At 66.8% G+C, this 457589-nt stretch carries 383 protein-coding genes, 13 tRNA genes and 8 pseudogenes (1 of these 404 running past the window's edge); 116 read left to right on the top strand and 288 right to left on the bottom strand.

Annotated elements, in window-relative coordinates:
- Together sthA and M8R19_RS25350 are read right to left on the bottom strand one after the other, a co-directional pair.
- A protein-coding gene (gene sthA / locus M8R19_RS25355; RefSeq protein WP_074979879.1) for a Si-specific NAD(P)(+) transhydrogenase crosses the window boundary here: on the bottom strand, window positions 1–942 show its 5' portion. It extends 453 nt beyond the left edge of the window; only the first 942 of its 1395 coding nucleotides appear in the window; its start codon is at window positions 940–942; its stop codon lies off the left edge, out of view.
- 161 nt (window positions 943–1103) lie between these two features.
- A complete protein-coding gene (locus tag M8R19_RS25350) occupies window positions 1104–2129 on the bottom strand; it encodes an FAD:protein FMN transferase (RefSeq protein WP_249919267.1) in 1026 nt (341 codons plus the stop codon).
- 252 nt (window positions 2130–2381) lie between these two features.
- Here M8R19_RS25350 and M8R19_RS25345 point away from each other — a divergent pair, with 252 nt between their 5' ends.
- Both M8R19_RS25345 and M8R19_RS25340 read left to right on the top strand, forming a co-directional pair.
- Entirely contained in the window at window positions 2382–3860 is a 1479-nt protein-coding gene (locus M8R19_RS25345) for an RHS repeat domain-containing protein (RefSeq protein WP_249919266.1), read from the top strand.
- A 15-nt stretch (window positions 3861–3875) separates the two neighbouring features.
- On the top strand, window positions 3876–6575 hold the full coding sequence (locus M8R19_RS25340; protein ID WP_249919265.1) for an RHS repeat-associated core domain-containing protein: 2700 nt from the start codon (window positions 3876–3878) through the stop codon (window positions 6573–6575).
- A gap of 326 nt (window positions 6576–6901) precedes the next feature.
- Here M8R19_RS25340 and M8R19_RS25335 read toward each other — a convergent pair whose 3' ends face one another.
- The 5 genes from M8R19_RS25335 to M8R19_RS25315 are packed head-to-tail and all read right to left on the bottom strand — an operon-like array spanning window position 6902 to window position 13443.
- Entirely contained in the window at window positions 6902–8410 is a 1509-nt protein-coding gene (locus M8R19_RS25335) for an efflux transporter outer membrane subunit (protein ID WP_249919264.1), read from the bottom strand.
- 12 nt (window positions 8411–8422) lie between these two features.
- Window positions 8423–9538, bottom strand: a complete 1116-nt coding sequence (locus M8R19_RS25330) for an ABC transporter permease (protein WP_249919263.1) — start codon at window positions 9536–9538, stop codon at window positions 8423–8425.
- A gap of 1 nt (window position 9539) precedes the next feature.
- Complete coding sequence (locus M8R19_RS25325; protein WP_074979888.1) at window positions 9540–10661, bottom strand: ABC transporter permease; 1122 nt, start codon at window positions 10659–10661, stop codon at window positions 9540–9542.
- Window positions 10658–12421, bottom strand: coding sequence for an ATP-binding cassette domain-containing protein (locus M8R19_RS25320; RefSeq protein WP_249919262.1), 1764 nt, complete (start codon window positions 12419–12421; stop codon window positions 10658–10660). The genes M8R19_RS25325 and M8R19_RS25320 overlap by 4 nt, the downstream gene beginning before the upstream one ends.
- The gene (locus tag M8R19_RS25315; RefSeq protein ID WP_249919261.1) at window positions 12421–13443 is read right to left on the bottom strand and encodes an HlyD family secretion protein; all 1023 of its coding nucleotides are present in this window, start codon (window positions 13441–13443) and stop codon (window positions 12421–12423) included. Before M8R19_RS25315 ends, M8R19_RS25320 begins: the two co-directional genes overlap by 1 nt.
- A 122-nt stretch (window positions 13444–13565) precedes the next feature.
- Here M8R19_RS25315 and M8R19_RS25310 point away from each other — a divergent pair, with 122 nt between their 5' ends.
- Window positions 13566–14246, top strand: a complete 681-nt coding sequence (locus M8R19_RS25310) for a TetR/AcrR family transcriptional regulator (protein WP_074979896.1) — start codon at window positions 13566–13568, stop codon at window positions 14244–14246.
- Window positions 14247–14592: 346 nt separating this feature from the next.
- Here M8R19_RS25310 and M8R19_RS25305 read toward each other — a convergent pair whose 3' ends face one another.
- Together M8R19_RS25305 and M8R19_RS25300 are read right to left on the bottom strand one after the other, a co-directional pair.
- Window positions 14593–15993, bottom strand: coding sequence for an amino acid permease (locus tag M8R19_RS25305; protein ID WP_116424877.1), 1401 nt, complete (start codon window positions 15991–15993; stop codon window positions 14593–14595).
- 118 nt (window positions 15994–16111) lie between these two features.
- Window positions 16112–17578, bottom strand: a complete 1467-nt coding sequence (locus tag M8R19_RS25300) for a glyceraldehyde-3-phosphate dehydrogenase (protein ID WP_074979902.1) — start codon at window positions 17576–17578, stop codon at window positions 16112–16114.
- Window positions 17579–17717: 139 nt separating this feature from the next.
- On the opposite strand from M8R19_RS25300, the gene mfd reads away from it, so the two are divergent.
- Genes mfd through M8R19_RS25285 form a run of 3 tightly spaced genes read left to right on the top strand, consistent with a single transcriptional unit; the run spans window position 17718 to window position 25139 of the window.
- The gene (gene mfd / locus M8R19_RS25295) at window positions 17718–21167 is read left to right on the top strand and encodes a transcription-repair coupling factor (RefSeq protein WP_249919260.1); all 3450 of its coding nucleotides are present in this window, start codon (window positions 17718–17720) and stop codon (window positions 21165–21167) included.
- A gap of 9 nt (window positions 21168–21176) precedes the next feature.
- Complete coding sequence (locus tag M8R19_RS25290; protein WP_074979907.1) at window positions 21177–21830, top strand: CsiV family protein; 654 nt, start codon at window positions 21177–21179, stop codon at window positions 21828–21830.
- 21 nt (window positions 21831–21851) lie between these two features.
- Window positions 21852–25139, top strand: a complete 3288-nt coding sequence (locus tag M8R19_RS25285; RefSeq protein WP_249919259.1) for a DEAD/DEAH box helicase — start codon at window positions 21852–21854, stop codon at window positions 25137–25139.
- Between the two features lie 379 nt (window positions 25140–25518).
- Here the strand turns inward: M8R19_RS25285 and M8R19_RS25280 are convergent, their stop codons facing one another.
- The 4 genes from M8R19_RS25280 to M8R19_RS25265 form a co-directional block, all read right to left on the bottom strand.
- Window positions 25519–26256: an S-methyl-5'-thioinosine phosphorylase gene (locus tag M8R19_RS25280; RefSeq protein ID WP_043267310.1), complete on the bottom strand. Its 738-nt coding sequence runs from the start codon at window positions 26254–26256 to the stop codon at window positions 25519–25521.
- A 9-nt stretch (window positions 26257–26265) separates the two neighbouring features.
- A complete protein-coding gene (gene nagZ, locus M8R19_RS25275; RefSeq protein ID WP_249919258.1) occupies window positions 26266–27264 on the bottom strand; it encodes a beta-N-acetylhexosaminidase in 999 nt (332 codons plus the stop codon).
- Between the two features lie 10 nt (window positions 27265–27274).
- Window positions 27275–27799, bottom strand: coding sequence for a L,D-transpeptidase (locus tag M8R19_RS25270; protein WP_074979916.1), 525 nt, complete (start codon window positions 27797–27799; stop codon window positions 27275–27277).
- A 66-nt stretch (window positions 27800–27865) separates the two neighbouring features.
- On the bottom strand, window positions 27866–28573 hold the full coding sequence (locus M8R19_RS25265) for a TetR/AcrR family transcriptional regulator (protein ID WP_058488916.1): 708 nt from the start codon (window positions 28571–28573) through the stop codon (window positions 27866–27868).
- Window positions 28574–28804: 231 nt separating this feature from the next.
- Here M8R19_RS25265 and lexA point away from each other — a divergent pair, with 231 nt between their 5' ends.
- Entirely contained in the window at window positions 28805–29419 is a 615-nt protein-coding gene (lexA, locus tag M8R19_RS25260; RefSeq protein WP_074979919.1) for a transcriptional repressor LexA, read from the top strand.
- 11 nt (window positions 29420–29430) lie between these two features.
- Window positions 29431–29904: an SOS-induced cell division inhibitor SulA gene (gene sulA / locus M8R19_RS25255; RefSeq protein ID WP_074979922.1), complete on the top strand. Its 474-nt coding sequence runs from the start codon at window positions 29431–29433 to the stop codon at window positions 29902–29904.
- 12 nt (window positions 29905–29916) lie between these two features.
- Here sulA and M8R19_RS25250 read toward each other — a convergent pair whose 3' ends face one another.
- The 6 genes from M8R19_RS25250 to fadB form a co-directional block, all read right to left on the bottom strand.
- A complete protein-coding gene (locus M8R19_RS25250) occupies window positions 29917–30150 on the bottom strand; it encodes a hypothetical protein (protein WP_009621357.1) in 234 nt (77 codons plus the stop codon).
- Between the two features lie 79 nt (window positions 30151–30229).
- On the bottom strand, window positions 30230–30751 hold the full coding sequence (locus M8R19_RS25245; protein ID WP_074979924.1) for a DUF6586 family protein: 522 nt from the start codon (window positions 30749–30751) through the stop codon (window positions 30230–30232).
- Between the two features lie 66 nt (window positions 30752–30817).
- A complete protein-coding gene (gene topA, locus M8R19_RS25240; protein ID WP_074979927.1) occupies window positions 30818–33427 on the bottom strand; it encodes a type I DNA topoisomerase in 2610 nt (869 codons plus the stop codon).
- A gap of 96 nt (window positions 33428–33523) precedes the next feature.
- Window positions 33524–33781: a DUF1653 domain-containing protein gene (locus M8R19_RS25235; protein WP_169720923.1), complete on the bottom strand. Its 258-nt coding sequence runs from the start codon at window positions 33779–33781 to the stop codon at window positions 33524–33526.
- A gap of 174 nt (window positions 33782–33955) precedes the next feature.
- Window positions 33956–35131, bottom strand: a complete 1176-nt coding sequence (gene fadA, locus M8R19_RS25230) for an acetyl-CoA C-acyltransferase FadA (RefSeq protein WP_074979929.1) — start codon at window positions 35129–35131, stop codon at window positions 33956–33958.
- A gap of 29 nt (window positions 35132–35160) precedes the next feature.
- Window positions 35161–37308, bottom strand: a complete 2148-nt coding sequence (gene fadB, locus M8R19_RS25225; RefSeq protein ID WP_249919257.1) for a fatty acid oxidation complex subunit alpha FadB — start codon at window positions 37306–37308, stop codon at window positions 35161–35163.
- A gap of 435 nt (window positions 37309–37743) precedes the next feature.
- On the opposite strand from fadB, the gene M8R19_RS25220 reads away from it, so the two are divergent.
- Window positions 37744–38550 carry a hypothetical protein gene (locus M8R19_RS25220; RefSeq protein ID WP_249919256.1) on the top strand — a complete coding sequence of 269 codons (807 nt, stop codon included), beginning with the start codon at window positions 37744–37746 and terminating at the stop codon, window positions 38548–38550.
- A 21-nt stretch (window positions 38551–38571) separates the two neighbouring features.
- On the opposite strand, the gene M8R19_RS25215 is transcribed toward M8R19_RS25220, so the two are convergent.
- Window positions 38572–39009 (bottom strand): hypothetical protein, encoded by a 438-nt coding sequence (locus M8R19_RS25215; protein WP_074979938.1) that lies wholly within the window; start codon window positions 39007–39009, stop codon window positions 38572–38574.
- A gap of 65 nt (window positions 39010–39074) precedes the next feature.
- Between M8R19_RS25215 and M8R19_RS25210 the strand changes: the two genes are divergently transcribed.
- Window positions 39075–39515, top strand: coding sequence for a universal stress protein (locus tag M8R19_RS25210; RefSeq protein ID WP_043267328.1), 441 nt, complete (start codon window positions 39075–39077; stop codon window positions 39513–39515).
- A 36-nt stretch (window positions 39516–39551) separates the two neighbouring features.
- Here M8R19_RS25210 and M8R19_RS25205 read toward each other — a convergent pair whose 3' ends face one another.
- A complete protein-coding gene (locus M8R19_RS25205; protein ID WP_249919255.1) occupies window positions 39552–40235 on the bottom strand; it encodes a DUF6901 family protein in 684 nt (227 codons plus the stop codon).
- Window positions 40236–40301: 66 nt separating this feature from the next.
- Window positions 40302–42203: an ATP-binding cassette domain-containing protein gene (locus M8R19_RS25200; RefSeq protein ID WP_249919254.1), complete on the bottom strand. Its 1902-nt coding sequence runs from the start codon at window positions 42201–42203 to the stop codon at window positions 40302–40304.
- A gap of 195 nt (window positions 42204–42398) precedes the next feature.
- Here M8R19_RS25200 and M8R19_RS25195 point away from each other — a divergent pair, with 195 nt between their 5' ends.
- Complete coding sequence (locus tag M8R19_RS25195) at window positions 42399–44327, top strand: transglycosylase SLT domain-containing protein (RefSeq protein ID WP_249919253.1); 1929 nt, start codon at window positions 42399–42401, stop codon at window positions 44325–44327.
- 387 nt (window positions 44328–44714) lie between these two features.
- Here the strand turns inward: M8R19_RS25195 and M8R19_RS25190 are convergent, their stop codons facing one another.
- The 6 genes from M8R19_RS25190 to M8R19_RS25165 form a co-directional block, all read right to left on the bottom strand.
- Complete coding sequence (locus tag M8R19_RS25190) at window positions 44715–45524, bottom strand: MOSC domain-containing protein (RefSeq protein WP_249919252.1); 810 nt, start codon at window positions 45522–45524, stop codon at window positions 44715–44717.
- Between the two features lie 307 nt (window positions 45525–45831).
- Window positions 45832–46761 (bottom strand): chemotaxis protein CheV, encoded by a 930-nt coding sequence (locus M8R19_RS25185; protein ID WP_074979952.1) that lies wholly within the window; start codon window positions 46759–46761, stop codon window positions 45832–45834.
- A 117-nt stretch (window positions 46762–46878) separates the two neighbouring features.
- On the bottom strand, window positions 46879–47772 hold the full coding sequence (gene yegS, locus M8R19_RS25180; RefSeq protein ID WP_249919251.1) for a lipid kinase YegS: 894 nt from the start codon (window positions 47770–47772) through the stop codon (window positions 46879–46881).
- Between the two features lie 59 nt (window positions 47773–47831).
- Entirely contained in the window at window positions 47832–49391 is a 1560-nt protein-coding gene (locus tag M8R19_RS25175; protein ID WP_249919250.1) for an FGGY-family carbohydrate kinase, read from the bottom strand.
- A 97-nt stretch (window positions 49392–49488) separates the two neighbouring features.
- A complete protein-coding gene (locus tag M8R19_RS25170) occupies window positions 49489–51066 on the bottom strand; it encodes a glycerol-3-phosphate dehydrogenase/oxidase (protein WP_249919249.1) in 1578 nt (525 codons plus the stop codon).
- 4 nt (window positions 51067–51070) lie between these two features.
- Complete coding sequence (locus M8R19_RS25165; protein WP_249919248.1) at window positions 51071–52666, bottom strand: FAD-binding oxidoreductase; 1596 nt, start codon at window positions 52664–52666, stop codon at window positions 51071–51073.
- Between the two features lie 124 nt (window positions 52667–52790).
- Here M8R19_RS25165 and gliR point away from each other — a divergent pair, with 124 nt between their 5' ends.
- Window positions 52791–53819, top strand: a complete 1029-nt coding sequence (gene gliR, locus M8R19_RS25160; protein WP_249919247.1) for an AraC family transcriptional regulator GliR — start codon at window positions 52791–52793, stop codon at window positions 53817–53819.
- Between the two features lie 443 nt (window positions 53820–54262).
- Here gliR and M8R19_RS25155 read toward each other — a convergent pair whose 3' ends face one another.
- Window positions 54263–55477 carry a molybdopterin molybdotransferase MoeA gene (locus M8R19_RS25155; RefSeq protein ID WP_249919246.1) on the bottom strand — a complete coding sequence of 405 codons (1215 nt, stop codon included), beginning with the start codon at window positions 55475–55477 and terminating at the stop codon, window positions 54263–54265.
- A complete protein-coding gene (gene moaB, locus M8R19_RS25150) occupies window positions 55474–56013 on the bottom strand; it encodes a molybdenum cofactor biosynthesis protein B (protein WP_249919245.1) in 540 nt (179 codons plus the stop codon). The genes M8R19_RS25155 and moaB overlap by 4 nt, the downstream gene beginning before the upstream one ends.
- 69 nt (window positions 56014–56082) lie before the next feature.
- Here moaB and mobA point away from each other — a divergent pair, with 69 nt between their 5' ends.
- The 3 genes from mobA to M8R19_RS25135 all read left to right on the top strand — a co-directional run bounded on the left by mobA (window position 56083) and on the right by M8R19_RS25135 (window position 57216).
- A complete protein-coding gene (gene mobA, locus M8R19_RS25145) occupies window positions 56083–56670 on the top strand; it encodes a molybdenum cofactor guanylyltransferase MobA (protein WP_249919244.1) in 588 nt (195 codons plus the stop codon).
- 101 nt (window positions 56671–56771) lie between these two features.
- On the top strand, window positions 56772–56993 hold the full coding sequence (locus M8R19_RS25140; protein WP_009621327.1) for a YgdI/YgdR family lipoprotein: 222 nt from the start codon (window positions 56772–56774) through the stop codon (window positions 56991–56993).
- Window positions 56994–57139: 146 nt separating this feature from the next.
- A tRNA-Pro gene (locus M8R19_RS25135) sits at window positions 57140–57216 on the top strand.
- A 205-nt stretch (window positions 57217–57421) separates the two neighbouring features.
- On the opposite strand, the gene M8R19_RS25130 is transcribed toward M8R19_RS25135, so the two are convergent.
- The 3 genes from M8R19_RS25130 to M8R19_RS25120 form a co-directional block, all read right to left on the bottom strand.
- Window positions 57422–58297 carry an NAD(P)-dependent oxidoreductase gene (locus M8R19_RS25130; RefSeq protein WP_249919243.1) on the bottom strand — a complete coding sequence of 292 codons (876 nt, stop codon included), beginning with the start codon at window positions 58295–58297 and terminating at the stop codon, window positions 57422–57424.
- 81 nt (window positions 58298–58378) lie between these two features.
- Window positions 58379–58618 (bottom strand): glutaredoxin family protein, encoded by a 240-nt coding sequence (locus M8R19_RS25125; protein WP_074979974.1) that lies wholly within the window; start codon window positions 58616–58618, stop codon window positions 58379–58381.
- A 14-nt stretch (window positions 58619–58632) separates the two neighbouring features.
- Window positions 58633–59199 carry a TetR/AcrR family transcriptional regulator gene (locus M8R19_RS25120; protein WP_116424907.1) on the bottom strand — a complete coding sequence of 189 codons (567 nt, stop codon included), beginning with the start codon at window positions 59197–59199 and terminating at the stop codon, window positions 58633–58635.
- 154 nt (window positions 59200–59353) lie between these two features.
- Here M8R19_RS25120 and M8R19_RS25115 point away from each other — a divergent pair, with 154 nt between their 5' ends.
- The 3 genes from M8R19_RS25115 (at window position 59354) to M8R19_RS25105 (ending at window position 62320) form a co-directional block, all read left to right on the top strand.
- Complete coding sequence (locus M8R19_RS25115; RefSeq protein WP_249919242.1) at window positions 59354–59950, top strand: glutathione S-transferase family protein; 597 nt, start codon at window positions 59354–59356, stop codon at window positions 59948–59950.
- A 22-nt stretch (window positions 59951–59972) separates the two neighbouring features.
- A complete protein-coding gene (locus tag M8R19_RS25110) occupies window positions 59973–60839 on the top strand; it encodes an MBL fold metallo-hydrolase (protein ID WP_502942974.1) in 867 nt (288 codons plus the stop codon).
- 197 nt (window positions 60840–61036) lie between these two features.
- Entirely contained in the window at window positions 61037–62320 is a 1284-nt protein-coding gene (locus M8R19_RS25105; protein ID WP_249919240.1) for an OprD family porin, read from the top strand.
- Window positions 62321–63202: 882 nt separating this feature from the next.
- Here M8R19_RS25105 and M8R19_RS25100 read toward each other — a convergent pair.
- Complete coding sequence (locus tag M8R19_RS25100) at window positions 63203–64411, bottom strand: ammonium transporter (protein ID WP_249919239.1); 1209 nt, start codon at window positions 64409–64411, stop codon at window positions 63203–63205.
- Window positions 64412–64839: 428 nt separating this feature from the next.
- On the opposite strand from M8R19_RS25100, the gene M8R19_RS25095 reads away from it, so the two are divergent.
- The 5 genes from M8R19_RS25095 (at window position 64840) to M8R19_RS25075 (ending at window position 68535) form a co-directional block, all read left to right on the top strand.
- Window positions 64840–65157: an ElaB/YgaM/YqjD family protein gene (locus M8R19_RS25095; RefSeq protein WP_009621315.1), complete on the top strand. Its 318-nt coding sequence runs from the start codon at window positions 64840–64842 to the stop codon at window positions 65155–65157.
- 3 nt (window positions 65158–65160) lie between these two features.
- Window positions 65161–65544: a phage holin family protein gene (locus tag M8R19_RS25090; RefSeq protein ID WP_009621313.1), complete on the top strand. Its 384-nt coding sequence runs from the start codon at window positions 65161–65163 to the stop codon at window positions 65542–65544.
- The gene (locus M8R19_RS25085; RefSeq protein ID WP_249919238.1) at window positions 65541–65891 is read left to right on the top strand and encodes a hypothetical protein; all 351 of its coding nucleotides are present in this window, start codon (window positions 65541–65543) and stop codon (window positions 65889–65891) included. The genes M8R19_RS25090 and M8R19_RS25085 overlap by 4 nt, the downstream gene beginning before the upstream one ends.
- An 82-nt stretch (window positions 65892–65973) precedes the next feature.
- Window positions 65974–67137 carry an EAL domain-containing protein gene (locus M8R19_RS25080; protein WP_058490698.1) on the top strand — a complete coding sequence of 388 codons (1164 nt, stop codon included), beginning with the start codon at window positions 65974–65976 and terminating at the stop codon, window positions 67135–67137.
- Between the two features lie 66 nt (window positions 67138–67203).
- Window positions 67204–68535, top strand: coding sequence for a deoxyguanosinetriphosphate triphosphohydrolase (locus tag M8R19_RS25075; RefSeq protein ID WP_074979989.1), 1332 nt, complete (start codon window positions 67204–67206; stop codon window positions 68533–68535).
- Between the two features lie 533 nt (window positions 68536–69068).
- Here M8R19_RS25075 and M8R19_RS25070 read toward each other — a convergent pair.
- Both M8R19_RS25070 and M8R19_RS25065 read right to left on the bottom strand, forming a co-directional pair.
- Window positions 69069–72683, bottom strand: a complete 3615-nt coding sequence (locus tag M8R19_RS25070; RefSeq protein WP_249919237.1) for a transporter substrate-binding domain-containing protein — start codon at window positions 72681–72683, stop codon at window positions 69069–69071.
- A 118-nt stretch (window positions 72684–72801) separates the two neighbouring features.
- Window positions 72802–73428, bottom strand: a complete 627-nt coding sequence (locus M8R19_RS25065; RefSeq protein ID WP_024128782.1) for a response regulator transcription factor — start codon at window positions 73426–73428, stop codon at window positions 72802–72804.
- Between the two features lie 283 nt (window positions 73429–73711).
- Here M8R19_RS25065 and M8R19_RS25060 point away from each other — a divergent pair, with 283 nt between their 5' ends.
- Entirely contained in the window at window positions 73712–74959 is a 1248-nt protein-coding gene (locus M8R19_RS25060; protein ID WP_074979994.1) for an EAL domain-containing response regulator, read from the top strand.
- A gap of 20 nt (window positions 74960–74979) precedes the next feature.
- Here the strand turns inward: M8R19_RS25060 and M8R19_RS25055 are convergent, their stop codons facing one another.
- Window positions 74980–75324: a YggL 50S ribosome-binding family protein gene (locus tag M8R19_RS25055; protein ID WP_249919236.1), complete on the bottom strand. Its 345-nt coding sequence runs from the start codon at window positions 75322–75324 to the stop codon at window positions 74980–74982.
- A gap of 245 nt (window positions 75325–75569) precedes the next feature.
- Here M8R19_RS25055 and dacB point away from each other — a divergent pair, with 245 nt between their 5' ends.
- Window positions 75570–77012 carry a D-alanyl-D-alanine carboxypeptidase/D-alanyl-D-alanine endopeptidase gene (gene dacB, locus M8R19_RS25050; RefSeq protein WP_249919235.1) on the top strand — a complete coding sequence of 481 codons (1443 nt, stop codon included), beginning with the start codon at window positions 75570–75572 and terminating at the stop codon, window positions 77010–77012.
- Window positions 77013–77036: 24 nt separating this feature from the next.
- Here dacB and rlmKL read toward each other — a convergent pair whose 3' ends face one another.
- Window positions 77037–79217 carry a bifunctional 23S rRNA (guanine(2069)-N(7))-methyltransferase RlmK/23S rRNA (guanine(2445)-N(2))-methyltransferase RlmL gene (gene rlmKL / locus M8R19_RS25045; RefSeq protein WP_116426148.1) on the bottom strand — a complete coding sequence of 727 codons (2181 nt, stop codon included), beginning with the start codon at window positions 79215–79217 and terminating at the stop codon, window positions 77037–77039.
- A 469-nt stretch (window positions 79218–79686) separates the two neighbouring features.
- Here rlmKL and rmf point away from each other — a divergent pair, with 469 nt between their 5' ends.
- Complete coding sequence (rmf, locus tag M8R19_RS25040) at window positions 79687–79905, top strand: ribosome modulation factor (RefSeq protein ID WP_009621292.1); 219 nt, start codon at window positions 79687–79689, stop codon at window positions 79903–79905.
- Between the two features lie 83 nt (window positions 79906–79988).
- Here rmf and M8R19_RS25035 read toward each other — a convergent pair whose 3' ends face one another.
- Window positions 79989–81020 carry a quinone-dependent dihydroorotate dehydrogenase gene (locus tag M8R19_RS25035; protein WP_009621290.1) on the bottom strand — a complete coding sequence of 344 codons (1032 nt, stop codon included), beginning with the start codon at window positions 81018–81020 and terminating at the stop codon, window positions 79989–79991.
- A 201-nt stretch (window positions 81021–81221) separates the two neighbouring features.
- Here M8R19_RS25035 and M8R19_RS25030 point away from each other — a divergent pair, with 201 nt between their 5' ends.
- Window positions 81222–82091: a DUF6685 family protein gene (locus M8R19_RS25030; protein ID WP_249919234.1), complete on the top strand. Its 870-nt coding sequence runs from the start codon at window positions 81222–81224 to the stop codon at window positions 82089–82091.
- Here the strand turns inward: M8R19_RS25030 and M8R19_RS25025 are convergent.
- Window positions 82088–82531 (bottom strand): helix-turn-helix domain-containing protein, encoded by a 444-nt coding sequence (locus M8R19_RS25025; protein WP_371263854.1) that lies wholly within the window; start codon window positions 82529–82531, stop codon window positions 82088–82090. The genes M8R19_RS25030 and M8R19_RS25025 overlap by 4 nt on opposite strands.
- A 124-nt stretch (window positions 82532–82655) precedes the next feature.
- Here M8R19_RS25025 and M8R19_RS25020 point away from each other — a divergent pair, with 124 nt between their 5' ends.
- A complete protein-coding gene (locus M8R19_RS25020) occupies window positions 82656–82868 on the top strand; it encodes a helix-turn-helix domain-containing protein (RefSeq protein WP_249919233.1) in 213 nt (70 codons plus the stop codon).
- A gap of 130 nt (window positions 82869–82998) precedes the next feature.
- On the opposite strand, the gene M8R19_RS25015 is transcribed toward M8R19_RS25020, so the two are convergent.
- On the bottom strand, window positions 82999–83532 hold the full coding sequence (locus tag M8R19_RS25015; protein WP_249919232.1) for a hypothetical protein: 534 nt from the start codon (window positions 83530–83532) through the stop codon (window positions 82999–83001).
- Between the two features lie 203 nt (window positions 83533–83735).
- On the opposite strand from M8R19_RS25015, the gene M8R19_RS25010 reads away from it, so the two are divergent.
- Window positions 83736–83960: a hypothetical protein gene (locus tag M8R19_RS25010; protein WP_074980016.1), complete on the top strand. Its 225-nt coding sequence runs from the start codon at window positions 83736–83738 to the stop codon at window positions 83958–83960.
- A 6-nt stretch (window positions 83961–83966) separates the two neighbouring features.
- Here the strand turns inward: M8R19_RS25010 and pgaD are convergent, their stop codons facing one another.
- The 11 genes from pgaD to M8R19_RS24950 all read right to left on the bottom strand — a co-directional run bounded on the left by pgaD (window position 83967) and on the right by M8R19_RS24950 (window position 102595).
- Entirely contained in the window at window positions 83967–84410 is a 444-nt protein-coding gene (gene pgaD, locus M8R19_RS25005; RefSeq protein WP_074980018.1) for a poly-beta-1,6-N-acetyl-D-glucosamine biosynthesis protein PgaD, read from the bottom strand.
- Window positions 84410–85735, bottom strand: a complete 1326-nt coding sequence (gene pgaC, locus M8R19_RS25000; RefSeq protein ID WP_116426150.1) for a poly-beta-1,6-N-acetyl-D-glucosamine synthase — start codon at window positions 85733–85735, stop codon at window positions 84410–84412. The genes pgaD and pgaC overlap by 1 nt, the downstream gene beginning before the upstream one ends.
- Complete coding sequence (gene pgaB, locus M8R19_RS24995; protein ID WP_249919231.1) at window positions 85732–87735, bottom strand: poly-beta-1,6-N-acetyl-D-glucosamine N-deacetylase PgaB; 2004 nt, start codon at window positions 87733–87735, stop codon at window positions 85732–85734. The genes pgaC and pgaB overlap by 4 nt, the downstream gene beginning before the upstream one ends.
- A 9-nt stretch (window positions 87736–87744) precedes the next feature.
- The gene (pgaA, locus tag M8R19_RS24990; protein WP_249919230.1) at window positions 87745–90129 is read right to left on the bottom strand and encodes a poly-beta-1,6 N-acetyl-D-glucosamine export porin PgaA; all 2385 of its coding nucleotides are present in this window, start codon (window positions 90127–90129) and stop codon (window positions 87745–87747) included.
- A gap of 1129 nt (window positions 90130–91258) precedes the next feature.
- On the bottom strand, window positions 91259–96124 hold the full coding sequence (locus M8R19_RS24985) for an NAD-glutamate dehydrogenase (protein WP_249919229.1): 4866 nt from the start codon (window positions 96122–96124) through the stop codon (window positions 91259–91261).
- Between the two features lie 289 nt (window positions 96125–96413).
- Window positions 96414–97265 (bottom strand): urea carboxylase-associated family protein, encoded by an 852-nt coding sequence (locus M8R19_RS24980; protein WP_249919228.1) that lies wholly within the window; start codon window positions 97263–97265, stop codon window positions 96414–96416.
- 17 nt (window positions 97266–97282) lie between these two features.
- Window positions 97283–97948, bottom strand: a complete 666-nt coding sequence (locus tag M8R19_RS24975; protein WP_074980030.1) for a GntR family transcriptional regulator — start codon at window positions 97946–97948, stop codon at window positions 97283–97285.
- 12 nt (window positions 97949–97960) lie between these two features.
- Window positions 97961–99469 carry an amino acid ABC transporter permease/ATP-binding protein gene (locus tag M8R19_RS33225; RefSeq protein ID WP_009621253.1) on the bottom strand — a complete coding sequence of 503 codons (1509 nt, stop codon included), beginning with the start codon at window positions 99467–99469 and terminating at the stop codon, window positions 97961–97963.
- A 34-nt stretch (window positions 99470–99503) separates the two neighbouring features.
- Window positions 99504–100346 (bottom strand): ABC transporter substrate-binding protein, encoded by an 843-nt coding sequence (locus tag M8R19_RS24960; RefSeq protein WP_249919227.1) that lies wholly within the window; start codon window positions 100344–100346, stop codon window positions 99504–99506.
- 422 nt (window positions 100347–100768) lie between these two features.
- Window positions 100769–101566 (bottom strand): putative hydro-lyase, encoded by a 798-nt coding sequence (locus M8R19_RS24955; RefSeq protein ID WP_249919226.1) that lies wholly within the window; start codon window positions 101564–101566, stop codon window positions 100769–100771.
- 99 nt (window positions 101567–101665) lie between these two features.
- A complete protein-coding gene (locus tag M8R19_RS24950) occupies window positions 101666–102595 on the bottom strand; it encodes a LysR family transcriptional regulator (protein WP_249919225.1) in 930 nt (309 codons plus the stop codon).
- A 215-nt stretch (window positions 102596–102810) separates the two neighbouring features.
- Between M8R19_RS24950 and M8R19_RS24945 the strand changes: the two genes are divergently transcribed.
- From M8R19_RS24945 to M8R19_RS24925, 5 genes are read left to right on the top strand one after another with little or no spacing between them, the layout of a single operon-like run.
- Entirely contained in the window at window positions 102811–104091 is a 1281-nt protein-coding gene (locus tag M8R19_RS24945; RefSeq protein ID WP_249919224.1) for an MFS transporter, read from the top strand.
- Between the two features lie 25 nt (window positions 104092–104116).
- Complete coding sequence (locus M8R19_RS24940) at window positions 104117–104869, top strand: 5-oxoprolinase subunit PxpA (protein ID WP_249919223.1); 753 nt, start codon at window positions 104117–104119, stop codon at window positions 104867–104869.
- Window positions 104866–105579: a 5-oxoprolinase subunit PxpB gene (pxpB, locus tag M8R19_RS24935; RefSeq protein WP_249919222.1), complete on the top strand. Its 714-nt coding sequence runs from the start codon at window positions 104866–104868 to the stop codon at window positions 105577–105579. Before M8R19_RS24940 ends, pxpB begins: the two co-directional genes overlap by 4 nt.
- A complete protein-coding gene (locus M8R19_RS24930; protein ID WP_249919221.1) occupies window positions 105576–106502 on the top strand; it encodes a 5-oxoprolinase subunit C family protein in 927 nt (308 codons plus the stop codon). The genes pxpB and M8R19_RS24930 overlap by 4 nt, the downstream gene beginning before the upstream one ends.
- A gap of 54 nt (window positions 106503–106556) precedes the next feature.
- The gene (locus tag M8R19_RS24925) at window positions 106557–107435 is read left to right on the top strand and encodes a DUF1353 domain-containing protein (protein ID WP_249919220.1); all 879 of its coding nucleotides are present in this window, start codon (window positions 106557–106559) and stop codon (window positions 107433–107435) included.
- A 1519-nt stretch (window positions 107436–108954) separates the two neighbouring features.
- Here the strand turns inward: M8R19_RS24925 and M8R19_RS24920 are convergent.
- A complete protein-coding gene (locus M8R19_RS24920) occupies window positions 108955–110850 on the bottom strand; it encodes a filamentous hemagglutinin N-terminal domain-containing protein (RefSeq protein ID WP_436278255.1) in 1896 nt (631 codons plus the stop codon).
- A 215-nt stretch (window positions 110851–111065) separates the two neighbouring features.
- Here M8R19_RS24920 and M8R19_RS24915 point away from each other — a divergent pair, with 215 nt between their 5' ends.
- From M8R19_RS24915 to M8R19_RS24880, 8 genes are all read left to right on the top strand, one after another.
- A complete protein-coding gene (locus tag M8R19_RS24915) occupies window positions 111066–112025 on the top strand; it encodes an AAA family ATPase (protein ID WP_249919218.1) in 960 nt (319 codons plus the stop codon).
- Window positions 112025–112984 (top strand): DUF58 domain-containing protein, encoded by a 960-nt coding sequence (locus M8R19_RS24910; RefSeq protein ID WP_249919217.1) that lies wholly within the window; start codon window positions 112025–112027, stop codon window positions 112982–112984. The genes M8R19_RS24915 and M8R19_RS24910 overlap by 1 nt, the downstream gene beginning before the upstream one ends.
- Window positions 112981–113478: a DUF4381 domain-containing protein gene (locus M8R19_RS24905; RefSeq protein WP_074984695.1), complete on the top strand. Its 498-nt coding sequence runs from the start codon at window positions 112981–112983 to the stop codon at window positions 113476–113478. The genes M8R19_RS24910 and M8R19_RS24905 overlap by 4 nt, the downstream gene beginning before the upstream one ends.
- Window positions 113471–114481 carry a vWA domain-containing protein gene (locus tag M8R19_RS24900; RefSeq protein ID WP_249919216.1) on the top strand — a complete coding sequence of 337 codons (1011 nt, stop codon included), beginning with the start codon at window positions 113471–113473 and terminating at the stop codon, window positions 114479–114481. Before M8R19_RS24905 ends, M8R19_RS24900 begins: the two co-directional genes overlap by 8 nt.
- Entirely contained in the window at window positions 114478–116223 is a 1746-nt protein-coding gene (locus M8R19_RS24895; protein WP_249919215.1) for a VWA domain-containing protein, read from the top strand. The genes M8R19_RS24900 and M8R19_RS24895 overlap by 4 nt, the downstream gene beginning before the upstream one ends.
- The gene (locus tag M8R19_RS24890; RefSeq protein WP_249919214.1) at window positions 116220–117854 is read left to right on the top strand and encodes a BatD family protein; all 1635 of its coding nucleotides are present in this window, start codon (window positions 116220–116222) and stop codon (window positions 117852–117854) included. Before M8R19_RS24895 ends, M8R19_RS24890 begins: the two co-directional genes overlap by 4 nt.
- A gap of 47 nt (window positions 117855–117901) precedes the next feature.
- Window positions 117902–118999, top strand: a complete 1098-nt coding sequence (locus M8R19_RS24885; protein ID WP_249919213.1) for an alpha/beta hydrolase fold domain-containing protein — start codon at window positions 117902–117904, stop codon at window positions 118997–118999.
- A gap of 157 nt (window positions 119000–119156) precedes the next feature.
- A complete protein-coding gene (locus M8R19_RS24880) occupies window positions 119157–119342 on the top strand; it encodes a hypothetical protein (RefSeq protein ID WP_249919212.1) in 186 nt (61 codons plus the stop codon).
- A gap of 16 nt (window positions 119343–119358) precedes the next feature.
- Here M8R19_RS24880 and M8R19_RS24875 read toward each other — a convergent pair whose 3' ends face one another.
- Both M8R19_RS24875 and M8R19_RS24870 read right to left on the bottom strand, forming a co-directional pair.
- Window positions 119359–121173 (bottom strand): monovalent cation:proton antiporter-2 (CPA2) family protein, encoded by a 1815-nt coding sequence (locus tag M8R19_RS24875; RefSeq protein WP_249919211.1) that lies wholly within the window; start codon window positions 121171–121173, stop codon window positions 119359–119361.
- A gap of 68 nt (window positions 121174–121241) precedes the next feature.
- A complete protein-coding gene (locus tag M8R19_RS24870) occupies window positions 121242–121955 on the bottom strand; it encodes a lipoate--protein ligase family protein (protein WP_249919210.1) in 714 nt (237 codons plus the stop codon).
- A gap of 162 nt (window positions 121956–122117) precedes the next feature.
- Here M8R19_RS24870 and M8R19_RS24865 point away from each other — a divergent pair, with 162 nt between their 5' ends.
- Window positions 122118–123317, top strand: coding sequence for a GGDEF domain-containing protein (locus M8R19_RS24865; protein WP_249919209.1), 1200 nt, complete (start codon window positions 122118–122120; stop codon window positions 123315–123317).
- Between the two features lie 356 nt (window positions 123318–123673).
- Here the strand turns inward: M8R19_RS24865 and M8R19_RS24860 are convergent, their stop codons facing one another.
- From M8R19_RS24860 to ccmA, 10 genes are all read right to left on the bottom strand, one after another.
- Window positions 123674–124096 (bottom strand): hypothetical protein, encoded by a 423-nt coding sequence (locus M8R19_RS24860; protein ID WP_370311050.1) that lies wholly within the window; start codon window positions 124094–124096, stop codon window positions 123674–123676.
- A gap of 25 nt (window positions 124097–124121) precedes the next feature.
- Window positions 124122–125330, bottom strand: a complete 1209-nt coding sequence (ccmI, locus tag M8R19_RS24855; RefSeq protein WP_249919208.1) for a c-type cytochrome biogenesis protein CcmI — start codon at window positions 125328–125330, stop codon at window positions 124122–124124.
- Window positions 125327–125797 carry a cytochrome c-type biogenesis protein gene (locus M8R19_RS24850; protein WP_058490761.1) on the bottom strand — a complete coding sequence of 157 codons (471 nt, stop codon included), beginning with the start codon at window positions 125795–125797 and terminating at the stop codon, window positions 125327–125329. Before M8R19_RS24850 ends, ccmI begins: the two co-directional genes overlap by 4 nt.
- On the bottom strand, window positions 125794–126336 hold the full coding sequence (gene dsbE / locus M8R19_RS24845) for a thiol:disulfide interchange protein DsbE (RefSeq protein ID WP_009621133.1): 543 nt from the start codon (window positions 126334–126336) through the stop codon (window positions 125794–125796). The genes M8R19_RS24850 and dsbE overlap by 4 nt, the downstream gene beginning before the upstream one ends.
- A gap of 2 nt (window positions 126337–126338) precedes the next feature.
- Window positions 126339–128315: a heme lyase CcmF/NrfE family subunit gene (locus M8R19_RS24840; RefSeq protein ID WP_249919207.1), complete on the bottom strand. Its 1977-nt coding sequence runs from the start codon at window positions 128313–128315 to the stop codon at window positions 126339–126341.
- Between the two features lie 2 nt (window positions 128316–128317).
- Window positions 128318–128800: a cytochrome c maturation protein CcmE gene (ccmE, locus tag M8R19_RS24835; protein ID WP_249919206.1), complete on the bottom strand. Its 483-nt coding sequence runs from the start codon at window positions 128798–128800 to the stop codon at window positions 128318–128320.
- Window positions 128797–128973 carry a heme exporter protein CcmD gene (ccmD, locus tag M8R19_RS24830; protein ID WP_009621127.1) on the bottom strand — a complete coding sequence of 59 codons (177 nt, stop codon included), beginning with the start codon at window positions 128971–128973 and terminating at the stop codon, window positions 128797–128799. Before ccmD ends, ccmE begins: the two co-directional genes overlap by 4 nt.
- Window positions 128970–129716 carry a heme ABC transporter permease gene (locus M8R19_RS24825; protein WP_099049042.1) on the bottom strand — a complete coding sequence of 249 codons (747 nt, stop codon included), beginning with the start codon at window positions 129714–129716 and terminating at the stop codon, window positions 128970–128972. The genes ccmD and M8R19_RS24825 overlap by 4 nt, the downstream gene beginning before the upstream one ends.
- 64 nt (window positions 129717–129780) lie before the next feature.
- Entirely contained in the window at window positions 129781–130452 is a 672-nt protein-coding gene (ccmB, locus tag M8R19_RS24820) for a heme exporter protein CcmB (RefSeq protein WP_009621123.1), read from the bottom strand.
- The gene (ccmA, locus tag M8R19_RS24815; protein ID WP_249919205.1) at window positions 130449–131120 is read right to left on the bottom strand and encodes a cytochrome c biogenesis heme-transporting ATPase CcmA; all 672 of its coding nucleotides are present in this window, start codon (window positions 131118–131120) and stop codon (window positions 130449–130451) included. The genes ccmB and ccmA overlap by 4 nt, the downstream gene beginning before the upstream one ends.
- A 176-nt stretch (window positions 131121–131296) precedes the next feature.
- On the opposite strand from ccmA, the gene fliK reads away from it, so the two are divergent.
- The gene (fliK, locus tag M8R19_RS24810; RefSeq protein WP_074984723.1) at window positions 131297–132877 is read left to right on the top strand and encodes a flagellar hook-length control protein FliK; all 1581 of its coding nucleotides are present in this window, start codon (window positions 131297–131299) and stop codon (window positions 132875–132877) included.
- Complete coding sequence (locus tag M8R19_RS24805; RefSeq protein WP_249919204.1) at window positions 132874–133188, top strand: EscU/YscU/HrcU family type III secretion system export apparatus switch protein; 315 nt, start codon at window positions 132874–132876, stop codon at window positions 133186–133188. Before fliK ends, M8R19_RS24805 begins: the two co-directional genes overlap by 4 nt.
- 69 nt (window positions 133189–133257) lie before the next feature.
- Here M8R19_RS24805 and M8R19_RS24800 read toward each other — a convergent pair whose 3' ends face one another.
- The 23 genes from M8R19_RS24800 to M8R19_RS24690 all read right to left on the bottom strand — a co-directional run bounded on the left by M8R19_RS24800 (window position 133258) and on the right by M8R19_RS24690 (window position 159832).
- Entirely contained in the window at window positions 133258–133788 is a 531-nt protein-coding gene (locus tag M8R19_RS24800) for a hypothetical protein (protein ID WP_145923864.1), read from the bottom strand.
- A 77-nt stretch (window positions 133789–133865) separates the two neighbouring features.
- A complete protein-coding gene (locus tag M8R19_RS24795) occupies window positions 133866–134276 on the bottom strand; it encodes a DUF2802 domain-containing protein (protein ID WP_074984727.1) in 411 nt (136 codons plus the stop codon).
- 1 nt (window position 134277) lies between these two features.
- Window positions 134278–134757, bottom strand: a complete 480-nt coding sequence (locus M8R19_RS24790) for a chemotaxis protein CheW (RefSeq protein ID WP_009621111.1) — start codon at window positions 134755–134757, stop codon at window positions 134278–134280.
- 74 nt (window positions 134758–134831) lie between these two features.
- Window positions 134832–135707 carry a CheW domain-containing protein gene (locus tag M8R19_RS24785; RefSeq protein WP_074984729.1) on the bottom strand — a complete coding sequence of 292 codons (876 nt, stop codon included), beginning with the start codon at window positions 135705–135707 and terminating at the stop codon, window positions 134832–134834.
- Window positions 135708–135790: 83 nt separating this feature from the next.
- Window positions 135791–136579, bottom strand: coding sequence for a ParA family protein (locus M8R19_RS24780; protein ID WP_074984731.1), 789 nt, complete (start codon window positions 136577–136579; stop codon window positions 135791–135793).
- Window positions 136580–136625: 46 nt separating this feature from the next.
- Complete coding sequence (gene motD, locus M8R19_RS24775; RefSeq protein WP_069863804.1) at window positions 136626–137510, bottom strand: flagellar motor protein MotD; 885 nt, start codon at window positions 137508–137510, stop codon at window positions 136626–136628.
- A 13-nt stretch (window positions 137511–137523) separates the two neighbouring features.
- Window positions 137524–138264 carry a flagellar motor protein gene (locus M8R19_RS24770; RefSeq protein ID WP_074984733.1) on the bottom strand — a complete coding sequence of 247 codons (741 nt, stop codon included), beginning with the start codon at window positions 138262–138264 and terminating at the stop codon, window positions 137524–137526.
- Window positions 138264–139358 (bottom strand): protein-glutamate methylesterase/protein-glutamine glutaminase, encoded by a 1095-nt coding sequence (locus M8R19_RS24765; RefSeq protein ID WP_074984735.1) that lies wholly within the window; start codon window positions 139356–139358, stop codon window positions 138264–138266. The genes M8R19_RS24770 and M8R19_RS24765 overlap by 1 nt, the downstream gene beginning before the upstream one ends.
- A 52-nt stretch (window positions 139359–139410) precedes the next feature.
- Window positions 139411–141660 (bottom strand): chemotaxis protein CheA, encoded by a 2250-nt coding sequence (locus M8R19_RS24760; protein WP_249919203.1) that lies wholly within the window; start codon window positions 141658–141660, stop codon window positions 139411–139413.
- 30 nt (window positions 141661–141690) lie between these two features.
- Window positions 141691–142479, bottom strand: coding sequence for a protein phosphatase CheZ (locus M8R19_RS24755; RefSeq protein ID WP_009621100.1), 789 nt, complete (start codon window positions 142477–142479; stop codon window positions 141691–141693).
- Between the two features lie 19 nt (window positions 142480–142498).
- Window positions 142499–142873 carry a chemotaxis response regulator CheY gene (locus tag M8R19_RS24750; RefSeq protein WP_009621098.1) on the bottom strand — a complete coding sequence of 125 codons (375 nt, stop codon included), beginning with the start codon at window positions 142871–142873 and terminating at the stop codon, window positions 142499–142501.
- A 225-nt stretch (window positions 142874–143098) separates the two neighbouring features.
- Window positions 143099–143842 (bottom strand): RNA polymerase sigma factor FliA, encoded by a 744-nt coding sequence (fliA, locus tag M8R19_RS24745; protein WP_249919202.1) that lies wholly within the window; start codon window positions 143840–143842, stop codon window positions 143099–143101.
- Window positions 143839–144690, bottom strand: a complete 852-nt coding sequence (fleN, locus tag M8R19_RS24740; RefSeq protein ID WP_370311049.1) for a flagellar synthesis regulator FleN — start codon at window positions 144688–144690, stop codon at window positions 143839–143841. The genes fliA and fleN overlap by 4 nt, the downstream gene beginning before the upstream one ends.
- 127 nt (window positions 144691–144817) lie before the next feature.
- Window positions 144818–146122, bottom strand: a complete 1305-nt coding sequence (flhF, locus tag M8R19_RS24735; protein WP_074984743.1) for a flagellar biosynthesis GTPase FlhF — start codon at window positions 146120–146122, stop codon at window positions 144818–144820.
- An 11-nt stretch (window positions 146123–146133) separates the two neighbouring features.
- Window positions 146134–148257 carry a flagellar biosynthesis protein FlhA gene (gene flhA / locus M8R19_RS24730; protein WP_009621090.1) on the bottom strand — a complete coding sequence of 708 codons (2124 nt, stop codon included), beginning with the start codon at window positions 148255–148257 and terminating at the stop codon, window positions 146134–146136.
- Between the two features lie 478 nt (window positions 148258–148735).
- A complete protein-coding gene (locus M8R19_RS24725; protein ID WP_249919201.1) occupies window positions 148736–151117 on the bottom strand; it encodes an efflux RND transporter permease subunit in 2382 nt (793 codons plus the stop codon).
- Window positions 151118–151131: 14 nt separating this feature from the next.
- On the bottom strand, window positions 151132–152232 hold the full coding sequence (locus M8R19_RS24720; protein WP_249919200.1) for a WD40/YVTN/BNR-like repeat-containing protein: 1101 nt from the start codon (window positions 152230–152232) through the stop codon (window positions 151132–151134).
- Between the two features lie 779 nt (window positions 152233–153011).
- A complete protein-coding gene (gene pepN / locus M8R19_RS24715) occupies window positions 153012–155669 on the bottom strand; it encodes an aminopeptidase N (RefSeq protein ID WP_249919199.1) in 2658 nt (885 codons plus the stop codon).
- A gap of 60 nt (window positions 155670–155729) precedes the next feature.
- The gene (locus tag M8R19_RS24710) at window positions 155730–156575 is read right to left on the bottom strand and encodes a DUF2797 domain-containing protein (RefSeq protein ID WP_249919198.1); all 846 of its coding nucleotides are present in this window, start codon (window positions 156573–156575) and stop codon (window positions 155730–155732) included.
- A 13-nt stretch (window positions 156576–156588) separates the two neighbouring features.
- Entirely contained in the window at window positions 156589–156849 is a 261-nt protein-coding gene (locus tag M8R19_RS24705) for a YeaC family protein (RefSeq protein ID WP_074984751.1), read from the bottom strand.
- 252 nt (window positions 156850–157101) lie between these two features.
- Entirely contained in the window at window positions 157102–157968 is an 867-nt protein-coding gene (locus M8R19_RS24700) for a rhomboid family intramembrane serine protease (RefSeq protein ID WP_249919197.1), read from the bottom strand.
- Complete coding sequence (locus tag M8R19_RS24695) at window positions 157965–158948, bottom strand: metallophosphoesterase (RefSeq protein ID WP_249919196.1); 984 nt, start codon at window positions 158946–158948, stop codon at window positions 157965–157967. The genes M8R19_RS24700 and M8R19_RS24695 overlap by 4 nt, the downstream gene beginning before the upstream one ends.
- Window positions 158945–159832: an NAD(+) kinase gene (locus M8R19_RS24690; RefSeq protein WP_009621081.1), complete on the bottom strand. Its 888-nt coding sequence runs from the start codon at window positions 159830–159832 to the stop codon at window positions 158945–158947. Before M8R19_RS24690 ends, M8R19_RS24695 begins: the two co-directional genes overlap by 4 nt.
- Window positions 159833–159937: 105 nt before the next feature.
- Here M8R19_RS24690 and M8R19_RS24685 point away from each other — a divergent pair, with 105 nt between their 5' ends.
- Complete coding sequence (locus M8R19_RS24685; RefSeq protein WP_249919195.1) at window positions 159938–160882, top strand: DUF1853 family protein; 945 nt, start codon at window positions 159938–159940, stop codon at window positions 160880–160882.
- A gap of 287 nt (window positions 160883–161169) precedes the next feature.
- Here M8R19_RS24685 and M8R19_RS24680 read toward each other — a convergent pair whose 3' ends face one another.
- From M8R19_RS24680 to M8R19_RS24670, 3 genes are all read right to left on the bottom strand, one after another.
- Window positions 161170–162069 carry a 1-aminocyclopropane-1-carboxylate deaminase/D-cysteine desulfhydrase gene (locus M8R19_RS24680; protein ID WP_249920225.1) on the bottom strand — a complete coding sequence of 300 codons (900 nt, stop codon included), beginning with the start codon at window positions 162067–162069 and terminating at the stop codon, window positions 161170–161172.
- 42 nt (window positions 162070–162111) lie between these two features.
- Window positions 162112–163491: a chromosome partitioning protein ParA gene (locus M8R19_RS24675; RefSeq protein ID WP_249919194.1), complete on the bottom strand. Its 1380-nt coding sequence runs from the start codon at window positions 163489–163491 to the stop codon at window positions 162112–162114.
- A gap of 233 nt (window positions 163492–163724) precedes the next feature.
- On the bottom strand, window positions 163725–165761 hold the full coding sequence (locus M8R19_RS24670; RefSeq protein WP_249919193.1) for an NADPH-dependent 2,4-dienoyl-CoA reductase: 2037 nt from the start codon (window positions 165759–165761) through the stop codon (window positions 163725–163727).
- 185 nt (window positions 165762–165946) lie between these two features.
- Between M8R19_RS24670 and M8R19_RS24665 the strand changes: the two genes are divergently transcribed.
- Together M8R19_RS24665 and M8R19_RS24660 are read left to right on the top strand one after the other, a co-directional pair.
- Window positions 165947–167065 (top strand): carbon-nitrogen hydrolase family protein, encoded by a 1119-nt coding sequence (locus M8R19_RS24665; RefSeq protein ID WP_249919192.1) that lies wholly within the window; start codon window positions 165947–165949, stop codon window positions 167063–167065.
- 2 nt (window positions 167066–167067) lie between these two features.
- Window positions 167068–168105 (top strand): AraC family transcriptional regulator, encoded by a 1038-nt coding sequence (locus tag M8R19_RS24660; RefSeq protein ID WP_249919191.1) that lies wholly within the window; start codon window positions 167068–167070, stop codon window positions 168103–168105.
- A 218-nt stretch (window positions 168106–168323) separates the two neighbouring features.
- Here the strand turns inward: M8R19_RS24660 and M8R19_RS24655 are convergent.
- The 20 genes from M8R19_RS24655 to leuC all read right to left on the bottom strand — a co-directional run bounded on the left by M8R19_RS24655 (window position 168324) and on the right by leuC (window position 188779).
- Window positions 168324–168400, bottom strand: a tRNA-Asp gene (locus tag M8R19_RS24655).
- A 115-nt stretch (window positions 168401–168515) separates the two neighbouring features.
- A tRNA-Asp gene (locus M8R19_RS24650) sits at window positions 168516–168592 on the bottom strand.
- Window positions 168593–168607: 15 nt separating this feature from the next.
- Window positions 168608–168683 (bottom strand) — tRNA-Val (locus tag M8R19_RS24645).
- A gap of 389 nt (window positions 168684–169072) precedes the next feature.
- Entirely contained in the window at window positions 169073–169834 is a 762-nt protein-coding gene (locus M8R19_RS24640; RefSeq protein ID WP_134163509.1) for an SDR family oxidoreductase, read from the bottom strand.
- Window positions 169835–169839: 5 nt separating this feature from the next.
- Window positions 169840–171051 carry an O-succinylhomoserine sulfhydrylase gene (locus M8R19_RS24635; RefSeq protein ID WP_249919190.1) on the bottom strand — a complete coding sequence of 404 codons (1212 nt, stop codon included), beginning with the start codon at window positions 171049–171051 and terminating at the stop codon, window positions 169840–169842.
- Window positions 171052–171064: 13 nt separating this feature from the next.
- A complete protein-coding gene (purF, locus tag M8R19_RS24630) occupies window positions 171065–172570 on the bottom strand; it encodes an amidophosphoribosyltransferase (RefSeq protein WP_074984778.1) in 1506 nt (501 codons plus the stop codon).
- 101 nt (window positions 172571–172671) lie between these two features.
- Window positions 172672–173214, bottom strand: coding sequence for a CvpA family protein (locus M8R19_RS24625; RefSeq protein ID WP_099049040.1), 543 nt, complete (start codon window positions 173212–173214; stop codon window positions 172672–172674).
- A 91-nt stretch (window positions 173215–173305) separates the two neighbouring features.
- Complete coding sequence (locus M8R19_RS24620) at window positions 173306–173971, bottom strand: SPOR domain-containing protein (RefSeq protein ID WP_009621064.1); 666 nt, start codon at window positions 173969–173971, stop codon at window positions 173306–173308.
- Window positions 173972–173999: 28 nt separating this feature from the next.
- Complete coding sequence (gene folC, locus M8R19_RS24615; protein ID WP_249919189.1) at window positions 174000–175280, bottom strand: bifunctional tetrahydrofolate synthase/dihydrofolate synthase; 1281 nt, start codon at window positions 175278–175280, stop codon at window positions 174000–174002.
- Window positions 175277–176152, bottom strand: coding sequence for an acetyl-CoA carboxylase, carboxyltransferase subunit beta (gene accD / locus M8R19_RS24610; RefSeq protein WP_009621059.1), 876 nt, complete (start codon window positions 176150–176152; stop codon window positions 175277–175279). Before accD ends, folC begins: the two co-directional genes overlap by 4 nt.
- Before the next feature lie 225 nt (window positions 176153–176377).
- Window positions 176378–177007: a phosphoribosylanthranilate isomerase gene (locus tag M8R19_RS24605; RefSeq protein WP_043267473.1), complete on the bottom strand. Its 630-nt coding sequence runs from the start codon at window positions 177005–177007 to the stop codon at window positions 176378–176380.
- Between the two features lie 58 nt (window positions 177008–177065).
- Window positions 177066–177920, bottom strand: coding sequence for a tRNA pseudouridine(38-40) synthase TruA (truA, locus tag M8R19_RS24600; protein ID WP_249919188.1), 855 nt, complete (start codon window positions 177918–177920; stop codon window positions 177066–177068).
- A 164-nt stretch (window positions 177921–178084) separates the two neighbouring features.
- Window positions 178085–180892: a motility hub landmark protein FimV gene (locus M8R19_RS24595; RefSeq protein WP_249919187.1), complete on the bottom strand. Its 2808-nt coding sequence runs from the start codon at window positions 180890–180892 to the stop codon at window positions 178085–178087.
- Window positions 180893–181060: 168 nt separating this feature from the next.
- Entirely contained in the window at window positions 181061–182053 is a 993-nt protein-coding gene (locus tag M8R19_RS24590; protein WP_249919186.1) for an aspartate-semialdehyde dehydrogenase, read from the bottom strand.
- A gap of 104 nt (window positions 182054–182157) precedes the next feature.
- Entirely contained in the window at window positions 182158–183318 is a 1161-nt protein-coding gene (locus tag M8R19_RS24585) for a type IV pilus assembly protein FimV (RefSeq protein ID WP_249919185.1), read from the bottom strand.
- A 227-nt stretch (window positions 183319–183545) separates the two neighbouring features.
- The gene (gene asd / locus M8R19_RS24580) at window positions 183546–184658 is read right to left on the bottom strand and encodes an aspartate-semialdehyde dehydrogenase (RefSeq protein WP_058072014.1); all 1113 of its coding nucleotides are present in this window, start codon (window positions 184656–184658) and stop codon (window positions 183546–183548) included.
- 83 nt (window positions 184659–184741) lie between these two features.
- A complete protein-coding gene (leuB, locus tag M8R19_RS24575) occupies window positions 184742–185824 on the bottom strand; it encodes a 3-isopropylmalate dehydrogenase (protein WP_249919184.1) in 1083 nt (360 codons plus the stop codon).
- 72 nt (window positions 185825–185896) lie between these two features.
- Window positions 185897–186661, bottom strand: coding sequence for a class I SAM-dependent methyltransferase (locus M8R19_RS24570; protein ID WP_249919183.1), 765 nt, complete (start codon window positions 186659–186661; stop codon window positions 185897–185899).
- Between the two features lie 34 nt (window positions 186662–186695).
- Window positions 186696–187340: a 3-isopropylmalate dehydratase small subunit gene (gene leuD / locus M8R19_RS24565; protein WP_074984795.1), complete on the bottom strand. Its 645-nt coding sequence runs from the start codon at window positions 187338–187340 to the stop codon at window positions 186696–186698.
- An 11-nt stretch (window positions 187341–187351) separates the two neighbouring features.
- The gene (leuC, locus tag M8R19_RS24560) at window positions 187352–188779 is read right to left on the bottom strand and encodes a 3-isopropylmalate dehydratase large subunit (RefSeq protein WP_249919182.1); all 1428 of its coding nucleotides are present in this window, start codon (window positions 188777–188779) and stop codon (window positions 187352–187354) included.
- A 205-nt stretch (window positions 188780–188984) separates the two neighbouring features.
- Between leuC and M8R19_RS24555 the strand changes: the two genes are divergently transcribed.
- On the top strand, window positions 188985–189878 hold the full coding sequence (locus M8R19_RS24555; RefSeq protein WP_074984799.1) for a LysR family transcriptional regulator: 894 nt from the start codon (window positions 188985–188987) through the stop codon (window positions 189876–189878).
- Between the two features lie 52 nt (window positions 189879–189930).
- Here M8R19_RS24555 and M8R19_RS24550 read toward each other — a convergent pair whose 3' ends face one another.
- Complete coding sequence (locus M8R19_RS24550; protein WP_009621040.1) at window positions 189931–190377, bottom strand: Hsp20 family protein; 447 nt, start codon at window positions 190375–190377, stop codon at window positions 189931–189933.
- A 146-nt stretch (window positions 190378–190523) separates the two neighbouring features.
- On the opposite strand from M8R19_RS24550, the gene M8R19_RS24545 reads away from it, so the two are divergent.
- The gene (locus tag M8R19_RS24545; RefSeq protein ID WP_069863769.1) at window positions 190524–191270 is read left to right on the top strand and encodes an SDR family oxidoreductase; all 747 of its coding nucleotides are present in this window, start codon (window positions 190524–190526) and stop codon (window positions 191268–191270) included.
- Window positions 191271–191690: 420 nt separating this feature from the next.
- Here M8R19_RS24545 and M8R19_RS24540 read toward each other — a convergent pair whose 3' ends face one another.
- The 10 genes from M8R19_RS24540 to M8R19_RS24495 form a co-directional block, all read right to left on the bottom strand.
- Window positions 191691–192650, bottom strand: a complete 960-nt coding sequence (locus tag M8R19_RS24540; RefSeq protein WP_249919181.1) for a tRNA dihydrouridine synthase — start codon at window positions 192648–192650, stop codon at window positions 191691–191693.
- A 66-nt stretch (window positions 192651–192716) separates the two neighbouring features.
- Window positions 192717–193160 carry an acyl-CoA thioesterase gene (locus M8R19_RS24535; RefSeq protein ID WP_009621037.1) on the bottom strand — a complete coding sequence of 148 codons (444 nt, stop codon included), beginning with the start codon at window positions 193158–193160 and terminating at the stop codon, window positions 192717–192719.
- 96 nt (window positions 193161–193256) lie between these two features.
- Window positions 193257–194102 carry an alpha/beta fold hydrolase gene (locus M8R19_RS24530; protein WP_249919180.1) on the bottom strand — a complete coding sequence of 282 codons (846 nt, stop codon included), beginning with the start codon at window positions 194100–194102 and terminating at the stop codon, window positions 193257–193259.
- A 22-nt stretch (window positions 194103–194124) separates the two neighbouring features.
- Window positions 194125–194664, bottom strand: a complete 540-nt coding sequence (locus tag M8R19_RS24525) for a TetR/AcrR family transcriptional regulator (RefSeq protein ID WP_043267950.1) — start codon at window positions 194662–194664, stop codon at window positions 194125–194127.
- 194 nt (window positions 194665–194858) lie between these two features.
- Window positions 194859–194934, bottom strand: a tRNA-Glu gene (locus M8R19_RS24520).
- A gap of 42 nt (window positions 194935–194976) precedes the next feature.
- A tRNA-Ala gene (locus M8R19_RS24515) sits at window positions 194977–195052 on the bottom strand.
- Between the two features lie 45 nt (window positions 195053–195097).
- Window positions 195098–195173, bottom strand: a tRNA-Glu gene (locus M8R19_RS24510).
- A gap of 53 nt (window positions 195174–195226) precedes the next feature.
- A tRNA-Ala gene (locus tag M8R19_RS24505) sits at window positions 195227–195302 on the bottom strand.
- A gap of 276 nt (window positions 195303–195578) precedes the next feature.
- Window positions 195579–197063: a glutamate--tRNA ligase gene (gene gltX, locus M8R19_RS24500; RefSeq protein WP_009621034.1), complete on the bottom strand. Its 1485-nt coding sequence runs from the start codon at window positions 197061–197063 to the stop codon at window positions 195579–195581.
- 49 nt (window positions 197064–197112) lie between these two features.
- Entirely contained in the window at window positions 197113–198033 is a 921-nt protein-coding gene (locus M8R19_RS24495) for a LysR family transcriptional regulator (RefSeq protein ID WP_009621033.1), read from the bottom strand.
- A 108-nt stretch (window positions 198034–198141) separates the two neighbouring features.
- On the opposite strand from M8R19_RS24495, the gene M8R19_RS24490 reads away from it, so the two are divergent.
- Together M8R19_RS24490 and M8R19_RS24485 are read left to right on the top strand one after the other, a co-directional pair.
- A complete protein-coding gene (locus M8R19_RS24490) occupies window positions 198142–199176 on the top strand; it encodes an HlyD family secretion protein (RefSeq protein WP_116425702.1) in 1035 nt (344 codons plus the stop codon).
- Entirely contained in the window at window positions 199166–200731 is a 1566-nt protein-coding gene (locus M8R19_RS24485) for an MDR family MFS transporter (protein ID WP_502942966.1), read from the top strand. The genes M8R19_RS24490 and M8R19_RS24485 overlap by 11 nt, the downstream gene beginning before the upstream one ends.
- A gap of 15 nt (window positions 200732–200746) precedes the next feature.
- On the opposite strand, the gene uvrB is transcribed toward M8R19_RS24485, so the two are convergent.
- A complete protein-coding gene (uvrB, locus tag M8R19_RS24480; RefSeq protein ID WP_249919179.1) occupies window positions 200747–202762 on the bottom strand; it encodes an excinuclease ABC subunit UvrB in 2016 nt (671 codons plus the stop codon).
- Between the two features lie 183 nt (window positions 202763–202945).
- Here uvrB and M8R19_RS24475 point away from each other — a divergent pair, with 183 nt between their 5' ends.
- Together M8R19_RS24475 and M8R19_RS24470 are read left to right on the top strand one after the other, a co-directional pair.
- Window positions 202946–204142, top strand: coding sequence for an amino acid aminotransferase (locus M8R19_RS24475; protein WP_249919178.1), 1197 nt, complete (start codon window positions 202946–202948; stop codon window positions 204140–204142).
- 69 nt (window positions 204143–204211) lie between these two features.
- Window positions 204212–204287: transfer RNA gene (locus M8R19_RS24470), tRNA-Asn, on the top strand.
- 280 nt (window positions 204288–204567) lie between these two features.
- On the opposite strand, the gene M8R19_RS24465 is transcribed toward M8R19_RS24470, so the two are convergent.
- The 28 genes from M8R19_RS24465 to mtnA all read right to left on the bottom strand — a co-directional run bounded on the left by M8R19_RS24465 (window position 204568) and on the right by mtnA (window position 237036).
- Complete coding sequence (locus tag M8R19_RS24465; RefSeq protein WP_043313517.1) at window positions 204568–204891, bottom strand: ComEA family DNA-binding protein; 324 nt, start codon at window positions 204889–204891, stop codon at window positions 204568–204570.
- A gap of 189 nt (window positions 204892–205080) precedes the next feature.
- Window positions 205081–207069: a polysaccharide biosynthesis protein gene (locus tag M8R19_RS24460; RefSeq protein WP_074976180.1), complete on the bottom strand. Its 1989-nt coding sequence runs from the start codon at window positions 207067–207069 to the stop codon at window positions 205081–205083.
- Window positions 207070–207136: 67 nt separating this feature from the next.
- Window positions 207137–208159 (bottom strand): MraY family glycosyltransferase, encoded by a 1023-nt coding sequence (locus M8R19_RS24455; RefSeq protein WP_074976182.1) that lies wholly within the window; start codon window positions 208157–208159, stop codon window positions 207137–207139.
- Complete coding sequence (locus tag M8R19_RS24450; RefSeq protein WP_083426692.1) at window positions 208156–209115, bottom strand: UDP-glucose 4-epimerase family protein; 960 nt, start codon at window positions 209113–209115, stop codon at window positions 208156–208158. The genes M8R19_RS24455 and M8R19_RS24450 overlap by 4 nt, the downstream gene beginning before the upstream one ends.
- 57 nt (window positions 209116–209172) lie before the next feature.
- Window positions 209173–210327: a tetratricopeptide repeat protein gene (locus tag M8R19_RS24445; protein ID WP_074976187.1), complete on the bottom strand. Its 1155-nt coding sequence runs from the start codon at window positions 210325–210327 to the stop codon at window positions 209173–209175.
- Window positions 210328–210334: 7 nt separating this feature from the next.
- The gene (locus M8R19_RS24440) at window positions 210335–210637 is read right to left on the bottom strand and encodes a LapA family protein (RefSeq protein ID WP_009621013.1); all 303 of its coding nucleotides are present in this window, start codon (window positions 210635–210637) and stop codon (window positions 210335–210337) included.
- 28 nt (window positions 210638–210665) lie between these two features.
- The gene (gene ihfB, locus M8R19_RS24435; RefSeq protein WP_009621012.1) at window positions 210666–210950 is read right to left on the bottom strand and encodes an integration host factor subunit beta; all 285 of its coding nucleotides are present in this window, start codon (window positions 210948–210950) and stop codon (window positions 210666–210668) included.
- A 135-nt stretch (window positions 210951–211085) separates the two neighbouring features.
- The gene (gene rpsA / locus M8R19_RS24430; RefSeq protein WP_043267558.1) at window positions 211086–212768 is read right to left on the bottom strand and encodes a 30S ribosomal protein S1; all 1683 of its coding nucleotides are present in this window, start codon (window positions 212766–212768) and stop codon (window positions 211086–211088) included.
- Window positions 212769–213123: 355 nt separating this feature from the next.
- Window positions 213124–214926 carry a hypothetical protein gene (locus M8R19_RS24425; RefSeq protein ID WP_249919177.1) on the bottom strand — a complete coding sequence of 601 codons (1803 nt, stop codon included), beginning with the start codon at window positions 214924–214926 and terminating at the stop codon, window positions 213124–213126.
- A 354-nt stretch (window positions 214927–215280) separates the two neighbouring features.
- Window positions 215281–217593, bottom strand: coding sequence for a type II secretion system protein GspD (locus M8R19_RS24420; RefSeq protein WP_249919176.1), 2313 nt, complete (start codon window positions 217591–217593; stop codon window positions 215281–215283).
- Entirely contained in the window at window positions 217577–218008 is a 432-nt protein-coding gene (locus M8R19_RS24415; RefSeq protein ID WP_249919175.1) for a hypothetical protein, read from the bottom strand. Before M8R19_RS24415 ends, M8R19_RS24420 begins: the two co-directional genes overlap by 17 nt.
- Window positions 218009–218249: 241 nt before the next feature.
- On the bottom strand, window positions 218250–218843 hold the full coding sequence (locus M8R19_RS24410; RefSeq protein ID WP_249919174.1) for a hypothetical protein: 594 nt from the start codon (window positions 218841–218843) through the stop codon (window positions 218250–218252).
- Window positions 218844–219806, bottom strand: coding sequence for a hypothetical protein (locus M8R19_RS24405; protein WP_249919173.1), 963 nt, complete (start codon window positions 219804–219806; stop codon window positions 218844–218846).
- A gap of 55 nt (window positions 219807–219861) precedes the next feature.
- Window positions 219862–220851, bottom strand: coding sequence for a hypothetical protein (locus M8R19_RS24400; protein ID WP_074976209.1), 990 nt, complete (start codon window positions 220849–220851; stop codon window positions 219862–219864).
- Window positions 220841–221443, bottom strand: a complete 603-nt coding sequence (locus M8R19_RS24395; RefSeq protein ID WP_116425691.1) for a prepilin-type N-terminal cleavage/methylation domain-containing protein — start codon at window positions 221441–221443, stop codon at window positions 220841–220843. Before M8R19_RS24395 ends, M8R19_RS24400 begins: the two co-directional genes overlap by 11 nt.
- Window positions 221440–221871, bottom strand: a complete 432-nt coding sequence (locus M8R19_RS24390; RefSeq protein ID WP_083426695.1) for a PulJ/GspJ family protein — start codon at window positions 221869–221871, stop codon at window positions 221440–221442. Before M8R19_RS24390 ends, M8R19_RS24395 begins: the two co-directional genes overlap by 4 nt.
- Window positions 221868–222281, bottom strand: a complete 414-nt coding sequence (locus M8R19_RS24385; protein WP_074976217.1) for a prepilin-type N-terminal cleavage/methylation domain-containing protein — start codon at window positions 222279–222281, stop codon at window positions 221868–221870. The genes M8R19_RS24390 and M8R19_RS24385 overlap by 4 nt, the downstream gene beginning before the upstream one ends.
- Window positions 222250–222735, bottom strand: coding sequence for a type II secretion system major pseudopilin GspG (gene gspG / locus M8R19_RS24380; RefSeq protein WP_116425689.1), 486 nt, complete (start codon window positions 222733–222735; stop codon window positions 222250–222252). Before gspG ends, M8R19_RS24385 begins: the two co-directional genes overlap by 32 nt.
- A 14-nt stretch (window positions 222736–222749) precedes the next feature.
- Window positions 222750–223940, bottom strand: coding sequence for a type II secretion system F family protein (locus tag M8R19_RS24375; protein ID WP_249919172.1), 1191 nt, complete (start codon window positions 223938–223940; stop codon window positions 222750–222752).
- 4 nt (window positions 223941–223944) lie between these two features.
- Window positions 223945–225681, bottom strand: a complete 1737-nt coding sequence (locus tag M8R19_RS24370) for a GspE/PulE family protein (RefSeq protein ID WP_249919171.1) — start codon at window positions 225679–225681, stop codon at window positions 223945–223947.
- On the bottom strand, window positions 225671–226483 hold the full coding sequence (locus M8R19_RS24365; protein ID WP_249919170.1) for an ABC transporter permease: 813 nt from the start codon (window positions 226481–226483) through the stop codon (window positions 225671–225673). The genes M8R19_RS24370 and M8R19_RS24365 overlap by 11 nt, the downstream gene beginning before the upstream one ends.
- A gap of 183 nt (window positions 226484–226666) precedes the next feature.
- The gene (gene cmk, locus M8R19_RS24360) at window positions 226667–227371 is read right to left on the bottom strand and encodes a (d)CMP kinase (RefSeq protein ID WP_009620966.1); all 705 of its coding nucleotides are present in this window, start codon (window positions 227369–227371) and stop codon (window positions 226667–226669) included.
- A complete protein-coding gene (locus M8R19_RS24355) occupies window positions 227371–229596 on the bottom strand; it encodes a bifunctional prephenate dehydrogenase/3-phosphoshikimate 1-carboxyvinyltransferase (RefSeq protein WP_249919169.1) in 2226 nt (741 codons plus the stop codon). The genes cmk and M8R19_RS24355 overlap by 1 nt, the downstream gene beginning before the upstream one ends.
- Window positions 229589–230701, bottom strand: coding sequence for a histidinol-phosphate transaminase (gene hisC / locus M8R19_RS24350; RefSeq protein WP_074976232.1), 1113 nt, complete (start codon window positions 230699–230701; stop codon window positions 229589–229591). Before hisC ends, M8R19_RS24355 begins: the two co-directional genes overlap by 8 nt.
- Window positions 230702–230789: 88 nt before the next feature.
- Window positions 230790–231887 (bottom strand): prephenate dehydratase, encoded by a 1098-nt coding sequence (gene pheA, locus M8R19_RS24345; RefSeq protein WP_043267575.1) that lies wholly within the window; start codon window positions 231885–231887, stop codon window positions 230790–230792.
- A complete protein-coding gene (gene serC / locus M8R19_RS24340) occupies window positions 231887–232972 on the bottom strand; it encodes a 3-phosphoserine/phosphohydroxythreonine transaminase (RefSeq protein ID WP_249919168.1) in 1086 nt (361 codons plus the stop codon). The genes pheA and serC overlap by 1 nt, the downstream gene beginning before the upstream one ends.
- Window positions 232973–232987: 15 nt before the next feature.
- A complete protein-coding gene (gene gyrA / locus M8R19_RS24335) occupies window positions 232988–235747 on the bottom strand; it encodes a DNA gyrase subunit A (RefSeq protein WP_249919167.1) in 2760 nt (919 codons plus the stop codon).
- Window positions 235748–235959: 212 nt separating this feature from the next.
- Window positions 235960–237036, bottom strand: a complete 1077-nt coding sequence (mtnA, locus tag M8R19_RS24330; protein ID WP_249919166.1) for an S-methyl-5-thioribose-1-phosphate isomerase — start codon at window positions 237034–237036, stop codon at window positions 235960–235962.
- Window positions 237037–237193: 157 nt separating this feature from the next.
- On the opposite strand from mtnA, the gene M8R19_RS24325 reads away from it, so the two are divergent.
- The 5 genes from M8R19_RS24325 to M8R19_RS24305 all read left to right on the top strand — a co-directional run bounded on the left by M8R19_RS24325 (window position 237194) and on the right by M8R19_RS24305 (window position 242024).
- Window positions 237194–238519, top strand: a complete 1326-nt coding sequence (locus M8R19_RS24325; RefSeq protein ID WP_074976238.1) for a TRZ/ATZ family hydrolase — start codon at window positions 237194–237196, stop codon at window positions 238517–238519.
- Window positions 238520–238635: 116 nt separating this feature from the next.
- Complete coding sequence (ubiG, locus tag M8R19_RS24320) at window positions 238636–239334, top strand: bifunctional 2-polyprenyl-6-hydroxyphenol methylase/3-demethylubiquinol 3-O-methyltransferase UbiG (protein WP_249919165.1); 699 nt, start codon at window positions 238636–238638, stop codon at window positions 239332–239334.
- Window positions 239331–240011 (top strand): N-acetylmuramic acid 6-phosphate phosphatase MupP, encoded by a 681-nt coding sequence (gene mupP / locus M8R19_RS24315; protein WP_249919164.1) that lies wholly within the window; start codon window positions 239331–239333, stop codon window positions 240009–240011. The genes ubiG and mupP overlap by 4 nt, the downstream gene beginning before the upstream one ends.
- A 94-nt stretch (window positions 240012–240105) precedes the next feature.
- On the top strand, window positions 240106–240849 hold the full coding sequence (locus M8R19_RS24310) for a YciK family oxidoreductase (RefSeq protein WP_249919163.1): 744 nt from the start codon (window positions 240106–240108) through the stop codon (window positions 240847–240849).
- Between the two features lie 245 nt (window positions 240850–241094).
- Window positions 241095–242024, top strand: a complete 930-nt coding sequence (locus tag M8R19_RS24305) for a GGDEF domain-containing protein (RefSeq protein WP_249919162.1) — start codon at window positions 241095–241097, stop codon at window positions 242022–242024.
- Window positions 242025–242301: 277 nt separating this feature from the next.
- Here M8R19_RS24305 and rluB read toward each other — a convergent pair.
- Window positions 242302–243492 (bottom strand): annotated as a pseudogene (rluB, locus tag M8R19_RS24300) (23S rRNA pseudouridine(2605) synthase RluB); the annotation flags it as partial.
- 137 nt (window positions 243493–243629) lie between these two features.
- On the opposite strand from rluB, the gene M8R19_RS24295 reads away from it, so the two are divergent.
- Window positions 243630–244064, top strand: coding sequence for an NUDIX hydrolase (locus M8R19_RS24295; protein WP_249919161.1), 435 nt, complete (start codon window positions 243630–243632; stop codon window positions 244062–244064).
- Between the two features lie 170 nt (window positions 244065–244234).
- Here the strand turns inward: M8R19_RS24295 and M8R19_RS24290 are convergent, their stop codons facing one another.
- The 3 genes from M8R19_RS24290 to zwf are packed head-to-tail and all read right to left on the bottom strand — an operon-like array spanning window position 244235 to window position 247077.
- Window positions 244235–244885 (bottom strand): bifunctional 4-hydroxy-2-oxoglutarate aldolase/2-dehydro-3-deoxy-phosphogluconate aldolase, encoded by a 651-nt coding sequence (locus tag M8R19_RS24290; RefSeq protein WP_074976254.1) that lies wholly within the window; start codon window positions 244883–244885, stop codon window positions 244235–244237.
- A 19-nt stretch (window positions 244886–244904) separates the two neighbouring features.
- Window positions 244905–245621, bottom strand: a complete 717-nt coding sequence (gene pgl, locus M8R19_RS24285; RefSeq protein ID WP_249919160.1) for a 6-phosphogluconolactonase — start codon at window positions 245619–245621, stop codon at window positions 244905–244907.
- Window positions 245608–247077, bottom strand: coding sequence for a glucose-6-phosphate dehydrogenase (gene zwf, locus M8R19_RS24280; RefSeq protein WP_116425680.1), 1470 nt, complete (start codon window positions 247075–247077; stop codon window positions 245608–245610). Before zwf ends, pgl begins: the two co-directional genes overlap by 14 nt.
- Window positions 247078–247277: 200 nt before the next feature.
- On the opposite strand from zwf, the gene M8R19_RS24275 reads away from it, so the two are divergent.
- Window positions 247278–248135, top strand: coding sequence for a MurR/RpiR family transcriptional regulator (locus M8R19_RS24275; RefSeq protein ID WP_074976263.1), 858 nt, complete (start codon window positions 247278–247280; stop codon window positions 248133–248135).
- A 448-nt stretch (window positions 248136–248583) separates the two neighbouring features.
- Here the strand turns inward: M8R19_RS24275 and M8R19_RS24270 are convergent, their stop codons facing one another.
- From M8R19_RS24270 to edd, 11 genes are all read right to left on the bottom strand, one after another.
- Window positions 248584–249429, bottom strand: a complete 846-nt coding sequence (locus M8R19_RS24270) for a D-hexose-6-phosphate mutarotase (RefSeq protein ID WP_009620929.1) — start codon at window positions 249427–249429, stop codon at window positions 248584–248586.
- Between the two features lie 454 nt (window positions 249430–249883).
- Window positions 249884–251233 carry a carbohydrate porin gene (locus tag M8R19_RS24265; RefSeq protein WP_249919159.1) on the bottom strand — a complete coding sequence of 450 codons (1350 nt, stop codon included), beginning with the start codon at window positions 251231–251233 and terminating at the stop codon, window positions 249884–249886.
- Window positions 251234–251269: 36 nt separating this feature from the next.
- Entirely contained in the window at window positions 251270–252424 is a 1155-nt protein-coding gene (locus tag M8R19_RS24260) for an ABC transporter ATP-binding protein (protein WP_074976267.1), read from the bottom strand.
- Between the two features lie 6 nt (window positions 252425–252430).
- Window positions 252431–253270 carry a carbohydrate ABC transporter permease gene (locus tag M8R19_RS24255; protein ID WP_058488833.1) on the bottom strand — a complete coding sequence of 280 codons (840 nt, stop codon included), beginning with the start codon at window positions 253268–253270 and terminating at the stop codon, window positions 252431–252433.
- Window positions 253263–254189, bottom strand: a complete 927-nt coding sequence (locus M8R19_RS24250; RefSeq protein ID WP_051878441.1) for a carbohydrate ABC transporter permease — start codon at window positions 254187–254189, stop codon at window positions 253263–253265. Before M8R19_RS24250 ends, M8R19_RS24255 begins: the two co-directional genes overlap by 8 nt.
- A gap of 100 nt (window positions 254190–254289) precedes the next feature.
- The gene (locus tag M8R19_RS24245; protein WP_249919158.1) at window positions 254290–255549 is read right to left on the bottom strand and encodes an ABC transporter substrate-binding protein; all 1260 of its coding nucleotides are present in this window, start codon (window positions 255547–255549) and stop codon (window positions 254290–254292) included.
- Window positions 255550–255952: 403 nt separating this feature from the next.
- On the bottom strand, window positions 255953–256318 hold the full coding sequence (locus M8R19_RS24240; RefSeq protein WP_249919157.1) for an endonuclease domain-containing protein: 366 nt from the start codon (window positions 256316–256318) through the stop codon (window positions 255953–255955).
- Window positions 256319–256475: 157 nt separating this feature from the next.
- On the bottom strand, window positions 256476–257924 hold the full coding sequence (locus tag M8R19_RS24235) for an ATP-binding protein (RefSeq protein WP_249919156.1): 1449 nt from the start codon (window positions 257922–257924) through the stop codon (window positions 256476–256478).
- Entirely contained in the window at window positions 257924–258652 is a 729-nt protein-coding gene (locus tag M8R19_RS24230; protein WP_249919155.1) for a response regulator, read from the bottom strand. Before M8R19_RS24230 ends, M8R19_RS24235 begins: the two co-directional genes overlap by 1 nt.
- Before the next feature lie 42 nt (window positions 258653–258694).
- Window positions 258695–259693, bottom strand: coding sequence for a glucokinase (locus tag M8R19_RS24225; RefSeq protein WP_249919154.1), 999 nt, complete (start codon window positions 259691–259693; stop codon window positions 258695–258697).
- 67 nt (window positions 259694–259760) lie between these two features.
- A complete protein-coding gene (edd, locus tag M8R19_RS24220; RefSeq protein WP_116425672.1) occupies window positions 259761–261587 on the bottom strand; it encodes a phosphogluconate dehydratase in 1827 nt (608 codons plus the stop codon).
- A gap of 128 nt (window positions 261588–261715) precedes the next feature.
- On the opposite strand from edd, the gene gap reads away from it, so the two are divergent.
- Window positions 261716–262720, top strand: a complete 1005-nt coding sequence (gap, locus tag M8R19_RS24215; RefSeq protein WP_249919153.1) for a type I glyceraldehyde-3-phosphate dehydrogenase — start codon at window positions 261716–261718, stop codon at window positions 262718–262720.
- Window positions 262721–262774: 54 nt separating this feature from the next.
- Here gap and M8R19_RS24210 read toward each other — a convergent pair whose 3' ends face one another.
- The 8 genes from M8R19_RS24210 to M8R19_RS24175 form a co-directional block, all read right to left on the bottom strand.
- Complete coding sequence (locus tag M8R19_RS24210) at window positions 262775–263533, bottom strand: carbonic anhydrase family protein (RefSeq protein ID WP_074976288.1); 759 nt, start codon at window positions 263531–263533, stop codon at window positions 262775–262777.
- A 708-nt stretch (window positions 263534–264241) separates the two neighbouring features.
- Complete coding sequence (locus tag M8R19_RS24205) at window positions 264242–264424, bottom strand: DUF1289 domain-containing protein (protein ID WP_074976291.1); 183 nt, start codon at window positions 264422–264424, stop codon at window positions 264242–264244.
- Between the two features lie 148 nt (window positions 264425–264572).
- Window positions 264573–266861 carry a beta-glucosidase BglX gene (gene bglX / locus M8R19_RS24200; RefSeq protein WP_074976777.1) on the bottom strand — a complete coding sequence of 763 codons (2289 nt, stop codon included), beginning with the start codon at window positions 266859–266861 and terminating at the stop codon, window positions 264573–264575.
- A 215-nt stretch (window positions 266862–267076) separates the two neighbouring features.
- On the bottom strand, window positions 267077–268066 hold the full coding sequence (gene scpB, locus M8R19_RS24195; protein WP_074976294.1) for an SMC-Scp complex subunit ScpB: 990 nt from the start codon (window positions 268064–268066) through the stop codon (window positions 267077–267079).
- An 83-nt stretch (window positions 268067–268149) separates the two neighbouring features.
- Window positions 268150–269127: a segregation and condensation protein A gene (locus tag M8R19_RS24190; protein WP_074976296.1), complete on the bottom strand. Its 978-nt coding sequence runs from the start codon at window positions 269125–269127 to the stop codon at window positions 268150–268152.
- A 384-nt stretch (window positions 269128–269511) separates the two neighbouring features.
- Window positions 269512–270726, bottom strand: coding sequence for a tryptophan--tRNA ligase (locus M8R19_RS24185; protein WP_074976299.1), 1215 nt, complete (start codon window positions 270724–270726; stop codon window positions 269512–269514).
- 40 nt (window positions 270727–270766) lie between these two features.
- A complete protein-coding gene (locus M8R19_RS24180) occupies window positions 270767–271396 on the bottom strand; it encodes an L-threonylcarbamoyladenylate synthase (protein ID WP_074976301.1) in 630 nt (209 codons plus the stop codon).
- Entirely contained in the window at window positions 271393–272262 is an 870-nt protein-coding gene (locus M8R19_RS24175) for a PHP domain-containing protein (protein ID WP_074976779.1), read from the bottom strand. The genes M8R19_RS24180 and M8R19_RS24175 overlap by 4 nt, the downstream gene beginning before the upstream one ends.
- 147 nt (window positions 272263–272409) lie before the next feature.
- On the opposite strand from M8R19_RS24175, the gene M8R19_RS24170 reads away from it, so the two are divergent.
- From M8R19_RS24170 to M8R19_RS24140, 7 genes are all read left to right on the top strand, one after another.
- Complete coding sequence (locus tag M8R19_RS24170) at window positions 272410–273006, top strand: septation protein A (protein ID WP_009620899.1); 597 nt, start codon at window positions 272410–272412, stop codon at window positions 273004–273006.
- Window position 273007: 1 nt separating this feature from the next.
- Window positions 273008–273307: a YciI family protein gene (locus M8R19_RS24165; protein ID WP_043319343.1), complete on the top strand. Its 300-nt coding sequence runs from the start codon at window positions 273008–273010 to the stop codon at window positions 273305–273307.
- Between the two features lie 118 nt (window positions 273308–273425).
- A complete protein-coding gene (locus M8R19_RS24160; protein ID WP_064582363.1) occupies window positions 273426–273839 on the top strand; it encodes an SH3 domain-containing protein in 414 nt (137 codons plus the stop codon).
- Window positions 273840–273853: 14 nt separating this feature from the next.
- Window positions 273854–274531 carry a response regulator transcription factor gene (locus tag M8R19_RS24155; RefSeq protein ID WP_058488823.1) on the top strand — a complete coding sequence of 226 codons (678 nt, stop codon included), beginning with the start codon at window positions 273854–273856 and terminating at the stop codon, window positions 274529–274531.
- A gap of 140 nt (window positions 274532–274671) precedes the next feature.
- Entirely contained in the window at window positions 274672–275133 is a 462-nt protein-coding gene (locus tag M8R19_RS24150; RefSeq protein WP_116425663.1) for a Spy/CpxP family protein refolding chaperone, read from the top strand.
- 94 nt (window positions 275134–275227) lie between these two features.
- On the top strand, window positions 275228–276568 hold the full coding sequence (locus M8R19_RS24145; RefSeq protein ID WP_249920224.1) for a sensor histidine kinase: 1341 nt from the start codon (window positions 275228–275230) through the stop codon (window positions 276566–276568).
- A gap of 15 nt (window positions 276569–276583) precedes the next feature.
- Window positions 276584–277063, top strand: coding sequence for a hypothetical protein (locus M8R19_RS24140; RefSeq protein WP_249919152.1), 480 nt, complete (start codon window positions 276584–276586; stop codon window positions 277061–277063).
- On the opposite strand, the gene M8R19_RS24135 is transcribed toward M8R19_RS24140, so the two are convergent.
- On the bottom strand, window positions 277044–277604 hold the full coding sequence (locus tag M8R19_RS24135) for a nitroreductase family protein (RefSeq protein WP_009620892.1): 561 nt from the start codon (window positions 277602–277604) through the stop codon (window positions 277044–277046). The two genes, M8R19_RS24140 and M8R19_RS24135, sit on opposite strands and share 20 nt — an antisense overlap.
- 418 nt (window positions 277605–278022) lie before the next feature.
- On the bottom strand, window positions 278023–278400 hold the full coding sequence (locus M8R19_RS24130) for a YkgJ family cysteine cluster protein (protein ID WP_249919151.1): 378 nt from the start codon (window positions 278398–278400) through the stop codon (window positions 278023–278025).
- Between the two features lie 152 nt (window positions 278401–278552).
- On the opposite strand from M8R19_RS24130, the gene M8R19_RS24125 reads away from it, so the two are divergent.
- On the top strand, window positions 278553–280007 hold the full coding sequence (locus M8R19_RS24125) for a TrkH family potassium uptake protein (RefSeq protein ID WP_249919150.1): 1455 nt from the start codon (window positions 278553–278555) through the stop codon (window positions 280005–280007).
- Window positions 280008–280013: 6 nt separating this feature from the next.
- On the opposite strand, the gene M8R19_RS24120 is transcribed toward M8R19_RS24125, so the two are convergent.
- The 35 genes from M8R19_RS24120 to flgB form a co-directional block, all read right to left on the bottom strand.
- Window positions 280014–280664 (bottom strand): DUF1345 domain-containing protein, encoded by a 651-nt coding sequence (locus M8R19_RS24120; protein ID WP_058488820.1) that lies wholly within the window; start codon window positions 280662–280664, stop codon window positions 280014–280016.
- Between the two features lie 39 nt (window positions 280665–280703).
- Entirely contained in the window at window positions 280704–281147 is a 444-nt protein-coding gene (gene fliJ, locus M8R19_RS24115; protein WP_043267636.1) for a flagellar export protein FliJ, read from the bottom strand.
- 32 nt (window positions 281148–281179) lie between these two features.
- Entirely contained in the window at window positions 281180–282535 is a 1356-nt protein-coding gene (fliI, locus tag M8R19_RS24110) for a flagellar protein export ATPase FliI (protein ID WP_074976314.1), read from the bottom strand.
- Window positions 282525–283310 (bottom strand): flagellar assembly protein FliH, encoded by a 786-nt coding sequence (gene fliH, locus M8R19_RS24105; RefSeq protein WP_249919149.1) that lies wholly within the window; start codon window positions 283308–283310, stop codon window positions 282525–282527. The genes fliI and fliH overlap by 11 nt, the downstream gene beginning before the upstream one ends.
- Window positions 283311–284327 (bottom strand): flagellar motor switch protein FliG, encoded by a 1017-nt coding sequence (gene fliG, locus M8R19_RS24100; protein ID WP_009620873.1) that lies wholly within the window; start codon window positions 284325–284327, stop codon window positions 283311–283313.
- Between the two features lie 6 nt (window positions 284328–284333).
- Window positions 284334–286127, bottom strand: coding sequence for a flagellar basal-body MS-ring/collar protein FliF (gene fliF, locus M8R19_RS24095; protein ID WP_249919148.1), 1794 nt, complete (start codon window positions 286125–286127; stop codon window positions 284334–284336).
- A 23-nt stretch (window positions 286128–286150) separates the two neighbouring features.
- A complete protein-coding gene (gene fliE / locus M8R19_RS24090) occupies window positions 286151–286486 on the bottom strand; it encodes a flagellar hook-basal body complex protein FliE (RefSeq protein ID WP_009620871.1) in 336 nt (111 codons plus the stop codon).
- Window positions 286487–286785: 299 nt separating this feature from the next.
- Window positions 286786–287121 carry an endonuclease domain-containing protein gene (locus tag M8R19_RS24085; RefSeq protein ID WP_249919147.1) on the bottom strand — a complete coding sequence of 112 codons (336 nt, stop codon included), beginning with the start codon at window positions 287119–287121 and terminating at the stop codon, window positions 286786–286788.
- A 153-nt stretch (window positions 287122–287274) separates the two neighbouring features.
- Window positions 287275–288690: a sigma-54-dependent response regulator transcription factor FleR gene (gene fleR, locus M8R19_RS24080; RefSeq protein WP_249919146.1), complete on the bottom strand. Its 1416-nt coding sequence runs from the start codon at window positions 288688–288690 to the stop codon at window positions 287275–287277.
- 4 nt (window positions 288691–288694) lie between these two features.
- Window positions 288695–289900, bottom strand: a complete 1206-nt coding sequence (locus M8R19_RS24075; RefSeq protein WP_249920223.1) for a sensor histidine kinase — start codon at window positions 289898–289900, stop codon at window positions 288695–288697.
- A gap of 122 nt (window positions 289901–290022) precedes the next feature.
- The gene (locus tag M8R19_RS24070) at window positions 290023–291498 is read right to left on the bottom strand and encodes a sigma-54 dependent transcriptional regulator (RefSeq protein ID WP_249919145.1); all 1476 of its coding nucleotides are present in this window, start codon (window positions 291496–291498) and stop codon (window positions 290023–290025) included.
- 221 nt (window positions 291499–291719) lie between these two features.
- Entirely contained in the window at window positions 291720–292016 is a 297-nt protein-coding gene (gene fliT / locus M8R19_RS24065; RefSeq protein WP_009620866.1) for a flagellar protein FliT, read from the bottom strand.
- 26 nt (window positions 292017–292042) lie between these two features.
- On the bottom strand, window positions 292043–292423 hold the full coding sequence (gene fliS, locus M8R19_RS24060) for a flagellar export chaperone FliS (protein ID WP_249919144.1): 381 nt from the start codon (window positions 292421–292423) through the stop codon (window positions 292043–292045).
- 91 nt (window positions 292424–292514) lie between these two features.
- Window positions 292515–293918, bottom strand: coding sequence for a flagellar filament capping protein FliD (fliD, locus tag M8R19_RS24055; RefSeq protein WP_249919143.1), 1404 nt, complete (start codon window positions 293916–293918; stop codon window positions 292515–292517).
- 74 nt (window positions 293919–293992) lie between these two features.
- On the bottom strand, window positions 293993–294367 hold the full coding sequence (locus tag M8R19_RS24050; protein ID WP_249919142.1) for a flagellar protein FlaG: 375 nt from the start codon (window positions 294365–294367) through the stop codon (window positions 293993–293995).
- Between the two features lie 78 nt (window positions 294368–294445).
- The gene (locus M8R19_RS24045) at window positions 294446–295591 is read right to left on the bottom strand and encodes a flagellin (RefSeq protein ID WP_249919141.1); all 1146 of its coding nucleotides are present in this window, start codon (window positions 295589–295591) and stop codon (window positions 294446–294448) included.
- A gap of 226 nt (window positions 295592–295817) precedes the next feature.
- Window positions 295818–299345 carry a glycosyltransferase gene (locus M8R19_RS24040; protein WP_249919140.1) on the bottom strand — a complete coding sequence of 1176 codons (3528 nt, stop codon included), beginning with the start codon at window positions 299343–299345 and terminating at the stop codon, window positions 295818–295820.
- Between the two features lie 62 nt (window positions 299346–299407).
- Complete coding sequence (locus M8R19_RS24035) at window positions 299408–300676, bottom strand: ATP-grasp domain-containing protein (protein WP_249919139.1); 1269 nt, start codon at window positions 300674–300676, stop codon at window positions 299408–299410.
- Complete coding sequence (locus M8R19_RS24030; RefSeq protein WP_249919138.1) at window positions 300673–301479, bottom strand: methyltransferase domain-containing protein; 807 nt, start codon at window positions 301477–301479, stop codon at window positions 300673–300675. The genes M8R19_RS24035 and M8R19_RS24030 overlap by 4 nt, the downstream gene beginning before the upstream one ends.
- A 36-nt stretch (window positions 301480–301515) precedes the next feature.
- Entirely contained in the window at window positions 301516–304596 is a 3081-nt protein-coding gene (locus M8R19_RS24025; protein ID WP_249919137.1) for a CDP-glycerol glycerophosphotransferase family protein, read from the bottom strand.
- 33 nt (window positions 304597–304629) lie between these two features.
- On the bottom strand, window positions 304630–305481 hold the full coding sequence (locus M8R19_RS24020; protein ID WP_249919136.1) for a LicD family protein: 852 nt from the start codon (window positions 305479–305481) through the stop codon (window positions 304630–304632).
- Complete coding sequence (locus tag M8R19_RS24015; protein ID WP_249919135.1) at window positions 305462–306853, bottom strand: bifunctional cytidylyltransferase/SDR family oxidoreductase; 1392 nt, start codon at window positions 306851–306853, stop codon at window positions 305462–305464. Before M8R19_RS24015 ends, M8R19_RS24020 begins: the two co-directional genes overlap by 20 nt.
- Entirely contained in the window at window positions 306850–307545 is a 696-nt protein-coding gene (locus tag M8R19_RS24010; protein ID WP_083426699.1) for a WbqC family protein, read from the bottom strand. Before M8R19_RS24010 ends, M8R19_RS24015 begins: the two co-directional genes overlap by 4 nt.
- Window positions 307542–308660, bottom strand: a complete 1119-nt coding sequence (locus M8R19_RS24005; protein WP_249919134.1) for a DegT/DnrJ/EryC1/StrS family aminotransferase — start codon at window positions 308658–308660, stop codon at window positions 307542–307544. The genes M8R19_RS24010 and M8R19_RS24005 overlap by 4 nt, the downstream gene beginning before the upstream one ends.
- 534 nt (window positions 308661–309194) lie before the next feature.
- Entirely contained in the window at window positions 309195–310784 is a 1590-nt protein-coding gene (locus M8R19_RS24000; RefSeq protein WP_249919133.1) for a flagellar hook-associated protein 3, read from the bottom strand.
- Window positions 310785–310796: 12 nt separating this feature from the next.
- Entirely contained in the window at window positions 310797–312788 is a 1992-nt protein-coding gene (flgK, locus tag M8R19_RS23995; protein ID WP_249919132.1) for a flagellar hook-associated protein FlgK, read from the bottom strand.
- A gap of 9 nt (window positions 312789–312797) precedes the next feature.
- Complete coding sequence (gene flgJ, locus M8R19_RS23990; RefSeq protein WP_249919131.1) at window positions 312798–314015, bottom strand: flagellar assembly peptidoglycan hydrolase FlgJ; 1218 nt, start codon at window positions 314013–314015, stop codon at window positions 312798–312800.
- A gap of 10 nt (window positions 314016–314025) precedes the next feature.
- Window positions 314026–315186, bottom strand: a complete 1161-nt coding sequence (locus tag M8R19_RS23985) for a flagellar basal body P-ring protein FlgI (RefSeq protein ID WP_249919130.1) — start codon at window positions 315184–315186, stop codon at window positions 314026–314028.
- Between the two features lie 11 nt (window positions 315187–315197).
- The gene (gene flgH, locus M8R19_RS23980; RefSeq protein WP_249919129.1) at window positions 315198–315890 is read right to left on the bottom strand and encodes a flagellar basal body L-ring protein FlgH; all 693 of its coding nucleotides are present in this window, start codon (window positions 315888–315890) and stop codon (window positions 315198–315200) included.
- Between the two features lie 58 nt (window positions 315891–315948).
- Window positions 315949–316734, bottom strand: coding sequence for a flagellar basal-body rod protein FlgG (flgG, locus tag M8R19_RS23975; RefSeq protein WP_249919128.1), 786 nt, complete (start codon window positions 316732–316734; stop codon window positions 315949–315951).
- Window positions 316735–316780: 46 nt separating this feature from the next.
- On the bottom strand, window positions 316781–317524 hold the full coding sequence (gene flgF, locus M8R19_RS23970) for a flagellar basal-body rod protein FlgF (RefSeq protein WP_249919127.1): 744 nt from the start codon (window positions 317522–317524) through the stop codon (window positions 316781–316783).
- Window positions 317525–317717: 193 nt separating this feature from the next.
- Window positions 317718–319025, bottom strand: a complete 1308-nt coding sequence (flgE, locus tag M8R19_RS23965; RefSeq protein ID WP_249919126.1) for a flagellar hook protein FlgE — start codon at window positions 319023–319025, stop codon at window positions 317718–317720.
- Between the two features lie 30 nt (window positions 319026–319055).
- On the bottom strand, window positions 319056–319760 hold the full coding sequence (flgD, locus tag M8R19_RS23960) for a flagellar hook assembly protein FlgD (RefSeq protein WP_249919125.1): 705 nt from the start codon (window positions 319758–319760) through the stop codon (window positions 319056–319058).
- Window positions 319761–319776: 16 nt separating this feature from the next.
- Window positions 319777–320217, bottom strand: a complete 441-nt coding sequence (gene flgC, locus M8R19_RS23955) for a flagellar basal body rod protein FlgC (protein ID WP_249919124.1) — start codon at window positions 320215–320217, stop codon at window positions 319777–319779.
- Window positions 320218–320222: 5 nt separating this feature from the next.
- The gene (flgB, locus tag M8R19_RS23950) at window positions 320223–320630 is read right to left on the bottom strand and encodes a flagellar basal body rod protein FlgB (RefSeq protein ID WP_009620829.1); all 408 of its coding nucleotides are present in this window, start codon (window positions 320628–320630) and stop codon (window positions 320223–320225) included.
- Window positions 320631–321056: 426 nt separating this feature from the next.
- Here flgB and M8R19_RS23945 point away from each other — a divergent pair, with 426 nt between their 5' ends.
- Window positions 321057–321329: a hypothetical protein gene (locus M8R19_RS23945; RefSeq protein ID WP_249919123.1), complete on the top strand. Its 273-nt coding sequence runs from the start codon at window positions 321057–321059 to the stop codon at window positions 321327–321329.
- 121 nt (window positions 321330–321450) lie between these two features.
- Here M8R19_RS23945 and M8R19_RS33515 read toward each other — a convergent pair.
- Window positions 321451–321597 (bottom strand): annotated as a pseudogene (locus M8R19_RS33515) (IS5/IS1182 family transposase); the annotation flags it as partial.
- Here M8R19_RS33515 and M8R19_RS23940 point away from each other — a divergent pair.
- Window positions 321594–321986 (top strand): annotated as a pseudogene (locus tag M8R19_RS23940) (recombination directionality factor); the annotation flags it as partial. The pseudogenes M8R19_RS33515 and M8R19_RS23940 sit on opposite strands and share 4 nt — an antisense overlap.
- A gap of 47 nt (window positions 321987–322033) precedes the next feature.
- The gene (locus tag M8R19_RS23935; RefSeq protein ID WP_249919122.1) at window positions 322034–322192 is read left to right on the top strand and encodes a hypothetical protein; all 159 of its coding nucleotides are present in this window, start codon (window positions 322034–322036) and stop codon (window positions 322190–322192) included.
- Between the two features lie 108 nt (window positions 322193–322300).
- Here the strand turns inward: M8R19_RS23935 and M8R19_RS23930 are convergent, their stop codons facing one another.
- Window positions 322301–322555: a helix-turn-helix domain-containing protein gene (locus M8R19_RS23930; protein WP_249919121.1), complete on the bottom strand. Its 255-nt coding sequence runs from the start codon at window positions 322553–322555 to the stop codon at window positions 322301–322303.
- 311 nt (window positions 322556–322866) lie between these two features.
- Between M8R19_RS23930 and M8R19_RS23925 the strand changes: the two genes are divergently transcribed.
- The 6 genes from M8R19_RS23925 (at window position 322867) to M8R19_RS23905 (ending at window position 328671) form a co-directional block, all read left to right on the top strand.
- Entirely contained in the window at window positions 322867–323319 is a 453-nt protein-coding gene (locus tag M8R19_RS23925; RefSeq protein ID WP_249920222.1) for a YfjT/YkfB family phage-associated protein, read from the top strand.
- Window positions 323320–323348: 29 nt separating this feature from the next.
- Window positions 323349–323666 carry a putative periplasmic lipoprotein gene (locus M8R19_RS23920; RefSeq protein WP_023124076.1) on the top strand — a complete coding sequence of 106 codons (318 nt, stop codon included), beginning with the start codon at window positions 323349–323351 and terminating at the stop codon, window positions 323664–323666.
- A gap of 171 nt (window positions 323667–323837) precedes the next feature.
- Complete coding sequence (locus tag M8R19_RS23915; RefSeq protein ID WP_249919120.1) at window positions 323838–326399, top strand: autotransporter family protein; 2562 nt, start codon at window positions 323838–323840, stop codon at window positions 326397–326399.
- Window positions 326399–327244: an alpha/beta hydrolase gene (locus M8R19_RS23910; RefSeq protein WP_249919119.1), complete on the top strand. Its 846-nt coding sequence runs from the start codon at window positions 326399–326401 to the stop codon at window positions 327242–327244. The genes M8R19_RS23915 and M8R19_RS23910 overlap by 1 nt, the downstream gene beginning before the upstream one ends.
- A gap of 609 nt (window positions 327245–327853) precedes the next feature.
- Window positions 327854–327976 (top strand): hypothetical protein, encoded by a 123-nt coding sequence (locus M8R19_RS33220; protein ID WP_283939502.1) that lies wholly within the window; start codon window positions 327854–327856, stop codon window positions 327974–327976.
- A 494-nt stretch (window positions 327977–328470) separates the two neighbouring features.
- On the top strand, window positions 328471–328671 hold the full coding sequence (locus tag M8R19_RS23905) for a membrane dipeptidase (RefSeq protein ID WP_249920221.1): 201 nt from the start codon (window positions 328471–328473) through the stop codon (window positions 328669–328671).
- 123 nt (window positions 328672–328794) lie between these two features.
- Here M8R19_RS23905 and M8R19_RS23900 read toward each other — a convergent pair whose 3' ends face one another.
- Genes M8R19_RS23900 through fepB form a run of 3 tightly spaced genes read right to left on the bottom strand, consistent with a single transcriptional unit; the run spans window position 328795 to window position 331772 of the window.
- Window positions 328795–329832, bottom strand: a complete 1038-nt coding sequence (locus M8R19_RS23900) for a FecCD family ABC transporter permease (protein WP_407072416.1) — start codon at window positions 329830–329832, stop codon at window positions 328795–328797.
- Window positions 329820–330866 carry a FecCD family ABC transporter permease gene (locus M8R19_RS23895; RefSeq protein ID WP_283939501.1) on the bottom strand — a complete coding sequence of 349 codons (1047 nt, stop codon included), beginning with the start codon at window positions 330864–330866 and terminating at the stop codon, window positions 329820–329822. Before M8R19_RS23895 ends, M8R19_RS23900 begins: the two co-directional genes overlap by 13 nt.
- 3 nt (window positions 330867–330869) lie before the next feature.
- Complete coding sequence (gene fepB / locus M8R19_RS23890) at window positions 330870–331772, bottom strand: Fe2+-enterobactin ABC transporter substrate-binding protein (RefSeq protein ID WP_283939500.1); 903 nt, start codon at window positions 331770–331772, stop codon at window positions 330870–330872.
- A gap of 186 nt (window positions 331773–331958) precedes the next feature.
- Here fepB and M8R19_RS23885 point away from each other — a divergent pair, with 186 nt between their 5' ends.
- Complete coding sequence (locus M8R19_RS23885; RefSeq protein WP_249919118.1) at window positions 331959–332756, top strand: ABC transporter ATP-binding protein; 798 nt, start codon at window positions 331959–331961, stop codon at window positions 332754–332756.
- Between the two features lie 6 nt (window positions 332757–332762).
- Here M8R19_RS23885 and M8R19_RS23880 read toward each other — a convergent pair whose 3' ends face one another.
- On the bottom strand, window positions 332763–333548 hold the full coding sequence (locus M8R19_RS23880) for an IclR family transcriptional regulator (protein ID WP_249920217.1): 786 nt from the start codon (window positions 333546–333548) through the stop codon (window positions 332763–332765).
- A gap of 264 nt (window positions 333549–333812) precedes the next feature.
- Between M8R19_RS23880 and M8R19_RS23875 the strand changes: the two genes are divergently transcribed.
- Together M8R19_RS23875 and M8R19_RS23870 are read left to right on the top strand one after the other, a co-directional pair.
- Window positions 333813–335897 (top strand): TonB-dependent receptor, encoded by a 2085-nt coding sequence (locus M8R19_RS23875; RefSeq protein ID WP_249919117.1) that lies wholly within the window; start codon window positions 333813–333815, stop codon window positions 335895–335897.
- Window positions 335898–335966: 69 nt separating this feature from the next.
- Entirely contained in the window at window positions 335967–337274 is a 1308-nt protein-coding gene (locus M8R19_RS23870) for an NtaA/DmoA family FMN-dependent monooxygenase (protein ID WP_249919116.1), read from the top strand.
- A gap of 35 nt (window positions 337275–337309) precedes the next feature.
- On the opposite strand, the gene M8R19_RS23865 is transcribed toward M8R19_RS23870, so the two are convergent.
- Window positions 337310–338491 (bottom strand): MFS transporter, encoded by a 1182-nt coding sequence (locus M8R19_RS23865; protein WP_249919115.1) that lies wholly within the window; start codon window positions 338489–338491, stop codon window positions 337310–337312.
- A gap of 94 nt (window positions 338492–338585) precedes the next feature.
- Between M8R19_RS23865 and M8R19_RS23860 the strand changes: the two genes are divergently transcribed.
- The 3 genes from M8R19_RS23860 (at window position 338586) to M8R19_RS23850 (ending at window position 340937) form a co-directional block, all read left to right on the top strand.
- Complete coding sequence (locus M8R19_RS23860) at window positions 338586–339485, top strand: LysR family transcriptional regulator (protein ID WP_249919114.1); 900 nt, start codon at window positions 338586–338588, stop codon at window positions 339483–339485.
- 216 nt (window positions 339486–339701) lie between these two features.
- On the top strand, window positions 339702–340646 hold the full coding sequence (locus M8R19_RS23855) for a DUF1302 domain-containing protein (protein WP_349654703.1): 945 nt from the start codon (window positions 339702–339704) through the stop codon (window positions 340644–340646).
- Between the two features lie 66 nt (window positions 340647–340712).
- Window positions 340713–340937 carry a hypothetical protein gene (locus M8R19_RS23850; RefSeq protein ID WP_249919112.1) on the top strand — a complete coding sequence of 75 codons (225 nt, stop codon included), beginning with the start codon at window positions 340713–340715 and terminating at the stop codon, window positions 340935–340937.
- Window positions 340938–340965: 28 nt separating this feature from the next.
- Here the strand turns inward: M8R19_RS23850 and M8R19_RS23845 are convergent, their stop codons facing one another.
- The 15 genes from M8R19_RS23845 to M8R19_RS23775 all read right to left on the bottom strand — a co-directional run bounded on the left by M8R19_RS23845 (window position 340966) and on the right by M8R19_RS23775 (window position 360540).
- Window positions 340966–341376 (bottom strand): carboxymuconolactone decarboxylase family protein, encoded by a 411-nt coding sequence (locus M8R19_RS23845; protein ID WP_249919111.1) that lies wholly within the window; start codon window positions 341374–341376, stop codon window positions 340966–340968.
- A gap of 20 nt (window positions 341377–341396) precedes the next feature.
- The gene (locus M8R19_RS23840; RefSeq protein ID WP_249919110.1) at window positions 341397–342902 is read right to left on the bottom strand and encodes a sugar ABC transporter ATP-binding protein; all 1506 of its coding nucleotides are present in this window, start codon (window positions 342900–342902) and stop codon (window positions 341397–341399) included.
- Complete coding sequence (locus M8R19_RS23835) at window positions 342899–343978, bottom strand: NHL repeat-containing protein (RefSeq protein WP_249919109.1); 1080 nt, start codon at window positions 343976–343978, stop codon at window positions 342899–342901. Before M8R19_RS23835 ends, M8R19_RS23840 begins: the two co-directional genes overlap by 4 nt.
- Window positions 343975–346098, bottom strand: a complete 2124-nt coding sequence (locus M8R19_RS23830; protein WP_249919108.1) for an ABC transporter permease — start codon at window positions 346096–346098, stop codon at window positions 343975–343977. Before M8R19_RS23830 ends, M8R19_RS23835 begins: the two co-directional genes overlap by 4 nt.
- A 52-nt stretch (window positions 346099–346150) precedes the next feature.
- The gene (locus tag M8R19_RS23825; RefSeq protein WP_249919107.1) at window positions 346151–347161 is read right to left on the bottom strand and encodes a sugar ABC transporter substrate-binding protein; all 1011 of its coding nucleotides are present in this window, start codon (window positions 347159–347161) and stop codon (window positions 346151–346153) included.
- A gap of 32 nt (window positions 347162–347193) precedes the next feature.
- Window positions 347194–348129: an ABC transporter permease gene (locus tag M8R19_RS23820; protein WP_249919106.1), complete on the bottom strand. Its 936-nt coding sequence runs from the start codon at window positions 348127–348129 to the stop codon at window positions 347194–347196.
- Window positions 348130–348428: 299 nt separating this feature from the next.
- Window positions 348429–349505 (bottom strand): ABC transporter substrate-binding protein, encoded by a 1077-nt coding sequence (locus tag M8R19_RS23815; protein WP_249919105.1) that lies wholly within the window; start codon window positions 349503–349505, stop codon window positions 348429–348431.
- Window positions 349506–349522: 17 nt separating this feature from the next.
- Window positions 349523–351907 carry a TonB-dependent receptor plug domain-containing protein gene (locus tag M8R19_RS23810; RefSeq protein WP_502943074.1) on the bottom strand — a complete coding sequence of 795 codons (2385 nt, stop codon included), beginning with the start codon at window positions 351905–351907 and terminating at the stop codon, window positions 349523–349525.
- 211 nt (window positions 351908–352118) lie between these two features.
- Window positions 352119–353042, bottom strand: a complete 924-nt coding sequence (locus M8R19_RS23805; protein WP_249919103.1) for a LysR family transcriptional regulator — start codon at window positions 353040–353042, stop codon at window positions 352119–352121.
- Window positions 353043–353144: 102 nt separating this feature from the next.
- On the bottom strand, window positions 353145–354305 hold the full coding sequence (locus tag M8R19_RS23800) for an ABC transporter ATP-binding protein (RefSeq protein WP_249919102.1): 1161 nt from the start codon (window positions 354303–354305) through the stop codon (window positions 353145–353147).
- Window positions 354302–356032 carry an ABC transporter permease gene (locus tag M8R19_RS33325; protein ID WP_249919101.1) on the bottom strand — a complete coding sequence of 577 codons (1731 nt, stop codon included), beginning with the start codon at window positions 356030–356032 and terminating at the stop codon, window positions 354302–354304. Before M8R19_RS33325 ends, M8R19_RS23800 begins: the two co-directional genes overlap by 4 nt.
- Window positions 356033–357151: an LLM class flavin-dependent oxidoreductase gene (locus M8R19_RS23790; RefSeq protein WP_249919100.1), complete on the bottom strand. Its 1119-nt coding sequence runs from the start codon at window positions 357149–357151 to the stop codon at window positions 356033–356035.
- Entirely contained in the window at window positions 357148–358206 is a 1059-nt protein-coding gene (locus tag M8R19_RS23785; protein WP_249919099.1) for an ABC transporter substrate-binding protein, read from the bottom strand. Before M8R19_RS23785 ends, M8R19_RS23790 begins: the two co-directional genes overlap by 4 nt.
- Window positions 358203–359342 (bottom strand): LLM class flavin-dependent oxidoreductase, encoded by a 1140-nt coding sequence (locus M8R19_RS23780; protein ID WP_249919098.1) that lies wholly within the window; start codon window positions 359340–359342, stop codon window positions 358203–358205. Before M8R19_RS23780 ends, M8R19_RS23785 begins: the two co-directional genes overlap by 4 nt.
- A 46-nt stretch (window positions 359343–359388) precedes the next feature.
- Window positions 359389–360540, bottom strand: a complete 1152-nt coding sequence (locus M8R19_RS23775) for an LLM class flavin-dependent oxidoreductase (protein WP_249919097.1) — start codon at window positions 360538–360540, stop codon at window positions 359389–359391.
- Between the two features lie 241 nt (window positions 360541–360781).
- Between M8R19_RS23775 and M8R19_RS23770 the strand changes: the two are divergent.
- The 3 pseudogenes from M8R19_RS23770 to M8R19_RS23760 form a co-directional block, all read left to right on the top strand.
- A pseudogene (locus tag M8R19_RS23770) lies at window positions 360782–361033 on the top strand (IS5/IS1182 family transposase); the annotation flags it as partial.
- A gap of 48 nt (window positions 361034–361081) precedes the next feature.
- Window positions 361082–361712, top strand: a pseudogene (locus M8R19_RS23765) (autotransporter outer membrane beta-barrel domain-containing protein); the annotation flags it as partial.
- Window positions 361712–362570, top strand: a pseudogene (locus M8R19_RS23760) (alpha/beta hydrolase). The pseudogenes M8R19_RS23765 and M8R19_RS23760, both read left to right, overlap by 1 nt.
- A gap of 146 nt (window positions 362571–362716) precedes the next feature.
- Here M8R19_RS23760 and M8R19_RS23755 read toward each other — a convergent pair.
- The 6 genes from M8R19_RS23755 to metE all read right to left on the bottom strand — a co-directional run bounded on the left by M8R19_RS23755 (window position 362717) and on the right by metE (window position 369022).
- A complete protein-coding gene (locus M8R19_RS23755) occupies window positions 362717–363226 on the bottom strand; it encodes a flavin reductase family protein (protein WP_249919096.1) in 510 nt (169 codons plus the stop codon).
- Between the two features lie 183 nt (window positions 363227–363409).
- Window positions 363410–364438 carry a methionine synthase gene (locus M8R19_RS23750; protein ID WP_249919095.1) on the bottom strand — a complete coding sequence of 343 codons (1029 nt, stop codon included), beginning with the start codon at window positions 364436–364438 and terminating at the stop codon, window positions 363410–363412.
- Between the two features lie 27 nt (window positions 364439–364465).
- On the bottom strand, window positions 364466–365452 hold the full coding sequence (locus M8R19_RS23745; protein ID WP_249919094.1) for a DUF1852 domain-containing protein: 987 nt from the start codon (window positions 365450–365452) through the stop codon (window positions 364466–364468).
- A gap of 304 nt (window positions 365453–365756) precedes the next feature.
- The gene (locus tag M8R19_RS23740) at window positions 365757–365948 is read right to left on the bottom strand and encodes a hypothetical protein (protein WP_194488799.1); all 192 of its coding nucleotides are present in this window, start codon (window positions 365946–365948) and stop codon (window positions 365757–365759) included.
- 42 nt (window positions 365949–365990) lie between these two features.
- Window positions 365991–366656, bottom strand: a complete 666-nt coding sequence (locus M8R19_RS23735) for an epoxyqueuosine reductase QueH (RefSeq protein ID WP_194488800.1) — start codon at window positions 366654–366656, stop codon at window positions 365991–365993.
- Between the two features lie 65 nt (window positions 366657–366721).
- Window positions 366722–369022 (bottom strand): 5-methyltetrahydropteroyltriglutamate--homocysteine S-methyltransferase, encoded by a 2301-nt coding sequence (gene metE, locus M8R19_RS23730; RefSeq protein ID WP_249919093.1) that lies wholly within the window; start codon window positions 369020–369022, stop codon window positions 366722–366724.
- Window positions 369023–369119: 97 nt separating this feature from the next.
- On the opposite strand from metE, the gene M8R19_RS23725 reads away from it, so the two are divergent.
- The 4 genes from M8R19_RS23725 to M8R19_RS23710 all read left to right on the top strand — a co-directional run bounded on the left by M8R19_RS23725 (window position 369120) and on the right by M8R19_RS23710 (window position 373771).
- Entirely contained in the window at window positions 369120–370049 is a 930-nt protein-coding gene (locus M8R19_RS23725) for a LysR family transcriptional regulator (RefSeq protein WP_249919092.1), read from the top strand.
- 283 nt (window positions 370050–370332) lie between these two features.
- Window positions 370333–371874 carry a methylenetetrahydrofolate reductase C-terminal domain-containing protein gene (locus M8R19_RS23720; protein ID WP_249919091.1) on the top strand — a complete coding sequence of 514 codons (1542 nt, stop codon included), beginning with the start codon at window positions 370333–370335 and terminating at the stop codon, window positions 371872–371874.
- 432 nt (window positions 371875–372306) lie between these two features.
- Window positions 372307–373083: a hypothetical protein gene (locus M8R19_RS23715; protein ID WP_249919090.1), complete on the top strand. Its 777-nt coding sequence runs from the start codon at window positions 372307–372309 to the stop codon at window positions 373081–373083.
- Window positions 373084–373093: 10 nt separating this feature from the next.
- Window positions 373094–373771, top strand: a complete 678-nt coding sequence (locus M8R19_RS23710; RefSeq protein WP_249919089.1) for a hypothetical protein — start codon at window positions 373094–373096, stop codon at window positions 373769–373771.
- A gap of 507 nt (window positions 373772–374278) precedes the next feature.
- Here the strand turns inward: M8R19_RS23710 and M8R19_RS23705 are convergent.
- The 3 genes and pseudogenes from M8R19_RS23705 to M8R19_RS23695 form a co-directional block, all read right to left on the bottom strand.
- Window positions 374279–374530: pseudogene (locus M8R19_RS23705) on the bottom strand (POTRA domain-containing protein); the annotation flags it as partial.
- An 18-nt stretch (window positions 374531–374548) separates the two neighbouring features.
- Window positions 374549–374764, bottom strand: a complete 216-nt coding sequence (locus M8R19_RS23700; protein WP_349654702.1) for a hypothetical protein — start codon at window positions 374762–374764, stop codon at window positions 374549–374551.
- Between the two features lie 412 nt (window positions 374765–375176).
- Window positions 375177–375549 (bottom strand): annotated as a pseudogene (locus M8R19_RS23695) (histone-like nucleoid-structuring protein, MvaT/MvaU family).
- A gap of 406 nt (window positions 375550–375955) precedes the next feature.
- Here M8R19_RS23695 and M8R19_RS23690 point away from each other — a divergent pair.
- The 3 genes from M8R19_RS23690 to M8R19_RS23680 are packed head-to-tail and all read left to right on the top strand — an operon-like array spanning window position 375956 to window position 379390.
- Complete coding sequence (locus M8R19_RS23690) at window positions 375956–376909, top strand: TAXI family TRAP transporter solute-binding subunit (protein WP_249919088.1); 954 nt, start codon at window positions 375956–375958, stop codon at window positions 376907–376909.
- Window positions 376910–376958: 49 nt separating this feature from the next.
- Window positions 376959–378986 (top strand): TRAP transporter permease, encoded by a 2028-nt coding sequence (locus M8R19_RS23685; RefSeq protein WP_249919087.1) that lies wholly within the window; start codon window positions 376959–376961, stop codon window positions 378984–378986.
- Window positions 378983–379390 (top strand): DUF1850 domain-containing protein, encoded by a 408-nt coding sequence (locus tag M8R19_RS23680; RefSeq protein ID WP_249919086.1) that lies wholly within the window; start codon window positions 378983–378985, stop codon window positions 379388–379390. Before M8R19_RS23685 ends, M8R19_RS23680 begins: the two co-directional genes overlap by 4 nt.
- A gap of 19 nt (window positions 379391–379409) precedes the next feature.
- Here the strand turns inward: M8R19_RS23680 and M8R19_RS23675 are convergent, their stop codons facing one another.
- Window positions 379410–381383 carry a BCCT family transporter gene (locus tag M8R19_RS23675; RefSeq protein ID WP_249919085.1) on the bottom strand — a complete coding sequence of 658 codons (1974 nt, stop codon included), beginning with the start codon at window positions 381381–381383 and terminating at the stop codon, window positions 379410–379412.
- Between the two features lie 214 nt (window positions 381384–381597).
- Between M8R19_RS23675 and M8R19_RS23670 the strand changes: the two genes are divergently transcribed.
- The 4 genes from M8R19_RS23670 to M8R19_RS23655 all read left to right on the top strand — a co-directional run bounded on the left by M8R19_RS23670 (window position 381598) and on the right by M8R19_RS23655 (window position 387631).
- A complete protein-coding gene (locus M8R19_RS23670) occupies window positions 381598–382986 on the top strand; it encodes an IS4 family transposase (protein WP_249919084.1) in 1389 nt (462 codons plus the stop codon).
- A 209-nt stretch (window positions 382987–383195) separates the two neighbouring features.
- Window positions 383196–384554, top strand: coding sequence for a Na+/H+ antiporter NhaA (nhaA, locus tag M8R19_RS23665; protein ID WP_249919083.1), 1359 nt, complete (start codon window positions 383196–383198; stop codon window positions 384552–384554).
- A 197-nt stretch (window positions 384555–384751) separates the two neighbouring features.
- The gene (locus M8R19_RS23660) at window positions 384752–386485 is read left to right on the top strand and encodes a peptidoglycan D,D-transpeptidase FtsI family protein (RefSeq protein WP_249919082.1); all 1734 of its coding nucleotides are present in this window, start codon (window positions 384752–384754) and stop codon (window positions 386483–386485) included.
- A gap of 93 nt (window positions 386486–386578) precedes the next feature.
- On the top strand, window positions 386579–387631 hold the full coding sequence (locus M8R19_RS23655; protein ID WP_249919081.1) for a mechanosensitive ion channel family protein: 1053 nt from the start codon (window positions 386579–386581) through the stop codon (window positions 387629–387631).
- A 245-nt stretch (window positions 387632–387876) separates the two neighbouring features.
- On the opposite strand, the gene M8R19_RS33320 is transcribed toward M8R19_RS23655, so the two are convergent.
- The 4 genes from M8R19_RS33320 to M8R19_RS23635 all read right to left on the bottom strand — a co-directional run bounded on the left by M8R19_RS33320 (window position 387877) and on the right by M8R19_RS23635 (window position 394561).
- Window positions 387877–389841 carry a sensor histidine kinase gene (locus M8R19_RS33320; RefSeq protein WP_249919080.1) on the bottom strand — a complete coding sequence of 655 codons (1965 nt, stop codon included), beginning with the start codon at window positions 389839–389841 and terminating at the stop codon, window positions 387877–387879.
- The gene (locus M8R19_RS23645; protein WP_249919079.1) at window positions 389825–392083 is read right to left on the bottom strand and encodes an EAL domain-containing protein; all 2259 of its coding nucleotides are present in this window, start codon (window positions 392081–392083) and stop codon (window positions 389825–389827) included. Before M8R19_RS23645 ends, M8R19_RS33320 begins: the two co-directional genes overlap by 17 nt.
- A gap of 198 nt (window positions 392084–392281) precedes the next feature.
- Window positions 392282–393445: an MFS transporter gene (locus M8R19_RS23640; protein WP_249919078.1), complete on the bottom strand. Its 1164-nt coding sequence runs from the start codon at window positions 393443–393445 to the stop codon at window positions 392282–392284.
- Between the two features lie 141 nt (window positions 393446–393586).
- Window positions 393587–394561 (bottom strand): YagK/YfjJ domain-containing protein, encoded by a 975-nt coding sequence (locus tag M8R19_RS23635; protein WP_249919077.1) that lies wholly within the window; start codon window positions 394559–394561, stop codon window positions 393587–393589.
- Window positions 394562–395439: 878 nt separating this feature from the next.
- On the opposite strand from M8R19_RS23635, the gene M8R19_RS23630 reads away from it, so the two are divergent.
- The 9 genes from M8R19_RS23630 (at window position 395440) to radC (ending at window position 402559) form a co-directional block, all read left to right on the top strand.
- Window positions 395440–397137, top strand: a complete 1698-nt coding sequence (locus tag M8R19_RS23630) for a YfjI family protein (RefSeq protein WP_249919076.1) — start codon at window positions 395440–395442, stop codon at window positions 397135–397137.
- Between the two features lie 156 nt (window positions 397138–397293).
- On the top strand, window positions 397294–397623 hold the full coding sequence (locus M8R19_RS23625) for a hypothetical protein (RefSeq protein WP_249917527.1): 330 nt from the start codon (window positions 397294–397296) through the stop codon (window positions 397621–397623).
- Between the two features lie 104 nt (window positions 397624–397727).
- Window positions 397728–398696 carry a DUF932 domain-containing protein gene (locus M8R19_RS23620; protein ID WP_249919075.1) on the top strand — a complete coding sequence of 323 codons (969 nt, stop codon included), beginning with the start codon at window positions 397728–397730 and terminating at the stop codon, window positions 398694–398696.
- An 88-nt stretch (window positions 398697–398784) separates the two neighbouring features.
- On the top strand, window positions 398785–399792 hold the full coding sequence (locus tag M8R19_RS23615) for a YqaJ viral recombinase family nuclease (RefSeq protein WP_249919074.1): 1008 nt from the start codon (window positions 398785–398787) through the stop codon (window positions 399790–399792).
- Window positions 399793–399880: 88 nt separating this feature from the next.
- Window positions 399881–400822: a recombination directionality factor gene (locus M8R19_RS23610; RefSeq protein ID WP_249919073.1), complete on the top strand. Its 942-nt coding sequence runs from the start codon at window positions 399881–399883 to the stop codon at window positions 400820–400822.
- Window positions 400819–401001, top strand: a complete 183-nt coding sequence (locus tag M8R19_RS23605) for a hypothetical protein (protein ID WP_249917523.1) — start codon at window positions 400819–400821, stop codon at window positions 400999–401001. The genes M8R19_RS23610 and M8R19_RS23605 overlap by 4 nt, the downstream gene beginning before the upstream one ends.
- Before the next feature lie 77 nt (window positions 401002–401078).
- Window positions 401079–401411, top strand: coding sequence for a hypothetical protein (locus tag M8R19_RS23600; RefSeq protein WP_249919072.1), 333 nt, complete (start codon window positions 401079–401081; stop codon window positions 401409–401411).
- A 155-nt stretch (window positions 401412–401566) separates the two neighbouring features.
- On the top strand, window positions 401567–401965 hold the full coding sequence (locus tag M8R19_RS23595) for a hypothetical protein (protein ID WP_249919071.1): 399 nt from the start codon (window positions 401567–401569) through the stop codon (window positions 401963–401965).
- A 99-nt stretch (window positions 401966–402064) separates the two neighbouring features.
- Window positions 402065–402559, top strand: coding sequence for a RadC family protein (gene radC, locus M8R19_RS23590; RefSeq protein ID WP_249919070.1), 495 nt, complete (start codon window positions 402065–402067; stop codon window positions 402557–402559).
- Window positions 402560–402750: 191 nt separating this feature from the next.
- Here the strand turns inward: radC and cheR are convergent, their stop codons facing one another.
- Window positions 402751–403557, bottom strand: coding sequence for a protein-glutamate O-methyltransferase CheR (gene cheR / locus M8R19_RS23585; RefSeq protein ID WP_283939718.1), 807 nt, complete (start codon window positions 403555–403557; stop codon window positions 402751–402753).
- Window positions 403558–403667: 110 nt separating this feature from the next.
- Window positions 403668–404600 carry a chemotaxis protein CheV gene (locus M8R19_RS23580; RefSeq protein ID WP_009620824.1) on the bottom strand — a complete coding sequence of 311 codons (933 nt, stop codon included), beginning with the start codon at window positions 404598–404600 and terminating at the stop codon, window positions 403668–403670.
- Between the two features lie 138 nt (window positions 404601–404738).
- On the opposite strand from M8R19_RS23580, the gene flgA reads away from it, so the two are divergent.
- From flgA to M8R19_RS23560, 4 genes are all read left to right on the top strand, one after another.
- Window positions 404739–405428 carry a flagellar basal body P-ring formation chaperone FlgA gene (gene flgA / locus M8R19_RS23575; protein ID WP_249919068.1) on the top strand — a complete coding sequence of 230 codons (690 nt, stop codon included), beginning with the start codon at window positions 404739–404741 and terminating at the stop codon, window positions 405426–405428.
- 133 nt (window positions 405429–405561) lie between these two features.
- A complete protein-coding gene (gene flgM / locus M8R19_RS23570; RefSeq protein WP_009620820.1) occupies window positions 405562–405879 on the top strand; it encodes a flagellar biosynthesis anti-sigma factor FlgM in 318 nt (105 codons plus the stop codon).
- Between the two features lie 40 nt (window positions 405880–405919).
- Window positions 405920–406387, top strand: coding sequence for a flagella synthesis protein FlgN (locus tag M8R19_RS23565; protein WP_043319397.1), 468 nt, complete (start codon window positions 405920–405922; stop codon window positions 406385–406387).
- Window positions 406388–406477: 90 nt separating this feature from the next.
- Window positions 406478–407227 carry a flagellar brake protein gene (locus M8R19_RS23560; RefSeq protein ID WP_135499861.1) on the top strand — a complete coding sequence of 250 codons (750 nt, stop codon included), beginning with the start codon at window positions 406478–406480 and terminating at the stop codon, window positions 407225–407227.
- 18 nt (window positions 407228–407245) lie between these two features.
- On the opposite strand, the gene M8R19_RS23555 is transcribed toward M8R19_RS23560, so the two are convergent.
- The 12 genes from M8R19_RS23555 to phnN form a co-directional block, all read right to left on the bottom strand.
- Window positions 407246–408577: an MFS transporter gene (locus M8R19_RS23555; protein ID WP_249919067.1), complete on the bottom strand. Its 1332-nt coding sequence runs from the start codon at window positions 408575–408577 to the stop codon at window positions 407246–407248.
- Between the two features lie 193 nt (window positions 408578–408770).
- Entirely contained in the window at window positions 408771–410009 is a 1239-nt protein-coding gene (locus M8R19_RS23550) for a glutamine synthetase family protein (protein ID WP_249920216.1), read from the bottom strand.
- A 451-nt stretch (window positions 410010–410460) separates the two neighbouring features.
- The gene (locus M8R19_RS23545; RefSeq protein ID WP_249919066.1) at window positions 410461–412074 is read right to left on the bottom strand and encodes an inorganic phosphate transporter; all 1614 of its coding nucleotides are present in this window, start codon (window positions 412072–412074) and stop codon (window positions 410461–410463) included.
- 439 nt (window positions 412075–412513) lie between these two features.
- Entirely contained in the window at window positions 412514–413434 is a 921-nt protein-coding gene (gene ppk2 / locus M8R19_RS23540; RefSeq protein WP_009620802.1) for a polyphosphate kinase 2, read from the bottom strand.
- A 70-nt stretch (window positions 413435–413504) separates the two neighbouring features.
- Window positions 413505–414524: a transporter gene (locus M8R19_RS23535; protein WP_058072097.1), complete on the bottom strand. Its 1020-nt coding sequence runs from the start codon at window positions 414522–414524 to the stop codon at window positions 413505–413507.
- Between the two features lie 110 nt (window positions 414525–414634).
- Window positions 414635–415765: a TIGR03364 family FAD-dependent oxidoreductase gene (locus M8R19_RS23530; RefSeq protein ID WP_249919065.1), complete on the bottom strand. Its 1131-nt coding sequence runs from the start codon at window positions 415763–415765 to the stop codon at window positions 414635–414637.
- Between the two features lie 198 nt (window positions 415766–415963).
- A complete protein-coding gene (locus M8R19_RS23525; RefSeq protein ID WP_249919064.1) occupies window positions 415964–416986 on the bottom strand; it encodes a putative 2-aminoethylphosphonate ABC transporter substrate-binding protein in 1023 nt (340 codons plus the stop codon).
- Between the two features lie 74 nt (window positions 416987–417060).
- Window positions 417061–418773, bottom strand: coding sequence for a putative 2-aminoethylphosphonate ABC transporter permease subunit (locus M8R19_RS23520; protein ID WP_135499862.1), 1713 nt, complete (start codon window positions 418771–418773; stop codon window positions 417061–417063).
- A 1-nt stretch (window position 418774) separates the two neighbouring features.
- Entirely contained in the window at window positions 418775–419836 is a 1062-nt protein-coding gene (locus M8R19_RS23515) for a putative 2-aminoethylphosphonate ABC transporter ATP-binding protein (protein ID WP_249919063.1), read from the bottom strand.
- Between the two features lie 331 nt (window positions 419837–420167).
- Window positions 420168–421034, bottom strand: coding sequence for a LysR substrate-binding domain-containing protein (locus M8R19_RS23510; RefSeq protein ID WP_249919062.1), 867 nt, complete (start codon window positions 421032–421034; stop codon window positions 420168–420170).
- 146 nt (window positions 421035–421180) lie between these two features.
- Window positions 421181–421255: transfer RNA gene (locus M8R19_RS23505), tRNA-Arg, on the bottom strand.
- Window positions 421256–421377: 122 nt separating this feature from the next.
- Window positions 421378–421950 (bottom strand): phosphonate metabolism protein/1,5-bisphosphokinase (PRPP-forming) PhnN, encoded by a 573-nt coding sequence (phnN, locus tag M8R19_RS23500; RefSeq protein ID WP_116422810.1) that lies wholly within the window; start codon window positions 421948–421950, stop codon window positions 421378–421380.
- A 451-nt stretch (window positions 421951–422401) separates the two neighbouring features.
- Here phnN and amrZ point away from each other — a divergent pair, with 451 nt between their 5' ends.
- Entirely contained in the window at window positions 422402–422731 is a 330-nt protein-coding gene (gene amrZ, locus M8R19_RS23495) for a transcriptional regulator AmrZ (protein ID WP_009620783.1), read from the top strand.
- A 425-nt stretch (window positions 422732–423156) separates the two neighbouring features.
- Here amrZ and mgtE read toward each other — a convergent pair whose 3' ends face one another.
- Window positions 423157–424599, bottom strand: a complete 1443-nt coding sequence (mgtE, locus tag M8R19_RS23490) for a magnesium transporter (protein WP_249919061.1) — start codon at window positions 424597–424599, stop codon at window positions 423157–423159.
- 323 nt (window positions 424600–424922) lie between these two features.
- Between mgtE and bamE the strand changes: the two genes are divergently transcribed.
- Window positions 424923–425429: an outer membrane protein assembly factor BamE domain-containing protein gene (gene bamE / locus M8R19_RS23485; RefSeq protein WP_249919060.1), complete on the top strand. Its 507-nt coding sequence runs from the start codon at window positions 424923–424925 to the stop codon at window positions 425427–425429.
- Window positions 425430–425499: 70 nt separating this feature from the next.
- Here the strand turns inward: bamE and M8R19_RS23480 are convergent.
- The 25 genes from M8R19_RS23480 to M8R19_RS23360 all read right to left on the bottom strand — a co-directional run bounded on the left by M8R19_RS23480 (window position 425500) and on the right by M8R19_RS23360 (window position 452420).
- Window positions 425500–425576, bottom strand: a tRNA-Arg gene (locus M8R19_RS23480).
- Between the two features lie 101 nt (window positions 425577–425677).
- Window positions 425678–425754 (bottom strand) — tRNA-Arg (locus M8R19_RS23475).
- A gap of 109 nt (window positions 425755–425863) precedes the next feature.
- Window positions 425864–425954, bottom strand: a tRNA-Ser gene (locus M8R19_RS23470).
- A 61-nt stretch (window positions 425955–426015) separates the two neighbouring features.
- Window positions 426016–426201 carry a carbon storage regulator CsrA gene (gene csrA, locus M8R19_RS23465; protein WP_003085981.1) on the bottom strand — a complete coding sequence of 62 codons (186 nt, stop codon included), beginning with the start codon at window positions 426199–426201 and terminating at the stop codon, window positions 426016–426018.
- Between the two features lie 186 nt (window positions 426202–426387).
- Window positions 426388–427623, bottom strand: coding sequence for an aspartate kinase (locus M8R19_RS23460; protein WP_074976389.1), 1236 nt, complete (start codon window positions 427621–427623; stop codon window positions 426388–426390).
- Window positions 427624–427723: 100 nt separating this feature from the next.
- Entirely contained in the window at window positions 427724–430348 is a 2625-nt protein-coding gene (gene alaS / locus M8R19_RS23455) for an alanine--tRNA ligase (protein ID WP_249919059.1), read from the bottom strand.
- 121 nt (window positions 430349–430469) lie between these two features.
- Window positions 430470–431474: a low-specificity L-threonine aldolase gene (gene ltaE, locus M8R19_RS23450; protein WP_249919058.1), complete on the bottom strand. Its 1005-nt coding sequence runs from the start codon at window positions 431472–431474 to the stop codon at window positions 430470–430472.
- A 419-nt stretch (window positions 431475–431893) separates the two neighbouring features.
- A complete protein-coding gene (gene astE / locus M8R19_RS23445) occupies window positions 431894–432892 on the bottom strand; it encodes a succinylglutamate desuccinylase (RefSeq protein ID WP_249919057.1) in 999 nt (332 codons plus the stop codon).
- A gap of 51 nt (window positions 432893–432943) precedes the next feature.
- The gene (locus M8R19_RS23440) at window positions 432944–433225 is read right to left on the bottom strand and encodes a hypothetical protein (protein WP_009620763.1); all 282 of its coding nucleotides are present in this window, start codon (window positions 433223–433225) and stop codon (window positions 432944–432946) included.
- Window positions 433226–433230: 5 nt separating this feature from the next.
- Entirely contained in the window at window positions 433231–434577 is a 1347-nt protein-coding gene (gene astB / locus M8R19_RS23435) for an N-succinylarginine dihydrolase (protein ID WP_043314240.1), read from the bottom strand.
- Window positions 434577–436040 carry a succinylglutamate-semialdehyde dehydrogenase gene (astD, locus tag M8R19_RS23430; RefSeq protein ID WP_074976400.1) on the bottom strand — a complete coding sequence of 488 codons (1464 nt, stop codon included), beginning with the start codon at window positions 436038–436040 and terminating at the stop codon, window positions 434577–434579. The genes astB and astD overlap by 1 nt, the downstream gene beginning before the upstream one ends.
- A gap of 28 nt (window positions 436041–436068) precedes the next feature.
- Window positions 436069–437088, bottom strand: a complete 1020-nt coding sequence (astA, locus tag M8R19_RS23425; RefSeq protein ID WP_249919056.1) for an arginine N-succinyltransferase — start codon at window positions 437086–437088, stop codon at window positions 436069–436071.
- A 98-nt stretch (window positions 437089–437186) separates the two neighbouring features.
- The gene (gene aruF / locus M8R19_RS23420) at window positions 437187–438203 is read right to left on the bottom strand and encodes an arginine/ornithine succinyltransferase subunit alpha (RefSeq protein ID WP_074976404.1); all 1017 of its coding nucleotides are present in this window, start codon (window positions 438201–438203) and stop codon (window positions 437187–437189) included.
- Between the two features lie 159 nt (window positions 438204–438362).
- On the bottom strand, window positions 438363–439583 hold the full coding sequence (locus tag M8R19_RS23415) for an aspartate aminotransferase family protein (protein WP_249919055.1): 1221 nt from the start codon (window positions 439581–439583) through the stop codon (window positions 438363–438365).
- Between the two features lie 648 nt (window positions 439584–440231).
- Complete coding sequence (argR, locus tag M8R19_RS23410) at window positions 440232–441215, bottom strand: transcriptional regulator ArgR (protein WP_058488795.1); 984 nt, start codon at window positions 441213–441215, stop codon at window positions 440232–440234.
- Between the two features lie 34 nt (window positions 441216–441249).
- Window positions 441250–442014, bottom strand: coding sequence for an arginine/ornithine transport ATP-binding protein AotP (aotP, locus tag M8R19_RS23405; RefSeq protein WP_009620746.1), 765 nt, complete (start codon window positions 442012–442014; stop codon window positions 441250–441252).
- A 15-nt stretch (window positions 442015–442029) separates the two neighbouring features.
- Window positions 442030–443142 (bottom strand): succinylglutamate desuccinylase/aspartoacylase family protein, encoded by a 1113-nt coding sequence (locus M8R19_RS23400; protein ID WP_249919054.1) that lies wholly within the window; start codon window positions 443140–443142, stop codon window positions 442030–442032.
- A 16-nt stretch (window positions 443143–443158) separates the two neighbouring features.
- Window positions 443159–443857, bottom strand: coding sequence for an ABC transporter permease (locus M8R19_RS23395; RefSeq protein WP_043267718.1), 699 nt, complete (start codon window positions 443855–443857; stop codon window positions 443159–443161).
- A 13-nt stretch (window positions 443858–443870) separates the two neighbouring features.
- Window positions 443871–444560, bottom strand: a complete 690-nt coding sequence (locus M8R19_RS23390) for an ABC transporter permease (RefSeq protein WP_009620741.1) — start codon at window positions 444558–444560, stop codon at window positions 443871–443873.
- 162 nt (window positions 444561–444722) lie between these two features.
- Complete coding sequence (gene aotJ / locus M8R19_RS23385) at window positions 444723–445502, bottom strand: L-arginine-binding protein AotJ (RefSeq protein WP_009620740.1); 780 nt, start codon at window positions 445500–445502, stop codon at window positions 444723–444725.
- 700 nt (window positions 445503–446202) lie between these two features.
- On the bottom strand, window positions 446203–448158 hold the full coding sequence (gene acs, locus M8R19_RS23380; protein ID WP_249919053.1) for an acetate--CoA ligase: 1956 nt from the start codon (window positions 448156–448158) through the stop codon (window positions 446203–446205).
- A gap of 149 nt (window positions 448159–448307) precedes the next feature.
- Complete coding sequence (gene dctM, locus M8R19_RS23375) at window positions 448308–449588, bottom strand: C4-dicarboxylate TRAP transporter large permease protein DctM (RefSeq protein WP_249919052.1); 1281 nt, start codon at window positions 449586–449588, stop codon at window positions 448308–448310.
- The gene (locus M8R19_RS23370) at window positions 449585–450217 is read right to left on the bottom strand and encodes a TRAP transporter small permease (RefSeq protein ID WP_074976420.1); all 633 of its coding nucleotides are present in this window, start codon (window positions 450215–450217) and stop codon (window positions 449585–449587) included. Before M8R19_RS23370 ends, dctM begins: the two co-directional genes overlap by 4 nt.
- A 31-nt stretch (window positions 450218–450248) precedes the next feature.
- Window positions 450249–451247: a TRAP transporter substrate-binding protein gene (locus M8R19_RS23365; protein ID WP_249919051.1), complete on the bottom strand. Its 999-nt coding sequence runs from the start codon at window positions 451245–451247 to the stop codon at window positions 450249–450251.
- 225 nt (window positions 451248–451472) lie between these two features.
- On the bottom strand, window positions 451473–452420 hold the full coding sequence (locus M8R19_RS23360; RefSeq protein ID WP_058488791.1) for a LysR family transcriptional regulator: 948 nt from the start codon (window positions 452418–452420) through the stop codon (window positions 451473–451475).
- Window positions 452421–452742: 322 nt separating this feature from the next.
- Here M8R19_RS23360 and M8R19_RS23355 point away from each other — a divergent pair, with 322 nt between their 5' ends.
- Window positions 452743–454911 carry an FUSC family protein gene (locus M8R19_RS23355; RefSeq protein WP_249919050.1) on the top strand — a complete coding sequence of 723 codons (2169 nt, stop codon included), beginning with the start codon at window positions 452743–452745 and terminating at the stop codon, window positions 454909–454911.
- A gap of 926 nt (window positions 454912–455837) precedes the next feature.
- Window positions 455838–456101, top strand: coding sequence for a DUF2790 domain-containing protein (locus M8R19_RS23350; protein ID WP_009618416.1), 264 nt, complete (start codon window positions 455838–455840; stop codon window positions 456099–456101).
- A gap of 76 nt (window positions 456102–456177) precedes the next feature.
- On the opposite strand, the gene M8R19_RS23345 is transcribed toward M8R19_RS23350, so the two are convergent.
- Window positions 456178–457476 (bottom strand): phospholipase C/P1 nuclease family protein, encoded by a 1299-nt coding sequence (locus M8R19_RS23345; RefSeq protein ID WP_249919049.1) that lies wholly within the window; start codon window positions 457474–457476, stop codon window positions 456178–456180.
- Between the last annotated feature and the right edge of the window lie 113 nt (window positions 457477–457589).

Here is a 457589-nt window from a genome sequence, read left to right as displayed (position 1 = left end):
CCAGCCGATCACATCGCCGGCGGCGTAGATGTTCGACACCGAGGTGCGGTAGTTCTCGTCCACCTCGATCTGGCCGCGGCTATTGACCTTGATGCCGATGTTCTCCAGGCCCAGGCGGTCGGTGTTGCCGGTACGGCCGTTACACCACAGCAGCGCGTCGGCCTTGATCTTCTTGCCCGACTTCAGGTGCAGGATCACGCCGTTGTCCAGGCCCTCGACGCGCTCGTATTCCTCGTTGTGGCGCACCAGCACGTTGTTGTTGCGCAGGTGGTAGCTCAGGGCGTCGGAGATTTCGTCGTCGAGGAAGCTCAGCAGTTGGTCACGGGTGTCGATCAGGTCGACCATCACGCCCAGGCCGCTGAAGATCGAGGCGTACTCGCAGCCGATCACCCCAGCTCCGTAGATGATCAGGCGGCGCGGGGTGTGGCTCAGCGAAAGGATAGTGTCGCTGTCGTAGACCCGCGGGTGGTTGAAGTTGATGTCCGCCGGGCGATAGGGGCGCGAGCCGGTGGCGATGACGAACTGGTCTGCGACCAGGCGCTCCACGGCGCCGCTGGGGGTCACCACCTCGACGGTGCGCTCGTCGACGAAGCTGGCGGTGCCGTTGAACATGTCGATGCGGTTGCGCGCGTAGTAGCCGGTGCGCGAGGAAACCTGCTTGTTGATCACCTTCTCGGCGCTCTTCAGCACGTCGGGGAAGGAGAACCAGCGCGGCTCGCCGATCTGGCGGAACATCGGGTTGGTGTTGAACTCGATGATCTGCTTCACCGAGTGACGCAGTGCCTTGGACGGGATGGTGCCCAGGTGCGTGCAGTTGCCGCCGACCACGCGACGGCTGTCCACCACCGCCAGCTTGCGCCCGTACTTGGAGGCGTTCATCGCCGCCCCCTCGCCCGCCGGGCCCGTGCCGAGAATCACCACGTCGTAGTTGTAGACAGCCATGCGTACTCCTTCAGAACAGGCCGGGGCGCCCCTGTGGCGCTTCCGGCAAAGTCCCGGCGCGCCTGGCGCCGGGAGCGATCGAATCGATGTTGGCAGCTTAGCCGCGCGACAAATTGCTGCACATTAGCGCTTGGTCGTGCGGTAGGCGAATTTTGCCACCACTACATTTCATGTGGCTTTTCGGGCCGCGCCGGGTCCGGGAAAAGCTCGGCGAAGCGCGGTGTGGCGCGCATGGCGAAGCCCTGCCCCTGGTGCACGACGAACCAGGCGGCCAGCCCGTGCTGCTCGGCGTAGCGGTAGCCCTCGTCCGGGCCCAGCACCATGAGCAGGGTCGACAACCCGTCGGCGTGCAGCGTCGAGCGGTCGACCACGGTCACCGCCGCCAGCCTGTGGCGCACCGGCGTGCCACTGCGCGCGTCGAAGGTGTGCGAGTAGCGCTGCCCACCTTCCTCGAAATAGTTGCGGTAATCGCCCGAGGTCGAGACCCCGTAGCCGTCCACCGCCAGCGAGCGCGCCACGCTGCGCTCGCGTTCGCCGCTGGGCACTTCCAGCGCCACCCGCCAGGGCGAGCCGTCGGGCTTGTGGCCCACGGCCTTGAGTTCGCCGGTGATCTCCACTAGGTAATTCTTCACACCCAGCTCGACCAGGCGCTGGCTAACGCGGTCCACCGCGTAGCCGGCGACGATGCTGTCGAAGTCCAGCTGCGTTGCCACGTCCTTGCACACCAGGCTGCCGTCCACCCGCACATGGCGGTAACCGACGCGCGCCCGCTCGCGCTCCAGCGCGTCGGGCGCCGGCACCAGCTCGCCACGGGACTGCGGGCCGAAGCCCCAGAGGTTCATCAGCGGCTCGACGGTGAGGTCGAAGGCGCCGGCGCTGGCCTCGGACAGCTCGTTGCCGTAGCGCAGCAGCTCCACCAGCTCGGTCGGCATGGCTTGGCAGGCGCCGGCCGGCAAGGCGTTGAAGCGCGAGACCTCGGAGTCGTCGCGGTAGGTGGAGAACTGCCGGTCGAGTTCGCCGAGAATGCCCTCGACCTCCGCCTGCAGGCGCTGCGGCGCGGGGCTCTGCGCCGTCGGCAGGTACTGCACGGAATAGCTGCTGCCCATGGTCGGGCCGCCGAAGCGCTCGACACGCTCGCCGCAACCGGCCAACGCCAACAGCCCCAAGCACAGCCAGATGCCTCGCAACGCGCCACCTCCATTCCCCTGCCCCGGCACGGGCGGCGCACATTCTACCGGAAACGGCGGGGCTTACTGTTGCCCAGGCGGTAAAGGTTCGTTGACCACGTCAGCATATTGACCAAAGCCCTCCCATCAGAGGCAAGAAAAAAGAAAATTCCAATAAGAGAGTAGGAAAAAGCCTTTAAGGCTCATTCCCTGCAAAGGCAAACCAATTGCCTGCTACTTCTTACCAAGGCACACCAAGGACAGGATATAAAAATGAAACCAAAATATTTTCTCACGCAACTATTAAGTCAAATCACGCTAGTTTCACTTGGCATGACAAATAGCCAAGCCGAAATAATAGTTGATATATTTGGCACAGGATCCCATCTAAAACATGTTGACAACTTCCCATCCAACGAAAAAGCACTCCAGCGCTGCCAAGAATTCTCGAAAAATCTGGGATATACAGCAGACTACTGCCATCACGCCTACTATGAGCCGCTATGGGAAGCCGGATGGCTAGCAGATAATAGAGGTATATTCCACCTAGGAGTCTTCTATCATGGGAAGTGTAAATCACCAGAAACCTTCAATAAAACCACGGGAGACTGTGGCCTTGACGAACAAAAAGGCCTTCCACCTAGGGAGCCTTGTATTGGAAACCCAATAAACCCTACCATTGGAAACAAATACCAATTTGAACAAGACTATATAAACCCAAAAACAGGATTAACTTTTTCTCGTACTTACAACAGCATCGACACTATATGGAGGCATAATTTCTCGACACACCTTAGATTTGCCTCCGGCTACATTTCCCTTGTGCGCGCTGATGGCCATGAAAGCTTCATAAAAACATCCAACTCAGCTCTCATTTCTGACCGCCCTGAGTATGGAAAACTGGAAAAGAACAGTACTAGCTGGACCTACATTGCACCTGAAAATAATATTTACGAATTCACCAACGAAGGGAAACTAAAAAAATGGATTACCGCCTCTCACTTGGAATACAACCTCAGCCACACTGAGAATTCAATTTCTATCGAGAGTAATAGAGGGGATCGCTTAATAATTTCCAGCGATAATCTTGGACAACCGCTGACAGTCGATACGAATGACACCAAAATTATCTATAAATACTCCTCCAACCAAAATCTTATAAAACTGACAAAGACCTCAAAAGGAACTGTCAACAGCAAGACAAAATCTTTTATCTATGACGACACTCGAAATCCCAAACACCTGACTGGCATCGTCGACGAAAACGGAGTCCGCTACGCAACCTGGACATACGACGGCCAGGGGCGTGCCATTTCCAGCGAGCACGCCAATGGCGCCGAGAAAATCGTTCTGGCGTACAACCAGGACGGCTCGACCACGGTCACCAACGAATACGGCAAGAAGGCTACCTACCGTTTCCAGGTGGTCCAGGGCGTTCGCAAGCTCGTGGCTGTCGAGGGCGAGCCTTCGCCGAACTGCCCTGCCAGCAACTCCACCTTCGCCTACGACGAGCGCGGGTTGTTGACGCGTCGTACGGACAACAACGGCAACGTCACCCTCTACGAATACAACGAGCGCGGACTGGAGACCTCCCGCCGCGAAGCGCTGGGCACGCCCCAGGAACGCACCATCCTCACGCAGTGGCATCCCCGCTTCTACCTGCCTAGCCAGGTGGAGGAGCCCGGACGAACCATCCGCTACCAGTACGACGAACAAGGGCGGCAGATCAGCCAGACCTTTTCCACTCACTGAACAAGGATGTCGATCATGCGTAAGCCATACAGCTTCCGGCTTGGGGCTCTCGCCCTGGCCTGCACCTTGAGCCTGGGCATCCAAGCTGCCGAGCGCAGCTGGTCCTACAGCTACAACGACCTGGGCCTGATCGAAAGCGCCGACGGCCCGCGCACCGACGTGCAGGACGTCACCCGCTACAGCTACGACGCCAAGGGCAACCTCACCGCCGTGACCAACGCCCTGGGCCACGTCACCCGCCTGGCCGACCACGACGAGCGCGGCAACCCCGGCACCCTTACCGACGCCAACGGCGTGGTCAGCACCCTGACCTACAGCGGCATCGACGCCCGCCTGGCGTCCATCAGCAGCGCCGGCAGCACCACCCGCTTCGAGTACGACGCGGTCGGGCAGATCACCCGCCTGACCCGCGGCGACGGCAGTTGGCTGGCCTACACCTACGACGACGCGCGGCGCCTGGTGGCCATCGCCAACAACCTCGGCGAGCGCCTGGAATACGACGTCGACGCCCAGGGCAACCGCACGGCGCAGCGGCTGAAGGACGCCAACGGCAGCCTGGTGCGCCAGCAGCAGTGGGTATACGACGAACTCGGCCGGCTGCTGCGCGCGGTCGGCGCCGCTGGCCAGACCCACAGCTACCGGTACGACCTCAACGACAACCCCACCGGCCGGACCAACCCGCGCCAGTACGCCAGCACTCGGGCGTTCGACGCCCTCGATCGCCTGGTCAGCCATACCGACGCGCTCGATGGCGTCACCCAACTGACTTACGACGCTCAGGACAACCTCACCCAGGTCAGCGATCCCCGCGGCGTCACGACAGGTTACCGGTATGACGGACTGGGCAACCTCACCCAGCGCATCAGCCCCGACAGCGGCACCACCCACTTCGAGTACGACGCCGCCGGTAACGTCATCCGCCAGACCGATGCCCGTGGCGTGGTGGTGGAGTTCAGCTACGACGCCCTGAACCGCCTGAGCGAACGCCGCTACCCGGCCACCCCGGCCTTCGATGTGCGCTACCAGTACGACGGCAGTGCCGACGGCAACCACGGCATCGGCCGCCTGACGGCCATCGAGGATGGCAGCGGCCGTCTCGCCTATCGCTACGATGCTCGCGGCAATCTGCTGCAGCAGACGCGCAGCCTGAGCATCAACGGCCAGGTATTGGAAGAGTCCCTGAGCTTCCAGTACGACGCCGCCGACCGCCTGGCTGGCATCGGCTATCCGTCCGGCTACACCCTCGGCTACCCGCGCAATGCCGGCGGCCAGGTGAGCAGCGTCACCCTGGGTGTAGGCAGTCAGGCACCCCTCGTCCTGGCCAGCGATATCGCCTATCTGCCCTTCGGCCCCCTGCAACGCCTGAGCTGGGCCAACGGCATCAGCCTGGCCCGCGAGTACGACCAGGACTACCAACTGGTCCGCCAGCGCATCGGCCCCTGGCAGAGCGACTACCGGCACGACGCCAACGGCAACATCACCCAACTGGCCCACAGCCTCTGGGGCACGCTGGACTACCAGTACGACCCCCTGGACCGCCTGACCACGGAACGCAGCAGCCAGGCCGAGCGCCGCTACGGCTACGACGCCGTGGGCAACCGCACCGAGAAGAGCGCCACGCGCCTGGCTGACGGCGAATCCCTGCAGGACAGCTACCGCTACGCCAGCGACAGCAACCGCCTCACCGCCCTCAATGGCCACACGGTGACCAGCGATGCCGCCGGCAACCTGCTCCAGGACCGCGCCAGCCGCCTGCTCGGCTACGACGCCCAGGGCCGCCTGGCAAATGTGCGGATCGACGGCCAGGAAGTCGCCCAGTACCGCTACAACGCCCACGGCCAGCGCATCGCCAAGCTGACCGCGCAAGGCTTCACCACCTACCTCTACGGCCCCGACGGCCAACTGCTCGGCGAAGCCGCCTACGACCGGAATGGCCAGTCCCGCCGCGAACAGTACTACCTGTGGCTCGACCGCCTGCCCCTGGCCACCCTGAGCACGGCCTATGACGACCAGGGCCATCCGGGCAACCCCCGCGTGCTCTACCTGCACAGCGACCACCTCGACACCCCGCGGCTGGCCAGCGACGACGACCAGCGCCTGGCCTGGCAATGGCAATCCGACGCCTTCGGCAACGGCCAGCCCAGCAGCCCGGACAACACCGTGGTGAACCTGCGCTTCCCGGGGCAGTACTACGACGCCGAGAGCGGCCTGCACTACAACTACTTCCGCGATTACGATCCGCAGACCGGACGGTATGTGGAGAGTGATCCGATTGGGCTTGAGGGAGGTCTAAACACTTATGGATATGTAGAGGGGAATCCCTTGACTATCATCGATCCTAAGGGACTGATGGGCTACCCTAATGGGCCAACCCTGCCACCAGGAAAACAAGTTGCACGTTATGGTATCACTGGATGCATCGGGATGTACTGTGTTTCGTATATTCAAGGGGACTCAGCAGCAACAGGAAGTATTGGTGTTGGCGGCTTAGGAGCTGCGATATTAGTATGCGAAATGCCACCACCACCCGAAACAAGCTGCGGTCCAGACTGGAAAGACAATATTCCCAGTGGGGGAGCAGTGTCCGGAGCTCCCGGACGCGCAGGGCTATTTGTAGGTGGGCAGTTAAACCCCGACGGAACATTTTGCGCTTACGGAGGACTTATGGGTGGTATTCCTGGACCAAACTTCAGTACTGGCCCTATTGAGTATTAATCCAATGACTCCTTATCTCTTTGCAGCACTTAGCCTATTCTATCTAACTTTAATGATTGCGGCATATCCCTATGCCAAGACAGGGCAAAGAATTATAGCAGTTGGTCCCTGGTGGTGTTTATACAGAAAAAGCTATACAAATAGCGCCCAAAAATTTTGCACTCTAGGCCAAATCATCTTAACAATTGACCTAATGTTACTTTTATGCATTTTCGTCTTCTAAAGAAGCATGAAATTGACGTAACCACCGACACCGGCCTTGTGCCGGTGTCTCTCACTTCAACAAGGCCACAATCGGCACGAGGTTTATCCCCATGTCGATACCCTTACCGCTTTTCGATTAGCGCCCCAGGGCGAGCCTGATCATGTAAGTCAGCTCCGCCCAGGGCCTTGTACAGCGCCACCAGGTCCAGGCGCAGCTGGCCGTCGCTGTCCACCAGGTCGCGGCGCGCCTGCAGGTAGTTGCGCTGGGCGTCCAGCTCCACCAGGAAATCGGTCATGCCGCCGGCATAGCGTGCCTTGGCCATGTCGTAGGCCTGCCCGGCGCTGCCCAGCCGTGCCTGCAACTGGGCGTTGCGCTGGCGCTCGGCGCCGTAGCCGCTGAGGGCGTCGTCGACTTCCTGCCAGGCCTTGAGCACGGTCTGCTGGTAGTTCACCGCGGCCTCCTGCTGCTCCAGCTTGCGCAGAGTCACCTGGGAACGGCGCCGGCCGTTGTCGAAGATCGGCACGCTCAGGCTCGGCCCCACCGCCCACTGGCGGCTGCCCCAGTCGGAGACGTCGCCGCTCTCGAAGGAGGAATAGCCGAAGCTGGCGCCCAGGCGGATGCTCGGGTACAGCTCGGCCACCGCCACCCCGATGTTGGCCGTTGCGGCGTGCAGCTGGGCTTCGGCGGCGCGGATGTCCGGGCGCCGCCGCGCCACTTCCGAGGGCAGGCCGGGGCTGAGGTCGGGCAAGGCGGCGGGCTGCGCGGGCGGCGTCTTCAGTTGCGCCTGCAGTTCGCCCGGCTGCGCGCCGACCAGCACGCCGAGCTGGTTGATCGCCTGGCTCTCGGCCGCCTGCAGTTGCGGCAGGCGCGAGCGCAGTTCCTCCAGTTGGCTGCGCTGGCGCACCAGGTCGAAGTCGTCCACCAGGCCGCCGTCGGCGCGGGCCTGCACCAGTTCCAGGGACTCCTCGGTGGCACGCAGGTCTTCGCGGGTCACGGCGATCTGCTGCTGCACCCGGCGCAGCTCGAAGTAGCCGCGCGCCACTTCGCTGGCGACCAGCAGCCGCGCCTGTTCCAGCAGGGCGCGCTGCTGCTCGACGCGGGCGTCGGCGGCCTCGATGGAGCGGCGCACGCGGCCCCAGAAGTCGATTTCCCAGGAGGCGTCGAAGCCGGCTTCGTAGAGGGTGAAAGGCTGGGCCAGGGTCTTCACCAGCTCGTCGCTGTCGCCCGGCGCCAGGCTGGAGATCATCCGCGCACTGGCGCCGCGTTCGCTCTGTCGTTGGCGCTGCACGTCGGCGCTGCCGTCGACATTCACCCCGCGCTGGGCGGCGACCATCTGCCGCTGCATGCGCGCCTGGGCGAAGCGCAGCGCGGCGCTCTGCAGGTCCGGGCTGGCCGCCGTGGCGCGGCGTTGCAGGTAGTCCAGCGCCGGGTCGGAGAACTGCGTCCACCACTGCGCCGGGATGGCCTGGCCGCCCTGCCCCGCGCCCAGCAGCGCGGCATCGCCGGCATGGGCCGCGCGCCAGTCGGCCGGGGCCTGCGGTTGCGGCGCCTGGTAGTCCGGCCCCACCGCGCAGGCGCCCAGCGCCAGCAGCAGCGGCAGGAGGAGGTAGGGATTGGGCGACGACGGCATGGTGGCCTCCGGTCAGGCGAGTCGATTGCGGAACAGCCAGGCGGACAGCGGCAGGGTCACGCTCGCCACCACCAGCATCGGCAACAGGTCATGGGCCACCTCGAACAGGCCCACGCCTTCCAGGTAGATGCGCTGGATCAGGTCGATGGCGAAACGCAGCGGGTTGATGTACGTGGCCATCTGCAGCGCCTCGGGCATGTTGCGCACCGGCGTGGCCAGGCCCGAGAGCAGCATCAGCGGCATGATCAGCACGAAGGTGTAGAGCATCGCCTGCTGCATGTTCAGCGACACCGCCGAGATCGACAGGCCCAGGCCGACGCAGGAAACCATGAAGATCAGCAGCCCGCCGTAGAGGTCGAGCAGCGAGCCGGCCATGGGGATGCGGAACCAGAACAGCGCCATCAGCAGCACCAGGGACGCCTGCGTCAGACCGATGAGGATCGGCGGCAGGGCCTTGCCGAGCATGATCTCCATCGGCGAATAGGGCGTGACCAGCAACTGGTCGAAGGTGCCCTGCTCGCGCTCGCGGGCCACCGACAGCGCGGAGAGCAGCAGGGTCTGCAGCATGCTCAGCGAGGCGATCAGCGCCGGGATCAGCGGCCAGCGCGTCTCCAGGTTGGGGTTGTACCAGGCGCGGGTGACCACGCTCAGCGGCGCCTGGGCCAGGCCGCGCTCGCGGTTGAAGTCGCTGACCACGCTGGCCAGCCCGGCCGCCGCGGCGCCGGCGGTGGTGGAGTTGCGCCCGTCGAGGATCACCTGCAGCGGCGCCGGCTCGCCGCGGGTCAGGCGGGTTTCGAAGTCGGCGGGAATCTGGATCACCAGCAGCGCTTTCTCGGCGTCGATCACGCTGGCGATGTCGCGCGGCGCGCGCAAGGTCGCCACGCGGTGGAAGATGCCGCTGCCGTCCAGGCGGTTGGCCAGGCGCTGGGAGGATTCGCTGTGGCTCTGGTCGAGCAGCGCGTAGGGCGCGTCGTTGAGGTCGAAGGTCACCGCGTAGCCGAACAGCAGGCTCTGCATCAGCACCGGCGCCAGCAGCACGATGCGGTTGGCCGGGTCCTTGAGGATCACCAGCAGTTCCTTGCGCCAGAGGTTGGCCAGGCGGCGGAGGAATTCGGCGAAAGCGCCCATCTCAGTCCAGCCTCTTGCGCGTGGCCAGGCGCGCCAGGCCCAGCAGGACCACGGCGTAGCCGGCGAGGATCAGGCAGTTGCGGATGATCAGCGGCCAGAAGTCGCCGGCCAGGAACAACGATTTCACCAGCTCCATGAAGTAGGTCGCCGGCAGCAGGTTGCCGACCACCCGCACGGCGGTGGGCACGTTGCGCAGGTCGAAGATGAAGCCCGAGAGCATCATCGCCGGCAGGAAGCTGGCGAGCAGGGAGATCTGGCTGGCGAGGAACTGGTTCTTGGTCACCGCCGAGATCAGCAGGCCGATGCCCAGGGCGACGAACAGGTAGAGCATGGAGCTGACCAGCAGCGCCAGCAGCGAGCCGTAGATCGGCACGTGGAACAGCAGGCGCGCCGCCAGCAGGCACAGCGCCAGGCCCAGCAGGCCGACCAGGAAGCAGGGGATGATCTTCGCCAGGAGGATTTCCACCGAACGCACCGGGGTGACGAACAGCGCTTCCAGGGTGCCGCGCTCCCATTCGCGGGCCATCACCAGCGCGGTGAGGAAGGCGCCCACCAGGGTCATGATCAGTACGATAAGCCCCGGCACCAGGTACCAGGTGCTGGTGTTGGCGGCGTTGAACCACATGCGCTGCTCGATGCGCACGCCGCCGGATTGCAGCCCGGCGTTGCGCGCCGCCTGCTTCTCGCCCCACAGCGCCAGGGCCTGGTTGAGGTAGTTGCTCACCCCCGAGGCGCGGGTGGCGTCGGAGCCCTGCACCAGCACCAGCACCTGGGCGTTGCCGTCCTGCAGGCGGCGGCTGAAGTCGGCGGGCAGGTAGACCAGGGCGTCGGCCTGGCGCGACTCCAGCATGCGCCGGCCCTCCTCGAAGGACTTCAGCGGCAGCGGCCGCAGGTATTCCGAGTCGCTGATGCTGGCGAGCAGGTCGCGGGACTGCGGCGCCGGGTCGTCCTGCACCACCGCCACCAGGCTGTGGCGCACGTCCAGCGACAGGCCGTAGCCGAAGATCAGGATCAGCGCGATGGGCAGGCCGATGCCGATCATCAGGTTGCTATGGTCGCGCAGCAGTTGGCGCACTTCCTTGCGCGTCAGCGACAGCAGCCGGCGCCAGAACGAACCGCTCATGCGCGCACCTCCTGCTGGTGCTGGCGGGCCTGCTCGACGATCTCGATGAAGGCCTGCTCCATGTTCAGCGAGCTACCCTGGCCGCCGGCCTGCTCGCGCACCTGCTGCGGCGTGCCCATGGCGAGGATGCGCCCGGCGTCCTGGATGACGATGCGGTCGCAGTACTCGGCCTCTTCCATGAAGTGGGTGGTGATGATGATGGTGGTGCCGCCGGCCGCCAGCGCCGTGATGCGCTGCCAGAAACCGCGCCGGGCCAGGGGGTCGGCGCCGCTGGTGGGTTCGTCGAGGAAGAGGATTTCCGGCTCGTGGAGCAGGCCCACGGCCATGGCCAGTCGCTGCTTGTAGCCGCCGGGCAACTGGCCGCTGGGCTCGCCCTCGTGGCCGGAAAGGTCGAACTGCCGCGACACCTCGTCCATGCGCCGCCCCAGCTGCTTGCCGGCCAGGCCGTAGGCGCCGCCGAAGAACTGCAGGTTCTCGCGCACCGAGAGGTTGCCGTACAGCGAGAACTTCTGCGACACGTAGCCGATGCGCCGGCGCGCCTGGGCGCGGGCGTGGCGCAGGTTGACGCCGGCCACCTGCAGGCTGCCGGAAGACGCCGGCAGCAGCCCGCAGAGCATGCGGAAGGTGGTGGTCTTGCCGGCGCCGTTGGGCCCCAGCAGGCCGAAGATTTCGCCGCGGGCCACGCTGAAGCTGGTGCGGTCCACCGCGGTGAAGTCGCCGAACTTGCGCACCAGGTCCTTCACTTCGATCACCGCCCCGCCATTGTCGGACGTGCTGCCCGGCGCGGCGGCCTTGAGCGCCTCGGTGTCCACCTGCTCGGCACCGCTCCTGGCCCGCAGCAGGACCATGAAGCCGTCCTCCAGGCGCGCTTCCACCTCGCGCACCGGGGCGCCGTCGAGCAGTTCGTCCAGGCGTTTTTCATCGGCATCGCGCTGGCGGATGAAACGCACCTCGCCGCCCTGGGGCACCGCGTCGATGATCAGCTGCGGGTCGTCCAGCAGCCGCGCCTGCAGCTTGCGCGCCGGCTGGTCGGCCGGCGGCACGGCGACGCGGCAGAGGCCGTCGGCGTGGCGGCGGATGTCCTCGGGCAGGCCCTGGGCCAACAACTGGCCCTGGTGCAGCAGGTACACCTCCGCGCAGCGCTCGGCCTCATCCATGTAGGAGGTGGTCAGCAGCACGCTCAGGCTCTCCTCCTCCACCAGTTGCTGGACGATCTCCCACAGCTCGCGGCGCGACAGCGGGTCGACGCCCACGGTCGGCTCGTCGAGCAGCAACAGTTGCGGCGAGCGCACCAGGGTGCAGGCCAGCCCCAGCTTCTGCTTCATGCCGCCGGACAGCTTGCCCGCCGGGCGGTCGGTGAAGCGCGCCAGGTCGGTCATCTCCAGCAGGCGCTCGAAGCGCTGACGGCGTTGCTCCGCAACGACGCCGTGGAGGTCGGCGTAGAGGTCGAGGTTCTCCTGCACGCTCAGGTCCTCGTAGAGGCCGAAGCGCTGCGGCATGTAGCTGATCAGGTCCTGCACGCGCTGCGGGTGCGCCTTGACGTCGATGCCCAGCACCTCCAACTCGCCGCCGTCGGCGCGCAGCAGCCCGGCCACCAGGCGCAGGAAGGTGGTCTTGCCGGCGCCGTCCGGGCCCACCAGCGCGGTCAACGCACCCTTGCGCACCTGCAGGTCGAGGCCGTGCAGGGCCTGCACGATCTGCCCGGACTCCTTGACCAGGAACTGCCTGGCGACGCCGCGGGCGTCTATCACCAGGTCCATCAGTCGGCCTTCCCGTCGCGCAGCTGGTCGCCCTCGGCGATGCGCACCGTGGCCGGCATGCCCAGGCGCAGGCGGTTGTCCTTGTCCTCGACTATCACCCGCACCTCGTAGACCAGCGCGGTGCGCAGCTCCTCAGTCTGCACGGCCTTGGGGGTGAACTCGGCGACGTCGGAGATGTAGCCGACGTGCCCCTGTACCGGCTGCTCCGGATGGCTGTCGGTGCTGACGCTGGCGCGCATGCCCGGCTTGATGTGGCCGAGCTGGGTTTCGTTGACGTACACCCGCACCCACTTCGGATCGGTGATGGCCAGGGCGTAGACCGCGCGCTGCGGCGAAGCCATGTCGCCCGGCTCCAGCAGGCGCGAGCGCACCGTGGAGTCCTGCGGGGCTCGCAACTGGGTCTCGTCGAGGTTGTGCTGCAGCAGCGCGAGCTGGGCGCGGGCGCCCTGCAACTGGGCCTCGGCCTGGGCGATGTCCTCGGCGCGCGGGCCGATCTTCGCCAGGCGCAAGGACTTCTGCGCATCCTCCAACTGGGCCTGGTCGACCTTCAGCTGGGCGCTGGCGTTGTCCAGGTCCTGCTGGCTGACGGCGCGCCCGCCGGGGCTGTTGGCGCGGATGCCCTGCAGACGGCGCAGCTGGATGCCGGCCAGTTCGACCTGGGCCCTGGCGCCATCCACCTGGGCCTTGGCGCGGTCGATGTCCTCGGGGCGCGAGCCGTTGTGCAGGCGCAGGACGTTGGCTTCCTGGGCGGCTATCTGCGCCTTGGCCTGGTCGATCTGCAGCTTCAGGGTGCGGCTGTCGAGGCTGGCCAGGACCTGCCCGGCCTTGACCGCGTCGCCCTCCTCCACGCGCATCTCGGCGATGCGCTCGCTGCCGGTGAAGGCCAGGGACACCTGGCGGATGTCGACGTTGCCGTAGAGCACCAGGTCGCCGCCCTGCTCGGCCTTCGAGTGGAAGTAGTACCAGGCTCCCAGGCCTGCTACGGCGAGCAATGCCAGGACAACGATGAGCTTCTTGCGCATGATGACGACCCGCTAGCCAGTGGCGACGAGAAACAAGCATACAAGCATAGACCAGTAATTCAAATTTGAATTTTATCTATGCAGGCTTTAGTCTGCTACACCTGATCCAGCAGGGTGCCGTCATGCCTAGCTCTCCTCCCAAGCCCCGCCAAGCGCCGCAACGTGCGCCCCGCCAGGACGGCGAAGCCACCCGCCAGCGCATTCTCCTGGCGGCCGGCGAACTGTTCGCCGAGCGTGGCTACGCCGACACCACCAGCAAGGCCATCTGCCAGCGCGCGCAGTGCAACATGGCCGCGGTGAACTACCACTTCGGCAGCCGCGACGGGCTCTACCGCGCGGTGCTGCAGGACATGCACAAGCACCTGATCAGCTACGACCAGCTCGAACAGCTGACCCGCAACGAGCGCCCGCCCCGCGACAAGCTCGCCGGCCTGATCGGGGCGCTGACCCTCAACGTCGCCAACGGCCAGCGCTGGCAGGCACGCCTGTGGGCCCGCGAGCTGCTGACGCCCTCGCCCTTCCTCTCCGAACTCATCGACCAGGAGGCCATGCCCAAGGTGCGCCTGGTGCTGGCGCTGCTCGGCGAGGTCACCGGCATCCCCGCCCAGGAGCCGGCGCTGCTGCGCTGCCTGTTCAGCGTGATAGCGCCCTACCTGACGCTGCAGGTGATCAGCCGGGAAATCCCCACGCCGCTGACCGGCCTGTTCGAACAGCCGCCGGAAGACCTCGCCCGCCACCTGCAGCTGTTCGCCCAGGCCGGGCTGGAGGCGGTGGCGCGGGATTATCGCGACGGGCGGGTGTAGTACGGCGCTGGCCGGCCTACAGCGCCGCCGGTGGGGCCCATCGCGGACGGAGTCCGCTCCTACGGTTCCAGGAAGCACGGCTTTTCGTAGGATGGGTTGAGCGAAGCGATACCCATCGCCATGGCGGGTCGGGCCCGGAGTGCCCGGGAACAGGTGCTCCGGGCTCGAACCCGGAACGCGCCTGGAATCACGGTCAAACGGCGGATAACGCCGTAGGCGTTATGCGCCCTACGCAATGCCCAACCATGACGTAGGGCGCATAACCGTTCGCGGTTATCCGCCGCTGGAAACAAAAAGGCCGCACCCCGGTAGGAATGCGGCCCTTTCTCGTCCAGCGCCGGCGGGATCAGGCGGTAGCCCGTGCCTCGCCCTTGCGCTTGACCAGGTAGCAGATGCCCATCAGCACCACCCACACCGGGATGGCGTACACCGACACGTCGATGCCCGGGATCTGCAGCATGATGCCGAGGATGAACACCACGAAGGCCAGGCACAGCCAGTTGCTGAACGGGTACCACAGGGCGCGGAAGCTGGTGCGCACGCCCTCGCGGTTCTTGGCGCGGCGGAACATCAGGTGGGCCAAGCTGATCATCGCCCAGTTGATCACCAGCGCCGCCACCACCAGCGACATCAGCAGCTCCAGCGCCTGGTGCGGGATCACGTAGTTGACCACCACGCAGGCCAGGGTGATGAAGGCCGAGACGCCGATGGCCAGCAACGGCACGCCGCGGTCGTCGACCTTGGCGAAGGCGCGCGGGGCGTCGCCCTGCTCGGCCAGGCCGAAGAGCATGCGGCTGTTGCAGTACACGCAGCTGTTGTAGACCGACAGCGCCGCGGTCAGCACCACGAAGTTCAGCACGTTGGCCGCGACATCACTGCCCAGCAGCGAGAACACCTTCACGAAGGGGCTGCCGCTGTACGGGTCGCCGGAGCTGTTGATGCTCTGCAGCAGCGCATCCCACGGGTACAGCGAGAGCAGCACGGCCAGGGCGCCGATGTAGAAGATCAGGATGCGGTAGATCACCTGGTTGATCGCCTTGGGGATCACCTTCTTCGGTTCCGCCGCTTCTGCCGCGGTGATGCCCACCAGCTCCAGGCCGCCGAAGGAGAACATGATGATCGCCAGGACCATCACCAGGCCGGAAATGCCGTTGGGGAAGAAGCCGCCGTGGCTCCACAGGTTGCTCACCGAGGCCTGCGGGCCGCCGTGGCCGCTGGCCAGCAGCCAGATGCCGAGCAGGATCATGCCGATGATGGCGGCGACCTTGATGATCGCGAACCAGAACTCGGTCTCGCCGAAGGCCTTCACGTTGAACAGGTTGATGGCGTTGATCAGCACGAAGAACACCGCCGCGGTGGCCCAGGTGGGGAACTCCGGCCACCAGAACTGGATGTACTTGCCGACCGCCGTCAGTTCCGACATGCCGACCAGGATGTACAGCACCCAGTAGTTCCAGCCGGACATGAAGCCGGCGAAGCCGCCCCAGTACTTGTGGGCGAAGTGGCTGAAGGAACCGGCGACCGGCTCCTCGACGATCATCTCGCCGAGTTGGCGCATGATCAGGAAGGCGATGAAGCCGCCGATGGCGTAGCCGAGGATCATCGACGGGCCGGCGGATTGCAGGACACCGGCCGAGCCCAGGAACAGGCCGGTACCGATGGCGCCACCCAGGGCGATCAGCTGGATGTGGCGGTTCTTCAGGCCGCGTTTGAGCGAGCCTTCATGCAGATGGGGGTGTCCATCCATTGCGGGGTTCCTCGGTAGAGGGGGTTGGCATTTTTATCGTTATGGTGCGCGGGGTAAGCGCGAAGACTAACGAAAAACGGGAGCCCGAGAGCTCCCGTTTTCGATTTTCAGGCGTGAATCAGCGCGGGAAGGCCGGCGGGTTGACCCCTGCCATCTCTTCCATCACGCGGACCACCTGGCAGCTGTAGCCGAACTCGTTGTCGTACCACACGTACAGCACGACTCGGTTGTCGTTGCAGATGGTGGCTTCGGCATCGACCACGCCGGCGTGGCGGGAACCGACGAAGTCGGTGGAGACCACTTCCTGCGAGCTGACGAAGTCGATCTGCTTCTGCAGGTCCGAGTGCATGGCCATCTGGCGCAGGTACTCGTTGATCTCCTCGCGGGAGGTCGACTTGTTCAGGTTCAGGTTGAGGATGGCCATGGACACGTTCGGGGTGGGAACGCGGATGGCGTTGCCGGTCAGCTTGCCCTTGAGCACCGGCAGGGCCTTGGCGGCGGCGGTGGCGGCACCGGTCTCGGTGATCACCATGTTCAGCGGAGCGCTGCGGCCGCGGCGGCTGCCCTTGTGGAAGTTGTCGATCAGGTTCTGGTCGTTGGTGTACGAGTGAACGGTTTCGACGTGGCCGTTGACGATGCCGTACTGGTCATCGACTGCCTTGAGCACCGGCACGATGGCGTTGGTGGTGCAGGAGGCGGCGGAGACGATCTTGTCGTCGGCGGTGATCTCGCCATGGTTGATGCCGTGGACGATGTTCTTCAGCGCACCCTTGCCCGGGGCGGTGAGGATCACGCGGTCGACGCCGGCGCACTTCAGGTGCTGGCCCAGGCCCTCGGCGTCGCGCCACTTGCCGGTGTTGTCGACCAGCAGGGCGTTCTTGATGCCGTACTGGGTGTAGTCCACCGAGGACGGATCGTTGGAGTAGATCACCTGGATCAGGTTGCCGTTGGCGGTGATGGTGTTGTTGGCCTCATCGATGGTGATGGTGCCGTCGAACTTGCCATGCACGGAGTCGCGGCGCAGCAGGCTGGCGCGCTTGACCAGGTCGTTCTCGGCGCCCTTGCGCACGACGATGGCGCGCAGGCGCAGGCCGTCGCCGCCACCGGTCTTCTCGATGAGGATGCGCGCCAGCAGGCGGCCGATGCGGCCGAAGCCGTACAGCACGACGTCGGTGCCTTCGCGGGCGGCGCCGTTCTGCTTGCCGACCACGTCGGCCAGCTCGTCCTTGGTGAACTGTTCGATGCTGCGGCCATTACCCTCGGCCTTGAACTTGGCGACCATCTTGCCCAGGTCGACGGAAGCTGCGCCGAGCTTCAGGTCGCTCATGGCCTTGAGGATGGGGAAGGTGTCGTGGACCGACAGCTCGGCTTCGTCGGCCAGGCGGTGGCGGGCGAAACGGTGAGCCTTGAGGATGTCGATCACCGAACGGTTGATCAGGCCACGGCCGTAGATCGAGGTCACCACGTTGTTGTTGCGGTAGAGCTGGCCGATCAGCGGAATCATGGCTTCCGCGAGGGCTTCACGATCGATCCACTCACCGAGACACTGGTCGGGCTTCTGATTCACGGGCATTACCTTCCACATGTAGGAGAAGAAAAAAGGGGCTACATTATGACGGTGCAGGCCATCGCCGGCAATCTGCAGCGCTGCAAAGACTGACAGCCGTCAATCGGGATAGTTACAATCCACCCGGTCAAATTTCCGACCGGAGCCCGCTACGCCCGTGTCCGTATTGCGTATTCCCGCCTTGCCGGCCGCGGCTGGCAAGCAAACCTGGGGCAACCTGCCCGGCGCCGCCCTGAGCCTGGCGATCGCCGAGGCCGCCGCCCAGGCGAAACGATTCACCCTGTTGCTCACCGCCGACAGCCAGAACGCCGAACGGCTGGAGCAGGAGCTGCGTTTCTTCGCCCCGGACCTGCCGGTGCTGCAGCTGCCGGACTGGGAAACCCTGCCCTACGACGTGTTCTCGCCGCACCAGGACATCATTTCCCAGCGCGTCGCCGCCCTCTACCAGTTGCCCGGTCTCAAGCACGGCGTGCTGGTGGTGCCGATCAGCACCGCCCTGCACCGCCTGGCGCCGGCCAGGTTCCTGCTGGGCAGCAGCCTGGTGCTGGACGTCGGCCAGAAGCTCGACGTCGAGCAGATGCGCCTGCGCCTGGAAGCCGCCGGCTACCGCTGCGTGGACACCGTCTACGAACACGGCGAGTTCGCCGTGCGCGGCGCGCTCATCGACCTGTTCCCGATGGGCAGCGAGTTGCCCTACCGCATCGACCTGTTCGACGACGAGATCGAGACGCTGCGCACCTTCGACCCGGAGAACCAGCGCTCCATCGACAAGGTGCAGAGCATCCGCCTGCTGCCGGCGCGCGAGTTCCCCCTGCGCAAGGAGGCGGTCGCCGGCTTTCGCGCGCGCTTCCGCGAGCGCTTCGACGTCGACTACCGGCGCTGCCCGATCTACCAGGACCTGACCAGCGGCCTGACCCCCGCCGGCATCGAGTACTACCTGCCGCTGTTCTTCGAGGAAGGCGAGACCTCCACCCTGTTCGACTACCTGCCGCAGGACACCCAGGTGTTCTCCCTGCCGGGCATCGAGCAGGCCGCCGAGCAGTTCTGGAACGACGTGCGCAGCCGCTACGAGGACCGCCGCTACGACCCCGAGCGGCCGCTGCTGCCGCCGGCCGAGCTGTTCCTGCCGGTGGAGGACTGTTTCGCCCGCCTGAAGAACTGGCCGCGCGTGGTGGTCAGCGCCGAGCCCGTCGAGCCGGGCGTGGGCCGCGAGAGCTTCCCCGCCGAGCCGCTGCCGGACCTGGCCATCGAGGCCAAGGCCACGGAGCCGCTGGCCAAGCTGCGCCGCTTCATCGAGGAATTCCCCGGGCGCATCCTGTTCAGCGCCGAATCCGCCGGGCGCCGCGAGGTGCTGCTGGAACTGCTGGCGCGGCTGAAGCTGCGCCCCGGCGAGGTGGACGGCTGGCCGGCGTTCCTCGCCCAGCCCGAGCGCCTGGCCATCACCATCGCGCCGCTGGACGACGGTCTGCTGCTGCAGGACGAGGTGGCGCTGATCGCCGAGAGCCCGCTGTTCGGCCAGCGCGTGATGCAGCGCCGGCGCCGCGAGAAGAGCCGCGACGGCGGCGAGAACGTCATCAAGAACCTCACCGAACTGCGCGAAGGCGCGCCGGTGGTGCACATCGACCACGGCGTCGGCCGCTACATGGGCCTGATCACCCTGGAGATCGACGGGCAGAGCGCCGAATTCCTGGCCCTGCAGTACGCCGACGAGGCCAAGCTCTACGTGCCGGTGGCCAACCTGCACCTGATCGCCCGCTACACCGGCAGCGACGACGCCCTGGCGCCGCTGCACAAGCTCGGCTCCGAGGCCTGGCAGAAGGCCAAGCGCAAGGCCGCCGAGCAGGTCCGCGACGTCGCCGCCGAACTGCTCGACATCTATGCCCGCCGCGCCGCGCGCAAGGGCTATGCGTTCAAGGACCCGCAGGCCGACTACGCCACCTTCTCCGCCGGCTTCCCCTTCGAGGAGACGCCGGACCAGCAGGCGGCCATCGACGCCGTGGTGGCCGACATGCTCGCCGACAAGCCGATGGACCGCCTGGTCTGCGGCGACGTCGGCTTCGGCAAGACCGAGGTGGCCATGCGCGCCGCCTTCGTCGCCGTGCACAGCGGCAGGCAGGTGGCGGTGCTGGTGCCCACCACCCTCCTCGCCCAGCAGCACTACAACAGCTTCCGCGACCGCTTCGCCGACTGGCCGGTGAACGTCGAGGTGATGAGCCGCTTCAAGACCGCCAAGGAAGTCGAAGGCGCGATCGGCCAGCTCGCCGAAGGCAAGGTGGACATCGTCATCGGCACCCACAAGCTGCTGCAGGGCGACGTCAAGTTCAAGAATCTCGGCCTGGTCATCATCGACGAGGAGCACCGCTTCGGCGTGCGCCAGAAGGAGCAGCTCAAGGCCCTGCGCAGCGAGGTGGACATCCTCACCCTCACCGCCACGCCGATCCCGCGCACGCTGAACATGGCCGTGGCCGGCATGCGCGACCTGTCGATCATCGCCACGCCGCCGGCGCGCCGCCTGTCGGTGCGCACCTTCGTCATGGAAGAGCAGAAGGCGGTGATCAAGGAAGCGCTGCTGCGCGAGCTGCTGCGCGGCGGCCAGGTCTACTACCTGCACAACGAGGTGAAGAGCATCGAGAAGTGCGCCCGCGACCTGGCCGAACTGGTGCCCGAGGCGCGCATCGGCATCGGCCACGGGCAGATGCACGAACGCGATCTGGAACGAGTGATGAGCGACTTCTACCACAAGCGCTTCAACGTGCTGGTGGCCTCGACCATCATCGAGACCGGCATCGACGTGCCCAGCGCCAACACCATCCTCATCGAGCGCGCCGACAAGTTCGGCCTGGCCCAGCTGCACCAGCTGCGCGGGCGCGTCGGCCGCAGCCACCACCAGGCCTACGCCTACCTGCTCACGCCGCCGCGCAAGCAGATGACGCCCGACGCCGAGAAGCGCCTGGAAGCCATCGCCAACGCCCAGGACCTGGGCGCCGGCTTCGTCCTGGCCACCCACGACCTGGAAATCCGCGGCGCCGGCGAACTGCTCGGCGAAGGCCAGAGCGGGCAGATCCAGGCGGTGGGCTTCACCCTCTACATGGAAATGCTCGAACGCGCGGTCAAGGCCATCCGCAAGGGCGAGCAGCCCAACCTGGAGCAACCCCTGGGCGGCGGCCCGGACATCAACCTGCGGGTGCCGGCGCTGATCCCCGAGGACTACCTGCCCGACGTGCACGCGCGGCTGATCCTCTACAAGCGCATCGCCAACCAGCTGGACGAGGACGGCCTGCGCGAACTGCAGGTGGAAATGATCGACCGTTTCGGCCTGCTGCCCGACCCGGCGAAGAACCTGGTGCGTCTGACGCTCCTGAAACTGCAGGCGGAGAAGCTCGGCATCGTCAAGGTGGATGCCGGGCCCCAGGGAGGCCGGGTAGAATTCGCCGCCGATACCTGCGTCGACCCGCTGGTGCTGATCAAGCTGATCCAGAGCCAGCCGAACCGCTACAGGTTCGAAGGCGCGACCCTGTTCAAGTTCCAGGTGCCCATGGAGCGCCCGGAAGAACGCTTCAACACCCTCGAGGCGCTGTTCGAGCGCCTCGCGCCCAACGTTTCCTAAAGGACCAGTATGTTCCGCTACCTGCCGCTGCTGCTTGCCCTTATCGCCCCGGCGAGCTTCGCCGACGACCTCTACCAGGTCGAACTGATCCTGTTCCAGCAGGAAGGCGACGTCGTCTACTCCAGCCAGCCGGCGCCCGACGACTGGGCCAAGGGCGCCCAGCCGCTGGGCGAGGACAGCCGCCGGCCGACGGCGATGGACGCCCAGGCCAACAAGCTGGCCCAGACCCAGGGCTACCACGTGCTGATGCACAAGGCCTGGAAACAGTCCATCGGCGACACGCCGGTGAAGATCGCCCTCAGCGAAGGCCGCCAGCAGGATGACCACTTCCCCGTGGAAGGCACCATCAGCCTGCGCCAGCAGCGTTTCGTCGACACCCAGGTGGACTTCTGGATCAACCAGTTCGGCGCCGACGGCCTGCTCGCCAACAGCCAGCACATGGTCCAGGACGTCAGCCTGAAGAACGACGTGCTGGCCTACCTCGACCACCCCAGCCTGGGCATGCTGATCCGCGTCAGCCCGCTCAACGCCAAGCCGACCACCCCGCCGCCGGCGGAGATGCAGGAAGAGGCGCCGGCCGGGCAACCGCAGCAGCCCGCCCCGGAAGCCCCGGCCAACGGCGGCTTCGACGCCCCGCCGGCGAGCGAGCCCGACCAGCAGTAAACCCGCCCTGAAGGCCGCGCCATGGTTCCGTTCGCCGAACACCTGCAACGCATCCCCTGGCGCCGCCTGTTCCCCGCCGTCACCCTGGTGCGCGGCGAGGCCTACGCCCGCGAGGGCCGGGTGCAACTCAGCCGCCTCACCGAGCGTGCGCTGGACAGCCTGTGCCAGGGCTCGGGCGGCAACCGCTACCGCCAGCGCATCAGCTTCTCCCGCAGCGGCGACACCCTCGACTGCCAGTGCGACTGCCCGGTCGGCTTCGACTGCAAGCACTGCGTGGCGGCGCTGCTGCAGTTGCTGGAGGAACAGCCGGCCTCCGCTGCCACGCCGTCGCCACCTCCGCCCGCGCCGCCGCCAGTCAGCCAGCCCGCCAGCAACCTGTCGCCCCTGCTGCAGACCTGGCTGAAGAAGCTGCCCGCGACCCTCAAGGCGCAGCCGGCAGCCCGGCAAGCGTACAGCGCGCCCCTGCACTACCGGCTGACGAAGAGCGGCCGGGTGTTCATCCATACCGCGGCGTACGGCGAGGACGGCCGCCCCCTGGGCTACCCGCGCATCCAGTCGATCGCCCTGGCCCTGGGCCGCGGCGTCGCCGAGCAGGACCGGCCGATCCTGATGCGTGCGCTGGGCGCCGCGGGCGTGCAGCCCCACGACAACGAAGTGCTCCTGCAAGGCAGCGATGGCGCCGAGCTGCTGACGCTGCTCCTGCGTAGCGGGCAGCTGTTCCTCGAACTCGACGACCTCTCCAGCCGCCTGCAGCCGGGGCCGGAGCTACCCGCCCGGCTCGCCTGGCACTACCGCGAGGACAACTGCTACGCCATCGCCTGGGAAACCGACGCCGAGCCCCGACCGCAACTGCTGACGCAACTGACGCCGCCCTGGTACGTCGACCGCCAGGGCCGGCGCGCCGGGCCCCTGCGCCACGGCCTGCCCGACGCCCTGGCCGGCTACCTGCTGAACGCCCCGCCGGTACCGGCGGAGCAGGCCACGCTGTTCGCCCTGCAACTGAAGGAACTGGCGCCCACCGCGCCCTTGCCGGTCTCCACCGGCGAACGCCGGCTGGATGACGTGCAGCCGGTGCCGCACCTGCGACTGAGCACCCTGCGCGACCACATCTTCGGCGACCGCGACAAGCACCAGGCCTGCCTCGAATTCGCCTATGGCAAGGAGCGCGTGCACGGGCCGGCGCGCAGCGGCCAGCCGGTCCGCTATCTGGAGGACGGCGCCTTCGTCGTCGTCGAGCGCCAGCCCAAGGCCGAGCAGGCCTTGCGCAAGGTCCTGCAGCGCCTGGGCCTGAGGAAGCTCGACAAGGGCGCAACGTCCCACGGCCTGGAAAGCCGCTACGACTGCTACCGCCCGGTCGACGACGGGCAATGGGCGCGCATCGTCCGGCAGCTCCCGGAGCTGCGCGCCCAGGGCTGGGAGGTCGAGATCGACGCGGACTTCCCCTTCGACTTCAGCGAGGTCGAGGACTGGTACGCCCGCATCGACGAAGAGCCCGGCCACGCCTGGTTCGACCTGGAACTGGGCATCGTGGTCGACGGCCAGCAGATCAGCCTGCTGCAACCGTTGCTGGAACTGATCCGGCATCGCCCTGCGGCGCTGCATGGCGGCGCCGGTGCCGAACTGCCGATCCGCCTCGATGCCCGCCGCCGGGCCGATGGCAAGCCCCTGAGCGTGAGCCTGCCCCTGGCCCGCGTGCAGGCCATGCTCCAGCTCCTCGAAGGCCTGCTGCTGGCCAGCGCGCAGCGGGACGACGCCAGCCTGCGCCTGTCGAGCGCCGACGCCGGCCTGCTCGCCCCGCTCGACGAACACCCCCTGCACTGGCAGGGCGGCGAGCGCCTGCTGCGCTTCGCCAAGCGCCTGCGCGGCCACCAGCAACAGCCCTGCGCGGCGCCAGCGGGCTTGCGAGCCGAACTGCGCCCCTACCAGCTTCAGGGCCTGGCCTGGATGCAGGCGCTGCGCGAACTGGAAGTGGGCAGCATCCTCGGCGACGACATGGGCCTGGGCAAGACGCTGCAGGTGCTGGCGCACATCCTCACGGAGAAGCGCGCCGGGCGCCTGGACCGCCCGGCCCTGGTGCTGATGCCCACCAGCCTGGTGGCCAACTGGCAGGACGAGGCCGCGCGCTTCGCCCCGGACCTGCGCGTGCTCACCCTGCACGGCAGCGACCGCCACAAGGGCTTCGACGAGCTTGGCCAGTACGACCTGCTGCTCAGCACCTACGCCCTGCTGCCGCGGGACATCGAGGCGCTGAACCGGCAGCCGCTGCACCTGGCGGTATTCGACGAGGCGCAGTACCTGAAGAACGCCAGCAGCAAGTCGGCCCAGGCCGCGGCGAAGCTCGACGCCCGCCAGCGCCTGTGCCTGACCGGCACGCCGCTGGAGAACCACCTGGGCGAACTCTGGGCGCTGTTCGACCTGATCATGCCCGGCTGGCTGGGCGATGCGCGCGGCTTCGCCCGTCTCTACCGCAACCCCATCGAAAAGGCCGGCGACAGCCAGCGCCTGGCCCACCTCAACGCCCGCATCAAGCCCTTCCTGCTGCGGCGCAAGAAGGAACAGGTGGCCAGCGAGCTGCCGCCCAAGAGCGAGATCACCCACTGGGTGGAACTCAGCGACATCCAGCGCGACCTCTACGAGACCGTGCGCCTGGCCATGGACAGCAAGGTCCGCGCGGAAATCCAGCGCAAGGGCCTGGCGCGCAGCCACATCGTGGTCCTCGAAGCCCTGCTCAAGCTGCGCCAGGTCTGCTGCGACCCGCGCCTGCTGGACAGCACCCTGCCGGCGGTAGGCTCGGGCAAGCTCGCCGGCCTGCTGGAAATGCTCGACGAACTGCTGGAGGAAGGCCGCCGCGTGCTGCTGTTCTCGCAGTTCACCTCGATGCTCGAACTGATCCAGGCGGAGCTGGAGCAACGCGGCATCCCCTACGCCCTGCTCACCGGCGACACCCGCGACCGCCGCCAGCCGGTGGAAGACTTCCAGCGGGGCCGCGTGCCGCTGTTCCTGATCAGCCTGAAGGCCGGCGGCACCGGCCTCAACCTCACCGCCGCCGACACCGTGATCCACTACGACCCCTGGTGGAACCCGGCGGTGGAACAGCAGGCCACCGACCGCGCCTACCGCATCGGCCAGGACAAGCCGGTGTTCGTCTACAAGCTGATCGCCCGCGGCACCCTGGAAGAGAAGATCCAGCAGTTGCAGGCAAGGAAGGCGGCGCTGGCGGCCGGCGTATTGGAAGAAGGCAAGGACGGCGGCCTGCAGCTGCAGGACAGCGATATAGACGCCCTCTTCGCCCCTCTGCCGAAAACCTGACCTGCCGCACGATTCTCATGTAGGAGCGCGCCCTGCGCGCGAAATCGCGGGCAGGGCCCGCTCCTACAGCCCACCGGGAGGCATGGCGTTCCATTGTAGGAGCGGACCTTGTCCGCGATCGCCGGACGATCCGGCGCGATTCGCGGATGAGATCCGCTCCTACGGGTACGCCCTCACACCATACGCGCGCCCTGCGCCCGAAATCGCGGGCAGACCGCGCCGGGGTGCTCTTCGTAGGAGCGAGCTTGCTCGCGAACAGACTCCGCTGCGGGGCTCATTCGCGAGCAAGCTCGCTCCTACGAGAAGCCATATCCGCCGGTATGGTAGGACTTGTCCATGATAACCGGACATCCCGGCGTGAATCGCGGTACGAGGCCTTTCAGCCCACCAACACCCGCGCCAGCACCTCGCGCACCTTGCCGATGCCCTCGTGCAGGGCCTGTTCGATCTCGGCCATGGTGATGATGCCGCTGGACTTGCCCGCCGCCGGGTTGACCACCAGCGACAGGCAGGCATAGGGCAGCTCCAGCTCACGGGCCAGGGCGGCTTCGGGCATGCCGGTCATGCCGACGATGTCGCAGCCGTCGCGCTCCAGCCGGGCGATTTCCGCCACCGTTTCCAGACGCGGGCCCTGGGTCGCGGCGTAGACGCCATGGCTGCTGTGCGGGTGCCCCAGCGCCTGCAACGCCGCCACCAGCTTCTGGCGCAGCCCTTCGTCATAGGGATGGCTGAAGTCGATATGGGTGACGTGGTCGATGTCGCCGGCGAAGTAGGTGTGCTCGCGGCCGTAGGTGTAGTCGATGATCTGGTGCGGCACGCAGAGGTGGCCGCTGCCCATGGCGGCATGGATGCCGCCCACCGCGTTGACCGCCAGCACCGCCTGGGCGCCGGCCTGCTTGAGCGCCCAGAGGTTGGCGCGGTAGTTCACCTGGTGCGGCGGGAAGCGGTGCGGGTGGCCGTGGCGGGCCAGGAACAGCACCTCGCGGCCGGCGTACTCGCCGCGCTGGATCGGCGCCGAGGGTGCGCCGTAGGGCGTGTCCAGGTTCAGCGAATCCTTCAGGGTCAGGCCTTCCAGCTGGGTCAGGCCGGTGCCGCCGATGATGGCGTAGACGGTCATGGCGAATCCTCAGTCGATCAGTTGTGCCGCGCGCAGTTCGCCCACGGCCTGCTGCCAGCGCGGCAGCTGCTTGTATTCGATGCCCGGCCAGGCCTTGGCGCGCATCCGCGCCAGGCGCTCGGGGGCCTTCGCCTTCAGGCGCTGCAGGGCGCCCAGGGCCAGTTCGGCCGAGCCGCGGTCGTTGCATACCAGGCCCATGTCGCAGCCGGCGTTCAGTGCGGCCTGGATGCGGCTGGCGGCGTCGCCCGCCACGTGGGCGCCGGCCATGGACAGGTCGTCGCTGAAGATCACCCCGTCGAAGCCCAGCTCGCCGCGCAGGATGTCCTGCAGCCAGCGCCGCGAGAAACCGGCAGGGCCGGCATCCACCTGCGGGTAGATGACGTGGGCGGGCATCACCGCATCCAGCTCGCCGGCCAGGCGCTGGAAAGGCACCAGGTCGCTGCGGCGGATCTCGTCGAGGCTGCGCTCGTCCTCGGGAATCCCCACGTGGGAATCCACCTCGGCCCAGCCGTGGCCGGGGAAGTGCTTGCCGGTGGCGGCCATGCCGGCGGCGTGCATGCCACGGATGAAGGCGCCGGCCAGCCGCGTGGCGCGCTCGGGGTCGCCCTCGAAGGCGCGGCTGCCGACCACGGCGCTGCGCTGGTGGTCCAGGTCCAGCACCGGAGCGAAGCTCAGGTCCAGGCCCACCGCCAGCACCTCGGTGGCCATCAGCCAGCCGCACTGCTCGGCCAGGCGCTCGGCATTGTCGTTATCGGCGATGGCGCGCATCGCCGGCAGGCGCAGGAAGCCCTGGCGCAGGCGCTGCACGCGGCCGCCCTCCTGGTCCACCGCCAGCAGCAGGTCCGGGCGCAGGGCGCGGATGGCCGCGCAGAGTTCGCGCACCTGGCGCGGGCTTTCGATGTTGCGGGCGAAGATGATCAGCCCGCCCACTTCGGGGTGGCGCAGGATCCGGCGGTCCTCGGCGGTGAGCCAGGTGCCGCCGATGTCGAGCATCAGGGAGCCTTGCATGGGGGAATCCTTAACAGAGTTCGGCCGCGCGCCACTGCGGCTGCGGCGCCTCGTCGAGGCGCACGGGGCAGTGCAGCGGCACACGGGGGAAGAGTTGCAGCAGGTCGGCGTTGCGCAGGCGCACGCAGCCATGGGACAACGGCGCGCCCATGGGTTCGCAATCCGGCGTGCCGTGCAGGTAGATGTAGCGACGGAAGGTATCCACCTCGCCCAGGCGGTTGACGCCGGGCTCGCAGCCGCTCAGCCAGAGGATGCGGGTGAGGATCCAGTCGCGCCCGGGAAACTGCTCGTGCAGCGCCGGGCTCCACACCTCGCCGGTCCAGCGCCGGCCACGCAACACCGCGCCGCAAGGCAGGCCTTCGCCGATCTTCGCCCGAACCTGGTGCAGGCCGCGCGGCGTGCAGCCGGAGCCTTGGCGCTCGCCGGCGCCATTCAGCGCGGTGGAGACGGGCAAACGCAGCACCAGACGCCGCGCGGCGAAGCCGTAGAGCATCTGGTCGGCGAGGGAAATGTGCAGCAGGTCGAGATCGGGCATCGTCCGCCAGTGACAGCAGGAATGGCCCGCTACTTTAGCCGATCGGCCGTGGCAGGCCCAGCGCGGTCAGACCTTGGCTGGCGCCGGCGCCTTGCTCCGCGGCTTGGGCTGGGCGCCGGCCAGGGACGGGTCGCTGACGCCGCTGTCGGCGCGCATGCCGGCGGCGAGGAACGGCACCATCAGTCGCATCACCTGCTCGATGGAGGTGTTCACCCCGAAGTCGTTTTCGGCCATGGCGCGCAGCGCCTTGATCCCGGACATGCTGAAGGCGGCGGCACCGAGCATGAAGTGCACGCGCCAGAACAGCTCGATGGGCGGCAGGCGCGGCGCAGCCTCGTTGACCAACAGCATGTAGCGGCGGAACACCTTGCCGTAGACCTCTTCGAGGTACTTGCGCAGGTGCCCCTGGCTCTGGCTGAAGGCCAGGCCCAGCAGGCGCATGAAGATCGACAGGTCGTTGCCGCTGCGCGGCTTCACCGCCATGGCCTGCACCACCAGCAGTTCGAGCAGTTCCTCGAGGCTGGCGCGCGGCGCGTCGGGCTTGGCCTGGCGCCGGTCCAGTTCCTTTTCCAGACTGGCGCAGAAGGGCCCGAGGAAGCGCGAGAAGACCGCCTGGATCAGCGCCTTCTTCGAGCCGAAATGGTAGTTCACCGCCGCCAGGTTGACCCCGGCCTTGCTGGTGATCAGACGCAACGAGGTCTCGGCGAAGCCTTTTTCCGCGAACAGCTGCTCCGCAGCATCGAGGATACGTTCGACGGTTTCCGACTGGGCCATGGATGAATTCACCTGACAAACACTTGTTTGAAACTTACGTTTCACAGCAATCCATTGTCAAGCCTGGCGCAGAGGGATTGTTGCGGATTCTCGGGCAATACGACGAACGATACCAGCGGGACGTTGGCCGAATCCGCCGAATTACAGCCTCCGGCCGATGAAATAATTCGTTGCCAGCGGCCGACCACTGTATATAATCCCAGCAACTGTACAAAAAGACAGAGTAGGGACATGCAGAAGCTGACGCCGCGCCAAGCCGAGATCCTCGCCTTCATCAAGCGTTGCCTGGAAGACAACGGCTACCCGCCGACGCGCGCCGAGATCGCCCAGGAGCTCGGCTTCAAGTCGCCCAACGCCGCCGAGGAGCACCTCAAGGCACTGGCCCGCAAGGGCGCCATCGAGATGACCCCCGGCGCCTCGCGCGGCATCCGCATCCCCGGCTTCGAACCCAAGGCCGCCGCCAACGAGGACGAACTGCCGATCATCGGCCGCGTCGCCGCCGGCGCGCCAATCCTCGCCGAGCAGAACGTCGAGGACGCCTGCCGCATCAACCCGGCCTTCTTCAACCCGCGCGCCGACTACCTGCTGCGCGTGCGCGGGCAAAGCATGAAGGACGTCGGCATCCTCGACGGCGACCTGCTCGCCGTGCACGTCACCCGCGAGGCGCGCAACGGCCAGATCGTCGTCGCCCGCCTTGGCGAGGAAGTCACGGTGAAGCGCTTCAAGCGCGAGGGCAGCAAGGTCTGGCTGATCGCCGAGAACCCCGAGTTCGCCCCCATCGAGGTCGACCTCAAGGAACAGGAACTGATCATCGAAGGCTTGAGCGTCGGCGTCATCCGCCGCTGACAGGAGGCACCATGCAGTATCCCCAGCCGCTGGACCTGCCCCAACTGCCGCTGTTCCAGGAGGCGCTCTGGGCCAACGCCGAAGAGCCCCTGCTGGCCAAGCTGGCAGAACCGGATGCCGTCGAGGACGAAGCCTTCAGCGAGCTGTCGCTGCGCGGTCTGCCGGGCCACTGCCAGAGCCTGCTGGCGCCCATCCTGCGCGAACTCAGCGAAGAGAAGGATGCCCGCTGGCTGACGCTGATCGCCCCGCCGGCCAGCCTCACCCACGACTGGCTGCGCAAGGCCGGGCTGAACCGCGAGCGCATCCTGCTGCTGCCGGCGCGCGACCAGGCATCCGCCCTGAGCCTGGCCTGCGAGGCGCTGCGCCTGGGCCACAGCCACACGGTGGTCAGCTGGTTGCCGGCGCTCAGCGGCAAGGCGCGCGCGCAACTGTCCCGCGCGGCGCTCGCCGGGCAGGCGCAGAGCCTGAATATCCGTCTGGGGTAGTAAAGGAAGGGATCAGTGCAGGACGCGCGGGCCGTCCTGCTCGACCTCGCCACCTTCGGCGAGGCGGCCGGCCAGTTGCACGCCGACGTTGAACATCGCCTTGGCGATCTCGATGTGCTGGCCCTGCAGGAAGCCCTTGGCGTCGTTGGAGAACTCCAGGGTCACCAGCGCCTCCTCGTCTTCCGCGCGGCGCAGTACGATGCGCCCATCGGGCAGTTCAACGATTTCCAGGAATGAGGTCGGCATGGCTAGGTTCTCTCACAGCAGAACGGCCATTGTAACAGTCATGGCCGCTCTCCCCTAGCCCAACCGACTTCCGGCAGGCTCAGAGCTCGGTCAGCGCCCCACGGAAGCGCAACACCATTTCCTTCAGCGACTTGCGCCAGGCTTCCAGTTCGGCGTTGCCCAGGGCCTGCGGCTCTTCCTCGTCCAGGCTGACGGCCTGGATCAGCGGCTGGGTCGGGTCGACCTTGGCCTTGCGCGGCTCGCGCGGCGGCAGGAACAGCTCGGCGTAGGCGGCCAACAGCTGCGCCAGCCAGGTTTCCGGCTGCTGCGCCAGCTCCACCAGCTCGGCCAGTTCCGGGCTCGGCGAGGCCGCCAGCACCTCGGCGTTGAGCAGCAGCTCGACGCGCGGCGCATTGGCCTCGGGCAGGCGGTAGTAGCCGGCGATCTCGTGGGCCACGCCCAGCACCGCGCCGTACAGGTGGAACAGCGCCGCCTCGCGCTCGGCCTGCACCAGCGCCTGGGCGTTCATCGGCCGCGCCTCTTCCGCCTTGCGCCAGGCTTCCAGGGCCAGGCCGGCGAAATACAGCTTCTGGTTGGTGCGGGTGTAGAGTTCCTGAGCCATCAGCGCGCCCTCATGCGGTCACTTGGCAGTATATGCGCGCCCCGCCTGCGCGGGGCGCGCCGCCCATCAGCGCTTGTCCTCGACCTTCCACTTGCCGCCGTCGAAGAAGGCGCGCCAGCCGCTGGGCTTGCCGTCCACCTCGGACTGCACGTATTGCTCCTTGGTCTTGCGGCTGAAGCGGATCACCGCCGGGCGGCCATCCGGGTCCTTCTGCGGCGCGGCGAGCAGGAAGTGGTATTTCGGGTCCAGCTCGTCCTTGTGCGGGATCAGCTCGCTCACCAGGGGCGCGCGGGTCTCGCGGTTCTTGGGGAACTGGCTGGCGGCCAGGAACAGGCCGGAAGCGCCGTCGCGCAGCACGTAGACGTCGTCGACCTTCTCGCACTTGAGCTCGGGCATGCGGATGGCGTCCATCTTCGGCGGCGCCGGCTCGCCGTTCTTCAGCAGCTTGCGGGTGTTCTTGCAGGCCGGGTTGGTGCAACCGAAGAACTTGCCGAAGCGGCCGGTCTTGAGCTGCATCTGGCTGCCGCACTTGTCGCATTCCAGGCTCGGGCCTTCGTAGCCCTTGATGCGGTACTGGCCTTCCTCGATCTCGTAGCCCGGGCAATCCGGGTTGTTGCCGCAGATATGCAGCTTGTGCTTCTCGTCCAGCAGGTAGGCGTCCATCGCCGTGCTGCAGATCGGGCAGCGGTGCTTGCCGCGCAGCACGCGGGATTCGGACTCACCCTCGTCGTCCGCGGCGATCTCGTCGCCGGGGATGAGGTTGATGGTCGCCTTGCAGCGCTCCTTCGGCGGCAGGCTGTAGCCGGAGCAGCCGAGGAACACGCCGGTGGAGGCGGTGCGGATCATCATCGGCCGGCCGCACTCGCGGCAGGGGATGCTGGTCAGGGTCGGCTGGTTGGCGCGCATGCCTTTCTCGCTGACCTCGGCCACTTCGAGCTTCTTCTTGAAGTCGCCGTAGAACTCGTCGAGCAGGTGCTTCCAGTCGCGCTCGCCCTGGGCCACGTCATCCAGGTGCTCTTCCATGCCGGCGGTGAAGCCGTAGTCCATCAGGTTGGAGAAGCTCTCGTTGAGGCGGTCGGTGACGATGTCGCCCATCTTCTCGGCGTAGAAGCGGCGGTTGTGGGTGGTGACGTAGCCGCGCTCCTGGATGGTCGAGATGATCGCCGCGTAGGTCGACGGACGGCCGATGCCGCGCTTCTCCAGTTCCTTGACCAGGCTGGCTTCGGAATAGCGCGCCGGCGGCTTGGTGAAGTGCTGGCTCGGGTCGAGCTTGAGCAGCTTCATCGCATCGCCCTGGTCCATCATCGGCAGGACGTCGTCCTCGCCCGGCCTGCTCTGCTGCGGCAGCACTTTGGTGTAGCCGTCGAACTTGAGGATGCGGCCCTTGGCGCGCAGCTCGAAGTCACCGGCGGCGACGCTGACGGTGGTGGACAGGTATTCGGCCGGCGGCATCTGGCAGGCCACGAACTGGCGCCAGATCAGGTCGTACAGGCGCTCGGCGTCGCGCTCCATGCCCGACAGCTGGGTCGGACGCAGGTTGACGTCGGACGGACGAATCGCTTCGTGCGCTTCCTGGGCGCCTTCCTTGCTGGAATAGAAGTTCGGCTTGGCCGGCAGGTATTTCTTGCCGAACTCGCTGTCGATGAAGCCGCGCACCATGTCGATGGCGTCGGCCGACAGGTTGGTCGAGTCGGTACGCATGTAGGTGATGTAGCCGGCTTCGTAGAGACGCTGGGCCATCATCATGGTCTTCTTCACGCCGAAGCCCAGGCGGTTGCTCGCGGCCTGCTGCAGGGTCGAGGTGATGAAGGGCGCCGAGGGCCGGCTGGAGGTCGGTTTGTCCTCGCGCTTGGCCACGCTGTAGCTGGAGGCCTTGAGCTTCTCCAGGGCGGCCATGGCCTGGGCTTCGTTGAGCGGCTTGAAGGCTTCGCCCTTCTCGCGCACCACTTCGAAGCGGGCCTTCTCGCCGCGCGGGCTGTTCAGGTCGGCGTGGATTTCCCAGTATTCCTCGGGGACGAAGGCGCGGATCTCGCGCTCGCGCTCCACCACCAGCTTCACCGCCACCGACTGCACGCGGCCGGCGGACAGGCCGCGGGCGATCTTGGCCCACAGCAGCGGCGAGACCATGTAGCCCACCACGCGGTCGAGGAAGCGCCGCGCCTGCTGGGCGTTGACGCGGTTGATGTCCAGCTCGCCGGGCTGCGAGAAGGCCTCCTGGATGGCCTTCTTGGTGATCTCGTTGAACACCACGCGCTTGTAGCGGCTGTCGTCGCCGCCGATGGCCTCGCGCAGGTGCCAGGCGATGGCCTCCCCTTCGCGGTCCAAGTCGGTTGCGAGATAGATGGTGTCGGCATCCTTGGCCAGGCGGCGCAGTTCGTCGATCACCTTCTCCTTGCCGGGGAGGATCTCGTACTTGGCCTTCCAGCCGTGCTCCGGGTCCACGCCCATGCGGGTGAACAGCTGGCGCTTGGCCTTCTCCTTCGGCGACAGCGCAGGGGCTTCGGCGGCGCTCTTGCGGGCCTTGGCCGCGGCCGGCTCCTTCGCGCTGGACGAACCGCTGGTGGGCAGGTCGCGAATGTGGCCGATGCTCGACTTCACCACGTACTGGCTGCCCAGGTACTTGTTGATGGTCTTGGCCTTGGCCGGTGATTCCACGATGACCAGCGATTTACCCATGGATCGGAAGATTCCTGCTTCGAGAAGGTGAATATAAGGAGGGAGGCGCCCGGAACGGCACCGCTATATATAGTGGTGGTCCGCCCAAGGTCAAGTTCAGGATTCGCCGAAACCGACCTGGGTCAATCCCAGCGGGTCGCTTTCGGCGCTCACCAGAGCAAAGCGCGGAACCAGCTCGCCGTCCACCTCCACCGCTTCGGTGAACATGCCCAGCGGGCGCACCCAGAGGCCGAACTCGCCGTACAGCGCCTGGTAGACCACCAGGGTCTCCTCGCTCTCCGAATGCCGCGCCACGCCCAGCACGCGGTAGTGCTGGCCCTTGTAGTGACGGTACAGGCCGGTCTGCAGTTCCATACGCTGCCCTCCTCGGCAAAAAAGCCGCGATTCTCCAGGCCCCGGGCGATCGGGGCAATCCCCCATTCCCGGAAAAACGAAAGCCGGGGCACAGGGCCCCGGCTCGTCCATCGACGAAAGCTTAGAATCTGTTCACGATCTCGCTAGCTGGCGCAGCAGATCGTGGGCAGGTTCCTAGACGCGTTCGAAGATGGTGGTGATGCCCTGGCCGAGGCCCACGCACATGGTGGACACGCCCAGGGTGCCGCCGTTCTGTTTCATCACGTTCAGCAGGGTACCGGAGATACGCGCACCGGAGCAGCCGAACGGGTGGCCCAGGGCGATGGCGCCGCCGTGCAGGTTGACCTTCTGGTCCATCTTGTCGAGCAGCTTGAGGTCCTTCAGCACCGGCAGGGCCTGGGCGGCGAAGGCCTCGTTGAGCTCGACGAAGTCGATGTCGTCGATGGTCAGGCCGGCGCGCTTGAGCGCCTTGTTGGTCGAGGGCACCGGGCCGTAGCCCATGATCGCCGGGTCGACGCCCGCCACGGCCATGGCGCGGACCACGGCCATCGGCTGGATGCCCAGGTCCTTGGCGCGCTGGGCGCTCATGACGATCATGCAGGAAGCGCCGTCGGTGATCTGCGAGGAGGTACCCGCAGTCACGGTGCCGCCTTTCGGGTTGAACGCCGGCTTCAGCGCGGCCAGGCTTTCCAGGGAGGTTTCCGGACGAATGGTCTCGTCGAAGTCGAAGACCTTCAGGAAGCCGTTCTCGTCATACCCTTCCATCGGGATGATCTCGTCCTTGAACTTGCCTTCCTGGGTGGCCTTCCACGCCAACTGGTGCGAACGCACGCCGAACTTGTCCTGGGCCTCGCGGGTGATGCCGTGCATCTTGCCCAGCATCTCGGCGGTCAGGCCCATCATGCCGGAGGCCTTGGCGGCGTACAGCGACAGGTGCGGGTTCGGGTCGACGCCGTGCATCATGCCGACGTGGCCCATGTGCTCCACGCCGCCGACGACGAAGACGTCGCCGTTGCCGGTCTGGATCGCCTGCACGGCGGTGTGCAGGGCGCTCATCGACGAGCCGCACAGGCGGCTGACGGTCTGGCCGGCGCTGGTGTGGGGGATCGGGGTCATCAGCGAGGCCATGCGCGCGATGTTCCAGCCCTGTTCCAGGGTCTGGTTCACGCAGCCCCAGATGACGTCCTCGACTTCCGCCGGGTCGACCTTCGGGTTGCGTGCAAGCACGCCGCTGATCAGGTGCGCGGACATGTTCTCCGCGCGGGTGTTGCGGTGCATCCCGCCCTTGGAACGGCCCATCGGGGTGCGGCCGAAGTCGACAATGACGGCGTCTCTCGGATTCAGGCTCATAAATTCACTCTCGCTCTATTCGTTCGCACTCAACCGAAGAACTTCTGGCCGTTCTTGGCCATTTCACGCAGCTTCGCGGTCGGGTGGTACAGCGGGCCCAGGTCGGCGTACTTGTCGGCCAGGGCGACGAATTCGGCCACGCCGATGGAGTCGATGTAGCGCAGCGCACCACCACGGAAGGGCGGGAAGCCGATGCCGTAGATCAGGCCCATGTCGGCCTCGGCGGCGGTTTCGACGATGCCGTCTTCCAGGCAGCGCACGGTCTCCAGGCACAGCGGGATCATCATGTAGTTGATGATGTCCTCGTCGGTCAGCTCACGCTGCTCGCTGACGATGGCCTTGAGCAGTTCGTAGGCCTGCGGGTCGCTGACCTTCTTCGGCTTGCCGCGCTTGTCGGTCTCGTAGGCGTAGAAGCCCTTGCCGTTCTTCTGGCCCAGGCGGTTGGCCTCGTACATGACGTCGACGGCGGTCTTGCCTTCCACCGCCATGCGGTCCGGGAAGCCTTCGGCCATCACGTCGCGGCCATGGTGGCCGGTGTCGATGCCGACCACGTCGGACAGGTAGGCCGGGCCCATGGGCCAGCCGAACTTCTCCATGACCTTGTCGATGCGCGCGAAGTCGACGCCGAAGCCCAGCAGCTTGGAGAAGCCGCCGAAGTACGGGAACAGCACGCGGTTGACCAGGAAGCCGGGGCAGTCATTCACCACGATGGGGTTCTTGCCCATCTTCTTGGCGTAGGCCACGGTGGTGGCGACGGCCACGTCACCGGACTTCTCGCCGCGGATGACTTCGACCAGGGGCATCATGTGCACCGGGTTGAAGAAGTGCATGCCGACGAAGTTTTCCGGGCGCTTCAGGGCCTGGGCCAGCAGGCTGATGGAGATGGTCGAGGTGTTGGAAGCGAGGATCGCGTCCTCCTTGACCACGCCTTCCACCTCGGCCAGCACGATCTGCTTGACCTTGGGGTTCTCGACCACGGCTTCGACGACGATGTCGACGTTGCCGAAGTCGCCATAGGACATGGTCGGGCGGATGGCGTTCAGCGCCTCGGCCATCTTGGCCGGGGTCAGGCGGCCCTTCTCGACGCGCTTGCCGAGCAGCTTGGAGGCCTCGTTCAGGCCCATCTGGATACCCTCTTCGCGGATATCCTTCATCAGGATCGGGGTGCCCTTGACCGCCGACTGGTAGGCGATGCCGCCGCCCATGATGCCGGCGCCGAGCACGGCGGCCAGTTTCACGTCCTTGGCGACTTCGTCGTACTGCTTGGCTTTCTTCTTCAGTTCCTGGTCGTTCAGGAACAGGCCGATCAGGCTTTGCGCGACCGAGGTCTTGGCCAGCTTGACGAAGCCCTGGGCCTCGACTTCCAGCGCCTTGTCACGGCCGAAGTTGGCGGCCTTCTGGATCGACTTGATGGCTTCGACCGGGGCCGGGTAGTTCGGGCCGGCCTGGCCAGCGACGAAGCCCTTGGCGGTCTCGAAGGCCATCATCTGCTCGATGGCGTTGAGCTTGATCTTTTCCAGCTTGGGCTGGCGGCGGGCCTTGTGGTCCAGCTCGCCGGCGATGGCGCGCTTGACCAGGTCCAGGGCCGCGGCCTGCAGTTGCTCGGGGGCGACCACGGCGTCGACGGCGCCGACCTTCAGGGCGTCCTCGGCACGGTTTTCCTTGCCCGAGGCGATCCACTCCACGGCGTTGTCCACGCCGATCAGGCGCGGCAGGCGCACGGTGCCGCCGAAGCCCGGGTAGATGCCCAGCTTGACTTCCGGCAGGCCGATCTTGGCGGTGGCGCTCATCACGCGGAAGTCCGCGGCCAGGCACATTTCCAGGCCGCCGCCCAGGGCGATGCCGTTGATCGCGGCGACGGTCGGGACCTCGAGGTCCTCGAAGGCGCTGAAGATCGTGTTGGCTTCGAGGTTGCCGGCCAGCAGTTCTTCGTCCGGCAGCTTGAAGTTGTCGACGAATTCGGTGATGTCGGCGCCGACGATGAACACGCCTTTGCCGCTGGTCACGATCACGCCCTTGACGGACGCATCGGCCTTGATCGCATCGACTGCTTCACGCAGTTCGTTCAGGGTGAGCCGGTTGAACTTGTTGACGGACTCGCCCTTGAGGTCGAAATTCAGCTCGACGATGCCGCTCTCAAGAGCCTTAACCGTGATGGCTTTACCTTGGTAAATCATCAACTGATCTCCACGCTAGGGAAGCTTGAACTCACGCATCGGACGCCGTGTATCGGGACCGTTCCGCAGTCGCGGAGCATAGTCCCAAAGCCTGCGGCACACCCGCCGATGCGATAGTCGGGGCCTTGGTTCGACCGTTCGTACATGGCAAACGCTCGATTCATACGCCCGTTTGATTCGGGTGTGCACACCTTCTTCGAAAAGCCTGCGCTTGTCAATCGCGGACGGCTGTCCGAAAGGCCTCTGGTTCGCCGCATTCAGCGAGGTTCTGCCGCGACATTCAGCAAAACCATGGCGCCCCGTGCCGCTGTCTGGCCCGGGGCCAGCCACGTCGTTGGCAAAATGCCCGGACGCGGGTTAGAGTCCGGCGAATCGCTTGTCGCCGAGCATCGCGAAGAACAACAAGAAGCCCCACGGCCCCAAGGAGACGCGCCCATGCCATGCCGACCGCTGGCCCGCCTGTTGTCCCTGTTCGTCCTGTCCGCCCTGCCCTTTCTGGCCCACGCCGAGCCCGCCGGCGACCTGCTGGCGCTGCACCAGATGCGCTTGGCCGCCCAGCGCAGCCTGAGCGACCTGTTCCTGCTCAACGCCATGGCCGGGGACCCGCGCTACGCGGGCCTGGTGGCCAGCTCCACGGCCGACGCCGGCGCCGCCCTGGAACGCCTGGGGCAGATGCCCGGCAGCGCCTCGGCGCAGCTCAGGAGCAAGCTGCAGGAACAGTGGGACGGCTACCGCCAGGCCCTGGAGCAGCAGCTGCAGGCGCAGAAGCAGAACGGCTACAACGACTTCCAGCCCCTGGGCGACCTGGCCAGCCGCAACAGCCAGCTGCTGGATACCGCCGAACAGCTCTACGAGGGCATCCAGAAGGACAGCGGCCAGCAGGTGCCGCCGCTCACCCAGCAGAGCCGCGAGCAGAGCCTGCTGATGCAGTCGATCACCTGGAACTACGTGTCGCGCAACGCCTCGGTGGGCGCCAACCCGGTGCGCAGCGAGGACCAGCAGGCCCTCGACGACCTGACCAACCGCTTCGCCATCAACCTGCTGCAACTGCAGCAGGCGCCGCAGACCAGCCCGGAGATCGGCCGCGAGCTGCGGGCCATCTCCACCAAGTGGCGGTTCATCGAGAAATCGCTGCAGGGCGCCGCGCAGAGTAACGTGCCCTTCCTCATCGACAAGTACTCCGACGGCATCATCGCCGACCTGGAGCAGGTCTCCGGCCGCTATGCCGCGGCGCAACTCTGAATGACGGCAGCGCCACGGCGCTCAGGCGCGCCGGGAAAGGAAGTCGGCGATGCGCTGCAGGTGGCTGGCGTCGCCGCGCTCGCCCCAGTACAGGGCGATGAACTGCGCCGAAGCCTCGACCATGTACACGTCGCCCGGCAGCGTCGCCAGGTCGGCGAGCAGTTCCTCGTCGGCGCAGGGCTCGCGCCAGCGGTCCAGCCAGACGCCCGGTGCGCTCTGCCAGTAGCGCCACTCGTCGTTGCGCCCACGGCTGCGGCCGCGGTGGTACTGCGCGCAGCTCTGCGGCGGTTGCCGCTCCAGCCAGTGCGGCCACTCCTGGCGCGCCATCTGCATGGCCAGCCCCAGGCGCCGCGCCTGCAGGCGCAGGTCCATCTGCCCGCGCTGGCCGCGCGAAGGCATCAGCCAGGCCAGCGGGCTGAGCACCAGCGCCAGGAGCAGAATCGACCACCAGACCGTCATATCGGGTATACCTCGGCCCAAAGAGCCATACTTGCATTCATAACTGTCCCCCGGAGGAGACGCTCATGCCCTACCAACACATCCTGGTCGCCGTGGACCTCACCGACGAATGCGATCCGGTGATGAAGCGCGCCGTGGCGCTGGCCTCCAGCACCCAGGCGCAGCTGTCCACCGTGCACGTGGTCGAGCCCATGGCCATGGCCTTCGGCGGTGACGTGCCGATGGACCTGTCGATGCTGCAGCAACAGCAGTTCGACCAGGCCAAGGAGCGCATGCACCAGTTCACCCTCTGCTACCCGCAGGTATCCATCGCCCAGAGCCACCTGGTCTACGGCCAGCCGCGCCAGGAAATCCACCGCCTGGCCAAGGAGCAGGGCTGCGACCTGATCATCGTCGGCAGCCACGGCCGCCACGGCCTGGCCCTGCTGCTGGGCTCCACCGCCAACGACGTGCTGCACGGCGCGCCCTGCGACGTGCTGGCGGTGCGCCTGCAGAAGACCGAGTGAGTCAGCCCGGGCGCCCGTCGCGGCGGGCGCCCGGTTTCAGAACACCTCTCCCCCGCTCATCAATGCCGGGCGAACCTTCTGCAACTGCGCCTCCAGCGAATAGCTCATGCTCGAGGACATGGAGAAGAAGCTGAGGAAGGCCTTGAGGTTGGAGTCGCCCACGCAGCTGTCGTGGATGCGCTGCCAGAACGCCTGGTTGACCAGTTGCAGCTGCTGGTACAGGCGCACCAGCCCCTTCAGTTCCCAGTCGGCGTGGCGCCCCTCGCGGTAGTTGAAGTACTGGCGCATCAGGTACAGCGACACCGCGCGGGTGATGAACTCCTGGTTGCTGGCGAACGGCAGGTGCTGCTGGGCCATGGGCTTGAGCCGCCCCAGCAGCGGGCAGGCGCTGGTGGCCATGATCACCCCCAGCAGCGCCCGCAGGCCCTCCTCCAGGCCGACCTGCTTGTGGTACTCGCGCTCGGGGGTGCGCACCAGCACATCCACCCTCTTCAGCGCCGGCAGGCCGCGGAAATCCTCGATCACCCGGTGCAGGTCCACCGCCGCCGGGCAATACCTGTGCTGCTCGCGGGACAGCGGGCAGTTGCTGCACTGGTTGTGCTCCAGGCGCGTCCACGCCGGCGCCCCGGTGGCCTGCTCGCCATCGAAGCGGCGTTCCAGCTCGATGCGGTAGCTGAAGCCCTGTTCGTCATCCAGATTGATGCGGTACTCGATCGCCATGCCCTTCCCCAACTCGCCGATCGCCGCCACAGCGGCAGCCCCCGGGCACCTTCCCGACGGGGCAGGTCATTCTTCCAGTTCGGCCCAGCGCTCGATCAGCCGGTCCAGCTCGGCCTGCAGGCTGTCCAGGCGCTCCAGCACCACGCGGGTCTCCTCCGCCGGGCGCTGGTAGAAGCTGGGCGCCGAGATTTCTTCCTGCACGCCGGCCAGTTCGGCCTCCAGGGCGTCGATCTGCCCGGGGATGGCCTCCAGTTCGCGCTGCAGCTTGTAGCTGAGCTTCTTCTTCGCCGCCTCCGGCGCCGCGGCCGGTGCCGCAACTGCCTGCGGGGCGGGCTCGGATTTCGCCGCCTTCTCCTCGCCCACGCCCAGCAGGCGCGGCGAACCGCCCTGGCGCAGCCAGTCCTGGTAGCCGCCGACGAACTCGCGCACGCGGCCCTCGCCTTCGAACACCAGGGTGCTGGTCACCACGTTGTCGAGGAAGGCGCGGTCGTGGCTGACCATCAGCACGGTGCCGTCGAAACTCAGCAGCACCTCTTCCAGCAGCTCCAGGGTTTCCACGTCCAGGTCGTTGGTCGGTTCGTCCAGCACCAGCAGGTTGGCCGGCTTGCTGAACAGCTTGGCCAGCAACAGCCGTGCCCGTTCGCCGCCGGACAGCGCCTTGACCGGCGTGCGGGCGCGCTGCGGGGAGAACAGGAAGTCGCCCAGGTAGCTCAGCACGTGGCGGTTCTGGCCGTTGATGGTGATGAATTCGCGGCCTTCGGCGATGTTGTCGATGACGGTCTTTTCCGGCTCCAGCTGGTGACGCAACTGGTCGAAATAGGCCACTTCCAGGCGCGTGCCTTCCTTGATGCTGCCGGAAGTCGGCTGCAGGTCGCCCAGCAGCAGCTTGAGCAGGGTGGTCTTGCCGGTGCCGTTGGCGCCCAGCAGGCCGATGCGGTCGCCGCGCTGCAGCACCAGGGAGAAATCGCGGATCAGCGGCTCGCCGCCGGGATGGGCGAAGCCGACCTTCTCGGCGACTATCACCTGCTTGCCGGACTTCTCCGCCGTCTCCATCTGGAAGCTGGCCTTGCCGGTGCGCTCGCGGCGTTCGGCACGCTCGTTGCGCATGGCCTTGAGCGCGCGCACGCGGCCCTCGTTGCGGGTGCGCCGGGCCTTGATGCCCTGGCGGATCCACACTTCCTCCTGGGCCAGGCGCTTGTCGAACAGCGCGTTGGCCGCCTCTTCCGCCGCCAGTTGCTGCTCCTTGTGCACCAGGAAGCTGGCGTAGTCGCCCTTCCAGTCGATCAGGTGGCCGCGGTCCAGTTCGAGGATGCGGTTGGCCACGGCCTGCAGGAAGGCGCGATCGTGGGTGATGAACAGCACCGCGCCGGGGAAGCCGGACAGCGCCTCTTCCAGCCAGGCGATGGCGCCGATGTCCAGGTGGTTGGTCGGCTCGTCCAGCAGCAGCAGGTCCGGCTCGGCGACCAGCGCCTGGGCCAGCAGCACGCGGCGGCGCCAGCCACCGGAAAGCTCGGAGAGGGTCTTGTCGGCCGGCAGCTGCAGGCGCGTGAGGGTGGTTTCCACCAGTTGCTGCAGGCGCCAGCCGTCGCGGGCTTCCAGGGCCTGCTGGACGCGCGCCAGCTGGGTCAGGTCGTCCTCGCCCTGTATGTGCTGGCTCAGGTGGTGGTAGCGGCTGAGCAGCTCGCCGACCTCGGCCAGGCCCTCGGCGACCACGTCGTAGACCGTGCGCTCGTCGGCCACCGGCAGCTCCTGCGGCAGTTCGCCGATCTTCAGCGCCGGGGCGCGCCAGATGGCGCCGTCGTCGGGCATCTGCTCGCCCTTGACCAGCTTGAGCATGCTCGACTTGCCGGTGCCGTTGCGACCGATGATGCAGACCCGCTCGCCCTTCTCGATCTGCCAGGACACCTGGTCCAGGAGCGGCGTGGTGCCAAAGGCGAGGGATACATCGGTGAACTTCAGCAGGGTCATGGGGCATCTCCGGAAACTGGGGACGCAGTGTAAGGGAAACTCGAAAAAAGTCAGAGCCTTGCACGAGCGCCGCGGCTGTCATCTTTTGTGCCCGACGGTAGCCCCACGACGCTTCCGCCGCCGCCGCGCAACAGGCTAAGCTTGTGCCTATCGGCGCCGGCCAGACTGCGCCACGAATCATTTTGCGGAAGAGTCATGCGCGGTCGCCTTTCACTATTGTTCTCCTGCCTGATCCTCACCCTGACCAGCGCCGCGCCGGCGCACGCTGCCCCGCTGCAGCAACAGCGGCAGATGTACGACGAGGCCAAGGCCGCCCTGGCGCGCAACGACAACGGCCCCTACCTGCGCTACCGCCAGGCCCTGGCGGATTATCCGCTGGAACCCTACCTGGGCTACGACGACCTGACCAACCGTCTGAAAAGCGCCAGCGACGCCGAGATCGAGGGCTTCCTCACCGAGCACGGCGACCTGCCGCAGATCAACTGGCTGAAGCTGCGCTGGCTGCGCCAGCTGGCCGACCGCCAGGACTGGAAGACCTTCCTCGACTACTACGACCCGAAGATGAACTTCACCGAGCTGGACTGCCTGTACGGCCAGTACCAGCTCACCCACGGGCAGAAGGCCGCCGGCTACGAGACCGCTCAGAAGCTGTGGCTGGTGGGCAAGTCGCAGCCCGACGCCTGCGACACCCTGTTCAACCTCTGGCAGGCCGACGGCCAGCTCACCGAGGACATGGTCTGGAAGCGCCTGAAGCTGGCGGCCGAGAACGGCAACTACGGCCTGGCCACCACCCTCGCCAAGCGCCTGCCGACCCTCGGCAGCCTCGGCGAGCTGATGGTCAAGGTGGCGCAGAACCCCGCCCAGCTGAGCCAGACCGAACGCTTCAGCCTGCGCACCCACGCCATGGCCGACGTCGTCGGCCTGGGCCTGCGGCGCCTGGCCAAGCAGGACCCGGAGCGCGCCCTGGGCCTGCTCGACGGCTACGAGAGCAGCCTGCCGTTCACCGGCGAGGAGAAGGTCAACATCGCCCGGCAGATCGGCCTGGGCCTGGCGCGCCGCTACGACCCACGCGCCCTGCCGCTGATGACCCGCTACGATCCCGAGCTGCGCGACAACACCGTCAGCGAATGGCGCCTGCGCCTGCTGATGCGCCTGGGCCGCTGGGAAGACGCCTACCAGTTGACGCGCCAGTTGCCCAAGGACCTCGCCGAGACCAACCGCTGGCGCTACTGGCAGGCACGCACCCTGCAGCTGGCCCAGCCGCAGAACCCGCAGGCCATAGCGCTGTACCAGCCGCTGGCGCGCGAGCGCGACTTCTACGGCTTCCTCGCCGCCGACCGGATCAACGCGCCCTACCAGCTGAACAACCGCCCGGTGAGCATCAGCCCGCAGGTGATGCAGCGCGTGCGCAACGCCGCCAGCACCCGCCGCGCCCTGGAGTTCTACGCCCGCGGCGACGTGATCAGCGCCCGCCGCGAGTGGTACTACGCCGCGCGGGTGTTCAACCGCGACGAACTGCTGGCCCAGGCCCGCATGGCCTACGACATGCAGTGGTACTTCCCGGCCATCCGCGCCATCAGCCAGGCGCAGTACTGGGACGACCTCGACATCCGCTTCCCGGTGGCGCACCGCGACAGCCTGCTGCGCGAAGCGCGCAACCGCGACCTGCACCCCAGCTGGGTGTTCGCCATCACCCGCCAGGAAAGCGCCTTCATGTCCGATGCGCGCTCCGGCGTCGGCGCCACCGGCCTGATGCAGCTGATGCCGGCCACCGCCAAGGAAACCTCGAAGAAGTTCGGCATTCCCCTGGCCGGGCCGCAGCAGTTGATAGTGCCGGACCTCAACATCCGCCTCGGCGCCGCCTACCTCAGCCAGGTGCAGGGCCAGTTCAACGGCAACCGCGTGCTCGCCACCGCCGCCTACAACGCCGGCCCCGGCCGCGTGCGCCAGTGGCTGAAGGACGCCCGCCACCTGTCCTTCGACGTCTGGGTGGAGAGCATCCCCTTCGACGAAACCCGCCAGTACGTGCAGAACGTGCTGTCCTACGCGGTCATCTACGGCCAGAAGATCGGCGTGCCGCAGCCGCTGGTGGACTGGCACGAGCGCTTCTTCGACGAGCTCTGACCGCCCCTTGGCGTAGGGCGGATAACCGTTCGCGGTTATCCGCCGCCTGACCTTCGCATCCGCGCACTGCGAGCGCGGGCCGGAGCGCCTTTCAGAATCGTGGCGATGGGTATCGCTTCGCTCGACCCATCCTACGGTGGTGTTTGCCGGAGAACGCAGGAGCGGACCATGTCCGCGATAGCCGGGGGTATCGGCGCGATTCGCGGATGAGATCCGCTCCTACCATACGGGCGGGCACGGCTCGCTCCTACGAAGAGCATCTCGGCGCAGTCGGCAAGACCGTTATTCCCAACGCCATTCCCCCTGTAGGAGCGCGCCCTGCGCGCGAAATCGCGGGCAGGGCCCGCTCCTACAGGTGCGGGCGAAAGCCCATCCGCGGGAGCTGGATCACTCCAGGATTTCCACCGGCATGCCCACGCGCAGCTCGCCGCGGCCGAGGGGGAGCAGGTTCTGCCCGAGCAGCGCCTCGCCGTCCACCTGGCGGTACTTGAGCAGCGTCGCCAGGGGTTCGCGGTTGGGGTCGCGCTCGCCGGTGTGCGGGTCGATGGTGGTGAGGATGCAGCGGCCGCAGGGCTTGGCCACGCGGAACTCGACTTCGCCGATGCGGATGCGCTTCCAGCCGTCCTCGGCATAGGGCGCGCTGCCCTCCAGCACCAGGTTGGGGCGGAAGCGCAGCATCTCCAGGGGCTGGCCGACGCGCGCGGCCAGGTCGTCCACCGAGGCCTGGCTCATCAGCAGCAACGGGAAGCCATCGGCGAAATGTACCTTCTCGCCCGGCTCGGCATAGGCGGTGTCCACCTGCCGCGCGCGCTGCTCGGGGATTTCCACCAGCCGGCACGGGCGGCCGAGGAAGCGGCTCAGCCAGTCCGCCGCGGCATCGCCGGCATCCGGCACCTGCAGGCTGTCGCGCCAGATGGTCACGCCGCGCAGCGCATCGTCCACGCCGGGCACTGCCACCAGCAGGTCCTCCATGCCCGGCGCGCGCAGGCGCAGGGCCTGGCCGCCGTCCTGCCAGCGCGCCTCGATGCGGCCCAGTTGCGGCAGCAGGCGCTGGGTGAGGAAGCGCCCGTTGGAAGCCTCCACCACCATCCAGCGGCGGTCGCCCTGCAGGCCGAGGGCGTCCAGCCCGATGCGCTCCAGGGGCTCGAACTGCCCGGACTTGAGCGGGTAACGGTAGAGGGCGCTGAGGGTAATCATGCTGGCGGCTTCCTTGATGCGGCAAAGAAGCCGTTATACGGGGCGGGCCGGCGCCTCGCAATCAGCGCATCGCGGACCTGTCGGCGCGATTCGCGGATAGGATCCGCTCCTACGCCGCTCCACCCGCGCCATTCCCCTGTAGGAGCGCGCCCTGCGCGCGAATCGCGGGCAGGGCCCGCTCCTACAGGTAGGTGAGCAGGCCGCGCCGGGATGCTCGCTCCTACGAGAAGCCGTGCCCGCCCGTATGGTAGGAGCGGATCTCATCCGCGATTGCGCCGGCAGGCGCCGGCGTTCACACCATCGCGGCTCAGGCCGGCAGCTTCTCCAGGCGCCGGCGGATCACGTCCACCAGCAGGTCCGGCTGGAACTTGGAGAGGAAGTCGTCGCAGCCCACCTTGCGCACCATGGCTTCGTTGAAGCTGCCCGACAGCGAGGTGTGCAGCACCACGTAGAGCCCGGCCAGGCGCGGGTCGTTGCGAATCTCGGTGGTCAGGCGGTAGCCGTCCATCTCCGGCATCTCGGCGTCGGTGAAGACCATCAGCAGCTTCTCGTCCATGTCCTCGCCGGCGTTGGCCCAGGCCTGCAGCTGGCGCAGCGCGCGCAGGCCGTCGGTGGCCACGTGCAGCTTCAGGCCGAGCTGGCCGAGGGTGTCGCGCAGCTGGTTGACGGCGACGCTGGAGTCGTCCACCACCAGCACTTCGCGGCCACTGGTCTGCGCCAGCAGGTCGTCGTCCAGGCGTTCGGCGGAGACGCGGGTGTTCATCGGCACGATCTCGGCCAGCACCTTCTCCACGTCGATGATTTCCACCAGGCGCTCGTCGATGCGGGTGATGGCGGTCAGGTAGTGCTGGCGCCCGGCCCCGCCGGGCGGCGGCTGCACCGCCTCCCAGTTGAGGTTGAGGATGCGCTCCACGCCGCCGACCAGGAAGGCCTGCACCGAGCGGTTGTACTCGGTGACGATGATGGTGCTGCGCTCCTCGGGGCGCAGCGGGCGCATGCCGATGGCGTGGGACAGGTCGATCACCGGCAGCGTCTGGCCGCGCAGGTTGATCACCCCGCAGATCATCGGGTGGCGCTGCGGGATCAGCGTCAGGCGCGGCAGCTGCAGCACCTCCTGGACCTTGAACACGTTGATCGCGAACTGCTGCCGGCCGGCCAGGCGGAATACCAGGATTTCCAGGCGGTTCTGCCCCACCAGTCGGGTGCGTTGATCGACGCTGTCGAGAATGCCGGCCATGGGGGCTCCTGAAATCGGGATGAATAGCGTGTCGCTGTATCGGCCAGAATTCCGGCGACGAAATACTGGCGCAACGCCATCATGCCTCAGAAGCCCGTCCCGGGCCAGCCCCGGCGATCAGCCGCCGAGCAGCGGCGAATCCGCCGGCAGATGCAGGCGCAACGCCGCCGGGCGCACCTCGAAGCGCGCCCGGCGCGCCTGAAGGGGCTCGCCGTCGAGGTTGATCGCCAGGCCCTCGCCGGCCTCCAGTTCGAGCCACGGCAGGCGCGCGCGGACGAACAGTTCCTGCAGTCCGCCGCCGCTGCCGAGCAGGCTGCCCAGGGCGGACAGCATGTCGCCCGGCGCCGGCAATATGCTGACGTCGAGCAGGCCGTCGTCGGCCAGCGCCTGGGCGCACAACGGGTGCCCGCCGCCGGCCTGGCGGCCGTTGCCGATGCCCAGGGCGAGGAATTCGCCCTGCCAGTCGAAGCCCGGGCCGCGGAAGTGGCCTTCGGCCGAGTGCACCTCGGAGAAGCGGCTGATCCCGGTCAGCAGGTAGGCCGCGCCGCCCAGGGCCTTCTTCAGGTCTTCGGAAGTATTGGCCGTGACCGTGGAACCGAAGCCGCCGGTGGCCATGTTGAGGAAGATGCGCCCCTCCACCTCGCCCAGGTCGATGGGCCGCGCCGCTTGCTCCAGCAGGCCCAGCGCCGCGGCCGGTTCCAGCGGGATGCCGGCGGCGCGGGCGAAGTCGTTGGCCGTGCCCAGCGGCAGCAGCGCCAGGCTGGCCGCGGCATCGGCCCGGTACAGCGCCTCGGCCACGGCCCGCGCGGTGCCGTCGCCGCCGCCGGCGACCAGCGTCGGGTAGCCGGCCGCCAGGGCCTCGCCGACCAGGCGTTCGGCATCGCCCTCCTCCCAGGTGACCCGCACGTCCAGCCGCCAGCCGGCCTCGCGGCGCGCCAGCACCGCCGCGCGCACCGCGTCGTTGGCCGCCTGCTTGCCGTGCAGGATGAGCATCGCCTCGGGTTTCGCCATGGTCCCTCTCCCCTCCTTGAAGTCCATTCACTATGGACCATCGGACCCGGGCGCGAAGTTCAGGCCGGGTAGCCGGTGATCTCGCGGATGCTCCGGTACAGCGGCTTCAATTGCCGGTACATGCGCTGGTAGACCTCGCGGTACAGCCGCTCGTAGGTGCGCTGCGCCTGCGGGCGCGGCTGGAACACCTCACCGACGCGGGTCATGGCGGCGATGGCGGCGGCGAAGTCCGGGAACAGCCCCAGCCCCACCGCGCAGTCGATGGCCGCGCCCAGGCCGGAGGCCTCGTAGACGTGCGGGCGCTCCGCCGGCAGGCCGAAGATGTCGGCGGTCAGTTGCATGGCCGCGTCGCTCTGCGAGCCGCCGCCGGCCACGCGCAGGCGCTCGATGCGGGTGCCGGAGCGCTTCTCGATGCGCTCCTTGCCCTGGCGCAGCGCATAGGCCAGGCCTTCGAGGATGGCGCGGTACAGGTGCGCACGGGTGTGCACGTCGCCGAAGCCGATCACCGCGCCTTTCGCCTCCAGCCCCGGCTCGCGGATGCCCGGCGTCCAGTAGGGCTGCAGCATCAGGCCCATGGAACCGGGCGGCACCTGCTCGACCAGTTCGTCGAACAGCTTCTCCGGCTCCACGCCCAGCTCGGCGGCGCGCTGCATCTCGCGCAGGCCGAACTCGCGCTTGAACCAGCTGACCATCCAGAAGCCGCGGTAGATCATGACTTCGGTGTTGAAATGGTCCGGGATCGCCGCCGGGTACGGCGGGATCAGCGGGATAGTCTCCAGGTAGCGCGCGCGGGTGGTGTTGATGGTCGCCGTGGTGCCGTAGGACAGGCAGGCCACGCTGGGCTCGATGGCCCCGGCGCCGAGCACCTCGCAGGCCTTGTCGGCGCCGGCGGCGATCAGCGGCAGGCCCTCGGGGATGCCAGTGTGGCGGCTGGCCTCGGCGCTGATCGCGCCGAGCTTGGCGCCGGGCTTGAACAGCTCGGGCAGTTGCTCCTGGCGCACCTTCACCGCCTGCCATTTCCAGTCCCGCGGGGCGGCCCACTTCAGGCGTTTGTAGTCGAACGGCAGGTAGGCCACGCTGCATGCCAGGGAGTCGACGAAACGCCCACACAGACGATGGGTGAGGAAGCCGGACAGCAGCAGCACCTTGTGCGTGGCCGCGTGCAGCTCCGGCTGTTGTTGCGCCACCCAGTTGACCTCGGCCTGGCTGCGGAAGTAATCCACCGCGCCCTCGGCGCCGGCCAGCTTGAACAGCCAGCCCCAGGGCCCCTTGATGCGGCCCTCGACTTCCGCGCGGCGCTGGTCCAGCCAGAGGATCGCCGGGCGCAGCGGCTTGCCCTGCCCGTCGACATGAATCACGGTGCCGCGCTGGGTGGTCAGCGACACGCCGCGGATCAGGCTGCGGTCGATGCCGCTCTGCGCCCAGAGCAGCTGGCAGGCCTCGCCGAGCTTGGCCCAGTAGTACTCCGGATCCTGCTCGGCCCAGCCGGGCTGGCTGGAATAGTAGGCCTCCAGCTCGACCTTGCCCTTGCCCACCAGATTGCCGGCGAGGTCGAAGAGCAGCGCCCGCACGCTCTGGGTGCCGTTGTCGATGGCCAGCAGGTAGCTCTGTTCGCTCAAGGTGCGATCCTTCTCGTCAGGGGGCCTTGCCGGTGATGGGTCTCGTCGCGCCGATGGCACGGGCTCCACGTAGCATGGGTTGAGCTTGCGATACCCATCACTCTCCCCCCGGCAAGCTATAGCAGCGCCGCCAAAGCTCCAGGTAGGCGCGCTCTTCTTCATGCCAGCGCCCGTCGTCCCAGCCCAGTCGCGCCTGGCACAGCGCGCGGATGGCCGGCAGTTCGCCGGCGCCGCCGTTCTCCAGCAGCAGGCCCAGGCGCGTGCGGCGCAGCAGCAGGTCGTCCAGGTGCAGCACCAGCTCGCCTTCGGCGGCCCAGGCCAGTTCGGCCCACAGGCAGTCGCTGTCGCCCACTCGCCCGTTGCCGATTTCCGCCAGCAACCTCGCCAGTTGCGGCAGGTTGCGGCCGTGGCGGCCGGCCAGGCGCCGCCGCTGCTGCGGACCCAGGCCGGGCAGGTCGACCTCGGGCACTGCGGCAAAAATTGCTGAGCCGCTGTCCTCCAGCGTCTTGCCAAGCATGGGCGCGCAGGCCTGCAGCACTTCCAGGGCCAGCAGGCGGAAGGTGGTCAGCTTGCCGCCGGCCAGGGTCACGCAGCCGGGCTCCTGCCACAGGGCGTGCTCGCGCTTTTCGTCCGAGGGTTTCTTCTGCGCCGCGCCGCTGCTGACCACCGGACGCACGCCGGCCCAGGTCGAACGGATGTCGGCCCGGCCGATGCACGCGGCGGGGAACTGCTGCGCGCAGGCGGCCAGCAGGTAGTCGACTTCCTCCTCGCTGATGCAGGCATCGCTGTCCAGGCCGTCGCCATGGTCCAGGTCGGTGGTGCCGACCACGCTGGCGCCTTCCCAGGGGAAGACGAACACCGGGCGCCGGTCTGCCGCGTGCATGAAGCTGAAGGCGTGAGCCACCGGCAGGCGCCAGGCCGGCAGCAGCAGATGGCTGCCGCGCAAGGGGCGAATGTGCTCGTCGCCTTCCCTGCGGCGCAAGCCGTCGGCCCAGGCGCCGGTGGCCAGGGCCACCGCGCCGGCGCGCAAGGCGAAGCGCTCGCCGCTTTCCCGGTCCTCGGCCAGTAGGCCGGTCACCCGGCCGCCGTCCCGGCTCAGTTCCAGCACGCGCAGGCCGTTGAGCGCCTCGCCGCCGTCGGCACGGGCCTCGTCCAGCACGCGCATGACCAGGCGGGCGTCGTCCACCACCGCATCGGCGAAGCGCGTGCCGCCCAGCAGGCCATCCTCCTTCAGCCCCGGCGCCAGGTAGCGCAGTTGCTGCAGCGGGTAATAGAGGTGGTTGCGCTTGCCGGCCAGGGCGTCGTACACGGCCAGCAGGCCGCCGAACACCTTCGGCCCGGGGAAGCCGCCGCGGTAGTGCGGCATGATGAAGCTCAACGGTTCCACCAGCCCCGCCGCCTCGCCGAGCAGACGCTGGCGCTCGCGCACCGAGTCGCGGGTCAGGCCGAACTGGCCCTTGGCGATGTAGCGCAGGCCGCCGTGGACCATCTTCGAGGAACGGCTGGAAGTGCCCCAGGCGAAGTCGCGCTGTTCCAGCAGCAGGCAGCGCCAGCCGCGCCGGGCGGCCTCGCGGAGGATGCCGGCGCCGGTGATGCCGCCGCCGACCACGATCAGGTCCCAGTCGCGCCCGGCCAGTTCTGCCAGCGCCTGCCGACGCCAGGCGGCGTTCCACATGGCGTCAGTCCTGCAGCAGGGTGCCGGGGTTGAGCCGGCCCGCGGGGTCGAAATGGCCGGCCAGGGCGCACAGGGTGGCCATGCCCAGTTCGCCCTTCTCCAGCGCCAGGTAGGGCGCGTGGTCGCGGCCCACGCCGTGCTGGTGGCTGATGGTGCCGCGGTTCTCGACGATCGTCCGGCTGGCGGCCTGCTTGAGCCGGCGCCAGCGCTCATGGGTGGCGGCATAGCTGGACGCCGGGCGGAACACGTAGGTGGTGTAGATGCTGGAGCCTTCGCCATAGACGTGGGACAGGTGGCTGAACACGTGCACCCGCTCGCCCTCCGCCGCCAGGCCGTCGTGCAGGCTGGCCTCGATGCGCTGCATCAGGTTGTCGACGTTGCTCCAGTCGGTGGCGGTCTCCAGGGTGTCCACCACGTAGCCGGCCTGCCAGAGCGTCTCGCGCAGGTAGGGCGAGCGGAAGCGGCTGGCTTCCCACTTGCGCCCCAGCAGGGTGCCGGTGAACACCCCGCCGAAGCCCTTCAGCTGGCGCCGCGCGAGCTTCAGCGAGGCGACGTTCTGCGCGCGGCTGCCGGTGACGCCGAAGGTCAGCATGCACTTGCCCTCGCCCGCCCCGCGCCACTTCAGGTAGCGCTCCAGCCAGGCGATCTGCCCGGGATGGCCGGCCAGGGTCAGCTGGGTGCGGGTTTCCACCGCGTTGGACAGGCGCAGCATGGACAGTTGCACCCGCGCCTGGGCCAGGCTGCGGATGGCCGCCAGGCCCTGTTCCCAGGACGGCAGGAAGACCACGTAGAAGCGCTCCTGCTCGGCCAGTCGCGAGACGCGCACCTTGACCGAGGAGATGACGCCGAAGCGGCCCTCCGAGCCCAGCACCAGCTCGCGCAGGTCGGGGCCGGCGGAGGATGCCGGGAAGGTGGGGATTTCCAGCGGCCCGGCGAAGGTCTCCAGGGTGCCGCCGGCGAACAGTTGCTCGATGCGCCCGTAGCGCAGCGATTGCTGGCCGCTGGAGCGGCTGGCCACCCAGCCGCCGAGGGTAGACAGCTCCCAGGACTGCGGGAAGTGGCCGAGGGTGTAGCCGCGGGCGCGCAGCTGGCTTTCCACCTGCGGGCCGTTGGCGCCGGGGCCGAAGGTGGCCACCAGGCTCTCCTCGTCCAGCTCCAGCAGGCGGTTCATGTGCGCCAGGGAAACGGTCAGCACCGGCTTGTCGGAGGCCGGCGGGTTGATGTGCCCGGCCACCGAGGTGCCACCGCCGTAGGGGATCAGCAGGCAATCGGTGCGTTCGGCATAGCGCAGCAGTTCGCGGATCTGCTCGGCGCTCTGCGGGTAGGCCACGCCGTCGGGGAAGCGGCCGAACTCGCCCTCGCGCATGGCCAGCCAGTCCGGCAGGCTCTGGCCGCGGGCGTGCAGCAGGCGGTCCATGGGCTCGCGAAGCAGCAGCGGGTGCTCGGCCAGGCGCGAGGCCGGCACCTTGGCCAGCACGGCGTCGAGGCTGGCGTCGGGCAGCGCGAGGCCGGGGCCGATCTGCTCGGCGAGAAAGGTCCGGCCCGAGCCGGGCAGTTCCATCGAAGTGCTTTCCTCACCCCAGCCATTCCAGCGTCGCATGCCTGCCGTGCTCCTGTTCCGGTCGCTCGCAATGGCTGCCTATACTAGTCGGCCGCCCGGGCCTGTCACTGTCGGATCGGGCCAGCGCCAGTCGCCAATAGAGCCACCAGAACAAGAGCGCACCATGCACGCCCTCGGCTATACCTCCGTACCCGCCCTGCTCAAGTACCTGCGCCAGGCCGAGCACCTCGGCCTGGACGTCGACGCCGCCCTGCTGGCCGCCGACCTCACCCGCGCACAGCTGGCCGACAACAGCCAGCGCCTGCCCAGTGAAGCCCACGAACGCCTGCTGGGGTATTTCTGCGAACACGCCGACGACCCGCTGTTCGGCCTGCACGCCGCGCGCTTCGTGCAGCCGGGCTCCTGGAGCGTGCTCGGCTACATCACCATGAACTGCGCCACCCTGGGCGAGGCGATGAACCGCATCATTCCCTACGAGAAGCTGGTGGGGGACATGGGCGTGAGCCGCGTCGAGCCGGGCGACGGCCACGTGCGCCTGGTCTGGAACTGCCGCCACCAGGCCGCCGACATCCGCCGCCACATGGTGGAGAACGTGCTGGCCTCCTGGCTGCTCTATGCGCGCTGGATCGCCGATTTCGAAGGCTCGCCCGAGGAAGTCTGGTTCGAGCACGCGCAACCGGCCGGCACCGAGCTGGCCGAGTACGAGCGGCTGTTCGGCTGCCCGGTGCGCTTCGAGAAACCCTGCAGCGCCCTGCTGGTGCCGCTGCCCCTGCTGGCCTTCCCGCTGCGCCAGGCCGACGCCAACCTGCTGCGCACCCTGGAAGAACACGCCCTGGCCATGATGGCCGAACTGGACGACGACGAACCGCTGCCGCTACGGGTGAAGAACGCCCTGCGCCTGCTGATGAAGGACGGCCTGCCGCGCAAGGAACGCGTCGCCGAGCGCTTCGACATGACCGTGCGTACCCTGCAACGCCACCTGCAGCAGGCCGGCACCAGCTACCAGCAGATCCTCGACACGCTGCGCCAGGAACTGGCCGAGCACTACCTGCTGCACAGCGACCTGCAGATCCAGGACATCGCCCAGTACCTGGGCTTCACCGAGTCGCGCTCCTTCCACCGCAGCTTCAAGGGCTGGACCGGGGAGACGCCGGGGGAATACCGCCAGCGCCATCGGCCGGCGGCGGGGTGAGTAGATTCGCGGGCAGATGCCGGGAGGCACGGCATGTCCCCTGTAGGAGCAACTGTCTTGCCGGCCGCGCCGGGGTGCTCTTCGTAGGATGGGTTGAGCTTGCGAAACCCATGCGGTGGCGGTGATGGGTATCGCTTCGCTCAACCCATCCTACGGGGCCTTGTGTTTGCCGAAGGTGTAGGAGCGGGCCCTGCCCGCGATTCGCGCGCAGGGCGCGCTCCTACATGGAATGGTGCGGGTGGGGCGGCATAGGAGTGGATCTCATCCGCGAGTCGCGCCGATATCCTCGGCTATCGCGGACAAGGGCCGCGCCTACATTACCGGCGAGCACGGCTTTTCGTAGGAGCGAGCTTGCTCGCGAACAGACTCCGCTGCTGGGCTCATTCGCGAGCAAGCTCGCTCCTACGAAGAGCACCCCGGCGCAGCCGGCAAGACAGTTGCACCTACAACAGCACTTCGCTCAGAGGAATGAAGGGCACCATCTCGCCCTCTTCCAGTGTCCGCCCCTCGCGCACTTCCACCAGGCCATCGGCCCAGGCGGCGCTGCGCAGCACGCCGGAGCTCTGGTTCGGGTAGATCAGCGCACGGCCGTTCTCCAGGCGCGCGCGCAGGTATTCGCGGCGGTTGCCGGCGTGCTTCCAGGCGAAGCCGGCGGGCACCTCGAAGCGCAGCGGCGTCACCGCCTCGACGCCCAGGCGGCGCAGCAGGTAGGGGCGCGCCAGCAGGGCGAAGGTGACCAGGGTGGAGGCCGGGTTGCCCGGCAGACCGATCACCGGCGTCCCCTGGTAGTGGCCCACGGTCAGCGGCTTGCCCGGCTTGATCGCCAGCTTCCACAGCGCCAGCTCGCCAGCCTCGCGCAGGGCCGCGCCGAGGAAGTCGGCTTCGCCCACGGAGACGCCGCCGGTGGTCAGGATCAGGTCGGCGCCGCCCAGCGAGCCAAGCACTTCGCGGGTCTTCGCCAGGTCGTCGGGGAGGATGCCGGCATCCCGCACCTCGCAGCCGGAACGCAGCAGCCAGGCCTTCAGCACGGCGCGGTTGCTGTTGTAGATCTGCCCGGTGCGCAGCGGCTGGCCCGGCTCCACCAGCTCGTCGCCGGTGGACAGCAGCGCCACCCGCGGCTTGCGCCGCACGTTCAGCACGGCCTGGCCAAGCGAGGCGGCCAGGCCAAGCTCGATGGCGCCCAGGCGCGTGCCGGCGGGCAGCACCTGGTCGCCCTGGCGGGTCTCCTGGCCCTGCGGGCGGATGTGCTGGCCGAAGCGCAGCGCTTCGCGGAAGCGCACGCGGCCGTCCTCCAGCACCTCGACGTTTTCCTGCATCTCCACGCAATCCGCGCCATGGGGCACCGGCGCGCCGGTGAAGATGCGTGCGCAGGTGCCGGGTTGCAGCGGCTCGGGGGCGATGCCGGCAAAAATCTTCTGGCTCACCAGCAGCGGCTCGCCCTGCCAGTCGGCCAGGCGCAGCGCGTAGCCGTCCATGGCGCTGTTGTCCCAGGGCGGCAGGTCCAGGCCGGCCAACAGCGGCTCGGCCAGCACGCGGCCCTCGGCCTCGCCCAGGGGAACCTGTTCCACTTCCGCGATCGGTGCCTGCGCCGCCAGCGCCATCAGCCGCGCCAGGGCCTCCTCGACCGGCAGCAGGCCGGGCTTGTCGCAGCCGCTCATCCGCGGCTCTCGCAGGGCGCGGCCTGCTTCAGGTGCGGCACGAAGTTGCACGGGCGGTGGCGGGCGTCCAGTTGCTCGGCGAGGATGCCGTCCCAGGCGGTGCGGCAGGCGTTGGTGGAACCCGGCAGGCAGCACACCAGGGTACCGTTGGCCAGCCCGGCCAGGGCGCGGGACTGTACGGTGGAGGTGCCGATGTCGGCCACCGAGATCTGCCGGAACAGCTCGCCGAAGCCGTCCACCAGCTTGTCCAGCAGGCAGGTGACCGCCTCCGGGGTGCTGTCGCGGCCGGTGAAGCCGGTGCCGCCGGTGACCAGCACCACCTGCACCTGCTCCTCGGCGATCCAGGCGGCGACCTGGGCGCGGATGCGATAGAGGTCGTCCTTCAGCAGCACCCGCGCGGCCAGGTTGTGCCCGGCGGCGGTCAGGCGGTCGACGAACAGCTGGCCGGAGGTGTCGGTCTCCAACATGCGGGTGTCGCTGACGGTGAGCACGGCGATGTTCAGCGGCACGAATTCGGGCGTGGCCAAATGGCTCATGGACGGTGTCCTTGCTTGAGAGACGGGGATGCCGGTGTTATATCACAGGCCCGTTCCGGAGACCTCGCCATGCCTGACGCCACCCTGCCGCCCTGTTCCGTCCTGCTGCTCGCCGGGGGGCGCGGCCAGCGCATGGGAGGACGCGACAAGGGCCTGCTGGAATGGCGCGGGCGCCCGTTGATCAGCTACCTGCACGAACGCGTGCGCCCGCTGAGCGACGACCTGATCATCTCCTGCAACCGCAACGCCGACATCTACCGGGCCTACGCCGACCAGCTGGTGCACGACGACACCCCGGACTACCCCGGCCCGCTCGCCGGCATCCGCGCCGGCCTGCAGGCCGCCCGCCACCCCTGGCTGCTAGTGCTGCCCTGCGACGCCCCGCTGTTCGACGAAGAGCTTATCGAACGCCTACGCCAGGCCGCCGCGGCGCAACCACAGGCGCCGCACATGCTGCACGACGGCGACCACTGGGAACCGCTGTTCTGCATCCTGCCCAAGGCCCTGGCGCCGCAGCTGGAAGCCGCCTGGCAGCGCGGCGAGCGCAGCCCGCGCCAGGTCCTGCTGCCCCTGGGCGCGCGTCCGGTAGCCTGTACCAAGGGGGACCCCTGCCTGGCCAACCTGAACTCCCCCGAACTGCTGAACGGCCCGGGCTAGACAGCCGATACGCTGTCTTTCGAGAATTTACCGGGAACTTTGCCACTACTCTCCCAGTCGGAAACTCCGAACAAACCTCGATTCGTACAGGAGATATACGAATGATCAATCGCGCGCTCCCAGCTTTCCTGCTCGTCCTGGGCCTTGGCGCACTCGCTGGCTGCTCCAGCCCCAGCGTCATCACCCTGAACGACGGCCGCGAGATCCAGTCCGTCGACACGCCCAAGTACGACGACGACACCGGTTTCTATGAATTCGAACAACTGGACGGCAAACGCGTACGCGTGAACAAGGACCAGGTGCGTACCGTCAAGGATCTCTGATCCCCGACCTCCAGCACCAGGGCGCCCCGCCGGACTCCGAGTCCCGCGGGGCGTCGGCTTTTTCGGGGGGCGGAAAATATTTCTGAAAAAATTTTCGCTAACCCCTTGTGCATCAAAAGTTTTTCGGTAGAATGCGCGCCATCAAACGGAGCGTAGCGCAGCTTGGTAGCGCGTCTCGTTCGGGACGAGAAGGTCGCTGGTTCGAATCCAGTCGCTCCGACCAATTCCCGAAAAACCCGCCTTAACCGGCGGGTTTTTTATTGCCTGCGATTTTTCCCGGCAGGCATTTCCCCACCCGCGAATCACGCGCTGGGCGCGCGCCTACATGCTGTCCGGGAGAGCGTAGGAGCGGATTTATCCGCGATTCCGCCGGCAAGGCCGGCGCGCATGCCATCGCGGACGGAGTCCGCTCCTACACGTGTCTGGCTTCAGGCCTGCCCCGAACGGCGCATCGCCACCTGCGCCAGCGCCGCCCAGTCCCGCTCGCCGTCGCCCTGGGCCACCGCTTCCAGCAGGTTGTCGCGCAGCACGCTGGCGAACGGCAGCGGCACGTGGCGGCTCTGCCCCGCCGCCAGGGCCAGGCCCACGTCCTTCAGGCCGAGCACCAGGCGGAACGCCGCCGGCTCGTAGCGCTGCTCGGCGATCAGCGCGCCATAGTTGCGGTACACCGGCGCGTTGAACAGGGTGCTGCCCATGATATCCAGCAACTGCGCCGGCTCCACCCCGAAGCCCTTGGCCAGAGCCGAGGCCTCGCCCATGGCCTCGATGGCGCTGGCGATCATGAAGTTGCCGGCGATCTTCACCGCCGCCGCGCTCAGCGGCTCGTCGCCCAGCGGCCAGGTCTTCTGCCCCATCAGGTCGAGCAGCGGCTGCACTTCGGCGATGGCCTCGGCGGGCCCGGCGGCGAGGATGTTGAGCTTGCCGGCCTCGGCCACGTCGGTGCGGCCGAACACCGGCGCGGCGATGAAGGCGACGTCGCGCTGGCGATGGCGCTCGGCCAGCTCACCCACCAGGGCCACCGACAGCGTGGCCATGCTCAGGTGGATCAGCCCCGGCCGCGCCGAGTCCAGGGCGCCGCTGTCGAGGAGCACCGCACGGGTCGCGGTGTCGTCGGCGAGCATGGAAATCACCACGTCGGCATCGAAGGCCGCGACCGGGTCGGCCGCCGCCAGGCCGCCCAGGGCCAGCAATGGCTCCAGCGCCGCCGGCGAGCGGTTCCACAGGTGCACCTGGTGACCGCCGCGGATGAGGTTCGCGGCCATGCCGGCGCCCATGCCGCCAAGACCGAGGAATCCGATTTTCATAAGTGCTGTCTCCAACGAAAGGGTACGACAGCGCAAGACTGACACAGAGCAGCGCCAGGCACAGAAACGTCGGAGGAAAAATCAGCAGCGCAAAAAAGCAGCTACCTGTTCGGCGTCGAACGGCCAGTTCAGCTCCGCTCCCGTGTCACAGCGGCGCAGCACCGGGATGCTGAGGCCGTAGCGCTCGACCCATTCCTCGCGGTCGGCGATGTCGATCAGTTCCACCAGCAGGCCGTGCTCGACGAAAGGCATCAACACCGCTTCCGCCACCTCGCACAGGTGGCAACCCAGGGTTCCGAACAGTTGGCATTCAGGGCCCATCGTCTCCTCCCCCGTCAATGGCCGGCCTGGCGCAGCAAGGTTTCCGCCACCTCGCGCGCTTCCAGGGCCTGGTCGGCCGGACCGTGCATGTGCGCCATGACCAGCACCCCTTCCAGCAAATATTGCAGCTGCCGCGCCAGCTTGCCCGGTTCGTGCACGCCGAGGGCCTCCAGTTGGCGACGGAAGAACGCCTCGATGAAGCCCTTGTGCTCGGCGGCCTGGCGGTGGATCGGGTGCCCGCGGTCATGGAACTCGGCGGCCGCGTGGATGAAGGCGCAACCGCTGAAGCCGTCCTCGTGCAGGTAGCCGTGCAGGTTGTCGAAGACCGCCAGGATGGCCTCGCGCGGTGCCCGCCGCGGTGCATCGCCGAAACGCCGCAAGGTGCGCGCATGGCGTTCCTCCAGGGCGGCCATGATCAGCTCGTCCTTGGACTTGAAGTGCTTGTACAGGGTCATCTTGGCCACCCCGGACTCGGCCAGGATGCGGTCGATGCCCGTGGCGTGGTAGCCCTCGCGGTAGAACAGGTCAAGGGCGGTATTGAGCAACTGCTCGCGCTTGCTGGAAGCCTTGCTGGACGTCATGGGCACCTCCTGGGCGGTCATTATGCGCGAGGCGTCGGCGCTCTTGAACCGGCGGGCACGGGATGGCCGTATTTCGAGCTTGAACTATACAGACTTGTCTGTCTAATATTTACCGAAGCCGTTCCCGACAACAACACCCAGCAGGAACACCGCCATGAAACTGCATGACATCCCGCTCTCCGGAAATGCCTACAAGGTCCGCCTGTTCCTCAGCCTGATCGGTCAGAGCGCCGAACTGGTCAACGTCGACCTGCGCAACGGCGTGCACAAGCGCCCCGCCTTCCTCGCCATCAACCCGCGCGGCCAGGTGCCGGCCCTAGAGGATGGCGATTTCGGCCTGGGCGACTCCCAGGCCATCCTTGTCTACCTGGCGCGCCGCTATGCCGAGCCGTCCTGGTACCCGCTGGACGCCGAGCCCCAGGGGCGCATCGCCCACTGGCTGAGCTTCGCCGCCAACGAGATCCAGCACGGGCCGGCACAGGCGCGGGTCATCCAGCTGTTCAAGCGCCCCGGCGACCTCGGCGCAGCCCAGGCCAAGGCGCGCCAGGCCCTGGAACTGCTCGACGGGGAACTGTCGCGGCATCCCTGGCTGGCCCGTACGGCCGGGCCGAGCATCGCCGACATCGCGGTCTACCCCTACGTCGCCCTGGCCCCCGAAGGCGGCCTGGACACCACTGCCTACCCCCACGTGCAGGCCTGGCAGGAACGCATCCGCGCCCTCCCCGGCTACCTCCCCCTGCCCACGCTCTGAGCCGTCGAAAAGGATGCCGAACATGCGCCTCGCCAGATGCTTCCTCGCCCTGCTGCTGGGGTTGGCCAGCCTGCCCGGCCACGCCGACGGGCTGCGCTTCGCCCTGGTGCGCACCTCCGGGCTCACCACCCTCGACGCCCTGACCCTCGCCGACGGCGACTGGACGCGAAAGGTGCGCGTCAACCACACAGCGCTGCTCATCCAGCACCATGCGGCCACGCTGCTGTTCGACACCGGCCTGGGCAGCCAGGCGCAGGCGCAGTTCGCCCAGGACATGCCCTGGTGGGACAAGCCGCTGTTCCGTTTCGGCGAGGTGCATCCGGTGCGCGAGCAACTGGCCGGCAGCGGCATCCGCATCGACCGCATCTACCTGTCCCACGCACACTGGGACCATGCCTCGGCACTGGTGGACTTCCCCGAGGTGCCGGTATGGGCGCCCTATGCGGAAATCGACTACGCCCACATCGCCACGCCGCCGGCGGTGTTCCCCAGCCAGTTCAGCGCGGCGACGCCCTGGCGGCCCTACGTGTTCTCGCCCACGCCCTTCCTGGCCTTCGACGAGAGCCTGGACCTGTTCGGCGACGGCAGCCTGGTGCTGGTGCCGATGCCCGGCCACACGCCCGGCTCGGTCGGCCTGTTCCTCACGCTGGAGGACGGCCGCCGCTTCTTCTTCAGCGGCGATACCAGCTGGCGCCTGGAAGGCTTCAGCGGTCCGCGGCAGAAGTTCTGGGTCAGCAGCCGCCTGGTGGACCGCGACCGCGGGCAGACCCTGGCGCAACTGGCGAAGGTCCACGAAATGCTCCTGGCGCACCCGGAAATCACCGTGGTCCCGGCGCACGACGCGCAGGTACAGGACCGCCTCGGCTACTACCCGCACTGGGTGCAATGAAAGGCCCTCCTTTGGTGCAGAGCGCAGGGGGTAGGCCAACTCCAGGCAAATCAGCGGGATAACTCGGAGAACAGCGACTAAGGTCTAAGAGTCGGAAAAAGCCTGTAATGATTTAGTAGGCAGGCTGTAACAGATCGACATGCCGGCGTAGTCCAGGCATCACCGAACTGCTCAAAGCGCTCGAGGAGACAATAACAATGAGCAAGACTCCGATCGCCCGCGCCGTGGCCATGGCCACGCTGGGTTCCACCTGCATCATCCCCGCCCTGGCTCACGCCGACTTCATCTCGGACAGCAAGGCCAGCGTCGAACTGCGCAACTTCTACTTCAACCGCGATTTCCGCACCTCCACTCCGGCCCAGCAGAGCAAGGCCGAAGAGTGGGCGCAGGGCTTCATCCTGCGTTACGAGTCCGGCTATACCGAGGGCACCATTGGCGTGGGGGTAGACGCCATCGGCATGCTCGGCCTGAAGCTGGACTCCAGCGCGGACCGCACCGGCACCGGCCTGCTGCCCAAGACCGCCAGCGGCGACGCCGCCGACGACTACAGCAAGCTGGGCATGACCGCCAAGCTGCGCTACGAGAAGAACACCCTGAAGGTCGGCACCCTGATCCCGAAACTGCCGGTGATCATGCCCAACGACAGCCGCCTGCTGCCGCAGGTGTTCCTGGGCGGCGCCTTCAACTCCACCCAGCTCGACGGCCTGACCTTCGACGCCGGCCGCCTGAACCAGACCAACCTGCGTGATTCCTCCGACTACCAGGAGATGACCATCACCGGCGGCGGCAAGAAGAACATCACCTTCCGCACCGGCGCCACCACCAACGAATTCGACTTCGCCGGCGGCACCTACGCCTGGACCAAGAACTTCAGCACCGGTTACCACTACGGCCAGCTGGAGGACTTCTACAAGCAGCACTTCCTGACCGCGACCTACCTCCTGCCGATCACCGAGGGCCAGTCGCTGAAGACCGACCTGCGCTGGGCCAAGTCCAACGACGACGGCACCAGCAACGTCGACAACAAGGCGCTCAACGCCATGTTCACCTACAGCCTGGGCTACCACGCCTTCGGCCTCGGCTACCAGAAGATGAGCGGCGACACCGGCTTCGCCTACATCAACGGCACCGATCCCTACCTGGTGAACTTCGTACAGATCAACGACTTCGCCAACAAGGACGAGAAGTCCTGGCAGGCCCGCTACGACTACAACTTCGCCGGCATCGGCATCCCCGGCCTGACCTTCATGACCCGCTATGTCAAGGGCGACAACATCGACCTGCTGACCACCAGCGGTGAAGGCAAGGAATGGGAACGCGATACCGATATCGCCTACGTGTTCCAGGACGGTGCGCTGAAGGGCTTTGGCGTGAAATGGCGTAACGCGACTACCCGCAGCAACTTCAGCCGGAACTCGGCGGCCAGCAACGCTGCGGATGAGAACCGTCTGATCCTCAGCTATACCATGCCGCTCTGGTAGCGGACTGCCGGCGGGGGCCATGCGTAGTGGCCTTCCGGCCTGGTGCCAGTGGCCTTGATGGTAATTTGGGCTACTCATGAAAATGCCGTTTCTCTCCCTGGGGGAAACGGCATTTTTATGTGGGATGGGCTCTGGCTACGCTTGCGGAGCTTTGTCCCGTGCTCCGCCTCCCACCTCGTCATTCCCGCGAACGCGGGAACCCAGTTGCCTTGGCTTGGGCGTTTCTGCGCCGCTCCGAGTCTGCGGAGATTTTTTGTTTCGCCCCCTCGGGCGAGTCCCTTTTGTCAAACGCCACAAAAGGAACCAAAAAGGCTTGCCCCAACATACGGGCCCGATGAAGCCGGGCTACCCTCACGAATTCCCCCGCCACGGAGGCCCGCCCCGAGGGTACGTCCCTGTAGCCCGCGGGGCTCTCGCGACATCCATGTCGCATGACCTCCTGAGCGCGGGTTTCGCTCGGCCTTCTGAAGGGGCGTTTCGGTGCGCGCGGGTGTTTCTCTGGAAGTCCAAGAGCAAACGCGCTTTTGCTCTTCGTAGGAGCGAGCTTGCTCGCGAACCCAAAGCCACTGGGTTCCCGCGTTCGCGGGAATGACGAGGGTGGGTGAGGAGTATCAGGATGACTCAGGATTCTCCCTTCGCTCCGAACAGCCCCCTCTCCCTTCAGGGAGAGGGCTGGGGAGAGGGCGCTCTAAAGCCCTGCACCCAAAGTCCTCAGCAAATCCGTAGGGCGCATAACGCCTACGGCGTTATCCGCCGTTTTTCTTGGCTTCGGTGCATCGACCAACGGCGTATAACCGCGAACGGTTATACGCCCTACGCTGAGCACGATCATAGGAGCAGACTCACCAGCCACACCACATACCCCAATGGCACGGACAGCATTCAATCGTGGTTGATCGCCCCGATCTTGTGGATCGACAGGTCGGCACCGTAATACTCCTCCTCCTGGCTCAGGCGAATACCCACCACCGCCTTGATCCCGCCGTAGACCAACAGCCCACCGACGAAGGCGATGACCACGCCCAGCAGAGTGCCCAACACCTGGCTGACCAGACTCACCCCACCCAAACCACCCAGCGCCTGCTGGCCGAAGACGCCGCAGGCGATGCCGCCCCAGGCGCCGCACAGGCCGTGCAGCGGCCATACGCCGAGCACGTCGTCGAGCCTCCAGCGTGTCTGCGCCGCGGTGAACACCCAGACGAACAGCGCACCGGCCACAAGGCCAGTGGCCAGGGCGCCCACCGGGTGCATCAGGTCGGAACCGGCGCACACTGCTACCAGCCCGGCCAACGGGCCGTTGTGCAGGAAGCCGGGGTCGTTGCGCCCCACCAGCAGCGAGGCGATGGTGCCGCCGACCATGGCCAGCAACGAGTTCACCGCCACCAGGCCGCTGGCGTGGTCCAGGGTCTGTGCGCTCATCACGTTGAAGCCGAACCAGCCGACCACCAGGATCCAGGCGCCCAGGGCCAGGAACGGGATGTTCGACGGCGCGAAGGCCACCAGCCGGCCCTCGCGATAGCGGCCGTTGCGCGGGCCCAGCAGCAGCACCGCGGCCAGCGCCAGCCAACCGCCGAAGGCATGCACCACGACGGAGCCGGCGAAGTCATGGAAAGGCGCGCCGAATTTCAGCGCCAGCCAGGCCTGCAGGCCATGGTTGCCGTTCCATGCCATGCCCTCGAAGAAGGGGTAGACGAAGGCCACGATCAGCGCCGTGGCGCACAGTTGCGGGGCGAATCTGGCGCGCTCGGCGATGCCTCCGGAAATGATCGCGGGGATGGCGGCGGCGAAGGTCAGCAGGAAGAAGAACCTGACCAGCGCGTAGCCGTTTTCCGCACTCAGCTCGCTGGCCGGCTTGAGGAAATCCACGCCGTAGGCGATCCAGTAGCCGACGAAGAAGTACGCCAGGCTGGACACGGCGAAGTCCGAGAGGATCTTCGACAGCGCATTGACCTGGTTCTTCAGGCGCACCGTGCCGACCTCGAGGAAGGCGAAGCCGGCGTGCATGGCCAGCACCATCACGGCGCCCAGCAGGATGAACAGGGTGTTGGAACCGTGGATCAGGGTTTCCACGGCACTGTTGAGGTTTTCCATGAATCAGGCAGCCCCGGATCAGACCGAAAAAGCACCAAAACAGCTCATCGCCCCGGCGCACCGCACCAGCATGAAGCGCAGGCGCACCGATAAGGTCCACCCCACTGCTCCACACAGCACACGAGGATGCGCAGGGGTACCTCTGTTTTTTTGATTTTTCTTTTGTCTTTCAGTTGGTTAATGGATTTTCCGGCGGTCTTCGGACGTCCCTGAACGCCCCTCTCTGGGGCACTCGCACCGGATGACGCACCATGGCGTTGCAAGCGGCATACCATGCGTGAAACGGGCGAAGCGGCGCGGACTGGTCTTCAATGAACGGGCCTGTGCCCTGCTCTGCGTCGCCGCTTCGCCGGCGATTTATGGGAAACTTCCCAACGCCATGGGGCTCAGAAACCAGTGAACCCCTCGCAAACACAAGGAGCCTCACAATGCCCCGCAAGAGCACCGCGAATACCACCAAGGACGAACTGCTGGCCGAATTCCAGGCCCTGGTGGCCGATACCGAGAAACTCCTGCAGACCTCCGCGGAACTGGCCGGCGAGGAAGCCGACGCCCTGCGCGAGCAACTGCGCTCCGGCCTTGGCCGGGCCCGCGAACGCATCGATGCGGCGCAGAGCGCCGTGCGCGACCAGGGCCGCGCGGCGGTAGACGCCACCGAGGACTACGTCGGCGAACATCCCTGGCAGGCCGTGGGCGTGGCTGCCGGCGTCGGCTTCCTGCTCGGCCTGCTGGTCGGACGGCGCTGACCGATGAGCGACGCCACGGACGCCCCGCAACACCATGGCCCTTCCGTGCGGCGCTTCGGCGCCGCACTGCTGGGCCTGCTGCATGGCCATGTCGAACTCTTCGGCCTGGAACTGCAGGAACAGAAGAGCCGTACCCTGGCGCTGTTGCTGTTCGCCGGGCTGGCGTTGCTGTTCGCCCTGCTGCTGATACTGGGCCTGTCGCTGCTGGTGCTGGTGCTGTTCTGGGACAGCGACCGGCTGGCCGCGGTGCTCGGCCTGTGCGCCTTCTATGCGCTGGGCGGCGGGCTGTGCGCCTGGCGCCTGTACCAACTGGTGGACGACGACAGCTCGCCGTTCAGCGCCACCCTGGAAGAACTGGCCCGCGACCGGGAGCAACTGCTGCCATGAGTGAACTGCCGCCACTCTCCCCCCGCCCCTCGCGGCGGGAACTGCGCAAGGCGGTGCTGCGCCTGCGCCTGGAAGTCCAGCGCCAGCAACTGCGCCAGGAAAGCGAGAAGCTCCTGCAGCCACTGCGCCAGGCCCGCGACCTGGGCCAGGGCGTGCGCCAGCAGTTTAGCGGCGGCGCCTCCCTGTGGGCCGCCGGTGGCGCCGCAGCCGCGGCCGCCCTGATGCTGCGTCGCAAACGCGGCCTGGTGCGTCTGCTGCGCCTAGCCGTGGTGCTGGCGCCCCTGCTGCTCAAGCTGCGGAAGACGGCGGACAAACCGACGAAACCGACTGCGGACCAGGGCGGCTGAGCGCCCTGGCTGCATTCTTGCTAGGAGGCAATCCCGGGCCGGCGGCAACGCCTTCCTTTTCCTCCCACTAAGGATGTGTCCCTTGATCGACGGGCAACCGATCGCCTGCTTCCAGCCCTTCATCGATACCGCCACCGGCCTCATCGCCGGGGTCGAGGCCCTCGGCCGCATGCGCCAGGCCGACGGCCAGTTGCTCTCGGTGGGCCCGCTGTTCGTCGATCCGAAGATTCCCCCGGCCACCTTGCGCCGCCTCGACCGGCAGATCCGCGACGACGCCCTGGCGCGCCTGCCGGAAGCGCCGGCGGACTGGTTCCTCAGCCTGAACATCTCGCCGCGCTGGATCAGCCGGCTGCGCCCCAACCAGCCGCTGCCCAGCCTCAAGCAACTGCAACAGCACGGCGTCGACCCGCACCGGGTGGTCTTCGAGATCACCGAGCTGGGCGGCGGCAACCAACGCCTGCCCGAGGTGGTGGCGCGCTACCGCGAAGCCGGCGCGCGCATCGCCATCGACGATTTCGGCGCCGGCTATTCCCAGCTCGACCGCGTGCTGGCGCTGCAGCCGGACATCCTCAAGCTGGACATGCGCCTGTTCCAGCAGGCCGCCCGTGGCGGCCCCAGCGGCGAGGTGGTCAAGGCCCTGGCGCAGATGGCCGAGAAGACCGGGTGCTGGATCATCGCCGAAGGCGTGGAAACCGAGGCGGAACTGGACTTCGCCCTGGAATGCGGCGCGCGCTTCGTCCAGGGCTACCTGTTCGCCCGCCCGGCCCTGGACTTCCCCGCCAGCGACGCCTACCTCGACGCCTTCGGCCAGTGGCGCGACCGCTACGTGCAGCGCAAGCTGAGCGAACGCGCCCGGCTGGTGCAGCTGCGCCAGCAACTGGCCGAGCTGGTCGCCAACCTGCGCCCCTGGGCCGAGGGCGGCGCGCGCCTGGCCAGCCTGCCCACGCCCGACGGCTTCCCGCGCCTGCTGCGCGTCTACCAGTGCGACCGCCACGGCACGCAGATCTCGCCCAACCTGGAATGGAACGGCCTGTTCTGGAAGGAGGACCGGCGCTACGTCGGCCACAACTGGTCCTGGCGCCCCTACTTCTACCAGTTGCTCGCCGAGGGCTGGGAAGAGCGCCGGCTGACGCTGTCCAACACCTACCGCGACGCCACCTCCAACCAGTACTGCATGACCGCCGGGCAGTTCATCGACCAGGGCCGCCGCCTGCTGCTGATCGACATCGACGCCGAAGGCCTGTAGGCCGCGATTGAGATTGCCGCGGGCAAGGGGTAGCGTTGGCTGCACCACGAGCAATCGGACGAGCGAATGGACTGGCATACCCTGCTCCCCCGCGAGCGCCTCGGCAAACCCGTGCACAGCAGCGCGGAACTCGGCCGCAGCGCTTTCCACAAGGACCACGACCGCATCATCTTCTCCGGCGCCTTCCGCCGCCTGGGGCGCAAGACCCAGGTCCACCCGGTGTCGAGCAACGACCACATCCACACGCGCCTGACCCACTCCCTGGAGGTCGGCTGCGTCGGCCGTTCGCTGGGCATGCGCGTCGGCGAGATGCTGCGCGGCGAACTGCCGGAATGGTGCGACCCGAGCGACCTCGGGGTGATCGTCCAGTCGGCCTGCCTGGCTCACGACATCGGCAACCCGCCGTTCGGCCATTCCGGCGAGGACGCCATCCGCCACTGGTTCCAGCAGGCCGCCGCGCGCGGCTGGCTCGATGCCATGGACGCCGACGAGCGCGCCGACTTCCTCAATTTCGAGGGCAACGCCCAGGGCTTCCGGGTGCTCACCCAGCTGGAGTACCACCAGTTCGACGGCGGCATGCGCCTGACCTTCGCCACCCTGGGCAGCTACCTGAAGTACCCCTGGACCGCGCGCCACGCCGACTCCCTTGGCTACAAGAAGCACAAGTTCGGTTGCTACCAGAGCGAGCTGCCGCTGCTGGAGCAGATCACCGAGAAGCTGGGCATGCCCAAGCTCGACGACGAGCGCTGGGCGCGCCACCCGCTGGTCTACCTGATGGAGGCGGCGGACGACATCTGCTACGGCCTGATCGACCTGGAAGACGGCCTGGAAATGGAACTTCTCGACTACCCCGAGGTGGAAGCCCTGCTGCTCGACCTGGTCGGCGACGACATCCCCGAGACCTACCGCCAACTCGGCCCCAGCGATTCCCGCCGGCGGCGCCTGGCTATCCTCCGCGGCAAGGCCATCGAGCACCTGAGCAATGCCGCCGCACGAGCCTTCGTCGAGCAGAAGCAGGCCCTGCTGGACGGACGCCTGGTCGGCGACCTGGTCGAGCACATGAGCGGCCCGGCCAAGCGCTGCGTGCAGCAGGCCAAAGCCCTGGCGCGGCAGAAAATCTTCCAGGACAAGCGCAAGACGCTGCACGAGATCGGCGCCTACACCACCCTGGAAATCCTCCTCAACTCCTTCTGCGGCGCGGCCCTGGAACAGCATGGCGGGCGCAGCCCGTCGTTCAAGAACCAGCGAATCCTCGACCTGCTCGGGCACAACGCACCGGACCCCGACTGGCCGCTGCACAAGGCCTTCCTGCGCGTCATCGACTTCATCGCCGGGATGACCGACAGCTACGCCACCGAAATGGCGCGGGAGATGACCGGGCGCTCCAGCCCGGTGTGAGGCCCGGTTTCGTCGCGGCCGCGACGAAACCCCGGCGCTAGGCCTAATGCCGTTCATTTAAGCGATGCTTTGAGTTGGCGAAGGCAGGAGCGTAGGGCGCATGACCTCCACCGCCATCCGTGCCACCGGGATTTCCGGCGTGGCCGGTGAGCCCAATCGCGGACGGAGTCCTACGTCCGTGCCTTCCTGGAACTGTAGGAGCGGGCCCTGCCCGCGATTTCGCGCGCAGGGCGCGCTCCTACATGGGAATGGTGCGGGTGGGCGGCGTAGGAGCGGCTCTCATCCGCGAATCGCGCCGATATGTCCGGCTATCGCGGACAGGGTCCGCTCCTACGAAGAGCCCCACGGCGTGGCCGGCAAGGCAGCCCCGTAGGATGGGTTGAGCCTGCGAAACCCATGCGGCGGTGGCACGGGGTGTGGTGTTTACCGGGGGTAGGAGCGGACTCCGTCCGCGATTGGGCTCCCGGACCACGCCATGAGCCCAAATGAAAAATGCCGTTTCTCCCAGACGGAGAAACGGCATCCTTACGGCGCTAGGCCGGATCGTCCTCGGTGGCCGACTGCAGCGGGCGGATCTGGCCCTCCTCGTCCAGTCGCTTCAGGTGGCCATGCAGGCTGGCCTGCAGCGCATCCAGCGCCCTGCGCAGTTGCTCCACGGCACTGCGCAAGGTCGAGAACTCGGCGCGCTCGGTGCAGACCTTCTCCAGCTCCGCGCAACGATCATGCAGGGCCATGGCGCCCACCAGCCGCGCCGCGCCCTTGATGCGGTGGGCCAGCTCGGCCAGGCGCCGCCTGTCCTGGGCGTGCAGCAAGGGTTCGAGCTGTTCGGCGTCCGCCTCGTTGCTCGACACCAGCTCGGCCATCAGGTTGCGCGTCAGCTGGGCGTTGCCGCCGGTCATCTCCAGCAGGGCGCCGATGTCCAGGTCGCCCTCCTCCTGCGGGTGTTTTTCAGGAACCGGTTCCGGCGGCATGATCTCGCCGCGCTGAAGTTGCTCCAGTTGCTCACGCAGCTGCTCGATGCTGATCGGCTTGAACAGGCAGTCGTCCATGCCGGCCTCCTTGCAACGGATGGTTTCGTCGGGCTGGGCATTGGCCGTGAAACCGAGGATGGGGGAACGCGCCGCGCCGCTCTCCCGCTCGATCTCGCGAATCCGCCGGGCCAGGCTGTAGCCGCTGAGCACCGGCATGTTGCAGTCGGTGATGACCAGGTCGAATTCGCCGGGCCGCCACATCTGCAGCGCCTCACCGCCGTCCGTAGCCATGGCCACGGTGTGCCCGAGGTGTTCCAGCTGCTGCGCCAGCAGCAGGCGGTTGACCGGGTGATCGTCCACCACCAGTACGCGCAGCGTCCTCTGCACCACCGCACTGCGCAGGATGATCGAATCGTCTTCCGGCGCCAGGGGCTCCAGCACCTGCAGCACCAACCTGACGTGCACCTTGGTGCCCACGCCGGCCACGCTCTCCAGGCGCACCGAGCCCCCCATCATTTCCGCCAGCTTGCGGCAGATGGTCAGCCCCAGCCCCGTGCCGCCATGGTTGGTGCTCCCCTCGCGCTGTACCTGGCTGAAGGGTTCGAAGAGCTGCTTCTGGTCTTCCTCGGCGATGCCGATGCCGCTGTCCTCGACACACACCTCCAGCGCCAGCCGCTCGTTCGGCAGCGGCTCGCCCGACACCCGCACCCAGACGCTGCCCGCGTCGGTGAACTTGATGGCGTTGCTCACCAGGTTGGAGAGAATCTGCTTGAAGCGCAGCGGGTCGATGAGTACGTCGCAGGCTGCCTCGGTTTCGATCTCCAGCTTCAGCAGCAGGCCCTTCTGCCGGGCCAGGCCGTCGAAGACGCGGGCCACCGATTCGATCAGCTCGCGCAGGCGCGCCCGTTCGGGCAGCAGTGTCAGGCGGCCGGACTCGATCTTGGCGACGTCAAGGATGTCGCCGATCAACAGCAGCAGCGACTTGGCCGACTCGTAGGCCACCTCGATCGGCCCCTGTTCGCCGCAACCGCCGCAGCGATTGCGCGTCAACGCCAGTTCGAGCATGCCGATCACCGCATTCATCGGCGTGCGGATCTCGTGGCTCATGGTCGCCAGGAAGGTGCTCTTCGCCCGGCTGGCTTCCTCGGCCTGCTCCTTGGCGATCTCCAGTTGCTGAAGCAGGCGCTCGCGCTCGGTGACGTCGACCCAGCCGGAAACCACGCCGCGGAGCTTGCCGGACGCGCTGTGGTAGGGCGTGAGCCAATGGTGCACCTGGCGCGTCTCGCCGTTGATCTCCAGCATGCGGTCGACGGCGACCGACTCCCCGCTGGCCATTACCTGGAGGTATTCCCGGTGCAGGCCCTCGGCCTGTTCCGCCGAAAGCCAGGTGCAGTCCGCCAGCTGCGAGCCCACCGCCAGGTCTTCCGGCAGCCCGGTGGCCTCGCGGAACGCCCTGTTGCAGGTGATCAGGCGCCCATCGGCGTCGCGCACCGAGACCGGCTGGGGAATGCCGTCGATCAGTGCGCGCTTGAACGCCAGGCGGTCCTGCAGCTCCAGCTCGGCGCGGCGGCGCGCGCGCATCCGCAGCAGCAGGTACCAGTTCCACAGCAGGATCAGCCCGAGCAGCGCCAGTCCGCCCCACAGCAACCAGAAGAACTGCGAGCGGTAGCCTTCCCAGACGCTGTCCGGCGACGCGCCGCTGGTGGACCAGCGGCTGATGATACTGGCCATGTCTTCCGGCGAGATCGCCAGCAGGGCCTTGTTGAGGATGCTCAGCAGCTCCGGGTCGGCCCGCGAGACGCCCAGGGAGATCTGCGCCGGCTCCAGGTCCAGGGTCGCGGCGATGCGCAGGTCGCGGTAGTAGCGATTGACCAGGAAGGTGGCGGTGAGCATCGGCTGCAGCGCGGCATCCGCCTTCCCCTCCTGCAGCAACGGCAAGGCATCGCTGTAGTTGTCCACCTCAACCAGCTTCACCCGCGGGAACTGCTCGCGCACGTAGGACACCAGCGAACTGCCATGGGCCACCGCCACGCGCTTGCCGTTGAGGTCGGCGAGGTTGTTCAGCCGGGTGTTGTCCTTGTGCGTGAGCAGCACGAAGGAGGTACTCAGGTAAGGCCGGGTGAAGTCTACGTGCGCCTCGCGCTCGACGGTGGGCGACATGGTGGCCAGGGCATCGACCTGGCCCCGGCGCACCTGGGTGAACATGCCGGAGATCGACGAGGTCGGCACCACCTCGAACTGCAGGCCGGTACGGGTGCGGATCAGGTCCAGCAGGTCCGCGACTATGCCGCGGAAATTGCCCTGGGAGTCGAAGAAGGTCAGCGGGGCCAGCGACTGGTCGATGCCCAGGCGCGGCCGCCGGTTGCGCTCCAGCCAGCGAAGCTCCTGGGGCGTGAGGTTCAGCCGGTGGTTGGAGATGGAGAACACGCCGCCCACGCTCCAGCGCCGCTGGATGGACAGGTGTTGCTGGGCGCTGATGTTCTGCAGCACCTCGTTGACGCTGTAGAGCAGCGGGCTGCCGTCCTTGCGCGCGGCGAAGGAAAAGCCGACGCCGTTGAAGTTGGCGAAGTTCAGCAGCTTGAGGTTGACCAGGTAACCCTGGCTGATCAGGTACTGCGCGCTCAGGGCGTCGCCGACGTAGGCGTCCACCTGCCCGAGGGCGACGGATTCCAGGGCGCGGCGCAGCGAGTCGAAATGCACCACCTCGGCATCGGGGAAATGGTCGGCCAGCTCCTTCGGCGAGAAGTAGTCGCCCACCACGGCGAGCCGCCGGCCGGCCAGTTGCAGGTCGCCTTCCAGGCGCATGTCCTGCTGCCCGACGATCACCGGCTGGTTCAGGGAATACGGGCGCGACAGCAGCAGGTCCGGGATCTCGGCCTCGAAGCCGGTGGCGCGGCCGATCAGGTCGATCTCTCCATCCTGCAGCGCCTGGATGGTCTGGCGCCGGGACGGGTAGCGACGCATCTCGATGCGGACGTTGAGCGCTTCGCTGACCAGCCCGAGGTAGTCGGCGGTGACCCCCTCCAGCTCGCTGCCGCTGACGGTGACGATCAGTGGCGCATAGTCCGGCGCGGCCACCCCCACCACCAGCGTGCGCTTCTCGCGCAGCCACTGCCAGTCCGACTCCGGCAGCTCGACCCGCGGCCTCTCGGGAAGCGCCGCCGTACGGGCCAGCAAGGCGAGTTGCGTCCAGGGCGCGGGGGCCTGGACCTCTGCGGCCCAGGCCCCCATCGCCAGCATCGCACCGAGAACGGCACCCAGCAGCGCCCTGCACTTCGAGCCCATGGCGACTGTCTCAGACCAGTGCGTTGCGCTTGGCGAACTCGATCAGGTCGACCAGCGAATGGGCATTGAGCTTCAGCAGCAGGCGCGTCTTGTAGGTACTGACGGTCTTGTTGCTGATGAACATCTGCTCGGAGATGTCCTTGTTCGAATAACCATTGGCCAGGTATTGCAATACCGACATTTCCCGGTCGGAGAGGCGCTGGATGAGTTCATGGTCATCCATGCTGCCGTTGTTCTTGCGCGCCGGGCGCACGGCCGTGCTGGGGAAATAGTTGTACCCGGCGATCACCGCATTGACCGCGCTGATCAACTCGGCCAGCCCGCCCTGCTTGCAGACGAACCCGGAGGCCCCGGCCTGCATGCAGCGCATGGCGTAGAGCGAGGCGCTCTGGCCGGTCAGCACGAGGATCTTCAGGGGCAGGTTGAACGCGGTCAGACGGCTGATGACTTCGAGCCCGTCCAGCTTGGGGATGCCGATGTCCAGCACCACCAGCTCCGGCAGCAGATCCTTCACCAGGGACAGGGCGTCCACGCCGTTGTCGGTTTCCCCGATGATGGTATGACCTTCCTTTTCCAGCAGAACGCGCATTGCCATCCGTATCACCGGATGATCATCGACGATAAGAACCTTGCTCAATTTTCAATCTCCGACAGACTTCCCAAGAGTGCGCCGTAAGATATCGTCTAGGAAATCAGTGTCGAGATTAACTGGTGCCACTTTTAACATCTTAAGTAAATTCCCATACATCAAAGTATAAATTCCTACACAAACTTGATCGACCAACTTCCGTTAACTTTCAAGCCGGACTTTTTCAACATCTCCTAATGCAAATTCCTACAACGGAAATGGAAGTTTTTTAAATAAATGGCACCCGCCAGCCGGCACACTGCGGCCGTTATCCAATTCGGTACGCGCGACCATGAACATATCGATCCCATCCAGCCTGCTGGTGCTGGAGGACCATGCATTTCTGCGCGAGGCCACCGTGCACGGCTTGCGGGTCCTCGGCTACGAGCAGGTCCTGGCCGCCGGCGACGGGGACAGCGCCATCGAACTGCTGAGGCAGAAGGGCGGAGTCGACATCTGCATCTGCGACGTGCTGCCGCCGGGCATGGACCTGCTCGGGTTCCTGCGCCTGGCGGCCCAGGAGAAGCTGCTGCGGGCGATCATCGTGGTCAGCGAGGTACCCGCCGACCTGCGCCGGGCCATTGCCCACATCGCCACGCTGTACGGCCTGTCGGTGCTCGGCGAGCTGACCAAGCCGCTGCAGATGTCCAGCCTGCAGGCGCGCCTGCGCCACTACAGCCCTGCGCCCGCCGCCGCCCCGCCGCTGCCGCGGCCGACGCCATCGGCGCTGGAGGTCTGGCAGGCCATGCGCAACCGGGAGCTCAGGGCCTACTACCAGCCCAAGGTCGACCTCGACACTCTGCAGGAGATCGGCGCCGAGGTGCTGGTGCGCTGGGACCACCCGGTCTACGGGCTGTTGCGCCCGGCCTACTTCCTCGCCGCGATCCGCCGGATGAAACTGCTGCCCGACCTCTTCGACCTGGTTCTGGACCAGGCCCTGGATTTCGCCCGGCGCGAGCTGCGCCACGGCACCCAGCGAGCGCTGTCGATCAACATCGACCTTGAGGTGCTGCAGCAGCGCGACCTGGCCGGCCACCTGAAGGAAAAACTGCGGCAGACCGGCGTCGACCCCGCCAGCCTGACCATCGAGATCATCGAAGGGGGGCTGGCGACCACGCCCCTGGCCAGCCTGGAGAACCTCACCCGCCTGCGCCTGCTCGGCTGCAACGTCGCCATCGACGACTTCGGCACCGGCTACTCCTCGCTGCAGCGTCTTTGCGACCTGCCCTGCAACGAAATCAAGCTGGACGCCTCCTTCATCCGCGACATGCAGCACAACCCGCGCACTCACGAGTCGGTCGCCAGCACCCTGGTGCTGGCGCGCCACCTGCAGTTGCGGGTGATAGCCGAGGGCATCGAGACCTACCAGCAACTGCAGCGCATGCGCGAACTGGGCTGCCGGTTCGGCCAGGGCTTCCTGTTCGCCCGGCCGATGTCGGAGGACGCCTATCGCCACTGGACCGGCGTCGACCTGCAACCGCCGGAGCCGGAAGCCGGCTCCGCGCTGGAACTGGAGGGCGTGCGCACGCCACCGGGCTGAGCCCGGAGTAGACGCCCGTTTCAATCTTGTTGGTGAATGGGCTGCTCCGGATACCAGGCATCCTGCAGGGGGCTGACCGAACTGCCGCTCAGCTCATCCTGCTGCTTCAGCCAGTCCTCCACGGCCTTGCGCTGCTCCCCGGTGACCGAGCCGCGGCGCGCCAGGCACACGAAGCCGAAATCGTCGCAACCGGTATAGGCCAGGCCGTTGGCGGTGATGGCCTGCTCCACGAAGCGCTTCAGGAAGGCCTGCCGCGCCTGCTCGGGGAGCCCTTCGCGATAGTCGAGCGACAACTCGAACCCCAGTTCCTGGAATTCATCGACGCAGAGCTTCTTGCGCAGACGACGGGAACGGTTGCTGGCCATGTGGCGAATCTCCTCGATTGATGACGGCATGCGGGACACGGGCGGAAGCCGCCCCGCACAGACTCTAGCAGTTCGGGCGCAGCGCTCCCACGCGCATCGGCTTACAAACCCCAGCGCATCCCGCAACGGCTTGCGGCATAATGCGCCGGCGCGTTGCCGCGTCACTGGCGCAATCGTCTATCGTCAGTGTTTTCTTTCGTCACCTTCGTCATGTCGATGCCCTGAACCGGGATTTCACTTCAAATATGTTCAAGTCGCTGCGTGTTCTCGCCTTCGCTACCCTGCTGCCCTTCGCCCTGCCCACCCTGGCCGCCCCGATCAAGTCCGCCCTGCCCGAACGGGTGGAGAAGGCGCTCAGGGCCAGCAAGCTGACCAACGACGCCCTGTCGCTGGTGATGATCCCCCTGGACGGCCCGGGTGCGCCCACCTACTTCAACGCCGACGTCTCGGTGAACCCGGCCTCGACCATGAAGCTGTTCACCACCTATGCCGCCCTGGAGTTGCTGGGCCCCACCTACCAGTGGAAGACCGAGTTCTACACCGACGGCAAGCTGCAGGACGGCGTGCTCAACGGCAACCTCTACCTCAAGGGTGGCGGCGACCCCAAGCTGAACCTGGAAAAGCTCTGGCTGATGATGCGCGACCTGCGCGCCAACGGCGTGCTCAAGGTCAACGGCGACCTGGTGCTGGACCGCAGCTACTTCAACCAACCGCAGCTGCCGGTGTTCAACGATGATGGTGGCGACGACAACAAACCGTTCCTCGTCGGCCCCGACGCTGCCATGGTCAACCTCAAGAGCGTGCGCCTGGTGGTGCGCAGCGAAGGCAACCAGGCCTCGGTGATGATGGACCCGCCGCTGGCCAACGTGCGCCTGGAGAACCAGATCAAGGTCAGTGGCCCGGCCAACTGCCCGGCCTGGCCGAAGCTGCGTTTCGTCCCGGAAACCCGCGCCGAGGGCACCGTGCTGGTGGCCGCCGGCGAGATTCCGCGCGGCTGCAGCGCGCAGACCTACATGTCGCTGCTCAACCATCCGGGCTACACCGCCGGCGCCATCCGCGGCATCTGGCAGGAACTGGGCGGCAGCATCAGCGGTGCCGACCGCCAGGGCACGGTGCCGAAGAACGCCACCCTGCTGGCCCGCGCGCTGTCGCCGGACACCGTGGACATCATCCGCGACATCAACAAGTACAGTAACAACACCATGGCCCGCCAGGTGTTCCTCAGCATCGGCGCGCAGAACCGCACCAGCGCGGACGCCAACGACGGCCTGGCGGCGCAGCGGGTGATCCGCCAGTGGCTGGCGCGCAAGGGCATCACCGCTTCGCACCTGGTGATGGAGAACGGCTCCGGGCTGTCCCGCGACGAGCGCGTCAGCGCCCGCGAGATGGCCGCCATGCTGCAAGCTGCCTGGCACAGCCCCTACGCCTCGGAGTACATCTCCTCGCTGCCGATCGTCGGCATCGACGGCACCATGCGCAAGCGCCTGCGCCACACGCCCATGACCGGCGAGGCCCACGTCAAGACCGGCACCCTCAACACCGTCCGCGCCCTGGCCGGGTTCAGCCGCGACGCCCGCGGCAACAACTGGGTGGTGGTGGCCATCCTCAACAGCAACCGGCCGTGGGGCGCTTCGTCCATCCTCGACCAGGTGCTGCTGGACCTCTACGCCTCCACCCGCGGCCAGTGAAACCAGCCGCGGGGCCCTGGCGAATCAGCGAGCGCTGATGCGCCAGGCCCGGTGGATCTTCGGGTTGCGGGCGAAGTCCTGGTCGAGGGTCTGGGCGCTGATGTCCTCGACCTGGTAGCGCGCTGCCAGGCTCGGCTCCAGCTCGAACTTGCGGAAGTTGTTGGAGAAGTACAGCACGCCGCCCTTGGCCAGACGGGTCATGGCCAGGTCGATCAGCTCGACCTGGTCGCGCTGCACGTCGAACACCCCTTCCATGCGCTTGGAGTTGGAGAAGGTCGGCGGGTCGATGAAGATCAGGTCGTATTCGCCGCGGTCCGCCCGCAGCCATTCCATGACGTCGCTCTGCACCAGCTTCTGCTTGTCGGAGAAACCGTTGAGCGACAGGTTGCGCCGCGCCCAGTCCAGGTAGGTCTTCGACAGGTCGACGCTGGTGGTGCTGCGCGCGCCGCCCTTGGCCGCATGCACGGTGGCGGTGGCGGTGTAGCAGAACAGGTTGAGGAAACGCTTGCCGGCGGCCTCGCGCTGCAGGCGCAGGCGCATCGGCCGGTGGTCGAGGAACAGCCCGGTGTCCAGGTAGTCGGTGAGGTTGACCAGCAGGCGCACGCCGCCCTCCTCCACTTCCATGAAGCGGCCTTCGCTGTTCTGCCGTTCGTACTGCTTCCTGCCGGCCTGGCGCTCGCGGCGCTTGATGACGATGCGCTCGCTGGGAATGCCGAGGGCCTGCGGCAGCGCCGCCAGGGCGTCGAGCAGGCGGGCCTGGGCCTTGGCCGGGTCGATGGACTTGGGCGCGGCGTATTCCTGCACGTGCACCCAGTCGCGGTACAGGTCCACGGCCAGGGCGTACTCGGGCATGTCCGCGTCATACACGCGGTAGCATTCGATTTTCTCGCGCCTGGCCCATTTGCCCAGTTGCTTGAGATTCTTCTGCAGGCGGTTGGCGAACATCTGCCCGCCCTCGCTCAGGCGCGCCGGCTCCGCCGGAGCTTGCACGGCGCCATCCTGGCGCGCCTCGGCACCGCGCTCGCCGGTGACGAACTGACGCGGCTCCACCTCGAACATCAGCAGCTTGCACGGCAACGCGCCGTTCCAGAAGGCGTACTGCTTGTGGCTACGGATGCCCATGCGCTTGCCCAGTTCCGGCGCCCCGGTGAAGACCGCGGCGTTCCAGCCCAGGCAGGCCTGGCGCAGGCGCTCGCCGAGGTGCTGGTAGAGGTACAGCAGGCTGGCCTCGTCGCCCAGGCGCTCGCCGTAGGGCGGGTTGCAGATCACCAGGCCGCGCTGGCCCTTGTCCGGGCGCGGTTCGAAGGTGGCCAGCTCGCCCTGGTAGACCTTCACCCACTCGCCCAGACCGGCGCGCTCGATGTTGTTGCGCGCCGGCTGGATCAGCCGCGGGTCCGCCTCGTAGCCGCGGATCCACAGCGGCGGCCGCGCCAGGCCGACGGCGGCGCGTTGCTCGGCCTCGGCCAGCAGTTTGCGCCAGAGGACCGGGACGTGGCCCAGCCACTTGTCGAAGCCCCAGTGCTCGCGCTTGAGGTTGGGGGCGATGTCGGCGGCCATCAGGCCGGCCTCGATCAGGAAGGTGCCGACGCCGCACATGGGGTCGGACAGCGCCCCGCCCTCGGCGGCCAGCTGCGGCCAGCCGGCGCGGATGAGGATGGCCGCGGCGAGGTTTTCCTTCAGCGGCGCGGCGCCCTGCTGCAGGCGGTAGCCGCGCTGGTGCAGGCTGTGCCCGGAGAGGTCCAGGGACAGCACCGCCTGGCCGCGGTCCAGGTGCAGGTGGACGCGGATGTCAGGGTTGACCTTGTCCACCGTCGGCCGCCGGCCGAACTCGGCGCGCAGGTTGTCGACGATGGCGTCCTTGACCTTGAGCGCGCCGAAGTGGGTGTTGTCGATGCCCGAGCCCTTGCCGCTGAACTCCACCGCCAGGCTGCCGCCGGGGTCCAGGTGATCGCTCCAGTTGACCGCGTTCACGCCCAGGTACAGTTCCTCGGCGTTGGCCACCGGGAAGCGCGCCAGCACCAGCAGCACGCGGTTGGCCAGGCGCGACCAGAGGCACAGCCGGTAGGCCGTCTCCAGGTCGCCGCGGCCGCGCACGGCGGACACCTGCGCGCGGGCATCGCTCAGGCCCAGCGCCTGCGCCTCGTCCAGCAGCAGGCCGTCGAGGCCCTTGGGGCAGGTGAGGAAGAGTTCGTAGTGTTCCGACATCGCCATTCCCGGGCCGCAGCCCTTTCCAGAGGGGCCTCGGCCCCTGTTGACCGGATGCCGCGTGAAAACGCTGGCACCCGGCCATGGTTCATTTCAAAAGGTTTCACAAAACCCGCGACCCGAGGTCGCAGCTACTTGCCCGCTCGTCGGGATGAGAGAACCTCTCAATTTCCTGGCAGTTCGCCAGGCTGCCTCGCACAAGCCCCTGAACATGCGGTTTCGGGCAATTTGCCCGACCCGCCCGGGGGAAAAACTTATGGCTTGAACCCATAAGAGTTAAGTCTTTATGACAAATTGGTTGTTCACAGGCTCGAAGCCCATGGTTTAGAACTCAGCTTAACCCGTCGCCGCAAAGGTGTCGGGCGGGGTCTGTCACGCCGGCAACAGGCCCCTTTTTGGCGGAACTGTCCGCCAGGCCTCCCAAGGGGGCCAACGGGACATAACAGTCAACAAGTGAGGGCAACACCCTATGAGAAGACTCAAGCGTGATCCGTTGGAAAGAGCCTTTATGCGCGGTTACCAGTACGGCATCAGTGGCAAGTCTCGCGATCTCTGTCCTTTCACCCATCCCACCACCCGGCAGTCCTGGCTCAACGGCTGGCGCGAGGGTCGCGGCGACAACTGGGATGGCCTCACCGGCACCGCCGGTCTTCAACGTCTGAATCAGATGCAACACGCCACCAGTTGACCAAAGGATCACACCGATTTCCCCAAGGCACGCCCCATCCGGGCGGCAGGGCGTAAGCCCAAGGGCTCCGAAAGGAGCCCTTTTTATTTGCCCGCGCGCTGCGCCTGGGCGATGGCGTCCACCGCTTCGCGGATCAGCGCCGGCCCCTTGTAGATGAAGCCCGAGTAGATCTGCACCAGGCTCGCGCCGGCGGCGATCTTCTCCGCCGCATGGGCGCCCTCGGTGATGCCGCCCGCGGCGATGATCGGCAGGCGGCCACCCAACTCGCCAGCCAGCACCTTGACCGTGTGGGTGCTCTTCTCGCGCACCGGCGCGCCCGACAGGCCACCGGCCTCGTCACCGAACGGCAGCCCCTCGACGCCTTCGCGGCCCAGGGTGGTGTTGGTGGCGATCACCGCATCCATCCCCGCCTCCACCAGCGCCGCGGCGACCAGGGCGGTTTCCTCGTCGGTCATGTCCGGGGCGATCTTGATCGCCAGCGGCACGCGGCGGCCATGCTGTTCGGCCAGGTCTTCCTGGCGCTGGCGCAGGGCCTCCAGCAGTTGCTTGAGCGAGTCGCCGAACTGCAGGCTGCGCAGGCCCGGGGTGTTCGGCGAACTGACGTTGACCGTGACGTAGCTGGCGTGGGCGTAGACCTTGTCCAGACAGATCAGGTAGTCGTCCACCGCGCGCTCGACCGGTGTGTCGAAATTCTTGCCGATGTTGATGCCCAGCACGCCGCGGTACTTCGCGGCCTTGACCCGCTCCACCAGGTGGTCGACGCCCAGGTTGTTGAAGCCCATGCGGTTGATGATCGCGGTGGCCTGCGGCAGGCGGAACAGCCGCGGCTTGGGGTTGCCCGGCTGCGGGCGCGGGGTGACGGTGCCGATCTCGACGAAGCCGAAGCCCAGTTGGGCGAAGCCGTCGATGGCGTCGCCGTTCTTGTCCAGGCCGGCGGCCAGGCCCACCGGGTTGGGGAAGTCGATGCCCATGACCTGCACCGGCAGGCTGGCCGGCTTCGGGCAGAACAGGCCGTTGAGCCCCAGGCGGCCGCCGGCGCCGATCAGATCGATGGACAGCTCGTGGGAGGTTTCCGGGGAGAGTTTGAACAGCAGCTCGCGGGCCAGGCTATACATGGTCGGGCATCGGTCGGCAAAATGGGGCGCTAGTATAGCCGGCCGGCCTGCCCCTAGGCGAGGCGCGGCCGCGGCGGGCCCGGCATGGCGCTCGCCCTTGAAAGGAAGGAAGCAACATTTGTCACTGCCCGGAAGCACAACCGCGACTGGCTTACCTATGCTTAAGGCTGTCGGCCGGGCATCGGGAGTTTGCCTTCGATCATGAATCCACCCCGCAACATGGTCCAGCGTCTCGCGGCCATCGCCCAGCGCCTGGGGCTCGGCAACGCCGACCTGCACAAGGTCTCGCAGCGCACCCGGTCCCTGGCCCTGAGCTTCAGCGCACCGGCGAGCCCGCCCAGCGGCATCGGCTGGCAGTCCGGCGCGCCGCTGTACCGCCTGATCGACCTGCCGCGCGGCGCCCTGTCCGGGCCGGTGCAGGAAGACAAGGCGCGCGCCCATGCCGCACTGAAGAAACTGGTTGGCTCCCGTCTGCTGGAGCTGCACGATGTCGACCTGCGCGAGGTGGACGGCCTGTGCACCCGCGGCTCCCTGGCGAATTCGGCGCTACCCGACTTCGAAGCCGTGGCGGCCGGTGATGCCGGACGCAAGGTGCGGATCATCAGCTACCGGGACTTCGGCAAGGCGCTTGGGCAGGCCCTGCCCGGCTTCGAGCGCGGCATCGAGCTGCAATTGCGCCGGGCCGACTGGCATGGCCAGCGGCTGTTCCTGGAGCTGGACAACCACACCGAGGCGTTCGCCTGCGCGGTGGCCTATGCGCGCCGCCGCGGCCTGGAACTGCGCCTGCCCGGCAGGGTGCGCCAGTTCAGCCTGCAGGGCAGCGCCCTGGACGACCTGGAGCGGCGCTACCACATGCTGGCGATGCCGACCCAGGCCTGGAGCGATGCCGGGTTCATGGGCCTGCTGCTGGACACCGGCCTGCCCTATGCGCGCTTCGGCCTGTTCAACAGCGAAACGCCGGAATCCCTGCTGCTGCCCAAGGACCACCCGCAAGCCGACGAATTCGGCGCCGGCCTGCGCAACATCGGTGCCCCGGACCTGCTGGGCTACCTGCGCGGCTGCGTCGCCTAGTCCCGCGTCTCTTCTTCGGACTCGTCGTCATCGTCGTCGGTCTCTGCGACGAGCTCGCGCCCCGGCTCCTGGCGCAGGCGCTCGAGCACGTCGTGGTGGCGGTTGCGCCACTCCTCCAGGCTGAGGCTGCTGCTCTCCAGCAATGCGGGGTTCTGCTCCACCAGGTAGACGGCGGCGGACTGCGCCGAATCGGCGATCTCCCAGGCCACCGACGCCGAGTCGATGGGCCCTTCGTAGGTGATCCAGCGGGCGAAATCCGGATAGACGCTGCAGACCTTCTCGAAATCCTCGTCGCGCATGCGCTGGCGACCGAACTCGATGTTCTCCACCGTCTTGGCCTTCATGCCGACGATCTTGGCGAATTCCGGGCGTTTGAGCCCGGTCAGCTCACGCAGGCCACGCAGTCTTTCCCCAGCGGTAAAAAGGAAACGTTTCTTCACGATCTGTAATCCATTTCCGGACATTCGAAGCACCATACAAAAACACTAATATTTAGTGTATTGTCTCGAGAGAGTCATTTAGTCTCCCTCCCCTAATAGCGCAGGCCATGGTGCAGGACACCACATGAAAGTGGAAGAACCCTTCTCCCCCGCTCCCGAGGACGAAACCTATTACTTGAGCCTCGAGCGTTTCGCCGAATTGCTCGGGATGTCCGATCAGCCGGAGGTTCTGGAGGAATGGATCGCCAACGGCAAGCTGCCGACGCGGGTAATTGCAGGACATCGCCTGGTTGACCTCAGAGAATTCCTACGCTCAGACGGGAAACCAAAGCCCTGAACACGCCGGAACTCCCACACTTATAAGCAGCCCACCGGGAGCAGGTGCGTGGTCATCCGCCGTGCCTGGAGAATAGCCAGGGCGTTTTTCCCTGGCAGGGGCCGCCGGAAGGACGGCGGCCGAGGGGGCATCACTCTTCCCGGCTGGCCTCGACCAGGCTCTCGTAGGCCGGCGCCGCCGGAATGCCGATTTCCAGGCACAGGGCCATGACCTTTTCCAGGTCGCAGCGGTACACCAGCACCGCCTGCAGCTCGTCGTCCAGTGGTTCGCTGAAGTCCAGCAGCACGTAGCCGCCCTTTTCCGGATAGAGCGCGCCGAGCTGCACCTGGATGCGCTTCAGCGCGGCGAGCGGCTCGGCCTTGTGCAGCTGCTTGGCCTGCAGCACGAAGTTCACGCTGGCGTCGAACGAGGCGCGGATGCCTTCGAACAGTTCCTTGTAGTCATCACCCTGGAACAGCACGATGTCCGGCAGGCTGCCGACCACCACCCACTCGCCCAGCGGGATGGGGAAGCTGTCGTCGTAGTTGATGTCCGGGTTGGCGGCGAGGAAGGCCTCGGGGCCGGCGTAGGCCGCGGCGGCATCCTCGGCGATCTGGCGGATTTCCTCCGCGCCCATGCAGCCGGAGCTGATCAGGGTGAGGAGTTCGACGAGCTGTTCTTTCATGGCGCGGTCCCGGGAAGTGGCGAAGGCCGCGAAGGATAGCCGGATTCGGCCCGGCTTGCTGGGCCGCCGGAACCTATTGGCGCTCCCGGGTGTCGGAAGTCGGCTCGGACGATAGCGACTATCGACCGGGATGATTTCCCTGGCCGGCGGGCCATCGCTAGCCTTAGTCCATTCCCACTTTCCATGCCCCGGGTGAACCCGCCATGTTCCGATCCCTCTCCAGCCTGGTGCTGGCCGTCCCCGTGCTGGTGGGCTGCGCCGCGCAACCGGCCGCCACCGAGCCCCAGCGGGCGTACAGCGACGCCGAGGTCAAGGCCTTCGCCCTGAAGATCCTCAGCGCCAGCAACATGGACAGCGACCTCTACGCGCGCTACCGCCGCGCCCTGACCGAACCGCACCACGAGCGCAACGACGACACCGGCAGCTGAGGCCGCTCAGGGCGCCTCGACTTCCATCTCCGCCGGGTTCTCCACCCACACCAGGTTGCCATGCTCGTCGTTGTGCAGGGTCACCACCTGGGCCCCGTGCAGGCGGGCCAGGGTATCGCCACTGATGTTGAAGCTGCGCGACAGCGCCTGCCGGGACAGGTCGGGCATGCGTGAGCGGCGCTCGTAGCGCGCCGCGCGAATCTGGTTGTAGCGGGCCCAGGACACCAGCAGCGCGGCGATCAAGGCGCTGCACAGCACATAGACCATCAGCGTATCGAGCGTCTGCAGGAACTGCCCGCCCCAGTCCAGGCGCGGCCCTCGCCAGCCGCTGGCGAGCAGGCTGGCGATGCCGCGCTCCATCAGCCAGACGAAGACCGCCCAGGCGCACAGGGTCAGCAGAACATCCAGGCTCCGGGGCAGCCAGTGCTGCGGTGTCTTGATCAGGTTCATCACGAACTCCTCTTGATGCCACGGTCGGGGCTGGTCCAGCGCGCCCGGGTCTGGCGCGCCTTGAGCATCACCTTGGGGAAACTCACCAGGGTGGTCAGCAAGGTGACCAGCCAGAAGGCGAAGGGGTACCAGATCACCCAGAACAGCGAACTCGCCAGGTGACGCTCGTAGCGCCGCTCGATCAGCAGGCTCAGGGCGAACTGCAGCAGGCACACGCAGGCCAGCAGCAGCCCGGTGAAGGCCGGCGGCACTATGTCGGCGACGCGCAGGCTGGGCGGCATCTCGACCACCAGGCCGAGCGCCCAGAGCAGGATCGACAGCAGGAAGGTGAAGGCCCAGGCCGCCGACAGGCTGAACTCGATGAGCAGCGGCCACATGTAGCGGTAGCGCCAGGTCCAGATGCTGCGGATGTTCTTCAGCAGCACTTCGGCCCCGCCCTGCGCCCAGCGCAGGCGCTGCTTCCACAGGCCGCGGAGGGTCTCGGGCATGAGGATCCAGCACAATGCGCGGGGCTCGTAGAAGATCGACCAGTGGTCCAGCTGCAGCTTCCAGCTGATGTCGATGTCCTCGGTGATCATGTCCGTGCTCCAGTAGTCGACCCGCGCCAGGGCCGTGCGGCGGAACGCGGCGACCACGCCGGAGACGGTGAAGACCCGCCCGTAGACGCGCTGGGTGCGCTTGATCAGGCCGATGATGGAGGAGAACTCGCCGACCTGGACGCGGCCGATCAGCGTCGAGCGCGTGCGGATGCGCGGGTTGCCGGTCACCGCGCCGACCCGCGGGTTGTCGATCAGCGGGGCCACCAGGTAGGCCGCGGCGTTGGGGTCGAGCAGCGCGTCACCGTCGATGCACACCAGGTACTCGCTGCGCGCGGCCAGCGCGCCCATGCGCAGGGCCACGGCCTTGCCCTGGTTCTGCGCCAGGTGCAGCACGCGCAGCCGCGGCTCGCCTTCGGCCAGGGCATCGAGCACCTGCGCGGTGTTGTCGGAGGAACCGTCGTTGATGGCGATGACTTCGATGTTCGGGTAGTGCTGCGCGAGGGCCGCGCCTATGGTGTCGGCGGCGTTGTCACCCTCGTTGAAGCAGGGGATCAGGATCGACACCAGCGGCTCGCCGGCGAGATGCGGGACGTCCTCCGGCCAGGCCCAGTGGCGCTCCCAGTGCGCCCAGAAATAGATGCCGCCGGCCATCCACAGGGCCGACATGAACAGTGGGTAGAAGAACACGAAGTTCAGCAGTATCTCGCCGGTGAGGACGATGGCTACGCCGATCGGGCCGCCGAGCAACAGCAGCAGGACCAGCAAGGCAACGATGCGATCGATCATGGCTCGGGGTACCAGGCGTTGGAGATGGCCGGACGCAGCGCCTTGAGCTCGGGCTGGTCGTTGACGAAATCGTCCGGGTAGTAACCGAAGCTGCGCACGCCCTCCCACTGCAGGCGGTGCATCCAGCGCCGCAGCTGCGCGGCGTCGATGGGCGCCTCGCGCCCCTCGCGCCAGTCGCGCGCCTGCAGTTCGAAGACGCTGCGCTGCAGCGCGCCGGGGCGCTTGGCCACTTCGCGCACCAGGCGCTGCAGCCAGGCCTCGGACTGCTCCAGGGGCACGCCTTCCATCAGCGGCATGGCCATGGGCGCGGTCCAGTCGTAGGCGGCGAGGAAGTCGTCCAGGTTCTGCGCGAACCAGGCTTCGCTCTGCGGTTCGAGGATCGGCAGCGCATAGATGTTGCGCGCCGTCTGCACCTGCGGGCCGCGGACGGCGCGCACGCGCTCGGCGAGCTGGCGGGTGAAGTCGATGAGGTAGCGGCTCTTGAAGCGCGTCCAGCGCTGCAACGTCTGCGCATCGCCGCGCAGGCTGGCGATGTCGCCCGGCAGGCCGGCCGCGCGGTAGGCCGCCAGCGCCTGGGGCCCGGCATCCTCGAAGTCGGAGAGCAGCGCGTCGTCGTGGAACAGCAGGCCGGCGAAGGCGGCGTGCCCGGCCAGGTCCTCGTAGATCTCGGTGATCTGCTGGCGCACTTCGGGGTCGAACGGCGACAGCCGCCGGTACTGCTGCGGGTCGATCTCCAGGCGCCCGCTGTGCGGGTCCCAGCGCTGCACCCGCGGCAGCTGCGGCGACAGGTCGAAGGCCAGCACCGGCATCCAGGCGAACACTTCCACGCCGGCGCGGGTGCGCAGCTGCCAGGCGGCGCGGTTGAACAGGTCGGCGCGCATCGGCAGGTGCCGGTTGGGGAAGTACAGCGCTTTCACCGTGCCATCGCCCACCGGGTCGGCATAGGCCTGGAGGAACACGGTGTTGATGCGCAGGTCGGCGATGCGCTGCACCAGTTGCCCGAGGTTGGCCTCCATCTGCTGCGGGTCGGGATCGTAGACGTAGTCCAGGTCGACGTGGGCAACGCGCAGGTTGTCCTGCGCCTGGACGCGGCTGATGGCCGAGGTGAAGTGATGCAGGTTGGGGTCGCCGTTGAGCAGGAAGCGCGGCAGGTTGTCCAGGTGGTCGATGCTGCCCAGGCCATCCTCGAGGGTCAGGGCCAGGGCGTAGCCGTCGTCGCCGACCACCTGCAAGGCGGTGCCGCTGGCCGCGCCGTAGGGCCACACCCACACCCGCGGCGCCTTGCCGGTGATGCCCTGCAGGGTGCGGCTGATGCGCTTGACGTCGATGCCCACGCGGTTGCGGTATTCGGCCTCGGTTTCGTAGCGCCCGGCATTGGCCAGGTACAGGCGGTTGGCCGCTGCCGGCAGCTGACTGCCCTGCGGGTTGCCGGGGCCGCCGAAGTGCAGGGCCTCGGTGTGCGCGCCTATTTCCACCAGGCCGGACCGGGCGATTTCCGCGAGCTGCTGGCGGGTGAGGAAGCGCCGGCGCTCCACCGCCAGGCCGCCGAAGTCCACGCGCTGCTGGTCCGGGGTATCCAGCCAGACGCCCACCGGCGCCATGATCGCCGGCCAGTCGTAGGCCTTCAGGATCGGCAGCACGCGCTGGTAGAAGCTGCTGTAGCCGTCGTCGAAGCTCAGCAGCAGGGGTTTCTCCGGCAGGCTGCCGCGGCCGGCGCGGGCGGCCAGCAGCTGGTCCACGGAAATCGCCTGGAAGCCCTGCTCGTGCAGCCAGGCCAGTTGGTCCACCAGGTTGGCGGTGCGCACGGTCATGAAGGCCTGGTTGGCGTCGCTGTCGGCGATCTCGTGGTAGGCCAGGGTCAGGATGCGCCCCGACGGCCAGGGCTTCTCGTTGGCGGCGAGGGTGCGTTGCGCCGGCTCGACGAAGGGGGGCGCCTCGCTGGCGCAAGCCCCGATCAGCAGCGCCAGCCCCAACAGCAGGAAACGGTAGGTGGCTCTCATGTTCGGGTCCTAGAAGCGGTAGCTGAGGTCGAAGACCAGGCGGTAGTCCAGTTCGCGGTCGCCGTCGTAGGGGCGGCTGACGGCGGACAGGTTGAAGCCTGCGTCGAAGCGGTCGTCCAGGCTCAGGCGCTGGCCGTAGCCGAGCAGGCCGACGGCGCCGGTGCCGTGGTGCTGCTGGCTGTAGCTGCCGGCGCCGAGCTGGCCCTGCTGGGTCCAGCGCGTCTGGTAGCGGCGGTAGAGGGTGTGCTCCAGGTTCAGGCTGGGCAGCAGCAGCAAGTCCGACTTCGGGTTGAAATAGGGAACGTCCTCCGACTTGCTGTTGCGGCTGCCGGAAACCTCCAGGCCCAGGTCCGCCACCAGGTAGGGCGAGCTGTAGACACGCTGGCTGCCGGTGAGGGCGAGTTCGTGGCGCATGTTGCCGTCGCTGAAGTGCGAGGGTGAATAGGCCAGGCGCCATTCGCGCTGCTCGTTCTGGCGCCAGCGCAGGTAGCCGTCCAGGCGGTCGGAGCGGATGCCGCTGTTGAGCGCCCGCAGCGGTGTCTCGCGGGACAGGCGCGCGGCGCTCCAGCCGTACTGCCATTGGTCATCGATGTCGTGGACGCCGGACAGCCGCAGGCCCAGCTTGTCGCCGTCGCCGTAATCGTTGTGCGACACCTCCGCCTCCAGCGTGGTGTTGCGCCCGGTCCACTCGGTGCCGACGCGCTGCCAGCGATAGTGCCCGGTGCCTTCCTCGAAATCGCCGGTGGCATAGCCGGCGCCGCCGAACAGCCGCCAGTGGTCGGCGATGGGCGGGCTGTAGAGCACGCTGTCGAAGCCCAGGTCGCGGCTGCCGTTGACCTCGCCGCCATTGGCATGGCCGCCGTAGGCGCTGATGCGCAGCTCGGCCATGTGGTGGACCTGGCGCAGGTAGTCCAGGCGCTGGGCCTGCAACTGTTCGGGGAAGCGCTGGATGACGTCGTCGGCCAGCAGGTCCAGCTGCCGCCATTCCTGCAGCTCGCGCGCCACCATGCCCTGCTCGGTTTCCAGGGCCACGCCGCGCGGGTCGGTGCTTTCGGCGATCTTCAGCTGGTCTTCGGCGCGCCGTGGCCAACCGCGGGACAGGTAGGTGCTGGCCAGGCCGGTGCGCAGCCGCGAGTTGTCCGGCGCGCTTTCCACCAGGCTTTCGTAGTCCTGCTGCGCCGCCGGCAGGTCGTTGCGGTACAACCGGCCGTTGGCCTGCAGCAGGCGGGCCTCCAGCCAGTCGTCGTTGGGCAGGGCCACACCCATGCCCGGCGGATGCAGCCGCATCGGTTGCTGCGCCACCAGGCCATCGCTCAGGGAGGGCACCTCGTCGAGTCGTTCGCTTTCCACCAGGGCGTAGAACAGCCCCTGGTGGTCGTCCATCCAGTCGCTGTCCTTGTCGTTCTCGCTGGCGATCACCTGGCGGTAGAGTTCCGCGGCCCGCTCCGGCTGGCGCTGGTACAGGCTGGCGCCGGCGACCCAGCGCAGGGCGTAGGGCGGCAGTTGCACGCCCTCGGCATGCAGCCGCTCGTATTCCTCGACCACCTCGGCCATGCGCGCCCGGGCATAGAGGCCGCCCAGGCGGTCGATGCGCACCCGGCGCACTTCCTGCGCCGCGGCCGGGTCGCCGGCCCATTGCGCGAGGGACTGGTCGGCCAGGGCGATGGCCCGGTCAGCGACCACGAAGCGCTCGCTGTCGCGCAGGGGCGACACTTCCGCCAGGCGCACCAGCTCGGCGACGCGGTCGGCCTGCAGGCTGCGCTGCTGCGCCGCCGACAGCACACCGGGGTGGCGCTCGCCGAAGGCCAGCGCCTGGCGCGGCAGGCCGGCGGCCTGCAAGGCATCGACGTATTCGCTGAGCACGCGGCTTTGCTGCGGGGCCAGTTGGCGGGCCTGGTCCACCTGGAACAGCGCCGCATAGGGCTCGCCCATCTGCTGGTGGACATAGGCCAGGGCCAGGCGCCGCTCGGCATCGCGCGGCGCGGCGGCGACCAGGGCCGCGGCCTTCTGCAGCGCCTCAGGACCACGCCCGGCATCCACCAGGGTCATCGCCTGGCCTTGCAGCAGGACCTGGTCGCCGGGGTAGGCGGCCAGGCCGCGACGGTAGGCCTCCAATGCCTGGGGCCAGTGCTTGAGGTTGCGATAGGCCCGCGCCACCGAGGCCCAGGCGCCGCTGGACAACCGCGCCTGAGGATGGCGCTGGTAGGTCTGCAGCACCTCCTCGTCCAGTCCCGCCCAGCCGGCGATGATCAGGTGATCGTCCAGGCGCGCGGGGTCGTCGGGGCTCTGCCGCAGGCGCTGCAAGGCCGGCTGGTAATTGCCGGCGCGGGCCTCGCGCACGAGTTGGTCGTAATCCTCGGCGGCCTGGGCCCAGGCGCTGCCGAGCAGCAGCACGGCCAGGCACCCGCCAAGGGACAGCCCTCGCGGGAGCGGCCGTGAAGCAAGGAAGGACAAGGAAGTTTTGGGCACCACGAAGCAATCATCCCTAACTGCATGGAAGCCGCGCGAAAGCCGACACTCTGTCGATAACTGACGCAGCCGCCGCATGCCGGTTTATTGACATTCAGGCGAGAAGAAAAGCTTTCCGTCAGAATTTAGTCAACTGCCGTTCGTGAAAAAACGCTGACGTCCTACAGCGATCCACCCAGCCTATCCGGATAAAAGCCAGTAAATTGACGAACAAGGGCAAAACCTGGCAAAGCGATTTTTTGACGGAGGCAAGCTACGGCTTAGCCATACATGTCATTCAGGACCTTTAATATCGATAAATATCGACATTGATTCCTGTCTTCCGGAAAACTGTCGAAAGATGGCTAATAGCCATTGACCATAGCCGTTCCTTCCGAAAGAGCGGCCAGAAATGTAACCAAACATTTCGAAATAGAGTGAAACGCGAAAGGATCTCAAACGGATCCTTCGGGCGACATTTCCTCGTAGGAGCGAGCTTGCTCGCGAATGAGCCCCCCCGCAGCGGAGTCTGTTCGCGAGCAAGCTCGCTCCTACGAGAAGCCGTGCCCAGGTCCTGTCCGTGATTCGCGCGCAGGGCGCGCTCCTACAGGTGGGATCGGAGGTGGGTGTGGGGTAGGAGATCCTATCCGCGAACCGCGCCGATATGTCTGGCTATCGCGGACAAGGTCCGCTGCTACGACGGTGGTTCTCCTTCTCCATAGGCCGCGCCGCGGGGCTCTTCGTAGGAGCGAGCTTGCTCGCGAATGAGCCCCGCAGCGGAGTCTGTTCGCGAGCAAGCTCGCTCCTACGAGAAGCCGTGCCCGCCGGTATGGTAGGAGCGGACTCTGTCCGCGATTCGCGCGCAGGGCGCGCTCCTACATGGAAATGGTGTGGGTGGGGCCGTCGTAGGATGGCGTTGAGCGAAGCGATACCCATCGCCATGGCCGCATGGGTTTCGCCAAGGCTCAACCCATCCTACGAAAAGCGGCAAGGCAGCTCCCCACCTGACGTCCGGGCAAAAAAAGCCCCGCACAAGGCGGGGCTCGGGAACAACGACCGGCTCAGCCGGCGGGCATCAGGCAGCGACGCTCGCGCCGTGCTGGCTGCTCTGCGCCAGGTCCAGCAGTTCGCGGTTGGCCACCGCGTACATGGCGTAGTCGGTGCTGGTGGAGGCACGCAGTTCCACCAGCATGGCGCGCCAGCGCTCGGCCATTTCGCGGTGCTGGTCGATCCACAGCGCCACGCGCTCGCCCATGTCCTGCGGGCCGTCCTGCATCTGCAACACCGAGACGGTGATCGCCCGCTGCTGCCAGTCGAGGTCGTCGCGGAAGGCTTCGCGGGCCAGCGCCTGCCAGTTGTTCTCCACCGGCAGGTTGCTGATCTGCTGCAGGTACCAGGTCAGCTCCAGCTCGCTGCCGATGGCGAAGTAGGCGCGCGCCACGTCGGCCGGGTCGCGGCCGGTGACGTCCGCCGCCTCGATGATCGGCAACAGGGTGTAGAGGTGGCTGGTGCCGGCGACCATGCGCGCCAGCAGTTCCGGCACGCCGGCGTCGACGTAGGCCTGGTAGCGCGCCTGCCACAGCTCGCGGGTCGGGCCTTCGAGCAGTTCGTTGAGCTTCAGGCCCAGGGCCGCGATGCGCGGGCCGAAGTGGGCCACGTCGCGAGCGGCGTCCTGCTCGTTGCGGCGGCTGCGCAGGAACCAGCGGGTGGCGCGGCGGCCCAGGCGCATCAGTTCGTCCATCAGGGTCAGCTGGACTTCCGCCGGCACCTGGTAGTCGAGCTGCTCGATCTGGCGGAACCAGTGCGGCAGGTGGAACACGTCGCGGACGATCACGTAGGCGCCGGCGACGTTGGCCGGGGTCATGCCGGTGGACTCCTTCAGGCGCTGCACGAAGGTGATGCCCATGTGGTTGACCAGGTCGTTGGCGATCTGCGTGCTGACGATCTCGCGCTTCAGCCGGTGCCGGCGCATGGCCGTGCCGAACTTGGCCACCAGGGTCTGCGGGAAGGCCGTCTCCATGTCGCGGGTGAGGTAGTCGTCGTCCGGCACCAGCGACTTGAGCAGCGACTCCTTGAGGTCGATCTTGCTGTAGGAGATCAGCACCGACAGCTCGGCGCGGGTCAGCCCCTGGCCGGCGGCGATGCGTTCGGCCAGGGCCTCGTCGTTGGGCAGGAACTCCAGGGCGCGGTCGAGCTTTCCGCGCGCCTCCAGGTCGCTCATCAGCCGCTTGTACTCGGCGATGCGCTCGCGGGCGCGGCGCTCGGCCAGGCTCAGCGCCTGGGTCTGCTTGTAGTTGTTGCCCAGCACCAGGTCGCCGACCTGCTCGGTCATCTCGGCGAGCAGCACGTTGCGCTGCTTGCCGGTCATGTCGCCGGCGGCCACCACCTCGTTGAGCAGGATCTTGATGTTGACCTCGTGGTCGGAGCAGTCCACGCCACCGGCGTTGTCGATGAAGTCGGTGTTGCAGGCGCCGCCGTTGAGGCCGAACTCGACGCGGCCGAGCTGGGTCACGCCCAGGTTGCCGCCCTCGCCCACCACCTTCACGCGCAGCTCGCGGCCGTCCACGCGCAGGGCGTCGTTGGCCTTGTCGCCGACGTCGGCGTGGCTTTCCTTGCTGGACTTGACGTAGGTGCCGATGCCGCCGTTCCACAGCAGGTCGACCGGCGCCTTGAGCAGGGCGTTGATCAGCTCGGTGGGGGTCAGGCGTTCGGCCTGGATGTCGAAGCGCGCGCGCACCTCGGGGCTCAGGGTGATGCTCTTGGCGCTGCGCGGGAACACGCCGCCGCCGGCGGAGATCAGCGAGGCGTCGTAGTCCGACCAGGCCGAGCGCGGCAGGTTGAACAGGCGCTGGCGCTCGGCGAAGCTCACCGCCGGGTCCGGGTTGGGGTCGAGGAAGATGTGCAGGTGGTTGAAAGCGGCCACCAGCTGCAGCTTGTCGGACATCAGCAGGCCGTTGCCGAACACGTCGCCGGCCATGTCGCCGATGCCGATGACGGTGACGCTGTCCTTCTGCACGTCGATGCCGCGCTCGCGGAAGTGCCGCTGCACCGAGACCCAGGCGCCGCGGGCGGTGATGCCCATGCCCTTGTGGTCGTAGCCGGCCGAGCCGCCGGAGGCGAAGGCGTCGCCCAGCCAGAAGCCGTACTCGGCGGCGATGCCGTTGGCGATGTCGGAGAAGGTCGCGGTGCCCTTGTCGGCGGCCACCACCAGGTAGGGGTCGTCCTCGTCGTGGCGCACCACGTTGGCCGGCGGCACCACCTCGCCCTCCTTGAGGTTGTCGGTGATGTCCAGCAGGCCGGAGATGAAGATGCGGTAGCAGGCGATGGCCTCGGCCTGGATCTCGTCGCGGCTGCCGCCCACCGGCAGGCGCCGCGGGATGAAGCCGCCCTTGGCGCCGACCGGGACGATCACCGCGTTCTTCACCTGCTGGGCCTTGACCAGGCCGAGCACTTCGGTGCGGTAGTCCTCCTCGCGGTCGGACCAGCGCAGGCCGCCGCGAGCGACCTTGCCGCCGCGCAGGTGCACGCCCTCGACGCGCGGGCAGTAGACGAAGATTTCGTACTTGGGCACCGGCTTGGGCAGCTCGGGGATCGCCTTGGGGTTGAACTTGAAGCTGAAGTAGCTCTTGTTCTGGCCGGCGGCGTCGGGCTGGTAGAAGTTGGTGCGCAGGGTGGCCTTGATCAGGTCCAGGTAGCGCCGCAGGATGCGGTCCTCGTTGAGCACCTGGACGTCGTCCAGGGCGCTGAGGATGGCCTGTTCGAGCTTCTGCTGCTTGTCTTCCAGGTCCTCGGCGGTGAGCTTGCGGGCCAGGTAGAAGCGCGTCTTGAACAGCCGCACCAGTTCGCGGGCGATGTCCACGTGGGCGTTCAGCGCGCTGGCGATGTAGCCCAGGTCGAAGCCCAGGCGGATCTGCTTGAGGTAGCGGGCATAGGCGCGCAGCAGGGCGACGTCGCGCCACGGCAGGCTGGCGGTCAGCACCAGGCGGTTGAAGGCGTCGTTCTCGGCGTCGCCGTTGACGATGTGGATGAAGGCGTCCTGGAGGATTTCGTTGAGCTGCTGGATGTCCACGTCCAGGCCTTCGGCGTAGGTGAAGGCGAAGTCGTGGATCCAGTACTCGCGGCCGTTGGCGTGGCGCAGGCGGTAGGGGAACTCGCCGAGCACGCGCAGGCCGAGGTTCTCCAGGATCGGCAGCACGTCGGACAGCGCCAGCGGCGCGTCGGCGTGGTACAGCTTGCAGTGCAGTTGCTGCTCGCTCTGCGCCAGCGGCTGGTAGAAGCTCATCACCAGCGGGCGGGCATCGGACAGGCTGAGCAGGTGCTGCAGGTCGACCACCGCGAAGTGCGGGGCGAAACGCTCGCGGTAGCCGGCCGGGAAGCCCTTGGGGAAGTCCTCGAGGATGTTGGTGCCCTGCCCTTCGCCGAAGTTCTCCACCACCAGCGCGGCGTAGTCGTCCTGCCAGGAACGGCAGGCCTGGATGGCCTCTTCCTCGAGCAGCTTGGTGTCGATGTCGATGCGCGTCTTCGGGTCCACCCGCAGGATGAACTGCACGCGGGCCAGGGTCGATTCGGAGAAGAAGGTCCAGAACTCGCAGTCGCTGGCCTTCAGGCGCTCGCGCAGGACCTGCTCGATCTTGATCCGCGTCTCGGTGGAATAGATGTCGCGCGGCACGTAGGCCAGGCAGTAGGCGAAGCGGCCGTACGGGTCCTTGCGCAGGAACAGGCGGATCTTGTTGCGCTCCTGGATCTGCACGATGGCCATGGCGGTGCTGTACAGCTCGTCCACCGGCGTCTGGAACAGGTCGTCGCGCGGCAGCACTTCCAGCACCTGGGCCAGCTCCTTGCCCAGGTGGCCGTTGGCGTCGAAGCCGGAGCGGCGCTCGACCTCGGCGACCTTGCCGCGGATCGACGGGATGTGGCTGACGCTCTCGTTGTACACCGAGGAGGTGAACAGGCCCATGAAGCGGAATTCGCGCAGTACCTTGCCCTTGGCGTCGATCTCGCGGATGGACACGTAGTCCGGGTAGGCCGGGCGGTGCACGCGGCTGGGATGCGAGGCCTTGGCGAAGGACAGCAGCAGCGGCTCGCGCAGGTAGGCCACCGCGTAGTCCTCGATGTGCAGGTCTTCCTTGCTCAGGCCGGTGCGCAGCAGCTTGGTCACGCCGAGGAAGGACTTCTCGTCGTAGTTCACCCGGCCGCCGTCGCCCTCGTCGACCACGGTGAATTCCTCGTAGCCGAGGAAGGTGAAGTGGTTGTCCAGCAGCCATTCGAGGAAGGCGCGGACCTCGGCGGTCTCCTCGGCGCGGGCCTTGGCCTTCGACTTGCCGAGCCAGGCCAGCAGTTCCTCGGCCTTGCCGCGCATGGCCGGGAAGTCGGCCACCGCCAGGCGCACCTCGCCCAGCACTTCCAGCAGGGTCTTCTCCAGGGTGCGCAGCTCGCCGACGTGGGAGGCGCGGTCGATCTCCAGGTACATCAGCGACTCATGGCGCACGTCCTTGCCCTGGCTGTTCTTCGGCAGCACTTCCAGCAGCTCGCCCTTGGCGTTGCGGCGCACGCTGACCACGGTGGTCTGCAGGGTGTGGATGCTGTAGCCGCGGCGGTTCAGCTCCATGCGCACCGAGTCGACCAGGAACGGCTGGTCCGGGTGCAGCACCTGCACGGCGGTGTGCGTGGACTGCCAGCCGTGCTTCTCGTAGTCGGGGTTGTACACGCGCACTTCCGGCTCGGCCGGGTCGAAGCGCTCCAGCAGGCGCCAGGAGGACAGGGTGCAGCCGACCAGGTCGGACAGGCGGCGCTGGGTCAATTCGTCGAGGGAGATGAGGCTGAAGAACTGTTCGGCGAACAGGGCTACTTGTGGCAGCACCTTTTCGCCGACGTGCTGCGCCAGGGCCGATTGCAGTTGCTGCTGGAAATCGGCTTTGCTGGCCGCGGTGAAGAACGCCATGGTCAATGCTCCGCTTGGCTTGTCATTGGGTGAAGCAAGGGCTTTCTCGAGCTGCGAATCGCCCCGGGAGTGGCGCCGAGCCACCGTCTTCCGATGAAGTTCAGCAGATGCTGGGCATTAATCCAGGCAGGGGAAGCATCCAGGTAGGCGGCCGGACCGCCCGGTCACGATTCACTTGCGGAGCTTAACGAGACGGCGCGGCAATGGGATTACCAAGCCGCGACATATTCGTTCATGCAGGGGTAACGGGGCGTGCCGGCCGCTGGCCGGCACGCCCGTCGCGGCGGGCTCAGCGCTCCCAGTCGGGCTTCTGCAGGCGCAGGCCGTGGAGGCCGTCGTAGGCCGCGCGCTGCGGCGGCTGCCAGCCTTCGAGCAGGGCCGGCTCGACGCGGTAGATCTCCACGCCCAGCGGGCGGCAGACGCTCAACGGGTCCTGCGCCTCGGGGCCCCACATGGGCAGCGACAGGTCGCCGCCCGGGCAGGTGGACAGCGCGCAGAGCACGTCGATCTCGGCGAAGAACTCCAGGTAGTCGCCCTGCTTCGCCGGGCAGGCCTTCATGAAGTACATGTCGTCGTGGTTCAGGCCGGTGCACTGGAAGATGTTCAGCACGTCGTGCACGTCGAACTCGGTGAGGCCGTGGGGCAGCACCGCGCGGGTCAGGTTCGAGTGGCAATGGTGGTGGAAGTCCTCGCCGGTGAGCATCTTGTTGACGTAGGGGTCGCAGCGCGTGCCCAGCAGGTCGTGCACGCGCCCGCCGTGCTCGTCGATGCCGTAGGCGGCCAGGCTGTCGTCGGTGATGGTCAGCAGCGGGCGGAGGAACGGCAGGTTCGACCACAGGCGGTCGTAGGTGCTGACGTGGGCGCCCTGCAGCTGGCGGGTGCGTGCGGCCCACATGCGCTCGCGCGGGTCGTTGGCGTTCCACACGTTGAAGTCGCCGACCTGCGGGCCCACCGGGGTGGTGACGCGGAACAGGTGCCCGGCCGGCACCTTCCAGGCGCGGCCGGTGCGGATCGGCACCTCGAACTGCTCGATCAGGCTGCGCGCGCCCTTGCCCTCGCGCAGGCGGTCGTAGAACGCCTTGTCCACCTGCAGGGCGGAACCCTTGTTGGCCTGGTAGGCGGCGGGATAGTCCTTGTACATGTTCGGTGTCTCCTGGTTCAGAGGGAGTGGGGCGTGCTGAGCAGGTCCAGCAGCGCGTTTTCGGAATCCTCGAGGTAGCTGGCCATGGCCTCCGCCGCCTCGTGCTTGCGACCGGCGCCGAGCAGGTCGTGGATGTGCCGGTCGCGGTCGATCCAGGGGCGCTGGAAGTTCTCCTCGTTGGGCGCGAGGGAGAACACCAGGCGCATCTGCGCCGCGACGTTGGCGAAGAACTCGTCGAACAGCGGGCTGCGCATCAGCCCGACGATGTGCTGGTGGAAGTGCAGGCTGTGGGTGCCGAAGGCCTGCCAGTCCTCGCGATCCTGGGCCAGCTCGGCGGCCTCTATGGCCTCCAGCATGCGGTCGGACTGGTACTCGCGCAGCGGCTTGCTGGCGAGGATCGCCTGCAGCTCCAGGGTGCGCCGCACCAGGAAGATGTCGCGCACCTCGGCCAGGCCCAGGCGGCGCACCATCACGCCCTTGTTGCGCACGTAGGTGGCCAGGCCCTCGCGGCCGAGCTGGTGCAGGGCCTCGCGGATGGTGTTGCGCGAGGCGTTGTAGCCCTTCACCAGCTCGCTCTCGACCAGCGCCATGCCCGGCAGCAGGCGCCCGCCGATGATGTCCTCGCGCAGTTCGTTGGCGACCTGGGCCGACAGCGACAGGCCGCCGGCATCTTTGTTTTTCATCTGCGGCCCTCCTCAGGCCAGTTGGACGTCCTTGAGGAACCGCCCCATGCGCTCGCTGCGCTGCTCCAGCAGCTCGCGCGGCGGCCCGGCCTGGACGATGCGCCCGGCCTCCATGAACACCACGCGGTCGGACAGACGGAAGGCGAAGTTCATTTCGTGGGTGACGATGACCATGGTCATGCCCTCCTTGGCCAGCTCCTCGATCACCGCCAGCACGTCGCCGACCAGCTCCGGGTCCAGCGCCGAGGTCGGCTCGTCGAACAGCATCACCGCCGGGCGCATGGCCAGCGCGCGGGCGATGGCCACGCGCTGCTGCTGGCCGCCGGAGAGCTGGTGCGGGTACTTGCCGGCGTGTTCGAGCATGCCCACCTTGTTCAGCAGCGCCAGACTCAGCTGGCGCAGCTCGGCGGCGTCGGCGTGACCATGGTGGTGCGGGGCGAGCATGACGTTCTCCAACACCGTCTTGTGCGGGAACAGGTTGAAGCCCTGGAACACCATGCCGACCTGGACGATGCCCTGCATGTGCACCTTGTTGCCCAGCGGCCCGCCCGGCTCGCGCGCGCCGCGCAGGAACGGCTTGCCGCAGAGAGTCACCTCGCCCTGGTCGAGCGCTTCCAGGCCGTTGAGGGTGCGGATCAGGGTGGTCTTGCCCGAACCCGAGGGGCCGATGATCGACACCACCTCGCCCCAGCGCACGTCGAGGTCGATGCCCTTGAGCACCTCCAACTGGCCGTAGTGCTTGCGCGCCCCACGCACCTGCAGGGCGAAGGCGCCCTGCCCGGCGCTGGCCTCGCTGCGCCGCGAAACCACCGCCGGCAGCTCGCCGACCGGCACCGGGCGCGGCTGCCGGCGGGTGACGTCGAGATGGTTCTCCAGGCGCCGCAGCAGGTAGCTGAACACGGTGACGATGAACACATAGTAGAAGGCCACCGCCAGCATGGTCTCCATCACCAGGAAGTTCTGCGTGTAGAGCTGCTGGCCGACCAACAGGATTTCGCTGAGGGAAATCACCGAGACCAGCGAGGTCAGCTTGACGATGGTGATGTACTCGTTGGCCAGGGTCGGCAACGCCACGCGCAGCGCCTGGGGAATCACGATCAGCCACTGCACGCCGCGGTAGCCGATGCCCAGCGCCTTGCCGGCCTCCAGCTGGCCCTTGGCGATCGCCAGCAGGCCGCCGCGATGGATTTCCGCGATATAGGCCGTCTCGCTCAGGACCATGGCGATCAGCCCAGCGCCGTAGGGGTTGGAGAGCAGCGCGCTGGTGCCGGGGAAGACCTGCGGCAGGTTGTAGACGAAGATCAGCAGCACCAGCAGCGGCAGGCTGCGGAAGAACCAGATATACAGCGCCGCCGCGTCGCGCAGGTAGCGCCGCGACGATTGCCGGGCCAGGGCCACCAGGAAGCCGAGGACGATGCCCAGCAGCCAGGTTTCCAGGCTCAGCTCCACCACGGTGCCCACCGCGCGCCAGAAATCGGCGTTCCACAGCAGGCCCAGGGCATAGTGCCAATCGAAATGCATGTTCTTGCTCCGTATTGCTCGGCCGGTCGTCGGTTCAGTTGCCCAGCGCCTGGGCGACGTCCGCCGCGCTCGGTTCGGCGAGGTTGTAGCGCGCCAGCAGGGCCTGGTATTCGCCGTCCTGCTTCATGGCCTCGAAGCCCTGGCGCAGGCCGTCGAGCAGTTCGCCGTTGCCCTTGCGCACGGCCAGGCCGATGACCACCGGGTAGATCAGCTCGCGGGAGGCGATCTGCAGGCGGCCCTGCAGCTTCTCGGCGGTGATCTTGGCCACCGCGGCGTTCTCGAACTGCACGTCCACCGCCTTGGCCAGCAGCGCCTGGGCGGCCTCGGGCGAGGTGGGGAACTCGCGCGACTGGATCGCCGGCTTGCCCTGGGCCTCGCAGTAGTCGCGCGACACCTCCAGCAACTTGGGAATCCACGAACCGCCCTTGATCGAGGCCACGCGCTTGCCGCACAGGTCCTCGGCGCGCTGCGGGCGGAAGTCGTCGTCGCTGCGCACCATCAGCGAGGCGCCGCTCTTCAGGTACGGCAGGAAGTCCACCTGGCGGGCGCGCTCGGGGGTGACGTAGAGCGCCGAGGCGACCACGTCGAAGCGCCGCGCGTTGACACCCATCACCAGGTTGGCGAAGCGGGTGTCGCGGAACTCCGGCTGCAGCTTCAACTGCTTGCCCAGCGCCCTCATGAACTCCGGGTCGAAGCCGGCGGGCTGGCTCTGCTCGAGGTAGGCGTAGGGTGGGTAGGTGAGGTCCGAGCCGATGCTCAAGCGGCCCTCCTCCAGGGTGCCGGTTACCGCCGCCATGGCCGGTGCGGCCAGCGCCAGTACGCCGGGCAACGCCAGTGCCGCCAGCCAGCCCGCCTTGCCTGCAAATCGCTGTTTCATGGTGAAGCCCTCGCATGGTGATTGTTCAACAATATTTCCGTTACGAGTAATCAAACTTGATGCCAATTAATAAGAAGGCCGACTGAAAATGGCGTTGGGAAGGAAAAAATCCGCTCTTTTGGGGGGAAGTGCCGGCCCCCACATGCCCCACTACGGGGCGGGCGTTACCAAATGGAGCAGCGTGCTAGCGAAAGGCTACCCAGCGCCCCGGCGGTAACAGCGACAAACCAGGCAACGAGCAGGCTGCACGGCCTAAGGTGGCCGGTAACACGCCGGGAAACGCTCCGTTATCCGTGCCGCCTGCGGGCTGAGCCAGGCGTAGATGGCCTGGCGCAGCGCCTGCGCGGTAGCGGGCATGCAAGGGTAGCGGGGGCGCCCAGGCAGCCGAGCTTCCCCCGCAACAGGCGCCCCGGGCGCGGGACTCAGAGCTGGCCGTAGAGCAGGTCGCTGACCAGCATGCAGCCCGGCGCATGGGTGATGAACAGCTCCGGCTCGGCCTCGGCCAGCACCGCCTGCGGGGTGACGCCGCAGGCCCAGAACACCGGCAGTTCGTCGGCGGCCAGGGCCACCGGCTCGCCGTAGTCCGGCGCCTGCAGGTCGGCGATGCCGATCAGCGCCGGGTCGCCGATGTGCACCGGGGCACCGTGGGTCAGCGGGAAACGCCCGGTGATCTGGCTGGCGCGCACCGCGTCGGCGGCCTTCAGCGGGCGCATCGACACCACCATGTGGCCGGCCAGGCGCCCGGAGGGGGTGTTGGCGATATGGGTGCGGTACATGGCCACGTTGCGCCCCTGCTCGATGTGGCGCAGGGCTATGCCTTCGTCCTGCAGCGCCTGCTCGAAGGAGAAGGAGCAGCCGATGGCGAAGGCGACGAAGTCGGCCTCCCACAGCTCGCCGATGTCGCTCGTTTCGCGGTGGGGCTGGCCGCGGCGGTACACGCGGTACAGCGGCACGTCGCTGCGCACGTCGATGTCGACGCCGAGCTTGTGGAAGCGCGGCGAGCCGGGCTCGGTGACGTCCAGCAGCGGGCAGGCGCGCGGGTTGAGCACGCAGAAGCGCAGGAATTCGTCGGCCCAGGAACGCTGCAGGATCACGATGTTGGCCTGCAGGTGGCGCTGGCCGAGGCCGCTGGTGTGCCCGGCGTAGTCGCCGCGGCGGATCAGCCGGCGCAGTTCGAGCGGGCTCAGGGAGGCGAGATCGTGGGGCTGGGCCGGGGTCATCGGCGGTCTCCTGATGGTGGGCAAGGCCCCCGTTCTAGTCGGCCGGCGCCGAGGCCGTCCAACAAATAGTTTCCGTCCCCGGGCATCGGAAAAATTTATTCAGCGGCCCGCCGGCAGCAGCACGATGCGCGACTCGCCGGCGCTGGCCGCATAGTCGGCGAGCACCGTCCGGCTCATTTCCACCACCTGCTCCACCAGCTCCAGGCCGCTGCCGCCGCGCCAGGAGGCCACCAATGGCAGCTCCGGCGGCGACGGCTCCACGTCCAGCACCCGCAGTTCGCCGCGCTCCAGCTCCTGGACCACCAGCGCCGGCGGCAGCGCGCCTATGCCGAAGCCATCGCGCACCAGGCGCGTCATCGCCGCCACCGAGTTCACGCAGTTCAGGCGCGGCAGGCTGACGTCGCGGGCCTGGAGCATGGTGAGCAGGTCCAGGTGCGGTCGCGAATGCTTGGAGAAGGTCAGCACGCGTTCGCGGAACAGGTCCTCCAGCCCCGTGTAGTCGCGGTCGTAGGGCGAGCCCCGGGGCACCACCCAGCGCAGCGGGTAGCTGCCCAGCTCCAGGTTGAGCACCGATTCGTGGCGGATGGCGTCGGTCTGGAAGATCAGGTCCAGGTAGCCCTTGCGCAACTGCTCGGCGAGGTTGATCGCGGTGTCCGCCATCAGCTCGATCTCGAGGTCCGGGAAGCGCTCCATGCCACGCGCCACCAGGGGGCTGAGCCAGGTGTGGATGACCGTGTCCATGGCGCCGATGCGGATACGCCCCTGGCCGACGCGGCCGGCGTCTATGGCCTGGCGCAGCGACTGCGCGGTGTCGAGCATGCGCTCGGCGTACTCCAGCACCTGGTGGCCCTCGGGGGTCAGGGTCACGCCGCGGGAATCGCGAACGAACAGCTTCACGCCCAGATCGCCTTCGAGCACGGCGATACGGCTGGAAATGGCGGCCTGGGTGCTGAAGAGCTTCTCGGCGGTGAGGCGGAAGCTCTTCAGGCGGGCGACCCAGACGAAGGTCTCGAGGAATTTCAGGTTCATGGCCGGTACCGGGCGGGGACGCGCAAGCATAACCCCACCCCGCCGGCACCGCGAATGCCGCGCCAGGGGCGGGTATCGGAAATTCTTGTCACCGGCGACCGCATAAATTAGTTGGACGCATGCCCCCGGGCCTCGAAGAATCCGGGCCCAGGCGACGGCGAGATGTGGTACCGGCCGCTAGAACAATTCCAAGAACGCAAGAGCGGAGATCCCCCATGGAAAAGCAGGCGAGCCCGGCCGTCCCCCTCGACGTGGGCAGCGGCAGCTATTTCGGCTGGTACCGTGAACTGGACAAGCAGGAACGACGGACCTTCTGGAGCTGCAAGATCGGCTACGGCCTGGACGGCATGGATACCCAGATGCTCAGCTTCGTCATTCCCACGCTGATCGCCCTGTGGGGCATAAGCACCGGCGAGGCGGGCCTGATCCACACCCTCACCCTGCTGGCCTCCGCCGCCGGCGGCTGGGTTGCCGGCATCCTCTCCGACCGCATCGGCCGCGTCCTCACCCTGCAGTTGACGGTGCTGTGGTTCGCTTTCTTCACCTTCCTTTGCGGGCTGGCGCAGAACTACGAGCAGTTGCTGATCGCGCGCACCCTGATGGGCTTCGGCTTCGGCGGCGAGTGGACCGCCGGCGCGGTGCTGATCGGCGAGGTGATCCGCGCCCGCGACCGCGGCAAGGCCGTGGGCCTGGTGCAGTCCGGCTGGGCGCTGGGCTGGGGCGTCACCGCCCTGCTCTACGCCCTGCTGTTCAGCGTGCTGTCGCCCGAGTACGCCTGGCGCTCGCTGTTCCTCCTCGGCCTGCTGCCGGCGCTGTTCGTGCTGCTCGTCCGTCGCCTGGTCAAGGAACCGGAGGTCTACCAGCGCGCCAAGGCCCTGGAGAGCGGCGAAAAGATCGGCTTCCACGAAATCTTCGCCCCCGGCATGCTCAGCATCACCCTGCGCGCCTCGCTGCTCACCACCGGCGCCCTGGGCGGCTACTACGCCATCACCTCCTGGCTGCCGACCTACCTGAAGACCGAACGCCATCTCAGCGTGCTCGGCACCGGCGGCTACCTGGCCATGGTCATCCTCGGCTCCTACGTCGGCTATGTGGTCAGCGCCTTCCTCACCGACCTGCTGGGGCGCAAGAAGAACTTCATCCTGTTCGCGGTCGGCTCGTTCATCGTGGTGCTGCTCTACACCCAGCTGCCGATCGCCAACGCGGCCATGCTCTGGCTGGGCTTCCCCCTGGGCTTCTTCGCCTCGGGCATCTTCAGCGGCATGGGCGCCTTCCTCACCGAACTCTTCCCCACCCGCATCCGCGGCTCGGGCCAGGGCTTCTGCTACAACGCCGGGCGCGCCATCGCCGCGCTCTTCCCCATGCTCATCGGCATGATCAGCCAGCACGTGCCGCTGGGCCTGGGCATTGGCGGCTTCGCCGCGGTGTCCTATGGCGTGGTCATCCTCGCCGCCCTGAGCCTGCCGGAAACCCGCGGCAAGCAGTTGGAACCCTGAACCGCAGCGACCTACGAGGACGACCATGCACCTCCCCCTGCTCAACTGCGACATCGGCGAAAGCTTCGGCGCCTGGAAAATGGGCCTGGACGCCGAGGTCATGCCGTACATCGACTGTGCCAACGTCGCCTGCGGCTACCACGCCGGCGATCCCGGCAGCATGCGCCGCACCGTGGCCCTGGCGCTGGCACACGACGTGCGCATCGGCGCCCATCCCGGCTACCCAGACCTGCTCGGCTTCGGCCGCCGCTCGCTGGAATGCAGCGCGCAGGAGATCGAGGACATGCTGCACTACCAGATCGGCGCCCTCGACGGCATCTGCCGCGCCCAGGGCGCGCGGGTGAGCTACGTCAAGCCGCACGGCGCGCTGTACAACGACATGATGCGCAAGCCCGAGCAACTGCGCGCGGTGATGCGCGCGGTCGCGGCCTACGACCGCGGGCTGCCGCTGATGCTGCTGTCCACCCGCGACAACCAGGGCGCCCTGGCCATGGCCGCCGAGTTCGGCCTGCGCCTGTGGTTCGAGACCTTCGCCGATCGCGCCTACACCCCCGAAGGCCACCTGGTCTCGCGCCAGTTGCCCGGCGCGGTGCACCACGACAGCCGCCAGGTGATCGCCCAGGCGCTGACCCTGGCCCGCGGCGAGGCCCTCGGCGCCAGCGACGGCAGCGCGCTGCACCTGCGCGCCGACAGTATCTGCGTGCACGGCGACAACCCCGGCTCGGTGGAGGCCGTGCGCCAGTTGCGCGTCGCCCTGGACGCCCTGGTGCCGGCATGAGACCACGCCTGGAAGTGGTCGCCCTGGACAGCTACATGCTGCGCCTGTTCGACGCCATCGACGAAGCCAACATGCCCTGGCTGCTAGCCGCCGCGCAGCGCCTGCGCGCGGTCTTCGGCGACGAGCTGCTGGAGCTGGTGCCTTCCTATACCACCCTGATGCTGCGCTTCGACCCGCTGCGGCTGGAGCCGCTGACGATCCGCGAGCGCCTGTTCGCCGCCCTCGACGGCCTGCAGCCGCTGGCCGGGGAGAACAGCCGCGAGCAGGTTATGCCGGTGTGGTACGACCCCAGCGTCGGCCCCGACCTGGCGCGCCTGGCGCGGCACAGCGGGCTGGGCATGGCCGAGGTGATCCGCCGCCACAGCGGCCGCTCCTACCAGGTGTTCGCCCTCGGCTTCGCCCCGGGCTTCGCCTTCATGGGCCTGGTCGAGCCGGCCCTGGCCACCCCGCGCCTGGCCACCCCGCGGCAGCGCGTCGCCGCCGGCAGCGTCGGCATCGCCGAGCGCCAGACCGCCGCCTACCCGCTGGCCTCCCCTGGCGGCTGGAACCTGCTGGGGCGCACCCCGGCGCGCCTGTTCGACCGCGGGCGCGACGGCTACAGCCTGCTGCAGCCCGGCGACCGGGTGCGCTTCGAGGCCATCGACCGCGCCGAATTCATCCGCCTGGGCGGCGACGACACGCCCATGCCCGCCGAGGAGGGCCAGGCATGAAAATCCTCCACGTGGAAAAGAGCACCCCGCTGGCCCAGCTGCAGGACGGCGGCCGCTTCGGCGTGCGCCATCTGGGCGTGACCCAGGGCGGCGCCCTGGACTGGGAAGCCCAGGCCTGGGCCAACTGGCTGCTGGGCAACCGCCTGGACGCGGCGGTGCTGGAGATTCCCCTGGGCGGCGTGACCCTGCGCGCCCATGCCGACGTGCGCCTGGCCCTGGCCGGCGCGGACCTGGCGGCGGAGATCGACGGCCAGCCGCTGGCGCCCTGGCAGGCCTTCGAACTGCGCAGCGGCCAACGCCTGGCCTTCATCCAGCCACGCAGCGGTGCCCGCGCCTACCTGGCGGCGCCCGGCGGTTTCCTCGGCGAGGCGGTGCTGGGCAGTTGCGCCACCGTCGTCCGCGAAGGGCTCGGCGGCCTCGACGGCCAGGGCAAGCCGCTGATGACCGGCGACGAGCTGCGCGCCGCCGGCGGAACGCCCCCGCGGCGCCATATGCAGGCCCACCAGCAGCCGCGCTACGACGGCCCGGCGGAACTGGAACTGGTGCTCGGCGCCCAGGCCGGCGACTTCGCCGGGCAGAGCCTGTTCGACGCCTTCGACGCCACCTGGAGCCTCGACCAGCGCGCCGACCGCATGGGCATGCGCCTGCTCGGCCCGGCGTTGCAGTACCTGGGCCGGCCGATGATCTCCGAGGGCATTCCCCTGGGCGCCGTGCAGGTGCCGCCGGACGGCCAGCCGATCGTGCTGCTCAACGACCGCCAGACCATCGGCGGCTACCCGCGCCTGGGCGCCCTCAGCCCCAGGGCCCTGGCGCGCCTGGCGCAATGCCTGCCGGGCGCCGAGCTGCGCCTGCGGCCCAGCGTGCAACCCGCGGCGCTGGCAGCGCACCGGCGCCTATTGGCGCAATGGCGACAGGTCGACTGAAGCCGGCCGACGACAGTGGCACAATGGCATCTTCCAGACATCACGGAGGATGCCATGCAAGCCGTTCCCCCGTTGCAGCGCCCGCTGCTACGCCACCTCGCCAACCTGCTGGTCACCCTGCTCGGCCTGCTCCTGCTGGGCCTGGCCTGGCTGCTGCAGCCGCTGTTGCTGCAGTACCTGCTGGCCGGCGCGCTGCCGGTGTACCTGGGCGTACTGCTGCCGCAACTGGTCGGCCGCCGCGAGCGCCTGCGGCGCGTCCGTGCCGCGCGGGCAGCCTCGGTGGAGCGCTGGGGCTTCTGCAGCCGCGACAGGCCCGGCCCCTGGGTCAACTATATCGACTTCCCGCTGACGGTGTTCTGCGAAGAGGCCCGTGGCCGCTTCTTCTATAGCGAATGGCTGGTGATCCACGACGGGCGCATCATCGTCAACCCCGGGCACAGCGAGGTCGACCTGGCCCGCGGCGAGGTGCGTTACCATTTCAACCGGCCGCGCACCTATGCCTGGGATGGTTGCTCGCCGAAGGTGCCCTTCTACTGGCTGGCGATCTTCGGCACCCCGGACTGGTGGGAGCACCTGGAAGACGTGGCCTGCATCCGCGACGGCGAAATCCGCCGCAGGCAGGTGTTCTGGCCGGTGGCGCACCACGCCAGCCTGGTGCACGACGCGCTCTACCAGTTCCTCAACGTCTCGCCGCTGGACAAGGCCAGCGCCGACCGCCTGTTCCTGCGGATGCTGCGAGATGCCGGCATGCCCCGCCCGCTGGCCTGGGTCTATTACCTGGCGGTGGTGCTCGGCGGCGCGCCGAAGATGCGCCAGGTGCGCAACGGCAACAGCCCGCTGCGCTGCCTGACGCCGATCCCCGGCGCGGCCGCCGGGCCACTGGGGGAAACCCGGCTCGGGGTGCCTGATGCGGTTCATTCGGGCAAGGGCTAAGCGTCCCTTTCCGGGGGCCCATCACCCCAACCCTCTCCCGCAGCGGGAGAGGGGGCTGTTCGTGCCACCGGGGTGTCCGGCGTAGCCGGTGAATCCAATCGCGGACGGAGTCCGCTCCTACGCCCGTGCTTTCTGGAACCGTAGGAGCGGACTCTGTCCGCGATTCGGCGGATAACGCCGGAGGCGTTATGCGCCCTACGGATTTCCCGAGAGCTTTAGCTGCTGGGTTCAAGAGCGCCCTCTCCCCGGCCCTCTCCCGCAAGCGGGAGAGGGGGCTGTTCGTGCCACCGGGGTGTCCGGCGTAGCCGGTGAATCCAATCGCGGACGGAGTCCGCTCCTACACCCGTGCTTTCTGGAACCGTAGGAGCGGACTCTGTCCGCGATTCGGCGGATAACTCCGTAGGCGTTATGCGCCCTACGGATTTCCCGAGAGCTTTAGCTGCTGGGTTCAAGAGCGCCCTCTCCCCAACCCTCTCCCGCAAGCGGGAGAGGGGGCTGTTCGTGCCACCGGGGTGTCCGGCGTAGCCGGTGAATCCAATCGCGGACGGAGTCCGCTCCTACGCCCGTGCTTTCTGGAACCGTAGGAGCGGACTCCGTCCGCGATTCGGCGGATAACGCCGGAGGCGTTATGCGCCCTACGGATTTCCCGAGAGCTTTAGGTGCTGGGTTCGAGAGCACCCTCTCCCCGGCCCTCTCCCGCAAGCGGGAGAGGGGGCTGTTCGTGCCACCGGGGTGTCCGGCGTAGCCGGTGAATCCAATCGCGGACGGAGTCCGCTCCTACACCCGTGCTTTCTGGAACCGTAGGAGCGGACTCTGTCCGCGATTCGGCGGATAACGCCGGAGGCGTTATGCGCCCTACGGACTTCCCGAGAGCTTTAGGTGCTGGGTTCGAGAGCGCCCTCTCCCCAACCCTCTCCCTGAAGGGAGAGGGTTGGGGAGAGGGGCGGAGTGGAACCAGTGCGCAGATGTTGCCGGTCAGTTCACGGGGTTCGCGAGCAAGCTCGCTCCTACGAAAAGCAAAAGCACGCCCGCTCTTGCTCTGGCTTTTGCTTTGGGACTTCCAGAGAAACATCCACGCACTCCAAACGCCCCTTCAGAAGGCCGAGCGAAACCCGCGCTCAGGAGGTCATGCGACATGGATGTCGCGAAAGCCCCGCGGGCTACAGGGATGTACCCTCGGGGCGGCCCTCCGTGGCGGGGGAGTTCGTGAGGGTAGCCCGACTCTGTCGGGCCCGTATGCGGGCAAGCCTTTTTGGTTCCTTTTGTGGCGTTTGACAAAAGGGACTCGCCCGAGGGGGCGAAACGAGAGATATCAACGCACTCGGAGCGGCGCGCTACACCGAGCCCCAAGTCTCTGGGTTCCCGCGTTCGCGGGAATGACGAGGGTGAGGATCGGAGCGAGGGATCAGGATTCGCAAGCGAAGCCACAGCCCCATCCCAGATGAAAAAATGCCGTTTCTCCCATGGAGAGAAACGGCACTCTTTCTCAAGCAAACAGCATCAGGCTCGCAGCACCGGCCTAGAGCGTCCACTTCCAGGGAATATGCGACTCGACATCGCCGTTGCTGAAGATATCCCCCTCATCCTCCAGGCTCCCCACGTCCAGATAAAGCTCGGAACCACTGCCCAGCACACCATAGTTGACCAACCGCCCAGCATTCAGCCAGATCTCGTCATAGGCCAGAAGAGTGCCGTGGTTGACGAATGCGTTGCGGATATCGAGCTGGGCATACATCCCACTTATCAAGCTGCCACCACGCTCCAGCTCCAGAGAGTCGGCACTGATCCTCAGGCCATCCTGGCTGAGCAACCGGCCGCTGCCGCTGTAGCGCCCGCTCAGCTCCAGCGACAGCCCGGACTCGCTGGTGATCAGCCCGGCATTGCGCCAGTCGTGGCCGCTGCCGCGCACGCCGAGGGTGCCGTTCAGGCGCCCGCTGGCGCCCTGCTCCAGTTCGCCCACCTCCAGGATCAGCTCGCGGGCCTGCAGGCTGCTGTTGTTGAGCCAGTGGTCGCGCTTGATGTGCAGCACGGAACGGGTGACGAAGCGGCCACCGGCCAGGCCCAGCTGCGCCAGGTCGATGCCGAAGCGGCCGTTGCCGCCGTGCCAGACCCAGCCGTTGTCGTTGAGCAGGCTGCCGCTGCGCAGGTCGAGGTCGCGGGCGTAGGTCTCCAGGCTGCCGTTGCGGTTGTCCAGCACACCACTGATGCCGATGTCGGTGCCGCCCTCCCAGCCACGGGCGCGGATGCGCCCCTGGCCGTTGCTCAGGGACACGGCGTACAGGCGCAGGCCGCCGCGGCTTTCGATCAGCCCCCGGCTGTTGTCCAGCGCCCCGGCCAGGCTGAGGTCCATGCTCTGGGCGCGCAGCTCGCCGCCCTGGTTGACCAGGCCGCCGCCCAGGCGCATGAACAGGCGGCCGGCGCTGTCCAGCCGGCCCTGGTTGGTCAGGCTCCCGGAAGCCCACAACTCGGTGTCGCCCCCTGCGCTGACCGGCCCGCTCAGGTGCATATCCCCGGCCTTCAGGCGCACGCCGCCGGCGCTCTGCAGGCGCGCCAGCTCCAGGCGGCCATTGGCGTCGATGCGGATGTCGCCGGCGCTGGCGGCCAGTTCCCCGGCCAGCTTCACGCCCACGCCCTGCTCGGTGCCGACCAGGCGGATGGCGTTGGCGTACATGCCGCCCAGCGCCGAGCTGTCGATGGCCAGGCGCGGCCGCAGGCGGCCATCGTCTGCCTTGGCGCTGGCCGCCAGGCTTTCGCCGTCCACGCGGTTGCGCCCGGCCACCACGTCGAGCTGCTGCGCATGCAGCGCGGCATTGAGCGTGGCGCTGCGGGTGATCAGCTCGAAGCGCCCCACCTCGCGGGCATCGAGCCCGGCGCCTTCGATGCCGATGTGCCCGCCGTCGACGTCGTAGCCCGCCAGGCGCTCGCCGTCGAATATCGGCTTGCCGGTGGTCAGGGTGGCCCGCGGCATGTTGATGAAGCCGCAGCCGTTGCAGGTCACCCCGTGGGGGTTGGCGAGGATGAAGTGCGCGCCCGGCCCGGCGATCTCGATGGCGCCCAGCAGCTGCGAGGGGCTGCCGCCGGTGACCTCGCCGAGGATCTTGCGCGCCGCGCCCTTGCCCAGGTTGGGGTTGCCGGCGATGGCGCCGCCCAGCTGCGACTGCGCCCCGCCCGGCGAGTTGTTGAGGATCAGGCCTTCGCGGCCGACGTTGAACTGGCCGAACTTGTTGTGCGACAGGCCATTGGCGTTGGGGCTGGCGATGTTGACCACGGGCACGCCGTTGCCGGCGGAACCCAGGCCGGCATTGCCGGAACCGGGGTCCAGGCTCAGCGGCGCGGCCGCGGCGTGCGGGTGAGCGAAGAACAGCAGACCGGCCAGGACGGCCGGGAAATGCAGAGCATTGCGTTCCATGTCCATCTACTCCACGTTGTCCATGAGGAGCTTCCCAAATTAGTGGCAGTGCGCTTCGGAAACGCGTCCTTGTCCCGTGGGAAGCCTCCTCGTCGGCCCGTGGAAGCGTGGAGCCGCGCGGCGGCTCCACGCCACCCTGCACGCGCCTGCGCCGATGCAGTAAAGTAATGCCCCCGGCGGCCCCGGCACGCCGCCTTCCCCATTCCAGGAACCCGCATTCGATGGAACACCGTGAGTCGCTCCTCGCGTTGCGACATTTCCTCTCCAGCCAGATCCTCGGCCAGGAAAAGCTCGTCGAGCGCCTGCTCATCGCCCTGCTCGCCGACGGCCACCTGCTGGTGGAAGGCGCGCCCGGGCTGGCCAAGACCAAGGCCATCAAGGACCTCGCCGAAGGCCTGGAGGCCGAGTTCCATCGCATCCAGTTCACCCCCGACCTGCTCCCGGCGGACATCACCGGCACCGAGATCTACCGCCCGGAAAACGGCACCTTCTGCTTCCAGCAGGGGCCGATCTTCCACCACCTGGTGCTGGCCGACGAGATCAACCGCGCCCCGGCCAAGGTACAGTCGGCGCTGCTGGAAGCCATGGCCGAGCGCCAGGTCAGCATCGGCCGCAGCACCTACGACCTGCCGCCGCTGTTCCTGGTGATGGCCACCCAGAACCCCATCGAGCAGGAAGGCACCTACCCGCTGCCCGAGGCCCAGCTCGACCGCTTCCTGATGCACGTGAAGATCGGCTACCCGGAAGCCTCGGTGGAGCGCCGCATCCTCCAGCAGGCCCGGGGCGAGGCGCTCAACGGCGAGACGCGGCCGGAACGCCAGGTGACCCAGGAAGCGATCTTCGCCGCGCGCAAGGAAATCCTCGGCCTGTACATGGCCGACGCGGTGGAGGAATACCTGGTGCAGCTGGTCATGGCCACCCGCACCGCGGCCAAGTTCGATCCCGAGCTGGCCGAGTGGATCGCCTACGGCGCCAGCCCGCGCGGCTCCATCGCCCTGGACCGCTGCGCCCGCGCCCACGCCTGGCTGGGCGGGCGCGATTTCGTCAGCCCCGAGGACATCCAGGCCGTGCTGTTCGACGTGCTGCGCCACCGCCTGATCCTCTCCTTCGAGGCGGAAGCCGCGGGGATCGACCAGGACCGAGTGGTCCAGCGCATCCTCGACGTGGTCGCCGTGGCCTGATGCCGGACACCGCCAGCAACGGCGTGACGGTCAGCCTGCAAGAGCTGATCGACATGCGCCATCGCCTGCGCGAGGTGCAGCTGTTCTCCACCCCGGCCCGGCGCAGCCCGCTGATCGGCCTGCACCACTCGCGCCTGCGCGGGCGCGGCGTGGACTTCGACCAGGTGCGCGTGTACCAGCCCGGCGACGACGTGCGCACCATCGACTGGCGCGTCACCGCTCGCACCCGCGAGCCGCACACCAAGCTGTTCCACGAGGAGCGCGAACGCCCGGTGTTCGTCCTCGTCGAGCAGAGCCGGCGGACCTTCTTCGGCTCCGGCCTGTGTTTGAAGTCAGTGCTGGCCGCGCGCGCCGCCGCCCTGCTCGGCTGGGCCGCGCTGGCCCACAACGACCGCATCGGCGGCCTGGTGCTGAGCGACCACGACACCCACGAGATCAAGCCGCGGCGCAGCAAGCAGAGCCAGCTGCAGTTGCTCAACCTGATCGTCCGCGCCAACCACGCGCTGCTCGCCGACGGCGCCGCAGCGCCCTCCGGCGACGGTTTCGGCCTGGCCCTGCGCCGCGCCCGCGAGGTGCTGCGGCCGGGCAGCCTGGTGATGATCGTCTGCGACGAACGCGCCCTCGCCCACTCGCCCCAGGGCGACCTGGCCGAGCAGCAACTGGGCCTGCTGGCGCGGCACACCGACCTGGTCCTGCTGCCGGTGTCCGACCCGCTCGACCACGCCCTGCCAGCCGCCGGGCTGATGCGCTTCGCCGAAGGCCAGGCCCTGCTCGAAGTGGACACCCACGTCGACGAACAACGCCTGGCCTACCGCGCCCTGGGCGAGGCGCGCCGCGAGCGCTGGGCGCGGGTCAGCCAGCGCCTGGGCGTGCCGCTGCTGCCGCTGAGCACCCAGCTGGACCTGGTCGAACAGTTGCTCGACCACCTCGAACAGCCCACCGCGAGGCTGCGCTCGTGAATCCCCTCGACGCCCTGGAACCGCTGATCCAGCCCGCCGCCGTGCCCTGGTGGCCGCCAGCGCCGGGCTGGTGGCTGCTGGCCGCGCTGCTGCCGCCGCTGGCCTGGGCGCTATGGCGCTGGCGCCACCGCCTGCTGCCGCGCCGCCGCGCGCAGGCCCCGGCGGAAGCGCCGCTGGAGCCCATCCGCGTCGCCGCCCTGGAAGAACTGGCGCGCCTGCCGCGGCCCTACGACGGCGCCCCCGCCGGCCCCTGGCTGCAGGCGCAGAACGCCCTGCTCAAGCGCCTGTCGCGGGCGCGCTGGCCGGACGACAGCTGCCACACCCTGAGCGGCCGCGCCTGGCTGGCGTTCCTCGACAACCGCTGCCCGGCCGCCGGCCTGACGCGCTGGATGATCCTGGTGGAAGGCGGCTACCGCGCCGAATGCAAGCTCGACGACAAGGCCATCGACGGCCTCGCCGCCGCCGTGGAAACCTGGGTGCGCAAGCATGTTTGAGTTCGCCTGGCCCTGGGTCTTCCTGCTCGCCCCGCTGCCCTGGCTGCTGCGCGTGCTGCTGCCGCCGGCCGACAGCGGCGAGGCGGCGCTGAAGGTCAGCTTCCTCGCCGAACTCGAAGGCCTGGCCGGCCGCCGCGCCCGCGCGCAACTGCCGGCCTGGCGCCTGCAGGCGCCCTTCGTGCTGCTCTGGCTGCTGTTGCTGCTGGCGGCGGCGCGCCCGCAGTGGGTCGGCGAGCCGCTGCCGATCCCCGCCAGCGGCCGCGACCTGCTGCTGGCGGTGGACGTCTCCGGCTCCATGGACACCGCCGACCTCACCTGGCAGGGCAGCGAGATCAGCCGCCTGAACCTGGTGCAGAAACTCTTCGGCGACTTCATCGAGGCGCGCCGCGGCGACCGCGTCGGCCTCATCCTGTTCGGCAGCAAGGCCTACCTGCAGGCGCCGCTGACCTTCGACCGCCACACCGTGCGCGTCTGGCTGGACGAGGCGCTGATCGGCATCGCCGGCAAGGACACCGCCCTGGGCGACGCCATCGGCCTGGCGCTCAAGCGCCTGCGCCAGCGCCCGGCGCAGAGCCGCGTGCTGGTGCTGATCACCGACGGCGCCAACACCGCCGGCGAGATCCCGCCGCTGACCGCCGCGCGCCTGGCCGCCGAGGAAAGCGTGAAGATCTACACCATCGGCATCGGCGCCGACCCGCAGCCCGGCGGCGTGCTCGGCATGCTCGGCCTCAACCCCGGCCTGGACCTGGACGAAGCCACCCTGAAGGCGATCGCCGGCCTCACCGGCGGCGAATACTTCCGCGCCCGCAACGGCGCCGAGCTGGAGGCCGTCTCCAGCACCCTGGACAGCCTCGAACCGGTGACGCAGAAACCCACCCAGGCGCGCCCGGCCCTGGCCCTCTACCACTGGCCGCTGGCCGCCGCGCTGCTGCTGAGCCTGCTGCTGGTGGCCGCGGAACTCTGGCCGGCGCAACACTGGCGCTGGCCGTGGAGGCGTCCATGAGCCTCTGGCCGCACCTGCTCTACCCCGGCTGGCTGCTGCTGTTGCCGCTGCTCGCCTGGCTGCTGTGGAAGCTGCTGCACCGCCAGCGCCGCGCCGGCCGCTGGCAACTGCTGCTGCCGGCGGCCTTCCACCCCTGGCTGCTCCAGGGCGGCAGCGGCCGCCCCGACCGCCGCCCCTGGCTGTACCTGGGCCTGGCCTGGCTGCTGGCGGTGCTGGCGCTGCTCGGGCCGAGCTGGGAGCGCGTCGAGCAGCCGGCCATGCAGCGCAGCGACCCGCTGGTGGTGATCCTCGAACTGACGCCGCGGATGCTCGCCGGCGACCTGCCGCCCAGCCGCCTGGAACAGGCCCGGCGCAAGCTCCTCGACCTGCTGCGCGCGCGCCCCGACGCGCAGACCGCCATCGTCGTCTACGCCGGCAGCGCCCACACCCTGGTGCCGCTGTCCAACGACCTGTTCACCGCGCGCAACCTGCTCGATGCGCTCAAGCCGTCGATCATGCCCGAGCCGGGGCAGCGCGCCGACCTCGCCGTACAGCAGGCGCGCCGCCTGCTCGACCAGGGCGCCCAGGGCAACGGGCGCCTGCTGCTGCTCACCGGCGGGCTGGAGGAAAGCGAACAGCAGGGCATCCGCCAGGCCCTGCACGGCCACGGCCGGGACTTCGCCATCCTCGCCGTGGGCACTGTCGGCGGCGCGCCCATCCCCCAGGAAGACGGCACCTACCTGAAGGACGACCAGGGCGGCATCCTCCTGCCACGCCTCGACGAAGCCGGGCTGCGCCAGTTCGCCACCAGCCTCGACGCCGGCTACCAGCGCCTGGGCGCCAGCGACCGCGACCTCAGGGCCCTCGGCCTGCTGGACGCCAACCGCGGCCTGGAAGCCGCCGGCAACGACGCCGTGCTGCGCCTGCAGCGCTGGGCCGACCAGGGTTACTGGCTGCTCCTGCCGCTGCTCTTGCTGGCCGCCTGCGCCGGGCGCCGCGGCTGGCTGTTCAGCCTGCCGCTATTGCTGCCGCTGTGGCTGGGCGCGCCGCAACCGGCCATGGCCTTCGAGTTCGCCGACCTCTGGCTGCGCCCCGACCAGCAGGGCCAGCGCCTGCTCGCCGAGCAGCGCCCGGCCGACGCCGCCCGGCGCTTCGCCGACTTCCGCTGGCGCGGCCTGGCCCTCTACCAGGCCGGCGACTACGACGGCGCGGCCCGCGCCTTCGCCCTGGGCGACAGCGCCGCCGACCACTACAACCGCGGCAACGCCCTGGCCCGCGCCGAGCAGTACGAGGCGGCCATCGACGCCTACGAGCGGGCGCTGGAACTGCAGCCCGGCCTGCAACAGGCCCTGCGCAACAAGGCGCTGCTGGAGGACCTGCTGCGCCAGCACGAGCAGGACGCCGCCCAACAGCGCCCCAATGCCTCCCAGGCCAGCCGAAGCGGCGAAACCGAGCCGGCGCCGACGGCAGCGGCCAAGCCCTCGGAGCAGCAGAACCTGGAAGAACGGCCGACGCGCCCCTCCGCGGCCCTGCAGAACCGCCAGCAGGCCAGCGCCGAGCGCCTGCAGGCCACCGACCCGGACGACGAGCCGCCCGCCGATTCGACGGAACTCCCCGCCCCCACGGCGGACGAAGGGAAACTCAGCGACGAAAGCCGCCAGGCCCTGGAACAGTGGCTGCGGCAGATTCCCGACGAACCCTCCGAACTGCTGCGCCGCAAGTTCTGGTACCAACAGCAGCAGCGCCAGGAAAACCTGCCATGAAACGGATGATCTGCCTGATCCTGCTCAGCCTGCTCGCATTCCAGGCGCAGGCCAGCTTCACCGCCAGCGTCGACCGCGCGCGCCTGACCGAGGGCGAGAGCCTGGACCTGACGCTGGAGTCCGACGACCCCACGCAGTTCGGCAAGCCGGACCTCACGCCCCTGGGCGACGCTTTCGAAATCCTCGGCACCCGCCAGGTCAACCGCCTGACCACCCTCGACGGCCAGGCCCAGGCCACCACGCGCTGGATCATCACCCTGCGCCCCACCCGCAGCGGCGCCCTGCAGATACCGGCGCTGCGCATGGGCAACGGGCAGACCCAGCCGATCGCCCTGCAGGTGCTCAAGGCCGAGGACGCGGACGAGCAGCAGAAACTCTCGCCGGTGTTCATCGACGCCAGCCTCGACCACGAAACGGTCTACGTGCAGGCCCAGGCCATCCTCACCCTGCGCATCTACCACTCGGTGTCGCTGTACGACGACAGCAGCCTCAGCCCGCTGCAGATCGACGACGCCAAGGTCGAGCAGCTCGGCCAGCCGCGCACCTACGAGAAGGAAATCAACGGCGTGCGCCACGGCGTCATCGAGGTGCGCTTCGCGATCTTCCCGCAGCACAGCGGCGAGCTGACCATCCCGGCGCTGAACTTCAGCGCCACCCGGGTGGCGCGCAACAACCCCGGCGACACCTTCGGCGTGCTGCCCGGCAAGCGCCTGCGGGTGAGCTCGCCGGAAATTCCCCTGGAAGTGAAACCCAAGCCCGCCGACTACCCGGCCGACGCGCCCTGGCTGCCGGCCCGCGCCGTCGCCCTCAGCGAAAGCTGGGCGCCGCAGCCGGAGCAGGCCAAGGCCGGCGAAGCCCTGACGCGCAACCTGATGCTGCGCGTGGAAGGCCTCTCCAGCGCCCAGCTGCCGCCGCTGCCCCAGGCCCTGCCGGCCGGGCTGCGGCACTACCCCGACCAGCCGCAGCTGGCCGAGGAACAGGGCGACCAGGGGGTGATCGGCAGCCGCGAGGAGCGCCAGGCCCTGATCCCGGAGCAGGCCGGCCAGCTGAGCCTGCCGGACATCGAGATCACCTGGTGGAACACCCAGGAAGACCGCCTGGAGCACACCACCCTGCCCGGCCGCAGCCTGGACGTCGGCGCCAACCCGCAACTGGCGGCCCCGCCCCCGGCGCCGCTGGAAGGCGCCGTGAGCAGCGACGGCCAGCGCCTCTGGCCATGGCAGCTGGCGACCCTGCTGCTGGCCCTGACCAGCCTGCTCGGCTTCGGCCTCTGGTGGCACGCCCGGCGCCAGCCGGCCATCGTCCGCGCCGCGGCCAACGCGCCCAGCGCCCGCACCCTGCTCGACGAACTGCGCCGCTGCTGCCAGGCCAACGACCCCCACGCCACCCGCCAGGCCCTCGACGCCTGGGCGCGCCAGCAGCCGGAAACCCTGGCCGACATGGCGGCGCGCTTCGTGCCGCTGTCCGACGCCATGGACGGCCTCAACGGCGCGCTCTACAGCGACAGCGAGGGTGGCCACAACTGGGAAGGCGAGGACCTCTGGCGGGCGATCCGCACCCTGCCCGCCGCGGAAGGCGGCGGCGCGGCGACGGCCGAGGGCAACAGCCTGCCACCGCTCTACCCGCGCTGAGCCACGCCGGCTAGGCTGAGGAAAACTCCCTGGCAAGAGGCAGACCCATGGCCGAACGCCCGTGCCGGCTCGCCACCCTGCTGCTCTGCGGCCTCCTGGCCCGCGGTGCCCAGGCCGGCCCCGCGGCCCCGCCGCCGCAGCCGCTGGACGGCCCCGGCGGCTCGCGCCTGGCCCACGCCGACCTGCGCCAATGGCACGGCGGCGAACAGGGCAGCGAATACTGGCTGTTCACCCCCGCCGCGCCAGTGCCGGCGCAGGCCCCGCTGGTGGTCTTCGTCCATGGCTGGAGCGTGATGCAGCCGGACCTCTACCGCGCCTGGATCGAGCACATCGTGCGGCGTGGCGCCATCGTCCTCTACCCGCGCTACCAGCAGAACCTGAAGACGCCGGCCGGCGAGTTCCTGCCCAATGCCGCCGAGGCGGTGCGCCAGGGCATCGCCGAACTGCAGTCCGGGCGGCTCGGGGTACGCGCCGACCTGCAGCGCCTGGCCTATGTCGGGCATTCCGCCGGCGGCCTGATCGCCAGCGGCCTGGCCGCCGGCTACCAGCGCCTGGGCCTGCCCCGGCCACGCGCCCTGTTCGCCGTGGAGCCGGGGCGCAGCCAGGGCCCGCGCTGGCGCCAGGTGCCGCTGGAGCCGCTGTCCGGCATCCCGCCGGGCACCCTGCTGCTGGCCCTGTGCGGCGACGAGGACGAGCGCGTGGGTTGCGACGACGCCCGGCGCATCTACAGCGAGAGCACCCAGGTCGACGGCGCCGACAAGAACCTCCTGCTACTGCGCAGCGACCGCCACGGCAGCCCGCCGCTGCTGGCCAACCATGCGGCGCCCACCGCGCCGCGCTTCGACCCGCGCTACCCGCCTTCGGACTCCGGCAGCTGGCTGCTGCAACGGGTGCAGGAGCGCCAGAAACGGCGCCAGGCCGAAGGCCGCGCGTCGACGAACCACAACGCCCTGGATACCGACGCCCTGGACTGGTACGGCCCCTGGAAGCTGTTCGATGCGCTGTGCGACGCCGCCTTCGCCGGCCGCAACCGCGACTGGGCCCTGGGCGGCACCCGCGCGCAACTGTCCATGGGCAACTGGAGCGACGGTATGCCGGTGCGCCCCATGCAACTGCTGGCGCCCCTGCCGCCGGGGCATCGATAGCGTCGATAGTCACCAGCAGGCGGATTCAATTCCCTTCGCCGCGCGCGGACGCGAGCATGAGCCCATGGCCCCGCGAACCCCGGGGCCGCGAGGCGGCCTGAGCGTGCACTCCCGGAACGCCCCGCTGACCACGAGGCTGACGGAGGAGGAACGCACCATGCAGGCCGCACTGGATCTTCTGCTCATCATCGGCTCCCTGGCGGAGCTGCTGCTCTACGTCGCGCTGGCGGCCATCGGCCTGGCCGCGACCCTGCTGCTGGCCGCCATCGGCGTGCTCACCCTGCGCTCGCCCGGCGAGCCCATCCGCATCGACGAACCGCCGCGCCGCCGCATCCGCGGCTGAAGCGCGGCCGGCCCGCTCAGGGCTTGCCCACGCCGCGGTCTTCCAACTGGTCGCCCTCGAACAGCGTCTCCAGTTCCTGGCGCGCCTCGCGGGCGGTCTGGATCACCGCCGAGGCGTCGTCGTAGACCTTGTACTGGGCCATCAGCACTTCCTCGTCGTGGCGGCGGAAGCGGCGGATGCGCGCCAGCGCCTGCTCCTCGGAAAGGCCCATTTCCACCAGCACCCGCCGGCTCATCTCCAGGCTGGAGTGGAACAGCTCGCGCACCGGGCTGGCCCCGGCGTCGAGCAGGTGGTAGACGTGCTGGCGGTTGCGCGCGCGGGCGATGATCTTCACGTGCGGATAGAGCTTGCGCACCAGGCGCGCGGTGTCGATGTTGGTCTGCGGGTCGTCGGTGGCGACGACGAAGAACTCGGCCTTGTCCACCTGGGCCGCGCGGAGGATTTCCGGGCGCAGCGGGTCGCCGTAGAAGATCGGGATGCTGCCGTAGCTGCGGCTCAGCTCGATGGTGTCCACCGAGGTGTCCAGGGCGATGAAGGGCACGCGCTGGGCGCGCATGATCCGCGCGACCACCTGGCCCATGCGGCCCATGCCGGCGATCACCACCCGCGGCGCGTCGCCCTCGATGCGCTTGTACTCCTCCGGCGCCTCGCGCACCGGCACGGGCTCGGGCTTCATCAGGCGCGCGGCCAGCAGCACCAGCAGCGGCGTCACCGCCATCGACAGGGTGATGCAGAGCACCAGCAGGCTGTGCAGGTTGGCGTCCAGCAGCCCTTCGGCGCGGGCCAGCTTGAACACCACGAAGGCGAATTCGCCGCCGGCCGCCAGGACGATGCCCAGGCGCAGCGCCGAATGGCTGTCGAGGCCGCCGGTGAGGCGCCCGAGCAGGTACAGCAGCGGCAGCTTCAGGCCGATCAGCAGCAGCGTCAGGCCCAGCACCAGCAGTGGCGAATGCAGCAGCAGGCCGAGGTCGGCGCTCATCCCCACGCTGATGAAGAACAGCCCCAGCAGCAGGCCCTTGAAGGGTTCGATCTGCGATTCCAGCTCGTGGCGGTACTCCGAGTCGGCCAGCAGCAGGCCGGCGAGGAAGGCGCCCAGGCCCATGGACACCCCGGCCAGCTCCATCAGCCAGGCGGTGCCCACCACCACCAGCAGCGCGGTGGCGGTGGACAGGTCGGCCATGCCGGTGCGCGCCACCGTGCGGAACACCGGGCGCAGCAGGTAGCGCCCGCCGACCACCACCACGGCGATGCTCCCCACCACTTCCAGGAAGTGGCGCCAGTCGCCGCCCGGCGCGGCCTCGTCGGCCCGCGCGCCGAGCAGCGACACGGCGGCGATCAGCGGGATGGCGGCGATGTCCTGGAACAGCAGGATGGCGAAGGCCAGGCGGCCGTGGGGGCTGGCCAGTTCCTTGCGCTCGGCGAGGATCTGCAGGCCGAAGGCGGTGGACGACAGCGCCAGGCCGCCGCCGAGCACCACCGAGGTGTTCAGCGGCAGCTCGAAGGCCAGGTGCGCCAGCACGCCGATCACCAGCGCGGTGAGCAGCACCTGGGCCAGGCCGATGCCGAACACCGCCTTGCGCATCACCCACAGGCGCTTGGGCGACAGCTCCAGGCCGATGATGAACAGCAGCAGCACCACGCCCAGCTCGGACAGGCTGGCGACGCTTTCCGGGTCGTCGATCAGGCGCAGCACCGAAGGCCCGATCAGCACCCCGGCCAGCAGGTAGCCGAGCACCGCGCCCAGCTGCAGGCGCTTGGCCAGCGGCACCATGAAGACGGTGGCGATGAGGAAGACCACCGCCGATTGCAGATAGTTGGAACCATGCTCCATGCCGGAACGCTCCTTGGCAGGATGAGGCCCGGCGCGCGGCCGGGCGGGTGGAACGGAAAGGGTGTCGATCAGACCGGCGGCAGGCCCTGGCTGATCAGGTGGCGCTGGAACTGCCCGGCGAGTGCTTCGACCTGCTGCCAGGGCTGCGCGTGCCGTTCATCCAGCGCGACGTGGCTGGTGCCACGGATGTCGGCCGGCAATTCGACGGCGCGGTAGAAGGCGTTGACCACCTCGGCCATGGCCTGGCGCTGGTTCTCCATGAGGATGGCGCCGTGGGCCAGCACCACGTAGCGCCCGTCGCTCTGCCGGCGGCGCCAGCGCTGGGCGGTGCCGACCAGCTTGCGGCCGCCGATGTTGACGTTGTAGCGGCCATCGCAGAAGGCGCCGTCGACCTCGCCCACGCCGGCGTCCAGGCCCATGGCCGCGAGCCAGTCGCAGAGCGGCTGGCACAGGCGCAGGTAGGCGGTGTCGATGCGCGTCTGCTCGTTGTCGCCGTCGGGCACCGCGTAGCACAGGGCGACGTTGAGCACCGCCGGTGACTGCGGCACCGGTTCGCCGCCGGTGTCGCGCAGGGCGATCGGCCAGCCGAGTTCGGCGCAGCGCGCCTCGGCCTCGGCGAAACCGGCCAGGCGGCTGAGCCGGCGCGGCATCACCAGCGCCTGCTGCAGCGGGCGCCAGAACAGCAGGCGGCTGTCGGCCTGGCCGCTGAACACCTGGTCCAGGGCGGCGCGTTCGGCATCCAGGCCGTCTTGCGCGGAAAACCGCAATACCCGTTCGCCCATGTCCTACTCCTCTCGCCGTGCTGCCTGACAGGTAGCGGACTATGCCCAGCCGCCACGCCAGGCTGCAAGCGAAAAGCCGCGCGATCCCGGCAGGCGGCGGGACAGCCTGGCGGCATATGGCTATGCTCATAGCCGGATGCCATCGCGCACAGGACGAGCCCCGTGTCCCAGCCGTTCCCGCAACGCCTTCGCCAGCAATTCCGGCTCGCCCGCTCCCTGGCGCGACCGGTGGCCACCGAGAACCTCAGGCGCCTGGCCTGGCTGGCGCTGCTGGCGGTGCCCTTCGGCCTGGTGCACATCCTGGTGTTCTGGCTCAACCTGCAGGGCAGCCTCCCGGAGTTCGACGGCTGGCGCCAGCACATCATCCTCACCCACGCGGTGGTGGCCGTGCTGCTGCTCGGCCTCGGCCTGCTCGCCTGGCAGGCCCGCCAGCGCCCGCAGGCGCCGCCGCCGTGGTACTGCGAGCTGCTGGCGCTGCTGGGCGCCTGCGTGCTGCTGGGCTTCGGCCTGGTCATCACCTGCTTCGACCAGGAGGTGACCAGCAGCATCACGCCCTTCCTCATGGGCGCGGTGGCCACGGCGCTGATCCTGCTGCTGCGCCCGGTGTTCGCCACGCTGCTCTACGTCGTGCTGTTCATCGCCTTCGAACTGGCCATGGAAGTGGCCCAGCCGGACCCGCAGCTGCGCCTGTCCAACCAGATGGGCGGCCTGACCATCTGCGGCATCGGCCTGCTGCTGTCGCAGATCCTCTGGTTCGGCCACCTGCGCAACCTGCGCCAGCGCCAGCACCTGCGCCGGCAGCGCAAGGAGCTGGAGGAGAAGAACCTGCAGCTGGAATACCTGGCAGGCCACGACCCGCTGACCGGGCTGTTCAACCGCCGCCAGTTCGACCAGTTGGTGAAGCAGGAACTGGCGCGCTGCGACCGCCAGCCGATGCCGGTGAGTCTGCTGATGATCGACCTGGACCACTTCAAGTTCATCAACGACCGCTACGGCCACCCACTGGGCGACGAGGTGATCCGCCACACCGCCACCCTGCTGCGCAAGCACACCCGCAGCAGCGACAGCGTGGCGCGCCTGGGCGGCGAGGAGTTCCTCCTGCTGCTACCGGACACCGCCGCGCCCCAGGCCCGGGTGATCGCCGAGAAGCTGCGCAAGCTGCTGGAAGACACCCCGCTGCCGATGAAGGACGGCCTGCTCTACCTCACCGCCAGCTTCGGCATCGCCGGCCTGGCCAGCGGTGTGTCGAGTACCTACGAGAGGCTCTACAGCACGGCGGACCAGGCTCTGTACCGGGCCAAGGCCAGCGGGCGCAACCGGGTGGAGGTGATGGATGCAGCGCCCCATGGGACGTTGGAGTGAGGATCGGGAACGCTTCTGTGTAGGAGCGAGCTTGCTCGCGAACAGCGTTTCCCGGCGGCTACGGTGTTTGGGGTTGACGCCGTTCCCTCTCCCCAACCCTCTCCCTGAAGGGAGAGGGGGCTGTCCTGAGCGGCCTGGAAGTCAGGCGTGATCCTTCTCCCTCGTCATTCCCGCGAACGCGGGAATGGAGGAAATAGATGGGAGTTTCAGGATGACTCCGAATTCGCCGCTCGCTCCGAACGGCCCCCTCTCCCTCTGGGAGAGGGCTGGGGTGAGGGTACGGCGTCAACCCCAAACGTCGCAGCAGCCGGGAAATTCATTCGCGAGCAAGCTCGCTCCTACGAAAATCACCGGCCTCAGGGCTGCGCGTAGCGGCGGCTCAACCCCGGCGGCACGCCGTTGGCATCGGTGGCGGTCCAGGGGCCCTGCGGGCTCACGCCCCAATACCAGGCGCCGTCCCAGTGGTAGTAGGTGCGCTGGCGGTAGTACAGGTCCTGCTGCCCCTGGATCACGTAGACGCCCAGGTTCGGGTCCCAGCGGCCCTTGCCGCCCGGCGGCGGGGCGAACTGGGTGTGGGTGCTGCGTGGCTTGTTCGAAGGGTTCTGCGGGTTCGGCGTGATGGCCGTGCGCGGCGCCGGCTTGTTCGACGGCGTGGCCGCCGGCACCTGGCCGCTGGCGCCGGGTTGCGGGGCCGGCGCCGGGGCTTGCGTGTGGGGCTGCTGGCCGGCGCAACCGGCCAGGGCGAGCAGGGCCGCGAGGGCGAGGATTCGGCCTTTCACGGGCGCACCTCCAGGAAGGGTTCGGTCAATGCTGGTCCGGGCTGTCGATGGTCACCGCCTGATCGCCCGCGCCGGCAGTAGACAACGGCTGGCTGCGTCCGATCCATTCGCCGCTGATGGCATTGCCGGCGCGCGACACCCGCGCCACCAGCTCCACCTTCGGGAAGGCCGACAGCTTCAGTTGCGGCATCATGGCGTCGGCATCGCTGAGCGACACCTCGTCCGGCAGGTCGGCCACCTTCAGGCGCTTGACCGCCAGCGGCATCGGCGGGCCGTTCACCGCGCGGGCGAAGACGAACACGCTGTCGTCCGGCTTGACCTGGCCCTTCACCGCGTCGCTGAGGTCCACCCGCACCTTCAACGTCACGCCGGCAGTGGCTGCCGCGGCCGGCGCTTCCGGCAGCTTCTCGCCGCGCTCGGCCAGGTGCTGGCGGGCGCGCTCGATGCCGCTCTGGATGGCCGCGCGCGACGGGTCGTCGGCCGGCAGCGCGGCGACCAGGCGTTGCCAGTAGTCCACGGCATCGGCGTAGCGCTGGTCTTCGAAGGCGGCGATGCCCATCAGGCCGAGGGTGGTGACCTCTTCCGGGTTCTGCTTGAGCGCCTCGTCGGCCAGGGCCTGGGCGGCGCCGGCCATCTTCTTGCCGTTGGCGAAGTACAGCGCCTGGGCCCACTGGCCGAGCACCTCGGACTGGCGCCCAGACAGGTTGGCGGCGCGCTCGAAGGCCTTGGCGGCATCCTCGAAGCGCTCCTGGGTCATGTAGGTGCGACCGAGGAAGTACCAGCCCTCGGCGGAATCCGGCTGGGCCTGCACGGCCTTCTCCAGGCGCTCGGTCATCTCCGCCATGGAGTGCGGCGGCTCGGCTAACTCGCGGGACAGCGCCAGCTTCTCGCTGGCGCCCCAGTGCAGGTACAGGCCCAGGCCCAGCAGCGGCAGCAGCACGGCCGCCAGCAGCGGCGCGGCGCGGCCCAGGCGCGAGCGGCGCTCGCCCTCGCCTTCGGTGTCGGCCAGCAGTTCGCGGGCGGCCTCGGCGCGCCCGGACTGCAGCTGGGCGTCGTCGAGGGTGCCGGCGGCGTGCTGGGCGTCCAGCTCGGCGAGGCGTTCCTGGTACAGGGCGACGTTGAGGGCGGTGCGGTCTTCCTCGGCCTGGGCGCGGCGGCCACGCAGCAGCGGAATCAGCAGGAAAGCCATGGCCACCAGCGCAAGCAGGCCGGCGGCGAGCCAGAAGTCGATCATTTGTCTTGGTTATCCAGCAATTGATTCAGGCGGGCCTGTTCCTCGGCGGACAGGCTGGCGGACGGACCGGCGGCGCTGCGGCGGCGGCGCGCCACCAGCACGCCCACCACCAGCACGCCCAGGCCCAGCAGGGCCGCGGGGCCGAACCAGAGCAGCCAGGTGCGGGCGTTGACCGGCGGCTTGTAGCGCACGAAGTCGCCGTAACGGTCGACCATGTAGTCGACGATCTGCTCGTCGCTCTTGCCCTGCTGCAGCTGCTCGTAGATCTGCTTGCGCAGGTCGGCGGCGATGGGCGCGTTGGAGTCGGCGATGTCCTGGTTCTGGCACTTCGGGCAGCGCAGCTCGGTGGTCAGGCTGCGGAAGCGCTGGCGCTCGGCCTCGTTGGGGAATTCGTAGGTGTCGATGGCGGCGTGGGCCACGCCGGCGAGACTCAGGCCCAGCAGGGCCGCGGCGAGGAGTCGCTTCATTTGCCCCCCGCCTCGTCCACCAGGCGCTGGTAGATCGGCGCCAGTTGCTCGCGCCAGACCTTCTCGTCGACGGCGCCGACCAGCTTGTGGCGGATGATGCCGTCCTTGTCGATCACGTAGGTCTCCGGCGCGCCGTACACGCCCAGGTCCAGGCCCAGGGTGCCCTGGGCATCGGCGATGTTCAGCACGTAGGGGTCGTGCAGGTCCTGCAGCCACTTCTGCGCGGCGGCGTTGTCGTCCTTGTAGTTGATGCCGACGATCACCACGCCCTGCTCGGCCAGCTTGGCCAGCACCGGGTGCTCGAAGCGGCAGGTCGGGCACCAGGTGCCCCAGACGTTGACCAGCGCCGGGCGGCCCTTGAGGTCGGCCTGGGTATAGGTCTTGCCCGGCTCCAGCACGCCGGGCAGGGCGAAGGCCGGGAACGGCTTGTCGATCAACGCCGAGGGCAGCTCGCTGGGGTCGAGCCACAGGCCGCGGAACAGGAATACCGCGACGACCAGGAAGATCGCCAGCGGCAACAGCAGGATCGCACGCTTCACACTCAGGCTCCCTGTCCGGCGGCGAGGCCCAGCGCCTCGCGCACCTTGGTTTTCACTTTCAGCCGGTAGCGCCGGTCGCACGCCGCCAGCACGCCGCCCAGGGCGGTGAGCAGGCCGCCCAGCCAGATGAAGCGGACGAACGGCTTGATGTGCAGGCGCACGGCCCAGGCGCCGTCGTCCAGCGGCTCGCCCAGGGCGACGTAGAGGTCGCGGGTCAGGCTGCCGTGGATGCCGGCCTCGGTCATCATCGAGCGCTGCACGCTGTACAGGCGCTTCTCCGGGTGCAGCACGGCCACTTCGCTACCGTTGCGGGTGACGCGGATGGTGCCCTTGTCGGAGGTGAAGTTGGGGCCTTCGAAGTGCTTGGTGCCTTCGAAGGCGAACTGGTAGCCGCCCAGCTCCACGCTCTCGCCCGGGGCCATGCGCAGGTCGCGCTGGGCGCTGAACTGGCTGGTGAGGACGATGCCGATGGCGCACACGGCGATGCCCAGGTGCGCCACCTGCATGCCCCAGTAGCTGCGGTTGAGGCTCGCGGCGCCGGCCACCAGGCCCTTGTGGCGGACCTTGTCGAGGAAGTCGCGCACCCCGCCGAGGATCACCCAGAAGGCCAGCAGGAACACCGCCAGCACCGGCCAGTGCAGGTCGCCGTAGAGGAAGGTGGCGACGCCGCCGAGCACCACGGCGCCGATCAGCACCGGCGTCAGCATGCGCAGCAGCCACTGCGTCGGGGTGTCCTTCCAGCGCACCAGCACGCCCACGGTCAGGGCCAGCATCATCCCCGTCATCAGCGGCACGAACAGCGCGTTGAAGTACGGCGGGCCGACCGACAGCTTGGCGCCGCTGATGGCGTCGAGCACCAGCGGGTAGAGGGTGCCGAGCAGGATCATCGCGGCGGTCACCACCAGCACCACGTTGTTCAGCAGCAGCAGGGTCTCGCGCGACCACAGGGCGAAGCCGACCTGGCTCTTGACCACCGGCGCGCGCAGAGCGAACAGCGTCAGCGAGCCGCCGACCACCACCAGCAGGAAGGCCAGGATGAACACCCCGCGCTCCGGGTCGGAGGCGAAGGCGTGCACCGAGGTCAGCACCCCGGAACGGACCAGGAAGGTGCCCAGCAGGCTGAGGGAGAAGGCGGCGATGGCCAGCAGCACCGTCCAGCTCTTGAACACCCCGCGCTTCTCGGTCACCGCCAGCGAGTGGATCAGCGCGGTGCCCACCAGCCAGGGCATGAAGGAGGCGTTCTCCACCGGGTCCCAGAACCACCAGCCGCCCCAGCCCAGTTCGTAGTAGGCCCACCAGGAGCCGAGCACGATGCCGATGCCGAGGAAGGTCCAGGCCACCAGGGTCCAGGGCCGCGACCAGCGCGCCCAGGCCGCGTCGAGGCGGCCGCCGAGCAGCGCGGCGATGGCGAAGGCGAAGGCCACCGAGAAGCCGACGTAGCCCATGTAGAGCATCGGCGGGTGGATGATCAGGCCCGGGTCCTGCAGCAGCGGGTTGAGGTCGTTGCCGTCGGCCGGCGCCTGTGGCAGCAGGCGGCTGAAGGGGTTGGAGGTGATGATCAGGAACAGCAGGAAGCCGGTGCTGATCATCCCCATCACCGCCAGCACCCGCGCCAGCATCGGCTCGGGCAGCTCGCGGGAGAAGATCGACACGGCGAAGGTCCAGCCGCCGAGGATCAGCGCCCAGAGCAGCAGCGAGCCCTCGTGGGCGCCCCACACGGCGCTGAACTTGTAGTACCAGGGCAGCGCGCTGTTGGAGTTGCTGGCCACGTAGGCCACGGAGAAGTCGTCATGCAGGAAGGCCCAGGCCAGGCAGGCGAAGGCGAACACCAGGAAGGCGAACTGCCCCCAGGCCGCCGGGCGCGCCAGGCTCATCCACTGGCGGTCGCCGCGCCAGGCGCCGACCAGCGGGAAGAAGGACATCACCAGCGCCATGCACAGCGCCAGGATCAGCGACAGGTGGCCGAGTTCCGGGATCATCGTCAGTTGCTCCCCTGGGCCGCGGCGCCGGGCTGGCCGCCCTGCTGGTATTCACCGAGCTTGCCGCTGTCCTTCAGCGCCTTGGTGACTTCCGGCGGCATGTATTTCTCGTCGTGCTTGGCCAGCACCTCGTCGGCGGTCAGCACGCCGTTCTGGTCAAGCTTGCCGAGGGCGACGATGCCCTGCCCTTCGCGGAACAGGTCCGGGAGGATGCCGCGGTATCTCACCGTGACTTCCTTGGCGAAGTCGGTGACCACGAATTCCACGTCCAGGGAGTCGGCCGAGCGTTTCAGCGAGCCCTTCTCGACCATGCCGCCGGCGCGGATGCGCGTGTCGTGCGGCGCTTCGCCGTTGGCGATCTGCGTCGGCGTGTAGAACAGGTTGATGTTCTGCTGCAGCGCGGACAGCGCCAGGGCCACGGCGACGCCGACACCGGCGACGATGGCGAGGACGATGTACAGACGCTTCTTGCGGACCGGATTCACTTGCTGGCCTCCCGGCGCAGACGGCGCGCCTCTTCTTGCAGGTAACGCTTGCGCGCCAGGATGGGCGCGGCCACGTTGATCGCCAGCACCACCAGGCTGATGGCGTAGGCCGACCACACATAGGGGCCGTGGTGGCCCATGGCGAGGAATTCGCCGAAGGAATGGAAACTCATAGCGCGCGCTCCACCTCAGCCTTGACCCAGGACGCGCGGGCTTCGCGCTTGAGCACTTCCAGGCGCATGCGCATCAGCAGCACGGCGGCGAAGAAGCAGTAGAAGCCGAGCACCATCAGCAGCAGCGGAATCCACATCTCCGGCGGCATCGGCGGCTTCTCGGTGAGGGTGAAGGTGGCCGGCTGGTGCAGGGTGTTCCACCACTCCACGGAGAACTTGATGATCGGGATGTTGACCACCCCGACGATGGCCAGCACCGCGCTGGCCTTGGCCGCGCTGTCGCGGTTGCCGATGGCCTGGCCGAGGGCGATGACGCCGAAATAGAGGAACAGCAGGATCAGCATCGAGGTCAGGCGCGCGTCCCACACCCACCAGGCGCCCCAGGTCGGCTTGCCCCAGATGGCCCCGGTGACCAGGGCGACGAAGGTCATCCAGGCGCCGATGGGCGCGGCGCACTGCACGGCGACGTCGGCGATCTTCATCTTCCAGATCAGGCCGATGGCGCCGGCCACCGCCAGCATCACGTAGCAGGACTGCGCCAGGAAGGCCGCCGGCACGTGGATATAGATGATGCGGAAGCTGTCGCCCTGCTGGTAGTCCGGCGGCGCGAAGGCCAGGCCCCAGACGAGGCCGACGGCCATCAGCAACGCCGCGGCGACGGCGAACCAGGGCAGCCAGCGTCCGCTGATCTCGTAGAACCACTTGGGCGACCCAAGCTTGTGAAACCAAGTCCAGTTCATCATCAGGCTCTGTGTGTCAGGGCACTTTTTTCTAGTGCCGGCGCCGCTCCAGCGGCACCGGCAGGCGTCATTCGCCCACGCTGATCTTCAGGCCGGCAGCGATGGCGAAGGGCGTCAGCGTCAATGCTAACGCCGTCAGGCTGGCCAACCAGAGCAGGTGCCCGGCGGTCGGCAGCCCCTGCAGCGAGGCCTGGAGGGCACCGCTGCCGAGAATCAGTACGGGGATGTACAGCGGCAGGATCAGCAGCGCCAGCAGCAGCCCTCCGCGCTTGAGCCCCACGGTCAGCGCCGCGCCGACCGCGCCGAGCAGGCTCAGCACCGGGGTGCCGAGCAACAGCGACAGCAGCAGCACCGGCAGGCAGCGTACCGGCAAACCCAGCATCAGGGCCAGCAGCGGCGACAGCAGGACCAGGGCCAGCCCCGAAACCAGCCAGTGTGCCAGCACCTTGGCCAGGACCAGAAGAGGCAGGGGGTGCGGCGAAAGGACCCACTGTTCCAGGGAGCCGTCCTCGAAATCGCTGCGGAACAGACCGTCCAGCGACAGCAGCACCGCCAGCAGCGCCGCCACCCACACCAGGCCGGGCGAGAGGTCCTGCAGCATCCGGGTTTCCGGGCCGACGGCCAGGGGGAACAGGGCGATGACGATGGCGAAGAACACCAGCGGGTTGGCCAGCTCCGCCGGGCGGCGGAACTGCAGGCGCGCCTCGCGCGCCAGGAGCAGGCCGAAGACGTTGCTCATGCGCCCTCCCCGGCCGTTTCGCGGGCGTGCTGGCCGAGGTCCAGGTCACGATAGCCGCCGGGCATGCGGCTCAGCGTGTGGTGGGTGGTGAGCACCACCAGGCCGCCCTCCTCGCAGTGCCGCGCCAGGTGTTCCTCGAGCTGGGCGACGCCCTGCCTGTCGAGGGCGGTGAAGGGTTCGTCGAGGATCCACAGCGGCGGCGCCTCCAGGTACAGGCGCGCCAGGGCGACGCGGCGCTGCTGGCCGGCGGACAGGGTGTGGCAGGGCACGTCCTCGAAACCGCGCAGGCCGACCGCCTCCAGGGCGCGCCAGATCGCCGCGTGGTCCGCCGGCTGGTGCAGGGCGCAGAGCCAGGCGAGGTTCTCCTCGGCGCTGAGCAGGCCCTTGATGCCGGCGGCGTGACCGATCCACAGCAGGTTGCGCGCCAGTTCGCCGCGCTGTTCCTCCAGCGGCCGGCCGTTCAGGCGCACCTGCCCGGCGGTGGGCTGCATCAGCCCGCAGAGCAGGCGCAGCAGGCTGGTCTTGCCGCTGCCGTTGGGGCCGACCACCTGCAGCATCTCGCCGGCGCCCAGGCGCAGGTCCAGGCGCTCGAAGAGCATGCGCCAGTCCCGCTCGCAGGCGAGCGCCACGGTTTCGAGAAGCGGGCTGGTCAAGGCATCGGCACCCATCGGGAAAATCGAATTCAGGCTAAAGTCGGTGCAGCGCAGGCCGCTATAGTGGCCACGGGCGGCGCATTATACACGCCTGTTTCCGGCCCCGGCGCCGGCAATTTCGACAGCTTGTTAAGGCTTTTCAGGCATTCGCCGCCCCCGCGACGATGCGCCGCAAGCCCTGAAGGACGCAGATGCCGAGCGAGATTGGCGCTTCCCGCCCGCTCCCCATGGCCACGGCCAGCCGCTCCGTGCAGAACGCCGCGCAGCTGTCGCTCACGCTCGCCCGCAGCCTGGGCGACCTGCTGCCGCCCGGGCAGAGCGCCCAGGCCGAGGTGCTGGGCGTGAAGCAGGCGGCCTACAACTTCCAGTTGCTGCTGCGCCTGACCCTGGCCGGCGGCCAGCAGACGCTGGTCACCGCCGAGAGCCCGCAGGCCCTGCCCCAGGGCAGCACCCTGAACATCTCCGCCCTGAGCGCTACCAGCCTGGCCGCCACCCTGCTCTCCAGCGCCCAGCAGGCGCTGGGCGACCTGCCGCCGCTGGACAGCCTCGACCTGGAACAACTGCCGGTGGGCAGCCTGCTGCAGGGCAAGGTGCTGTCCAGCACGCCCCAGGGCGGCACCCCGGCGCAGCCGGCCAGCTACCGGGTACTGCTCAGCCTGCTCGGCGGCCCCCTGGCCGGCCGCCTGCTGGACATCGACTCGGCGCGCCCGCTGAAGGCCGGCAGCCTGCTCAGCGCCCAGGTCCAGGACAGCCGCGCCCTGCTCTTCCTGCCCCTGGCCGGGCGCCTCGACCGACTCGAACTGACCAGCCAGCTGGGCACCCAGCAGGCCCGCCAGGCCTCGACCGAGGGCCTGCTCGACAACTTGCTGGCGCTGAAGGCCGGCAACCAGTTGCCCGAGACCCTGCGCGGCGCCGTCGAGCGCCTGCTCGCCGGCCTGCCCGACGTGCGCCAGTTGAGCGACGCCAAGGGCCTGGCCCAGGCCCTGCAACAGAGCGGCGGCTTCCTCGAGGCGCGCCTGCTCCAGGGACTGGCGCCGCTGCCGGGCGACTTCAAGGCCAACCTGCTGCGCCTGCTCGGCCAACTGCTGCCCGCCGAACAGGGCAACGCCACGCCGGGCCTGCTGGCGAACCTCGCCAACAACGCCGCCGCCAACCTGGCCAGCAGCCTGCCGGCGTTCGTGCGCAACGCCCTGGGCGCGCTCAACCAGAACGGCAGCCCGCGCCTGCAGCAGGCGGATTTCCCGCTGCCCTCGCGCATGCTGCAGAAGCTGGAAGACGAAGACGACCTGGAGTCGCTGCTGAAACTGGCCGCGGCCGCCGTGGCGCGGCTGCAGACGCACCAGCTGAGCAGCCTGGTGCAGAGCGAGCCGCTGCGTGGCGGCGGCCAACTGCACACCTGGCAGATGGAGGTGCCCATGCGCACCGAGGATTCGCTGGTACCGCTGCAGGTGCGCATCCAGCACGAGGACCGGCGCGAATCCAACGACCCGGAACAGCCGCGGGAAAGCCTGTGGCGCATCGACCTGGCCTTCGACCTCGACCCGCTGGGGCCGCTGCAGGTCCAGGCCACCCTGGCGCCGCTGGGCCTGAGCAGCCAGTTCTGGGCTGAACGCGAAAGCACCGCGAACCTGATGGAAAGCGAACTCGGCTACCTGCGCCAGCGCCTGCAGGACGCCGGCTTCACCGTGCGCGAGCTGTGCTGCAACAAAGGCCGCGCGCCACAAGGCGCACGCACCGCACTGGAACAACGCTGGGTGGACGAAAAGGCATGAACAGACAGACCGCGCCGCGCCAGGCCATCGCCCTCAACTACGACGGGCAGAACACCCCGACGCTGAGCGCCAAGGGCGACGCCGAACTGGCCGAAGCCATCCTGGCCATCGCCCGCGAACACGAAGTGCCGATCTACGAGAACGGCGAACTGGTGCGCCTGCTGGCCCGCCTGGAGCTGGGCGACGCCATCCCCGAGCCGTTGTACCGCACCCTGGCGGAAATCATCGCCTTCGCCTGGTACCTCAAGGGCAAGAGCCCGGCGCCGCGAGCGCCAGAGAATGCCGCGAAGGCGTTGATGTTGCGGCCCTAGCGAAACAGCGAAGGCACTTCAGGGTGAAGTGCCTTCGCTATCGATGGCGTGGCTTTGCGGACGCCAGCCCTACCCGCGCGCCGGCCACTCCGGCATGCCGCGGACCGGCTTCAGCGACGGGGCTTCGCTGGGAACCAGCGGGTGGGCACCCGGGAAGCTTCCCTGGTCGGCTTCGGAATAGTCGACAAGGCTGGCGACAACCGCGCGCAGTTGGCCGAGGCTGAACGGCCGCTCCAGCACCTGCAGCAGCGGCACGTGCTGGTTCCAGGCCCAGTCCAGCAGTTCGCGGCGCTGCGTGTCGCTGAAGCTGCCGACCAGCAGGAACTGCTGGATCTGCGGGTTGCGGCTCAGGTGCAGCAGGGTTGCGAGGTCGTCCTCGCAGAGGCTGAACTTGTCGTAGATGAACAGGTTGTAGTGCTGCCCGCCGGACAGCGCCTGGTCCACCTCGGCCAGGCTCACGCACAGGCTCAGGTGGAAGACTTCCAGGCGGTTCAGCAGGATGCCGTACTGCTGCAGGCAGCCGGGATGCGGGCAGAACACCAGGGTGCGGCGCGACAGCGGCAACATGGCGGTTTCCTCGAAGATGGCGACAGCAGCCACTGTAAAGACAGCTTCCGAGGAAAGAGATCGGACAAATCCGAAAAGCACCTAAGGGTATACCGAGCGGCCGCCCGGCATCATTCCTCGGGCCTGTGGCCGCTGTGCAGGCGGGTGATCAGCTCCGCCTCGGCCTGGGACAGCCCGCAGGCCTGGGCCAGGTCGGAGGCCGAGGCGCCCATCCCGGCCAGGCGCGCGGCCTGGCTGAAGGACAGGCTGGTGGGGTCGCGCTGCTCCAGGCGCGCCAGGCGCTCGGGCAGGTTGGCCAGCTGCTTGCGCAGCTCGCCCAGTTCCTCGCCCATGCGCACGTTGACGCGCTGGTAGGCCTCGCTGCGCTTGGCCAGCTCCTTCAGGCGCTGTTCCAGGGCGGCCTGGCGCGTGGCCTGCTCGGCCAGTTGCGCGGCCTGGCGGCGCTGCCCCTGCAGCAGCCAGGCGCAGAAGCCGCCCAGCCCAAGGCAGGCGACGGCGAGCAGGATGACGAGCTCGAGCACCTCAGATGCTCTCCAGCTCCGACCACTCTTCCTCGGTCATCATCTTGTCCAGCTCGACCAGGATCAGCAGCTCGCCGTTCTTGTTGCACACGCCCTGGATGAACTTGGCCGACTCGTCGTTGCCGACGTTGGGCGCGGTCTCGATCTCCGACTGGCGCAGGTAGACCACCTCGGCGACGCTGTCGACCAGGATGCCCACCACCTGCTTGTCCGCCTCGATGATGACGATGCGGGTGTTGTCCGAGACCGGCGCCGGAGCCAGGCCGAAGCGCTGACGGGTGTCGATGACGGTGACCACGTTGCCGCGCAGGTTGATGATCCCCAGCACGTAGCTGGGCGCGCCCGGCACCGGGGCGATCTCGGTGTAGCGCAGCACTTCCTGGACCTGCATCACGTTGATGCCGTAGGTCTCGTTGTCCAGACGGAAGGTGACCCACTGCAGGATCGGATCCTCGGCACCTTGCGCAGACGTCTTGTTCATATCCCTAGCCTCTCGTGTTCGGCCACGCTTCAAGGGTAGCGCGGCGGTTGTCGTTCAATTGCGTTGCCGGCCCGTCAGTGACGGGCCTGGCTGCGGAGCGCGCCGCTGTCGATCAGCCCGGCCAGGGCCGAGACGTCGAGCAGCGCGCACATCTGTTCGATCACCGTGCCGGCCAGCCACGGGCGTTGCTGGCGCTGGCTGCGCCATTTCACCTCGGACGGGTCCAGGCGCACCGAGCGGCTGACCTGGTGCACCGCCAGGCCCCATTCGTAGCCCTGCACGGAAATCACGTACTGCAGGCCCTCGCGGTAGTCGTCGCGGTAGCGCTCGGGCATCACCCAGCGCGCGGTGTCCAGCACCTTCAGGTTGCCCGACTGGCTGGGCAGGATGCCGAGGAACCAGTCCGGCTGGCCGAACAGCGGCGTCAGTTCCTTGCCGGCCAGCGGGTAGATGGAGCCCAGGCACACCAGCGGCACCGCCAGGGTCAGCCCGGCGACGTCGAACAGCAGGCACTCGAAGGGCTCGGCGGCCCACTCCGGGCGGCCGTCGTCGAGCAGCGCCAGCGGCGCCGGGGGCATCTGCGCGCTGCCCGGGCGGTGCAGGTCGATCACCTCGTCGGCAGCCTCCACCGGCTGAGCGGCTTCGACCACCGGCGCGACGGGCAACGGCGCCTCGGCCACCGGCAGCGGGACAGCGGCGCGGGTGACGCGGTGGGCATCGCGCACCTGTTCCTCGAGCACCGCGGCCTCGAACTCGTCGAGGCTGACGCTGCTGACGGGCTCGGCGACCGGCGCCGGCGCGGGAGCCGGCACGGCGGCCAGGACCGGGGCGGCCGGCGCGGGGGCCGGCGCCTCGACCTCGAAATCGTCGAATGTGGCCTCCTGCAGCAGCGCGTCCAGGTAGGACTGCAGCGCGAGCTGGGGGCGTGTGGCGGTAGCGGAACGGCTCATGCAGAAAATCCGCGCAAAGGGTTCACCCAGTCTATCGGCTGGACCGGGCCCGGACTTGAAGGCAGCCGTCGGAAAAACATCGCTCAGGCCACCTGGCTCGCCGGCACCTGGCCGAGCAGGTGCTTGAGCAGCGCGCGGTAGGCGATCACCCCGCGGCTGTTGGCATCGTGGCGCGACGGCACCACGCCGTGGCGGCTGGCGTCGCGCAGGCGGGTGTCGATCGGGATGAACGCCGGCCAGAGGGTCTCCGGGTAGGTGTCGCGCAGCATGCGCAGGGCGCCGATGGAGGCCTGGGTGCGGCGGTCGAACAGCGTCGGCACTATGGTGAAGGGCAGCGCCTGGCGCCGCGAGCGGTTGACCATGTTGAGGGTGTTGACCATGCGTTCCAGGCCCTTCAGGGCGAGGAATTCGGTCTGCACCGGGATCACCAGGTGCTGGCTGGCAGCCATGGCGTTGACCATCAGCACGCCCAGCAGCGGCGGGCTGTCGATGATGGCGTGGTCGAAGTCCTGCCACAGCTGCGCCAGGGCCTTGGAGATCACCAGGCCCAGGCCGTTCTGCCCGGGAGACTGGCGCTCCAGGGTGGCCAGGGCGGTGCTCGACGGCAGCAGGGCGATCTTCTCGTGGCTGGTGGGCAGCAGCAGTTGCCGCGGCAGGCCCTCGGGCACCGCGCCCTGGTGCTGGAACAGGTCGAAGACGCTGTGCTCCAGGGTGTCCGGATCGTGCCCGAAGTAGCTGGTCATGGAGCCGTGGGGGTCGAGGTCGACCACCACCACGCGCTTGCCGGCGTCGGCCAGCAGGCCGGCCAGGGCGATGGACGAGGTGGTCTTGCCGACGCCGCCCTTCTGGTTGGCTACCGCCCAGACTTTCATGCTGCTCTCCCCGGTCCGTATGCTCGGTTCATGTACTTCATCTTTCTCAGCTTCCAGGGGCCGGCGCCGGCGGCGGGGAATTGACGCCTCCGGCCGCGGGCGCACCACTGGCAGCCACCGGTGCAGGTTGCGTGCCAGCCTGCCGCAGGGCGCCATCGGGCTGCGCCTTGGCGCTGCCCACGCCGCTCACGCTGCGGCGCACTTCCAGGTTGCGGGAGATCACCAGCACCACCCGGCGGTTGCGCGCGCGGCCCTCGGCGCTGGCGTTGTCCGCCACCGGCTGGAACTCGCCGTAGCCCACCGCGGCCAGGCGCGAGGGGGCGACGCCGTCCTGGGCCAGCAGGCGGACTATGCTCGCTGCCCGCGCCGTGGACAACTCCCAGTTGGTGGGGTACTGGGCGTTGTGGATGGGCACGTTGTCGGTGAAGCCCTCGACGTGGATGGGGTTCTGGTAGGGCGCCAGAATCCTGGCGACCTTCTCGACGATGCCGAAGGCGGCGTCCGCCGGCATGGCGTCGCCGCTGGGGAACAGCAGGCTGGAGTTGAGGGTGATCTCGATCCACAGCTCGTTGCCGCGCACGCTCAACTGGTCGCTGCCGATCAGGTCGCCGAACTGCTCACGCACGGCATCGGCGATCTGCGTCAGCGGGTCGCCGTCGACGTTGTCGTCGCCGCCCTGCTGCATGGCGTCGTTGGGCTGCTGGGTGGTGCGCGGGCGGTCGTCGCCCACCGGGATCGGCTTGATCGAACGGTCCGGCTGGTTGAACACGCCGGTCAGCGTCTCGGAGAGGATCTTGTACTTGCCCTCGTTGATCGAGGAGATGGAGTACATGACCACGAAGAAGGCGAACAGCAGGGTGATGAAGTCCGCGTAGGACACCAGCCAGCGCTCGTGATTCTCGTGCTCCTCGCGGGGCGGTCGACGGGCCATGGCGCAGCGCCCCTCAGCCGACGAAGCCTTGCAGCTTCAGTTCGATGGAGCGCGGGTTCTCGCCCTCGGCGATGGACAGCAGGCCTTCCATCAGCATCTCGCGGTAGCTGGACTGGCGCATCACCAGGCTCTTGAGCTTGTTGCCCACCGGCAGCAGCAGCAGGTTGGCCATGCCCACGCCGTAGATGGTGGCGACGAAGGCCACGGCGATGCCGTTGCCCAGCTGGCTGGGGTCGGCCAGGTTGCCCATCACGTGGATCAGGCCCATGACCGCGCCGATGATGCCGATGGTCGGCGCATAGCCGCCCATGGCTTCGAACACCTTGGCGGCCTGCAGGTCGCGGCCTTCCTGGTTGAACAGGTCGACTTCGAGGATGCTGCGGATGGCCTCCGGCTCCACGCCGTCCACCAGCAGCTGCAGGCCCTTGCGGGCGTAGGGGTCGGGCTCGGCGTCAGCGATGGTCTCCAGGCCCAGCAGGCCTTCCTTGCGCGCGGTCATGCTCCAGCCCACCACGCGGTTGATGCCGCCGGGCAGGTCGACCTTCGGCGGCAGCACTATCCAGCGCAGCAGGCTCAGGGCGCGCTTGAGCACCAGCACCGGGGTTTGCACCAGGGCCGCGGCCAGGGTGCCACCGACCACGATGAGCGCCGCCGGACCGTTGGCCAGGGCGCTGATGTGCCCACCCTCGAGGAAGTTGCCGCCGATGATGGCGACCAGCGCGAGGATCAGGCCAACGAGGCTCAGCACATCCATCAGCCACAGGCCTCGGAGAGGTGCCGGCCGATGTCGTCGAGGCTGTACACGGCGTCGGCCAGGCCGGCCTTGGCGATGGCCATGGGCATGCCGTAGATCACGCAGCTGGCCTCGTCCTGGGCCCACACCTGGCTGCCGCTCTGCTTGAGCATCCGCGCGCCCTCGCGGCCGTCGGCGCCCATGCCGGTGAGGACCACCGCCAGGACCTTGTCGCCGTAGGCCTTGGACGCCGAGCCGAAGGTGACGTCGACGCAGGGCTTGTAGTTCAGTCGCTCGTCGCCGGGGAGGATGCGCACCACCCCGCGCGAGTCGATCATCATCTGCTTGCCGCCGGGCGCCAGCAGGGCCAGGCCGGGGCGCAGGTGGTCGCCGTCCTCGGCTTCCTTGACGCTGATCTTGCAGAGCTTGTCCAGGCGCTCGGCGAAGGCCTTGGTGAAGGCCGCCGGCATGTGCTGGATGAGCACCAGGGGCGCGGGGAAGTTGGCCGGCAGCTGGGTCAGCACCCGCTGCAAGGCTACCGGCCCACCGGTGGAAGTACCGATGGCGACCAGCCGGTAGGGCTTACGCTTTGGCGCGGCGGAAGCCGCCGGGGCCGAGGCAGGCGCCGGCTGCGCGGAGGCTCGCGGCGCGCTGCTGGCCGGCGCCGGGGCGCTGGCGCTGCTGCTCGGCGTGCTGAGGAAGGACGCGTAGCGGCGGTTGGCGCGGGCGATGCTGTGGACCTTCTCGCAGAGCAGCTGGCGCACCTTCTCGGGGGTGCGCGAGATGTCCTCGAAGTTCTTCGGCAGGTAGTCCACCGCGCCGGCATCCAGGGCGTCGAGGGTGACGCGGGCGCCTTCGTGGGTCAGCGAGGAGAACATCAGGACCGGCGTCGGGCAGCGCTGCATGATGTTGCGCACCGCGGTGATGCCGTCCATCAGCGGCATCTCGTAGTCCATGGTGATGACGTCGGGCTTGAGCGCCAGCGCCTGCTCGATCGCCTCGCGGCCGTTGGTGGCCGTGCCGACCACCTGGATCTGCGGGTCGGCGGAAAGAATCTCCGAGACGCGGCGGCGGAAGAATCCCGAATCGTCCACTACCAGGACTTTGACAGCCATAAACACTCCTGATTAAAGCCTTGCGGGCGCGCGGGCGTCCCCGCGCGCCGGATCAGATACGCCGCGCGTAGCGCTTGAGCATGCTCGGCACATCGAGGATCAACGCGATGCGCCCGTCGCCGGTGATGGTCGCCCCGGCCATGCCGGGGGTGCCCTGGAGCATCTTGCCCAGGGGCTTGATCACCACTTCTTCCTGGCCCACCAGCTGGTCGACCACGAAGCCGATGCGCTGGGTGCCCACCGAGATGATCACCACGTGGCCCTCGCTGGATTCGTCGCACTCGGCGCCCGGCACCAGCCAGCGCTTGAGGTAGAACAGCGGCAGGGCCTTGTCGCGGACGATCACCACCTCCTGGCCGTCGACCACGTTGGTGCGCGACAGGTCGAGGTGGAAGATCTCGTTGACGTTGACCAACGGGAAGGCGAAGGCCTGGTCGCCCAGCATCACCATCAGCGTCGGCATGATCGCCAGGGTCAGCGGCACCTTGATGACGATCTTCGAGCCCTGGCCCTTGGCCGAGTAGATGTTGATGATGCCGTTGAGCTGGGAAATCTTGGTCTTCACCACGTCCATGCCGACACCGCGGCCGGACACGTCGGAAATCTCGGTCTTGGTCGAGAAGCCCGGGGCGAAGATCAGGTTGTAGCAGTCGGACTCGCTCAGGCGCTCGGCGGCGTCCTTGTCCAGCAGGCCCTTCTCCACCGCCTTGGCGCGGAGGATGTCCGGGTCCATGCCCTTGCCGTCGTCGGAGATCGACAGCAGGATGTGGTCGCCCTCCTGCTCGGCGGACAGCACCACCCGGCCGCCACGCGCCTTGCCGGAGGCCTCGCGCTCCTCGGGCGACTCGATGCCGTGGTCCACGGCGTTGCGCACCAGGTGCACCAGCGGGTCGGCCAGGGCCTCGACCAGGTTCTTGTCCAGGTCGGTCTCCTCGCCCACAAGCTCCAGGTTGATCTCTTTCTTCAGGTTGCGCGCCAGGTCGCGCACCAGCCGCGGGAAGCGTCCGAAGACCTTCTTGATCGGCTGCATGCGCGTCTTCATCACCGACATCTGCAGGTCGGCGGTGACCACGTCGAGGTTGGCCACGGCCTTGGCCATGGCTTCGTCGCCGCTGTTGCTGCCCAGGCGCACCAGGCGGTTACGCACCAGCACCAGCTCGCCGACCATGTTCATGATCTCGTCCAGGCGCGCGGTGTCCACGCGCACCGTGGTTTCCGCCTCGCTGGCGCTCTTTTCGTGGGCCGGCGCGGGAGCCGCGGCCGGGCGCGGGCTGTCCGCAGGCTTGGCGGCCGGCTTGGGCGCGGGCTTGGGCTTGGCCACGGCGGCAGGCTCGACGGCCTTGGCCGGCGCGGGGGCGGCAGGCGGGGCCGGCGTGGCGGCAGCGTCGGCACTGAACTTGCCCTTGCCGTGCAACTGGTCGAGCAGCGCTTCGAATTCATCGTCGGTGATGTTGTCGCCAGCGGCGGCGGGCGCCTCGGCTTCGGCCGGCGCAGCGGGTTCTTCCGCCGCAGCGCCGAACTTGCCCTTGCCGTGCAGCTGATCGAGCAGCGCTTCGAACTCGTCGTCGGTGATCTCGTCGCCGGCGGCCGGCGCTTCGGCCGGAGCGGGCGCGGCAGCGGCCGGCTCTTCCGGCTGGCTGCTGGCGCCGCTGAACTGGCCCTTGCCATGCAACTGGTCGAGCAGGGCCTCGAATTCGTCGTCGGTGATCTCATCGCCGGTGCCGGCGGCCTCGGCCTGTGGCGCTTCAGCCTGCGGCGGCTGTTCGGCCGGCGCGGCCTGGCTGCCCGGCTGCAGGGCGTCGAGCAGCTGCTCGAACTCGGCGTCGGTGATGTCGCCATAGGCGGCCGGCTCGGCGGCGGGCTCCGGCGCGGCGGCTTCCTCCTGGGGCGCGGCTTCGACGGCGTCGTCGTCGCCCGGCTCGGCCAGGCGCGCCAGCGCGGCGAGCAGCTCCGGGGTGGCCGGGGTCGGCTCTTCCTGGTCGCGGACCTGGGCGAACATGACGTTGACCGTGTCCAGCGCCTGCAGGACCACGTCCATCAGCTCGGAGGTGACGCGGCGTTCGCCCTTGCGCAGGATGTCGAAGACGTTCTCCGCGATATGGCAGCACTCCACCAGGGCGTTCAGCTGGAGGAAGCCGGCGCCGCCCTTGACGGTGTGGAAACCACGGAAGATGGCATTGAGCAGGTCCATGTCGTCGGGCCGGCTTTCCAGCTCGACGAGTTGCTCGGACAGTTGCTCGAGAATCTCGCCGGCCTCCACCAGAAAGTCCTGGAGGATCTCATCATCGGCGTCGAAGCTCATTCGGTGCTCCCCACGGTGTGTTCACACACCTCAAAAACCAAGGCTGGACAACAGGTCATCGACATCGTCCTGACCGGATACGACGTCCACTCTCTTATCGGCAGCAACCTGCGGACCTTCACCCTTGGACGATCTTTCTTTTTCCACCGCCGTGCGCAGGCCCTCGTGGTCGTGCTCGATGCCGGCGTAGCGATCCACCTGCCCGGCCATCCAGACCAGCTTGACCAGGTTGCTCTCCACCTCGGTGACCAGCCTGGTGACGCGCTTGATCACCTGCCCGGTGAGGTCCTGGAAGTCCTGCGCCAGCAGGATGTCGTTCAGGTGCGCGGAGAGCTTGCGGCTGTCCTGGGCGCTGCTGTAGAGGAAGGCCTCGACGCGCTTGGCCAGCTCGCGGAAGGCCTCCGGGCCCAGCTCGCGGCGCATGAAGCGCGACCACTGTTCCTGCAGCTCCTTGGCCTCGCCCTCGATGTGGCCGACCAGCGGCGTGCACTCTTCCACCAGGTCCATGGTGCGGTTGGCCGCTTTCTCGGTCATCTGCACCACGTACGACAGGCGGTCGGTGGCGTCGGCGATCTGCGACATTTCCTCGGCGTGGCGCGAGCGCGGGTCGATCTGGAAATTGACGATGGCGTTGTGCAGCTCGCGGGTGAGCTTGCCGACCTCCTGGTAGAGGCCGCGGTCACGGGCTTCGTTGAGCTCCTGGATGAGCTGCACGGCCTGCTGCACTTCGCCGCGCTCCAGGCTCTCGACCAATTCGCGCGCGTGTTTCTTCAGGGTCGACTCGAAGTCGCCCCCCTTGGATTCGTTGACGAGATCCATGACGCCCTCTTGGTCGGCTTCAGCCGCCGACCCGCTCGAATATCTTCTCGATCTTCTCTTTCAGCACCTGGGCGGTGAAAGGCTTGACCACGTAGCCGTTGACCCCGGCCTGGGCCGCTTCGATGATCTGGTCGCGCTTGGCCTCGGCGGTGACCATCAGCACCGGCAGGTGCTTCAGGCGCTCGTCGGCGCGCACCGCGCGCAACAGGTCGATGCCGGTCATGCCGGGCATGTTCCAGTCGGTGACGAGGAAGTCGAAGTTGCCGCTGTGCAGCATGGGCAGCGCGGTGGTGCCGTCATCGGCTTCCGCGGTGTTGGTGAACCCCAGGTCACGCAGGAGGTTCTTGATGATGCGCCTCATCGTGGAGAAGTCGTCCACGATGAGAATTTTCATGTTCTTGTCCAAACCTGCCTCCGTCCAGTCCCGGCGCGCCGTGGCGGGCGCGCCTTGAATACCCTTGGGCGGGCGCCCTTGGCGGCGCCTGCCGTGTTGCTTGTCGGTGGCGGGGTGCCCCGCCCTTTTCGCCGCCCTCATAGCAAAGGGCCAGCAGTGTCGAACCGACGGGATTCTATACGCCCCGCCGGAAAATTCCGTTACTTCCTTGCGTCCACCGGTCGATCAGTGCGCCCGCCACTCCGAGAGCCGGGCCCGCAGGCGCGCGGCGCACTGGCTGTGCAGCTGGCTGACGCGCGACTCGCTGACCCCCAGCACCTCGCCGATCTCCTTGAGGTTGAGCTCCTCGTCGTAGTACAGCGCCAGCACCAGGCGCTCGCGCTCGGGCAGCTTGGTGATGGCGTCGGCCAGCGCCTGCTGGAAACGCTCGTCCTCCAGGCCGTGGGAGGGCTCGTTGTCCAGGTGCGTGGTGTCTTCCGCCGGGCCCTGGGCGCCTTCCTGCAGCAGGTCGTCGAAGCTGTACAGGCGGCTGCCCTGGGTGTCGCTCAGGATCGCGTAGTAATCGTCGAGACTCATATTGAGTTCGGCAGCGACCTCCTGATCTTTAGCATCGCGTCCGGTCCGCGCCTCGATGGTGCGGATGGCGTCACTCACCAGGCGGGTGTTGCGGTGCACCGAACGCGGCGCCCAGTCGCCCTTGCGCACCTCGTCGAGCATGGCCCCGCGGATGCGGATGCCGGCGTACGTCTCGAAGCTGGCGCCCTTGCCCTGGTCGTACTTCTTCGCCGCCTCGAGCAGGCCGATCATCCCGGCCTGCATCAGGTCTTCCACCTGCACGCTGGCCGGCAGCCGGCCCAGCAGGTGGTAGGCGATCCGCTTGACCAGCGGCGCATAGCGCTGGATCAGCTCTTCCTGGGCATTGCGCGCCTGCGTCTTGCTGTACATAAGCGCTCCGGAGCCGCTCATCATACGGTCGAACCCGTGGTCGGATGCTGCACCAGGCGCTCCACGAAGAACTCCAGGTGCCCGCGCGGGTTGGCCGGCAGCGGCCAGCTGTCGACTTTCTGGGCGATGGCGCGGAAGGCCAGCGAGGCCTTGCTGCGCGGGAAGGCTTCATAGACCGAGCGCTGCTTCTGCACGGCCTTGCGCACCGACTCGTCGTAGGGAATGGCGCCGACGTACTGCAGCGCCACGTCGAGGAAGCGGTCGGTGACCTTGGTCAGCTTGGCGAACAGGTTGCGCCCTTCCTGCGGGCTGTGCGCCATGTTCGCCAGCACGCGGAAACGCGTCATGCCATAGTCGCGGTTCAGCAGCTTGATCAGCGCATAGGCATCGGTGATCGAGGTCGGTTCGTCGCAGACGACCAGCAGCACTTCCTGGGCCGCGCGGACGAAGCTGACCACCGAATCGCCGATGCCGGCGGCAGTGTCCACCAGCAGCACGTCGATGTTCTCGCTGATGTCGCTGAAGGCCTGGATCAGCCCGGCGTGCTGCATGGGCGAGAGCTGCACCATGCTCTGCGTGCCCGAGGCCGCCGGGACGATGCGGATGCCGCCGGGGCCCTGGAGGATGACGTCACGCAGGTCGCATTCGCCTTCGATGACGTCAGCCAGGGTGCGCTTGGGCGAAAGCCCCAGCAGCACGTCGACGTTGGCCAGGCCGAGGTCGGCGTCCAGCAGCATGACGCGGCGGCCGAGGTCGGCCAGCGCCATCGCCAGGTTCACCGAGACGTTGGTCTTGCCGACGCCACCCTTGCCACCGGTGACCGCGATTACCTGAACGGGATGCATACCCATAGTCTTACCTTGTCTCTTCATCGTCCCCGGCGCGGCTGGCGCCTGGGTCTGCCGGTCGCGGTGCTCTCCCGCCACCAGCGCTTACGGATCTGCTCGAGCATCCGTATCCGCCTGGCGCCCCCGCGTGCGGGAGCGCCCCTGGAATCCGTCAGCCGACGTGTCGCGCCGGCTGCTGATAGAGGCCGGCGAACATGCCGGCCATGGTGTCTTCGCACGGCTCCTCAGGAGCCTGCAGGCTGACCGCGCGGCTGACCAGCTGGTGCGCGCGCGCCACCTGCAGATCATCCGGAATTCGCGGCCCGTCCGCCAGATAGGCAACCGGCAAGCGTTGTGCTATCGCCAGCGCCAGGGCCTCGCCCAGGCTGCCCGCCTCGTCCAGCTTGGTCAGTATGCAACCGGCCAGGCCGCAGCTGCGATAGGCGTGCAAGGCAGCCTTGAGCACCTGGCTCTGGCTGGTCGCGGCCAGCACCAGGTAATTCTTCACGTTCAGGCTCTGCGCCGCCAGGGCTTCCAGCTGCATGCGCAGCGCCGGGTCGCTGGCCGGCAGGCCGGCGGTGTCGATCAGCACCAGGCGCTTGCCCGCCAGCGGCGCCATGGCCTGCAGCAGCGACTGGCCAGGGTCGACCAGGCTCACCGGTACGTTGAGGATGCGGCCCAGGGACTTGATCTGCTCCTGGGCGCCCAGGCGGAAGCTGTCCATGCTGACCAGCGCCAGGTTGTGCGCACCGTACTTGAGGACGTAGCGCGCCGCCAGCTTGGCCAGGGTGGTGGTCTTGCCCATGCCGGCCGGGCCGACCAGGGCGATCACCCCGCCCTGCTCCAGCAGGTCTTCTTCGGGGGTGCGGATCGAGCGCGCCAGGTGGGCCAGGAGCATGCGCCAGGCCTGCTTGGGCTCGGCGATGGAGGCCACGCGTTCGAGCAGCTGGCGGCTCAGGTCCGCCGGCAGGCCCATGCGCTGCAGGCGGCGCCACAGGCCGGCCTGCTTCGGGCGCTGGTGCTGCAGCTGGCCCCAGGCGATGGAGCCCAGCTGCACTTCGAGCAGCTCGCGCAGGCCGTTGAGTTCGAAGCGCATGGCATCCAGCGCCTGCTGGCTGACGGCGGCCGGCGCGGCGGCGGGCGCCGGGGCGGCCATGGCCTCGGCCAGGCTCGGGCGCTTGGCCGGCTCGGCGCCGTACAATTGACGGTCCTTGCGCGCGGTGGCGGCGGCGCGCACCGGGCTGTCCAGCTCGGCGCGGGCCTGGGCGATGCGCGCCTGGGTCTGGCGCAGCTCGGCCTCCAGCGCCGGGTTCGGCTTGCTGGCCGCTGCCGGCGGTTGATAGTCCAGCGCCGCGGTCAGCTCGACACCGCCGGCGACCCGGCGGTTGCCGATGATGGCGGCATCCGCGCCCAGCTCGTCACGGACCAGTTTCATGGCCTGACGCATATCGGCGGCGAAGAAGCGTTTAACCTGCATGGCGCTGTCCTTCAGTTCTGTCCAACGGTGGCGACGATGGTGACTTGCTTGTTATCCGGAATTTCCTGGTAGGCCAGCACGCTCATGCTCGGCACCGCCATCCGCGCGAAACGCGACATCATCGCGCGGATCGGCCCGGCCACCAGCAGGATCGCCGGCTTGCCGAGCATTTCCTGGCGCTGCGCGGTCTCGACCAGCGAGCGTTGCAGTTTTTCCGCCATGCCCGGCTCCAGCAGAATGCCGTCTTCCGAACCTTGCCCGGCCTTCTGCATACTGTTGAGCAAGATCTGTTCCAACCTGGGTTCCAGGGTGATCACAGGCAGCTCCGGCTCTAGTCCCACAATGCCTTGGACGATTGCGCGGCTCAGCGCCACGCGTACCGCTGCCACCATGGCGGCGGGATCTTGACTCTTGGCGGCAACGTTGGCGATGGCCTCGGCAATGGTGCGGATGTCGCGCACCGGCACCTGCTCCTGCAGCAGGTTCTGCAGGACCTTGAGCAGGGTGGACAGGGAAATCAGCCCCGGAACCAGTTCTTCCGCCAGCTTCGGCGAGGTCTTGGCCAGCAGCTGCAGCAGTTGCTGGACCTCCTCATGGCCGAGCAGCTCGTGGGCATGCTTGTGCAACACCTGGTTGAGGTGGGTGGCGACCACGGTGCTGGCGTCCACCACGGTGTAGCCCAGGGACTGCGCCTGGTCGCGCTGGCCGGGCTCGATCCACACCGCTTCCAGGCCGAAGGCCGGGTCCTTGCCGGCGATGCCGTTGAGGGTGCCGAACACCTGGCCGGGGTTGATCGCCAGCTCGCGGTCCGGGTAGATCTCCGCTTCCGCCACGCTGACGCCCATGAGCGTCAAACGATAGGCGTTGGGCAGCAGGTCGAGGTTGTCGCGGATGTGCACCGAGGGCATCAGGAAGCCCATGTCCTGGGACAGCTTCTTGCGCACGCCCTTGATCCGCGCCAGCAGCTGGCCGCCCTGGTTGCGGTCCACCAGCGGGATCAGCCGGTAGCCGACCTCCAGGCCGACCATGTCCACCGGGGTCACATCGTCCCAGCCCAACTCCTTGGTTTCCTGGCTGCGCTGGGCCGGCAGCAGTTCCTGCTGGCGCTGGGCTTCCTGGACCTCGGCCTGGGCCGCCTTGCGCTGGCGCTGGACGATCATCCAGGCGCCGCCGGCGGCCACGGCGCCGAGGCCGATGAAGGACACGTGCGGCATGCCCGGGACCAGGCCCATGGCGATGAGGATGGCGGCGGAGATGGCCAGCGCCTTGGGCGAGGCGAACATCTGCCGGTTGACCTGCTGGCCCATGTCCTCGGAGGAAGACACGCGGGTCACCATGATCGCCGCGGCGGTGGACAGCAGCAGCGACGGCAGCTGCGCCACCAGGCCGTCACCGATGGTCAGCAGGGCGTAGACCTTGCCGGCGTCGCCGAAGGACATGGAGTGCTGGATCACGCCGATGGCGACGCCGCCGATCAGGTTGATGAAGAGGATCAGCAGGCCGGCGACGGCGTCGCCGCGGACGAATTTCGAGGCACCGTCCATGGAGCCGTAGAAGTCGGCTTCCTGGGCCACCTCGGCGCGGCGCTTCTTGGCCTCGGCCTGCTCGATGAGGCCGGCGTTGAGGTCGGCGTCGATGGCCATCTGCTTGCCGGGCATGGCGTCGAGGGTGAAGCGTGCGCTCACCTCGGAGATACGCCCGGCGCCCTTGGTGACCACCACGAAGTTGATGATCATGAGGATGGCGAAGACCACGATGCCGACCACGTAGTTGCCGCCGATCACCACTTCGCCGAAGGCCTGGATCACCTTGCCGGCAGCGGCGTGGCCGTCGTGGCCGTGGAGCAGCACCACGCGGGTAGAGGCGACGTTCAGCGCCAGGCGCAGCAGGGTGGCGACCAGCAGGATGGTCGGGAACACGGCGAAGTCCAGCGGGCGCAAGGCGTACACGCAGACCAGCAGGACGACGATGGACAGGGCAATGTTGAAGGTGAACAGCACGTCCAGCAGGAACGGCGGGATCGGCAGGGTCATCATGCCCAGCATCGCCAGCAGCAGCAGCGGCACACCCAGGTTGCCACGGCCCAGGCCGGCCAGGTTGCTGCGCACTGTTCCGATCAATTGCGTACGATCCACCCCGAACTCCCCTACCCTGGTACAACAAACTTTTGACGCCGAGAGTGGCGCCGACAGGGTATTTGCAGGAAGTGTTCCAACTTTGCCGGAGCCAGGTGTGGCGCGGATTTCCGACGAAATCCCGAAGGGCGGCCGAGGCCAACGGCGGGAGCGGCGACGTAGCCAGGAGTATCAGGATGGCTGCGGATTTTCCGGCCGCTCAGGACAGCCCCCTCTCCCGCTTGCGGGAGAGGGTTGGGGAGAGGGCGCTCTTGAGCCCAACACCTACGCCACCGGCAAACCCCGTTCGCGAGCAAGCTCGCTCCTACGAAAAGCACCTCGGCAGCGCTTCCTTGTAGGAGCGCGCCCTGCGCGCGATTCGCGGGCAGGGCCCGCTCCTACACGTCCGGATATTTCCCGTCCGCGGATCCGCCCGCCGTCGCCCCGGCGAGCAAAAAAAACCGCGGCCGGAGCCGCGGTTTTCTGGGTCACGCCAGGATCAGTGGACCAGGATCGACGCCTTCTTCGCCCGGACCTTCTCCGGGTTGATCAGGAAGCGGGCCAGGGCCGGCAGCAGCCAGAGCGCGCCGAACATGTTCCACAGCAGCATGAAGGTCAGCATCAGGCCCATGTCGGCCTGGAACTTGATCGCCGAGAAGATCCAGGTGGCCACGCCGATGGCCAGGCACAGGCCGGTGAACAGCACGGCCTTGCCGGTGGACTTCAGCGTCTCGTAGTAGGCCTCCTGCAGCGACAGGCCCTGGCGCAGGAAGGACTCCAGGCGGGTGTAGATGTAGATCCCGTAGTCCACGCCGATGCCCACGCCGAGGGCGATCACCGGCAGCGTCGCCACCTTCACGCCGATGCCGAGGGTGGCCATCAGCGCGTTGCCCAGCACCGAGGTGAGGATCAGCGGCAGGACGATGCAGAGGGTCGCGGTGAAGGAGCGGAAGGTGATCATGCACATGACCGCCACGCAGATGTACACCAGCACCAGGATGATCAGCTCGGACTGCTTGATCACCTCGTTGGTGGCCGCCTCGATGCCGGCGTTGCCCGCGGCCAGCTTGAACTTCAGGTCATCCTTCTCGTGGTCCTTGGCGAACTCCTGCACGGCGAGCACGGCGCGGTCGAGGGTCTCGGCCTTGTGGTCGTTGAGGAACACCAGCAGCGGCGCCAGCGAGCAGGCGCTGTTGTACAGGCCGTCGGCGCGGCTGATGGAGTTGTTCAGCACGTCCTTGTTGCGCGACAGGGTCTCCCACTTCAGGTTGCCCTCGTTCATGCCCTTGATCACCTGCTTGGACACGGTGACCAGGGAGATGGCCGACTGCACGCCCTCGGTGTTCTCCAGCTTCCACGACAGCTCGTCGATGGCCTGCAGCGTCTGGTGCGCGGAGCAGCCCTCGGCCGCCGACTCGACCATCACCACCAGCACGTCGGAGCTGGTGGAGTAGTTGCGGATGATGAAGTCGTTGTCGAGGTTGTAGCGCGAGTCCGGACGCAGTTCCGGGGCGCCCTGGTCGAGGTCGCCGATCTTCAGGTGGTGGCCCTGCCAGAGGCCGCCGGCGAACATCACCAGGGCGATCAGGATGGAGATGGGCGCCACCTTGGCGCTGGCGAAGTTGGACAGCAGGCGCCAGAACGGATGCTCGCGCACCGCGTCCTTCTTGCTGCGCTCCACGGCGCGCTTGCTGATGCCGATGTAGGAGATCGCCACCGGCAGCAGGATCAGGTTGGTGAAGACGATCACCGCCACGCCGATGGAAGCGCCGATGGCCAGTTCGCGGATCACCCCGATATCGATCACCAGCAGGGTGATGAAGCCCACGGCGTCGGCGAGGATGGCGATCATGCCCGGCAGGAACAGCTGGCGGAAGGTGCGCCGAGCGGCCAGCAGCGGGGTTTCCGCGTCACTGGACTGCAGGGCGATGCCGTTGATCTTCTGCACCCCGTGGGAAATACCGATGGCGAAGATCAGGAAGGGCACCAGCATCGAGTACGGGTCCAGCCCGAAGCCGATGGTGTGCAGCAGGCCGAGTTGCCAGATCACCGCCACCAGGGTGGTGGAGAGCACGGCGATGGTGGAGCGCACGCACTTGGTGAACCACAGCAGCAGCACCAGGGTGATGACGAAGCAGATGCCGAAGAAGCCCACCACCATGACCAGGCCGTCGATCAGGTCGCCGACCTTCTTGGCGAAGCCGACGATGTGGATCTTCACGTTCGGATTCTGCGCCTGGTACTTGTCGCGGATCTTCTCTTCCAGCTCATGGGAGAACTGGCGGTAGTCCAGCTTCAGCAGCTTGCTCTGGTCCTGGGCGTCGGGGTAGACCTCCAGCAGCGGCACGTCGACGATGCTGGACTTGAAGTTGTTCGCCACCAGGCGGCCGATCTGGCCGGATTTGAGGACGTTGTCGCGCAGCTTGTCCAGGGCCTTGGCCGAGCCGTCGTAGGTCTGCGGGATGACCTCGCCGCCGGCGAAGCCCTCTTCCGTCACCTCGGTCCAGCGCACGCTGGGGCTCCACAGCGACTTCAGGCCGGAACGGTCGACGCCGGGGATGTAGAACACCTCGTCATGGATCTGCCGCAGGGTGTCCATGTATTCCTTGGTGAAGATGTCGCCGTTCACCGCTTCCACCGAGATGCGCACGGTGTTGCCGAGGTTGGAGAGGTCGTTGATGTGGCTCAGCATGTTCTGGATGAACGGGTGCTTGAGCGGGATCATCTTCTCGAAGCTGGTGGACGGCCGTACCTGGGTCGCCTGGAAGGCGAGGAACAGGGTCACCAGCAGGCAGATGACGATCACGACCGGGCGGTTGTTGAAGATCAGGCGTTCGAGCAGGGTCGCCTTGTCCTGGTGATGCGAGTTGACTGCGTTCATAGGGCTTCCCCGGCTCATTGTTGTTCTGTCAGCTCGGCGCCGGTCGCCGAAGCCAGGTGGATGCCGCCCTGGCCGACCAGGACCAGGTTGCCGTCGCCGGCCGCGCCGACCCCGGCCAGCGCCAGGCGGTCGGGCCGGTTGAAGATGTTGAAGGTGCGGCCGTCGTCCTTGCTCACCAGCACGCTGCCGCTGTTGCCGACCACGGCGATGCTGCCATCGGGCAGCAGCGAGCCTTCGGCCAGGCCGAACTCCAGGGTGCCGTCACCGGCGATGGGCAGCGCCACCTGTTGCCAGGTGTCGCCGAAATCGGTGGAGCGGAACAGGTGCCCGCGCAGGCCGTAGATCAGCACGGTGCCGGGCTGGGCGGTGCCGACGGCGCCGAACAGCGAACCCTCGTAGGGGCCCTGCAGTTTCTCCCAGGTGGCGCCCCAGTCCTTCGAGCGGAACAGGCTGCCGGATTCGCCCACCACCAGCAGGCCGGAATCCTTCACCGCGGCGATGCCGTTGAGGTGGAACTGGTCTTCGTTGTCCAGGCGTTCGCTGACGTCTTCCCAGTTCTTGCCGCCGTCGTGGGTTTCCAGCATGGCGCCGTAGGCGCCCACGGCCAGGCCGTGGCTCTCGTCCTGGAACCACACGTCCAGCAGCGGCGCTTCGCGCTTGAGGTCTTCGAACTGGCGCGTCCAGGTGGCGCCGCCGTCCTCGCTGGCGAGGATCTGCGCGTCGTGGCCGACCGCCCAGCCCTTCTTGTCGTTGACGAAGAACACCGCGGTCAGCAGCTGGCGGGTGGGCACCTTGGCCTGGGCCCAGGTCTTGCCGTTGTCGTCGGAATAGAGGATGTGCCCCCGGTCGCCGACCGCCACCAGGCGCTTGCCGGCGTGGCTGACGCTCAGCAGCAGGCTGCTCGGGGCCTTGGCCGAGGCGATGGCGTAGCCATCGGTGTCGCTGGCCGGCGCTTCGGTCGCGCCGGCATGCAGCGGAGCGGCCGCCAGCCACAGCAGCGAGAACGCGCCGAGCAGCGAAAGCGATTTGCGCAGGGGGGACGGGGTGGCGGAAACCGAGAGCCCGGACGAACGCACGGACAGCTCGCCGGTGGCGTGCCGCAGATGCTCACGCATATAGCCTTACCTCTTTGTTTTTATTGCAGGCGGATAGGGAGTGGTCGTTATATGCCAGCCTTTCTGCAGCCTGACAATTAAAGGCACGTTATCTTTTGTTAAGCGCAGCGGGAGTCATCCAAAAGGACTAGGTAAAGCTGCAGCCCAGTCGCCACGCGGCCTCCAGCGGACAGGAAAAAAGATACCGACGGTAACACTCCGGGTATTTCCGGGTACCTGGAGGTGCTCGTGGGAACACTTGGGAATTTGCTGCGTGGCTTTCGCCGCGTGGGTGCTTTCCCGTAGGAGCGAGCTTGCTCGCGAATGGGGTTTGCCGGGGACTTTAGGTGCTGGGCTTTAGAGCACCCTCTCCCCAGCCCTCTCCCGCAAGCGGGAGAGGGGGCTGTCCTGAGTTGCCGGAAACTCCAGAGTCATCCTGAAACGCCTATCTATATCCCGTCCTATATCCCGTCATTCCCGCGAACGCGGGACGCGGCTTCATCGCGAACAGCGCTTGCGCTGGCCCGAAGGGGAATGACCCAGTGACTGGCGGGTTCGCGAGCAAGCTCGCTCCTACGAAAAGCGCCTCGGCGCTGTCGGCCTGCATGGCAGGAGGAGCACCGCCGTAGGATGGTGTTGAGCGCAGCGATACCCATCACCACCACCGCATGGGTTTCGCAGGCTCAACCCATCCTACGAAGAACGCCTCGGCGCGATTGGCGAGACAGCAAGTCCACAGGCGAAAAAAAGGTGTTACCGGCAGGGCCGATAACACCTTTTTTCGTCAGCCGGGAGCAGCGTCAGGCGAGGCTCTTGCTGACCACCTCGTAGACGTCGCTGGACAGCTCGCCGGAGGCCAGGATGCGCTCCAGCTCGGCGCGCATCAGGGCCTGGCGCGCCGGGGCGTATTTGCGCCAGCGGGTCAGCGGCGCCAGCAGGCGCGAGGCGATCTGCGGGTTGAGCGCGTTGAGGGTGATCACCTGGTCGGCCAGGAAGCGGTAGCCCGCCCCGTCGGCGCGGTGGAAGTTGACCAGGTTCTGGTTGGCGAAGGCGCCGATCAGGGCGCGGATCTTGTTCGGGTTCTTCAGGGTGAAGGCCGGGTGGCCCATCAGCGCCTGTACGCGCTCCAGGCCGCCGGGCAGGGTGCAGCCGGCCTGCACGCTGAACCACTGGTCCATCACCAGCGGGTTGTCCTTGAAGTAGTCGGCGAACATTTCCAGGCCCTTGGCCTTCTCGTCGTCGTATGGCGAATTGACCAGCACCGCCAGGGCGGTGAGGCGTTCGGTCATGTTGTCGCAGCCCTCGTACTGCTCAAGGCAAGCCGCCAGCACTTCATCGCCGCCCACCAGCATCAGGTAGGACAGCGCGATGTTCTGCAGGCTGCGCCGGGCGATGTGCTCGGCCTCGGCCACGTACGGCGTCTTGCGCGAGGCCTCGCGGTTGGCCTGGTAGCGCTGCCACAGCGGCTCGCGCAGGGCCTCGGCGATGCGCTTGCGGGCGAACTCGCGGGCGGCGTGGATGGCCTCGACGTCGGCCACTTCGCTCAGCTCCGTGAGGTAGGCCTCGCTGGGCAGCGAGAGCATCTCGGCGACCATCGCCTGGTCCAGGGCGTTGTCCTGCAGCAGGGTGTGGAAGGCAGTGATCAGTCGCTCGTCGAGCACCAGTTGCTCGCCGCGCTGGTGCTGGCCGATCAGTTCCTGGAGCACCTGCACCGACAACTGCTGGCCGGCTTCCCAGCGGTTGAAGCCGTCCTCGTCGTACTGCATGAGGAACATCAGCTGGTCGCGGTCGTAGGGGAAGCTCAGCTTCACCGGCGCGGAGAAGCCGCGCAGCAGCGACGGCAGCGGCTTCTCGGCCAGGCCGACGAAGGTGAAGGATTGCTCTGCCTCGGTCACCTGCAGCACGCGGTTGCTACCGTGGGCGTGTTCCTCGCCGGCCAGGCGCAGCGGCAGCGGGTTGCCCAGGTGGTCCAGCAGGCCCATTTCCACCGGGATGACGAAGGGCTGCTTGTCCTTCTGGCCCGGGGTCGGCGGGCAGCTCTGGCGGAAGGTCAGGGTGTAACGCTGCGCCGCGGCGTCGTAGCTTTCCTCCACCGCCAGGCGCGGGGTGCCGGACTGGCTGTACCAGCGCTTGAACTGCGTCAGGTCGACGCCGTTGGCGTCTTCCATGGCCTTGACGAAGTCGTCGCAGGTCACCGCCTGGCCGTCATGGCGCTCGAAGTACAGGTCGGTGCCCTTGCGGAAGCCCTCGGCGCCGAGCAGGGTGTGGATCATGCGCACCACTTCCGAACCCTTCTCGTAGACGGTCAGGGTGTAGAAGTTGGAGATTTCGATGAAGGAGTCCGGGCGCACCGGGTGGGCCATGGGGCCGGCGTCCTCGGCGAACTGGTTGGTGCGCAGGAAAGCCACGTCTTCCACGCGCTTGACGGTGCGCGAGTTCATGTCGGCGGAGAACTCGCTGTCGCGGAACACGGTGAAGCCTTCCTTGAGCGACAGCTGGAACCAGTCGCGGCAGGTCACGCGGTTGCCCGACCAGTTGTGGAAGTACTCGTGGGCCACCACGCCCTCGACGCGCTGGTGCGCGGCGTCGGTGGCGGTCTCGGCCTTGGCCAGCACGCAGCTGGAATTGAAGATGTTGAGCCCCTTGTTCTCCATGGCGCCCATGTTGAAGTCATTGACCGCGACGATCATGAAGATGTCCAGGTCGTACTCGCGGCCGTAGACCTTCTCGTCCCAGCGCATGGCCTTCTTCAGGCTGTCCATGGCGTGCTGGCACTTGTCGATGTTCTCCGGTTCGACGTAGATGCGCAGGGCGACTTCGCGCTCGCTCAGGGTGGTGTAGGTGTCTTCCACCGCCCAGAGGTCACCGGCGACCAGGGCGAACAGGTAGGCCGGCTTCTTGAACGGGTCCTGCCAGGTGGCCCAGTGCCGCCCGTCCTCTTCCGAACCGCTGGCCACCGGGTTGCCGTTGGACAGCAGCACCGGGTACTTGTGCTGCTCGGCCGAGACGGTGGTGGTGAAGCTGCTCATCACGTCCGGGCGGTCGAGGTAGTAGGTGATCTTGCGGAAGCCCTCGGCCTCGCACTGGGTGCAGAACATCTTGCCGGACTTGTACAGGCCTTCCAGCGCGGTGTTCTTCTCCGGGTGGATGCGCACGGTGCTGTCGACGGTGAACTGCCTGGCGGTCGGCTGCAGGGTCAGGTGGTTCTCGTCCAGCTGGTAGTCGCCCTCTTCCAGCACGCGGTCGTCCAGGGCCACCCACTGCAGCTCCAGCTGCTGGCCGTCGAGCACCAGCGGCGGCAGGCCTTCGCCGCGCTCGGGGTTGCGGCGCATGACCAGTTGCGCGTGGACCAGGGTGTGGTCCTCGTACAGCTCGAAGGTCAGGTTGGTCTCGTCGATCAGGTACTCGGGCGCCTGGTAGTCCTTGAGGTAGATGACTTTCGGTTGATCAGTGCGCATGTGGCCCTCCGGGCAGCTTCAAGCTTCGAGCTTCAAGCCGCAAGTTCGTGGTTCGCCGGCTCAGCTTGCCGCTTGAGGCTTATAGCTGATGGCTAGCTGATAAGCTGTGTACTTACGGATATTGATGACGCCGGTGTCGAAGATCAGGTACTGGCCCTTGATGCCTTGCAGGGTACCCTCCACCACCGGCGTCTTGTCCAGATCGAAGCTGGTGATCTTGGCCAGGTAGGCCTGCACCGGGTAGCGGATCTCGATCGGCTCGATGTCGCTCACCGGCTGGATGGCCTGCAGGCCGAAGCGCTGCTGCAGCTCGCGCAGGCCCTCGGCGCAGTGGTCGAACAGCTGCTCACGGATGGCCGCCAGGTCCAGCGGCTCGGCCTCGCCCTTGAGCAGGGCGCGCCAGTTGGTGCGGTCGGCCACCTGGCTGCGCAGCAGGTCTTCCACCAGCCCGGACTGCTGGCGCGTGGCCACCCGCAGGATCGGCAGCGCCTGGCGCGCGCCCTGGTCGATCCAGCGCGTCGGCACCTGGGTGGCACGGGTGATGCCCACCTTCACGCCCGAGGAGTTGGCCAGGTAGACCACGTGGTCGGTCATGCAGAAGCGCTCGCCCCACGCCGGCTCGCGGCAGGTGCCCTCGTCGTAGTGGCACTTTTCCGGGCTGACGATGCAGCTGTCGCACTGCGCCAGCTTGGTGAAGCAGGGGTAGCAGTAGCCCTGGCTGAAGCTCTTCTTCGTCTTGCGCCCGCAATGGCAGCAGTGGATGGCGCCCAGGTACTCCAGGCGCAGGGTCTTGCCGATCAGCGGGTTGACCGCCACTTCCGCCTCGCCGAGGCGGAAGGCGTACTGTACGGGGCTTTCAAGGCGCGCCGACATCTTGCTCAGGGCGCCGCGTCCTAGCTCTTTCATCAAAGCCCGGTCATCAGTGCAGCGAATTGGACGAGAAGAGGATGTTGGGGATCGCCTCGGCGTGGGACTCGCACTCCTGCGGACCCATGTAGCCGGTGCGCTGGTCCTCGGGCAGGTTCTGCAGCTCCCAGGCGATCATCGCCTGCAGGCACAGCTCCTTCTGCTCCAGGCTCAGCTTGCGGCCATCCGGCCATTTGCCGATCTCCACGGCGAGCTTGAGGCTCTCGTAGATTTCCGGGGTGATGTTCTCGATGGTTTCGGCGAAGGACGACATGGGGCCGGCTCCTGCTGGGGGCAAAACCGGCATTCTACCGGGCCGGGCGGCCTGGCGCACGAACAGAGGTCAAACGGTGGCATCGACGTAGGGCGTATAACGTTCCGCGTTATACGCCGGTTGGCCATGGCCGCCGGCCTGCTCGCGGTCATGCGGGAAATCGTCGGCCCGGTTCGTCCCTGGCGCCGGCGACGAATCGGGTGTAACGGCGTACAACCGCTAACGGTTGTACGCCCTACGGCGCGCGTGGGATCAGGCCTGGCGCCCGCGCGCCAGCATGCCGCCCAGCGCGCCGGTCAGGCAGCCGATCACCAGCCCGCCGACGTGGGCGCCGTTGGCGATGGAGCCGAAGCCCAGCAGGTCGATGACGCCGGACAGGCACACCAGCAGCCAGATCAGCATCATCGCCACCACGCCCTTCGGCAGGCGGTAGGCCGGGGTCGGCGCCAGCAGCTGGAAGATCCAGCAGTGCCCGAGCAGGCCGTAGAGCACGCCGGACAGGCCGCCGAACAGGCTCGGCCCGGAAGCCAGGTACTGCACGACGTTGGACACCAGGCCGAAGCCCAGGCTCAGGCCCAGCAGCATGACGCCACCCTGGCGGTATTCGATGCGCCGGCCCAGCTCCCAGTACCACATGGCGTTCATCGCCAGGTGCAGCCAGCCGAAGTGGATCAGCATGGGCGTGAACAGGCGCCACCACTGCCCCGCCGCCAGGCCCTCGGCCAGCGGCTGGAACAGCACCCGGTCGGTGCCGACCAGCTGGAAGTCCTGGAAGGTGAACCAGCGCAGGGTGTCCGGGTTGCCGCCGAGCAGGGTCAGGGCGGCGACCGCGAAGGTCACCAGCAGCACCGCGGCGGTCACCTTGCTGGCCCGCACCTGGGCCAGGAAACCTGGGCCGCGGCGCTGCGGTTGGGCCGCGGAAGCCAGCTCGGGGTCGCCCTGCGGGTAGCGCCGGTAGAGGTCGCGCACCTGCTCGGCCAGGCTTTCGTCCGGCACCCAGAGCACCTGTTCGCCAGCCTCCTCGCTGACCCGGAAGGGCACGTTCAGGCGTTGCAGCAGACCGACGAAACCGCCGAGATCCGCCGCCAGGGGCAGGCGCATGGCCACTACTGCACTCACTCATCCTCTCCCGGACGCTTCACGTCCACCCAGACGAACTTGTCGCGCTGCAGGCGCGTTTCCTGGTCCAGCCGGTAGGCCACCAGCTTGCCGTACATGACCGCGCTGTAGTCCAGGCAGGCCAGGTTCGGGCGGATCGGCGCCGGCGTGCCGCGGCGCCAGTAGTGGCCGACGAACAGCATCGGCTCGTCGGCGCCGTAGCTCAGCAGGCTGGACTTCTGCTCGGCGCTCAGGCGCTCGGCGGCCACCTCGTCGGGCAGCGCGTCGGGCTGGAAGACGATGTCGCCGTAGGTCTCCGGCTCGCGGTCCTCTTCCCAGAACTTGGTGCGGAAGAAGGCCCGGGTGTAGCCGTCGCTGCCGGTCAGCGTCATGCCGTTGGGCAGGCGCATGTCGGTGCCGCGCAGCAGCCGGTTGCACGCCTGGTAGGCGAAGCTGCCGTGCACGGCGGATGCCTGGACGAAGGCCTCGTCGATGCGCCCGTCGGGGAACTGCCGGCGCAGCGAGTCGATCAGTTCGTTGTCCCAGCAGGCATGGACCATGCGGAAGCGCCCGGCATCGAGGAACAGCGGCAGCTGCTGGAACCAGCCGAGGAAGTCGCGCCAGTCGCCGGGGTGGTCCTCGAACTGGTCGAGGGTCTCCTGGATCAGCCGTGCGTGCCGCGGGGTGTGCTCGCGCACGAACTGGCGGCCGCTGCCCGGCGCCGCCGGGGTGGACCAGCCGAGCAGGTTGAATTCGTGGTTGCCCATGATGCACAGGGCCTCGCCGGCGGCGACCATGTCGTGCACCCGGTGCAGCGCCTCGCGGATGCGCGGGCCGCGGTCGATGATGTCGCCGAGGAACAGCGCCTGGCGCCGCGGGTGGCGCCAGACGCCGCCGTGCAGCTGATAGCCCAGCCGCTCCAGCAGGCGGTCGAGGGTGTGCGCGCAGCCGTGGACGTCGCCGATCAGGTCGTAGCCACGGCCCGGGTCGAGTTCGCTCACTCGCTGCTCCCCAGCCGGCTGCCCCAGCCGAGCTTGGTCCGGCAGACCTCGTAGTAGTTGTGGTCGATCGGGTGGATCAGGCGCAGCTTCTGCGGCTTCTTGCTCACCGTGACCATGTCACCCGGCGCGCAGGTGAAGTGGTTCTGCCCGTCGCAGGAGACCTGCGGGTAGATCTGCATGTTCGGCGACACCACTATCTTCAGCTCACTGTTGCCGTCGACCACGATCGGCCGGCTGGACAGGGTGTGCGGGTACATCGGCACTATGACGATGGCGTCCAGCTTCGGATGCATGATCGGCCCGCCGGCGGACAGCGAATAGGCGGTGGAGCCGGTGGGCGTGGCGACGATCAGGCCGTCGGCCTTCTGGCTGCAGACGAACTGGCCGTCGATGTGCAGCTCGAACTCGATCATCCGCGTCGACTTGCCGGGGTGCAGCACCACGTCGTTGAGCGCGTCGCCCTGGCCGATGGATTCGCCGTGGCGGCGCACCTGGGCGTCGAGCAGGAAGCGGCTCTCGACGATGTACTGGCCGCCGAGCACCTCGTCCACCTTGGTTTCCAGCTCGTCCGGGCGGATGTCGGTGAGAAAGCCCAGGCTGCCGCGGTTGATGCCCAGCACCGGCACCTTGTGCCGGGCCAGCGCACGCGCCGCGCCGAGCATGCTGCCATCGCCGCCGACGACGACGACCAGGTCGCAGATCTCGCCCATGATCTTCCGCGAGCAGGTCTGCAGGCCGTGGCCGGGCAGCACTTCGGCGATGGTGTCCTCGAGGATCACGTGCAGGTGCCGCTCGGTCAGGAAGCGCTTCAGCCGGCGGATGGTTTCCAGCACCTGGGTGCTGCCGAGGCGGCCGATGATGCCGATGTTGCGAAAGGATTCCATGAGACTCCAGGCGGCAGTGCGAGCGGGGATGGCGGAATTATGGGGGAAACCCCCGAACAGCGGCAAACCCGCGCAGCAGCGCGGGCGTTCGGCTAGGCTGCACGGATGAAGTCGACCGCCCACCTGCTCGCTGAGCTGCTAGCCGAACTGCGCCAACCCGCGGTGCGCGACCTCGCCTGGACCCTGCTCGGCGAACCTCTGCTGGATGCCGGCGCCCTGCCCCTGCGCCATCCGCTGGCGGCGAGCCGCTGGCTGGCCGAGCCGCGGCTTCTAGGCGACTGGCTGCGCGAACAGGAAAGGCACAGCGAAGCGTTGCAGGCCTGGTTGCAGAGTTCGCCGCAACAACGCCTGGGCCGCTACTACGAACGCCTCTGGCAGTTCGCCCTGCAGCAGGCCCCCGACCTGCGCCTGCTCGGCGCCAACCTGGCGGTGCGCGACAACGGCCACACCCTGGGCGAGCTGGACCTGCTACTGGAGGACGACGACGGCCTGCATCACCTGGAGCTGGCCATCAAGCTCTACCTGGGCCCCAGCCGCGAAGGCCCGGACGACTGGCTCGGTCCCGGCGCCGAGGACCGCCTGGCGAACAAGCTGCGCCACCTGCGCGAGCACCAGCTACCGCTCTCCTCCACCCCGCACGGCCGCGCCCTGATCGCCGGTTTCAGCAGCGCCCCGGTGCAAGCCGCGCTCTGGCTGGGCGGCTACCTGTTCTACCCCTGGCCCGGCGAGTGCGCGGCGCCGGAGGGCGCCAACCCCGAGCACCTGAGCGGCTCCTGGCTGCACCGCCGCCACTGGCCCCTGTACCGCGCCCAGGGCACGGGGCGCTGGCAGCCGCTGCCGCGCAGCGAATGGCTGGCTCCGGCGCGCAAGGCCGCTGAGCAGAGCTGGGCGCCGGAGCGCTTCGATGCCTGGCTGGCGCAACTGCCGGCGGATGCTTTCCCGCAGTTGCTGGTGCGTCTGGAGGAACAGCAGGGGGAGTGGTACGAGGCCGAACGGCTGTTCCTGGTCGGCGACCAGTGGCCAAGGGTGCATAACGGGTATTCCCATTGAGAGGAGCATGGCTTCTCGTAGGAGCGAGCTTGCTCGCGAATGAGCCCCGCTGGGGAATCTGTTCGCGAGCAAGCTCGCTCCTACGAAGAGCACCGCGGCGCGGTCGGCAAGACAGTCGCGCCTATATCCGTGCCCTACGTGTTCGCCGTGGAGTACGGCCTACACCTGTAGGAGCGGGCCCTGCCCGCGATTCCGCGCGCAGGGCGCGCGAATGACGTGGGTGGGTCGTAGGAGCGGATCTCATCCGCGATCCACGCCGATATATCCGTCCGGCACGAACGAATGCCCTACGGCAATCGCCCCAAGCGCTCTTCCATCGCCCGCCTACCCTGCAGGCCGCCGCTGTGCACTGCGACCAGACGGCTGCCACGGGGTATCCGCCCGGCGCTTACCTCGTCGTGCAGGGCCAGCAACAGCTTGCCGGTGTACAGCGGCTCCAGCGGTACACCGGTCGCCGCCTCGAAATCGGCCATGAACCGCACCAGCTCGGCATCCACCTTGCCGAAACCGCCGCGGCTGGCGTCCAGCAGGCGATAACAGGCGTCTTCGTGTCCCGCCTCGGCCAGCAGCCGCGGCAGCATGGCTTCCACGCCATGGCCAGGCGGCACCGCCAGGGCGCCGATCAGCGGGTGCGCACCCTGCTCGCCCAGCACCAACCCGGCCAGGGTGGTGCCGGTACCGCAGGCAGCCCAGAGCTGGTCGTAACCGTTCCAGCCAATGCCCAGCAATTGCACACCCAACTGTTCCACCAACGGCGCGCAACCCAGCGCGCCGGGCAGGCCGCCGCCGCCCTCGTCCACCGCCAGCAGGCGCGGGTAGCGTTCGCGCCAGGACGCCCAGAAACCTTCGGCATGGCGCTCGCGGTAGCCGGCGTAGCCGAGCCAGTGCAGTTGCATGCCCCAGGCGCGCAGGTCGCGCACCGTGGGCGTGTCCTGCTCGTTTCCGCGCAGCAGGCCAACGGTGGCGAAGCCGAAGCGCTGGCCGGCGGCGGCCAGGGCGTGCAGGTGGTTGGAATGGGCGCCGCCCAGGCTGATCAGGCCTTCCAGGCCCTGTTCGGCGGCCTGGCGCAGGTAGGGCGCCAGCTTGAACCACTTGTTGCCGGACACCCGCTCATCGACCAGGTCCAGGCGCAACAGCGCCAGCTCGACGCCAGCTTGTTCCAGCCAATCGAGGCGCAGCTGTTGCAAAGGGGGTAGCGGGCGCCAGTCGGGGAATCGCAGGGCAGCCACCTAGCCCGCGGTCACGCCACGCAGGCCGCCGCTGGTCTTGTGCCGGGCACAGCAGTTGCTGTCGCCGTCGACGAAGCGGCCCGGGGTGTCCACGCGGTCGACCGGCAGCGCGCAGCGTTCGCCGTTGGACAGGCGGCCGTCGCAGGTTGGCTGCTGGTAATGGGCCAGCCACTGGCAGTACTGGGCTTCGGAGACGAAGCATTTGGCGGCGGCGTAGGCCATGGGGTTTTCCTGGTAGCGCGGGATGTCCTGCAGCGGAATGGTCAGATGCCCGGCGCCGGGATGATAGACCACGAAGATCACCCCGAGCGAGGTCAGCTTCTCCAGCAGCGCATCGCTCTCCGCCCGCGCCGCCTGGGCGGCCAGTTCGCGGCGCAGCGCCTCGTTGTCCTGCTGCAGCTGGCGGTCCAGTTCGTTGCGGTAGCTCAGTTCGGCATCGCGCAGCGCCAACTGTTCCTTGTACTGGGCGATCACCGCCGCGACCTTCGCATCGGCCTCGCCCTCGAACTGCGTGCGCAGCTCTTCCAGCTCCACGCGCCCCTGCTGCTCGATGCTGCGCAGTTGCGCGGTCAGTTCCTCGCGGCCGCGCTGGAAGCCGTCCACCCGCTCATCCAGCTCGCGGCGCAGGCCGGCATTGATTTCTTCCTCGCGCTTGAGCCCCTCGCGCAGCGCGGCCAGTTCGGCCTGCAGCACCTTGACCTGTTCCTCGGCGCCCAGGCGCAGGCGTTGCAGCTCCTGCTCGTGCTGCTGGCTCAGGGTGGACAGGCGCGTTGCCTGCTGGCCGAGCAGCTCGGCGGTCTTCTGCCGGTGTTCTTCCAGCATCGCCTGGGCCAGCTTCTCGGCCTGCTCCTGCGGGTCCTGCGCCGGCGTCGCGTACCACTGGTGCTCGGCAGCCACCTTCAGGCGCTGCGGCTCGACGGCGACGGGCTCCTCCTCGACCAGCAGGCCGAGGTGGTTGCGCCGGATCGCGTCGCGCAGCATCACCAGGTGGTTGTTGCCCGTCACCAGGCTCGGGTCCCACAGGTGCATCTGGTGCCAGGACACCGGGCACTGGCTGCGGCAGGCCAGGCGGATGGGCCCGGCGCCCATGTCCGGGCCGCGCCCGGCGCGGTCGGCGAGCTGGCGCAGCGGCAGGTTCCAGCCGCGGTCGGCCTCGCCGTTCTCGTCGAAATCCAGGTAGAAGAACACCGCGGCCTTGACCTGCAGGCGCGCGTTGATCAGCACATAGGCCAGGCACATCTGCCGGTCGGCGAACTCGTGCATCTGCACGACGTTGTCGAGCAGGGCCTCGAATTCGGGATAGAGCATCTGCTTGCAGATGCCTCGCTCATCGAAGAAGGCCACGGCCTCGACCATCTGAGGCTTCTTCTGCAGGCTCATGACGGGACCTCTGGACTGTCGCGAACAGGGTTGGGCCCGCACAGGGGCCGGCGGCCGGGCCTCGAGCGCACCGGTGCCGGGGCAAGTCTAGGGGAAATGATGTCGCAGGCAATGTGACTGGGTTGGCAGTCGCTCGGCCGTTCGTAAGAAAACGACGTACGACAGACGGAAAACTGTGACGGGCTCCGCCCTTTGCCGCCCGGACGGCGCATCCGGGCGGCAAAGGCAAGGGATCAGAGTTCGGCGGCCAGGCGCGAGCCCTGGTTGATGGCGCGCTTGGCGTCCAGCTCGGCGGCCACGTCGGCGCCGCCGATCAGGTGCACCTTCTGCCCGGCGGCGACCAGGCCGTCGTGCAGCTCGCGCAGCGGCTCCTGGCCGGCGCAGACGATCACGGTGTCCACCGGCAGCACCTGCGGCTCGCCCTCGGCGATGCGGATGTGCAGCCCGGCGTCGTCGACCTTGAGGTACTCCACGCTGTTGAGCATCTGCACCCGCTTGTTCTTCAGCCCGGTGCGGTGGATCCAGCCGGTGGTCTTGCCCAGGCCGTCGCCGACCTTGGACTTCTTGCGCTGCAGCAGGAACACCTGGCGCGCCGCGGCATGCGGGTGCGGCTGGATGCCGGCGACGCCGCCACGGGCCTCCAGGTTCTCGTCGATGCCCCACTCCTTCCAGAAGGCGTGGCGATCCAGGCTGGTGGATTCGCCGTCATGGGTGACGTACTCGGAGACGTCGAAGCCGATGCCGCCGGCGCCGATCACCGCCACTTTCTGCCCCACCGGCTTGCGCTCGAGGATGGCGTCCAGGTAGCTGATCACCTTCGGGCTGTCGATGCCGGGGATGGCCGGGGTGCGCGGGACGATACCGGTGGCCAGGAGGATCTCGTCGAAGCCGCCCTTGGCCAGGTCGTCGACCGACACGCGGGTGTTCAGGCGCAGGTCGACGCCGGTGGTTTCCAGCTTGCGCTTGAAGTAGCGCAGGGTCTCGTAGAACTCTTCCTTGCCCGGCACGCGCTTGGCCACGTTGAACTGCCCGCCGATCTCGCCGCCGGCGTCGAACAGCGTCACCTGGTGGCCGCGCTCGGCGGCCACGGTGGCGGCGGCCAGGCCGGCCGGGCCGGCGCCGACCACGGCGACCTTCTTCACGTGGGTGGTGGGGATGTAGTTCAGCTCGGTCTCGTGGCAGGCGCGCGGGTTGACCAGGCAACTGGTCAGCTTGCCGCCGAAGGTGTGGTCCAGGCAGGCCTGGTTGCAGCCGATGCAGGTGTTGATCTCGTCGGCGCGGCCTTCGGCGGCCTTGTTGACGAAGTCCGGGTCGGCGAGGAACGGCCGGGCCATGGAGACCATGTCGGCGTCGCCCTCGGCCAGCACCTGCTCGGCCACTTCCGGGGTGTTGATGCGGTTGGTGGTGACCAGCGGGATGCCCACCTCGCCGCGCAGCTTGGCGGTGACCTTGGTGAAGGCCGCGCGCGGCACCTTGGTGGCGATGGTCGGGATGCGCGCCTCGTGCCAGCCGATGCCGGTGTTGATCAGGGTGGCGCCGGCCTGCTCGATGGCCTTGGCCAGCAGGACGATCTCGTCCCAGGTGCTGCCGCCTTCCACCAGGTCGAGCATCGACAGGCGGTAGATGATGATGAAGTTCGGCCCCACCGCCTCGCGCACGCGGCGGACGATCTCCACCGGCAGGCGCATGCGGTTCTCGTAGCTGCCGCCCCAGCGGTCGGTGCGCTGGTTGGTGTGGGCGACCAGGAACTGGTTGATGAAGTAGCCTTCCGATCCCATGATCTCGACGCCGTCGTAGCCGGCCTGCTGGGCCAGGGCCGAGCAGGTGACGAAGTCCTGGATCTGCTTCTGGATGCCCTCCTCGTCCAGCTCGCGCGGCTTGAACGGATTGATCGGCGCCTGGATGGCGCTGGGCGCCACGGATTTCGGGCTGTAGGCGTAGCGCCCGGCGTGGAGGATCTGCATGCAGATCTTGCCGCCAGCCTCGTGCACCGCCTGGGTGACGACCTTGTGTTTCTCGGCTTCCTCGGCGGTGGTCAGCTTGGCCGCTCCGGCGTACACGCCGCCTTCCTCGTTCGGGCCGATGCCGCCGGTGACCATCAGGCCGACGCCGCCGCGGGCGCGCTCGGCGAAATAGGCGGCCATGCGTTCGAAGCCGTTGGGCTTCTCTTCCAGGCCGGTGTGCATCGAGCCCATCAGGGTGCGGTTGCGCAGGGTGGTGAAGCCCAGGTCGAGGGGCGCGAGCAGGTGCGGGTACAGGGCGGCGGTCATGATTCCTCCACATCGGGCATGGTGCCGGGGCCTCGGACGGGCCACGGTCGGTATGGGGCAGACTCTAAGCAGCGCCCCGGGCGCGCTCAATGACCGGAAATGACAACTTACTGATCGAAGATGACAGCACGGCTTGGCAAGCCGGCGCCGCTCCCCTACCCTGACAGCCAGTCCCGGAGCCCCGCATGCGCAAGCTGACATTCCTCATCCTGGTCACCCTCTTCGCCGCCTACGCCGGCTGGGCCGAGCGCCGCCCGGTGGGCCACTACCTGTCCGACCTGCGCAGCCAGGTGGTGCTCAACCAGGGCGCGCCTTCCGAACGCGGCAACCTGCTGGGCGTGCAGCCCGAGCTCTATGCCGCCGACTACCAGAACGTCGAGCGCCTGCGCCTGAAGCTTGCGGCCTACCTGGAGAAGGCCCGCAGCGAGGGCCTGCTCGGCCCGCGCACGGTGGTGGTGTTCCCCGAACACATCGGCACCTGGCTGGTGGCCGCCGGCGAGAAGCCCGAGGTCTACCAGGCCCAGCACCTGGCCGAGGCCATGCAGTGGATGGCCGTCAGCAACCCGGTGAAGCTGGCCCGCGGCTGGCTCATCGCCAAGGGCCGCGACCGTTTCACCGACGCCCTGTTCCGCATGAAGGCGGTGGACATGGCCCACGACTACCAGACGCTGTTCGGCGGCCTGGCCCGGCAGTTCGGCGTCACCCTGGTGGCCGGCTCCATCGTCCTGCCCAACCCCAAGGTGGAGGACGGCGTACTGGTGACCGGCAACGGCAGCCTGTACAACGCCAGCCTGGTGTTCGGCAGCGACGGCAGGCCGCTGGGCCAGCCGCAGCGCAAGGTCTTCCCCATCGACGACGAGAAGCCCTTCATCCGCGCCGGCCACAGCGACAACCTGCAGGTGCTGGACACGCCGGCCGGGCGCCTGGGCGTGCTGATCTGCGCCGACAGCTGGTACCCGATCAACTACGCGGTGCTGGCCTCGGAAAAGGTCGAGCTGCTGGCGGTGCCCGCCTTCCTCACCGGCAACGGCCAGTGGCAGCAGCCCTGGCGCGGCTACAACGGCGCGCGCACGCCTTCCGACGTGCAGCTCAAACCCGGCGAGCTGAGCGAAGGCCAGGCCTGGCAGCAGTTGGCCCTCGGCGGGCGCCTGGCCGCCAGCGGCGCCCAGGCCGGCATCGCGGTGTTCCTCCGCGGGCAGCTGTGGGACCTGGGCAGCTCCGGCCCCGGCCTGGTGGTCGACCGTGGCGGCCAGCAGCTCGCCGAGGACGGCCCCGGCGCGCGCCTGATCAACCTCTGGCTGTGACCATGAAGCAACCGGGCATGCGGCTGGGCGACCTCTCCATAGGCTTCGTCCACGGCCTGGCCGACGCCCTGGAAGACCGCGGCGTGCCGGCGCAGCCGCTGCTGCTGCAGTACGGCCTGGACGCGGCGCGCCTCGCCGAGCCCGGCGGGCGCCTGTCGATCCCGCGCTACATGCGCCTGGGCCACGCGGCCATCCAGCTCAGCGGCGACCCCGCCCTGGGCCTGCGCATGGGCCAGTTCAGCCGCATCCAGCAACTTGGCCTGCCCGGCGTCAGCGCCGCCCTGGCCCCCGACCTGCGCGCCGCCAGCCGCGCGCTGATCCGCTTCGAACCGCTCTACGCGCAGAACTACCGCGGCCGCTCCAGCCTGACCGAGGACGCCGGCGGCGCCTGGCTGAGCTTCTATTCCATCAGCCCGTACAACGCCTACAACCGCTTTGTGGTGGACTCGGTGCTGGCCGGCTGGCTCAGCTACCTGGCGCGCATCGCCGGGCAGCCGGTACGCCCGCTCCGGGTGGAGATCGAGTACCCGGCGCCGGACTATGCGGCCCGCTACGAGGAATTCTTCGGCTGCCCGGTGGAGTTCGCCGCCGGCGCCAACCGCCTGCGCCTGGACCAGGCCAGCCTGGCCCTGGGCAACCGCGAGCACTGCCCCAGCACCTGGCGGCAGATGCAGGAAATCTGCGAGAAGGAACTGGAGCAACGCACCCGCACGCGCACCCTGCGCGAGCGCGTGGTGCAACTGCTGGGGCCGCTGCTCAACGGCCGCGAGCCGGACCTGGAAGAGGTCGCCGCGCGCCTCAAGCTGCCGACCTGGACGCTGCGCCGCAAGCTGGCCGAGGAAGGCACCCAGTTCCGCAGCATCCTCAACGAGACGCGCCGCGACCTGGCGATGATCTACATCCGCGACACCGACCTGGCCTTCGGCGAGATCGCCTACCTGCTCGGCTTCGCCTCGGCCGAGGCCTTCCAGCGCGCCTTCAAGCGCTGGAGCGGCCAGCCGCCGGGGGAATACCGCCGCGCGCAGCGGCAGGCCGGCTGATCACATCTCGGTGGCGTCGTCCGCCGGCTCCGGCGGATCGCATTCGGTACGGTGTTCTTCGAGCAGTTCTTCCTGGTAGTCGTCCATGGCTGCCTCCCATCGCGTTCGACAAGGTCATGGATGCAGCCTAGCCGGCGCGGATGAAGCGCACATGACCGAGGACTTTTCCCGGCGCAATGAAAAAGCCCCCAGGCATGGCTGCCTGAGGGCTTGGAAGATGGCGCAGCGGACGGGACTCGAACCCGCGACCCCCGGCGTGACAGGCCGGTATTCTAACCGACTGAACTACCGCTGCGCGTCGGCTGGACTTGCGTCCAAGGGTGTTACGGCCTTCCATCCTGCCTGTCGCTACGGAGCCTTGACTCTACGTGGCGGTGAGTTCGGGGTGATGAACTCCAGGAGGGGGAAGATGGCGCAGCGGACGGGACTCGAACCCGCGACCCCCGGCGTGACAGGCCGGTATTCTAACCGACTGAACTACCGCTGCGCGTAACTTGCGAGATGGTGGGTGATGACGGGATCGAACCGCCGACCCTCTGCTTGTAAGGCAGATGCTCTCCCAGCTGAGCTAATCACCCTTCGTCTCGAAGTGGGGCGCATTCTACCGGCGGCATTTCCTAAGTCAATGCCCTGGTTGGATTTTTTTGAAATTTCGCGTTTTGGGGGGAACGCGGGAAGCCAGCTGCCTTTGGGGTTGGGTGTAGCGCGCCGCTCCGAGCATCCGCCGAATCGCGGACAGAGTCCGCTCCTACAGGTGGGTTCAAACCCCGTAGGATGGTGTTGAGCGAAGCGATACCCATCCTACGAAAGCACCTCGGTGTAGCTCCTACGGTTCAGGGAAGCACGGGCGTAGGAGCGGACTTTGTCCGCGATTGGATTCACCGGCCACGCCGGACGCCCAGGGGGCTCCTGAGAAATACGAAAAAGGGCGGCCCCTGGGCCGCCCTCCTCCATCACCCTCCCGACCTCAGTCGAGATAGATCATCTTGCGCGTCATGCCGCCGTCGACGACGAACTCCTGGCCAGTGACGAAGCCAGCGTTGTCGCCCAGCAGCCAGGCCACCAGCGCAGCGACATCTTCCACCGTGCCGACGCGGCCGACCGGGTGCTGGTCGTGGTCCAGCTCGGTGAGCGGCGCCGCCTGGCGCTCGTGGAGGTCACGGGCGTCGATCCAGCCGGGGCTGACCGCGTTGACGCGGATTTCCGGGCCCAGGCTCATGGCCAGCGCGTGGGTCAGGGCGAGGATGCCGCCCTTGCTCGCCGCATAGGCTTCGGAGCTGCGCTCGGACTGGTGCGCGCGGGTCGAGGCGATGTTGACGATGCTGCCCTGGTGCGCCCGCAGGTAGGGCGCGCAGTGCTTGGCCAGCAGCATCGGGCCGCTGAGGTTCACCGCCAGGGTGCGGTTCCACTCGTTGAGCGTCAGGCTCTCCAGCGACGTGACGCCCGGGCGGGCGATGGCCGCGTTGCACACCAGGGCGTCGAGGCGGCCGAACTGCCCGAGCACCTCGGCCACGGTCTGCGCCACCTGGCTCTCCTGGGACACGTCCAGGGCGATGAACCAGGCCTTGTCGCCCAGCGCCTCGGCGACCTTGGCGCCGCGCTCGCGGTCCTGGTCGACCAGCACCACCTGCCAGCCCTCGGCGATCAGCCAGGCGCTGATCCCCAGGCCGATGCCCCGCGCCGCGCCGGTGACCAGCGCGACCTTGCCGTTGCCGATGATCGCTGCCAGGTCGCTCACAGTGCCGCCAGGCCTCGTGCCAGGTCCTTCTTGATGTCGTCGACGTCTTCCAGGCCCACCGCGACGCGGATCAGGTTGTCGCGGATGCCGGCGTTCTCGCGCTCCTGCGGCGACAGGCGGCCGTGGGAGGTGGTCGCCGGGTGGGCGATGGTGGTCTTGGTGTCACCCAGGTTGGTGGTGATGGAGATCATCCGGGTGGCGTCGATGAAGCGCCAGGCCGCAGCCTTGTCGCCCTTCACCTCGAAGCTGACCACCGCGCCGAAGCCCTTCTGCTGCTGCTTGGCCAGCTCGTGCTGCGGGTGGCTGGCCAGGCCGGCGTAGTAGACGCGCTCGATGCCCGGCTGCTGTTCCAGCCACTCGGCCACGTCCTGGGCCGCGGCGCAATGCGCCTGCATGCGCACGCGCAGGGTTTCCAGGCCCTTGAGGAAGATCCAGGCGTTGAACGGGCTGAGGGTCGGGCCGGCGGTGCGCAGGAAACCGACCACGCCTTCCATCAGCTTGCGGCTGCCGGCGACCACGCCGCCCATGCTGCGGCCCTGGCCGTCGATGTACTTGGTCGCCGAGTGGATCACCACGTCGGCGCCGAGCTTCAGCGGCTGCTGCAGCGCCGGGGTGCAGAAGCAGTTGTCCACCGCCAGCAGCGCGCCATGGGCGTGGGCGATCTCGGCCAGTGCGGCGATGTCCACCAGCTCGGCCAGGGGGTTGGACGGCGACTCGACGAACAGCAGCCTGGTGTTCGGCTTGATCGCCGCTTCCCAGGCCTTGAGGTCGCTCAGCGGCGGGTAGTCCACCTGCACGCCGAAGCGCTTGAAGTACTTCTCGAACAGGCTGATGGTCGAGCCGAACACGCTGCGCGAGACCAGCACGTGGTCGCCGGCGCTGCAGTGGGTCATCACCAGCGAGAGGATGGCCGACATGCCGGTGGAGGTGGCCACCGCCTGCTCGGCGCCTTCCAGGGCGGCGATGCGCTCCTCGAAGGTGCGCACCGTCGGGTTGGTGTAGCGCGAGTAGACGTTGCCCGGCACCTCGCCGGCGAAGCGCGCGGCGGCGTCGGCGGCGCTGCGGAACACATAGCTGGAGGTAGGGAACAGCGCTTCGCCGTGCTCCGCCTCCGGGGTGCGTTGCTGCCCGGCGCGTACCGCCAGGGTGTCGAAGGCGGCGCCTTCCAGGTCACTGTCCAGGCGACCGGCTTCCCATTCCTGTGCCATCCCCTGCTCTCCTTCAGTCGTTGTACAGATCGATGATGGCGCTGACCGCGTTGGCCTTGGCCTTGGTCGCGTCGTTGCGCGCCTGCTCGATCCGGTTCAGATAGGCTTCGTTGACGTCGCCGGTCACGTACTGGCCGTCGAAGACCGCGCAGTCGAAGTGCTCGATCTTGATCTTGCCGCCGCCGACCGCGTCGATCAGGTCCGGCAGGTCCTGGTAGACCAGCCAGTCGGCGCCGAGCAGCTCGCCCACTTGCTCGGTGCTGCGGTCATGGGCGATCAGTTCGTGGGCGCTCGGCATGTCGATGCCGTAGACGTTGGGGTAGCGCACGGCCGGCGCCGCGGAGCAGAAGTAGACCTTCTTCGCCCCGGCCTCGCGGGCCATCTGGATGATCTGCTTGCTGGTGGTGCCGCGGACGATGGAGTCGTCCACCAGCATCACGTTCTTGCCGCGGAATTCCAGCTCGATGGCATTGAGCTTCTGGCGCACCGACTTCTTGCGCGCGGCCTGGCCGGGCATGATGAAGGTGCGGCCGATGTAGCGGTTCTTCACGAAGCCTTCGCGGAACTTCACGCCCAGGCGGTTGGCCAGCTCCAGGGCGGAGGTGCGGCTGGTGTCGGGGATCGGGATGACCACGTCGATGTCGTGTTCCGGGCGCTCGCGGAGGATCTTCTCGGCCAGCTTCTCGCCCATGCGCAGGCGCGCCTTGTACACCGAGATGCCGTCCATCAGCGAGTCCGGACGGGCCAGGTAGACGTGCTCGAAGATGCACGGCGAGTATTTCGGGTTGGCCGCGCACTGGCGGGTGAACAGCTTGCCTTCCTCGGTGATGTACACCGCTTCGCCCGGCGCCAGGTCGCGGATCAGGGTGAAGCCGAGGACGTCCAGGGCCACGCTTTCCGAGGCGATCATGTATTCCACGCCGTTCTCGGTGTGGCGCTGGCCGAAGACGATCGGGCGGATCGCGTTGGGGTCGCGGAAGCCGACGATGCCGTAGCCGGTGATCATCGCCACCACGGCGTAGCCGCCGACGCAGCGGGCGTGCACGCCGGCCACCGCGGCGAAGACGTCTTCCTCGGTGGGCTGCAGCTTGTTGCGCACCGCCAGCTCATGGGCGAAGACGTTGAGCAGCACTTCCGAGTCGGAGTTGGTGTTGACGTGGCGCAGGTCGGATTCGTAGATCTCCTTGGCCAACTGCTCGACGTTGGTCAGGTTGCCGTTGTGCGCCAGGGTGATGCCGTAGGGCGAGTTGACGTAGAACGGCTGGGCCTCGGCGGAGCTGGAGCTGCCGGCGGTCGGATAGCGCACGTGGCCGATGCCGGCCTTGCCCACCAGGCGCTGCATGTGGCGCTGCTGGAAGACGTCACGGACCAGGCCGTTGTCCTTGCGCAGGTAGAGCCTGTCGTCCTGACAGGTGACGATGCCGGCAGCGTCCTGGCCGCGATGCTGGAGAACGGTGAGCGCGTCATACAACGCCTGATTGACGTTCGACTTGCCCACGATACCGACGATGCCACACATGCGACGCAACCCCTAGTTGGTTTACAGGCTAAAAAATTCCGTTCCCGCCGCCCCACCCGGGCCGGCGTCGGGCGGCGCACTGCGCCACCCTGGCCCAGCCGTCACTGGCTGGGCAGCATACTCCCCATCCCGACCGGCGGTGCCAGTTGGCCACTGGCGAACCAGTGCCCGGCCAGGTTGAGGACGATGTTCTTAGACCAGTCGGCGACCAGCAGGAAGTGCGGCAGCAGCACCGACTGCTGCCACCACGGGTCCTGTTGCACCGGCGCCAGGCTCAGCAAGCCGACCAGCAAAACCACCAGCAGCACGCCGCGGGCGCCGCCGAAGGCCATGCCGAGCACGCGGTCGGTGCCGGACATGCCGGTCACCCGGACCAGTTCGCTGATGAGGAAATTGACCAGCGCCCCCAGCAGCAGGGTGACCACGAAAAGCAGCGCGCAGGCGGCGATGACGCGGCCGGACGGCAGTTGGATGTATGGCGCGAGACGTTCGGCCAGCGCGCCGCCGAACATCCAGGCGACCGCACCCGCGACAATCCAGGTGAGCAGGGACAGGGCTTCCTTGACGAAGCCGCGGCTCAGACTGATCAGGCTGGAAATGACGATGATGCCGATCATCGTCCAATCGACCCAGGTAAATGCCACGTTGCGGCCCAGAAACGAAAAAGGCCCCGCATTTTAGCAGAGCCCCGGGGTTTAGCGGAGCCCCCGATGCATCGGGAGCCGCTCATCGGTGTCAGCCGCGTTCGGGCTGGAAGCGCACCACGAAGCCGTTGAGCTTCTGCTGCTTGCTCAGCTGCTCCTTCAGGCGGTCGGCCTCGGCGCGCTCGATCACCGGCCCGACGAACACCCGGTTCATGCCGTCGAAGCTGCGCACGTAGGCGTTGTAGCCCTGGCTGCGGAGGCTCTTCTGCAGTTCCTCGGCGCGGGCGCGGTTGGACAGGCTGGCCAGTTGCACCGACCAGCTCACCGCCAGCTTGTCGGCATCCAGGCGCTGGGCCGGAGCGGCGGGCGCGCTGGCCTGGGCCGGCGGCGTGGCCGGTTGCTGGGCAGGGCGCGGCGCCGGGGCGGCGGGCTGCTGGGCCGGCGTTTGCGGCAGGCTGGCGATGGGCGTCGAAGGCGCAGTGGTCGGCGCGGGACTGGGCACCGGCGCCTGAACCTGGGGCTGAGCGTCGGGGGCCTGTGGCGCTTCGGCCACCGGGGCCTGGGGTTCGGGCACCGGCGTCGGCTGCACTTCCACCGCAGGCATGGCCGGCGTCTTCGGCATCGCCGGGGCGTCGACCGTCACCTGGCGCACCTCGTCCTGGCGGCTGAACAGCATCGGCAGGAAGATCACCGCCAGCGCCAGCAACACCAGCGCACCGACGATCCGCTGCTTGAGCCCCTTATCCAGCAAAGCCATTGCCACTCCCCCGTTTCTTGACCGCTTGTCAGTCCTGGTTGCCGTCCAGCCAGCTCAGGGCATCCGCCACGCTGTAGAAGGAGCCAAACACCAGGATCTCGTCGTCCGCCGTCGCCTGCGCGCACTGTGCTTCGAGCGCCGCGGCGATGTCGTCATGCACGCTGGCCTGCGCGCCACGCGCAAGCAAGGCTGCCGCCAGCTCGCCGGCCGGGCGCGAGCGCGGCGTGGGCAAGGGGGCGACCGCCCAATCCTGCACCAAGCCGAGCAAGGGTTCCAGCACCCCGTCCAGATCCTTGTCCGAAAGCAGGCCGAAAACCGCCAGGCGCCGGCCCTTCGGCGGCCGCGCGGCGAGGCGGCGGGCCAGGTAGTCGGCGGCATGGGGGTTGTGCCCGACGTCCAGCAGCAGGTGGCGCGGCTGCCCCTGCCAGGTCGCCACGCGGCGGTCCAGGCGGCCGCTCACGCGGGTCCGCAGCAGGGCCGCGAGCAGGCGCTCGGGCTGCCAAGGCAGGCCCAGCAGCGCATAGACCTGCAGCGCCAGGGCGGCATTCTCCATGGGCAGGTCGAGCAGGCTCAGGTGGTGCAGGCGCAGCGGGGTGCCGTCGGCGCCACGGCCGTGCCAGTGCCAGTCGTGCTCGCCGATGGCCAGGTCGAAGTCGCGGCCGCGCAGCAGCAGCGGCGCGCCCAGGGCGCGGGCCTGGTCCAGCAGCGGCTGCGGCGGTTCCAGGTCGCCGCACACGGCCGGCTTGCCGGCGCGGAAGATGCCGGCCTTCTCGAAGGCCACGCTGTCGCGGTTGTCGCCCAGCCATTCGGCATGGTCGAGACCGATGCTGGTGACCACGGCGACGTCGGCGTCCACCAGATTGACCGCGTCGAGCCGGCCACCGAGGCCGACTTCCAGCACAACCGCATCGAGACCGGCGCGCTCGAACAGCCAGAAGGCCGCCAGGGTGCCCATCTCGAAATAGGTCAGGGAGATTTCGCCGCGCGCCGCCTCGACCGCGGCGAAGGCCTCGCAGAGCGCTTCATCGCTGGCCTCGCGGCCCTGAATGAGCACGCGCTCGTTGTAGCGCAGCAGGTGCGGCGAGGCGTACACGCCGACCTTCAGGCCCTGCTCGCCGAGCAGCTCGGCGAGGAAGGCGCAGGTGGAGCCCTTGCCGTTGGTGCCGGTGACGGTCACCACGCGCGGCGCGGGGCGCCCCAGGCCGAGGCGGACGGCCACCTCGCGGGAGCGCTCCAGGCCCATGTCGATGGCCGAGGGATGCAGCTGTTCGAGGTAGCCGAGCCAGTCGGCCAGGGAACGCTGGCTCATCCTGCGAGGGCGGTGCTGGGGGTATTGGTGAACTTGGCCAGCAGCTTGGCCAGGCGGTCGCGCATTTCCGCGCGGTGCACGATCATGTCGATGGCGCCGTGTTCGAGGAGGAACTCGCTGCGCTGGAAGCCTTCGGGCAGCTTCTCGCGCACGGTCTGCTCGATCACCCGCGGGCCGGCGAAGCCGACCAGGGCCTTGGGCTCGCCGACGATCACGTCGCCGAGCATGGCCAGGCTGGCGGAAACGCCGCCGTAGACCGGGTCGGTCAGCACGGAGATGAACGGGATGCCTTCCTCGCGCAGGCGCGCCAGGGCGGCGGAAGTCTTGGCCATCTGCATCAGCGAGATCAGCGCTTCCTGCATGCGCGCGCCGCCGGAGGCGGAGAAGCAGATCATCGGGCAGCGGTGCTCCAGGGCGTAGTTGGCGGCACGCACGAAGCGCTCACCGACGATGGAGCCCATGGAGCCGCCCATGAACGAGAACTCGAAGGCCGCGGCCACGACGGGCAGGCCCTGCAGCTTGCCGCTCATGGCGATCAGCGCGTCCTTCTCGCCGGTGTCCTTCTGCGCGGCGGCCAGGCGGTCCTTGTACTTCTTGGTGTCGCGGAACTTCAGGCGATCCACCGGCTCCAGCTCGGCGCCCAGCTCCTCGCGGCCTTCCTCGTCGAGGAAGATGTCCAGACGGGTGCGCGCGCCAATGCGCATGTGGTGGTCGCACTTGGGGCAGACGTCCAGGGTCTTTTCCAGCTCCGGCCGATACAGCACGGCGTCGCAGGACGGGCACTTGTGCCACAGGCCTTCCGGTACCGAGCTCTTCTTCGCCTCGGAACGCATGATGGAAGGGATCAGCTTGTCTACCAGCCAGTTGCTCATGCTCTGTTCTCCAATGCGGGGACAGTGCGCTCAGCGGCCCGAAGCCTTGCGCCTGCCCGTGAGCAGAAAAAATCACCATCGGCGCCGTGGCTCGGCCACGGCCCCTCGAAATCGCGGCGCGCCCTGGGCGGCGCCTTCGCCAGGCCGACACGGGGTCGGCGCTCGCATGACAAAACGTCAACAGCTCCTAATGACGGTGGCAGACCGCCCGCCGTCACATGCATCTCACCGGGAATCCGCCTCGCGACAGCGGCGGATGAAGGCGCGGATCTTCTCGGCGTCCTTGATTCCCTTGCTCGCCTCCACCCCGCCGCTGACGTCCACGGCATAGGGGCGCACCTGGCGGATCGCGGCGGCGGCGTTGTCGGCGTTCAGGCCGCCGGCCAGCACCAGCGGGCGCGGCAGGGCTTCGGGAATCAGGGACCAGTCGAAGGCCGCGCCGGTTCCACCGGGAACGCCCTCGACGTAGGTGTCCAGCAGGATGCCGGCGGCGCCGGGATAAAGCGCGGCCTGGGCGGCGATGTCGTCGCCGGCCTTCACCCGCAGCGCCTTCAGGTACGGCTTGTGGTAGCCCTCGCAGTCCGCGGCGCGCTCGTCGCCGTGGAACTGCAGCATGTCCAGCGGCACCGCATCGAGGATTTCCCCCATCTCGCAGCGGCTGGCATTGACGAACAGGCCCACGCTGGTGACGAAGGGCGGCAGCGCCGCGACTATGGCGCGCGCCTGCTGCACGCTGACCGCGCGCGGGCTCCTGGCGTAGAACACCATGCCGATGGCGTCGGCGCCCGCCTCGGCGGCGGCCAGGGCGTCCTCGACACGGGTAATGCCACAGATTTTGATGCGAACGGCGGACAAGATGCGGCGACCTTCCTTCAAAGCAATCCGTCGATGGTAGCAAATGACCCGGACAGCGTCAGCCGAGCGTATCGGGCAAAGATGAAAGGAAATGTGGCCCCAGGTAGCGCTGCGGCAGCGCGAAGGCCTCGGGGTATTCCACCCGCACCAGGTAGAGCCCGAAGGGGTGCGCGGTCACTCCGCCGGCGCGGCGGTCGCGCGCCGCCAGCACCTCGTCGACCCACTCCGGCTCCCGCTCGCCCGCCCCTACCGACATCAGCACCCCGGCGAAGTTACGCACCATGTGGTGGAGGAAGGCGTTGGCGCGCACGTCCAGCACGATGAAGCGGCCGTGCTCCAGCACCTGCAGGTGGTGCACCGTCTTGACCGGCGACTTGGCCTGGCACTGCACGGCGCGGAACGAGGTGAAGTCATGGGTGCCGACCAGCTTCTGCGCCGCCGCGCGCATGCGCTCGACGTCCAGCGGCCGGTGGTTCCAGGTGACCTCCTCGGCCATGTGCGCCGGGCGGATCGGATCGTTGTAGATGACGTAGCGGTAACGCCGCGCCACGGCCGAGAAGCGCGCATGGAAGTCTGCCGGCATGACCTTGGCCCAGGTCACGCTGATATCCGCCGGCAGGTTGGCATTGCTGCCCATCACCCAGGCCTTCAGCGGGCGCTCGACGCGGGTGTCGAAGTGCACCACCTGGCCACTGCCGTGCACCGAGGCATCGGTGCGGCCGGCGCACATCACCCCGATCGGCTCTGCCGCGACCTTGGACAGGGCCCGCTCCAGCGCTCCCTGCACCGACGGCACGCCGTCCTCCTGGCGCTGCCAGCCGCGGTAGCGCGCGCCCTTGTATTCGACGCCCAGGGCGATCCTGGTGACGTCAGCGGTGGCGACCTCGCCCACCGCGCTCTCGAACTCGTTCAACTGCTCAGGCCATCCCGAAAAGGCAACTCAGCGGGCTATTCTGCCTGGATTGCCGTGCCCGGGCGATGCGCCGCGATCGGCGCGGCGCCGCCAGGCGCGCAATGTCCACGCCCTGAAACGACGATGGCAGCCCGAAGGCTGCCATCGCTTTACCTGCGACCTGCTCAGGACAGGCGTTCGAGCAGCTCGCGGGCTTCCTGCTGCTGCTGGTCGCTGCCTTCGCTGATGACCTCGTCGAGGATGTCGCGCGCGCCCTCGGCGTCGCCCATGTCGATGTAGGCACGGGCCAGGTCGAGCTTGGTCGCGGCCTCGTCGGCGCCGGAGAGGAAGTCGAACTCGTCGTCCACGTCGCCCTCGTCCAGTGCGGAGTCCAGCGACGGCTCGACCTCGGGCTCCAGCGATGCCGCCGGGCTGGCCGGTTGCTCAAGGTCGCTGGCGAGCTTGTCCAGCTCGGCGCTGACCTGGTCCAGCTGGGCCGCGAAGCTGTCGTCGGCCGGCAGCTCCTGGGGGGCCTCTTCGGGCAGCGACAGGTCGAAGTCGTCCGCCAGGCCCTCGACCGGCTTGGCCGCGGGCTCGCTCTCGGCGCCCAGGTCGAAGCTGAAGTCGTCGTCGGCGCTCGCGGCGAGCCCGGCGCCCTCCTCGCCCAGGTCGAAGAGGAAGTCCTCTTCCTTGGCCGCGGGGGCTGCCGGCTCGTCCGGCAGGTCCAGGGTGAAATCGTCCAGCGCGTCGCTGGCCGTGGGCGCCGCGGGGGCGGCCTTGGCCAGGTCGTCTTCCAGATCGAGGTCGAAGGCGAAGTCGTCGTCCGACTGGGCCGGCTGGGCCACGGCGGTGGGCTCGTCCAGGCGCAGGTCGTCGTCGAGGTCGAAGTCCTCCAGCGACAGTTCGTCGGCCTTGGCTTGCGGCTCGGCTGCGGCGTGCGGCACCTCGTCGTCGAGCTGCAGGTCGTCCAGGCCCAGGTCGAAAGCGTCGTCCAGGTCGCCGGCGGCCTGTGCGACCGGTTCGCCGACGGGCGCATCGCCGTCGTGGGTCAGGTCGAGGTCATCGAGGCTGAAGTGATCCAGCTCGTCGCTGCTGGCTGCGGCCGCGGCCAGGCCGCCGGCCACGGCAGCCGCCGCGACCATGCCCGGGTAGCGCGACTTCAGCTGCTCCACCTGCGGTTCGGCGCCGCCCAGTTCGCGCAGTTCGTTTTCCTGGCGGGCGAAGCCTTCGCGGTCGCCGATCTCGGCCAGGACCTCCATCAGCTTCAGGCGCAGGTCGGCGCGCTGCGGTTCGTCGTAGATGGCGCCCTGCAGCAGTTCGGCGGCCTGGTTGAAGCGGCCGTAGGCGATGTAGATATCGGCCTCGCCCAGCGGATCGCTGGTCTGCGCGGCGACCTTGTCACCGGCGGCCGGCGCGCTTGCCGGGGCTGCGTCCTCGTCTTCCAGGCTCAGGCTGTCGAATTCGCCGGCAGCCAGTTCCAGCGGCTCGTCCGTTCCGCTCGGGCCGGCCACGGCGGGCTCGACCTTGGCGGCCTCGGCCTGGGCCGCGCGGCGGCGCAGCAGGAGCAGCACCAGCAGCAGGACCAGCACCAGGCTGCCGCCGATGGCGGCCAGCAGCGTCGGGTTGGCCAGCAGTTCCTCGATCAGCCCCGGCTCGTTTTCGGCGGCCGGTGCAGGTGCAGCGGGCTTGGGCGCCGCCGGTTTGGGTTCGGCCGGCTTGGCGGCTGCCGGCGCGGCCGGTTGAGCGGGGGCGGCAGGCGTGGCATCGGGCTGCTGAGCCGCTGCCGGGGCGGCCGGAGCTTCGGCGCCAGGCGCCGGCGGCTGTCCCGCGGGCGCGGAGCCCGGCGCGGCGGGCTGCGGCGTAGTCGCCAGCTCGCCCTGCAACTTGGCCAGTTGCGCGTCCTTCAGTTCGATCAGCTTCTGCAGCTTGTCCAACTGGCTCTGCAGGTCGGTCATGCGGCTCTGCAGTTCGTCGTTCTCGCGGCGGGTGCTGTCCAGGCTTTCCTGGGTGACGGCCAGCTTGTCGGAAAGCGCCTTGCCGTTCTTCGCGCCCTTGTCGGAGCCCTTGGCCTTGCCGGCTTCGCCGGAGACCAGGCGCAGGTTGTCCTTGCTCTCGGCCTGCTCGGGCGCAGCGCCGGCATTGGCTCGGCGGGTGGCGTCCAGCTGGCGGGAGGAACCGGCCAGGCTGCGGCCTTCGCGCCAGGCGCTGCGCTGCTCGCGCACCTGCACGTCGGCCTCGCCCGCGGAGCGGCTGCGGATCTGCTCGGCATCGGGCAGGCGCAGCACCTGGCCGCTCTTCAGACGGTTGATGTTGCCGTCGAGGAAGGCGTCGGGGTTGAGGTCCTGGATCGCTAGCATGGTCTGGTTGACGGTCACGCTGCCGTCGGGACGCGCGCGGGAGGCGATTTCCCACAGGGTGTCGCGGGAACCGGTGCGGTACTCGTTACCGTCCAGGCGGGCCTGGCGCGGCGCGCTGGCCGCGGGGGCCGGCTCCACGGCGCGGGGCGCGGCCGGGGCCACGGGCTGGCGCGCGATGGGCGCGGGCGCGGCGACCGGCGCACGCGGCGCGGCGGCGGCAGCCACCTGCGGCGAGTACAGCGGCGGGTCGAGCAGCACGGTGTATTCGCGAAGCACCCGGCCGCTGGGCCAGAGCACTTCCACGAGGAAGTTCAGGTAGGGCTCCTGCACCGGCTTGTCGGAGGTCACATGGATGACGCTCTTGCCGTTGGGCTGGACCACCGCGGTGAACTTGAGCCCGGTGAGGAAGAAGTTGCGATCGACGCCGGACTTGCTGAAGTCCTCCGGCGAAGCCAGCTTGGGAATGATCTCGCCGGCCGTCAGGTCGCGGACGTCCGTCACGTCGATATCGGCATTCAGCGGCTGGTTCAGCGCCGAGTGCAGGTGGATGTCTCCCAACCCCAGCGCATGCGCCATGCCGGTGGTCAACGCCGAAGCAGCCGCAATTGCCTGCACCAGTTTACGAAGCCGGACCATAATCTAATCCCTTGTTTTAACAGCTTTCTTCTGGATTCGAGCGTTTCGGAACAACACCTGGCGCCCGCTATTCCCGGCGTCGAAAACGCCGGGATATCCCCCCGCCAGGGCCGTCCAAGCCAGTATTGCCAAGCTAGAATGCTTCTTCAAATATTCGATAAGTATCTTTTACAGATAGTGTTTTATCAATAATGCAGCCAGGTTCGCAGCATTCAGTCCCAGGCCTTTTCGCACATTATCAGACGCAATCCACAAATTGAGGTTGCAAGGGCCGGCGGCACCCTGACGCACCCGGCCGACGTGGATGGCATCCTGGCCCAGGGCATCGCCGATCACCGTCGGGTAATCGTCCTCGACCAGTTCGATGCCCTCGGCCGCCTCCAGAGCGGCTCGCACTTCCGACAAATCTATCGGCACGGCGCTGCGCAAGTTGAGGTTCAGGGCGTCGCCGAAGAACACCGGGGCCAGCAGGCAGTCCGCCTGCACCCTGCCCTGCAGCTGCGGCAGCAGTTCGTTCAGCTCGGCGTTCAGGCGCCGCTCGATGGCGCTGTAGCCCGAGGCGTCGGCCGCACCGACCAGGCCCAGCAGGTTGAAGGCGTACTGGCGATCGACGAGGCGCGGCTCCACCGGGCGCGCGTTGAGCAGCTCGGCGGTCTGCCGGGCCAGCTCCTGCACGCCTTCGCGGCCCAGTTGCGAGGCGGACAGGCAGGCGGTCAGCGACAGTTCCTGCAGTTCGACGCAATCGCCCAGGGCGGCGACCACTTCGGCCACCTCGGCAGCCGGGGCGCAGGGTACGCGCAGCAGCGCCGGGAAGCTGAGCTCGTCCAGGCGCGCCGGGTTCAGCGCCGTCAGTACCAGGGCGCCTTCCACGCTGCCGCTCAGGTCGATCACCGTGCAACCCTGGGCCAGGGCGCGCGCGGCGTGCTCGCCGGCGACCTCGGCCGAGGTGGCGAACAGCGCCAGCTTCACCTGGGTGAAGGAGAAACCGTCCAGCTCGCGCACCCGCAGATTGCGGCCGCGGAAGGGCACGCTCTTGCCGGCGGACTCGCCGCTGGCCAGCAGGTGCAGCTCGGCCACGGGGCAGTCCAGCTCTTCCAGCAACTCGACCAGCGCTTCGCCAACCAGACCGGTGGCCCCTACTACAGCAACGTCGACGGACATCGAAAATCCCATGGACTAGAAGGAAACAAGACGCAGCACTTTACTGCCCCCTTCCCCGCCCAGGCAATCGCGCCCGTGCCCGTCGATCGCCGTTCGCCTTCCCCCTATCGGGCGACTTCCTGCGCGGCGGCCGGCGCCGCCTGCGGTGTTGGACTGCCTACCACGGCGACCGGCGGCTCGGCCGGAGCGCCCGCGGCCTGTTGCCGCGACTGCGCCGCCAGGCGCGCCACCAGGGTGGCGATCTGCGCACCCTTGAGTTCGATCAGCTTGTTCAGCTTGTCCAGCTGGCTCTGCAGGTCGCCGATCCGGCTGGTCAGCTCCTCGCCCTGGCGGCGTGCGCTGTCCAGGTCTTCCTGCAATAGCGCCAGGCGCTCCGCGGCGGCCTTCGCCTGGGGTTGCTTCGAGGCCTGCCCGGACTGCAGGCGCAGTTGGTCACGCACCTCCGCCACGGCAGGCGCGGCACCGGGTGCCGCCTTGCGGGTGGCGTCCAGTGCGCGGGGGCGTTCGCGCCAGCGGGCTTCCTGGGCCTGGAAGTGGCTCACCGCCTCGGCATGCCCCTGGGCACGGACCTGGCTGGCGTCGGGCAAGCGCAGCACGGCGCCGACCCGCGGCAGGTTGGCGTTGCCGTCGATGAAGGCCTGCGGGTTCAGCGCCTGGATCGCCCGCATGGTCTGCATCACCGAGGCATCCCCGGCCGGCCGGTGGCGGGAGGCGATGGCCCACAGGGTGTCGCCGGCGGCGATGCGGTGGCTGCCCGAGGGCGCCGACGCGGCGACGCCCGGCGCCTTCACCGGCGCCGCGATGGCCGCCGACGGCGCGGCGGAAACGACCGGCGCGCTGGGCACCAGGGCGACGGCCTGGTAGTTCGGCGGATCGAGCAGCAGGGTGTATTCGCGCATGGCCCGCCCTTGCGGCCAGGCCACCTGCAGGACGAAGTTGACGTAGGGCTCGCGCACCGGGCCGCTGGATTGCACGCGGATCACCCCGCGGCCGTTGCGCCCGACCTCCGGGGTGAAGCGCAAGCCGGAAAGGAAGACGTAGTTGGGCTCCATGCCCAGCCGCTCGGCCTCCTGCTGCGGCACCAGGCTGACCTTGAGGTCCTCGCTGCCGAGATCGCCCATGCCGCGCAGCTCGATCCGCGCATCCAGCGTCTGGCCCAGCGCGGCCTGCGAAGCGATATCCCCCAGTTCCAGCGCGCTGGCGCGTGCCGGCAGGAAAGCGGCCGCGACGGCGGCGGCCAGAAATACGTGCGCGAAGCGGAACATCCCCATCCCCTGCTGTCGATGACTCCCCCCGGCGGCCCCAACCCACCGGCCGGCCCGAACGGGCCGGGCAGCGAGGATAATCACAGGGCGCCGGACACCAGCCCGCGCTCCGTCACAGAAAACGACGCCGGCGCCGGCGACTTCGCCGTTCTGTCGAGTGATCGACTTTTTCCGCCTGTACAAAGCAAGACGCCGGCACAGGGCCGGCGTCTTCGAGGAGGCTGCGATCAGCGCTCCAGCAGGATGCGCAGCATGCGCCGCAGCGGCTCGGCCGCGCCCCACAGCAGTTGGTCGCCGACGGTGAAGGCGCCGAGGTACTGCGAGCCCATGTTGAGCTTGCGCAGGCGGCCGACCGGGACGCTCAGGGTGCCGGTGACGGCGGCCGGGGTCAGCTCGCGCATGCTGGCTTCACGCTGGTTGGGGATCAGCTTGACCCAGGGATTGTGCTGGCTGATCAGGCCTTCGATGTCGGTCAGCGGCACGTCCTTGTTCAGCTTGATGGTCAGCGCCTGGCTGTGGCAGCGCATGGCGCCGATACGCACGCAGATGCCGTCCACCGGGATCGGATTCTTGAAGCGGCCGAGGATCTTGTTGGTCTCGGCCTGGCCCTTCCACTCTTCGCGGCTCTGGCCGTTCGGCAGCTCCTTGTCGATCCACGGGATCAGGCTGCCGGCCAGGGGCGCGCCGAAGTGCTCGGTGGGCAGGGCTTCGCTGCGGATGGCCTCGGCGACCTTGCGGTCGATGTCGAGGATGGCGCTGGCCGGGTTGGCCAGGTCGTCGGCCACGGCGGCGTTGATGGCGCCCATCTGCTTGATCAGCTCGCGCATGTTCTGCGCGCCGGCGCCGGAGGCGGCCTGGTAGGTCATGGCGCTCATCCACTCGACCAGGCCGGCTTCGAACAGGCCGCCCAGGGCCATCAGCATCAGGCTGACGGTGCAGTTGCCGCCGATGTAGTTCTTGGCGCCGGCGTCCAGCGACTGGTCGATCACGCGACGGTTCACCGGGTCGAGGACGATCACCGCGTCGTCCTGCATGCGCAGGCTGGAGGCGGCATCGATCCAATAGCCCTGCCAGCCGGCTTCACGCAGCTTGGGGAAGACTTCGTTGGTGTAGTCGCCGCCCTGGCAGGTCAGGATGACGTCGAGGCTCTTGAGTTCCTCGATGCTGTAGGCGTCCTTGAGGGTGGCGATGTCCTTGCCGATGGACGGACCTTCGCCACCGACGTTGGAGGTGGTGAAGAACACCGGCTCGATCAGGTCGAAGTCCCGCTCTTCCAGCATCCGCTGCATGAGCACCGAACCCACCATGCCACGCCAACCGATCAGACCTACACGCTTCATCGCTACTACACCTTCGAATAAGTAGTGGACCGCCGCCCCTGCCCGCTCTGTGCGGGTGCCCAGGGGCGGGCGAACCGGAGAGATTACAGATTCCGCAGCGCGGCGACTACCGCATCGCCCATTTCGCGGGTTCCGACCTTCTTGCAGCCTTCGGACCAGATGTCGCCGGTGCGCAGGCCCTGGTCGAGGACCTGGCTCACCGCCTTCTCGATGGCGTCCGCCGCGGCGCCCTGGTTGAAGCTGTAGCGCAGCATCATGGACACCGAGAGGATGGTCGCCAGCGGGTTGGCGATGCCTTTGCCTGCGATGTCCGGCGCCGAGCCGTGGCACGGCTCGTACATGCCCTTGTTGTTGGCGTCCAGGGACGCTGAAGGCAGCATGCCGATGGAACCGGTGAGCATGGAAGCCTCATCCGACAGGATGTCGCCGAACATGTTGTCGGTGACCATCACGTCGAACTGCTTGGGCGCGCGCACCAGCTGCATGGCGGCGTTGTCGACGTACATGTGGCTCAGCTCGACGTCCGGGTAGTCCTTGGCCACTTCTCCGACGATCTCGCGCCACAGCTGGCTGGAGGCCAGGACGTTGGCCTTGTCCACCGAGCACAGCTTCTTGCCGCGCACGCGGGCCATGTCGAAGCCGACGCGGGCGATGCGACGGATCTCGCTCTCGCTGTACGGCAGGGTGTCGTAGGACTGGCGCTCGCCGTTCTCCAGCTCGCGGGTGCCGCGCGGGGCGCCGAAGTAGATGCCGCCGGTCAGCTCGCGGACGATGAGGATGTCCAGGCCGGCGACGATTTCCGGCTTCAGGCTGGAGGCGTCGGCCAGTTGCGGGTAGAGGATGGCCGGGCGCAGGTTGGCGAACAGGCCCAGTTGCGAACGGATCTTCAGCAGGCCGCGCTCGGGGCGGATGTCGCGCTCGATCTTGTCCCATTTCGGCCCGCCCACGGCGCCCAGCAGCACGGCGTCGGCCTTGCGCGCGCGCTCCAGGGTCTCGTCGGCCAGCGGCACGCCGTGCTTGTCGATGGCGGCGCCGCCGATGACGTCCTCGGTCAGCTCGAAGCCCAGCTGGAACCTGTCGTTGGCCAGCTGCAGGACCTTGACCGCCTCGGCCATGATTTCCGGGCCGATACCGTCGCCGGGGAGAACCAGAATCTGTTTGCTCATCACTTTCTTCCTTCGGAATAGGTAAAAGGCTGCAGGCGCTTGTTGTCGCCTGCAGCTCGTCGCTTGCAGCCGTTACTTGTTCGCCCAGAGCACCAGCACGTCGGTGCTGAAGGAACCCTCGGCGTCGATCTCGAAATACTCGCGCACCTCAATGCCCACGGAAAGCTGCAGGGCGCGGATGGCCTGGCGCATCACCTCCGGCGTGCGCATGCGCTCGACCCAGGAGGTGAACTCCAGGCGCAGGCGCTGGCGGCTGCACGCGGTGAGCGCCAGGCCCGCCTCGCCGACCAGGCGCGCCCACTCGGACGGCGAATAGTCGCGCACGTGGCTGGTGTCGCGCAGCACTTCCACCGCTTGCAGGTGGGTGTCCAGCAGCGGCAGCCCGGGGGCCGCCACGTCGATGAAGCAGGCCACGCCGCCCGGCTTCAGCACCCGGCGCACTTCGCGCAGGGCCTGGCCGACGTCGCGCCAGTGGTGCGCCGAGTAGCGGCTGAAGACGAAGTCGAACTCGCCGTCCTCGAACGGCAGGCGCTCGGCCACGCCCTGGCGCGTGCGGATGTTGTCCAGGCCACGCTCGGCGGCGGCCGAGGCCACCACGACGAGCATCTGCTCGGAGAGGTCGTAGGCCACCACTTCGCCGGCCAGCGGCGCGACATGGAAGCTGACGTGCCCCGCTCCGCAACCCAGGTCCAGCACGCGGGCGCCGCTGCTCGCCGACAGTCGCTCGCGCAGCTGGGCGAACTCTTCGCCCTGGGCATGCACGGCGCTGTTCAGGTAAGCGTTGGCCTGGGCGCCGAACTGGCGCTCGACCACGGCTTCGTGGCGACTCTGGGTCATGACTTTCTCCTCGCGGGGTGATGATGCGACGCCGTCAGGCGTCGCGGAACAACCAGGGCTGGCGCTGCCTGTAGCCGGCCTCGAAGTCGCGGATGGCGTCCGCGTCCTGCAGCGTCAGGCCGATGTCGTCCAGGCCGTTGAGCAGGCAGTGCTTGCGGAAGGCGTCCACTTCGAAGTGGTACTGCTTGCCGTCCGGGCGGGTCACGGTCTGCGCGGCGAGGTCGACGGTCAGTTGGTAGCCCTCGGTGGCCTCGCACTGCTGGAAGAGTTCGTCGACTTCCTCGTCCTTCAGGATGATCGGCAGCAGGCCGTTCTTGAAGCTGTTGTTGAAGAAGATGTCGGCGAAGCTCGGCGCGATGACCGTACGGAAGCCGTACTCGTCCAGGGCCCAGGGCGCGTGCTCGCGGGAGGAGCCGCAGCCGAAGTTCTCGCGGGCCAGGAGCACGCTGGCGCCCTGGTAGCGCGGGAAGTTCAGCACGAAGTCCTGGTTGATCGGGCGCTTGGAGTTGTCCTGGTTCGGCTGGCCGACGTCCAGGTAGCGCCACTCGTCGAACAGGTTGGGGCCGAAGCCGGTGCGCTTGATCGACTTGAGGAATTGCTTGGGAATGATCTGGTCGGTGTCGACGTTGGCGCGATCGAGCGGCGCGACGAGACCGGTGTGCTGGGTAAAGGCTTTCATGTTCGGTCTCCTCAGGCCTGCATCAATTCACGGACGTCGATGAAGCGGCCGGTCACCGCGGCGGCGGCGGCCATGGCCGGGCTCACCAGGTGGGTGCGGCCACCGGCGCCCTGGCGGCCCTCGAAGTTGCGGTTGGAGGTGGACGCGCAGTGCTCGCCGCTCTCCAGGCGGTCCGGGTTCATCGCCAGGCACATGGAGCAGCCCGGTTCACGCCACTCGAAGCCGGCCTCGATGAAAATCTTGTCCAGCCCTTCCTGCTCGGCCTGCGCCTTGACCAGGCCCGAGCCCGGCACCACCAGCGCCTGCTTGACGCTGGAGGCGACCTTGCGGCCCTTGGCCACGGCGGCGGCGGCGCGCAGGTCTTCGATCCGCGAGTTGGTGCAGGAGCCGATGAACACGCGGTCCAGCTGGATGTCGGTGATCGCCTGGTTGGCGTTCAGGCCCATGTACTTGAGGGCGCGGACGATGGAGTCGCGCTTGACCGGGTCGGCCTCGACGGCCGGGTCCGGCACGTTCTGATCAACGGCCAGGACCATTTCCGGCGAGGTGCCCCAACTGACCTGCGGCTTGATGTCCTCGGCGCGCAGCTCGACGATGGTGTCGAAGTGGGCGTCTTCATCGGACACGAGGTCCGACCAGGCTTCCACGGCCTTGTCCCAGTCGCTGCCCTGGGGCGCGAACGGGCGGCCCTTGACGTACTCGATGGTCTTCTCGTCCACCGCCACCATGCCCACGCGGGCGCCGGCCTCGATGGACATGTTGCAGATGGTCATGCGGCCTTCCATGGACAGGTCGCGGATGGCGCTGCCGGCGAACTCCAGGGCATGGCCATTGCCGCCGGCGGTGCCGATCTTGCCGATCACCGCGAGGACGATGTCCTTGGCGGTCACGCCGAAGGGCAGCTTGCCCTCCACGCGCACCTGCATGTTCTTCATCTTCTTGGCTACCAGGCACTGGGTGGCGAGCACGTGCTCGACCTCGGAGGTGCCGATGCCGTGGGCCAGCGCGCCGAAGGCGCCGTGGGTGGAGGTGTGCGAGTCGCCGCAGACCACGGTCATGCCCGGCAGGGTCGCGCCCTGCTCCGGGCCGACCACGTGGACGATGCCCTGGCGCACGTCGTTCATCTTGAATTCGAGGATGCCGAAGTCGTCGCAGTTCTCGTCCAGGGTCTTGACCTGGATGCGCGAGACTTCGTCGGCGATGGCTTCGAGGCCGCCCTTGCGCTCGGCCTGGGTGGTCGGCACGTTGTGGTCCGGGGTGGCGATGTTGGCGTCGATGCGCCACGGCTTGCGGCCGGCCAGGCGCAGGCCTTCGAAGGCTTGCGGCGAGGTCACTTCGTGGAGGATGTGGCGGTCGATGTAGATCAGTGACGAGCCATCATCGCGGCGCTTCACCTCATGCAATTCCCAGAGTTTGTCGTAGAGCGTCTTGCCGGCCATCAGAGATTCCTCATCAGCGTCTTTCTATGCCCCTTGGGCTTGTGGGGATGATGCTATGGTCTGTCGACGAATAACTCAAATTCATATTTTTTATTCAAAGGATTCCCAAGAGGAATGCTACAGGCTATAAGCTGCAGGCTGCAGGCAAGAGCGCCCCGACCGCCCTTCGCCTGCCGCCTGTAGCCTGCCGCCTGGAGCCCCCTCGATGGACCTGACCAGCCTCAACACCTTCCTCGCCATCGCCGAGTCCGGCAGCTTTTCCGAGGCCGGCGAGCGCCTGCACCTGACCCAGCCGGCGGTAAGCAAGCGCATCGCCGCCCTGGAAAGCCAGCTCGGCGTGCGCCTGTTCGACCGCGTCGGCCGCGAAGTGAGCCTGACCGAGGCCGGCCGCGCCCTGCTGCCGCGGGCCTACCAGATCCTCAATGTGCTGGACGACACACGCCGCGCGCTGACCAACCTCAGCGGCGAGGTCAGCGGCCGCCTGGTCCTCGCCACCAGCCACCACATCGGCCTGCACCGCCTGCCGACGCTGCTGCGCGCCTTCACCCGGGCGCACCCGCAGGTGGCGCTGGACATCCAGTTCTGTGACTCGGAAGTGGCCTACGAGGAAATCCTCCACGGCCGCGCCGAGCTGGCGGTCATCACCCTGGCCCCGGAAACCGCCGAGCCGGTGCGCGCGGTGCCGGTGTGGGACGACCCGCTGGACTTCGTCGCCGCCCCCGAGCACCCGCTGGCCATGCAGGGCCCGGTGTTCCTCGCCGACGTGGCGCGGCACCCGGCGGTGTTCCCCGGCGGCAACACCTTCACCCACCACATCGTGCGGCGCATGTTCGAGGCCGAGGGGCTGACGCCGAACATCGGCATGAGCACCAACTATATGGAGACCATCAAGATGATGGTCTCCATCGGCCTGGCCTGGAGCGTGCTGCCGCGCACCATGCTCGACGAGACGGTGGTGCGCCTGCCGCTGCAGGACATCCAGCTCAGCCGCCAGCTGGGCTACATCCTGCACACCGAGCGCACCCTGTCCAATGCCGCGCGGGCCTTCATGGCCCTGCTCGACGCCCAGGCGGTGGCGCCCATGGCCTGCGTGGTCTGAAGCGACGGAAAAGAAAAAGGCGCCTTTCGGCGCCTTTTTCATGGCTGGGTCATCAACCCTCCAGCGCCGGGCGCTGGCCGTTGATGGCGATCCGCTTGGGCTTGGCCTCTTCCGGAACGATGCGCACCAGTTCGATGCTCAGCAGGCCGTTCTTCAGCGATGCGCCGCGGACCTCGATGTGGTCGGCGAGGCGGAAGGACAGCTTGAAGGCGCGCTGGGCGATGCCCTGGTGCAGGTAGGTGACGTCGCTGGCAGCCTTCTCGCGCTTGCCGCCGCTGACGGTCAGCACATCGCGCTCCACTTGCAGCTCCAGGTCTTCCTCCTGCAGGCCGGCGGCGGCGACGACGATGCGGTACTGGTCGTCACCGTGCTTCTCGACGTTGTAGGGCGGGTAGGAACTGCCGTTCTCGCTGCGCAACGCCGATTCGAAGAGGTCGTTGAAACGATCGAAGCCGATCGACTGGCGGAACAGCGGGGCAAGAGAAAGTACGTTGCTCATGGCGAATCTCCTGAATAATTCAGCAAGGTCATTGGTGGAGCCTGTCAGCAGGACTCCGGAAGCGGGACCCGGTTTCGGCCTCCCGCACGGATACAGATAGGGTCGCCTCGCAGCCTTTCAAGCCCACTCGTCGAAGGAACAGCCACATGCGCAAAGTCATGCTGATCACCGGCGCCAGCCGCGGCATAGGGGCCGCCACCGCGCTGCTCGCCGCCGAACGCGGCTATGCCGTCGCCATCAACTACCACCGCCAGCGCGAAGCGGCCGACGGGCTGGTACGGCGCATCCGCGACGCCGGTGGCCAGGCCGAGGCCTTCGCCGCGGACGTCGCCTGCGAAGAGGAAGTGGTGAAGCTGTTCCGGGAACTGGACCAGGCCTTCGGCCGCCTCGACGTGCTGGTGAACAATGCCGGCATGCTGGAGCGCCAGATGCGCCTGGAAGACATGGACGCGGCGCGCCTGCAGCGGGTGTTCGCGGTCAACGTCACCGGCAGCTTCCTCTGCGCCCGCGAGGCGGTGCGGCGCATGGCGAAATCCCATGGCGGCGCGGGCGGCAGCATCGTCAATGTGTCGTCCATGGCCTCGCGCCTGGGCTCGCCCAACGAGTACATCGACTACGCCGCGGCCAAAGGCGCCATCGACAGCATGACCATCGGCCTGGCCAAGGAAGTGGCGGCCGAAGGCATCCGCGTCAACGCCGTGCGGCCGGGGCTGATCGACACGGAAATCCACGCCAGCGGCGGCGAGCCGGGGCGCGTGGAGCGGCTGAAGAGCGCCATTCCGCTGGGCCGTGGCGGGGAACCGGAGGAAGTGGCGCGGGCGATCCTGTTCCTGGCCGGGGACGAGTCGAGCTACAGCACCGGGACATTCATCGATGTCAGTGGCGGGCGGTAGGGCGGGGAAACACCATGCCTCACGGCGAACTGTAGGAGCGGGCCCTGCCCGCGATTCGCGCGCAGGGCGCGCTCCTACAGGGGAATGACATGACATCGGCGCTCGGGCTTTCCCCTCACCCCAGCCCTCTCCCTCCGGGAGAGGGCTGGGGTGAGGGGGCCGCAGGCCTGCTCGCTCGATTCCGTGCCCCTACGCGCTCCGTGAGGCACTGCATTTCCCCGCACCTACATGGGAATGACGTGGACGGGACAGCGTAGGAGCGGATCTCATCCGCGAATCGCGCCGGGACGTCCGGCTATCGCGGACAAGGTTGTTCGGGCACGGCTTCTCGTAGGAGCGAGCTTGCTCGCGAACAGACTCCGCTGCGGGGCTCATTCGCGAGCAAGCTCGCTCCTACGAAGAGCACCGGCGCAATCCATCCTACGCGGCGTCTTCCACCTCGACCTGCAACAGCCGGTCGATCAGCTCGCAGTCGCTCTCGCGGCGGATCTGCGCGAACAGCTCCAGCGCCTCGGGATAGCTGCGGGTGAGCATGCCCAGCCACTGCTTCAGGCGGCCTGGCGCATAACGTGGCGCCAGCTTGCGCCGGGCCTGGCGCCAGAAGTCGTCGAGCAGCACGTGCACTTCGTGCCAGGGCATCGGCCGCACTTCCCTGCCCTCGCGCCAGGCGGCTATCTGTCGGGCCAGATCGGGGCGCGAGACCAGGCCGCGGCCCAGCATGATGTCGTCGACGCCGCTGATGGCGCGGCAGCGCAGGTAGTCGTCGAGGGTCCAGACCTCGCCATTGGCGAACACCGGCACCCTCACCGCATCCGCCACCTTCGCCACCCACTCCCAATGAGCCGGCGGCTTGTAGCCGTCGCTCTTGGTCCGCGCGTGGACCACCACGTGAGCGGAACCGCCGTCGGCCAGGGCGCGGGCGCAATCCAGCACGCCGTCCGGGGACTCGTAGCCCAGGCGCATCTTCGAGGTCACCGGGATGTGCGCCGGCACCGCGCGGCGCACGGCCTCGACGATGGCGAACATCAGCTCCGGCTCCTTGAGCAGGACCGCGCCACCGCGGGACTTGTTCACCGTCTTCGCCGGGCAGCCGAAGTTCAGGTCGATCGCCGGGGCGCCCAGTTCGCAGGCGTAGGCGGCGTTTTCCGCCAGGCACTGCGGGTCGGAACCGAGGAACTGCACGCGCATCGGCGTGCCGGCGCGGGTGCGACTGCCGTGCAGCAGCTCCGGCGCCAGCTTCTCGTAGGTGGCCAGCGGATGCAGGCGGTCGGTGACGCGGATGAACTCGGTGACGCACCAGTCGATGCCACCGACGCGGGTCAGTACGTCGCGGAGGATTTCGTCGACCAGCCCCTCCATCGGGGCCAGGGCAATTTGCACGGCGGGGAACCTTTACTGTCGAAGGCGGCGAATTCTAGGGGGACTCGCCGCCCGCGCAAAGTGCCGTCAGGCCGGCGCGGCGCCGAGCAGCGCGCGGCCGTAGCCTTCGATGAACTCCACCGGCATGCGCCTGGGCCGGCCGCTGGACAGTTCGATGCAGACGAAGGTGGTGCGGGCGCGCAGCAGGGTCACGCCGTCGGCCGGGCGCACCAGCTGGAAGCGACGGTCCATGCGCAGCTTCTGATCGGACTCGACGATCCAGGTGGCCATCTGCAGTTCCTCGCCCTCGTAGGCGGCAGCGAGGTAGTCGATTTCGTGGCGCACCACCGCCATCGCGCGGTCGAGCCGGCGGTATTCGGCCAGGTCCAGGCCCAGGCGCTGCGAATGGCGCCAGGCGCAACGCTCCAGCCAGCTGACGTAGACGGCGTTGTTGGCGTGGCCGAGGCCGTCGATGTCCTCGGCGTTCACGCTGATGTCGATGACGAAGGGGTCGGGCAGGTCCCAGGCCATGCGCTTGCTCCAGTCCGGGGCCGGGTCCGGGACCCGGCCGCATGATCGAAGCCGGCAGTTTACAGGGCTCGGCGGCGTCCCGCCCCTCCCCTGTCGTCAGGAGGCCAACGCCATGGGCAGCAGATACTGCTCTTCCTGGCCCTCCAGCAGCACCAGCACGGCGTCGCTCAGGCGCGGGTCGGCCAGCACGCGCTGGTGGCCGCCGCCTTCCAGGCGCAACAGGCGGCTGCGCGGCCAGGCCGCATGGATGTCCTGCGCATCCGCCACGGGCACTTGCAGGTCGTCCTCGGCGTGCACCACCAGCCCGGGCATATTCAGCGTGTAGCGGCTGACATCCAGTTGCGCCGCAGGCATGCCGGTGTAGGCCTCGACCTGACGGATGAAGCGGTGCCTCGCCTCGGCCGGCAGTCCCATGAAGCCGGCGAAGCGACGCAGCACGGAGATGACCCGGCTCGGCGCGGCAATGCTGACCAGCGCCTCGGTGCGCAGCCCCATCTGCGTCGCCAGCAGGGCGCTGGCGCCGCCCATGGAATGGCCGATCACCGCGCGCAGCGGCGGCAACTCGCTGACCGCTTCCAGCAAGGCACGGGCGAACAGCAGCGGATGGGCCTCACGCCCCGGCGAACGGCCATGGGCCGGGCCATCCAGCGCCACCACGGCGTAGCCGGCGCCGACCAGTTCACGGATCAGGTGGGCGAACTGCGTCGGCCGTCCTTCCCAACCGTGCATCAGCAGCACCGCCGGCCCCTCGCCCCAGCGCAGCGCGGAGAGGCCGAAGCGCAGGGTGATGCGCTCGGAACTGGCCAGCAGCGGCAACTCCCAGTCGCGCGGCTGCAGAGCCCGCGGCGTCATGAAGACTTCACGCGTGCGTCGCGCCGCCCATTCCGGCGCCACACGCCCCAGGGTGGCGTTGACGCCACGGATCCAGGTCAAGCTGCTCATTGCCAGGCCCTCCTTCGAGGTCTCAATCCACCGCTTTCTTGGCGGCACGCAGGACACGGTCGGACAGGTCGCTCGGGCCCAGGGCCCGCGCCAATGCCAGTCCGCCCACCATCAGGGCGATGTCGGCGAGCACGGTGTCGGCGTCCTCGGGACGCTCGGCCAGCTCGGCGACCATGAGTTCGAGGTGTTCGGCCAGGGCTTCGTGGAAGCTCTCCGGCAGTTGCGCCATGTCGCCCAGGGAACTGGGAATGGGGCAGCCCGGCTCCTCGCTGTCGCGGTGCTTGCGCGACAGGTAGAAGGCCGCGACCAGTTGCCGGCGCTCGCTGAACGGCATGTCCGGGTCGAAGTGCTTGAGCTTGGCCCGGCGCGAGGACAGCAGGTGGCGGAAGGCTTCCAGCATCAGCGCATCCTTGCTCTGGAAATGCGCATAGAAGCCGCCGACGGTCAGTCCGGCGGCGCCCATCACCTCGGCCACGCTGGGCTCCAGCGGGCCGCGGCGGACCAGGGCGTCGGCGGCCGCGCAAAGAATGCGTTCGCGGGTCTGGGCCTTCTTCTCGCCCAGGCCTTTTTCGTTGCTGCCAATCTTCGGACTCATGGCGCACTCCAAAATATTATGAGTGAAATATTATGCCCATAATAAAAATCGGCAAGCGGCGAAGACGACCGTCGGTCGGGAAAGAAGATTTTCGAAAGGGGAAAAAACAAAAGGCCACTCGAAAATTGAGTGGCCCTATAGGCCCCGCAGAGCGGGAAAATTGGCGTCCCCTAGGGGACTCGAACCCCTGTTACCGCCGTGAAAGGGCGGTGTCCTAGGCCACTAGACGAAGGGGACGTATCCTTCGAGGAAATCCGCGCCTGGCGGACTCTGGCGAATTGGTGGAGCTAGACGGGATCGAACCGTCGACCTCTTGCATGCCATGCAAGCGCTCTCCCAGCTGAGCTATAGCCCCAGATGACTCTGGCGGACGACGCGAGCGCATCGTCGCTGGAATAAGTGGCGTCCCCTAGGGGACTCGAACCCCTGTTACCGCCGTGAAAGGGCGGTGTCCTAGGCCACTAGACGAAGGGGACGCAAACCTTCGATTTTCGGCTCCGCCCCGAAGTGGCGAAACCTACTGGTAATTTGGTGGAGCTAGACGGGATCGAACCGTCGACCTCTTGCATGCCATGCAAGCGCTCTCCCAGCTGAGCTATAGCCCCAAAGTACCGCTACATCTACCGTTCCGCTTCGCTCTGTCGTTCAGTTCGTCGCTGGAACGGGGCGCATCTTAGGGGCGGGAGGTAACCCTGTCAACAAGAATTTTCGACTTTTTTAAATTTTTTCTCCCAAAGAACAATCACTTAGCAAAGGAGCCCGGTTCCCCTCCCCTGCGCCGCGCCTTCGGCCCCTTACAACCGCGGCCCGGCCCCAGGGATTATGGACACGAAAAAGGCCGGGCGCCCGGAGGCGGCCGGCCTTTTGTCAGGCGGAATCCGTCAGCCGGCGATGGCGTCGCGGATCTTCTCCCACTCCTTGGCTTCCTTCTTCGACGCCCCGCCCAGCAGTTCCAGGGCCTGGCGCAGGCGATAGCGCGACAGGTCGGCGCCGAGGATTTCCATGGCGTCGAGCACCGACACCGAGCTGGCGTGGCCGGTGATGGCCGGGAACATCAGCGGCATGACGTCGCGCAGCTTCAGGCCCAGGTGTTCGGCGACGGCCTGGATAGTCGCGGTGATGCGCTCCTTCTCCCACTGGCGCAGCGCTTCGAGCTTCCACAGCACCAGTTGCAGGACCTGGCGCACCTGGGTGGCGTCGAGCTTCTTGTGCTCGAACAGCTTGGCGTCCAGCGGCACGCCGCCGCTGAAGAAGAAGCCGGCCAGCGGGGCGATCTGGCTGAAGTTCTCCACCCGGCCCTGGACGTGGGGGGCGATCTTCATCAGGTACTCGGGGTTGAGCGCCCATTTCTGCACTTCGCGGGCGAACTCCTCGACCGACTGCTCGCGGATCCACTGGCCGTTCAGCCAGGACAGCTTCTCCATGTCGAAGATCGGCCCGCCGAGGGACACGCGGGACAGGTCGAAGTTGTCGATCATCTCCTGCAGGCTGAACTTCTCGCGCTCGTCGGGCATCGACCAGCCCATACGGCCCAGGTAGTTCAGCAGCGCCTGGGGCAGGAAGCCCATGCGCTCGTAGAAGGTGATGGAGGTGGGGTTCTTGCGCTTGGACAGCTTGCTCTTGTCCGGGTTGCGCAGCAGCGGCATGTAGCAGAGCACCGGCTGTTCCCAGCCGAAGTACTCGTACAGCTTGATCAGCTTGGGCGCCGAGGGCAGCCACTCTTCGCCGCGCAGCACGTGGGTGATGCCCATCAGGTGGTCGTCGACCACGTTGGCCAGGAAGTAGGTGGGCAGGCCGTCGGCCTTCATCAGCACCTGCATGTCCATGCGGTCCCACGGGATCTCGACGTCGCCGCGAAGCATGTCCGGGACCACGCAGACGCCCTCGGTCGGCACCTTCATGCGCACCACGTGGGATTCGCCGGCGGCGATGCGGCGCTGCGACTCCTCTTTGGGCAGGTGCATGCAGTGGCCGTCGTAGCGCGGGGTTTCCTTGCGCGCCTGCTGCTCGGCGCGGATGGCGTCCAGGCGCTCGGCGGAGCAGAAGCAGGGGAAGGCGTGGCCTTTCTCCACCAGCTCGTCGCTGTACCGCTTGTAGATGGCGCCGCGCTCGCTCTGCCGGTACGGGCCGTGCGGGCCGCCGACGTCCGGGCCTTCGTCCCACTCGATGCCCAGCCAGCGCAGGGCGTCGAAGATCTGCTGTTCCGACTCGCGGGTGGAACGCACCTGGTCGGTGTCCTCGATGCGCAGGATGAACTTGCCGCCATGCTGGCGGGCGAAGCACAGGTTGAACAGCGCGATGTAGGCGGTGCCGACGTGCGGGTCGCCGGTGGGGGACGGCGCGATGCGGGTGCGGACAGTGGTCATGAAAGCTCTCGTGAAAACCGGAATGAAAGATGCGGACCGCGGCCCGCATTCATGGGTGCGATGTTATCAGGCGCGCCGCCCCCGGCTCCAGCCGATGGGCTTCGTCGATGGGCAGGCGGTGGATCAGGTAGTCGAGGAAGGTCTTCACCTTCATCGCCTGGAAGCGCCGCGAGGGATAGACCGCATAGAGTTCGCCGATGGGCAGCTGCACCTCCGGCAACAGGCGCTCCAGGCGGCCGCTTTCCAGTGCCACATCGACGATCAGCTCCGGCAGCGAGGCGATGCCCGCCCCGGCCAGCACCGCCTCGCGGGCGAAGGAGATGTTGTTGCAGGACAGCACGCGCTGGCAGGGCACGCTCTCGTTCAGCAGCGGCCAGTAGCGTTGCGAGTCCTGCGCCAGCAGCACCGCGCGATGCCGCGCCAGGTCCTCGACGTGCAGCGGCCGCCCGTGCTGCTGCAGGTAGCCGGGGCTGGCGCACAGGCAGCGGCTGGTCACCAGCAGGCGGCGGGCGATCAGCGTCGAGTCCTCCGGCTGGCCGACGGTGATGGCGATGTCCACGCCCTCCTCCAGCGGATCGACGGTGCGCGAGCTGAGCTCCACTTCCGCGGTAATCTGCGGGTAGAGGCGCATGAAGTCGCCGAGCACCTCGGCCAGGTACAGCTGGCCGAACTCGATGGGCGCGGTGATCCGCAGCAGGCCCGAAGGCTCCTGCTGCAACTGCATCACCGCCTGCTCGGCCTCGGCGAAGTCGAGCATGATCTGCCGGCAGCGGTCGTAGTAGGCCTGCCCCACCTCGGTCAGGCGCAGCTTGCGCGTGGTGCGGTTGAGCAGGCGCACGCCCAGGCGCTCTTCCAGCAGCGCTATGCGCCGGCTGACCGTGGACTTCTGCATGCCCAGGCTGTGGGCGGCCTGGGTGAAACTGTGGAACTCCACGACACGGGTGAAGATCAGCGCATCATCCAGCCCCATTATTGTTCCTTATAAACAACAAAGTTTCCGAATTGTAGCGACTGCGCCCCGGCCGGGAACACTGTTACATTGGCGGGAAAAATTCTGCCAAACAAACGCTCGTTTATCATGCCCGCACAATTAAAACGCCGCCTGAGCATCTTCTTCGTCATTTTCTGCCTGGTCGCCCTGGCCTTCCTGGCGCGCTGGTACTTCATCGGCCGCTTCCAGGAAACCACCGACAACGCCTACGTCCAGGGCGAGATCACCCGCATCGCCAGCCAGCTGGGCGCGCGCATCGACCAGGTGCTGGTCACCGACAACCAGCACGTGGAAAAGGGCCAGTTGCTGGTCAAGCTGGAAGATGCCGACTTCCGCCTGGCCCTGGACCGCGCCCGGGCCGCCCTCGCCACCCATGAGGCGGAGCTGGCCCAGGCACGCAGCAAACTCAAGGGCCAGGGCAGCATGATCGCCGCCAGCGAGGCCGACCTGAACGCCACCCAGGCCACCTTCGGCCGCACCCAGATCGACCTCAACCGCGCCCAGACCCTGCGCAAGCCCGGCTACGTTTCCGAGGAACGCGTCACCACCCTGACCGCCGATTCCCACGTGGCCCGCTCGCAGGTGGCCAAGGCCCAGGCCGACCTGCAGGCCCAGCGCATCCAGATCGACGCCCTGAACGCCGACATCAAGCGCCTGCAGGCGCAGATCGACGCCTCCCGGGCGGAGATCGCCCAGGCCGAGATCAACCTGGCGCGCACCGAACTGCGCGCGCCCGTCGCCGGCCTGGTCGGCCAGCGCAGCGCGCGGGTGGGCCAGTACGTGCAGGTCGGCAGCCAGCTGCTGGCGCTGGTGCCCGACGAAGGCATCTGGGTGCAGGCCAACTTCAAGGAAACCCAGGTCGGCCACATGCGCCCCGGGCAGAAGGCCCGGCTGATCCTCGACAGCTTCCCCGACACCCCCATCGAAGGCTGCGTGGACAGCCTCTTCGCCGCCTCCGGCGCCCAGTTCAGCCTGCTGCCGCCGGACAATGCCACCGGCAACTTCACCAAGGTGGTGCAACGCATCCCGGTGAAGATCACCTTCGCCGCCGACAACCCGCTCAAGGGCCTGATCCGCCCGGGCATGTCTGTCGAGGCCGAGGTGCAGCTCGGTGAGCGCTGACGCCCTCGTCCGCCCGGCCGGGGAGCCCACCCGGCGCGACTGGGTCGCCGTGCTCTCGGCGATGCTCGGCGCCTTCATGGCGGTGCTGGACATCCAGATCACCAACTCCTCGCTGAAAGACATCCAGGGCGCGCTGGCCGCCACCCTGGAGGAAGGCTCGTGGATCTCCACCTCCTACCTGGTGGCCGAGATCATCATGATCCCGCTCACCGCCTGGCTGGTGCAGTTGCTGTCGGCGCGGCGCCTGGCGGTGATGGTGTCGATCGGTTTCCTGTTCTCCTCGCTGCTGTGCTCCTTCGCCTGGAACCTGGAGAGCATGATCGTGTTCCGCGCCATGCAGGGTTTCACCGGCGGCGCGCTCATCCCCCTGGCCTTCACCCTGAGCCTGCTCAAGTTGCCGGAGCACCACCGGCCCAAGGGCATGGCGCTGTTCGCCATCACCGCCACCTTCGCGCCGTCCATCGGCCCCACCCTGGGCGGCTGGCTGACCGAGAACTTCGGCTGGGAGTACATCTTCTACATCAACATCCCGCCGGGGCTGCTGATGATCGCCGGGCTGCTCTACGGCCTGGAGAAGAAGGCGCCGCACTGGGAACTGCTCAAGAGCACCGACTACGCCGGCATCGTCACCATGGCCATCGGCCTGGGCTGCCTGCAGGTGTTCCTCGAGGAAGGCCACCGCAAGGACTGGCTGGAGTCGAACCTGATCGTCGCCCTGGGCAGCATCGCCCTGGTCAGCCTGATCCTCTTCGTCATCCTGCAGACCTCGCGGCCCAACCCGCTGATCAACCTGGGCATCCTGCGCAACCGCAACTTCGGCCTGGCGAGCATCTCCAGCATCGGCCTGGGCATGGGGCTGTACGGCTCGATCTACGTGCTGCCGCTGTACCTGGCGCAGATCCAGGGCTACAACGCCATGCAGATCGGCGAGGTGATCATGTGGATGGGCGTGCCGCAGCTGTTCCTCATCCCGCTGATCCCCAAGCTGATGAAGATCATCGAGCCACGCCTGCTGTGCGCCCTGGGCTTCGGCCTGTTCGGCCTGGCCAGCTTCAGTTCCGGGGTGCTCAACCCGGACTTCGCCGGTCCGCAGTTCAACCAGATCCAGCTGCTGCGCGCCCTCGGCCAGCCGATGGTGATGGTGACCATCTCGCTGATCGCCACCGCCTACCTGCAGCCGCAGGATGCCGGCTCCGCCTCCAGCCTGTTCAACATCCTGCGCAACCTCGGCGGCGCCATCGGCATCGCCCTGCTGGCGACGCTGCTGGATAGCCGCGCCAAGGTCTATTACGACTACCTGCGCGAAGCGGTGGTGCCGATGAATGGCGCGGTGGAAGAGCGCCTGGCGCAACTGGCCGCGCAACTGGGCAGCCAGCAGGCGGCGCTGGGCGAAGTGAGCGTGATCGTCCACCAGCAGGCGGCGATCATGGCCTACAACGACGCCTTCCACGCCATCGGCATCGTTCTCGCCGTGAGCATGCTCGCCGCGCTGCTGACACGCCCCCTGCCCGCGGGCCTCGGCGCCCAGGCTGGCGCCGGCGCCGGCGCGCACTGAGCCCCGCGGTGGAGGTCAGCCGACCTCCACCAGGCGTTCGCGCAGCTTGTGGATTTCGTCGCGCACCGCGGCGGCGGCTTCGAACTCCAGGTCCCGGGCCAGCTGGTACATCTTCTCTTCGAGCTGGCGGATGCGCTTGCCAATCTCGTTCGGCGAGCGCAGTTCGCCCTCGTAGCGCCCGCTCTCCTCCGCCACCTTGGCCACGCCGCGGCGCTTGCCCTTGGCGCCCGGCACGCTGGCGCCCTCGAGGATGTCCTTGATGTCCTTCTTCACACCCTTGGGCACGATGCCGTGCTGCTCGTTGAAGGCGATCTGCTTGTTGCGCCGCCGCTCGGTCTCGTCCATGGCGCGCTGCATCGAGCCGGTGACGTTGTCGGCATAAAGGATCGCCTTGCCGTTGAGGTTGCGCGCGGCGCGGCCGATGGTCTGGATCAGCGAGCGCTCGGAACGCAGGAAGCCTTCCTTGTCGGCGTCAAGGATGGCCACCAGCGACACCTCGGGCATGTCCAGGCCCTCGCGCAGCAGGTTGATACCCACCAGCACGTCGAAGGCGCCGGTGCGCAGGTCGCGGATGATCTCCATGCGCTCGACGGTGTCGATGTCCGAGTGCAGGTAGCGCACGCGCACATCGTGGTCGCCCAGGTAGTCGGTGAGGTCCTCGGCCATGCGCTTGGTCAGGGTGGTGACCAGCACGCGCTCCCCGCTGGCCACGCGCCGGCGGATTTCCGAGAGCAGGTCGTCGACCTGGGTGGAGGCCGGGCGCACCTCGATCTGCGGGTCGACCAGGCCGGTGGGCCGCACCACCTGCTCGATCACCCGCCCGGCATGCTGCTCTTCATAGGGGCCGGGGGTGGCGGAGACGAAGATGGTCTGCGGGCTGATGGCCTCCCATTCCTCGAAGCGCAGCGGCCGGTTGTCCAGCGCCGAGGGCAGGCGGAAGCCGTATTCCACCAGGGTTTCCTTGCGCGAACGGTCGCCCTTGTACATGGCGCCAACCTGGGGAACGCTGACGTGGGATTCGTCGATCACCAGCAGCGAGTTGGCCGGCAGGTAGTCGTAGAGGGTCGGCGGCGGCTCGCCGGGGCCGCGCCCGGAGAGGTAGCGCGAGTAGTTCTCGATGCCGTTGCAGTAGCCCAGCTCGAGGATCATCTCCAGGTCGAAGCGGGTGCGCTGCTCCAGGCGCTGGGCCTCCACCAGCTTGTTGTTGTTGCGCAGGTAGTCCAGGCGCACCTTGAGCTCTTCCTTAATCTGCTCCACCGCCTGCATCAGGGTTTCCCGCGGCGTCACGTAGTGGCTCTTGGGGTAGAAGGTGAAGCGTGGCAGCTTGCGGATCACCTCACCGGTCAGCGGGTCGAAGGCGGAAATGTTCTCCACCTCGTCGTCGAACAGCTCGACGCGGATGGCTTCCAGCTCGGATTCCGCCGGGAAGATGTCGATCACGTCGCCGCGCACGCGGAAGCTGGCGCGGGCGAAGTCCATGTCGTTGCGGGTGTATTGCAGGCTGGTCAGGCGGCGCAGCAGCTCGCGCTGGTCCATGCGGTCGCCGCGGTCCAGGTGCAGGACCATCTTCAGGTAGGACGCCGGGTCGCCCAGGCCGTAGATCGACGACACGGTGCAGACGATGATGGCGTCCTCGCGCTCCAGCAGGGCCTTGGTCGCGGAGAGGCGCATCTGCTCGATGTGGTCGTTGATCGACGAGTCCTTCTCGATATAGGTATCGGAGGACGGCACGTAGGCTTCCGGCTGGTAGTAGTCGTAGTAGGAGACGAAGTATTCCACCGCGTTGTGCGGGAAGAAGGTCTTGAATTCGCCGTAGAGCTGCGCGGCCAGGGTCTTGTTCGGCGCCAGGACCATGGTCGGGCGCTGCACCTGGGCGATGACGTTGGCGATGCTGAAGGTCTTGCCGGAGCCGGTCACCCCCAGCAGCGTCTGGTGCGAAAGGCCCGCTTCCAGACCCTCGACCATCTGTCGGATCGCCTCGGGCTGGTCGCCCGCCGGCTTGAAGCGCGAATCCAGTTGGAATGTCGACATGGGAACCTCGCTGTGGGGTGTGACGCGGGCGCGGCTGCGGCGTCAAACCAGGCGAAAGCATGCGCGATCAACTCGCCGCCTGCCATAGAGGCCTATATAATACCGGCCCGTCGACGCATCCCCCAGCGCCGTGCGCGGGGGTTGCAATTGCATCTTCACTCCCGCCCTAGAGCTGCTGCCAAAATGAGTCTGTTCTCCGCTGTCGAAATGGCCCCCCGCGACCCCATCCTGGGCCTGAACGAAGCTTTCAACGCCGATACCCGCCCGGGCAAGATCAACCTGGGCGTTGGCGTGTACTACAACGAAGAGGGTCGCCTCCCGTTGCTGCGCGCGGTACAGGCCGCGGAGAAAGCCCGCATCGAAGCACACGCTCCGCGCGGCTACCTGCCGATCGAAGGCATCGCCGCCTATGACCAGGGCGTGCAGAAGCTGCTGTTCGGCGCCGACCCCGCGCTGCTGGCCGAAGGCCGCGTGGTCACCACCCAGGCCGTGGGCGGCACCGGCGCGCTGAAGACCGGCGCCGACTTCCTCAAGCGCCTGCTGCCCAACGCCATCGTGGCCATCAGCGATCCGAGCTGGGAAAACCACCGCGCGCTGTTCGAGGCCGCCGGCTTCCCGGTGCAGAACTACCGCTACTACGACGCCGCCAGCCACGGCGTAAACCGCGCCGGCCTGCTGGAAGACCTCAACGCCCTGCCTTCGCAGTCCATCGTGGTCCTGCACGCCTGCTGCCACAACCCGACCGGCGTCGACCTGAGCCTGGACGACTGGAAACAGGTCCTGGAAGTGCTCAAGGCCAAAGGCCACGTGCCCTTCCTCGACATCGCCTACCAGGGCTTCGGCGACGGCATCGACGAAGACGCCGCCGCAGTGCGCCTGTTCGCCCAGTCCGGCCTGAACTTCTTCGTTTCCAGCTCCTTCTCCAAGTCGTTCTCGCTGTACGGCGAGCGCGTCGGCGCGCTGTCGGTGGTCACCAACAGCCGCGAGGAGTCCGCCCGCGTCCTGTCCCAGGTCAAGCGCGTGATCCGCACCAACTACTCCAACCCGCCGACCCACGGCGCCAGCGTCGTCTCCGCCGTGCTCAACAGCCCGGAACTGCGCGCCCTGTGGGAAGAGGAACTGGGCGAAATGCGCAGCCGCATCCGCAACATGCGCGTCGCCATGGTCGAGCAACTGGCCGCCCTGGGCGCCAAGCGCGACTTCGGCTTCGTCGCCCAGCAGCGCGGCATGTTCTCCTACTCCGGCCTGACCGCCGAGCAGGTGGAGCGCCTGAAGAACGAGTTCGGCATCTACGCCGTCGGCACCGGCCGCATCTGCGTCGCCGCGCTGAACAACGGCAACCTGGAAACCGTCACCCGCGCCATCGTCCAGGTGCTCTGAAAAAAACCGGGGAAGTCATCGGCAGAATGTTGACTTCCCCTTCTTAATCAGTAAGATACGCCCCGTTGTTCCGCGATAGCTCAGTCGGTAGAGCAAATGACTGTTAATCATTGGGTCCCTGGTTCGAGTCCAGGTCGCGGAGCCAAAATTCAAAAGCCCTCGGCATATGCCGGGGGCTTTTTCTTTGGGGCGACGCCCAGCTCTTCGTAGGATGGGTGGAGCGAAGCGATACCCATCGCCCTGCTCGACGGAATGCTGGTCCTACCGGCGGAATCGCGGATAAATCCGCTCCTACGAGGAAACGTCCACACCAATCGTCCTGTCCGCCGTTTCCCTAGACAACGGCGGATAACCGCGAACGGTTATCCGCCCTACGCAACGAAAAAGGCCGGTCACCCGGACCGGCCTTTCCATCGCGGAGTGCCTCAGTCGAGGCTGATCGCCTCCCGGTTGCTCTCCAGGATCGCCTTGCCGATGCCCTTCACTTCCAGCAACTGATCCAGGCTGGTGAAGGGGCCATTGGCCTGCCGATAGGCCACTATGGCTTCGGCCTTGGCCTTGCCGATCCCCTTGAGCCGCTTTTGCAGCGTCTCTGCGTCCGCCGTGTTGAGGCTGACCAGCCCTTCCTTCTCGTCGTGCATGGTGACCGTCGCCGGCGTCAGCTTCTCCGGCGCGGGAGCGGCGGCAGCCATGCCCGACAGGGAAAGGGAGGAAAGCACGACCAGCAGTAGCGCGAATGCCTTATGCATGAACAACTCCTTTTAGTCACTGGGTATGGCGAGCCAGAACGGGCTCGCCATTCACCTTTAGCGACAGGAGCGGGGCAAGGGGAAGAAGGGAAAATCACACTTTGAATGAATCAGGGGCTTCCTCGCCGATTGGACGAAGAGCCCCTCCTGCAACAAGGCAGTGTCCGACCGAGCACCGGTATCGGTCTGTCAGGGCTCCATACGACGCTGCTGGTGGACCAGGTCGACGATGTCGCCATCCGGGCAGTAGCCGTTGACCGTCTCGCGCAGCAGCATACGCACCTGGGCGTAGTCGCCCCGCTCCACCGCCTTCAGCAGCGAGACCAGCACCGTCTTGAACGCCTCCCAAGGCAGCATTTCCTCGTTCGCCTTCATGATCATCGGGTGCTCGGTGGCGCCTACCTCGTCGCCGATCAACAACTCCTCATAGAGCTTCTCGCCGGGACGCAGGCCACTGAACTCGATGGCGATGTCACCGTGAGGCGAACTCTCCGAGCGCACGCTGAGCCCGGAAAGGTGGATCATCCGCTGGGCCAGCTCGAGGATTTTCACCGGCTGGCCCATGTCGAGCACGAAGACGTCGCCGCCGCGCCCCATGGAGCCCGCCTGGATCACCAACTGCGCAGCCTCGGGAATGGTCATGAAATAGCGGGTGATCGCCGGATGGGTGACGGTCACCGGGCCGCCACGCTTGATCTGCTCACGGAACAGCGGGATGACCGAGCCGGACGAGCCCAGCACGTTGCCGAAACGCACCATGGTGAAGCGGGTCTTGTTCACATGGTGGACCCCGGTCTTGTCGCCGAAGAGCACCGGCGCGGGCTCCAGACTGAGCGCCTGGAGGATCATCTCGGCCAGGCGCTTGGTCCCGCCCATGACGTTGGTCGGTCGCACAGCCTTGTCGGTGGAGATCAGCACGAAGTTCTGCACGCCAGCCTGGATCGAGGCCTGGGCCGCATACAGCGTCCCCAGGACGTTGTTCAGCACCCCTTCGGAAATATTGTGCTCGACGATGGGCACATGCTTGTAGGCGGCCGCGTGGTAGACGGTGTTGATCTTCCAGCTGCCCAGCACCTCCAGCAGGCGCTCGGCGCTGCGTACCGAGCCCAGGATGGGCACGAGCTGCACCGGCAGGGATTGCCGCCGGACGCGCTGCTCCAGTTCCTGGTGGATGCGGTAGAGATTGAACTCGCAGTGCTCGAACAGCACCATCACCGTGGGCCCGCAAGGCAGGATCTGGCGGCACAATTCCGAACCGATGGAGCCGCCCGCCCCGGTGACCATCACCGCCTGGCCGCGGATGCAGTGCTCCAGCAGCTCCTTGCGCGGCGCCACCGGGTCGCGCCCCAGCAGGTCGGCGATGTCCACCTCCTGGATGTCGTCCACCTTCACCCGACCGTTGGCCAGGTCGATGATGCCGGGCACGCTGCGCACGTGCAGCGGATAGGGTTCGAGCAGGCCGAGGATTTCGCGACGGCGCGCCCGCGAGGCGGAAGGAATCGCCAGGAGGATTTCCTGGGCCCCGGTCTCCTCGATCATCTGCTGGATATGTTTGGGCTTGAACACCCGCAGGCCGGCAATCACCCGGTTGGCGATCTCGTCATCGTCGTCGATGAAGGCCACCGGGCGCATCACCCGTCCCAGGCGCAGCGCGGCGACCAGTTGGTTACCCGCGGTACCGGCGCCATACACCGCGACCTTGATCAGGCCATCATCCTGCTTGAGGAAAGGCACGACCTGGATCGCGCTGTACCAGTCGCCCATGAAGTACTGGCGCATGGCCAGGCGCAGGCCGCCGACCATCAGCAGGCTCAGCCACCAATAGTTGAGCACCAGGGAGCGCGGCACCGCCTCGACGACCGAGCGGTTCCAGTAGACCACCAGCGAAAGCACCAGGGCCGAAATGGTCACCGCCTTCCAGATGGCGATCAGCGCATCGTTGCCCAGGTAACGCATGACCGCCCGGTACATGCCGAAGCGGATGAACAACGGTATCGCGATCAACGGCGCGGCGATGAACAGCCAGGCATGCACACGGAAGGGATAGGTCAGGTCATCCGTACCCAGGCGCACCACGAAAGAGAGCCACAGGGCCAGCCAGACCAGGAGCACGTCCGTGACGACCTGCAGCATTCGCTTGTAACGTCGGGGCAACCTCAGCAGGCGCTCTCGCAGCATATCCTTTCATCCTTCCCAGTCCGGGAGCGCAGTCTCCCGTTACATTGACCACCATTTCCCATGGAGTTCACTTCGATTTGCCGTTTTCAGGCCCACCGGCGCCCAGCAATGCCACGACCAGCACCAATGGAGCATAGGCAAGAAACAGACCGGCGACGCCGTCGATTCGGCCCAGCGCCACGAAAACGGCGATCGGCGACAGCCATATCAGATTGATCGCAGCCACCGACAAACTGATGGCGCGATGCTGGCCAAGACGCCGCGAAGCCCGCTGATAGGCATGGCTGCGGTGCGCTTCGTGGACCCGTTCGCCGCGCAGCAAGCGCCGCGCCAAGGTCCAGGTGGCATCGACGACGAAGGCGCCCAGCAAGATCAGCCACGACCAGAACAACTGCGGCGCCTGCCAGGCCGCCTGCAGCGAGAGCCCGCCCAGCATGATGCCGAGGAAGCCGCTGCCGGCATCGCCCATGAATATCCGCGCGGGTGGGTAGTTCCAGGCCAGGAACCCCGCGGTGGCCGCGGCGAGCAACAGCGGCAGCCAGGCGGCCGACCCCACCCCCGCCAACCAGCAGCAGAGCGCCGCGCCGCCGCAGACGGTAATCGCCTCCAGGCTGGCGATGCCGTCGATGCCGTCCATGAAGTTGTAGAGGTTCAGCAGCCACACCAGGTAGAACAACGCCAGCAGCGAGCCGAATAGCCCCAGGTCCCAGCGAACGCCGGCGAACGACAGGGCCGGCAGCCCCCCCAGCATGTAGAGCAGGAAGGCCGCGCCGAGGAAATGGCCGAGCAGGCGCCAGCGCGCCGGTACGTGACGGTGATCGTCGATGAATCCCACCAGGGCTATCCAGCCCCCCGACAGCAGCAGGGCAAGCATGGCGCGCGTATCGGTCAGGCCCATCCCCCAGGACAGCAGCAGCGCCAGCAGGAAGCTCAGGACTATCGCCACCCCGCCGCCCCTTGGCGTCGGCACACTGTGGGAGCTGCGCTCGTTGGGCACGTCCATCACGCTGCGCGCCAGAGCATAGTGGCGAACCCCGGCGGTACCGGCCCAAGCCAGCAGCAGGGCGAGAAACAGCAGGAGGAAGATCATGCCCGGGCCTCCCGGTACCAGCGCGCCGTCTCCGCGAGCGCCTGGTCGACGCTCACCGGCGGCTGCCAGCCCAGCAGCTCGCGGGTCTTGCCGATATCGACCTGCAACGAGCCCAGCACGCGCTGCGCCTGGGCTCCTCGCCCAAATAGCGCGGCCAGCCCCTGCAGCAGGGCCACCGGCACAGGCAGCAGCCGCGAGCGTACGCCGAGAGCCATGGCCAGGCGACGGCACAGCTCGGCACTGGAAAGATCGTGGTCGTCGCTGACCAGGAAGACCTGGTTGGCGGCACGCTCGTGCTCCAGGCATACGCGCAGCAGATCGACCAGATTATCCCTGGCCACCAGGCTCCGCTGGTTGCGCACCCGAGCGAACGGCAGGGGCAGCTGCCGCTGCACCGCACGCATCAGGCTGGCGAAGTTGGCCCCCACACCCGGGCCGTAGATGAGCGGAGGGCGGATGATCACCCACTCCATCGCGCTCCCTTCGGCCAAGTGCGACAGCGCCCTCTCCGCCTCCAGCTTCGACTGGCCGTAGGGATCGGCCGGCTCCGGCCGATCCTCGGCACGGAACGGCCGGCCGGGCGGCGTCAGCTCACCGTTGACCTTGATCGAACTGATGAAGATGAAACGCCGCACCCCTGCGGCTGCAGCCTGGCGCGCCAGGTTGAGGGTGCCCTCGACGTTGACCGCGCGGAACTCGGCCTGGGGGTCGTCCGCGGTTTCGCGCATGACATGCACCCGGGCCGCGGCATGGATCACGACGTCCACGCCAGCCAGTGCAGAAGCCCAGTCCTGGGTCGCGTCCAGGCCATCGATGGAGTGGATCTCCACGCCGGGAAATTCGCCAGACAGACGGGAACGCACCGCCACCGCCAGGCGCAGCTCCGGTATCGCGGCAAAGGCTTCGAGAATGCCCCGCCCGACAAAACCGGTCGCACCGGTCAGAAGTACTTTCAACACCACTCCTAGAGATTCAGGGCGCCGGGGCACCATCCATGATTCCGGGCATCGGCATCACTGCTGGGGAGCAGCGATCGGCCTGAGCGTATTCCACGCGTGGCAGCCCGGACATTGCCAGTGCAGTTCGCGCCCGGCGAAACCGCAATTGCCACAGCGATAGTGCGGCATCGATCGATACAGGCCGAGGATGATCGGCTGCATGTGGGTGAACAGCTCCTGGTCCGCCCTTCCACCACCCAGCGTACCGAGCATGTCCAGCAGCCCTCGCCAGGACGGCTGTTGCTGGACCTTGGCCAGCAAGCGGCCACGCCAGCCCTGCCCATCCGCATCGAGCTGGGCCAGGATCGCCAGCAGCGCCGGCGATGCATCCGGCGCCTCCGCAAGACGGCGCAGGCAGGCGAGGATTTCCGGCTCGGCACAACACTCGCGGCGCCGCAACATGGGCAGCAGCTCGCCGAGAAAGCCGGCATCGGCCGCGCAGAGCTCGGTGATGGAGGCGTCGGCAGCCTGGAAGTTGCGCTGCCACAGCTCACAGTCCAGGCGCATCAGCAAGGCGCGCACGCATTGGGGGTCGACCCGCCGGGCTTCCTTGAGAAGCTCGCGGGCACCGTCGCGGTCACCCGCGCGAATGCGCTCCTGAGCCTGCTCGCAATAATAGTTGGCCAGCACCGTCTTCAGCTGAGAGCGCCGCCCCACCAGGCGCGCAGCGAGTTCAACGGCACGCGCCCAATCCTTCTCACGCTCGGCGATGCGACGCAACTCGTCCAGCGCCTCCAGTGAGATGGCCTGGCCATCTCGCTGCATCAGCTCATCCAGCAGTTGCTCGGCACTACCGAGCAAGCCTCCGGCGATGTAATCACGAGCGAGTTCGAGACTGATCTGCGCGGACAGCTCGGGGTTGGCCGATGCCTTGTCCAGCAGTTCCTGGTGGATCTGGATGGCCTTCTCGATATCCCCACGGCGACGGAACAGATTGCCGACATGAACGTGGCTTTCGAGTGTTTCCTCGTTCAGCGAAAGCCCTTGGGAAAGACGCTCCAGCGCGTCGTCGGAATGCCGGTCGAGCAGGTTGTGCATGTTGCGCACCCGCTCGCGCAACGCCTCGTCAGCCGAAGCCGGCCAAGAGCCCGGGCGCAACGAGCGTCGCCCCAGCCACCAACCGACGGCCAGGGCCAAAACGAACAGCAGCATCGCTACAACGCTGGACATCCCGGTGTCACTGGGTCTTCAGCGACTGGTCGCGCAGGGCCTGGTTTTCCTTGCGGAAGCGCGACACTTCGGAACGCAGCCCCGAGAGATGCAGGCGCGTGCGCGCCCGGAATGGAATGCTCAGCAGCAGGCCGATGACACCACCCAAGACGAAGGACAGGGTAATGAAGACCACCAGCGGCCACTCCGGCGTCTGCCAGCCCAGGAAGGCCAGTTGAACCCGCTGAAGGTTCTCCAAGACGAAGACGACGACCACTGCGCAGAGCAGGATGGCAGCCAGGAAGGCCAGAAAGCGTTTGAGCCGAAGCATGAAAAATCCTCGATCGTTCTCTAGCCGGCTACACGGGCTCGTTCACCCGATCGCGCAATTCCTTGCCCGGCTTGAAGTGCGGAACGAATTTACCATCCAGGCGCACCGATTCGCCGGTCTTCGGATTCCGGCCGACGCGCGGTGCGCGGTAATGCAGAGAGAAACTGCCGAACCCACGAATCTCGATGCGATCGCCGGTAGCCAGAGCCTGGGACATCTGCTCAAGCATCGTCTTGATCGCCAGCTCCACATCCTTTGCGGAAAGCTGCCCCTGATGGGTGACGATTCTCTCGATCAACTCCGACTTGGTCATGGTTTTCCCTTCTTTTTCAAGCGGCTAGATCAGCTCTAGGTTCTTTTAGCACGCAGCTCAAGCTTTGAACAGCCTAAAGGAGGGAAAACGAAAAAGGGCGACCGAGGTCGCCCTTTTTCTTAGAGGAATCAGGACTTAGCCCTGATTCTCCATTTGCGCACGAATCAGATCACCAATGGTGGTCGGACCGGTGTTTTCTACTTCTTGCTTGCTACGCAGCTCTTTCATCGCATCCTTCTCGTCATCGACGTCCTTGGACTTGATGGAGAGGCTGATGACGCGGCTCTTGCGGTCGATGCTGATGATCTTGGCTTCGACTTCTTCGCCTTCCTTCAGCACGTTGCGGGCGTCTTCGACGCGGTCGCGGCTGATTTCGGAAGCCTTCAGAACGCCTTCGATCTCGTCGCCCAGGCTGATGACGGCGCCTTTGGCGTCAACTTCCTTAACGATGCCGCGAACGATGCTGCCCTTCTCGTGCTGGCCGGCGTAGCTGGAGAACGGATCGTCTTCCAGTTGCTTGATGCCCAGGGAGATGCGCTCGCGCTCCGGATCGACGGAGAGGATGACGGTTTCCAGCTCGTCGCCCTTCTTGAAGCGACGCACGGCTTCTTCACCGGCTTCGTTCCAGGAGATGTCGGACAGGTGAACCAGGCCGTCGATGCCGCCTTCCAGACCGATGAAGATACCGAAGTCGGTGATCGACTTGATGGTGCCGGAGATCTTGTCGCCCTTGTTGAAGCGGCCGGAGAAGTCTTCCCACGGGTTGGATTTGCACTGCTTGATGCCCAGGGAGATACGACGACGCTCTTCGTCGATGTCCAGAACCTGAACTTCCACTTCGTCGCCAACCTGAACGACTTTCGACGGGTGGATGTTCTTGTTGGTCCAGTCCATTTCGGAGACGTGTACCAGGCCTTCCACACCCTCTTCCAGCTCGGCGAAGCAGCCGTAGTCGGTGAGGTTGGTGACGCGGGCCATGACGCGGGTGCCTTCCGGGTAACGAGCCTTGATGGCAACCCACGGGTCTTCGCCCAGTTGCTTCAGGCCCAGGGATACGCGGTTGCGCTCGCGGTCGAACTTCAGAACCTTGACATCGATCTCGTCGCCGACGTTGACGATTTCCGACGGGTGCTTGATGCGCTTCCAAGCCATGTCGGTGATGTGCAGCAGGCCGTCTACGCCGCCCAGGTCCACGAATGCGCCGTAGTCGGTGAGGTTCTTGACGATACCCTTGACTTGCTGGCCTTCCTGCAGGGATTCCAGCAGGGCTTCGCGCTCGGCGCTGTTCTCGGCTTCCAGGACGCTACGACGGGAAACGACAACGTTGTTGCGCTTCTGGTCCAGCTTGATGACCTTGAACTCGAGCTCTTTGCCTTCCAGGTGAGTGGTATCACGCACCGGACGGACATCGACCAGGGAACCCGGCAGGAACGCGCGGATGCCGCTGACGTCGACGGTGAAGCCGCCCTTGACCTTGCCGTTGATAACGCCCTTGACCACTTCATCAGCGTTGAAGGCAGCTTCCAGAACCAGCCAGGATTCGGCACGCTTGGCTTTCTCGCGGGACAGCTTGGTTTCACCGAAGCCATCTTCAACCGCGTCCAGCGCAACGTGGACTTCGTCACCCACCTTGATGGTCAGCTCGCCCTGTTCGTTGTAGAACTGCTCGACCGGGATGACGCCCTCGGACTTCAGGCCGGCATGCACGGTGACCCAGTCACCGTCGATGTCGACCACGATGCCGGTGATGATGGCACCCGGCTGCATGTCGAGGGATTTCAGACTTTCTTCAAAGAGTTCTGCGAAGCTTTCGCTCATGTTTATACCTGTAGTCAAAGGCCTGTAGGCCCGGCTCCGCGCCACCAGCGAACGCGGTCAAGTGATGAAAAAGAAGCCAGCAGGATCGAGACTGGTATCCTGTCGGCCCCTGGCTGTGTCCGACCGAAGCCGGGCACTCCACATTCAATTTTTTACGGGCTGCTCCGCCAGATATGGACGAAAGCCTCCCAATACAAGGTCTGGAATGTTAGCAACCGCAGCACCAGGCGTCAAATGCCGGCAGACTCGTGAACCGCCTGCTCATGCGGACCTCATGCTTGCGGTGCGGCGCCCAGGCAGACACCTTCGAAAAGGGCGGAGAGAGATAGCCCACCTCTCCCCGTCCCGGTGAAAATCAGTTGCGATTGTTGCCCGCGCGGTGCCCAACGGTAGTGGAAGGACCATCACCATTGAAATTGCCCTGGGTAGTCGCAGTCATGTTCACCAGAGTGCCGTTCGCCATCCGCAGTAAGCCCAAAGCCTCACAAGACGGGAAGTCGCCCTCCAAGACCAAACGCGCTCGACCATTCGCACCGTTCCAGTTTGCGCCATCCACACCAAAAGCCGAGGCTACCTGCCGAACGGTGTAGATACCCGTCTCATGCGCACGCAGTGCCGTTTTTCCGCTCTGATCGACAAGAGACGCACTGCCTTTCGCGGGGTAGCGCTTTCCGTTCTCATCATATAGAACACCACGCACCCCTCCAGAACGACCATCGTTACTGGTATTCGTCAAACGAATATAAAAGATATCGGAGTTACTCGAGTTTGGAAGGTTGAACAGGCTTGCAACGCAGCTGTTTCTCCAGAAATGATCGAGCTTGCCGCCAGGGAGCACCCGATCGACATAATTGTAATTCGTGAAGTTCACGATCAAGTTTCCGACTGCAAAGTTCTGCTGAGCAGCCATTGGCGTTACGCCATCGGCAACCGCGCATATGTTGTACACCTTGTTCGCGTCATTATTCGACAACCCGAACCACAGCTGGGCTACACCATCGGCCTCAGGCTTTCCAACAAGTTCCTTTCCCTGCCATACATGTGCAGCTCCGGCAACGCCCTCTTTATACTCTCGACAACTGGACGTCGTCAGGGCAACCGACTTGATACCAGAGAAGTTACCAGCGATGTAAGTGGAAAGCTGATCACTGGTTTCGATGAAGAACTGCCTTTCCCCTTCCCTTCGAGCGTTCAGCACATCCTGATTCACCCCCAGGCGCACGCTACCCAAACGAGCATAGCTATCGCCATAATTGGAGTTATCACGTACTTCCGGATTCGCAGAGGCAGTGGTATCAAATTTTCGATCAGTGCCATTCAACGGATACAGAACCCTGTTCTGACCGTATTTGTTGACATTCAACACATCCCAATATATCGCGGGCAAGGAAGTGAATACCATCAAGGGCTGAGTCGAATCATTATTCTGCGCACTCCCGGCATTGGGGCCAACAGTCGTATCCAGCAGGGCGGACAGTGTCACATGGAACGGCCGATCTTCCGGCAACTCGCCTCCCGCTATACCGATATCAGACTGCCCCAGGAGAGTCGCATCCCCCTGCAATGAATTGCGCAGATCATTGACCGATGTGGACTGCCGGCTGGAAGTATTAGGTGTTCGAAAATTGAAACGAACGATAGAACTCTCGGCACTCCCCTTTGCAAGCTCCAGAGCACCAAGCTCATCCAGCGTCAGGTCCAGCGTACTGGTCCCCACGTTACCCTCGACAACGAACCCCTTGCCAGGAGCAAGCGTACCTATCTGGATCTGGTTTGCTGTCACGCTGTTGGCAAAACGTCCACCTGACCGGTCCAGGGTCACACGGATCGAGTGCCCAGCCCTGACATGCTTTGCCTTGACCGCATCCAACTGGTACTCGACATCAGGAAGGACCACTTCGACTCGTTCGGCATTCCTACCGAACACCTCTTGGGCTATGGTCATGTTGGCAGCTCGGCTGGTATAGCTGGCGCCACTCCCCAAGCTTACCCCTGACTTGTAGTTGCCCTGCCCCGGAGCATACTGATCTACTACGCCCGGAGAGTTCTTGATGACACCTTCCCCGCCCTGACCACTTGCAATACTGATAACCCCTGCGCTGGCTCCACCTGCGAAAACCATGGAAGCGATAGCCGCACTCAGAATTGTCTTTCTCATCTCAATCTCCATTTGTTTTTGACCCACTCCATTCAGTCGAGCACTGGCAATAGACCGAACTCCGATTTTCTCCGAGCGAAACTTTTCGCCCGAAACAAATCAAACCGTTTCCTTAATCACTACCAGAATAGGAACTCAGCCTCAGCGGCACCGTCCCAAGAACTGAATATGAAACGACAGGCTAGCCTGACACTCCACGAGTGGATATTCCCGTCCCTGGTGAATAAATTGCAACGTCATGAACCCAACAACCTCCCCAAATAAGACCGCATAAGCAAATTTGAAAAAACAGGAAATCTCCTACGAAACATTAATTTTATTTCGGACTGAAACCAAAAATATAAAAATCGATTCTTACACGCTGCGACACTCGGCCAGCGACCTGTCACAGTTGATTGCGGGTTCGATCATCCGCCGAAGTTTCTCGGTGATCTCCCTGGCGTCTTCCGCGCCGTCGATGATGTAGGGCTGGATCAGCATCACTACCTCGTCCTTGGACTTGGTCCGGGACTGCTTGCCAAACAGATAGCCCAGGACCGGCAGGTCCTTCAGCCACGGCACACCGGCATTGCTGTCCACATGGCTCTCGTTGATCAATCCGCCCATGAAGATGGAGCCGCCGCTCTGCAGAGTCAGAGAGGTCTCCAGCGACGTTCGCTTGATCGGTGGAGAGGAAACATCGCCGCCATCGCTCCCCGTAGAAGCCCCGGCACCACCATCGCTGACCTCCTGGCTGACCGTCAGGTCGACCCGGTTGTTCGAGTAGACGACCGGGGAAACGTTGAGGATGACGCCGGTGGAGCGATAGGAGATCGATTGCAGCAGGTTGGAATTTCCGCCGGTGTTGCTGCCATCGGTTTGCCGGCCGGTCACGATCGGAATGTCGGTGCCGACATTGATGTTGGCTTGCTCGCCACTTTTCACCAAGATCCGTGGAGTGGCCAGGATTCGCGTACGAGAGTCGTTGGCCAGGGCCGTCAATGTCGCCTTCGTCCCCCCGGCGGTGTTGATCATGTATTTGAAGCCGGACTCTCCTCCCGAGATATCCCGTGCGAACCTGGGATCAACATTCGCAGCCCCACTCAGGAACGACCAGTTCGCACCCATTGTCTGGTTGTCGCCCAGGGTGACGCTGGCAACCGTTACCTCGATCAATACCTGGCGCGCCGGCTTGTCCAACTGCCGCAGCAACGGCTGCATCTGCTGCCAGACCCTGGCCGGACCACGGAACAGGATGGCGTTGCGATTCTCGTCCTCGACGATGGTACCGCTGCCCGACACGCCGGCCGCCAGGCTGTCCATCAGGCTGCTGTTGTTGCCCGAGAGCAGAGCCTGAGCGCCGGCCAGGCGCACGAGCGGGGCGACGCCGGATCGTCCGGCCCCCATGTCACCGTCGCTCCGCCCCGTCGCCAGGCGCGAAGACGGGGCATTGTTGCCAGCGGCGACCGCGGCCCGGCTCGAAGCGCTATTGCCCAGGCCAGGCGTCAGCCCATAGGCGCCCCCCGCCCCCAGGCCAGAAACCAACGATCGCAGGGAGCGGGCGACCTCCTGGGCCCGGGTGTTACGCACCTCATAAAAGAACAGCCCTTCGCTTTCCACTCCGGCACCAGCGGAATCCACCGCGCTGGCCAGCGGCACCCGGTCCACCTGTCCGGCCCAGTCGCGCGCCAGGTCCAGCAGCGAGCGCCGGTTGGAAAACACGATCAGGCCATTAGAGTTTTCCAGCGGCACCAGTACAACGCTCCCGGAGGCTTCGCCGATGCTGACGCTGTAGCCCTGGGCCTCAAGCAATGTCTTCAGTTGCTTGGCCATCTCCGCCGACGTGATGAATGCCGGATCGATGCGCAGGCTGTACTGACCCCGCATGAACGGCTGGTCGAGCAGCCGCACAGCCTGCGCCGCCTGACTGACGATGGAGGCCATCCCCTTGAGCATCAGACCGCCCCGCGGATTGTCCGCGCTGGCCGACAGCCCGGATTTGTCGTAGGCGCTGTTCAACCAGGGGATCACGTCCTTCGGGTCAACATTGTGCAGCGGCACGAACTGGAAGACCGGCCGGTAGGCTATAGGCACGTCCGGTCGGGCTTCGCCGCTGATAAGGATCGGCGGCTCCTCGGGGCTCAGGCCGACCTGCTTGACCTGGAAGCGCAGGATGTCACCCTGCTTGACGATCTCGACACCGTAATTGGCCATGACCTGCGAGGCGATGTCATAGACCGTCTGCCGGGTCTGCGCCTGCTCCAGGCGCAGGGTGACCCGGTCGTTGCGATTTTTCAGATTGCCATCGATCTCGAACGATAGCCCCAGCAGGTTGCCGAAGACTTCGTTGATGAAGCCCGGCAGGGCGATATCCTCGACGTTCACCTGCAGGTCGGCATTCTTGTCATCAAGCACCAGGCGATCGGCCTTGTCCACGCGCCCGCCGATGGGCCCAGCGGGTGGCGTCGGCGTCGCACTCACCAACGGCCCCATGGGTTGCTGCGATCGCTGCGAAGGCCCTTTGCCCTCTTCCTGCGGCAGGCTTTCTTCCGTGGCCTGACGCTGCTCCAGCAAGGGTGCGGGTAACTGAAGCTGCGCCGTACCGCAACCTCCCAGCAGCCCCAGGCAGATCGCGAGCAACAGCGGGTGCCGGGGAAAGGCCGCAAGGGCATTATTCGAGGGGGGCATAGAGTTTCCTTTCAAAGTCCTGTGTTGCGCCATCCTCGGACAGCGAGAAACGAATGCCCTGCCCTTCGATCCGTTCGAGACGTTCGCCTCCCGGTAGCTGGTCGCCCGGGACATAGCGCAACAGCGGCGTGGCTGAATCCTTGGCGATCAGGGCGAAACGCTGTCCACCCTCGGCGACCATACCGCGAAACAGCCATTGGACCTTGACCCGGGCCACGCCCTGCTCGTCCACGCTGATGCGCGCCGAACGCGCTTTCTCGGCCTCCTCCCTGGCGCTACCCCACCAAGCCATGCTGGCGATCTGCGCCGGGATGCCGGCATTGCGGGAGACAGACTGGACCTCCGGCAACTGCCACTGCGCAGCGTCAGCCGGGGCCTCGGGTATGGCCGTCCGCGGCTGCCAGAGCAGCGCCAACAGAACGCCTCCGGCAAGCGCCGCCCAGGCCAATCGGAAGGGGAAGGAGGAAGTCATAGGAAACCGATGAATCGATACCGCTAAGGAAAGGTGCATTCGAAGCATGTTGAAGGCGAGATTCTGTCATTACAGAAATGCTGCCCTTGCCGCTTTCCATGAAGGAAGTTTCCCAACCCGGGCATGCGAACGATCGGCAGCGCCTGAATGTCCGTCCGAAGCTGGGCCTTCCGTGCTCATCCGCTCAAGGGAGCGTTGCGTTCGGACGAAAATGGAAGGTGAGTTGCAGGTTCACCGACGGCGAACCGCGGTCGTTCAATTCAAGGGCATCGATGCTCACCCAGTGCTCCGCCGTTTCCAGTGCATGCAGCAAGTGGCCGAAACTCTTCGGCTCGAAGCGTCCGCGCACTTGTGCCTGGACCCTGGCACCGATGCCCCCCTTGTCGAAGTCCAGGGGCGGCAACACCGAGATGCGCACATCCTGCAGGCCGCTCTGCCTGGCCTGGGCATCCAGCCAGGCCTGCACATCGGCCCTGGCCAAGGAGGGGTTCTGCGCCTGCCACAAACGCGTGCGCAATGCGCTGCGCACGTCTTCCGCTTGGACGGCACGGTCCGGCCAGTGCTCCTGGGCGGCCAGCGCGCGCATCTGCGCCAGGCGCCTGGCCGACTCCTCGAACGCCTGACGGCGGGCGTCGCGCCAATCGTTGCCCAACAGCAGCAGGTGCACGACCAGCAGCGCCAGGATCATCCATCCCGCCAGGCGCAGGCGAAGCTGCTCCCGCCACTGCTCGCGCAACCGAGACCAGTGGGGCAACAGCTCTTGCAATCGAGTGTCCATCTATTCCCCCTGCCGAATGTTCATGGCCAGTTGCAGGCCATCGCCCCTGGGCGAGGGTTCGACCCTGACGTCTTGGAACCTGCCGCCCTCCTGCAGCCGCTGGACGAAGAACCGCGGGTCCGCCCGACTGGTCTGGATGAGCAGCTCCAGTGCGTTTTCCCGGAAGCGCCAGCTCAGCAGGCGGCTATCCTCCGGCAGCAACCCCGCCACGGTGCGCAGCAGCTCGACCTGCGAAGGCGTATCCTGCAAGCGCAGCAGGGCCTGGATTTCGCTCTCGGCCTGCATCGCCCGGGTGCGCGCCGCCAGCACCGGCTCAACCTGCTGGGCCAGCGCAGCCTGCTGCCCCGCCAGACCGCGCTCGGCCCACCACCATTGCGCCCCCTGCGTCAGGTGGAAAGCACTGCCCGCCAACAGAGCGACCGCCAGGCCATAGGGCAGCCAGCGCTCCCAGTCCCGTCCCACCAGGCTGGCGCCGGAGGCCCAGGGACGCTTGAGACTGGGCGGAACCTCTTCCTCCAATCGCGCGGGCAGGCGAACGCCGGGAACCCCTCGCACTGCCTGCCAGGCCTCCGCGGACAGTGGCAGACCATCCTGGAAGACGCTCGCCCGCAGCACGCCGGCCCGCCAGACCTGCAGGTCCACACCGCCCTGGACGCGCACCAGGCGAACACTTGGCTCCGGCGTTGTCGCCGGCGGAGCCTGCAGCAGGGTTTCCGGCAGGCAGAGGCAGCCGGACGCAGCCTGTTGCGCTTCGGCGAGTCGCTGGCGCTGCTGTTCGTCCCAGAGCCACAGCTGCACCCAGCCGTCGCGCCAGACCGCGTAGTGCCCCGGCAAGCGGAACGGAGACAGGCCGGCGAGCTTCAGGGCAAGGGCCTGGGCCCTCCCGCTGGCCGGCACATGGGACAGGTCCAGGCAGCGGTACAGGCATTGCGAACGCTCGATGACCCATTGCGTGCGGAGCATCCGCCCCAGACCATGGGGCTGGCGCCGCCACTCCAGGCAGGGCGAGCCATCCGCGTCATGGGCTTGCCACAAGCGGGGCGGAAAGCAGTCCAGGCGCCTCATGATGGATGGGCGCTGTGTCGGTGATGGGGACATTGCGCGGCAGGGACCTCCGTTGCAGAAATTGCCAGGGCGACCCTTGCAGGTCGTCGCTCTCGAATCGCAGTTGGTATTCGTAACGCGCCACGGCGTCCGCGGGGCGCAGGCGGATGAACAGGGTGGCACTGGCCAGGCGCGACCAGTTCTCCGCGGGTAATTGCTGCAGGTACATGCCCAACACGCCCTCGAGGTCGCCCACGCCCCGCAACGGCCGCTCATGGCGCGCCGCGAGCAACAGCGCCAGGCTGTCCTCCGGCAGCCGCCAGGCCAGGCGCAGGAGCTGGCCGCTGGCGGTGTTCACGTTCAGGGACGGCTCGCCGACCGTGACCAGTTCCTCCCAGCCGGCAGCCCGCAACGCGGCCTCCCAGGGGCGCCAGCTGTCGAGGACGAAGACTTCCTGCGGGGCATGCAGGCTGCGCAGCACGGCGCTACCCGGTGGGCCACGCAAATGGCCGGCAAGCTCCGCCAGCATTGGCGCTATCCTCTCCGGCGCTATCCCCAGCCCTTCCAACAACGAGGCCAAGGCCGCCGGCGGGGCCTGTTCCAGGCCAAGACGCGATGCGCGGTCGACGAAGGCGAAGCACCAGCCGTTGGCCAGGCAGTATTCGCGGCCATCCAGGGCCAGCTCGGCCCCTACCGGCAGGACCGACATATCCATGTCGGCAAGGCTCGGAGCCGGGCTGTCGGGTGTGGTCAATCCGGCCAGGGTCAAGCGCTGGGTCGACGCCAGCCAGGTCAGCCGGCTGAGCATGGAGCGTTCCGTCATGTCGCGCAGCAACCCCTGGCGCTCCTTTTCGATACCGTCCAGCGAGCGTTCGATCCAGGTCACGGCCGAGGCCACCACCAAGGTCATGATGGCGAGAAACCAGATGACGCCGACCAGCACGAAGCCACGCTCAGTCCGCATCCGCATTCACCCGTCGAAGCGGCGTCGCGACCCTGGCCAGGCGGAACAGGCGCTCCGCGGGCGCGTTCAACGCCACCGCCGCGGGAAGGCTGTCGGCCAGCACCGGCAAGGGCGGCCAGTTGTCATGCCAGGCTCCCTGCTCGTCGCGATAAAGGAAATGCGCCGGCCCCTGCAGTTCCAGCAGTGGCCAGCGGCTGGCCTGCAACCGGCGCACGTAGATCATCGCGGTCCGCTCCCGGCCCGGCTCGCCAAGCCGTTCCAGGCGAAAGGCAAAGGGCACCGGGATGCCTTCGATACGCTCGGCGCTGGCCAGGGAGACGGCTTCGAAGCTGAGCGGATCGCCGCGGAAACGAGCCGGCGCATCTCCCCTGGCCGGCGCAGCCAGCTGCGCTATCGCGTCGTCGAACCAGCCGAAGGCCAACACCCGTAGTTGCCGTGACTCGCCCTGGCGCAGGAAGCTGTCGTTGGCCCGCGAGACATAGTCCATCCCCTGCATCAACAGGGTGGTGACCATCGCCGCCAACAACAGGACCACGATGAGTTCCAGCAGGGTGAAGCCCCGCTCCCGCCCCCGCGAAATGCGCCGGCTCATGGCGCATCCCCGCCGTCCGGCAGGCGAGCCATCCGGTACCCCGCCAGCTCCAGGCTCAAGGGCAGCGGCGGCAGGTCCTCGCCGAACAAGGTCGCCTGGACACGATACAGGGCGCTGTCGAAGGGCCCGGGGTGGCCGCTGTAGCGGCTGACGACGGGGCGCGGAGCGGCGAGAAGCCGGCTCTCCCAGTCCAGCCGGTAGCTTCCAAGGGCGGCGCTGCCGCTCGGCTGGAGCATCGGGTTGAGCCCCTCGAGAAACGCCAGGCCGGTGCGGGTCGCATCGATGCGGCGCTGAACCTCGTTCATTCGCTCCAGGCTGCGGAAGCCCGTCCCCAGCCAGGCCAGCAGCGCGCTGCCCACCACAGCCAGCAGCGTCAGGGCGACCACCGCTTCCAGCAGTGTGAAACCGGCTTGCCGCCCGCGCTTCACTGGACGAACTCCGGCAGGCATTGCGGCGGAACCAGTTGCAACTGCCGAGCGACATCCCCCTGCCGCAACTCCAGCGTCCCCCCCAGGCAGACGCCATTGGCCAGGTAGATGACGGGCGCGCTTGCGCTCAGCTTCCAGCCCTGGGGCAGCTTCAGCATCTGCGGCGGCTCGACGCCAGCCGGCCCGATGAGGGTCTGCCGGGCTTCCAGCCGGGCCCGGTAGCCCAGCGTCTGCAGCTGGTTGGCGATGTCCTGCAGGTCGACACGACGACGCCAGGCCTCCTGCATGTTCAGCAGGTTGGGCATGACGACGGCGCCCACCGCGGCGACCAGGGCCAGCACCACCAGCAGTTCGAGCAGGGTGAAACCGCCGCAGCGCTCATTGCCGGGGCAGGAAGCCGATGTCCGCATTCTCCCCTTCCCCGCCAGGCTGCCCGTCGGCGCCCAGGCTGTACAGCGAGAACGGCTGTTCGGCACTGGGCGCATTGCTGTAGACGTAGGCACGGTTCCAGGGATCCAGCGGCACCCCGCCGTCCAGATAGGGGCCTTTCCAGAAGGCCTTGATCCGGTCGTCCGCAGGCGCCGCGTTGAGCAGGGCCAGCCCCTCCTGTTCGCTGGGCAGGCGGCCGATGTCCAGGCGCATGGTCATCAGCGCGCCCTTGAGCATCTTCACCTGGGTATCCGCGGTCTGCACCTTGGCCTTGTCGGCCTGGCTGAACAGGCGCGGCCCGACCAGCCCCATGAGCAGCCCGATGATCACCAGCACCACGATCATTTCCAGCAGGGTGAAGCCGCGCTCGCGTCCCGGCGCCGGCACTTTCCTGTTCCCCGCCCGGGGTCCTCTTCCCTCATGCCCGTCGCGCATCCACTCCCCCTTTTTCAGAACACAATGTCGTTGGCGCTGGTGATGGCCAGCACCACGCCGGTGATGATCACGCCGAACAGCGAGCCGATCAGCAGGATCGCCAGCGGCTCGATCAGCGCCAGGACCTTGCGCATCCGTGAGCGCCCCAGTCCCTCGTAGAGTTCGGCGAGGCTGTCGAGCATCTCGGCCAGGCGCCCGGACCTTTCGCCGACGCGCACCAGGTTGCCGCCCGTGGCGGTGATCGCCCTGCGCAGTTCCAATGCCTCGGACAGGGAAGTTCCGCCCCTGACGTCCTGGGTGACCCTTTCCAGCAGCTCGCGTTGCAGACCGATGCGCACGCCCGCGCTGGCCAGGCGCAGGGCCTCGACCAGCGCCACGCGGTTGCCCAGCAGGGTGCCGAGGACCTTGGCCCACTGGGCGATCTCCGCCTGCAACAGCCAGTCGCCGAGCAATGGCAAACGCAACAAGCCGTTGAGGAAGCGGCCGCGAACCTTCTCGCTCCTGGCCAACGGCAGCCCCAGGGCACCCAGCAGCAGGCCGGCGAGCAGCAACGGCAAGGCATTGGCCTTGCTCCAGACGCCGGTACTGAGCACTGCCCAGGCCAGCCAAGGCAGCTTGTCGGCGTGCTCCAGCAGGTTGGCGAACTTGGGTACGACGAAGACGAACATCACCATGACCGCCCCGATTCCGCTGAGCACCAGCACGCTCGGGTAGATCAGAGCGTTGCGCACTTCCTCGCGGGTGCGCCGCTCGTACTCCATCTGCGTCACGCAGTCCCGCAGCGCCGCCGCCAGGTTGCCGGTCATCTCGCCCGCCGCCACCAACTGGTAGGCGTAACGTGGCAGGGGCAAGCCGGCTTTCTCCAGCACCTGAGGGAAGGAACGCCCCTGGCGCAGACCTTCGCTCATGCTCTGCAGCGCCGCGCAGAGGCGTGGATGGCTGCTCGAGCGCTCTTGGGCGGAGACCGCATCGGCCAGGGCGACGCCCGCCGCCAGCAGGGTCGCCAACTCGTGCAGTGCCATGTTCAGTTCTTCCGCGCGCAGGCGCCGGCGCCCGGGTTGCAGCGCACGCTGGCCCGCCTCCAGGCTCAGGGGCGTCAGGCCCTGTGCCTCCAGCTGGCGAAGCGCGTCGCTGTGAGAACCAGTATCGAGGTCACCGCTGCAACGCCGGCCTTGCCGGTCCACTGCCTGGTATTCGAAGCGCATGCCGTTAACCGCTGGTGACCCGATGTACCTCGTCCAGCGAGGTCAGGCCCAGCCAGGCCTTGATGAAGCCGTCTTCGCGCATGCTGCGGAAGCCCTGGCTGGCCGCCAGCCGGCGCATCTGTTCGACGGGAGCCTGTTGCAGGATGAGCGCCTGCAGTTCGGGGCCGACGTCCACCATCTCGTAGATTCCCAGCCGCCCGTGATAGCCCGTGCCCTGGCACTGCTCGCAGCCCTTCGCGCGGAGCCAGTTCGGTGCCTGCCCGGGGTAGAGGCGCTGGATCGCCGCGTCCAGCGCGGCCTTGTCCTCTGCCGCCAGGCCGGGCTCGTAGGGCTCCGCGCAATGCCGGCACAGAGTGCGCACCAGGCGCTGGGCCTGGACGCCGCGTACCGGCGAGGCGACCAGGAACGGCTCGATGCCCATGTCGATCAGGCGGGTGAAAGCGCTGAGCGAATCGTTGGTGTGCAGCGTGGAGAACACCAGGTGCCCGGTGAGGGACGACTGCACGGCGATCTCCGCCGTCTCCAGGTCGCGTATCTCGCCGATCATGATCACGTCCGGGTCCTGGCGCAGGATCGAGCGCAGGGCGGCGGCGAAGGTCAGGCCGATGTCGGCGTGGGCCTGGACCTGGGTGATGTTCGGCACCTGGTACTCGACCGGGTCCTCCACCGTGATGATCTTGCGGATGCCGTCGTTGATGGCCTCGAGCGTGCCGTAGAGGGTCGTCGACTTGCCGGAGCCGGTCGGGCCGGTGACCAGCACGATGCCGTGGGGCTCGGCGATCCAGGCGCGCATCAGGTCCAGATGGTCCGCCAGCATTCCCAGGCGGTCCAGGCGCAGACCTTCGCGGGCCTTGGGCAGCAGGCGCATCACCACCGACTCGCCATGCACCCCGGGCAGCGTGGAAACGCGGACGTCCATATCCTGCCCGCCCACTCTGGTGCTCATCCGCCCGTCCTGGGGCAGGCGCCGTTCGGCGATGTCGATGGCGGAGATCAGCTTGATCCGCGAGACCACCGCGGCGAAGCGCTCCCGCGGCAGGCTCAGCTGCGATTGCAGGACGCCATCGATGCGGAAGCGGATATGGAAATTGAATTCGCGCGGCTCGATGTGGATGTCCGAGGCGCGTTTCTCCACCGCCTGGCTCATGACGTTGTTGACCAGTTCGACGATGGGCGCCTCCTCCGCCATTTCCCGCAGCTGGCGGATGTCATCGGAGGCGAAGCGCAGCCCCTCGCGGCTCTCCTGCTGCAGGCGCTCCTTGAGCAGCTCCAGCCAGGCGTCGAGATCCTGGGAACGGCACAGCAGCGTGCGCAGAGGCTGTCCGGGATGGAAATAGCGCAGGACCTCCAGGACGAAGGACGCCATCGGGTCACGGGAAGCGACCAGCAGGCCGCCCTGGGCATCGTTCCAGACGACCACCTGTTCGGCGACGAACCATTCCACACCGATGGAGGTCGCTTCGAGGAAAGCCAGCAACTCGGCGTTGCCGGGGGACTCCAGGTCCACGCCCACCAAAGGCATGCGCAGTTGTTCGGCGAGCACTTCCAGCAGGGCCGCCTCCGAAACACCGCCCGAGCGCAGCAATAGCGCCCCAAGGCGCCCGCCGATCCTGGCCTGCAGTTCCAGCGCGCGCTCCAGCTCCTGGGCGTTGCACAGGCCGCGCTCGATGAGCATCTGCCCCAGCGGGCGGGCATCGGCAACGACCGCCGGCACGGTGTCGGCGAGCGGTTCAGAGGACATCGGCGAAACCGTCCTTCATACGCCGGAACCACAGCCAGCCCAGTACCGCCAACAGACAGGCGATGGCGGCATAACCCAGTTGGACGCCCATCGGCGGCATCGGCATGCCGAACAGGCAGGCCCTCACCGCTTCCACCGGAACGCTCAGCGGATTGAGCAACAGGTAGGGGCGCAAGGCTTCCGGCAAGGCGCTCACGGGGTAGAACACCGGGCTGAGGAACAGCAGCAATACGAGAAGAAACTGGATGAACTGGCTGGTATCGCGGAAATAGGTGCCGAACACGGCGATGATCCAGCTCAGGCCGCACACGCACAGCACGAAGGGCAGCAGGACCAACGGCAGGTAGAGGATGCTCCAGCCCAGCGGTTGCCCGAGCCAGGGCATCAGCAGGAGCAGTACGAGAAAGCCGATGACGACGTTCGACAGGGCGGACAGGGCCAGCGAAAGCGGCAGGAGTTCCAGCGGGAAGACCAGCTTCTTCACCTGGTTGCGGTGGTTGTGCATCACCGTGACCGCGCGGGACAGGCTGTCCGCCAGCATGCCGTGGAGCAGCAGCCCGGCGAAGAGCGTCAAGGCGAAGGAGGCCGTGCTTTGCTCCGTCCCCCAGCGCGACTTGAGCACCTGGCCGAAAACGAAGGTGTAGACCGCCAGCAGCAGGAAGGGCGACAGCAGCAGCCACAGCCGCCCGAACAGGGCGCCCTGGTAGCGCGCCAGGATTTCCCGCCGGGTCAGTGCGAGCAACAACTGGACCCACGCGCCCTGCGAGGAATGCAGTGCGGCGGGGACGGGACTGTCGGACAAGGGGCCTCCACGCTATTCACGGCCCGCTCGGGTCGAGCGGGCGCTATTGAACAGCGCGGAAGTTTGGCAGCCCGGGCAAGACGTCTCTAGAAGAAACGTCCTCAGCATCAAGAGGAATCATCCTCAGAAATATCTTCAAGCACGCGACGCCGAAAACTGCCGCAGCTGAAGGATTCCCAGGTCTCAGTCGGTCAGACCGAGCCTCTCGACCTCACCAAGAATGCTGTCCACCACCGCCTCGATGCTCATGCTGGTGGAGTCGACCACGATGGCGCCTTCGGCTGGCTTCAGCGGGGCCACGCTGCGCTGGCTGTCGCGTTCGTCGCGGGCGCGGATTTCCTCGGTGAGCGCGGCCATGTCGCAGTCCACGCCCTTGCCCTTGAGCTGCAGGTAGCGGCGGCGGGCGCGCTCCTCGGCCGAAGCGGTGAGGAAGATCTTCAGCGGCGCGCCGGGGAATACCACGGTGCCCATGTCGCGGCCGTCGGCCACCAGGCCCGGGGCTTCGAGGAAGGCGCGCTGGCGCTGCAGCAGGGCGTCGCGCACCGCCGGCAGCGCGGCGACCTGGGAGGCGCCGGCGCCGACCTGTTCGGTGCGGATGGTGTCGGTGACGTCTTCGCCTTCGAGGATGATGTGCTGGCCCTCGCCGCCCTTGGCGTGGGTGAACTGCACGTCCAGGTGCGCGGCCAGGACCTTGAGGGCTTCCTCGTTGGTCAGGTCGATGCCGTGGTTGCCGGCGGCGAAGGCCAGCAGGCGGTACAGCGCGCCGGAGTCCAGCAGGTTCCAGCCCAGGCGCTTGGCCAGGATGCCGGCCACGGTGCCCTTGCCGGAGCCGCTGGGGCCGTCGATGGCGACCACCGGCCAGGCCGCGGCGAAGTCGGAAGCGGCCATCAGTTGCCCTCCTCCGCCACGCGGATGCCGGCGCCCGCGGCCAGGCCGAGGAAGTTCGGGAAGGAAGTGGCGACGTTGGCGCAGTCGTGGATGCGGATCGGCGCCGAGGCGCGCAGCGAGGCCACGCTGAAGGACATGGCGATGCGATGGTCGCCGTGGCTCCAGACTTCGCCGCCGCCGTAGGCGCCGCCGTCGATGATGATGCCGTCCGGGGTCGGCTCGCACTTCACGCCCAGGGCCAGCAGGCCGTCGGCCATGACCTGGATGCGGTCGGATTCCTTCACCCGCAGTTCTTCGGCGCCGCGCAGCACGGTACGACCTTCTGCGTTGGCGGCGGCGACGAACAGCACGGGGAATTCGTCGATGGCCAGGGGCACCAGGTCCTCGGGGATGTCGATGCCTTTCAGCTTGGCCGAGCGCACGCGCAGGTCGGCCACCGGCTCGCCGCCCACTTCACGCTGGTTCTCCAGGGTGATGTCGGCGCCCATCAGCTTGAGGATGTCGATGACGCCGGTGCGGGTCGGGTTGATGCCGACGTGTTCGAGGACGATCTCCGAACCTTCGGCGATGCTCGCCGCGACCAGGAAGAAGGCCGCGGAGGAGATGTCCGCCGGTACTTCGATGTTGGTGGCGCTGAGCTTGTGGCCGCTTTCGACCTTGGCGGTACTGCCTTCCACGTCCACCGGGTAGCCGAAGCCGCGCAGCATGCGCTCGGTGTGGTCGCGGGTCGGCGCCGGCTCGGTCACCGAGGTTTCACCGGCGGCGTAGAGGCCGGCGAGCAGCAGGCAGGATTTCACCTGGGCGCTGGCCATGGGCATGTCGTAGTGCATGCCGGTCAGCTTCTGGCCGCCCTTGATGGTCAGTGGCGGGCGCCCTTCGGCGGCGGTCTCGATCACCGCGCCCATCTCGCGCAGCGGTTTGGCCACGCGGTTCATCGGACGCTTGGTCAGCGAGGCGTCGCCGGTCAGGGTGCTGTCGAACGGCTGCGCCGCCAGCAGGCCGCTGAGCAGGCGCATGGAGGTTCCGGAGTTGCCCAGGTAGATGGGGCCCGGCGCCGGCTTCAGGCCGTGCAGGCCGACGCCGTGGACGGTCACGCGGCCGTGGTGCGGGCCTTCGATGACCACGCCCATGTCGCGGAACGCCTGAATGGTGGCCAGGGCGTCCTCGCCCTCGAGGAAGCCTTCCACCTCGGTGGTGCCTTCGGCCAGGGAGCCGAGCATGATCGAGCGGTGGGAGATGGACTTGTCGCCCGGAACGCGTACGCGCCCGGACAGGCGGCCACCCGGCTGGGCCAGGTAAATCAGGTCGTTGTTGTGCATGGCGTCCACATAGGCCCGGCGGGCCAGGATTTTGCTGAAATGTTCACGGGCGACGCGGGCGCGGGTGAAGACGCCCATCAGTTGCTGCCCGTCCCCTGCATCGACGGCCTCGCGCAGGGCGTCGAGGTCGTCGCGGAAAACGTCGAGGATGCGCAGCACCGCCTTGCGGTTGGCAAGGAAGATGTCGTGCCACATCGTCGGGTCGCTGCCGGCGATCCGCGTGAAGTCGCGGAAGCCGCCGGCGGCATAACGGAAGATTTCCAGATTTTCGCTGCGCTTGGCCAGCGAGTCGACCAGCGTGAAGGCCAGCAGGTGCGGCAGGTGGCTGGTGGCGGCGAGCACTTCGTCATGGTGCTCGACTTCCATCAGCTCGACGTCCGCGCCCAGCTCGCGCCACAGCGCCTCGACGCACTGGATCGCGTCCGCGTCGGCATTATCCAGCGGCGTGAGGATGACTTTATGACGGCGGAACAGTTTGCCGTTGGCCGCTTCCACCCCGCTCTGCTCGGAGCCGGCGATGGGATGGCCAGGAACGAAGCGCGCCGGCATCTCGCCGAAGACGGCCCTGGCCGCGCGCACCACGTTGCCCTTGGCGCTGCCGACGTCGGTGAGCACAGCGTGACCGAGGTCGAAGGTGGCCAGTTCGGCCAGCACCTTCTCCATGGCCAGGATGGGCACGGCGAGCTGGATCACGTCGGCGTCGCGGCAGCCTTCGCGCAGGCTCTCCTCGCAACGGTCGACCACGCCCAGCTGCACCGCCAGGCGGCGGGTCTGCGGGTCGCGGTCAACGCCGACCACTTCCTCGAACAGGCCTTTCTCGCGCAGCCCTTTGGCGAAGGAGCCGCCGATCAGGCCCAGCCCCACCACCACCAGGCGGCGGAGCTTGCGTGGCGTCACCTCAGGCACGGGCGAGCACCTTGGCCAGGGCTTCGAGGAAACGTGCGTTCTCTTCCGGCAGGCCGATGGAGATGCGCAGGTGCTGCGGCATGCCGTAGCCGCCCACCGGACGGACGATCACGCCTTCTGCCAGCAGGGCCTGGTAGACCGGGCCGGCGTCGCGCTGCAGGTCGACGGCGAGGAAGTTGCCTTTCGACGGAATCCAGGCCAGGCCCAGGGCGCGCAGGCCGTCCTGCAGCTGCTGCATGCCGGCGTCGTTGATGCGCTTGCCTTCGGCCAGGTACTCGGCGTCGTCCAGCGCGGCGCAGGCGGCGGCCAGGGCCAGGCTGTTGACATTGAACGGCTGGCGCACGCGGTTCAGCACGTCGGCGATCTGCGCCGAGGAGATGGCGTAGCCGACGCGTAGCGAAGCCAGGCCGTAGGCCTTGGAGAAGGTGCGCGAGACCAGCAGGTTCGGGTAGCGGGCCAGGTAGGCCAGGCCGTCGGGCAGTTCGTCGCCCTCGGCGTACTCGATGTAGGCCTCGTCCAGCACCACCAGGACGTTTTCCGGCACGCGGGAGAGGAATTGCTCCAGCGCGTCCGGGCCGAACCAGGTGCCGGTGGGGTTGTTCGGGTTGGCGATGAAGACCACGCGGGTGTTGGCGTCGATGGCCGCCAGCATGGCTTCCAGGTCATGCCCCCAGTCTTTCGCCGGCACAGCCCTGCCCTCGGCGCCGACGGCCTGGGTGGAGATCGGGTAGACGGCGAAGGCGTACTGGCTGAACACGGCGTTAAGGCCCGGCGCCAGGTAGGCGCGGGCGACCAGGTCGAGGATGTCGTTGGAGCCGTTGCCGAGGGTCACCTCGGCGGTGGAAACGCCGCAGCGGGCAGCCAGTTTGCTCTTCAGCTCGAAGCCGTTGCCGTCGGGATAGCGGGTCATTTCCGCCAGTTCGCCGCGGATCGCTTCCAGGACCTTGGCGCTGGGGCCCAGCGGGTTCTCGTTGCTGGCCAGCTTGACGATCTTCGCCGGGTCCAGGTTCAGCTCGCGGGCCAGTTCGTCCACCGGCTTGCCCGGCACGTAGGGCGAGAGTTTCTGTACGCCCGGCTGGGCCAGGGCGAGGAAGTCGCAAGACATATAAAAGGCCTCAGGCTACAGGCCCCAGGCTGCAGGCATAGACGCTCTTCACCGCCTGTAGCCTGCCGCCTGCCGCCTGCCGCCGCAGTTAAAGTACCGCTTTGGGATAGGAGCCCAGCACCTTCAGCGCCACGGCTTCGCCGTTGATCTTCTCCAGCACGTCCTTGATCAGCGGGTCCTTGTGGTGGCCGACGAAGTCGATGAAGAACACGTAGGTCCACTTGCCGCTGCGCGACGGGCGGGTCTCGATGCGCGTCAGGTCGATGCCGTTGGTGTGGAACGGCACCAGCAACTCGTGCAGCGCGCCGGGCTTGTTGCGCATGGAGACGATGATCGAGGTCTTGTCGTCGCCGGTCGGCGGCACTTCCTGGCTGCCGATGATGAGGAAGCGCGTGGAGTTGTCCGGGCGGTCCTCGATCTTCTCGTGCAGCTTGTCCAGGCCGTACAAGCTGGCCGCCATGTCGCCGGCGATGGCCGCGCTGTTCCACTCGCTCTTCACCCGCTTGGCGGCGTCGGCGTTGCTCGGCACCGCCACGCGCTCGACGTTCGGGTAGTGCGCGTCCAGCCACTTGCGGCACTGGGCCAGGGACTGGGCGTGGGAATAGATGCGGGTGATGCTGTCGGTCTTGGTGTTCTCGCCCACCAGCAGGTGGTGGTGGATGCGCAGCTCGACCTCGCCGCAGATCACCATGTCGTGTTCGAGGAAGCTGTCCAGGGTGTGGTTCACCGCGCCCTCGGTGGAGTTTTCCACCGGCACCACGCCGAAGTTCACCGCGCCGGCGGCCACTTCGCGGAACACTTCGTCGATGGCCGCCATCGGCGTGCTGATCACCGCATGGCCGAAGTGCTTGAGCGCCGCGGCCTGGGTGAAGGTGCCCTCGGGGCCGAGGTAGGCGACCTTGAGCGGCTGCTCCAGGGCCAGGCAGGAAGACATGATCTCGCGGAACAGCCGCGCCACTTCCTCGTTGCCCAGCGGGCCCTTGTTCAGCTCCATGATGTGCTTGAGCACCCAGGCCTCGCGCTCGGGCCGGTAGAACACCGGCTTCTCGCCCTCGGCCAGGGACTGCATCTTCACCCGCGCCACGTCGGTGGCGCAGCGGGCGCGTTCGCTGATCAGCTCGAGGATCTTCTCGTCGAGGCTGTCGATGCGTACGCGCAAAGCCTTGAGCTGGTCAGCGTCGCTCATCAGCCGTGCTCCTTCTCGAACTCGGCCATGTAGGCCACCAGGGCCTCGATGGCGTCCAGGCCCAGGGCGTTGTAGATGGAGGCGCGCATACCGCCCACCGAACGGTGGCCCTTGAGGTTGAGCAGGCCACGGGCGTCGGCGCCGGCGAGGAAGGCCTTGTCGAGCTTCTCGTCGGCCAGGCGGAACGGCACGTTCATCCAGGAACGGGCGCTGTGCTGGATCGGGTTGGTGTAGAAATCGCTGGCGTCGATGAAGGAGTACAGCAGGTCCTTCTTCGCGCGGTTGCGCCGCTCCATGGCCTCGACGCCGCCCTGCTCCTTCAGCCACTGGAAGACCAGGCCGGAGAGGTACCAGGAATAGGTGGCCGGGGTGTTGTACATGGAGCCGTTGTCGGCGGCGACCTTGTAGTTGAGCATGGTCGGGCAGATGCTGCGGGCGCGGCCGAGCAGGTCTTCGCGGACGATGACCACCACCAGGCCGGACGGGCCGATGTTCTTCTGCGCGCCGGCGTAGATCAGGCCGAACTTCGACACGTCGACCGGGCGCGAGAGGATGTCCGAGGACATGTCCACCACCAGCGGCACGTCACCCACTTCCGGAATCCAGTCGAACTCCAGGCCGCCGATGGTCTCGTTGGACGCGTAGTGCAGGTAGGCTGCGTTCGGCGTCAGGTTCCACTCGTTCTGCCCGGGGATGGCGAAATAGTCGTACCTGGAGGCGCTGGCGACTACGTTGACGTTGCCGAAACGGCGCGCTTCCTCGATGGCCTTCTTCGACCAGATGCCGGTTTCCACGTAGTCGGCCACGCCGTCCTCGGGCAGCAGGTTCAGCGGAATCTCGGCGAACTGCTGGCTGGCGCCGCCCTGGAGGAACAGCACCTTGTAGTTCGACGGCACGCCCATCAGGTCGCGCAGGTCCTGCTCGGCCTTCTCGGCGATGGCCACGTAGTCGTCGCTGCGGTGGCTCATCTCCATGACCGACAGGCCCTTGCCCTGCCAGTCGAGCAGCTCTTCGCGGGCGCGCTCCAGCACCTCGGTGGGAAGCGCAGCTGGACCTGCGCAGAAGTTATAGGCTCGCTTGCTCACATCCACTCTCGCTAATCAGTCTTCGCTGGCCTGCGGCGCTTCCTCGGCCGCGGCTTCGCCTGCTTCTTGATTCTCGTCGAACGCTTCGTCGTCCACGACTTCGCCCTCGACCACGGTCGGCTCCTGCACCCGCTCCAGGCCCACCAGGGTCTCGTCGGCGGCCAGCTTGATGAGGATCACGCCCTGGGTGTTGCGGCCCGCGCCGCGGACTTCGTCGACGCGGGTGCGGACCAGGGTGCCCTGGTCGGAAATCAGCATGATCTCCTCGCCGTCCAGCACCTGCACGGCGCCCACCAGCTTGCCGTTGCGCTCGTTGATGACCATGGCGATCACGCCCTGGCCACCGCGGCCGCGACGCGGATAGTCGGCCAGCGGGGTGCGCTTGCCGTAACCGCGCTCGGAGGCGCTGAGAATCTGCGCCTCGCGGCATTCGGGGATCAGCATGGAGATGATGCGCTGGTCTTCGGCCAGGCGCATGCCGCGCACGCCACGGGCGTTACGGCCCATGATGCGCACCTTGCTTTCCTTGAAGCGGATCACCTTGCCGGCGTCGGAGAACATCATCACGTCCTTCGAGCCGTCGGTGATGGCGGCGGCGATCAGCGAGTCGCCCTCCTCCAGTTTCAGCGCGATCAGGCCGTTGGAACGCGGCTTGGTGAACTGGATCAGCGGGGTCTTCTTCACGGTGCCCTTCATGGTGGCCATGAAGATGTAGGCGCCGGTCGGCTCATCCTGGCTGAAGTCGGCGTCGTCGCCCTCTTCGCCCTCTTCGGCTTCCACCACTTCGGCGACCTGCTCGGCGACCACGTCGTCGTCATCGCCTTCCTCGCCAGCGAACTGGGCGCGCACGGCTTCCAGGTCGATCTGCAGCATGGCGGTGATGCGTTCGCCCTCGTCCAGCGGCAGCAGGTTGACCAGCGGACGGCCGCGCGCGGTGCGCGAGGCTTCCGGGATCTCGAAGGTGCGCAGCCAGTAGACCTTGCCCTTGCTGGAGAACAGCAGCAGGGTGGCATGGCTGTTGGCCACCAGCAGGTGTTCGATGTAGTCCTCTTCCTTCACCGAGCTGGCCGACTTGCCCTTGCCACCGCGGCGCTGGGCCTCATAGGCGGCCAGCGGCTGCGACTTGGCGTAGCCACCGTGGGAGATGGTCACCACGCGCTCTTCCTCGGTGATGAGGTCGGCGATGGTCAGGTCCACCTGGGAGGCGACGATCTCGGTGCGGCGGGCGTCGCCGAACTCGGCCTTGACCTTCTCCAGCTCCTCGCGGATGACTTCCATCAGGCGCTGCGGGTTGGTCAGGATACGGATCAGCTCGCCGATCAGGGTGAGGATTTCCTGATATTCGGACAGGAGCTTCTCGTGCTCCAGGCCGGTCAGGCGGTGCAGGCGCAGTTCCAGGATGGCCTGGGCCTGCTCCGGCGACAGGTAGTACTTGCCCTCGCGCAGGCCGTACTGCGGGTCCAGGTCTTCCGGGCGGCAGGCATCGGCGCCGGCGCGCTCGACCATGGCTTCCACCGCACTGGATTCCCAGGCGGTGGCGATCAGGCGCTCCTTGGCCTCGGCCGGGGTCGGCGAGGTCTTGATCAGCTCGATCACCGGGTCGATGTTCGACAGCGCGACCGCCTGGCCTTCGAGGATGTGGCCGCGCTCGCGGGCCTTGCGCAGCTCGTAGACGGTCCGCCGGGTCACCACTTCGCGGCGGTGGCGGATGAAGACTTCGAGCATGTCCTTGAGGTTCAGCGTGCGCGGCTGGCCGTCGACCAGGGCCACCACGTTGATGCCGAACACGCTCTGCAGCTGGGTCTGGGCGTAGAGGTTGTTCAGCACCACCTCGCCGACTTCGCCGCGGCGCAGCTCGATGACCACGCGCATGCCGTCCTTGTCGGACTCGTCGCGCAGCTCGGTGATGCCTTCGATCTTCTTCTCTTTCACCAGCTCGGCGATCTTCTCGATCAGCCGCGCCTTGTTCAGCTGGTAGGGCAGCTCGGTGATGATGATCTGCTGGCGGTTGCCGCCCTTCTCCATGTCCTCGATATCGGCGCGGGCACGGATGTAGATGCGCCCGCGGCCGGTACGGTAGGCCTCGATGATGCCGGCGCGGCCGTTGATGATGCCGGCGGTCGGGAAGTCGGGACCGGGGATGTACTGCATCAGGTCGTCGACGGACAGCTCGGGGTTGTCCATCAGCGCCAGGCAGCCGTCGATCACCTCGCCCAGGTTGTGCGGCGGGATGTTGGTCGCCATGCCCACGGCGATGCCGCTGGAGCCGTTGACCAGCAGGTTGGGGATCTTGGTCGGCATGACCGCCGGGATCTGCTCGGTGCCGTCGTAGTTGGGCACCCAGTCGACGGTTTCCTTGTCCAGGTCCGCCAGCAGCTCGTGGGCCAGCTTGGCCATGCGCACTTCGGTGTAGCGCATGGCCGCGGCGTTGTCGCCGTCCACCGAACCGAAGTTGCCCTGGCCGTCCACCAGCATGTAGCGCAGCGAGAACGGCTGGGCCATACGCACGATGGTGTCGTACACCGCGGTGTCGCCGTGCGGGTGGTATTTACCGATCACGTCGCCGACCACACGGGCGGATTTCTTGTAGGGCTTGTTCCAGTCGTTGCCCAGTTCGCTCATGGCGTACAGGACGCGGCGGTGCACGGGCTTGAGGCCATCGCGTGCATCGGGCAGGGCACGACCGACGATCACGCTCATGGCGTAATCGAGGTAGGACTGTCGGAGTTCGTCTTCGATGTTGACCGGGAGGATTTCTTTGGCCAGTTCGCCCATGAGAAGCCTGGTTCCTTTTGCAGATGGAACTCCGCCTCGCCCGTCCCGAGCCCGGCGGAGTGCGACAGCGCTATCAGAACGCCATCGACTCACAACAAATCAACGACTTAGGTCAATGATCCGCGCAATCGACGGGGCCCTGAAAAGGCCCCACTGAGAACCGTCGGAGCTTACCACAAGCCAGGGGGAACACCTATCCCCGCCGGGCGCCCTCAATGCAGGCGCTTGCGGCTCATCAACTGGGCCATGCGCTCGGTGTCCGGACGCTCGACGACGCCGCGCTCGGTCACGATGGCATCGATCAGGTCGGCCGGGGTCACGTCGAACACCGGATTGTAGGCATCCACCTCGGCGGCTATCCGCTTGCCGCCGATTTCCAGGAGTTCGCGGCCGTCACGCTCCTCGATGGGGATGTCCTCGCCGCTTTCCAGGTTCATGTCGATGGTCGAGCTGGGCGCCACCACCATGAAGCGCACGCCGTGGTGCATGGCGTTGATCGCCAGCTGGTAGGTGCCGATCTTGTTCGCCACGTCGCCGTTGGCGGTGATGCGGTCGGCGCCGACGATGACCCAGGTGATGCTCTGGGTCTTCATCAGGTGCGCCGCCGCGGCGTCGACATTCAGGGTGACCGGCACGCCCTCGTTGGCCAGCTCCCAGGCGGTCAGGCGCGCGCCCTGCAGCCAGGGGCGCGTCTCATCGGCGTAGATGCGCTCGACCAGGCCCTCCAGGTGCGCCGCTCGGATCACCCCCAGGGCGGTGCCGAAGCCGCCGGTGGCCAGGGCGCCGGTGTTGCAGTGAGTGAGGATCTTCTGCGGGCCGGAGTGCTGCTTGCGGATCAGCTCGACACCGAGCTGGGCCATGGTCAGGTTGGCCTCGCGGTCGCTCTCGTGGATGGCGATAGCCTCGGCTTCCAGCACCTGCAGCGGGTCGTCGCCCGGCTTCAGGCGTTCGAGGCGCTCGCGCATGCGGTTCAGCGCCCAGAACAGGTTGACCGCCGTGGGCCGCGATTCGGCCAGCACGCGGAAGTCGTCCTCCAGGGCCTCGCGCCAGGCGCCGCCATTGTTCAGGCGGGCCTGCAGGCCCAGCACCAGGCCGTAGGCCGCGGCGATGCCGATGGCCGGGGCGCCGCGCACCACCATCTGGCGGATGGCCTCGGCGACGCCGGCGGCGCTGTCGTAGCTCAGCCAGGTTTCCTCCAGCGGCAACAGGCGCTGGTCGAGCAGACGAAGGGTGCCCTTGCGCCAATCAATGGCCGTGACCCGCTCGGCCGCCAACAGTCGCTCACGCATGGAACACCTCGTTCTTCTATCAGGTCCGGGCGCGCCGGGCGGCGCGCCGATATCGAGCCCGGCCAGGGCCGGGAAAACCCGCGAGTATAACGAGCCGCAGGCCAAGGTGCTCGGGTATACTGCCGGCCACCCGTTCCCGCGCCGCAGGAAGCGCCCCATGCCCGACGCCAAAGCCCCTCTCGACCTGCTTCTGCTGCCGACCTGGATAGTCCCGGTGGAGCCCGCCGGCGTGGTCCTGCGCGACCATGCGCTGGGCATCCGCGACGGCCGCATCGCCCTCCTCGCCCCGCGCGCCGAAGCCCTGCGCCAGCCGGCGGCGGAAACCCGCGAGCTGCCGGGCATGCTGCTCGCTCCGGGCCTGGTCAACGCCCATGGCCACGCCGCCATGAGCCTGTTCCGCGGCCTGGCCGACGACCTGCCGCTGATGACCTGGCTGCAGGAGCACATCTGGCCGGCCGAGGCGAAATGGGTGGACGAGGACTTCGTGCGCACCGGCAGCGAGCTGGCCATCGCCGAACAGATCAAGGGCGGCATCAGCTGCTTCTCGGACATGTACTTCCACCCGCGGGTGACCTGCGAGGCGGTCCACGACAGCGGCATCCGCGCCCAGGTCTGCGTGCCGGTGCTGGACTTCCCCATGCCCGGCGCCCGCGACGCCCAGGAGGCGATCCGCCAGGGCGTGGCGCTGCACGACGACCTCAAGCACCACCCGCGCATCCGCGTGGCCTTCGGCCCGCACGCGCCCTACACGGTCGGCGATGACAAGCTGGAGAACGTGCTGATGCTGGCCGAGGAACTCGACGCCGGCATCCAGATGCACGTCCACGAGACTGCCTTCGAGGTCCAGCAGGCCCTGGAGAAGAGCGCCGAGCGCCCGCTGGCCCGGCTGCACCGCCTGGGCCTGCTGGGGCCGCGCTTCCAGGCCGTGCACATGACCCAGGTGAGCGACGAGGACCTGGAACTGCTGGTGGAAACCAACAGCTCGGTGATCCACTGCCCGGAATCCAACCTCAAGCTGGCCAGCGGCTTCTGCCCGGTGGAACGCCTGTGGCAGGCCGGGGTCAACGTCGCCATAGGCACCGACGGCGCGGCCAGCAACAACGACCTCGACCTGCTCGGCGAAACCCGCACCGCCGCCCTGCTGGCCAAGGCAGTGGCCGGCCAGGCCACTGCCTTGGATGCCCACCGCGCGCTGCGCATGGCCACCCTGAACGGCGCCCGCGCCCTGGGCCTGGAGCAGGAAATCGGCTCGCTGGAGCTGGGCAAGTCCGCGGACCTGGTGGCCTTCGACCTTTCCGGGCTGGCCCAGCAGCCGGTCTACGAGCCGGTCTCGCAACTGATCTACGCCACCGGCCGCGACTGCGTGCGCCACCTGTGGGTCAGCGGCAAGCAGCTGCTGGACGCCGGCCGCCTGACGCGCCTGGACGAGGGCCGCCTGGCCGCCGAGGTCGGCGCCTGGGGCCGGCGCATCGCCGGCGCCTGAACACTGCCGGGCGCGGCTGCGACAATCTGTCATGCCGCGCCCATCCGCCGCGCGAAGCTGGCATCATAGTCGGCCTGCGCGCCACGATTTCCCATGATTTGCAACGAAGGTACGCCATGAGCAACGTCGACCACGCCGAGATCGCCAAATTCGAGGCACTGGCCCATCGCTGGTGGGACCGCGAGAGCGAGTTCAAGCCGCTGCACGACATCAACCCGCTGCGCGTCAACTGGATCGACGAGCGCGCCAGCCTGGCCGGCAAGAAGGTGCTGGACGTCGGCTGCGGCGGCGGCATCCTCAGCGAGGCCATGGCCCAGCGCGGCGCCACCGTCATGGGCATCGACATGGGCGAGGCGCCGCTGGCAGTGGCCCAGCTGCACCAGCTGGAATCCGGGGTGCCGGTGGAATACCGGCGCATCACCGCCGAACAGCTGGCCGAGGAAATGCCCGGGCGGTTCGACGTGGTCACCTGCCTGGAAATGCTCGAGCACGTGCCCGACCCGGCCTCGGTGATCCGCGCCTGCCACAAGATGGTCAAGCCCGGCGGCCAGGTGTTCTTCTCCACCATCAACCGCAACCCCAAGGCCTACCTGTTCGCCATCGTCGGCGCCGAGTACGTCATGCGCCTGCTGCCGCGCGGCACCCACGACTTCAAGAAGTTCATCCGCCCCTCCGAGCTGGGCGCCTGGTCGCGCGATGCGGGTCTGGCGGTCAAGGACATCATCGGCCTGACCTACAACCCGCTGACCAAGCACTACAAGCTGGCCGACGACGTCGACGTCAACTACATGATCCAGACCCTGCGCGAGGAATGACGGCGATGCAGCTCAGAGCGGTTCTCTTCGACATGGACGGCACCCTGCTGGACACTGCGCCGGACTTCATCGCCGTGTGCCAGGCCATGCTCGCCGCCCATGGCCGCGCGCCGATCGACGCCCAGCGCATCGCCGACGTGGTCTCCGGCGGCGCCCGCGCCATGGTCGCCGCGACCTTCGACATGGACCCGGAAGCCGACGGCTTCGAGACGCTGCGCCAGGAATTCCTCGACCGCTACCAGGACCACTGCGCGGTCTACAGCCGCCTGTACGACGGCATGCCGGAGCTGCTGGAAAGCATCGAGCGGGCCAACCTGATCTGGGGCGTGGTGACCAACAAGCCGGTGCGCTTCGCCGAACCGATCATGCAGCAGCTGGGCCTGGCCGAGCGCTCGGCGGTGCTGGTCTGCCCGGACCACGTGACCAACAGCAAGCCCGACCCGGAGCCGCTGCTGCTGGCCTGCAGCCAGCTGGGCATCGACCCGGCGCAGGTGCTGTTCATCGGCGACGACCTGCGCGACATCGAGTCCGGCCGCGCCGCCGGCACCAAGACCGCGGCGGTGCGCTACGGCTACATCCACCCCGAGGACAACCCCGCGCACTGGGGCGCCGACGTGATCGTCGACCATCCGCGCGACCTGCTGGCGGTGCTCGACCGCGCCCTCTGTAGCTGCTAGAGCAGCAGCCCCAAGCAACAAGCTGCAAGCCTCAAGCTCAAGCCGCTCTTTGTCGCTTGCAGCTTGAAGCTTGCCGCTCGCCGAAGGAGATTCCATGTTCGACTATTGCGCCCCCTCCGACCTGCTCAAGGACCGGGTGATCCTGGTCACCGGCGCCGGCCGCGGCATCGGTGCCGCCGCCGCGCGGGCCTATGCCGCCCACGGCGCCACCGTGCTGCTGCTGGGCAAGAGCGAAGAAAACCTCAACCAGACCTACGACCAGATCGAGGCCGCCGGCCACCCGCAGCCGGTGGTCATCCCCTTCAACCTGGAAACCGCCCAGCCGCACCAGTACGACGAGCTGGCGGCGACCATCGAGAAGGAATGCGGCAAGCTCGACGGCCTGCTGCACAACGCCTCCATCCTCGGCCTGCGCTCGCCCATCGAGCAGATTTCCGGGGAAAACTTCATGCGCGTCATGCAGGTCAACGTCAACGCCGTGTTCATGCTGACCCACGCCATGCTGCCGCTGCTCAAGCTGGCCAGCGACGCCTCGGTGATCTTCACCTCCAGCGGCGTCGGGCGTAAGGGCCGCGCCTACTGGGGCGCCTACGCGGTGTCCAAGTTCGCCACCGAGGGCCTGATGCAGGTGATGGCCGACGAGTGCGACGGCACCAACGCCGTCCGCGCCAACAGCGTCAACCCCGGCGCCACCCGCACCAGCATGCGCGCCATGGCCTACCCGGGCGAGAACCCGGCGAACAACCCGGCGCCCGACGAGATCATGCCGGTCTACCTGTACCTGATGGGCCCGGACAGCATCGGCGTCAACGGCCAGGCCTTCGACGCCCAGGCCTGACCGGCACGGGGCGGCGCGATAGTCGCCCCGCCGGTTTTCCGGCTACGCCCGGGGAAAGCGCCTACGGCCACCCCGGAAAATTCGCCATCATTTTGACATCCCACCCTCCGGGGCACTCCCAGCCTACGGAACCAAGCCCGCGCCAGACGGTCCCTTGAGCCGTCAGAACAGAACTTTCCGCGGGTTGGCACGAAAATAGCTCAGCCCTCACTGTCGCCGTTTTGCGCCAGAGGTCGCCACGCGTCATGGCCCCGCCCAAGCAGTCCAACACCATCGATTTCGACACCGCCAAGCTCCAGCGCCTGAGCCTGGGCGAGAACGCCCGCCCGCGCGGCCGGCGCCCGGCCAGCCTGACGGACGTGCGCCGGCAGCTCGCCGTGCAGCTGCAGACCAGCCTCGAGGCCGAGCGCGTCCTGGGCCTGTTCTTCCAGGAGATCCAGGCGCTGCTGCCGCTGGACTACCTGAGCTACCAGAACGGCAGCGCCGACCTGCGCCTGGAGTTCGGCGAAGCGGCCAGCCACGGCGCCACCTACAACCTCAACCATGCCGGGGAATACCTGGGCGAGCTGGCCTTCCGCCGCCGCCGCCCCTTCGACGAGACCGAACTGGGCCAGCTGGAAAGCCTGATCGCCAGCCTGCTCTACCCGCTGCGCAACGCCCTGCTCTACCGCGCCGCCATCCAGGCCGCCCTGCGCGACGCGCTGACCGGCACCGGCAACCGCATCGCCATGGACCAGGCCCTGGGCCGCGAGGTCGAGCTGGCGCGGCGCAGCCTGCAGCCGCTGTCGGTGCTGATGCTCGACCTGGACCACTTCAAGCGCATCAACGACCAGTACGGCCACAGCCACGGCGACGAAGCCCTGCGCTGCGTGGCCAGGGCGATCAAGGCGAGCCTGCGCAACGTCGACATGGTCTTCCGCTTCGGCGGCGAGGAGTTCCTCGTGCTGCTGTCCAACACGCCGAGCAGCAGCGCCGCCCAGGTCGGCGAAAGGCTGCGGCATGCCATCCAGGAGCTGGCCTTTGCCGTCGATGGCAAGCCGGTGCCGCTGTCCGTCAGCCTCGGCTGCGCCACCCTGATCGCCGGCGAGCGCGTCGACGACCTGCTGCACCGGGCCGACGCCGCGCTCTACGCGGCCAAGCGCGACGGCCGCAACCGCCTGGCCTGCGCTGGCTGAGCGGACTTTCCGGAAGACGAAAAAAAAGGGCTCCGCGGAGCCCTTTTTTCATGCCTGACGCTTAGCGCTTGAAGCCCGGGCGCATGCCGTCGCCGGCCGGCTGCGGGCGGCGCTTGTTCAGCGGCTTGCGCGCCACCGGCTTGGACGGGCGCTCGTCACGCTCGGCGCTCGGCTTGGCCGGACGCGAACGCGGCGCCTCGCCGACCGGAGCCTTGCCACGGCCTTCCGGACGCGGCGCGCGGGCCGGACGCTCGGAATCCTGGCGCGGGCCACGGGCCGGGCGGTCGGAGTCCTTGCGCGGGCCGCGGGCCGGACGGTCGGCATCCTGGCGCGGACCACGGGCCGGACGATCGGAATCCTGACGCGGACCACGGGCCGGACGATCGGAGTCCTTGCGCGGACCACGAACCGGACGATCCGAATCCTGGCGCGGACCGCGAACCGGACGATCGGAGTCCTGGCGCGGACCGCGAGCCGGACGATCCGAATCCTGATGCGGGCCACGGGCCGGACGCTCGCTGGCGCCCGGACGCGGGCTGCGGCTCGGACGCTCGCCCTCGAAGGACTCCTTGCGCTGACGGTTGCCGCGACCGGCATCCGGGCGCTCGCTGCGCGCCAGCGGCTTGGCCAGCTTGCGCTGCTGGCGTTCGAGCTTGTCCTTGGCCTTGGTGGTCATCTCCGGCAGTTTCACCGGCTTCAGGCCGACCTCTTCGCTGAGGATGTCCAGTTCGCGCTGGTCCATCTCGCGGTAGCGGCCCATGGTCAGCTCGGAGGTGAGGAACACCGGGCCGAAGCGCACGCGCTTCAGGCGGCTCACCACCACGCCCTGGGATTCCCACAGGCGGCGCACTTCGCGGTTGCGGCCTTCCATCACCACCACGTGGTACCAGTGGTTGAAGCCTTCGCCGCCGGGCGCCTGCTGGATGTCGCTGAACTTGGCCGGGCCGTCTTCGAGCATCACGCCGGCTTTCAGGCGCTCGATCATCTCTTCGTCGACTTCGCCGCGCACACGCACGGCGTACTCGCGGTCCATCTCGTAGGACGGGTGCATCAGGCGGTTGGCCAACTCGCCGTCGGTGGTGAACAGCAGCAGGCCGGTGGTGTTGATGTCCAGGCGGCCGACGTTGATCCAGCGGCCGCTGCGCAGGCGCGGCAGGCGGTCGAACACGGTGGGACGGCCTTCCGGGTCGTCGCGGGTGCAGACCTCGCCCTCGGGCTTGTTGTAGATCAGCACGCGGCGCACGTGCTCTTCGGCCTGCTCGCGGCGGATCAGGTGCTCGTCGACGGCGATGGCGTCGTGGCCTTCCACGCGCTGGCCGAGGCTGGCGACCACGCCGTTGACCTTGACCCGGCCTTCCTCGATCCAGGCCTCGACGTCACGGCGCGAGCCGACGCCCAGACGGGCCAGGACCTTCTGCAGCTTCTCGCCGGCGGGGGAAATTTCTGGGTTTTCGTGCGTGTCGTTCATCTGGGCACCTCCCGGTGTGTCATGCAACGAAGAAAAAGGTCGCGCATCATACGCGCTTGGGCGCGGCAAAGCACCGTCCGTGATCGGGAAAGCCTAGCCGCTTTTGCCATTCGCGCCGCTTTCAGGGGAAAACCGAGTTGAGCGACGAATCCGCCTTCACCGGCGCCAAGCTGGCGCTGTTCCACGACGGCCACCTGGTGGTCTACCGCCGCGACAAAAAGCCCGGCATTCCCTTCCCCGGCTGCTGGGACTTTCCCGGCGGCGGCCGCGAAGGTGCGGAAACCCCGGCCGAATGCGCGTTGCGCGAACTGGAGGAGGAGTTCGCCATCCGCCTGGGCCAGGAGCGCATCGAATGGCAGCGCCGCTACCGCGCCACCCACGGCCCGGCGCCCTGGGCCTGGTTCCTGGTGGCGCGGCTGAGGGCGGCGGAGTTCGCGGCGATCCGCTTCGGCGACGAGGGGCAGTATTGGCGGCTGATGGCGGTGGAGGAGTACCTCGGGTTGGATGAGGGGGAGGCGGTGCCCTATCTGCAGGAGCGGTTGCGGCATTATCTGGAAGGCTGCTCGTCGTAGGGCGCATAACGTCTACGGCGTTATCCGCCGAATCGCGGACAGAGTCCGCTCCTACGGTTCAGGGAAGCACGGTCGTAGGAGCGGACTCCGTCCGCGATTGGAATCACCGAGCTCCCCGCCCCCATAAAAAAGCCCGGCACAAGGCCGGGCACGTCCGATCGTGGGACAGCTCAGTGTGATTCGAGCAGCGCCAGGGCCTCGCGCGACAGGCGCTCGACCGCGGCCCAGTCACCGCTGGCGACCGCAGCCTTGGGCAGCATCCAGGTGCCCCCCACGCACATCACGTTGTCCAGGCGGTAATAGTCGTTCAGGTTGTCCGGTCCTACCCCGCCGGTGGGGCAGAAGCGCACTTCCGGGAAGGGGCCGGCGAAGGCCTTGAGCGCTTCCACGCCGCCGCACACCTTGGCCGGGAACAGCTTGAAGCGGCGCAGGCCGTGGCGGTAGGCGGCCATGATCTCGGAGGCGGTGGCCACGCCGGGCAGCAGCGGCACCGGGCGGCTCACCGCGTGCTGCAGCAGTTCCTCGGTGCAGCCGGGGGTGACGATGAACTGCGCGCCGGCCTCTTCCGCCTGGCGGAAGGTTTGCGGGTCCAGCACGGTGCCGGCGCCCACGCACAATTCCGGGCGCTGTTCGGCCAGGGTGCGGATGGCGGTCAGGCCCAGCGGGGTGCGCAGGGTCACTTCCAGCACGGTGATGCCGCCGGCGGCCAGGGCGTCGGCCATGGGCAGGATGTCCTGCTCGCGATCGATGGTGATCACCGGCAGGATGCGGGCGCGCTCGGCGAGGGCGTCGATGCGCTGGATGTGGGAATCAAGGCTCATGTTGCGGTAACTCCGTGCCTCAAGGGCACCAGTGGATCGACAGGGGAGCGCGGAGGAAGGCGCTCACCGGTATGCTTGCTTCGTCTTCGGCGGCCAGCGCGGCCTTCAGGGTGGCCAGCTTGGCCTCGCCCTGGATCGCCAGCAGTTGCACCCGCGAAGCGGCCAGCAGCGCACGGCTGAGGGTCAGACGCTGGTGCGGCACGCTCGGCGCCCAGGCCGGCAGGCAATGGCGCGCGCCGGCGGGGTCGAGGGCCTCGGCCAGGCCGGGGCTGGCCGGGAACAGCGAGGCGGTGTGGCCGTCGTCGCCCATGCCCAGCACCAGCACGTCGATGGGCAGGGCCAGCTCGGCGACCTGGCGGTCGGCGATGGCCGCCGCTTCCTCCAGGCTCGGCGCCGAGTGATACAGGCCGCAGAACAGCGCCTTGGCCGCCGCGCCCTTGAGCAGGTGGCGGCGCACCAGGCCGGCATTGCTGTCCGGGTGGACTTCCGGCACCCAGCGCTCGTCGGCGAGGGTCACGGTCACCTTGTCCCAATCGAGGACTTCGCCGCTCAGGGCTTCGAGGAACGCCACCGGGCTGCGCCCGCCGGACACCGCCAGCAGCGCGCGGCCGCGCTCGGCGATGGCCCCGCGCAGTTGTTCGGCCACATTGGCGGCCAGGCCGCGGGCCTGCGCCACCGGGCTTTCCCAGGCCGTCCAGCGCACGCCGGCCGGCAGTTTCAGATCAATGGTCGCCATACCAGTCCTTCCCGTCTCTCGCGATCAGCGCCACGGCCGCCTGGGGTCCCCAGGTGCCGGCGGCGTAGGGTTTGGGGGCGTCGCCCAGGCGTTCCCAGCCGGCGATCAGGTGGTCGCACCACTTCCAGGCGAACTCCACTTCGTCCTTGCGCACGAACAGGTACTGGTTGCCCTGCATCACCTCCAGCAGCAGCCGCTCGTAGGCGTCCGGCACGCGCGCGGCCTGGTACGCCTCGGAGAAGCTCAGCTGCAGCGGCCCGGTGCGCAGCTGCATGCCCTTGCCCAGGCCCTGGTCCTTGGTCATCACCTGCAGGGAGATGCCCTCGTCCGGCTGCAGGCGGATGATCAGGCGGTTGCTGATCAGCGAGCGCTGCTCCGGGGCGAAGATGTAGTGCGGCGGGTTCTTGAAGTGGATGACGATCTGCGACAGCTTCTGCGGCATGCGCTTGCCGGTGCGCAGGTAGAACGGCACGCCGGACCAGCGCCAGTTGCGGATGTCCACGCGCAGGGCGACGAAGGTCTCGGCGCCGCTCATACGGTTGGCGTGTTCCTCTTCCAGGTAGCCGGGCACCGCCTTGCCGTCGATGAAGCCGGCGGTGTACTGGCCGCGCACCACGCGGCTGGCCAGTTGCTCCGGCGGGATCGGCTCCAGGGCGCGCAGCACCTTGACCTTCTCGTCGCGGATGCTGTCGGCGGAGAGGTCGCTGGGCGGGTCCATTGCGATCAGGCAGAGCAGCTGCAGCAGGTGGTTCTGCACCATATCGCGCAGCTGGCCGGCCTGGTCGAAGTAGCCCCAGCGGCCTTCGATGCCGACCTTCTCGGCCACGGTGATCTCCACGTGGGAGATGTGGTTCTGGTTCCACTGCGTCTCGAACAGGCTGTTGGCGAAGCGCAGGGCGATGAGGTTCTGTACCGTTTCCTTGCCCAGGTAGTGGTCGATCCGGTAGATGCGGTTCTCCGGAAAGAACTTCGCCACCGCCTCGTTGACCTCGCGGGAGGACGCCAGGTCGTGGCCGATGGGCTTCTCCAGCACCACCCGGGTACGCTCGGCCAGGCCGAGGGCGGCGAGGTTCTCGCAAATGCCGCCGTAGACCGCGGCCGGGGTGGCGAAATAGGCCACCAGCGGCAGGCCGGCCGGCACCGCGTCGCGCAGCGCCGGGTAGGAAGCGGCGTCGAGGAAGTCCATGCTCAGGTAGCTCAGGCGCTGCTGGAAGCGCGCCCACACGGCGTCGTCCCATTCGCGCGCCGGCACGGCCAGGCGCAGGCGTTTCTCGAGGGTGGCCAGGTGGGCGGCGGGGTCGCCTTCTTCGCGGGCCAGGGCGAGGATGCGGGTGTCGCCGTGGAGCAGGCCTTCACGGTCGAGCTGGTAGAGGGCGGGGATCAGCTTGCGGAGGGCGAGGTCGCCCAGCGCGCCGAACAGCGCCAGGGTGCAAGGCAGAACGCGGACATCAGGCATTTGTTGTTACCAAACAGATTTTGAGGAACATTTGCCGAATACACCGCGCCATTAAGGCAAAAATGTAGTAATTAAACAACATATTTTTCCCAAGGCACGGTCCAGTTGGTCGTCTGCCGACCTGACGTTAGGATAGCGCCGCTGGCCGCAGGCACGTCCCCGGCCGTCGATTGCCCCACAGGGGCCACCAAGGAGAACGGATGAAGAACCTGCTGGAGCAGATCCAGACGCGCCTGGAAGACTTGAACAAGGCCGAACGCAAGGTCGCCGAGGTGATACTGCAGAACCCGCAGCAGGCCACCCGCTTCAGCATCGCCGCGCTGGCCCAGGCCGCGAGCGTCAGCGAGCCGACGGTGAACCGCTTCTGCCGTTCCTTCGGCATGAGCGGCTACCCGGAGCTGAAGATCCAGTTGGCGCAGAGCCTGGCCAGCGGCGCGGCCTTCGTCACCCAGGCGGTGGCCGAGGACGACGGCCCGGAGGCGTACACGCGGAAGATATTCAGCAGCACCATCGCTTCGCTGGACGCCGCCTACAAGCTGATCGACGCACGCGCGGTGGACCGCGCCGTGGACCTGCTCATCCAGGCCCGGCAGATCCACTTCTTCGGCCTCGGCGCCTCCAGCTCGGTGGCGCTGGACGCGCAGCACAAGTTCTTCCGCTTCAACCTGGCGGTGTCGGCGCAGAGCGACGTGCTGATGCAGCGGATGATCGCCTCGGTGGCGCACACCGGCGACCTGTTCGTGGTGATTTCCTATACCGGCCGCACCCGCGAACTGGTGGACGTGGCGCGCCTGGCGCGGGACAACGGCGCCTCGGTGCTCGGCCTGACCGCCGCCGACTCGCCGCTGGCCAAGGTCTGCACCCTGACCCTGGACATCCCGTTGCCGGAAGACACCGACATCTACATGCCGATGACCTCGCGGATCATCCAGCTGACGGTGCTCGACGTGCTGGCCACCGGCGTGACCCTGCGCCGCGGCGTGGACTTCCAGCCGCACCTGCGCAGGATCAAGGAGAGCCTGGTGCCGACGCGGTACCAGTTGGACGAGGAAGACTGACGCCCCGTCGCGGTGATTTCGTAGGAGCGGATTCATACGCGATTTCGGCGCAGGGGATCGACCAATCGCGGATGGAGTCCGCTCCTACGCTGTTTTCTGGGTTCCCGCGTTCGCGGGAATGACGGGTTGAGAATCGTGTTTTCCGACGTCATTCCCGCGAACGCGGGAACCCAGAGACTCTGGCGCCCTGCCCGCTCCTATAGCTCCAGGGAGGCACGATCGTAGGAGCGGATTCATCCGCGATTTCGGCGCAGGGGATCGGCCGATCGCGGACGGAGTCCGCTCCTACATGGCAGGAGGAGCACCGTCGTAGGATGGTGTTGAGCGAAGCGATACCCATCACCATGGTTCGATGGGTATCGCAAGCTCAACCCATCCTACGAAGAGCGCCTTGGCGCAGTCGGCAAGACCGTTGTTCCTACGCTCAAGCCCCGTGCAGCGGAAACCGTCAGACCAACCCGGCCTTCAGCCGCAGGCGCATGCGCTCGCCCTGGGCCAGGATCAGGCCGCCGGGGCGGTAGCCGGCGGCGCCGATGCACAGGAAGCGGTCGGCCTCGCCCGGCTCCACCTGCTCCACCGCGCGGCTGCCGGGGTGCCAGATGACGCTGCCGGCGGCGGCGTTCTTGTCGATGCGCAGGCGGCGCTGCCAGCCGGCGTCTTCCAGCACCAGCGCGCCGGTGTTGTACAGCACCTGCTTGACCGCGCCCCGCGGCGTCCAGGTGTTGGGCAGCGGCGCCGCCGGGCGCTGGCCGCCCTCCAGCTCCATGCCGTGGACCACGCTGCGGCGCAACGAGCCGATGCGCCAGTAGGGTTGCAGGGCGAAGCTGAACAGACAGTCGCTGTCGTCCTCGTGGTAGCTGGACAGTTCCATTTCCAGCTCGCGGCCCAGGCGCGCGTCCAGGCGCACGTGCCAGTCCTCGATGTCCAGTTGCCAGCTCACCTGCACCAGGCTCTCGTCGGCGTGGGCGTCGAGCAGGCGCCATTCGCGCTGGCGGGCCCAGCCGTGGGGCGGCCAGTCGGGCTCGCTGGGGTGGCTGCCGAACCACGGCCAGCACACCGGGATGCCGCCGCGGATGGGCGCCGTGCTCAGCGCCGGCCACTGGCTGGAACACCACAGCATGGAACGCTCGCCCTGGGGGCGGAAATGCAGCAACTGCGCGCCCTGGCGGCTGAAGACCGCCTGGCACAGGGGGTGATCGATCAGCAGCAGGTCGCGGCGCTGGAAGCGCACCCAGTCGAAGGGACGCTTGGCACGCATGGAATGGAAGAAGCGCTGCAGCGGATGCTCGAGCATTGTCCGGAGGTCCTGAATCAATCCCTTCCCGGACGCTCCCGGGGCATGACATCTATGTAGTTTTACTACACGTTGGTGAAAAAAGCGCAGATTCTACCTGAAAAGCATAGAACCCCAGTCACATGTCCGGATTTTTTCGTCCGCGGGAGCAATAAGCCCCCGTAGGAGCGAGCTTGCTCGCGAACCGGACCACGAAAGCCGCTGGGTTCCCGCGTTCGCGGGAATGACGGGGTAATAGAGGTGTCAGCCACGTAGGGCGGATAACGCCTACGGCGTTATCCGCCGTCTAGCCTCGCTGCCCGGCGGCTCCCAGGGTGGCCTGGGCGTTGGCTGTGGCCCCGGCGTATCGGCGGATAACCGCGAACGGTTATCCGCCCTACGAACAAAAAGCCCGCCCCGGTGATGGCGGGCGGGCCAAGTACAGCAGCACCTCAGGAGCGAGTCGTTTGGCGCATCAGAAGCTGGACTGGATCTTCAGGCCGGCGACCAGGGCATTGTCCACCTCGTAGACGCCGCCGGGATGCTTGATGTACTGCAGGTTCGGCCGCACCGTCAGCCAGTTGGTCACGTGCACGCCGTAGTACAGCTCGGCGTCGTATTCGCTGTGCTGCACAGGCTGGAATAGCGGGTTGTCGTAGTCGTCGAGGCCGGCGACCTCGTTGATCTGCTTCTGGTGCTTGGTCACGTCGTCGTTGATGTGGATGCGCGCCACCGCCAGGCCGATGTCGTCCTTCGGCCGGGCATCGAACAGGCCTTTGTAGACCATGCCGACCTGCTGGTAGTTGTCGACGCTGTTGGTCGCCTGGTCATGCACGGTGAAGTTGGCGAACAGGCTCAGGCCGCGCGAGGCGTCACCGTTGTGCGCGGTGACCTGCTGCTGCGCCACCACCCACCAGCCGTGCTTGCTGCCGTGGGACTTGAAGGCGTTGCCGGTCAGCGCCTGGGGCTGGCCGTTGACGTCCTCGTAGACGTCGTCGGCCTTGGCGGTGCTGTAGTAGTAGCCCAGGCGGTATTCGCCCGGCAGCCCGCCGACCTTCGGCGACCACACCAGCTCCACCGGCAGGATCGCGCCCTTGGTGCCGCTGCCGCTGAGCTTGAAGCCGTTGCCGGTCTCCAGGTTCGAGGGGTTCTGCTCGTAGGCGCCGACCTGCACGAAGAACTCCGGGCTCAAGTTGTACTTCACCCGCAGCGCCCACTGCGCCACCGGCCAGTTGTACCAGATGCCGCCCACCCAGTTGCCCACCTGCGAGCCGCAGAAGGCCAGGTTCTGGAAGTCACAGGGGAAGCTGTTGAAGTCCTCGCCCTCGCCGAACTGGCCGACCTTGATGTCCAGGGCGTCGTCGAGGAAGGTCTGCTTGTACCACATCTGCGTCAGCCGCCAGGTCTGGCCGCGGCCCCAGACTTCCTGCACCGAGCTGAGCTGGCCGGCGCGCGGATCGCTGATACGGTCGTTGGAGAGGTTGTTGCCGCTGCGCTCGGTCACCGTCAGCTGGAACTCGGCGCCATGCCAGCCGAGGATCTTCTGCAGGTCCAGGTGGGTGCCCAGCGCCCACTGGTCGGTGTAGCGCGCGGTCTTGTCGTCGTTGTAGCCGCCGTGCAGGTTGCCCGCGGCCTCGCCGACGTAGTCCAGCTTGAAGTCGTAGCCCTTCTCCAGCAGCTCGCTGCGGGTGCCGCCCCAATCCCCCAGGCCCCATTTCGAATCGGCGGAGAAGGCCTCATCGGCGCAGGCCAGGCCATTCAGGCCGACGGCGCCCAGGGCGAGCAGGCAGCCCAGGGCGGGCCGGATCTTGTTGTTCTTATGCATTGCTGACGTCCTCGTTGGTGAAATGCCTTGCGGCGTTCAGTGCTTGTGCCGGGCCAGCGGGGTGACCTTGGCCTCCCCCGCCCCGCCCGGTGCCTTGCGCAGGCGCTCGCCGCTGCCCGTGTCGAACAGCAGTACCCGCGCCGGGTCCATGCGCAGTTGCAGGGTCGAGCCCAGGGCCGGCGCGGCGTCCGGGGCCAGGCGGCAGCAGACCTTGGCGCCGTTGAGGGTGACGAAGGCCAGGGTGTCCGGGCCGGTGGGCTCCAGCACCTCGACCTCGGCGCGCACGTCCACCAGGCCGTTGCCGTTCTCGGCCACGCCGATCTGTTCCGGACGCACGCCGAGGATCAGCTCGCGGCCCTCGGCCACTTCGGCGTCCAGCTCCAGCGGCAGCTCGCAGCGGTCCTGGCCGCTGTCCAGCAGGCCGACCAGGCGGCTACCCTGGCGCTGCACGCGCAGCGGGATGAAGTTCATCGGCGGCGAGCCGATGAAGCTGGCGACGAACAGGTTGGCCGGGTCGTTGTAGATCTGCTGCGGGGTGCCGAACTGCTGGACGATGCCGTCCTTCATCACCGCCACCTTGTCGCCGAGGGTCATGGCCTCGATCTGGTCGTGGGTGACGTAGACCGTGGTGGTCTTCAGGCGCTGGTGCATCAGCTTGATTTCGGTGCGCATCTCCACCCGCAGCTTGGCGTCGAGGTTCGACAGCGGCTCGTCGAACAGGTAGATCTTCGGCCGCCGCGCCAGCGCCCGGCCCATGGCCACGCGCTGCTGCTGGCCGCCGGAGAGCTGCGAGGGCTTGCGCTGCAGCAGGTGCTCGATCTGCAGCAGCTTGGCCACCCGCGCCACCTCTTCGTCGATGGCCGCCTGGGGCAGCTTGCGGATCTTCAGGCCGAAGGCGATGTTCTCGCGCACCGTCATGGTCGGGTACAGCGCGTAGGACTGGAACACCATGGCGATGTCGCGGTCCTTCGGGCTCATGCCGCTGATGTCGCGGCCATCCACCAGGATGGCGCCGCCGCTGATGTCCTCCAGGCCGGCGATGCAGTTCATCAGCGTGGACTTGCCGCAGCCGGAGGGGCCGACCAGGATCAGGAACTCGCCGGACTCGATCGCCAGGTCGATGGACTTGAGGGTGTCCGCCAGGCCGCCGCCGTAGGACTTGTGCAGGTTGCGCAGTTCGAGTGTTGCCATGTCCGATTACCCCTTGACCGCGCCGGCGGTCAGGCCGCGCACGAAATACTTTCCAGCCAGTACGTAGACGATCAGCGTCGGCAGCGCGGCGATCATCGCCGCGGCCATGTCGACGTTGTATTCCTTGACCCCGGTGCTGATGTTCACCAGGTTGTTCAGCGCCACCGTGATCGGCTGGGCGTCGCCGCTGGCGAACACCACGCCGAAGAGGAAGTCGTTCCAGATCTGGGTGAACTGCCAGATCAGGCAGACCATGACGATGGGCGTGGACATCGGCAGGAGGATGCGCGTGAAGATGGTGAAGAAGCCGGCGCCGTCGAGCCGCGCGGCCTTCACCAGGGCATCAGGGATGGCCACGAAGTAGTTGCGGAAGAACAGCGTGGTGAAGGCCAGGCCGTAGATGCAGTGGACCATCACCAGGCCCGTGGTGGTGTTGGCCAGGCCCAGCTTGCCGAGGGTGAAGGACATCGGCAGGAGGATCACCTGGAACGGCAGGAAGCAGCCGAACAGCAGCGCGCCGAAGAACAGCTGCGAGCCGCGGAAGCGCCACATGGACAGCACGTAGCCGTTCAGCGCGCCGATGAAGGTGGAGATCAGCACGCCGGGCACCGTGATGCGAACCGAGTTCCAGAAGAAGTCGCCCACCGCGCCCCAGGCCTTCACCCAGCCGATCAGGGTGAACACCTCCGGCAGCGCCAGCAGGTTGCTGTTGCGGATGTCCTCGGGGCTCTTGAAGCTGGTCAGCAGCATCACCAGCAACGGGATCAGGTACAACGCCACGGCGCCCCAGAGGGTGGCGTGGACCGCCAGGCGGCCGAGGCTGGGCTTGAAGGTCGCGTCACGCATGGCGCTTGCCTCGCAGTTCGGAATACAGGTAGGGCACGACGATGGCCAGCACCGCGCCGAGCATCAGCATCGCGCTCGCCGCGCCCAGGCCCATCTGGCCGCGGGTGAAGGTGTGGGCGTACATGAACATCGCCGGCAGGTCGGAGGAGTAGCCGGGGCCGCCGGCGGTCATGGCGGCGACCAGGTCGAAGCTCTTGATGGCGATGTGCGCGAGGATCATCAGCGCGCTGAAGAACACCGGGCGCAGGCTCGGCAGGACGATGCGCAGGTAGATGGTCGGCAGGCTCGCGCCGTCCACCTGGGCGGCGCGCACGATGGCCGGGTCGACGCCGCGCAGGCCGGCGAGGAACAGCGCCATGACGAAGCCCGAGGCCTGCCACACGGCGGCGATCACCAGGCAGTAGACGACGCGCTGCGGGTCCACCAGCCAGTCGAAGCGAAAGCCCGTCCAGCCCCAGTCGCGCAGCAGCTTGTCCAGGCCCAGGCCGGGGTTGAGCAGCCACTTCCAGGCGGTGCCGGTGACGATCATCGACAGCGCCATGGGGTACAGGTAGACGGTGCGGATGAAGCCCTCGCGGCGGATGCGCTGGTCCAGCAGCACGGCGAGGAACACCCCGAGCAGCAGGCAGATGACGATGAACAGGCCGCCGAACAGCAGCAGGTTGCGGCTGGCCACCCACCAGCGGTCGTTGTCCCACAGGCGCAGGTACTGCCCGAGCCCGGCCCAGCTGTAGCTGGGCATGAAGCGCGAGTTGGTGAAGGACAGCAGCAGCGTCCAGCCGATGTAGCCGTACACGCAGACCAGCACCACGAGCATGCTCGGGGCCAGCACCAGTTTCGGCAGCCAGCGCTGCAGGCCGTCGAGCAGCGAGGCGCGCGGGGCCGCCGCGGGGGTGAAGGTGGGGTTTTCTGTCGCCATGGGTCTTCCCGGGTGCGAGTGAAGCCGTCCGGGCCATGGCGATGGCCCGGAGTGGGTCGGCTGGGAGTGGGGCGGCGCCTGGCGGAAGGCGCCGCGCGGCTTACTGCGCCGCCGCCTCGATGGCCGCGTAGAGCTGCTGGGCAGCCTTCTGCGGGTCCGCGGAGGGGTCGTTGAAGAAGTTGGTCACCACGTCGAAGATGGCGCCCTGCACGTAGCTGGAGGCGGCCATGCTGTGGGCCATGCTCGGCACCAGGTTGCCGGCCGCGGAGGCCGCCTTGAAGTCCTTCATCGACTGCTGGGCGCAGGCGTCGAAGGGCGCCATGTCGGCGTCCAGGCGCACCGGGATGGAGCCCTTGGCCAGGTTGAAGTCCTTCTGGAACGAGGGGTCGAGCACCGCGCGGGCCAGGTCTTCCTGGGCCTTGCGGTTCTCGGCGTTGCTCAGCTTGAACATCACCAGGGAGTCGATGTTGTAGTCGAAGTCCTTCTGCGTGCCGGGGAACGGCAGGCACTGGTAGTCCTTGCCGGCGACCTTGCTGGCGGCGGTGAACTCGCTCTTGGCCCAGTCGCCCATGATCTGCATGCCGGCCTTGCCGTTGATGACCATGCTGGTGGCGACGTTCCACTCGCGCCCGGCGGCGTCGGCGTCGATGTAGCCGCGCAGTTTCTTCAGCGCGCTGAACACCTCGACCATCTGCGGCCCGGTGAGGGTGGCCTTGTCCTGCTCGACGAAGGCCTTGCGGTAGCCGTCCGGACCCATCTTGCTGAGCACCAGGTTCTCGAACAGGGTGCCGTCCTGCCAGGGCTGGCTGCCGTGGGCCAGGGCCACGAAGCCGGCGGCCTTGAGCTTGTCGGCGGCGGCGAAGAACTCGTCGAGGGTGGTCGGCGGCGTGGCGCCGGCCTTCTTGAAGACCTCGGGGTTGATGTACAGCCAGTTCACCCGGTGCACGTTGACCGGCACGGCGACGTAGTCGCCCTGGTACTTCATGACCTGCGCCACCTGCGGCGGCAGCAGTTGGTCCCACCTGCCCTCGGCGGCGACCTGGTTGAGGTCGGCGAGCAGGCCGAGCTGGCCCCACTCCTGGATGTCCGGCCCCTTGATCTGCGCGGCGGCCGGCGGGTTGCCGGACACGGCGCGGGTCTTCAGCACGGTCATGGCGGCCTCGCCACCGCCGCCGGCGACGGCGAAGTCCTTCCAGGTGTGGCCCTTGGCCTGGACGAGTTTCTTCAGGGTTTCGGCGGCGCGCGCCTCGCCGGGGGAAGTCCACCAGTGCAGGACTTCGACTTCGCCAGCGTGGGCCGGGGTGGCGAGATAGAGCGAGGACAGACAGACAGCGGCGGAAAGGCGGCGGAGCGCATTCATGGGGAAGGACCTGTTCTTGTTATTCGGGGCAAGTCTGCGCTTGCGGTAGTCCGAGTCTATCCAAGGCATTTCCTGCTCCGGGTAACGAAGGGATGGGGGATTGTCACGGGGTGGTGACATTTGGGGGTTGGTCGGGTTGGGGTTGAAGAGCCGAGAGCCCCTCACCCCAGCCCTCTCCCTGAAGGGAGAGGGGACTGGTCCTGAGGGGCTATATGTCCTGAGTCATCCTGATAGTCGAATGTTGCCAGCGAGCGCCATCGCCTCGCTTCACTCCGAACTGCCCCCTCTCCCGTCAAGGAGAGGGGCTGGTCCTGAGGGGCTATATGTTCGGCGTCATCCTGATAGCAAGGTGTTGCCGGCGAGCGCCATCGCTTCACTTCACTCCGAACGGCCCCCTCTCCCTTCAGGGAGAGGGCTGGGGAGAGGGTTGCGGACTCGAATCGAGCGTTAAGCGTATCGCCTCCAGCACCGAATCCATCTTCGACAGCACATCATGATTCCAGAACCGTAGCACCTGGAAACCTCGGGCGCAGAGCCAGGCGTCCCGCTCCAGATCGGTAACAGAGCCCAGGTGCTGGCCGCCGTCCAGTTCGATCACCAGCATTCTTTCCAGGCAGATGAAGTCGACTATGTAGTGGCCTACCACTTTCTGGCGCTTGAACTTCAGCTCCATGAAGCGGTAGGCACGGAGTTGTTGCCACAGGGCGCGTTCAGCGTCGGTCTGGTCCTTGCGGAGTTGGCGGGAGAAGTCTCGGTATGAGGGGGACATCCTTGATCTCCTTTTTTGTGAGATCAGGGAAGTTACTCGGCCTTGGTTGAAGAGCCCCTCTCCCCAACCCTCTCCCTGAAGAGAGAGGGGGCTGTCCTCTGCAAGGCGCAATCATGGAGCACGCCGGAACCTTCTGAGCTGAGGAAAGGAAGCGTCTTTACTCGACCACCAACCTGGGCAACCGCAAGGTCACCCTCAGCCCCCCTTCCCGCCGATTCTGCAAACTCACCTCCCCACCATGGGTGTGCGCGATATTCCGCGCGATCCCCAGCCCCAACCCATACCCCTGCCCCCGCTGCGACAGGCGCACCCGCGGTTCGAACACCTGCTCCAGGCGCTGCTCCGGCACCCCGGGCCCCTCGTCGTCGACGTGCACGAGCAGCGCTTCCGGGCCGTCCTCGACCTGCAGTTGCGCGCGCTCGCCGTACTTCAGGGCGTTGTCCAGCAGGTTGCCGATGCAGCGGCGCAGGGCCAGGGGCTTGCCGGGATAGGGTTCGCCCGCCTCCCCCAGCAGCTTCACGCGGCCGTCGGCCAGGTAGGGGCCGGCGACGTGCTGTAGCAGCTGGTTGACGTCCACCGGCTCGATGTTCTCGTGGATGTCGGTGTCCTTCACGCATTGCAGGGCACCCTTGACCAGCAGTTCCAGCTCGTCGAGGTCCTGGTTGAGCTTGTCGCGCTGCGGCTCGTCGTCGAGCAGTTCGACGCGCAGGCGCAGGCGGGTGATGGGCGTGCGCAGGTCGTGGGAGATGGCGCTGAACAGCTGGCCGCGCTCGCTGAGGTAGCGGTCGATGCTCTCGCGCATGGTGTTGAAGGCGCGGCTGACTTCCACCAGCTCGCGGGCGCCGCGCTCTTCCAGCGGCGCCGCCGGGCTGCCCAGGGCGACTTCGCGGGCGGCGCGGGCCAGGCGCTTCAGCGGGCGGCTCTGCTGGTGCACCAACAGGCCAGCGAAGAGCAGCAGCAACAGGCTGGTCAGGCCGATGGAGAGCAGTTGCTGCGGCTGCAGCGCCTCTGGCTCCAGGCTGACGTAGGGCGCCGGCATCAGGCTGGCGATGTAGAGCCATTCGTTCTCGCCGATGCGGATCTGCGTCACCAGCACCGGCGGGTTCACCGGCTCCAGGGTCAGCGCGTAGTGGGCCCAGGAGCGCGGCAGCTCCTCCAGCTTCAGCTGGCTGTTGAACAGGCGCAGGTCGTCCGGGGCGACGAACTCCACTTCCAGCTCCACGTCCTTGCCCAGCTTCTGCTGCAGCACGTCGCGGACGATGTCCAGCACCGCCTGCTTGTTCGGCGTGTCCGGCAGGCTCTGCATCTGCAGCGGGCGCTCGTTGAGCGAGACGAAGAAGCGCGTGCCGCCCATGCTGCGCAGTTGGTCCAGCACCAGCGGGCGGTAGCCGATGGGCAGCGAGCGGAAGTAGCTGACGCTGGCGGCCATGGAATAGGCCAGGCTGCGCGAGCTGGTGAGCAGGCCCTCGCGCTGGCTGGAGCGCAGGTGCGAGAGCCAGAACAGGCTGGACAGGCCCTGGGCGACGAGGATCGCCAGCAGCGTCAGCAGCAGCATGCGCCCCAGCAGCGAACGCGGGACCAGCGGCCAGCGCCGCCGCTCGCCCATCACAGCCCCAGGTGCGGGCGGACCTGCGCCGCCAGCAGGTAGCCGCTGCCGCGCACGGTCTGGATCAGCCGCGGCGCCTTGCCGGTGTCGCGCAGGCGCTGGCGCAGGCGGCTGACCGCCATGTCGACGATGCGCTCCAGCGGCAGCACCTCGCGGCCGCGGGTGGCGTTGGCGATGGTGTCGCGGTCGAGGATCTGCTGCGGGTGGTCGAGGAACAGCTTGAGCAGGGCGAAGTCGGCGCCGCTGAGGAAGAACTCCTCGCCGTCCTCGTGGAACAGCCGGTGGCTGACCGTATCCAGGCGCCAGTCGTCGAAGGCCAGCACCTCGCCGCCGCGCACCTGGGCGAACTGCGCGCGGCGCAGCAGGGCCTTGATCCGCGCCAGCAGCTCGCGCGGGCTGAAGGGCTTGCCCAGGTAGTCGTCGGCGCCCAGCTCCAGGCCGATCACCCGGTCGGTTTCGTCGGAACTGGCGGTGAGCATGATCACCGGCATGCAGGCCAGGCGCTGGTGCGAGCGGATCCAGCGGCACAGGCTGAAGCCGTCCTCGTCGGGCAGCATCACGTCGAGGATGGCCAGGGCGGCCTCCTCTTCCAGCAATGCCTGGCGGAAGGCCGCGCCGTCGGCGGCGCTGCGCACCTGGAAGCCGGCGCGGCTCAGGTAGGTTTCCAGCAGCTCGCGGATTTCCTGGTCGTCATCCACCAGCAGGATGGATTTGGCGGGTGCGTTCACGGGGCATCCCTTGTTGTTGTTCTAGTGGTTGCCGTTGGTCGTTCAGGCTTTTGCCTGCAGCGCCTGCTCCAGAGCCACGCCGGCGCCGAACAGGCCCGGATGGCTGGCGGTCATCACCCATACCGGCACCTGGCTCAGGTAGGGGCCGCTGGTCTTGCCGCGGGTGCAGAAGGCCTCGGCGAAGCCGCTGCGCTGGAAGCGTTCGAGGAAGCGCGGGACTATGCCGCCGGTGATGTACACGCCGCCCAGGGCGCCGACCGTCATCACCGCGTTGCCGGCGACCCGCGCCAGCCACACGAAGAAGTGCTCCAGCACCGCGTCGCAGTAGGCGTCGCCGGCCAGGGCGCGCTCGCCGATCTGCGCCGCGGAGAGCGCCAGCGGCTCGATGCCGTCGACCTTGCAGCTGGCCTGGTAGATGTTCTCCAGGCCGCTGCCGGAGAGCGCGCGCTCGGCCGAGACGTGGCCGTACTTCTCGCGCAGCTGCTGCCAGATGGCGAAGTCGCGCTCGCCGGTCACCGGCAGGTCGACGTGGCCGCCCTCGCAGGGCAGCACGTCCCAGCCGCCGCCGGGCAGCGGCACCAGGCTGCCGACGCCCAGGCCGGTGCCGGGGCCGATGATCAGCTTGGCGCGGCCCGGCAGGGCCTGGCCGTCGCGCACCTGCACCAGGTCCTCGCCGCCCAGGCGCGAGGCGGCCCAGGCCATGGTGCTGAAGTCGTTGACCAGCAGCAGGTGGTTCAGGCCCAGCTCGGCGCGGAAGGCCTCGCGCCTGATGACCCAGTGGTTGTTGGTGAAGCGGAAGTCGGCATCGCCCACGGGCCCGGCGCAGGCCAGGCAGACGCTATGGATGGCGCCGAGCGGCTGGCCGACGCGCTGCAGGTACTCCAGCACGGCGTCTTCCGGGCGCGGGTAGTCGGCGCAGGCCAGCACCTCGATGGCCTCCAGGCGCTGCTCGCGCCAGAGGGCGAAGCGGGCGTTGGTCCCGCCGATGTCGCCGACCAGCGCGATGCCGGTCGGTGCTTGGGATTTGTTGTTGGAATTCATCGCAAGCTCGGGCAACTGAAAGGTTTGAGCGGGTTCCGGGAGGCGAATGCTCCGCCAAGCATAGCCCCTACCGCAAGCTGTCCAGCTCGGCGGTGAAGGCGCAGGCGCCCTGCTCCGCGGAACTGAACGACTGGCGCATGAAGGCGAACAGCTCGCGGCCCATGCCGCTGCCGTCGTCCTCGGGCAGCGGCGCCAGCGGGCGGGCCTGCCATTCGGCGGCGTCGACCAGCACGCGCAGCTCGCCGGTGGTGCCGTCGACGCGCACCACGTCGCCGTCGCGCAGGCGCGCCAGCGGGCCGCCGGCGCTGGCTTCCGGGGACACGTGGATCGCCGCCGGCACCTTGCCGGAGGCGCCGGACATGCGCCCGTCGGTGACCAGCGCCACCTTGAAGCCGCGGTCCTGCAGCACGCCGAGGAACGGAGTCAGCTTGTGCAGCTCGGGCATGCCGTTGAAGCGCGGGCCCTGGAAGCGCACCACGGCGACCAGGTCGCGCTCCAGCTCGCCGGCCTTGAAGGCCGCGGCCAGGCTGGCCTGGTCGTGGAAGATGCGCACCGGCGCCTCGACCACCTGGTGTTCGGCGGCCACGGCGGAAACCTTCATCACGCCGCGGCCGAGGTTGCCCTCCATCAGGCGCAGGCCGCCCTCGGCGGAGAACGGGCGCGACAGCGGGCGCAGGATGTCCTCGTCCAGGCTGTCGGCCGGGCCCTCGCGCCAGACCAGCTTGCCGCCGTCGAGGAAGGGTTCCTGCAGGTAGCGGCGCAGGCCCTTGCCGACCACGGTCTGCACGTCTTCGTGGAGCAGCCCGCCGTCGAGCAGCTGGCGGATCAGGAAGGACATGCCGCCGGCGGCCTGGAAGTGGTTGATGTCGGCCTGGCCGTTGGGATAGATGCGCGCCAGCAGCGGCACCACCTCGGAGAGCTCGGCCATGTCCTGCCAGGTCAGCTGGATGCCGGCGGCCTGGGCGATGGCCAGCAGGTGCAGGGTGTGGTTGGTGGAGCCGCCGGTGGCCAGCAGGGCCACCACCGAGTTGACGATGGCGCGCTCGTCGATGACCTCGGCCATGGGCGCGTACTGGCCGTTCTCCGGGGTCAGGCGGCTGGCCTGGCGCGCGGCCTCGCGGGTCAGCTCGTCGCGCAGCGGGGTGTTCGGGTTGACGAAGGAGGCGCCCGGCAGGTGCAGACCCATCACTTCCACCAGCAGCTGGTTGGTGTTGGCGGTGCCATAGAAGGTGCAGGTGCCCGGGGCGTGGTAGGAGGCCATCTCCGAGACCAGCAGTTCCTCGCGGCTGGCCTTGCCTTCGGCGTAGAGCTGGCGCACCGCGGCCTTCTCCTTGTTGGAGATGCCGGTGGGCATGGGCCCGGCGGGGACGAACACCACCGGCAGGTGGCCGAAGCGCAGCGCGCCGATCAGCAGGCCGGGGACGATCTTGTCGCACACGCCCAGGCACAGCGCGGCGTCGAACATGTTGTGGGACAGCGCGATGGCGGTGCCCATGGCGATCACGTCGCGGCTGGCCAGGGACAGCTCCATGCCCGGCTCGCCCTGGGTCACGCCGTCGCACATGGCCGGCACGCCGCCGGCGAACTGGCCCACCGAGCCGATCTCGCGCAGGGCGTCCTTGATCAGCTCTGGGAAGCGCTCCAGCGGCTGGTGCGCCGAGAGCATATCGTTATAGGCAGAGACGATGCCGACGTTGGCCTGGTTCATCAGGCGCAGCGCCTGCTTGTCGTGCTCGCCGCAGGCGGCCACGCCGTGGGCCAGGTTGCCGCAGGGCAGCGTGCCGCGGTGCGGGCCCTTGGTGGCGGCGGCCTTGACCATGGCGAGGTAGCGCTGGCGGGTGGCGGCGCTGCGTTCCTGGATGCGACGGGTGACTTCGAGCACGCGCGGGTGCATGGCAGCATTCTCCTGCAGACTAACGATTGTTGTTTTTACAACATAATCATCGGTTAAAGGATATTTACTTTTGTTTGACGAAAAAATTTAATGGTTTTTACCACAAAAACACAAAAGAGACGACCTCCATGACCATTCGCCTGGCGATCAACGGGTTCGGCCGCATCGGCCGCAACGTCCTCCGCGCCCTTTATACCGCCGACTACCGCCAACAGCTCGAAGTGGTGGCCATCAACGACCTCGGCGACGCCGCCATCAACGCCCACCTGCTGCAGTACGACAGCGTCCACGGGCGCTTCCCCGGGCAGGTCGAGCACGACGACGAGAGCCTCACGGTGAACGGCGACCGCATCGCCGTCACGGCCCTGCGCGAGCCGGCGCAGTTGCCCTGGAAAGGCCTGGACGTCGATATCGTCCTGGAGTGCAGCGGACATTTCACCCGGCGCGACAAGGCCGCCGCGCACCTGGCCGCCGGCGCGCGCAAGGTGATCGTCTCGGCGCCGGGGGCCGGCGTCGACGCCACCATCGTCCATGGCGTCAACCACGAGCTGCTGCGCGCCTCGCACCAGATCATCTCGAATGCCTCCTGCACCACCAACTGCCTGGCCCCGGTGGCCCAGGTGCTGCACCGCGAGCTGGGCATCGAACAGGGCCTGATGACCACCATACACGCCTACACCAACGACCAGAGCCTGTCCGACGTGTACCACAGCGATGTCTACCGCGCGCGCTCGGCCACCCAGTCGATGATCCCCACGCGCACCGGCGCCGCCGAGGCGGTGGGCCTGGTGCTGCCGGAGCTGGCCGGCAAGCTCACCGGCCTTGCGGTGCGGGTGCCGGTGATCAACGTCTCGCTGGTAGACCTGACCGTGCAGGTCGGCCGCGACACCACGGTCGAGGAGGTCAACCAGTTGTTCAGGATAGCCAGCCAGGGCTCGCGCATCCTCGGCTACAACAGCCAGCCGCTGGTCTCGGTGGACTTCAACCACGACCCGCGCTCGGCCATCTTCGACGCCAACCACACGAAGGTCAGCGGCCGGCTGCTCAAGGTCATGGCCTGGTACGACAACGAATGGGGCTTCTCCAACCGCATGCTGGACAACGCCCTGGCGCTGTGGCGCGCACCGGCCTGAGGCGTGGCGGCGCAGAAGGCGGCAGGGCCTTGCGCCCCGCCGCTGCGAACGAACTCAGGCGAAGAACTCGACCTCGCCGCCGTTCAGGTGATAGAGCGCCCCGGCCAGCTTGATCCGCCCTTCCCGCTCCAGCTGGGCCAGCACCTCACTCTCCTTGCGGATGTGTTCGAGGGTGAGGCGCACGTTGGTCCTGGCCACGGCATCGACGAAGGCGGCATTTCTGGCGTTGCGCTCGCCGTCATAGGGCGTTGCGGCGACGGCCGGCTCGATCTTGTCCAGCAGGCCGGTCAGGTGGCCGAGCCGGGCATCGTCGATGGCGCCCTTGATCGCGCCGCAGCCGGTGTGCCCCATGACCAGCACCAGTTTGGCGCCGGCCACCGCGCAGGAGTATTCCAGGCTGCCGAGCAGATCGGCGTTGATCACGTTGCCCGCCACGCGGGTGTTGAAGGTGTCGGCGATGCCGAGGTCGAAGAGGATTTCCGCCGGCGCGCGGGAGTCGATGCAGCTGAGGATCACTGCCGCCGGATACTGGCCGTCGCGGCTGGCGCGCTTCTGTGCCAGGTAGTCATGCTGCGATGCCTGGCCGCTGCGGAAGCGCCGGTTACCCTGGCGCAGGCGTTCGATGACCTGGTCGGGCGTCAGGGCGTCGCGCTCGGCCTTGCCCAGCGCAGCGGCATGGGCCTGGCCCGGCGCGCCCAGCCAGCCGGCGGCCCCGAGCAGGCCGAGGGCGGCGAGGCCGGCGCCGCCCTTGAGCAGGGCGCGGCGGCGCGGGTCCTCGGGTGCATGGTGCGGGCAGCAGTGGGATTCGTTCATCGGGGCTCCTGGTGGCTCGGTTGAGGTTGGCGCCACTTAACATCAGAGCCCGGCTCTCGCTGAAGGCCCTGGTTCCGCGAGTGTCGTGGGCCTTTTCCTGTCCAGGGGGAATTGATAGCTGGCGTCCATCGGCCTTTGCGGCGGGTGCCTTACCGGAGACCCCATTGTTTGGGCGAACTCCGCTCCCTCTCCCCAACCCTCTCCCTGAAGGGAGAGGGGGCCGTCCGGTGCGGACGGCAAGTACAGAGTCAGCCTGCAAGGCCGTGCCAAGGCGCTCTTCGTAGGAGCGAGCTTGCTCGCGAACAGAACCACAGGGCGGATAACCGTTCGCGGTTATCCGCCGCCATCCGTGCCACCGGGGCGTCCGGTGTGACCGGTGGATCCCATCGCGGACGGAGTCCGCTCCTACGCCCGTGCTTCCCTGAACCGTAGGAGATGATTCCCTTGTCCGGGCGAACTCCGTTCCCTCTCCCCAGCCCTCTCCCTGAAGGGAGAGGGGGCCGTCCTGAGCGGCGGCAAGTACAGAGCCAGCCTGCAAGGCCGTGCCAAGCCGCTCTTCGTAGGAGCGAGCTTGCTCGCGAACAGAACCGCAGGGCGGATAAACGTTCGCGGTTATACGCCGCCGCCGTGCCACCGGGGCATCCGGCGTGGCGGGTGAATCCAATCGCGGACGGAGTCCGCTCCTACGCCCGTGCTTCCCTGTCACCGCTAGCGGTATTTGCGCCGCCCCTGCGCCTGCAGCACCAGCAGGCGCATGTCGGCTTCGGCCAGCACCGCCAGGCGTTCGGGCTTGTCGAGTTTTTTCCAGGCCTTGACCTCGGCGCGGCTGCGGCCGCAGCCGCGGCAGACGCCGTCGTCGAATTCGCAGACCTTGATGCAGGGATCTTTCACAGGGCCTCCCGGTGCGTTCCGCACACCTCCACCATGGGGGTGCGCCGGGCCTACTTGAAGGCACAGGCGACGAAAGGTCCAACGCAGAAAAGACATCGCCCCGATTGGCCGGGCCAATCAGGGCGATGTCGTGGTTCGGCAAGCCGGCTCAGAGCAGGGTGAACTGGCCTTCCTTCACATCATCCGAGTCCAGGCCGATCATCACCTTGAACTCGCCCGGTTCCGAGGCGTAGCGCAGGTTGCTGTCGTAGAAGCGCAGGTCTTCCTCGCGAATCGGGAATTCCACCACCTTCGACTCGCCCGGCTGCAGCATGACCTTGCGGAAGCCCTTGAGCTCCTTCACCGGACGGCTGATGGAAGCCACCTCGTCGCGCAGGTACAGCTGCACCACGGTCTCGCCGGCGCGCTTGCCGGTGTTCTTCACCGTCACCCACGCCTTCAGGGTGTCACCCTTGTGCAGCTTCGGGCTGGACATCTGCACGTCGGAAACGCTGAAGCGGGTGTAGCTCAGGCCGTAGCCGAAGGGGTACAGCGGGCCGTTCTGCGAGTCGAAGTAGCGCGAGGTGTACTTGTTCGGGTGCTCGTGGTCGAACGGGCGGCCGGTGTTGAGGTGGTTGTAGTAGATCGGGATCTGCCCCACCGAGCGCGGGAAAGTCATCGGCAGCTTGCCCGAGGGGTTGTAGTCGCCGAACAGCACGTCGGCGATGGCGTTGCCGCCCTCGGTGCCGCTGAACCAGGTCTCCAGCACCGCGTCGGCGTTCGCGGTTTCCCAACGCAGGTCCAGCGGGCGGCCATTCATCAGCACCAGCACCAGCGGCTTGCCGGTGGCCTTCAGCGCCTTGAGCAGGTCGTACTGGCTCTGGGCGATGTGCAAGTTGGTCTTGCTCGATGCCTCGTGGGCCATGCCCTGGGCCTCGCCGATCGCCGCCACGATCACGTCGGCCTGCCTGGCCTTGGCCACCGCCTCGTCGATCATTGCCTGCGGGCTGCGCGGGTCGATCTTCACGTCCTCGTTGTATTCGTTGAGGTACTTGATGATCTCTTCGTCATTGGTGACGTTGGCGCCCTTCGCGTACAGCAGCGCGGCCTTGCCGCGGGTGGCGTGGCCCATGCCTTCGAGCAGGGTCACCGCCTGGAAGGCCTTGCCGGCGGCGGACCAGCTGCCCATCACGTCGCGCTTGCTGTCAGCCAGCGGGCCGACCAGGGCGATGGTGCCGCCGCGCTTGAGCGGCAGCACGTCGCCTTCGTTCTTCAGCAGCACCATGCCGCGGCGCGCCACGTCGCGGGCCTCGGCGCGGTGCAGGCGGCTTTCGGCGTCGGTGTCGAGCGGGTCGGCGCCCTGCAGGTAGCGGTACGGGTCCTTGAACAGGCCCATGTCCCACTTGGCCGCCAGCACGTCGCGGCAGGCGCGGTCGATGTCGGCCTGGGTGATGGCCCCGGTCTTGAGCAGCTCCGGCAGCTCCTTGCCGTAGAGGTCGTCGTTCATGTTCATCTCGACGCCCGCGGTCATCGCCAGGCGCGCGGCCTCGCGCGGTTCGCCGGCGACGCCGTGCTTGATCAGCTCCATCACCGCGCCATGGTCGCTGAGCAGCACGCCCTTGTAGCCCCACTGCTTGCGCAACACGTCCTGCAGCAGCCACTTGTTGGCGGTGGCCGGCACGCCGTTGACGCTGTTCAGCGAGACCATCACCGCGCCGGCGCCGGCGTCGATGGCCGCGCGGTACGGCGGCAGGTAGTCCTGGAACATGCGCGGCAGGCTCATGTCCACGGTGTTGTAGTCGCGCCCGCCTTCGCCGGCGCCGTACAGGGCGAAGTGCTTGACCCCGGCCATGATGGTGCCCGGCTGGTCCAGGCCCTTGCCCTGGTAGGCCTTGACCACGGTCCCGGCGATGCGGCTGACCAGGTAGGTGTCCTCGCCGAAGCCTTCGGACACGCGCCCCCAGCGCGGGTCGCGGGCGATATCGACGGTGGGCGAGTAGGTCAGGTTGAGGCCGTCGGCGCTGGCTTCCAGAGCGGCGATGCGCGCGCTGGTAGCGACCGCGTCCATGTCCCAGCTGGCGGCCAGGCCCAGGCCGATGGGGAACACGGTGCGATGGCCGTGGACCACGTCGTAGGCGAAGAACAGCGGGATTTTCAGGCGGCTGCGCATGGCCGCGTCCTGCAGGTCGCGGATGCCCGGGCGGACCACGGTGTTGAAGATGGCGCCGGTATTGCCGGTCTTGATCTCTTCCAGCAGCACCGGCTTGGGATGCTCGGGGCCGACGCTGACCAGGCGCAGTTGGCCGATCTTCTCGTCCTGCGTCATCTGCTGCATCAGTTGGCTGATGAAGGCGTCCTTGGACTGCCCCGGCAGCGGAACCGCCGGCCCCTCGGCAGCGAACAGGGAAACGCTGTTCAACCCCAGCAGGAGGCCGAGGCAGAGGTGTGTTCTCTTCATTATGTATGCGCACTCAGTGGCCCGCGCCAGGGCGGCGGCCGACTGTTGAATGTTGGAAGGATCGATGACGGCCATGCCCGGCGCTGTTCCGGCGGCTCCCCCAGGTGCTGCCGCCGGCGCCCGTGCGGCGCGGCACATAAGGTCGTCCCGCGCGCGATGGAAGTCAACGGTTGAAAGCTTTCAGGGGCGGCGCCCCCGACTTTCGGACGCGCGGATCAGTGGTCGCGTTCCCTGGCCATGGCCTCGAGTTCCTCACGCATGGCCTCGGCCAGGGCGCGCTCCTCGTCGTATTCCTCGGCCTCGGGCGCCGGCGCGGCGGGCTCTGCGGCGGGTTCCGGGGCTACCTCGACGGCGTCGTCGGGCGCTGCCGGAGGGGCTTCTTCGGCCGCTGCTGGGTCGTCCACGGCGTCCGCTTCGGCGACCGGCGGCGGTTCGATCAGGTCGTCGAAGTCGGTCTTCAGGCCCTGCTCCATCTCGTCCAGTTCGGCCAGCAGGCTGCGGAAGCTGGTTTCCTCGGGCTTCTCCTCCGGCGGCGCGGCTTCCGGCTCCTCGCCGGCCTCGCGCAGCGCCTGGTCGGCCAGGGCCTGGATGGATGCCGGCACGTAGTCCTCATCGAGGATCGGGCTGGGCAGGTGGACCGGCACCAGTTGCACGTCTTCCGGCTCGGCTTCCATCTCGCGCAGCTCGGCCAGCGGCGGCAGCTCTTCCAGGCTCTTGAGGTTGAAGTAGTCGAGGAAGGTGCGGGTGGTGGCGAGCATCGCCGGGCGCCCCGGCACCTCGCGGTAGCCGACGATGCGGATCCACTCGCGCTCCATCAGCGTCTTGACGATCTGGGTGTTCACCGCCACGCCGCGGATGTCCTCGATCTCGCCGCGGGTGATGGGCTGGCGGTAGGCGATCAGCGCCAGGGTTTCCAGCAGCGCGCGGGAGTAGCGCTGCGGGCGCTCCTCCCATAGCCGGCCGACCCAGGGTGAGAGCGGCTCGCGGATCTGCAGGCGGTAGCCGCTGGCCACTTCCTTGAGTTCGAAGGCGCGCCCGGCGCAGGACAGCGACAGGATCGCCAGGGCGTCGCGGAATTGCTGCGGCTCCGGGCGCTCGGCCTCCTCGAACAGCTCGCCGAGGCGCTCCAGCGACAGCGGCCGGCCGGAAGCCAGCAGGATGCCTTCGAGCAGGGTCGCCAGTTCGTGGGGGTCGGAGAGGTTCATCGGGTCGCTCGGTTCGGGTTGCGGGAATCGCCGGTCTGGCGGGAAAACTACTCAATGCGCGGCGCCAGGGCAACGCCGGCGGCTCAGAGCGGCTCTTCGTCGAAGTCCTCGGCGTCCGCCGTCTCGTCGAAGCCGCCGTCCTCGAAGGTCGGCTCCGGCGCCGGCGCCTCGACCGGCTCGAAGACGCCCTCGTCGCCCTCTTCCAGCTCCTCGAGCGGCGCTGCGCCCTCCTCCACCTCGATCCGGGCGCGCACGTGGATGGGCGCGAAGGCCTGGTTCTGCACCAGCTCCACCAGTTGTTCCTTGACCAGTTCCAGCACCGCCATGAAGGTCACCACCACGCCCAGGCGGCCTTCCTCGACGCTGAACAGCTCGATGAAGGGCACGAAGCCGGCGTCCTTGAGGCGTTCGAGGATTTCGCTCATGCGCTCGCGGGTGGAGAGCATCTCGCGGGTCACCTGGTGGCTCTCGAACAGGTCGGCGCGGCGCAGCACCTCGGCCATGCACAGCATCAGCTCCTGCATGTCCACCTGCGGCAACAGCTTGCGCGCCTTGGCCTCCGGCGCCGCCACGGTCGGCACCACGTAGTCGCGGCCCTGGCGCGGCAGGCCGTCGAGGTCCTCGGCGGCCTGCTTGAAGCGCTCGTATTCCTGCAGGCGGCGGATCAGCTCGGCGCGCGGGTCTTCCTCGTCCTCCTCGGCCTCGGCCGAGCGCGGCAGCAGCATGCGCGACTTGATCTCGGCGAGCATGGCGGCCATCACCAGGTATTCGGCGGCCAGCTCCAGGCGCACCGACTTCATCAGCTCGACGTAGGTCATGTACTGGCGGGTGATTTCCGCCACCGGAATGTCGAGGACGTCGATGTTCTGCTTGCGGATCAGGTACAGCAGCAGGTCGAGCGGGCCTTCGAAGGCTTCGAGGAAGACCTCCAGGGCGTCCGGCGGGATGTACAGGTCCTGGGGCAGCTCGGTGACCGCCTCGCCATAGACGAGCGCCAGCTGCACCGGTTCGCGATATTCGGCGGGGCTGGGCGGGGTTTGCGGCTCGTTCAGGTCGCTCATCGGCCTCTCGTCGGGCGGGGCGGGCTCAGAGCGGCATTATCCCTGCTTTTCAGCGGCGATGGTGAGGGAATTGGACGGAATGGCGCCCACCCACACCATCCCCTGTAGGAGCGCGCCCTGCGCGCGAATCGCGGGCAGGGCCCGCTCCTACAGGTTGCACGGTATTCCTCCCCCGTAGGAGCGGACCTTGTCCGCGATAGCCGGAACCGCCGGCGCGATTCGCGGATGAGATCCGCTCCTACGCTGCCCCACCCACGCCATTTCCCTGTAGGAGCGAGCTTGCTCGCGAACCGCATGGCACCGCGTTTGTTCGCGAGCAAGCTCGCTCCTACGAAAAGCCATGCTCGCCTGCAACGCAGGATTTTGTCCGCAATACCGGGCAACCTAGCGGTACACCAGCCCCATGGCCTGGCGCACTTCCACCAGGGTCTCGCGCGCCGCCTCGCGGGCGTGTTCGGCGCCCTCGGCGAGGATGCTGCGCACCAGTTCAGGGTTGTCCTCGTAGTCCTGGGCGCGCTCGCGGATCGGCGCCAGTTCCTGGTTGATCGACTCGATCAGCGGCCGTTTGCAGTCCAGGCAGCCGATGCCGGCGCTGCTGCAGCCCTCCTGCACCCACTGGCGGCAGGCGTCGTCGGAGTAGATCAGGTGCCACTGCCACACCGGGCAGCGCTGCGGGTCGCCCGGGTCGTTGCGCCGCACCCGCGCCGGGTCGGTGGGCATGCGCGCGATCTTCTCCTCCACTTCCGCCGGGCTTTCGCGCAGGCTGATGGTGTTGTCGTGGGACTTGGACATCTTCTGCCCGTCCAGCCCCGGCATGCGCGAGGTGCTGCCGACCAGCGTCTGCGGCTCGGGCAGCAGCACGCGGCTGCTGCCTTCGAGGTAGCCGAACAGCCGCTCGCGGTCGCCGAGGGTCAGGTTCTGCTGCTCCTTGAGCAGTGCCCGCGCGGTTTCCAGGGCATCCTCGTCGCCCTGTTCCTGCCAGGCCTTGCGCAGGCTGCTGTAGAGCTTCGAGGTCCTCTTGCCCAGGCGTGCGACGGCGGCCTGGGCCTTGTCCTCGAAGTCCACCTCGCCGCCATAGAGGTGGTTGAAGCGCCGCGCCACCTCGCGGGCGAACTCGACGTGGGCCAGCTGGTCCGAGCCCACCGGCACCAGGCCGGCGCGGTAGACCAGGATGTCCGCCGCCTGCAGCAGCGGGTAACCGAGGAAGCCGTAGGTCGACAGGTCCTTGTGGCCGAGCTTTTCCTGCAGCTCCTTGTAGGTCGGCACCCGCTCCAGCCAGGGCAGCGGACAGATCATCGACAGCAGCAGGTGCAGCTCGGCGTGCTCGGGCACCTGGGACTGGATGAAGAGGGTCGCGGCGCTGGGGCTGACGCCCACCGCCAGCCAGTCCACGGCCATGTCGCGGACGTGCTGGCGGATCGGCCCGACGTCATCGTACTCGGTGGTCAGGGCGTGCCAGTCGACGATGGAGAAGAAGCATTCGTACTCGTGCTGCAGGCGCACCCAGTTCCGCAGCACGCCGTGCAGGTGGCCCAGGTGCAGGCGCCCGGTGGGGCGCATGCCGGACAGCACACGGCGCTGGGATTCGACATTGCTCAAGCGCGGGACCTCGGCAAGGGCGGCAGTATGGAAGAGCGCTTCAGGCGTAGGCCTCGAAGGGGGCCGGGTCGCCGCAGCCGACGCGCACCACCTCCGGCTCCTCGCCGGTGAGGTTGATCACCGTGGAAGCCTCGACGCCGCCGTAGCCGCCGTCCAGCACCAGGTCCACCTGGTGTTCCAGCGCGCCGCGCATTTCATAGGGGTCGCTCATCGGCTCGGTCTCGCCGGGCATGATCAGGCTCACGCTCATCAGCGGCTCGCCCAGCTCCTGCAGCAGCGCCTGGGCGATCGGGCAGGCCGGCACGCGCAGGCCGATGGTGCGGCGCTTGGGGTGCAGCAGCATGCGCGGCACCTCGCGGGTGGCGTCGAGGATGAAGGTGTAGGGCCCCGGCGTGTGGGCCTTGAGCAGGCGGAACAGGCGGGTGTCGACCTTGGCGTACAGGCCCAGCTCGGACAGGTCACGGCACACCAGGGTGAAGTTGTGCTTGTCGTCGAGCTTGCGCAGCCGGCGGATGCGCTCCACCGCGCCCTTCTCGCCCAGGCGGCAGCCCAGGGCGTAGGAGGAGTCGGTGGGATAGGCGATCACCCCGCCCTGGCGGACGATCTCCACCGCCTGCTTGATCAGGCGTGGCTGGGGGTTTTCCGGGTGGACCTGGAAGAACTGGCTCATGAAGTCTCCTCGAGGGCCCGGGCCGCGCCGGCGAAGCGCGTCCACAAGGGCGGAAGGTCGTCCGGCACGGGCCGGTACAGCCCCAGCTCCGACCAGTCGCTGGGGCCGTGGAAATCGCTGCCGGCGCTGACCAGCAGGCCGAATTCGCGGGCCAGGATGCTCAGCACGCCGACCTGCTCGGCCGGCTGCAGGCCGTTGACCACTTCGATGGCGTGGCCGCCGGCGTCGATGAAGTCGGCAATCAGCTTGCGCCGCTTGGTGCGGGTGAAATCGTACTGGTAGGGGTGCGCCAGGCTGACCCAGGCGCCCGCCGCGCGCAGGGTGCCCACCGCCTCGGCGAGGCTCGGCCAGTGCTGCTTGACGTCGCCCAGCTTGCCGGCGCCCAACCACTTGCGGAAGGCTTCGGCGCGCTCGGCGACGTGACCGGCGCGCACCAGGAACTCGGCGAAGTGTGGGCGCGCCGGGGCATTTTCACTGTCGCCCAGCTCGCGCTGGACGGCCCGCGCGCCCTCGAAGGCGCCGGGCATGCCCTTGGCTTCCAGGCGCCGGCCGATCTCCTCGGCTCGCGCCCAGCGCCCGCGGTGCAGGTCATCGAGGGCGCGAACCAGTGGCTCGGCGGCGCTGTCGAAGGCGTAACCCAGGACGTGGATGGTCGCCCCGCCCCAGGTGCAGGACAGCTCCACGCCGTTGACCAGGGTCACCCCCAGCGCCTCGGCGGCGGCGCGCGCCTCGGGCAAACCTTCCAGGGTGTCGTGGTCGCTCAGGGCGAGCAGGCGTACGCCGCGCTGGTGCGCGCGGGCCACCACGGCGGCGGGCGGCAGCTGGCCGTCGGAGGCGGTGCTATGGCAATGCAGGTCGACACGCATGGGCATACCGGGACGGGTTTTACTTCTGTATAGACGCTGCGCGGCGGCGATTCACGGCGTGCGAGCGCAACGGCACGAGACGGGTGACTATTTCAGTTCTTCCGCAGGTTGGTATTATGCCGCCACAACTGGGCTCTGGCTGCCGTAATGAAGCAATTCATCGATTTCATCCCCCTCATCCTGTTCTTCATCGTCTACAAGCTGGACCCGCGCACGGTCGAACTCGCCGGACACTCCTTCAGCCTGGGCGGCATCTACAGCGCCACGGCGGTGCTGATCGCCTCCTCGGTGGTGGTCTACGGCGCGCTGCTGATCAAGCAGCGCAAGCTGGACAAGGGCCAGTGGCTGACCCTGGCCGCCTGCCTGGTGTTCGGCGGCATGACCCTGGCCTTCCACAGCGAGACCTTCCTCAAGTGGAAGGCCCCGGTGGTCAACTGGCTGTTCGCCCTGGGCTTCCTCGGCAGCACCCTGGTGGGCGACCGCCGGCCGCTGATCCAGCGCATCATGGGCCATGCCGTGCACCTGCCGGAACCGATCTGGCAGCGCCTGAACCTGGCCTGGGTTCTGTTCTTCGTGTTCTGCGGCTGCGTCCAGCTGTTCGTCGCCTTCACCTTCGAGCGTTTCTGGGTGGACTTCAAGGTGTTCGGCAGCCTGGGCATGACCCTGCTCTTCCTGATCGGCCAGGGCGTGTTCCTGGCCCGCCACATGCACGACGCCCCAACCGGCGAAAAGCCCAAGGACTGACATGCTCTACGCAATCATCGCCCGCGACATCACCGCTTCCCAAGAACGCCGCCTGGCCGCGCGGCCGGCGCACCTGGCCCGCCTCGAGCAGCTCAAGGACGAGGGCCGCCTGGTCCTGGCCGGGCCGCACCCGGCGATCGACAGCCCCGATCCGGGCGCGGCCGGCTTCACCGGCAGCCTGATCGTCGCCGAGTTCGAGTCGCTGGCCGCCGCCCAGGCCTGGGCCGATGCCGACCCGTACCGCGCCGCCGGCGTCTATGCCGAAGTCGTGGTCAAGCCGTTCAAGAAAGTCCTGCCGTAAACCGGCGAGCGGCGGCGTACGGACGGCGCCGCATGGCCGGACACACAGGCCCGGCCCCGCGACCGGACAGCGCCCGGAGCGCGGTGCCCGGCGGCTCATCAGCGTACAAGGAGTTCCGATGTCCCGACGTCATCTGCTGCCCCTGCTGTTCTGCCTGAGCCTGCCGCTCGCCGCCCACGGCGAGGAGCCCGTCACCGACGACCCCGGCGCCATGCCGGCTCCCACTGCCGCGCCGGCCCCGGCCAGCGACGACTTCGCCCAACTGCAACAGCGCCTGGACGAGAGCGAGAAGCAGCGCGCCGACCTCGCCGCGCAGCTGCAAGGGGCGGAAAGCGCCGTGGTGGGCCACCTGCGCCAGGAAAACCAGCGCCTGAAGCTGCAATTGCGCGAGCTGCAGGCCCAACAACCGCCGCGCCTGCTCAGCGACGAGCAGACCTGGTTCGCGACCGGCGGCGCCGTCGCCCTCGTCGCCTTCGTCCTCGGCGCCCTGAGCCGCGGCCGTCGCCGCCGGCGGCGCGAATGGATCAACTGAAAGAAGCCCGAGCAATGAGTGAGCTGCTGCTGATCGACGACGACCGTGAACTGTGCGAACTGCTGTGCACCTGGCTGACCCAGGAAGGCTTCAGCGTGCGCGCCAGCCACGATGGCGGCGCGGCCCGTAGCGCCCTGGCCAGCCGCACGCCGGACGCCGTGGTGCTGGACGTGATGCTGCCCGACGGCAGCGGCCTGGAGCTGCTCAAGCAGCTGCGCAGCGAGCACCCCGACCTGCCGGTGCTGATGCTCTCGGCCCGCGGCGAGCCGCTGGACCGCATCCTCGGCCTGGAACTGGGCGCCGACGACTACCTGGCCAAGCCGTGCGATCCGCGCGAACTGACCGCGCGCCTGCGCGCCGTGCTGCGCCGCAGCCATCCAGCGCAGCCCAGCGCCCAGGTCGACCTCGGCGACCTGAGCCTGAACCTGGCCCGCGGCGTGGCCAGCGTCGCCGGCCAGGAGGTCAGCCTGACGCTGTCCGAGAGCCGCATCCTCGAGGCGCTGCTGCGCCAGCCCGGCGAGCCGCTGGACAAGCAGGCCCTGGCGCAGATCGCCCTGGGCCGCAAGCTGACGCTCTACGACCGCAGCCTGGACATGCACGTGAGCAACCTGCGCAAGAAGCTCGGCGCGCACCCGGACGGGCGTCCGCGCATCCTCGCCCTGCGCGGGCGCGGCTACTTCTACGCGCCCTGAGCGAACGGCCGGGAACCCCGCCCTAGAGCGGTAGACGCAATCTTTACCGAAGCTTTACCCGGCCCTGACCGCCCTTGACCTTGCCATCCCTAGACTGGGCACATCCGGTTCAGAAACCGGTCCACGAAAGGAGAAGATTCATGCGCAAGACCCTCACCGCACTGATGTTCGCCGCCGCCCTGCCGACCCTGGCCATGGCCGCTACCCCGGCGCCGACCGACGTTCCCCCGCCGCCCGCCGGCGCCCCGATGATGGACGGCCACGGCCCGCGCTTCGGCCACGGCGACCGCGGCGGCCCGATGCGCGAGCTGAACCTGAGCAAGGAACAGCGCCAGCAGGTCGGCAAGCTGATGGGCGACTCGATGAAGAGCCGCCACGACATCACCGACAAGTACCTGAGCAAGCTGTCCGCCGCTGACCGCAAGGCCATGCAGGATGAACTCAAGGCCAGCCACGACAAGACGCAGAAGGACATCCGCGCGCTCCTGACGCCCGAACAGCAGAAGAAGTTCGACGAGCTGAAGACCCAGCGCGAACAGCGCAAGGCCGAATGGGCCGAGTTCCAGCAATGGAAAGCGCAGAAGGATGGCAAGACCAACTGATAGCGCCAGCCACGCGGGCGCCGGGCTCACCCCCGGCGCCTCGGCGTGCCCGCGCCCCTGACCCGAAACGGACATGCGACTGAACCGAAAGACCATGCGCTCGCTCTTCTGGCGAATCCTCGCCGCCTTCTGGCTCGCCCTGCTGCTGGTCGCCGGCCTGTCCATCCTGCTCGGCCGCGCGCTGAACCAGGACACCTGGATCATCGCCCGCTACCCCGGCATGCACGATCTCGCCCAGCAATGGACGCGGCTCTACGAAAACCAGGGTCCCGCCGCCGCCCAGCAGCTGCTGGAGCAACGCCGCCGCGACTACGACCTGTCGGTGCAGGTGCTCGACGAAAGCGGCCAGCGCCTGGTCGACGGCACCTACCTGCCGCGCCCGCCACGGCGCAACAACGACGAAGGTTTCGACCGCCGGAACCTGCCGCGCTTCCCCTGGCGCCAGCTCAGCCAGGAATACACCAGCGCGGACAGCGACCACACCTATCTGTTCATCTACCGGATTCCCCACGGCGCGCTGGAAGCCTGGCACCGCGGCAGCCTGTTGTGGCCGCTCAGCGCGCTGGGCATCGCCCTGGTGGTGCTGACCATCTTCAGCCTGCTGGTGACGCTTTCCATCACCCGCCCGCTCAACCGCCTGCGCCGCGCCGTGCACGACCTCGGGCAGACCGCCTACCAGCAGGACAGCCTGGCGCGCCTGGCCCGCCGCGGCGACGAGCTGGGCGTGCTGGCCCGCGACTTCAACCGCATGGGCGCGCGCCTGCAACGGCTGATCAGCAGCCAGCGCCAGCTGCTGCGCGACGTTTCCCACGAACTGCGTTCGCCGCTGGCGCGCCTGCGCATCGCCCTGGCCCTGGCCGAGCGCGCCAGCCCCGAACAGCGCGCCAGCATGTGGCCGCGCCTGGAGCAGGAGTGCGACCGCCTGGAAGCGCTGATCGCCGAAATCCTTGCCCTCGCCCGCCTGGACGCCGAGCCCGGGCCGACCAGCCGCGTCGAACTGCTGCCGCTGCTCGAACGCCTGCGCGAGGATGCCCAGTTGCTCGCCCCGGAACAGCACATCCAGTTGCAGGTCCCCGCCAACCTGGCCCTGGACGGCTGGCCCGACATGCTCGAACGGGCGCTGGACAACCTGCTGCGCAACGCCCTGCGCTTCAACCCGACGGACAAGCCGCTGGAAGTGGAGGCCGACAGCGACGGAGCGGTGCTGCGCGTCCGCGTCCGCGACCATGGCCCGGGAGCCGACGCCGAACACCTGGCGCAGCTGGGCGAGCCCTTCTTCCGCGCGCCCAACCAGGACAGCCCCGGCCACGGTCTGGGCCTGGCCATCGCCCGCCGCGCGGTGGAGCGCCACGCCGGCCGCCTGCGCCTGGCCAATCATCCCGACGGCGGTTTCGTCGCCACCCTGGAAATACCGCTGGCGCGCCACGCCGCCTGACCCCGGAGCCCGATCATGAACCTAGCCGCCGAATACCTGCCGTCCCCCTCCCCGGCCCTGCCGTTGGCGGCCGCCGGCCTGCCACGCGAGCGCCCGCGGGACGAGCCGCAGAGCCTGGTGCTGGCGGTGGAGCTGGGGCTGCTGGCGCAGCGCTGGTGGCGCCGCTGGCCGGAACTGCGCCTGAGCCTGCCGCGCGGCGGCACCTGGCCGCTGCACAGCTGGCCGCAGGCGCTGCACGAAGCCCTGGATGAATTGCTGGATACCGCGGTGGAATGGCAGCAGGACGCCGCCATCGTGCTGGAACCGCGCCTGGAGCGCGGCCTGCTGCGCCTGGACCTCGGCGGCACCGACGAACAGGCCCGGCGCTGGCTGCCCCGGGCCCTGCGCGCCGCCCAGCGCCTGGCCGCCTGGCAGGGCGGCCGGCTGCTCTGGCGGGCCGGCGGGGCGCGCTGGAAAGTCCGCCTGAGCCTGCCGCTCAGCCCCGCCAGGCGCTGACGAAGGCCGCCGGGTCCAGCGGCGCCGGCTGGCGCAGCTCACCCATGGGCGTACCCAGGTAGATGAAGCCGACGATGCGCTCGTTGGCCGCCAGGCCCAGCCCCTGGTGCACGACTGGATCGAAAGCCATGGCGCCGGTGCGCCACATGGCCCCCAGCCCCTCGACGAACGCCGCCTGGACGATGCCGTAGGCAGCACAGCCGGCGGCCAGCATCTGCTCGATCTCCGGCACCTTGGGGTGCTCCTGCAGGCGCGCGATGGCCACCACCAGGGTCGGCGCGCGCAACGGCATGGCGCGGGCCTTGGCCAGCGCCTCGGGGCTGGCGTCGGGTTGCTCGGCGCTCAGCGCGCGGGCGAACAACTCGCCCAGCTGCTGGCGCGCCTCGCCCTCCACCGTGAGGAAGCGCCACGGGCGCAACTGCCCATGATCCGGCGCGCGCAAGGCGACGCGGAACAGCCGCTCGAGCTGCCCGGCAGTGGGCGCCGGCTCGCCCAGGCGGGCATGGGATACACGGTTGACCAGCGCTTCGTAGGCCTCCATGGGCTACCTCCTGTACACACAAGGACGGCCATTGTAATCGCAAAGGCTTCTCATCTGTCTGCTCACCTGCAGCCAGGGTGCTTCGTATCCGTATAGGAGCGAGCTTGCTCGCGAACAGTTCTATCGGCGAACGCTGGTGTTCGTCCTGAGAACGCCCTCTCCCTAACCCTCTCCCTGAAGGGAGAGGGGACCGTTCGGCGCGTTTTGACAGTCCTGAGTCAGCCGGCAATTCCGAAGGCCTCCGGCTGAAACCACTCCTTCTCTCGGCACGGACAAGCCCCCTCTCCCTTCAGGGCGGGGCGCGCAGCCGAGGGTTGGGGAGAGGGAAGGGAGTCAATCCGAAACACGGGAGTCGCCGGCAAGCGCCCTTCGTGAGCAAGCTCGCTCCTACAGGGAGTCCAAAGTCATGCGCCCACAGTCAAGCCACCCGCTCCGGCGACGGCGTGATGATCGGCTGCAGCGGCGGCGTCAGCGGCGGCAGGCCGTAGGCGGCGCGGGCCGTGTCGCAGTTGGGGTTGTGCTGGCCGTCGACCCAGGAGGCCTCGAATTCCCGGCAGGTGCTGGAGCGCTGCTCGTAGACCGTGCAGCGCACGCCGCAACCGACCTCGCCCAGCAACCCCACGCAGCGCACCGGCTTGGCCTCGGTGCCGCGCATGGCGGCATGGTACGGGCCGACCTGCACCACCAGGTCGTCGGGTACGCTGCCGCCGGCGGAACGGCACTCGCCCCAGTAGAAGGACACACGGAAATGCGCGCAGCAGGCGCCACAGTTCAAACACGGATTGTCGATGGACATGATGTGCGAATGCACCAGAGGAAACCGGCGAGCGCCGGCGGGCAGCGCAGGATTCTAGCGATTGCGCAGCCGTTGTGAAGAGCCCTCCGGCGCGCTGCGCATCGCGCCGAGGGCAGGTACAATGGAGGGTTCATGTCCATCGAGTCCGCTTCATGGCGCTGCCGACACTACGCACCCTCGGATACATCATCGGCCTGTTCCTGATCACCCTGGCGGTGGCCATGCTGGTGCCCATGGCCACCCTGCTCTACTACCACCGCCCGCAGGAGCTTTCGCCCTACATCTGGTCGAGCCTGATCACCTTCAGCGCAGGCCTCGGGCTGGTCCTGCCGGGCCGCCCCGAGCAGGTCCACCTGCGCCCGCGGGACATGTACATGCTCACGGTGTCGAGCTGGGTGATCGTCTGCTTCTTCTCCGCCCTGCCCTTCATCATCGCCCGCCACATGAGCGTCACCGACGCTTTCTTCGAGAGCATGTCGGGTATCACCGCCACCGGCTCGACGGTGCTTTCCGGGCTGGACAAGATGTCGCCGGGCATCCTCATCTGGCGCTCGATGCTGCACTGGCTGGGCGGCATCGGCTTCATCGGCATGGCGGTGGCGATCCTGCCGATGCTGCGCATCGGCGGCATGCGCCTGTTCCAGACCGAATCCTCGGACCGCAGCGACAAGGTCATGCCGCGCTCGCACATGGTCGCCAAGTACATAGTCGCGGTGTACGTCGGCATCACCATCCTCGGCACCCTGGGCCTGTGGTGGGCCGGCATGGGCCTGTTCGACTCGCTCAACCACGCCATGTCGGCGATCTCCACCGGCGGTTTCTCCACCTCCGACCAGTCCCTGGCCAAGTGGCACCAGCCGGCGGTGCACTGGGTGGCGGTGGTGATCATGATCCTCGGCAGCCTGCCCTTCGCCCTCTACGTCGCCACCCTGCGCGGCCATCGCAAGGCGCTGCTCAGGGACAGCCAGGTGCACGGCTTCATCGGCCTGCTGGTATTCACCTGGCTGGTGATGGGCACCTGGTACGCCTTCAACTCCGACCTGTCCTGGCAGGACGCCTTGCGCATCGTCGCGGTGAACGTCACCTCGGTGGTCACCACCACCGGCTTCGCCCTGGGCGACTACAGCCTGTGGGGCCATTTCTCGATCATGGTGTTCTTCTACCTGGGCTTCATCGGCGGCTGTTCCGGCTCCACCGCCGGCGGCCTGAAGATCTTCCGCTTCCAGGTCGCCTACATCCTGCTCAAGTCCAGCCTGTACCAACTCATCCACCCGCGCGCGGTGCTGCGCCAGAGCTACAACGGCCACCGCCTGGACGAGGAGATCGTGCGTTCGATCCTGACCTTCTCGTTCTTCTTCGGCGCCACCGTCGGCGGCCTGGGCCTGGCCCTGACCTTCCTCGGCCTGGACTGGATGACCGCGCTGACCGGCGCCGCCAGCACCGTCTCCGGCGTCGGCCCGGGGATGGGCCCGGTGATCGGCCCCTCGGGCAACTTCGCACCGCTGCCGGACACCGCCAAGTGGCTGCTGTGCGCCGGCATGCTCGCCGGGCGCCTGGAGATCCTCACCGTGCTGGTGCTGTTCACCCCGGCCTTCTGGCGCCACTGAGGCGCGTCAGCCGAGGATGCCGGCGGCGATGTTGATGCTCAGGCCGAGGATCGCCGTGTTGTACAGGAAGCAGATGATCGACTGCGCCAGGGCCACCCGGCGCAGCGCCGGCGAGGCGATGGCCACGTCCGAGGTCTGCACGGCGACGCTGAGGGTGAAGGAGAAGTAGGCGAAGTCCCAGTAGTCCGGCTGCCGCCCGCGATCGGGGAACTGCAGCGGCGCCTCGCCATCCGCCGCCGTGTAGAACATGCGCGCGTAGTGCATGGCGAAGATGGTCCCGATGAGGAACCAGGAACCCAAAACCGTGCTGCCGGTGAAGGCGTAGCGCAGCAGCCGCTCGCTCCCCGGCAGCTGGCGCGCGCCGGCCAGCTCATAGACGATCGCCACCAGGCTGGCGATGGCCGCGGCGCTGACCAGCACCAGCACCGCCTGGGCGTTCTCGTCCTCGATGGCGGCCAGGCGCTGCACCTGGTCCGCCCCGGCGCGCAGGGCGAGCACGGTGATCAGCAGCACATAGCCCCAGGCGGCGACGTTCCAGCCGACCAGCGTGCGCATCAGCGGCGGCAGGTGGTAGCAGGCCAGCCCCAGCGCCAGGCCGGCGGCGCAGGCGAGGAGCAGGCGCGGATGGGTGTGCAGCAGGGTACGGCTGAGCAGCATGCGTGGCGTTCCAGGCGGGGGACCTGGGCTGAGCCTAGCTCAGTAGACCGGCGGCCGCAGGCGCTGGGCGAATTCGTCGAGCTGCTTCTGTTCCTGTTTGTCAGCCAGCAGCCGCGCTTCCTCGCGATAGCGTTCCACCAGCTTGCGCAGGCCTTCCAGGCGGGCGTACTTCTCCGACCAGGTGACACGCGCCTTCTCCACCACGTCCTGGTGCCAGGCCAGGCTGCGGTTCTGCTGCTCCACGGCGGTTTCCAGCTGCGCCAGGAAGCGTTGGTAGTCCAGCAGCCACTGGCCGCTGACGCCCTGGCGGCCGCGGTCGATCCACTGCTGCTGGTAGTCGGCGCGGAAACGCTCCAGCTCGGCCAGCTTGCGCTGCGCCTGGAGCAGTTGGTTCTGCGCCTGGCCGAGCTGGCGCGCGGCCTCGCGTTCGGCCTTCAGGGCCATTTCCACGACAGGAGCCAAACGGTCGGCGCGGCGATTCATGGCAGGCGGGCCTCAGGCATGATGCGGCAACCTCAGCCGGCCTTGCCGGACAGCACGGCGTCCAGCAGCTGGGCGCTGTCTTCCAGGCTCTGGCTTTCGTTCAGGCCCTGGCGGAGGAACTGGCGCATCACCGGGAAGCGCTGAATGGCCAGGTCGGTCTCGGCATCGCCGCCGGCGACGTAGGCGCCGACGCTGATCAGGTCGCGGCTCTGCTGGTAGCGCGACCACAGCTGCTTGAAGCGCTGGGCGTGCTGCAGCTGCTCGGGGCTGACCACCTGGGGCATCACCCGGCTGATCGAGGCCTCGATGTCGATGGCCGGGTAATGGCCTTCCTCGGCCAGCCGGCGCGACAGCACGAAGTGGCCGTCGAGCACGCCGCGGGCGGAGTCGGCGATCGGGTCCTGCTGGTCGTCCCCCTCGCTGAGCACGGTGTAGAAGGCGGTGATCGAGCCGCCGCCCTTCTCGCCGTTGCCGGCGCGTTCCACCAGGCGCGGCAGGCGGGCGAACACCGATGGCGGGTAGCCCTTGGTCGCCGGCGGCTCGCCGATGGCCAGGGCGATCTCGCGCTGGGCCTGGGCGAAGCGCGTCAGCGAGTCCATCAGCAGCAGGACGTTCTTGCCCTTGTCGCGGAAGTATTCGGCGATGCGCGTGCAGTACATGGCTGCGCGCAGGCGCATCAGCGGCGCGTCGTCGGCGGGGGATGCGACCACCACCGAGCGCTTGAGGCCCTCCTCGCCGAGGATGTGCTCGATGAATTCCTTCACCTCGCGGCCCCGTTCGCCGATCAGCCCGACCACGATGATGTCGGCCTTGGTGTACTTGGTCATCATGCCCAGCAGCACCGACTTGCCCACGCCGGTGCCGGCGAACAGGCCCAGGCGCTGGCCGCGGCCGACGGTGAGCAGCGAGTTGATCGAGCGGATGCCGACGTCCATGGGTTCGTGGATCGGCTCGCGCTTGAGCGGGTTGATGGTCGGGCCGTCCATCGGCACCCAGTCCTCGGCGCGCATCCCGCCCTTGCCGTCCAGGGCGCGGCCGACGCCGTCGAGCACCCGGCCGAGCATGGACATGCCCATGGGCAGGCGGCTGCTGTCGGGCAGCGGCACCACGCGGGCGCCGGGGGCGATGCCGGCGAGGCTGCCGACCGGCATGAGGAAGATCTTGCTGCCGGAAAAGCCCATGACCTCGGCCTCCACCTGCACCGAGTGGTAGCCGCTATCGTTGATCACCATGCAGCGGCTGCCCACCGCCGCCTGCAGGCCCTCGGCCTCCAGGGTCAGGCCGACCATGCGCAGCAGGCGGCCCTCCACCACCGGCTGCGCCGGCAGTTTGGCGGCTTCCATATAGCCTTCCAGGCGCTTGGCGAAACTCACCCGGTCAAGGCGCATCGGGCTTGTCCAGATCGATGTGCAGGTCCGGCTCCAGCGCGTGGGTGGCCTGCTCGCGCTGCTGCTCGAAGAGTTGCTTGGTGATCTGCGCCAGGCGCGTCTCGATGCTGGCGTCGATGCGCGAATGCTCGGTCTCGATGCGGCAGCCGCCGGGCAGCAGCTGCTCGTCCTCGAGGATGCGCCAGCTTTCCTCATGGCGGTCGCGCAGCGCCTTGACCAGCTCGAAGTCCTGCGGATTGACGTGGATACGCACGTTGTCGCTGCCCATCGGCAGTTGCTTGAGCGCCTCGCGCAATACCTGGCGCAGCTGGCTGGAGTCGCCCTCCAGCTCGCGCTGGATGACCTGGCGCGCCACCTGGCCGACCAGGTTGACCAGCATCTGCTCGATCAGCAGGTCCTGCTCGGCGATGGGCTCGAACAGCTGGCCCATCAGTGTCTCCAGGCCGGCCAGGCGCTCCTGCAGCGCCGCCTCGGCCTCCTGCCGGGCCTTGAGCTGGCCGGCGTGGAAGCCGTCCTTCTCGCCGGTGGCGAAGCCTTCGTTGTAGGCGTCCTGGCGGATCGCTTCCAGCTCCTCGAGCGTCAGCGGTTTGACTTCCTCGACGGGGACTTCCTCCACCGCCGGGGTTTCCGGCTCCTCCGGCTCGGGCGCAGGCTCCGGCGGCCGCTCCACCACCGGGTCGAAGCTGGGCAACGCCCAGCGGTCGAAGCCGGCGACGTCGCGCGCGCGGATCAGGCCATCGTGTTCCTCGCCCTTGGGTTTCGCGGGACCACTCACTTAGATCATCTCCTCGCCACCCTTGCCGCCGAGAACGATCTCCCCGGAGTCGGCCATGCGCCGGGCGATGGTGAGGATTTCCTTCTGCGCGCCCTCCACTTCGCTGACGCGCACCGGGCCGCGGGCCTCCAGGTCGTCGCGCAGCAGTTCGGCGGCGCGCTTGGACATGTTGCGGAAGATCTTCTCGCGGATGCCCTCGTCCGAGCCCTTGAGGGCCAGCACCAGCACGTCCGAGGAGACTTCTCGAAGCAGCGCCTGGATGCCGCGGTCGTCGACGTCGGCGAGGTTGTCGAAGACGAACATGAGGTCCTCGATCTGCCCGGAGAGGTCTTCGTCGACGTCGCGGATGGCGTCCATCAGGGCGCCTTCCACCGAGCTGTCGAGGTAGTTCATGATGTCCGCCGCGCGCTTCACCCCGCCCATGGTGGTGCGGGTGGCGTTGGCGTTGCCGGCGAACTGCTTCTCGAGGATCAGGTTGAGTTCCTTCAGCGCCGAGGGCTGCACTGTGTTCAGCGAGGACACGCGCAGGACGATGTCCAGGCGCACCTTGTGGTCGAAGTGGCTGAGCACTTCGGCGGCCTGGTCCGGGTCCAGGTAGGCGACGACGATGGCCTGGATCTGCGGGTGCTCGTAGCGGATGACGTCGGCCACGGCGCGCGGCTCCATCCACTTCAGGCTGTCCAGGCCGCTGGTGTTGCCGCCCAGCAGGATGCGGTCGATGAGGTTGTTGGCCTTGTCCTCGCCCAGGGCCTGGGTGAGCATCTTGCGGATGTAGCCGTCGGCGCCGACGCCCAGGCTGGTCTGGTCGCCGACCACCTCGACGAACTCGCTCATCACCTGCTCGACCTGCTCGCGATGCACGTTGCGCATCTGCGCCATGGCCACGCCGACCCTCTGCACTTCCTTCGGGCCCATGTGCCGCAGCACCTGGGCCGCGTCGGTCTCGCCGAGGGACAGCAGGAGAATGGCGGCCTTGTCGACCTTGGTCAGTTTGGCGTTCAACCGGGTCTCGCTCATACCGCATCACTCATCGGAGTTGATCCAATCCTTCACTACCTGGGCCACGCGGCCCGGGTCCTGAGCCACCAGGCTCTTGATCGCGTTCAGCTGCGCATCGTACCCCTCGCTGGGGCTGGGCAACAGGATGCTCGGCGGGCCGCCCAGGCTGACGCGGTCCTCGGCCAGCTCGCCTTCCAGGCCGCCCATCTCGCCCAGGGCCATGTCGCCGCCGCCGGCGCCGGCCACCAGGGCCTTGTTCTTGTTGCCGGCGAGGTTGTTCAGCACCGGGCGCAGCACGCCGAACACCAGCACCAGGATGAAGACGATGCCCAGCACCTGCTTGACGATGTCCCAGAACCAGGGCTGCGAGTAGAACGGCGGCGAGGCGATCTCCAGGTTCTGCTCCGGGGCGAAGGGCGCGTTGATCACGCTGACGCTGTCGCCGCGGCTGGCGTCGTAGCCCACCGCGTCCTGCACCAGGCGGGTGAAGCGCGCCAGTTCGTCGGCGCTCCAGGGCTTGTGGCTGACTTCGCCGGTCTTGGCGTCGGCGACCATGTGGTCGTCCAGCACCACCGCGACGGAAAGCCGGCGCAGGCGGCCCTGCTGCTGCTTGGTGTAGCTGATGGAGCGGTCCAGCTCGTAGTTGCGGGTGTTCTGCTCGCGCTTGTCGGTGGGGTACGGCGCCAACACCGGACGGCCGGTCTTCGGGTCGATGATGGTCTGGCCGTTGGCGTCCTTCAGCGGCTGGCCCGGGGCGACGAAATCGCCGCCGGCGCTCTTGCCGGTCTGCTGCGGCGCGCTGGCCGGGCCCGGCGGCTGGTTCGACAGCGCCCCCGGCACGCCCTGCGGGCCGTTGCTGTTCTGGCGTTCCTCGTTGTTCACCTGCTCGCTGCGCAGGGCCGGCTGGTCCGGGTTGTAGGACTCGGCGGTGGATTCCACGGCGCTGAAGTCGACGTCGGCGGACACCTCGGCCTTGTAGCGGCCATCGCCCAGCACCGGCTGCAGGATGCTGTGCACGCGCTGGGTGAACATGCTTTCCATGCGCCGGGAATAGTCGAACTGCTTGCCGGCCATGGTCAGCTCGGACAGCTCCTGCTGGTCGGAGAGCAGGTTGCCCTTCTGGTCGACCACGGTGACCTGGGACTTGTCCAGTTCCGGCACGCTGGTGGCCACCAGGTTGACGATCGCCAGCACCTGGCTGGGCTCCAGGCTGCGCCCCGGGTACAGCTCGACCAGCACCGAGGCGGTGGGCTTGCGCTCGTCGCGGACGAACACCGAGCTCTTCGGGATGGCCAGGTGCACGCGGGCGGCCTTGACGTTGTTCAGGCTGGAGATGGTGCGCGCCAGTTCGCCTTCCAGGCCGCGACGGTAATTGGTCGCCTCCATGAACTGGCTGGTGCCCAGGGCCTGTTCCTTGTCGAGGATCTCGAAGCCGACGTTGCTGTCGGTGGGCGTCAGGCCGGCGCCGGCCACCTTGATGCGGGCGCGGCCGAGGTCGTCGGCCTTGACCAGCAGGGCGCCGGAGTTGGGGTCGACCTTGTAGTTGATGTCGGCGGCGTTCAGCGTCTCGACCACCTTGTTGGCGTCGACGCCGTTGAGGCTGCCGTACAGCGGCTTGTAGTCCGGCTGCTGGGACCACAGCACCATGCCGAAGCCGATGGCGATGCTCGCCGCCAACCCGACCAGCAGGCCGACCTGGCGCAGCACCGGCATCTCGGCGAGGCTTTCGAGGAACTGCAGGCCCATCAGCGGCTTCTTCAGCATTTCGGCTGCGCCGGCTTTGGCGGGGACCTGGTTGTCTACAGTGGCTTCGGCCATGAACTATCTACCTACCCCGTGGCTCAGATGGGCATCTGCATGATGTCCTGGTAGGCCTGGACCAGTTTGTTGCGCACCTGGGTCATGGCCTGGAAGGACACGCTGGCCTTCTGCGAAGCGATCATCACGTCGGTCAGGTCGACGTTGCTCTGGCCCACCTCGAAGGCATTGGCCAGCGCGCTGGCGGCCTGCTGGGTGGAGTTCACCTTGTTCACCGCCTGGCCGAGCATGTCCGAGAAGCTCGGCGCGCCCTCCACGGCAGCCGGCGCCGAGGCGGCCGGCTTGGCCTTGGCCATGGCGTCCATCTGCATGGAGCGCATTTCCAGTAGCAGGCGGTTGAACTCGATACCCTGACTCATTTGCTTTCCCTCTGACTACGGGCCGCGGCTTTTTTGACGCCGCGGCGCTTTGGCATAGGGGATTGCAACAAGGGTGCCAGGTTTCAGGGGGACTTGTAGGATGTGGCTATTGGGAGCAAGAGCCCCTCACCCCAGCCCTCTCCCGGAGGGAGAGGGAGCCCCTCCTCTGCCGTGCGAATCAAGGCATGCAGCCTGGAACATCGGTGTCGGCCACACCTATGCGCCAGGAGAAAACCATCGCCTATCGCCGCGCCGAACGGCCCCCTCTCCCTCTGGGAGAGGGCTGGGGTGAGGGTGCTCTATCCAGGCTCCAATGCCAACAGAATCGCCTCCAACACCCCCTCCGTCCGCACCAGCACGTCATGGTTCCAGAACCGCAACACCCGCAGCCCCTGGCCCCTCAACCAGGCATCCCGCTCGACATCCGCGGCACTTCCCAGGTGCTGCCCGCCATCCAACTCCACCACCAACTGCCGCTCATGACAGTAGAAATCCGCCACATACGGCCCCAGCGGCACCTGACGCCTGAATTTCCAGCCGAGTAGCCGGCGATCCCGCAAACGACTCCACAACAGCCGCTCCGCGTCGGTTTGCCGACGCCGCAGCCCCCGGGCGAATTCCGTTGGCTTCGACATGCCCTGCCCCTCCTCCATGGAAAAGCAGAACCCTGCGCCACCCACCGCCGTCACGACTGCCGGCAAGCGCTGAAACCACCACGGGAAACTCCCCTCACCACACAAAGAAAAGGCCCGCGAACAGCGGGCCCGAACAGGGGAAACCGGCGCCTCTCAGCTGGCGTACAGGTAAGCCTCCACATCCATCCCCGCGTCACGCATCTGCGCCAGCTTGTAGCGCAGGGTACGCGGGCTGATGCCCAGGCGTTCGGCGGCTTCCTTGCGGCGGCCACGTTCGCTGCGCAGGGTGTCGATGATCATCTGGAACTCGCGGCGGCGCAGGTCTTCGCCGAGGCCGCCGGCGTTGTCCGCGGGCGCCGACGGAATTCCGGCGCTGGCGGCGGCCGCCACCGGGGCGGGCTGCACCAGGGGGATCACGGGCGCTACGGGCGCCATGCCGATGGGGGCGTTCAGGCACAGGTCCAGGGCGCGGACCTGGCCGCCCTGCTGCAGGATCAGCGCGCGCTGGATGGCGTTGTCCAGCTCGCGCACGTTGCCCGGCCAGGGGTGCGTCAGCAGGGCGTCGCGAGCATCGGCGGCCAGGCTCACCGCGCCCAGGTTCATCTTCTTCACGTACTTGGCCAACAGGCGCTCGGCCAGCGGCAGGATGTCCGCCGGGCGCTCGCGCAGGGCGCGCCAGGCCAGGGGGAAGACCGACAGGCGATAGTACAGGTCCTCGCGGAAGCGCCCCGCCGCCACCTCGCCGAGCAGGTCGCGGTTGGTGGTGGCCAGCACGCGGATGTCCAGTTCGATCGGCTTGCGCGCCCCCACGCGCTCCACCTCGCGCTCCTGCAGCACCCGCAGCAGCTTGGCCTGCAGCGCCAGGGGCATCTCGGAAATCTCGTCGAGGAGAATGGTGCCGCCGTCGGCCAGCTCGAACTTGCCCGGCTGCGCGGCGATGGCGCCGGTGAAGGCGCCCTTCTCGTGGCCGAACAGGGTGGCCTCGAGCATGTTGTCGGGAATGGCCGCGCAGTTGATGGCGATGAAAGGCTTGCCGGCGCGCGGCGACTGCTGGTGGATGTAGCGCGCCAGCACTTCCTTGCCGGTGCCGGACTCGCCGGAGATCAGCACGGTGGAATCGCTGCGCGCCACCCGCGCGGCCAGCTCCAGCAACTGGCGGCTGGCCGGCTCCACGGCCACCGGCCCCTCGCCCTCGGCGACGGGCGCCTGGCCCAGGGCGTGGCGGGCCACCAGCTCCAGCAGCACCTTGGGCTCGAAGGGTTTCACCAGGTAGTCGGCAGCGCCCTGGCGCATGGCGTCGACGGCGCGCTCGACGGCGCCGAAGGCGGTCATCAGCAGCACCGGCAGCTGCGGGTAGCGGGCGCGGATCAGGCCGAGCAACTGGTGGCCGTCCATGCCGGGCATGTTGACGTCGCTGACCACCAGGCCGAAGGCCTCGCGCTGCAGGGCGACCAGGGCCGCCTCGGCGCTGTCCACGGCGGTGAACTCGCAGCCGCCGATCAGCAGGGTATCGGAGAGGGCTTCGCGCAGGGCGCGGTCGTCTTCGACGAGCAGGATTCTGGCGGGCATGGGGTTATTCCTTGTGTTCACGGACAGGGGCCGCGATCAGCGGCAGGACCAGGCTGGCGCAGGTGCCACGGCCTGGTCGCGATTGCAGGCGCAGTTCGCCGTGGTGCGCCTTGGCCACCGCCTTGACCACCGCAAGGCCGAGGCCGGTGCCGGTGGTCTTGGTGGTGAAGAAGGGCTCGCCCAGGCGCGCCAGGGTGGCGGCGTCCATGCCCGGGCCGCTGTCGCTGATGGCCAGGCGCAGGCTGTCGCCGCGAGCGTAGAGGTGGACTTTCAGGCGCACGTCCTGGCCGCCGGCCTGGATGGCGTTGTGCAGCAGGTTGAGGACGCTGCCGACCAGGGTGTCGCGGTTGCACAGCAGCTCGCCGCCGCGCACGTCGCATTGCCAGCGCAGTTGCAGGCCGGCGACATGGGCCTCGGCGGCGGCGCGCAGGCCGGCGAACAGCTCCGCCGGGCTCAGGCGATCCGGCAGCGGAAGGTCGCCGCGGGCGAATACCAGCATGTCGCGCACCTGGTTCTCCAGCTCCTGCAGGCGCTCCTTGAGGCGCCCGGCGAAGCGCTGCTGCTGTTCCAGCGGCAGCGCCTGCTCGCTCAGGTGGCCGGCGTAGAGCATGGCCGCGGACAACGGCGTGCGGATCTGGTGGGCCAAGGACGCGACCATCCGGCCCAGGGCCGACAGGCGCTCGTGGCGGGCCAGTTGGTCCTGCAGGCGGCGGGTCTCGGTGAGGTCGTTGAGCAGTACCAGTTGCCCCGGCTCGCCATTCAGCGAGCGGGTGGCGATGGACAGGCGGCGCCCGTCGCGCAGGGAAATCTCGTGGCCGTCATCCTTGCGCGGCGCGAAGCAGCGGGCGATGACCTGGCGCCACAGCATGCCCACCAGGGGCTGGCCGAGCAGGCCGCGCGCCGCCGGGTTGGCCTCGCGCACCACGCCCTGGCCGTCGATGACGATGACGCCGCCGGGCAGCAGGTCCAGCAGGCTCTGCAGGCGGTTGGCCAGGCGTTCCTTCTCCGCCAGCTCCTGCATGCGCTGGGCGCTGACCAGGGCCAGTTGTCCCTTCAGTTCGCTGACCCGCGCCTCCAGCATGCTGTACGACTGGTTCAGCTGGGTGGACATCTGGTTGAACAGGGCGAAGGCCTGGTCCAGGCCGGCGCGGCCGTTCTCCTCCGGCGCATCGCTGGAGGTCGGCTGGGACTGCTGGGGTACGGCTGGCATCATGCTGTCTCTCTTCCATCCGACGTCGTGAAAGCGTCGGCTGGCAGAGTCTTAGCAATCTGCGTGCCTAAAAATTAGTCCTTTATTTTCAGGCACTTATTGGAAGGCAGTGGCAAGCGGCGTCAATCCTCCGCCACTTCCTCCTCGCGACGGCTCATGCCGTACTTGCGCATCTTCTCCACCAGGGTGGTGCGGCGGATGCGCAGGCGCTCGGCGGCGCGGGCGACCACGCCGTTGGCGTCGTCCAGGGCCTGCTGGATCAGCCCCTGCTCGAGGTTGGCCAGGTAGTCCTTGAGGTCGATGCCCTCGGCCGGCAGCATCGCCGGCGAGTCCAGGCCCGGCAGCCCGGCGGTGATGGCGGCGCGCTCTTCCAGCTCCTCGCGCAGGCTGCTGGCGAGTTGCTCGTCCTCGTCGTCGACGTGGCGGAATTTCTTCGGCAGCTCGCCCACGCCGATCACCCCGTAGGGGTGCATGATCGCCAGGCGTTCCACCAGGTTGGCCAGCTCGCGCACGTTGCCCGGCCAGTCGTGGCGGCACAGCGACATGATGGCGGCGGAGTTGAAGCGGATGGAGCCGCGCTTCTCGTGCTCCATGCGCGAGATGAGTTCGTTCATCAGCAGCGGGATGTCTTCCACCCGCTCGCGCAGCGGCGCCATCTCGATGGGGAAGACGTTGAGGCGGTAGTACAGGTCCTCGCGGAAGCTGCCGCCCTCGATCATCTTCTCCAGGTTCTTGTGGGTCGCGGCGATGATGCGCACGTCGACGTTCTGCGTCTTGTTGCTGCCGACACGCTCGAAGGTGCGCTCCTGCAGCACGCGCAACAGCTTGACCTGCATCGGCAGCGGCATGTCGCCGATCTCGTCGAGGAACAGGGTGCCGCCGTTGGCCAGCTCGAAGCGCCCGGCGCGGCTGGTGATGGCGCCGGTGAAGGCGCCCTTCTCGTGGCCGAACAGTTCGCTTTCCAGCAGCTCGGCGGGAATGGCCCCGCAGTTAACCGGCACGAAGGGCGCTTCGCGGCGCTTGGAGTGGTAGTGCAGGTTGCGCGCCACCACTTCCTTGCCGGTGCCGGACTCGCCGAGGATGAGCACGCTGGCGTCGGTGTCGGCCACCTGCTGCATCATCTGCCGCACCTGCTGGATGGCCCGGCTGGTGCCGACCAGGCTGCGGAACAGGTTGGGCTCGCGCTGGCGGCCGCGCTCGCGGGCCTGGTCGTACATCTCGCGGTAGACCTGGGCGCGGTGCAGGGAATCGAGCAGCTTGTTGTAACTGGGCGGCATCTCCAGGCTGGCCAGCACGCGGCGGCGCAGCTCTTCCGGCCAGTCGGTCGGCGCCGAGTCGCCGATCAGCAGCACCGGCAGGAACTCGTCCCAGGCCGAAAGCTGCTTGAGCAACTCCAGGGCGCCGCCCTTGTGCTCGACGCTGCCGAGCAGCACGCAGAGCACGCCGCGGCTGCCGTTGGACAGGTCGTCGACCGCCAGGCGCCATTCGCGGCTGCGGCTGGACAACTGGTCCTCGCCGAGGAAGTTGAGGATGGTGGAGAGTTCGCGGCAACGCTCCAGGTCGTCGTCAATCAGCAGAATCTTGGTTTCACGCCACATCTTGCTCTTGTCTTCCGAAGGCATGTGGGCCGGCGAACGGCAACGGGAAAGAGGCGGAAACAATCCGCCATCATTTGGCCACTAAGTAAAGTCAAAAATGTGGCGAGAGTCAAATTTATGGCGTGATTTATTCGTTGTTTCCGACGGAAGAACTTACCTGCTGGCACGAACGGCGGCAACGGCGAAAACAGGGGCCGCGCCGAACGGGCGACCCGCGGGGCTCAGCCGAAAAGCTGATAGACCTTGGCGCCCTTGTGCGACCGATTGACGCGGATGATTTCCTCGGCCACGCCCTGGCGCTGGCGGGTGACTTCCTGGACCAGTTCGCGGTACAGCACGAGCAAGCCTTCGAGGCTGCGCTTGAGGTCGCTGTCGTCGTCCAGCGGCTCGTGCATGGCGGCATCCACGTGCTGGCGGCACTCCAGGTCCAGCCGGGCGATGGCTTCCCAGTCCTGCTCCGCCAGGGCGGTGCCCAGGGCGGTGCGGGTTTGTTCGATACGCTCGACGGCGAGGGTCATGCTTCGTGTCTCCTGGAGGGACGGTATTACTGCGGGATACCGTCCCAACCTTCCTTGATGCTGCGAAGCAGGTTGGCCACTTCGTCGAGCATATGTTCGTCGTTCTGCCGGTTGGCCTCAAGCAGGCGGCGACTCATGTAACCATACAGGGCATCCAGCCGCTCGGCATACTCACCGCCCTTCTTCAGGTCCAGCGAACTGCGCAAGCCGCCGATAATGCCCAATGCCTTGCCGATCAGTTGGCCCTTTTCCGCCAACCGCCCGCGCTGCATGGAACCGCGAGCCTGAGCGATACGGTTCAGCCCCCCCTCCATCAGCATCTGGATCAGGCGGTGCGGAGTAGCCTCGTGGATCTGCGCCTGGACACCGACGTTCTGGTACTGGCGAAGCGCGGCCATCGCGTTCATTGCATGCTCCCCTGGTCTGGAAGAATTACTGTTCGATGTCCAGGGTATCGGCGTCTTGGAGGCTTTCTTTAGGCCTTCGAGTCGATCGGCATCAATCGTCGTCGGAGCTGTTCAGCGCGTTGAGCGTAGTGAGCACGCTGCTGCTGGTGGCGTTCAACTGAGCGACGAGCGTGTCCATGGCGTTGTACTTGGCGTAGAGGATCTCGGTCAGCTTGGCGGTTCGGGTGTCCAGGTCGGTCTGCTGCGTCGTCAGGCTGCTGAGTGTGGAGTTGATCGAGTCCTCCTTCTGGTCCAGCAGGCCATCGGTTTTGGAATACTGCTCGACGGCGTTGTACATGCCTTTGAGGAAGCCGTCGCTGCCGGTGAAGAAGCTCTGGACATCCGAGGCATAGGTCGACAAACCGCTGCTCAGCTTGCTGCTGTCGACGCTGAGGGTTCCATCCTTGTTGCTGGTGATGCCCAGCTGGGAAAGGACCACGAGCGAGCCGCTACCGCTGGACAGGTTGACCATCTGGTTACGCAGGCCGTTGACCAGCGAGCGGGTCATGGAGTCGCTGGTCAGGGCGCCGGCCGAGCTGCTGGTGTTGCCATCCTCGTCGGTAGTGGTGGTGACACTGGTCAGGCTGCTGATGGTCGTCATCAGCGTGTTGTAGGCATCGACGAAGCTCTGGATGTTGGTGGTCAGCGCCTCGGTATTGGTCGCCACGCTGACGGTGGCCGAACCAGTGGCGGCCAGTTCGAAGGTGACACCGCTGACAGCGGAACTGACTGTGTTGCTCGAACTGGTCATGCTCAGACCATCGAGGGTGTACTGCGCATCCGTGGCCTGAGTCAGGTAGCCACCGCTGGAGCTGCTGTAGGCCGCCGTACCGTCGATGCTCAGCGCCGACAGGCTGCTGTCGCCGCTGGTGGTCACGCTGATATCGGTACCGCTGCCGGTGGTCGTGGAACTGAGCACCAGGCGCGAGCCGGTGGAGTCGGTGATGATGTTCGCTGAAATCCCCGAGGTGCTGCTGAGCTTGTTGATGCTGTCACGGATGTCGGACAGGCTGGCCCCGGCAGCGATGGATACGGTATAGGTCGAATCACCCTGGGATAGCTTCAGCTTGCCGGCGCCATAGCTGGTGGAAGCGTCGACATACTGGCTGGCGACTTTCGACGAAGTGGCCAGCTGACTCACCTCCAGCGAATAGCTGCCAGCCGTAGCCGAGGAGTCGACGGTCGCCGTGGCGACGTCGCTGTCGGAGGATGTGGCAGCCAGGCCGGAGAACGAGTCGGCGCTGTTCAACGAGGCGACAGCCAGTTGGAAGGTCGACAGAGCGCTCTTGAGAGTGCCTACCGCCGACAACTGGGTAGTGTAGGACGAGGTCAGGTTATCGATCTGGTTCTGCTTGGCGCTGGTTTGCGCCTTGACCAGGGCACTGACGATCGAGTCGATGTCCAGCCCGGTTCCCAAGCCGGTCGATGAGATCCCTGATGAGCTGATCGTCGACATGTCCATCCTCCTTATAGCGGGTTCTTGACACTATGGTCTTAGTGGACCTGCCTCAGCAAGAAGCAGGCCAGGCTTCACGCCTGCTCGCTGAACAGCAGGTTGCCGGACTCCCTGAAACTCTCCGCCAGGCGCACGGCAACCTCGGAGGGAATCTGCCTGATCAGGTCTCCGCTCTGCGCATCCACCACCTTGACCACAGTGATGCCGGAGTCCTCATCGAGAGAAAACTCCAGGTTGCGATGAATCATCTGCGAACTGCTCCGCAGGTCATCCACGGCACGCTCCAGGGACGCTCGATCCGGCAGCGACGCGGAATTGCCGTCAGATGGCGAATCCTTGCCAGGTGTAACCGTGCTCTTGCCGCCAGCCACGGCAACCCCGATGGGCCCTTGCGCCGTAGCGGCGGGAGCCGGGTTCGTCGAGCCGAGGGTCGAAAGGGTGATCGTCATCAGCGCTTCCTCCTGTTCCTGGACAAACGCAGGAAGGGCGCAGCGCGCCCTTCCTCCGTCTCACCTTGTCGCGAGGACTTATTGCAGCAGCTTGAGAACAGCGGAAGGCTGCTGGTTGGCCTGGGCCAGTACCGCAGTGGCGGCCGACTGCAGGGTCTGCTGCTTGGTCATCTCCGCGGTTTCCGCGGCGAAGTCCGCATCCTCGATCACGCTACGCGACGAGGTGGCGTTCTCGGCGATGCTCTGCAGGTTGGCGATGGTGCTGTCCAGACGGTTCTGCACCGCACCGAGCGCCGAGCGCTGGGTGTCGATCTGCTTGAGCGCGTCGTCGATGACCTGGATCGCGGCCTGGGCGTTCTTGGTAGTGGTGATGTCTAGGTCCTGGACGGTGGTGCCACTGGTGGTGACCAAGGTACCGCCGGTCAGCGTATCGGAACCGGTGGTGGAGATCGCCTTGCTGGAAGTCAGCGAGATGGTGCCGTCGTCGTTGGCCGAGGCAGTGATGCCGCTGATGTTGCTGTTGAGTGCGCTGACGATGTCGTTGGTGGTGTCACCCTCGTCGTAGGCCACTTCGTAGGTCTTCGCCGTGCCGTCGCTGCCGGTCAGGGTCAGGGACACGGTGCCCGAGGCAGTGGCCGCGCCGTTGGTGACGTTGGCTACCGACAGGCTGCCGCTGGCCAGGGAAGAAGAACCCTTCAGCGCGGTGGCACTCATGTCGTTGAGCGTGAAGCTCACGGTCTCGTTGGCGTTGGCGCCGATCTGGAAGGTCATGGTGCCATTGGTGCCAGCCGAACCGTCCAGCAGGCTGATGCCCGAACTGCCGCCACCGTAAGTGGTGGTATCGGCGATGCGAGTGAGTTCGGCGGTCAGCGATTCGAACTCCTGGTTCAGCGACTCACGGTCGTCGTCGCTGTTACTGCCGTTCGCCGACTGCACGGCCAGGACGCGCATGCGCTGCAGGATATTGGTGGATTCCTGCAGGGCGCCTTCAGCGGTCTGGGCGATGGAAATGGCGTTGTTGGCGTTGTCCACTGCCTGGTTCAGGCCGTCGACCTGGCTGGTCAGGCGGTTGGAAATCTGCAGACCCGCGGCATCATCCTTGGCGCTGTTGATTTTCAGGCCGGTGGACAGACGGGTCATCGCGGTGGTCAGGTCCTTGGTGGCATTGTTCAGGTTCTTCTGAACGTTCAGGGACGCGATGTTGGTATTGACGGTAAGGGCCATGACGAGATCCTCGTGGATAGGCGACTGCTTTCAGTTGGTTCCTGGCCCTTGGCTGGTGCCGCCCGTAATGGCCTGGAGAACCTTCGTTAGGGTTATCGTCCTCCGTCGTTTTTGCTTTAGGGCGATTTTCTTTTTTTTTTCAAGCCCCTTCTGCGCGACGCCCCGCGAAGATGCTGAAAGCCCCGCAGGGCGGGGCTTTCAGTGGAAACACAGGGACAGGGGACGTTCAGTCCGGCTGCCAGGCGCGGTGCCAGCGGTCGAGATTGGCATCGCTCAGCATCCATTCCCCCCGTACTTTGTCGCGCAACTCGTCGCCCAGCCGCGCAGTGGTATCGAGGTCGGCCAGGTGCATGCGGATCGCCTCCACCCAGTCGAGGAAGCGGTTCTTCACCCGGGTGACGGGAAGGTCGCCGGCATAGGCCCGGTTGTCGCTGCACACCACCGGGAAGCCACAGGCACCGTATTCCAGCAGACGCAGATTGCTCTTGCACTGGTTGAACAGGTTGTCTTCCAGCGGCGCCAGGGCCAGGTCGAGATCAAGGCTGGCGAGCTTTGCGGCATAGCGATCGATCGGAACGCCCGGATGGAACTCATGGATGTAAGGGCGCAACGCCTCCGGGCACATGCCGAAGAACACCCATTCCACCTCGTCGGCCAGCGCTTTCACCACATCGGCGATCAGTTCGAGGTCGCCGGTATGCCCCGCACCGCCCGCCCAGCCCACCCGTGGCTTGGCCGAACGCTGCCGCTGGCCCGCCGCAAGTTCGCCCCACCACTGCGGAACCAGGCAGTTTTGCACCACCCGGATGTCGCCGTGCAGGTCGGCAAACGCCTCGGCCAGCGCCGGGGTGGAGACCACGAAGCGGTCGACGTAGCCCAGGCCACGGCGCAGCGACCTGAGGATATCCTTGGGCATGTGCCTGCGGTGTGCGCTTTTCAGCGGCAGGTTCGGCAGGTAGTCGTCGAGTTCGTAGACCTTGAAGGCGTTCGAGAAGGCCTTCATTCGACGCATGGCCTCCAGACGCTCGTCACCGATCTGCCGCTGCAGCACGATGACGTCCGGTGCGTAACGCTCCAGGTCGGCCACGTGCAGCAGGCCGTGGGTCACTACGCCATCGATCAGGCCATGCTCGCGCTGTTCCCGGAACGGCTGGATGACACGGTAGTGGCCGCAGCCGAAGGTATCGGCGAAGTGCGCCAGGACCGTCGGCACCGGCTGCCAGGTCAGCGGACGCCAGGTCAGTTGGGTATCCGTGAGGACGAAACCGGCGCGATTGCGAACCCGCGAGAAGTTCGGGTTGTACGCCGGGTCGCGGGCCAGGCGTGGCAGCCAGCGGGCGTAGAAGGCGTCCTGCAGTTCCACCGGTTCGGCTTCCGTAGCCGGGCTGTGCAGCAGGGTCGCATGGGGCGTCCACACCACCAGGTAACCAGCCTCGCCGGCGCGCAGGCAGAGATCGACATCGCCGCCGCGCTCGGCGAAGTCGCCCTCGTCCAGGCCCCCCAGTTCATCGAACAGCGCCTTGCGGATCATCAGGCAGCCATCGGAGACCGCACTGTAGTTCTGCGCCACCTGCAGGCGGTTCATGTAGCCAGTGGCGTTCATGTCCTCGCCGATGAAGGCGTGCCCGGCGATGCCGCGCAGGCCCAGCACCAGCCCGGCATGGGTGATGCGCCTCTCGCCGTCGAGGGTCCGCGCGCCGACGATACCGACCTCCGGGCGCTGCGCCTGGTTGACCAGTTCGCCCAGCCACTCGCCCTGGAAGACGGCGGCCTCCGGGCGCAGCAGCAACAGATAGTCGCCATGGGCGTGGGTAGCAGCCAGGTTCTTCAGGCGCGCGTCGGCCAGCGGCTCGCCCGAGCGCAGCACGCGGACGCGCTCGGCGGCCATCTGCTCGACACCTGCGAGCCACTGGCGGGTGGCCGGGTTCTCGCTGGCATTGTCCACCAGCAGGATTTCATAGTTGGGGTAGGCCGTGTGTTCGAGGAGGCTCATCACGCAGCGCTGCACGGCCGCGAGTTGGTCGCGCAGGACGATGAGGATGGACACCGACGGCTGTCCGGCATGGCCATAGTCGATCTGGTAGCGGCCCGGCAGCGGGCTCAGGACCCGCGCCCGCTCGTAGCCACGCGCGAGCAGGTGGCGCTGCAGGGTGCGCTCCTCGTCGGGGTTGGCCTGCAGACGCGCGGCCGGGGTGCTGAGCAGCGGTTCGGAAAGATGCGCCAGGCCGCCCAGCCCGCCCTCTTCCACCAGGCGCAGCAGCAGGTCGAATTCCAGGGCCCGCGGATAACCCGCGTCGAAGCCGCCCATTTCGAGGAGCGCCTCGCGGTTGTACAGGCAGTGACGCGCCTGGGACGCCGGGAAGCTGATCAGCAGGTCGAGGTTGAAGTCCGGGCGCAGCGCCGGCCCCTGGGATCCGTCCTCGCCGCGTAGCACCAGGTCGGTGGAAACCGCACGACACCCCGCGGCCGTCATCAGTTCGAGACCGGCGATCATCAGGCCGGAAGTGGTGAAGATATCGCCGGCGTAGGCCAGCAGGAGCCAATCCGCCGTACTGCCGCGCAGCGCCGCGTTGAGCGCTACGCCAAGACCATCGGCATCCACCGGCTGGTGCCGCAGGCGCAGCCCGTTGTGCAGTTGCGGAGGCTGGTCGGCCAGCAGCGTCACGCTGACGTTCGGATAGAGCCCGGCGGCGACCGCCAGGCTGTCGAGCGTCGCCTGCAATGCCGCGGCATCCTCGCCCACCAGCAGCACCTCGATGTGCACGCCCATGCCGTTGGCCTGCAGGTGCTCGTCGATCAGGCGCTTCTGTACCGGGCTGGGCTTGCGCTCCTCCAGCCACTCGTCGAAGCGCTCGTTCATCTCGCTCAGGGCATGGGCCCGGCGCAGGTTGGCGAGCAGGTCGACACGCTCGGGCGCTTGCTGCCGATGCAGCGGCGAGACCTCGACCCACTGGTCGCCGTCCTCGATGTACCAACCCAGGTCGCGCACGGCCTGGCGGAAGTCCTGGTGGCCCTTGTCGCCGATGCCCGGCTTGTCGCGGCCGATCTGGCTGAACTGCTCGCGGGAGACGCGGAAGTCCACCAGGGGCGCGGACAGGAACGCCAGATCCCCCTCTTGCAGCAGCTTGACGTAGAGCGCCAGGTCGCCCACCCAGCGGATGGGTACGCCATTGAGCGCCATGACCTGGTCGCCGAACGCGGCCACCGCCTCCCGGCGGCACAGCACGGTGCTGGGCTCGCCGATGAAGTTGACCGTGTATTCGGCCAGGAACGACGTCAGGCCAATGCCATCGACCAGCGCATCTTCCGAGAAGGGCAATGCGGTGGCCAGGATGTCCGGCAACTGCCGGCCCTGCTCATCGATGCGTCGACGCCGCGAACTGACCAGTGCAATGCCTGGCCGATCACGCATCGCGGCGACCATGCGCTCGACACACTCCGGCTGCAAGACGTCGTCGTCATACAGGAACTTCAGGTATTCACCGCTGGCCAGGCTGACGCACCTGGCCAGGTTCTTCGATTCGTGCAGACGTGTCTCGTTGTACGAATAGTGCACGGGAAAATCGAGAATGCCGCGATATTCGTCCACTACCTGCCGTACTTCGTCCGTCCGGCAGTCATCGCAGACAACCAGTTCCAGCGGCCGATAGGTCTGTTCCTGCAGGCTCTGCAGGGCCTCCTTGAGGTAGGCCGCCTTGTAGGCCGGCATTACAACGCTGACCAGCGGGTTAATGTCGTTGGGTTGGTCCACCATCACACCTCAATTTGGCTTCGGCGATCTGCGGGCAGCAGCCCACGGCTCGCGAGTTGAATTCGTCAAAACAGCAGATCCATCGCATCCACATCGAATACGGGAATGCCATGGCGTCGGGATACGTCCAGACGTTCGGGAAAATGGTTGTCGATGAAAATCGCCGGCGCGCGCACATGGTCGGACTTGGGCTCGCCTTCACGCAGATGGACGATCCGTTCGAACATCGTCAACGGGATATGCGCCGCTTCCAGGGTGGCCGTCAGATCACCGGCATGACGCGTGAGCAGCACCAGCCGCTTGTCCAGTTGCAGCAGCCGGTAGGCAAGACGCATCGCCTGTGGATTGGCGCGGCCGGCGCACACCAGGGTGTCGTCCAGGTCCAGGTAGCAGGTATCGAAGTCGTAATCGAGCACCGCCTTGTTTTCCAGGCGGCGCTCGACCAGTTGCAGGCGCGCCTCCGGCAACAGCAGCAAGTCACGCCCGAGGTAATCCTGCACAGCCAGCAATGGCAGGTTGACGCCAAGGGCGCGCGCCACGACCGAGCCGGTGGACAAGCGACTGCTGAACTCCAGCAGTTTCCAGTCGCCCTGGCGGTCCCTGCGAACCTGGAAGAACCAGGGCCCACGCAGGGCGAGCCGGGCGTTGAGCGTGGTGGCGATGTCGTTCAGTTGCGTATCGGTGGGCCGAGGTCCCGAGCGCATGGCGATGCCGCCCACCACACGCTCGCGGGAGCGCGCCCCGACGTGCAGCAGTTGGCCACGATGACTGGTGAAGCAATCCACGGTCAGCTCTTCGCCCGGCAGGTACTCGCAGACCAGCGGTTGCTGCACGACAGCCAGCGCCACGGCCAGCTCATCGGCATCGGCGACCAGGGTCACCCCCTGCCCGCCCTGCCCCTGGTCGGGCTTCACCACCACGGGCCAGGCCTCCACGGCCGCGGCATTGGCATATCGACGCGGAACCCATGGCGTATCGTCCAGCAATTCATAGGTCAACGATTTGCGCCGGGCGATGTGCGCCGTTCGAGCGTCACCGTTGACCAGTTGCACGCCAAGGCCTTCGACACGGGGCGCCAGGTAGTCCTGCACGCTGTCGTGGGTGGCGAACACCAGGTCGATGTTCCACTGCGCCAGCAAGTGCGCGAAGCACTCATCGAAGGTCGCATCGGCAATGTTGGGCAGGTGTGCGTGCCGGACATAGGCCTGCTCGCCGTGGTCGACACGGCTGGAAGCGCCGTGCAGCTCGACGTGCAGCGAGTGCTCCAGGGCACGGGCGATCTCCAGCCCCACCTCGGTGCCGCAGGGAAACACCAATACCCGGACCTTGCTCATTCCGACGGCGCCAGGTGGTGGTCGGCGAAGTATTGGGAAATGCACTCGCCGATAGCCGGATCGCGGTAGAAGAACACGTAGCGCTTGCGCGGGCCGCCAGTACTCATCTTCAGCGCGATGGCGGGGGTGCGGAAATCAACCTTCACGCCGAAGCGCCTGCCAATCTCGATGAGCGAGCGACCGGAATAATAGGAGGTGTGCCCTTCTTCGAACGGATAGGTGACAGTTTCCAGCGGCAGGTCATCGCGCAAGTTGGTGCTGGCGATGACCAGCCCGCTATCGCGCACTTTGTGCAGCAGGTTGGCGAAGTCCTCGTCCAGGTCGACGAAGTGCTCCACCACTTCGCAGGCGACCATCAGGTCGAATTCCGCCTCGCGTGAATCGAAGGAGACGAAATCCTGCGCTTCCTGGAAATTGCCCAGGTCGGATACGGCGACTCTGGAAACCGGCAACTGCTGCTGGATCAGCACATGATCCTGGGACAAGCCGGCGCCATAGACCACCACATCGGGAGCGAAAGCTTCGCCGAAGTGATTTTGCAGGATTTCGATGCCCATCTCCGCCATCCGGTACTCGCGGCGCGGAGTAACCCCATCGCCAGCTCGCACGCTGGTCTCGGGCTGACTGCCGGGGTCGAAGGGGGCGCAACGATAATCGTGGGTGTTGCCCGGGTTGCCAGCGTACCCGCAGCAACTGCAGATCACGAAGTCACAGGTTTTACCCAGCCATTTCTGGATGGTGCAGGTAACGGTTTCGAAGGAAAGGTCGGTGCTTCCGCACGCGCTGCATTGTAGGGTGGTCATGATTCTGATCCTTGCGGCTCTGGCAACCTGTTTCGCTTAAGGCAGGGGGCGGCGCAACTCGGCCGAGTGCCCGACGGGCAACTTGGGCGGGCGCTGCAGTATCGGTAGGCTGGTGATGACGTAGAGCAATGCCAGCCAGCGCGGCGAACGAGCCAGGGACGTATCCAGCGACTGGGACCTGATCGGCTCCCCCCGCAGGTTGCGCACGATGTCCGCCAGCGTGAGCGCAGGTGAGTACTCGGTGTTGCTTCCATGGCTGTACATGGAGTCGGTCAGGTGGGAAATCTCCTTGACCACCTCGGGGTTGAATCTGTTGCGGGCGAAGTGATCGATCGACCAATCGAACAATGTGCGCATGGCGTCGACTTCGTCCTGCAGCGGCAGCCGGCAGAGTTCGCGGGCGAACTTCGGCAGTTCGCGCTCCATGGCCTCATGCAATGCCATGTCGCAGTCGCGCGGCGGAATCACCGGCATGAAGTCTCCGTCACGCAGTTCATAGCCGCTGGTGCTCGCATAGGGCAGGTTGGCGAAGAGGGTCTCCACGAACAGTAGCGATGCCCTGCTCACCGTCAGGTTATACCGCGCCCTGCCGGGCTGGCTGCGGTAGATGCTTCGCGCGTAGTAGAAATCGGCAGGCACGGGGCTGCCCGCGGCCAGCTCCAGGAGCCGCGCCAGGCAATCCTGGGTATAGCCCCGCCCCCAGTACTCGACGAAAGCGAAGCGTTGATCGAAATCGATCTGCGAACGCAGGTAACCAATCGCCATGGGGCGCTCCCGGTTCCCCACCTCCAGCAAGTGCCGACGGTATCGCTCGGCGTTCTTCGCTTCGTGCACCACCAGGGTGACGAAGGTCGTCGGCAGATCATCCCGCCTGGCGGGCACGCTCAGGTCGGGGAAAAACTCCGCGAACTGGCTGGCGTCAAGCCGCAGCCCTTCCAGCAGGCCGTCGAAGGAAATCGCCCCCGTGTAGGCGAGAATGCTGGCGAAGAATTCCGCATCGATCTCATCGACATAGGACGCCACCCACCAGGCCTGGCGCGAGCCATAGAGATAGCGTGTCTGCAACGGCAAACCGCACTCCTCGATGATCGCATCGGCGATGCGCTTGAGATGGTGGCCATCGCGGGCGACGAAATACAGGCACTCGATACCGCGCGCCAGCGCATCGCGCACCACCCACATCGCATAGCAAACCAGATACAGGGAGGCCCGGGTGTAGGCATAGCAGGCCTTGCCATCCTGATTCCGATGGCGGAAGCGAGCCATGAGCGCAGCGACGCAATAGGCGTCATAGCTGCCCAGGCTCTCGACGATCTCTCGCTCGAATGCATCGAACTGCGGTAGTTCATGCAGCACCGGAGCGATTCCCAGCGCAGCGGCACTCTTGCCGTCGGCGTTGGGGTTGTCGCCATGGTGGACCCACCTGGAGAAACGATATCCCGCCTCCCGGAACGCATCCAGATAAAGGGTACGGGTGCTTTTCTGGGTGCCTCGCGTGGACGAAAGGAATAGCGGCAGCTCGGCCAGGCGCGGCTCGGCCTTGGCCAGCAAACGCCGGATGAAGTCCTCGGGCAGGTACATGTCGGACAGCAGGATCACCCGTTCGCCGCGCTGCAACAGTTCGAGAGCGTCAGCGATCTTGTCGGGGCATGGCTGGCAGGAGACGAACTCGCTTTCCAGCTCCTGCTCGCGCAGGAATGCCGCCTGTTCCGGCGTCAGCCCATAGACATCGGCCAGGCGCTCGATGACTTCGTCAAAGGTGATCTCCAACAAGTCGCTGCCACGCTGAAGCTTCGTGGCGCTGTACATGTAGCGAACATTGGACTCGGCCCCCATGCGCGCTTTCGGGTAGTCGGACAGCAGCGATTGAGGGAAGCCCAGGCCGGAATCGCGCATCGCCCGCTGTACCCGGAAGAACACCCCTGCTGGTTCCAGCGTCGTGCGCTGAATGAGGGTGTCGAACACATCGAACGAATACAGGGTGGGTGAGACCAGGGCCGGCGTACGGAAGGCGCGCGCCGACTCGATCAGGTAGTCGTTGTTGTCCGCCCGGGAGTACGACCAGAACAGCTCGGAAATGGCCGCCCGCTCGTGGTCGGACTGCTCGCGGTAGCGACCTAGCGCCTGCAGAAGCTGGTCGAAGTCATCGCATTCGAGGCCACAGGTCATTTCCCGGCAGTCGTAGACGAAATCGCGGCAGTTGCCGTTGGTACCGTAGTCGAAGAAATAGCGGATGAAGTACGGAACCCCGGCTGCCAGCAAGTCGTAGAAGATTGACGAGTAGTCGATGATCGCCGCATCGACCTGGCCCATGACCTCGTAGAAATCCTCGTGGTTGTCCCAGAACAGCAGACGAGGCTGGTCGGCATAGCGCTGCTTGAGCGCCTTGTACTTCTGATACCCCTCGATCATCGGATGGACCTTGAGGATGAACAGCAGACCGTTCTCCTCCAGCGTGCCGAGCAGTTTCTCCATGTCCGGCAGGGCGCGATTGAAGAAGTCGTTATGCGACTTCTCCCGATAGGTGGGGCAATAGGCGACGATCCGAGTGTCCGGCGGCAGGTTCCTGCGCCCCAGCAGGTCGTGGTCGAAGGTCTTGACCGCGACCGTCTCATGGCAGCGGGGATAGGCTCCCCGCAGGATCGAATGAGGCTCCAGGGCGCACTGCTCGATGAAGTGCTTCTCCATCAGCGGCGAAGTGGTCAGAAACAGCTGGTGATTACGATAGGTTTCGTGATGGACGATGTGCTTCTTGACGATCCTTTCATGCAGGAAACCGCTGCTGACGCCCCGCTCGACCGTCTTGCAGCCCACGCCGTGCCACAGGTTGAGGATGGTGATCCCCTGCAATTCCTCCTGGATGACTTCCTTGAAGTTCTCCACCACGTACACGCCGGCTTGCCGCATGATCCGGCGCGCAGCCGGCGAGTCGTAGCGATGGGCGCTCCAGCCTTGCCGGCGCACCAGCGCAATGGTCTGGTCGTCGTCGCACAGCCAGTGCGCCTGGATATCGGGCCGCTTGTACTGGATGTAGGCAAACAGCCATTTCGGATTGCCGGCGAAGTTCATCCCGGCATTGAACACCCAGATGCTGTCGTTTCTGCTGTTCTGTGACATGGTGCGGTCCATTGGTCAGCTTGTTGCAGGCGCTCATGCGCCATCGGCGGAAGTCAGGGAAGCCAGGGCTATGCGGTGGCCGGAGTGGCGTCGCTCCAGCGGAGGCAGTTGCCGGAAGTCACCATAGATGCTGGTGAGATAGGCCTCGGTCTGCTCCGGCGCGCGGAAACCGCGCCCTTCGAACACGACCGAAGCCCCCTTGCCGAACACCTGGGTGAGCACTATTTCGCGCTCGCCATACAGGCCGTACAGGTTGCCTTGCCACCCGCTATCGCTCAGCGAAACCATTGCCACCAGGCGGTCGTAGGCGGCGAAAAGCAGGGCACGGGGCACCAGGCTCGCAGCCAGCGCCACCAGCGCGAAACGCCAACGCTGGCCCGGCGGGACGGGACGCGGGTAGTAGCCCTTCTGTTTGTTCATGGTCATCGAGCGCAGCAGCGCGATGGACTTGTGCAACAAACGGCGACGCAGGCCGGGAGGCGGAACGCCGTCCAACGGGAAGACGTCCACCCCGATGCCCCGGTCGAACGGGCGTGCGTAGTCCACCACCCAACGCGAATACCGATCGGTCACCACCAGGAACGGATAAGGCGTATGGGCATCGATGGACGGATGGATCGCCCGCAACGTCGACGGCAATCGATCCAGCAGCCCGAGCAGACGGCGGTAATCCTTGCGCGGCACGACGATGTCGATGTCGTCATCCCAGGGAATGAAACCGCCATGGCGCACGGCGCCCAGCAGCGTGCCGCCGACCAGGTAGTAGTCGATTGCATGGGCCCGGAAGAAATCGACCAGCGCGCATAGCACGGCGAAGGCCCGCTGCTGGACCTGCTCCAGGGGCACGCCGGCCACCGTGGCCCGATCAAGCGTGACGGCGGACATCGAACACCATGCCTGTCAGGGTCGAGCCCAGCGCCTGCAGGGTAGCGAGCGCCACTGCCGAGGGGTCCAGCAGGCTCTCGACCGGCTCGGCACCGAAGTTGCGCGTGCGCATCGGCGTGCGCGTCCGTTCGGGGTTGATGCAGACCACGCGGATTCCTTCGCTCGCCCACTCCTCGGCCAATGCCTGGGTGAGGTTGACCACGCCGGCCTTGGTGGCGCTGTAGGCGGCGTAGAATGCGCGGCCCCGGGTGTAGGAGCTGGAGGCGAAATTCACCAGGCAGCCGCGGCTGTCTCGCAGATACCCATGGGCGGCCTGGGCCAGGTGGATGGTGCCGGTGAGGTTGGTGGCGATGAGTTGCTCGACCTCGGACTCGCTCAGCAGCGTCAATGGCTTGTGCAACAGCATGCCGGCGGTATTGACCACCGCGTCTATCCGCCCTTCACGCTGTGCCACTTCGGCCAGGAAGCGTTCCACGTCGCTGCGCCGGGAGATATCGATGTTGCCGTCGCCACGGCTGGCGCCATGGACGCGAGCGCCATGGGCCCTGGCCAGCTCGGCCACCGAAGCACCGATGCCGTAGCTTGCGCCGATCACCACCACCACGCGGTCACGCAGCAGCCCTTGCAGGCCGTCGTCCTGCGCAGCCTCGGTGCTGCGGATCTGGATCAGCTTTTCGGCGATATACAGGTCCACCCCGTCGGTGATCTTCAGATTGGACGGAGAGCCGGAAACAGTGGCGATGGTCACCTCGGGCATCTCCCGGCGCAGTACGCCGCAATCGCAGGTCACGCCCTCCAGTCCATGCCGCAGGGCGAGCCGATAGGCTTCACGCAGGATGCCCAGCCGGAACCCTTGCGGCGTCTGCCCACGGCGCAGCCGGCTGCGGTCGGGAATGTCGCGAATGTGCCCCTCTTCTGCCACCTCGACGATGGTATCGCTGGCAGGCACCACCACGTCCACGGCCTCGTATCGCTCCAGCGCATCAAGGCAGCGAACGATGGTCGGCTGGTCCAGCAGCGGGCGAGCCGCATCGTGAATGAGAATCCGCGCCTGTTCCGGCTGCCCGTCCAGGGCGGCGATGGCCGAAGCGGTGGAGTCGGCACGGTCGCGGCCACCGGCGACGATCTTCGCCACCTTGCGCCAGCCGTTGCGGGTGACCGCCTCCCACAGCACGCTTTCGTAGCCGCCGGGCACCACCAGCACTATCTGCTCCACTGCCGGCGAGTGCTCGAAGACTTCGACGGTATGCTCGATGACCATGCGCCCAGCCAGCTTGACGAACTGCTTGGGCACCTCGCTGCCAAAGCGCAGGCCACGCCCTCCAGCGAGCACTACGGCGATGACCGGGGATTCGATTGCGCTGGTGGTCATGCTGCATCCTCCAACTCGCCCATCGACAGCATCCGCTCGACGGCCTGAGGCGGGTTGTGCATCAGCACATCGATCATCGACAGGCCTGGCATGAAGTTCTCCACTTTCTGTTGCTGGTAGGCAGGAAAGCAGCCATGCACGAAACGCAGTTGCACGTGCTGTTCCCGGAACGCGGCGGCGCTGTACAGCGAACGGCCACCGCTGGCGTTGTGGTAGGTGTCGGCGTCAAAGAGCCGGCAAAGCTCCAGAATGCGCTCCTGCCCCCGAAGCGCGCTGGGCCTCTGCGAAGCGAAGGAAACCGAAAACGGCCTACCGAGATAGGCGAACACCGCCTGGATGGACGCGGCGCAGACGCTGGCGACGCTCTGCTCGGGCATCCTGCAAATGGACTCGACCAGGGCGAAAACCTCGTCGAAGAACGGAGCCTGCCGGTAGGCATGACGCAGCACCTGAAGGAACTTGTCGTGCTCACCGACGAAATGGTGCTGGTCGATCCGCATGTTCTGGCTGGCCCCAGCCACCGGCAGCGTGAAGCGGAACGGCTGGCCGTCGAGCAGGATGTTGTTGCGGTGGATGAACCCCCGGCGGATGAATGCCACATCGTCCAGGAAGACGAAGTGATCCACGCTCCCCGCCAACTGGTAGTAGCCCAGGTAGGGGAAGAAATAGGGTTGCATGACCGCGAGAATCACGCCTGGACTCCCGCGCTGACGACCAGGTCGCAGATGCGCTCGACATCCTCGTCGGCCAGGTCCGGGTAGATCGGCAGGCACAGGACGCGGCTCGCCACCTGGCGGGCGACCGGCAGGTTGCTCGGCTCGGCCGACGGCAGCCCGCGGTACATCGGGAAGTCGCTGATCAGCGGATAGAAGTAGCGGCGCACCACGATGCCCTGCTCGCGCAGCAGCTCGTACATCCGGTCGCGTTCCAGGGCGAAGTCCTCGTCGATCAGCACCGGGAAATAGGCGTGGTTGGGCACGCAACCGGCGCGGAACTCGATGAAGCTCAGCCCCGGCAGGCCGGCCAGGCGCTCACGGTAGAGGCCGTCGATTTCCTTGCGCCGCGCCAGCGCGCGGTCGATGTGCTGCAGCTGCAACAGGCCGAAGGCGGCGTTGATCTCGCTCATCTTGCCGTTGATGCCGGGGGCCACCACCGTGGTTTCGTTGACGAAGCCGAAGTTCTTCAGGTGGCCGATGCGCCGGTAGGTCTTCTCGTCGGGGCAGATGATCGCCCCGCCCTCGAAGGTGTTGAACACCTTGGTGGCGTGGAAGCTGAGCACGCTCAGGTCGCCATGGCGCAGGATGCTGCCGCCGGCGTCGCGCACCGAGAAGGCATGGGCCGCGTCGTAGATCACCCGCAGGTTGTAGTTGTCGGCGATGGCCTGGATGGCCTCGACGTCGCTGGGGTTGCCGTAGCAGTGCACCGGCATGATCGCGGTGGTCTGCGGGGTGATCGCCGCCTCGATCTTCGCCGGGTCCAGGCTGAACGTCTGCGGGTCGATGTCGACGAACACCGGACGGATGCCGTTCCACAGCAGCGAATGGCCGGTGGCGACGAAGGAGTAAGGCGTGGTGATCACTTCCCCGGTGACGCGCAATGCCTGCAGGGCGGTGACCAGCGCCAGGGTGCCGTTGGCGAACAGGGCGATGTGTTCGACGCCCAGGTACTCGCACAGCGCTTTCTCCAGCGCACGGTGCATGTCACCGCCATTGGTGAGGATGCCGCTGGCCCAGACCCGCTCCAGGTAGGGCAGGAACTCTTCGAGGGGCGGCAGCAGGGGCCGGGTGACCGGGATGTACTTTGCCATGATTACCCCCTGCGGATCGGCATGAGCCAGGCGCCACGACATACCCGCGGCATGCCGTCGGAAAGTTCGAAAGCCACGGGCCGCCCCGGAGAAAGCGTCCGCCGGTGCACCGGGAGGAAAGTGCATTTCCGCATGTGGGCAGCTCCCATGGCGCGAACCTTCGCACTGCCTTCGCGGCAGGCGGCGGCCGGCCCGGCACCGGATCGGCATGGCTCCAGGTGCCTTGACGCCCGGCCAGCAGCGAGTCTGGTTGGGGCTCCATGGGAAACGACTGTATTCGACATGCTGCATCTCGCTCGTTCAGCCACCACGACTTTGCTTGGCGAAGACGTCAAAGCACGGGTGGTTGGGCTCTCGTCCCGGAATTTGGCCGCTAGGGGGAGTGTCAATTCACTGACTGAAAGACAGTTCCCACAAGACTTCAGCAATTTGAATGCCAGTTCGGCAGGAACCGCCTGGAGGGAAGGATCGGTGACCGGGCGAAGGGGGTAGCGGATGCTTCCGCTGCCCCGGACGGGACAGCGGGTATTGTGCTCAGAGCTTGTCGAACAGGCTCAACTGGCTGACCCGAGCGAAGGCCGCCTGGGCCGCTTCGAGCATGGTCTGCTGCAATACCAGTTGCGACGTGGCTTCGGCCATGTCGGTGTCGCGGATAGAGGATTGCGTCGTGGTGTTGACCAGGCTCAGGCTCTCGTTCTCCGCACTGAGCACGTCGATGGTATTGAGTCTGGAACCCACCGACGACATGGTCGACAGCACCTGGTTCATGCCGTTGTCCAGGTTGGTGATGGCCGAGGCGACGGCATCGCGTATGTTCAGTTGGGCCTGGGTATCACCGTCGGTGGAGGCATTGAGGGCATCGCGTAGCTGGCCGATGGTGTTGAGGATGTTCTGGTGCTCGGAGGTGCTGGCAGTGACGCTGAACTGGTCGCCGCTGGCAGGTGCGGAACTGAGGGTCACATCGACGCCGGCGATCGTCACCGTCTGCGGGTAGCTGCTGCCCAGGCTGCCGCTGGCGATAGCCGAGGCATTGGCCGAGGTCGGCAGGGCATAGACTTCGTAATCAGTGTCACTGGTGAACTTGATCTGCACGCCACTGCTGGGGAAGATGGTGGTATAGGCCGTGGCATCGCTCACCGCCGCTGCGGTGATCTGGGCACTGGAACTGTTGGCCGAGGAGCGCTTGGTGCTGATGCTGTCCTCGGCCTGGCCGACGCTGAAACTATAGCCACTGACCAGCGAATCCAGGTCGCTGCTGTCGTCGCTATCGGTGAGCTCGACGTCCAGCTGGAACGAGGCGCCGCGGAAACTGATGGTGTTGCTGTCGGTGGAGGTCGCGTCGTAGGTGCCGTTGGTCGTCGCCTCGCTGGTGACATCGTTACCGTCGGCATCGAGGATCTGGTACTGCGTCGAACTCAACACATTGATGGTGTAGGGCGCGCCGCTGCGGAAGCTGTTGTTGTAGGTCGAGTCGTTGCTCACCGTGCCCTGGGACACGAATACCCGCTGGGTGCCATCGCTGCTGGGGTTGTTCGTCAGCTCGCTGGAGGTACGGCTGGCGTTGGCGGCCATTTCGAACACCGTCCAGCCGTTATCGTTGGTCGACAGCATGAGGGTGTCGGAAACCTGCAGGCTCAGGGTCGATTGATCGCCCTGATAGGAGTAAGTGCCGTCGGCGTTGAGCACGAATGGCTGGACCTTGCTGTTGCTGCCGGCGAACAGGTAGTTGCCGCTGGCGTCCTTGCTGTTCATCAGGCTCAGCAGTTGCTCCTGAATCTGCCCGAGTTCATCGGCGACGGCTGCCCGGTCATCGTCGGTATAGGAGCCATTGCCGGCAGCTACCGCGAGCTCCCGGGCCCGCTGCAACACGCTGACGATGGAGTTGAGCACCGTTTCTTCCTGGTTCAGGCTGTTGCCTGCAGTGGTCATGTTGCCGCTGTACTGGGTCAACAGATCCTGTTGCTGCTGCAGTTGCAGTAGCCGCGCGGCCCCCACCGGGTCGTCGGCGGGCGTCTGAATGCGCACACCACTGGAGATCTGCTCCTGGGTTTTGACGATGCTCGCGTAGCCCTTCTGATAGCCGGAAATGTTCGAGGAAAAAATCTGCGTGGTGGAGATGCGCATGCTTCAGTTTCCTCAGAGGTTGTTCATCAGAGTGTCGAAGATGGTTTGTGCGGTTTTGATGATCTGCGCCGAGGCGGTGTAGTACTGCTGGTACATCACCAGGTTGGAGGCTTCCTCGTCGAGGTTGACCGCCGACAGCGAGTCGCGATTGCTCTGGGCCTGACTGAGAATCGCCGCGGTGGCGGTGGCGTCGGTATCCGCCTGGCTGGCCTTGGCGCCCACGGTTTCGGTAAGCGATGCATAGGCATCGGTCACGCTCATGCCGGTACCACTGCCTGTGGCGACCGTCGCCGCACTCTGCAACCCCAGCAGGGCGGTGGCATTGGTGTTATCGGCGCCGCCATCGGAATTGAAGGCGACGCTGAAGTTGTCACCTTCCGCCGGCGAACCGGCGATGGTCAGGCTGAAGGTGAAATCGGTGGTGCCGGGGACGGTGATGCTCAACTCGTTGCTCTGCCCAGGCACGATGCTGCCGGTACCGATGGCGTTGCCGCTGGAGTCGTAGACCGTGTAGCCCTGGGTGCCACCACTGGCGGCGTCGAACACCAGCTTGACCGGCAGTCCCTGCTGGATGGCGCTGGAAAGGTCCGCAGCGTTGTCGCTGTCCAGGGTACTGGTCAGGCTCAGGTCGCTGAGCACCCCGCTGCCATAGTTGCTGGTGGCGGTCGAGGAAACCAGCGGCGAGGCGAAGGCCAGGTCGTTGGCATCGGTCATGCTCACGCTGATGTCGGAAGCGCCGCTACGGGTTGGAATCACCGTGAAGGAGTCGCCCGCCGCGATGGTGCCTACGCTCTGCTGGCTGATGCTGAATCCGTCGAACGTCTGCGGTGGGTCGTCGGTCAGGTCGCCGCTGCCCAGGTCCTTGCCATCGGAGATTCGCTGCACGGTGTAGCTGGTCGCCGAGGTGAAGGTCACCTTGTAGTCGCTGGTGGTCAGCGCGCCGCTGTCGCTGATGGTGACGTTGAGGTTGCCGGTTCCGGTATTCTTGGAGTTCGCCAGACTGCGGTTGTCGACCAGGCTCGCGTCGTTGATGTCGGTGAACAGCGAGGCGCCGAATTCGCCATCGAGGTCGAGCCCCTGGGCCTGCTGGCTGTTGAAGGCGTCGGCGATGACGAGCGCCATCCGCCCGAGCTCGTTCTGCGTGGTGTCCAGCACATCGCTGCGATAACGCAGCAGGCCACCCAGTTCGCCACCGGAAACCACCGAGGTCACGTCCAGGCTCGAGCTGCCCATGCTCAGGATCAGGCTGTCCTGCCCGGGGTTGCTGGTACTGGGCTGGGCCGTCAGAGTCGCGGAGGTGGTGCCCACCACCAGTGGCTGTCCCGAGCCGAGGTAGATGTTGTAGGCGCCATCCTGCTCGACCACGCTGACGCCAACCAGTTCGGCCAGTTGATTGACCGCGTCGTCGCGCTTGTCGAGCAGATCGTTGGGCGAGGCGCCGCTGGCCGAAGCCTGGATGATCTGCTGGTTGTACTTGGCGATGGTCTGCGCCAGTGTCGTGACCTGGGTGGCGGCGCTCTCCATTTCCGAATTGACGTAGCTATTCTGCGTACTCAACTGACTGGAGATGGAGTTGAAGCGCTCGGCCAGGCTGCTCGCCTGGGTCAGTACCAACTGCCGCGATGCAGCGTCGGTCGGGCTGGCCGCTGCGGTCTGCAGTGCCGAGAAAAAGTTCGACAGGACACTGGACAACCCGGTCGTGGTGTCCGACAGCAGAGAGTCCACCTGGTTGACCTGGGTCAGGTAGGACTGGGCCTCGGCATCCAGCGAGGTACTGGTGGTCAGTTGGGTGCCGAGGAACTGGCTGTAGATGCGCCTGACATCGCTGACGGTAGTGCCGGTACCGATGTAGTTCATCCCGCTGAACTGCGACAGCGAAGTGCTCTGCACCACCGTCTGCCGGCTATAGCCGGTGGTGGCGGCGTTGCTGATGTTGTTGCCGGTGGTGCTCAGGGCCACTTGCGAGGCGTTGAGGCCGGACAGTCCTATGGATAGCAGGCTCATGGGCTTTCCTTATAGAGTTTGGGTCGGGCCGTCGGCCATGGCCACGGTCTGGTAGACCTGCATCTGCCTGGCGATCTGCGACACCTTGCGCGCGTACTGCGGGTCGGTGGCGTAGCCGGCGCGCTGCAGCTCCTTCATGAACTGCTCGGGGCGCGCGGCGGAATCCAGGGCGTCCTGATAGCGGTCGTTGTTCTGCAGGAAGCTGACGTAGTCCTGGAAGCTCTGCTCGAAGGAGTTGTAGGCGCGGAACGAGGCCACTTCCTTCACCTGCTTGCCGTTCTCGTATTCGCTGGTGACCGCGCGCGCCGAGTCGCCTCTCCAACTCGAGCCGCTCTTGATGCCGAACAGGTTGTGGCTGCTGCTGCCGTCGCGCTGGGCGATCATCTTCTTGCCCCAGCCGGTTTCCAGCGCGGCCTGGGCCACCAGGTAGCGCGGGTCGACGCCGATGCGCTTGGCCGCGCGTTCGGCCATGGGCAGCATGGTGGCAACGAAGTCGTCGGCCGAGGCGAACATGGACTTGCCCGGCTTGGTCGAAATGGCAGAGGTATCGACAACGGCGGCACTATCGTCCCTGGAGGTGTAGCCCTTGCCATTGCGCCAGTCGCTGCTGGCCAGCTGCGTCGGCTGGCTGGCGTTGGTGGCATTGGCGTCCGGCACTATGCCGGCGGCTATGCGCTTGGCCAGCGTGCCCGGCAGGGCCAGGCGCCGCGCGTTCAGCGCCTGGCGGTCGTCGCGGCCGGGCTCGGGCTGCGCCAGCGGCTTGCCGCTGGCGGACCACAGGCTCCTGGCCCGCTGCCGGTCCTGCCCCGCTACAGCCTGGGTGGCCTGGGTAGCCTGGGTGTCGGATTGCGCCTGCACCTGGGCGAAGGGGTTGTTGCCGGTGTGGCGCACGCCCTGCATCTTCTCCATCTGCTTGACCAGCACGTCGGCCAGGCCGATGCCGTGCCCCTCGCGCGCCAGGGACACCGACAGCTGGTGGTCGTACATGTCCTGGTACTGCTTGGCGGTCTCGCTGTTGAGCGGGTTGTCCTTGGCGAACACTTCGTTGGCCGAACGCATCGACTTGAGCATCTCGTTGAGGAACAGCGACTCGAACTCCTGGGCCACCTTGCGGATGTTGCCCTGGCTGTTGCGGTCGCCGCTCTTCAGTTGGCTCAAACGGTTGAGGTCGGTGTAGGCCTGGCTGTCGCCGGTGCTGGTGCCTGGGTTGAGCAGTCGTGCGTCCATGGCGGCGTCCTCAGATGACGATCAGCTCGGCCTGCAACGCGCCGGCCTGCTTGAGGGCTTCGAGAATGGCCATCAGGTCGCTGGGCGCCGCGCCCACCTGATTCACCGCGCGGACGATCTCGTCCAGGGTGGTGCCGGGGCCGAACTTGAACATTGGCTTGGCTTCCTGCTCGGCATTCACCCGCGAGCGCGGCACCACCGCGGTCTCGCCATTGGAGAAGGGGCCGGGCTGGCTGACGATCGGGTCCTCGGTGATGGTCACGGTGAGGCTGCCGTGGGTCACGGCGGCCGGCGACACGCGCACGTTCTGGCCGATGACGATGGTACCGGTGCGCGAGTTGATGATGACCTTGGCCACCGCCTCGCCGGACTGGATCTCCAGATTCTCCAGCACCGACATGTAGTCCACCCGCTGGTTGGGGTCCAGCGGCGCGCTGACGCGCACCGAGCCACCGTCGATGGCCTGGGCCACGCCCGGGCCGAGCATGTCGTTGATGCGGTCGACGATGTGCTTGGCGGTGGTGAAGTCGGGGCGGTTGAGGTTCAGCGTCAGGCTATTGCCCTGGTCGAAGCCGCTCGGCACCGCGCGCTCGACGGTGGCACCGGAGGGGATGCGCCCGGCCGACGGCACGTTGACGGTGATCTTCGAGCCGTCGCGACCCTCGGCGTCGAAGCCGCCCACCACCAGGTTGCCCTGGGCGATGGCGTAGGTCTGGCCGTCGATGCCCTTGAGCTGAGTCATCAGCAGGCTGCCGCCGCGCAGGCTCTTGGCGTTGCCGATGGAAGAGATGGTCACGTCGATGGTCTGTCCCGGCTTGGCGAAGGGCGGCAGGTCCGCGTGCACCGACACCGCGGCGACGTTCTTCAGCTGCACGTTGCCACTGCTGGACGGCACCTTGATGCCGAACTGCGCCAGCATGTTGTTGAAGGTCTGCAGGGTGAAGGGCGTCTGCGTAGTCTGGTCGCCGGAACCGTTGAGGCCGACCACCAGACCGTAGCCGATCAACTGGTTGCTGCGCACGCCCTGGATGCTGGCGATGTCCTTCAGGCGCTCGGCGTGGGCCGGCAGGCAGAGGAACAGGCACAGCAATGCCAGGCCGTAGGAGCGAGCTTGCTCGCGAACCCTTCCAGCGCCGATTTTCGCGAGCAGTCTCGCTCCTGTGAAAGCCATGTCGGCCACCCTCAGAACGGCCACAGCGGGCTGAGGAAGAAGCGGTCCAGCCAACCCGGCTGGCTGGCGTCGGCGAAGGCGCCGGTGCCCGAGTAGGTGATGCGCGCATCCGCCACGCGGGTCGAGGACACGGTGTTGTCGGTGGCGATATCGTCGGCGCGGATCAGCCCGGCGATGCGCACCAGCTCGTTGCCGGTGTTCAGCGTCATCCACTTCTCGCCGCGCACGGCGAGGATGCCGTTGGGCATGACTTCGGCCACGGTCACGGTGATCGAGCCGGTCAGGCTGTTGCTCTGCCCCGCCGCGCTGTCGCCCTTGGTCTCGCGGTTGCCGCTGTACTCGGCGCTGAGGCTCAGGTCGCCGCTGCCGAAGGGGTTGTTGGTGGTGGCCTTGCTGCCGAACAGCGAGGTCAGCCCCATCTTGTTGCTGCTGTCCTTGGAGATGTCCGAGTTGGCCTTCTTGCTCGCCTGGGTCTTCTCGTTGAGGGTGATGGTGATGATGTCACCGACGCGGAAGGCCTTGCGGTCGCCGTAGAGGTTGTTGTCGAACCCGGCCTGGTAGATGGAGCCGTTGTTCTGCGCCGCGGGCATGGGTGTGCGTGGCATGACCGGCGCGTAGTACGGGTCATCCGGCTTCGGCGGAGGACTGACGCAACCGGCCAGCGCAGCGAGCGCCAGCAGCGGCAGAAAATAGGAAGGGTTCATTGCAACTACCTCTCGGGGACAGCCACTAACTCGCGAGGCACGGAGCCCGCGTCATGCATCAAAGGTTCTGGGTGACGAAGGACAGCATCTGGTCAGCGGTGGAGATCACCTTGGAGTTCATCTCGTAGGCGCGCTGGGTGGTGATCATGTTGACCATCTCCTCCACCACGCTGACGTTGGAGTTCTCCAGGGTGTTCTGCTGCACGGTACCCAGGCCGTTCAGCCCCGGGGTGCCGACCTGTGGAGCGCCACTGGCGGCGGTCTCCAGGAACAGGTTGTTGCCGGTCGCCTGCAGGCCTGCCGGGTTGATGAAATCGGCGGTCTGGATGTTGCCGATGATCTGCGGCGTGGAGTTGCCGGCCACGGTCACCGAGACGGTGCCGTCGTTGCCGACGGTGAAGGTCTGGGTTTCCGCCGGGACCACGATGGCCGGCTCCAGGGCGTTGCCGTTGGAGGTGACGATCTGGCCGTCGGAGTTCAGGTGGAAGCTGCCGTCGCGGGTGTAGGCGACGGTGCCGTCCGGGGTCAGCACCTGGAAGAAGCCGCGGCCGTTGACCGCCATGTCCAGCGGGTTGTCGGTGGTCTGCAGGCTGCCGGCGGTGAAGTTCTTCTGGGTGCCGACGATGCGCACGCCGGTACCCAGCTGCAGGCCCGAGGGCAACTGGCTGTCCTGGGTCGACTGGGCGCCGGGCTGGCGCTTGATCTGGTACAGCAGGTCCTGGAACTCGGCGCGGTCGCGCTTGAAGCCGGTGGTCGAGACGTTCGCCAGGTTGTTGGAAATGGTGGTCAGGTTCATGTCCTGGGCGGACAGGCCGGTCTTGCTGACCCACAGTGCCGGAAGCATATGTCTTCTCCTCGGGCGTCGGATTCATGACGCCTCGATCTGGTGATTAGCTAAATTGCAAAACCCGCGCCATGGCCTGGGAATCATCCTCGGCGGTACGCATCATCTTCACGTGCAGCTCGAACTGGCGGGACAGCGCCAGGATCGAGGTCATCTCGTCCACCGCGTTGACGTTGCTCGCCTCCAGGAACCCCGACTGCACGCTGGCGTTGGCGTCAGGCTGCGGCGCCGGCTGGCCCTGCTTCAGGCGAATCATGCCGTCGGTGCCCTTCTCAAGCTGCTTCGGGTCGGGGGTGACCAGCTTGATGCGGTCGACGGTGGCCAGTGCGTTGGGGTTGTTGCCCTGGCCGCGGACGGTGATGGTGCCGTCCTCGCCGATCTCGATCTTCTCTTCCGGCGGAATGGCGATCGGCCCGCCGTTGCCGAGCACCGGCAAACCGTCGCCGGTGCGCAACTGGCCGAGGGCGTCGATTTCCAGGCTGCCGGTACGCACGTAGGCTTCGCCGCCGTCCGGAGCCTGCACGGCGATCCAGGCGTCGCCCTTGGCGGCGACATCCAGGTCACGCCCGGTTTCCTGCAGCGCGCCGGCGGTGAAGTCGGTCGCCGGGCGTTCGCTCATGGCGAACACGCGCGACGGAAAGCTGTCGCCGAAGACCGGCATCGCCCGCGCCTGTTCGAAGTCGCGACGGAAACCGGTCGTGGAAATGTTCGCCAGGTTGTTGGCGTGAGCCTGCATGGCCTGCGAGTTCTGGCTCGCGCCGCTCATGGCGACGTACAGCATTCTGTCCAAGGCATTCCTCCAGTGCCGGGTCGGATTCCCGGCGGTGCTGGAGGTATCTCAGCAAAGCCTGTGCCAGAATCCCGATAAATATATAACTCATTGATTTATAAGGAAAAATAAAAACAAAAAGGCTCCCAAAGGAGCCTTGATGCATGCCAGGCGGCGAGAAGCTGCCGCCCGCGGCAAGGGGAAGCTGCCCGCCTCATCGGATATTGATGATGGTGTCGGCCACTGTGCTCTCGGTCTGTACCGTCTTGGCGTTGGCCTGGTAGTTGCGCTGGGCCACGATCAGGTTCACCAGTTGCGCGGTCAGGTCGACGTTGGAGTCCTCCAGCGCCCCGGAGGTCAGGCTGCCAAGGGTACCGGAGTTGGGCGTGCCGACCACCGGCTCGCCGGAGGCCAGCGACTGTTTCCAGGCAGTGTCGCCAACCGGTGTCAGGCCCTGGGAATTGGCGAAGTTGGCCAGCACCACCTGGCCGATCACCTTGGACTCGCCGTTGGTATAGGTGGCGTACATCATGCCATCCTCGTCGATCGACAGGCCGGACATCTGCCCGGTGGAGTAGCCGTCCTGGCTGACGCTGGTGACGGCGAAGCTCGATGCGGTCTGGGTGGTCTTGGTCAGGTCCAGGGTGATGCCGGCGGTGGCCGCCGAAGCGCCATTGCTCCCCCAAGTCACCGGGTCAGTGGTGGAGTCGGTGATGGTCGCCGGCACCCAGTTGCTCAGCGTCAGGGTATTATTGGCGTTCACCGTGAAGTCGCTGGAGCCGACGCTGGACAGGTTGCCGGAGCTGTCGAAAGCCAGCGTGGTCTGCATCGCGTCGGTGCTGGTTGGGTCCGAGGGCGAGCGGCCATCCACCAGGGAATACATGGTCCAGTTGTTGCTGCTGTCCTTGACGAAGTAATTCGTCATGGTGTGCGAGTTGCCCTGCGAGTCGTAGATATTCACCGAAGTGGACCAGTTGTACGAGCTGGCATCGTCGGCATCGAAGGGCGTAGTGGTCGGCGTACTCGCCGCCGAGTTCAGCGTCAGCGTCGAAGTGATGCTGGAAGTCGCATTGGCTGGCTGGTTGGCGGTATCCACCGTCAGGTCGGTGATCACCCCGCTGACGATGTCGCCGTTGGCATTCACCCCGTAACCTTGCAGCTTATAGCCGCTGCTGGTGACGATGTTGCCACTGCTGTCAGTGCTGAAGGCACCGGCACGGGTGTACAGGCGACTGCCGCCATCGCTGACCATGAAGTAGCCGTTGCCGCTGATCGCCAGGTCCAGGCTGTTGCCGGTGGTGGAGATGTTGCCCTGGGTGAACTGCTGCGACACGGCACTGGTCACCACCCCGCTCCCCACCGCGAGCCGCCCGGTACCGAGCATGGAGGATGCATACAGGTCAGCGAACTCGGTACGCGAGGATTTGTAGCCGGTGGTCCCGACGTTGGCAATGTTGTTGCCGGTCACGTTGAGATCCATACTGGCGGCGTTCAAACCACTCAGTGCGGTATTGAAAGACATGCAAGACTCCTTCGTCGGCGCCAGCCGACATCAATTTCCAATGGTTTGAACGTCGGACAGATAAACGCTGCCCAGCCCCGCCAGGTTGAGTTTCATGTCCGAGCTGGAGGTGCCCAGTGTCACACTGGCGATGGTGGCCGGCAGATAGGTGGTGAGCGCGGTCTCGGTGCCGTCGATGGTCGCAGAAGCCTTGAAGGTGTAGGTCCCGGCATCCACAGCGTTACCGTCGTCGTCGGTACCGTCCCAGGTGAAGTCGACGCTTCCCGCGGACTGGCTGCCCAGATCGATGGTCTTCACCAGCGCGCCGGAACTGTCGTAGACCCCGACCTGCACGCCATCCCCCGCGGAAGAGAGATCGAAGTAGCCGGTGATGCTGTCGCCACTGCTGGCCAACTGCGCCTCGCTGGACTCGACCACCACCGAACGCCCGACCAGCGACGAGGCCTGCAGGGCCTGAGAAGACTGGAAGGAGGTGTAGAAGGAGCTCAGGGTCGAATCCAGGTTTTCCATGCTTTCCAGGCTGCTGAACTGCGCCAGCTGGGAAACGAACTCGGTGTTGTCCTGAGGGTCCAGCGGGTTCTGATTGTTCAGCTGGGTGACCAGCAGTTGCAGGAACGAGTCCTTGTCCAGCGACGAGGTGCCGCTACTGGAAGTGGAACTGGAGCTGGAGCTGGAGCTGCTGTTCAACGCACTGAGGATGGAACTGGAGGTGCTGCTGGTGTTATCGATGCTCATGGGGCGTCCTCTGCGCTTACTGACCCAGGGTCAGGACCTTCTGCATCATCTGCTTGGCGGTGTTCATCATTTCCGCGTTGCTCTGGAAGGAGCGGCTGGCGGAGATCATGTCGGCCATCTCCTCCACCACGTTGACGTTGGGGTAGTACACGTAGCCGTTGGCGTCGGCGGCCGGGTGGCTCGGCTCGTAGCGCGGCACCAGCGGGCTCTGGTCCTCGACCACACCCGTCACCTGCACGCCGCTGCCGGCCTGGTCGGTGTCCTGGAACAGCGAGCCCTGGCCGCCCTGCGCCTGCTGGAACGTGGCGGAGAACACCGGGTGGCGGGCGCGATAGGTCTGGTCGAGGCTCGAGGACACGCTCTCGGCGTTGGCGATGTTCGAGGCGGTGGTGTTCAGACGGGTGGTCTGGGCACTCATGCCGCTACCGGCGATGTTGAAGACACTGGCAAGGGACATGGCGATCACTCTCCGCGCAGGGCGCCCATCAGGCCTTTGAACTTGCTGTTGAGGAAGGTGAAGCTGGCCTGGAACTGCACGGCGTTCTGCGCGTAGTTGGCCTGCTCGACCTGCTCGTCGACAGTGTTCTGGTCGATGGAGGGGTTGGTCGGGATGCGGTACTTCAGCGAGTCGTCGCCCATGGCCACGCCGTCGGCCTCGATGTGCCGGGCGTTGGTGACGGCGGTGCTGAAGGTGCCGCTCTTGGCCTTGTCGGCCTGGGCTGCGAGCACCGAAGCGAAGTCCAGGTCGCGCGCCTTGTAGTTGGGGGTGTCGGCGTTGGCCAGGTTGTTGGCCAGCACTTCAGCGCGCTGCGAGCGGAAGCTGAGCGCTTGTGCGTGGATGCCGAGGGCGGAGTCGAAGCTGATGCTCATGGTCACGAACCTGTTTGCCGGTGTGGGCTTGCCAGCACTTCAGCAAGGTGCGTGCCAATAAATAAAATCCTTATAGATCAATGAATTGCCGATGATCCGCGAGCGGCAAACCGCAGCAAGCGGCAAGATCTTACCGCCCAACGGCAACTACATGCAGGACGTCAATGTAAAACATATGAAATGGACATGTTACCTATAAACACAAACTAAACATGAACTACACAATAGCGTTAGCGATGAAGACACGTATTTGATCGCACGGATCCAATCTGTAATTGATATCGCCAATCTGGTTCAGCAGCCAGGATAGTTGGATGGTTTCTGCGTGGCATCAGGCAATTGTCGGCCCAGCAGCAGCCAATCAGAGCTGCATTGGGAAAGTCCGCTGGAACGCGCGTTCAATTTGATGCTTGATGGAATCGCGACGTGCACCGCTCCCAGTTCATGGAATCTGACTGCCTCTGCCTATTCGTCAACGCCATCCTGAGCAACGACAACGAGAGCAAGCGTCGCATCGCCAGCACCATGGCCAAGATGACGATGACAGCCAAGTCCTGGGCCAACGTGATCGGTGACTACACCTATCACCTGGACGAGCAGTTCCTGATCGAGCCGCACCTGGCGACCGAACTCGGTCATGGCGATGCCGGCGATATAGATTGGTTGCACAGACACCTCGACTTCAGATTTGCTGGTTGACGCCTTGCCAGTAGCGGGCGCGCAGGTCCTTCTTCAGTACCTTGCCCACCGGACTGCGCGGCAGGGAGTCGACGACGTCGACCGTCTTGGGGCGCCTTCACCGAGCCCAACTGATCCTTGCACAGGTAGAACTCCAGTAAGCATCCAACTCGGGGCCATCTTCCACCGTCGAGAAGCGCTTGATTGCGCGCTAGCCAGCAGGACATTGGTACTTGTCATCAGCGGCTATGTAGACGAAGTCCTGGTTACTGAAACGCCCTTCAGCACCACCTGGCTTGTCTGCCGCTGGAACTGCGCTGGCGAGGGAAGTCCTCCAGGCAAAGCCACGGCTCACCGAGCCTCTATGTCGACATCACCGTGCCCGGCGGCCTTTCGATGGAGGAAGCGCTGCTACAGGCCCAGGAGCTTGACGAAGCACATCAGGCGTCGGGCTTCGATCAGGTAGCCTGGATGCGACGGCGCGGCTGGGCTTTGTCAATAGTTCCTTCGAGGACAGCGATGAGGAGACCGGAGCCATCGCCGAGGAGTTCTTCCCGGAGCCGACTCCCGAATCGCCCCCCTTCAATTTCCCCTGCAGCAGAACCACCGGCTACGCCCCCCCTATTAACGCGGCTGAAAGCACGCGCCGAGGCCCGGAACCAACACCCCGCGGAGTGACATCCGCGGCGTTACCCCCCCATTTAACCGACGAGGAGGATCGCGCCATGAACCTGGTGCGCTTCATTGATTTGCTGTTCGTGTTTATCGGCGTGCTAGCCAACTGTGCAGTGGCGGTTGCATTGCTGCTGCTCATGCTGCGCTTTTGGCCGCTGCTCATCATCTTTGGACTAGCTCTACTTGTACTTCAGCGCGTCATTCGCTGAGTAGGAGCCCGCATTACCCCATCGGCTTGAAACAGGAGCCTTATGGTATCTGTTCATTTCGGCTGCTGCTCTAGGCAGACTACTCGATGGGTAATGGCTGACCTTGCTCTACTCGTCCGTCTGTCTAAGAGCCTCTTCAAACTCTTTGATCAGACTGACTAAATCAGTCTTCAGCACCTTGCTTAGATCTCGTATCTGAATGATATCGAGTCGGCGAGTCCCCCGCTCCACATCACTCATGAATGACTGCGGGTGCCCGAGAGCTTTTGAGCACTCCACCTGAGTGAGTCCTGCCGCTATACGTCGGCGTTTCAGGATCGCCAGAAAGAGCGCGTACTCTGGACGATAAATCGCTTTGGCCATGATGGCTGATCACTCCTGTGAACAGCTCCACAACCTATATCCGGTTTCCAGATATCTGAATTTCAGATATATTCGTTTTCAGCATCCCCCGTAATCGAGAAAAGCCTCATGCCTGCTCATCGACATCATCACTATCGACCTTCTCGACATGCTGATGTGAGGTGAGCTTTTGCCGTGAGGCTGTGAATCCCAACACAACATGGAGCCCTATGCAGAAGGCAAACATCACAGAAACACGCAGTTCTACGAAGAGGCTAGTACCAACACTCATCAGGCCTAAATCTCATTCACGAGAGACCTCCTTCATGAAAATGATCAGAGCGCTAGCCCTGCTGTTTGCCTTTGCCATCAACGCCATGGCCATCTGTACCGCACATGCGGGCACGGCCGAATGGACCTCCAGCTACACCCAGGGCGTCGAGGAACACCTCGTCGACGACGGCCACGGCAACCAGTTGAACATCGCCTGCCCGGACGATGACGAAAGCCCCGTCTCCGCCTACGTCACCCTCGCTGGCAAGCGCTACTCCTCCGAAAAGGATGGCTTCGACGTCATCGTCGACGGCACCACCTTCAGCAATCCCTTCTACACCGACTGCGAAGCCTGCAGCTCCAGCTTCCCGGGCTTCTGGGCCGCGCTGCGCAAGGCCCGCACCCTGCAGCTCAGTGCCGGTGGCCAGACGGTGACGCTTCCGACCCAGAACCTTCCCCAGGTTCTCCAGCCCCTGACCAGCAAGAAAAACCTCTGCCGCTCCGCCTGGTAATCACCAGCTCTTTCACAGGAATCCGTTCAATGAAGAAGTACATCCCTCTACTGCTTATGGCTGTGGCGCTGTCCGGCTGCGGCGCGGAACCACCCATCACCGTAGAGCTGGGGCACAACCCCTATTGGGGATCGCCTCAGTTGCAGATCACCGCCAAGAAAGACGCCGTCACGATCAACAGCGTGACCATCAACCGTGGCAACTGCAAAGCCAACGCCTATGAAGTCCTGCCCTACCAGGTACCGTTTGGCGATGTCCTGAAGGTCGACTCGCGCTACTGCCAGAAGATCATCGAGGCGTCGATCTCTACCAGCGAGGGTGACTACGACTTCAGCTTCGGCAACTAGTCCCCCCTCCGCTAACACCCACTCGGAATACCCAACTCCGCCCACGGCCATCGTCTGGCCGTGGGCGGAGCGGGGACCTTTTTGTTTTTTGAAAACCCAGGAGCTGCTCGTCGAGACACACCCCAGAAGAACAACGCACCACGGCCATACACACTCAAGGACCCGAACCCCATGACACCGACGTACCGCAAAACCCTGCTCGCCCTGGCCATTTCTGCCAGTGCTCTGCCTCTCGCCGCCCACGCCCTGACGTTGACCAACAGCGGGCTGGACAGTGAAGGCAACACCTACACCGACAGTACCGAAGTCACCGGCGCCTTCACTGGCAGCGACCAGCCCCTTCGCTTCTATAGCGACACCTTCAACCACGACCTGGTGCTCAACGCCCAGGTGCAAGCCACCGGCGATGACCTCAATGGCGTCGACCTGTCCTACGCGGGTGACGACGACAATCCCTCCTCCATCGGTGCGACCACCGAGGTGTTCGGCAACCTGCAGAACAAGGGCAGCATTTCGGTGAGCGGCGCGGGCGTCACTGGCCTGCTGATCGACCCGGCCACCATCCACGGCAACCTGGTCAATGAAGGCACCCTGCAGGTGGCCGGCGGTGTGCTCGAGGGCGACGGCATCCGCGGCCTCAAGTTCGCCGGGCAGTCGGTATTGCAGGGCGACCTGATCAACGCCGCCAGCGGCAAGATCCTCGCCGATGGCGACGAGGCCACCGGCATCCAGCTCAAGGGCGGCACCATCGGCGGCAAGCTGATCAACAACGGCCAGATCCAGGTCAGCGGTACCGAATCGACGGGCGTTCTCGCCACCTATGACGACGACATGGGTGGTCCGGATCGCGTGGACCTCGGCGGGATCGAGAACCACGGTAGCATCGTGGCCAGCGGCGATGATGCAACCGCGTTGCGTCTCGACGGTGTGAGCTTTGCCAGCGCGCCGGTTCAGATCCTCAACACCGGCACGATCCAGGCTGACGATGCGGCCATCGAGGTCGGTGCCTTCGACATCGACGGCGCGAATGCCAGCAATACCCTGGTCATCCAGAACAGCGGTAACCTGGTTTCCAAGGACGAAGCCATCGATGCCTCCCAGGCCAGTGGCGGCGTACACCTGGTGTGGAATGCCGGCAGCATCACCGGCAACCTGATCGACCTGTCCAACATCGAAGTGAACGGCAACGTGACCTTCAATGGCACCGACGCCAGTACCGATGGCGCGAACATCCGCCTGAAGGACGCCGGTTGGCTGGATGTCGGCAGCGATGCGGGCAACACGCCGGCGCACCTGGAATTCGCTCAGCCGCACACCACTATCCAGGGCAACCTGGACGTGGCCGGCAACTCCTCGCTGGGACTCAACCTGAGTTCGGCCACGGATCCGAACAAGGCCGTGGTCGCGGTCTCCGACACGGCGGAGTTCGCCAAGGGCTCGCAGATCCAGTTGGCGGCCCAGGGCAATGACTTCAAGGCCCAGGGCACGACCTATACCCTGATCCAGGCCAGTACCCTGCAGGATGATGGGGTGAGCGTGACCAGCCGCTCGGCCCTGCTGAACGTCGACACCGTCAGCAGCGGCGACAACCAAATCCTGGCCAAGGTCAGCACCAAGAGCCAGAACGAAGTCGGCGAGGTGATCGGCCAGATCGGTGGCTCGGCCAACGCCCAACGTGCGGGCGCGGCCTTCAGCCAAGTGGTGACCGGGCTGGCGCAGAGCAATCCCAACGATCCGGTGTTCCAAACCTACGTGAATGCCTCGCAGGATCCAGCAGCGCTGAAGAAACTGGCTGAACAGTTGGTCCCCGAAGTAAACGGTGGTTCGACGCAAGCGGCCACCAGTGGGCAAACGCTGATGAGCAACGTCACCGGTAATCGCACCAGCAGCCTAAGGGGTGCGTCCTCGGGGGATGTGCTGCAGCACACCGGCATCTGGGCGCAAGCGCTGTACAGCGATGCCAACCAGGATCTGCGCGATGGCGTGGCCGGCTTCAATGCCTACAGCCGCGGCATTGCCCTCGGCGCCGATGGCAAGCTCACCGACCAGTTGACCCTGGGCGTGGCCTACAGCTTCCTGCACACCAGCGTGAACAGCGACAACGGCAACACCACCGATGTCGATGGCAATGCCCTCACTCTGTACAGCGGCTTCGAACAGGGCAACTACTTCGTCGACGCCAACCTGAGCTATGGCTTCAACGACAACGAGAGCAAGCGCCGTATCGCCGGCACTACGGCCAAGGGCGATTACGACAGCCAGGTGCTGGGGGCCAATGTGGTGGGGGGCTACACCTACCACCTGAACGAGCAGTTCCTGGTCGAGCCGCGCCTAGCCGCACGCTATGCGCGCGTCGATATCGATGGCTACCACGAGAAAGGCTCGTCAGCGGCGCTCAAGGTGGATAGTCAACGCTACGAAGTGGCGGAACTCGGTGCTGGTGTGCGGGTAGCGGGTGACTTCCAGGTCGGTAACGGCAACCTGCAGCCGCAGGCCAAGCTGATGGCCTACCATGACTTCGCCGCAGACGAAGCCCAGAGCACGTCGACCTTCGTGCTGGGTGGCACGCCCTTCGTGAGCCAGGGCGCCAAGGCCGTGCGCAACAGCTACGAAGCGGGTGTCGGTGCGGATTACCACCTGGGTGCGGTTACCGTTGGAGTCAGTTACGACTACACCGGCAAGACCGACTTCAACGCCGACACCTTCACCGCCAAGGTCCGTTACGACTTCTGATGAGCCACTCCCTTTCCGGCCCACCTCTGTGGGCCGGTTTTCTTCGAGCCCGTCGAGTTCTTACGGCGCTGCTGATCGGCGCCCTCCTCGCCGGCTGCCAGTCGCCTCGCGAGGCGCTGCAGCAGTTGGCGGATGCCCATGAGCGGAAACTGGAGATCCTGCCGGGGCAACCGTTTCCGCTGGCCATGCTGGCACCGCAGAACACAGCGAAAGCCACTCGTTTACGCGTCTACCTGGAAGGGGATGGTCATGCCTGGGCCACCGCCACGCAACCCAGCCTGGACCCGAGCCCGCACAATCTGTTGGTGGCGCGCCTGGCGGTGGACGATCCGACGCCGAATGCGTACCTGGCGCGGCCTTGCCAGTTCGTGATAGCACCGGCCTGCGAACCTGACCTCTGGACCGATCGGCGCTTTTCGCAGGAAGTCGTCACCCACCTCAGTCAGGCGCTGGAGCAGATGAAGCAGCGTTACGGCAATCGAGAATTCGAGCTGGTGGGGTATTCGGGAGGTGCAGCGTTGGCACTGTTGTTGGCTGCCCAGCGGAATGATGTTGCTCAGGTTCAAACGCTAGCGGGCAATCTCAGCCCGCGGCTTTGGGCGCAAATGAAAGGGCTGTCGCCCCTCAGTGGTTCGCTGGATCCGCTGGACTATCAGTATCGGTTGGCATCTATACCACAGCGACATCTGGTGGGAGACGTAGACCACGTGATACCAGCATCGCTAGCCAAAGCCTACCTGGAAAGGCTACGTTCAGATGCCTGCAGTGAGGTTGTAATCTCTCCGGTTATAGATCATCAGCAAGGCTGGGAGACCGCTTGGAGAAAATGGCGGGGCAACCGCTAGATTGCAATAGCAATTGAGTCCACAGCCGCCTCCTCACCAAGCAGACCCTATTGCCCATTTAAGCCCTCGGATCAAACCCGAAGACCCGCAGTTCCTATTGATATCGACAGGCCTTCGCCAGGCGCGCCGCCCCACGCGATGGCCTCGCCGACGAAAGGCAGTTCGAGCACTGAGCAGCTCCCGTCGAGTGTTGGGGGACCAGGGTTAGCCGGCCTGGGATGGAGTTGTCGGTGGAGACGAGCGCGGCGGAGGCACGGTCCCGCCGGCTCGCAGCAGACCGAGAGATTGAAATGGCTGTTCGCACAGATTGTTGAGAAACGCACGCAGTGGTGGCCGGCGTCAGCCTGGTGTCGGTGCAGCTCACCCAACTGCTGTTCGTGCAAACCATTCGTGCCTACCCGGCATCCACCGATTCGCTGCGCTACGGCTAGCTGCGGGCGGCCAGATATAAGCTTCCGGGGACAGTGCTGGAGCTGATGCACAACGAGCCTGGAAGGGCCAGGCAGTAGGGCGAGCTGGCCAATGCCATGGGGATGTCGCGCACCACTTCTGGGTGCACTTCAAGTCAATCACCGGGAGCCGGCGCTGGCCAACCCGAACTAGCGGTGCATGTTCCGGGAGCAACAGGCGCGGCGTCGCCGCGACGTGATCATGGCAGACCTGACCTCGGAGCTGGGCTTCGCCTCCGAGAGCGCCTTCAATCGCTTCACCGGCACCGAGCCACCACGCTAGCGCATCCAGTGGCGCGAAAACGTGACTTGATCCGGCGGGCAAGAGAAAGCCCACATGCTGGCAGTCCGCGCGGGGTTGTTCAATCGGGTATCAGACTCCCGATTTGATACGACTCCAGTTGCGGGTGATCAGGCGCAAGATCGACGGACTCGGCGGTAGGCTGACGTACATGCTTTTGACCCGCTGATGCCCTGCAACCAGACAGGAGAAAGCAATGCAATGCCTCTGCGGCATGCCCGTGAAGATATAGTTGTTGTGCGCTATGCAGGAGACAGAGTGGTGGGTTTCAGGAAGTAATGGCAGGCTCAGCAGTTCCTGGTGCAATTGCAGGAACGCCTGACCAGGTTTGCCCGAGCGCGAACGCGCACGCCTGCAGTTCTATGCGCGCTACCGAAACATGGCCGCACTGAGCCCGGAACAGGTCCAGCGGCTCTACGCCGAAATCCGCGAAGTCGACCGCAAGCACCAGCCCCCGGGCCAACGTCGGGGTGTTCATGCGGCACCCGCTGCAAATCCTCGAAGTGGTCGGTCCGGAACACGTCGGCATTGGCGCGGACAGGGACGGCGGCGGCGTGACAGGGCTGGAGGACGTCAGCCAGTTGCCGAGGATCACCCAGCGCCTGCTCGATGCTGGCTACAGCGAACAGGACCTGGCTAACATCTGGAGCGGCAACCTGCTTCGTGTGCTGGACTAGGCGCAGCGAGCGGCCGATCCGGCTGCGGTGGCGGCCTGCCTGGAGGCCGATGAGCGACGCACTGATGAAAACAGCGCTGGCAGCCCGCACCGGCCGTACGGAACCGCTCGGCGAGGGCCCGGCCTACAGCCGCCTGCTACGGGCGATCAGACAGAGCAGATAGAAGCCGCCCAGCAGGCCGGTGACCAGGCCGATCGGCAGGTTGGCCCGGCTCGCCAGGCTCTGGCTCAGCCAGTCGGCCGCCAGCAGCAGCGCGGCGCCCATCAGCGCACCCGACAGCAAAGGCACCGCGGCGGCGCCGGTCAGGCGCTTGGCCAGCTGCGGCCCGGCCAGGGCGATGAAGGCGATGGGGCCGGCCGCCGCGGTGGCGATGGCGGTCAGGCCGACGGCGGCCAGCACCATGACCAGCCGCGTCCGTTCGACGTGCACGCCCAGTTGCGCGGCGCTGTCGTCGCCCATCTCCAGCAGGTCCAGGTGACGGGCGTGGTAGAGCGCGACCGGCAGGATCGCCAGCAGCCCCGCCGCGGCCGGCAGCACGTGGGCCCAGGTGCGCGTGTTCAGCGAGCCGGCCAGCCACAGCTGGGCGAACATCGCCCGGTCGAGGTTGCCGGTCACCAGCAGCGTCTGGTTCAGCCCCGCCAGGGTGGCGCCGGCGCCGATGCCCACCAGCACCAGGCGGTAGCCGCCGCTGCTGCGCCCCTGCATCGCCAACAGGAACACCAGCAAGGCGGTGCACAGCCCGGCGGCCACCGCCGCCAGCGCCACGGCCAAGGGCCCGGCGTCGAACAGGATGATCTGCACGATGGCGCCGCTCGCCGCGCCGGTGGTGAAGCCGATGATGTCCGGCGAACCCAGGGCATTGCGCGACAGCGACTGGAAGATCGCCCCGGCCATGCCCAGCGCCGCGCCCACCAGCACGGCGGTGAGCACCCGTGGCAGGCGCACCCGCAGGATGATGCGCTGGGCGCTGCCTTCGCACTGCCCCAGCAGGCTGGCGAGCACTTCGCTGGGGCTGATCGACAGGCTGCCGGTGCCCAGCAGCAAGGTGCCCAGCGCCAGGCACAGCAGCGCCAGCAGCACGCAGACCAGCAGCCCGCGTGGCCGCACGCGCAGGGACAGGCAGCCCAGGCGCAGGCTGCGGGGCGTGTTCAGAGCCGGCATGCGCGGAACCGCCTGATCAGCAGGATGAAGCACGGCCCGCCGAGCAGCAGGGCGACGGTGCCGGCGGCAATCTCCGCCGGCGCGGCGACCACCCGGCCGAGGATGTCGGCGCCCAGCAGTAGGGCCGCGGCGAACAGCGCCGAGTACGGCAGAGCCCAGCGGTAGTCCGAACCGACCAACAGCCGCGCGATGTGCGGGGCGACCAGGCCGACGAAGCCGATCGGCCCGGCCATGGCGGTGGCCGCGCCGGCCAGCAGCATGGTCGCCAGGCACGCCACCAGCCAGGTCAGGCGCACGTCCACGCCCAGCGCCCGGCCCAGGTCCTTGCCCAGGGCCAGGGCGTTGAGCTGGGCCAGGATCGACAGCGCCGCGAGCAGCCCCGCGGCGATGGCCGTGGCGGGCAGCGGCAGCGTGGCGAAGCTGCTGGCCGACAGCGAGCCGGCCGCCCAGTTGCGGAAGCGGTCGTACACCTCCGGCGGCGCGTTGAGGACGATGATGCCGGTCAGCGAGGCCAACAGGATCGACAGCCCGGCGCCGGCCAGCACCAGGCGCACGGGGTTGGTGCCGGTCTCGCCGGCGCGGCCGAGGAGGAACACCAGCAGCCCCGCCAGCCCCGCGCCGAGAAAGGCCAGGCCGATGTACTGGCCGATGCTCGCCAGGTCGAACAGCGCGACCCCGACGATCACCGCCAGGGCCGCGCCGGCGTTCACCCCCAGCAGCCCCGGCTCGGCCAGCGGGTTGCGCGTCAGCGCCTGCATCAGGGTGCCGGCCGCGCCCAGGGCCAGCCCGGCCAGCAGCGCGACCAGGGTCCGCGGAATACGCAGCTCGCGGATGATCAGGTGCTGGTCGTTATGCGGGTCGGCGTGGCGCAGGGCTTCCAGGGTCACCTCCAGGGGCACCGGGCGGGAGCCAATGGCCAGACTGGCTAAGGCGGCCAGGCCGAGGGCCAGCACCCCGCCCAGCAGCCCCCAGGCCAGCGGCCGGCGCCGGCGCGGCAGTGTGGGTATCGGCAGGTCCCCCGCAGACAGGCGCATGGCTCAGCGGAAATAGCCGGCCACGGTGTCGAGCAGTTGGCGGCCGGAGTAGTAGTCGATGCGGAACGAACTCGGCCCCAGCGGGTAGACCCGCTTGTTGCGCACCGCCGGCAGGTTGGCCAGCACCGGGTCGGCGAGGAACGCCTGCACGTCCTGCTCGCCGGCGCCGAGCAGGAACACGCTGTCGCCGCTGATGGCCGCGGGCAGATTCTCGCGGGAGATGAACTGGAAGTCCGAGGCGCGCGTGACCTTTTCCGTCAGCGCCGGCGGCAGCTCGTTCACCCTGAAGCCCAGGGCCGTGAGCAGGCGCGCCTGCGGGCTGCCGAGCCGGCCGATCGAATAGCTGCCGGCGATGTTGTAGCCGACAATGGTCACCGCGCCCGCCGGCGGCCGGATGCTAGCGGCGGTCTGCGCGGTGTAGGCGTCGAAGCGCTGGATGGCCTCGCGGGCCTGGCGCTGCAGGCCGGTGCGCTGGCCGAGGTCGGTGGCGATGTCCTGCCAGGCGCGGTTGGAGTAGTCCACCAGCATGGTGGGCAGGCCCTGCGCCTCCAGCTCGGCCCGGTGCGGCGCCACGCTGTCGGCGCCGGTGGCGGAAACCACCACCAGGTCCGGGTCGCTGGCGATCAGCGCTTCGATGTCGAACTGCAGGTTGCGGTACAGCACCGCTACCCCGCGCTCGTCGGCCACCTGCGCCCACTGCGAGAAGAAGCCCTTGGCGTCGGTCAGGCGGCTGGGGGTGGTCGCGGCCGTAGCCACCAGCGGCGCGTCCATTGCCAGGAGGATGCCGGTGACGCTGGGGGTGGTGGAGACGATGCGCCGGGGCGCGTCCTGGGCGGCCAACGCCAGGTTGGCGACGAGTGCCAGCGCGGTGCCGAGCAACATCAGGGGAAGGCGCGAAGGGATCATCAGTGGGCCTGCACAAGGGGTGGGCGAGGTTCCGCGCGAAGGCCTGAACCGGTGGTCGCACGGCGCCTGGCAGGGCTTACCGGCCCGGGCGCGCGGCCCATATGATAATGCTTCTCATGCCATAAATTCCATATCGTAGAATAGATTCTGCATAATGAACTCTCGCCCTCGACCCCGGAAGCCCCAATGACCCACCGCCTGCATGCGGACGCCGTGACCCTGCGCCGCGACACCCGGACCATCTCGCAGAACCTGTCCGTCGCCATCGCCGACGGCTCCTTCACTGTCATCGTCGGCCCCAACGCCTGCGGCAAGTCCACCCTGCTGGCGGCATTGGCGCGCCTGCTGGCGCCCAGCACCGGCCAGGTGGTGCTGGACGGGAAGGACATCCACGCCCTGCCGGCCAAGGAAGTCGCCCGCCGCCTAGGCCTGCTGCCGCAGAGCGCCACGGCGCCGGAGGGCATCCGCGTGGCCGACCTGGTGGCGCGCGGGCGCTACCCGCACCAGGCGTTCCTGCGGCAATGGTCGACGACCGATGAGCAGGCGGTGCAGCGGGCAATGCAGGCGACCCGGGTGGCGGAGCTGGCCGAGCGGCCGGTCGAGGCGCTGTCCGGCGGCCAGCGCCAGCGGGTGTGGATCGCCATGGCGCTGGCGCAGGACACGCCGATCCTGCTGCTCGACGAGCCGACCACCTACCTGGACATCGTCCACCAGATCGAACTGCTCGAACTGCTGGCCGAACTCAACCGCCAGGGGCGCACCATAGTCGCGGTGCTGCACGACCTGAACCAGGCCTGCCGCTACGCCACACACCTGATCGCCATGCGCGAGGGCGCGGTGATCGCCGAGGGCGCGCCGGCGGCGATCTTCACCGAGGAACTGGTGCAGCAGGTGTTCGGCCTGGCCTCGGTGATCATCGCCGATCCGGTGAGCGGCACCCCGATGCTGGTGCCGAAGGGGCGTTTCGCCGCCAGCCCGGCCTGAGCCGGGTCAGCGCGGCAGCGCCGGGCCCGGGGCGCCGAGCACACGCCCGCCGGTGGCCTGATTGACCAGCTCCGCCTCGTGGAACAGCGCCTGGCGGTCCTCCGGCGCGTGTAACTGGCCGAGGTCGGTGACCGTGGTCATCGCGCAGACGATCTCCTGCTGGGCGTCGAACACCGGCGCCGCCTGGCCGGTGACGTTCGACAGCAGGTGGCTGGTCAGCTCGGCCCAGCAGTGCTGGCGGATGTCCTCGAGCAGCGCGGCGCTCGGCGGGGTGCCGCGGAAATGCGCCGGCTGCTGCTTGCGCGCCGCCTCGATGCGGGCCTTGGGCAGGAACGCCTGGAACACCAGGCCGCAGGCGGTGTTGTCGATCGGCAGGATATCGCCCAGGGCCAACGGATTGATCGAGAAGTAGGCGCTGCGGTACCAGCGCACCAGGGTCGGGCCGCGGTCGGTCCAGATGGCCACGCCACCGCTGGCGGCATGCCGCAGGGCCAGGGACTTCATGTGCTGCGCGGCGATGTCCACCGCCTCGATGCGCTTCAACGCGCCTATGCCGATACTCAGCGCCGCCGGCCCCAGGTCGTACAGGCCGCTGACAGGGTCCTGCTTGGCCAGCCCCTCCTTGACCAGGCTCTGCAGGTAGCGGTGGGCGGTGGAGCCCCCGGTCTGCGTGCGCCGGGCAACCTCGCCGAGGCTCAGCTCGCTTTCCGCGTTGGCCAGCACGTTGAGGAAGCGCGCGGCGATCGAGACCGACTGGATGGTACCGGAGCGCTTCTCGCTCGGGATCTCCAGCTCGTGCTCCGACGGGGGCTGCAAGTTGCTCAAAGGGTCGGTCTCCTCATCAGTCTCTGCTCGTTGTGGTTGTTCGGGCCGCGCCACGGGGCAAGCCGCGGGGCCGGCCAATCATACCGGTTCCCTCTCCTCCGGGGAGGCCCCGGCGTGGCCGTTGGCCCGGTCGAACATACCACTTTGCGGAACATATTCCTTATTGCGGAATATAATGGCCGCATGATACCTTCCAATGCAAACGCGGATCGTTCTCATTTGGAGGTTATTTTGAAGGCCCACCTGCAGCGCACGTTCAGCCACGGATTCGGCGTGCTCACCCTGTCCACCCTGCTCGCCTCGCCCCCGGCCCTGGCCGAGGACGCCAGCCCCCGCGAGAAGGACGCGCTCGCCCTAGAGTCGGTGGTGATCACCGGCGAGAAGATCGAGCGCGACCTGAAGAACACCGCTTCGTCGGTGTCGGTGAAGAACGCCCGCGAGATCGACCGCGAGAAGACCGGCGACGCCTCCGTGCATGAAGTGCTGAACGACATCCCCAACTTGGTCTACACCGACTCGGTGGGCGCGCCGGTGATCCGCGGCCAGGACGCCCAGGGCCCGAACAACGGGGCCAACGTGTTCTGGGGCGGCACCGTGCCGCGCGCCACCATCAACCTCGACGGCCACTACCTGAACTACAACGAGATGTACTTCGGCGCGCCCTCGGTGTGGGACGTGGACAGCATCGAAGTGTTCCGTGGCCCGCAGACCACCTCGCAAGGGGCCAACGCCATCGCCGGGGCGATCATCGTCAAGACCAAGGACCCGACCTTCACCCCCGAGGCGGCCTACCAGGCCGAGGCCGGCAGCTACAACGCGCGGCGCAGCTCGCTGGCGGTGTCCGGCCCATTGGCCCGCGACCTGGCCGGGCGCCTGGCGCTGGACTACTCCGCCCGCGACACCTTCATCGACTACACCAACCCGAAGTTCGCCAGCCACGGCACCGACCAGGACTTCCGCGCGCTGAACCTGCGCGGCAAATTGCTCTGGCTGCCGGAGTCCGTCCCGGGCCTGGCGGCGAAGTACACCTTTGCCCACGGCGACTCCAACCGCCCCTCCCAGGAAGCCGCCTCCAGGCCTTTCCACAAGCTCGACCACACCTCCACCACCATGCCCAGTTGGCACCAGCAAACCAACACCCACGTCGTCGACCTCGACTATGACCTGGAGAACGGCATCAAGCTGTTCAACCAGACGCAGTACTCGCAGTCCAACGTGCACCGGGTCATCGGCGTGGCCAACGGCGGCGACGCCGACATCCAGCAGAAGAACGCCTCCAACGAAGCGCGCATTACCTTCGGCGAGCTGCAGGACGAGCTCAGCGGCATGGGCGGCGTGTACTTCGCCCGTACCGACTCCGACGAAATCCTCTACCTCAGCGGCATCTCCGCCTTCGACGACACCAAGCGCAACCTGGGTGTGTTCGGCGAGCTGAACTACCGCCTAACCGAGCGCTGGACCCTGAGCACCGGCCTGCGCTTCCAGCAGGACCAGATCGAACGCAGCGGCACCTCGGTGTACGCCAGCAACGCGCTGGACTACGACAAGACCTTCTCGGCGCTGCTGCCGAAGGTGTCCCTGGCCTACGCCCTGACCCCCGAGTGGACCCTGGGCGGCATGCTCAGCCGCGGCTACAACCCCGGCGGCGTGTCGCTGAACATGAGCAGCAAGCAGTGGCAGACCTTCGACGACGAGTCGATCTGGAACTACGAGCTGTTCGCCCGAGCCAGCCTGCTGGACGACCGCCTGCACCTGAACGGCAACCTGTTCTACATGGACATGCGCGACGCCCAGTACAACATCCCGGTGGTGATTTCCTCGGGGCTCACCCAGTCCTACACCATCAACGCCGAGAAGGCCCACGCTTACGGTCTGGAGTTGAGCGCCGACTACCGCGTGCTCGACAACCTGGTGCTCAAGGCCAGCGCCGGCGCACTGAAGACCCACATCGACGACATCGACAGCAACAGCAGCTACGTGCATAACGAGTTCGCCCGCTCACCCGGCTACACCCTGAGCTTCGGCCCTAGCTGGGACATCACTGAGCGCCTCAACCTCAACGCCCAGGTGCGCCACCTGGATGGCTACTACTCCGACGTGGCCAACACCAAGTCCTACGCGGTCGACTCCTACACCATCACCGATACCCGCATGAGCTACCGCTTCAACGACCACGTGCAGCTCTACGGCTACGTGAAGAACGTCTTCGACGACCGCTCGCCCACCTACCTGCAGCAGAACCGCGGCATCGGCGGCATCGAGGCGAGCATGACCGAGCCCCGCACCTTCGGCATCGGCGTCAAGGGCACGCTCTGAGCGGCCCCGCGCCACACCAGGTCGGCCCGGCGACGGACCGGCCCTTTGGCATTGGTACAGGAGAGAAAGATGAGCACCACCAGACGCCTGCACATCGGCATGTCCCTCGCGCCTACCTGGCTGAGCGGCGATGCCTGGCGCCGCACCGACAGCCGCGTCGAGGAGATCTACGACAGCGACTTCGCGCTCGACATCGCCAGGCGCTCGGAAGCCGCGCACCTGGATTTCGTGTTCCGCCCCGACGTCAGCTGCCTGGCCATCGAGGCGGTGGAAAGCGGCTCGGGCTTCGCCAGCCTCGACCCCACCGTGCTGCTGGCCGCCCTCACCCGCGAGACCTCGCACATCGGCCTGGTGTCCACCGTCTCGACCACCTTCTTCCCGCCCTACCTGGTCGCCCGGCAGTTGCAGTCGCTGCACTGGCTGAGCAAGGGCCGCGTCGGCTGGAACATCGTCACCGCGCTGCAGGGCCACGAGAATTTCGGCCTGGAGGCCATGCCCAGCGCCGAGGAACGCTACGCCCGGGCGGCGGAATTCACCCGCGTGGTGCACGAGCTGTGGGCCAGCTTTCCCAGCGAGGCCCTGCTGCTCGACCGCGAGAACGGGCGCTACGCCGACCCGGCGCAGGTCCACCCCATCGACCACGACGGCGAGTACCTGAAGGTGCGCGGCCCGCTCAACCTGCCGGCCTTCGGCGCGCGCATCCCGCTGGTGCAGGCGGGTGCCTCGGACAGCGGCCGCGACTTCGCCGCCTCGGTCGCCGACATCGTCTTCGCCCCGACGCCGGACAAGGCCGCCGCCGCCGAGTTGCGCCGCGACCTGTCGCGCCGCGCCGAGCGTCACGGCCGCTCGCCCGGGGACATCCGCCTGCTACCCGGCCTGAGCCTGTACCTGGCGCCCACCCGTGACGAGGCCCGCGAACTATTCATGCAGACCCACGCGCGGGTGGACAAAGCCCGCAAATTCGCCGCGATCGAGCAGATGATCGGCCTGGACCTGAGCACCTGGCCGAGCGACCGGCGCATCCGGGCCGCCGACCTGCCACTGCCACAACTGCGGCCAGGCGCCAGCCGCACCCATGTCGACCTGCTGCGCCGGCTGCTGGAACGCGAGTCGCTGCTGCCCGAAGAACTGCTGATGCGCCCGGAAGTGCTGTCCGCCGCGCACTGGCAGGTGATAGGCACGGTGGACGACGCCGTCAGGCAGATCGCCGACTGGGCCGCCGCCGGCGCGATGGATGGATTCATCGCCGCGCCGGGCGGCTCGTTCGGCTCGCTGTACCTGTTCCTCGACGAGGTGGTGCCGCGCCTAGTCGAGGCCGGCCTGTTCCGCGACCGCTACCGCGGCAGCACCTTCGCCGAGCACCTGGCAGAGGCCTGATGGCTGCGGGCCCTGGCCGCGCCACGGGTGCCGGGTCAGTCGGCCGGCGCGGCCTGCGGTGCGGCTGCGCGGGCAGCTTGCCGGCGGGAGGCCACGCTCAGCGTCTGCGCAACACCGACCAGCCCCAGCGACATCCAGGGCACCGCCCAGAGGCCTAGCGCCTTGGCCAACAGCCCACCCAGGGCTGAGCCTGCCGACATGCCTAGGAACAGTGCAGAAGAGTTCAGTGCCAAGGCCAAGCCCATGTGCGTCGGTTGCAATTCAACCATGCGGCGCTGCTGCGAGGGATAGAACACATCCTGGGCCAACGCCCAGGCCAGCAGGGCGAGCGCGCCGAGCGGCCAGAGCACGCGGGCACCGCCGAGTAGGGCGAAGGCCACCAGGAAGGCCAGACTTGCCGCATCACCCAGGCGCAGCGCCGAATGATGCAAGGCCAGCCGGCGGACCCAGAGGTTGCCGAGCAGCCCCGCCAGGCCGAAGCCCAGCAGCGCGGCGGACACGCTCACCGCGTCGCAGCCCCAGCGCTGCATCATCAGCGGGGCGACCAGGGTGAAGCTGGCGAAGATGGCGCTCACCTGCGCCACGTTGCCCAGCAGCGCCAGCAGACTCGGGCGGTGGCGCAGCACCTCGACGAGCGCGGCCGGGCTCAGGCGGCGGCCACGCTCGGCATCGGGGATCAGGACCGCCACCAGCAGCGCGGCCAGCAGCGCCAGAGCCCCCAGCCCGGCCATCGCCAGGCGCCAGCCGCCCTGTACCGCCACAGCCACGGCCAGGGGCGCCGCCAGCACATTGGCCAGGGTGACGCCACTAAACACCCGGGCCAGGGCAAAGCCGCGCTCGCGCTCGGGGACCAGACCAGCCGCCAGCGCCGACGACATCGGGCTGCACAGGCCGGCACCCACTCCGCTGAGCAGGCGCGCCAGGAACACCCCACGGTGGTCATCGAGCCCAGCACACAGCAAGCAACCCAGCGCCAGCAGGCCCAGCCCCGCGATGATCACCGAACGCCGCGGCAGGTGGCCTATCAACACCTGGCTGATCGGTGCCGACAAGGCGAAGCTCAGCGAGAACGCCGTCACCAGCGCCGCCGCCTCCGTCACGGAAAAGCCCGAAGCCTGGAGCGCCGGCTGCAGGCCGACCATGACCAGCGAGCCGCTGCCCAGTATTCCGGTGCTGAAAGTGAGCACGCCGAGCTTTCGCGATATCGTACTACGCATGTCGTTTCTCCGTCCTGTGGCCATCGATGCCTGGAGTGTCACGGCGGCTCGGGTATAGTTGAAATCGATTCTCGATATCGGACGAATCCACACTATGGATATCAAAGGCACCGACCTGCCCCTGCTGATCTCGCTGGACGTACTGCTGGAGGAATGCAACGTCACCCGCGCCGCCCAGCGTCTATACCTGAGCCAGCCGGCGCTGTCAGCCCAGCTGGCGCGCCTGCGCGAGCGCTTCGGCGACCCGCTGCTGGTCCCCGCCCGACAGGGCCGCGGCATGGTGCGCAGCCCCCGCGCCGAGCGCCTGCGCCAGCCCCTGCGGCAAGCCCTGGCGGCCCTGGGCGCGGTGCTGGAGGATGCCCCGGCCTTCGATCCGCAGCACAGCAGGCGGATATTCAACATCGCCACCAGCGACAACACCGCGGCCCATGTCGCCCCGACGCTGATCGCCCGACTCTACGGACAGTGCGGGCCGGGTATCCAGGTGACCTTTCGCGCGGTGGACGCCCGCAGCGTCGACGCGCAACTGGAAAGCGGCGAGCTAGATCTGCTGTTGTGCATCCAGTCCGAACTGCCGGGAAACCTCAAGTCGCGGGCGCTGTTCCACGACGACTACCGTATGGGCCAACGCAAGGGCCACCCCAGGGGCAAGGCGGCGCCGGACCTGGACGAGTACTGCCGCTTGCGCCACCTGATCGTCTCCCCCCAGGGCGGCGGGCTGCGCGGCTTCATGGACGAGCGCCTCGCCCGCCTCGGGCGCCGCCGCCACGTGGCGCTCTCGGTGGGCCATTACCACCTGGTGCCGCCAATCCTGGCCAGTACCGACCTGGTCTGCGTGATGCCGCTGAACTTGCTGCAACGCCACCACGCACAGCTGGACGTGATCGACCTCCCCTTCGCCGTGCCCGGCTACGCGGTGCACGTCGCCTGGCACCTTCGCAGTCACGAAGACCCGGGCCATCGCTGGTTGCGCCAGTGCCTGTTCAACGACTGAGGCGATACAGCCAGTCGGCTCCCGCAAGCCAACCAACCCAAGGCAGATGTACAGGAGGACTGAACAGTCGCCGCTCCAGGCTGCGTATAACAACCGGGCTCTCTAGGAGCCGTGTCCGAAAATCCCCGCTAATTGTCCGCTGATCTTCTGGTTCACACCGGCCTGCGCTGGTGTCATCTGCCACCGGGGAATTGAACCTGGATCGAGCAGATAACAATGAAAAGATCGACTGCACGGCTCCTCCTCGGGAGCCTCTTGAGTACGCCGCCGATGGCGTATGCGTTTTCCTTCACAACGCCGGTGGACGGCCTGGAGGCCTCGCTGGATAGCGTCGCCGAGTACACGGCGATGCTCCGCACGGCGAAGGCCGAGCGCATCGTCCACGATGGGCAGAACCTCTTCGCCAATGCCAACGACGGCAGTGAGTACTATGCCCGAGGGCTGGCGGCCAGCGAGTTCAAGCTAACCTCGGAACTGCACCTCAAGTACCACGACGACGGGCTGTTCGTGCGCGGCAGCGCCTGGTACGACACTCAGCTGATGGACCGCCCGCCCAGCGGCGGCGCCTTCGCCCTGCACAACACAGACAGCGACCAACGCTACCCGTCCGACCTGCGCAACCGCCTCGGCCACGGCACGCGCCTGCTCGACGCCTACGTCTACGGCAACCGGGAAATCCACGGCATGCCGGTGAACCTGCGCCTGGGCCGGCAGGTGATCAACTGGGGCGAAGGCATCTACTACGCCGACGGGCTGAACGTGGCCAACCCCATCGACGTCGGGCGCATCGCACTGCCCAGCGCCAGCCTCAAGGAGGCGCTGCTGCCGACCGACATGGTCGCCCTGCAGGTCGGCCTGAGCGACAGCCTCAGCGTGGAGGGCTTCTACGGACTGGAGTGGCGCGGCAACGAGGTGATGCCCACCGGGGCCTTCCTCAACGACAACGACGTGTTCGGCAAGGGCACCAACGGCATACTCGTCGATCTGCGCCAGCAACTCGAAGCCATGGGCGTGCCGGCGGGCCTGGTGCCCGACACCGTACCCCTGGTGGATGGCCTGGCCCTGCCGGACAGCACCTACTACGACCTGGACGGTCGCTCGCAGCTGTTCGCCTCCTACTCCGAGAACATGGCCCTGCCGCGCAGCGCCGACAATGTCTAAAAATTATCGAAACAGCACCGGAAGATATAAGCGCGACGCACATCGACTTATTCCTCCATTAAAAGGATGACAAGCTTTATAATTCCTTCTGGTTATCAGATAGATCGAATCATTTCCTACCAGTTGCTCGGCGCCTGGCCCGATAGCCCACTTGGCGGCGGCGCGCTGACGCTGCAACTGGCGCTGCTCTCGGGCCAGGCCTCGGCGGTATTCGGCCTGGCCCTAGGCATCGTCCTGGCGGTGCTGCGCGGCGGGCAGAAGATGCTGCTGGTGACGGTGCTTGCCCCGTAGCGGAGAGCGCCCCGCACGCTGGAGCCGCTCAGCTCTTGATGTCGAACTCCGGGTCGAGCGGAATCTGCATCGCGGTCACCAGGTGGTTGGTCTGCGCCGCCAGCCCGATCACCGCCAGCAACTCGCCATGCTGGGCGTCGCTCATGCCCTTGGCGCGAGCGGCGGCGGTGTGCGAATGCACGCAGTACTGGCAGCCGTTGGCCGTCGACACGGCGATGTAGATCAACTCCCGCACCAGCGGGTCGAGCGCGCCCGGCGCCACCATCACCGCCTTGAGCTGCTCCCACACGCGTTTCAGGTTGGCCGGGTCGTTGGCCAGGCCGCGCCAGAAGTTGTTGACGAACTCCGACTTGCGGGTCGCGCGGATATCCTCGAACACCGCCTTAACATCCGGGTGCGCCTGCACGTCGGCATTGCTCCACAATTTCACTGTCGCCATCTTCGACTCCTTCGCCTGTGTTAGTGAACGGCCGCGTACATGATCTTCGCCTCGGTGGCCTCGGCTGGCGAGAACTCCTCGACCACCCGCCCCTGGCGGAACACCAGGATACGATCGGAGAGGTTCATGATCTCCGGCAGGTACGAGGAAATCACCACCACCGCCAGGCCGGCGTCGGCCAGTTGATGGATGAGTTGGTGGATTTCGGCGATGGCGCCGACGTCCACGCCGCGCGTGGGTTCGTCGAAGATGACCAGGCGCGGCGCCTGCACCAGCCCCTTGCCGATCACCACCTTCTGCTGGTTGCCGCCGGACAGCTCGACCACCAGCGCGTTGTCGTTGATCGCGCGGATGTTCAGGCGCTCAACCCACTCGGCCGCCAGCGCCCGCATCTGCGCCGCGCCGAGCACGGCGGAGCTCTCCCGGTCGGCGGCCAGCAGGCCGGAGAACAGGTTCTCGGCGATCGACATGGTTTCGAAGAAGCCTTCGCTCTTGCGGTCCTCGGTGATATAGACGATCCCCGCCTTCACCGCCTCGCGCGGCACGTAGTAGCGTACCGGCCGGTCATCCAGCTCGATGCTGCCGCCACGCAGGAAGTCGCGCTTGTAGATGCCCGCGACCACCTTGAAGGTTTCCGTGCGCCCCGAGCCGATCAGGCCGAAGACCCCGGTGATCTGCCCGGCGAAGATCGAGAAGGAGTTGTTGCGCACGCTGGCGCCCATCGACACGCCCTGCACCGAGAGAATCTTGCTGCCGGCCGGGCGCAGGCGTTCGGGCTGGCGCTCGCGGTAGAGCGCCGCCGACAGGGTGCGGCCGACCATGGCCGCGACTATCGTCTGCCGGTCGAACTCGCCGGCCGGGCCGCTCGCCACCAGCTCGCCGTCGCGCAGGATGGTGATGCGGTCGCACAGCTCCAGGGCTTCCTCCAGCGCGTGGCTGATGAAGACGATGCTCACGCCACGCGCCTTCAGGCGCCGCACGAGGGCGAAGAAATGCCGTTTTTCCTCCGGCGTCAGCGTCGCCGTGGGTTCGTCGAAGATGATCACCTCGGCGTTGTGGTGCACCGCTCTGGCGATCTCGACCATCTGCCGCTTGGCCGCGCCGAGGGTCTCGACCATCGCCGCCGGGTCCACGCTGAAGTTCAGCGACTGCAGGAACTGCTGGGCGGAAATGTAGGTGCCGCGCAGGCGGTTGAAGAATTTCTCCGAGCCCAGGTAGAGGTTCTGCGCCACCGTCATCGACGGCACCAGGCTGGTTTCCTGGAAGACCATGGCGATGCCCGCCTCCAGCGCCTCGTAGGGCGAGCCGAAGCGCACCTCGCGGCCCTTGTGCAGGAGCGTCCCGGCGCTGGGCTCGACCACCCCGGCGATCATCTTGGTCAGCGTCGACTTGCCCGCGCCGTTCTCCCCGAGCAAGGCGTGGATCTCGCCGCGCCCCAGGCGGAAATCCACGTTCTTCACTGCCGGCACGCCGCGGTATTCCTTGGTGACGCCGCGCAGTTCGACTATCGCGTCGGTCTGGTTCATCCGTGCACCTCCAAGGCACTGGCGCGGCGGCTCGGCGAAGACACCGGCCCCGCGTCGATGATGCAATCGCCGCCACGGCTGGCGACCAGCAGCCGCCCGGCGTGCTCGACGGCGCTGCAGATGCCGTGGCGCTGGCCGTCGGCCCGGCTGTGCAGGCTGGCGGTGGGCCGCAGCGCTGCGTCCAGGCGCACCAGCAGGCCGTAGGAACGGCTGGGCGCCCAGGGCTTGTGCACGCCCATGGTCTTGATGCCGCCGCACTGCAGCGGCTCGAGGAAGCTGCGTCCGGAGGACAGCGCCGGGGCGATCCAGAACGCGCGCGGCACCTGCGCCAGCATGTCCAGGCGGTAATGCTTTTCCCGCAGCACGAACTCGATCAGCCGGTTGCGCGGCGCGAACAACGCCAGCCAGGCCCCGCCGTCCTGCGCCGGCGCCAGCCGCGCCGGATAGCCGGGCAGCTTGTCGGCGATGACCCGGCGCCCGCTGGCGTCCAGGCGCACCAGGCGATGCCGCCAGCTCTCGGTGAAGACGATGCCGCCCTCGCCCACCGGCAGCAGCCCGTAGGGAAAGGCCAGGTCGCCTGCGACCTGCGCGAAGCGCGCGGGCCCCGGCGGGCGCTTCCACAGCGAACCCGATGAACCGTGCAGCATCAGGTCGGTGGCCCAGTCGGCCGGCGAACGCTCGGCGGCACCATTGGCCAGCCACAGCTCGCCATTCGCGGCGAAGGCCAGCGCGGTGATGCAGCGCACGCCTGACGGCAACGGCTGCTCCTCGCCGTCGACAAGCAGCGTGCCGTTGTCGAGGGCGATCGCCAGCGCCCCGTCCGGGGCCACCGCCAGGGCCGTGACGGCGGCGGGGAAGCTCGCCAGCGGCTCGGCGCCGCCGGCGTCCAGCCGGTACAGCGCGTTGCCGCTGCTGGCCAGCAGCTCGCCGCCGCGCACCACCAGGTTGTCGGCGTCGCCGAGCCGGGCGAGCAACGGGGCGTCGTCCAGCGCGGTGTTCGGCCGGAAGGCCCCGTCCAGCGGTGGAATGGTCACCGCCTTGCTGCGGAACAGGTCGAGAATCGGGTCGAGGATCATGCCTTCTCCCCCCAGTACGAACGCACCCCGGTCCAGGTCGGGTCCGCGCCGTCGAGGCGGTAGCGACCGATGCGGTTGTTGAGGATGCCGCCGACGTACAGGTAGCCCTTGTGCTCGCGCATCGAGGTGACCATCGGGTGCGACAGGCCGCCCAGGTCGCCGAGGGTCTCGACGATGGCGCCGCTTTCGTCGAACTTCACCACCCCGCCGGTGTTGATGTTGGGGAACAGCCATTCGTCCTGCGGCAGCCGCCGGGTCATGCGCTTGCGCATGCCGGGGTGGCGCAGCGACAGGTCGAAGCTCGGCGTGCGCATGCCCAGCCAGGCCATCCAGTAGCCGCCGTCGGAAGCCCGGTTGATGTTGTCGGGGTAGCCCGGCATGTCCTTGATCACGCATTCGGCGGTGCCCGCCCTGGGCCCTTCCAGCCAGTAGCGATGCACCCGGCAGGCCCAGCTTTCGGCGAAGAACAGCGACTTGCCGTCGTGGGCCAGGCACACGCCGTTGGTGTAGCGATAGCCATCGAGCAGCGTGCGCGTCGAGCCATCCCTGGGGTCGTACACCAGCAGGCGCCCGGTCGGGCGGTTCTCGATGGAATCCAGCGCCCAGTCATGGGCGTCGTAGCGCTTGGTGGAGTCGGTGAAGTAGATGCGACCGTCGGGGGCGATATCGCAGTCGTTGGGGTCGCGCAGGCGCGCGTCGTCGACGATGGAAGTCCAGGAGCGCGCCGTCTCGGCGGAGAGCTTGCGCACTTCGCGCGACGGCGAGATCGCGTACAGGCCCATGGCGCCCACGCAGGAAATCAGGTTGTCGTCGCGGTCGAAGGCCAGCCCCAGCGGGAAGCCGCCGACGTGGGCAAAGACTTCCGAGCGGCGGTAGTCCGGGGCGAAGAAGCGCACGATCTCGCCGTGGCGGGTGCCGCAGTAGAGGTTGTCGTCGCGGTCGAGGATGACGTCTTCCGGCCCCTCCAGTTCGCCCAGGCCGATGTACTCGGTGCGCGACAGCCGATCGTCCAGCTCGTAGGCGGTACCGGAGCCCGGCTCGGCCGACAGCGTCCGGCCCAGCTTCAGGTACACCGGGGCGACGTAGACTTCGTCGAGCACCTTGTGGCGGTTCTTCAGCCAGCGGATGTCCACGGTGACCGCCACCGCCAGCATCACGCCAAGCACCAGCTGGGTGGTGCCGGTGCCGTAGCCCAGGCGGATCAGGCCGTTGGTCATCACCAGCACGATGACGGCGCCCATCAGGCCCTTGACCACCGAACCACGGCCGCCGCCGAGGCTGTTGCCGCCGACCACCGCGGCGGTGAGCGCGAGGATTTCCAGGTTGAGCCCGGTGCCCGGGCCGACGCCGCTCAGGCGGCAGGCGATGAGGAAGCCGGCCAGCGCCGCGCAGCAGCCACAGAACACATAGGTGAAGAACACCGTGCGGCGCACGCGGATGCCGGCGTTGTGCGCCGAGCGCCGCGAGCCGCCGACCGCCTGCACGTGCCAGCCGGGGCGCGAGCGGGTCAGCGCGAGGTGGGTGACCACGGCGATGGCGATGGCCGCCAGCACCGCGACCGACAGGCCGGACAGGGTGCCGTCGCCGATGAAGTCCCACACCTCCGAGGAAACCGCAGAGGTCTGCACCCTGGCCGCGTAGTTCACCACCAGGATGTCGTAGATGGCGCGGCCGATGATGAAGGTCACCAGCGTGGTGATGAAGGCGCGCAGGCGCAGGAAGCCGATGAGGTAGCCATTGATCGCGCCGTAGATCGCCCCCGTGGCGATGGACGCGAGCAGCGCCACCCACACCGGGAGGTCGAAGATGAACAGCGCCGACACCGCGGAAAACGCCGACAGCGCGAAGATCGAGCCCACCGACAGGTCGATGCCGCCGCCGAGCATCACCACCGTGAGCCCGGTCACCACCAGCGAGAACTCGCCGAGCTGGCGCGTCGACTCCTGCAGCGAGGTGAGGTTGAAGAAGCCGGCGATGGCGGAGCCGAATATCGCGATGGTCGCCACCAGCACGGAAAAGGGAATGGCGTTGTCGGTCCAGCGCTTGGTCAGCAGCTCGCCGATCAGGTGGTCGGGAATGCGGTTGTAGCGCCAGGCCTGGATACGTTCGCGTAACGACATGGGGAGTTCCGGAAGCGGGACGGGGCGGCCGCCCCGCGAGGGTGGGAGCGTGTTACGGCTTGGCGGCCTGCAGCGCCTTCACGTCCCAGCAGCTGGCGGCGTTCAGGTCCTTCCTGGTGGTGGCCTTTTCCAGCGTGTAGATCTGCGCGTGCGAGGTGCCGGCGGGCTGGCCGCTCTGCAGCAGGAACTTGATGATGGCGGCGATATCGCCGGACTGGCGGGCCAGGTCGGTCATGACCACCGCGCCATAGGTGCCGTCTTCGAGGCGGTCGCAGTCGGCGCTTTTCTCGCCGCCGCCGGTGGTGACCAGGAACACCTTGTCCTGCAGCTTGGCGTCACGGATGGCGGCGGCGGTGCCGCTGGCGTCGCCGTCCCAGAAGTCGACGATGCCGCAGATGTCCGGGTGCTGCTGGAGGATGGTGGTGGCGGCGTTGCGCGCCGTCGTGGCGTCCCAGTTGGAATCGGGCTTGGCGACCACCTGGAAGTCCGGGTGCTTCTCCAGCACCTTGGTGATGCCGGCGTACTGGTACAGGCTGGAGGCGTTGACCTGATCGCCCTGGATCAGCGCGACCTTCTTCGAGGAATTCGCCCCGCAGCCCTGGATCACCGCTTCGGCCTCGAGTTGGCCGAGACGGTCCCAGTCCGAGCCGACGAAGGCGTCGACCGGGTAGTTGACCGGGTTGTCGATGGCGATGACGTAGATGCCGGCGGCCTGGGCCTTCTTGAACAGCTTGGAATAGGAGTTCAGGTCCGGCGACTGCACGACGAGAACGTCCGGCTTGCTGCTGGAGGCGATCGCCTCGGTGATCGCCTGGGCGCCGGCCTCGGCGCTCCAGTTCGGGTCGCGGGTCTCGAACACGCCGCCGAAACCTTCCACCTCGCGCTTGAGGTAGGCCGCCCAGCCCTGGGCCAGGTCGAAGCCCATGGTCATGGGCACCAGCAGCACGCGCTTGTTCTTCAGCGCCGCCTCATAGGCGACCGGCCCGGAGACCTCCGCGGCGCTGCAAACCGAGGTAGCCAGCACGATGGCCGTGGCGGCCAGTACCTTGCCGAACAGTTTCATGGAAATCCTCTCCTTGATGAATGGTCGATCGCTCAGATGTCGCCTTGCTGCGAGGTCTGCTCGTCCCGTGGGTTGAGCAGGCCATCGATGATGATCGCCGCCAGCAGGATGCTGGACTTGATGAGGTTCTGGTGAAGCAGCGGAACGTCGAGGATGGTCATGGCGTTGAGCAGCACACCGATCAGCGCCGCGCCCACCAGCACGTTGCGCACCCCTCCCCGGCCGCCGGACAGGCCGACCCCGCCGATCACCGCCACCAGCACGATGTCGTAGAGCAGGGTCGAGTTGACGACCCGGGTATTGAGCGAATGCAGGCTGGCCGCGGTCAGCAGGCCGGCGACCAGGGCCACCAGCGCGGACAGCACGTAGCGCAGCACCAGCATCGGCCGCACCGGGATGCCGACGTTGCGCGCCGTCACCGGGTTGTCGCCGGCGTAGTAGACGTAGCGGCCCCACTTGGTGAAGCGCAGGAAGGCGAAGAGCGCCAGGCTCAGCCCGGCGAAGATGAACACCTCCACCGGCACATCGAGCAGGCGCAGGCCGCCGAGGGTTTCCAACCAGTGCCCGGGCGGCACCGGCACGGCGTCCTGGGTGATCAGTTGCGAGCGCACGTAGCCGAACACGAAGGAGCCGCTGGCCAGGGTCACGAAGATCGCCGGCACGTCCGCGTAGGCGACCAGCAAGCCGTTGAGCAGGCCGATGCCCACCACCCCGGACAGCACCAGCAGCAGCGCCAGCCCGTCGCCGGTGCCGGCGCCCAGCAGTTGCAGGTACCAGGCGACGGACATGGCCATCACCGCGACGCTGGAGAGATCGATGCCGCGCCCGATGACCACGATGGCCATGCCCAGCGCCAGAATGCCGAGGACCGAGATGGAGCGCACGATGGCGATGAGGTTGTCGGCGGCGAGGAAGCCCGGGAGCGCGACGCTCGAAAGCGCAAACAGCGCCACCACGAGGGCCAACACAATTCGCTCCTGGGTGAAGCGCGGGCGTTCGGAGGTTCTCATGCGTCTGTCATACCCCCGGTCGCGGCAACGGCCGGGGCCTTGTCGAATTCGCCAGTGACGCCGCCGTGGCGGCGCCGCGCAAAGGAAGGAGTTACCGGGGCGGTACTATGCGCAAGTCCGAACAGAACAAAAAATAATTAGTAATACTTTAGTTATTCATTTATTGAATAACGTCCTCTCCGTTTAGCCGCCGCGCATTCGGCCGCATCCGCCGCCCCGCCGCGAGCACGGGGCGCGCCCGTGCCCGCCGCTGCGGATCAGCGCCAGATCGCTTGGGTTTTCTCGCGGTAGCGGTCGAAGTAGGCGTTCACCTGGTCGAACGGAATGCTCTTCTGCACGAAGCTGTCGATCGCCGGGAAGCCCTTGGGCGCCGGGGCGTTGGGCGCCGTGCCGTAGGCGTACTCCTTGTCGGCGATGATCGCCTGCGCGCGCGGCGTGAACAGCCAGTTCTTGAACAGCCGCGCGGCGTGCGGGTGCGGCGCGTCGCGCAGGCTGGCCACGCCCGGGCCATAGAGAATGGCCACGTCCGCGGGGAAGCTCAGCGCCACCGGTGCGCCGTTGTCGCGCAAGCGCGCCACCACCTGCGCCGGGGCCCAGAGCACGAAGTCGGTGCGGCCCTGGGCGAGGTTGGCGGTCAGGGTGCCGGGGTTGTCGCTGACGCCGCCGTTGTCGTGGATCGCCTGGAGCTGCGCGTCGCTCAGCTTGCCCTCCTCCTGCAGTAGCACTACCGCGGCGTCGAAGGGGCTCGCGCCGACGAAGCGCACGTGGGCGAAGCGCCCCTTGAAACGCGGGTCGAGAATCTGCGGCCAGGTCTGCGGCACCTCCTCCGGGCGCAGCAGGCGCGTGTTGTAGGCCAGGGTGAAGGCGTTCACCCAGGGCTGCTGGAAGTAGCCGGCGGGGTCGCGGTAGGCCGCCGGGATGGTGTCGCTGGTGGCCGGCACGTCGCGCGCCAGGCGGCCCTGGCGCACCAGCTCGGCCAGCTCGCTGTAGCCGGTCAGCACCAGGTCGCCGATATGGTTGCCCGAGGCCGCCTCGCTGGCCAGCCGGGTGTACAGCTGAGTGGTGGCGGTGGGCTTGAAGCGGATCTCCGGGAAGTCCTGCTGGAAGGCCTGCCACAACTCGACCGTCTCGGGGAAAGCGGTATACAGCACCAGCTCCTTCTCCCCGGCCCTCCGGGCCTGGTCGTAGAGGGCCTGGAGCTCGGCCGGCGGCGCCGCGGCGGGCGCCCGCGCGGCCGTCTCGTGCGGCGCGTCGGGGCCGCAGCCACCCAGCAGGAGCAGGCCCGCGAGGGCGGCGGCCAGGGGCCAGCGACGCGATGTGTGGGTATCGGGCATCGACGGGGTTCCTTGTCTCAGAAGTGGTAGTCGAGGTTCACGTAGTAGAAGGCCCCCTCGGCGCCATCCGGGACGATGTGCGAGTACTTCACCAGGTAGCCGGAGGTGCTGCGCGAGGCCGGGGTGGAGAGGTCCGGGTGGGTGTTGAAGAGGTTGTTGGCGCCCACCGAGACGGTTAGCGCCTGGGTCACGTCATAGGCCAGGTCGAGGTCGGTGACCCACTGCGGGCCGTAGCTCTTGTCGTAGCTTTCCTGGCCCTCGGCGGCCTTCAGGCTGTAGGTGCCATAGCGGGTCGCGGCCAGGGTGGTGTGCCACTTGCCGAAGCCGTGGCGGGCTTCCACGCGCAGTTTGTTGTTCGGCGCGGCGTCCTCGGCGAGGCTGACGATGCGGCGGCCGATGGGGATGTTGTCGGTGCCGGCCAGGCGCGGGATGTCGGCGATATCGGTGACCTTGGTGCGCCCAGCGCTGAAGCTCGCCGAGAGGTCCAGCTCGCCGTACTCGGCCAGGCCCAGGTGCTGGCGGCCGACCAGGTCGACGCCGGTGGTCTCGGTGTCCATGCCGTTGGTGAAGTAGCTGGCGCCGATGATGTTGGTGTAGCCGGCGGCGCTGAGGATGTCGCGCACGCGGCTACCGGTGAGGTTCTCGGTGAGTACCACGCGGTCGCGCAGGAAGATCTTGTAGGCGTCGATGGTCAGCGAGCTGCTCGGCGTCGGCCGCAGCACCAGCCCCAGGGAGTAGCTGGTGGACTTCTCCGGCTTCAGGTCGGTGGCGCCCAGGGCGCGGGCGGCCTCCGAATCGGCCGGGAACATGTGGATCAGCGAGTAGTAGTCGGTGCCGGAGAGGATTTGCCCGTCGGTGCGCTGGTAGCCGATCTGCGACAGCGAAGGCGCTCGGTAGCCGGTGCTGACGGTGCCGCGCAGCGCCACTTGCGGGGTGAAGTCGTAGCGCGCGCTGAGCTTGCCGGTGGAGGTGTTGCCGAAGTCGGAGTAGCGCTCGGTGCGCGCGGTGACGCCGAGGTTGAGCTTGTCGGTGAGCTGGTGCTCCACCCCGCCGTACACGCCGAACACGTGGCGCTTGTACACGCCCTCGTCGGCGGGCCGGTAGCCGGCGCCGGGGTTGGGGGTGGAGCCGTTGGCATTGCGGTAGTCGCCGGTCTGCCAGGAGTCGTCGTCGCCGGCCAGCTCCTCGAACTTCTCGTTGCGCCAGGCTATCCCGGCGTTGACCGTGAAGGGGCGCTCGACGCTGGCGAAGTTCAGGTCGTTGACGTAATCCAGGGTGGCGTTGTTCTGGTAGAAGCGGAACTGCCCGGAATAGTTCTTGGTGGTACTGGCGGCGTCCACGTAGGTCGGGTTGAGGGTCACCGGGCGGTAGTAGCGCGAGCGGTTCTCGCCGTGGTTGAGGGAGAAGTCGAAGCGCCCGGCCTCCCCCAGGTCGTACTTGAAGCCACCGGTGGCGCCGATGTCCTCGGTCTTCAGGGTGATTTCCGGGGTGTAGCCGGCCGGGTAGACGTCGCGGCGGTTATTGGCGTTGGTCGGAGTCACGAAGGGGGTGTTGGCGCGCACCCGGTCGTAGGAGTAGGTGGCGAAGCCGTAGGCGCGCAACGCGTCGCTCAGGCCCACGTCAGCGTTCAGCGCGAAGCTGTAGCGGTCGGCGGCGGCGTCGCCGGTGTCCCACTTGCGGTCGAAGGCGATCTCGCTGCCGTCGCTGTTGTAGAAGTGGCGGCGGTCGGTGGAGGCCGAGCGGGTCTTGTCCTTGTCCAGGGCGTCCAGGCTCAGGGTCAGGAAGCCGTCGCCGGGCAGCGCCAGGCCCTTCCAGGCGCCGTAGCTCTTGCGCAGACCGTCACCCTTGCTGTACTGGCCGATGCGGGTGTTCAGCCCGCCGCCGCTGTCGCGCTCCTTGAGCACGATGTTCACCACCCCGGCGATGGCGTCCGAACCGTACTGCGCCGAAGCGCCGTCGCGCAGCACCTCGACATGGTCGATGGCGCTCACCGGAATGGCGTTGAGGTCGGTGTTGGTCGAGCCGCGGTCGTAGACGCTGCCGATGTTCAGCAGCGGCGAGGGATGGCGACGCTTGCCGTTCACCAGGATCAGTGTCTCCCCCGGCGGCAGGCCGCGCAGCGAACCGCCGCCGACCGAGAACACGGCGTCAGCCTGCTGCATGGCCTGGGGAAAGTGGAAGGATGGCAGGAGGTTCTGCAGGATGCCGCTCAGGCCGGTGCCCGGTGCGCGCTGCAGTTCCTCGGCGCTGATCACGTCCACCGGCGAACTGCTCTGCAGCGAGGTGGCGTCGTGGCGATTGGTCCCCAGGCTGATCACCGGGTCCAGGCGGGTGGTGGCGGCCGCTTCGGCGCCGGACTGCTCGCCGGCCGATTCGGCGGCCAGGGCGCCGGCGGGGTCCATCGCCTGGGCCAGGCCCCAGGTGCTCAGCAGGGTGAAACTCAGACTCCTTACTCCAGGAACTACATCGACAAGGCGCATCCAGACAAACTCCATTTAGTTGATTAGAGGCGCCGACGATAGTTTCCGAATCAAGAATAAGGAAATACGTTTTAATGCACTTGAGTGTGCATTATGAAATATAATTTCCAACTAACTCAGGATTAACTTTTAGTTATCCGACAAATAACTCCCCAGCACTTTCAGAAGCATAGAGTTCGATTGCCGACTCGACGATGAAAGTCCGCAGCCAGTTCGCCGCCATATCCCCGACCAGGTGCGGATGCCATTGCAGCAGAATGGTCTGGCCGGGGAATTCGAAGGGCAACGAAACGAACTTCAATGGGAAACTTTCCGCCATCTGCCGGGCGAAGTAAGTGGGCACGGTGGTGAGATAGCGGGTTCCCACCAGCATCGGCGGAATGCTGCCGTAATGCTCCACCACCTGGCCGACCTTGCGGGCGTGCCCCAGGCGCGCCATGGTCGCCGCCTCGAAGCTGGGCGCCCCGGTGTGTCCGGCATGGCGGACGATATGGCTGGCGGCGAGGTAGTCCGGCGCGCTGATGCTGTCGGCCAGCGCCGGGTGCCCGGCGTCGGCCAGCACGCAGTAGTGGTCGGTGTAGAGCACGCAGCTGCTGAACTCAGGGGTGTGCAGGCCGACCGGGCGGATGAAGAAGTCGATCATCGACGGCGCGGCCACCGAGCCGTGGATGTACAGGCGGATGTTCGGCGCCACGCTATGCAGCCCACGGATCACGTGGGACAGCAGCAGGATCGCATCGATATCGCCGGCGTGGACGTGGAAGTCGCGCTCGGTGGTGGCCGGGTCGAAGCCCTGGCGCAGGCCGATCACCTGCCGCGCCTGTTCGATCAGCTCGCGCACCGGTTCGCGCAGGGTCTCGGCGAAGGGCGTGGTGACCAGGCGCCGCCCACGGGGAACGAATATCTCGTCGCCGAAGTGGCCGCGCAGCTTGGCCAGTTGCACGCTGATCGCCGCCTGGCTGACGCCGAAACGCGCGGCGGTGCGGTTGACGCTGCCCTCGCTGAGCAGCACATCGAGGGTGGCGAGCAGGTTGAGGTTCAGATCGAGGTTGGCCATGGCCGCGGTACCACCGGAAACTTATATCTACAAGAGATAATCCTCACACAAAATAATTACTTTTAGATATATCAAAAAGCTCCATGCTTACAACCGGGTCTTTCAGACTGCCGCCGCCAGCCCGATGTCCGTGGTGCGTGGCGCTTCGCTCTCCGCCGACGCCGCCGGCAGCAGCACGCAACGCTGCGCGGCGAACTGCAGGTGCAGTGGCTGCGGGCCGACCAGCGCGGCGGGCGGGACCGGCCAGTCCTGCGCCTGCAGGGTCACCCGCAGCCTGGCGTCGCCGGCCTCCAGCAGCGCCTCGTAGCGCCCGCCGAGGAACTGCACGTCGAGCACCCGCGCCTGCGGCAGCGCCAGCGAGCCGGGCAGCGCCCGTGGGGTGGCCAGCAGGTCGCTGGCGCGCACCGCCAGCTGCCCTGCCCCGGCCACGGCGCGGGCGCCCGGCAGCCACAACGGCGCCTGCAGCCCCAGGTCCAGCGTCAGGCCGCCCGCCTCTTCGCGCAGGCCGCGCAGGGCCAGCAAATTGTCGAAGCCGACGAAGCTAGCGACGAACGCCGACGCCGGCCGCGCGTAGATGTCCTGCGGCGTGCCCAGCTGCGCCAGGCGACCGCCGTGCATCACCGCGATGCGGTCGGCCAGGGCCAGCGCCTCGCTCTGGTCGTGGGTGACGTACACCGCCGTGTAGCCCAGCTCGCGGTGCAGGCTGCGCAATTGCTCGCGCAGGTGCAGGCGCAGGCTGGCGTCGAGGTTGGACAGCGGTTCGTCGAACAGCAGCAGCTGCGGCGAGGCCGCCAGCGCCCGGGCCAGCGCCACCCGCTGCTGCTGGCCGCCCGAGAGCTCGGCGGGATAGCGCCCGGCGAGTTCCTCCAGGCCCACCTGGCGCAGCGCGCGCCGGGCCAGCTGGCGGCTGTCGCCGGCGCCGCGACGGGCGCGCACCGGGTAGGCGACGTTGGCCTCCACTGTCATGTGCGGCCACAGCGCGTAGTTCTGGAACACCATGCCCAGGTCGCGCCGCTCCGGCGGCACGAAGAGCCCGCGCTCGGGCGCCGCGACCGTGCTCCCGGCGATCTCGATGCTGCCCTCGTCCGGGCGCTCCAGGCCGGCGATGCAGCGCAGCGTGGTGGTCTTGCCGCAACCGCTGGGGCCGAGCAGGACGAAGAACTCGCCGCTCTCGATGGCCAGGTCCAGGCCGTTGATGGCCTTGGTGGCGTCGTGGTTGACGCCGTAGCGCTTGCGCAGTTGGTGCAGCCGTACATGGCTCATGACAGGTCCTCGGCCACGCGGACGCGGCGCCAGCGGCGCAGCGGTCGTCCGGCGGCCAGCAGCGGCGCGGGGAGCAGGATCAGCAACAGCAGCAGGCAGAGCAAGGCCGCGGCCTGGCCGAGTTGCCCCCGGGCGTTGTAGGTGAAGATGGTGGTGGAGAGCGTCTCCAGGCCCGGGCCGCCGAGCAGCAGCGGGATGTCCAGGGAGCCGCAGACGGCGATCAGGGCCAGGTACCAGCCGACCAGGAAGCCCGGCAGGCACAGCCGCAGGCTGGTGTCGCGCCAGGCCCGCCAGGGCGCCGCGCCGGACACCCGGGCGGCCTCGTAGAGCTGCGGCGACAGTTGCGCCAGGCTGGCCTGGCCGATCTGCAGTGCCAGCGGGGTCAGGGCCACCACCAGGGCGATGACCATCATCGCGAAGCTGCCGTAGAGCGCCCGCAGGCCGGGGACGCCGACATACGCCCAGCTCAGCGCCAGCGCCACCACCACGCCGGGCATCGCCAGCGGCAGCATGGCCAGGAAGCGCAGCAGATGCCCCGCGCGTGGACCCAGGCCGCGCTCGAACTGGGCCAGGAGCAGGCCCAGGGTCGAGGTCAGCAGGCCGGTGCCGCAGGCCAGGCCAAGGGTGTTGAACAGCGCCCCGCGCACCTCCGGGCTGGCCAGCACGGCCTGGTAGTGGCGAGTGCTGAACGCGCCCACCACGCCGGGGAACGGCTGGAATGACGAGACCAGCAACGCCAGCATCGGCAACAGCTGGGCCAGCGCCAGGTAGCTCCAGACCAGCGCCGCCAGTGGCCAGCGCCAGCGGCCCAGGGCCAGCGGACGCGGCGCGGCGGCCTTGGCGGCGATGCTGACGAAACTCCGCCGCCCCACCAGCCGCGCCTGCAGCCACAGCCCCAGGCCCAGCACCAGGACCATGCCCAGGGCCACCACGGCGGCTTCGCCGTAGCGCGGCAGGGGCGCGTTCAGCCAGTCGAAGATTTCCACCGCCAGCACCGGGATGCCGGCCGGCACGCCGATGATCAGCGCCAGGTCGAACACTTCCAGGCCGCCGATGAAGGCGAAGATCGCGGCGCCGGCCAGCGCCGGGGTCAGCCCCGGCAGGCCGACCCGCCAGAAACTCGCCAGCGCGCCACGGCCGCTGACCCGCGAGGCTTCCTCCTGCTCCGTGGCCATGGCGCGTACCGGCCCGAGCAGGAACAGGTAGGTGAAGGCGATGCAGCGAAAGCCGTTGACCAGGGTCAGCCCGGTGAACGACTCGATGTTCAGCGCCGGCGTCCCCAGCAGGCCGTTGAGCAGGCCGGTGTAGGGGTTGGCGAGCAGCTCGAAACCCAGCGCGTAGAACAGCGAGGGCAGCGAGAACATCACCAGCATCAGCGGCGTGACCGCGCCGCGCCCCGGCAGGTCGCTGCGCACCGCCAGCACCGCCAGGGCCGCCGCCACCGGCAGCGCCACCAGCAGGTTGAGCGCCGACAGCGCCAGGGCGTTGAGGGCCGCCGTGCCCAGGCGCGCGTCGGCGGCCACCGCGCCCCAGGCCGCCAGGGTCCAGTGCCCGGCCTGGCCCAGCGGCGCGCTGCGCACGCTGGCCACCAGCAGGCTGAGCAACGGGCTGCCATAGAACACCAGCGCCGCCAGCAGCACCCAGGCGCCCAGGCCCGGGCGCCAGCGCCCCGCCGGGCGGCTGGGCAGCGGCCGCGCGCGGCGGCCGAGGAGCAGGCTGGCGCTCACCTAGGACACCTCCGCCGGCCGTGCCGCGCGCGCCCGGTCGCGCTCCGCGGCACCCTGGCGTATGCGCTGCAACAGCTCCGTGGCCAGGCCGCGGTCCGGCTCGGGGTCGCCGTCGAAGCCGACCGAGAACAGTTCGATACCCAGGTCGTAGTAGTCCAGCACCGCCGCGGCCACGGTTTCCGGGCTGCCGACGAAGGGCGGCCCGCCGACCCCGTATGGCACCAGGCCGGTGTAGAGCGCGCGGTCATGCCAGTGGCCTTGCCCGGCCGCGCGTTGCAGGCGTCGCAGGCCCTCGCTTTCCGGCTGGGCGGTGGCGCCGCCGGGCGCGCCCTGGGCGGCCAGGTCACGGGCCAGGGCCTCGACCTTGCCGCGCGCCAGGTCGTCGGTCTCGGCGAGGACGAAGTTGGCGTCGCGCCAGAAGCGCAGTTGCCGGCCGTGCCCGGCGGCCGCCTCGCGCACCCGCTGGAGCAGCTGCGCGGTCGCAGCCAGCGGCTCGGGGAAGAGCGCGTAGCCGTCGACGTGACGGGCGGCGAAGGCGATGCCCTCCTCCGAGGCGCCGGCCGCTGAAATGAACGGCAGCGGCTGCTGCACAGGTTTGATCTGCGAGAACGCCTGGCGCACCTGGTAGAACTCACCGTCGTAGTCGAAGGGTTCGCCGGAAGTCAGGCTGCGCTTGAATATCTCCAGGTACTCGGCGCTGCGCCGGTAGCGCTCGGGCTTGGGCAACAGGTCGCCGTCACGGCGCTGTTCGGCGTCCTGCGAGCCCTGGATGACATGCAGCGATACGCGCCCGCCGGACAGTTGGTCCAGCGAGGCGAAGGCCCGCGCGGCCAGGGTCGGCGCCTGCAGCCCGGGGCGATGGGACAGCACCGCGGTGATCCGCCGGGTCGTCGCCAGGCTCCAGGCGGCGAGGCTCCAGACATCGGCGCTGGAGCCGTTCTGGGCGATCAGCATGGCGTCCAGGCCGTCGGCCTCGTGGCGCCCGGCCAGCTCGGCGAGGCCGGCCGGGTCCAGTTGGTAGGGCTGCGGCACGGCCTGCCGGGCGAACACCGCCAGCGGCTTGCGCGCCGCGCTCGGGGTGCGGCCCATGCCGAGCCGCCCGCGCAGTTCAAGGCTCATGCGACCCCCTGTTGTGCCGTGGCCTGCAGGCTGTCCCAGGCCTGGGCGAGGAACTCCGGGCGGGCCCAGTCTTCGATGGCGAAATCGTTGCGGATGAAGCCGTTGTCGCGCAGCCAGTTCTTGCCGATGGCCAGCCCGGCCAGGTTGCGCGGCGCCAGCGACGGGGTGAAGTCGACGCCCTCGATGACCCGCAGCACGTCCTCCACCGTGGCGTCGTAGGTGGCCTTGTGAAAGATTTCCGCCGCCTGTCGCGGCTGCTTGCGCACCCACTGGGCCGCGCGGATGTTGGCGCGCAGCCAGGCCACCGGCACCTGCGGGCGTTCCTCGACCAGCGCCCGGGACGCCACCAGGGTGTAGGGAGTGGTGGCGATGCGCGCCACCCAGTCGGGCAGCCGCGAGAGGTCGGCCAGCACCTTGAAACGCCCGGTGCGTTCGTAGATTTCCGCGCGCCCCTGGGTGGTGTAGATGGCGTCCACCCGGCCCTCCTCCAGGGCCGCGAGCTCCGGTGTGAACGGCAGGCGCAGGGTGCGCTGCTCCTTGTTCAACGCGCCGTCGGTGCCGCGCCAGGGACCGTTCCCCGGGGCGTGGGGCACATCCACCAGCTGCACCTCGGCGGCCTCCAGGCCGCTGTGGCGCAGGGCGATGTCGATGCTACGCAGGGAGTTGGCGCGCCACCAGTCCACGCGCTGCGCGTCGAGGCTGTGGGAGACGCCGATGCGCCGGCCACGCAGGTCCTCCAGGCGCCACAGCGGCGCCTCGGCGCGCACCACGATCTGGCCGCCCTGGTTGATGTCCGTGGAGCCCAGCAGCACCGTGTCGCTATGGTCGGCGCGGGCCGAGATGGCCGGCACGTTGCCGCCGTCGCGCACCTGGTAGCGATCGCTGTGCCGCGAGTGAATCAGCGCGCCCTGGCCGCTGGGATGCTGCTCCAGGCCGAGCGCGCTCTCGCCCACGGCGGCCAATTCCTGTTCCAGCAGGCCCAGCCGGTGCGACACGTGCGAGACGACGAACACCGGGCAGATGGAGAAATACAGTTGATCGGCGGACTGGCTCATACGCGCTCCCGTTGTGGTTCGACCGAGGCCCGGCGACGGTCCTCTTCGGCGACGCCCCGACGGATCAGGGCAATGACTTCGGCCAGCAGCTCGCGGTCCTCGGCCTCGATCAGGTCGCTGCCGTCGTAGCTGTGGTATTCGCAGAGGCCGCCCAGGGTGAAACAGGTCACCCCGGCGCGGTAGAAGGCCAGCACCTGCGCGGCCACGCTGGCCGGGCTGCCCACCAGCGAGGGGCCGTGGCCGCTGAGGCGGCCCAGGCGGCTGTAGAGCGCGCCGCTGTCGGCCGGCGCCGCGTCGTCGGCGGCGAGCAGCGGTTGCGGCGCGTGGCCGGCGGCGATGAACGCCTCCACTTCAGCGGTGATGGCCTCGGCCTTGGCCCAGGCCAGCGCGTCGCTGCGCCCCAGGATCAGGTTGAAGGCCCCGACCCAGAAGCGCTGCAGCTCGCGGCCATGGCGCTCGCGAGCCAGCCGGCGGATGCGCTCGATACCGGCGCCGACCTGTTCCGGGGTGTGCCCGGCCACCGCCCAGGCGTCGGCGTGGCGCGCCGCCAGGTCCATGCCGGCGTCGGAGGCGCCGGGAAAATGCAGGGTCGGCAGGCGCTCCGGGCGCACCGCCGAATGGGCGCCGCGCACCTGGTAGTAGCGGCCGTGGAAGTCGAAGGGCTGTTCCTCGCTCAGGGTGCGCTTGAACACCTGCAGGTATTCCTCCGAACGCGCATAGCGCTCGGCCTTGTCGAGAAAGTCGCCGTCGCGGCGCATGTCCTCGTCGGTGCGCCCTTGCAGCACGTGCAGCTGCTGTCGGCCGCCGGACAACCGGTCGAGGGTGGCCAGGGTGCGCGCCGCCAGGGTCGGCTGCTGCCAGCCGATGCGGTGCGCCGCCACCAGGTTCAGCTGCCGGGTCGCGGCCAGCGCCCAGCCGCAGCAGGCCCAGACGTCGGCGCGCAGGCTGTTCTGCGGGATCAGGCTGCTGTCGTAGCCCAGCGCCTCCTGTTCGCGCGCGGCGCGGATGATCACCGAGGCGTCAGCGCCGGCGCGCGGCTTGTGCTGGACGAAGAAGGCGGCGTAGCGCCCGGCGGGGGTGTCGCTCAGCGGCTGCTTGCCGTTGAAGGGAATCCGCCCGCGGATTTCGATAGGCATGGGGTCTCCTTGGCGAATGCGCGCATTCGCCCGGTCAGGGTGGCGGTCAGTGGGTGCCGTTGGCGATGGCGCCGACCTCGGCGTCGATGCGCGCGGCGCCGGCGCGCAGGCGCTCGATCAGCTCGCGCAGCAGCGCCAGGTCCTCGGCCAGGTCCTGGCTGCGCCCCTGGGCGTCGTAGCGGTTGCCGATGCCGCCCAGGGTGAGGATGCCCACGCCCAGCCGGTAGAAGCCCAGCAGGTGTTCGGCGAGGGTCTGCGGCGAGCCAACCAGGGTGTAGCCGTGCCCGGTCAGGGCGTTCAGGCGCGGATACCAGACGCCGCTGTGCAGCGCCGCCTCGCCCAGGCCCTGGAGCGCGGCGCGGGCGTTGCCATGATCTTGCGATGGCTCCTGCAACGGTTGCTGCGCCTGGCACTCGGCGATCGCGTCGGCCAGCTGATGGGCGATGGCCCAGGCCTGTTCGTCGGTGCGCCCGAGGATGATGTTGGCGTCGCCCCAGTAGCCCAGCCGGCGGCCACGGGCGCGCGCCAGCGGCTCGATGCGCTCGATGGCGCGGCGCGCGGTTTCGGGCGTGGCAATGGGCACGCTGTAGATGTCGGCGAAGCGCGCCGCCAGCTCGATGCCGGCGTCCGAGGTGCCGGGAATCGACAGCGGCGGCCAGGGCCGTTGCACCGGCAGCACGTCGGATCGCGCGCCCTCCACGCGGTAGTAGTCGCCCGCGTAGTCGAAGGGCTCCTGGCGGCTGAGCTCGGCGAGGAACACTTCCAGGTATTCGGCGGAGCTGGCATAACGCTGCGCCTTGTCGAGGAACACGCCGTCGCGCTGCAGGTCGGTCTCGTCGCGGCCCTGGAGGAAATGCACGTTGACCCGACCATCGGACAGGCGATCCAGTGTGGCCAGGGTGCGCGCGGCCACGGTCGGCCGCTCCAGGCCCACGCGGTGCGCGGCGACCACCCGCAGGCGGCGGGTCGCGGCCAGGGCCCAGCCCACCACCGGCCACACAGCGGGCCCGGTGGCCCGCTGTGGAAACAGGCTACTGTCGAAGCCCAGGGCTTCCTGGTCACGCGCGGCCTGCACCAGCACTTCGGCGCTGAACGGGCGGACGCCGCCCAGGTAGAACTCCAGGTAATGCTGCAGGCTGTTGTTGGCCGCAGAAGGCACGGGGCCCGAGGGCAGCCGCCCGCGTATCTCTAAAGGCATGTCGTTCTCTTCAGGCAATTCGAGTGAAGGGAAACTAACTTTCGAAACTCTCCTTGAGAAATACCGTTTTATTAAAAAGCCATCCCTAAAGTTATATAATTAAAAATTATTCAACGAATTAAATTAAATTAAACCAACAAAAACCTCTGCACATTCTGGATATACATCGCGCGAAACCATCTATCTAAAAATTCTTCGTTCAAGCCAGTACATGCCGTCTAACCTTTACTAAAACAGCCCTTTGAACTACCCTAACGAGCGTTTCCTGGCCGAGATGGAGCAGGTGGTGCCAAGAGCGGATTGGTGGCATTAATTGAGCCGCACTATCCAAAGGCGAATGGCGGTTGTAAGCCCTACCCATTGGAAATCATGAGGAAGCACTGTACGAGATTACCTCGATGTGCCAGTTTGCTCGGGTAACACTCAGCCCCCGATTCCGCAAGACATCACGATCATGAAATTCCGCCATCTGTTGGAAAAGCATGAGTTCGCACCGTGATCCATCTCGAACCGGAAAACACCCAGTACGCCTGCAGTTGCTAACGGCAACACCACCACTGTGGATGGCAATGCGCTAACCTTGTATAGCGGCTTCGAACAGGGCAACTACTTCGTCGACGCCAACCTGAGCTATGGCCTCAACGACAACGAGAGCAGGCGACGCATCGCCAGCACCACGGTCAAAGGCGACTACGACAGCCAGGTCCTGGGAGCCAACGTCGTCGGTGGCTACACCTATCACCTGAACGAGCAGTTCCTGGTCGAGCCGCGCCTAGCCGCACGCTATACCCGTGTCGATATCGATGGCTACCACGAGAAGGGTTCGTCGGCAGCGCTCAAGGTGGATAGTCAACGCTACGAAGTGGCGGAGCTGGGTGCTGGTGTGCGCCTGGCCGGTGATTTCCAGGTCGGCAACGGCAACCTGCAGCCGCAGGCCACGCTGATGGCCTACCATGACTTCGCCGCGGACGAAGCCCAGAGCACCTCGACCTTCACGCTGGGTGGCCCCCTTCGTGAGCCAAGGCGCCAAGGCTGCGCGTAACAGCTACGAAGCGGGTGTCGGTGCGGACTACCATCTGGGCGCCGTCACGGTTGGTGTCAGCTACGACTACACCGGCAAGACCGACTTCAACGCCGACACCTTCACCGCCAAGGTCCGTTACGACTTCTGATGAGCAACCACTTTTCCGGCCCACGCGCGTGGGCCGGTTTCTTTCAAGCCCCTATGGTGCTGCTGATCGGCGCCCTCCTCGTCGGCTGTCAGTCGCCCCGCGAAGCGCTGCAGCAGTTGGCGGATGGATGAGCATGGGAGGAAACTGGATATCCTGCCGGGGCGACCATTCCCGTTGGCCGTGCTGGCACCGCAGAGCACCACGAAAGCCACTCGTTTACGCGTCTACCTGGAAGGTGATGGCCACGCCTGGGCCACGGCGACGCAGCCCAGCCTGGATCCGAGCCCACACAACCTACTGGTGGCGCGCTTGGCCGTGAACGATCCGACACCGAATGCCTATCTGGCTCGCCCCTGCCAATTCGTTCTGGCGCCAGATTGCGAACCTGCACTCTGGACCAATCGGAGGTTTTCCCAGGAAGTCGTCACCAGACTTAGTCAGGCCTTGGACCAGTTGAAGCAGCGCTATGGCAATCGGGAGTTCGAACTGGTGGGGTATTCCGGAGGCGCAGCTCTGGCGCTTCTGCTGGTAGCCCAACGGGATGACGTCACCTTGGTCCAGACCCTGGCCGGTAATCTAAGCCCGCGGCTATGGGCAGAAATGAAAAGACTATCTCCCCTCAGCGGTTCGCTGGATTCGCTTGACTATCGGGATCGACTGGCAGCAATACCGCAGCGACACTTAGTGGGAGACACAGACGATGTAGTCCCAGCAGTTCTAGCCAAGGCCTACCTGATACGGCTACACCCATATGCCTACAGTCAGGTTGTAATCTTGCCTGCGACAGATCACGAGCAAGGCTGGGATACTGCTTGGAGAACATGGCGGGATCTGCCACTAGACTGCAGAAGCGAATAAGCGCAGTGCATAGTGAACCATCCTATCTGTGCTCGACAGAGTTCGAGCCACAAATAAGCGCGCGAGAACTAGCTGCTATTGCATAAACTCACCGACCTGCCCTTGGGCAGAACGCATCCCGCAAGAGGGGCATTGGAGGTAAACATTCAAACTGCGCTATGCGCGGCTAGATTGCAGTACTGTCCTTTAAAATACAGCAGTGGCTGCGTAGCAGCAGCTTCTTGTAAATTTAACGCCTTCACTTCACCAATCACGATCAGGTGATCACCTGCGGCGTGTTCGGCGTGAATTTCGCAATCAAGCCAGTGCAGGCTGCCGACGATGATCGGATTACCCAACGGTGATTCCTGCCATTCGACTCCGCGCCACTTGTCCGCGCCTTGCCGAGCGAACTGGTTGGAAATCTTGATCTGCTCACCGGACAAAATATTGACCGCGAATCGGCCCGCCTGGCGAATTTTCGGATAGCTGTACGAGTTGGACTTTACGCTGAATGAAACCAGCGGCGGGCTCATCGACACGCTGTAGAAGGACTGGCAAGTGAAGCCAATCGGCTCACCATCGATGTGCGATGTAATTACCGTGATACCGGATGCGTAGTGCCCGAGCGCTTCGCGAAAGCTCAATGGCTCGATAGCAGTACTAGGAAGTGACATAGTGGATCCTGAATGCTGTGTGCAACTCGAAGGCGTCAAGAAAGTCCCGAACTTCGGCTTCATCGCAATGCGCGGGTAACGCGGACCGGCTCATTTCTTAGAATCAGGAGTCTTCTTCGAAGACTCCCTAAAACTTCCGCCGTCTCAATTCATGCGTACAGCACTTGCGAATTCAGCTCTAAATTACGCCGAGAGCTCTCTTCGAATAATTTCTGCACCTGCACTTAAAGCATTAAGTTTGCCTCTTGCTACTCGGCGGGACAGCGGAGCCATACCACAGTTTGTGCAAGGGCAAAGCTTGTCAGCATCGACAAACTGAAGCGCTTTGCGCAGCGTATTGGCTACTTCCTCCGGCGTCTCGATGGTATCGGTTGCCACGTCAATGGCCCCTACCATCACTTTCTTCCCTCGAATGAGCTCCATGAGTTCCATTGGAACACGGGAGTTTTGACACTCCAGAGAAATTATATCGATGTTGGATTCTTGCAGCTTGGGGAAGATTTCTTCATACTGTCTCCACTCCGAGCCAAGAGTTTTTTTCCAATCGGTGTTGGCCTTGATCCCGTAGCCGTAGCAGATATGTACTGCGGTTTCGCACTTCAGTCCTTCGATTGCCCTTTCCAGCGTGGCGATTCCCCAGTCATTGACCTCATCAAAGAATACGTTGAATGCAGGTTCATCAAACTGGATGATATCAACGCCGGCAGCTTCCAGTTCCTTCGCCTCCTCGTTGAGAATCTTGGCAAATTCCCAGGCCAGCTTTTCACGGCTTTTGTAATGGGCATCGTAGAGCGTATCGATCATGGTCATCGGGCCAGGCAGGGCCCATTTGATCGGTTGGTTGGTTTGCTGACGGAGGAATTTGGCGTCCTCGACAAACACCGGCTTCTTGCGAGCCACGGCGCCCGCAACAGTGGGGACGCTCGCATCGTAGCGATCACGAATCCGGACGGTCTTGCGGTTCTCGAAGTCCACACCGTCGAGGTGCTCGATGAATGTAGTGACGAAGTGCTGGCGTGTTTGCTCACCATCGCTGACGATATCGATGCCCGCTTGCTGCTGCTCCTGCAAAGACAGACGCAAGGCATCCTGTTTGCCATCGCTCAACTCTTCGTCTTGCAGTTTCCAGGGCGACCAGAGTGTCTCGGGCTGGGCCAGCCAGGAGGGCTTGGGGAGACTGCCTGCGGTCGAGGTGGGGAGGATTTTTTTCATAATAAGTATCTTGCACGCCTGGTTCAATTAAAGGGTGTAATTAGCAGACCACTCATCAAGAATGGCTTTATGCGGCTTGATGAACTGCTCTTCGGCAAACTTCCCTTGCTGAATGGCCAGTCGACTGCGCTCCTCTCGATCGTAAACGATTCGAGTGACGGAGTGATCCTGATTCTTCAGGTTCGGCTGGTAGCAGTTTCCTGCTACAGCGTTGGCGTTATAAATCTCGGGCCGGTAGATCTTCTGGAAAGTTTCCATCGTGCTGATAGTGCCGATAAGCTCAAGATTGGTATAGTCATTGAGCAAGTCGCCAAAGAAGTAGAAGGCTAGGGGTGCGACACTATTGGCCGGCATGAAGTAACGAACCTGCAACCCCATTTTCTTGAAGTAGCTCTCGGTCAAGGATGAGTCACTTGGCTGGTATTCAAAGCCCAATACCGGGTGCTGATTTTCAGTCCGATGATAGGTTTTATTATCCGAAACACTGAGGCAAATTACCGGCAGTTTGGCAAAGCTCTGCTTGTAGGCTTCAGATGTCACGAAGTGCTTAAAAATATTTCCATGCAGGTCGCCAAAGTTTTCCGGGATACTGAAACCTGGCTTGTCCTTGTTGTGCTCCAGCAGCAGTACGCTGAAGTCATAATCTCGTACGTAAGAGGAGAAATTGTTCCCAACGATGCCTTCGACAGTTTTGTTGGTTTTTTTGTCAAGAATACTTGTCTTCAGTATTTCGATTGCCGGAAAATTACCGCCACCGCCTTCGGCAACAACGTTCATCTCGACGGAAATTATTTCAAGCTGGACGGAATAACGGTCTCCTGTGGGATTGTCCCAATTCGCCAGCGCATTGAAGCGGTTATCAATCATCCGCAAGGCATTGCGCAGGTTCTCCTGGCGACTCTCGCCCCTGGCCAGGTTGGCGAAATTGGTAGTAGCACGGGTGTTTTCTGCGGGATGATAGTTTTCATCGAAAACAATGCTGCTGATCTTAAAGGAGAAATCGTTATTCGTCACAGTCTTGAATCCTGGGCTTGGTGCAAAGCCTGAGTTTGTCTCGTGCTTTCGGTGTCGTGAAAAATTTTCTTCGAGATTTTTCAGGCAGTAGCTGTGCTGTCTGATGTTGAAAGTATTTTATGCCCAAGGGGAACTGTGAAAAAGTTAGATATTCTCACGGGATCATTAGCCAAGCTCATGTTCAGAGGTATGGCTGGGGCCGGCGTTTTAGGTTCAGGGCGACTCCAAGGGCTCGATCTTTGCGACCGAAGCTCCTCACTTGCTAGACGCGTCACTGTCAGCCAGAGAAAGGCTCATTCTCCTCTCAGCGTTGGCCGGCCTTGCGTTGAGCCGCACGCTGCCGATGCACGTCGAGACGGATCAAGGTGTCGGTCTTTCGCTCGTATAGATAGGTCTGCCCTTGAATGGTAACTCGTCCGTAGATTCGAGCGACGCTGTAGCGCGTACTCTTGACCTTCTCAATCACCTCTGGCGCTTCTGCAACAATGCTGTTCATCCGCCGGTCTCCGTGAGGGGCTGCTTCTGGACAAAACGCTGCTCAACGCTCATTGATGTCCTCGTCTCCGTAGTACTGGACGCCAATTCGAATCAACTCGCGCCCCTGTGATTTGCGATGATGGTTGGTATCACGCAGCGAATAGATACAGCCACAGTATTCCTGCTGATAGAACCGCTCCTGCTTGCTGATCTCGATCATCCGCGCAGCACCGCCGCCTTTGCGCCAGTTGTAATCCCAGTAGGCGATACCTGGATACTTGGCAGCCGAGCGCTGGCCGCAATCGTTGATCTGCTGCATGTTCTTCCAGCGCGAAATACCCAAAGAGCTGCTGATCACCGGAAAGCCGTGCTCGTAGGCATACAAGGCCGTGCGATCGAAGCGCATGTCGAAGCACATGGTGCAGCGAACGCCTCGTTCAGGCTCCCATTCCATCCCCTTGGCCCTGGCGAACCAGTCATCGGTGTCGTAGTCCGCATCGACGAAGGGAACGCCGTGCTTTTCTGCAAAGCGAATGTTCTCTTCTTTGCGCAGCAGGTACTCACGCTCGGGATGAATATTCGGGTTGTAGAAGAAAATGGTGTATTCGATGCCCGACGCCGTGATCGCCTCCATGACTTCCCCGGAGCAGGGGGCGCAGCAAGAGTGCAGCAAGAGCCGATCGGCCCCGCCAGGGAGTGTCAGCTTCGGCCGCGTAAAGGTACTCATGGAATGGGGTTCTCCAGCAACGCAAAGCGGGACGCACTGCGTCCCGCTTGTTTTCAATCTGTCGTTCAGGGCAACAGCGCGAGATCGTTCCGCAACTCGCGTGCCGCCGCGACCATATTCAGCAGCGCCGCCTCGGTTTCCGGCCAGGCGCGGGTCTTCAGGCCGCAGTCCGGGTTCACCCACAGGCGCTCGGCGGGGATGCGCTGAGCGGCCTTGCGCAGCAGTTTGACGATCTCTTCCTTGCTCGGCACCCGCGGCGAGTGGATGTCGTAGACGCCCGGGCCAATCTCGTTCGGGTAGTCGAACTTCTCGAAGGCCTCCAGCAGCTCCATGTCCGAACGCGAGGTCTCGATGGTGATGACGTCGGCATCCATGGCGGCGATGGATTCGATCACGTCGTTGAACTCGCTGTAGCACATGTGGGTGTGGATCTGGGTTTCGTCGCGCACGCCCGAGGCGCACAGGCGGAAGGCCTCGGTAGCCCAGTCCAGGTAATGTGCCCAGGCGCTCCTGCGCAGCGGCAGGCCTTCGCGGAAGGCCGCTTCGTCGATCTGCACGATCCTGATGCCGGCAGCCTCCAGGTCGACCACTTCGTCGCGGATGGCCAGCGCCAGTTGGCGCGCCTGCACCTCGCGGGGCACGTCCTCGCGCGGGAAGGACCACATCAGCATGGTCACCGGGCCGGTCAGCATGCCCTTCATCACCTTGTCGGTCAGGCTCTGGGCGTAGGTGATCCACTCCACGGTCATGGCCTTGGGCCGGCTCAGGTCGCCATAGATCACCGCCGGTTTCACACAGCGCGAACCGTAGCTCTGCACCCAGCCGAAGCGGGTGAAGACGTAGCCGTCGAGCTGCTCGGCGAAGTACTCGACCATGTCGTTGCGCTCGGCTTCGCCATGCACCAGCACGTCCAGGCCCAGGTTCTCCTGGATCTGCACGGCATGGCGGATCTCGCTATGCATGGCCTCGGTGTACTCGGCCTGGCTCAGCTTGCCCTGCTTGAACGACTGGCGTGCCAGGCGGATGGCCGAGGTCTGCGGGAAGGAACCGATGGTGGTGGTGGGGAATGCCGGCAGGTCGAGGCCGGCGCGCTGCTTGGCGATGCGTTCGGCGAACGGGGAGTGGCGCTGGGCATCGCTCGGCTCGATGGCGGCCAGGCGGGCCTGCACGGCCGGCTTGTGGATGCGCGGCGAGGCGGCGCGGCTGGCCTGCACGGCGCGGCTTTGTTCCAGGGCGGCAACGACGTCGGCGGCCTGGGGTTCGGTGGCGGCGCGGGCCAGCACGGCCACTTCGGCGCACTTCTGCACGGCGAAGGCCAGCCAGCTCTTCAGCTCGGTGTCAAGCTGGTCTTCGCGTTCCAGGTCGACCGGGCTGTGCAGCAGCGAGCAGGACGGCGCGAGCCACAGGCGCTCGCCGAGGCGCTCCTGGGCGTGGCGCACGATGTCCAGGGCCTTCTCCAGGTCGCAGCGCCAGACGTTGCGGCCGTTGACCAGGCCCAGCGACACGACCTTGTAGGCCGGCAGGCGGTCGAGGATGCTCGGGTACTGTTCCGGGGCGCGCACCAGGTCGATGTGCAGGCCGTCCACCGGCAGGCCGGCGGCCAGGCCGAGGTTGTCTTCCAGGCCGCCGAAGTAGGTGGCGACCAGCTTCTTCAGCGGCTCGCTCTGCAGCAGGTTGTAGGCGCGCTCGAAGGCGTTCTTCCAATCCTGCGGCAGGTCAAGCACCAGGATCGGCTCGTCGATCTGCACCCATTCCACGCCCTGGGCGGCCAGGCGGCGGAAGATCTGGCCGTAGAGCGGCAGCAGGCGCTCCAGCAGGTCGAGCTTGTCGAAATCGGAGCCTTTGGCCTTGCCCAGCCAGAGGTAGGTCAGCGGGCCGATCACCACGGGCTTCACGGTGTGGCCCAGGGCCCTGGCTTCATCGACTTCTTCGAACAGCTGTTCCCAGCTCAGCCCGAACTGCTGGTCGGCAGTGAATTCGGGGACCAGGTAGTGGTAGTTGGTGTCGAACCACTTGGTCATCTCCTGCGCATGGGCACCACCGCAGCAGTTGTCAGTGACGCCGCGGGCCATGCCGAAGAGGGTCTGCAGGGTCGGCTTGGCGTCGCCATGGCCGCGGAAGCGCTCGGGGATGACGCCGAAGGTCAGCGAGTGGGTCAGCACCTGGTCGTACCAGGCGAAGTCGCCCACCGGCAGCAGCTCGATGCCGGCGTCCTTCTGGACTTGCCAGTGGGTGGCACGCAACTGCCTGCCGACGGCGCGCAGCCCGGCCTCGTCCAGTTCACCCTTCCAGAAGGCTTCCAGGGCTTTCTTCAGTTCGCGGTCCCGGCCGATACGCGGGAAGCCGAGGTTGTGTGCCACTGCCATGAAAATGCCCTCCATCGAAAAATGAATGGAGAGATTGTCAACAGCGATAAGTCATGAGACAAACTCAATTTCCGCGTGATGAATACAAATTTCTCTCATGATCGAATTCCGGCATCTCCGCACGCTCCATGCCTTGCGCGAAACAGACAGCCTGATCGAGGCTGCAGAGCGCCTGCATCTGACCCAGTCCGCCCTCTCCCACCAATTCCGCGAATTGGAGGATCGTCTGGGCGTACAGTTGTTCGTGCGTAAATCCAAGCCGGTGCGCTTCACCAGCGCGGGGCTCAAGCTACTGCAACTGGCCGATCAGGTGCTGCCCCTCATACGCGCCACCGAACGCGACTTGAGCCGGCTGGCCGGCGGTACCGCGGGACGCCTGCACCTGGCCATCGAATGTCACAGTTGCTACCAGTGGCTGATGCCCTCGGTGGACGAATTCCGCGGCGCCTGGCCGGAGGTGGAGTTGGACCTCGCCTCGGGTTTCGCTTTCGCACCTTTGCCAGCGCTGGAGCGCGGCGATCTCGACCTGGTGGTGACGTCCGATCCGGTCGCCATAACGGGTATCACCTATGTCCCGCTGTTCGGCTACGAAGCACAGCTGGCCGTCGACAACCACCATGCCCTGCGCGAGAGACCCTTCATCGAACCCGCCGACCTGGCCGGGCAGACACTGATCACCTACCCGGTCGAACGCAATCGACTGGATATCTTCACCCGCTTCCTCGACCCAGCCGACATCGAACCGGCGCAGGTCCGCACCTCGGAACTGACGGTGATGATGATGCAACTGGTCGCCTCCGGACGTGGCGTCTGCTGCCTGCCCAACTGGGCTCTGCACGAGTACAGCTCGCGGGGGTACGTGACCGCCAAGCGACTCGGCAAGGACGGCATGCAGGCCACGCTGTACGCCGCCATCCGCAGCGATATGCTGGAAGTACCCTTCGTCAGCGACTTCCTGCTGACGGCCAAGGACATCTCGTTCTCCACCCTGGAAGGTGTCAACGCGGTAGCAGGGCTTGCCATCTGACGTCGCCTCGCCCTCCGATGTGCCAAGCCCCGCCCTGCTCGAACGAGCATTGAGCGTTCAGGCCCCATCCATCAGCACATCAGACCGGGCCGGCCCAATGCCGCCTCAGCGGCCATGCAGCTCCAGGCTCCCACCATCAAGGCACGCTTTTGTCTTTTTCAAAAAACTTCACTGCGTTTTCAAACATGTCCTTGGATCAAGACCGGCCCAGAATGGGCCCCGTGGCGCACAACCGCCACTCACTGCAACCCGACACTGTGATCCGGCCTGGTACTGACAAGTGATGAGCGTGTTGAGGAAGGCGCTGCACGAACAGCGCTTCGTGTGCGTCGTAGAGTTCGTTCCGAAGCCTTCCGCGGAGCGCTTCGCCGCCTTCGAGCAACTGATGCAGCGCTCGCAGTTGTGCGGCTGGCCAATGACGGCGGCAGTGGCAGACCGTGTCGGCAGTAACTTCGACCTTGCGCCGCTGAAGGCATTCTCACAACTGACGCTCCCCCTGCCGACGCTGATTCACTTTTCTGGCAAAGACCGGGAGCGCCAGGACTTGCTGGCGCAGTTGGAGCGAATGGACGCCATTGGCCTGGACCAACTCCTGCTCCTCAGCGGTGACCGCGTCCCCGGCCATGAGCCGGGTCAAAAGCCGGTTCGCTACCTGGAGTCGGTACCTGCCTTGCAGATCGTCCGGCGGGCCAGGCCGACCTGGATGCTCGGCGCTGCCCTCAACCCGTTCAAGTACCACGAGGAAGAAGGTGGCGCGCAATACTTCAAGGCTGAGAAGAAGCTCGCGGCAGGCGCGAACTTCCTCACCCTGCAACTGGGTTTCGACGCGCAAAAGCATCTGGAAGCCCACCAGTGGATGCAGCGGCAAGTCCCTCCTGTTCCGCTGCTGGCCTGCGTCATGGGCCTGACCCTCAACCGCGCCACCATCCTGGAGCATGTTCCCGGTGTGGTGATCACTCCTTCGATGCGCGCCCTGCTGGCCGCCGAGGAAGCAGTCTCCAGTGCATGCGCCCAGGAGCGCAGCCTTGCACGCCTCGGCCTGCAGATCATTGGTCTACGGCTGATGGGATATGCAGGTATCCATCTGTCAGGTATCCACGACCTAGGGCAACTGCAGGCATTGGAGCGAGTCATCGATGCTCGAATGGCAGACATCCAGACGCTAGAACAGTGGTCCGCCGCCTGGGAGGCTAGCTGGAGGATCGCCGGGGGCCCGACCGTGACATTCCATCCGCCACAAGCCGATTGGCGGTTGGGCAGGTCCCAAGTCAGTGCTACCAGGAAGGAACAGCTCCGCTATCACCTGCTGTCGGCGTTCCATTCTCTGCTGTTCAGCCGTACCAACCCACTGAGTCGGGTGTTCGGCTGGACGCTCAAGCTTCCACTCTGGCGCACGCGTCGCGGCACGCGCTGGCTTCACCAACTGGAGCGCAGCCTGAAAAGGCCTGTTGTAGGGTGCGATACCTGCGGCAACTGCCGACTTGAAGACACCCTGTACATTTGCCCGGAAACCTGCCCGAAGGGACTTGCGAATGGCCCCTGCGGGGGAACCCGGCTCAATCGTTGCGAGTTCGGCGATCGGGAATGCATCCACAGTATCAAGTACCGCACGGCCAAGACGGCTGGACAGACACATGTGCTGACCGACCGTCTGATCCCGTGCGTGGATGCTGACTCCCGGCACCAAAGCTCCTGGCCCCGCTGGTTCGCTGCGCCGGTGCAGCGAACGACAGCAACGGATTGGGTTCCAGGCAACGACGTGCACGAGCTTGGGACCTTGCGTTCGCATAGCCTTGCCAGAGGCGAAGTCCAAGACGAGCACTAGCTGTCCCGCAATTCGAACCTGGGGAACAGCTTGCTCAACTCCTCCCATAATGTCGGCGCGCCTTCTCGGTTTCGGCCTTGGGGGCGCAGGATCGCTGTTTAGCCGGCTTATGTCCTCTGGGCAGGGGGTCTTGATTACCTGCCAACTCGCGCTCGTGCGCGCGAAACTCCTGCCGGATTGGCCCCTTCGGCAAGGTAAATAGTACCTACCCCATCAATGTACTGGCGACGCACTGCAATACACTTGAATGTACGGGCTATATGTCCTTCGATTATTAGTTGCTCAGACGTATCATTTGCTCAAGTTCAGCGGCTTGGTTTTAAACAAAAAAGTCAGCCGATTTTTGAAAAAATGGTGCTGTGATACGTCTTATATACGTCAGGCTGGATAAATCCCCTGACTGGGAACCTCTAGACGCATTAAGGATATCACATGCGCAATGTTCAAATGTTGGCTATGGCCATTGGATTTACGCTCAGCGTTGGGTCTGTTGCAGGTGAGGCTGAGTTTCGTTTGAGTGACGCGGGCCTGACCTATGAGTTCAAGCGGGTTCCGGTCTATGACGCTGATAAGCGCCTTATGTACAACGCTGGAGAGATTACGGTTGTCGACTCGACAGGAACTGTCTTGGCATTGGGGCGTAACGGTCAGTCACCTGGATGCAGCAAGTTCCCGGCTATTAGCAAGATGTCAGTTCCGCTGATAAAGGCTGTAGCGAGAGAAGGGCATGACTCGAAAGAGTTTGTAGTTTTCTGCGGATCAAATGATGGTCCGCATAATGTGGTTCGTTTCTACAATCCAGCCTTTGGCTTTGTGGGGGCTCTTGATTTCAATGATGGTCCTGTGAGTTTCATCGATAAGGGCGGTGTGCTACAGGCAATAGTTCAGAAAAAACAATATTCGAAGCTGTTAAATTCAGTGGTGACTTACCCCGTAGTGAGTGAAGTCACCTCGGATGGTCTCGTAGTGGATGTGAGATTGGATGCCAGCACAACTGCGTCGAAGATACTGAGCAGTTCGGGTAGTACGGAAGAAGTCAAAGGAGGTGAAGATGGAATAACTTTATGGAAGCTCGCCGCAGCTGCGGTGAAAAAAGATTCGATAGGTTATTGCAAGGCGCTTTCAGAATTCGAGGACAGCAGCAAGGCATTGAATGCTAGCTCGGATGTTGAAAGGATTATCAGTGGATTTAATTCCCCGAAGTGTTAAGGATAAATAAATGGAGCTTAGCAAAGAACAGCTTGAAACCCAGCAGCGTATTATTGACTACGGAAATGCAAACGGTTACAGCGAAGAACTGATTCAGCTAGCGGTTGATACCGCTTATCTCGAATCTTCTCTTGGAACGGACTTGATCAACAGCACGTCCTCTGCGAAAGGACTTTTCCAGTATCTTGATTCCTCTTGGGCAACATATTATTCGAGTCTTGGCTCGTCTATGGATGAGCAGAATCAGCTAACTGCGTACTTCACAGACCTGACTCTTTATTACTCTTGGTACTCCTCGCCAGCCACCAATGGAAATATTCCGAGCGACATTACTTTTGAACAGTACGCCTATATCAAGCATCATGATGGGCGCAGCTATGACGATTTCTACAATTCGCCGGGGCTGGCTTACTATAATGAAAAGTTTACTGATGATGTGGCTGAAACTTTGGACATCGGTTGGCCTGGCGGCGGTATTAATCGGCGCCTTTGCGTAGTCTCCTCCCTATATGTGGGCGATGGGGCATATGAGGACTACGATAGCGCAAACTGCATCAAGCTAAGCGATGACGGGGACCCGACTACAATTTACATTGACCGCAACCTTGAAGCGGGGCTCTCTGATGATGAGCGACAGCAAATCATTGATTCCAGCCCTACGTCGGCGTTCTACTTCTGCCCGATCTGATTTTCATAAGAAGGTAGGGCGTGCGTAATGAGCAAATTCGGAAGCGGAACTGGCCACTCGCGACGACTTTGCTCACAGACACTGAGGGCGATTAATCCTACTCGGGGTATTGCGCGAGAAGATCGGGGGACTCTCGCTTCACAGCAGCCGGCGGCATGATCTGTTTGGTGACAGAGCCAAGGCCGTCCATGCAGTGGCTGAAGAGCGCTGCATCTACAGCTCGGCGATGGACATCCGCTATGGCTTCCTGGGCAGTCTCCTTCTCGGAGAAGTGGGTCGAGCGCCAGGGAAGCGATATGCCCACCCTCAAGATGCACCGCGCGGACCTGGTCAGCGAACTGGTGAATTGTCAGCTCGTGGGCCCTCAGCGTGAATGAATTGGGTGTGTCGGATGCATTGGCTGCCTGAAGCATGGTCTGTCCTCTCGATGCTAGCGCCGCTGCGGCGTCGGTCGATGAGTACAGCTTCGTCTGCCTACGTGAGTGTCAGGGGATCGAAGCGATAGTCCTCAGTCCCCAACAGGCGACCCTCCACCACCACGACCTTGAGGGCGCCAGAGCCCAGGTCCTGTTGCGGCAGGTAGGCGCGACTGGTGACGAAGCCACGCGCCAGGTACTGGTCGGTGATCGCCTTGAGCAGCGCATTGAGTTGGCTGACGCCTAGGCACCGGCCGCGATACGGCGCCAGCAGGCGCTCGCGGGCGCCATTGTCGAGGTGCTCGGCGCCTTGCAGGGTGATTCCGCGGATGGCGAAGCAGCGACTAGTCACTGGCCGTCGTCATTGAAGTAGTAGAACTCGTTGTGAGCTCTGCTTGGCCTTGCCGGTCAGGTAGTCGAGTTGGTTGTGGCCATCCCGGTGGTCCTTGAAGTTCACTTCATCGAAGGCCGGCGCCCAGCACTTGAGCAGCTTCTCCTTCACATCCGGGATGCCGACAGCAGAGAGCAGCGTGGAGAATCGGTCGAGACCAGAGAACACTCCGTTCGATACCCACATCTACGGCATTCTGGCTACCCGATTTGCGTTTGATTCTGCAATGAAAGCCTCAGCACCTTGAGTCGATAGCAGACGCACAGAAGTGCTGCTGTCGACCGGACTTGTACCATCATTACGAGACTCGGAGGCGAGATTTTCTAGGCAGGCCTACAAGGAAAAACACCAGCATAGCTTGACCGAAAGCAGACAAGATCCGGGAATGATCCCAGATCAATGCCTGGCTGATGCTGGTAGCGAACAGCACGATCAAAAATGCCTTTGCTACTCGCAGCTCCCGCAGAGTAATAGCCATATAAAGTCCTTTTATGTACCTCAAGGCAGAAATCTGCCATCCGCCGATGAACGCTTCAAGCTAGCTTTAGCTGTGTCCCCGCATACATAGTAGGCCATTCATCTCAGAGCACGGTACCCGTTAGCCTTGCAACCAAGACTCAACCACATCGTTACCGTGCTCAGCTTTCCAAGCCTTCAGCACCTTGTGGTTTCCCCCCCTTGGTTTCTACCACTTCGCCAGTGTGCGGATTCTTGTAGACCTTCACCACACGCTCACGACGCTTGGATTGCGATGCACGGTCTCCGCGGACACTCACAGCGCCAGTTGCCGATGGATCGAGGATCGCTACGATGTCACGAAGGGACTTGCCATACTCGCCCATCAGCGCTTTCAGTTTTTCCTCAAACTCGATTTCCTTTTTGAGGGAATTATCGTTCTTCAGAGACTCGAGATAGGCCAGTTGGTCAGCAAGAGCCTTTTCTGCGGCACGGAACTCAGCAAGCTTCGACATAAAAATAATCTCAATAAAAATGAATGTCCCACAGAGCATATCCGACTCTGCAGATCATCCCAACTAGCAGGCCTGTGGCTAAAGATCAGTAATCGCGCGGGATGCGACCAAAGCGCAACGTCTTGGTGGTGGCCATGAGGGAATCTGCGGCCTCAGTCGCACCATCTGTGCGTACCCGAACTAGCCTGTAATGCGTGACTTCGCGACCTTCTCAGGATGTGATAGCCCCGGTCTCGATGTACCACGCTCTGGCGCGGCAGGTTCTCGATAAGCTGGCACCAAATAAACCCTGAGCTAAAAGCCGTCGTGCGCACTTAGACTTTCAGCTAAAAACCTGGGCAGGCCGGGCGCAGACGTTCTAGGGTTAGTCATTCAGGCACAAGAACAAGAACCTGGAGACCGAGCCATGATCCGACGCACCCGCCTGGCGCTGGCCGGCGCCGCCTTCCTCGCCGTCTGCGCCACCGCCCAGGCCGCCCCCACCTTCATCAACATCCTCACCGGCGGCACCAGCGGGGTGTACTACCCCGTGGGCGTCGGCCTGTCGCAGATCTACAGCCACGGCATCGAGGGCAGCAAGACCTCGGTGCAGGCCACCAAGGCCTCGGTGGAAAACCTCAACCTGCTCCAGGCCGGCCGCGGCGAACTGGCCTTCGCCCTTGGCGACTCGGTGGCCGACGCCTGGAAGGGCGAGGCCGACGCCGGCTTCAAGACGCCGCTGAAGAAGCTGCGGGCCATCGCCGGCACCTACCACAACTACATCCAGATCGTCGCCAGCAAGGAGTCGGGGATCACCTCCCTGGCCGACCTCAAGGGCAAGCGCATCTCCGTCGGCGCGCCCAAGTCCGGCACCGAGCTGAACGCCCGCGCCATCTTCAAGGCCGCCGGGCTGAGCTACGAGGACATGGGCAAGGTCGAGTACCTGCCCTTCGCCGAATCGGTGGAGCTGATCAAGAACCGCCAGCTCGACGCCACCCTGCAGTCCTCGGGCCTGGGCCAGGCATCGATCCGCGACCTCGCCTCGACCATGCCGGTGAGCTTCGTGGCGATCCCCGCCGAGGTGGTGGCGAAGATCGGCAACAACGCCTACCTGCCGGCGACCATCCCGGCCAAGACCTATGACGGCCAGGACGCCGACGTGCCCACCGCGGCCATCATCAACATCCTGGTGACCCGCGAAGATGTCAGCGACGAACTGGCCTACCAGATGACCAGGCAGCTGTTCGACAACCTGCCGCGCCTGGTCACCGCCCATGCGGCGGCCAAGGACATCAGCCTGGACAAGGCGGCGAAGAACCTGCCGATTCCGCTGCACCCCGGCGCCGAGCGCTTCTACAAGGAAAAAGGTCTGCTTCCCTGAGCCCCGGGCCGGCCCCACGCCGGGGCCGGCCACTGCAGGAGACCCCCGCATGAGCGATACCGCCCACGGCCTGCATGCCGACACAGAGCGCTGGCCCGCCAGCCTGTTCGCCGTCGCCCTGGCCTTCTCGATCTTCCAGGTCACCACCGCGGCCTTCCCGCTGATCGCCACCCAGGTCCTGCGCGCGGTGCACGTGGGCTTCCTGCTGCTGGTCGTCTACCTATGCTACCCGGCGCGCGGCCATGGCCGCCCCTGGCAACCGCTGGCCTGGCTGCTGGGCCTGGCCGGCATGGCCACGGCGGCCTACCAGTGGTTCTTCGAGGCCGACCTGATCCAGCGCTCCGGCGAGCTGACCCACGGCGACATGCTCATCGGCCTGGTACTGATCGTGCTGGTGTTCGAGGCCGCCCGGCGCGTCATGGGCATCGCCCTGCCGATCATCTGCGCCCTGTTCCTCGTCTACGGTCTGCTCGGCCAGTACCTGCCGGGCGACCTGGCGCACCGCGGCTATGGCTTCGACCAAATCGTCAACCAGCTATCCTTCGGCACGGAAGGCCTGTACGGCACGCCCACCTATGTGTCGGCCACCTACATCTACCTGTTCATCCTATTCGGCGCCTTCCTCGAACAGGCCGGGATGATCCGCCTGTTCACCGACTTCGCCATGGGCCTGTTCGGCCACCGCAGCGGCGGACCGGCCAAGGTCTCGGTGTTCTCCTCGGCGCTGATGGGCACCATCACCGGCTCCGGGGTGGCCAATGTGGTCACCACCGGGCAGTTCACCATTCCGTTGATGAAACGCTTCGGTTACTCGCCGGCCTTCGCTGGCGGCGTCGAAGCCACCTCCAGCATGGGCAGCCAGATCATGCCCCCGGTGATGGGGGCGGTGGCCTTTATCATGGCCGAGACCATCAACGTGCCCTACGCCGAGGTAGCCAAGGCGGCGCTGATCCCGGCCCTGCTGTATTTCGGCTCGGTGTACTGGATGGTCCACCTGGAGGCCCGGCGCAGCCATTTGCACGGCCTGCCGCCGGAGCAATGCCCAAGCTCCTGGGGCGCGCTGCGCCAGCGCTGGTTCCTGCTGATCCCGCTGCTGGTGCTGATCGCCCTGCTGTTCTCCGGGCGTACCCCGCTGTACTCGGGCATGGTCGGCCTGGCCCTGACCGCCATTGTCATCCTCGGCTCGGCGATCATCCTGCGCGCCGGCAACACCTGGCTGCGCATCGCCTTCTGGGTGGCGCTAGGGGTGCTCTGCTCGGGGTTCTTCCGCCTGGGTATCGGCATCGTCTTCCTGGTCATCGCGGCCCTGGCACTGGCCTGCGTCTTCATCCGCGGCGGCCGCGCCACCCTGCGGGCCTGCGTCATGGCCCTGGCCGAAGGTGCCCGCCATGCGGTGCCGGTGGGCATCGCCTGCACCCTGGTCGGGGTGATCATCGGCGTCATCTCGTTGACCGGGGTGGCCACCACCTTCGCCGGCTACATCCTCGATCTGGGCCGCGACAACCTGTTCCTCTCGCTAGTGCTGACCATGCTCACCTGCCTGGTGCTGGGCATGGGCATCCCGACCATCCCCAACTACATCATCACCAGCTCCATCGCGGCGCCGGCCCTGCTGGAGCTGGGCGTGCCGCTGATCGTCTCGCACATGTTCGTGTTCTATTTTGGCATCCTCGCCGACCTCACCCCGCCGGTGGCCCTGGCCTGCTTCGCCGCCGCCCCCATTGCTCAGGAGAGGGGGCTGAAGATCAGCTTCTGGGCGGTGCGCATCGCCCTGGCCGGCTTCGTCGTGCCCTTCATGGCGGTGTACGACCCGGCGCTGATGATGCAGGGTGACAGCTGGGCGGCCACGCTCTACATGCTGGTCAAGGCAATCTTCGCGGTAGTGCTCTGGGGCATGGCCTCCATCGGCCACCTCAGTGCCCCCATGCCCTGGTGGGAACGCGGCCTGGCGTTCGCCGCCGGCCTGTTGCTGATCCTCGCCCTGCCGATCAGCGACGAAGCCGGCTTCGCCCTGGGCGCGGCGGTGCTCGGCTGGCACCTGTGGCGCCATCGCGGCGCGGCCGGGCAGCCGGCATGACCGGCCTGTGCCTGGGGCTGGCCGGGGTGGTCTGGGCCAGCCTGCCGCTGCAGCACTTCACCCTCGCCTGGCAGCACAGCATCGAGAAGATTCGCTGGGAAGAGGACTACCAGGTGACGCCCGCCGGCCTGGTGCTGGGCGAGGCACGCGTACGCGGCAACGGCGCCGGCATGGAGATTCCGGACGGTGCGGTCCTGCGCGACGGCGCCTGGCACTACCGGCGCCACCTTCCACCGCTGCAACCGCTGCACGCCGGGCGCACGCCCGAGGCCGGCGACTACCAGTTGTGCACCGAACACGGCTGCCAGACGCTGTCGCACTGGCTGGGGCCACCGACGACGGCGACCCCGGCCGTGGATTTCTGGGCCTGCGAGACGACCACCGAAACGTCCCGGCCCCTCTAGCGCAGCGAATCGCGCTCGCTCAGCCGACGACGTGCAGGTAGTGCAGGTGCCTTTCATACTGATCGAGAATGTCGCTGATCACGTCATCGCGGCTCCAGCCCATGATGTCGTAGTCCTGGCCACCCTCGCGCAGATGCACCTCGGCACGGAAGTACTTGCGCGCATCGCTGCTCTCCTCGGTGTCACGCATGACGAAACTGGGCGTGGTGAACGCGCGCGGTCGCACTTCGTAGAGGAAGCGGCCTTCGCCGACATGGTCCAGCTCCAGGCTCACGCGGCCGTCTTCGCGCTCGCTCACCGTTACCTCGTAGCCCTGCTTGCGCAATTCGGCGGCGACCTCCTCGCACGCCGGCCTCGCCACCTCGGCGATGAAGCGCGTCACGTGGGCACGCCGCGGCAACATGGCGATGTTGCGCAGGCGCCGCTGCCAGCCGCCATGGGCATGGGGCGCCTGGCGCGGCGACGGCAGTGCCTGGTTGCGCAGGCCGCGGCGGGTGGCGTCCAGGTGCAACGCACGGAACAATCCCCAGATCGAAGCCAGGAGGATGATGGAGAACGGCAGCGCACTGGCGATGGTCGCGGTCTGCAGTGCCTTCAACCCGTTGGCCAGCAGTAGCGCGATCGCCACCACGCCAATGCTCACCGACCAGAAGATGCGCTGCCATAGCGGCGAGTGGTCATGCCCGGACGAGGCCAGCATATCCACCACCAGAGCACCGGAATCGGCGGAGGTGACGAAGAACACCACCACCATCAGTACCGCGACCATGGACACCACGCTCGACAGCGGGAAATGCTCGAGGAAGGCGAACAGCGCCAGCGAGCTGTCCTGGTCGACTATCGCCGCCAGGTCTTGCACGCCATCGGTGAGGATCATGTGGATCGCAGAGTCACCGAAAACCGTCATCCACAGCAGGGTGAAACCGGCCGGCACGAACAGCACGCCACAGACGAACTCGCGAATCGTCCGGCCACGCGAGATGCGCGCGATGAACAGACCCACGAAAGGCGACCAGGACAACCACCAGCCCCAGTACAGCAGGGTCCAACCACCGATCCAGTCCGTGGGCTGGTAGGCGTAGAGATTGAACGTCTTGTAGACGATGTCGGACAGGTAGGCGCCGGTATTCTGTACGTAGGTCTGCAGAAGGAAGACCGTGGGGCCCAGCAACAGCACGAAGAGCAGCAGCACCGCCGCCAGCCCCAGGTTGAGCTCCGAAAGAATGCGGATGCCCTTATCCAGGCCGCTGGCCACCGAAAGCGTGGCCAGGCCGCAGGTAATGGCGATCAGGACGATCTGCACGGTGGGGTTCACCGGCAAACCGAACAGATGGTGGAAACCGCTGTTGATCTGCAGCACGCCATAGCCCAGCGAAGTGGCGACACCGAACACGGTGCCGAGGATGGCGAAAATGTCCACGGCATGGCCGATGGGCCCATGGATGCGCTCGCCGATCAGCGGATAGAGCGCCGAGCGCAGCGTGAGCGGCAAGCCCTTGCGGAAGCTGAAGTAGGCCAGGATCAGCCCGACCATCGCATAGATCGCCCAGGCGTGCAGGCCCCAGTGGAAGAAGGTGATCTTCATCGCTTCGCGCGCGGCGGCTACCGTGCCCGGCTCACCCACCGGCGGCGTGGTGAAATGCATGACCGGCTCGGCGACGCCGAAGAACATCAGGCCGATGCCCATGCCGGCGGAAAACAGCATGGCGAACCAACTGCTGCTGCGGTACTCCGGCTCGCTGTGGTCGGGGCCGAGCTTGATATCGCCATAGCGACTGACCGCCAGGAACACGACGCTGATCAGGATCAGCGCCACCGCGAGGATGTAGAACCAGCTGGCATTGGTGATGATCCATTGCTGCACGTCGTTGAACAACGCTTGTGCCTGCTCCTGGAAAACGGAGGCATAGAGCACCAGTACCAGGATAAGCACTGCACTGCTATAGAACACCGGTGGATTCAGGGTACTCCTTGGCTTGGATGGGGCATTCATTGCGGGTTTTCTCCTTTGAATCTGTGTGCCGAAGCACAGCGGAAAACCTATTAAGGGTAACAAGCATGGCCTGCTACCCCTACCGCAAATGGGAAATGGGAAATGGGCGGAATGGCACTTACTTAAGCGCTAAGCGATTGATTCAGAAAAGAAAGGCTGCTCTTGGTCTACGGTGATAGTTGCGAACACACACCGAGCCCAAGGAGCAGCCCAGATGAATCCTAGGCGCCAAGCCGTCATTCATCAACAGCAGCGCGCCCGTCGGCATACATCGAATACGGACGCTTACGCCTTCTTCAACCTGCTAACCGGCCCTGAGTTATTCGAGCATGTCGAGTCGTTGCTGCCGTTTCATCGGGAGCGCTTGTTCCCGCCGACAGAGACGTTGTCCATGTTCATGGCCCAGGCCTTGAGTGCCGACCGTTCCTGCCAGAAGGCGGTCAATGAGATGGCCGTCAAACAACTGTTAGCGGGTTTGAAGCCGTGCAGCACGCACACCGGCGGCTACTGCCGTGCTCGTCAGCGGTTGCCGGTGGAGATGGTTTCCACGCTGGTGCGCAACACTGGCAGCCTGATCAGTCACTATTCAGGCAAGACAGGGCAATGGATGGGCAGACCGGTTCGGCTGGTGGATAGCACGACGGTGTCGATGCCGGATACAACGGCTAATCAGGCCGCCTATCCGCAGTCGCGCGGGCAAAAGCCGGGATTGGGCTTTCCGATTTGTCGGCTGGTTGGCATCGTCTGCCTCTCCAGCGGTGCAGTGCTGAATGCAGCATTGGGTCGTTTTCGCGGCAAGGGTGGCGATGAGCAAACCCTGTTGCGGTCGATGCTCGATACGTTGAACGCTGGCGATGTTTTGCTGGGAGATGCCTACTACGCGACCTATTTCCTGCTGTGTGAATTGCAGCGCAGGGGCATCGATGGTGTGTTTGAGCAATATGGCGCGCGTCGGCGCAGTACCGACTTTCGGCGAGGTAAGCGCCTGGGGACGCGCGATCATCTGATCGGTCTGGAAAAGCCCCGGAAACGCCCATCCTGGATGAGCCAGGCTTACTACGAGCAAGTGCCTGACAGGTTGGAGGTTCGGGAGTTGAAAGCGGGCGACAAGATTCTGGTCACGACGCTGCGCTGCACGAGTCAAACGCCCAAGGCTGCCTTGAAAGCGCTGTTCAAAAGCCGCTGGCACGTAGAGTTGGATCTGCGCAATCTCAAAACCACGATGGGGCTCGAAATGCTGAGCTGTAAAGCTCCCGCGATGGCTATCAAGGAACTCTGGATTTACCTGCTGGCACACAACCTGATTCGCCTGATCATGGCGCAATCGGCCTCGATGGCTGACTGCCTGCCCCGTGAATTGAGCTTCAAGCACAGCCTCCAGCTATGGCTGGCGTGGCGGCAATTCGACGATGATCCTGACGGAGGTACGACTCTTCGCGGCCTGCTGGTTCTGGTCGCGCAACAGCGTGTCGGCAATCGCTCCGGGCGAGTTGAACCCAGAGCCCTCAAGCGAAGGCCAAAGCCCTACCCATTACTGACCTGCACACGTCAATCTGCTCGGGCAGCGATCAAGAAACACGGTCATCCGAAAAGGGTTAAGTAAGTGCCATTCGGAAATGGGCGCTTTTTTCGCCGAGCGATTCCTGATACTCCAGTCAGCGTGATGACGCTTACGCAACGGTGCGAACGTGAGGCGCTAGTACTTCACTCACCGCGAAAGGGTCCTGTAGACTTGCGCTCCGGGTGTCTGCTGCAAAGGTGGCGAGACAGGTCAATGCGCAGGTCGGGCCGCCGCGCGGAGAGCTTGTGCGCATGCAACAGAATCCCCTGCCCCGTGCCCAGCGAATGGCCGAACGCGCCTTCGCCAACCTTGAACGTTTCCTGCACATCGAAGCCGTCAGTGGCGCCGTCCTGCTGGTCGCCGCCGTCATCGCCCTGCTGTGGGCGAACTCCCCGGCCGCTCATGGCTACGACGCCCTATGGCACGCTCCGCTGTCCATCGGAATCGGCTCCTTCACGTTCTCGCGTTCGCTCCACTTCTGGATAAACGATGGGTTGATGACCGTGTTCTTCCTGGTCGTCGGCATGGAAATCCGCCGGGAAATCCATGAGGGTGCCCTGGCCAACCTGCGCCAGGCGGCATTACCCATGATAGCGGCTGTTGGTGGTGTCCTGGCGCCGGCAGCGATCTACCTGGCGATCAACCACACCCCCGCCGCGCACTCGGGCTGGGCCATACCGACGGCCACCGACATCGCCTTCGCGGTGGGCGTGCTGGCGTTGCTGGGCAAATCCATCCCCGCCAACGTCAGGGTGTTCCTGCTGGCGCTGGCCGTCATCGACGACATCATCGCGGTCCTGATCATCGCCGTCTTCTACTCAGGAGGCCTCGACTACAGTGGCTTCGCCATCGCGGCAGTGGGCATCCTGCTCGTGCTCGGCCTGCAGAAGATCGGCGTTGGAACCGCCTACGCCTATGTGCTTCCGGGTGCGGTGACCTGGGCCGGCCTGCTCATGACCGGGGCGCATCCCAGCCTGGCCGGCGTGGTGCTCGGCCTGATGACACCGGTGTACAGCATGCCGATGCGGGAGCGCCCCCTGGAGCGTGTTTCGCGCATCACCGGCGAACTGATCGGCCGGGCCCAATCACCGGAACGGGACGCAAGCGACCTGATGCCGCCCCTGAAGAGCCTGCGCCATGCTCAGCGCGAACTGGTCCCGCCCGTGGTACGCGTTCAGCAGGCCCTGCATCCCTGGGTCGCCTACGGCATCATGCCCCTGTTCGCCCTTGCCAACGCCGGGGTCAGCCTCCAGGGCATCGACCTGGCTGCCGAGGCGCCGCATTGGGTCCTGCTGGGCGTGGCCGTCGCGCTCATCATCGGGAAACCACTCGGCATCATCAGTATCACCTGGTTGATGGTACGCCTGGGCTGGTGTGCATTGCCGAGCGGGGTCACCTGGCGAGGCGTCATCCTGATCGGGCTGCTCGCGGGTATCGGCTTCACCATGTCGATCTTCATCGCCATGCTCGGCTTCTCCGAGCCCAGCCTGCTCGGCCCCGCGAAGCTCGGCGTACTGATCGGCTCCACCTTCGCCGCAGCGTTGGGGCTGGCCTGGGGGGTCTTCGTCATGCGTCAGGACAAGGGGCGGGAGCCTGCGCGCGCGAAGTGAGCGACCCGATCCAGGGTCCGTCTCAGAGCCAACGGTCGTGCCTGAGGGACGAAGTCCGCCCACTATTGCTCGGACGAGCATCAGCCTCGCGGACCGAACACCCGAACCGGGGCGGCCCGGATGACATGGTACATTGCCCCTTTCCAGCCCCCCAGGTCGACAGATAGCCCAGTGAAACGCCCGGACAGCGACGCCCGATGAACATTCCGCCCAGCCTCAGCCACCCCTGGCGACTGCGTCTGGTCATCCTGCTCTTCGGCCTTCTTTCGGCCGTGCTCTGCTGGCGCCTGCTCGAACTGCAATTGCATCAGCGCGAGTTCCTGCAAGCCCATGGCGATGCGCGCAGCCTGCGCTACCTGAAGATTCCCGCCCATCGCGGCGAGATCACCGACCGCCGGGGCGCGCCCCTGGCGGTGAGCACGCCGATGCTCACCCTCTGGGCCAACGGCAGGGAACTGGCCACCGCGCCCGAACGCTGGGCCGAACTGGCCAACGCCCTGGGCCAGACGCCTGCGGCCTTCGCGGCGCGCCTGCAGGCCAACCGCGAACGCGAGTTCTTCTACCTGGAGCGGGGCCTGCCGCCGATGATCGGACAGGCCATCCTGGCGCGCAAGGTGCCGGGCGTCTATGCGCGGGAAGAGTATCGGCGCTTCTACCCGGCCAGCGATACGACGTCCCAGGTGGTCGGCTTCACTGATATCGACGGCCACGGCCAGGAGGGCGTGGAATATGCCTTCGACAGTTGGCTGTCCGGGGTGCCCGGCCGACGCCTGGTGCTCAAGGACCTGTACGGGCGCGTGGTGAAGAACCTGCAGGTCGTGCGCAACGCCAAGCCCGGCAAGGACCTGGCGTTGTCGCTGGACCTGCGCCTGCAATACCTCGCCAACCGCGAACTGAAGCGGACGCTGGACCAGTTCGGCGCCAAGGCCGGCAGCCTGGTGATGATCGACGTGCGTACCGGTGAGTTGCTGGCGATGGCCAACCAGCCCACCTTCAACCCGAACAACCGCCAGGGCCTGGACCCCGCGGCCATCCGCAACCGCGCGCTGACCGACGTGTTCGAGCCGGGCTCCACCGTCAAGCCCATCTCCATGTGCGCGGCGCTGGAAAGCGGCCGCTGGCGGCCGTCCGACCAGGTCGAAGTGTGGCCCGGCAGCCTACGCATCGGCCACTACACCATTCGCGACGTAACCCGCAGCGAGGGCCGCATACTCGACCTCACCGGCATCCTCATCAACTCCAGCAACGTCGGCATGAGCAAGGTAGCGTTCGACATCGGCGGCCAAGCCATCCACGACGTGATGCAACGGATGGGCCTGGGCCAGTACACCGGTCTGGGCTTCCCCGGCGAGCGCGTCGGTAACCTACCGGCCTACCCGCGCTGGCGGCCAGCGGAGACGGCCACGCTGTCGTACGGTTACGGCCTGTCGATAACCGCCGTGCAGTTGGCCCACGCCTATGCCACCCTGGCCAATGACGGGCGCATGGTGCCCCTATCGCTGGTGCGCCGCGAGCGCGCGCCGCGCCCCGAGCAGGTCATTCCGGAAAAGGTCGCGCACACCGTGACGGCCATGCTCGAACAGGTGGTCGAATCGCCCCGCGGCATCCATCGCGCCCGGGTGCCCGGCTATCACGTGGCCGGCAAGAGCGGCACAGCGCGCAAGGCCGCCACCGGTGCGCGCGGCTACCGGGAAAACGCCTACCGCTCGATGTTCGTCGGCTTCGGCCCGGTCAGCGCTCCGCGCATCGCCATCTCGGTGGTGATCGACGAGCCCAGCCGCGACGGCTACTTCGGCGGTAAGGTCGCCGCGCCGGTGTTCAGTCGCGTGATGAGTGGCGCCCTGCGCATCCTGGAAGCCCCACCCGACAATCTGCCGGAGCCGCCCTTGCGCGAGGCGGCAACGGCTAGCCAGACACTGGCGTCGGGCTGAGGTGCCCTCGAGACGCCTTTCGCCATTTTCCTGAACTTCTCCCGACCCGACTCGACCAAGACTATTCAAACCGAGTCGAAGGGGAGGATTTCCATGGAGCAACTCGACACCTGGCTCGATCTGGCCTTTCTCGGTCATCTGCTGCTAGTGGCGGCCACGACCGTCATCGGCCATGGGCTGTTTCGTTTCCTGCTGGGCACCACGAGGAAGCGCCTGGAGGGCAGGACCAGCCACTGGGCACGCTACGCATCGGTCATCGCGAACAGGACCCGCAACACCCTGGTGTTCGTCTTCGCGCTGATGCTGGCCCTCAAGTTGGTCACCCTTCCCGTCAACTGGGAGATGGCGCTGGCCCATGGATGGTTCGTCGTCCTGGCCCTGCAGGTGGCCCTGTGGCTCGATGCCTGCGCCCGCCTGTGGACCTGCGACCTCGCCCTCTCGCGATTCGGCGGCATCCAGAACCCAGTGATGGCGACAATCATCTCGGTGGTGGTGCTGATCGTCGTCTGGGCTGTGATGCTACTTTCCATCCTGGCCAACCTAGGCGTCGACATCACCGCCCTGATCGCCAGCCTGGGCGTAGGTGGCATCGCTGTAGCACTCGCAGTGCAGACCATCTTGAGCGACGTGTTCGCATCACTCTCGATTGGCTTCGACAAGCCGTTCGAGATCGATGACTTCGTGGTGTTCGGTGACGTGGCGGGCACCATCGAGCACATCGGCTTGAAGACCACCCGCATCCGCAGCCTCAGTGGCGAGCAGATCGTCTGCTCCAACACCGAACTGCTCAAGCAGACGCTGCATAACTACAAACGAATGAATACCAGACGGATCGTGTTCCAGTTCGGGATCAGCTACCGGACCCCAGCCGACAAGGCAAAGGCGGTGACGGGACTCGTGAAGGAAATCATCGACGCCCAGACAGAGGCGAAGTTCGACCGCGCCCATCTAGCCGCCTTCGAAGAAAGCCGGCTGCTGTTCGAGGTCGTCTACATCATGCAGACCGCCGACTACAACCGCTATATGGACGTCCAGCAGGCGATCAACCTGCGGCTGCTTTCGGGGCTCGATGAGCTAGGCGTCGAATTCGCCTTCCCGGTACGGGAATTGCGCATTCCGGAGCAAACCGGCAAGGCAGTTCAATAGAGCTTTCCTGTCGCGGCCCTGAAATAAAAAGAAACCCGGCCGAAGCCGGGTCCTTAAAGGGAATATCCATCATTGTGGGTGCTCAGCAGGAGATGGGGTTCAGACTGGTCAGCCGCAATGATGGCAGCCCGATAATGTCAAACTGACACAACCAGTACAACCCAAACGGATATCAGGTATTTCCGTCGGTTACCGTCGCATCTTTAGGAAAACGCAGCGTCCTGCAGAAAGTCGACCGCACGTTCTCAAACACTAGGCAACGTATCCGGCCCCTTGCGCGGTAGATACAGGATGAAACGCGTCCCCTGCCCGGCCCCCCGCGACTCGTCTACCGCCACACTTTCTACCTGCAACCGCCCGCCCAGCACCTCGCTGACTATCTGGTGCAGGATGTGCAGTCCCAGTCCGGTATTACCGCGATGGCGGCCAGTGGTGAAGAAGGGTTCGAGGATGCGTGGCAGTTCGGCCTGGGGGATGCCCTTGCCATTGTCGCTGAACTTCAGTACCACCCGCTCTAGCCCGTCGGCAGCGATGGCGATGCTAATCCGCCCCGCCCCGCCGCCGGGGAAGGCATGCTCCAGGGCGTTGCTCAGCAGGTTGGAGATCACCTGCCCCAACGGTCCCGGGTAGCTGTCCATCCATAGCCCCGGCGGCAAATCCAGCGCCAGTTGCACCGGCTGTTGAGGATCCCAGTGGCGCAGGCGCACATCGGCATCGAGGATTGCCTCCGCGAGGTCGAAACGACGTCGCTGCAGGCTGGTTCGATCCATGGCGACCTGCTTGAAACGCTGTACCACCCCGACCGCGCGGCCGGTCTCGGCCTGGGCGATGGCCAGAGCTTCCCGGCTGTCCGCGAGGAAACGCTCAAGATCGGAACGGCGCAACCCGGCGTCGAGTCGTCGCAGGAGCTCATCGAGACTGCTCTGCACAGTGGAGAGTGCCAGGCTGGCGCCCCCCAGCGGCGTATTCATCTCGTGGGCCACACCGGCGATCATCAACCCCAGCGAAGACAGGCGTTCGACCCGGGCCAGTTCTGCCTGCATCGCCTGCATATCCCGGCCAGCCTCGATCAGGGCGCTATTGGCCAGCTCTAGCTCGCGGCGCCGGCTCGACTCAGCGAGCATACTGCGCAGCAGGCGCAGGATCAGGAAAGCAGCCAGGCCGAGGATGAACAACGCCAGTACGGCAACGACCCCTTTCCAGCGCCAGCTCAGCGTGCCGACAGCTCCGTCCGGCAGCTCCACCAGCACACGTAGCCCGAAACGATGAGCGTCGACTTGTACGCCTTCGCGGCTGTGCAGCACTTCGGCGCGGTCCAGGTCGATCCACGACCAATCACCACCCTCTCCCCTCCAATCGCCGCTGCCTCGGTTCTGCATCTGCTGCCAGAGTCCCGGCAAGCTCGCGGCTAGCCGACGCTCGCCATTGCCCAGTTGCCAGTTCCACTCTTCCTCTGCGCTCGGCCCGAGCAGCCAGTATCCCTCGTGGTTCACCAGATAGAGCTTCACGCCTTGGCGCGCACCCAACTGACGTAAGCGATCAAGCAACCGTTGGGCACGATAGTTGAGTACTACCACTCCATGATTTCGCCCTTGATCCAGCACCGGGCTGACGACCCGTAACGTTGGCTGCAGTGGATGCTCGATGGCTCCACGCTCGACGTTAAGGTCCAGCTGGGAGAAGTAGATGCTGCCGGCAGGAAGACCCACGGCCTCGCTGAAATACGGACGATCGGCCTTGTTCTGTAGTTGCTCCGGCGGCACCAGTGCGACACGACCGTCACGGTTGTTGACGCGTAAGCGCTCATCGCCTTTCTCGTCGATCCAGCGAACCTGATCGTAGTAACCGGAGCTGCGTGAGAAGCTGAGGAAAAGGCGCGCGGCCATGGAGTCCGCGCGGGTATCAGCACTGATCAACTCCGGCGGCAGGTCGGCGAGGAAAACCACGTCGTGTCGTAGTAGGTCCAGCGCCCGCGTCAGTACCTGTACAGCTTCTTCTCGGACACTGTCGCGAGCACGCAGCGCCGGCTCCCGCACCGCTCGCTCCAGCTCGCTCCACAGCAACGGGATGCCCAGCAACAACAGCAACAACCAGGGGACGGACAGTATCAGCAGATGGCGCCACCGCTGCCGCCACCAGTGGCCATCGAGCTGCAAACCGTCCGAGCCGGCGGTTTGCAGCAGTCCCGACTCCTCAGTGGCCCCGTTCACGCAGATGCTCGATAAAGGTGTCCAACGGCTCGGGGCGACCGAACAGATACCCCTGGGCTCGCTGACAGCCGTGCTCGCGTAACCAGTTGGCCTGCGCGGCGGTTTCCACTCCTTCGGCCAGCACGTGCATCTGCATGCGGCGACCGAGAGCGATGATCATGTCGGCGATGCTTTGGTCATCGTCGACCAGACCGATTTCGCGAACGAAGCGCTGGTCGACCTTGAGCGTCGAGGCGCAGATCGAATGCAGGTAACTCAACGACGAATAGCCAGTGCCGAAATCGTCGATGGCGATAGAGAATCCAGCCTCCTTCAGACTGCGTAGGATAGTGCCGCCGGCCTGCTGGTCATTCATCGCCGCCGATTCGGTGACCTCCAGTTCGATACGCTCGGGGCGAATACCATGCAGCCGAACCACCGCGGCAAGCTCTTCCGAAAACTCCTGGCGAGCCAATTGCAGTGGCGACACGTTGACCGCCAGTGTCAGATCGGGAAAACCGGCTTGGTCGATCTTTCGCACCGCAGCACAGGCCATCTCCAAGATGCGCTTGCCCAGCGGCACTATCAGGCCATTCGCCTCCGCGATGGGGATGAACACACCAGGAGGTACTTCAATGCCATTTGTATCGACCCAGCGAGCTAGCACCTCCGCTCCCAACACCCGCCCACTTAGCAAGTCGACCTGAGGCTGGAGAACTATGCGGATGCCCTCGGTGTTACGCAGCGCGTGATAGAGCGCATGGGACTGTTGGAAACGCAGACTGGTCTCCGTCTCCATACCCGGTTGGTACTCGCATAGCAGCGCTGCCTCGCTGCGAGCCCGCTTGAGCAAAAGCAGGCCTGCCGCGATGGCGCCCCGTGCGGACCCGCTGTAGGCATCCAGGTCCAGGCGGGCGGCACCAATCCCGATGAAGGGGGAATGGGCGCTCTCGTCGAGCAGCTCCAGGCTACGCACCTGTTTCTCCGAGAGGCGCTGGGTGGGACCGAGAATCGCGAAGGTATCCTCATGGAGTCGTGCAACTAGGCAGGGCGGCGGAAAACTTGCACGCAGGCGCCGAGCCATCCCCTGTAGCATCAAGTCACCTTGTTCGACACCCAACGACAAACTGCTCTCGGCGTATTGATCCAGATCCACCAGCAGCAACGTGCGACCGCAAGGTGGAGGCAGGGCTAGGACACTTTCCAGTTCGCGGAGCAAGGCGTTGCCATTCGGGATCGACAGCAAGGCATCCTCGTAGGCGATACGGTCAAGGCGGCTGCTGAGGGCCACGTTGATCAATCCGGAATTGACTTGGGTGGAGAACACCCGCAAAAGCTCATGCTCGGTCTCGTCAAGGTGCCGGTCGGTGGCCAGGTAGGCTGCTGCGTGGGGTACGCCCGCCGTACCAGGGAAAAAGAGCACCTGACTATCCGCGGTGGCAATGGCCGTCTGCTCTTCCATCGCCCGACTCAGCAGGCTACGGATCTGGATATCGTCCAGAGATGCCAATGGCCTGGCCAAATGTCCGGAGAAGCGTCCAGCTGCAGCGCTAATGCAGGCGCGCAACGGCGTCTCATTGGCATGCTCCGCCTGAACGCAGACCAGGCCATCCGGCGCCACCCCGAGCAAGCTCGACAATTCACAGATCATTCGCGCCGAGAAGTCCTCCAGCCCCCTGGCAAGGGTTAGGCTATTACTCGCCTCGACGATCGCCTGTAGTCCACGCTTGGCTCGGCTCAGCGCACGGATTTGCTGCCAGGTGCGCAGGTTGCCGGTGAGGATGCTGTGCAAACGCTCCTGGCTTAGCTCGGTCTTCAGCCAGTAGTCGCTAATATCCAACTGGTCCAACGACGCCTGCATAGGCGCCATGCCCGGCTGACCGGTTAAGAGAACGATCCGCACATCGGCATTACCCTGCACCTCGCGCACATTGCGCACCAGGCGCAAACCGGCATCGTCGGTTTCCATCACGACGTCGAGCAGCACCACCGCCAATTCTGGAGTAGCCACCATCAACGTGGCCGCCTCCTCGGCAGATCGGGCCGTCAGCAGGTGTAGCGGCTGGTCCTGGTAACGGTACCCCTGCAGCGCTGCCCGTAACGACCGCTGGAAACCAGGGTTGTCATCGACGCTGAGCACCAGCAGGGGGGCCACGTCGATCGGGGCCGCCGATGGTTCTTCGGGAGAGAACTGGAACATGTCCTCTCCGGGTACTTCATCATTCCCTCGCATCGCCATCCCCTCATCCGGGTCCTTGAGCATTGCTAACCCTGGAGGATGCCGGGCAAGCATGCCTTCCCTGTATAGAGCAAAGGATGGCATTCAGCCAGAATGCCCTGAGCTAGCTTCCGGCACTCGCTATCGCCCCGATATCGCTCTACTGAACCTATCGGCCACTATCGACACAGACTCGCCAAGACCAAGAATAGTCCCGGGCTGTATTCAGGATGGACTGTATCCTCAGGGATTGCTGCTCCGTTCGGAGCGCTGCACTTTGGGAATCCAATACGCCAACGATCCCGCCGCGGCAAAGGCGATGATCCCGGTCGCGGCGATTCCCGCCGCCAGCGACAGGCTGCCCGCCAGGAACGATAGAAGTGCCGGCCCGCACGAGGAGCCGATATCGGACATCAGGCGCCACACTCCGAGAAAGTGCGCGCGCCCATGCCGCGGGGAATGGTCCGCGCCAAGGGTCATGATCATTCCGGAGCCAATGCCATTGCCGAAGCCGATGGCCAACGAAACTAGCAACAGCGTGGAGAAGCCCGAGGTAAAAGGCATCAGTAACATCGCCATGCCCATGATGAGCATTGAGGGCACCGCGACCCACCCCCTGCCCTTGTGGTCCATTACCTTGCCCGCCGGGTAGAACACCAGCATGTCGATGCCGCCCGCCAGTCCGTAGATCAAGGAGGCCAAGGCAGGCGCCAACATGAGGTGATCGGCCCACAGGGGGATGACGACCTGGCGCGAGGCTCGCACGGCACTGACCAAGACGACGCCGATACCCAGGGTGAGGAACACATGGCGGTGGTCCCTGAGCGTCGAAACGATCGTCGTGGCGGCAGGCGCCTGGCCCAGTGGAACCGGCAGCGGCTCCAGGTCCGGGACTCGTGCACCGATCGCCGCAGCCCCCAGCACCCCGGCAATCCCGACAGCGTAGGCTGCCGACAGGCCGAACGCATGGACGGCTGCCGCGCCCAGAAAGGGACCGATGAACATGCCAATACGCATCACCCCGCCCAGCGTCGATAGCGCCCTCGCCCGATAGGCGAGCGGAACGGCCTCGGTCATGTAGCTCTGGCGTGCCAGGTTGTAGACCGCCTGCGACATGCCCACCATGAAGCAGCCGGCCGCGAACAGGCCAAGATGCGCTGTCAGCACGCAAAGGGCCATGCCGAGCCCGCTCCAGATACCTGCCGCGACGATAGCCCAGCGCTCACCCCAGCGCATCGTGATCAACGACGCCGGAATGTTGTTGAGCAGCGAGCCGATGCTGATCAGCGCGACAACCAGCGCGGCCATCGGCACGGAGGCCCCCAGATCACGCGCCATCAGCGGAATGATCGGGAGAATGGCGCCTTCGCCCAGGCCGAAAAGCAACGAGGGGCCGAAGGCCGGCACAGCGATTCGCCTGAATGAAAATTCAGCCGTGGGGGGCGATTCAGGCAAGGCAGGAGGCGAAGACATGCAGGGGATCAGGAGTTGGACAACAGCCCGGCAATATTGAACGTGCGGCCATTATCTTCTTCCGTTGCCCGGCTGTCATTCAAGGGGATGTGGATACTCGCAGTAGCTCCGGGCAGTACGACCAACCCGGAACGTCCTTGCCCCCACAGCCCTCACCCGCAGCGATTGGCCATCCTCTATCAGGTAGTGACAAGCCTTGATCACATTGCGCCTACCAACTGCGTCCTTACGGCTGAACATCCCTACCCCACGGTCATCCTCATACTTTTCTTTCTCGTGGTTGCAACTGTGGATGTACCCCCAGCCTTCAGTGATCTTTCTCCACAGCCCACCGATGGCCTCAGCCTTGGCATAGTCACTGCGCACCTCTCGACCATCGAAGAAGAACGCCGCATGGATGTGGTAGCCCATGTCTTCCCCCTGCTCCACAGCACAGATGTAGCCTGTCTCATGCTGGAAGATCGGATCGTACTCTCTGGCCCGGATCAGCCTGTCCAGATCCTCGAAGACGTCCTCTACCTTCAAGCGATTACGTACAGCCTCCCGGTAGTACAGATTCACCCTCACCACTACAGTGCGTGAACGGCTATCCAGCACCCGTTCCACGTATTCAGTCACTGTCTGCCGATTCCCCTTTTCCCGGTAAGCACGGTCATTCTTCCCACGCTTGAACCACTTGGTCTGTATGTGCTCCCGGATCCTCTCCACGAGCCAGTTGTAGGTCTGGGCCTCTGACAGGAGCCCTCCCTCGGTCTCGTCCATGCACGTCATCCCGAACATCCCGAACTCGATGCCGATGTCGTAGCACGCCTCCTTGAACGCGAGCAGGTGCTCACTCAGGGCATACGTCTCGTCATGCACCAGGTGATACATCTGCCGAATGTGATCGAAGTACCGAGAGAGCCTGGTTCTCTCGACGACCTCATCCCCCTGTGCGTCGTAGCTGATCCTGAATGCAGGACAGTCATGACGAATCACTGCGTTCACGAGTCGTTCGATCTGAATAGCGATGTCGGATTGGGAGAGGTGTTTGGCTGTTTGATTGGTCATGATGTGTACCTGGTTGGTTTAAGTCATACCAAGTACGGTGTGGGTATTTTAAAACTGGGGGAGTAGTGGGCCAGGCGTAGTAGGTACAGAATTTTAATTGAACGATCTTTGCGAGAGACAAGCTAAAATATCACTCGGTCGATGACGATAAACATCTTGGTATCAATCGAGAGTTGATAGAGCGTTCGGCAAGCCTGAGGGTTGTCCAGCCTATATACAGCTGATGTGCAGCTGTATCTAGTTTTCAAGTATGTCTGGCTTACAGGTTTTTCTGATTTTCAGGCACGTCTGATTTAAAGGTACGTCTGGTTTACAGAGATGCCTAGTTTACAGGTGTATATCAATAAACCCCATTACTCAAACTCCATAAACCTCAGTGTCATCAGGCTGCTCGTCGAAAATATCCAGTTCAGCCGGAACTCACTTCGACATTATGCACTGGGAGTTACCTGAGAAATAAGACAAAGCTAAGAACGTAATCTTAGTGGCCAAGGGAACAGTTAAAGGGGCGGCTGTTGCCATGAACAATATTCACCGAACGTTTCCGCGGGCGGCTCTTAAATGACCTCCATTCCCGGCAGCGTGCTGTCTGAGAGAACGCCTCTGTCGCCAAGTCCTGAGAGAGTGGCCACCGCTGGGCGGACTGTTTTGCCTGCCCCCAAGGCGTTAACCGTCTGACTGCCGTGACGAGGTCAGGACGGTAACCGCCAGCGAGTCAACGTCTGTCTACAGGACGGCGCCCCTTCGTGTGCATTCCGCGTGCTCGATGCCTCCCCCCCAGGGAGGACGCCGAGAGGAGGTGTGTTCATCATTTGCGATGGAGAATTTCTTAAATCACATGCTATTTTTGCTAGCTCTAGCAGAATTAGCAGCTAAAAATGAAAAACGAAGAGGATGTTGTGTCGATACCCCCCGCTGTCGAGCCCCTGACTTTTCACGAGGGTTGGCCCTGTTTCCGCGAGCACAGCCTGTTCGAGGCCGCGGTGACCGAGGCGTCTCGGGAACGGCAGGTGTCCCGAGAAATGGCCATGATGTGTGCCTTCGGCGCCATGGCTACGGCTTGCCAGGGGCATGTCGATGTACAGATGCCCACCGGCCATCAGGTCCCCACCTCGCTGATGCTGCTGACCATCGCGGACTCGGGTGAGCGCAAGACCACCACGCAGAACTATTTCTTCGGAACCATCAATGCCCTGAATGATGCGGCGCACCGGCAAAACGAGGCCGACATGGCGGAACACCGAGTCGTTCACCGCCTGTGGTATACGGACATGCGCCACCTGGAGCGCGAGTACGTCACCTTCCGCCGCCAAAACGACGAGACAGAAGCAGAGAAGGCCCGAAAGGCCTATGAGGCGCATGTCCGGACCGAACCCCGTCCTCCCCGCTCGGGCAAGTTCCTCTATGAGGACACCACGCCCCAGGCGCTGGTCCTGATGCTGCACGAGAACATGCCCAATGCCTGCATGCTGACCAGCGAAGCCAACAGCATTTTCAGTGGCAAGGTGCTGGGCGAACTCGACAAGCTCAACACGCTGTGGGATGGCAGCAGCGTGATCGTCGACCGAATCTCCCGGGAAGGCTTCACGCTCCAGAATGCTCGTCTCACGCTGGCGCTGATGGCCCAACCCAGTGTGATCGCCCGCTTCATGGGGCGGCGTGGCGAGGAGGCCCGTGGTACCGGCTTTCTGGCCCGTTTCCTGGTCGCCAAGCCCCGTCCGATGGCTGGTTCCCGCGAGCCCCGCACACTGTCTGAACTGCCGCGCCAGCAGGCCTTCAATGCCCGTCTGCGTGAACGCTTGGAGACCGGTGTCCCCCAGACGCGTCACATCCTGCGCTTTTCGGAAGCGGCCGCAGCGCTCTGGTACGAACACAGTCGATACCTCGAAGCGCAAATGCGGGAAAACGGCCTGTACCATTACGCCAAGGACCATGCGTCCAAGTTGCTGGAAAACGTCAGCCGTCTAGCCGCCATCCTGCATGCCTTCGAGTACGGCCTCGACAGCGACAGGGAGATTGATGCCTTCACCCTTACGTTCTGCTGGACGTTTGCCCAGCTCTGTTCTCAGCACTTCACCGAATACTTGGCGAACGAACCGCCGCTTGTGGCGGATGCGAACGTATTAGTGAACTTCTTGTTGCGAATGGCCGCTGAGGAGCCTCGAAATGATGAGGACGCTCGAAATAAAAAAGCAGCGAAGCACAAAGAGGCCTTGCGCGACAATAGACCACTGCCTTATGAACCACTGCCTAACCGTCTTCGTCCTGGCATACAGACACATTTCACCCTTACCACGATAAAACAACGTGGCCCCACGTGTTTCCGAGGGCGAGCCAATGCCGAACGACTGGAGGCTACCCTCGAACTGCTGATCAAGCTGGGGCATATCAAAAAGGAAGGCAGCCTCTATCGATTCAGCGAAGCGCTTCTGCTGACATCTGGAGAGCCTCAGTTGAAGAACGGTGAGATCGTCACGATCAAGGAACTCCCCCTGTTCAGAGAGCAGGAATATTGGATACCGGAACGACGCCACGGGCTGACCCATGCCCCTTTCTACGCCATTCGGGTTGATTAGGCACACACTGGCGCGTGCTATGTATTCTTACTGAATACGCTTGGAATCGAGACCGTCGATATAATCGATGTCATTATTCCGCAAGGGATCCCATTCCAAAAAACCTCAGTCCTATATCACTGCCCTGACATAACCAACCACCCTGGAGGATCTTTCATGTCATTGCAGTGTCCTCGTTGTCACTCTCCCAAGATTGCATCCCTGCACCCCGCCCTGAAGATCGGTGCCGTCATCGGCACTGTCGGTGGCGCGGCGCGCGGTGCGTCCGTTGCACTGGCAGGCAGCCAAGCCGGCGCGGCGGTCGGTGCCCTGGCCGGTCCGCTGGGCATCACCCTCGGCTCTTTGTCCGGCGCCCTGCTCGGCGGCCTGGCCGGTGGCGTCGGCGGCTGCGCCCTGGGCGCCCAGCTCGGTGATCAGTTGGATCGCCATGTGCTCGCCAACAACCTCTGTCTGATCTGCGGACACCGCTTCAACCTGCCGACCTGATCGGTTCCGTTCTTCCCGTTTTCCTCACGTTCACTTCATGTCTTTTGCCGGTGCTGCGCGGTGCGCAGTGCTGTAGGCCGGCTCTTGCTTACAGGAAACCCATCATGGCTCATCTCATCGAACGCATGGCTTATATTGGCGACGCGCCCTGGCACGGCCTGGGTAGCCATCTGTCCCCGCATCAACCGTTGGAAGTCTGGCAACGTGAGGCGGGAATGGATTGGCAGATCCAGGAAAGTCCGGTCCATTTCAAAGCGGACGTGGTCGGTCACCTGGGCAGTATCCATGCCTTCCCCGAACAGAAGGTGCTTTATCGCTCCGACACCCAAGCGCCGTTGTCGGTGGTCTCGCAGCGTTACCAGGTGGTACAGCCGCGCGACGTGCTGGAGTTCTATCGCGAACTTACTCAGCTCTCCGGCTATGAGCTGGAAACCGCCGGCGTGCTCAAGGGCGGTCGCAAGTTCTGGGCGCTGGCGCGTACCGGGCAAGGGGGCGCGATCAAGGGCAACGACCAGGTCAACGGCTATCTGCTGTTGGCCACCTCCTGCGACGGCACCCTGGCTACCACGGCCACGCCGACCACGGTGCGGGTGGTGTGCAACAACACCCTGAGCATCGCCCTCGATGGCGCTACTCGCGCGATCAAGGTACCGCACAACACCCGCTTCGATCCGCAGCAGGTGAAGCAGCAACTGGGCATCGCCGTTTCGCAATGGGACGACTTCATGTACCGCCTGCGCACCCTGGCCGGGCGCAAGGTGACGTCCAAGGAGGTGTTGAGCTTCCTCACCACGGTGCTGGGGGATCACGCCTCCAACACCCAGCAGGCCAATGGCGTGCCGAACATTCGCGCCATGCAAAAGGTGGAAAGCCTGTACCAGGGACAAGGCCGTGGCAGCAACCTTGAGTCAGCCAACGGCACCGCCTGGGGTCTGCTCAACGCAGTCACCGAGTTCGTCGATCACCAGCGGCGAGCACGCAGCACGGAATACCGCATGGACTCGGCCTGGTTCGGCCAGGGCGCCGTCATCAAACAACGTGCGCTGGATGCAGCCTTGAAGCTGGTGGCCTGAACATCCCCGTCGCGTTCAACGCCACCCTTTCCTAAACGCCCGACCGGCTCTGCCGGTCGGGCATTTTTTATGTCCGGAGGAACATCCAATGGCTCATGCCTCTGCCACACCCGCCCCCCGAAGCCGGCCACGTCCCGCCCTGCGCCTGGTCGGCACCAAAGAGCTGTCCCGCGAGGACTGGCTGGCCGTACGCAAGCACGGTATCGGCAGTTCGGACGCCGCGGCTGCGGTCGGCCTCAACCCCTACAAGTCGCAGTTGGAGCTGTGGCTGGAGAAGACCGGCCGTGATGCCGGGCTGCCCAAGAGCGATCCCACGGATGAGGAAAGCCCGACCTATTGGGGCAACATGCTCGAGCCCATCGTCGCCACCCACTACCGCCGCCGTACCGGCAACCGGGTACGCCGGGTCAATGCCGTGTTGCAGCACCCTGATCCGAAATTGAACTGGATGCTGGCCAACATCGACCGCGAGGTCATCGGTGCCAGCGACGTACAGATTCTCGAATGCAAGACTGCCGGCCTCAATGGGGCACTGTCCTGGAAGGACGGCGTGCCGGTGTACGTGCAGTTGCAGGTGATGCACCAGTTGGCGGTCACCGGTAAGCAGGCAGCCGACGTGGCGGTACTGCTCGGTGGCCAGCACCTGGAAGTCCATCGTCTCGAGCGCGATGACGCGCTCATCGCTCAACTGATCGAGCTGGAACGGGACTTCTGGGGCTACGTGCAGAGCGATACGTCACCGCCGGCGGATGGCTCGGAGTCAGCAGCGCAAGCCCTACGCTGCCTGTACCCGGAGGACCAGGGCCATACCCTGGACTTCACCCAGGAACCGCTGCTGTCGGCAGCCTTCGACGAGTTGCAGTCTGTCCGCGCCAGCCTGGAGATTCAGGGGAAGCGCGAAGCCGAACTGAAGCAACAACTGCAACAGGCCATGGGGGAGGCCAGTCGAGCGCTGTTCGCCAACGGCGCGGTGTCCTGGCGCAAGGCCAAGGACAGCGTGGTGCTCGATGTACCGCGGCTGCTCAAGGAAAAACCTTACCTGCTGGCACGCTATCCCACCACCAAGATTGGCAGCCGGCGCTTCCTGATCACCTGATTTCGATTCCCTCATTTCCCTCATTGGCCATGCCGGCGCTTCCCCAGCGTCGGCATGGCCCTTTTTATTCATCCACTGGAGAACCACCATGCTCAAAGGCTTGGCCATTACCCCGCCGGTGCTCGGGCGGATTTCCATCGGCAAGGTCGTCGAGAAGAACGGCAAGCGTTTGCCGGAGAAAGACGATCAATTCACGGTTACCTCGCAGATCCAGTGCTGGGATGACTGGCTACCCCACCCCCTGGACGAGACACTGCGTAACGCCCAGGACGGCACGCTTCGCAGCATTCCGATCCGCTTACTGTTCAACGCGCCGGAGCTGAACTTCCGTGCCGAGTACTGCCTGTTCGATCCGCAGTCCGGGCGGCCGCTGTGCGTCGGCAATGGCGAGACCTGCAAGCGCCGTGGCCAGGACGGCATCCTCGCGCATCCGTGCCCTTCACCCGATGGCTGCCCGCTGGCCAAGGGAGGAGCCTGCAAGCCCTATGGCCGTCTCAACGTCGCCATCGGCGACGACGATCCCTTGGGCAGCTTCGTATTCCGCACCTCCAGCTTCAACAGCATTCGTACCCTGGCAGCCCGGCTGCAGTACCTGCAGGCGATTTCCGGCAACCGCCTGGCCTGCCTGCCGCTGGAGCTGTGCCTGCGCGGCAAGTCCACCTCACAGAGCCATGGCCTCCCCATTTTCTATGTCGACATCACCTTGCGCAATGGGGTGTCGATGGAGGATGCCCTGCGGCAAGCCCGGGAGCTCGACGAGGCGCGCCAGGCGGCGGGGTTCGATCAGGCCGCGCTGGATAGCGCCGCACGGTGGTGCCTGGCCAATGGGGCTTTCGAAGACCGTGACGACGAAACCGGCCCCCTTGCCGACGGGGTGACTCCGGAGCCGGCTGCCGAGCCGCCGAAGGCGGTCCCGGCCGTAGAACCTCCCAGCGGGCCGAGCACCACCCTGAGTGCGCTGTTGCACGCTCGCGCCAACAAACCCCGGGCCATCTGCATCACCTCCTCGACCAAGAGGGCCACGCCATGAACCTGCTGCGCTTTTTGGGCTTGCTGTTCGTGTTCGTCAGCGTGTTGGCCGGCTGTGCCGGGGGGGTGGCACTGCTGGTGCTCATGCTGCGTTTCTGGCCGCTGGCACTGGCCATCGTGCTGGCCTTGATCCTGTTCCACCGGCTGCTTCAGCGACTTGGTCTGCGGATTTCCTGCTAGCCCCGTCACGGCATCAGCAACAGCCACTCCGGCGCCTACTCGCCGATCGCTCATTTCAATCTCCAGGAGTACTCACCATGATCACACGGTGCCTGATCTGTAACTCGTCCGTGGTGCTGTCCAAGGACGCCGCGAAAGCGCTGGCCCGGCTGATAGGCACGCTGGACGGCTTTCTGCGTGGCATCCAACACTCGCCGTCCCGACAGCCGATCACGTCGGACCGGCATTGCGAAAGTCCGCTGGAACAGGCCTTCAACCTGATGCTCGATGGGGTTTGCGGCGCGGCGGCGAACTGGAACAGCACCCGCGATTTCATTCGTGACGTGCGTCGTTTCCAGTTCATGGAGTACGACTGTCTCTGCCTGCGCTGCGGCGCGAAGTACGACGAACAGCCCGTATCTCACCGCTAGCGCAGCATCACGTTCGCCACCGATCCTCCCGCCACCGGATTACCCGGCCACCGTGCCGTGATCCTTCCATTACACCCGCGCTGCAGCGCTTTCATCCACCTGCCGAGGTTCGTCCAGGGGGATGAATCTCGGTCCATTTCTAGGAGACACACCCCATGGGCTGGCTCTTCTCATCCCATACCCGCTCCGAACTCATCCAGGCGCTGATCCGCCCCACAGACACCGCCCAGGCCCGTGTGCGGGTGATTGCGCACACCTTGCGCGGCAACGTGCTGTGGTCCGTCAGTGAAGTGACGGCGAAGGCGGCTGGGGTTCACCCGCATCTCGCCCCCGGCGAATTGCTGCGTTACATCCGCTGCGACCTGTTGCAGCGCAGTGGTGGCTCATGGGGCTACAAGGCCATGGACGAGTCCATGGCGCCCTACTATTACTCCTGCCCCCTCAGCTACCTCGAGATGACGAAGGCGCTTTCCATCGACTGGAGAGAGAAGGTCCGTGCCTATCACGCACGTCGCCATCACTCGGCAGCACGCTCACACCAGCCACGGGCTTGAGCCCGCCCCAACGCGCTTCTTCAGCGCAAGCATCGCCTGGCCCTCAGCAGGCCAGGCCGCTCGTTATCCCCGTATTCAACGCTTACCCATGGAGTCCCGATGAACACCAAGTTCAAAACCGGCGAATCCGTCGGCACGTATATCGCCGAGGTCCCTCTGACCGAAGCCGACATCTTGACAATGGCCCAGCAACTGGCCCGCCGGCGATTCAGAAAAGGGCAACCCCTGCAGCATCCCAAGGCAGTGTTCAGCCATCTGCAGATTCTCTTGCAGGACCATGAACATGAGGTATTCGCCTTGCTGCTACTGGATAACAAGCACCGGATTATCCGCTTTCAGGAACTTTTTCGCGGCACGCTCGACACCACCTGCGTATACGCCCGCGAGGTGGTGAAGTTTGCACTGTCGTACAACGCCGCCGCCGTGATTCTGGTGCATAACCATCCCTCCGGTGATCCGCAGCCTAGCCAGGCGGACTACGCGCTGACGACCACACTCAAGCAGGCACTCGAGCTCGTCGGCATGCGCACGCTGGATCACATCATCGTCGGGGGCGAGGGCTGTGTATCGCTGGCGGAGCAAGGGTATCTCTAATCGTCCACTTCCTGCTGGAGAAAAAACTAGGGGTATGCATAAACTCGGTGGATGCCACAATGCCCCTCCGGACAGCCTAATGGCTGTCCGGAGGGGCAGTTTTTAATTTTTTGACTATTCACAAAACTAGGAGGATTAGAGCGTTCGCAGCCGGGACACAGGAAAAATCGAGTCACTAGGCAACATTATTCTTACTTCACCTTATAGATGATCCCCGGATTGCACTGGACCATCTGGTAATGCTCCGGCAGCCCGTTGAGCGCCTCGGAGGCGCCGAGGAACAGATAGCCGCCGGGCTTGAGCGCCGCGTGCATGCGCAGCAGGATGTCGCGCTTGACCTCGGCGGAGAAGTAGATGAGCACGTTGCGGCAGAAGATCAGGTCGAACTTGCCGAGGGTGGCGTAGCTCTCCAGCAGGTTCAGCGCGCGGAACTCGACGCGGCCCTTGATCGCCGGCTTCACCGCCCAGCGCCCCGGCCCCTTGGTGTCGAAGTAGCGCTGCAGGCGCTCCTGGGACAGCCCGCGGCCGATGGCCAGGCTGTCGTACTCGCCGGCCTTCGCCGCGTTGAGCATGGAACCGGAGAGGTCGGTGGCGACGATCTGCACGCCGGCCTTGAGCTGGCCGAGGTTGGTCTTCTCGAACTCGTCGATGGTCATCGACAGCGAATAGGGCTCCTGCCCCGAGGAGCAGGCCGCCGACCAGATGCGCAGGCGCTGGCCCGGGTTGGCCTTGATCAGCTCGGCGAGGATGCGGTTCTTCAGCACCTCGAAGGGGTAGGTGTCGCGAAACCAGAGGGTCTCGTTGGTGGTCATGGCATCCACCACCTGCTCGCGCAGCTGGCTGCGGACCTGGATCTTCTGCACCAGCTCGCCCAGGCTCTTGATGCCCTGCTGCTCCATCAGCTTGTTCAGGCGGCTGGCGACCAGGTACTGCTTGTTGGCACCCAGGACGATGCCGCAGGCCTTTTCCAGGAAGTCCCGGAACAGCTCGAATTCCATGTTGGTCGATGTCACCGATCACGCCTCTTTCCAGTTGGCCGGGCGTCGATCCCGACGCCAGGCGGCCGGGGTCGCCCCCGGCCGTTGCAGACTACCCCGAAGTGCCCTCCTCAGCGTGCGTCCGCCGCCTTGATGCGCTCGACGACACGCGCCGCCAGATCATCGGGCCGGAACTTGGCGAGGAAGTCGTTGGCGCCGACCTTCCGCACCATCGCCTGGTTGAACACCCCGGACAGCGAAGTATGCAGGAGAATGTGCAGGTCCTGCAGCCGCGGATCGTGGCGAATCTCCGCGGTCAGGGTGTAGCCATCCATTTCCGGCATCTCGATGTCGGAGATCACCATCAGCAATTCCTGGCCCGGATTGCCACCGGCGGCCAGCATCTGTTGAAGGTAGTCCAGCGCCTGGCGTCCGTCATTGAGCGCGAGCACTTCCACGCCCACGGTCTCCAGGCAGCGGATCAGTTGCTTGCGCGCCACCGAGGAGTCGTCCACCACCAGCACCCGCTTGGTCACCGCCTGGGCCTGGGTGTCGGCGTCGATCACGCCTTCGGAGATGTCCTCGCTGGTGGGCGCGACCTCGGCGAGGATCTTCTCCACGTCGATGATCTCCACCAGTTGCTTGTCCACCCGCGTCACCGCCGTCAGGTAGTGGTCGCGGCCGGTGCCCTTGGGTGGCGGATGGATCTCCTCCCAGTTCATGTTGACGATGCGTTCCACCGAATGCACCAGGAAGCCCTGCACCTTGGTGTTGTACTCGGTGATGATCACGAAGCTGTTGTCGATCTCGCGCAGGCCGCGACGGCCGGTGGCCATCGACAGGTCGAGGATCGGAATGGTGCCGCCACGGATGTTCGCCACCCCGCGCACCACCGGACTGGACTTGGGCATCACGGTCAGGCGCGGGCACTGCAGTACCTCCTTCACCTTGAACACGTTGATGCCGTACAACTGGCTGCCATCCAGCCGGAACAGCAGCAGTTCGAGACGATTCTGCCCAACCAGCTGCGTTCGCTGGTTGACCGAATCCATGACTCCGGCCATTGCGCCCCCTTCGTATCCGCCGTGCCGCCCAGGGCGGCAATCGGCACGAGCCTTGCTTGAAGTCGTGGCATGAAACTGCCAACGACGTTTTTCCGACGGTCCCGAGCCCATGCCCTGACACTCTGCGGAGTGCTCGGCATGCTGGGCGCGTTCGCCCCGGGTCCGACCTGGGCCGACGACTTCACCGCGCCCGAGATTCTTATCGGCTCCACCCAGGGCTTTCTTGAGTTCAAGGTGGAAGATTATCTGCAACGCAGCGGTATCGACGCACGCTACGAGATAGAAGTGGCGCGCATCGACCCGCGCCTGCGCCTGGCGGCCTGCGACAAGGACCTGACGCAATCCCTGGAAAGCCCCGCGCAACCGGTGGGGCGCGTCTCAGTGCTGGTGCGCTGCGAAGGCTCCTCTCCCTGGTCGGTGTACGTGCCGGCGCAGGTCAAGCTGTTCCGCCAGGTGGTGGTGACCACCCAGCCGCTCAAGCGCGACCACGTGCTGGAGCCGGGCGACATCAGCCTGATGGAGCGCGACATCGGCCTGCTCAGCCAGGGCTACCTGACCGACCCGCAGCAGGCCGTGGGGCAGAAGCTCAAGCGACCGACGGTCAGCGACCAGATCCTCGCCCCGGTCTTCCTCGAACAGGCCGCGGCGGTGCGCAAGGGCGACCAGGTGGTGATCCGCGCGCAGACCGGCGCGGTCAACGTGGTGATGCCCGGCGAGGCCATGGCCGACGGGGTGCCCGGCGAGCAGATTCGCGTGCGCAACCTGCGTTCGCAGCGCATCATCAGGGCCCGGGTGGTGGAACCAGGCGCGGTGCAGGTCACGCTCTAGCGGCGGAAGTCTGGCGCTGGCGCGCCAGCCTTCACTAAACTGTGCGAAGGCGCACGAAAAACCGCCCTAAAGTTTTACGGATGTCAGCCGAAACCTACAGGCAAGCGTCCTAAACCCGCAGAGGTTCACTACCATGGTCATCGACTTCAACCGGCTGAACAATGCCAGCGCGCCGGTCTCCACCGGCAGCACCGGCAAGCCCCAGGCCGGCCGCAGCGAAGCCGCCGGCAGCGAAAGCGCCGGCAGCGCGTCGGCCGCTGGCAGCGGTGAGTCCGTGCAACTGAGCAGCACCGCCCAGCAATTGCAGAAAGCCAGCGACCAGCTGAAAGACCAACCCGTCGTCGACTCGGAAAAGGTCGCGCGGCTGAAGCAGGCCATCGCCGATGGCAGCTACCAGGTCGACAGCCAGAAAGTCGCCGGCAAACTGCTCGACTTCGAATCCCAGCGCTGAGCGCGGGGTTCCCCAAGGACGCCCTGAACGCCGAGCCGCCATGCCAAACGCCAGCCTGCTCCACCTGATCACCGAGGATATCGGCGCCGCCGAGGCTCTTCTGCAGCTGATCGAGGACGAATTCCACGCCCTCGACGCGCGTGACCTGGAGCGCCTGCAGGGCCTGCTCGACAGCAAGCTGCCATTGCTCCAGCAGCTGGAGCGCAATGGCCGCCAGCGCAGCGAGACGCTGCGCCAGGCCGGCGTCAGCAGCGACCGCGCCGGCCTCGCCGCGCTGGCCGCGCAGGGCAAGGTGGAGCCGGGTACCGTGGAACTCAGCGAGCGCCTGGCGGCGCTGCTGGAACAGTGCCAGCAGGCCAACCTGCGCAACGGCCGCATCATCCGCAACAACCAGCACGCCACCGGTCGCCTTCTGGACATCCTCCGCGGCCAGGACACCCCCAGTCTCTACGACCGCCGCGGCGGCGCGACCCAGGGCAGCCGCCAGCGTCCCCTCAGCCAGGCCTGAACCCTGGCGCCCGGCAGGGCGATGCGGCAGAATGCCATCGCCTTGCAAAAGAAAATTCCCACAATAAATACATCTGGAGATCGTAGGACAGTGGCAAGCCCGTTCGCCGAGGAAAATGGCCCGCAACCGCCGAAAACGCTCAAGGCGGCCGTGGAGATCCAGGCCAACCTGCGAATCCTGATGGATAGCCATGACCCGCTGGTGATCAGCTTCGCCGAGCGCAACCAGCGCTTCCAGAGCTTCGTCGTCGCGGTGGACCGCGAACGCAACCGGGTAGCCCTGGACGAACTGATCCCCAACGACGGCGAGCGCTTCCTGCAAAACGGCGAAAACTTCCGCATCGAGGCCTTCCACGAAGGCGTGCGGATCGCCTGGGAATGCCAGCAGGCCGCGCAGTTCAGCGAACTCGACGGCGCCCGCTGCTACTGGCTGCCGATGCCCGCCGAGATGCTCTACCACCAGCGCCGCAACGCCTACCGCGCCGCCCTCAAGCAGACCCAGCCGGTCGCCGTGGAACTGGCCGGCGACAAGCTCAAGGCCGCGCTGAGCGGCAACCTGCTGGACATCTCCGCTACCGGCTGCAAAGTGCGCTTCGCCGGCGACGTGCACGAGCGCCTGCAACCCGGCCAGCTCTACGAGCGCTTCACCGCCCGCCTGCCGTTCGGCGCCATCACCCTGGAAGTGGAACTGCGCCACGTGCACTTCGACGAGAAGGTCAACGCCAGCTTCGCCGGCCTGCGCTTCAACCGCCTGAGCGGCCTGGAGCAGCGCCACATCGAGCGCTTCGTCTACCAGCTGCAGCGCGAAGCGCGGCGCTTCGAGAAGGACGAGCTGTTCTAGCGCCCGCCCTTCCCCGCCCTACCCCGGCCGACTTTCCTCTTCCGCCTCGGGCACGCCGGCTGTCTCGGGCGCCGCAGGCGCTGGCGCCGGGGTGGTCTTCATCTGTTCTTCCACCGTTTCGTCGGCCACCCGCGGGTCGAGCGCCGCCGACAGCGGCGAGCTGGCCAGGCTGTCCGGCGTGGGCACGTGCTTCACCGGCGCCTCGTCGACACGGTGCAGGCCGCTGACCTTCTCCGGGCGCACGCGCCAGATGACGATCAGCGCGCAGGCCGCGGCGAAGGCATAGAGCATGTTCGGGCCGAACGCCCGCATCAGCGCGCCGGTCGCCAGCGGGCCGATGCAGGCGCCGACGCCGAAGGTGACCAGCAGCATGGCGGTCAGCGATACCCGCCGCTCGCCCTCGACGTGGTCGTTGGAGAAAGCCACCGCCAGCGGGTAGAGGGTGAACTGCACCAGGCAGACCATGAAGCCCATCGGCACCATGGCCTCCATCGGCAGCGACGGCAGCACCGCCAACGGCAAGGCGAACACCAGCAGCAGGATGCCGGCGTTGCGGATCAGCAGCGCGCGGTCGTAACGGTCCGACAGCCAGCCCAGCGGCCACTGCACCAGCAGGCCGGCGAAGATGCACACGCCCATGAACACGCCGATCTGCTCGACGCTCAGGCCCTGCTCGGTGGCGTACAGCGGCGCCAGGCCGTAGAAGGAGCCGATCACCAGCCCGGAGACCAGCACCGTGGTCAGCGACTGCGGCACCCGCTGGATGAAGAAGCGCGGCTCCAGCGGCGCCGGGCGCAGCGGCGCGGGGTGGACCTTGTGGGTGATGGACACCGGGATCAGCGACAGGGCGAAGGCCAGCGCGATCATCATCGGCAGGTCCGGGCCCAGCCCCGGGTGCGCCACCAGGATCAGCTGGCCGGCCACCAGGCCCAGGTAGGAAGCCACCATGTAGCCGGCGAACACCGCGCCGCGCTGGCGCGCCTCGGCCTGCTCGTTGAGCCAGCTCTCGATGACCATGTACTGGCACATCATGCCCAGGCCGATGAGCGTGCGCAGCAGCAGCCAGATCGCCGGCCAGCTGGTCAGGCCGATGCCCAGCACCGCCGCCACCACCAGGCCGCCGCAGGCGACGTAGGCACGGATGTGGCCGACGCGGGCGATCAGCCGGTGGCCGATCTTGCCGCCCAGCACCAGGCCCAGGTAATAGGCCGCCATCATGGCGCCGATCCACAGGCCGTCGACCTTCTCGGCGGCCAGGCGCAGGCCCAGGTAGGTACTCAGCAGGCCGGAGCCGGTGAGCAAAGTGAGGGTGGCGAAGTAAAGCGCACGGAAGGCAGTGAAAATCCGCATCGGACCTCCGGTCCAAGACGGGCGGCAGGACGCCGCCGTACTACACGAAGCACGCCCGCGCGAAGGCGGGCGTTCGCTACCAGCCTAGAGCCTGCCGCAAGGCGCGTCGAGCCCTTTGACGGGTACGCAAAGAAAGGCGTCGTCCATGGCAAAGCCGGCGGTCGGAACCCGCCGTGGCGGGCTCCGCTCGGCCTCAGGCCTGGGCGGCCAGCACCCGGCGTTCCCAGGGGGTGATTTCGTCGAAGAAGCTGGTCAGCTCCAGCTCCTTGCTGGCCACGTAGCCGTCGACGAATTCGGCGCCGAACATCCGCCGCGCCAGCTCGCTGCGCTTCAGGCGGCGCAAGGCGTCGTACATGGTGCAGGGCAGCAGCAGTTCGTCCGGCACCTCGAACTCGCCCTGGATGGCCGCAGTGGGCTCCAGCTCGTTGTCGATGCCGTGCAGGCCGGCGGCCAGGCTGGCGGCGATGGCCAGGTAGGGGTTGGCGTCGGCGCCCGCCAGGCGGTTCTCCACCCGCCGCGCCACCGGCGGGCTGGCCGGGATGCGCAGGCCGGCGGCGCGGTTGTCGTGGGACCAGCAGGCGTTGTTCGGCGAGGCGTAGGGGTGGCACAGGCGCTGGAACGAGTTGACGTTGGGCGCGAACAGCAGGGTGAAGTCGGCCAGGCAGGCCTGCAGGCCGCCGATGAAATGACGGAAGGCCGGCGTGGCCTCGCCCTCGGCGTCGCTGAAGATGTTGCGGCCCTCGCCGTCTACCACGCTCTGGTGGATGTGCATGGAGCTGCCCGGGGTGTGCGCCAGCGGCTTGGCCATGCACACGACGAGCAGGCCGTGCTTGAGCGCCACTTCCTTGAGCAGGTGCTTGAACAGGAAGGTCTGGTCGGCCAGCAGCACCGGGTCGCCGTGCAGGAAGTTGATCTCGAACTGGCTGGTGCCCATCTCGTGCATGAAGGTGTCGCGCTCCAGCCCCACCGCGGCCATGCAGCGGTAGACGTCCTCGAAGAACGGACGCAGGCCGTTGTTGGACGACACGCTGAACGCCGAATGGCCCATCTCGCGGCGGCCGTCCAGGCCCAGCGGCGGCTGGAACGGCTGTTGCGGGTCCGGGTTGGGGGCGAAGACGAAGAATTCCAGCTCGGTGGCCACCACCGGTTGCCAGCCATGTTCGGCATAGCGCGCCACCACCTGCTTGAGCAGGCCGCGGCTGGACAGGCCGGAGGGCTGGCCGTCCAGCTCCACCGCGTCGCAGATGGCCAGGGCGCGCGGAGTGTCGCTCCAGGGCAGGCGGTGGACCTGGGTGGGCTCGGCGACCAGGGCCAGGTCGCCGTCGTCGCTGCCGTAGAAGCGCGCCGGCGGGTAGCCGCCCATGATGCACTGCAGCAGCACGCCGCGGGCCAGCTGCAGGCGCCGCCCGGAAAGGAAGCCCTCGCCGGTCATCACCTTGCCGCGCGGCACCCCGTTGAGGTCGGGGGTGACGCATTCGATCTCTTCGACTCCAGCCAGGCGCTCGGCGAGCGGGCTGCGTCCTTCGCTAGTCATGACTTCTTATCCTTGTAGTACGGCCGCACACAGGCTGTGCGACCTGTACAAAATACGCACCGGTCGTTCGATATTTCAAGCAGGCAAAAGGGATGTTTTTTGTTCGCGAGCAAGCTCGCTCCTACGAAGAGCGCGGCCCCACCCTGTAGGAGCGAGCTTGCTCGCGAACCGCCGCTGGTTTCCCGCGTTCGCGGGAATGACGGGGCGAGAGTCGTGTTTTCCGACGTCATTCCCGCGAACGCGGGAACCCAATAGCCCAATAGACAGTTGTTCCTACGGGTACGCCACACACCGCGCCCATGAACGAAAACGCCGCCCCGAGGGGCGGCGCTTCGAACCTGGCTATCCGTCAGAACAACTTGGTGAACAGCCAGTACAGCGAGGCGGACAGCACGATGGCCGCCGGCAGCGTCAGCACCCAGGCCATCAGCAGGTTGCGGATGGTGCGCATCTGCAGGCCCGAGCCGTTGGCCGCCATGGTCCCGGCCACGCCGGAGGACAGCACGTGGGTGGTGGACACCGGCAGGCCGTACATGTCAGCCGCGCCTATGGTGAGCATCGCCACCACCTCGGCCGAGGCGCCCTGGGCGTAGGTCAGGTGGCTCTTGCCGATCTTCTCGCCGACGGTCACCACGATGCGCTTCCAGCCGACCATGGTGCCCAGGCCGAGGGCGATGGCCACGGCGATCTTCACCCACAGCGGGATGAAGCGGGTGGCGTCGTCGATCTTGCCCTTGAAGGCCATCAGCCGCGCCTGGGTATCGGCGTCGAAGTCGCCGGCCTTGTCCTTGTCCATCACGCGGATGGTCTCGGAAGCCAGGTACATGTCGTTGCGCACGTTGGCCATGGCCTCGGCGGGCACCTTGGCCAGGCTGCCGTAGCTCTTCACCTCGGCGCCGATGCTGCCGGTCAGCGCGGCCAGCGAGGGCACCACGGCCGGTTTCACTTCATGGGTGCGGATGTACTCCGAGAGCACCGGGCGCGGATCGGCCGGCGCCGTGCCCTGGGCGCTGCGTTGCAGGCCCTGCTGGGTGGCTTCGGCGAGGACCACGAAGGCGGTGGTCTGGTCGGCCGGGATGGTGCGGTTCAGCGCATAGGCCATGGGCACGGTGCCGATCAGGATCAGCATGATCAGGCCCATGCCCTTCTGCCCGTCGTTGGAGCCGTGGGCGAAGGACACCCCGGTGCAGGTCAGCACCAGCAGGCCGCGGATCCACCACGGCGGCGGCGCCTTGGCCTTGGGTGCCTTGTACAGCGCGCGGTTCTTCACCAGCAGGCGCAGGGCCAGCAGCAACAGCGCCGAGCAGGCGAAGCCGATCAGCGGCGAGAGCAGCAGCGAGTAGCCGACCTTGGTCGCCTGCGCCCAATCCACGCCGCTGGTGCCGTCGCGGCCGTGCATCAGCGCGTTGGCCACGCCGACGCCGATGATCGAGCCGATCAGGGTGTGCGAGGACGATGCCGGCAGGCCCAGCCACCAGGTGCCGAGGTTCCACAGGATGGCGGCGATCAGCAGGGCGAAGACCATGGCGAAGCCGGCCGAGGAGCCGACCTGCAGGATCAGCTCCACCGGTAGCAGGGCGATGATGCCGAAGGCCACCGCGCCGCTGGAGAGCAGCACGCCGAGGAAGTTGAAGCAGCCGGACCAGACCACCGCGAAGTGCGGCGGCAGCGAATGGGTATAGATGACGGTGGCCACGGCGTTGGCGGTGTCGTGGAAACCGTTGACGAACTCGAACCCCAGGGCGATCAGCAGCGCCACGCCGAGCAGCAGGAAAGGCGTCCAGGTGGTGACCGCGCTGGCCACCTCGTCGACGTCGTGGACCAGGCTCCAGGCGGAGAACAGCAGGCCGACGGCCAGCAATGCATAGAACGCCAGGGCGGTGAGGCGGCCGGGCTTGCTGTCCAGGTGCGGACGGCCTTCGAGAACGGCGGCGCCGTCCCTGGCCAGGGTTTCGCTAGTCATGCGGGAATCCGGTTGCGGGGGATGACCGCGCCAGCATGACGGGCAAGTGTGACAATTTATGTCTTGGAGGCCGAGAACATCCCTGGCGTAGGGCGTATAACCGTTCGCGGTTATACGCCGCCTCACCCTCCTCTCCGCCCCTGCCTCGGCCGAACCGGGAGAATGCGTGACCTGCGCCAAGCTCGACAGCGAGCGGGCCGGCGACCAAGGTCAAACGGCGGATAACGCCAGAGGCGTTATACGCCCTACGCGAAGGCCGAACCTGGCGTAGGGCGTATAACCGTTCGCGGTTATACGCCGCCTCACCTTTCTCATCGACCCTGCCTCGGCCGAACCGGGGGAATGCGTGACCCGCGCCAAGCTCGACAGCGAGCGGCTGGCGGGCGAGGTCAAACGGCGGATAACGTGGAACGTTATCCGCCCTACGCCTGGTCTGGACTCAATAATGCTCCGGCACCACCATTTCTCCCGGCGTGGGAATGCGCACGTAGTCGGCATGGCGCTGGCGCATCGGCAACTCGACGTGCAGGTGCGCCACTTCCTCGTAGGGCACCTGGCCGAGCAGGTGGTGGATGCAGTTCAGCCGCGCGCGCTTCTTGTCGTCGGCCTGCACCACCCACCAGGGCGCCTCGGCGATGTGGGTGCGTTCGAGCATGATCTCCTTGGCCTTGGTGTAGGCCTCCCAGCGGCGCCGCGATTCCAGGTCCATGGGGCTGAGCTTCCACTGCTTGAGCGGGTCGTGGATGCGGCTCAGGAAGCGCATGTGCTGCTCCTCGTCGGTGATCGAGAACCAGTACTTGACCAACTGGATGCCCGAGCGCGCCAGCATGCGCTCGAATTCCGGCACGCTGCGGAAGAACTCTTCGTACTGCTCGTCGTTGCAGAAACCCATCACCCGCTCGACGCCGGCGCGGTTGTACCAGCTGCGGTCGAACAGCACGATCTCCCCCGCCGCCGGCAGGTGTGAGACGTAGCGCTGGAAGTACCACTGGGTGCGCTCGCGGTCGTTCGGCGCCGGCAGCGCGGCCACCCGGCACACGCGCGGGTTGAGGCGCTGGGTGATGCGCTTGATCACCCCGCCCTTGCCCGCGGCGTCGCGGCCTTCGAAGAGGATCACCAGCTTGTGCCCGGTCTTGACCACCCAGCTCTGCAGCTTCACCAGTTCGCCCTGCAGGCGGAACAGCTCGCTGAAGTAGCGGCGGCGGGCGATCTTCTCCTCGTCGCCGTCGGGGATGTGGTCGTCGAACAGTTCGTCGAGGTTGCGCACGTCCTCCAGCAGTTCCAGCTCCAGTTCCTCGTCGCTGTGGTCGAGAAGCTCGCGGTGGATGCGGCGGATCAGGTTGTCGTTGCTCAGTGGCATGGCCGGGACCTCGCTGGCGGGATGCGTGTCGCGCCAGCCTAGGCCGCGCCGGTGTCAGCCGCGTGACAGTTCAGGCGTCGTTGCGCTTGCGGAAGGCCCAACGCCAGGCCAGCAGGGTGAAGCTGGCCACCAGCATCACCAGCAGCCAGAAGCCGTGGGGGTTCTCCGCCAGGGGAATGCCGCCGACGTTCATGCCGAAGAAGCCGGCGACTATGTTGATCGGCAGCGCCAGCACCGTGACCACCGTCAGGGTGAACAGGGTGCGGTTGCTCTGTTCGTTGAGCTGCGCGGCGATCTCTTCCTGCAGCAGCTTGATGCGCTCGCCCAGGGAGGTGAGGTCGCTGATCACCAGGGAGAATTCCTCGGTGGCCTCGCGCAGGTCGCGCACGTCGGCCTCCTGCAGCCAGTCCGGCGGGCGGTTGAGCAGCCGCAGCAGCGAGCCCGGCTCCAGCGCCAGCAGGCGCTGCAGGCGCACCAGCACGCGGCGCATGGCGCCCAGGTCGGCGCGGTTGTCGGAGAGGTTCTGCGACAGCAGGCGGTCCTCGATGCGGTCCACGCCCACGGTGGTCTCGCGGACGATCTGGGTGAGGATGTCGCCCTGGTCGCGCAGCAGGTGCACCAGCAGTTCCAGCGGCGAGCGGAAGCACTCGCCGTGCTTGACCGAGGAGCGCAGGCGGTCCACCGAGCGCAGCGGCTGCATGCGCGCGGTCACCAGCAGGCGCCGGCGCGCGCAGACCCACAGGGTGGCCACGTCCGAGGAGACGCTGCCGAAGTTGAACACCACGTCGTTGACCACCGCCAGCAGCGCCGCGTCGACGTGCTCGATGCGCGTGGAACGCGAGCCCTCGCGCAGGGTCTCGAAGAAGGTTTCGGGCAGCTCCAGGTGGCTCTTCATCCAGCGCTCGCAGGCGGCGTGGGCGAGGTTCAGGTGCAGCCAGACGAAGTCCTCGCCCTCCCCCGGCGCCTCCAGCCAGCGCAGCGCGGCGCTGGAATCCAGCTCCTGGCCGCGCTGCCCGGGGTGGAAGCGGAAGCCGTAGAGCAGCCCGAACAGGTCGGAATCCCAGGGGGCCTGGGTGAAACGTTGGTTCATGCGCGCTCGCTGAATGTGGCATCGCCCTGGGCCGGGCCGGCGACCTTCCTGCTTAGCAGGCCGGCATGACGTTCCGGTGCCAGAACGATGACAGCACGATGACGAATGCTTCAGCCGAACAGCCCGGCGATGGTCCGCTCGCCCAGCGCCGGCCCCACGCTCATGCCCACGCCGGTGTGCATCAGCACTGCGCTGATGCCCGCCTCCACCTGCAACACCGAGAACGGCGCCGGGCCACGCGCGCCGTACACGCCCTGCCAGCGCTCGACCACCTCGACGCGCATGCCCAGGGTGTCCTCGGCCAGGTCGAGCATCAGGCGGTCCACCGCCTCGGCGTTGAAAGGCGCGGCATCGCTGCCGTAGTCGTGGGAATCGCCGATGATCAGCTCGCCGTAGGGCGTGGGGCTGATCAGCAGGTGGATGCCGTGGCGCTCCAGCGCCGGCGTCTCGCGGCGGATCTGCGCGTGGATCGCCTGGGCCTGCGGCAGGTCGGCGAAGGCGCCGTAGTGCACGCAGCTCAGCCCGGTCAGCAGCGCGTGGCCCAGGCCCAGGTCGCGCTCGGGGCGGGCGCGGAGCATCTGCAGGCGGCACACCTGCGGCTTCAGCGCGGCCAGTTGCTCGGCCAGCAGGGTCTGGTAGTCGTGGCCGGAGCAGACGAGGATCTGCCCGGCCTGGAAGGTGCCGGCGGTGGTGCGCAGCAGGCCCGGCTCGATGTCGCGCACCAGGGTGGAGAAGTGGAATTCCACCTTCAGCTCGCGGCGCAGCCAGTCGATCAACGCCGGCAGCGCTTCGCGAGAGTAGAGCTGCTGGTCGTCGAGGCTGTGCAGGGCCGCGCGGTGCTTGCTGAAAGCGCCGTCGTAGAGGGCGTCCAAGGCCTTGCCGCGGAGCAGTTCGGCGCGGTAGCCGTGCTCCCTGGCGCGGCCGGCGCAGAAGGCTTCCAGCAGGTCTTCCTCGGCCTCGCTGCGGGCGAACAGCAGCGAGCCGTTGCGGCGGATGGCAAAGCCGGCGCGCTCGGCCCATTCGGCCCACAGCGGACGGCTGGCGCGGGCCAGGTCGAGCATGACGCCCGGCGGCTGGCCGCCGACCAGGGCCTGGCCGAAGTTGCGGATGGAGGCGCCGAGCGGCGTGGCGCTGCGTTCGAAGACGCGCACGCGCAGGCCGCGACGGGCGGCGGCATAGGCGTGGGACAGGCCGAGGATGCCGGCGCCGATGATGGCGATGTCGGTGTTTTGTTGGGACATGGGTGGATTCCTGGGATCGAAGAGCCCCTCTCCCCAACCCTCTCCCTGAAGGGAGAGGGGGCTGTTCGGTGCGTGGATCAGCATCGGAGCCCGCCTGGAACCTCAGGATGAACTCGGTGATGGCAACCAGTGCAGAGGAGGGTTCCCTCTCCCTTCAGGGAGAGGGCTAGGGAGAGGGTGCTCTCCTCTGCTTCGCGCTTACTGCTGCGCCACCTTCTCCGACTTGCCGTCATAGCGCTTGCGCCATTCGGCCAGGATGGCGTCGCGGTTCTTCGAGGCCCAGGCGAAGTCGTTCTTGATCAGGCGCTGCTCGTAGTCCGCCGGCAGTTCGGTCTGCGGCTTGGCGATGCCCGGCTGGGCGAGCACGGCGAAGTTCTCCTTGTACAGCTCCATGGCCGCGGGGCTTGCGGAGAAGTCGGCGAGTTTCTTCGCCGCTTCCAGGTGCTGGGTGCCTTTGACGATGCCGGTGGCTTCGATCTCCCAGCCCAGGCCTTCCTTGGGCAGCACTATGTCCAGCGGCGCGCCCTGGCGCTTGAGCTGCACCGCCGGGTACTCGAAGGAGATGCCGATCGGGAACTCGCCGGCGGCGGCCAGCTTGCACGGCTTGGAGCCGGAGTGGACGTATTGGCCGATGTTCTCGTGCAGGGCGTCCATGTAGGCCCATCCCTGTTTCTCGCCGAAGGTCTGCAGCCAGGCGGAGACGTCGAGGAAGCCGGTGCCGGAGGACGCCGGGTTGGGCATGACGATCTTGCCCTTGTACTCGGGCTTGGTCAGGTCCTGCCAGCTGATGGGCTTCGACAGGCCCTGCTTCTCGGCTTCCACGCTGTTGAAACAGATGGTCGCGGCCCACACGTCCATGCCCACCCAGGCCGGCGGGTTGGCCGGGTCGCGGTAGTTCTTGCCGATCGCCGCCAGGTCCTGGGGCGCGTACTTCTCCAGCATGCTCTGCTGGTCGAGGATGGCCAGGCTGGAGGCGGCCAGGCCCCAGACCACGTCGGCCTGCGGGCGGTCCTTCTCGGCCAGCAGCTTGGCGGTGACGATGCCGGTGGAATCGCGCACCCACTTGATCTCGATATCCGGGTTCTGCTTCTCGAAGGCTTCCTTGTAGGCCTTCAGCTGCTCCGGCTCCAGGGCGGTGTAGACGGTCAGTTCGGTGGCGGCGCTGGCGTGCAGGCTGAAACCGGCGAGCACGGCGGCGGCGAGGGCGAGGCGTTTGAACATGGTGCGCTCCTTCTGTTTATTGGGCCCCCGCGTTCGCGGGGGTGACGGTCAAGTGCAACGTGGGTCGAGGGGAATCAGTGGCCGCTCCGGCGCCAGGCCTGGGACCGGCGCAGCAGGCCGCGCGAGGCCAGGGCCAGGACGATGGAAGCGGCCGCCGAGGTGAGCAGGATCAGCGTGGACATGGCGGCGGCGCCGCCGACGTTGCCGGCGTCGTCCATGTTCAGCACGGCGACGGCGGCGAGGATGCTGTCCGGGCTGTAGAGGAAGATCGCCGCCGATACCGTGGTCATCGCCGAGACGAACAGGTAGCGGACGATGTCCAGCAGCGCCGGCAGGCAGATCGGCAGGGTCACCTTCAGGTAGTGGCGCCACAGCGGCATCTTCAGCGACAGCGCGGCGGCCTCGAACTCGCCATCGAGCTGGCGCAGCGCGGTGGTGGCGGTCATCTGCGCGGTGGTCAGGTAGTGGGCGATGGTGCACACCACCAGCAGGGTCATGCTGCCGTAGAACACGTGCAGCGGGTTGCCCGGCAGGTTGAAGAAGAACACGTAGCCCAGGCCCAGGACCAGGCCCGGCACCGCCATGGGCACGAAGCAGAACATGCGCAGCAACTGGTTCAGCCAGGCCTGCTCGCGGGTCTTCTCGATCAGGTAGGCGCCGGTGAAGATCAGCGCACTGCCGAACAGCGCGGTGCAGCAGGCCAGGGTCAGGCTGTTGCGGTAGGCCAGCCAGCCGCCGCCGGCGGTTTCCTCGAAAGCGTAGTGGCGCAGCGACAACGACAGGTTGTACGGCCAGAACTTCACCAGCGAGGAATACACGGCCATGCCCAGCACGCCGAGGATCACCGCGCTGACCAGCAGCACCAGCGCCAGGTAGGCGCCGTCGCGGCGGCGCGAGGGCTTGGGCTGGTAGACCTGGGCGCGGCCGCTCATGGCGCCGCCCTGGCGCCGGCGCAGCCAGGCGTCCACCGCGAAGCTCAGCAGTGCCGGCAACAGCAGGAGCATGCCGATCTGCGCGCCGCGGCCGAACTGCTGCTGGCCGACCACTGCCTTGTAGGCTTCCAGCGCCAGCACCTGGTAGTCGCCGCCGACCACGACGGGCACGCCGAAATCGGTGATGGTCAGGGTGAACACCAGGCAGAAGGCGGCGAACACGCCCTGCCGCGAGGCCGGCCAGGTGATGCTGCGGAACGCCTTCCAGGGGCTGGCGCCCATGCTCGAGGCGGCGTCGAACAGACGCGCGTCGGCCAGCGACAGCGCCGAAAGGAGGATCATCAGCGCGTGGGGGAAGGTGTAGATGGCCTCGCCCAGGACGATGCCCCAGAAACCGTAGATGTTGTCCGGCACCCAACTGCGCAGCAGGCCCTGGTTGCCGAACAGGTAGATCAGCGCGATGCCCGGCAGCATCGACGGCGCCAGCAGCGGCAGCAGGGAGATGCCGCGCCACAGGCCCTTGGCCGGGATCAGCGTGCGCTGCAGGGCGTAGGCGAAGCCATAGGCCAGCGGCACCACGATGGCCGCCACGCTCAGCGAGACCTTCAGGCTATTGCCCAGCAACCAGTGGAAGTTGGCGCTGGCCAGCAGCTCGGCCATGGCCGCCAGGCCGCCGCCCTGCCCTTCGGCGCCGCTGAAGCCGCGCCAGAAGATGGCCAGCAGCGGCAGCAGCACGGCCAGGGCCAGCAGGGCGAGCAGCAACAGCTTGCCGCCGAGGATGAACAGGCGGTCGCCGAGGTCACCGCGGGCCTGGCCGGCGGCCAGGGTCGGGTCGAGTTTCATTACCGCGCTCATGTCAGGCGAACACCTGCAGGCTCTGCGGCGGCAGCGAGACCCAGATGTCCGCGCTGCCCAGGCGCGGCATCTGCTCCGGGGCCAGCTCGGCCAGCAGCGCGTGGCCGGGCAGCTCGTGCAGTTCGAAGCTCATGCGGCAGCGGTTGCCGAGGAAGGTGATCTCGCGGACCTGGGCGCGGAACAGGTTCTCCTGGTGCACCACCGGGTTGATGCCGATCGCCTCCGGGCGGCAGAACAGCCGCCCGCGCGTGGCGTTGGCGCGCTCGCCGTGCAGGCGCAGGCTCAGGCCGCCGACCCGCGCCAGGCCGTCGGCGCCGCGCTCGAAGGGCAACCAGTTGCCCTGGCCGACGAACTCGGCGACGAAGGGCGTGGCCGGGGCGCTGTAGATTTCCTGGGCGGTGCCGTACTGCTCGACCTTGCCGTGGTTCATCACGGCGATGCGGTCGGCCATCAGCATGGCCTCGTCCTGGTTGTGGGTGACCATCAGGGTGGTGATGCCCAGGCTCTTCTGCAGCTGGCGCAGCTCGCCGCACAGGTGCTCGCGCACCCGGGCGTCCAGCGCCGACATGGGCTCGTCGAGCAGCAGCAGCGACGGCGCCGGGGCCAGCGCGCGGGCCATGGCCACGCGCTGCTGCTGGCCGCCGGAGAGCTGGCCGGGGTACTTCTTCTCGCTGCCGGCCAGGCCGACCAGTTCGAGCATCTCGCCCACCCGCTTGCGCGCTTCCTCGCGGCTGGCGCCGGTCAGGCCATAGGCGACGTTCTGCTCGACGCTGAGGTTGGGGAACAGCGCGTAGGACTGGAACAGGATGCCGTAGTCGCGGGCCTGGGGCGGCAGGCGCGAGACGTCGCGCTCACCGATATGGATGATGCCGCCGTCCTGGCGCTCCAGCCCGGCGATGCAGCGCAGCAGCGTGGTCTTGCCGCAGCCGGAGGGGCCGAGCAGGCAGACCAGCTCGCCGCCCTCGATATCCAGCGAAACGCCGTCGAGGGCGGCGAAGTGGCCGAAGCGCTTGTGCATGTCTCGCACCCGCAGCGGGGTGCCGGTGGGGAGGGAATCGTGCATGGCGGAACCTCTTGCAGCTGGCCCGCGGCGACAGACCGCGGGGCTCGATGGAGGGCCATGCTAGGGAAGGAATGCGAAGGCTCTGTTGCGATGGGTGCAACTGCGCCGATAGAGGTATAGGCAGATTTGCGATGGCGAAAGGCTTTTTGCAGGAGCGGGCCCTGCCCGCGATTCGCGCGCAGGGCGCGCTCCTACAGGGGAACGGAGCGGGTGGCGCAGCGTAGGAGCGGATCTCATCCGCGAATCGCGCCGGGACGTCCGGCTATCGAGGACAAGGTCCGCTCGGTACGGGCAGGCCCGGCTTCCTACGAAAATCCCCGGGCAATTGCAGCTATGGGGCGGGCGCGGTTTCCCGTGCCAGGGCCAGGAAGGCGCTGGTCAGGCGCGCCTGGCGGCGTTCCTTCAGGCAGAACAGGTATTCGTCGATCAGCGGCGCGCCCTGCAGCTCCAGCACGCGCAGCTCGGGGTTATCCGGCACTTCCTGGCGCGAGATGATGCTCACCCCGAGGTTGCGGATCACCGCCTCGCGGATCGACTCGCGGCTGCCGATCTCCAGCATCGAGGCCGGCATTACCACGGACTCGCGCAGCAGCTTCTCGGTCAGCTCGCGGGTGGTGGAACCGGCCTCGCGCATCAGCAGGCAATGGTTGCGCAGCTCGCCCAGGGCCACCGAGCGCTGCGCCGCCAGCGGGTGGCTGCGGTGCACCGCCAGCACCAGCGGGTCGCGGCCGAGCACCAGGTGGATCAGCCGCGCATCTTCCACCGGCTGCGACGAGGCCGCCAGGTCCACCCGGCATTCGTAGAGGGCTTCCAGCACCTGCTGCGAGTTGCCGATCTCCACCGACACCTCGATCTGCGGGTAACGCTCGCGGAAGGCCTTGATCAGCCCCAGCACGTAGTAGGGCGAAGTGGCGCCGATGCGCAGGCTGCCCTGCATCTGCCCGCAGTTGCGCAGGAAGAACTCGATGTCCGCCTCCTGCTGCAGCAGCGCCTGGACCATGGGCAGCAGGCGCGCGCCTTCGTCGGTGAGGGTCAGGCGGCGGCCGCCGCGGTAGAACAGCTCCACGGCATACTGGCCTTCCAGGCTGCGGATCTGCGTGGTCACCGTCGGCTGGCTGAGGCCGAGCTTCTTCGCCGCCTGGGTGATGCTGCCCAGGCGCGCCACCATATAGAAGGCCTTGAGTTCGGCGCTCAGCATCGCTCGGACCGCTCAGGGAAATGGTTCATCGCTTCTCCGTCATCGCCAGACGTCTGGATTCGACTATCGGGTATCGGTGCCAGGCGCGCTACGAATCCAGGCGCAATGGCAAGAAACCGGGGGCAATGAGGAAACGGCGGGAAGGATGGCGTCCCCAACTGGATTCGAACCAGTATCTAGCCCTTAGGAGGGGCTTATTCTATCCCTTGAACTATGGGGACACGCCTGGGCCCGCGGCGGCTGCCGGGACCGGGTGGGCATGTTAACCAGCGTCGGCGCATTTGTCATGCCACGGCGCGGATTTCGCACCTGCCGAGAAGGCCCGCCTGAACGAACAGCGGCGTCAGCCTGGCGTTGCCGCTGCGCTGACCCCGGCGTCGTCCAGCAGGGCCAGCAGGCCGCCCACGCTGGTCTCCAGGCTGGCGGAGTTGTCCAGCACCCGCAACGGCGGCGCCAGGCCCTCGGCGAAGGCGGCGTTGCGCGCCAGGCGCGCCTCGATCTCCGCCAGGGTTTCCCGGCCGCGGGCGACCAGGCGCTGGCGCAGCACCTCGGGGGCGACCTGCAACAGCACCGCGAGCAGGCCGGGATAGCGTCGTCGCGCTTCCTCCAGATAGCCGCGCGAGCCGTTGACCAGCACGACGCGCCCTTGGGCCAGCCAGTGGTCGATCTGCCGCGGGATGCCGTAGCACAGGCCATTGGCCCGCCAGCTCATGGCGAAGGCGCCCTCGCGCTCCAGGCGCTCGAAGGCTTCGGGGGTCACCGCTTCGGCATCCTCGCCGCGGGCCTCGGCGGAACGGGTGATCACCCGCCGCACGACGTACCCGCCCCGCTCGGCCAGCGGCGCCGCCGCAGCCTGGAGCAGGCTGTCCTTGCCCGAGCCCGAAGGCCCCATCAGATAGATCAACTTGCCGCTCATGCTCATCTCTGCACCGCGCCTCCCGGGGCGCGGACGCCGCGTATGATACCCGCCCGCCGGCGCCGCGGAAGCGGGAAAATGGCCGGCCCGGCGCTGCATGGCGAGCCAGGTTGTGACATCATCCGCGCCCCTCGTGAACCATTGCCCGTGCGGGTGGTCGGATGATGGCGCAATGGCGGCCGGGACCTGGGACTTGAGCTAATCTGAGCGAATGGAGCCCATGGGCCGCGCCACCCATCGAAAGAAAGATATGCAGATAGCCTCGCATTTCGGACGATTGGTGCTGGCATTTAGCCTTCATGCGACGCAAAATACGTCGCAGAATTGACGTCAAGTAATTGGTCGGCCACCTGATTACTGCCCTTGCGCTGAACGGCCAACGGATTTCGCTGTCATAGGGACTCGAACACAGACCCCTTGGCACCGTTTCCCTGACTTACAGGTTTAATGTATGCGCCCATTGAAACAGGCAACCCCAAGCTACTCCAGTCGCACCGCCGACAAGTTCGTCGTCCGTCTGCCCGAAGGCATGCGTGAGCGTATCGCCGAGGTCGCCCGCAATCACCATCGCAGCATGAACTCGGAAATCATCGCCCGCCTGGAGCAGAGCCTGCTGCAAGAGGGCGCCCTGCAGGACAACCTCGGCATCCGCCTGGACAGCCCCGAGCTGAGCCTGCACGAGCGTGAGCTGCTGCAACGCTTCCGCCAGCTGACCCATCGCCAGCAGAATGCGCTGATCGCCCTGATCGCCCACGATGCGGAAATGGCCAGCAACGCCTGAGCCCAGTTGCACCGAAGAAGCGCTGTTCGCTTAAAGAGAAATGCCGTTTCTCCCATGGGGGAAACGGCATTTTTCATTTCCGCGGGCCATGCCCCGTCCGGCGTGGCCGGTGAATCCAATCGCGGACAAAGTCCGCTCCTACGCCCGTGCCCTCCCTGAACCTTAGGCTTGCGCCGAGGTGCTCTTCGTAGGATGGGTTGAGCTTGCGAAACCCATCGAACCCTGATGATGGGTATCGCTTCGCTCAACGCCATCCTACGAAAAGTCGTGCTTCCCGGAACCGTAGGAGCGGACTCTGTCCGCGATCCGGCGCTCAGGAGGTCCTGCGATACGGATGTAGCGAGAGCCCCGATTTCCTGCCCGCAAAGCCCCGCCCCTGAAATGCAAAAACCGCCCGAAGGCGGTTTCTCGCGGCCACTGTGAGCCTACATCAGGAACAACGTGGCCAGGCCCAGGAAGATGAAGAACCCACCGCTGTCGGTCATGGCGGTGATCATCACACTGGAGCCCATCGCCGGGTCGCGCCCCAGGCGCAGCAGGGTCATGGGGATCATCACCCCGGCTAGGGCCGCCAGCAGCAGGTTGAGGGTCATGGCCGCGGTCATCACCACGCCCAGCTCCCAGTTGCCGTACAGGTAGAAGGCCACCACACCTATCACCCCACCCCACACCAGGCCATTGACCAGCGCCACGCCCAGCTCCTTGCGCAACAGGCGGGTGGCGTTGCTGGTCTGGATCTGGTCCAGCGCCATGGCGCGGACGATCATGGTGATGGTCTGGTTGCCCGAGTTGCCGCCGATGCCGGCGACGATCGGCATCAGTGCGGCCAACGCCACCAGCTTCTCGATCGAGCCTTCGAACAAGCCGATCACCCGCGAGGCGACGAAGGCGGTGATCAGGTTGGTGGCCAGCCAGGTCCAGCGGTTGCGCACCGACTTCCACACCGAGGCGAAGATGTCTTCCTCTTCGCGCAGACCGGCCATGTTCAGCACTTCGGTCTCGCTCTCCTCGCGGATGAGGTCGACCATCTCGTCGATGGTCAGGCGGCCGATCAGCTTGCCGTTCTTGTCCACCACAGGAGCGGAGATCAGGTCGTAGCGCTCGAACGCCTGAGCAGCATCGTAGCCGTCCTCGTCGGGCTGGAAGGTCACCGGATCGGTGGCCATGACCTCGGCCACCTGCTTGTCCGGGTCGTTGACCAGCAGGCGCTTGATCGGCAGCACGCCCTTGAGCAGGCCGTCGTAGTCGACCACGAACAGCTTGTCGGTATGCCCCGGCAGCTCTTTCAGGCGACGCAGGTAGCGCAGCACCACCTCCAGGCTGACGTCGTCGCGGATGGTGACCATCTCGAAGTCCATCAGCGCGCCGACTTCGTCTTCCTCGTAGGACAACGCCGAGCGCACGCGCTCGCGCTGCTGCGCATCGAGGGTTTCCATCAGCTCGTGGACGACGTCGCGCGGCAGTTCCGGCGCCAGGTCGGCGAGTTCGTCGGCGTCCATCTCCTTGGCCGCGGCGAGGATCTCGTGATCGTCCATGTCGGCGATCAGCGTCTCGCGGACGGCGTCGGATACTTCCAGGAGGATGTCGCCGTCGCGCTCGGCCTTGACCAGCTGCCAGACCGTCAGGCGGTCGCTCAGCGGCAGCGATTCGAGGATGTGGGCGATGTCGGCGGGGTGCAGATCATCGAGCTTGCGCTGCAGCTCGGCGAGGTTCTGCCGGTGTACCAGGTTCTCGACGAGATCCTGGTGCTGGCCTTCCTGGCGGTGCGCCAGGTCTTCGACCAGCTTGTGCTTGTTCAACAGCTCGACCACCTGGTTCAGGCGGTCCTGCAGGCTTTCCTGCGGCTTCTTGGCTTCTACTTCGGTCATAGCACGCTCCACCCCCAGCGGCGGAGCGCGCACGGGGGCTTAAAACATCAGGTCGTGTTGAGGCAATCGGGGTTCTGGGTAACTACTGGGTAAGTCCATGGTGGTGTGCCCACGCGCCCATATCGGGCAGATAGGAGAAATGATAACACTCCGGAGCCTGTTCAGCGTTACAAAATAGCGGCTAGAACAATCGCTTGCGGCACAAAGTTGAGGGTGACTTCACTCGCTATCACAGACGCCGGAAAAAGCTGTCGAGACACCCGGAAATTTCGCGAAGGCCAGGCGGGATAGGCTGCATGCAACCCTGTCACGGAGGATCGGAGATGCGCCTGTCGCCCCTGTACTGCCTGCTCCCGCTGCTCGCCCTCATGGCAATGGACCGCCCCGCCGCCACGCCGTTCCGCTGCGAGACCGCCGATGGCCATGTCAGCTTCCACCAGCATGGCTGCCCGCCGGGCCAGGCACAAAGCCGGCAGCGGGCGCACAACCCGACGCCGGGCAGCGGCAGGCCGGTGCCCCTCGCCCGCCCTCCCCACGAGAGCCGGCGCGCGCCATCCGACAACCCGCTGGTGGTGGTCGGCGAGCGCGAGGATGGCTGCGGCAACCGCCTCGACGAGCGCGAAAGGCGCACCGCGATCCTGCAGAAGCGCATCCGCACCGGCATGACCCGCACGGACGTGGAAAGCGCCTTCGGCCGCCCGGACCGGATCAGCCAGTTGGATGACCGGCAGCGCTACCACTACGACGCCAGGCCCGGCCAGGGCCGGCGCACGGTGACCTTCGACGAGTTCGGCTGCGTGCAGGGCAAGGCCACACGCAAGCGGCGCTGAGCCCGGCCCGACGCGAAAAAACGCGGGGCAAAGAAAAAGGGCCTGCATTTCTGCAGGCCCTTTCGGTGTATGGCGCACTCAGGAGGATTCGAACCTCCGACCGCTCGGTTCGTAGCCGAGTACTCTATCCAGCTGAGCTATGAGTGCGCTGGTTGGTGCAGTTTAGCCAGGTTCACCAACTGGTGCAGCTTCTGGGGCCGAGGCCTTTCGTCGCTGCTGGCGTCCGCTTTCGCGTACCGCCTGTGTAGTGGCGCACTCAGGAGGATTCGAACCTCCGACCGCTCGGTTCGTAGCCGAGTACTCTATCCAGCTGAGCTATGAGTGCGCTGATGGGGCGCAGATTCTAGTCCGAACATTCAGACGTGTCAAACAGATTTTTCAATCTTTTCAGTAGCTTAGCTACCTGACTCGTCATTCGCACCAGAACGTGCAAATGGCGGAGAGGGGGGGATTCGAACCCCCGACACCCTTTTGAGGTGTACTCCCTTAGCAGGGGAGCGCCTTCGGCCACTCGGCCACCTCTCCGCAACACGGGGCGCATGATATCCATGTTTTCCCCGTTTGCAAAGAATTTTTTATAGAAAAATTAATGGTTTGGTTCTTGGTCTTTCTCTTTCTGGATGCGCTGGTAGATCTCTTCGCGGTGAACAGCGACTTCCTTCGGCGCGTTCACGCCAATGCGCACCTGATTTCCCTTGACGCCCAGCACGGTCACAGTGACGTCATCACCAACCATCAGGGTCTCTCCGACCCGGCGAGTCAGAATCAGCATTCCTTTCTCCTTTCGTGTTTCGGATAAGCAGTCTGCAAAAAAAGAAATGGCGGCAGAGCCACTGAATATCAAGTGTGTGCTCCTTCACCCAAGTATTGACCAGTCCGCGCGGAATGAAAGTTCCGGTGGCCCGGTCAAAAACGACAAAAGGCGCGGGATGAGCCGCGCCTTTTGCATGATGCCCTCTTACTCGCCCTGGCGGGCCGGGGCATCCAGCTCGAAGGCGGTGTGCAACGCACGTACCGCGAGCTCCAGGTATTTCTCCTCGATGACCACGGACACCTTGATTTCCGAGGTGGAGATCATCTGGATGTTGATGCTCTCCTTGGCCAGCGCCTCGAACATGCGGCTGGCGACGCCGGCGTGGGAACGCATGCCGACGCCGACGATGGAGACCTTGGCGATGTTGGTGTCGCCGGTGGCCTCGCGCGCGCCGATGTTGGCGGCGGTCTGCTTGAGGATTTCCAGGGCCGCGAGGTAGTCGTTGCGGTGCACGGTGAAGGTGAAGTCGGTGGTGTTATCGTGCGAGACGTTCTGCACGATCATGTCGACTTCGATGTTCGCGGCACTGATCGGCCCGAGAATCTTGAAGGCCACTCCGGGGGTATCCGGTACGCCACGGATGGTCAGCTTGGCTTCGTCGCGGTTGAAGGCGATGCCGGAGATGATCGGCTGTTCCATGGATTCCTCTTCATCAAGGGTAATGAGGGTGCCCGGACCCTCCTGGAAGCTGTGCAGCACGCGCAGCGGAACATTGTACTTGCCGGCGAACTCCACCGAGCGGATCTGCAGCACCTTGGAGCCGAGGCTGGCCATTTCCAGCATTTCCTCGAAGGTGATCTTGTCCAGTCGGCGGGCCTGCGGCACTACGCGCGGATCGGTGGTGTAGACGCCATCGACGTCGGTATAGATCTGGCACTCATCGGCCTTCAGCGCCGCGGCCAGGGCCACGCCGGTGGTGTCGGAGCCGCCGCGGCCGAGGGTGGTGATGTTGCCGTGCTCGTCCACGCCCTGGAAGCCGGCGACCACGACCACGCGGCCGGCCTTGAGGTCGCTGCGGATGTTGGCGTCGTCGATGCTCAGGATACGCGCCTTGGTGTGCGCGCTGTCGGTCAGGATGCGCACCTGGTTGCCGGTGTAGGAAACCGCCGGCACGCCGCGCTTGATCAGGGCCATGCTCAGCAGGGCGATGGTCACCTGCTCGCCGGTGGAGACCATGACGTCCAGTTCGCGCGGAACCGGCTGGTCCATGATCTGCTTGGCCAGGCCGATCAGGCGGTTGGTCTCGCCGCTCATGGCGGAAACCACCACCACGATATCGTCACCCGCCTCGCGGAATTTCTTCACCTTCTCGGCTACCTGCTCGATACGCTCGACGGTGCCGACGGAGGTCCCTCCAAACTTCTGTACGATCAAAGCCATTTCAAAAGCCGCCTGATTCCTGAAGGGCGCCCATTAGACAGACATCGCTGCCCCTTGCCAAGGCCCGCCGGGCGCGCCGCGGGCCTGGCCTTGCCGGTGCTTACCGGCCCTGTTCGACGAAGGCCTTGGCCAGGGCCAGGGCCTCGTCCAGCTTGCCGGCGTCGGTGCCGCCGCCCTGGGCCATGTCCGGGCGACCGCCGCCCTTGCCGCCCACGGCTGCCGCGGCCTGCTTCATCAGGTCGCCGGCCTTGAGCCTGGCGGTCAGGTCCTGGGTCACCCCGGCGACCAGCACCACTTTCTCTTCGAACACGCCGCCGAGCAGGATCACGCCGCTGCCCAGCTTGTTCTTCAGCTGGTCGACCAGCGCCAGCAGCGCCTTGCCGTCCAGGCCGTCGAGACGCGCGGCCAGCAGTTTCACCCCCGCCACGTCCACGGCCGAACCGGCCAGGTCGTCGCCGGCGGCGCTGGCGGCCTTGGCCTTGAGCTGCTCCAGTTCCTTCTCCAACTGGCGGTTGCGCTCCAGCAGGCCGGCGAGCTTGTCCAGCAGGTTGTCACGGCTGCCCTTGACCAGGCCGGCCGCTTCCTTGAGCTGCTCTTCCGCGCCATTGAGGTAGGCCAGCGCGGCCGCGCCGGTCACCGCCTCGATGCGGCGCACGCCGGCGGCCACACCGCCCTCGCTGGTGATCTTGAACAGACCGATGTCGCCGGTGCGGCCGACGTGGGTACCGCCGCACAGTTCGACGGAGAAGCCGCCGCCCATGGTCAGCACGCGCACCTGGTCGCCGTACTTCTCGCCGAACAGCGCCATGGCGCCCTTGGCCTTGGCGGTGTCGATGTCGGTCTCTTCGGTCTCGACCTCGCTGTTGGCGCGGATCTCGGCGTTGACGATGTCTTCCAGTTGCTTCAGCTGCTCGGGCTTGATGGCCTCGAAGTGGCTGAAGTCGAAGCGCAGGCGCTGGCTGTCCACCAGCGAGCCCTTCTGCTGCACGTGGTCGCCCAGCACCTGGCGCAACGCGGCGTGCAGCAGGTGGGTGGCGGAGTGGTTCAGCGCGGTGGCCTGGCGCACGCTGGCGTCGACCTCGGCCTTGACCGCGGCACCGACGCTCAGGCTGCCCTGGGCGACGATGCCGTGGTGCAGGTGGGCGCCGCCGGCCTTGGTGGTGTCGCGCACGTCGAAGCGCACGCCGGCGCCGGAGAGGGTGCCGCAGTCGCCGACCTGGCCGCCGGATTCGGCGTAGAACGGCGTCTGGTCGAGGACGACCACGCCCTCCTCGCCTTCATTGAGCTTCTCGACGGCCTTGCCGTCCTTGAACAGCGCGATGATCTGGCCGGCGCCGGACACGCCCTGGTAGCCCAGGAAGCGGGTGTCGCCGTCGACTTTCACCAGGGCGTTGTAGTCCATGCCGAAGGCGCTGGCGGAGCGGGCGCGCTCGCGCTGGGCCTCCATCTCGCGTTCGAAGCCTTCCTCGTCGAGGGTCAGGCTGCGCTCGCGGGCGATGTCGTTGGTCAGGTCCACCGGGAAGCCGTAGGTGTCGTACAGCTTGAACACCACGTTGCCGGGGATGACGCTGCCCTTCAGCTCGCTCAGGTCCTGCTCGAGGATCTTCAGGCCCTGCTCCAGGGTCTTGGCGAACTGCTCTTCCTCGGTCTTGAGCACGCGTTCGATGTGCGCCTGCTGCTGCTTCAGCTCGGGGAAGGCCTCGCCCATCTCGGCCACCAGCGCGGCGACGATCTTGTGGAAGAAGCTGCCCTTGGCGCCCAGTTTGTTGCCGTGGCGGCAGGCGCGGCGGATGATGCGGCGCAGCACGTAGCCGCGGCCCTCGTTGGACGGCAGCACGCCGTCGGCGATGAGGAAGCTGCAGGAACGGATGTGGTCGGCCACCACTTTCAGCGACGGCGCGTCGTCGTTGGCGCAGCCGATGGCTTCGGCGGAGGCTTTGAGCAGGCTCTGGAACAGGTCGATCTCGTAGTTCGAGTGGACGTGCTGCAGCACGGCGCTGATGCGCTCAAGTCCCATGCCGGTGTCCACGCTCGGCGCCGGCAGCGGGTGCATGACGCCGTCCGCGGTGCGGTTGAACTGCATGAACACGTTGTTCCAGATCTCGATGTAGCGGTCGCCGTCCTCTTCCGGGGAGCCGGGCGGGCCGCCCCAGATGTCGGCGCCGTGGTCGTAGAAGATCTCGGTGCAGGGGCCGCAGGGGCCGGTGTCGCCCATGGCCCAGAAGTTGTCGGAGGCGTACGGGGCGCCCTTGTTGTCGCCGATGCGCACCATGCGCTCGGCGGGCACGCCGACTTCCTGGGTCCAGATGTCGTAGGCCTCGTCATCGCTGGCGTAGACGGTGACCCAGAGCTTGTCCTTGGGCAGGTTCAGCCACTTGTCCGAGGTGAGGAATTCCCAGGCGTAGTGGATGGCGTCGCGCTTGAAATAGTCGCCGAAGCTGAAGTTGCCCAGCATTTCGAAGAAGGTGTGGTGGCGCGCGGTGTAGCCGACGTTTTCCAGGTCGTTGTGCTTGCCGCCGGCGCGGACGCACTTCTGGCTGGTGGTGGCGCGGGTGTAGGCGCGCTTTTCCAGGCCGAGGAAGCAGTCCTTGAACTGGTTCATGCCGGCGTTGGTGAACAGCAGGGTCGGGTCGTTCGCCGGAATCAGCGAACTGGACGCTACGCGGGTGTGCCCCTTCTCTTCGAAGAAGCGGAGGAAGGCTTCACGGATTTCAGCGCTTTTCATAGGTTCTTCCACGGAAAAATGCGGCCACGAATCGCCGGCAAAGGGCCGCATTATATCGGCCCTGCGCACCGGGTACAGTGTGTTTCTACGATAGATGGCAGCTATTGCGCCTCTATCCTAGTCAGTCGCGACGAAAGGCGGCGAAAGCCTCGACGATACGGGGAATGTCCGCGGTTTTCACGTCCAGGTGGGTAACCAGGCGCAGGCGCGGGGCAGCGCTGACGCGGATGCCGCGCTCGCCGAGGAAGTCGCGCAGGGCCGCGGCACGCTCGCCGAGGTCGACGTAGACCATGTTGGTCTGCACCGGCTCGACGGCGTAGCCCAGGTCCGCCAGGCCGCGGCCGAGGGTTTCGGCGTTGGCGTGGTCCTCGGCCAGGCGCTGCACCTGGTGGTCCAGGGCGTACAGCCCGGCCGCCGCGAGCCCGCCGGCCTGGCGCATGCCGCCGCCGACCATCTTGCGCAGGCGCCGGGCCTTGCCGATCAGCCCGGCGCTGCCGCACAGTACCGAGCCCACCGGCGCGCCCAGGCCCTTGGACAGGCACACCGAGACGGAGTCGAAGTGGCGGGTGATCTCGCCGGCGTCCACACCCAGCTTGACCGCGGCGTTGTACAGGCGCGCGCCGTCCAGGTGCAGGGCCAGGCCGCGGCGCTGCGTCAGCTCGCGGGCGGCTGCCAGGTAGGCCAACGGCAGGACCTTGCCCTGCATGGTGTTCTCCAGCGCCAGCAGGCGGGTGCGGGCGAAGTGGAAGTCGTCCTGCTTGATGGCCGCCTCGACCTTGGCCAGGTCCAGCGAACCATCAGCCTCGCCCTCGATGGGCTGCGGCTGGATGGAGCCGAGCACCGCGGCGCCGCCGCCTTCGTATTTATAGGTGTGGGCCTGCTGGCCGACGATGTACTCGTCGCCGCGCTCGCAGTGGGCCATCAGCCCGAGCAGGTTGCTCATGGTGCCGCTGGGCACGAAGAGCCCGGCCTCGAAACCCAGGCGCTCGGCCAGGGCGGCCTCCAGGCGGTTGACGGTGGGGTCCTCGCCATACACGTCGTCGCCCAGTTCGGCCCGGGCCATGGCCTCGCGCATCCCGGCGCTGGGCAGGGTGACGGTGTCGCTGCGAAGGTCGATGACGGACATGGCGGGGCTCCTGGAAAGCGGGGAAAGAGCCCGATGCTATGTGCTTGGCTGCCTGGGGACAAGGCTCGGAAGGCGGCTCTTCGCGGGCAGGGGAATGGCGCGGGTGGAGCGGCGTAGGAGCGGATCTCATCCGCGAATCGCGCCGGTGGGTCCGGCTATCGCGGACAAGGTCCTACGGCGGGAGGAATACCGTGCCTCCCGGCAACCTGTAGGAGCGGGCCCTGCCCGCGATTTCGCGCGCAGGGCGCGCTCCTACAGGGGAATGGCGTGGGTGGTTCCGGCTATTGCGGACAACGTTGCAGGCGAGCCTGGCTTCTCGTAGGAGCGAGCTTGCTCGCGAACCGCATGGCACCGCAGCCGCCGGAAAAATCTGTTCGCGAGCAAGCTCGCTCCTACGAAGAGCCCCAAACGCCAGGCGCTCAGAGTTCCGTGGGCACCACGAGGATGCCGGCGCGCAGGCCGTTCCTCACCCGCGGGTTGGGGAAGATGATGCGCGCGCCCTTCTCTTCGACGATCCAGCGGGTGCCGCCGATGTCCTCGGCGAGCAGGTAGCCGTGGTCCAGCTCGGTGAAGTTGTCCACGGCGTCGTCCAGGTGCAGGCGGAAGTGGTCGCTGTGCTTGATCACCTCGCGGGACACGGCGAACAGCTGCAGGCCATCCAGACCGCCCTCCCCGGCCGGCGCCTCGCTGCCGTCGACCAGCACCTGCAGCAGCGCCTCCAGGCGGCCCAGGTTGACCACCTGGTTCTGCCCGAAGGGCCGCGCCTTGCCCAGTTCCAGGGTGAAGGCCTCAGCGCCCAGGCGGCTGTAGGTGTAGGAGCTGAAGGTGATGCCGGTCTTGTTCTGCAGCAGCACCGCGTCTATCCCGGCGCTGCGCAGGCGCGCCAGCTCCGCGCGGGAATGCTCGCGGCCCTCGCTCCAGGGGTAGAGGGCGAACTGCTCGATCTTCGAGCCGCGGATCGCCGTGTGCAGGTCGTAGTGCAGGCGCTGGCGGCCGTCGCGGGCGAAGAAGACCGCGGCCAGGCGTTCCAGCTCGGCGGCGCGCAGGGCCTCGCTGCCGCTGCCGTCCTCGTGGCGGCCGCAGAACAGGCGGTTGATGTCCTGTTCCAGGTAGCGCTCGCCGCGGCGCATGGCCTCCGGGTTGCCGAGCAGGAACAGCAGGCGCGCCGCCGGCTTCAGCTCGCCACGGGCGATGCGCTGGACCAGGCGGTCGAGCAGTTCGATGGGCGCCGTCTCGTTGCCGTGGATGCCGGCCGAGAGCAGCAGGTCCAGGCCGTTGTCGCGGCCGCTGGCGGGGGTCACCTCGAGGGCGCCTTCGGCCAGCCAGTGCAGGCGCGTGCCGTCGGCGGTGAGCTGGATCTTCTCGGTCGGCTCGCGACCGACGAGGGTCAGGTCGAGCAGCTTGCCCAGTGCTAGCATGCGCGGGTCTCCCGGTTGGCCGCCGGCACCTGCGGGCGGCGGCCCCTGCGATCAGTGATGGTCACAACCACAGTCTGGACCATGTTCGTGGACTTCGGCGGCCTCCAGCTCCAGGCTCAGGCTGAGCTGGTTGACCGCCTGCGGGCGGACCACCAGCAGCGGCACCTCGGTGTCCTCCTCGAAGGACTCGGCGTAGATCAGCAGGCCGCCCTTGCCGTCGGCCTCCAGCCACAGGTCGCGGCCCTCCAGGCGGATGGCCAGGCGGGCGCTGTGGGTCTCGCGACGGGCGCCGGTGGCGTCTTCGAGGATCAGCGGAAGGCTTTCGGTGGTCATGATGTTCAACTCATCTGGAAGGGATAGACGGAGCCCAGTTTAAGGATCCGGCTCAGTTCATCCAATGCCGTCCGGCACTCCACCAGCAGCTGCGGGTCGGCCAGGTCGGCTTCGGACAGGCGGTCGCGGTAGTGCTTGTCGACCCAGGCCACCAGGGTGTCGTACAGCGCCGGGGTCATGACCACGCCGGGGTTCACCGCGGCCAGCTCGGCTTCGTTGAGCGCCACGCGCAGGCGCAGGCAGGCCGGGCCGCCGCCGTTCTGCATGCTCTGCTTGAGGTCGAAGACCTTCACTTCGCGGATCGGCCCGCCCTCGGCGGTCAGGCGCGACAGGTAGTTCCACACGCGCTCGTTCTGCCGGCACTCTTCCGGGACGATCAGCAGCATGCTGCCGTCGGCGCGGCTGAGCAGTTGGCTGTTGAACAGGTAGGACCTGACCGCGTCTTCCACGCTCACCTGGTCGCCCGGCACGCAGACCGGCTGGAAGCGGCCGCCGCGGCGGCCCAGCTTGGCGTCCAGCTCGGCCAGTACCTTGTCGGTGTCGAGGAAGGCGTCCTGGTGGTAGAACAGCACCTCGCCGTTGCCCACGGAAATCACGTCGTTGTGGAACACGCCCTGGTCGATCACCGCCGGGTTCTGCTGGGCGTAGACCACGCCCTCCTCGCCCAGGCCGTGCAGGCGGGCCACCGCCTGGCAGGCTTCCAGGGTCTGCCGCGCCGGGTAGCGCTGCGGCGCCGGGAAGCGGCTGTCGAAGGCGCTGCGGCCGAACACGAAGAACTCCACGCCGGCCTCGCCGTAGCCCTTGCAGAAGCGCGTGTGGTTGGCCGCGCCTTCGTCGCCGAACTGCGCCACCGCCGGCAGCGCCGCGTGGTGGGCGAAGTGTTTCTCGTCGCGGAACATGGCGCCGAGGATGCGGCTGGTGACCGGGTGCTCGATGGAGCGGTGGAACTTGCAGTTCAGATTGGCCGCGGTGAAGTGCACGCGGCCATCGGCGGTATCGGCGCTGGGGCTGACGGTGGCGGCATTGGCCGTCCACATGCAGGAGGCCGAGCTGACCGCGGCGAGCAGCGGCATGGCTTCCTTCGCCGCCTTGGCGATCACCTCGGCGTCGCTGCCGCTGAAGCCGAGGGCTCGCAGCGAGGCCACGGCCGGGCGTTCCTGCGGGGCGAGCACGCCCTGCTTGAAGCCCATTTCCATCAGCGCCTTCATCTTCGCCAGGCCCTGCTTGGCGGCTTCCTTCGGGTTGGACGCCACCTGGCTGTTGCTCTGCGAGGCGACGTTGCCGTAGGACAGGCCGCCGTAGTTGTGCGTCGGGCCGACAAGACCGTCGAAGTTCATTTCATAGGCGGTCATCACAGGCTCACTCCCGGAGTCAGGGTTGCAGGCAGGGCAAGGCTTTCGCTTTCCAGCGAGGCCACCGGATAGGCGCAGTAGTCGGCGGCGTAGTAGGCGCTCGGGCGGTGGTTGCCGGAGGCGCCGATACCGCCGAAGGGCGCGCTGCTGGCGGCGCCGGTCAGTTGCTTGTTCCAGTTGACGATGCCGGCGCGGCTGTCGAGCAGGAAGCCCTCGAAGCGCTCGCGGGAATCGGACAGCAGGCCGGCGGCCAGGCCGTACTGGGTGGCGTTGGCTTCGCGCACTGCTTCGTCGAAATCGCCATAACGGATGACCTGCAGCAGCGGGCCGAAGAATTCTTCGTCCGGGCGCTGCGCCACGCCGGTCACGTCGAGGATGCCGGGGGTCAGCAGGGCCGCGCCTTCCAGCGGCTGGGACATGGCCAGCAGGGCCACGGCGCCGTTGGCCAGCAGGTGCTCCTGGGCCTTGAGCAGGTGCTCGGCGGCGGCCAGGGAAATCACCGAGCCCATGAAGGGCGCCGGCTGTTCGTCGAAGCGGCCGACCTTGATGCTCGCGGTCACCGCCACCAGGCGCGCCAGCAGGGCGTCGCCCCACTCGCCCGCCGGCACCAGCAGGCGCCGCGCGCAGGTGCAGCGCTGGCCGGCGGAGATGAAGGCGGACTGAATGATGGTGTAGACCGCGGCGTCGACGTCTTTCACTTCATCGACGATCAGCGGGTTGTTGCCGCCCATCTCCAGCGCCAGGATCTTCTGCGGCTGGCCGCCGAACTGGCTGTGCAGCAGATTGCCGGTGCGGCTGGAGCCGGTGAAGAACAGGCCGTCGATGTCCGTGTGCGCAGCCAGGGCCACGCCGGTGTCGCGGGCGCCCTGCACCAGGTTGAGCACGCCCGCCGGCAGGCCGGCGTCGATCCAGGCGCGAACGGTCAGCTCGGCGACCTTGGGCGTCAGTTCGCTGGGCTTGAAGATCACACAGTTGCCGGCCAGCAGCGCCGGCACTATGTGGCCGTTGGGCAGGTGGCCGGGGAAGTTGTAGGGGCCGAACACCGCGACCACCCCGTGCGGCTTGTGGCGCAGCACGGCGCTGGCGTCGGCCAGCGGGCCGCTCTTGATGCCGGTGCGCTCGCGGTAGGCCTGGACCGAGATGGCCACCTTGTTGACCATGCTGGTGACTTCGGTGCCGGCTTCCCACAGCGGCTTGCCGGTTTCCTCGCCGATCGCCCGGGCCAGTTCGTCGCTGCGCGCCTTGAGGGTGGCGGCGAAGGCTTCCAGCACGACGATGCGTTCCTCCAGCGGGCGCCGCGCCCAGGCCGGGAAGGCGGCGCGGGCGGCGGCCACGGCGGCATCGACCTGTGCAGCACTGGCGGCGCGGCCGCTCCAGACCACGGCCTGGCTGACCGGGTCGAGGGATTCCAGGGTAGCGCCCTCGCCCGCCTGCCACTGGCCGGCGATGTAGTGGGTAGTCATCTCTTGTTCTCCTCCGATCCGCGCGGGATCAGCGTTTTCCGGCGGACAGCGGCACCGCGCGCACCGAGGCGCCGGCGGACAGGCGCAGGCGCTTGGCGGTCTGCGCGTCGACCACCAGGGAGCCGGCGGCGACCCGCGCCGGGGCCGCGGCGATGCGGCATTCCTCGCGCTTGCGGTTGTGGATCAGGTAGGGCTCGGCGTCATCGCCCGGCGTGCCGATGGCCAGCACCAGCGCCTGGCTGTCGGCGATGGCGCGGATCTTCTCGGTCGGCGCCTCGATGGCCGGGCCTGCGTCGAAGATGTCGACGTAGCCCTGGTAGCTGAAGCCCTCGGCCTTGAGCATGGCCAGCGCCGGCTCGGTGTCCGAGTGCACGCGGCCGATCACGTTGCGCGCCTCTTCCGAGAGGAAGCAGGTGTATAGCGGGAACTTCGGCATCAGTTCGGCGATGAAGGCCTTGTTGCCGACACCGGTCAGGTAGTCCGCCTGGCTGAACTCCATCTTGAAGAAGTGCCGGCCCAGGCTTTCCCAGAACGGCGAGCGGCCGTCGGCGTCGGACATGCCGCGCATCTCGGCGATCACCTTGTCGCCGAACAGCTCGCGGAACTCGGCGATGAACAGGAAGCGCGCCTTGGACAGCAGGCGGCCGTTGAGGCCCGTGCGGTGGTCGGCATGCAGGAACAGCGAGCACAGCTCGGACTGCCCGGTGAGGTCGTTGGCCAGGAACAGCGTGGGGATCTCGCGGTGGATGCCCAGCTCCTGGGAGGCGCTGACGGTGAGGCCGACGCGATAGTTGTACCAGGGCTCGCGCAGGCCGACGGCGCCGGCCACGGCGGAGATGCCGACGACCTTGCCGGCATCGTCCTCGAGGACGAACAGGTAGTCGGCATCGGCGCGCTCGGCTTCGCCGCGGAAGGCCTTCTCGGCCCAGCCGACGCGGTGCGCCAGGCGCTGTTCGTTGGCCGGCAGCGTGGTCAGCCCGGTGCCGGTGCTGCGCGCCAGTTCGATGAGGGCCGGCAGGTCGGCGCTGGTGACAGGACGAACGATCATATTCACTCCGTTTCGGCTTCAGGCCGCAGGCTGCAGGCCACAGGCGAAAGCTTCCGTTTGGGCCCGCAGCCTGCCGCTGGCAGCCTGCAGCCCCTGACTCATACCGCTACCAGACGCACGCTGGCGCCTTCGCCGATGCCCAGGGCCTCGGCGGTTTCGGCGCTGAGGGTCACCGGCTTGCCGGGCACCCAGTCCAGCTCGGCGACCACGGCGCGGTAGTCCTGCAGCAGGCCGTTGGTGACCAGGTAGCTGCGGGTGGCCTTGGGCACCTCGCCGATGCGCACCGGCACCAGGCGGCTCTGGGCGATGGAGCGGATGCCCGAAGTGCGCGCATGCAGGGTCGGGCCGCCATCGAAGATGTCGATGTAGTTGTCGGTCTCGAAGCCTTCGCGCATCAGGATGTCGAAGGTGATCTGCGCCCGCGGGTGCACCTGGCCCATGGCTTCCTGGGCCTCGTCCGGCAGCAGCGGCACGTAGATCGGGTAATGCGGCATCAGCTCGGCGAGGAAGGTGCGGCTCTTCAGGCCCGAGAGCTTCTCGGCCTCGCTGTAGTTGAGGTCGAAGAAGTTGCGCCCCACGGCGTTCCAGAACGGCGATTCGCCCTGATCGTCGCTGTAGCCGACGATCTCGGTGACCACGGCGTCGGCGAAGCGCTCCGGGTGGCTGGCCATGAACAGCAGGCGGCCGCGGGAGTTGAGTTCGGCGATGGACGTGTTCACCAGCTCGCGCTGCACGTAGAAGCTGGTCAGCAGACTGTTGCCGGTGAGGTCGTGGCACAGCGAGAGGACGTGGATCTTGTTGTGGATCTTCAACTCGCGCGAGGCGTGCACGAAGGTCTCGTTGCGGAAGCTGTAGAAGGGCTCGGAGAAGCCGGCCGAGGCGACTATGGCCGAGCAGCCGACCAGTTGCCCGGTCTGCGTGTCCTCGAGGACGAAGAAGTAGCTTTCCTCGCCGTTGTAGCTGACTTCGGCGGCGAACGAGGCCTCCGAGGCCAGGATCTTTTCCTTCAGCCGTTCCGCGTCGTCCGGCAGCGACGTGACGCCGACCGGGCTGTCCGCGGCGAGACGCTGCACCTGCTGCAGGTCGGCCACTTGGGCGGGGCGCATCACCAGCATGGCGTCACTCCTCTAACCAGACAAAACCATATGAACTTCCCCGTCGCGTCGCGGGCACGGAACAGCCTGCGCCAACGCATTCGGGGCCTGCGAAAAACGGCCGGGCAAGCCGGCCGCGTCGAACCGGCGCCGGCGGGATGCCCGGCGCCGTACTGCGGATCAGCCGCGGGTGAGCTTGGCCACCGCGCGTTCCAAGCGATCCAGGCCTTCGTCGATGTCGGCGTCGTCGATCACCAGGCTGGGCGCGAAGCGCACCACGTCCGGGCCGGCCTGCAGGATCATCAGGCCTTCGCGCTCGGCGGCGTTGAACACGTCCTTGGCCTTGCCCTTCCAGGCATCGGCCAGCACCGCGCCGATCAGCAGGCCGAGGCCGCGGACCTGGGTGAAGATGCCGTATTCCTGGCCGAGCTTCTCCAGGCGCGCCTTGAAGCGCTCGTGCTTGGCGCGCACGCCTTCAAGCACTTCAGGCGTATTGATCACATCGAAGGCCGCGCCGGACACCGCGCAGGCCAGCGGGTTGCCGCCGTAGGTGGTGCCGTGGGTGCCGACGACCAGGTGTTCGGCGATCTTCGCGGTGGTCAGCATGGCGCCGATGGGGAAGCCGCCGCCCAGGCTCTTGGCGCTGGAGAGGATGTCCGGGACCACGCCGTAGTGCTGGTAGGCGTAAAGGTAGCCGGTACGGCCGAAACCGCTCTGCACTTCGTCGAAGATCAGCAGCGCGCCGTTGTCGTCGCACAGCTTGCGTACGCCTTCCAGGTAGGCCTTGTCGGCCGGCAGCACGCCGCTCTCGCCCTGCACCGGCTCGATGATGACCGCGCAGGTCTTGTCCGAGATGGCGGCCTTGAGCGCGTCCAGGTCGTTGAACGGGATGTGGGTGATGCCTTCGACCTTCGGCCCGAAGCCGTCGGAGTACTTGGCCTGGCCGCCGACGTTGACGGTGAACAGGGTGCGGCCGTGGAAGCTGTTGACCATCGAGATGATCTCGTACTTCTCAGGACCGTAAACATCGTGGGCGTAACGGCGCGCCAACTTGAGCGCGGCCTCGTTGGCCTCGGCGCCGGAGTTGGCGAAGAACACCCGCTCGGCGAAGGTGGCGTCGATCAGCTTCTGCGCCAGGCGCAAGGCCGGCTCGTTGGTGAACACGTTGGATACGTGCCAGATTTTGTTGGCCTGCTCGGCCAGCGCCCCCACCAGCGCCGGGTGGCAGTGGCCCAGGGAGTTCACGGCGATGCCACCGGCGAAGTCCACCAGCTCGCGGCCGCTCTGGTCCCAGACTCGCGAACCCTGCCCACGCACCGGAATGAAAGCGGCCGGGGAGTAGTTGGGGACCATCAGCTGGTCGAAGTCGGAGCGTTGTACCTGAGCGTGCGGAGCGGACATCGGTGTTCTCCTGCCTGGTGAGGCGGCTATCGATGGAAGGATTGTAGGGACGAAAAACCGGTTGGCATTGCCGCCAAGCGACAACTTCTTATAGCGCCAACCCGTGGATTTCCGAGGCTTTCGGAAATGCGACAGAAAGCGTCGGTAAGGCGCAGTGTAAAGCCAGGGCGGGGCCGGGGGTACAAGGCGCGGGGGAATTTGTTCGATGGTCGGACGGGGGAAGGTTGGGTGGGGTTTTCGTGGGGGAGAGAGGACGCCTGGCCCTTCCTCTCCGGGACGCTCGGCGTTGCCGGGAAATCCCGATTGTTCGCGAGCAAGCTCGCTCCTACGAAAAGCCCACGCAGCACCACGCTTGCTCTTGTAGGAGCGAGCTTGCTCGCGAAGGGGGTTCCCCGGTGGCTACGGTGCCTGGGCTCGGCTCCGCCCCTCTCCCCAACCCTCTCCCTGTGTAGGGAGAGGGGGCTTGTCCGTGCCGAGAGGAGACATGGTTTCAGCCGGTAATTTCTGTGCTAGCCGGCTAACGCCGAAACATCAGCATCTGCCCAACGGTCCCCTCTCCCTTCAGGGCGGGGCGCGCAGCCGAGGGCTAGGGAGAGGGAACGCGGCCACGCCCAACATCAGCGTAACCGGGAGCCTCCCCCACTCAGCTCACCCCCGCTCCCCCGGCCCCAGCGCACCATCGGCAGCCCCCTGCCCACGACGCTGGTTCCGGTCCTCACGAGGGGTCACGCCAAAGAAATTACGGTAAGCACTGGAGAAGTGCGGCCCACTGGAAAACCCGCAGGACAGCCCGATCTGGATGATCGACTTGCTGGTCTGCATCAGCATCTGCCGCGCGCGGTTCAGGCGCAGCTCCAGGTAGTACTGGCTGGGCACGCGGGTCAGGTATTGCTTGAAGATGCGCTCCAGTTGGCGGCGCGACACGCAGACGTGCTGGGCGATCTCGTCGGTGGTCAGCGGCTCTTCGATGTTCGCCTCCATCAGCAGCACCGCCTGGGTGAGCTTCGGATGGCTGGAACCGAGGCGGTTCTTCAGCGGGATGCGCTGGCGCTCGCTGCCTTCGCGGATGCGCTCGACCACCAGTTCCTCGGACACCGCGCCGGCCAGTTCCGCGCCGTGGTCGCGGGACAGCACCGCCAGCAGCAGGTCGAGCACGGCCATGCCGCCGCAGGCGCTGAGGCGGTCGCGGTCCCACTCGAACAGGTGGTTGGTGGCGATGACCTTGGGGTAGCGCTCGGTGAAGTCGTCGTGCCAGCGCCAGTGCACCGCGGCGCGGTAGCCGTCGAGCAGGCCGAGCTGGGCCAGCGGGTAGATGCCGGCGGACAGCGCGCCGACGCTGGCGCCGCCGCGGGCCAGCTGCTTGAGCGCGGCGGCCAGCGGCGCGGAGACCTGCTGCGGCGCCTCGTCGGCGACCAGGAAGACGCGCTGGCACTGCTCCAGCACGCCCTGCCAGGCCTGCCCCGGCAGGCGCCAGCCTTCGCCCTCGGCGGGTTGCTCGGCGTTCATGAACACCGGGTCGTAGAGCGCTTCGGGGTGCAGGCGCCGGGCGACCCGCAGGGCCTCCTCGGCGAGCGCCAGGGTCAGCGCGCGGGTCTGGGGCCAGAGCAGGAAACCGATGCGTTGGGCAGTCATGCGGAGGCTTCTGTCGACGTCGTCGGGGGACAGCTTACTTCAAGCTGCCGGAAAGGAACTGCTTGAGGCGGTCCGATTGAGGATTTGCCAGGACTTCCTTCGGGCAACCGCGCTCTTCCACCAGGCCCTTGTGCAGGAACACCAGCTGGTTGGAGACCTCGCGGGCGAAGCCCATCTCGTGGGTCACCACCACCATGGTGCGGCCTTCCTGGGCCAGGTCCTGCATGACCTTGAGCACCTCGCCGACCAGCTCCGGGTCCAGCGCCGAGGTCGGCTCGTCGAACAGCATCACCTCCGGCTCCATGGCCAGGGCGCGGGCGATGGCCACGCGCTGCTGCTCGCCGCCGCTCATGTGCGCCGGGTAGGCATCCTTGCGGTGCGCCACGCCGACCTTGGCCAGGTAGTGCTCGGCCTTCTCCAGGGCTTCCTTCTTCGACACGCCGAGCACGTGCACGGGCGCCTCGATGACGTTGTCCAGGGCGCTCATGTGCGACCACAGGTTGAAGTGCTGGAACACCATCGACAGGCGCGAGCGCATGCGCTGCAGCTGGCGGGTGTCGGCGGCCTTGAGCGCGCCGTCCTTGTTCGGCACCAGCTTCAGCTCCTCGCCGTTGAGCAGGATCTTGCCGGCGTGGGGCTGCTCCAGCAGGTTGATGCAGCGCAGGAAGGTGCTCTTGCCCGAGCCGGAGGAGCCGATGATGCTGATCACGTCGCCCGCTTTCGCCGCCAGGGAAACGCCCTTGAGCACTTCGTGGGTACCGTAGCGCTTGTGCAGGTCTTGGATTTCCAGTTTGTACATGTCGGTTACTCGAATTCAGTCGTTGATCAGCCGGCCCGTACGGAACGGCTCGCGCCCGGCCACCTTGGCCATCCAGTGTCCCGCCAGCGCGTAGCGCCCCCGCTCCAGGGCGAAGAGCACGCCGGCGGTCCCGGCGTACACGGTGCTGACCTTGTCGTTCAGCGGGTCCACCACCTCGAACAGCACCTCGCCCTTCTCCACCCACTCGCCGGCGCGGCGCAGGAAGCTGACCACCCCGGCGTGGGGCGCGGCGAGGTATTCGGTGCCCTCGAAGGGCATGCCTTCGCAGCATTCGGCCGGCGCTTGCGGCCATTCGCCGGCGATCAGCCCCTGTTCGGCGAGGAAGGCCAGGATCGCCTCGGCGTTGGCGCGCGCCTGCTCGACGCGGGTATCGCCCATGCTGCCCAGCTCGACCGTGGTGGCCATGCATGCCGCAGGCACGGCGGCCTGTGGATAAGCGCGGGCCAGGCGCAGCCAGGGCAGCGAGCAGGATTCGTCGAAGGAGTTGCCGCCGGAGTCCTCGGCCAGCAGCGCCACGCCCGCCTTCAGCCGCGCGGCCAGGGAACGCCACTGCGGCCAGTGCTGGGGAATGGCGTAGAGGTGGATGCAGGCCTCGAAGTCGCAGTGCAGGTCGAGCACCACGTCGGCGTCGCAGGCGTGGCGCAGCAGCAGGCGCTGCATGGCTTGCAGCTCGGAGGTGGCCGGCGCCAGCGCGTCGAGGACTTCGCGCATGTGCTGGCGGATCAGTTGCACGTTGGCCTCGGCATCGGCGCCCAACTGGCCGGCGACGCGCGGCTCGACCAGGGATGCCAGGTCGACGAAGCCGCGGTTGAAGTTCTGCCCGCTGTTCGCCTCGAAACGCCCGAGGTGGCTGGCCTGCAGCCATTGGCCAAGGCCGATGGGGTTGGCCACCGGCACCAGCTCGACCGTGCCCAGCAGGCGGCCTTCGGCCTCCAGCGCGGCCAGGCGCAGCTTCAGCTCCCAGGCGGTGCGCATGCCCGGCAGCTCGTCGGCGTGCAGGCTGGCCTGGATGTAGGCCTTGCGCGGGCCGGCGCCGTAGCGGAACACGCTCAGGCGGCGTTCGCTGCCGAGGCTGGCGCAGGGCAACAGGTGATCGATGCGTTGCATGTTCCCCTCCTCCGGCTCAGTGCTTGCGCGGCGCCAGGTAGGCCAGCCAGCGGCGTTCGGCGGCCTTGAACAGGCGCACCAGGATCAGCGTCAGGATCAGGTAGAAGACCCCGGCGGTGATGAAGGCCTCGAACGGCAGGTAGTACTGCGAGTTCACGGTGCGCGCGGCGCCGGTGATGTCCACCAGGGTGACGATGGAGGCCAGGCTGGTGGTCTGCAGCATCATGATCACCTCGTTGCTGTACTGCGGCAGCGCGCGGCGCAGCGCCGAGGGCAGGAGGATGCGGCGGTACATCTTCAGGCGCGACATGCCCATGGCCTTGGCCGCCTCGATCTCGCCATGGGGCGTGGCCTTGAGGCTGCCGGCGAGGATTTCCGCGGTGTAGGCGCTGGTGTTGATGGCGAAGGCCAGGCAGGCGCAGAAGCTGGCGTTGGACAGCCAGGGCCAGAACACGCTGTTGCGCACCGCCTCGAACTGGGCCAGGCCGTAGTAGATCAGGAACAGCTGCACCAGCATGGGCGTGCCGCGGATCACGTAGGTGTACAGCCAGGCCGGCAGGTTCACCGCCGGGCGCTTGGACACGCGCATCAGCGCCAGCGGCACGGCCAGCAGCAGGCCCACGGCCAGGGAGATCAGCAGCAGCTTGAGGGTCACCAGCAGGCCGCCGAAGTACAGCGGCAGGTTTTCCCAGATGACGGTGTAGTCGAAGATCATCGCGTGGCTCCCCTTACAAATCCGCGACCTTGACGCCCACCGAGTAGCGGCGCTCGAGCAAGCGCAGCAACAGCAGCGAGACGCTGGTCACCACCAGGTAGAGGGCGGCGACGAACAGGTACCAGGTGAACGGCTCGCGGGTGGCGTCCGCGGCCTGCTTGGCCTTGAACATCATGTCCTGCAGGCTGACCACCGAGATCAGCGCGGTGGCCTTGACCAGCACCAGCCAGTTGTTGGTGAAGCCGGGGATGGCCAGGCGGATCATCTGCGGCACCTGCACGCGGAAGAACACCTGCAGGTGGCTCATGCCGTAGGCGAAGCCGGCCTCGGCCTGGCCCTTGGGGATGGCCATGAAGGCGCCGCGGAAGGTTTCCGAGAGGTAGGCGCCGAAGATGAAGCCGAGGGTGCCGACGCCGACGACGAAGGGGTTGAGGTCGATGTAGTCGTCGTGGCCCAGCAGCGGCGCGACGCGGTTCACCAGGTCCTGGCCGCCGTAGAAGATCAGCAGGATCAGCACCAGGTCGGGTACGCCGCGGATCACCGTGGAGTAGGCGTCGCCGCACCAGGCCAGCCACCTGACCGGCGACAGGCGGAAGGCCGCGCCGACCAGGCCGAGCACCGCCGCCAGGGCCATCGACAACAGGGCGAGCTGGAGGGTCAGCCAGGCACCATCGACGATGGTGGCCGCGTAACCGTTGAACATGGTCAGCACCTCATGCAACCGCTCGCCGCAGCGGCGAACGCAGAACGACGGGCCACGGAGCCCGGGAAAACCGGCCGCGGTCGCCCAGCGTCCGCCGCCCAATAAAAAAGTGGCACAAACTTCAGGTCTCGGCCCGGGTTTGCGCCACTTTCCGGTCAGGGGTCAGTTCGAGCCGTAGACGTCGAACTTGAAGTACTTGTCCTGGACCTGCTTGTACTTGCCGTTGGCGCGCAGCGCGGCGATGGCCGCGTTGAACTTGCCGGCCAGGGCGCTATCGCCCTTGCGCACGGCGATGCCCACGCCTTCGCCGAAGTACTTCTCGTCGGTCAGTTGCGGGCCGACGAAGGCGAAGCCCTTGCCGGCGTCGGTCTTGAGGAAGCCGTCGTCGAGGTTGACCGAGTCGGCGACCACCGCGTTCACGCGGCCGGCCACCAGGTCCATGTTGGCTTCCTGCTGGGAGTTGTAGCGCACCACTTCCACGCCGGCCGGGGTCAGCTCGCCGGAAGCGTAGCGGTCCGCGGTGCTGCCGCGCAGCACGCCGACCTTCTTGCCCTTGAGGTCGGTCAGCGGGTCGTTCAGCGCCGAGCCTTCCTTCATCACGTAGCGGGCCGGGGTGTTGTAGTACTTGTTGGTGAAGTCCACAGACTTCTTGCGCTCGTCGGTGATGGTCATCGACGAGAGGATGGCGTCGATCTTGCGCACTTTCAGCGCCGGGATCAGGCCGTCGAATTCCTGCTCGACCCAGGTGCACTTGACCTTCATCTCTTCGCACAGGGCGTTGCCGATGTCGACGTCGAAGCCGGCCAGCTGGCCATCGGGGGTCTTGAAGGAGAACGGCGGGTAGGCCGCTTCGATGCCGATACGCACGGGCTTGTCGTCGGCGTGGGCCATAGCGGTGATAGCGGAGAGCGCCAGCGCGCCGAGAAGTGCGAACTTCTTCATCAGTAACTCCTTCGAGGGTAGGACTTCGATTGGCAGGAGAAAGGGGTTGGCCCAGGCTGCCCGTGCAGAAGTGAAGGTTCTTGTCGTCTGCGCGCATTGCCGTGGCGGGTTTCTCGTGGAAAACCACGCCATCCAGGGTGAGCGGCATTCTAGCGACAGCCCCTGGGCGGTTATTTCTTCAATGCGACAACTAATTATAGAAGCACCGGAGAGCGGGCTCCGACGTCTTGACGGGGCGGATTTTAGGTGATCAAGGAGGGAAGAGTAAAACCAATTTTCATTGCAGGTATCGGGCCAACGGATGTACGCCTCAATGAATACGGGGCCTCCAGCCTGGGGGCGGTTTTCTGGAGTTCAGAAAAGGCGCACAGCAAGCGTGCGAAATGTTTCCAGGCGCCTCATTTTGTCGCAGCGGGGCGGGGCGGTGTTACCGCATGCCATTCGGCGTCGGGCATCAACCTGTAGGAGCGGGCCCTGCCCGCGATTCGCGCGCAGGGCGCGCTCCTACATGGGAATGGCGTGGGTGGGGTGGCGTAGGAGCGAGCTTGCTCGCGAACACACTCCGCTGCGGGGCCCATTCGCGAGCAAGAACTAGGCGTCCCCCTCGATCCTACGAAGAGCATCCTGGCGCGGTCTGTCCTACAGTGGAAGAAAGAAAAACGCCCCGGCAAGCCGGGGCGTTTTTCGTTGCGGAGGCGGATCAGGCGGCTTTCATCGCCCGGTGGGTGTCCACCAGGTGCTGCACCACGCCCGGGTCGGCCAGGGTGGAGATGTCGCCCAGGGCGTCGTACTCGGCGGTGGCGATCTTGCGCAGGATGCGGCGCATGATCTTGCCCGAGCGGGTCTTCGGCAGGCCCGGGGCCCACTGGATGACGTCCGGGGTGGCGATCGGGCCGATCTCCTTGCGCACCCAGGCCTTGAGTTCCTGGCGCAGTTGCTCGTTGGCTTCCTCGCCGGCGTTCAGGGTGACGTAGACGTAGATGCCCTGCCCCTTGATGTCGTGCGGCACGCCGACCACCGCGGCCTCGGCCACTTTCGGGTGGGCGACCATGGCGCTCTCGATCTCGGCGGTGCCCATGCGGTGGCCGGAGACGTTGAGCACGTCGTCGACGCGGCCGGTGATCCAGTAGTAGCCGTCCTCGTCGCGACGGGCGCCGTCGCCGGTGAAGTACATGCCCTTGAAGGTCTTGAAGTAGGTGTCGACGTAACGGTCGTGGTCGCCGTACAGGGTGCGCGCCTGGCCCGGCCAGGAGTCGAGGATCACCAGGTTGCCCTCGGCCGCGCCCTCGATGATGTTGCCCAGGTTGTCCACCAGGGCCGGCACCACGCCGAAGAACGGCTTGGCGGCGGAGCCCGGCTTCAGCGCGTGGGCGCCCGGCAGCGGGGTCATCAGGCAGGCGCCGGTCTCGGTCTGCCACCAGGTGTCGACGATCGGGCAGCGCGACTGGCCGACGGTCTCGTAGTACCACTGCCAGGCTTCCGGGTTGATCGGTTCGCCCACCGAGCCCAGCAGGCGCAGGCTGGAGCCGTCGGCGCCTTCGACCGCGGCCTTGCCCTCGGCCATCATGGCGCGGATGGCGGTGGGCGCGGTGTAGAGGATGTTGACCTTGTGCTTGTCGACGATCTTGGCGACGCGGCTGATGTCCGGGTAGTTCGGCACGCCTTCGAACAGCACGGTGGTCGCGCCGTTGGCCAGCGGACCGTAGACCACGTAGCTGTGGCCGGTGACCCAGCCGATGTCGGCGGTGCACCAGAAGACCTCGCCGGGACGGTAGTCGAACACCCGCTCATGGGTCAGCGAGGCGTACACCAGGTAGCCGCCGGTGGTGTGCAGCACGCCCTTGGGCTTGCCGGTGGAGCCGGAGGTGTAGAGGATGAACAGCGGGTCCTCGGCGCCCATTTCCTTCGGCGCGCAGGTGGTGCCGGCGACCTTCATCAGGTCTTCGTACCAGACGTCGCGGTGCGCGTTCCACTTGATGTCCGAACCGGTGCGCTTGCAGACGATGATCTTCTGCACGCTGTTGGTTTCCGGGTTGGTCAGGGCGTCGTCGACGTTGGACTTGAGCGGGGTCTTCTTGCCGCCGCGCACGCCTTCGTCGGCGGTGATCACGATCTTCGAGCGGCAGTCGATGATGCGCCCGGCCAGGGCTTCGGGGGAGAAGCCGCCGAACACCACGGAGTGAATGGCGCCGATGCGGGTGCAGGCGAGCATGGCCACCACGGCTTCCGGGATCATCGGCATGTAGATGGTCACCACGTCGCCGCGGTGCACGTCCTGGCCGCGCAAGGCGTTGGCGAACTTGCAGACCTGCTCGTGCAGCTGGCGGTAGGTGATTTCCTGGTGCTCGGACGGGTCGTCGCCTTCCCAGATGATCGCCAACTGGTCGCCGCGCTCGGCGAGGTGGCGGTCCAGGCAATTGTAGGAAACGTTGAGCGTGCCGTCGGCGAACCACTTGATGTCGACGTGGTGGTCGTCGAAGGAGGTCTGCTTGACCTTGGTGAAGGGCTTGATCCACTCCACCCGCTGGGCCTGCTCGCGCCAGAAGCCGTCGGGGTTGACCACCGACTGCTGGTACAGCTTCTTGTAGCTGGCTTCGTCGGTCAGGGTATTGGCGGCCACTTCGGGACGCACGGGATACACGGATGCCGCACTCATGACGCATTACCTCGGTTCGGAGTGTTGTTCTTGTTGGGACCAAGTTGTAACGGCCGGGGTGCGCAGGGACCATACGACCATGGTCTTACCAATCCTTAGTCGTAGTGATAGGCCCCATCAGCCCGGCTGACGGGGCCTGCGGCAATGCGTCACAGTCCCAATAGACGAGGCAGTCCGAGAGAGATCAGAGGTACGTAGGTGATCAGCAGCAGGAACACCAGCAGCACGCTCAGCCACGGCAGGGCCGCGCGCACCGTGGCACCCAGCGGCATGCCGGTGACCGCCGAGGTGACGAACAGGTTGAGCCCCACCGGCGGGGTGACCAGGCCGATCTCCATGTTCACCACCATGATGATGCCCAGGTGGATGGGGTCGATGCCCAGCTCCATGGCGATGGGGAAGAGGATCGGCGCCAGGATCAGGATCACCGCCGACGGCTCCATGAAGGCCCCGGCGACCAGCAGCAGGACGTTCACCAGCAGCAGGAACTGCCAGGGGCGCAGGCCCAGGTCGACCATCCAGGCGGTGACCTGCTGGGGAATCTGCTCGGTGGTCAGCACATGGGCGAAGAGCATGGCATTGGCGATGATGAACATCAGCATCACCGACAGCTTGCCCGACTCCAGCAGTACCCGCGGCACCTCGCGCCAGGCCAGGTCCTTGTGCACACACAGGGCCACCCAGGCGGAGTAGACCGCGGCCACGGCAGCCGCCTCGGTGGGGGTGAACAGGCCGCCGTAGATGCCACCGAGGATGATCACCAGCAACAGCAGCCCCCACACCGCCTCGCGCACGGAGCCCAGCAACTGCGCCAGGCTGGCCCTCGGCAGCGCCGGCAGGCGGCGCACCCGCGCCACCACGTAGATCGCCAGCATCAGCACCAGGCCCAGCAACACGCCGGGGATCACCCCGGCCATGAACAGCGTGCCCACCGACTGCTCGGTGGCCGCGGCGTAGACCACCATGACGATCGACGGCGGGATGAGGATGCCCAGGGTGCCGGCGTTGCACAGGATGCCGGCGCCGAAGGCTTGCGGGTAGCCGGCGCGGACCATGCCGGCGATGGCGATGGAGCCCACCGCGGCGACCGTGGCCGGGCTCGAGCCGGACAGCGAGGCGAACAGCATGCAGGCCAGCACCGCACCTATGGCCAGGCCGCCGCGGATGTGCCCGACGCAGGCATTGGCCAGGGCGATCAGCCGCCGCGCCACGCCGCCGGTGGTCATGAAGGCGCCGGAGAGCAGGAAGAACGGGATGGCCAGCAGGGTGTAGTGCTCGCTGGTCTCGAACAGCTTGATGGCCAGCGAGCGCACCGAATCCTGGCTGAACAGCATGAGGGTGAGCGAGCCGGCCAGGCCCAGGGAGATGGCGATGGGCACGCCGATGAACATCAGCGCGAACAGCAGGATGAACAGAACCAGCACCGTCATGGCCGCACCTCCTCGGCGTCCTGCAGCTTCAGCGCCTCGGCGGCCTCATCGGCCAGGCCGAGCCCGGTCTGCCGTCCGCGCAGGATGCGCACCAGCACCTGGAGGAAGCGGACGAACACCAGGGCGAAGCCCAGGGGCACGACCAGCGCTATGTGCCACTGGCGCACGCCGAAGTGGGCCAGGTCCTCGGCGCCGATGCCGGCGCCGCGCAAGGTGTTCACCCAGTCGAAGCTGCCCACCGCGAGCAGGCCGGCGTAGGCCAGGCAGCACAGGCAGGCGAGCAGGCCGAGCCAGCGCTGCACGGGGCGCGACGCCAGGCGCACCAGTACATCGACGCCGATGTGCCCGGCCGTGCGCACGCCATAGGCCAAGCCGAGGAAGATCAGGGCGGCGAACAGCGCCTTGGTCAGCGCGTTGCTCCAGCTCATGTCCTGGGCCAGGCCGAGGATGGCGTCGCCCACGGCGTAGCTCGGGCCGCTGAGCGCCGGCCAGGCGTCGCCCAGGTCGTAGAACAGGGTGAAGACGTTGGTCACCACTACGTAGAAGAAGGTCACCAGGGCCATGGCCGCCAGCAGCAGGGCGATGAGGCCCTCCTCCAGGCGCTCGCAGGCACGCTTGAGTCGTTGCATGACTTCGCTCCGGGATGGTTCGGGGGAGGATTCAGAGAGGATGGTTGGCCGCTTCCGCGGCCTGGATCAGCTCGGGGCCGATGTCGTCGGCGAACTTGCGCCACACCGGCTGCATGGCCTGGCGCCAGCTGGCGCGCTGGGCCGGGGTGAGTTCGTGGATCTGGCTGGCGCCGCTGCCGGCGATCTGCTGGCGGGCCTGCAGGTTGAGCTCGGCGGCCTGGCGGTTGACCTCCGCCGAAACCTCGTCCATCACCGCCTGCAGCGGCTCGCGCAGGTCCGCCGGCAGGCCGTTCCAGAAGGCGGCATTGGTGATCACCATGTAGTCCACCAGCCCGTGGTTGGAGGCGGTGAAGTGCTTCTGCACCTCGAAGACCTTCTGACTGGCGTAGTTCGACCAGGTGTTCTCGGTGCCATTCACCACGCCGCTCTGCAGGCCTTGGTAGACCTCGGCGAAGGACATCTTGCGGGAGATCGCGCGCAGGGCGCGGAACTGTTCGTCGAGCACCGCCGAGGCCTGCACGCGGAACTTCAGGCCGCGGGCATCGGCCGGCTCGAGCAACGCGCGGTTGGCCGACAACTGCTTCATCCCGTTGTGCCAGTAGCCCAGGCCGAGGATGCCCTTGTCCTGCATGCTGGCCAGCAGCGCCCTGCCCTGCGGGCTGCGCTGGAAGCGGTCGACGGCGTCGATATCGTCGAACAGGAACGGCAGGTCGAAGACCTGGATGGATTTGGCGTAGTGCTCGAACTTGGCCAGCGACGGCGCCAGCATCTGCACGTCGCCCAGCAGCAGCGCCTCCATTTCCTTGCCGTCGCCGAACAGCGAGGAGTTCGGGTAGACCTCCACGCGCACCCGGCCAGGCAGGCGCTCCTCGGCCAGGCGCTTGAACAGCAGCGCGCCCTGGCCCTTGGGGGTGTTCTCCGCCACCACGTGGGAGAACTTGATGACCACCGGAGCCTCGGCAGCCTGCGCCAGGCCGGCGCCGAACACTGCCAGGACGCCCAACAGCGCCCGTAAAGTCGAACCTAACATCGCGTCACCCTCGTTTTTCTTGTATTGGCGAGGCAGGCCGCAGGGCGGCCGGGGCTGCCCAGACTGACGCAACGATGGCGTTCGGAGAATTCGCGATTTCCCAAGGCCGCATTCGGAATTCCGGAATGCGGGCACGAAAACGCCGAGGGCCGGGGGATGTAGGAAAACTCGGGAGGAAGGAAGGCGCCGCCCGGGCGGGCGGCGCGGATCAGACGGCCTGGCGCCTCAGTTGGGCAGGCGCGCGCTGTGTTCGAGCATCAGTTGCTCGTCCTCGGCGAGCATGCCGGGGATGCAGTCGCGGAGGAATTCGACCCAGGTGCGGATCTTCGCATCGAGGAACTGCCGCGACGGGTAGAGCGCGTAGATGTTCAGGTGGAACAGGCTGTAGCCGGGCATCACCCGCACCAGGCTGCCGTTGCGCAGCCCCTCCACCGCCGAGTACACCGGCAGCGCGCCTATGCCCATGCCGGCCACCACCGCCTCGGTCAGGGCGTCGGCGGTGTTGACCTGGAAGTGGGTGTGGTCGATGTGCGCCAGCTCTTCGCCGTCCGGGCCGTGGAACAGCCACTTGTCCAGCGACATCACGCTGTTCACCAGGCGCAGGCAGCGGTGCCCGGCCAGTTCCGCCGGCACCTTGGGCGAGCCATGCCGCGTCACGTAGGCGGGGGCCGCGCAGAGCACGCTGTGGGTCTGCCCCAGGCGCTTGGAGACGAAGCCGGAGTCGGGCAGCTCGGGGGCGATCACCACCGAGATGTCGTAGCCCTCGTCGAGGATGTCGGTGGTGCGGTTGGCCAGGGTCAGGTCGAAGCTGACTTCCGAATACATCTCGCTGTACTGGGAGATCGCCTTGATCAGGTAGTGCTGGCCGATGCCGGTCATGGCATGCACCTTGAGCTTGCCGGCCGGGCGCGAGTGGGCGTCGCTGGCCTCGGCCTCGGCTTCCTCGATGTAGCCGAGGATCTGCTGGCAGCGCAGCAGGTAGCGCTGGCCGGCTTCGGTGAGGGCGATGCGGCGGGTGGTGCGGTGCAGCAGGCGGGTACGCAGGTGGGCTTCGAGCTTGGCCACGGTACGCGAGACGTAGGCCGTGGTGAGGTCCATGCGCTGGGCGGCGGCGGTGAAGCTGCCGGTCTCGGCGACACAGACGAAGGCACGCATGTTGTGCAGCAGGTCCATCATTTCTCCTGAGAGCCTGTCCGCGCGCCGTGCCGGGCGATGCCGGCTACAGCAAAGTCTTGTTACAGATTCGCGACAGGCGGCGAATTGTCGCATAACTGCCCGCGGCGAATTGTTGTTTTTCAGGCAACAATAATTCGCCCAACTGTCAGCTTATCCTGCCTCCGGCGGTTTTCTAGAATCGCCTCCCCACCGCGGCCCCTCCGCAGTTCCCAGGATTCACAGCTGTGTTCCGCCATACGCGCCAGGCTCGTTTCGCCCCTGCTCCGTCGCCCTTCCCGCAGCCCTGCGGTTGCACAGTTCCCGACTCGCCGCTGCCCCGATGAACAGCCTCACCCGCATCAGCGCGCGCCTGCCCGGCGCCGACGCGCTGCGCCAGGCGGCGTCCGCCTGGGCCCATAGCGACGGGGTGACCTGGGTGTTCATCGGCAAGACCCTGCTCACCGCCTTCCTCGCCCTGTGGCTGGCCTACCGCCTGGAGCTGCCGCAGCCGAACACCGTGCTGGTCAGCGCCTTCATCGTGCTGCAGCCGCAGAGCGGGCAGGTCCTGGCCAAGAGCTTCTACCGCATCCTCGGCACCCTGGCCGGGCTCACGGTGATGGTCACCTTCATCGCCCTGTTCGCCCAGGAGCGCGTGCTGTTCCTGCTCTGCGTGTCGATCTGGGTCGGCCTGTGCACCGCCGGCGCCGCGCGCTACCGCGACTTCCGCGCCTACGCCTGCCTGCTGGCCGGCTACACCGCGGTGATGATCGGCATCCCCGCCACCCTGCATCCGGAAGGCGCCTTCATGGCGGCGCTGTGGCGGGTGCTGGAGATCACCCTGGGCATCTTCTGCACCGGCCTGGTCAGCGCCCTGGTGCTGCCGCAGACCAGCAGCGCCGCGCTGCGCAATGCCCTGGACACACGTTTCGGCGACTTCGCCGGTCTGGCCGCCGCCGGCCTGGAAGGCACCCTCGATCACGCCCGCTTCGAGCAGGCCGCCGCGCGCATCGCCGCCGAGGCCGTGGGCCTGGAGAACCTGCGCAACGTCACCGCCTTCGAAGACCCGCACATGCGCCTGCGCAGCGGCCGCCTGGCGCGCCTGAACAGCGAGTTCATGCAGTTGACCACGCGCTTCCATGCCCTGCAGCGCCTGCTCGACCGCCTGCGCGAACGCCAGGCCGGCGCCGTGCTGGAAGTGCTGATGCCGTGCCTGGTGGAGGTCGGCGGGCTGCTCGCCGGCTGGCATGGCCGGCCGCTGCGCGACGCCGACGCGGCCTTCCTCGCCGCCCAGCTGGAGCACTGCCGCCAGCAGCTGATGCCACACATCCGCGAGGCCCGCGCCAGGCTCGCCCATGCCTGCCCGCGGGAAGCCGACCAGCTGGACTTCGAGACCGCCGCCGAGCTGCTGTTCCGCTTCGCCGGCGACCTCCACGACTACGCCCAGACCCACGCCTCCCTGGCCGCCCACAGGCACGCCCGCGAGCAGTGGAAGGAGCGCTTCACGCCCAAGGCCAACGCCGTGGCCGCGGCGGTCGCCGGGCTGCGCTGCGCGCTGCTGGTGCTGGTCGGCGGGGTGTTCTGGATCGAGACCTCGTGGCTCAGCGGCGCCACCTTCACCCTCACCTCGGTGCTGATCGCCGCGCTGTCCTCGGCCTCGCCCAACCCCAAGCGCCTGTCGCTGCAGCTGACCTTCGGCACCCTGCTGGGCGCCACGCTGGGCTTCATCCTCACCTTCCGCGTGCTGCCGCACCTGGATGGCTTCCCGCTGCTGTGCATGGTGCTGGCGCCGGTGTTCGCCCTCGGCGCCTTCCTCATCACCCGCCCACAGTGGAGCGGCTACGGCGTGGGCCTGCTGGTGTGGTTCTGCATCGCCTCGCTGCCGGCCAACCTGGCGCGCTACGACGCCTACACCTTCATCAACGAATACCTGGCCATGCTGCTGTCCATGGGCATGGCGGTGGTGGCGGCGATGGTGATACTGCCGCCCAACCGCCCCTGGCTGTGGGAGCGCCTGGAGGCCGAGCTGCGCATGCGTGTGGTGCACACCATCAGCGATCCGCTGAAGGGCCTGTCGGCCGGTTTCGAAAGCGGCACCCGCGACCTGCTCAACCAGGCCTACGGCCTGGCCAGCGGCCGCCCTGACGTGCAGCGCCGGCTGCTGCGCTGGATGTTCCAGGTGCAGGAGGTCGGCCTGGCGATCATCGAGCTGCGCCGCGAACAGGCGGTGCTGCCCGACGAGCCCTGGTACGCCGAGCACATGCCCTGGCGCCGCGCCATCCGCGCCATGGGCCGCGCGCTGATCCGCCTGTTCATCCAGCCCAGCGAGCACAACCGCCTGCGCGCCCTGGCGGCGGTGGAGCACGCCATCCACAGCACCCGCACCACCCAGGAACCGCGCCCGCCGCACTTCGACACCTCGCCGCTGCGGCGCATGTGCAGCTACCTGCACTTCATCCGCACCTCGCTGCTCGACCCCAGCTCGCCGCTGCGGGAGAGCTCGCGGGGTTGAGAAAGCCGCGCGCTCCTACCGTACCGGCAGGCCCGGCTTTTCGTAGGAGCGAGCTTGCTCGCGAACAAACGCGGTGCCATGCGGTTCGCGAGCAAGCTCGCTCCTACGAAGGGCACCTCGGCGCAGTCGACAAGACAGTTGCTCCGTGAGGCATGACATTTCCCCGTAGGAGCGGACCTTGTCCGCGATAACCGAAACCACCGGCGCGATTCGCGGATGAGATCCGCTCCTACGCCGCGCCACCTACACCATTCCCCTGTAGGAGCGCGCCCTGCGCGCGAAATCGCGGGCAGGGCCCGCTCCTACGGTTCCAGGAAGCACAGTCGTAGGAGCGGACCTTGTCCGCGATAGCCGGGCGTATCGGCGCGATTCGCGGATGAGATCCGCTCCTACGCCGCCCCACCCACGCCATTCCCCTGTAGGAGCGCGCCCTGCGCGCGAAATCGCGGGCAGGGCCCGCTCCTACGGTTCCAGGAAGCACGGTCGTAGGAGCGGACCTTGTCCGCGATAGCCGGAACCATCGGCGCGATTCGCGGATGAGATCCGCTCCTACGCCGCCCCACCCACACCATTCCCCTGTAGGAGCGCGCCCTGCGCGCGAAATCGCGGGCAGGGCCCGCTCCTACACCGGCCCCTATCGCACAACGACCGCGACACGACCGCGCAGCGTCATCATGGCCACCCTCGCCCCGCAAACCCGCGCCGTTGCTGGATTGTTGCCTTTTAGTACGAGGTATTTTTGGCTTCCAGGCATATGAATATGCCCGCCGCGGACCTACCATTTGCTTGCTGTTGAAGCGCGCCGCAACACCCAAGAACCCGATTGCAACATCCCTAAAGACATCTTCCCGATGAAGCTGATGAACTTCGTCCTGGCCGCGTGCGCCCGGATGCGGCTCCCGCTCGGGAAAAAGGCAGGAAAATTCATGAAAGCCCTAGTCGTTCTGGCCCTGGCCGGCTTCTCCTCGCTCGCCCTCGCTGCGCAAGCGGACGAGGCTGCCCAACCTCAGAGTCCGGCAGTGGAGCAATACACCTACGGAATGAACCTGGACGTCGCCCACGTGGTTTCCACCACCGACGTCTCCAACCAGTGCGGGGTCGTGCCCGCGCAGATGACCTACGAAGACTCGAAGGGCGAGCGTCACACCATCGAGTACCAGGTCTGGGGCAACGGCTGCACTGGCGGCTAGGCCCATCCGGAACGCAACCGCGAAGGGTCCACGCCCCCTTCGCGGCGCGTTGCAGGTTCTCTCCCCTCCCCCTTCCCTAACGCTGCAGCACCGACCTCGCCAGGTTGCGGCTGTGCGCCCCGAACGCCCGGATCAACGCCAATAGCTGTTCGTCCAGCTGCGCATCGTGCTGCAGCGGCGCCAGTTCGTTGCCGGCGCTGAAACCGACGCCGGCATTTGCCGGGACCGTTGCCAGCCAATGACCGATCGCCGCATCGAAGGCCGCCGCATGGGCATGGGATTCGGCCGCCACCACCTCCCGCGGGTAATCGGCCGAATACGCCGGATAGCCGTCGTCGCCGGAAGTATCGGCATAGGCGGCGAGCAGCGCCGAACCCTGCGGCTTGCGCAGCGATTCCAGCAGCCAGTCCAGCTGGTAGCGCTCCACGCCCAGGTGGCGGCTGGCCACGCGGCGGATGGCGGCCTTCTTGTCGGCATCGAAGCCGGCCATGGCCTTGAGCGCGGTCCACAGCATGCTGGCGGTGGTTTCGCCGGGCAATGGCGTGCTGTGGTAGGGCTGCGTCAGGTCCTGGAGGTAATGCATCGACCAGCCGAGGAAGCGGTAGCCCCAGTACGGGTGGCCATGTTCGAAGGCATAACGCGCCAGGCCGTGGAACTGGTAGGCGCGCCATTCCGGCCAGCTGCGCTGCAGGTAGGGCGCGCCGGCGAAGATGATCGGCGACTCGTGGTAGAAGCCCATGTGGAATGGCGCCTGGGAGCTGAACTCGTAGCCCGGGTCGCCGAACGGCTGCGGGCCGAAGCCGTAGCGCTGGCCGGCCGCGCCGGGGTTGTCGCTGAACAGGTGGATGTCGTGGCCGAAGTCCGGCTCGTCCGTGGCGCTGGCCAGCACCGCCAGGGCCGAAACGGGCTCGCCCGGCTGCAGGGCGATGAAGCGCCAGCGCGCCCAGCCGGCTAGGTCGTGGAACACCAGCACGTCGGACGCCTTCAGGTGCGGCCGTCCGGGCTGGTCGTGCCCCGGCGCGGGCTGGATGACGTTGGCCAGCTTGATCTCCGGATTCAGCCGCAGGGCCGTGAGGAAGGCCAGGCGCAAATCCTGCTCCGTGCCGGTGAAGCGCAGCGCGTCGGGGCGCGCCGGGTACTGGCGGAAGTGCTCGCGGGCGAAGCGCTCCTGCTCGTCGAGCAGCGGCACCAGGCCCTCGCGTTCGGCGGCGAGGAAGCTCTCCAGCGGCTCCATGGGCGCCGCCGGCGCAGCGGCCACGGCCGGCAGTCGGGCCAGGGCCTGGTAGCTGCCCAGGGCATGGTTGGACCACGCCCAGAGGCAACGCGGCAGGATCAGCAGGGACAGCAGCAGGCAAATGCGCAACCGGTGGCTCATGGGGCCTCCACTCTTCTCGGACGATGCCCCGCAGCCTAGCAACCCCGGCGCCGCGGGGCACTGTCGCAGGGGGCCAGGGCGATTCACCGATAAGGCCAGGCTGACCATCATCA

Source organism: Pseudomonas sp. R3.Fl (assembly GCF_023516765.1).
GTDB classification, from domain to species: domain Bacteria; phylum Pseudomonadota; class Gammaproteobacteria; order Pseudomonadales; family Pseudomonadaceae; genus Pseudomonas; species Pseudomonas citronellolis.
This window is presented reverse-complemented; position numbering and strand designations above follow the sequence as displayed.

Excerpts from the sequence above, each read along its gene's own strand:
- mgtE (WP_249919061.1), bottom strand. The coding sequence starts at position 424,599 with ATGACCGAAGTAGAAGCCAAGAAGCCGCAGGAAAGCCTGCAGGACCGC.
- M8R19_RS24255 (WP_058488833.1), bottom strand. The coding sequence starts at position 253,270 with ATGCGTGACGCGACCTTCAAGCCCAGCCTCGGCCGCCTGGCGGTCCAC.
- M8R19_RS23600 (WP_249919072.1), top strand. The coding sequence starts at position 401,079 with ATGATCACACGGTGCCTGATCTGTAACTCGTCCGTGGTGCTGTCCAAG.
- M8R19_RS25115 (WP_249919242.1), top strand. The coding sequence starts at position 59,354 with ATGAAACTGCATGACATCCCGCTCTCCGGAAATGCCTACAAGGTCCGC.
- M8R19_RS24455 (WP_074976182.1), bottom strand. The coding sequence starts at position 208,159 with ATGATCTTCCTCCTGCTGTTTCTCGCCCTGCTGCTGGCTTGGGCCGGT.
- dacB (WP_249919235.1), top strand. The coding sequence starts at position 75,570 with ATGTTCAAGTCGCTGCGTGTTCTCGCCTTCGCTACCCTGCTGCCCTTC.
- M8R19_RS24765 (WP_074984735.1), bottom strand. The coding sequence starts at position 139,358 with ATGGCTGTCAAAGTCCTGGTAGTGGACGATTCGGGATTCTTCCGCCGC.
- M8R19_RS24850 (WP_058490761.1), bottom strand. The coding sequence starts at position 125,797 with ATGAAGCGACTCCTCGCCGCGGCCCTGCTGGGCCTGAGTCTCGCCGGC.
- nagZ (WP_249919258.1), bottom strand. The coding sequence starts at position 27,264 with ATGCAAGGCTCCCTGATGCTCGACATCGGCGGCACCTGGCTCACCGCC.
- M8R19_RS25315 (WP_249919261.1), bottom strand. The coding sequence starts at position 13,443 with ATGCGCAAGAAGCTCATCGTTGTCCTGGCATTGCTCGCCGTAGCAGGC.
- M8R19_RS24685 (WP_249919195.1), top strand. The coding sequence starts at position 159,938 with ATGAAGTCGACCGCCCACCTGCTCGCTGAGCTGCTAGCCGAACTGCGC.
- fepB (WP_283939500.1), bottom strand. The coding sequence starts at position 331,772 with ATGATCCCTTCGCGCCTTCCCCTGATGTTGCTCGGCACCGCGCTGGCA.
- M8R19_RS23805 (WP_249919103.1), bottom strand. The coding sequence starts at position 353,042 with ATGGCCAACCTCGATCTGAACCTCAACCTGCTCGCCACCCTCGATGTG.
- M8R19_RS25125 (WP_074979974.1), bottom strand. The coding sequence starts at position 58,618 with ATGGGCCCTGAATGCCAACTGTTCGGAACCCTGGGTTGCCACCTGTGC.
- M8R19_RS24960 (WP_249919227.1), bottom strand. The coding sequence starts at position 100,346 with ATGAAACAGCGATTTGCAGGCAAGGCGGGCTGGCTGGCGGCACTGGCG.
- M8R19_RS25325 (WP_074979888.1), bottom strand. The coding sequence starts at position 10,661 with ATGAGCGGTTCGTTCTGGCGCCGGCTGCTGTCGCTGACGCGCAAGGAA.
- M8R19_RS24555 (WP_074984799.1), top strand. The coding sequence starts at position 188,985 with ATGGACCTGACCAGCCTCAACACCTTCCTCGCCATCGCCGAGTCCGGC.
- M8R19_RS24015 (WP_249919135.1), bottom strand. The coding sequence starts at position 306,853 with ATGACCACCAGCGCAATCGAATCCCCGGTCATCGCCGTAGTGCTCGCT.
- M8R19_RS25085 (WP_249919238.1), top strand. The coding sequence starts at position 65,541 with ATGAGTGAACTGCCGCCACTCTCCCCCCGCCCCTCGCGGCGGGAACTG.
- M8R19_RS23390 (WP_009620741.1), bottom strand. The coding sequence starts at position 444,560 with ATGTTCAACGGTTACGCGGCCACCATCGTCGATGGTGCCTGGCTGACC.
- M8R19_RS24175 (WP_074976779.1), bottom strand. The coding sequence starts at position 272,262 with ATGCGTGTCGACCTGCATTGCCATAGCACCGCCTCCGACGGCCAGCTG.
- M8R19_RS24325 (WP_074976238.1), top strand. The coding sequence starts at position 237,194 with ATGCCCGACGCCAAAGCCCCTCTCGACCTGCTTCTGCTGCCGACCTGG.
- M8R19_RS24635 (WP_249919190.1), bottom strand. The coding sequence starts at position 171,051 with ATGGCACAGGAATGGGAAGCCGGTCGCCTGGACAGTGACCTGGAAGGC.
- M8R19_RS33220 (WP_283939502.1), top strand. The coding sequence starts at position 327,854 with ATGTTCCGGGAGCAACAGGCGCGGCGTCGCCGCGACGTGATCATGGCA.
- M8R19_RS24805 (WP_249919204.1), top strand. The coding sequence starts at position 132,874 with ATGAACAGACAGACCGCGCCGCGCCAGGCCATCGCCCTCAACTACGAC.
- M8R19_RS25200 (WP_249919254.1), bottom strand. The coding sequence starts at position 42,203 with ATGACCCTGCTGAAGTTCACCGATGTATCCCTCGCCTTTGGCACCACG.
- M8R19_RS23935 (WP_249919122.1), top strand. The coding sequence starts at position 322,034 with ATGAACCTGGTGCGCTTCATTGATTTGCTGTTCGTGTTTATCGGCGTG.
- M8R19_RS25170 (WP_249919249.1), bottom strand. The coding sequence starts at position 51,066 with ATGTGGAACGCCGCCTGGCGTCGGCAGGCGCTGGCAGAACTGGCCGGG.
- M8R19_RS25030 (WP_249919234.1), top strand. The coding sequence starts at position 81,222 with ATGAATCCACCCCGCAACATGGTCCAGCGTCTCGCGGCCATCGCCCAG.
- M8R19_RS25100 (WP_249919239.1), bottom strand. The coding sequence starts at position 64,411 with ATGGAAAACCTCAACAGTGCCGTGGAAACCCTGATCCACGGTTCCAAC.
- M8R19_RS24145 (WP_249920224.1), top strand. The coding sequence starts at position 275,228 with ATGCGCTCGCTCTTCTGGCGAATCCTCGCCGCCTTCTGGCTCGCCCTG.
- M8R19_RS24690 (WP_009621081.1), bottom strand. The coding sequence starts at position 159,832 with ATGGAATCCTTTCGCAACATCGGCATCATCGGCCGCCTCGGCAGCACC.
- M8R19_RS24915 (WP_249919218.1), top strand. The coding sequence starts at position 111,066 with ATGGAACACCGTGAGTCGCTCCTCGCGTTGCGACATTTCCTCTCCAGC.
- M8R19_RS24895 (WP_249919215.1), top strand. The coding sequence starts at position 114,478 with ATGAGCCTCTGGCCGCACCTGCTCTACCCCGGCTGGCTGCTGCTGTTG.
- M8R19_RS24400 (WP_074976209.1), bottom strand. The coding sequence starts at position 220,851 with ATGCGGACTGAGCGTGGCTTCGTGCTGGTCGGCGTCATCTGGTTTCTC.
- M8R19_RS23605 (WP_249917523.1), top strand. The coding sequence starts at position 400,819 with ATGAACCTGCTGCGCTTTTTGGGCTTGCTGTTCGTGTTCGTCAGCGTG.
- M8R19_RS24825 (WP_099049042.1), bottom strand. The coding sequence starts at position 129,716 with ATGATGAACTGGACTTGGTTTCACAAGCTTGGGTCGCCCAAGTGGTTC.
- M8R19_RS24785 (WP_074984729.1), bottom strand. The coding sequence starts at position 135,707 with ATGAGCCGTTCCGCTACCGCCACACGCCCCCAGCTCGCGCTGCAGTCC.
- M8R19_RS24885 (WP_249919213.1), top strand. The coding sequence starts at position 117,902 with ATGGCCGAACGCCCGTGCCGGCTCGCCACCCTGCTGCTCTGCGGCCTC.
- M8R19_RS24940 (WP_249919223.1), top strand. The coding sequence starts at position 104,117 with ATGCACCTCCCCCTGCTCAACTGCGACATCGGCGAAAGCTTCGGCGCC.
- M8R19_RS25020 (WP_249919233.1), top strand. The coding sequence starts at position 82,656 with ATGAAAGTGGAAGAACCCTTCTCCCCCGCTCCCGAGGACGAAACCTAT.
- ccmA (WP_249919205.1), bottom strand. The coding sequence starts at position 131,120 with ATGGGTGCCGATGCCTTGACCAGCCCGCTTCTCGAAACCGTGGCGCTC.
- M8R19_RS25035 (WP_009621290.1), bottom strand. The coding sequence starts at position 81,020 with ATGTATAGCCTGGCCCGCGAGCTGCTGTTCAAACTCTCCCCGGAAACC.
- M8R19_RS24725 (WP_249919201.1), bottom strand. The coding sequence starts at position 151,117 with ATGAACGCAGTCAACTCGCATCACCAGGACAAGGCGACCCTGCTCGAA.
- M8R19_RS23350 (WP_009618416.1), top strand. The coding sequence starts at position 455,838 with ATGAAAGCCCTAGTCGTTCTGGCCCTGGCCGGCTTCTCCTCGCTCGCC.
- M8R19_RS23810 (WP_502943074.1), bottom strand. The coding sequence starts at position 351,907 with ATGGACCCCGCCGGCGCCCTGGCCGCCGAATCGGCCGGCGAGCAGTCC.
- M8R19_RS23825 (WP_249919107.1), bottom strand. The coding sequence starts at position 347,161 with ATGAAACTGTTCGGCAAGGTACTGGCCGCCACGGCCATCGTGCTGGCT.
- M8R19_RS24875 (WP_249919211.1), bottom strand. The coding sequence starts at position 121,173 with ATGGAGCATGGTTCCAACTATCTGCAATCGGCGGTGGTCTTCCTCATC.
- ubiG (WP_249919165.1), top strand. The coding sequence starts at position 238,636 with ATGAGCAACGTCGACCACGCCGAGATCGCCAAATTCGAGGCACTGGCC.
- ltaE (WP_249919058.1), bottom strand. The coding sequence starts at position 431,474 with ATGTCCGTCATCGACCTTCGCAGCGACACCGTCACCCTGCCCAGCGCC.
- M8R19_RS25195 (WP_249919253.1), top strand. The coding sequence starts at position 42,399 with ATGCGCGGTCGCCTTTCACTATTGTTCTCCTGCCTGATCCTCACCCTG.
- phnN (WP_116422810.1), bottom strand. The coding sequence starts at position 421,950 with ATGAGCGGCAAGTTGATCTATCTGATGGGGCCTTCGGGCTCGGGCAAG.
- M8R19_RS24490 (WP_116425702.1), top strand. The coding sequence starts at position 198,142 with ATGCCCGCACAATTAAAACGCCGCCTGAGCATCTTCTTCGTCATTTTC.
- M8R19_RS24985 (WP_249919229.1), bottom strand. The coding sequence starts at position 96,124 with ATGGCGTTCTTCACCGCGGCCAGCAAAGCCGATTTCCAGCAGCAACTG.
- hisC (WP_074976232.1), bottom strand. The coding sequence starts at position 230,701 with ATGTCTTGCGACTTCCTCGCCCTGGCCCAGCCGGGCGTACAGAAACTC.
- accD (WP_009621059.1), bottom strand. The coding sequence starts at position 176,152 with ATGAGCAACTGGCTGGTAGACAAGCTGATCCCTTCCATCATGCGTTCC.
- M8R19_RS24900 (WP_249919216.1), top strand. The coding sequence starts at position 113,471 with ATGTTTGAGTTCGCCTGGCCCTGGGTCTTCCTGCTCGCCCCGCTGCCC.
- M8R19_RS23645 (WP_249919079.1), bottom strand. The coding sequence starts at position 392,083 with ATGCTCAAGGACCCGGATGAGGGGATGGCGATGCGAGGGAATGATGAA.
- M8R19_RS24445 (WP_074976187.1), bottom strand. The coding sequence starts at position 210,327 with ATGTCCAGCGTTGTAGCGATGCTGCTGTTCGTTTTGGCCCTGGCCGTC.
- M8R19_RS25280 (WP_043267310.1), bottom strand. The coding sequence starts at position 26,256 with ATGACCGTCTACGCCATCATCGGCGGCACCGGCCTGACCCAGCTGGAA.
- M8R19_RS25055 (WP_249919236.1), bottom strand. The coding sequence starts at position 75,324 with ATGGCCAGCAACCGTTCCCGTCGTCTGCGCAAGAAGCTCTGCGTCGAT.
- M8R19_RS23530 (WP_249919065.1), bottom strand. The coding sequence starts at position 415,765 with ATGTCCCAACAAAACACCGACATCGCCATCATCGGCGCCGGCATCCTC.
- M8R19_RS24880 (WP_249919212.1), top strand. The coding sequence starts at position 119,157 with ATGCAGGCCGCACTGGATCTTCTGCTCATCATCGGCTCCCTGGCGGAG.
- leuC (WP_249919182.1), bottom strand. The coding sequence starts at position 188,779 with ATGGCCGGCAAGACGCTCTACGACAAACTCTGGGAATTGCATGAGGTG.
- M8R19_RS23785 (WP_249919099.1), bottom strand. The coding sequence starts at position 358,206 with ATGAGCCAGTCCGCCGATCAACTGTATTTCTCCATCTGCCCGGTGTTC.
- M8R19_RS24170 (WP_009620899.1), top strand. The coding sequence starts at position 272,410 with ATGAAGCAATTCATCGATTTCATCCCCCTCATCCTGTTCTTCATCGTC.
- M8R19_RS23740 (WP_194488799.1), bottom strand. The coding sequence starts at position 365,948 with ATGAACAGCATTGTTGCAGAAGCGCCAGAGGTGATTGAGAAGGTCAAG.
- M8R19_RS25155 (WP_249919246.1), bottom strand. The coding sequence starts at position 55,477 with ATGAGCGGCTGCGACAAGCCCGGCCTGCTGCCGGTCGAGGAGGCCCTG.
- M8R19_RS25060 (WP_074979994.1), top strand. The coding sequence starts at position 73,712 with ATGAACATATCGATCCCATCCAGCCTGCTGGTGCTGGAGGACCATGCA.
- M8R19_RS24425 (WP_249919177.1), bottom strand. The coding sequence starts at position 214,926 with ATGAGAAAGACAATTCTGAGTGCGGCTATCGCTTCCATGGTTTTCGCA.
- M8R19_RS24310 (WP_249919163.1), top strand. The coding sequence starts at position 240,106 with ATGTTCGACTATTGCGCCCCCTCCGACCTGCTCAAGGACCGGGTGATC.
- M8R19_RS25330 (WP_249919263.1), bottom strand. The coding sequence starts at position 9,538 with ATGGGCGCTTTCGCCGAATTCCTCCGCCGCCTGGCCAACCTCTGGCGC.
- M8R19_RS25245 (WP_074979924.1), bottom strand. The coding sequence starts at position 30,751 with ATGGCTCAGGAACTCTACACCCGCACCAACCAGAAGCTGTATTTCGCC.
- leuB (WP_249919184.1), bottom strand. The coding sequence starts at position 185,824 with ATGAGCAAACAGATTCTGGTTCTCCCCGGCGACGGTATCGGCCCGGAA.
- M8R19_RS23775 (WP_249919097.1), bottom strand. The coding sequence starts at position 360,540 with ATGCCTTTAGAGATACGCGGGCGGCTGCCCTCGGGCCCCGTGCCTTCT.
- flgC (WP_249919124.1), bottom strand. The coding sequence starts at position 320,217 with ATGTCCCTTGCCAGTGTCTTCAACATCGCCGGTAGCGGCATGAGTGCC.
- M8R19_RS24465 (WP_043313517.1), bottom strand. The coding sequence starts at position 204,891 with ATGCATAAGGCATTCGCGCTACTGCTGGTCGTGCTTTCCTCCCTTTCC.
- M8R19_RS24980 (WP_249919228.1), bottom strand. The coding sequence starts at position 97,265 with ATGTACAAGGACTATCCCGCCGCCTACCAGGCCAACAAGGGTTCCGCC.
- moaB (WP_249919245.1), bottom strand. The coding sequence starts at position 56,013 with ATGAGCCATTTGGCCACGCCCGAATTCGTGCCGCTGAACATCGCCGTG.
- M8R19_RS23715 (WP_249919090.1), top strand. The coding sequence starts at position 372,307 with ATGCGCAATGTTCAAATGTTGGCTATGGCCATTGGATTTACGCTCAGC.
- nhaA (WP_249919083.1), top strand. The coding sequence starts at position 383,196 with ATGCAACAGAATCCCCTGCCCCGTGCCCAGCGAATGGCCGAACGCGCC.
- M8R19_RS24620 (WP_009621064.1), bottom strand. The coding sequence starts at position 173,971 with ATGGCTTTGCTGGATAAGGGGCTCAAGCAGCGGATCGTCGGTGCGCTG.
- M8R19_RS23580 (WP_009620824.1), bottom strand. The coding sequence starts at position 404,600 with ATGGCCGGAGTCATGGATTCGGTCAACCAGCGAACGCAGCTGGTTGGG.
- M8R19_RS23860 (WP_249919114.1), top strand. The coding sequence starts at position 338,586 with ATGGATATCAAAGGCACCGACCTGCCCCTGCTGATCTCGCTGGACGTA.
- fliE (WP_009620871.1), bottom strand. The coding sequence starts at position 286,486 with ATGAGTCAGGGTATCGAGTTCAACCGCCTGCTACTGGAAATGCGCTCC.
- M8R19_RS24910 (WP_249919217.1), top strand. The coding sequence starts at position 112,025 with ATGCCGGACACCGCCAGCAACGGCGTGACGGTCAGCCTGCAAGAGCTG.
- amrZ (WP_009620783.1), top strand. The coding sequence starts at position 422,402 with ATGCGCCCATTGAAACAGGCAACCCCAAGCTACTCCAGTCGCACCGCC.
- M8R19_RS24180 (WP_074976301.1), bottom strand. The coding sequence starts at position 271,396 with ATGAGCCAGTTCTTCCAGGTCCACCCGGAAAACCCCCAGCCACGCCTG.
- M8R19_RS25285 (WP_249919259.1), top strand. The coding sequence starts at position 21,852 with ATGGTTCCGTTCGCCGAACACCTGCAACGCATCCCCTGGCGCCGCCTG.
- M8R19_RS23595 (WP_249919071.1), top strand. The coding sequence starts at position 401,567 with ATGGGCTGGCTCTTCTCATCCCATACCCGCTCCGAACTCATCCAGGCG.
- ppk2 (WP_009620802.1), bottom strand. The coding sequence starts at position 413,434 with ATGCCACTGAGCAACGACAACCTGATCCGCCGCATCCACCGCGAGCTT.
- cheR (WP_283939718.1), bottom strand. The coding sequence starts at position 403,557 with ATGGAATTCGAGCTGTTCCGGGACTTCCTGGAAAAGGCCTGCGGCATC.
- M8R19_RS24530 (WP_249919180.1), bottom strand. The coding sequence starts at position 194,102 with ATGAGCAGCTTGACCTGGATCCGTGGCGTCAACGCCACCCTGGGGCGT.
- ccmB (WP_009621123.1), bottom strand. The coding sequence starts at position 130,452 with ATGAGCAACGTCTTCGGCCTGCTCCTGGCGCGCGAGGCGCGCCTGCAG.
- metE (WP_249919093.1), bottom strand. The coding sequence starts at position 369,022 with ATGGCAGTGGCACACAACCTCGGCTTCCCGCGTATCGGCCGGGACCGC.
- M8R19_RS25345 (WP_249919266.1), top strand. The coding sequence starts at position 2,382 with ATGAAACCAAAATATTTTCTCACGCAACTATTAAGTCAAATCACGCTA.
- M8R19_RS23460 (WP_074976389.1), bottom strand. The coding sequence starts at position 427,623 with ATGGCTTTGATCGTACAGAAGTTTGGAGGGACCTCCGTCGGCACCGTC.
- M8R19_RS25190 (WP_249919252.1), bottom strand. The coding sequence starts at position 45,524 with ATGATTACCCTCAGCGCCCTCTACCGTTACCCGCTCAAGTCCGGGCAG.
- M8R19_RS24070 (WP_249919145.1), bottom strand. The coding sequence starts at position 291,498 with ATGTGGCGTGAAACCAAGATTCTGCTGATTGACGACGACCTGGAGCGT.
- M8R19_RS24250 (WP_051878441.1), bottom strand. The coding sequence starts at position 254,189 with ATGGCGACAGAAAACCCCACCTTCACCCCCGCGGCGGCCCCGCGCGCC.
- M8R19_RS23525 (WP_249919064.1), bottom strand. The coding sequence starts at position 416,986 with ATGTTCAAACGCCTCGCCCTCGCCGCCGCCGTGCTCGCCGGTTTCAGC.
- fliS (WP_249919144.1), bottom strand. The coding sequence starts at position 292,423 with ATGAACGCGATGGCCGCGCTTCGCCAGTACCAGAACGTCGGTGTCCAG.
- mupP (WP_249919164.1), top strand. The coding sequence starts at position 239,331 with ATGACGGCGATGCAGCTCAGAGCGGTTCTCTTCGACATGGACGGCACC.
- M8R19_RS24750 (WP_009621098.1), bottom strand. The coding sequence starts at position 142,873 with ATGAAAATTCTCATCGTGGACGACTTCTCCACGATGAGGCGCATCATC.
- purF (WP_074984778.1), bottom strand. The coding sequence starts at position 172,570 with ATGTGTGGCATCGTCGGTATCGTGGGCAAGTCGAACGTCAATCAGGCG.
- mtnA (WP_249919166.1), bottom strand. The coding sequence starts at position 237,036 with ATGCGTGAGCGACTGTTGGCGGCCGAGCGGGTCACGGCCATTGATTGG.
- alaS (WP_249919059.1), bottom strand. The coding sequence starts at position 430,348 with ATGAAAAGCGCTGAAATCCGTGAAGCCTTCCTCCGCTTCTTCGAAGAG.
- M8R19_RS24270 (WP_009620929.1), bottom strand. The coding sequence starts at position 249,429 with ATGCTCGAGCATCCGCTGCAGCGCTTCTTCCATTCCATGCGTGCCAAG.
- asd (WP_058072014.1), bottom strand. The coding sequence starts at position 184,658 with ATGAAGCGTGTAGGTCTGATCGGTTGGCGTGGCATGGTGGGTTCGGTG.
- flgD (WP_249919125.1), bottom strand. The coding sequence starts at position 319,760 with ATGAGCATCGATAACACCAGCAGCACCTCCAGTTCCATCCTCAGTGCG.
- flgA (WP_249919068.1), top strand. The coding sequence starts at position 404,739 with ATGCTGGGCGCGTTCGCCCCGGGTCCGACCTGGGCCGACGACTTCACC.
- M8R19_RS24410 (WP_249919174.1), bottom strand. The coding sequence starts at position 218,843 with ATGGACACTCGATTGCAAGAGCTGTTGCCCCACTGGTCTCGGTTGCGC.
- M8R19_RS25010 (WP_074980016.1), top strand. The coding sequence starts at position 83,736 with ATGTTCCGATCCCTCTCCAGCCTGGTGCTGGCCGTCCCCGTGCTGGTG.
- M8R19_RS24420 (WP_249919176.1), bottom strand. The coding sequence starts at position 217,593 with ATGCCCCCCTCGAATAATGCCCTTGCGGCCTTTCCCCGGCACCCGCTG.
- M8R19_RS25340 (WP_249919265.1), top strand. The coding sequence starts at position 3,876 with ATGCGTAAGCCATACAGCTTCCGGCTTGGGGCTCTCGCCCTGGCCTGC.
- M8R19_RS24265 (WP_249919159.1), bottom strand. The coding sequence starts at position 251,233 with ATGCATAAGAACAACAAGATCCGGCCCGCCCTGGGCTGCCTGCTCGCC.
- M8R19_RS25140 (WP_009621327.1), top strand. The coding sequence starts at position 56,772 with ATGATCAATCGCGCGCTCCCAGCTTTCCTGCTCGTCCTGGGCCTTGGC.
- M8R19_RS23725 (WP_249919092.1), top strand. The coding sequence starts at position 369,120 with ATGATCGAATTCCGGCATCTCCGCACGCTCCATGCCTTGCGCGAAACA.
- M8R19_RS23635 (WP_249919077.1), bottom strand. The coding sequence starts at position 394,561 with ATGACCAATCAAACAGCCAAACACCTCTCCCAATCCGACATCGCTATT.
- M8R19_RS25270 (WP_074979916.1), bottom strand. The coding sequence starts at position 27,799 with ATGCCCGATCTCGACCTGCTGCACATTTCCCTCGCCGACCAGATGCTC.
- M8R19_RS25015 (WP_249919232.1), bottom strand. The coding sequence starts at position 83,532 with ATGAAAGAACAGCTCGTCGAACTCCTCACCCTGATCAGCTCCGGCTGC.
- M8R19_RS23895 (WP_283939501.1), bottom strand. The coding sequence starts at position 330,866 with ATGCGCCTGTCTGCGGGGGACCTGCCGATACCCACACTGCCGCGCCGG.
- M8R19_RS24275 (WP_074976263.1), top strand. The coding sequence starts at position 247,278 with ATGAAGAACCTGCTGGAGCAGATCCAGACGCGCCTGGAAGACTTGAAC.
- flgM (WP_009620820.1), top strand. The coding sequence starts at position 405,562 with ATGGTCATCGACTTCAACCGGCTGAACAATGCCAGCGCGCCGGTCTCC.
- M8R19_RS23680 (WP_249919086.1), top strand. The coding sequence starts at position 378,983 with ATGACCGGCCTGTGCCTGGGGCTGGCCGGGGTGGTCTGGGCCAGCCTG.
- rmf (WP_009621292.1), top strand. The coding sequence starts at position 79,687 with ATGAGAAGACTCAAGCGTGATCCGTTGGAAAGAGCCTTTATGCGCGGT.
- ccmI (WP_249919208.1), bottom strand. The coding sequence starts at position 125,330 with ATGATCGACTTCTGGCTCGCCGCCGGCCTGCTTGCGCTGGTGGCCATG.
- dctM (WP_249919052.1), bottom strand. The coding sequence starts at position 449,588 with ATGACGGTGCTGGTTCTGTTCATCCTGCTGTTCGCGCTGATGTTCATC.
- sulA (WP_074979922.1), top strand. The coding sequence starts at position 29,431 with ATGCAGTATCCCCAGCCGCTGGACCTGCCCCAACTGCCGCTGTTCCAG.
- bamE (WP_249919060.1), top strand. The coding sequence starts at position 424,923 with ATGCGCCTGTCGCCCCTGTACTGCCTGCTCCCGCTGCTCGCCCTCATG.
- M8R19_RS24290 (WP_074976254.1), bottom strand. The coding sequence starts at position 244,885 with ATGAGCCTTGATTCCCACATCCAGCGCATCGACGCCCTCGCCGAGCGC.
- M8R19_RS24920 (WP_436278255.1), bottom strand. The coding sequence starts at position 110,850 with ATGGACATGGAACGCAATGCTCTGCATTTCCCGGCCGTCCTGGCCGGT.
- M8R19_RS23850 (WP_249919112.1), top strand. The coding sequence starts at position 340,713 with ATGACAAGCTTTATAATTCCTTCTGGTTATCAGATAGATCGAATCATT.
- M8R19_RS24755 (WP_009621100.1), bottom strand. The coding sequence starts at position 142,479 with ATGGATCTCGTCAACGAATCCAAGGGGGGCGACTTCGAGTCGACCCTG.
- M8R19_RS23865 (WP_249919115.1), bottom strand. The coding sequence starts at position 338,491 with ATGCGTAGTACGATATCGCGAAAGCTCGGCGTGCTCACTTTCAGCACC.
- astA (WP_249919056.1), bottom strand. The coding sequence starts at position 437,088 with ATGATCGTTCGTCCTGTCACCAGCGCCGACCTGCCGGCCCTCATCGAA.
- M8R19_RS24660 (WP_249919191.1), top strand. The coding sequence starts at position 167,068 with ATGAAGCAACCGGGCATGCGGCTGGGCGACCTCTCCATAGGCTTCGTC.
- M8R19_RS23630 (WP_249919076.1), top strand. The coding sequence starts at position 395,440 with ATGAAAAACGAAGAGGATGTTGTGTCGATACCCCCCGCTGTCGAGCCC.
- M8R19_RS23690 (WP_249919088.1), top strand. The coding sequence starts at position 375,956 with ATGATCCGACGCACCCGCCTGGCGCTGGCCGGCGCCGCCTTCCTCGCC.
- M8R19_RS25110 (WP_502942974.1), top strand. The coding sequence starts at position 59,973 with ATGCGCCTCGCCAGATGCTTCCTCGCCCTGCTGCTGGGGTTGGCCAGC.
- M8R19_RS24570 (WP_249919183.1), bottom strand. The coding sequence starts at position 186,661 with ATGACCCAGAGTCGCCACGAAGCCGTGGTCGAGCGCCAGTTCGGCGCC.
- bglX (WP_074976777.1), bottom strand. The coding sequence starts at position 266,861 with ATGAAGAGAACACACCTCTGCCTCGGCCTCCTGCTGGGGTTGAACAGC.
- M8R19_RS23370 (WP_074976420.1), bottom strand. The coding sequence starts at position 450,217 with ATGCAACGACTCAAGCGTGCCTGCGAGCGCCTGGAGGAGGGCCTCATC.
- M8R19_RS25300 (WP_074979902.1), bottom strand. The coding sequence starts at position 17,578 with ATGTGGAAGGTAATGCCCGTGAATCAGAAGCCCGACCAGTGTCTCGGT.
- M8R19_RS25320 (WP_249919262.1), bottom strand. The coding sequence starts at position 12,421 with ATGGACCTGGTGATAGACGCCCGCGGCGTCGCCAGGCAGTTCCTGGTC.
- M8R19_RS23620 (WP_249919075.1), top strand. The coding sequence starts at position 397,728 with ATGGCTCATCTCATCGAACGCATGGCTTATATTGGCGACGCGCCCTGG.
- M8R19_RS25165 (WP_249919248.1), bottom strand. The coding sequence starts at position 52,666 with ATGCGACGCTGGAATGGCTGGGGTGAGGAAAGCACTTCGATGGAACTG.
- M8R19_RS25215 (WP_074979938.1), bottom strand. The coding sequence starts at position 39,009 with ATGACGGTCTGGTGGTCGATTCTGCTCCTGGCGCTGGTGCTCAGCCCG.
- fleR (WP_249919146.1), bottom strand. The coding sequence starts at position 288,690 with ATGCCCGCCAGAATCCTGCTCGTCGAAGACGACCGCGCCCTGCGCGAA.
- M8R19_RS24705 (WP_074984751.1), bottom strand. The coding sequence starts at position 156,849 with ATGTCGTCCTTCGCCGAAACCATCGAGAACATCACCCCGGAAATCTAC.
- M8R19_RS23670 (WP_249919084.1), top strand. The coding sequence starts at position 381,598 with ATGAATCCTAGGCGCCAAGCCGTCATTCATCAACAGCAGCGCGCCCGT.
- M8R19_RS24405 (WP_249919173.1), bottom strand. The coding sequence starts at position 219,806 with ATGCTCCGCACGCAATGGGTCATCGAGCGTTCGCAATGCCTGTACCGC.
- flgJ (WP_249919131.1), bottom strand. The coding sequence starts at position 314,015 with ATGGACGCACGACTGCTCAACCCAGGCACCAGCACCGGCGACAGCCAG.
- M8R19_RS24710 (WP_249919198.1), bottom strand. The coding sequence starts at position 156,575 with ATGAAAGAGCTAGGACGCGGCGCCCTGAGCAAGATGTCGGCGCGCCTT.
- M8R19_RS24140 (WP_249919152.1), top strand. The coding sequence starts at position 276,584 with ATGAACCTAGCCGCCGAATACCTGCCGTCCCCCTCCCCGGCCCTGCCG.
- fliT (WP_009620866.1), bottom strand. The coding sequence starts at position 292,016 with ATGACCCTCGCCGTCGAGCGTATCGAACAAACCCGCACCGCCCTGGGC.
- mobA (WP_249919244.1), top strand. The coding sequence starts at position 56,083 with ATGCCTGACGCCACCCTGCCGCCCTGTTCCGTCCTGCTGCTCGCCGGG.
- M8R19_RS24870 (WP_249919210.1), bottom strand. The coding sequence starts at position 121,955 with ATGGGCGAACGGGTATTGCGGTTTTCCGCGCAAGACGGCCTGGATGCC.
- M8R19_RS23625 (WP_249917527.1), top strand. The coding sequence starts at position 397,294 with ATGTCATTGCAGTGTCCTCGTTGTCACTCTCCCAAGATTGCATCCCTG.
- M8R19_RS24585 (WP_249919185.1), bottom strand. The coding sequence starts at position 183,318 with ATGTTCCGCTTCGCGCACGTATTTCTGGCCGCCGCCGTCGCGGCCGCT.
- M8R19_RS23720 (WP_249919091.1), top strand. The coding sequence starts at position 370,333 with ATGAGCGTGTTGAGGAAGGCGCTGCACGAACAGCGCTTCGTGTGCGTC.
- M8R19_RS23780 (WP_249919098.1), bottom strand. The coding sequence starts at position 359,342 with ATGCCTATCGAAATCCGCGGGCGGATTCCCTTCAACGGCAAGCAGCCG.
- M8R19_RS23535 (WP_058072097.1), bottom strand. The coding sequence starts at position 414,524 with ATGAACCAACGTTTCACCCAGGCCCCCTGGGATTCCGACCTGTTCGGG.
- M8R19_RS24190 (WP_074976296.1), bottom strand. The coding sequence starts at position 269,127 with ATGAGCGACCTGAACGAGCCGCAAACCCCGCCCAGCCCCGCCGAATAT.
- radC (WP_249919070.1), top strand. The coding sequence starts at position 402,065 with ATGAACACCAAGTTCAAAACCGGCGAATCCGTCGGCACGTATATCGCC.
- M8R19_RS24000 (WP_249919133.1), bottom strand. The coding sequence starts at position 310,784 with ATGCGCATCTCCACCACGCAGATTTTTTCCTCGAACATTTCCGGCTAT.
- fliG (WP_009620873.1), bottom strand. The coding sequence starts at position 284,327 with ATGAGCGAGACCCGGTTGAACGCCAAACTGACCAAGGTCGACAAGGCC.
- folC (WP_249919189.1), bottom strand. The coding sequence starts at position 175,280 with ATGAGCCAGCGTTCCCTGGCCGACTGGCTCGGCTACCTCGAACAGCTG.
- gliR (WP_249919247.1), top strand. The coding sequence starts at position 52,791 with ATGCACGCCCTCGGCTATACCTCCGTACCCGCCCTGCTCAAGTACCTG.
- M8R19_RS24665 (WP_249919192.1), top strand. The coding sequence starts at position 165,947 with ATGCGCAAGCTGACATTCCTCATCCTGGTCACCCTCTTCGCCGCCTAC.
- M8R19_RS24130 (WP_249919151.1), bottom strand. The coding sequence starts at position 278,400 with ATGTCCATCGACAATCCGTGTTTGAACTGTGGCGCCTGCTGCGCGCAT.
- flgG (WP_249919128.1), bottom strand. The coding sequence starts at position 316,734 with ATGCTTCCGGCACTGTGGGTCAGCAAGACCGGCCTGTCCGCCCAGGAC.
- M8R19_RS23615 (WP_249919074.1), top strand. The coding sequence starts at position 398,785 with ATGGCTCATGCCTCTGCCACACCCGCCCCCCGAAGCCGGCCACGTCCC.
- M8R19_RS24975 (WP_074980030.1), bottom strand. The coding sequence starts at position 97,948 with ATGAAAAACAAAGATGCCGGCGGCCTGTCGCTGTCGGCCCAGGTCGCC.
- M8R19_RS24370 (WP_249919171.1), bottom strand. The coding sequence starts at position 225,681 with ATGTCCTCTGAACCGCTCGCCGACACCGTGCCGGCGGTCGTTGCCGAT.
- fliD (WP_249919143.1), bottom strand. The coding sequence starts at position 293,918 with ATGTCGACGATCAGCTCATCAGGGATCTCATCGACCGGCTTGGGAACC.
- M8R19_RS23840 (WP_249919110.1), bottom strand. The coding sequence starts at position 342,902 with ATGAACCAGACCGACGCGATAGTCGAACTGCGCGGCGTCACCAAGGAA.
- M8R19_RS24085 (WP_249919147.1), bottom strand. The coding sequence starts at position 287,121 with ATGTCGAAGCCAACGGAATTCGCCCGGGGGCTGCGGCGTCGGCAAACC.
- M8R19_RS33225 (WP_009621253.1), bottom strand. The coding sequence starts at position 99,469 with ATGCATTTCGATTGGCACTATGCCCTGGGCCTGCTGTGGAACGCCGAT.
- csrA (WP_003085981.1), bottom strand. The coding sequence starts at position 426,201 with ATGCTGATTCTGACTCGCCGGGTCGGAGAGACCCTGATGGTTGGTGAT.
- M8R19_RS25220 (WP_249919256.1), top strand. The coding sequence starts at position 37,744 with ATGCCATGCCGACCGCTGGCCCGCCTGTTGTCCCTGTTCGTCCTGTCC.
- ccmD (WP_009621127.1), bottom strand. The coding sequence starts at position 128,973 with ATGAGTTTCCATTCCTTCGGCGAATTCCTCGCCATGGGCCACCACGGC.
- M8R19_RS23355 (WP_249919050.1), top strand. The coding sequence starts at position 452,743 with ATGAACAGCCTCACCCGCATCAGCGCGCGCCTGCCCGGCGCCGACGCG.
- flgE (WP_249919126.1), bottom strand. The coding sequence starts at position 319,025 with ATGTCTTTCAATACCGCACTGAGTGGTTTGAACGCCGCCAGTATGGAT.
- fliI (WP_074976314.1), bottom strand. The coding sequence starts at position 282,535 with ATGCGCCTTGACCGGGTGAGTTTCGCCAAGCGCCTGGAAGGCTATATG.
- M8R19_RS23830 (WP_249919108.1), bottom strand. The coding sequence starts at position 346,098 with ATGTCGTTACGCGAACGTATCCAGGCCTGGCGCTACAACCGCATTCCC.
- M8R19_RS25305 (WP_116424877.1), bottom strand. The coding sequence starts at position 15,993 with ATGGATGGACACCCCCATCTGCATGAAGGCTCGCTCAAACGCGGCCTG.
- fleN (WP_370311049.1), bottom strand. The coding sequence starts at position 144,690 with ATGAAGAGACAAGGTAAGACTATGGGTATGCATCCCGTTCAGGTAATC.
- M8R19_RS24165 (WP_043319343.1), top strand. The coding sequence starts at position 273,008 with ATGCTCTACGCAATCATCGCCCGCGACATCACCGCTTCCCAAGAACGC.
- M8R19_RS24720 (WP_249919200.1), bottom strand. The coding sequence starts at position 152,232 with ATGCGTGAGCATCTGCGGCACGCCACCGGCGAGCTGTCCGTGCGTTCG.
- M8R19_RS24160 (WP_064582363.1), top strand. The coding sequence starts at position 273,426 with ATGTCCCGACGTCATCTGCTGCCCCTGCTGTTCTGCCTGAGCCTGCCG.
- edd (WP_116425672.1), bottom strand. The coding sequence starts at position 261,587 with ATGCACCCGCGCGTGCTCGAAGTCACCCGTCGCATCCAGGAACGCAGC.
- M8R19_RS24670 (WP_249919193.1), bottom strand. The coding sequence starts at position 165,761 with ATGACCGCCGCCCTGTACCCGCACCTGCTCGCGCCCCTCGACCTGGGC.
- M8R19_RS24375 (WP_249919172.1), bottom strand. The coding sequence starts at position 223,940 with ATGCGCTTCGAATACCAGGCAGTGGACCGGCAAGGCCGGCGTTGCAGC.
- M8R19_RS24005 (WP_249919134.1), bottom strand. The coding sequence starts at position 308,660 with ATGGCAAAGTACATCCCGGTCACCCGGCCCCTGCTGCCGCCCCTCGAA.
- M8R19_RS24550 (WP_009621040.1), bottom strand. The coding sequence starts at position 190,377 with ATGAGCAACGTACTTTCTCTTGCCCCGCTGTTCCGCCAGTCGATCGGC.
- yegS (WP_249919251.1), bottom strand. The coding sequence starts at position 47,772 with ATGGCGAAACCCGAGGCGATGCTCATCCTGCACGGCAAGCAGGCGGCC.
- acs (WP_249919053.1), bottom strand. The coding sequence starts at position 448,158 with ATGAGTGCGGCATCCGTGTATCCCGTGCGTCCCGAAGTGGCCGCCAAT.
- M8R19_RS24790 (WP_009621111.1), bottom strand. The coding sequence starts at position 134,757 with ATGAACAAGACGTCTGCGCAAGGTGCCGAGGATCCGATCCTGCAGTGG.
- M8R19_RS23885 (WP_249919118.1), top strand. The coding sequence starts at position 331,959 with ATGACCCACCGCCTGCATGCGGACGCCGTGACCCTGCGCCGCGACACC.
- topA (WP_074979927.1), bottom strand. The coding sequence starts at position 33,427 with ATGGGTAAATCGCTGGTCATCGTGGAATCACCGGCCAAGGCCAAGACC.
- M8R19_RS23415 (WP_249919055.1), bottom strand. The coding sequence starts at position 439,583 with ATGTCCGCTCCGCACGCTCAGGTACAACGCTCCGACTTCGACCAGCTG.
- M8R19_RS24595 (WP_249919187.1), bottom strand. The coding sequence starts at position 180,892 with ATGGTCCGGCTTCGTAAACTGGTGCAGGCAATTGCGGCTGCTTCGGCG.
- M8R19_RS24245 (WP_249919158.1), bottom strand. The coding sequence starts at position 255,549 with ATGAATGCGCTCCGCCGCCTTTCCGCCGCTGTCTGTCTGTCCTCGCTC.
- M8R19_RS24840 (WP_249919207.1), bottom strand. The coding sequence starts at position 128,315 with ATGATCCCGGAACTCGGCCACCTGTCGCTGATCCTGGCGCTGTGCATG.
- cmk (WP_009620966.1), bottom strand. The coding sequence starts at position 227,371 with ATGGCCGCTTCCGACTTCGCCGCGGCCTGGCCGGTGGTCGCCATCGAC.
- M8R19_RS23790 (WP_249919100.1), bottom strand. The coding sequence starts at position 357,151 with ATGAGCCTTGAACTGCGCGGGCGGCTCGGCATGGGCCGCACCCCGAGC.
- M8R19_RS24955 (WP_249919226.1), bottom strand. The coding sequence starts at position 101,566 with ATGACCCCGGCCCAGCCCCACGATCTCGCCTCCCTGAGCCCGCTCGAA.
- M8R19_RS24025 (WP_249919137.1), bottom strand. The coding sequence starts at position 304,596 with ATGTCACAGAACAGCAGAAACGACAGCATCTGGGTGTTCAATGCCGGG.
- M8R19_RS24260 (WP_074976267.1), bottom strand. The coding sequence starts at position 252,424 with ATGGCAACACTCGAACTGCGCAACCTGCACAAGTCCTACGGCGGCGGC.
- fliA (WP_249919202.1), bottom strand. The coding sequence starts at position 143,842 with ATGATGAGCGGCTCCGGAGCGCTTATGTACAGCAAGACGCAGGCGCGC.
- M8R19_RS25310 (WP_074979896.1), top strand. The coding sequence starts at position 13,566 with ATGCCTAGCTCTCCTCCCAAGCCCCGCCAAGCGCCGCAACGTGCGCCC.
- M8R19_RS23675 (WP_249919085.1), bottom strand. The coding sequence starts at position 381,383 with ATGAATGCCCCATCCAAGCCAAGGAGTACCCTGAATCCACCGGTGTTC.
- aotJ (WP_009620740.1), bottom strand. The coding sequence starts at position 445,502 with ATGAAGAAGTTCGCACTTCTCGGCGCGCTGGCGCTCTCCGCTATCACC.
- M8R19_RS24210 (WP_074976288.1), bottom strand. The coding sequence starts at position 263,533 with ATGAACGAATCCCACTGCTGCCCGCACCATGCACCCGAGGACCCGCGC.
- M8R19_RS23710 (WP_249919089.1), top strand. The coding sequence starts at position 373,094 with ATGGAGCTTAGCAAAGAACAGCTTGAAACCCAGCAGCGTATTATTGAC.
- M8R19_RS23835 (WP_249919109.1), bottom strand. The coding sequence starts at position 343,978 with ATGATCCTCGACCCGATTCTCGACCTGTTCCGCAGCAAGGCGGTGACC.
- M8R19_RS23545 (WP_249919066.1), bottom strand. The coding sequence starts at position 412,074 with ATGACTAGCGAAACCCTGGCCAGGGACGGCGCCGCCGTTCTCGAAGGC.
- M8R19_RS25205 (WP_249919255.1), bottom strand. The coding sequence starts at position 40,235 with ATGGCGATCGAGTACCGCATCAATCTGGATGACGAACAGGGCTTCAGC.
- lexA (WP_074979919.1), top strand. The coding sequence starts at position 28,805 with ATGCAGAAGCTGACGCCGCGCCAAGCCGAGATCCTCGCCTTCATCAAG.
- argR (WP_058488795.1), bottom strand. The coding sequence starts at position 441,215 with ATGACTGCCCAACGCATCGGTTTCCTGCTCTGGCCCCAGACCCGCGCG.
- fadB (WP_249919257.1), bottom strand. The coding sequence starts at position 37,308 with ATGATTTACCAAGGTAAAGCCATCACGGTTAAGGCTCTTGAGAGCGGC.
- astD (WP_074976400.1), bottom strand. The coding sequence starts at position 436,040 with ATGACTACCCACTACATCGCCGGCCAGTGGCAGGCGGGCGAGGGCGCT.
- rlmKL (WP_116426148.1), bottom strand. The coding sequence starts at position 79,217 with ATGTCGGAACACTACGAACTCTTCCTCACCTGCCCCAAGGGCCTCGAC.
- M8R19_RS23550 (WP_249920216.1), bottom strand. The coding sequence starts at position 410,009 with ATGACCGGCGAGGGCTTCCTTTCCGGGCGGCGCCTGCAGCTGGCCCGC.
- M8R19_RS23855 (WP_349654703.1), top strand. The coding sequence starts at position 339,702 with ATGAAAAGATCGACTGCACGGCTCCTCCTCGGGAGCCTCTTGAGTACG.
- M8R19_RS24225 (WP_249919154.1), bottom strand. The coding sequence starts at position 259,693 with ATGAATTCCAACAACAAATCCCAAGCACCGACCGGCATCGCGCTGGTC.
- M8R19_RS24760 (WP_249919203.1), bottom strand. The coding sequence starts at position 141,660 with ATGAGCTTCGACGCCGATGATGAGATCCTCCAGGACTTTCTGGTGGAG.
- M8R19_RS24675 (WP_249919194.1), bottom strand. The coding sequence starts at position 163,491 with ATGAGCCTGCAGAAGAAGCCTCAGATGGTCGAGGCCGTGGCCTTCTTC.
- M8R19_RS23900 (WP_407072416.1), bottom strand. The coding sequence starts at position 329,832 with ATGCCGGCTCTGAACACGCCCCGCAGCCTGCGCCTGGGCTGCCTGTCC.
- M8R19_RS25075 (WP_074979989.1), top strand. The coding sequence starts at position 67,204 with ATGGACTGGCATACCCTGCTCCCCCGCGAGCGCCTCGGCAAACCCGTG.
- pgl (WP_249919160.1), bottom strand. The coding sequence starts at position 245,621 with ATGGCGACCATTGATCTGAAACTGCCGGCCGGCGTGCGCTGGACGGCC.
- ihfB (WP_009621012.1), bottom strand. The coding sequence starts at position 210,950 with ATGACCAAGTCGGAGTTGATCGAGAGAATCGTCACCCATCAGGGGCAG.
- flhF (WP_074984743.1), bottom strand. The coding sequence starts at position 146,122 with ATGCAGGTTAAACGCTTCTTCGCCGCCGATATGCGTCAGGCCATGAAA.
- M8R19_RS23750 (WP_249919095.1), bottom strand. The coding sequence starts at position 364,438 with ATGAAAAAAATCCTCCCCACCTCGACCGCAGGCAGTCTCCCCAAGCCC.
- M8R19_RS24240 (WP_249919157.1), bottom strand. The coding sequence starts at position 256,318 with ATGTCCCCCTCATACCGAGACTTCTCCCGCCAACTCCGCAAGGACCAG.
- M8R19_RS23755 (WP_249919096.1), bottom strand. The coding sequence starts at position 363,226 with ATGTCACTTCCTAGTACTGCTATCGAGCCATTGAGCTTTCGCGAAGCG.
- M8R19_RS24925 (WP_249919220.1), top strand. The coding sequence starts at position 106,557 with ATGCAAGCCGTTCCCCCGTTGCAGCGCCCGCTGCTACGCCACCTCGCC.
- M8R19_RS24495 (WP_009621033.1), bottom strand. The coding sequence starts at position 198,033 with ATGGGGCTGGATGATGCGCTGATCTTCACCCGTGTCGTGGAGTTCCAC.
- pgaB (WP_249919231.1), bottom strand. The coding sequence starts at position 87,735 with ATGAGAGCCACCTACCGTTTCCTGCTGTTGGGGCTGGCGCTGCTGATC.
- M8R19_RS23610 (WP_249919073.1), top strand. The coding sequence starts at position 399,881 with ATGCTCAAAGGCTTGGCCATTACCCCGCCGGTGCTCGGGCGGATTTCC.
- motD (WP_069863804.1), bottom strand. The coding sequence starts at position 137,510 with ATGGCCCGTCGACCGCCCCGCGAGGAGCACGAGAATCACGAGCGCTGG.
- M8R19_RS23905 (WP_249920221.1), top strand. The coding sequence starts at position 328,471 with ATGCGGCACCCGCTGCAAATCCTCGAAGTGGTCGGTCCGGAACACGTC.
- M8R19_RS23920 (WP_023124076.1), top strand. The coding sequence starts at position 323,349 with ATGAAGAAGTACATCCCTCTACTGCTTATGGCTGTGGCGCTGTCCGGC.
- M8R19_RS23930 (WP_249919121.1), bottom strand. The coding sequence starts at position 322,555 with ATGGCCAAAGCGATTTATCGTCCAGAGTACGCGCTCTTTCTGGCGATC.
- M8R19_RS23360 (WP_058488791.1), bottom strand. The coding sequence starts at position 452,420 with ATGGACCTGCTGCACAACATGCGTGCCTTCGTCTGTGTCGCCGAGACC.
- M8R19_RS25185 (WP_074979952.1), bottom strand. The coding sequence starts at position 46,761 with ATGGCCGGCATTCTCGACAGCGTCGATCAACGCACCCGACTGGTGGGG.
- M8R19_RS23515 (WP_249919063.1), bottom strand. The coding sequence starts at position 419,836 with ATGCACGATTCCCTCCCCACCGGCACCCCGCTGCGGGTGCGAGACATG.
- M8R19_RS23870 (WP_249919116.1), top strand. The coding sequence starts at position 335,967 with ATGAGCACCACCAGACGCCTGCACATCGGCATGTCCCTCGCGCCTACC.
- fliF (WP_249919148.1), bottom strand. The coding sequence starts at position 286,127 with ATGGCCGAAGCCACTGTAGACAACCAGGTCCCCGCCAAAGCCGGCGCA.
- M8R19_RS24460 (WP_074976180.1), bottom strand. The coding sequence starts at position 207,069 with ATGCTGCGAGAGCGCCTGCTGAGGTTGCCCCGACGTTACAAGCGAATG.
- M8R19_RS23510 (WP_249919062.1), bottom strand. The coding sequence starts at position 421,034 with ATGCTGAGCGCCGAACTCAAGGCCTTCTATATGGTGGCGCGCCTGGGC.
- M8R19_RS24395 (WP_116425691.1), bottom strand. The coding sequence starts at position 221,443 with ATGAGCCGGCGCATTTCGCGGGGGCGGGAGCGGGGCTTCACCCTGCTG.
- fliJ (WP_043267636.1), bottom strand. The coding sequence starts at position 281,147 with ATGAATCGCCGCGCCGACCGTTTGGCTCCTGTCGTGGAAATGGCCCTG.
- astB (WP_043314240.1), bottom strand. The coding sequence starts at position 434,577 with ATGACCGCCTATGAAATGAACTTCGACGGTCTTGTCGGCCCGACGCAC.
- M8R19_RS24120 (WP_058488820.1), bottom strand. The coding sequence starts at position 280,664 with ATGCTGCTCAGCCGTACCCTGCTGCACACCCATCCGCGCCTGCTCCTC.
- M8R19_RS23800 (WP_249919102.1), bottom strand. The coding sequence starts at position 354,305 with ATGAGCCATGTACGGCTGCACCAACTGCGCAAGCGCTACGGCGTCAAC.
- M8R19_RS25250 (WP_009621357.1), bottom strand. The coding sequence starts at position 30,150 with ATGCCGACCTCATTCCTGGAAATCGTTGAACTGCCCGATGGGCGCATC.
- M8R19_RS23520 (WP_135499862.1), bottom strand. The coding sequence starts at position 418,773 with ATGAGCGCGGTAATGAAACTCGACCCGACCCTGGCCGCCGGCCAGGCC.
- M8R19_RS24535 (WP_009621037.1), bottom strand. The coding sequence starts at position 193,160 with ATGGCCTGGGACCTGCCCGACCCCTTCGTCATCGACATCAGCGTGAAC.
- M8R19_RS23925 (WP_249920222.1), top strand. The coding sequence starts at position 322,867 with ATGATCAGAGCGCTAGCCCTGCTGTTTGCCTTTGCCATCAACGCCATG.
- M8R19_RS24020 (WP_249919136.1), bottom strand. The coding sequence starts at position 305,481 with ATGTCCGCCGTCACGCTTGATCGGGCCACGGTGGCCGGCGTGCCCCTG.
- M8R19_RS24040 (WP_249919140.1), bottom strand. The coding sequence starts at position 299,345 with ATGGTGGACCAACCCAACGACATTAACCCGCTGGTCAGCGTTGTAATG.
- M8R19_RS23985 (WP_249919130.1), bottom strand. The coding sequence starts at position 315,186 with ATGGCTTTCACAGGAGCGAGACTGCTCGCGAAAATCGGCGCTGGAAGG.
- pheA (WP_043267575.1), bottom strand. The coding sequence starts at position 231,887 with ATGAGCGACGCTGACCAGCTCAAGGCTTTGCGCGTACGCATCGACAGC.
- M8R19_RS24780 (WP_074984731.1), bottom strand. The coding sequence starts at position 136,579 with ATGAAAGTCTGGGCGGTAGCCAACCAGAAGGGCGGCGTCGGCAAGACC.
- M8R19_RS23915 (WP_249919120.1), top strand. The coding sequence starts at position 323,838 with ATGACACCGACGTACCGCAAAACCCTGCTCGCCCTGGCCATTTCTGCC.
- M8R19_RS24545 (WP_069863769.1), top strand. The coding sequence starts at position 190,524 with ATGCGCAAAGTCATGCTGATCACCGGCGCCAGCCGCGGCATAGGGGCC.
- M8R19_RS23365 (WP_249919051.1), bottom strand. The coding sequence starts at position 451,247 with ATGTTAGGTTCGACTTTACGGGCGCTGTTGGGCGTCCTGGCAGTGTTC.
- M8R19_RS24075 (WP_249920223.1), bottom strand. The coding sequence starts at position 289,900 with ATGCCAGCCGTACCCCAGCAGTCCCAGCCGACCTCCAGCGATGCGCCG.
- M8R19_RS23345 (WP_249919049.1), bottom strand. The coding sequence starts at position 457,476 with ATGAGCCACCGGTTGCGCATTTGCCTGCTGCTGTCCCTGCTGATCCTG.
- M8R19_RS23555 (WP_249919067.1), bottom strand. The coding sequence starts at position 408,577 with ATGCGGATTTTCACTGCCTTCCGTGCGCTTTACTTCGCCACCCTCACT.
- aruF (WP_074976404.1), bottom strand. The coding sequence starts at position 438,203 with ATGCTGGTGATGCGCCCCGCCCAAGTGGCCGACCTGCAGCAGGTGCAG.
- M8R19_RS24950 (WP_249919225.1), bottom strand. The coding sequence starts at position 102,595 with ATGAACCTGAAATTCCTCGAGACCTTCGTCTGGGTCGCCCGCCTGAAG.
- M8R19_RS23845 (WP_249919111.1), bottom strand. The coding sequence starts at position 341,376 with ATGGCGACAGTGAAATTGTGGAGCAATGCCGACGTGCAGGCGCACCCG.
- M8R19_RS24125 (WP_249919150.1), top strand. The coding sequence starts at position 278,553 with ATGGCGCTGCCGACACTACGCACCCTCGGATACATCATCGGCCTGTTC.
- M8R19_RS23400 (WP_249919054.1), bottom strand. The coding sequence starts at position 443,142 with ATGCAACGCATCGATCACCTGTTGCCCTGCGCCAGCCTCGGCAGCGAA.
- M8R19_RS23700 (WP_349654702.1), bottom strand. The coding sequence starts at position 374,764 with ATGTGGGTATCGAACGGAGTGTTCTCTGGTCTCGACCGATTCTCCACG.
- M8R19_RS25105 (WP_249919240.1), top strand. The coding sequence starts at position 61,037 with ATGAGCAAGACTCCGATCGCCCGCGCCGTGGCCATGGCCACGCTGGGT.
- M8R19_RS24035 (WP_249919139.1), bottom strand. The coding sequence starts at position 300,676 with ATGAGCAAGGTCCGGGTATTGGTGTTTCCCTGCGGCACCGAGGTGGGG.
- fliK (WP_074984723.1), top strand. The coding sequence starts at position 131,297 with ATGCCGAGCGAGATTGGCGCTTCCCGCCCGCTCCCCATGGCCACGGCC.
- M8R19_RS25335 (WP_249919264.1), bottom strand. The coding sequence starts at position 8,410 with ATGCCGTCGTCGCCCAATCCCTACCTCCTCCTGCCGCTGCTGCTGGCG.
- M8R19_RS24155 (WP_058488823.1), top strand. The coding sequence starts at position 273,854 with ATGAGTGAGCTGCTGCTGATCGACGACGACCGTGAACTGTGCGAACTG.
- pgaC (WP_116426150.1), bottom strand. The coding sequence starts at position 85,735 with ATGATCGATCGCATCGTTGCCTTGCTGGTCCTGCTGCTGTTGCTCGGC.
- flgB (WP_009620829.1), bottom strand. The coding sequence starts at position 320,630 with ATGAGCATCAGCTTCGACTCCGCCCTCGGCATCCACGCACAAGCGCTC.
- M8R19_RS24930 (WP_249919221.1), top strand. The coding sequence starts at position 105,576 with ATGAAAATCCTCCACGTGGAAAAGAGCACCCCGCTGGCCCAGCTGCAG.
- M8R19_RS24305 (WP_249919162.1), top strand. The coding sequence starts at position 241,095 with ATGGCCCCGCCCAAGCAGTCCAACACCATCGATTTCGACACCGCCAAG.
- gspG (WP_116425689.1), bottom strand. The coding sequence starts at position 222,735 with ATGCGCGACGGGCATGAGGGAAGAGGACCCCGGGCGGGGAACAGGAAA.
- leuD (WP_074984795.1), bottom strand. The coding sequence starts at position 187,340 with ATGAAAGCCTTTACCCAGCACACCGGTCTCGTCGCGCCGCTCGATCGC.
- zwf (WP_116425680.1), bottom strand. The coding sequence starts at position 247,077 with ATGCCTGATGTCCGCGTTCTGCCTTGCACCCTGGCGCTGTTCGGCGCG.
- M8R19_RS25290 (WP_074979907.1), top strand. The coding sequence starts at position 21,177 with ATGTTCCGCTACCTGCCGCTGCTGCTTGCCCTTATCGCCCCGGCGAGC.
- uvrB (WP_249919179.1), bottom strand. The coding sequence starts at position 202,762 with ATGTCGACATTCCAACTGGATTCGCGCTTCAAGCCGGCGGGCGACCAG.
- flgH (WP_249919129.1), bottom strand. The coding sequence starts at position 315,890 with ATGAACCCTTCCTATTTTCTGCCGCTGCTGGCGCTCGCTGCGCTGGCC.
- M8R19_RS24235 (WP_249919156.1), bottom strand. The coding sequence starts at position 257,924 with ATGGGCGAGCGGCGGCGCTGGCCGCTGGTCCCGCGTTCGCTGCTGGGG.
- M8R19_RS23440 (WP_009620763.1), bottom strand. The coding sequence starts at position 433,225 with ATGACCACCGAAAGCCTTCCGCTGATCCTCGAAGACGCCACCGGCGCC.
- M8R19_RS24475 (WP_249919178.1), top strand. The coding sequence starts at position 202,946 with ATGAGTCTGTTCTCCGCTGTCGAAATGGCCCCCCGCGACCCCATCCTG.
- M8R19_RS25095 (WP_009621315.1), top strand. The coding sequence starts at position 64,840 with ATGCCCCGCAAGAGCACCGCGAATACCACCAAGGACGAACTGCTGGCC.
- M8R19_RS24030 (WP_249919138.1), bottom strand. The coding sequence starts at position 301,479 with ATGACCACCCTACAATGCAGCGCGTGCGGAAGCACCGACCTTTCCTTC.
- M8R19_RS24150 (WP_116425663.1), top strand. The coding sequence starts at position 274,672 with ATGCGCAAGACCCTCACCGCACTGATGTTCGCCGCCGCCCTGCCGACC.
- M8R19_RS23815 (WP_249919105.1), bottom strand. The coding sequence starts at position 349,505 with ATGCCCGATACCCACACATCGCGTCGCTGGCCCCTGGCCGCCGCCCTC.
- M8R19_RS24440 (WP_009621013.1), bottom strand. The coding sequence starts at position 210,637 with ATGCTTCGGCTCAAACGCTTTCTGGCCTTCCTGGCTGCCATCCTGCTC.
- aotP (WP_009620746.1), bottom strand. The coding sequence starts at position 442,014 with ATGTACAAACTGGAAATCCAAGACCTGCACAAGCGCTACGGTACCCAC.
- astE (WP_249919057.1), bottom strand. The coding sequence starts at position 432,892 with ATGCTAGCACTGGGCAAGCTGCTCGACCTGACCCTCGTCGGTCGCGAG.
- M8R19_RS24135 (WP_009620892.1), bottom strand. The coding sequence starts at position 277,604 with ATGGAGGCCTACGAAGCGCTGGTCAACCGTGTATCCCATGCCCGCCTG.
- gyrA (WP_249919167.1), bottom strand. The coding sequence starts at position 235,747 with ATGGGCGAACTGGCCAAAGAAATCCTCCCGGTCAACATCGAAGACGAA.
- gap (WP_249919153.1), top strand. The coding sequence starts at position 261,716 with ATGACCATTCGCCTGGCGATCAACGGGTTCGGCCGCATCGGCCGCAAC.
- gltX (WP_009621034.1), bottom strand. The coding sequence starts at position 197,063 with ATGACCACTGTCCGCACCCGCATCGCGCCGTCCCCCACCGGCGACCCG.
- M8R19_RS25235 (WP_169720923.1), bottom strand. The coding sequence starts at position 33,781 with ATGGAACTGCAGACCGGCCTGTACCGTCACTACAAGGGCCAGCACTAC.
- M8R19_RS25090 (WP_009621313.1), top strand. The coding sequence starts at position 65,161 with ATGAGCGACGCCACGGACGCCCCGCAACACCATGGCCCTTCCGTGCGG.
- pepN (WP_249919199.1), bottom strand. The coding sequence starts at position 155,669 with ATGCGCACTGATCAACCGAAAGTCATCTACCTCAAGGACTACCAGGCG.
- M8R19_RS24590 (WP_249919186.1), bottom strand. The coding sequence starts at position 182,053 with ATGTCCGTCGACGTTGCTGTAGTAGGGGCCACCGGTCTGGTTGGCGAA.
- pxpB (WP_249919222.1), top strand. The coding sequence starts at position 104,866 with ATGAGACCACGCCTGGAAGTGGTCGCCCTGGACAGCTACATGCTGCGC.
- M8R19_RS23660 (WP_249919082.1), top strand. The coding sequence starts at position 384,752 with ATGAACATTCCGCCCAGCCTCAGCCACCCCTGGCGACTGCGTCTGGTC.
- M8R19_RS24770 (WP_074984733.1), bottom strand. The coding sequence starts at position 138,264 with ATGGATGTGCTGAGCCTCGTTGGCCTGATCCTCGCGCTGGTCGCCATC.
- M8R19_RS25130 (WP_249919243.1), bottom strand. The coding sequence starts at position 58,297 with ATGAAAATCGGATTCCTCGGTCTTGGCGGCATGGGCGCCGGCATGGCC.
- M8R19_RS25120 (WP_116424907.1), bottom strand. The coding sequence starts at position 59,199 with ATGACGTCCAGCAAGGCTTCCAGCAAGCGCGAGCAGTTGCTCAATACC.
- M8R19_RS24385 (WP_074976217.1), bottom strand. The coding sequence starts at position 222,281 with ATGCGGACATCGGCTTCCTGCCCCGGCAATGAGCGCTGCGGCGGTTTC.
- M8R19_RS23395 (WP_043267718.1), bottom strand. The coding sequence starts at position 443,857 with ATGATCTTCGACTACACCGTCATCTGGGAAAACCTGCCGCTGTACTTC.
- M8R19_RS23910 (WP_249919119.1), top strand. The coding sequence starts at position 326,399 with ATGAGCCACTCCCTTTCCGGCCCACCTCTGTGGGCCGGTTTTCTTCGA.
- M8R19_RS24050 (WP_249919142.1), bottom strand. The coding sequence starts at position 294,367 with ATGACGATCACCCTTTCGACCCTCGGCTCGACGAACCCGGCTCCCGCC.
- M8R19_RS24945 (WP_249919224.1), top strand. The coding sequence starts at position 102,811 with ATGGAAAAGCAGGCGAGCCCGGCCGTCCCCCTCGACGTGGGCAGCGGC.
- M8R19_RS23565 (WP_043319397.1), top strand. The coding sequence starts at position 405,920 with ATGCCAAACGCCAGCCTGCTCCACCTGATCACCGAGGATATCGGCGCC.
- scpB (WP_074976294.1), bottom strand. The coding sequence starts at position 268,066 with ATGAACCTCTCCGACCCCCACGAACTGGCGACCCTGCTCGAAGGCATC.
- M8R19_RS24890 (WP_249919214.1), top strand. The coding sequence starts at position 116,220 with ATGAAACGGATGATCTGCCTGATCCTGCTCAGCCTGCTCGCATTCCAG.
- flgK (WP_249919132.1), bottom strand. The coding sequence starts at position 312,788 with ATGAGCCTGCTATCCATAGGACTGTCCGGCCTCAACGCCTCGCAAGTG.
- M8R19_RS23685 (WP_249919087.1), top strand. The coding sequence starts at position 376,959 with ATGAGCGATACCGCCCACGGCCTGCATGCCGACACAGAGCGCTGGCCC.
- M8R19_RS24045 (WP_249919141.1), bottom strand. The coding sequence starts at position 295,591 with ATGGCCCTTACCGTCAATACCAACATCGCGTCCCTGAACGTTCAGAAG.
- M8R19_RS23655 (WP_249919081.1), top strand. The coding sequence starts at position 386,579 with ATGGAGCAACTCGACACCTGGCTCGATCTGGCCTTTCTCGGTCATCTG.
- pgaD (WP_074980018.1), bottom strand. The coding sequence starts at position 84,410 with ATGAACCTGATCAAGACACCGCAGCACTGGCTGCCCCGGAGCCTGGAT.
- fadA (WP_074979929.1), bottom strand. The coding sequence starts at position 35,131 with ATGAGCCTGAATCCGAGAGACGCCGTCATTGTCGACTTCGGCCGCACC.
- M8R19_RS25265 (WP_058488916.1), bottom strand. The coding sequence starts at position 28,573 with ATGGCCCAGTCGGAAACCGTCGAACGTATCCTCGATGCTGCGGAGCAG.
- M8R19_RS23735 (WP_194488800.1), bottom strand. The coding sequence starts at position 366,656 with ATGAGTACCTTTACGCGGCCGAAGCTGACACTCCCTGGCGGGGCCGAT.
- rpsA (WP_043267558.1), bottom strand. The coding sequence starts at position 212,768 with ATGAGCGAAAGCTTCGCAGAACTCTTTGAAGAAAGTCTGAAATCCCTC.
- M8R19_RS25210 (WP_043267328.1), top strand. The coding sequence starts at position 39,075 with ATGCCCTACCAACACATCCTGGTCGCCGTGGACCTCACCGACGAATGC.